This window comes from [Clostridium] celerecrescens 18A (genome assembly GCF_002797975.1).
Lineage (GTDB): Bacteria > Bacillota > Clostridia > Lachnospirales > Lachnospiraceae > Lacrimispora > Lacrimispora celerecrescens.
In genome coordinates, this window is record NZ_PGET01000001.1 from 3,532,064 (window position 1) to 3,993,436 (window position 461,373).

General features: G+C 44.1%; 399 protein-coding genes, 3 rRNA genes, 3 pseudogenes and 2 other annotated features (2 of these 407 only partly in view). Of the genes and pseudogenes, 68 read left to right on the forward strand and 337 right to left on the reverse strand.

Going from position 1 to position 461,373, the window contains the following annotated elements; all coding sequences use genetic code 11:
• The 9 genes from rplV to H171_RS24195 form a co-directional block, all read right to left on the reverse strand.
• A protein-coding gene (gene rplV, locus H171_RS16115) for a 50S ribosomal protein L22 (RefSeq protein WP_029701447.1) crosses the window boundary here: on the reverse strand, positions 1 to 32 show its beginning. 355 nt of this gene lie to the left of the window's left edge; the window shows 32 of its 387 coding nt (coding positions 1-32); its start codon is at positions 30 to 32; its stop codon lies beyond the left edge, outside the window.
• Between the two features lie 70 nt (positions 33 to 102).
• On the reverse strand, positions 103 to 384 hold the full coding sequence (gene rpsS / locus H171_RS16120) for a 30S ribosomal protein S19 (protein ID WP_013274336.1): 282 nt from the start codon (positions 382 to 384) through the stop codon (positions 103 to 105).
• 19 nt (positions 385 to 403) lie between these two features.
• Complete coding sequence (gene rplB / locus H171_RS16125; RefSeq protein ID WP_100306053.1) at positions 404 to 1,252, reverse strand: 50S ribosomal protein L2; 849 nt, start codon at positions 1,250 to 1,252, stop codon at positions 404 to 406.
• Between the two features lie 167 nt (positions 1,253 to 1,419).
• Entirely contained in the window at positions 1,420 to 1,719 is a 300-nt protein-coding gene (gene rplW / locus H171_RS16130; protein WP_054740792.1) for a 50S ribosomal protein L23, read from the reverse strand.
• Positions 1,719 to 2,339, reverse strand: a complete 621-nt coding sequence (gene rplD, locus H171_RS16135) for a 50S ribosomal protein L4 (protein ID WP_038281357.1) — start codon at positions 2,337 to 2,339, stop codon at positions 1,719 to 1,721. The genes rplW and rplD overlap by 1 nt, the downstream gene beginning before the upstream one ends.
• A 29-nt stretch (positions 2,340 to 2,368) precedes the next feature.
• Positions 2,369 to 3,004 carry a 50S ribosomal protein L3 gene (rplC, locus tag H171_RS16140; RefSeq protein ID WP_100306054.1) on the reverse strand — a complete coding sequence of 212 codons (636 nt, stop codon included), beginning with the start codon at positions 3,002 to 3,004 and terminating at the stop codon, positions 2,369 to 2,371.
• 271 nt (positions 3,005 to 3,275) lie between these two features.
• A complete protein-coding gene (rpsJ, locus tag H171_RS16145) occupies positions 3,276 to 3,593 on the reverse strand; it encodes a 30S ribosomal protein S10 (protein WP_013274341.1) in 318 nt (105 codons plus the stop codon).
• Between the two features lie 326 nt (positions 3,594 to 3,919).
• Entirely contained in the window at positions 3,920 to 5,272 is a 1,353-nt protein-coding gene (locus H171_RS16150) for a cell wall-binding protein (protein ID WP_100306055.1), read from the reverse strand.
• 266 nt (positions 5,273 to 5,538) lie between these two features.
• The gene (locus tag H171_RS24195) at positions 5,539 to 5,709 is read right to left on the reverse strand and encodes a hypothetical protein (RefSeq protein WP_157803174.1); all 171 of its coding nucleotides are present in this window, start codon (positions 5,707 to 5,709) and stop codon (positions 5,539 to 5,541) included.
• A 266-nt stretch (positions 5,710 to 5,975) separates the two neighbouring features.
• Here H171_RS24195 and H171_RS16155 point away from each other — a divergent pair, with 266 nt between their 5' ends.
• Positions 5,976 to 6,842, forward strand: a complete 867-nt coding sequence (locus H171_RS16155; protein ID WP_100306056.1) for a class I SAM-dependent methyltransferase — start codon at positions 5,976 to 5,978, stop codon at positions 6,840 to 6,842.
• An 8-nt stretch (positions 6,843 to 6,850) separates the two neighbouring features.
• Here H171_RS16155 and H171_RS16160 read toward each other — a convergent pair whose 3' ends face one another.
• Entirely contained in the window at positions 6,851 to 7,888 is a 1,038-nt protein-coding gene (locus tag H171_RS16160) for an acyltransferase family protein (protein WP_100306057.1), read from the reverse strand.
• 229 nt (positions 7,889 to 8,117) lie between these two features.
• On the opposite strand from H171_RS16160, the gene H171_RS16165 reads away from it, so the two are divergent.
• Positions 8,118 to 9,425, forward strand: coding sequence for a S8 family peptidase (locus H171_RS16165; protein WP_100306058.1), 1,308 nt, complete (start codon positions 8,118 to 8,120; stop codon positions 9,423 to 9,425).
• 241 nt (positions 9,426 to 9,666) lie between these two features.
• On the opposite strand, the gene H171_RS16170 is transcribed toward H171_RS16165, so the two are convergent.
• The 22 genes from H171_RS16170 to rpoB all read right to left on the reverse strand — a co-directional run bounded on the left by H171_RS16170 (position 9,667) and on the right by rpoB (position 41,300).
• Positions 9,667 to 10,716: a MupG family TIM beta-alpha barrel fold protein gene (locus tag H171_RS16170; RefSeq protein WP_100306059.1), complete on the reverse strand. Its 1,050-nt coding sequence runs from the start codon at positions 10,714 to 10,716 to the stop codon at positions 9,667 to 9,669.
• Positions 10,717 to 12,147 (reverse strand): PTS transporter subunit EIIC, encoded by a 1,431-nt coding sequence (locus H171_RS16175; protein ID WP_100306060.1) that lies wholly within the window; start codon positions 12,145 to 12,147, stop codon positions 10,717 to 10,719.
• A 60-nt stretch (positions 12,148 to 12,207) separates the two neighbouring features.
• Positions 12,208 to 13,101 (reverse strand): N-acetylmuramic acid 6-phosphate etherase, encoded by an 894-nt coding sequence (murQ, locus tag H171_RS16180; RefSeq protein WP_100306061.1) that lies wholly within the window; start codon positions 13,099 to 13,101, stop codon positions 12,208 to 12,210.
• Positions 13,094 to 13,951, reverse strand: a complete 858-nt coding sequence (locus tag H171_RS16185; RefSeq protein WP_100306062.1) for a MurR/RpiR family transcriptional regulator — start codon at positions 13,949 to 13,951, stop codon at positions 13,094 to 13,096. The genes murQ and H171_RS16185 overlap by 8 nt, the downstream gene beginning before the upstream one ends.
• A gap of 229 nt (positions 13,952 to 14,180) precedes the next feature.
• Positions 14,181 to 15,854 carry a DUF5722 domain-containing protein gene (locus H171_RS16190; RefSeq protein WP_100306063.1) on the reverse strand — a complete coding sequence of 558 codons (1,674 nt, stop codon included), beginning with the start codon at positions 15,852 to 15,854 and terminating at the stop codon, positions 14,181 to 14,183.
• Positions 15,855 to 16,152: 298 nt separating this feature from the next.
• Positions 16,153 to 17,976 (reverse strand): LTA synthase family protein, encoded by a 1,824-nt coding sequence (locus tag H171_RS16200; protein WP_100306065.1) that lies wholly within the window; start codon positions 17,974 to 17,976, stop codon positions 16,153 to 16,155.
• A gap of 394 nt (positions 17,977 to 18,370) precedes the next feature.
• Positions 18,371 to 18,835: a cytidine deaminase gene (locus tag H171_RS16205; protein ID WP_330398845.1), complete on the reverse strand. Its 465-nt coding sequence runs from the start codon at positions 18,833 to 18,835 to the stop codon at positions 18,371 to 18,373.
• A 57-nt stretch (positions 18,836 to 18,892) separates the two neighbouring features.
• Entirely contained in the window at positions 18,893 to 19,600 is a 708-nt protein-coding gene (gene deoD / locus H171_RS16210) for a purine-nucleoside phosphorylase (protein WP_100306066.1), read from the reverse strand.
• Between the two features lie 16 nt (positions 19,601 to 19,616).
• The gene (gene udp, locus H171_RS16215; protein WP_100306067.1) at positions 19,617 to 20,393 is read right to left on the reverse strand and encodes a uridine phosphorylase; all 777 of its coding nucleotides are present in this window, start codon (positions 20,391 to 20,393) and stop codon (positions 19,617 to 19,619) included.
• A gap of 17 nt (positions 20,394 to 20,410) precedes the next feature.
• Entirely contained in the window at positions 20,411 to 21,130 is a 720-nt protein-coding gene (locus H171_RS16220; protein WP_025231309.1) for a Crp/Fnr family transcriptional regulator, read from the reverse strand.
• A gap of 86 nt (positions 21,131 to 21,216) precedes the next feature.
• Positions 21,217 to 22,134 (reverse strand): ABC transporter permease, encoded by a 918-nt coding sequence (locus H171_RS16225; protein WP_092240481.1) that lies wholly within the window; start codon positions 22,132 to 22,134, stop codon positions 21,217 to 21,219.
• Complete coding sequence (locus H171_RS16230; RefSeq protein ID WP_100306068.1) at positions 22,127 to 23,251, reverse strand: ABC transporter permease; 1,125 nt, start codon at positions 23,249 to 23,251, stop codon at positions 22,127 to 22,129. Before H171_RS16230 ends, H171_RS16225 begins: the two co-directional genes overlap by 8 nt.
• Positions 23,244 to 24,779: an ABC transporter ATP-binding protein gene (locus H171_RS16235; RefSeq protein WP_100306069.1), complete on the reverse strand. Its 1,536-nt coding sequence runs from the start codon at positions 24,777 to 24,779 to the stop codon at positions 23,244 to 23,246. Before H171_RS16235 ends, H171_RS16230 begins: the two co-directional genes overlap by 8 nt.
• 71 nt (positions 24,780 to 24,850) lie before the next feature.
• On the reverse strand, positions 24,851 to 25,906 hold the full coding sequence (locus H171_RS16240; protein WP_330404255.1) for a BMP family ABC transporter substrate-binding protein: 1,056 nt from the start codon (positions 25,904 to 25,906) through the stop codon (positions 24,851 to 24,853).
• A gap of 24 nt (positions 25,907 to 25,930) precedes the next feature.
• Entirely contained in the window at positions 25,931 to 26,794 is an 864-nt protein-coding gene (locus tag H171_RS16245) for a YjjW family glycine radical enzyme activase (RefSeq protein WP_242976974.1), read from the reverse strand.
• Positions 26,791 to 28,287, reverse strand: coding sequence for a YjjI family glycine radical enzyme (locus H171_RS16250; RefSeq protein WP_100306070.1), 1,497 nt, complete (start codon positions 28,285 to 28,287; stop codon positions 26,791 to 26,793). The genes H171_RS16245 and H171_RS16250 overlap by 4 nt, the downstream gene beginning before the upstream one ends.
• A 636-nt stretch (positions 28,288 to 28,923) precedes the next feature.
• The gene (tuf, locus tag H171_RS16255; RefSeq protein ID WP_100306071.1) at positions 28,924 to 30,117 is read right to left on the reverse strand and encodes an elongation factor Tu; all 1,194 of its coding nucleotides are present in this window, start codon (positions 30,115 to 30,117) and stop codon (positions 28,924 to 28,926) included.
• Positions 30,118 to 30,270: 153 nt separating this feature from the next.
• Positions 30,271 to 32,391 carry an elongation factor G gene (gene fusA / locus H171_RS16260; protein ID WP_100306072.1) on the reverse strand — a complete coding sequence of 707 codons (2,121 nt, stop codon included), beginning with the start codon at positions 32,389 to 32,391 and terminating at the stop codon, positions 30,271 to 30,273.
• A 15-nt stretch (positions 32,392 to 32,406) separates the two neighbouring features.
• Positions 32,407 to 32,877, reverse strand: a complete 471-nt coding sequence (rpsG, locus tag H171_RS16265) for a 30S ribosomal protein S7 (RefSeq protein WP_013274355.1) — start codon at positions 32,875 to 32,877, stop codon at positions 32,407 to 32,409.
• Positions 32,878 to 33,056: 179 nt separating this feature from the next.
• Entirely contained in the window at positions 33,057 to 33,476 is a 420-nt protein-coding gene (gene rpsL / locus H171_RS16270; protein ID WP_100306073.1) for a 30S ribosomal protein S12, read from the reverse strand.
• Positions 33,477 to 33,740: 264 nt separating this feature from the next.
• Positions 33,741 to 37,403: a DNA-directed RNA polymerase subunit beta' gene (rpoC, locus tag H171_RS16275; protein ID WP_100306074.1), complete on the reverse strand. Its 3,663-nt coding sequence runs from the start codon at positions 37,401 to 37,403 to the stop codon at positions 33,741 to 33,743.
• 18 nt (positions 37,404 to 37,421) lie between these two features.
• Complete coding sequence (gene rpoB, locus H171_RS16280) at positions 37,422 to 41,300, reverse strand: DNA-directed RNA polymerase subunit beta (protein WP_186802633.1); 3,879 nt, start codon at positions 41,298 to 41,300, stop codon at positions 37,422 to 37,424.
• Positions 41,301 to 41,563: 263 nt separating this feature from the next.
• On the opposite strand from rpoB, the gene H171_RS16285 reads away from it, so the two are divergent.
• The 3 genes from H171_RS16285 to H171_RS16295 all read left to right on the forward strand — a co-directional run bounded on the left by H171_RS16285 (position 41,564) and on the right by H171_RS16295 (position 43,597).
• Positions 41,564 to 41,959, forward strand: a complete 396-nt coding sequence (locus H171_RS16285) for a hypothetical protein (RefSeq protein ID WP_089995628.1) — start codon at positions 41,564 to 41,566, stop codon at positions 41,957 to 41,959.
• 560 nt (positions 41,960 to 42,519) lie between these two features.
• Complete coding sequence (locus H171_RS16290) at positions 42,520 to 43,140, forward strand: superoxide dismutase (protein WP_100306076.1); 621 nt, start codon at positions 42,520 to 42,522, stop codon at positions 43,138 to 43,140.
• A 16-nt stretch (positions 43,141 to 43,156) separates the two neighbouring features.
• Positions 43,157 to 43,597 (forward strand): Dps family protein, encoded by a 441-nt coding sequence (locus H171_RS16295; RefSeq protein WP_100306077.1) that lies wholly within the window; start codon positions 43,157 to 43,159, stop codon positions 43,595 to 43,597.
• Between the two features lie 169 nt (positions 43,598 to 43,766).
• Here H171_RS16295 and H171_RS16300 read toward each other — a convergent pair whose 3' ends face one another.
• Positions 43,767 to 45,467, reverse strand: coding sequence for a cell wall-binding protein (locus H171_RS16300; RefSeq protein WP_100306078.1), 1,701 nt, complete (start codon positions 45,465 to 45,467; stop codon positions 43,767 to 43,769).
• Positions 45,468 to 45,696: 229 nt separating this feature from the next.
• On the opposite strand from H171_RS16300, the gene H171_RS16305 reads away from it, so the two are divergent.
• From H171_RS16305 to H171_RS16315, 3 genes are all read left to right on the forward strand, one after another.
• On the forward strand, positions 45,697 to 46,560 hold the full coding sequence (locus H171_RS16305; protein WP_025231292.1) for a tyrosine-type recombinase/integrase: 864 nt from the start codon (positions 45,697 to 45,699) through the stop codon (positions 46,558 to 46,560).
• A gap of 6 nt (positions 46,561 to 46,566) precedes the next feature.
• Entirely contained in the window at positions 46,567 to 47,412 is an 846-nt protein-coding gene (locus tag H171_RS16310; protein WP_100306079.1) for a tyrosine-type recombinase/integrase, read from the forward strand.
• 73 nt (positions 47,413 to 47,485) lie between these two features.
• On the forward strand, positions 47,486 to 48,706 hold the full coding sequence (locus H171_RS16315) for an AAA family ATPase (RefSeq protein WP_100306080.1): 1,221 nt from the start codon (positions 47,486 to 47,488) through the stop codon (positions 48,704 to 48,706).
• A 49-nt stretch (positions 48,707 to 48,755) separates the two neighbouring features.
• On the opposite strand, the gene H171_RS16320 is transcribed toward H171_RS16315, so the two are convergent.
• The 3 genes from H171_RS16320 to H171_RS16330 are packed head-to-tail and all read right to left on the reverse strand — an operon-like array spanning position 48,756 to position 51,156.
• Positions 48,756 to 49,202 (reverse strand): DUF1934 domain-containing protein, encoded by a 447-nt coding sequence (locus H171_RS16320; protein ID WP_100306081.1) that lies wholly within the window; start codon positions 49,200 to 49,202, stop codon positions 48,756 to 48,758.
• 12 nt (positions 49,203 to 49,214) lie between these two features.
• Complete coding sequence (gene murI / locus H171_RS16325) at positions 49,215 to 50,033, reverse strand: glutamate racemase (RefSeq protein ID WP_100306082.1); 819 nt, start codon at positions 50,031 to 50,033, stop codon at positions 49,215 to 49,217.
• Between the two features lie 58 nt (positions 50,034 to 50,091).
• Positions 50,092 to 51,156 (reverse strand): D-alanine--D-alanine ligase family protein, encoded by a 1,065-nt coding sequence (locus H171_RS16330; protein ID WP_100306083.1) that lies wholly within the window; start codon positions 51,154 to 51,156, stop codon positions 50,092 to 50,094.
• A 97-nt stretch (positions 51,157 to 51,253) separates the two neighbouring features.
• On the opposite strand from H171_RS16330, the gene spoIIR reads away from it, so the two are divergent.
• The gene (gene spoIIR, locus H171_RS16335) at positions 51,254 to 51,913 is read left to right on the forward strand and encodes a stage II sporulation protein R (protein ID WP_100306084.1); all 660 of its coding nucleotides are present in this window, start codon (positions 51,254 to 51,256) and stop codon (positions 51,911 to 51,913) included.
• On the opposite strand, the gene H171_RS16340 is transcribed toward spoIIR, so the two are convergent.
• The 15 genes from H171_RS16340 to rbsK all read right to left on the reverse strand — a co-directional run bounded on the left by H171_RS16340 (position 51,882) and on the right by rbsK (position 67,250).
• Positions 51,882 to 53,078, reverse strand: a complete 1,197-nt coding sequence (locus tag H171_RS16340; RefSeq protein WP_100306085.1) for a TolC family protein — start codon at positions 53,076 to 53,078, stop codon at positions 51,882 to 51,884. The two genes, spoIIR and H171_RS16340, sit on opposite strands and share 32 nt — an antisense overlap.
• A 3-nt stretch (positions 53,079 to 53,081) precedes the next feature.
• Entirely contained in the window at positions 53,082 to 54,233 is a 1,152-nt protein-coding gene (locus tag H171_RS16345) for a TolC family protein (RefSeq protein ID WP_100306086.1), read from the reverse strand.
• 133 nt (positions 54,234 to 54,366) lie between these two features.
• The gene (locus H171_RS16350) at positions 54,367 to 57,408 is read right to left on the reverse strand and encodes an efflux RND transporter permease subunit (protein ID WP_100306087.1); all 3,042 of its coding nucleotides are present in this window, start codon (positions 57,406 to 57,408) and stop codon (positions 54,367 to 54,369) included.
• A 12-nt stretch (positions 57,409 to 57,420) separates the two neighbouring features.
• A complete protein-coding gene (locus tag H171_RS16355; RefSeq protein WP_100306088.1) occupies positions 57,421 to 58,557 on the reverse strand; it encodes an efflux RND transporter periplasmic adaptor subunit in 1,137 nt (378 codons plus the stop codon).
• Positions 58,558 to 58,579: 22 nt separating this feature from the next.
• The gene (locus H171_RS16360) at positions 58,580 to 59,203 is read right to left on the reverse strand and encodes a TetR/AcrR family transcriptional regulator (protein WP_100306089.1); all 624 of its coding nucleotides are present in this window, start codon (positions 59,201 to 59,203) and stop codon (positions 58,580 to 58,582) included.
• Between the two features lie 196 nt (positions 59,204 to 59,399).
• Positions 59,400 to 59,588 carry a hypothetical protein gene (locus H171_RS16365; protein WP_100306090.1) on the reverse strand — a complete coding sequence of 63 codons (189 nt, stop codon included), beginning with the start codon at positions 59,586 to 59,588 and terminating at the stop codon, positions 59,400 to 59,402.
• Positions 59,589 to 59,603: 15 nt separating this feature from the next.
• Entirely contained in the window at positions 59,604 to 60,278 is a 675-nt protein-coding gene (locus H171_RS16370) for a GntR family transcriptional regulator (RefSeq protein ID WP_025231279.1), read from the reverse strand.
• Entirely contained in the window at positions 60,268 to 61,173 is a 906-nt protein-coding gene (gene ispE / locus H171_RS16375) for a 4-(cytidine 5'-diphospho)-2-C-methyl-D-erythritol kinase (protein WP_100306091.1), read from the reverse strand. Before ispE ends, H171_RS16370 begins: the two co-directional genes overlap by 11 nt.
• Before the next feature lie 217 nt (positions 61,174 to 61,390).
• Entirely contained in the window at positions 61,391 to 61,684 is a 294-nt protein-coding gene (locus H171_RS16380; protein WP_100306092.1) for a hypothetical protein, read from the reverse strand.
• Between the two features lie 102 nt (positions 61,685 to 61,786).
• On the reverse strand, positions 61,787 to 62,155 hold the full coding sequence (locus tag H171_RS16385; protein WP_100306093.1) for a hypothetical protein: 369 nt from the start codon (positions 62,153 to 62,155) through the stop codon (positions 61,787 to 61,789).
• A 344-nt stretch (positions 62,156 to 62,499) separates the two neighbouring features.
• Entirely contained in the window at positions 62,500 to 63,426 is a 927-nt protein-coding gene (locus H171_RS16390) for a D-ribose ABC transporter substrate-binding protein (RefSeq protein WP_100306094.1), read from the reverse strand.
• Between the two features lie 23 nt (positions 63,427 to 63,449).
• Positions 63,450 to 64,391 carry an ABC transporter permease gene (locus tag H171_RS16395; protein ID WP_100306095.1) on the reverse strand — a complete coding sequence of 314 codons (942 nt, stop codon included), beginning with the start codon at positions 64,389 to 64,391 and terminating at the stop codon, positions 63,450 to 63,452.
• Positions 64,391 to 65,878 (reverse strand): sugar ABC transporter ATP-binding protein, encoded by a 1,488-nt coding sequence (locus H171_RS16400; RefSeq protein ID WP_100306096.1) that lies wholly within the window; start codon positions 65,876 to 65,878, stop codon positions 64,391 to 64,393. Before H171_RS16400 ends, H171_RS16395 begins: the two co-directional genes overlap by 1 nt.
• A 17-nt stretch (positions 65,879 to 65,895) precedes the next feature.
• Positions 65,896 to 66,315, reverse strand: coding sequence for a D-ribose pyranase (gene rbsD, locus H171_RS16405; RefSeq protein WP_100306097.1), 420 nt, complete (start codon positions 66,313 to 66,315; stop codon positions 65,896 to 65,898).
• On the reverse strand, positions 66,312 to 67,250 hold the full coding sequence (rbsK, locus tag H171_RS16410; RefSeq protein ID WP_100306098.1) for a ribokinase: 939 nt from the start codon (positions 67,248 to 67,250) through the stop codon (positions 66,312 to 66,314). Before rbsK ends, rbsD begins: the two co-directional genes overlap by 4 nt.
• Before the next feature lie 226 nt (positions 67,251 to 67,476).
• Here rbsK and H171_RS16415 point away from each other — a divergent pair, with 226 nt between their 5' ends.
• Complete coding sequence (locus tag H171_RS16415; RefSeq protein ID WP_100306099.1) at positions 67,477 to 68,478, forward strand: LacI family DNA-binding transcriptional regulator; 1,002 nt, start codon at positions 67,477 to 67,479, stop codon at positions 68,476 to 68,478.
• Between the two features lie 89 nt (positions 68,479 to 68,567).
• On the opposite strand, the gene H171_RS16420 is transcribed toward H171_RS16415, so the two are convergent.
• Together H171_RS16420 and H171_RS16425 are read right to left on the reverse strand one after the other, a co-directional pair.
• Positions 68,568 to 69,146, reverse strand: a complete 579-nt coding sequence (locus H171_RS16420; RefSeq protein WP_100306100.1) for a GTP pyrophosphokinase — start codon at positions 69,144 to 69,146, stop codon at positions 68,568 to 68,570.
• 164 nt (positions 69,147 to 69,310) lie between these two features.
• A complete protein-coding gene (locus H171_RS16425) occupies positions 69,311 to 70,096 on the reverse strand; it encodes a YesL family protein (RefSeq protein ID WP_100306101.1) in 786 nt (261 codons plus the stop codon).
• 172 nt (positions 70,097 to 70,268) lie between these two features.
• On the opposite strand from H171_RS16425, the gene H171_RS16430 reads away from it, so the two are divergent.
• Entirely contained in the window at positions 70,269 to 70,970 is a 702-nt protein-coding gene (locus H171_RS16430; protein WP_100306102.1) for a hypothetical protein, read from the forward strand.
• Here the strand turns inward: H171_RS16430 and H171_RS16435 are convergent.
• From H171_RS16435 to H171_RS16450, 4 genes and pseudogenes are all read right to left on the reverse strand, one after another.
• Positions 70,906 to 71,694, reverse strand: coding sequence for a GNAT family N-acetyltransferase (locus tag H171_RS16435; protein ID WP_242976975.1), 789 nt, complete (start codon positions 71,692 to 71,694; stop codon positions 70,906 to 70,908). The genes H171_RS16430 and H171_RS16435 overlap by 65 nt on opposite strands.
• The gene (locus tag H171_RS16440) at positions 71,660 to 72,178 is read right to left on the reverse strand and encodes a peptidylprolyl isomerase (protein ID WP_025231267.1); all 519 of its coding nucleotides are present in this window, start codon (positions 72,176 to 72,178) and stop codon (positions 71,660 to 71,662) included. Before H171_RS16440 ends, H171_RS16435 begins: the two co-directional genes overlap by 35 nt.
• Positions 72,179 to 72,678: 500 nt before the next feature.
• Positions 72,679 to 73,644 (reverse strand): choloylglycine hydrolase family protein, encoded by a 966-nt coding sequence (locus H171_RS16445; protein ID WP_100306104.1) that lies wholly within the window; start codon positions 73,642 to 73,644, stop codon positions 72,679 to 72,681.
• A gap of 238 nt (positions 73,645 to 73,882) precedes the next feature.
• Positions 73,883 to 75,946 (reverse strand): annotated as a pseudogene (locus H171_RS16450) (thioredoxin domain-containing protein).
• Positions 75,947 to 76,352: 406 nt separating this feature from the next.
• Here H171_RS16450 and H171_RS16460 point away from each other — a divergent pair.
• A complete protein-coding gene (locus H171_RS16460; protein WP_100306107.1) occupies positions 76,353 to 76,811 on the forward strand; it encodes a nucleotidyltransferase domain-containing protein in 459 nt (152 codons plus the stop codon).
• 84 nt (positions 76,812 to 76,895) lie between these two features.
• Here H171_RS16460 and H171_RS16465 read toward each other — a convergent pair whose 3' ends face one another.
• Both H171_RS16465 and H171_RS16470 read right to left on the reverse strand, forming a co-directional pair.
• The gene (locus tag H171_RS16465; RefSeq protein WP_100306108.1) at positions 76,896 to 77,489 is read right to left on the reverse strand and encodes an ATP-dependent Clp protease proteolytic subunit; all 594 of its coding nucleotides are present in this window, start codon (positions 77,487 to 77,489) and stop codon (positions 76,896 to 76,898) included.
• A gap of 17 nt (positions 77,490 to 77,506) precedes the next feature.
• On the reverse strand, positions 77,507 to 77,896 hold the full coding sequence (locus tag H171_RS16470; protein ID WP_100306109.1) for a helix-turn-helix transcriptional regulator: 390 nt from the start codon (positions 77,894 to 77,896) through the stop codon (positions 77,507 to 77,509).
• A gap of 212 nt (positions 77,897 to 78,108) precedes the next feature.
• On the opposite strand from H171_RS16470, the gene H171_RS16475 reads away from it, so the two are divergent.
• The 3 genes from H171_RS16475 to H171_RS16485 all read left to right on the forward strand — a co-directional run bounded on the left by H171_RS16475 (position 78,109) and on the right by H171_RS16485 (position 79,857).
• On the forward strand, positions 78,109 to 78,522 hold the full coding sequence (locus H171_RS16475) for a GNAT family N-acetyltransferase (protein ID WP_100306110.1): 414 nt from the start codon (positions 78,109 to 78,111) through the stop codon (positions 78,520 to 78,522).
• Positions 78,523 to 78,573: 51 nt separating this feature from the next.
• Complete coding sequence (locus H171_RS16480; protein WP_100306111.1) at positions 78,574 to 79,497, forward strand: AraC family transcriptional regulator; 924 nt, start codon at positions 78,574 to 78,576, stop codon at positions 79,495 to 79,497.
• Positions 79,498 to 79,617: 120 nt separating this feature from the next.
• Positions 79,618 to 79,857, forward strand: a complete 240-nt coding sequence (locus H171_RS16485) for a ribonuclease HII (RefSeq protein ID WP_100306112.1) — start codon at positions 79,618 to 79,620, stop codon at positions 79,855 to 79,857.
• A 67-nt stretch (positions 79,858 to 79,924) separates the two neighbouring features.
• Here H171_RS16485 and H171_RS16490 read toward each other — a convergent pair whose 3' ends face one another.
• Positions 79,925 to 81,310: an alanine/glycine:cation symporter family protein gene (locus H171_RS16490; RefSeq protein WP_100306113.1), complete on the reverse strand. Its 1,386-nt coding sequence runs from the start codon at positions 81,308 to 81,310 to the stop codon at positions 79,925 to 79,927.
• A gap of 437 nt (positions 81,311 to 81,747) precedes the next feature.
• Here H171_RS16490 and H171_RS16495 point away from each other — a divergent pair, with 437 nt between their 5' ends.
• Positions 81,748 to 82,728: a zinc dependent phospholipase C family protein gene (locus tag H171_RS16495; RefSeq protein WP_100306114.1), complete on the forward strand. Its 981-nt coding sequence runs from the start codon at positions 81,748 to 81,750 to the stop codon at positions 82,726 to 82,728.
• A gap of 92 nt (positions 82,729 to 82,820) precedes the next feature.
• On the opposite strand, the gene H171_RS16500 is transcribed toward H171_RS16495, so the two are convergent.
• Positions 82,821 to 83,396 (reverse strand): hypothetical protein, encoded by a 576-nt coding sequence (locus H171_RS16500; protein WP_100306115.1) that lies wholly within the window; start codon positions 83,394 to 83,396, stop codon positions 82,821 to 82,823.
• 344 nt (positions 83,397 to 83,740) lie between these two features.
• On the opposite strand from H171_RS16500, the gene H171_RS16505 reads away from it, so the two are divergent.
• Positions 83,741 to 85,264, forward strand: a complete 1,524-nt coding sequence (locus H171_RS16505; RefSeq protein WP_100306116.1) for a BCCT family transporter — start codon at positions 83,741 to 83,743, stop codon at positions 85,262 to 85,264.
• 120 nt (positions 85,265 to 85,384) lie between these two features.
• On the opposite strand, the gene H171_RS16510 is transcribed toward H171_RS16505, so the two are convergent.
• The 15 genes from H171_RS16510 to H171_RS16585 form a co-directional block, all read right to left on the reverse strand.
• Complete coding sequence (locus H171_RS16510; protein WP_100307559.1) at positions 85,385 to 86,224, reverse strand: LicD family protein; 840 nt, start codon at positions 86,222 to 86,224, stop codon at positions 85,385 to 85,387.
• A gap of 100 nt (positions 86,225 to 86,324) precedes the next feature.
• Positions 86,325 to 87,665 carry a lipopolysaccharide biosynthesis protein RfbH gene (rfbH, locus tag H171_RS16520; RefSeq protein WP_100306117.1) on the reverse strand — a complete coding sequence of 447 codons (1,341 nt, stop codon included), beginning with the start codon at positions 87,663 to 87,665 and terminating at the stop codon, positions 86,325 to 86,327.
• A gap of 123 nt (positions 87,666 to 87,788) precedes the next feature.
• Complete coding sequence (gene rfbG / locus H171_RS16525; RefSeq protein WP_100306118.1) at positions 87,789 to 88,865, reverse strand: CDP-glucose 4,6-dehydratase; 1,077 nt, start codon at positions 88,863 to 88,865, stop codon at positions 87,789 to 87,791.
• A 1-nt stretch (position 88,866) separates the two neighbouring features.
• Positions 88,867 to 89,643, reverse strand: coding sequence for a glucose-1-phosphate cytidylyltransferase (gene rfbF, locus H171_RS16530; protein ID WP_025231251.1), 777 nt, complete (start codon positions 89,641 to 89,643; stop codon positions 88,867 to 88,869).
• Positions 89,644 to 89,666: 23 nt separating this feature from the next.
• Positions 89,667 to 90,449, reverse strand: coding sequence for a glycosyltransferase family A protein (locus H171_RS16535; RefSeq protein ID WP_100306119.1), 783 nt, complete (start codon positions 90,447 to 90,449; stop codon positions 89,667 to 89,669).
• Positions 90,450 to 90,769: 320 nt separating this feature from the next.
• The gene (gene deoC, locus H171_RS16540; RefSeq protein ID WP_100306120.1) at positions 90,770 to 91,411 is read right to left on the reverse strand and encodes a deoxyribose-phosphate aldolase; all 642 of its coding nucleotides are present in this window, start codon (positions 91,409 to 91,411) and stop codon (positions 90,770 to 90,772) included.
• 32 nt (positions 91,412 to 91,443) lie between these two features.
• Positions 91,444 to 92,388 (reverse strand): nucleoside hydrolase, encoded by a 945-nt coding sequence (locus H171_RS16545; RefSeq protein ID WP_100306121.1) that lies wholly within the window; start codon positions 92,386 to 92,388, stop codon positions 91,444 to 91,446.
• Between the two features lie 134 nt (positions 92,389 to 92,522).
• Entirely contained in the window at positions 92,523 to 93,290 is a 768-nt protein-coding gene (locus H171_RS16550) for a nucleoside phosphorylase (protein WP_100306122.1), read from the reverse strand.
• Between the two features lie 115 nt (positions 93,291 to 93,405).
• Complete coding sequence (locus tag H171_RS16555) at positions 93,406 to 94,176, reverse strand: nucleoside phosphorylase (protein ID WP_100306123.1); 771 nt, start codon at positions 94,174 to 94,176, stop codon at positions 93,406 to 93,408.
• The gene (locus tag H171_RS16560) at positions 94,163 to 95,101 is read right to left on the reverse strand and encodes an ABC transporter permease (RefSeq protein WP_100306124.1); all 939 of its coding nucleotides are present in this window, start codon (positions 95,099 to 95,101) and stop codon (positions 94,163 to 94,165) included. The genes H171_RS16555 and H171_RS16560 overlap by 14 nt, the downstream gene beginning before the upstream one ends.
• Positions 95,098 to 96,234: an ABC transporter permease gene (locus tag H171_RS16565; protein WP_242976976.1), complete on the reverse strand. Its 1,137-nt coding sequence runs from the start codon at positions 96,232 to 96,234 to the stop codon at positions 95,098 to 95,100. The genes H171_RS16560 and H171_RS16565 overlap by 4 nt, the downstream gene beginning before the upstream one ends.
• Positions 96,224 to 97,786 carry an ABC transporter ATP-binding protein gene (locus H171_RS16570; RefSeq protein WP_100306125.1) on the reverse strand — a complete coding sequence of 521 codons (1,563 nt, stop codon included), beginning with the start codon at positions 97,784 to 97,786 and terminating at the stop codon, positions 96,224 to 96,226. The genes H171_RS16565 and H171_RS16570 overlap by 11 nt, the downstream gene beginning before the upstream one ends.
• 107 nt (positions 97,787 to 97,893) lie before the next feature.
• Complete coding sequence (locus H171_RS16575) at positions 97,894 to 99,057, reverse strand: BMP family ABC transporter substrate-binding protein (protein WP_100306126.1); 1,164 nt, start codon at positions 99,055 to 99,057, stop codon at positions 97,894 to 97,896.
• A 106-nt stretch (positions 99,058 to 99,163) separates the two neighbouring features.
• The gene (locus H171_RS16580; protein ID WP_100306127.1) at positions 99,164 to 99,931 is read right to left on the reverse strand and encodes a GntR family transcriptional regulator; all 768 of its coding nucleotides are present in this window, start codon (positions 99,929 to 99,931) and stop codon (positions 99,164 to 99,166) included.
• A 5-nt stretch (positions 99,932 to 99,936) separates the two neighbouring features.
• Positions 99,937 to 100,701: a nucleoside phosphorylase gene (locus H171_RS16585; protein WP_100306128.1), complete on the reverse strand. Its 765-nt coding sequence runs from the start codon at positions 100,699 to 100,701 to the stop codon at positions 99,937 to 99,939.
• Between the two features lie 533 nt (positions 100,702 to 101,234).
• Here H171_RS16585 and H171_RS16590 point away from each other — a divergent pair.
• A complete protein-coding gene (locus tag H171_RS16590) occupies positions 101,235 to 102,107 on the forward strand; it encodes a Cof-type HAD-IIB family hydrolase (RefSeq protein ID WP_100306129.1) in 873 nt (290 codons plus the stop codon).
• 167 nt (positions 102,108 to 102,274) lie between these two features.
• Here the strand turns inward: H171_RS16590 and H171_RS16595 are convergent, their stop codons facing one another.
• The 12 genes from H171_RS16595 to H171_RS24735 form a co-directional block, all read right to left on the reverse strand.
• Positions 102,275 to 102,619, reverse strand: coding sequence for a hypothetical protein (locus tag H171_RS16595; RefSeq protein WP_100306130.1), 345 nt, complete (start codon positions 102,617 to 102,619; stop codon positions 102,275 to 102,277).
• On the reverse strand, positions 102,616 to 103,719 hold the full coding sequence (locus tag H171_RS16600; RefSeq protein WP_100306131.1) for a DUF871 domain-containing protein: 1,104 nt from the start codon (positions 103,717 to 103,719) through the stop codon (positions 102,616 to 102,618). Before H171_RS16600 ends, H171_RS16595 begins: the two co-directional genes overlap by 4 nt.
• Before the next feature lie 115 nt (positions 103,720 to 103,834).
• Positions 103,835 to 104,509: a GntR family transcriptional regulator gene (locus tag H171_RS16605; RefSeq protein WP_100306132.1), complete on the reverse strand. Its 675-nt coding sequence runs from the start codon at positions 104,507 to 104,509 to the stop codon at positions 103,835 to 103,837.
• Positions 104,510 to 104,529: 20 nt separating this feature from the next.
• Positions 104,530 to 104,982 (reverse strand): DUF3284 domain-containing protein, encoded by a 453-nt coding sequence (locus tag H171_RS16610; protein ID WP_100306133.1) that lies wholly within the window; start codon positions 104,980 to 104,982, stop codon positions 104,530 to 104,532.
• 9 nt (positions 104,983 to 104,991) lie between these two features.
• Positions 104,992 to 106,383 carry a glycoside hydrolase family 1 protein gene (locus H171_RS16615; protein WP_100306134.1) on the reverse strand — a complete coding sequence of 464 codons (1,392 nt, stop codon included), beginning with the start codon at positions 106,381 to 106,383 and terminating at the stop codon, positions 104,992 to 104,994.
• Between the two features lie 13 nt (positions 106,384 to 106,396).
• Positions 106,397 to 106,543 carry a multidrug transporter gene (locus H171_RS16620; RefSeq protein WP_100306135.1) on the reverse strand — a complete coding sequence of 49 codons (147 nt, stop codon included), beginning with the start codon at positions 106,541 to 106,543 and terminating at the stop codon, positions 106,397 to 106,399.
• A gap of 103 nt (positions 106,544 to 106,646) precedes the next feature.
• Positions 106,647 to 108,035: a PTS sugar transporter subunit IIC gene (locus H171_RS16625; RefSeq protein ID WP_100306136.1), complete on the reverse strand. Its 1,389-nt coding sequence runs from the start codon at positions 108,033 to 108,035 to the stop codon at positions 106,647 to 106,649.
• Between the two features lie 62 nt (positions 108,036 to 108,097).
• Positions 108,098 to 108,403, reverse strand: a complete 306-nt coding sequence (locus tag H171_RS16630) for a PTS sugar transporter subunit IIB (RefSeq protein WP_013271207.1) — start codon at positions 108,401 to 108,403, stop codon at positions 108,098 to 108,100.
• A 206-nt stretch (positions 108,404 to 108,609) separates the two neighbouring features.
• Positions 108,610 to 109,944, reverse strand: coding sequence for a 6-phospho-beta-glucosidase (locus H171_RS16635; RefSeq protein ID WP_100306137.1), 1,335 nt, complete (start codon positions 109,942 to 109,944; stop codon positions 108,610 to 108,612).
• A gap of 90 nt (positions 109,945 to 110,034) precedes the next feature.
• A complete protein-coding gene (locus H171_RS16640) occupies positions 110,035 to 110,367 on the reverse strand; it encodes a PTS lactose/cellobiose transporter subunit IIA (protein ID WP_038278238.1) in 333 nt (110 codons plus the stop codon).
• A 94-nt stretch (positions 110,368 to 110,461) separates the two neighbouring features.
• Positions 110,462 to 111,505: a M42 family metallopeptidase gene (locus H171_RS16645; RefSeq protein ID WP_100306138.1), complete on the reverse strand. Its 1,044-nt coding sequence runs from the start codon at positions 111,503 to 111,505 to the stop codon at positions 110,462 to 110,464.
• Between the two features lie 208 nt (positions 111,506 to 111,713).
• Complete coding sequence (locus tag H171_RS24735) at positions 111,714 to 111,848, reverse strand: hypothetical protein (RefSeq protein WP_278282707.1); 135 nt, start codon at positions 111,846 to 111,848, stop codon at positions 111,714 to 111,716.
• Between the two features lie 229 nt (positions 111,849 to 112,077).
• Here H171_RS24735 and H171_RS16650 point away from each other — a divergent pair, with 229 nt between their 5' ends.
• Entirely contained in the window at positions 112,078 to 112,500 is a 423-nt protein-coding gene (locus H171_RS16650) for a histidinol-phosphatase HisJ family protein (protein WP_242976977.1), read from the forward strand.
• Between the two features lie 112 nt (positions 112,501 to 112,612).
• Here H171_RS16650 and H171_RS16655 read toward each other — a convergent pair whose 3' ends face one another.
• Together H171_RS16655 and fba are read right to left on the reverse strand one after the other, a co-directional pair.
• Positions 112,613 to 114,730, reverse strand: coding sequence for a glutamine synthetase III family protein (locus tag H171_RS16655; RefSeq protein ID WP_100306139.1), 2,118 nt, complete (start codon positions 114,728 to 114,730; stop codon positions 112,613 to 112,615).
• 178 nt (positions 114,731 to 114,908) lie between these two features.
• Positions 114,909 to 115,772: a class II fructose-1,6-bisphosphate aldolase gene (fba, locus tag H171_RS16660; protein ID WP_100306140.1), complete on the reverse strand. Its 864-nt coding sequence runs from the start codon at positions 115,770 to 115,772 to the stop codon at positions 114,909 to 114,911.
• 177 nt (positions 115,773 to 115,949) lie between these two features.
• Between fba and H171_RS16665 the strand changes: the two genes are divergently transcribed.
• Positions 115,950 to 117,359, forward strand: a complete 1,410-nt coding sequence (locus H171_RS16665) for an MATE family efflux transporter (RefSeq protein WP_100306141.1) — start codon at positions 115,950 to 115,952, stop codon at positions 117,357 to 117,359.
• On the opposite strand, the gene thrC is transcribed toward H171_RS16665, so the two are convergent.
• A complete protein-coding gene (gene thrC / locus H171_RS16670; RefSeq protein WP_100306142.1) occupies positions 117,356 to 118,840 on the reverse strand; it encodes a threonine synthase in 1,485 nt (494 codons plus the stop codon). The two genes, H171_RS16665 and thrC, sit on opposite strands and share 4 nt — an antisense overlap.
• A 211-nt stretch (positions 118,841 to 119,051) precedes the next feature.
• Here thrC and sfsA point away from each other — a divergent pair, with 211 nt between their 5' ends.
• Positions 119,052 to 119,852, forward strand: coding sequence for a DNA/RNA nuclease SfsA (sfsA, locus tag H171_RS16675; RefSeq protein WP_100306143.1), 801 nt, complete (start codon positions 119,052 to 119,054; stop codon positions 119,850 to 119,852).
• A 384-nt stretch (positions 119,853 to 120,236) separates the two neighbouring features.
• On the opposite strand, the gene H171_RS16680 is transcribed toward sfsA, so the two are convergent.
• The 17 genes from H171_RS16680 to H171_RS16760 form a co-directional block, all read right to left on the reverse strand.
• On the reverse strand, positions 120,237 to 121,148 hold the full coding sequence (locus tag H171_RS16680; protein ID WP_100306144.1) for a TPM domain-containing protein: 912 nt from the start codon (positions 121,146 to 121,148) through the stop codon (positions 120,237 to 120,239).
• Complete coding sequence (locus H171_RS16685) at positions 121,145 to 122,215, reverse strand: ATP-binding protein (RefSeq protein ID WP_100306145.1); 1,071 nt, start codon at positions 122,213 to 122,215, stop codon at positions 121,145 to 121,147. Before H171_RS16685 ends, H171_RS16680 begins: the two co-directional genes overlap by 4 nt.
• Positions 122,212 to 123,426: an SPFH domain-containing protein gene (locus tag H171_RS16690; protein WP_100306146.1), complete on the reverse strand. Its 1,215-nt coding sequence runs from the start codon at positions 123,424 to 123,426 to the stop codon at positions 122,212 to 122,214. The genes H171_RS16685 and H171_RS16690 overlap by 4 nt, the downstream gene beginning before the upstream one ends.
• Positions 123,427 to 123,594: 168 nt before the next feature.
• Positions 123,595 to 124,422, reverse strand: a complete 828-nt coding sequence (locus H171_RS16695) for a deoxyribonuclease IV (protein ID WP_100306147.1) — start codon at positions 124,420 to 124,422, stop codon at positions 123,595 to 123,597.
• 12 nt (positions 124,423 to 124,434) lie between these two features.
• Complete coding sequence (locus H171_RS16700) at positions 124,435 to 125,349, reverse strand: ABC transporter permease (RefSeq protein ID WP_100306148.1); 915 nt, start codon at positions 125,347 to 125,349, stop codon at positions 124,435 to 124,437.
• Positions 125,327 to 126,289 carry an ABC transporter ATP-binding protein gene (locus H171_RS16705; protein WP_025231217.1) on the reverse strand — a complete coding sequence of 321 codons (963 nt, stop codon included), beginning with the start codon at positions 126,287 to 126,289 and terminating at the stop codon, positions 125,327 to 125,329. Before H171_RS16705 ends, H171_RS16700 begins: the two co-directional genes overlap by 23 nt.
• The gene (locus tag H171_RS16710) at positions 126,289 to 128,778 is read right to left on the reverse strand and encodes a hypothetical protein (protein ID WP_100306149.1); all 2,490 of its coding nucleotides are present in this window, start codon (positions 128,776 to 128,778) and stop codon (positions 126,289 to 126,291) included. Before H171_RS16710 ends, H171_RS16705 begins: the two co-directional genes overlap by 1 nt.
• 6 nt (positions 128,779 to 128,784) lie before the next feature.
• Positions 128,785 to 129,921: a sensor histidine kinase gene (locus tag H171_RS16715; RefSeq protein WP_100306150.1), complete on the reverse strand. Its 1,137-nt coding sequence runs from the start codon at positions 129,919 to 129,921 to the stop codon at positions 128,785 to 128,787.
• Positions 129,911 to 130,618: a response regulator transcription factor gene (locus H171_RS16720; protein WP_100306151.1), complete on the reverse strand. Its 708-nt coding sequence runs from the start codon at positions 130,616 to 130,618 to the stop codon at positions 129,911 to 129,913. The genes H171_RS16715 and H171_RS16720 overlap by 11 nt, the downstream gene beginning before the upstream one ends.
• Positions 130,619 to 130,769: 151 nt before the next feature.
• On the reverse strand, positions 130,770 to 132,911 hold the full coding sequence (locus H171_RS16725) for an RNA degradosome polyphosphate kinase (RefSeq protein WP_100306152.1): 2,142 nt from the start codon (positions 132,909 to 132,911) through the stop codon (positions 130,770 to 130,772).
• Entirely contained in the window at positions 132,911 to 134,479 is a 1,569-nt protein-coding gene (locus H171_RS16730; RefSeq protein WP_100306153.1) for a Ppx/GppA phosphatase family protein, read from the reverse strand. The genes H171_RS16725 and H171_RS16730 overlap by 1 nt, the downstream gene beginning before the upstream one ends.
• A 37-nt stretch (positions 134,480 to 134,516) precedes the next feature.
• On the reverse strand, positions 134,517 to 135,821 hold the full coding sequence (locus tag H171_RS16735) for an ATP-binding protein (RefSeq protein WP_100306154.1): 1,305 nt from the start codon (positions 135,819 to 135,821) through the stop codon (positions 134,517 to 134,519).
• A 123-nt stretch (positions 135,822 to 135,944) separates the two neighbouring features.
• Complete coding sequence (pheA, locus tag H171_RS16740) at positions 135,945 to 137,081, reverse strand: prephenate dehydratase (protein WP_100306155.1); 1,137 nt, start codon at positions 137,079 to 137,081, stop codon at positions 135,945 to 135,947.
• Between the two features lie 36 nt (positions 137,082 to 137,117).
• Positions 137,118 to 137,879 (reverse strand): lysophospholipid acyltransferase family protein, encoded by a 762-nt coding sequence (locus H171_RS16745; protein WP_100306156.1) that lies wholly within the window; start codon positions 137,877 to 137,879, stop codon positions 137,118 to 137,120.
• A 54-nt stretch (positions 137,880 to 137,933) separates the two neighbouring features.
• A complete protein-coding gene (locus tag H171_RS16750) occupies positions 137,934 to 138,404 on the reverse strand; it encodes a putative ABC transporter permease (protein ID WP_100306157.1) in 471 nt (156 codons plus the stop codon).
• A 44-nt stretch (positions 138,405 to 138,448) separates the two neighbouring features.
• Positions 138,449 to 139,960 carry a cardiolipin synthase gene (cls, locus tag H171_RS16755; protein ID WP_100306158.1) on the reverse strand — a complete coding sequence of 504 codons (1,512 nt, stop codon included), beginning with the start codon at positions 139,958 to 139,960 and terminating at the stop codon, positions 138,449 to 138,451.
• A gap of 120 nt (positions 139,961 to 140,080) precedes the next feature.
• A complete protein-coding gene (locus tag H171_RS16760; RefSeq protein ID WP_025231206.1) occupies positions 140,081 to 140,260 on the reverse strand; it encodes a DUF4250 domain-containing protein in 180 nt (59 codons plus the stop codon).
• 164 nt (positions 140,261 to 140,424) lie between these two features.
• On the opposite strand from H171_RS16760, the gene H171_RS16765 reads away from it, so the two are divergent.
• Positions 140,425 to 141,429: an asparaginase gene (locus H171_RS16765; protein WP_100306159.1), complete on the forward strand. Its 1,005-nt coding sequence runs from the start codon at positions 140,425 to 140,427 to the stop codon at positions 141,427 to 141,429.
• Between the two features lie 78 nt (positions 141,430 to 141,507).
• Here H171_RS16765 and clpB read toward each other — a convergent pair whose 3' ends face one another.
• A complete protein-coding gene (gene clpB, locus H171_RS16770; RefSeq protein WP_100306160.1) occupies positions 141,508 to 144,096 on the reverse strand; it encodes an ATP-dependent chaperone ClpB in 2,589 nt (862 codons plus the stop codon).
• 221 nt (positions 144,097 to 144,317) lie between these two features.
• On the opposite strand from clpB, the gene H171_RS16780 reads away from it, so the two are divergent.
• A complete protein-coding gene (locus tag H171_RS16780) occupies positions 144,318 to 144,851 on the forward strand; it encodes a glucan-binding protein (RefSeq protein WP_100306162.1) in 534 nt (177 codons plus the stop codon).
• 22 nt (positions 144,852 to 144,873) lie between these two features.
• Here H171_RS16780 and H171_RS16785 read toward each other — a convergent pair whose 3' ends face one another.
• The 3 genes from H171_RS16785 to H171_RS16795 form a co-directional block, all read right to left on the reverse strand.
• The gene (locus H171_RS16785; protein ID WP_100306163.1) at positions 144,874 to 146,196 is read right to left on the reverse strand and encodes an MATE family efflux transporter; all 1,323 of its coding nucleotides are present in this window, start codon (positions 146,194 to 146,196) and stop codon (positions 144,874 to 144,876) included.
• A gap of 14 nt (positions 146,197 to 146,210) precedes the next feature.
• The gene (locus H171_RS16790; protein WP_100306164.1) at positions 146,211 to 147,191 is read right to left on the reverse strand and encodes a Gfo/Idh/MocA family protein; all 981 of its coding nucleotides are present in this window, start codon (positions 147,189 to 147,191) and stop codon (positions 146,211 to 146,213) included.
• A gap of 71 nt (positions 147,192 to 147,262) precedes the next feature.
• On the reverse strand, positions 147,263 to 148,186 hold the full coding sequence (locus tag H171_RS16795) for a LysR family transcriptional regulator (protein WP_100306165.1): 924 nt from the start codon (positions 148,184 to 148,186) through the stop codon (positions 147,263 to 147,265).
• Positions 148,187 to 148,355: 169 nt separating this feature from the next.
• Here H171_RS16795 and H171_RS16800 point away from each other — a divergent pair, with 169 nt between their 5' ends.
• The gene (locus H171_RS16800) at positions 148,356 to 149,630 is read left to right on the forward strand and encodes an L-cysteine desulfidase family protein (protein ID WP_100306166.1); all 1,275 of its coding nucleotides are present in this window, start codon (positions 148,356 to 148,358) and stop codon (positions 149,628 to 149,630) included.
• 65 nt (positions 149,631 to 149,695) lie between these two features.
• Here the strand turns inward: H171_RS16800 and H171_RS16805 are convergent, their stop codons facing one another.
• The 22 genes from H171_RS16805 to H171_RS16905 form a co-directional block, all read right to left on the reverse strand.
• Positions 149,696 to 150,529 carry a chitosanase gene (locus H171_RS16805; protein WP_278282723.1) on the reverse strand — a complete coding sequence of 278 codons (834 nt, stop codon included), beginning with the start codon at positions 150,527 to 150,529 and terminating at the stop codon, positions 149,696 to 149,698.
• A 41-nt stretch (positions 150,530 to 150,570) separates the two neighbouring features.
• Positions 150,571 to 151,890 carry a 6-phospho-beta-glucosidase gene (locus tag H171_RS16810; RefSeq protein ID WP_100306167.1) on the reverse strand — a complete coding sequence of 440 codons (1,320 nt, stop codon included), beginning with the start codon at positions 151,888 to 151,890 and terminating at the stop codon, positions 150,571 to 150,573.
• A 17-nt stretch (positions 151,891 to 151,907) separates the two neighbouring features.
• Positions 151,908 to 153,182, reverse strand: a complete 1,275-nt coding sequence (locus H171_RS16815) for a PTS sugar transporter subunit IIC (protein ID WP_100306168.1) — start codon at positions 153,180 to 153,182, stop codon at positions 151,908 to 151,910.
• A gap of 30 nt (positions 153,183 to 153,212) precedes the next feature.
• Positions 153,213 to 153,515, reverse strand: coding sequence for a PTS sugar transporter subunit IIB (locus tag H171_RS16820; protein WP_038278151.1), 303 nt, complete (start codon positions 153,513 to 153,515; stop codon positions 153,213 to 153,215).
• A gap of 25 nt (positions 153,516 to 153,540) precedes the next feature.
• Positions 153,541 to 153,843 (reverse strand): PTS lactose/cellobiose transporter subunit IIA, encoded by a 303-nt coding sequence (locus tag H171_RS16825; protein WP_100306169.1) that lies wholly within the window; start codon positions 153,841 to 153,843, stop codon positions 153,541 to 153,543.
• A 301-nt stretch (positions 153,844 to 154,144) separates the two neighbouring features.
• Positions 154,145 to 156,052, reverse strand: a complete 1,908-nt coding sequence (locus H171_RS16830) for a BglG family transcription antiterminator (protein WP_100306170.1) — start codon at positions 156,050 to 156,052, stop codon at positions 154,145 to 154,147.
• A 244-nt stretch (positions 156,053 to 156,296) separates the two neighbouring features.
• On the reverse strand, positions 156,297 to 157,373 hold the full coding sequence (gene prfA / locus H171_RS16835; protein ID WP_100306171.1) for a peptide chain release factor 1: 1,077 nt from the start codon (positions 157,371 to 157,373) through the stop codon (positions 156,297 to 156,299).
• A gap of 86 nt (positions 157,374 to 157,459) precedes the next feature.
• Complete coding sequence (prmC, locus tag H171_RS16840; protein ID WP_100306172.1) at positions 157,460 to 158,335, reverse strand: peptide chain release factor N(5)-glutamine methyltransferase; 876 nt, start codon at positions 158,333 to 158,335, stop codon at positions 157,460 to 157,462.
• Positions 158,332 to 159,276: a DUF1385 domain-containing protein gene (locus H171_RS16845; RefSeq protein ID WP_100306173.1), complete on the reverse strand. Its 945-nt coding sequence runs from the start codon at positions 159,274 to 159,276 to the stop codon at positions 158,332 to 158,334. Before H171_RS16845 ends, prmC begins: the two co-directional genes overlap by 4 nt.
• Before the next feature lie 254 nt (positions 159,277 to 159,530).
• Positions 159,531 to 159,740 (reverse strand): 50S ribosomal protein L31, encoded by a 210-nt coding sequence (gene rpmE / locus H171_RS16850; RefSeq protein ID WP_013271164.1) that lies wholly within the window; start codon positions 159,738 to 159,740, stop codon positions 159,531 to 159,533.
• 135 nt (positions 159,741 to 159,875) lie between these two features.
• Complete coding sequence (gene rho, locus H171_RS16855) at positions 159,876 to 161,492, reverse strand: transcription termination factor Rho (RefSeq protein WP_100306174.1); 1,617 nt, start codon at positions 161,490 to 161,492, stop codon at positions 159,876 to 159,878.
• Positions 161,493 to 161,656: 164 nt separating this feature from the next.
• Complete coding sequence (locus H171_RS16860; protein WP_100306175.1) at positions 161,657 to 162,976, reverse strand: replication-associated recombination protein A; 1,320 nt, start codon at positions 162,974 to 162,976, stop codon at positions 161,657 to 161,659.
• Between the two features lie 147 nt (positions 162,977 to 163,123).
• Positions 163,124 to 164,098: a Gfo/Idh/MocA family protein gene (locus H171_RS16865; protein WP_100306176.1), complete on the reverse strand. Its 975-nt coding sequence runs from the start codon at positions 164,096 to 164,098 to the stop codon at positions 163,124 to 163,126.
• Between the two features lie 293 nt (positions 164,099 to 164,391).
• Positions 164,392 to 165,486, reverse strand: a complete 1,095-nt coding sequence (locus H171_RS16870; RefSeq protein ID WP_157803175.1) for a hypothetical protein — start codon at positions 165,484 to 165,486, stop codon at positions 164,392 to 164,394.
• A gap of 1 nt (position 165,487) precedes the next feature.
• Complete coding sequence (locus H171_RS16875; RefSeq protein WP_100306178.1) at positions 165,488 to 179,617, reverse strand: SpaA isopeptide-forming pilin-related protein; 14,130 nt, start codon at positions 179,615 to 179,617, stop codon at positions 165,488 to 165,490.
• A 91-nt stretch (positions 179,618 to 179,708) separates the two neighbouring features.
• Positions 179,709 to 180,776, reverse strand: coding sequence for a hypothetical protein (locus H171_RS16880; protein WP_100306179.1), 1,068 nt, complete (start codon positions 180,774 to 180,776; stop codon positions 179,709 to 179,711).
• A gap of 168 nt (positions 180,777 to 180,944) precedes the next feature.
• Positions 180,945 to 181,376: a single-stranded DNA-binding protein gene (locus tag H171_RS16885; RefSeq protein ID WP_100307561.1), complete on the reverse strand. Its 432-nt coding sequence runs from the start codon at positions 181,374 to 181,376 to the stop codon at positions 180,945 to 180,947.
• 60 nt (positions 181,377 to 181,436) lie between these two features.
• Entirely contained in the window at positions 181,437 to 185,630 is a 4,194-nt protein-coding gene (locus H171_RS16890) for a hypothetical protein (protein WP_100306180.1), read from the reverse strand.
• Between the two features lie 16 nt (positions 185,631 to 185,646).
• Entirely contained in the window at positions 185,647 to 185,808 is a 162-nt protein-coding gene (locus H171_RS24200; protein WP_157803176.1) for a hypothetical protein, read from the reverse strand.
• Between the two features lie 8 nt (positions 185,809 to 185,816).
• Complete coding sequence (locus H171_RS16895; protein WP_100306181.1) at positions 185,817 to 188,159, reverse strand: DUF6273 domain-containing protein; 2,343 nt, start codon at positions 188,157 to 188,159, stop codon at positions 185,817 to 185,819.
• A 1,330-nt stretch (positions 188,160 to 189,489) separates the two neighbouring features.
• Positions 189,490 to 190,896 carry a tyrosine phenol-lyase gene (locus H171_RS16900; protein ID WP_100306182.1) on the reverse strand — a complete coding sequence of 469 codons (1,407 nt, stop codon included), beginning with the start codon at positions 190,894 to 190,896 and terminating at the stop codon, positions 189,490 to 189,492.
• Between the two features lie 2 nt (positions 190,897 to 190,898).
• Entirely contained in the window at positions 190,899 to 192,434 is a 1,536-nt protein-coding gene (locus H171_RS16905; RefSeq protein ID WP_100306183.1) for an alanine/glycine:cation symporter family protein, read from the reverse strand.
• A gap of 277 nt (positions 192,435 to 192,711) precedes the next feature.
• Here H171_RS16905 and H171_RS16910 point away from each other — a divergent pair, with 277 nt between their 5' ends.
• Entirely contained in the window at positions 192,712 to 193,356 is a 645-nt protein-coding gene (locus H171_RS16910) for a GntR family transcriptional regulator (protein WP_100306184.1), read from the forward strand.
• A 349-nt stretch (positions 193,357 to 193,705) separates the two neighbouring features.
• Here the strand turns inward: H171_RS16910 and H171_RS24740 are convergent, their stop codons facing one another.
• The 37 genes from H171_RS24740 to pssD all read right to left on the reverse strand — a co-directional run bounded on the left by H171_RS24740 (position 193,706) and on the right by pssD (position 225,430).
• Positions 193,706 to 193,831: a hypothetical protein gene (locus tag H171_RS24740; protein ID WP_278282747.1), complete on the reverse strand. Its 126-nt coding sequence runs from the start codon at positions 193,829 to 193,831 to the stop codon at positions 193,706 to 193,708.
• A gap of 68 nt (positions 193,832 to 193,899) precedes the next feature.
• Positions 193,900 to 194,619: a polysaccharide deacetylase family protein gene (locus tag H171_RS16915; protein ID WP_100307562.1), complete on the reverse strand. Its 720-nt coding sequence runs from the start codon at positions 194,617 to 194,619 to the stop codon at positions 193,900 to 193,902.
• A gap of 381 nt (positions 194,620 to 195,000) precedes the next feature.
• Complete coding sequence (locus H171_RS16920; RefSeq protein ID WP_013271149.1) at positions 195,001 to 195,204, reverse strand: cold-shock protein; 204 nt, start codon at positions 195,202 to 195,204, stop codon at positions 195,001 to 195,003.
• A gap of 258 nt (positions 195,205 to 195,462) precedes the next feature.
• Entirely contained in the window at positions 195,463 to 195,834 is a 372-nt protein-coding gene (gene rplL / locus H171_RS16925) for a 50S ribosomal protein L7/L12 (RefSeq protein ID WP_054740322.1), read from the reverse strand.
• Between the two features lie 116 nt (positions 195,835 to 195,950).
• Positions 195,951 to 196,454: a 50S ribosomal protein L10 gene (gene rplJ, locus H171_RS16930; RefSeq protein WP_100306185.1), complete on the reverse strand. Its 504-nt coding sequence runs from the start codon at positions 196,452 to 196,454 to the stop codon at positions 195,951 to 195,953.
• 59 nt (positions 196,455 to 196,513) lie between these two features.
• Positions 196,514 to 196,657 (reverse strand) — a sequence feature (ribosomal protein L10 leader region).
• Positions 196,658 to 196,697: 40 nt separating this feature from the next.
• On the reverse strand, positions 196,698 to 197,393 hold the full coding sequence (rplA, locus tag H171_RS16935; protein WP_025231172.1) for a 50S ribosomal protein L1: 696 nt from the start codon (positions 197,391 to 197,393) through the stop codon (positions 196,698 to 196,700).
• Between the two features lie 175 nt (positions 197,394 to 197,568).
• Positions 197,569 to 197,997, reverse strand: a complete 429-nt coding sequence (rplK, locus tag H171_RS16940; protein WP_038278112.1) for a 50S ribosomal protein L11 — start codon at positions 197,995 to 197,997, stop codon at positions 197,569 to 197,571.
• Positions 197,998 to 198,082: 85 nt separating this feature from the next.
• Positions 198,083 to 198,598: a transcription termination/antitermination protein NusG gene (gene nusG / locus H171_RS16945; RefSeq protein WP_100306186.1), complete on the reverse strand. Its 516-nt coding sequence runs from the start codon at positions 198,596 to 198,598 to the stop codon at positions 198,083 to 198,085.
• Positions 198,599 to 198,621: 23 nt separating this feature from the next.
• Positions 198,622 to 198,825 (reverse strand): preprotein translocase subunit SecE, encoded by a 204-nt coding sequence (gene secE, locus H171_RS16950; protein ID WP_100306187.1) that lies wholly within the window; start codon positions 198,823 to 198,825, stop codon positions 198,622 to 198,624.
• 24 nt (positions 198,826 to 198,849) lie between these two features.
• Positions 198,850 to 198,999 (reverse strand): 50S ribosomal protein L33, encoded by a 150-nt coding sequence (gene rpmG, locus H171_RS16955; protein ID WP_013271142.1) that lies wholly within the window; start codon positions 198,997 to 198,999, stop codon positions 198,850 to 198,852.
• A gap of 291 nt (positions 199,000 to 199,290) precedes the next feature.
• Positions 199,291 to 200,505 (reverse strand): enolase C-terminal domain-like protein, encoded by a 1,215-nt coding sequence (locus H171_RS16960; RefSeq protein WP_100306188.1) that lies wholly within the window; start codon positions 200,503 to 200,505, stop codon positions 199,291 to 199,293.
• A gap of 34 nt (positions 200,506 to 200,539) precedes the next feature.
• Positions 200,540 to 201,379, reverse strand: a complete 840-nt coding sequence (locus tag H171_RS16965) for a carbohydrate ABC transporter permease (protein ID WP_100306189.1) — start codon at positions 201,377 to 201,379, stop codon at positions 200,540 to 200,542.
• Positions 201,372 to 202,271: a carbohydrate ABC transporter permease gene (locus tag H171_RS16970; protein ID WP_207655201.1), complete on the reverse strand. Its 900-nt coding sequence runs from the start codon at positions 202,269 to 202,271 to the stop codon at positions 201,372 to 201,374. The genes H171_RS16965 and H171_RS16970 overlap by 8 nt, the downstream gene beginning before the upstream one ends.
• A gap of 56 nt (positions 202,272 to 202,327) precedes the next feature.
• Entirely contained in the window at positions 202,328 to 203,686 is a 1,359-nt protein-coding gene (locus H171_RS16975) for an ABC transporter substrate-binding protein (RefSeq protein WP_100306190.1), read from the reverse strand.
• 169 nt (positions 203,687 to 203,855) lie between these two features.
• The gene (locus H171_RS16980; protein ID WP_100306191.1) at positions 203,856 to 204,761 is read right to left on the reverse strand and encodes a helix-turn-helix transcriptional regulator; all 906 of its coding nucleotides are present in this window, start codon (positions 204,759 to 204,761) and stop codon (positions 203,856 to 203,858) included.
• Between the two features lie 18 nt (positions 204,762 to 204,779).
• Positions 204,780 to 205,628, reverse strand: coding sequence for a dTDP-4-dehydrorhamnose reductase (rfbD, locus tag H171_RS16985; protein WP_100306192.1), 849 nt, complete (start codon positions 205,626 to 205,628; stop codon positions 204,780 to 204,782).
• 110 nt (positions 205,629 to 205,738) lie between these two features.
• A complete protein-coding gene (gene rfbB, locus H171_RS16990) occupies positions 205,739 to 206,761 on the reverse strand; it encodes a dTDP-glucose 4,6-dehydratase (protein WP_100306193.1) in 1,023 nt (340 codons plus the stop codon).
• 66 nt (positions 206,762 to 206,827) lie between these two features.
• On the reverse strand, positions 206,828 to 207,718 hold the full coding sequence (rfbA, locus tag H171_RS16995) for a glucose-1-phosphate thymidylyltransferase RfbA (protein ID WP_100306194.1): 891 nt from the start codon (positions 207,716 to 207,718) through the stop codon (positions 206,828 to 206,830).
• An 84-nt stretch (positions 207,719 to 207,802) separates the two neighbouring features.
• Complete coding sequence (locus H171_RS17000; RefSeq protein ID WP_100306195.1) at positions 207,803 to 208,984, reverse strand: MerR family transcriptional regulator; 1,182 nt, start codon at positions 208,982 to 208,984, stop codon at positions 207,803 to 207,805.
• 207 nt (positions 208,985 to 209,191) lie between these two features.
• Positions 209,192 to 209,890, reverse strand: a complete 699-nt coding sequence (locus H171_RS17005) for a polysaccharide biosynthesis tyrosine autokinase (protein WP_025231159.1) — start codon at positions 209,888 to 209,890, stop codon at positions 209,192 to 209,194.
• A complete protein-coding gene (locus H171_RS17010) occupies positions 209,887 to 210,630 on the reverse strand; it encodes a YveK family protein (RefSeq protein WP_100306196.1) in 744 nt (247 codons plus the stop codon). Before H171_RS17010 ends, H171_RS17005 begins: the two co-directional genes overlap by 4 nt.
• Before the next feature lie 14 nt (positions 210,631 to 210,644).
• Positions 210,645 to 211,382, reverse strand: coding sequence for a CpsB/CapC family capsule biosynthesis tyrosine phosphatase (locus tag H171_RS17015; RefSeq protein WP_242976980.1), 738 nt, complete (start codon positions 211,380 to 211,382; stop codon positions 210,645 to 210,647).
• A gap of 1 nt (position 211,383) precedes the next feature.
• The gene (locus H171_RS17020; protein WP_100306197.1) at positions 211,384 to 212,943 is read right to left on the reverse strand and encodes a hypothetical protein; all 1,560 of its coding nucleotides are present in this window, start codon (positions 212,941 to 212,943) and stop codon (positions 211,384 to 211,386) included.
• A gap of 69 nt (positions 212,944 to 213,012) precedes the next feature.
• On the reverse strand, positions 213,013 to 213,876 hold the full coding sequence (locus H171_RS17025; RefSeq protein ID WP_100306198.1) for an N-acetylmuramoyl-L-alanine amidase family protein: 864 nt from the start codon (positions 213,874 to 213,876) through the stop codon (positions 213,013 to 213,015).
• 334 nt (positions 213,877 to 214,210) lie between these two features.
• Positions 214,211 to 214,783, reverse strand: a complete 573-nt coding sequence (locus tag H171_RS17030; RefSeq protein ID WP_100306199.1) for a VanZ family protein — start codon at positions 214,781 to 214,783, stop codon at positions 214,211 to 214,213.
• Positions 214,784 to 215,301: 518 nt separating this feature from the next.
• Positions 215,302 to 215,433: a 4Fe-4S dicluster domain-containing protein gene (locus H171_RS24905; RefSeq protein ID WP_278283649.1), complete on the reverse strand. Its 132-nt coding sequence runs from the start codon at positions 215,431 to 215,433 to the stop codon at positions 215,302 to 215,304.
• 56 nt (positions 215,434 to 215,489) lie between these two features.
• The gene (locus H171_RS17040; RefSeq protein WP_157803225.1) at positions 215,490 to 216,392 is read right to left on the reverse strand and encodes an IS3 family transposase; all 903 of its coding nucleotides are present in this window, start codon (positions 216,390 to 216,392) and stop codon (positions 215,490 to 215,492) included.
• Between the two features lie 37 nt (positions 216,393 to 216,429).
• A complete protein-coding gene (locus H171_RS25055; RefSeq protein ID WP_408645667.1) occupies positions 216,430 to 216,612 on the reverse strand; it encodes a hypothetical protein in 183 nt (60 codons plus the stop codon).
• A 640-nt stretch (positions 216,613 to 217,252) separates the two neighbouring features.
• Positions 217,253 to 218,092 carry an SDR family NAD(P)-dependent oxidoreductase gene (locus H171_RS17050; protein WP_100306202.1) on the reverse strand — a complete coding sequence of 280 codons (840 nt, stop codon included), beginning with the start codon at positions 218,090 to 218,092 and terminating at the stop codon, positions 217,253 to 217,255.
• Positions 218,068 to 219,060 (reverse strand): glycosyltransferase family 2 protein, encoded by a 993-nt coding sequence (locus H171_RS17055; RefSeq protein WP_100306203.1) that lies wholly within the window; start codon positions 219,058 to 219,060, stop codon positions 218,068 to 218,070. The genes H171_RS17050 and H171_RS17055 overlap by 25 nt, the downstream gene beginning before the upstream one ends.
• A complete protein-coding gene (locus H171_RS17060) occupies positions 219,057 to 220,466 on the reverse strand; it encodes an oligosaccharide flippase family protein (protein ID WP_100306204.1) in 1,410 nt (469 codons plus the stop codon). Before H171_RS17060 ends, H171_RS17055 begins: the two co-directional genes overlap by 4 nt.
• A gap of 2 nt (positions 220,467 to 220,468) precedes the next feature.
• Positions 220,469 to 221,533: a polysaccharide pyruvyl transferase family protein gene (locus tag H171_RS17065; RefSeq protein WP_157803177.1), complete on the reverse strand. Its 1,065-nt coding sequence runs from the start codon at positions 221,531 to 221,533 to the stop codon at positions 220,469 to 220,471.
• Positions 221,534 to 221,555: 22 nt separating this feature from the next.
• Positions 221,556 to 222,743, reverse strand: coding sequence for an O-antigen ligase family protein (locus H171_RS17070; protein ID WP_100306206.1), 1,188 nt, complete (start codon positions 222,741 to 222,743; stop codon positions 221,556 to 221,558).
• A gap of 12 nt (positions 222,744 to 222,755) precedes the next feature.
• Positions 222,756 to 223,712 (reverse strand): glycosyltransferase family 2 protein, encoded by a 957-nt coding sequence (locus H171_RS17075; RefSeq protein ID WP_157803178.1) that lies wholly within the window; start codon positions 223,710 to 223,712, stop codon positions 222,756 to 222,758.
• Positions 223,713 to 223,720: 8 nt separating this feature from the next.
• Positions 223,721 to 224,455, reverse strand: a complete 735-nt coding sequence (locus H171_RS17080) for a glycosyltransferase family 32 protein (protein ID WP_100306208.1) — start codon at positions 224,453 to 224,455, stop codon at positions 223,721 to 223,723.
• On the reverse strand, positions 224,452 to 224,949 hold the full coding sequence (locus H171_RS17085) for a glycosyltransferase (protein WP_100306209.1): 498 nt from the start codon (positions 224,947 to 224,949) through the stop codon (positions 224,452 to 224,454). The genes H171_RS17080 and H171_RS17085 overlap by 4 nt, the downstream gene beginning before the upstream one ends.
• A 16-nt stretch (positions 224,950 to 224,965) precedes the next feature.
• Positions 224,966 to 225,430: a PssD/Cps14F family polysaccharide biosynthesis glycosyltransferase gene (gene pssD, locus H171_RS17090; RefSeq protein ID WP_100306210.1), complete on the reverse strand. Its 465-nt coding sequence runs from the start codon at positions 225,428 to 225,430 to the stop codon at positions 224,966 to 224,968.
• Positions 225,431 to 226,279: 849 nt separating this feature from the next.
• On the opposite strand from pssD, the gene H171_RS17095 reads away from it, so the two are divergent.
• Together H171_RS17095 and H171_RS17100 are read left to right on the forward strand one after the other, a co-directional pair.
• Positions 226,280 to 227,710 (forward strand): sugar transferase, encoded by a 1,431-nt coding sequence (locus H171_RS17095; RefSeq protein ID WP_100306211.1) that lies wholly within the window; start codon positions 226,280 to 226,282, stop codon positions 227,708 to 227,710.
• A gap of 298 nt (positions 227,711 to 228,008) precedes the next feature.
• The gene (locus tag H171_RS17100; protein ID WP_100306212.1) at positions 228,009 to 228,359 is read left to right on the forward strand and encodes a helix-turn-helix domain-containing protein; all 351 of its coding nucleotides are present in this window, start codon (positions 228,009 to 228,011) and stop codon (positions 228,357 to 228,359) included.
• A gap of 81 nt (positions 228,360 to 228,440) precedes the next feature.
• On the opposite strand, the gene H171_RS17105 is transcribed toward H171_RS17100, so the two are convergent.
• The 5 genes from H171_RS17105 to H171_RS17125 all read right to left on the reverse strand — a co-directional run bounded on the left by H171_RS17105 (position 228,441) and on the right by H171_RS17125 (position 235,872).
• Positions 228,441 to 228,932 carry a GNAT family N-acetyltransferase gene (locus H171_RS17105; RefSeq protein ID WP_100306213.1) on the reverse strand — a complete coding sequence of 164 codons (492 nt, stop codon included), beginning with the start codon at positions 228,930 to 228,932 and terminating at the stop codon, positions 228,441 to 228,443.
• A gap of 53 nt (positions 228,933 to 228,985) precedes the next feature.
• Positions 228,986 to 229,696, reverse strand: coding sequence for a ComF family protein (locus H171_RS17110; protein WP_100306214.1), 711 nt, complete (start codon positions 229,694 to 229,696; stop codon positions 228,986 to 228,988).
• Positions 229,697 to 230,109: 413 nt separating this feature from the next.
• Positions 230,110 to 232,335, reverse strand: coding sequence for an SF1B family DNA helicase RecD2 (gene recD2 / locus H171_RS17115; RefSeq protein WP_100306215.1), 2,226 nt, complete (start codon positions 232,333 to 232,335; stop codon positions 230,110 to 230,112).
• A 227-nt stretch (positions 232,336 to 232,562) separates the two neighbouring features.
• Positions 232,563 to 233,573, reverse strand: a complete 1,011-nt coding sequence (gene mreB / locus H171_RS17120; protein WP_100043511.1) for a rod shape-determining protein — start codon at positions 233,571 to 233,573, stop codon at positions 232,563 to 232,565.
• A 742-nt stretch (positions 233,574 to 234,315) separates the two neighbouring features.
• Positions 234,316 to 235,872, reverse strand: coding sequence for an ABC-F family ATP-binding cassette domain-containing protein (locus H171_RS17125; RefSeq protein ID WP_100306216.1), 1,557 nt, complete (start codon positions 235,870 to 235,872; stop codon positions 234,316 to 234,318).
• A 177-nt stretch (positions 235,873 to 236,049) separates the two neighbouring features.
• On the opposite strand from H171_RS17125, the gene H171_RS17130 reads away from it, so the two are divergent.
• Positions 236,050 to 236,937, forward strand: a complete 888-nt coding sequence (locus H171_RS17130) for a putative ABC transporter permease (RefSeq protein ID WP_100306217.1) — start codon at positions 236,050 to 236,052, stop codon at positions 236,935 to 236,937.
• A gap of 69 nt (positions 236,938 to 237,006) precedes the next feature.
• On the opposite strand, the gene H171_RS17135 is transcribed toward H171_RS17130, so the two are convergent.
• From H171_RS17135 to H171_RS17165, 7 genes are all read right to left on the reverse strand, one after another.
• Entirely contained in the window at positions 237,007 to 238,743 is a 1,737-nt protein-coding gene (locus H171_RS17135) for a phospho-sugar mutase (protein WP_100306218.1), read from the reverse strand.
• Between the two features lie 115 nt (positions 238,744 to 238,858).
• Positions 238,859 to 239,839, reverse strand: coding sequence for a protein kinase family protein (locus H171_RS17140; protein WP_100306219.1), 981 nt, complete (start codon positions 239,837 to 239,839; stop codon positions 238,859 to 238,861).
• A gap of 93 nt (positions 239,840 to 239,932) precedes the next feature.
• Positions 239,933 to 241,150, reverse strand: a complete 1,218-nt coding sequence (locus tag H171_RS17145; RefSeq protein WP_100307565.1) for a CCA tRNA nucleotidyltransferase — start codon at positions 241,148 to 241,150, stop codon at positions 239,933 to 239,935.
• 36 nt (positions 241,151 to 241,186) lie between these two features.
• Positions 241,187 to 242,620 (reverse strand): proline--tRNA ligase, encoded by a 1,434-nt coding sequence (gene proS, locus H171_RS17150; RefSeq protein ID WP_100306220.1) that lies wholly within the window; start codon positions 242,618 to 242,620, stop codon positions 241,187 to 241,189.
• Positions 242,621 to 242,673: 53 nt separating this feature from the next.
• Positions 242,674 to 242,882: a binding site (T-box leader), on the reverse strand.
• A gap of 93 nt (positions 242,883 to 242,975) precedes the next feature.
• Positions 242,976 to 244,079: an AI-2E family transporter gene (locus H171_RS17155; RefSeq protein WP_100306221.1), complete on the reverse strand. Its 1,104-nt coding sequence runs from the start codon at positions 244,077 to 244,079 to the stop codon at positions 242,976 to 242,978.
• A 100-nt stretch (positions 244,080 to 244,179) separates the two neighbouring features.
• On the reverse strand, positions 244,180 to 244,881 hold the full coding sequence (locus tag H171_RS17160) for an RluA family pseudouridine synthase (protein ID WP_100306222.1): 702 nt from the start codon (positions 244,879 to 244,881) through the stop codon (positions 244,180 to 244,182).
• Positions 244,882 to 244,890: 9 nt separating this feature from the next.
• Entirely contained in the window at positions 244,891 to 245,628 is a 738-nt protein-coding gene (locus tag H171_RS17165) for a nitroreductase family protein (protein ID WP_100307566.1), read from the reverse strand.
• 204 nt (positions 245,629 to 245,832) lie between these two features.
• Between H171_RS17165 and trhA the strand changes: the two genes are divergently transcribed.
• Positions 245,833 to 246,480, forward strand: coding sequence for a PAQR family membrane homeostasis protein TrhA (gene trhA / locus H171_RS17170; RefSeq protein WP_100306223.1), 648 nt, complete (start codon positions 245,833 to 245,835; stop codon positions 246,478 to 246,480).
• A 49-nt stretch (positions 246,481 to 246,529) separates the two neighbouring features.
• Here the strand turns inward: trhA and H171_RS17175 are convergent, their stop codons facing one another.
• The 13 genes from H171_RS17175 to H171_RS17235 all read right to left on the reverse strand — a co-directional run bounded on the left by H171_RS17175 (position 246,530) and on the right by H171_RS17235 (position 261,425).
• On the reverse strand, positions 246,530 to 246,775 hold the full coding sequence (locus H171_RS17175; RefSeq protein WP_089991903.1) for a GIY-YIG nuclease family protein: 246 nt from the start codon (positions 246,773 to 246,775) through the stop codon (positions 246,530 to 246,532).
• Positions 246,776 to 247,065: 290 nt separating this feature from the next.
• The gene (locus H171_RS17180) at positions 247,066 to 248,637 is read right to left on the reverse strand and encodes a DUF3794 and LysM peptidoglycan-binding domain-containing protein (RefSeq protein ID WP_100306224.1); all 1,572 of its coding nucleotides are present in this window, start codon (positions 248,635 to 248,637) and stop codon (positions 247,066 to 247,068) included.
• A gap of 121 nt (positions 248,638 to 248,758) precedes the next feature.
• Complete coding sequence (cysE, locus tag H171_RS17185; RefSeq protein WP_100306225.1) at positions 248,759 to 249,457, reverse strand: serine O-acetyltransferase; 699 nt, start codon at positions 249,455 to 249,457, stop codon at positions 248,759 to 248,761.
• 149 nt (positions 249,458 to 249,606) lie between these two features.
• Positions 249,607 to 250,011, reverse strand: a complete 405-nt coding sequence (locus tag H171_RS17190; RefSeq protein WP_242977101.1) for a protease complex subunit PrcB family protein — start codon at positions 250,009 to 250,011, stop codon at positions 249,607 to 249,609.
• A gap of 212 nt (positions 250,012 to 250,223) precedes the next feature.
• Positions 250,224 to 251,105: an N-carbamoylputrescine amidase gene (gene aguB, locus H171_RS17195; protein ID WP_100306226.1), complete on the reverse strand. Its 882-nt coding sequence runs from the start codon at positions 251,103 to 251,105 to the stop codon at positions 250,224 to 250,226.
• A 96-nt stretch (positions 251,106 to 251,201) separates the two neighbouring features.
• A complete protein-coding gene (aguA, locus tag H171_RS17200) occupies positions 251,202 to 252,296 on the reverse strand; it encodes an agmatine deiminase (protein WP_100306227.1) in 1,095 nt (364 codons plus the stop codon).
• 41 nt (positions 252,297 to 252,337) lie between these two features.
• Complete coding sequence (gene nspC, locus H171_RS17205; protein WP_100306228.1) at positions 252,338 to 253,459, reverse strand: carboxynorspermidine decarboxylase; 1,122 nt, start codon at positions 253,457 to 253,459, stop codon at positions 252,338 to 252,340.
• Positions 253,460 to 253,465: 6 nt separating this feature from the next.
• On the reverse strand, positions 253,466 to 254,734 hold the full coding sequence (locus H171_RS17210) for a saccharopine dehydrogenase family protein (protein ID WP_100306229.1): 1,269 nt from the start codon (positions 254,732 to 254,734) through the stop codon (positions 253,466 to 253,468).
• Positions 254,731 to 255,588, reverse strand: coding sequence for a polyamine aminopropyltransferase (speE, locus tag H171_RS17215; protein ID WP_100306230.1), 858 nt, complete (start codon positions 255,586 to 255,588; stop codon positions 254,731 to 254,733). Before speE ends, H171_RS17210 begins: the two co-directional genes overlap by 4 nt.
• Positions 255,589 to 255,594: 6 nt before the next feature.
• Positions 255,595 to 257,067 carry an aminotransferase class I/II-fold pyridoxal phosphate-dependent enzyme gene (locus tag H171_RS17220; RefSeq protein WP_100306231.1) on the reverse strand — a complete coding sequence of 491 codons (1,473 nt, stop codon included), beginning with the start codon at positions 257,065 to 257,067 and terminating at the stop codon, positions 255,595 to 255,597.
• A 537-nt stretch (positions 257,068 to 257,604) separates the two neighbouring features.
• Positions 257,605 to 257,877 (reverse strand): sporulation transcriptional regulator SpoIIID, encoded by a 273-nt coding sequence (gene spoIIID / locus H171_RS17225; RefSeq protein WP_013271108.1) that lies wholly within the window; start codon positions 257,875 to 257,877, stop codon positions 257,605 to 257,607.
• A gap of 294 nt (positions 257,878 to 258,171) precedes the next feature.
• Positions 258,172 to 260,331 carry a glycoside hydrolase family 3 C-terminal domain-containing protein gene (locus tag H171_RS17230; protein ID WP_100307567.1) on the reverse strand — a complete coding sequence of 720 codons (2,160 nt, stop codon included), beginning with the start codon at positions 260,329 to 260,331 and terminating at the stop codon, positions 258,172 to 258,174.
• A gap of 212 nt (positions 260,332 to 260,543) precedes the next feature.
• Positions 260,544 to 261,425 carry a helix-turn-helix domain-containing protein gene (locus tag H171_RS17235; protein ID WP_100306232.1) on the reverse strand — a complete coding sequence of 294 codons (882 nt, stop codon included), beginning with the start codon at positions 261,423 to 261,425 and terminating at the stop codon, positions 260,544 to 260,546.
• A 295-nt stretch (positions 261,426 to 261,720) separates the two neighbouring features.
• On the opposite strand from H171_RS17235, the gene H171_RS17240 reads away from it, so the two are divergent.
• Entirely contained in the window at positions 261,721 to 262,758 is a 1,038-nt protein-coding gene (locus H171_RS17240; protein ID WP_157803179.1) for an HD-GYP domain-containing protein, read from the forward strand.
• A gap of 60 nt (positions 262,759 to 262,818) precedes the next feature.
• Here H171_RS17240 and H171_RS17245 read toward each other — a convergent pair whose 3' ends face one another.
• The 6 genes from H171_RS17245 to H171_RS17270 form a co-directional block, all read right to left on the reverse strand.
• The gene (locus H171_RS17245; protein ID WP_100306234.1) at positions 262,819 to 263,892 is read right to left on the reverse strand and encodes a Gfo/Idh/MocA family protein; all 1,074 of its coding nucleotides are present in this window, start codon (positions 263,890 to 263,892) and stop codon (positions 262,819 to 262,821) included.
• A 16-nt stretch (positions 263,893 to 263,908) separates the two neighbouring features.
• On the reverse strand, positions 263,909 to 264,403 hold the full coding sequence (locus tag H171_RS17250) for a low molecular weight protein-tyrosine-phosphatase (RefSeq protein WP_100306235.1): 495 nt from the start codon (positions 264,401 to 264,403) through the stop codon (positions 263,909 to 263,911).
• Between the two features lie 261 nt (positions 264,404 to 264,664).
• Positions 264,665 to 267,554: ribosomal RNA gene (locus tag H171_RS17255) — 23S ribosomal RNA — on the reverse strand.
• Between the two features lie 464 nt (positions 267,555 to 268,018).
• Positions 268,019 to 268,136: ribosomal RNA gene (rrf, locus tag H171_RS17260) — 5S ribosomal RNA — on the reverse strand.
• 198 nt (positions 268,137 to 268,334) lie between these two features.
• A 16S ribosomal RNA gene (locus tag H171_RS17265) occupies positions 268,335 to 269,866 on the reverse strand.
• The 16S, 23S and 5S rRNA genes sit together here, the layout of an rRNA operon.
• Before the next feature lie 481 nt (positions 269,867 to 270,347).
• Positions 270,348 to 271,916, reverse strand: a complete 1,569-nt coding sequence (locus H171_RS17270) for a plasmid pRiA4b ORF-3 family protein (protein ID WP_100306236.1) — start codon at positions 271,914 to 271,916, stop codon at positions 270,348 to 270,350.
• Between the two features lie 386 nt (positions 271,917 to 272,302).
• On the opposite strand from H171_RS17270, the gene H171_RS17280 reads away from it, so the two are divergent.
• From H171_RS17280 to phoU, 5 genes are all read left to right on the forward strand, one after another.
• Positions 272,303 to 273,223: a phosphate ABC transporter substrate-binding protein gene (locus H171_RS17280; protein ID WP_100306238.1), complete on the forward strand. Its 921-nt coding sequence runs from the start codon at positions 272,303 to 272,305 to the stop codon at positions 273,221 to 273,223.
• Between the two features lie 97 nt (positions 273,224 to 273,320).
• Positions 273,321 to 274,259 carry a phosphate ABC transporter permease subunit PstC gene (gene pstC, locus H171_RS17285; protein ID WP_100306239.1) on the forward strand — a complete coding sequence of 313 codons (939 nt, stop codon included), beginning with the start codon at positions 273,321 to 273,323 and terminating at the stop codon, positions 274,257 to 274,259.
• On the forward strand, positions 274,249 to 275,157 hold the full coding sequence (pstA, locus tag H171_RS17290) for a phosphate ABC transporter permease PstA (RefSeq protein ID WP_100306240.1): 909 nt from the start codon (positions 274,249 to 274,251) through the stop codon (positions 275,155 to 275,157). Before pstC ends, pstA begins: the two co-directional genes overlap by 11 nt.
• Positions 275,154 to 275,918: a phosphate ABC transporter ATP-binding protein PstB gene (gene pstB, locus H171_RS17295; RefSeq protein ID WP_100306241.1), complete on the forward strand. Its 765-nt coding sequence runs from the start codon at positions 275,154 to 275,156 to the stop codon at positions 275,916 to 275,918. The genes pstA and pstB overlap by 4 nt, the downstream gene beginning before the upstream one ends.
• Positions 275,919 to 275,953: 35 nt before the next feature.
• Positions 275,954 to 276,616, forward strand: coding sequence for a phosphate signaling complex protein PhoU (gene phoU, locus H171_RS17300; protein WP_092240753.1), 663 nt, complete (start codon positions 275,954 to 275,956; stop codon positions 276,614 to 276,616).
• Between the two features lie 192 nt (positions 276,617 to 276,808).
• Here the strand turns inward: phoU and nagA (H171_RS17305) are convergent, their stop codons facing one another.
• The 5 genes from nagA (H171_RS17305) to H171_RS17325 form a co-directional block, all read right to left on the reverse strand.
• Complete coding sequence (gene nagA / locus H171_RS17305; RefSeq protein ID WP_100306242.1) at positions 276,809 to 277,948, reverse strand: N-acetylglucosamine-6-phosphate deacetylase; 1,140 nt, start codon at positions 277,946 to 277,948, stop codon at positions 276,809 to 276,811.
• A gap of 180 nt (positions 277,949 to 278,128) precedes the next feature.
• Entirely contained in the window at positions 278,129 to 280,393 is a 2,265-nt protein-coding gene (locus tag H171_RS17310; protein ID WP_100306243.1) for a sensor histidine kinase, read from the reverse strand.
• Positions 280,365 to 281,078 (reverse strand): response regulator transcription factor, encoded by a 714-nt coding sequence (locus H171_RS17315; RefSeq protein WP_025231087.1) that lies wholly within the window; start codon positions 281,076 to 281,078, stop codon positions 280,365 to 280,367. The genes H171_RS17310 and H171_RS17315 overlap by 29 nt, the downstream gene beginning before the upstream one ends.
• A gap of 379 nt (positions 281,079 to 281,457) precedes the next feature.
• Positions 281,458 to 282,402: a 3'-5' exoribonuclease YhaM family protein gene (locus tag H171_RS17320; protein WP_100306244.1), complete on the reverse strand. Its 945-nt coding sequence runs from the start codon at positions 282,400 to 282,402 to the stop codon at positions 281,458 to 281,460.
• Between the two features lie 48 nt (positions 282,403 to 282,450).
• Entirely contained in the window at positions 282,451 to 283,758 is a 1,308-nt protein-coding gene (locus H171_RS17325; protein ID WP_100306245.1) for a S1C family serine protease, read from the reverse strand.
• 259 nt (positions 283,759 to 284,017) lie between these two features.
• On the opposite strand from H171_RS17325, the gene H171_RS17330 reads away from it, so the two are divergent.
• The gene (locus H171_RS17330; RefSeq protein ID WP_100306246.1) at positions 284,018 to 286,408 is read left to right on the forward strand and encodes an endonuclease MutS2; all 2,391 of its coding nucleotides are present in this window, start codon (positions 284,018 to 284,020) and stop codon (positions 286,406 to 286,408) included.
• An 89-nt stretch (positions 286,409 to 286,497) separates the two neighbouring features.
• On the forward strand, positions 286,498 to 287,208 hold the full coding sequence (locus tag H171_RS17335) for a response regulator transcription factor (RefSeq protein WP_100043492.1): 711 nt from the start codon (positions 286,498 to 286,500) through the stop codon (positions 287,206 to 287,208).
• Positions 287,209 to 287,302: 94 nt separating this feature from the next.
• On the opposite strand, the gene H171_RS24205 is transcribed toward H171_RS17335, so the two are convergent.
• Complete coding sequence (locus H171_RS24205; RefSeq protein WP_157803180.1) at positions 287,303 to 287,467, reverse strand: hypothetical protein; 165 nt, start codon at positions 287,465 to 287,467, stop codon at positions 287,303 to 287,305.
• 301 nt (positions 287,468 to 287,768) lie between these two features.
• Between H171_RS24205 and H171_RS17340 the strand changes: the two genes are divergently transcribed.
• Positions 287,769 to 289,175 carry a HAMP domain-containing sensor histidine kinase gene (locus H171_RS17340; RefSeq protein ID WP_100306247.1) on the forward strand — a complete coding sequence of 469 codons (1,407 nt, stop codon included), beginning with the start codon at positions 287,769 to 287,771 and terminating at the stop codon, positions 289,173 to 289,175.
• Positions 289,176 to 289,274: 99 nt separating this feature from the next.
• Here H171_RS17340 and H171_RS17345 read toward each other — a convergent pair whose 3' ends face one another.
• The 11 genes and pseudogenes from H171_RS17345 to H171_RS24915 all read right to left on the reverse strand — a co-directional run.
• Entirely contained in the window at positions 289,275 to 289,664 is a 390-nt protein-coding gene (locus tag H171_RS17345) for a hypothetical protein (protein WP_100306248.1), read from the reverse strand.
• A gap of 622 nt (positions 289,665 to 290,286) precedes the next feature.
• Positions 290,287 to 290,781 (reverse strand): tRNA (uridine(34)/cytosine(34)/5-carboxymethylaminomethyluridine(34)-2'-O)-methyltransferase TrmL, encoded by a 495-nt coding sequence (trmL, locus tag H171_RS17355; RefSeq protein WP_100306250.1) that lies wholly within the window; start codon positions 290,779 to 290,781, stop codon positions 290,287 to 290,289.
• 5 nt (positions 290,782 to 290,786) lie between these two features.
• Complete coding sequence (locus H171_RS17360; RefSeq protein ID WP_100306251.1) at positions 290,787 to 291,956, reverse strand: aminotransferase class I/II-fold pyridoxal phosphate-dependent enzyme; 1,170 nt, start codon at positions 291,954 to 291,956, stop codon at positions 290,787 to 290,789.
• Complete coding sequence (locus tag H171_RS17365) at positions 291,953 to 292,435, reverse strand: Lrp/AsnC family transcriptional regulator (RefSeq protein ID WP_025231079.1); 483 nt, start codon at positions 292,433 to 292,435, stop codon at positions 291,953 to 291,955. The genes H171_RS17360 and H171_RS17365 overlap by 4 nt, the downstream gene beginning before the upstream one ends.
• Before the next feature lie 22 nt (positions 292,436 to 292,457).
• Complete coding sequence (locus tag H171_RS17370; protein ID WP_100306252.1) at positions 292,458 to 293,042, reverse strand: AIR synthase-related protein; 585 nt, start codon at positions 293,040 to 293,042, stop codon at positions 292,458 to 292,460.
• A gap of 18 nt (positions 293,043 to 293,060) precedes the next feature.
• On the reverse strand, positions 293,061 to 294,551 hold the full coding sequence (locus H171_RS17375; RefSeq protein ID WP_100306253.1) for a VanW family protein: 1,491 nt from the start codon (positions 294,549 to 294,551) through the stop codon (positions 293,061 to 293,063).
• 184 nt (positions 294,552 to 294,735) lie between these two features.
• The gene (locus H171_RS17385; protein WP_100306254.1) at positions 294,736 to 295,443 is read right to left on the reverse strand and encodes a 3'-5' exonuclease; all 708 of its coding nucleotides are present in this window, start codon (positions 295,441 to 295,443) and stop codon (positions 294,736 to 294,738) included.
• Position 295,444: 1 nt separating this feature from the next.
• Complete coding sequence (gene nth, locus H171_RS17390; protein WP_100306255.1) at positions 295,445 to 296,122, reverse strand: endonuclease III; 678 nt, start codon at positions 296,120 to 296,122, stop codon at positions 295,445 to 295,447.
• Positions 296,122 to 297,882 carry a B12-binding domain-containing radical SAM protein gene (locus tag H171_RS17395; RefSeq protein ID WP_100306256.1) on the reverse strand — a complete coding sequence of 587 codons (1,761 nt, stop codon included), beginning with the start codon at positions 297,880 to 297,882 and terminating at the stop codon, positions 296,122 to 296,124. The genes nth and H171_RS17395 overlap by 1 nt, the downstream gene beginning before the upstream one ends.
• Before the next feature lies 1 nt (position 297,883).
• Positions 297,884 to 298,378 carry a deoxycytidylate deaminase gene (locus H171_RS24910; protein WP_054791666.1) on the reverse strand — a complete coding sequence of 165 codons (495 nt, stop codon included), beginning with the start codon at positions 298,376 to 298,378 and terminating at the stop codon, positions 297,884 to 297,886.
• Positions 298,379 to 298,480: 102 nt separating this feature from the next.
• Positions 298,481 to 299,533 (reverse strand): annotated as a pseudogene (locus H171_RS24915) (L-threonylcarbamoyladenylate synthase); the annotation flags it as partial.
• Between the two features lie 176 nt (positions 299,534 to 299,709).
• Here H171_RS24915 and asnA point away from each other — a divergent pair.
• Positions 299,710 to 300,717, forward strand: a complete 1,008-nt coding sequence (asnA, locus tag H171_RS17405; protein WP_100306258.1) for an aspartate--ammonia ligase — start codon at positions 299,710 to 299,712, stop codon at positions 300,715 to 300,717.
• Between the two features lie 109 nt (positions 300,718 to 300,826).
• Here the strand turns inward: asnA and H171_RS17410 are convergent, their stop codons facing one another.
• The 3 genes from H171_RS17410 to H171_RS17420 form a co-directional block, all read right to left on the reverse strand.
• Positions 300,827 to 302,167: a methyl-accepting chemotaxis protein gene (locus tag H171_RS17410; RefSeq protein WP_100306259.1), complete on the reverse strand. Its 1,341-nt coding sequence runs from the start codon at positions 302,165 to 302,167 to the stop codon at positions 300,827 to 300,829.
• A gap of 176 nt (positions 302,168 to 302,343) precedes the next feature.
• Complete coding sequence (locus H171_RS17415) at positions 302,344 to 303,402, reverse strand: Gfo/Idh/MocA family protein (RefSeq protein ID WP_100306260.1); 1,059 nt, start codon at positions 303,400 to 303,402, stop codon at positions 302,344 to 302,346.
• 47 nt (positions 303,403 to 303,449) lie between these two features.
• Positions 303,450 to 304,646: an ROK family transcriptional regulator gene (locus H171_RS17420; RefSeq protein WP_100306261.1), complete on the reverse strand. Its 1,197-nt coding sequence runs from the start codon at positions 304,644 to 304,646 to the stop codon at positions 303,450 to 303,452.
• Positions 304,647 to 305,280: 634 nt separating this feature from the next.
• Between H171_RS17420 and H171_RS17425 the strand changes: the two genes are divergently transcribed.
• From H171_RS17425 to H171_RS17445, 5 genes are read left to right on the forward strand one after another with little or no spacing between them, the layout of a single operon-like run.
• A complete protein-coding gene (locus tag H171_RS17425) occupies positions 305,281 to 306,306 on the forward strand; it encodes a Gfo/Idh/MocA family protein (RefSeq protein ID WP_100306262.1) in 1,026 nt (341 codons plus the stop codon).
• Positions 306,307 to 306,340: 34 nt separating this feature from the next.
• Positions 306,341 to 307,603, forward strand: a complete 1,263-nt coding sequence (locus H171_RS17430) for an ABC transporter substrate-binding protein (protein ID WP_100306263.1) — start codon at positions 306,341 to 306,343, stop codon at positions 307,601 to 307,603.
• A 55-nt stretch (positions 307,604 to 307,658) separates the two neighbouring features.
• Positions 307,659 to 308,543, forward strand: coding sequence for a carbohydrate ABC transporter permease (locus tag H171_RS17435; protein ID WP_100306264.1), 885 nt, complete (start codon positions 307,659 to 307,661; stop codon positions 308,541 to 308,543).
• The gene (locus H171_RS17440; protein ID WP_100306265.1) at positions 308,543 to 309,370 is read left to right on the forward strand and encodes a carbohydrate ABC transporter permease; all 828 of its coding nucleotides are present in this window, start codon (positions 308,543 to 308,545) and stop codon (positions 309,368 to 309,370) included. The genes H171_RS17435 and H171_RS17440 overlap by 1 nt, the downstream gene beginning before the upstream one ends.
• Positions 309,371 to 309,394: 24 nt before the next feature.
• Entirely contained in the window at positions 309,395 to 310,234 is an 840-nt protein-coding gene (locus tag H171_RS17445) for a sugar phosphate isomerase/epimerase family protein (protein WP_100306266.1), read from the forward strand.
• Between the two features lie 90 nt (positions 310,235 to 310,324).
• On the opposite strand, the gene H171_RS17450 is transcribed toward H171_RS17445, so the two are convergent.
• The 22 genes from H171_RS17450 to H171_RS17555 form a co-directional block, all read right to left on the reverse strand.
• Positions 310,325 to 311,377, reverse strand: a complete 1,053-nt coding sequence (locus tag H171_RS17450) for an SIS domain-containing protein (protein WP_100306267.1) — start codon at positions 311,375 to 311,377, stop codon at positions 310,325 to 310,327.
• A gap of 41 nt (positions 311,378 to 311,418) precedes the next feature.
• The gene (locus H171_RS17455; protein WP_100306268.1) at positions 311,419 to 312,273 is read right to left on the reverse strand and encodes a class II fructose-bisphosphate aldolase; all 855 of its coding nucleotides are present in this window, start codon (positions 312,271 to 312,273) and stop codon (positions 311,419 to 311,421) included.
• Positions 312,274 to 312,289: 16 nt separating this feature from the next.
• Positions 312,290 to 313,129 (reverse strand): carbohydrate ABC transporter permease, encoded by an 840-nt coding sequence (locus H171_RS17460; RefSeq protein WP_100306269.1) that lies wholly within the window; start codon positions 313,127 to 313,129, stop codon positions 312,290 to 312,292.
• Positions 313,130 to 313,143: 14 nt separating this feature from the next.
• Complete coding sequence (locus H171_RS17465) at positions 313,144 to 314,067, reverse strand: carbohydrate ABC transporter permease (RefSeq protein ID WP_242976983.1); 924 nt, start codon at positions 314,065 to 314,067, stop codon at positions 313,144 to 313,146.
• Positions 314,068 to 314,084: 17 nt separating this feature from the next.
• On the reverse strand, positions 314,085 to 315,488 hold the full coding sequence (locus H171_RS17470) for a sulfatase-like hydrolase/transferase (protein ID WP_100306271.1): 1,404 nt from the start codon (positions 315,486 to 315,488) through the stop codon (positions 314,085 to 314,087).
• Positions 315,489 to 315,576: 88 nt separating this feature from the next.
• Positions 315,577 to 316,935, reverse strand: coding sequence for an ABC transporter substrate-binding protein (locus H171_RS17475; RefSeq protein WP_100306272.1), 1,359 nt, complete (start codon positions 316,933 to 316,935; stop codon positions 315,577 to 315,579).
• 138 nt (positions 316,936 to 317,073) lie between these two features.
• Entirely contained in the window at positions 317,074 to 318,084 is a 1,011-nt protein-coding gene (locus H171_RS17480; RefSeq protein WP_100306273.1) for a LacI family DNA-binding transcriptional regulator, read from the reverse strand.
• A gap of 84 nt (positions 318,085 to 318,168) precedes the next feature.
• On the reverse strand, positions 318,169 to 319,515 hold the full coding sequence (locus tag H171_RS17485) for an L-fucose/L-arabinose isomerase family protein (RefSeq protein WP_100306274.1): 1,347 nt from the start codon (positions 319,513 to 319,515) through the stop codon (positions 318,169 to 318,171).
• Positions 319,516 to 319,636: 121 nt separating this feature from the next.
• On the reverse strand, positions 319,637 to 320,353 hold the full coding sequence (locus tag H171_RS17490) for a sulfite exporter TauE/SafE family protein (RefSeq protein WP_100306275.1): 717 nt from the start codon (positions 320,351 to 320,353) through the stop codon (positions 319,637 to 319,639).
• 73 nt (positions 320,354 to 320,426) lie between these two features.
• Positions 320,427 to 321,221 carry a sulfite exporter TauE/SafE family protein gene (locus tag H171_RS17495; RefSeq protein WP_100307568.1) on the reverse strand — a complete coding sequence of 265 codons (795 nt, stop codon included), beginning with the start codon at positions 321,219 to 321,221 and terminating at the stop codon, positions 320,427 to 320,429.
• Between the two features lie 26 nt (positions 321,222 to 321,247).
• Positions 321,248 to 322,393 (reverse strand): N-acetylglucosamine-6-phosphate deacetylase, encoded by a 1,146-nt coding sequence (gene nagA, locus H171_RS17500; protein ID WP_100306276.1) that lies wholly within the window; start codon positions 322,391 to 322,393, stop codon positions 321,248 to 321,250.
• A gap of 90 nt (positions 322,394 to 322,483) precedes the next feature.
• Positions 322,484 to 323,167 (reverse strand): response regulator, encoded by a 684-nt coding sequence (locus H171_RS17505; RefSeq protein WP_100306277.1) that lies wholly within the window; start codon positions 323,165 to 323,167, stop codon positions 322,484 to 322,486.
• 14 nt (positions 323,168 to 323,181) lie between these two features.
• Positions 323,182 to 324,681: a sensor histidine kinase gene (locus H171_RS17510; protein ID WP_157803181.1), complete on the reverse strand. Its 1,500-nt coding sequence runs from the start codon at positions 324,679 to 324,681 to the stop codon at positions 323,182 to 323,184.
• Positions 324,682 to 324,769: 88 nt separating this feature from the next.
• Positions 324,770 to 325,864 carry an ABC transporter substrate-binding protein gene (locus H171_RS17515; protein WP_100306279.1) on the reverse strand — a complete coding sequence of 365 codons (1,095 nt, stop codon included), beginning with the start codon at positions 325,862 to 325,864 and terminating at the stop codon, positions 324,770 to 324,772.
• 13 nt (positions 325,865 to 325,877) lie between these two features.
• A complete protein-coding gene (locus H171_RS17520; protein WP_100306280.1) occupies positions 325,878 to 326,669 on the reverse strand; it encodes an ABC transporter ATP-binding protein in 792 nt (263 codons plus the stop codon).
• On the reverse strand, positions 326,645 to 327,433 hold the full coding sequence (locus H171_RS17525) for an ABC transporter permease (protein ID WP_100306281.1): 789 nt from the start codon (positions 327,431 to 327,433) through the stop codon (positions 326,645 to 326,647). Before H171_RS17525 ends, H171_RS17520 begins: the two co-directional genes overlap by 25 nt.
• Positions 327,434 to 327,521: 88 nt before the next feature.
• Positions 327,522 to 328,784 carry a glucose-6-phosphate isomerase gene (locus H171_RS17530; RefSeq protein ID WP_157803182.1) on the reverse strand — a complete coding sequence of 421 codons (1,263 nt, stop codon included), beginning with the start codon at positions 328,782 to 328,784 and terminating at the stop codon, positions 327,522 to 327,524.
• A 56-nt stretch (positions 328,785 to 328,840) separates the two neighbouring features.
• Positions 328,841 to 330,004: a class II fructose-bisphosphate aldolase gene (locus tag H171_RS17535; protein ID WP_100306283.1), complete on the reverse strand. Its 1,164-nt coding sequence runs from the start codon at positions 330,002 to 330,004 to the stop codon at positions 328,841 to 328,843.
• A 15-nt stretch (positions 330,005 to 330,019) separates the two neighbouring features.
• Positions 330,020 to 330,841 (reverse strand): sugar phosphate isomerase family, encoded by an 822-nt coding sequence (locus tag H171_RS17540; RefSeq protein ID WP_100306284.1) that lies wholly within the window; start codon positions 330,839 to 330,841, stop codon positions 330,020 to 330,022.
• A 12-nt stretch (positions 330,842 to 330,853) separates the two neighbouring features.
• The gene (locus H171_RS17545) at positions 330,854 to 332,347 is read right to left on the reverse strand and encodes a lactate racemase domain-containing protein (protein ID WP_100306285.1); all 1,494 of its coding nucleotides are present in this window, start codon (positions 332,345 to 332,347) and stop codon (positions 330,854 to 330,856) included.
• A 47-nt stretch (positions 332,348 to 332,394) separates the two neighbouring features.
• A complete protein-coding gene (locus tag H171_RS17550; protein WP_100306286.1) occupies positions 332,395 to 333,231 on the reverse strand; it encodes a triose-phosphate isomerase family protein in 837 nt (278 codons plus the stop codon).
• Between the two features lie 39 nt (positions 333,232 to 333,270).
• Positions 333,271 to 334,443 (reverse strand): diphosphate--fructose-6-phosphate 1-phosphotransferase, encoded by a 1,173-nt coding sequence (locus H171_RS17555; protein WP_100306287.1) that lies wholly within the window; start codon positions 334,441 to 334,443, stop codon positions 333,271 to 333,273.
• Positions 334,444 to 334,649: 206 nt separating this feature from the next.
• Between H171_RS17555 and H171_RS17560 the strand changes: the two genes are divergently transcribed.
• Complete coding sequence (locus tag H171_RS17560; protein WP_100306288.1) at positions 334,650 to 335,672, forward strand: LacI family DNA-binding transcriptional regulator; 1,023 nt, start codon at positions 334,650 to 334,652, stop codon at positions 335,670 to 335,672.
• A 357-nt stretch (positions 335,673 to 336,029) separates the two neighbouring features.
• Here H171_RS17560 and H171_RS17565 read toward each other — a convergent pair whose 3' ends face one another.
• The 6 genes from H171_RS17565 to H171_RS17590 form a co-directional block, all read right to left on the reverse strand.
• Positions 336,030 to 336,698 carry an N-acetylmuramoyl-L-alanine amidase gene (locus H171_RS17565; RefSeq protein WP_408645668.1) on the reverse strand — a complete coding sequence of 223 codons (669 nt, stop codon included), beginning with the start codon at positions 336,696 to 336,698 and terminating at the stop codon, positions 336,030 to 336,032.
• 106 nt (positions 336,699 to 336,804) lie between these two features.
• Positions 336,805 to 338,232: a metallophosphoesterase gene (locus H171_RS17570; RefSeq protein ID WP_100306289.1), complete on the reverse strand. Its 1,428-nt coding sequence runs from the start codon at positions 338,230 to 338,232 to the stop codon at positions 336,805 to 336,807.
• A gap of 33 nt (positions 338,233 to 338,265) precedes the next feature.
• Entirely contained in the window at positions 338,266 to 339,927 is a 1,662-nt protein-coding gene (locus H171_RS17575; RefSeq protein WP_100306290.1) for a glycosyl hydrolase family 18 protein, read from the reverse strand.
• A 237-nt stretch (positions 339,928 to 340,164) separates the two neighbouring features.
• Positions 340,165 to 340,410, reverse strand: coding sequence for a hypothetical protein (locus H171_RS17580; RefSeq protein ID WP_100306291.1), 246 nt, complete (start codon positions 340,408 to 340,410; stop codon positions 340,165 to 340,167).
• Between the two features lie 88 nt (positions 340,411 to 340,498).
• Complete coding sequence (locus H171_RS17585) at positions 340,499 to 341,116, reverse strand: hypothetical protein (RefSeq protein ID WP_100306292.1); 618 nt, start codon at positions 341,114 to 341,116, stop codon at positions 340,499 to 340,501.
• A gap of 7 nt (positions 341,117 to 341,123) precedes the next feature.
• Complete coding sequence (locus H171_RS17590) at positions 341,124 to 342,596, reverse strand: serine/threonine protein kinase (RefSeq protein WP_100306293.1); 1,473 nt, start codon at positions 342,594 to 342,596, stop codon at positions 341,124 to 341,126.
• Between the two features lie 438 nt (positions 342,597 to 343,034).
• Here H171_RS17590 and H171_RS17600 point away from each other — a divergent pair, with 438 nt between their 5' ends.
• The gene (locus tag H171_RS17600; protein WP_100306294.1) at positions 343,035 to 343,514 is read left to right on the forward strand and encodes a GNAT family N-acetyltransferase; all 480 of its coding nucleotides are present in this window, start codon (positions 343,035 to 343,037) and stop codon (positions 343,512 to 343,514) included.
• 251 nt (positions 343,515 to 343,765) lie between these two features.
• Entirely contained in the window at positions 343,766 to 344,485 is a 720-nt protein-coding gene (locus H171_RS17605) for an adaptor protein MecA (protein WP_100306295.1), read from the forward strand.
• Between the two features lie 76 nt (positions 344,486 to 344,561).
• Here the strand turns inward: H171_RS17605 and H171_RS17610 are convergent, their stop codons facing one another.
• The 12 genes from H171_RS17610 to H171_RS17665 all read right to left on the reverse strand — a co-directional run bounded on the left by H171_RS17610 (position 344,562) and on the right by H171_RS17665 (position 357,674).
• Positions 344,562 to 345,452: an alpha/beta hydrolase fold domain-containing protein gene (locus tag H171_RS17610; RefSeq protein ID WP_100306296.1), complete on the reverse strand. Its 891-nt coding sequence runs from the start codon at positions 345,450 to 345,452 to the stop codon at positions 344,562 to 344,564.
• Between the two features lie 34 nt (positions 345,453 to 345,486).
• A complete protein-coding gene (locus H171_RS17615; RefSeq protein ID WP_100306297.1) occupies positions 345,487 to 346,875 on the reverse strand; it encodes an MATE family efflux transporter in 1,389 nt (462 codons plus the stop codon).
• A gap of 8 nt (positions 346,876 to 346,883) precedes the next feature.
• The gene (locus H171_RS17620) at positions 346,884 to 347,333 is read right to left on the reverse strand and encodes a MarR family winged helix-turn-helix transcriptional regulator (RefSeq protein ID WP_025231048.1); all 450 of its coding nucleotides are present in this window, start codon (positions 347,331 to 347,333) and stop codon (positions 346,884 to 346,886) included.
• 155 nt (positions 347,334 to 347,488) lie between these two features.
• Positions 347,489 to 348,367, reverse strand: coding sequence for an L-serine ammonia-lyase, iron-sulfur-dependent, subunit alpha (gene sdaAA, locus H171_RS17625; RefSeq protein WP_100306298.1), 879 nt, complete (start codon positions 348,365 to 348,367; stop codon positions 347,489 to 347,491).
• A 9-nt stretch (positions 348,368 to 348,376) separates the two neighbouring features.
• On the reverse strand, positions 348,377 to 349,045 hold the full coding sequence (gene sdaAB, locus H171_RS17630) for an L-serine ammonia-lyase, iron-sulfur-dependent subunit beta (protein ID WP_100306299.1): 669 nt from the start codon (positions 349,043 to 349,045) through the stop codon (positions 348,377 to 348,379).
• Between the two features lie 27 nt (positions 349,046 to 349,072).
• Positions 349,073 to 350,284: a dicarboxylate/amino acid:cation symporter gene (locus tag H171_RS17635; RefSeq protein ID WP_100306300.1), complete on the reverse strand. Its 1,212-nt coding sequence runs from the start codon at positions 350,282 to 350,284 to the stop codon at positions 349,073 to 349,075.
• Between the two features lie 172 nt (positions 350,285 to 350,456).
• Positions 350,457 to 351,140, reverse strand: coding sequence for a helix-turn-helix transcriptional regulator (locus H171_RS17640; RefSeq protein WP_100306301.1), 684 nt, complete (start codon positions 351,138 to 351,140; stop codon positions 350,457 to 350,459).
• 160 nt (positions 351,141 to 351,300) lie between these two features.
• The gene (locus tag H171_RS17645; protein ID WP_100306302.1) at positions 351,301 to 353,517 is read right to left on the reverse strand and encodes an alpha-galactosidase; all 2,217 of its coding nucleotides are present in this window, start codon (positions 353,515 to 353,517) and stop codon (positions 351,301 to 351,303) included.
• 14 nt (positions 353,518 to 353,531) lie between these two features.
• Positions 353,532 to 354,362, reverse strand: coding sequence for a carbohydrate ABC transporter permease (locus H171_RS17650; RefSeq protein WP_100306303.1), 831 nt, complete (start codon positions 354,360 to 354,362; stop codon positions 353,532 to 353,534).
• 11 nt (positions 354,363 to 354,373) lie between these two features.
• Positions 354,374 to 355,279 (reverse strand): carbohydrate ABC transporter permease, encoded by a 906-nt coding sequence (locus tag H171_RS17655; RefSeq protein ID WP_100306304.1) that lies wholly within the window; start codon positions 355,277 to 355,279, stop codon positions 354,374 to 354,376.
• A 106-nt stretch (positions 355,280 to 355,385) separates the two neighbouring features.
• Entirely contained in the window at positions 355,386 to 356,723 is a 1,338-nt protein-coding gene (locus tag H171_RS17660) for an ABC transporter substrate-binding protein (RefSeq protein WP_100306305.1), read from the reverse strand.
• Positions 356,724 to 356,876: 153 nt separating this feature from the next.
• The gene (locus tag H171_RS17665) at positions 356,877 to 357,674 is read right to left on the reverse strand and encodes an AraC family transcriptional regulator (RefSeq protein ID WP_242976984.1); all 798 of its coding nucleotides are present in this window, start codon (positions 357,672 to 357,674) and stop codon (positions 356,877 to 356,879) included.
• A gap of 118 nt (positions 357,675 to 357,792) precedes the next feature.
• Here H171_RS17665 and melA point away from each other — a divergent pair, with 118 nt between their 5' ends.
• Together melA and H171_RS17675 are read left to right on the forward strand one after the other, a co-directional pair.
• Positions 357,793 to 359,115, forward strand: a complete 1,323-nt coding sequence (melA, locus tag H171_RS17670; RefSeq protein ID WP_100306306.1) for an alpha-glucosidase/alpha-galactosidase — start codon at positions 357,793 to 357,795, stop codon at positions 359,113 to 359,115.
• 125 nt (positions 359,116 to 359,240) lie between these two features.
• Positions 359,241 to 360,113 (forward strand): AraC family transcriptional regulator, encoded by an 873-nt coding sequence (locus H171_RS17675; protein WP_100306307.1) that lies wholly within the window; start codon positions 359,241 to 359,243, stop codon positions 360,111 to 360,113.
• A gap of 73 nt (positions 360,114 to 360,186) precedes the next feature.
• Here the strand turns inward: H171_RS17675 and H171_RS17680 are convergent, their stop codons facing one another.
• Positions 360,187 to 360,387: a DUF1858 domain-containing protein gene (locus H171_RS17680; protein WP_025231036.1), complete on the reverse strand. Its 201-nt coding sequence runs from the start codon at positions 360,385 to 360,387 to the stop codon at positions 360,187 to 360,189.
• A 252-nt stretch (positions 360,388 to 360,639) separates the two neighbouring features.
• Here H171_RS17680 and pflB point away from each other — a divergent pair, with 252 nt between their 5' ends.
• From pflB to H171_RS17710, 6 genes are all read left to right on the forward strand, one after another.
• On the forward strand, positions 360,640 to 362,700 hold the full coding sequence (gene pflB / locus H171_RS17685; RefSeq protein WP_100306308.1) for a formate C-acetyltransferase: 2,061 nt from the start codon (positions 360,640 to 360,642) through the stop codon (positions 362,698 to 362,700).
• Between the two features lie 11 nt (positions 362,701 to 362,711).
• Entirely contained in the window at positions 362,712 to 362,981 is a 270-nt protein-coding gene (locus H171_RS17690) for a hypothetical protein (RefSeq protein WP_100306309.1), read from the forward strand.
• Positions 362,982 to 363,002: 21 nt separating this feature from the next.
• Positions 363,003 to 363,248 (forward strand): autonomous glycyl radical cofactor GrcA3, encoded by a 246-nt coding sequence (gene grcA3 / locus H171_RS17695; RefSeq protein WP_089988017.1) that lies wholly within the window; start codon positions 363,003 to 363,005, stop codon positions 363,246 to 363,248.
• Positions 363,249 to 363,272: 24 nt separating this feature from the next.
• Complete coding sequence (gene pflA, locus H171_RS17700) at positions 363,273 to 364,046, forward strand: pyruvate formate-lyase-activating protein (RefSeq protein WP_100306310.1); 774 nt, start codon at positions 363,273 to 363,275, stop codon at positions 364,044 to 364,046.
• An 89-nt stretch (positions 364,047 to 364,135) separates the two neighbouring features.
• Positions 364,136 to 364,306, forward strand: a complete 171-nt coding sequence (locus H171_RS17705) for a DUF362 domain-containing protein (RefSeq protein ID WP_025231031.1) — start codon at positions 364,136 to 364,138, stop codon at positions 364,304 to 364,306.
• Positions 364,307 to 364,417: 111 nt separating this feature from the next.
• Positions 364,418 to 365,131, forward strand: a complete 714-nt coding sequence (locus H171_RS17710; RefSeq protein WP_100306311.1) for a gamma-glutamyl-gamma-aminobutyrate hydrolase family protein — start codon at positions 364,418 to 364,420, stop codon at positions 365,129 to 365,131.
• A gap of 103 nt (positions 365,132 to 365,234) precedes the next feature.
• On the opposite strand, the gene H171_RS17715 is transcribed toward H171_RS17710, so the two are convergent.
• From H171_RS17715 to H171_RS17840, 26 genes and pseudogenes are all read right to left on the reverse strand, one after another.
• Positions 365,235 to 365,894 carry a helix-turn-helix domain-containing protein gene (locus H171_RS17715; protein ID WP_100306312.1) on the reverse strand — a complete coding sequence of 220 codons (660 nt, stop codon included), beginning with the start codon at positions 365,892 to 365,894 and terminating at the stop codon, positions 365,235 to 365,237.
• Between the two features lie 361 nt (positions 365,895 to 366,255).
• Positions 366,256 to 367,590 (reverse strand): replicative DNA helicase, encoded by a 1,335-nt coding sequence (gene dnaB / locus H171_RS17720; protein WP_100306313.1) that lies wholly within the window; start codon positions 367,588 to 367,590, stop codon positions 366,256 to 366,258.
• 11 nt (positions 367,591 to 367,601) lie between these two features.
• The gene (rplI, locus tag H171_RS17725; RefSeq protein WP_100306314.1) at positions 367,602 to 368,048 is read right to left on the reverse strand and encodes a 50S ribosomal protein L9; all 447 of its coding nucleotides are present in this window, start codon (positions 368,046 to 368,048) and stop codon (positions 367,602 to 367,604) included.
• Entirely contained in the window at positions 368,048 to 370,108 is a 2,061-nt protein-coding gene (locus tag H171_RS17730; protein WP_100306315.1) for a DHH family phosphoesterase, read from the reverse strand. The genes rplI and H171_RS17730 overlap by 1 nt, the downstream gene beginning before the upstream one ends.
• A 239-nt stretch (positions 370,109 to 370,347) precedes the next feature.
• Positions 370,348 to 370,734 (reverse strand): LytR/AlgR family response regulator transcription factor, encoded by a 387-nt coding sequence (locus tag H171_RS17735; protein WP_100306316.1) that lies wholly within the window; start codon positions 370,732 to 370,734, stop codon positions 370,348 to 370,350.
• A 331-nt stretch (positions 370,735 to 371,065) separates the two neighbouring features.
• Positions 371,066 to 371,407: a P-II family nitrogen regulator gene (locus H171_RS17740; RefSeq protein ID WP_100306317.1), complete on the reverse strand. Its 342-nt coding sequence runs from the start codon at positions 371,405 to 371,407 to the stop codon at positions 371,066 to 371,068.
• 16 nt (positions 371,408 to 371,423) lie between these two features.
• Positions 371,424 to 372,659, reverse strand: a complete 1,236-nt coding sequence (locus H171_RS17745; RefSeq protein ID WP_100306318.1) for an ammonium transporter — start codon at positions 372,657 to 372,659, stop codon at positions 371,424 to 371,426.
• 250 nt (positions 372,660 to 372,909) lie between these two features.
• Positions 372,910 to 374,427 carry a bifunctional metallophosphatase/5'-nucleotidase gene (locus H171_RS17750; RefSeq protein ID WP_100306319.1) on the reverse strand — a complete coding sequence of 506 codons (1,518 nt, stop codon included), beginning with the start codon at positions 374,425 to 374,427 and terminating at the stop codon, positions 372,910 to 372,912.
• A gap of 4 nt (positions 374,428 to 374,431) precedes the next feature.
• A complete protein-coding gene (gene phnE, locus H171_RS17755; protein WP_100306320.1) occupies positions 374,432 to 375,241 on the reverse strand; it encodes a phosphonate ABC transporter, permease protein PhnE in 810 nt (269 codons plus the stop codon).
• Between the two features lie 12 nt (positions 375,242 to 375,253).
• A complete protein-coding gene (phnE, locus tag H171_RS17760) occupies positions 375,254 to 376,075 on the reverse strand; it encodes a phosphonate ABC transporter, permease protein PhnE (protein WP_100306321.1) in 822 nt (273 codons plus the stop codon).
• Positions 376,072 to 376,827 (reverse strand): phosphonate ABC transporter ATP-binding protein, encoded by a 756-nt coding sequence (gene phnC / locus H171_RS17765; RefSeq protein ID WP_100306322.1) that lies wholly within the window; start codon positions 376,825 to 376,827, stop codon positions 376,072 to 376,074. Before phnC ends, phnE (H171_RS17760) begins: the two co-directional genes overlap by 4 nt.
• 83 nt (positions 376,828 to 376,910) lie before the next feature.
• Positions 376,911 to 378,017 (reverse strand): phosphate/phosphite/phosphonate ABC transporter substrate-binding protein, encoded by a 1,107-nt coding sequence (locus H171_RS17770; protein ID WP_100306323.1) that lies wholly within the window; start codon positions 378,015 to 378,017, stop codon positions 376,911 to 376,913.
• Between the two features lie 48 nt (positions 378,018 to 378,065).
• Complete coding sequence (locus tag H171_RS17775) at positions 378,066 to 379,040, reverse strand: LacI family DNA-binding transcriptional regulator (RefSeq protein ID WP_100306324.1); 975 nt, start codon at positions 379,038 to 379,040, stop codon at positions 378,066 to 378,068.
• 210 nt (positions 379,041 to 379,250) lie between these two features.
• On the reverse strand, positions 379,251 to 381,455 hold the full coding sequence (locus H171_RS17780; protein ID WP_100306325.1) for a DNA topoisomerase III: 2,205 nt from the start codon (positions 381,453 to 381,455) through the stop codon (positions 379,251 to 379,253).
• A gap of 288 nt (positions 381,456 to 381,743) precedes the next feature.
• Entirely contained in the window at positions 381,744 to 383,132 is a 1,389-nt protein-coding gene (locus H171_RS17785; protein WP_100306326.1) for an MATE family efflux transporter, read from the reverse strand.
• A 239-nt stretch (positions 383,133 to 383,371) separates the two neighbouring features.
• Positions 383,372 to 384,385: an ABC transporter permease subunit gene (locus H171_RS17790; protein ID WP_100306327.1), complete on the reverse strand. Its 1,014-nt coding sequence runs from the start codon at positions 384,383 to 384,385 to the stop codon at positions 383,372 to 383,374.
• Positions 384,386 to 385,441: an ABC transporter permease gene (locus H171_RS17795; protein WP_100306328.1), complete on the reverse strand. Its 1,056-nt coding sequence runs from the start codon at positions 385,439 to 385,441 to the stop codon at positions 384,386 to 384,388. It lies immediately after the preceding gene.
• Complete coding sequence (locus tag H171_RS17800; RefSeq protein ID WP_100306329.1) at positions 385,434 to 386,954, reverse strand: sugar ABC transporter ATP-binding protein; 1,521 nt, start codon at positions 386,952 to 386,954, stop codon at positions 385,434 to 385,436. Before H171_RS17800 ends, H171_RS17795 begins: the two co-directional genes overlap by 8 nt.
• A 153-nt stretch (positions 386,955 to 387,107) precedes the next feature.
• Positions 387,108 to 388,202 carry an ABC transporter substrate-binding protein gene (locus tag H171_RS17805; protein WP_100306330.1) on the reverse strand — a complete coding sequence of 365 codons (1,095 nt, stop codon included), beginning with the start codon at positions 388,200 to 388,202 and terminating at the stop codon, positions 387,108 to 387,110.
• A 171-nt stretch (positions 388,203 to 388,373) separates the two neighbouring features.
• Positions 388,374 to 389,813 carry a sensor histidine kinase gene (locus tag H171_RS17810; protein ID WP_242976985.1) on the reverse strand — a complete coding sequence of 480 codons (1,440 nt, stop codon included), beginning with the start codon at positions 389,811 to 389,813 and terminating at the stop codon, positions 388,374 to 388,376.
• Positions 389,797 to 391,425, reverse strand: coding sequence for a response regulator transcription factor (locus H171_RS17815; protein ID WP_166433631.1), 1,629 nt, complete (start codon positions 391,423 to 391,425; stop codon positions 389,797 to 389,799). The genes H171_RS17810 and H171_RS17815 overlap by 17 nt, the downstream gene beginning before the upstream one ends.
• Positions 391,426 to 391,652: 227 nt before the next feature.
• Positions 391,653 to 391,847 (reverse strand): annotated as a pseudogene (locus tag H171_RS17820) (family 1 glycosylhydrolase); the annotation flags it as partial.
• A gap of 60 nt (positions 391,848 to 391,907) precedes the next feature.
• A complete protein-coding gene (rbr, locus tag H171_RS17825) occupies positions 391,908 to 392,453 on the reverse strand; it encodes a rubrerythrin (protein ID WP_100306332.1) in 546 nt (181 codons plus the stop codon).
• A 144-nt stretch (positions 392,454 to 392,597) separates the two neighbouring features.
• A complete protein-coding gene (locus H171_RS17830) occupies positions 392,598 to 393,101 on the reverse strand; it encodes a hypothetical protein (RefSeq protein WP_100306333.1) in 504 nt (167 codons plus the stop codon).
• Between the two features lie 448 nt (positions 393,102 to 393,549).
• Positions 393,550 to 393,774: a sporulation initiation factor Spo0A gene (locus tag H171_RS17835; protein ID WP_100306334.1), complete on the reverse strand. Its 225-nt coding sequence runs from the start codon at positions 393,772 to 393,774 to the stop codon at positions 393,550 to 393,552.
• Between the two features lie 307 nt (positions 393,775 to 394,081).
• Positions 394,082 to 396,022 carry a diguanylate cyclase domain-containing protein gene (locus H171_RS17840; protein WP_100306335.1) on the reverse strand — a complete coding sequence of 647 codons (1,941 nt, stop codon included), beginning with the start codon at positions 396,020 to 396,022 and terminating at the stop codon, positions 394,082 to 394,084.
• Positions 396,023 to 396,338: 316 nt separating this feature from the next.
• On the opposite strand from H171_RS17840, the gene H171_RS17845 reads away from it, so the two are divergent.
• The gene (locus H171_RS17845) at positions 396,339 to 397,844 is read left to right on the forward strand and encodes an arylsulfotransferase family protein (RefSeq protein WP_207655203.1); all 1,506 of its coding nucleotides are present in this window, start codon (positions 396,339 to 396,341) and stop codon (positions 397,842 to 397,844) included.
• 166 nt (positions 397,845 to 398,010) lie between these two features.
• On the opposite strand, the gene H171_RS17850 is transcribed toward H171_RS17845, so the two are convergent.
• Positions 398,011 to 399,468, reverse strand: coding sequence for a sodium:solute symporter family protein (locus H171_RS17850; RefSeq protein ID WP_100306336.1), 1,458 nt, complete (start codon positions 399,466 to 399,468; stop codon positions 398,011 to 398,013).
• 177 nt (positions 399,469 to 399,645) lie between these two features.
• Between H171_RS17850 and H171_RS17855 the strand changes: the two genes are divergently transcribed.
• Together H171_RS17855 and H171_RS17860 are read left to right on the forward strand one after the other, a co-directional pair.
• Positions 399,646 to 400,353 carry a LytR/AlgR family response regulator transcription factor gene (locus H171_RS17855; RefSeq protein ID WP_100306337.1) on the forward strand — a complete coding sequence of 236 codons (708 nt, stop codon included), beginning with the start codon at positions 399,646 to 399,648 and terminating at the stop codon, positions 400,351 to 400,353.
• Between the two features lie 7 nt (positions 400,354 to 400,360).
• Positions 400,361 to 401,665, forward strand: coding sequence for a GHKL domain-containing protein (locus H171_RS17860; protein WP_100306338.1), 1,305 nt, complete (start codon positions 400,361 to 400,363; stop codon positions 401,663 to 401,665).
• 106 nt (positions 401,666 to 401,771) lie between these two features.
• Here H171_RS17860 and H171_RS17865 read toward each other — a convergent pair whose 3' ends face one another.
• Together H171_RS17865 and H171_RS17870 are read right to left on the reverse strand one after the other, a co-directional pair.
• Positions 401,772 to 402,692 (reverse strand): BadF/BadG/BcrA/BcrD ATPase family protein, encoded by a 921-nt coding sequence (locus H171_RS17865; protein ID WP_100306339.1) that lies wholly within the window; start codon positions 402,690 to 402,692, stop codon positions 401,772 to 401,774.
• 14 nt (positions 402,693 to 402,706) lie between these two features.
• Positions 402,707 to 403,777 carry an SIS domain-containing protein gene (locus tag H171_RS17870; protein WP_100306340.1) on the reverse strand — a complete coding sequence of 357 codons (1,071 nt, stop codon included), beginning with the start codon at positions 403,775 to 403,777 and terminating at the stop codon, positions 402,707 to 402,709.
• A gap of 95 nt (positions 403,778 to 403,872) precedes the next feature.
• Here H171_RS17870 and H171_RS17875 point away from each other — a divergent pair, with 95 nt between their 5' ends.
• Positions 403,873 to 405,024: an ROK family transcriptional regulator gene (locus H171_RS17875; protein WP_157803183.1), complete on the forward strand. Its 1,152-nt coding sequence runs from the start codon at positions 403,873 to 403,875 to the stop codon at positions 405,022 to 405,024.
• 3 nt (positions 405,025 to 405,027) lie between these two features.
• Here the strand turns inward: H171_RS17875 and H171_RS17880 are convergent, their stop codons facing one another.
• The 24 genes from H171_RS17880 to H171_RS18000 all read right to left on the reverse strand — a co-directional run bounded on the left by H171_RS17880 (position 405,028) and on the right by H171_RS18000 (position 431,317).
• Complete coding sequence (locus tag H171_RS17880) at positions 405,028 to 406,785, reverse strand: glycoside hydrolase family 9 protein (RefSeq protein ID WP_100306342.1); 1,758 nt, start codon at positions 406,783 to 406,785, stop codon at positions 405,028 to 405,030.
• Positions 406,786 to 406,805: 20 nt separating this feature from the next.
• Positions 406,806 to 407,648, reverse strand: a complete 843-nt coding sequence (locus H171_RS17885) for a carbohydrate ABC transporter permease (protein WP_100306343.1) — start codon at positions 407,646 to 407,648, stop codon at positions 406,806 to 406,808.
• On the reverse strand, positions 407,641 to 408,510 hold the full coding sequence (locus H171_RS17890; RefSeq protein WP_100306344.1) for a carbohydrate ABC transporter permease: 870 nt from the start codon (positions 408,508 to 408,510) through the stop codon (positions 407,641 to 407,643). The genes H171_RS17885 and H171_RS17890 overlap by 8 nt, the downstream gene beginning before the upstream one ends.
• Positions 408,511 to 408,587: 77 nt before the next feature.
• The gene (locus tag H171_RS17895; RefSeq protein WP_100306345.1) at positions 408,588 to 409,901 is read right to left on the reverse strand and encodes an ABC transporter substrate-binding protein; all 1,314 of its coding nucleotides are present in this window, start codon (positions 409,899 to 409,901) and stop codon (positions 408,588 to 408,590) included.
• A gap of 50 nt (positions 409,902 to 409,951) precedes the next feature.
• Complete coding sequence (locus tag H171_RS17900; RefSeq protein ID WP_157803184.1) at positions 409,952 to 411,097, reverse strand: MFS transporter; 1,146 nt, start codon at positions 411,095 to 411,097, stop codon at positions 409,952 to 409,954.
• A gap of 427 nt (positions 411,098 to 411,524) precedes the next feature.
• Positions 411,525 to 411,785, reverse strand: a complete 261-nt coding sequence (locus H171_RS17905) for a GlsB/YeaQ/YmgE family stress response membrane protein (protein WP_025230990.1) — start codon at positions 411,783 to 411,785, stop codon at positions 411,525 to 411,527.
• 274 nt (positions 411,786 to 412,059) lie between these two features.
• A complete protein-coding gene (locus H171_RS17910; RefSeq protein WP_100306347.1) occupies positions 412,060 to 412,812 on the reverse strand; it encodes a hypothetical protein in 753 nt (250 codons plus the stop codon).
• A gap of 71 nt (positions 412,813 to 412,883) precedes the next feature.
• The gene (locus H171_RS17915; protein ID WP_100306348.1) at positions 412,884 to 413,432 is read right to left on the reverse strand and encodes a hypothetical protein; all 549 of its coding nucleotides are present in this window, start codon (positions 413,430 to 413,432) and stop codon (positions 412,884 to 412,886) included.
• Complete coding sequence (locus H171_RS17920) at positions 413,416 to 414,645, reverse strand: sensor histidine kinase (protein WP_166433632.1); 1,230 nt, start codon at positions 414,643 to 414,645, stop codon at positions 413,416 to 413,418. Before H171_RS17920 ends, H171_RS17915 begins: the two co-directional genes overlap by 17 nt.
• A gap of 189 nt (positions 414,646 to 414,834) precedes the next feature.
• On the reverse strand, positions 414,835 to 415,488 hold the full coding sequence (locus H171_RS17925; RefSeq protein WP_100306350.1) for a response regulator transcription factor: 654 nt from the start codon (positions 415,486 to 415,488) through the stop codon (positions 414,835 to 414,837).
• A gap of 348 nt (positions 415,489 to 415,836) precedes the next feature.
• Positions 415,837 to 417,267 (reverse strand): 6-phospho-beta-glucosidase, encoded by a 1,431-nt coding sequence (ascB, locus tag H171_RS17930; RefSeq protein ID WP_100306351.1) that lies wholly within the window; start codon positions 417,265 to 417,267, stop codon positions 415,837 to 415,839.
• Between the two features lies 1 nt (position 417,268).
• Entirely contained in the window at positions 417,269 to 418,675 is a 1,407-nt protein-coding gene (ascF, locus tag H171_RS17935; RefSeq protein ID WP_100306352.1) for a PTS cellobiose/arbutin/salicin transporter subunit IIBC, read from the reverse strand.
• A gap of 168 nt (positions 418,676 to 418,843) precedes the next feature.
• Complete coding sequence (locus tag H171_RS17940; RefSeq protein WP_100306353.1) at positions 418,844 to 419,593, reverse strand: MurR/RpiR family transcriptional regulator; 750 nt, start codon at positions 419,591 to 419,593, stop codon at positions 418,844 to 418,846.
• A gap of 166 nt (positions 419,594 to 419,759) precedes the next feature.
• Positions 419,760 to 420,143, reverse strand: a complete 384-nt coding sequence (locus tag H171_RS17945; protein WP_100306354.1) for a hypothetical protein — start codon at positions 420,141 to 420,143, stop codon at positions 419,760 to 419,762.
• 25 nt (positions 420,144 to 420,168) lie between these two features.
• On the reverse strand, positions 420,169 to 421,008 hold the full coding sequence (locus H171_RS24625; RefSeq protein WP_242976986.1) for a GNAT family N-acetyltransferase: 840 nt from the start codon (positions 421,006 to 421,008) through the stop codon (positions 420,169 to 420,171).
• Positions 421,009 to 421,466: 458 nt separating this feature from the next.
• On the reverse strand, positions 421,467 to 422,198 hold the full coding sequence (gene deoD, locus H171_RS17960) for a purine-nucleoside phosphorylase (RefSeq protein ID WP_100306355.1): 732 nt from the start codon (positions 422,196 to 422,198) through the stop codon (positions 421,467 to 421,469).
• 4 nt (positions 422,199 to 422,202) lie between these two features.
• Positions 422,203 to 423,114, reverse strand: coding sequence for a ribokinase (locus tag H171_RS17965; RefSeq protein ID WP_100306356.1), 912 nt, complete (start codon positions 423,112 to 423,114; stop codon positions 422,203 to 422,205).
• A 1-nt stretch (position 423,115) separates the two neighbouring features.
• Complete coding sequence (locus tag H171_RS17970; protein WP_100306357.1) at positions 423,116 to 424,087, reverse strand: nucleoside hydrolase; 972 nt, start codon at positions 424,085 to 424,087, stop codon at positions 423,116 to 423,118.
• Positions 424,088 to 425,032, reverse strand: a complete 945-nt coding sequence (locus H171_RS17975; protein WP_100307573.1) for an ABC transporter permease — start codon at positions 425,030 to 425,032, stop codon at positions 424,088 to 424,090. It lies immediately after the preceding gene.
• Positions 425,033 to 425,051: 19 nt separating this feature from the next.
• Positions 425,052 to 426,197 carry an ABC transporter permease gene (locus H171_RS17980; protein WP_100306358.1) on the reverse strand — a complete coding sequence of 382 codons (1,146 nt, stop codon included), beginning with the start codon at positions 426,195 to 426,197 and terminating at the stop codon, positions 425,052 to 425,054.
• Positions 426,194 to 427,744 carry an ABC transporter ATP-binding protein gene (locus tag H171_RS17985; protein ID WP_100306359.1) on the reverse strand — a complete coding sequence of 517 codons (1,551 nt, stop codon included), beginning with the start codon at positions 427,742 to 427,744 and terminating at the stop codon, positions 426,194 to 426,196. Before H171_RS17985 ends, H171_RS17980 begins: the two co-directional genes overlap by 4 nt.
• 66 nt (positions 427,745 to 427,810) lie before the next feature.
• Positions 427,811 to 428,965, reverse strand: a complete 1,155-nt coding sequence (locus tag H171_RS17990; protein ID WP_100306360.1) for a BMP family ABC transporter substrate-binding protein — start codon at positions 428,963 to 428,965, stop codon at positions 427,811 to 427,813.
• A 40-nt stretch (positions 428,966 to 429,005) separates the two neighbouring features.
• Complete coding sequence (locus H171_RS17995; RefSeq protein WP_100306361.1) at positions 429,006 to 430,385, reverse strand: MATE family efflux transporter; 1,380 nt, start codon at positions 430,383 to 430,385, stop codon at positions 429,006 to 429,008.
• Positions 430,382 to 431,317 (reverse strand): nucleoside hydrolase, encoded by a 936-nt coding sequence (locus H171_RS18000; RefSeq protein ID WP_157803185.1) that lies wholly within the window; start codon positions 431,315 to 431,317, stop codon positions 430,382 to 430,384. The genes H171_RS17995 and H171_RS18000 overlap by 4 nt, the downstream gene beginning before the upstream one ends.
• 251 nt (positions 431,318 to 431,568) lie before the next feature.
• Between H171_RS18000 and H171_RS18005 the strand changes: the two genes are divergently transcribed.
• On the forward strand, positions 431,569 to 432,228 hold the full coding sequence (locus tag H171_RS18005; RefSeq protein WP_100306363.1) for a LacI family DNA-binding transcriptional regulator: 660 nt from the start codon (positions 431,569 to 431,571) through the stop codon (positions 432,226 to 432,228).
• Between the two features lie 83 nt (positions 432,229 to 432,311).
• On the opposite strand, the gene H171_RS18010 is transcribed toward H171_RS18005, so the two are convergent.
• The gene (locus tag H171_RS18010) at positions 432,312 to 433,565 is read right to left on the reverse strand and encodes an IS110 family RNA-guided transposase (protein ID WP_100305291.1); all 1,254 of its coding nucleotides are present in this window, start codon (positions 433,563 to 433,565) and stop codon (positions 432,312 to 432,314) included.
• Positions 433,566 to 433,984: 419 nt separating this feature from the next.
• Between H171_RS18010 and H171_RS18015 the strand changes: the two genes are divergently transcribed.
• Both H171_RS18015 and H171_RS18020 read left to right on the forward strand, forming a co-directional pair.
• Positions 433,985 to 435,154 (forward strand): ribokinase, encoded by a 1,170-nt coding sequence (locus H171_RS18015; RefSeq protein WP_242976988.1) that lies wholly within the window; start codon positions 433,985 to 433,987, stop codon positions 435,152 to 435,154.
• Positions 435,151 to 436,422: a M20/M25/M40 family metallo-hydrolase gene (locus H171_RS18020; protein ID WP_100306365.1), complete on the forward strand. Its 1,272-nt coding sequence runs from the start codon at positions 435,151 to 435,153 to the stop codon at positions 436,420 to 436,422. The genes H171_RS18015 and H171_RS18020 overlap by 4 nt, the downstream gene beginning before the upstream one ends.
• A 266-nt stretch (positions 436,423 to 436,688) precedes the next feature.
• On the opposite strand, the gene H171_RS18025 is transcribed toward H171_RS18020, so the two are convergent.
• The 10 genes from H171_RS18025 to H171_RS18070 all read right to left on the reverse strand — a co-directional run bounded on the left by H171_RS18025 (position 436,689) and on the right by H171_RS18070 (position 443,455).
• Positions 436,689 to 437,216: a GyrI-like domain-containing protein gene (locus H171_RS18025; protein ID WP_242976989.1), complete on the reverse strand. Its 528-nt coding sequence runs from the start codon at positions 437,214 to 437,216 to the stop codon at positions 436,689 to 436,691.
• A gap of 242 nt (positions 437,217 to 437,458) precedes the next feature.
• Positions 437,459 to 437,725 (reverse strand): 30S ribosomal protein S18, encoded by a 267-nt coding sequence (rpsR, locus tag H171_RS18030; protein WP_100306367.1) that lies wholly within the window; start codon positions 437,723 to 437,725, stop codon positions 437,459 to 437,461.
• Between the two features lie 21 nt (positions 437,726 to 437,746).
• Positions 437,747 to 438,202 (reverse strand): single-stranded DNA-binding protein, encoded by a 456-nt coding sequence (locus H171_RS18035; RefSeq protein ID WP_038283308.1) that lies wholly within the window; start codon positions 438,200 to 438,202, stop codon positions 437,747 to 437,749.
• 22 nt (positions 438,203 to 438,224) lie between these two features.
• A complete protein-coding gene (rpsF, locus tag H171_RS18040) occupies positions 438,225 to 438,512 on the reverse strand; it encodes a 30S ribosomal protein S6 (protein WP_054741308.1) in 288 nt (95 codons plus the stop codon).
• 151 nt (positions 438,513 to 438,663) lie between these two features.
• A complete protein-coding gene (locus tag H171_RS18045) occupies positions 438,664 to 438,861 on the reverse strand; it encodes a DUF951 domain-containing protein (protein WP_025230965.1) in 198 nt (65 codons plus the stop codon).
• A gap of 49 nt (positions 438,862 to 438,910) precedes the next feature.
• Positions 438,911 to 439,900, reverse strand: coding sequence for an aldo/keto reductase (locus H171_RS18050; RefSeq protein ID WP_100306368.1), 990 nt, complete (start codon positions 439,898 to 439,900; stop codon positions 438,911 to 438,913).
• Positions 439,901 to 440,034: 134 nt separating this feature from the next.
• On the reverse strand, positions 440,035 to 441,084 hold the full coding sequence (locus tag H171_RS18055; RefSeq protein WP_100306369.1) for a GNAT family N-acetyltransferase: 1,050 nt from the start codon (positions 441,082 to 441,084) through the stop codon (positions 440,035 to 440,037).
• Between the two features lie 2 nt (positions 441,085 to 441,086).
• Entirely contained in the window at positions 441,087 to 442,007 is a 921-nt protein-coding gene (locus H171_RS18060; protein WP_100306370.1) for a DUF2156 domain-containing protein, read from the reverse strand.
• Between the two features lie 23 nt (positions 442,008 to 442,030).
• On the reverse strand, positions 442,031 to 442,435 hold the full coding sequence (locus H171_RS18065) for a hypothetical protein (RefSeq protein ID WP_100306371.1): 405 nt from the start codon (positions 442,433 to 442,435) through the stop codon (positions 442,031 to 442,033).
• Positions 442,436 to 442,525: 90 nt separating this feature from the next.
• Positions 442,526 to 443,455, reverse strand: a complete 930-nt coding sequence (locus H171_RS18070; RefSeq protein ID WP_100306372.1) for a helix-turn-helix transcriptional regulator — start codon at positions 443,453 to 443,455, stop codon at positions 442,526 to 442,528.
• Between the two features lie 181 nt (positions 443,456 to 443,636).
• On the opposite strand from H171_RS18070, the gene H171_RS18075 reads away from it, so the two are divergent.
• A complete protein-coding gene (locus H171_RS18075) occupies positions 443,637 to 443,879 on the forward strand; it encodes an HPr family phosphocarrier protein (protein ID WP_157803186.1) in 243 nt (80 codons plus the stop codon).
• Positions 443,880 to 443,947: 68 nt separating this feature from the next.
• On the opposite strand, the gene H171_RS18080 is transcribed toward H171_RS18075, so the two are convergent.
• Positions 443,948 to 445,963, reverse strand: coding sequence for a methyl-accepting chemotaxis protein (locus H171_RS18080; RefSeq protein WP_166433633.1), 2,016 nt, complete (start codon positions 445,961 to 445,963; stop codon positions 443,948 to 443,950).
• Positions 445,964 to 446,041: 78 nt separating this feature from the next.
• A complete protein-coding gene (gene dapA, locus H171_RS18085; protein ID WP_100306375.1) occupies positions 446,042 to 446,956 on the reverse strand; it encodes a 4-hydroxy-tetrahydrodipicolinate synthase in 915 nt (304 codons plus the stop codon).
• Positions 446,957 to 447,076: 120 nt separating this feature from the next.
• Here dapA and dpsA point away from each other — a divergent pair, with 120 nt between their 5' ends.
• On the forward strand, positions 447,077 to 447,910 hold the full coding sequence (gene dpsA, locus H171_RS18090) for a dipicolinate synthase subunit DpsA (protein ID WP_100306376.1): 834 nt from the start codon (positions 447,077 to 447,079) through the stop codon (positions 447,908 to 447,910).
• Between the two features lie 11 nt (positions 447,911 to 447,921).
• Positions 447,922 to 448,500 carry a dipicolinate synthase subunit B gene (locus tag H171_RS18095; RefSeq protein WP_100306377.1) on the forward strand — a complete coding sequence of 193 codons (579 nt, stop codon included), beginning with the start codon at positions 447,922 to 447,924 and terminating at the stop codon, positions 448,498 to 448,500.
• A 274-nt stretch (positions 448,501 to 448,774) separates the two neighbouring features.
• Here the strand turns inward: H171_RS18095 and H171_RS18100 are convergent, their stop codons facing one another.
• Positions 448,775 to 449,320 carry a hypothetical protein gene (locus H171_RS18100; RefSeq protein WP_100306378.1) on the reverse strand — a complete coding sequence of 182 codons (546 nt, stop codon included), beginning with the start codon at positions 449,318 to 449,320 and terminating at the stop codon, positions 448,775 to 448,777.
• Between the two features lie 365 nt (positions 449,321 to 449,685).
• Between H171_RS18100 and H171_RS18105 the strand changes: the two genes are divergently transcribed.
• Positions 449,686 to 450,135, forward strand: a complete 450-nt coding sequence (locus H171_RS18105; protein WP_207655239.1) for a LysM peptidoglycan-binding domain-containing protein — start codon at positions 449,686 to 449,688, stop codon at positions 450,133 to 450,135.
• Positions 450,136 to 450,577: 442 nt separating this feature from the next.
• On the opposite strand, the gene H171_RS18110 is transcribed toward H171_RS18105, so the two are convergent.
• The 7 genes from H171_RS18110 to H171_RS18140 all read right to left on the reverse strand — a co-directional run bounded on the left by H171_RS18110 (position 450,578) and on the right by H171_RS18140 (position 458,735).
• Positions 450,578 to 451,879 carry an alkaline phosphatase family protein gene (locus H171_RS18110; protein ID WP_100307575.1) on the reverse strand — a complete coding sequence of 434 codons (1,302 nt, stop codon included), beginning with the start codon at positions 451,877 to 451,879 and terminating at the stop codon, positions 450,578 to 450,580.
• Between the two features lie 232 nt (positions 451,880 to 452,111).
• Complete coding sequence (gene hemL / locus H171_RS18115) at positions 452,112 to 453,392, reverse strand: glutamate-1-semialdehyde 2,1-aminomutase (RefSeq protein ID WP_100306379.1); 1,281 nt, start codon at positions 453,390 to 453,392, stop codon at positions 452,112 to 452,114.
• Between the two features lie 139 nt (positions 453,393 to 453,531).
• On the reverse strand, positions 453,532 to 455,025 hold the full coding sequence (cobA, locus tag H171_RS18120) for a uroporphyrinogen-III C-methyltransferase (RefSeq protein ID WP_207655204.1): 1,494 nt from the start codon (positions 455,023 to 455,025) through the stop codon (positions 453,532 to 453,534).
• A complete protein-coding gene (gene hemC / locus H171_RS18125; RefSeq protein ID WP_100306380.1) occupies positions 455,022 to 455,927 on the reverse strand; it encodes a hydroxymethylbilane synthase in 906 nt (301 codons plus the stop codon). The genes cobA and hemC overlap by 4 nt, the downstream gene beginning before the upstream one ends.
• 8 nt (positions 455,928 to 455,935) lie before the next feature.
• On the reverse strand, positions 455,936 to 456,421 hold the full coding sequence (locus H171_RS18130) for a precorrin-2 dehydrogenase/sirohydrochlorin ferrochelatase family protein (RefSeq protein ID WP_100306381.1): 486 nt from the start codon (positions 456,419 to 456,421) through the stop codon (positions 455,936 to 455,938).
• Between the two features lie 48 nt (positions 456,422 to 456,469).
• The gene (gene hemA, locus H171_RS18135; RefSeq protein ID WP_100306382.1) at positions 456,470 to 457,702 is read right to left on the reverse strand and encodes a glutamyl-tRNA reductase; all 1,233 of its coding nucleotides are present in this window, start codon (positions 457,700 to 457,702) and stop codon (positions 456,470 to 456,472) included.
• A 130-nt stretch (positions 457,703 to 457,832) separates the two neighbouring features.
• Positions 457,833 to 458,735, reverse strand: a complete 903-nt coding sequence (locus H171_RS18140) for a LysR family transcriptional regulator (RefSeq protein ID WP_100306383.1) — start codon at positions 458,733 to 458,735, stop codon at positions 457,833 to 457,835.
• A 129-nt stretch (positions 458,736 to 458,864) separates the two neighbouring features.
• On the opposite strand from H171_RS18140, the gene H171_RS18145 reads away from it, so the two are divergent.
• Positions 458,865 to 460,490, forward strand: a complete 1,626-nt coding sequence (locus H171_RS18145) for an FAD-dependent oxidoreductase (RefSeq protein ID WP_100306384.1) — start codon at positions 458,865 to 458,867, stop codon at positions 460,488 to 460,490.
• Positions 460,491 to 460,523: 33 nt separating this feature from the next.
• Positions 460,524 to 461,373, forward strand: partial view of a (4Fe-4S)-binding protein gene (locus tag H171_RS18150; RefSeq protein ID WP_100306385.1) — the 5' portion only. Its footprint extends 104 nt past the window's final position; only the first 850 of its 954 coding nucleotides appear in the window; the start codon lies at positions 460,524 to 460,526; its stop codon lies off the right edge, out of view.

Genomic DNA, 461,373 nt, shown 5'->3' on the forward strand with positions numbered 1-461,373 from the left:
CTTTTAATCTGGCTTCTATGTCCCTTAGCCATTGGTGAATCCTCCTTTCAACTTTAACGCCCCTGGGAATCCTAACGAATGCCCGGAGGAGTTTGTTTCTATCTACTTACGGCCTGATTTTTTCTCGTCCTTACCATGTCCTCTGTAGGTTCTTGTGGCAACGAATTCACCCAGCTTATGTCCAACCATATCTTCTGTAACATATACCGGAACGTGCTTTCTGCCATCGTGAACTGCAATTGTATGTCCAACCATCTGCGGAAAGATTGTAGAACGGCGAGACCAGGTCTTAATTACCTGTTTCTGTCCTGCTGCGTTCATAACATCTACTTTTTTCAGTAAATGAGCATCTGCAAATGGTCCTTTTTTAAGTGAGCGAGCCATAGATTCTAACCTCCTTCAATTATTTAACGGTCTTTCCATCTCTTCTTCTAACGATCAGTCTGTTAGACTGCTTGTTTTTCTTTCTGGTCTTTAAGCCAAGTGCTGGTTTGCCCCATGGTGTACTTGGACCTGGGCGTCCGATACCAGTCTTGCCTTCACCACCGCCGTGAGGATGGTCATTCGGGTTCATAACAGAACCACGTACAGTAGGTCTGAAGCCCATATGACGTTTTCTACCAGCTTTACCGATATTGATCAGGTTGTGATCTCCGTTGCCTACAACGCCGATGGTTGCTCTGCAGTTGATCGGAACCATTCTCATCTCGCCGGAAGGTAAACGAAGAGTAGCATATTTGCCTTCTTTTGCCATTAACTGAGCAGCATTTCCTGCGGAACGAACTAACTGTCCGCCTTTTCCAGGATAAAGCTCAATGTTATGAACCTGAGCACCAACCGGGATCTGGCTTAGTGGTAAGCAGTTGCCGACTTTAGCTTCTGCCATCTCACCGCTCATAACCTTCATGCCATCTGTTAAACCAGCCGGTGCAAGGATATATGCTTTTGTACCGTCTTCGTAGCAGATCAGTGCGATGTTGGCAGTTCTGTTTGGATCGTACTCGATACCGATAACAGTTGCTGCAATGCCGTCTTTGCTGTTTCTCTTAAAATCGATGATTCTATATTTTCTCTTAACGCCGCCTCCGCGATGTCTTACCGTGATCTTACCCTGGTTATTACGGCCGGCTGTTTTATTGATTGTTTTGCTGATTAAGGACTTCTCAGGAGTTGACTTTGTGACTTCGCTGAAATCAGAACCAGTCATGTGTCTTCTGGAAGGGGTATATGGGTTATACTTTTTAATTCCCATTATATTTCTCCTTTCTTCTTAATTGTCCAAACTCTTGGACATAAAGGTATGCCAGTGCTTCAACGCCGCCTGGCGTATCTCAATTATCGTGATATAATGTTCATCACATAGGAAACTGAAAACCGTTTACGCCGGGCTTGAATAAATTCTCACCAAGCGTCCCGATCTTACAGTCCTTCGAAGATTTCGATGTCTTTGCTGTCAGCTGTCAGTTGAACGATAGCTTTCTTTGTCTTAGAAGTCTTTCCAAAAGTCATTCCTCTTCTTTTGGTCTTTCCATCTAAGTTCATGGTGTTCACGCTGGCAACCTTTGCACCTGGGAACATCTTCTCAACAGCTTCTTTGATCATAGCCTTATTAGCATCTGTGTGTACAATAAATGTGTACTTCTTGGACGCCATAGCGTTCATGCTCTTCTCAGTTACTACAGGCTTCTGGATTACGTCGTAATACTTAATATCTGCCATTATGCGTACACCTCCTCGATTGCTGCAACAGCAGTCTTGGTAGCAACAACTGTGTTGTACTTTAAGATATCGTATACGTTGATGGTGTTAGCAGAAGCAGTCTTAACAGCTGCGATGTTTCTTGCGCTCATTACTGCGTTTGCACTGTCGTCGCCAACAACTACAAGAGCTTTGGATACCTTTAAGTTATTTAAAACAGTCTGGAATTTCTTTGTCTTGATCTCATCAAACTTTAATTCGTCAACAACGATGAACTTATTCTCATTTACTCTGCTGGTCAGAGCGGACTTAAGAGCAAGTCTTCTTTCCTTCTTGTTAAGTTTGATTGTATAATCTCTTGGTGTAGGAGCAAATACAACTCCACCGCCTGTCCACTGGGGAGATCTTGTTGAACCCTGTCTTGCATGACCGGTTCCTTTCTGCTTCCACGGTTTTCTTCCGCCGCCAGATACTTCTGCACGTGTCTTTGCTTTCTGTGTGCCCTGGCGCTTATTTGCAAGCTGGCTTACGACTGCCATGTGTACGAGATGCTCATTTACATCTACACCGAACACTGCATCGTTTAACTCTACTGTGCCAACTTCTTTACCTTCCATATTGTAAACAGATACGTTTGCCATCTGTGTGATCCTCCTTTCTGATAAAAGCATTAGTTAGATGCTTTTACTGTTTCCTTGATTGTTACTAAAGACTTCTTAGGTCCTGGTATAGCACCCTTAACCAGAATCAGGTTGTTTTCTGCATCAACCTTAACGATTTCGAGGTTTTGGATTGTCACCTTCTTATTACCCATCTGGCCAGGCATCTTTTTGCCCTTGAATACCTTGCTAGGGTCAGAAGCTGCACCGTTGGAACCAGCATGGCGGTGGAACTTAGAACCGTGAGCCATAGGTCCTCTGGACTGTCCGTGTCTCTTAATAGCACCCTGGAAACCTTTACCTTTGGAGATTGCGGTTGCATCGATCTTGTCGCCTGCTGCGAAGATCTCAGCTTTGATTTCATCTTTTACAGAATACTGGGCAGCATTCTCAAGCTTAAACTCTCTTACGTATCTCTTGTAAGATACACCGGCCTTATCAAAATGGCCCTTAATTGGCTTGCTGACGAGCTTTTCTCTCTTATCAACATAACCAACCTGTACTGCACTGTAACCATCGTTCTCAACAGTCTTAACCTGTGTAACTACACAAGGACCTGCCTGAAGAACTGTTACCGGAGTTAAGACTCCGTTCTCATTGAAGATCTGTGTCATTCCGACTTTGGTAGCTAAAATACCCTTCTTCATGTTTTTACCTCCTGTTTGTTAATTCTACAGCGGATTGCTTTCGCAATCATCCTAGAACAGTCCAATATACATGGAACACTATGACTCCGCCTGGCGGTATCATGATTGCGCTGCAATCATGATCACCATTCGCCGTTCGACGAAAGTGCAAACACTTTCTTCTCACTTTCGCTATTGGAGATGTTGATTCCTTACAGGAAAAAGTGTTGCTTCTATATTAAAACCCTTCAGGACATGCATGGAACAATTTCCATAATGGTTCTGATGAAGATTATTTATTCTTCATCTTGATATCGATGTACACACCTGCCGGCATTTCCAGTCTGGATAATGCATCAACAGTTTTCTGGCTTGGTGTAATGATATCAATGAGTCTCTTATGCGTTCTCTGCTCGAACTGCTCTCTGGAATCTTTGTACTTGTGAACCGCTCTTAAGATGGTTACCACTTCCTTCTTGGTTGGTAACGGCACCGGTCCGCTCACTTTTGATCCTGTCTTTTTTACAGTGTCGATGATTTTGCCCGCAGACTGATCAACCAACTGATGATCATACGCTTTTAATGTGATTCTCATTACTTGACTTGCCATAAAAAAAGTCGCCTCCTTTTCGCACTTAGTAGAAGTACGACAAGCGGTGACTGTACACGTTCCCGTGTGTGTCATCAAAGACCCCACACTGACTTCCTGTTTAAATAAACAGGATTTTAAATTGTACAGTGACTTGTCGCCAGTTTCCTAACTTGACATTCGCTCCACGGAAAACCTGCTTATATAAGCAGCAACCTCACGCTTCACAGCTATCATGCCACAGCCTTTGTATGATAACATATTTTTTTTTACATTGCAAGCATTTTTTTCAAAAAAATGGCGCAAAATCTGATTTTCCAGGTTTTGCGCCTTTGATCGCTTTTTTCCTATTCCCAGACAGGTTCTGTAGGGGTTCTTCCCTCTCCGCTTGGATTTGCATCATCCACTTTTAATAAATTTCCATTGCTTCCGGTCTTATATTTTACACCATCAGCGTTCTTTACCGTTGTATTTTTGGATACCTTACCGGAAGTGTTCACAACATAGGTGGTGGTAGTGCTTCCTGTAGGAATGGCAATGGCTTCATACTTTGTTCCTTCATCCGCACATTGAAGCTTTCCCATATAATACAGGGAACCGTCCTTAACTCCGGTATAGCCGCGGCCGCTGTCACTGAAATAATAGGTGGCCTCGTCGCCGTCTCCTTCAATTACCTTTACCTTGCCCTTTTGCATGGTACTGGTCTTCTTATCTCCGAAATAGAATGCCGTATATTCGGATGTACTTCCAATCATCACCTTCTGCAGACCATATACAGGATTGCCCAGGTTATTAAACAGATAGGTCTTATCATTAATTTTAGTTATATTCTGAGTAGTGGCATCTCCTTCCTTCGGACCGGTCTTTGGAATTCCTGAACTTGAGAAATAAAACCATTCCACACTCTCTTCATAGCCAGACAGATCCTGAGGCGGTTCCACGGAATACCAGCCTACTCTCAGCTTGCCATTGCTGTCATAGTATTTATAATTTTGGATGTCATACTCCGCATTATCAACTCCTACGTTCTTCCAGCCGGTCTGAAGCGCTCCATCTGAGTCAAAGCAGTAAGCGACACCGTCAATCTTATAGGTAGCATAATCTCCGGAAATATTCTTTGGAACATACTTTTTACCGCTGTCATTAAAATAGTACCAAAACTTTCCATCGTCATTATCCCCTGGAGTAACACGGTCCCCATCGTTATCGCTGTTTGGTGAAAAGAGCTTTTGCCAGCCGGTACGCATGGCTCCGTCTGTTCCACAATAATACATGTCATCAAGGACCCAGCCAGTCTGCATCTCTCCATTGGGATCAAAATAATACCATTTGTTATTGATCTTGGACCAGTTATCCATAATGGCTTTTCCGCTGCTGCCGAAATAATACCACTTGTACTGGGAACTGCTTGAATCCTGAAACTTCATCCATTTATCCGTAACAAGAATTCCGTTGGAGTCCATATAATAGGTATTTTCCACCCAGGTATTAACGGACATCTCTCCATAGGAGTTTAAATAACGCCAAAGGTTGTCCGCTCCCTTTTTCCAGGTGTTCGTCACCTTATTCCCGCTTGTATCATAATAAACCCAGGTGCTTCCAGACTGAGCCCAACCTTCTGCTGCATAAGACTCCACAGACACGGCACCAACCGTCAGCATGGCGGTAACAGCCAGCATGATGAGACCTTTTCTTTTCATATCTTCACTCCTTACAAGGATTTCCTTTTTTGCTATAATTTATTTTAACAATTAATTTCAGATTATTCAACTGTTTTAATCTTTCAATTCTATTACGAAATTATTTCCCTTGTCTTTTATGGGTCTTTATCCGAAAATGCTCTGCTATAAATATAGCAAAATGAGATTTACTATTATATCAATTCGAATGAAAAACAGGCAAACGAACAGGACTGAATCCTGCTAATACAGAATTCAGTCCCACTAAGTTTCTTAAGTTAAAAGATTCAGCCATTCTTTTTAAATCTAATTGCAGCGATTGTTACAGCCCCAGTTACCGCAGCATCTATTCCATCGGTTGCAGCAGCCCCGATTGCAGCAACCCCAATTACATCCATTCGACCAGCCCCAGTTACAGCCGTTATTACAGCCCCAATTACACCGGTTGCAGCCTCCATTATTCCAGCCGCCTCCGCAGGCAGAAAAGCCTATATTAAAACAGCACATAAATTTACACCTCATTATTTTAATTTATACTATATTATATAGGACAAAAGACAAGGTGTGAATATCGGCCCTTTTCCATCAATTCTCCCGTACTTGACGCTCCAGGCTCTATCCAGTATAATCAAGGAAGTTCAAATTTGCTTTTGGCTCATTGAACATATCATTTGTCATTTGAGAAAACTACTATTAACTATTTATGGAAAGGGCGGCACCAATTATGTGGATTGCAGACGGCTGGAAAGATTATGAAGTGATAGACTGTTCAGAAGGAGAAAAGCTTGAACGCTGGGGGAATTATCTCCTTATACGTCCTGACCCACAGGTTATCTGGTCCACTCCCAAGACGGAAAAAGGCTGGAAAAAGATGAACGGCCACTATCATCGCAGCGCTAAGGGCGGCGGTGAGTGGGAATTTTTTGACCTTCCGGAGCAATGGACAATCAGCTACAAGGATTTAACCTTTCAATTAAAGCCCTTCAGTTTTAAACATACAGGACTCTTCCCGGAACAGGCGGCAAACTGGGACTGGTTCAGTGAGAAAATAAAACAGGCCGGACGGCCGGTAAAAGTGCTTAACTTATTCGCCTACACCGGAGGTGCTACCCTGGCAGCCGCAAAAGCAGGGGCTTCCGTCACTCATGTAGATGCGTCCAAGGGTATGGTCGGCTGGGCCAAGGAAAACGCCCGCTCCTCCAATCTGGATTCCGCCTCCATCCGATGGATCGTGGATGACTGCGTAAAATTCGTTGAAAGAGAAATCAGAAGGGGAAACCATTACGATGCAATCATTATGGATCCTCCATCCTATGGGAGAGGGCCAAAGGGCGAAATCTGGAAAATAGAAGACGCCATTCATCCTCTTGTTCAGCTTTGCACCCAGCTTTTATCCGATAAACCACTGTTTTTCCTTATCAATTCCTATACCACAGGATTGGCTCCTTCTGTATTAACTTACATGATTTCTATCGAGGTGAAACAAAAATACGGTGGTTTTGTCCAGTCCGGTGAAATAGGGCTTCCGGTCACAAGAACCGGCCTTCTTCTGCCCTGCGGCGCATCCGGAAGATGGTCGGCAGACGCTTAGAACCCTTATCAGCGCCCACCGTTTAGCAAATACCATAGGGTCGGAAGAAAACGTCTGAAAAACCGGCCTATCTGATAGCTGAAGAAAACACATAAAAGCGGCATAAGCAGAAAAAGCCCAAATGGCACTGCTATCACAGTCGGGAGCAGCAATGCTCCCGTTTTGTTAATTAGCCTCACCATGGCAAAGTGAGTGGCATACAGAAAAAAATTTTGCTTCATCCATTCCTTTGCTTCTATCAATTGTCTCTCCGGTACCATAAGCCATAATCCCACTGGAATAAGAAGCCGGAAACATACGTCAGAAGCTGCCATCTCTCCTTTTATAAACCCCGGAAAATCAACCCAATGAAGCAAAAAGCCTGCCATAATAACCGCGGCGCCTGCCTTAAGATATTTTATATTCCAGGACCCTTCTACGATCTTTTTCCCATGGATGGCTGCAAATGCTCCGAACGAATAATAAAACAAAGCATCCAGATTTAAAAAAGGAAGCATACCTCCCATATAGATTGCAGCAAGAATTACCGCAAGAAACAGACACCCAATTTCCTTCCGCTTCACAATGATATAAATAAGTGGCGCCAGAAGGATCAACTGGATCAGCTGGTTTAAATACCAGAATACATAGTTATACGTATAATGGAGGACCGATTCGGCCGCCATAGGAAACGTAAAAGGAATCTTTCCCTTTCCAATGACATCAGAAAGCACCGGGATCCGGCTGCCGATAACATATCCAAGATAATAAAGGAAATTCCATACGATATAGGGAACCAGGACACTCCGTATTCTGGAATTCCACTTTACCAGGAGGCGGTCTAAGGTAAAGCCGCGAAAGAAAAGATAAGAGGAAATCAGGAAGAACCCCGGTACGGCAATCTGCGCCACCGTGCCTCCTAAAAACCGTTCCATCCAGTCTGTCTTGTAAGCCAGACTGGTGGTACCTAAGAAAAGCACCGCATTGTAAGAGTGAACCCATATGACCAGAAAACTATAAAGAAATGTAAACCATGTAATCTTATTTCGAAAATATTTTTCTTCCATGAAAGCCCTCCTCTCTGCATTTTTATATTTTATCACAGGACAAGAAGCTTTATCAAACTATTTTCATCAAAACAATTCTGACTGGTCAAATGTAGCCTTTCAGAGGCTTTTCAGCCAAATGATGTAAAATTTTTACATTTTTCACATTTTTTTCAAACCTACCGCGTAGAGTATATGATATAATAGGAGCACTTTCAATGATTGCTTTATATATAAGGAGATAGAAACCATGAAAAAAACAACTCGCGCCGCTTGTCTGATCCTAGCCTTCCTACTTGCAGGCCTGCCGTTTTTTAACAGCCCTGTTCCCGTAAAAGGCTCCGAAACAGCCTTAACCAGCGCACTTTCGGCACAATCTTCAGACAGTGGACAAGCACTGCAGACTATGGCCCTCGGCCCCGGTCTTATAAACCTATCCCCCGCGGATGAATTTTCCACTTATCAGTGGGGACTAAAAAATGACGGGGAATTCCGCCTTATAGAGTTAAAATCCAAATTTAAGGCCATTGATAATATTTACGATGGGCGGAAATCAAAAGATGGTACGATTAAGCCTGGTCCCGGGGACTATGAATCAACAGTGATCGGTGCCGTCACCGGAATCGATATTAATGTACAGCCTGCATGGAAGCTTTACGATCAGGCTGAGAACAAGCGCTCTGTCATAGTCGCCATCATCGATACCGGCATTGATATCAATCACCTGGAGCTTAAAAATGCCATATGGACCAATCCCGGTGAGATTGACGGGGATGGAATCGATAACGACGGCGACGGATATGTAGATGATATTCATGGATGGAATTTTTATTCCGGAAACAACCAGATCTTTACCGGCAGCGAGGATAGCCATGGAACCCATGCGGCAGGAACGATCAGCGCCGCCCGGGGAGTCTACGGCATTGCCGGGATCACGGACAATAACTACGTAAAGATCATGCCTTTAAAAGCCCTGGGAGGCGAAGACGGGCTTGGATCCCCGGAAGCTGTGATCCAGGCAATCCATTATGCCGAAGCTCATGGCGCTTCCATCTGCAACTTAAGCATGGGCACCACAGCTTACAGCGAGGAACTTGCACAGACCATGAAAAATTCCCGTATGCTGTTTGTGGTATCCTGTGGTAACGGCGGAATCTCCGGGCTGGGATATGATACAGATATCTACCCTGTTTATCCTGCTTCCCTCCCCTATGACAACATAATATCCGTGGCGAACCTCTTGTTTGACGGAACCTTAAGCAAGGATTCCAACTATGGCGCAACAAGCGTTGATATAGCCGCCCCCGGCAGCTACATATTAAGCACTGTTCCAGGAAATGCCTACGGTTTTATGAGCGGCACTTCTATGGCCGCTCCCATGGTAACAGGTGTGGCTGCTATGCTCTATTCCTACCGGCAGGACATTTCCCTGTCAGATGTAAAAACAATACTTTTAAATTCCAGCAGAAAGCTTGATACCCTATCAGGGAAGATGGTAAGCGGAGGTCTTCTAGATGCATATGAGGCCCTGACCTGGAATTATTCACACCAGCAATGAGCAGTGCGAAATAAGACAGAAGAAGATTTTCGTTGTGCCTGCACATAAGAAAATCTTCTTCTGTCTTATTTCATAGGGCGAATGCCAGTGAGCCAGCGAATCTGCCAGACTCACGGGCTGCACTGCGGACCTATACCACAATGTAACAAACGTGTTTTCTACATTCGCAAATAATAATTCTTCCAAAAAAAGCCTGTCCCCCTGGTCTTACCAATGGTTACAGACTTTTTTAATAATTGAATTATATAAGTTTCACTCCAAGCCCTTTCTGAATATAAGGCAAATATTTCATATAAGAGTCATGTACCCGTCCTATGATATTTACCCTATCCTCTCCAGGCAGATCAACTCTGGCAATTTCCAGTTCTCCCATATACCTTAAATAATTCTCATTGGAAATGCTGATACTTCCCTGCTTCCTTACTTGAACCTGATTCTCATGATCAGGCTTGATTTCCTGCTTATACTGTCTTGACTCCTGGGAACGAATAACGTATCCGCTGGAATCCGGTCTGTCATGATGAATGATATCTCTTACAAATACGTAGGGAGAACGAATATCTGCCTTAAGCTCCACATAATCCTGGCTTAAGCATTGGATATCCATCCAGTCCCCTTCTTCTACATCCACATCTCCGATCAGCACCACATCGCAGGAACCATCATAGAAGAGTTCCAGCATGTTCAAAAGCACCTGGTCTTTCCTTCCCCTGTGCTCTTCCACCGTGGGAAGACCTTCAAACAAGGGACCTCTCAGTTCCAGATTCCCAGGTACAAAAGCCATGGTAGTAAAACCAAGATACTGTAGTCTCTGGTTCATTTCCTTTGTCTGTTTCAATGACAGGGCTGTAAACTGCTTGGGATAAAAGTTATGGCATGCAGTAAATCTGGTGAAATCAGCCCCATACTTTTTCCACTCTAAAAGCTCTTCCTCCATAATGGTTGAGGCATTAAATACCACATAAAAATCCTTGGAAATCTCTACCGTCTCTTTTGCATCAAAACCATAATCAAGGCGGACATGGGTGATTCCAAGCTCTTTAAGCTCTGCTATGCTGTCTGTTTCAAACTTTTCCAGGGTCTCTGGACCCACATCCACAATGAGATTTAACCCGCCTTCCCTGCACATGCTAAGAAGCTTTAATACATCCGAACGGTAATCGATTCCTGTTTCCTCTGGAATGTGGAGTGAAGTAAACGCATACTTCACTCCGCTCTTTATCGCTTTCTTTATTAAGCGTTCATTCTTTTCCATTCCACTTGAAAAATAGATTGAAATTCCTGTATTCATTTATTCTCCATATACCTCATTGATTCTGTCCTCATCCACACCGAAGAAATAGGTTACCAGGAAGCCCCCTGCATAAGCAATAAGCATTGATATAATGTAACCAATCTGCTGTCCAGGCTGGACAATCAGCAGACCAAACAAACCGGATACACCCTGAGAAACGGTACCAATGTGCATGAGAGCTGCAACAGCTCCTCCGAATCCAGCACCGATGCAGGCGGTAATAAAGGATCTGCCAAGAGGCAGGGTCACTGCATACATCATAGGCTCTCCGATTCCAAGAATACCTACTGGTATGGAATCACGGATATATCTTTTTAATTTTACGTTCTTTGTCTTTACATACAGTGCAATGCCGGCACCTACCTGTCCGCCGCCTGCCATCATAAGGATTGGAAGAAGGTAATTGATTCCCTTTGTTGCACCTTCCGGATCATTTAGCAGGGCATGGATCGGGGTCAATGCCTGATGCAAGCCTACTGCAACCAAAGGAAGGAAGCCTGCTGATAAAATATATCCTCCTACAACGCCCATTTTTTCATATACAAAGCTTAAGAGGGCAAAGATCACCTTTGTTAAGCCTGCGCCCAAAGGCTGAATTACCAGCAGGGCAACAATACCGCCAATGATAAGTACTAAAAGAGGGCTTACAAAGGTATCAATTAAGTCAGGCATACGCTTTCTGATATTCTTTTCAAGAAAAGCAAAGAATGCGCCTGCGATCAGAGCTGCCAAAAGACCGCCGGAAGCCGGATTAAAAGCTGTATTAGTAATAGGAAGAAGAATCTGTGCATCCTTTACCGTTGCAAGGAGAGGCATACCCGGGTTGGCAATAGACATAGCACCTGCAATCGCTCCAAGTACTCCTGAACCGCCGAATTCCTTTGCAGCATTGTAACCAACCAGGATAGGCAGGTAAGCAAACAGTGCCCAGCCCATCGTCCGGATGCATTGATACCACCAAACTCCTAAAAGTGAACCGCCGGTAGAAACATTAATAACATTACAAATACCGTTGATCAAACCTGCTGCAATGATGCCTGGAAGCAGCGCTACGAAAATATTGGAGATCTTCTTTAAAAATCTCTGTACCGGTTTATCATATTTTGCCTTTTGAAGCGCTTTATTTTCCTTAGCAACTTCATTAATATCCTGATCCGGTCCATTCTCAGCCTGGCCTTTTGCAAGTCCTGTCAGCTTATAAAATTCGTCCAATACCTTATTTACTTTCCCCGGTCCAAATACAATCTGGAGCGTGTCACTCTCAACAACTCCAAGAACTCCCTCTACCTTTTTTACACCTTCAATATCAGCCTTTGATGTATCCCTTAAGCCGACGCGAAGCCTTGTCATGCAGGCAGCATTGGAAGTTATGTTCGCTTTTCCCCCAAGCAGCGTTAATAATTGTTCACTGATTTGCTTGTAATTCACGATAATCCTCCTTTGAAAATATAGTTAAGTTACTAATTAAAACGTTAAAACTCCTTTCTTTTATTTCAAAGCCTCGCGGATCTTCCCTCCGGCTTGTGATAACTTTTGTCTTGCAGCCTCTGGTTCACAGTCCAGCAAAATCATCGTAATAGCAGTTTTAACATGTCCTTCTGCCTGTTTTAATACCGTTTCGGCCTCTTCCCTGGTGCAGCCTGTTGCTGTCATCACAATGTTCTGTGATCTTACTACCAGTTTTTCGTTGCTCTGCTTTACATCCACCATAAGATTTTCATAGGCTTTCCCGATTCCGACCATGCTTCCTGTTGAAATCATATTGAGGATCATCTTTTGTGCGGTTCCTGCCTTTAATCTGGTTGATCCGGTCAATACCTCAGGTCCTGTCACCGGTTCAATGGCCAGCCTTGCTTTTTTTCCAACATCAGATCCTTTATTACATGCGATTGCTACGGTATGACAGCCTGTTTTATTTGCAAAATCAAGGCCGTAGATCACATAGGGTGTTCGGCCAGACGCCGCCAGTCCGATCACAATATCCTTTGAGGTAAGGCCAATTTCCTTTAAATCCGCCTCACATAAGGTCTCACTGTCCTCGGCTCCTTCTACTGCCTCTACAAAAGCTTTATCCCCGCCTGCAATCAGGCCTACTACCAGTTCTCTGGAAACGCCGAAGGTGGGTGGACATTCTACCGCATCCAGTACTCCAAGGCGACCGGATGTTCCAGCACCAATATATATGATTCGGCCTCCTGCTTTCAGGCTGTCTGTTGCCCATTCAATTGCTGTGGCAATCTGGGGCAGCACTTCCTCCACGGCTTTTACGGCCTTTTCATCTTCCTGGTTCATGATGGCCGCAATTTGAAGCGGTGTCATTTCATCCAGGTTCATGGTATCCGAATTGCGGGACTCTGTTGTCAGCACTGACAAATCAATCATGCTCTGTACTTCCTTTCTTCTGTATATAATTTTTCGTAAACTTACTCATACACACATCATAATTTCTATTAACATAAGCAGTAAAAAAAATGTCTATTACATTTAATTGTGAAATGCGGGAGGACATGGCACCGCTTCGGTGTATCAGCTCTGTTGCGGCAACAGGAAGGACGAAATCAGCTTCAGAAGCCAGTTCCGATTCCACTGCCCTTGTTATGGCGATCACCTTTGCCCCATTTCCTTTTGCTTCCTTTACGCACTGAAGTATTTCTTCCGTAAGTCCTGAATAGCTGATGGCAATGGCCAGATCACCCTTTCTTAAATTTCTGGCAGCCAGTAACTGAGTATGCCAGTCGTCGCAGACATTACATATCACATCGGCCCTTAGGAGCTTTAAGTACAAATCTCTTGCCGCCAGAAGGGAGGTTCCCAGTCCAAATAAGGTAACGGTTCTGCTGTTTTCCAACAGCCTCACACATTCTATTACTACCTTAGGCTCTATAAGCTTTTGAGTGGTTTCCAGGGATTCGATATTTTTCTTTGTGACCTTATAAATAATGTCCTCCATGGAATCTTCCCGTGTGATCTTCTGAAACGCAATATCCCTGCTCTCCTGGAATAAAGCCACTTCATAAGCAAGGGTATTCTGAAAATCCTTATATCCTTTACAGCCCAGTTTTTTGCATAGCCTTACGACCGTTGCCGGAGAGGTATAAGTTTCTTTGGCAATCTCCTTAATACTCTTTCGGAGGACTGATTCCGGATTTTTGTGCAGTCTTTTTATCAGCTCTTTTTCCGCTTCTCCAGCCTCCTGGAGATAGCTGTCAATCCTTACAAGTAGACCTTTCATGCATTTCTTCTCCTTTCTTTAAAGCCAGAAGAAATATTACAATTTTTTTACCTGATATCATTCTAGCTTTGTTGTATTATTTTTTCAATATATTCAATGATTTATGAAACTTTTTTTCATACTATGATGTTTTAAAAGGAATTCAAAATACAAAGAACCGCCTTTAAAATAATTTTAAAGGCGGCCATCATGCTTAAAAAACCAAATATTCGTTATTCAATTGCCGGTTTTATTTCTCCAGGGATCTCCACCGGAAGTTTGGAACAACATCAGACCATTTCTCAATTCCTATGATGGATTTGGCAAACTCCGTTGACTCCAGCGTGTATTTCTTTTTATCAATATCTCTGAATACCTGCCAGATTTTACGGCGCCTTGTGGCTACAATGTCATCTCCCCGGTCCATGGAACATTCCCAAAGTCCGAAGGATAAACCGCTCCTCACCTCCAGAGGGGCATCCACCTGACGGCTTAAGATATAAGCATCAATATGAGGATTGCTGTCAACCATGTAATAGGAATACGCATAAGCGGCTGCCTGAATCTGAGCTACATTGCCTCTTGTCTGGCTTGTTGCCGTAAATCCCTGTTCTGTCAGAATGATGTGACGCACATGGCCGGTGGGGGATTTTAGAGAATCCTGAGCCATGTAATCCGTCAGTGTGGTAAGGTTCTTAAAGTTAATAACCGGAGAGTTAAAATCATTGGTGATTAATCCGGTCTTCTCATCATCCCAGAATTCCGGTTCTGTCATCGGACAGGGATATGGATGATAGGACAGCCCCCAATCCATCTGCCCCTGTTCATTGGCAATGGAATTAAAGGTATCTACAATCGCTCTTCCGCCGTATTTCAGCTTGTTATCAATTTCATTGTTCCAGTTATAATCCAGGGAGTAATATACCCGGTCATTGGCACTGGTACTTTTAATGGCCGTGTAGAAAATCCGGAAAGCATCCTGGTAAGCCTGGACGTAACTGTTAATATCCCTTTCCCCCAGATGATTCCACTGCTGGTTGTTGATCTCATTCCCAATGATCCAGTTTGATATCTTTCCATAGTTTGGATTGGAACCGCTGTACCGTTCTGCCAGGAAAGCAGCAATAGCTCTGGTCTGGTCCAGCCCTTCCTGGGTCGCCGGATTGAACATGTAGTAAAATGCATTGGCATTTTTCTTTGTTCCAGGATAGATCAGATTCGGTTCGGCGTCATTCCAGCCATTTAATATAATGGCGGTTACTGTCATACCTTTCCCGGATAAAGCACTGATCGTCTCGTCATAGCTTGTAATGGCATTCTTATCAAAATGATAGGTCTTTCCATCATACTGGTAATCAATTCCCTGGCCCAGGATCTGATGAAAAGAGATATTGGTGGCTACGTGCTTCACACCTAATTCAAAGGCATCCCCCAGCATATTAAGCTGAATGTTTAAGCCCTTTTTAGTAAGAGGATCGTTAAATGGCTGGGTATTTGCAGCAACCATTTCAGGGTTTGTAATATAATGAGGTTTGCTGATTTCAATATATTTTGTTCCATCCCAGACAGCAATGACGAATTTGCTGTAAAGTCTGTCCTGGACCGTATTACGGTTCAATGGAAATGTAAAGGTAACCTTGTTTCCCGGTGCAGCGGAAGCCGCATAATCCGTCCTGCCGTCAAGATTCTTCTGGTAAGGCTGAAGCTCCACCAGGTAGAGGACCCCATCCGTTCCCCCCATATCAGCATTGCTATCTGCCTGGACCGTTACGCTGTTCTTATCAGAATTGACCAGACAGGACTGAATTGTTGCCTGTACACCGGCCGCGCCTACATCTGCCAGCGCAACAAAGGCAGAGGCACAGCATAAAAATGCAGCGGTAAAAAGTCCAGTCATCACCCTGCCTATATTTATTTCCTTCATCTTCGCATCCCTCCATGTTGTCTTTATCAGGTTCCATACAATAATAACCAATTTCCCTGCTTTTTACAATAACGTTTTTATTACGTATTCGTAAAAAAACCGTAAGGACCGGATAAATTCTTTATCAATGATGCGTTTAAGCTGCTCAGACTATGACCCGCTGCAAGGGGAACGTTAAGTCCGGACAAGTGCTGATTCGCGGCAGGGATGTGCGGAAAAATCAAATAAGAAAGGCGGATGGGGCATCTTCCTGCCCCATCCGCCTTTCTTATTTGAATTTTGGTAACAAACACCATGGCTAATCAGTTTCTAAGGAAAACATCTCCTTAAGCTTTTTCCCATCAAAAATGTGGTTATATACCAGATATTCATAATTCTTAATCAAGTCACTGTATGGATTCTCCGGATTACTTAAGGCCTCCCAGGAATAGTAAGTTCCCTCCTGATCCAGGCATCCAATCGGGTGTACTACTGGGAATGTCTCTTCCAACTTAAGGAGAAACTGCTGATAAGGCGTCATAGTGACCCCGGCTCTCTTTAACAACTCTGAGGAAAGATAAATGGCTCCCATTTTCCCTTTTTCCTCTGCCTGCGTCTTATAATTGGTCCAGATCATAAACGGGGTCTGGTACCACATCAGCCGGTCCTGATTCTTCACAAGACTGCTGGGCGTCCCTGATATCTCATCAAAGAATTCATCTTCCACACTTGGCTGGTGATCCCCAAAAAGAACGATCATGGTAGGCTCCGGGCTTTGTTCAAAATAAGAGATCAAATATTCCAGGGCTTCATCTGACCGCTTCATAAGAGATAAGTACTGATCAGCCTTTGGGTATTTTCCCTTTAGACTTCCAGTCAGCCATACCTCCTGATCAAAATCATCAAACAGAGTATCATAGCCACCATGGTTCTGCATGGTCACATTAAAAAGAAAAAGTTTATCCTCCTGATTCTCCTTGGATTCCACTCTTTCTATCAGCTTATCGTAATCTGCGCGGTCACTGATATAGTTTCTAAGCTGCTCACTGCCTTCATAATCCTCAATATCCAGAAATTCATCAAACCCCATGTTGCGGTAACACTCCTGACGGTTCCAGTTCTCTTTTGGATAAGGGTGCATGGCAACGGTATCATAGCCCTGGGATTTTAATGTACTTACAAGGCTGTATGTATTGGGCTTGACATTAAACTGGTAGGCAATGCTGTTAGCCGGAAGCTGGGAAATCGAGTTTCCTGTCAGAAATTCAAACTCAGAATTACTGGTCAAAGAACCAAATATAGGAACGTATAGGCTTCCCTTCACTGTATTTTCCTTTAAGCTGTCTAAAAAAGGAAAGTACTCCTGGTTCGTTTTAAAATTTCCTGCTGCTTTTAAGTCAGAAAAGCTCTCATTCATAATGCATATAATATTGACCGGAGTTATCTTTTCTTCACTTTCCACATCAACATCTCCGGCTGAAGCCAGAAGAACCTGATTGTCCTCTTTTACAGTATCATAAATCTGTTTTACCTTTGCATAGCTGTAACCCTTTGGTTTTTTCTTCACTGCATAATTAAAGGAGACAGCCGTTGAAAGCACATATCCATATTCCTGATAGGTCTCATTGACTTCCCACATATTAATTTCCAGGCCTTTATACGGGATCAGGCATGAATAAAACCATAAAATAAAGCTAAGGACAACACCGGTACCTCCACCGGCAAAGACAAGACGTTTATTCCTGCCCCTTACCCTTATAGGAAATAACAAGGCAAAGAGACAGATTACCTGGACTCCCAGACAAGCAAGGTACATTTCCTTTGTGAAGACAAATTCATAATTTCCTGCCACACTCATTGCAGTGCGCAAGGCCAAAACATCCCATATCATAATAGGCCTTCCCCGAAAGCCTGTAACCAGATATTCTGCTACAGAAACAATATAGAGAAAAACCGTTGTGAGCGGGATCCCTATCCTGGTACTGCCGCTGACAGCGAACACTGCAAGATATATTAAGTAGATCCAGCCTATATTTAAAACAGCCATGGTCAGGGGAATGGTCAGCAAATTGCCAGTCACATATTCAAATAGAATATAAGATGCGCAGGGAATCAAAAGCATAATGGCAGTGGTTATAAACATCCCTGCGATTTTACACCACTTATGTAGTCGTTCTCTTATCACTTAAAACATCCTCTTTTTCCATTATAGAATAATTAAATGGTATCACAAAGCAGCTTTGACAGCAATATACAATTTATGACAATCGTTCTATATTGTGCCGTCTTTCTTTGCGGGAAGCACTTTCTGACATCCTCATTATAAGACAGATGAGGGAACTTTATTGTATTATTATTTGACAGAAAATACTTCCTTTCATGATATTCCCTCAATTCTTTTTTATTACATAATTCTAACAAAAATGCTGCCAGTTATCAATTGATTTATTTATATAAATCATCCGGATAAAAACAGAAAGAGCCAAGCCCTTATTCATAAAGTGCTTAGCTCTCAATTGCATAGCGTTTTTAGTATTTTATAAATTTTTCGGCCCAAAGCCCATGGGCAGCAGTTCCTTTAAATAAAATATCTTATACTCTTCTCTTTCTGCCGCTAATATGATCTGAAATGTTTCCGGGTCGCAGAATTCCATCATTACCTGGCGGCAGACTCCGCAAGGGGCTGTAAGCCCTGTAGGGATCCCCTCTTTTCCTCCAACGATGCAGATTGCTTTAAATTCCTTTTCCCCCTGGCTGACCGCCTTAAAAAATGCCGTGCGTTCCGCGCAGTTGCTTGGAGTATAGGCTGCATTTTCGATATTGCAGCCCTGATACAAAGTGCCTTCAGCTGATAAAAGCGCCGCTCCCACCTTAAATCCTGAATATGGAGCATATGCTTTTCCCATAGCCTCAAATGCCTGATCAATCATTTCCTTTACAGGAAGCTCTGTTCCGGCCAAAGCCCCGCTCTGGCAAACACCTTCCATTGTTTCTTCTTTCATTACCAACCTCCTGGCCACCACCCTCTCCCAAAATCGGAGCCATGTTTTTTCTGTAATCTACAATTCCAGGGCGATTTCTATCATTTTTCCAAATCCAAGCTGCCTCTCCTCTGCGCTCAGCTTTTCATCGCCATAAACAAGATCGGAAATCGTCAGCATACAGAGAGCCTTTTTGCGGGCTGCTGCTGCATTCATATATAAAGCCGCTGTTTCCATCTCAACAGCCAGAACTCCCATATTGCGCCACTTGTCATTAACCCCGCTGTCAGCATTATAAAATATATCGCTGGACAGCACATTGCCCACAACCGCTTTCGTTCCCTGCTTTCCGGCCGCTTCTACCGCTTTGGCCAGGAGCTCATAATCAGCAATAGACGCAAATGTACCCGGAAGCCCATACTGGTAAGCATAATTGGAATCCGTACAGGCTCCCATGGCGATCACTACATCCATAAGCTCTACCTTATCCTGCAGGGAGCCAGCAGAACCGATGCGGATAATCTGGTCCACATCATAAAAATGATACAGCTCATAAGAATATATTCCCATGGACGGCATTCCCATTCCGCCCCCCATAACGGAAAGTTCTTTCCCCTTATAGGTTCCGGTAAATCCAAGCATGTTCCGGACCGATGTTACCTGAACCGGATTTTCCAGATACGTTTCCGCAATATACTTTGCCCGTAAAGGATCCCCCGGCATCAAAACTGTTTTTGCTATTTCACCTTTTTTTGCCCCATTATGGGGAGTTGGTGTCATCTCCATTTGATCTCCTCCTTTTTTATGATTCATCCTGTTGTATCATAAGACGAATGGCTTCTACTGCCGTTCGTATGGCCCCATCCGTATCATGGACAATCGGATTTTCAAGACCAAGTCTTGCCCGTTCCTGGTTCGCTAATACAAGGAATATGGAACCGACCCTCACCTTAAGCGCACTGGCTGCTACAAACAGAGCCGCGGATTCCATCTCCGAAGCCTTGCAGCCCAGCTTCATCCAGGCCTCCCATTTGTTTAACAGTTCAAAGGATACTGGCTTTGTTTCCGGAGAATGCTGTCCATAAAAGGAATCCTTACACTGGACAACTCCTACATGGCAGGTCTTATCCAGGGCCTTTGCCGCAGCAGCCAGGGCGCCTGTCACTTTAAAATCCGGGACTGCCGGAAACTCAATGGGCGCATATTCCCGGCTGGTGCCTTCCATGCGGATGGCTCCGTTTGCAATGACTAAATCCCCGCTTTTTACCTCCACATCCATTCCGCCGCAAGTACCGACACGGATGAAAGTGTCTGCACCAGACATCACCAGTTCCTCCAGGGCAATCGCCGCCGAAGGACCGCCGATGCCCGTAGATGTGACGCTGACTAACTTACCGTCTATCGTACCGGTATAGGTCACGTACTCCCTGCTGTCCGCGATCAGTCTGGGATTGTCAAAATACTTTGCAATAAGGGCACAGCGCTTGGGGTCTCCGGGCAGAATGACATATCTGCCCACATCCCCTTTCCCAACCTGGAGGTGATACTGCTTTCCTTCTGTTTCTGAATAATTTGTCATACTTAATCCACCCTTCTCTATATCTCATTCTCATCAATTTTTTCTGCAACCACCGCCTTAATCCGCCGGTACTGCTCTTCATCGATAATAATGGTCCTTCCTTCCCGGGAAATATACCCTTTCTCCTCCATCTGGCTGACGCACCGGTTCACGGTCTTTATGCAAAGACCGGTACTGTTTGATAAATCTTTTCTTGCAAGCTGTATGCGGCAGGTCCCTCGGTGGGATGATTTCCGGTAAATCTCCATAAAGAGCAGGAATAGTCTGTCGCTTCCCTGTAAAAATAAAAACAGACGTTCCTTCCTTACCTGCTCTAAAAGATAGACGCCCATGGCCTTTACCTGTTCTAAAACCGCATGGATATCTGAAAGCATCCAGCGGCTGAACTGGTCCTTGGATACACAGAGAAACCGGCAGTCCGTTTCTGTCACCAGAGTCGTCCGGTACAGCTCAAAGCCCATGAGAAATTCCATGGCTCCAAACACCTCCACCGGATAGAATCTGGTATAGTCGTAGGCGATTTCCTGAACCCGGTAATCCGTAGCCTTTACAACACCTTCCACCAGAATATAAATGGTATCCACGGTTTCATTTTCATGAATAAAGGTGGTGCCCTTTTTCAGGTTTACTATCTTAAAGGCTTCCAGGAGCCATTTAGGCGCATTGGCCAGATAATTATTTAAATATTCCCGCGGCTCACTGTGAAGTTCATTGATTAAAGACATAGCATCGTTCACGATCTTGCTCCTTTACGTTTCTTTCTCTTTGATTTCATCATATCATATTTATGATCCGCCGGGAATCATTACTTGCCTCTAAGCTCTTACCTTGCATCCTTTTCGTATGGCTGCCCGCTTGCTTTCGGTGCAGAGGATTTCCCCACAAACAGGATCAGGATCACGATAGTAATGAGATACGGAAGCATTGCCAGAATGGACGAAGGAACCGCAAATCTTCCCCCTCCCAGAGTGACGGTAAGGGCCTGGGCTGCTCCGAATAACAGGCAGGCACCATAAGCCCCGTGAGGAGTCCATTTTCCAAAAATCACGGCTGCCAGTGCAATAAATCCCTGTCCGCTGATCGCGGTAGGCGTAAATTGAGGGATGATGGCCAGGGTCATGGACGCACCGCCCAGTCCGGCTAAAATGCCCGAAACCAGCACACAGATATACCTGATTTTATAAACGTTGAGTCCCATGGTATCCGCTGCTGCCGGATGCTCTCCAACTGCCCGGATATGAAGCCCCCACTTTGTTTTATATAGAAAGAACCAGATAAAAACAGCCAGTACAAACGCGATGACAACGGTCACATCCACATTTAAATTCTGAAACGCCTTTGAGTTTAAGCTCCCAAACACCTTTGGAATCTTATGAGGCACCGGGAGCGACATGGTGGCACCGTCAAAAAGCAGGCGGCAGACAAACAGAGCCACACCAGGTCCGATCAAATTGATGGCAATACCGGATATCGTCTGGTCCGCCTTACATGTAATCGACGCAAAGGCATGGAGAAGAGCAATAACACCTCCTGCCAGACCGGCTGCAAAAAATCCTACCCAGGCACTTCCTGAATAATAACCCACAGTAGCCCCTGTAACTGCTCCGATGGTCATCATTCCTTCAATACCGATATTGGTAACGCCGGACCGCTCCGACACCACTCCCCCCAATGCTGCAAATACCAAAGGGGTGGAATACATAAGTGTAATGCCTACGAATAGCATCAGACTGTTAAGCATGTTTCTTACCTCCCTTCGAAAAACGGTCCACCAGCGGCGGAATGATACGGGTCAGCGCCACGAAAAAAACGATGACACCAATGACGATGTTGATAATTTCTGACGGAGCACCCACTTCGTACTGCAAAGACTGGCCGCCATATATTAAACCTCCAAACAGCAGCCCTGCAAAAATACAGCCGATTGGTGAACTGGCCGCGATCAGACAAACGGATAATCCGTTAAAGCCCGTGTTTTCAAAGGCTGCCAATGTGGCAATGCCATGAGGAGAATTTCCGGTGATATAAAGAGATGCAGCCAGCCCGCAGATCGCGCCGGATATAAGCATGGAGTGCAGGATGTTTCTGTTTACATAGATTCCAGAAAATTCCGCTGCGCTCTTATTAAAGCCTACCGCTCTCAGTTCAAATCCCTTAGCTGTTTTATATAGAAGGAACCAGATAAACACAGCCAGAATGACTGCAATAATGATTCCAACGTTTACATCTGTTTTCAAAACGGTGCTGCGAAGAAATTCGTTCTGTGCAAGGGCCGCTTTTCCCGCCTCTGTTGTCTTGTAATTTCCCAGAATCATCGTATAACCGGAACGGTTGATCGGGTACGTTCCAATGGTATCCGGCTTATGGAACCGGTTTAAGGAGCATACATAATTAGAGAAATAAAGCGCAATCCAGTTAAGCATGATACTGGTAAGAACCTCATGAATGCCAAACTTCGCCTTTAAGAAACCTGCAATCCCTCCATACACTGCCCCGGCTGCCACACCAGCAAGGACAACGAGAGGAATCTGGATCACCGGAGGAAAATCAAACAGAATGCCGACCACGGTAGATGCCACACATCCCATAATAAACTGTCCTTCGGCTCCGATGTTAAAAAGTCCGGTCTTAAACGCAAATGCAACGCCGATTCCCGTGAGAATGATAGGCGTACTTTTGATGATAACATTGGAAATGTGTTTCGGACTGGAAAAGACTCCGTCAAACAAGACGGCTAGTGAATGAACCGGCGGATACCCCGCCGCCGCTAGTATAATCCCCGCTACGATAAAACCAAAGAAAACAGCGATCAATGTCATTGTTAATGGTTTTTTTAATATCTTTATCGCTTTATCCATGATTCTTTCCTCCTGCCATTAATAGACCAATCGTATTTTCATCTACGGTTCCCTGCTGAAACGTATCTTGAATTTTTCCGTCGTAAATAACCGCTATGGTATCGGAAACATTCATAACCTCGTCCAGTTCAAAAGAGATCAAGAGCACCGCTTTTCCTTTATCCCTTTCACGGATCAGGGTCTTATGCACAGTTTCAATGGCTCCTACGTCAAGTCCTCTGGTCGGCTGTACCGCAATCAGTATATCCGGATTCATGGCGACTTCACGTCCGATGATAACCTTCTGCTGATTTCCGCCTGAAAGCTCCCCTACCCTTCTGGAACCGCAGTCATCCGGCCGGACATCATACGCCTTGATGAGGGTTTGGGTAAACTCTTCCATTTTCTTTTTATTTAAGATTCCTTTTCTGGAAAATGGTTCTTTGCGGCAGCGTTCCAATACCGCGTTCTCATTTACAGTGAAGTCAAGGACAAGGCCCCTTTTCTGCCGGTCCTCAGGAATGATGCTGACGCCGCTGTCTATGACCGTCCTTGGATTTGTGTTGATGATAGGTTTCCCACAAACCGTAATGCTTCCCCTTTCTGCCGGAACCAGGCTGCTGATCGCTTCCACCAGCTCCTTCTGCCCGTTTCCGTCAATACCGGCGATTCCCACGATTTCTCCCTTACGGACCTTTAAGTTTAAACCCTTTACTGCATCAAGCTTTCTCTCATTTTTCACAACAAGGTCTTTGATTTCTAATACCGTTTCTCCCGGCTTTGCCGAAGTCTTATCCACCACCAGCTTTACTTCATGGCCCACCATCAGCGCAGCCAGCTCTTGTCCGGAAACCTTCTCTACCGGAACCGTATCAATGTATTCGCCGCGGCGGATGATGGTACAGGTATCGGAAGATGCTTTAATTTCCTTTAATTTATGAGTGATGATGATAATCGCCTTTCCGTCATCTACCAGATTGTGCATGATGGAGAGAAGATCTTCAATTTCCTGAGGGGTCAAAACGGCGGTAGGCTCATCAAGGATTAATAGTTCCGCTCCCCGGTACAACGCTTTTAATATTTCAACCCTCTGCTGCATACCAACGGAAATATCACAGATTCTGGCATCCGGGTCTACTTCCAGCCCGTATTTTTCCACGATATCTAATATCTGTTTCCTGGCCTTCTTCATATCTACAATACCTGCGCGGGAGGTAGTCTCATTTCCTAAAATAATATTCTGTGTGACCGTGAAATCCTCCACCAGCATAAAATGCTGATGAACCATGCCGATGCCGTTTGCTATGGCCACATTAGGATTTTTTATGTCCACCTTTTTCCCATTGATAAAGATTTCTCCCTCATCGGCCTGATACAATCCGTACAGTACATTCATCAGCGTCGACTTCCCCGCACCGTTTTCACCCAGAAGAGAATGAATGCTGCCCTTCTTAACATCCAGACTCATATCCTTCAAAGCGTAAAATGCCCCGAACCTTTTTGTGATTCCGTGCATCTGGACCGCATAATCGCTGTTTCCCGTGACCATGTCAATGCTTTCTCCTTTCGGTTTTACACCGCAGGCTCTTTCGATCCCTGCGGTGTAAAATTTTTTCTCTTCTATTTAGCGATGAACGCTTCATATTCCTCTTTTGTGGTCGGCGGTGTCAGTTCACCGTTCTTAATTTTATCCTGCACCTTTAAGGTATCCTCATAAACACCTTCCGGCATGTTGCCATGCTCCTCAGGGATTCCCACACAGTCTTCCTGTAAGCCAAAGGTAAGGGTTTTACCACCAATCTCCTGGCCGTTCATTGCTTCTTCTGATACTTCCTGTACTGCTTTACCAACTAATTTAAGAGCAGATGTCAACACGTTTTCCGGTGCCAGATACGCCTGGTCCCTGTCTACACCGATTACCCACTTGTCCGCTTCTTTTGCTGCCTCAATAACACCGGTTCCTGTACCGCCAGCTGCGTGGTAGATCACGTCACATCCATCAGAATACATTCTTGCAGCAATGGCTTTTCCCTTGGCTGCATCACTAAAGCTTTCTGCGTACTGCACAGAAATATCAATATCTTTCCCAAGCTCTTTTGCCGCATACTTTACGCCGGCTTCATAGCCGTACTGGAACTGGTCGATTAAGCCTGAGGAGATTCCGCCTACAAAACCTACTTTTCCGGTCTGTGTGGTACGTCCAGCCACATATCCAACCAGGAAGGATGGCTCCTGGGCACGGAACATAACTCCAGTCACATTGGAAGGGGTATCCTCATAAGCATTGTCAATGATCGCATACTGGATATCAGGATTGCTTCCGGCTGCCTCCAGCACTGCATCGGCACAGGCGTAACCTACGCCCCATAACAGATTGGCGCCGCTGTCTCCCAGCCTCTCTAAATTCGTTACGAAATCTGATGCCTGCTTTGACTCGATGTAGTTAACCTCTGCACCGGTCTTGTTCTTTAACTCAGTAAGGCCTTCCCATGCGGACTGGTTAAAGGACTGGTCATTGATTCCGCCTGTATCCGTTATCATTGCAACGGAAAAGCTGCTCTTTCCTCCGGAAGTCTCCTCCTGGGCTTTTGTAGTCTCCGCATTTCCGCCTCCGCAAGCCGTAAGTGACAGCACCATAGCCGCTGTTAAACCAAATACAATACCTTTTCTCATCATAACCTGATTCCTCCATTTTTCATTCTATACGATTTGTATTTCTTTAAACCCACATTGAACCGCCAGTTCCTTTAATTTCTCCATCTGGTCCTGTGTAGGGCTTTTACGATGTTCCATTTCGCTTCTTACCCCATGATTGCGGAATGTAATAAGCTTTAACTTAAAATCCTCCAGATAAGGGGTTACTTCGGCGGCCACGCCTCTGATGACCTCCTCCATATCCACATCTTTGTCTTCTGCCAGACCGGAAGAAGATTCCCCATCCAGACACACGAGCCTTACCTCATATAATTTACCTGACTGGGCCAGATAGTTCAGATTCTTTTTAACAATACGATTATCTCCGCCTGTCAGCCGGTGAAACACCTTAGAGTCCCACGCTTTTACATCCAGCATGACTTTATCCGTCACAGCCATGAGCTCCGGATGCTTTGTAAGATCCACGCAGCCATTGCTGTCCAGAAAACAGGATAATCCGGCATTTCCTGCAAGCGTGAACAATTCTGTGAGAAATTCCGGATACAGGCTGCATTCGCCGCCGGATACCGTGATCCCCTGGATAAACGGTATATTCTTTGAAATCTTTTCCCATACGTCCACAGCCTCTATATACAGCACCTTGGGAGATGCGTAATTGGGACAGACCAATATGCAATGATCACACTGGGTACAGACCGCCTCATCCCATATTACATGTTTCCCTGATAGGGATAAAGCTCTTGCCGGACACTGGCTGACACAAACGCCGCAGCCATTGCACAGCCTCTGTGTCTCCGGGTTATGGCAGTAAGCACAGGCGATATTGCAGCCCTGGACAAACACCGCAGTCCGGCAGCCCGGCCCGTCTACTACGCTTAAGGGGATCATTTTGTTGATCGCGGCTCTCACTGCAGCCCCCTTACCTTCCGGTTCTCAAGATGGGCATTGCGGTAATTGTCACCGCCCAGATGCACCGTATTCTGGAGTACAGCTTCGCCTTCATAATACTTTTCCATCTCACTCCGTTTGACCAGATAGCCCGTGATCCGGACCAGATCGCTGTCAGAAGCATAGAAGCTTATATATTTGTCTCCCAGAGAAAACGCTCCCTTTACAATATCCAGCATGGCAGCCGGATTGTTTCTACCTGTGGGATCAAAGGAGAAGATATCTGCGCAGCCAGTTGGGAAAAACTTGTGGAATCTGGCACTATGACGAAGGTGGTCATACATGAGCTCCGGCTCCATCCCTACCGGGATCCTCACACCTGAGGTAATGCCGTGGTCCGAATCAATGCCGACCTGGGCATGAAGGGCAAAATGGTTGTCAAAAACCTCTGAATATAAGGCATTTGCAGTACCTGCATAATCCGCAATCACCTGCATGATCTGCTCTGCCAAGTCATCTGCTTCTGCATCGTGACCATATGTTTTCTCCGGATCTCCCATCAGCATGTTGGTGCATTCCGCCAACCCAACAACTCCGAACATAGCAAGGAACTTTTCCCTGGAAATAAAGCCTTCCTTAGAGAGGAAAGAGGTCTCAAAGAAATTGGATTCTTCTACAAGGAAACGGATCCTTTCATTCATATAGTCTCCCATACAGGAAAGGCAATCAGGCAATAGTTCTGTTAAAAACTGTTCTCTGTCCACTGCTTCCGCAGCAAGCCTGGGAAGGACGATCCTCGACAAAGTGTAGGAGCCTCCGCCAATGGGAAGGATATTATAACAACTTGATATTCCGTAATCACCGTAAGTTTTTTTGTGCATCTTGTGATTGCAGATCGCCGGGTTTGCACAGTACAGGGAGGTGTAAAGAGCAAGCTCTGCATAAGAATCAGGCGTAATGTCCTTATCATATTTCATTGTTAAATTGGGAACTGCATTTTGAAGCTCTTTTTCAACTTTTAAAATCAGGCGGCCCGCTCTTGTCTCTTCCGGCCCCAAATTAGCATGGCAGAAGCCATCGGTTATGGTCCGGTCCAAATAAACAAGGAAAAGCTTCAGCTTTTTTTCCGCTTCGTCATCCGTCACCCCTTCAAGAAACGGCTCTATCAGCTTATCAATATTACCAAGATAAACCGGATAGCTGGTGATAGAGGGAACGTGGCGGTACAGGATTGTCAAAAACTGCAATACTTCGTCCAGGTCTTTAGGCACCTCAAGCTGTAAAAATTCACAGCCATTTTTTACTGCTTTTTCATAGTCCGGCATCACATATCTGGGACGGTAAGGAGCGTGTCCTTCATCCAGATCGCAGATTGCACCGGTTTCCATGTAATGACGGGTTTTCTCCGGTATGGAGAGCACCTCCAGACTATTTTCCGCCGAATGAGCCAGGGCTACGACTTTCTGCTCATAAGTCAGGTTCTTTGATGTTACAATGTCCAAAATTTTATTCATCCATCCTACCTCTTTCATTTCAAGTCTTATCCAACACAAAAAGGACTTATATCTCTGTTACCCCTGAAATATTCACATTATAGCAATTACTTTTCACTATCTAAAGGACTTATGTCCCTTTTCAAGCAAATATAATACGATTTGTACATTAGTAACATTTTTACATGTAGAATTTTAGTAAAATATACAACAAATATCGTGTGAATTTGTGCATCCTGCGAAAATATATTTCCACAGTTAATAGCTTTAATTGTTTTATAGTTTCATCTTGACTGCAAAAAAGAAGATAATTATCACATTCTTAAACACAAAAAGGAGCGCCTTCGTCCTGGTAAGATAAGGCGCTACTTTAAACAGTAAATTATTGGCCAGTAACTGGAATTTACCCGGCTTCCGGCTCTCTTGTTAAGTAAATTATTCTAATTGAATATACGTATGTCTAATATAAAAAAAGCCCCGGCTGCATAATATTTGTTTCATAACTTCAGCGTAGCCTTATCAGCCTATATAGAGTTTAATAATTAAATGAAGTTGTCCAAAAGTTCGATTCATTAACATAATACCATTTTAGTACCGCAAGACAAAAAGAAAAAGCCGAACCCCTTATAATCAAAGGGCTCGGCTCTCAATTTTTAATTATTCAACGATAGTAGCAACTCTACCTGAACCTACTGTACGGCCGCCTTCACGGATAGCGAAACGAAGACCCTGCTCCATAGCTACCGGATGAATCAGCTCTACAGACATTTCTACGTTATCTCCAGGCATACACATCTCTGTACCAGCTGGTAAATCGCAAACGCCGGTAACGTCAGTTGTTCTGAAGTAGAACTGAGGTCTATAGTTGTTGAAGAAAGGAGTATGACGTCCACCTTCATCTTTTGTTAAAACGTAAACCTGAGCGGTAAACTTCTTGTGGCACTTTACAGAACCTGGCTTAACCAGACACTGACCTCTTTCGATTTCAGTTCTCTGAACACCACGAAGTAATGCACCGATGTTATCACCAGCCTGAGCTTCGTCAAGCAGCTTACGGAACATCTCGATACCGGTTACAACAACCTTACGAGTCTCTTCGTGGATACCAACGATTTCAACTTCATCAGATACGTGTAAGGTACCACGCTCTACTCTACCAGTAGCAACGGTACCACGGCCTGTGATGGAGAAAACGTCCTCAACTGGCATTAAGAATGGCTTGTCTGTTTCACGTACAGGATCTGGAATCCACTCATCTACTGCCTTCATTAATTCAAGAACCTTGTCGCCCCAAGAGCTGGTAGGATCTTCAAGAGCCTTTAAAGCAGAACCCTGGATGATTGGTGTATCATCGCCTGGGAATTCATACTCGTTTAACAGCTCACGGATTTCCATATCTACTAATTCAAGTAATTCTTCATCGTCAACCATATCGCACTTGTTCATGAATACAACGATGTAAGGAACGCCTACCTGACGGGAAAGCAGGATGTGCTCTCTGGTCTGAGCCATAACACCATCGGTAGCAGCTACAACTAAGATAGCGCCGTCCATCTGAGCAGCACCAGTGATCATGTTCTTAACGTAGTCAGCATGTCCTGGGCAGTCAACGTGTGCATAGTGTCTCTTCTCTGTCTCATACTCAACGTGAGAAGTAGAAATTGTGATACCACGCTCTCTCTCTTCTGGAGCCTTATCGATATTCTCGAAAGCTACTGCCTGTCCAGTACCTAATCTTTCATGAAGAGTCTTTGTGATAGCAGCAGTTAAAGTAGTTTTGCCGTGGTCAACGTGACCAATAGTACCGATGTTACAATGGGTTTTGTTTCTTTCAAACTTAGCTTTAGCCATTTTATAACGTCCTCCTTAATTTATGCTCTTTTTGAGCTTAATTTTTATGTTAGGCTGTTTTTTATTATATGCTATTTGTGCACTATTTTCAAGCCTATTTGATGGATTCCAGGCAGTCAAAGACGCCTGAAACCCAGTGGAACCTGTTAGGAATTATTTGCCCTTTTTCTCTGCAAGAACTTTTTCCTGAACACTCTTCGGAACCTGCTCATATTTCTCAAAGAACATAGAGTAGTTACCGCGTCCCTGTGTTTTGGAACGTAAATCTGTAGAATAACCAAACATCTCTGCTAACGGAACGTATGCTTTTACCATCTTTCCGCCGCCGATGTCTTCCATACCTTCGATACGGCCACGACGGGAGTTGATATCACCGATAACATCGCCCATATAATCCTCCGGCATGGTTACTTCTACTTTCATGATCGGCTCAAGAAGAATGGCGCCGCCCTTATTCATAGCATCCTTAAACGCCATGGAACCAGCGATGTGGAATGCCATTTCACTGGAGTCTACCTCATGGTAGGAACCGTCGTATACGTTTGCCTTAACACCCAGTACCGGGAATCCGCCCAGAATACCGGACTTAGTAGCTTCCTCGATACCTTGGCCAACTGCCGGAATGTATTCCTTCGGAATTGCACCGCCGACAACGGAAGACTCGAATTTAAAGGTCTCTTCGCCGTTAGGATCCATCGGCTCAAAGCGAACCTTACAGTGTCCGTACTGACCGCGTCCACCAGACTGTTTCGCATACTTGCTGTCAACTTCAACCAATTTTGTAAATGTCTCTTTATAAGCAACCTGAGGAGCACCTACATTGGCTTCTACGTTGAACTCGCGAAGCAGACGGTCTACGATGATCTCCAGATGAAGCTCTCCCATACCGGAAATAATAACCTGGCCAGTTTCCTGGTTGGTCTTTGCACGGAAGGTAGGATCTTCTTCTGCAAGCTTAGCTAAAGCTTCGCCCATCTTGCCCTGACCAGCTTTGGTCTTTGGCTCGATAGCGATATCGATAACCGGCTCTGGGAATTCCATGGATTCCAGAATTACCGGATGCTGATCATCACAGATTGTATCACCGGTTGTTGTTACTTTAAAACCAACAGCAGCAGCGATATCACCGGAATATACTTTATCCAGCTCAGATCTCTTGTTGGCATGCATCTGAAGGATACGTCCAACACGCTCTTTTTTGCCCTTGGTTGCATTCAGCACGTAGGAACCGGAATTCATAATACCGGAATATACGCGGAAGAATGCCAGCTTTCCAACGAACGGGTCTGTCATGATCTTAAATGCCAGAGCGGAAAATGGCTCTTCATCAGAAGAATGACGCTCGATTTCATTGCCGTCCATATCAACACCCTTAATAGAAGGAATGTCAGTAGGAGCAGGCATATATTCAAGAACTGCATCAAGGAGCTTCTGAACACCCTTGTTTCTATATGCGCTTCCGCAGCATACAGGAATGGCCGTGCAATTGCAGGTTGCAGTTCTTAATGCTTTCTTTAATTCATCTACGGAAGGCTCTTCCCCTTCCAGGTACATCATCATTAAGTCATCATCTAACTCGCAGATTTTTTCAACTAATTCGGCACGGTAAAGCTCTGCATCATCCTGCAGATCCTCTGGGATATCAATGACGGAAACATCATCGCCCTTGTCACCGTTGAAGATATAAGCCTTCATTTCGAACAAATCGATGATTCCCTTGAATTCATCTTCTGCACCGATAGGCAGCTGAATGCAGATTGCATTCTTGCCCAGACGGGTTTTGATCTGTTCAACAGCGCCGTAAAAATTTGCACCCATGATATCCATCTTGTTAATGAATGCCATACGGGGTACGTTGTAGGTATCAGCCTGACGCCATACGTTCTCGGACTGTGGTTCAACACCGCCCTTTGCACAGAATACGCCTACAGCGCCATCCAGTACACGTAAGGAACGCTCAACCTCTACTGTAAAGTCAACGTGTCCTGGAGTATCAATGATGTTGATACGATACTCAGGAGCGCCCGGCTTCACCTGGCAATTTTCATGCATGGTCCAGTGGCAGGTTGTAGCAGCTGAAGTAATTGTGATACCTCTTTCCTGCTCCTGCTCCATCCAGTCCATGGTGGCAGTACCTTCATGAGTATCACCGATTTTGTAGTTTACACCAGTATAATAGAGGATACGCTCGGTCAATGTGGTTTTACCTGCATCGATGTGGGCCATAATACCAATATTTCTGGTTCTTTCCAATGGATATTCTCTTCCAGCCAAAGCTTTTTCCTCCTATTAGAATCTGTAGTGAGAGAATGCCTTGTTTGCCTCAGCCATCTTGTGCATATCTTCTTTCTTCTTTACAGCAGCACCGGTGTTGTTGGCAGCATCCATTATCTCATTAGCAAGTCTTTCTTCCTGAGTCTTTTCGCCTCTCTTACGAGAGAACAGAGTAATCCATCTTAAGGCTAAAGTCTGTCTTCTCTCCGGTCTTACTTCGATCGGCACCTGATAGGTAGCTCCGCCGATACGTTTTGCCTTTACTTCAAGTACAGGCATAATGTTGTTCATCGCCTCTTCGAATACTTCAACGGCTGGTTTGCCGGTCTTTTCTTCTACACGGGTAAATGCACCGTATACGATCTTCTGAGCAACACCCTTTTTACCATCATACATGATGTTGTTGATCAGCTTTGTAACAACTTTGTTATTGTAAAGCGGATCCACTAATACGTCTCTTTTTTGTGTATGTCCTTTACGTGGCACGTTACTTCCCTCCTTAATATGGCCGTTCAGCCTTTACCGACTAATCGGCTATTCATTAGATCCTAGGTACTCACAAACATTCAAGTTGCGTTCGCGCTCGGTTTCTATAATATATAACCCTGCAACCTACAGGTTCAATATCTAAAGTCCGGCACTAGAAATTCAAATGTGTGGTCTAATTATTTTTTCTCTTTCGGTCTCTTTGCACCATATTTGGAACGAGCCTGTCTTCTGTTAGCTACTCCTGCGGTATCAAGTGTACCTCTAACGATATGGTATCTGGTACCTGGTAAGTCTTTTACTCTACCGCCACGGATTAAAACAACGCTATGCTCCTGAAGGTTATGACCTTCACCTGGGATGTAACTTGTTACTTCGATACCATTAGAAAGACGTACTCTGGCGATCTTTCTAAGAGCCGAGTTAGGCTTTTTAGGTGTAGCAGTTTTTACTGCCGTGCAGACTCCCCTCTTCTGTGGAGCAGAAATATCAGTTGATCTCTTCTGTAAAGAGTTGTAACCCTTCTGCAGAGCTGGTGCCTGAGATTTCTTTGCGCTTGTCTGTCTACCCTTTCTTACTAACTGGTTAAATGTTGGCATTCCATTCACCTCCTGTGATATTGTCTGTGGTTGCTGTTATCTTCAGCTTAATTTACGCACAAAAACATGACGCGTTAATGCACGCCTAATTATTATATACATTTTGTATTTTTCTGTCAAGGATTTTTTTGAAATATGCACATCCAGCGAATAAAAAAAGCAAAATGTCATAAAAACAAGAACATTCAATGGTTGAAACCCGGAGCTGGAATTTTTTTAGGAATTCCAGCTCCGGGTTTTGCAATTTAAGGATTATCTCATTGCTTATTCAACGATCTCGTTCTCATCAATATCCAGAACCTCTTCCGCCTCATTGAATTCATCTTCTGACAGCAGGATTTCATCCTCTCCCTCTGACAGCTTGATCTCATCCTCTCCCTCGAAAGCAGAATCTGTATTCAGTCCGATGGTGCGGTAACGCTTCATACCGGTACCTGCCGGAATCGGCTTACCGATGATTACGTTCTCCTTCAGACCAATTAAGTGATCGACTTTGCCGTTAATTGCGGCTTCTGTCAGAACCTTTGTGGTCTCCTGGAAGGAAGCAGCAGATAAGAAGGAATCAGTCGCCAGAGATGCTTTTGTAATACCAAGCATAACCTGTTTTCCTTCTGCCGGATTCTTTCCTTCTGCAAGAAGAGATTCATTTAAGTCATTGTAATCCAGAACATCCATAGAGGTTCCCGGAAGCACATCACTGTCTCCGCTCTCCTCAATTTTTATCTTCTTAAGCATCTGTCTTACGATCATCTCAACGTGCTTATCATTGATCTCAACACCCTGTAAGCGGTATACACGCTGTACTTCCTGGATCATATAATCCTGGACAGCGCGGACGCCTTTGATCTTTAAGATATCGTGTGGGTTCACACTACCTTCCGTCAGCTCATCGCCGGCCTCGAGCACCTGGCCATCCTGAACCTTGATTCTGGATCCGTAAGGGATCAGATAGGTCTTGGAATTGCCTGTTTCGTTCTCCGTAACAATGATCTCCCGCTTTTTCTTAGTATCCTTAATGGCCACTACGCCGCCGAATTCTGCAATGATTGCAAGACCCTTAGGCTTACGAGCCTCAAAAAGCTCCTCGACACGGGGAAGACCCTGTGTGATATCGCCACCGGCAACACCGCCGGTATGGAAGGTACGCATGGTCAGCTGGGTTCCTGGCTCACCGATAGACTGGGCAGCGATGATACCGACTGCTTCGCCTACCTGAACCGGCTGTCCGGTTGCCATGTTGGCACCGTAACATTTTGCGCAGACACCCAGATGGGATTTACAGGTTAATACGGTACGGATCTTTACGGAATCACGGCCAAGCTTCTTTAACACGTTCATAACCGCAGCTGCACGCTTCGGTGTACACATGTGGTTCGCCTTCACGATCACTTCTCCGGTATCCGGATCTGTAATGGTTTCCGCAATGAACCGTCCTGTGAGACGCTCCTGTAAGCCCTCAATGGTTTCCTGACCATCTGTAAATGCTTTGATTTCCATAAACGGAATATCTTTGCCTTCGCAGCAGTCGATCTCACGGATAATCATATCCTGGGAAACGTCTACAAGACGTCTGGTCAAGTAACCGGAGTCAGCCGTACGGAGAGCCGTATCGGAAAGTCCTTTACGTGCACCGTGAGCGGAGATAAAGTACTCCAGTACGTCAAGACCTTCACGGAAATTGGACTTGATAGGAAGTTCAATGGTGTGACCTGTGGTATCTGCCATAAGTCCACGCATACCTGCAAGCTGTTTGATCTGTTTATCAGAACCACGGGCTCCGGAGTCGGCCATCATATAGATGTTATTGTATTTATCAAGTCCGGTCAGCAGGTCATGTGTCAACTGGTCGTCAGTCACTTTCCATGTGTCAATTACTTCTTTATAACGTTCTTCCTCCGTAATAAGCCCGCGTCGGAAGTTCTTTGCAATCTGGTCAACCGTTGCCTGTGCATCAGCAATCAGCTTCGGTTTGCTCTCCGGCACTGTCATGTCGGAAATGGATACGGTCATAGCGGCTCTGGTAGAGTACTTATAACCAATCGCCTTGATGTCATCCAGGGTTTCTGCAGTCTGAACTGCTCCATGAACGTTAATAACCTTTTCAAGGATCTGCTTTAACTGCTTCTTGCCTACATGGAAGTCAACTTCCATCAAAAGCTCGTTGCCTGGAACAGAGCGGTCAACAAATCCAAGATCCTGAGGAACGATCTCATTGAAGATGAAACGGCCTACAGTTGATTCAACGGCTCCGGTCTTTATGGTACCATCTGCCATTTTCTTGCTCACTCTGGCTTTAATTCTGGAATGAAGAGTAACAGCCTGGTTTTCGTAAGCGAGTATGGCTTCATTCACGCTCTTAAATACCATTCCTTCGCCCTTTGCTCCTGGTCTTTCCTGGGTCAGGTAGTAAATACCCAGAACCATATCCTGAGAAGGAACTGCCACAGGACCGCCGTCTGACGGCTTCAATAAGTTGTTAGGCGATAACAGGAGGAAACGGCATTCTGCCTGGGCCTCTACGGAAAGAGGCAGATGGACTGCCATCTGGTCTCCGTCAAAGTCGGCGTTGAATGCGGTACAAACCAGGGGGTGAAGCTTAATAGCTTTACCTTCTACCAGAATCGGCTCAAATGCCTGGATACCAAGTCTGTGAAGGGTAGGCGCACGGTTTAACATAACCGGATGTTCCTTGATAACATCTTCCAGGACATCCCAAACCTCTGTCTGAAGACGCTCTACCATCTTTTTTGCATTCTTTATATTATGAGCGGTTCCGTTGGAAACCAGCTCCTTCATAACAAAAGGCTTAAACAGTTCGATGGCCATTTCTTTTGGCAGACCGCATTGGTATATCTTAAGCTCCGGTCCAACTACGATAACAGAACGACCGGAATAGTCAACACGCTTTCCTAAAAGATTCTGACGGAAACGGCCCTGTTTACCCTTTAACATATCGGAAAGAGACTTTAAGGCACGGTTTCCCGGTCCGGTTACCGGCCTTCCCCTTCTGCCGTTGTCAATAAGGGCATCCACCGCTTCCTGAAGCATACGCTTTTCGTTGCGGACAATGATGTCCGGGGCTCCCAGCTCCAGTAGACGGGCAAGACGATTGTTACGGTTTATGATTCTTCTGTATAAATCATTTAAGTCGGAGGTGGCAAAACGGCCGCCATCAAGCTGCACCATAGGACGGATATCCGGCGGAATTACCGGAACCACTGTCATGATCATCCACTCCGGCAAGTTGCCGGAATTGCGGAATGCTTCCACAACCTCCAGCCTCTTGATAATTCTTGCACGCTTCTGTCCGGTCGCTTCCTTTAACCCTTTCTTTAACTCCTCAGAGTCCTTTTCAAGGTCAATGGACCGCAGCAGCTCCAGAATGGCTTCCGCTCCCATTCCTACGCGGAAGGCGCCGTAGCCGTATTTTTCTATTTCTTCCCGGTATTCTTTTTCCGATAAGACCTGCTTATACTGCAGTCCCGTATTGCCGGCATCAAGAACCACATAAGATGCAAAATACAGCACCTTTTCCAGGGTTCTTGGGGAAATGTCCAGGATCAGACCCATACGGCTGGGGATTCCCTTAAAATACCAGATATGGGAAACAGGAGCCGCAAGCTGTATATGGCCCATGCGCTCTCTGCGGACACTGGCCTTGGTAACTTCAACGCCGCATCGGTCACAGATAACGCCTTTGTACCGGATTTTCTTATATTTACCACAATGGCATTCCCAGTCCTTGCTGGGTCCGAAGATCCGTTCACAGAACAAACCGTCTTTTTCCGGCTTTAAGGTTCTGTAGTTGATTGTCTCAGGCTTTTTCACCTCACCATGGGACCATTCCAGAATCTTCTCCGGAGATGCCAAACCGATCTTTATGGCATCAAATGTCATTGGGTGGTAAGTTTCATTGTTTTCAGGCATGAGCGGTTCTCCCTTCAATTATTCTTCGTCTGAATCTTCAAATTCTGCGTCATCGAACTCCTCTAAAGAATCGTCGATACCGTCTGCTTCTGTATCCTCATATTCCTCTTCTTCCACGCTTACCAGTTCTGCATCCTTAAATTCCTGCTTCTGGTAACCGAAGTTGCCAAAGGACTCTTCATCCCGGTAACGTCTGTCGCCCTCAATGATAGACCTTAAATCTGTTTCTTCATAGTCGGTGCTTTCCGCAATCTGAACCTCTGTATTGTCATCACGCAGCACTCTTACATCCAGTGCCAGTGACTGAAGCTCTTTTAGCAATACCTTGAAGGATTCCGGAATTCCCGGTTCAGGAATATTATCACCCTTAATGATGGCCTCATAGGTCTTTACACGGCCTACCACGTCATCGGATTTCACGGTCATGATCTCCTGCAGCGTGTAGGAAGCGCCATAAGCCTCCAGGGCCCAAACCTCCATCTCTCCGAAACGCTGGCCGCCGAACTGGGCTTTACCGCCGAGAGGCTGCTGGGTAACCAGAGAGTAAGGACCTGTGGAACGGGCATGGATCTTATCGTCAACCAGATGGTGAAGCTTCAGATAATGCATGTGGCCGATAGTAACCGCGCTGTCAAAGAACTCGCCGGTACGTCCGTCACGAAGGCGGACCTTACCGTCACGGTTAATCGGAACACCCTTCCACAATTCCTTGTGTTCCAGGTGATCACCCAGATACCGGATAACCTCAGGCTTTAAGGTATCTTCATACTTATCCTGGAAATCCTCCCAATCCATGTTTACGTAGTCGTTGGCCACATCCAGGGTATCCATAATGTCAATCTCGTTTGCACCGTCAAATACCGGAGTGGATACATTAAATCCAAGCGCCCTTGCTGCAAGGCTTAAGTGGATCTCAAGCACCTGTCCGATGTTCATACGTGATGGCACGCCCAGAGGGTTTAATACGATATCCAACGGACGGCCATTGGGAAGGAACGGCATATCTTCTACAGGAAGTACGCGGGAAACAACACCCTTGTTACCGTGGCGGCCGGCCATCTTATCACCAACAGAGATTTTTCTCTTCTGGGCAATGTAAATGCGGACGGTCTGGTTTACACCTGGGGAAAGTTCATCACCGTTTTCTCTTGTAAATACTTTTGCATCTACGATAATACCGTAAGCACCGTGCGGTACCTTTAAGGAAGTATCGCGGACTTCTCTTGCCTTCTCACCAAAGATGGCACGTAACAGACGTTCCTCTGCGGTCAGCTCGGTCTCACCCTTAGGAGTTACCTTACCTACCAGAATATCACCGGCACGAACTTCCGCACCGATTCTTATGATTCCTCTCTCATCAAGATCCTTTAAGGCATCCTCGCCAACTCCGGGAACATCTCTTGTGATCTCTTCCGGCCCTAACTTGGTGTCACGGGCTTCGGCCTCATATTCCTCAATATGAACAGAGGTATAAACATCTTCCTGTACCAGCTTCTCACTTAAGAGAACCGCATCCTCGTAGTTGTAGCCCTCCCAGGTCATGAAGCCGATCAGAGGGTTCTTACCAAGAGCGATCTCGCCGTTCTGAGTGGATGGGCCGTCTGCAATAACTTCTCCCTTTTCCACATGGTTGCCCTTATATACAATTGGCTTCTGGTTATAACAGTTAGACTGGTTGCTTCTTTTAAATTTAGTCAGGCGGTAAACATCTTTTCCGCCGTCGGAATCTCTCTTAATGATGATTTCATTGGAAGCGGAACGTTCCACAACACCGGTATTTCTGGCAACTACACAAACACCGGAGTCTACCGCTGCTTTGGATTCCATACCGGTTCCTACGACTGGGGTCTCTGTTGTGAGCAGAGGCACGGCCTGGCGCTGCATGTTTGATCCCATGAGGGCACGGTTTGCATCGTCGTTTTCAAGGAAAGGAATCATGGCAGTTGCAACGGAAAATACCATCTTCGGAGAAACGTCCATAAGATCAATGTTTTTCCTCTGGAATTCGGAAGTTTCTTCACGGAAACGTCCGGAAATATTCTTATGAACGAAATGGCCGTCATCATCAAGCGGCTCATTCGCCTGTGCAACCACAAAATTGTCTTCTTCGTCAGCAGTCAGGTAAACAACCTCATCAGTAACTACCGGATTCTGGGCATTGGTCTTATCCACTACGCGGTAAGGAGCCTCTACAAATCCGTACTGGTTTACCCTTGCATAAGTAGCGAGGGAGTTGATCAGACCGATGTTAGGACCTTCCGGGGTCTCAATCGGGCACATACGTCCATAATGGGTATAGTGAACGTCTCGAACCTCAAATCCTGCTCGGTCTCTGGAAAGACCGCCAGGTCCCAATGCGGATAAACGTCTCTTATGGGTCAGCTCTGCCAGCGGGTTGTTCTGATCCATGAACTGTGACAGCTGGGAACTTCCAAAGAATTCCTTTACTGCTGCTGTGACAGGCTTAATGTTAATCAATGACTGAGGCGTAATGCCATCCATATCCTGTGTTGTCATTCGTTCCCTGACCACACGCTCCATTCTGGAAAGACCGATGCGGTACTGGTTCTGTAAAAGCTCACCAACGGCACGGATTCTACGATTTCCTAAATGGTCAATATCATCAGCCATTCCCACTTCTTCTTCCAGGTGCATATTGTAATTGATGGAAGCTAAAATATCTTCCTTCGTGATATGCTTAGGAATCAGTTCATTTATATTTCTGTGAAGGGCTTTTTTAAGGGCCTCTTCATCCTCGCTTCCAGCTTCTGCCAGAATTTTTTCAAGAGCAGGATAGAATACTAACTCTGTAATACCCGCTTCCTTCGGATCAAAGTTTACAAAAGAAGCCAGATCAACCATTAAGTTGGAAAGGACCTTTTGCTTACGCTCCACTCCCTCCAGCCATACGAAAGGAACAGCCGCATTCTGAATATCGTTTGCAAGCTGCTTGTCTACTGTGCTTCCAGCCTCTGCTAAAATTTCACCGGTTGTGGTGTCAACCACATCCTCTGCAAGGACATGGCCTGCAATACGGTTTTTAAAATGAAGCTTTTTATTGAATTTATATCTTCCGACCTTTGCGAGATCGTATCTTCTGGGGTCAAAGAACATACTATTTAACAAACTTTCAGCACTATCAACAGATAAAGGTTCACCTGGGCGGATCTTCTTATATAACTCCAATAAGCCATCCTGGTAGTTATCGGACGTATCCTTACCAAAGCTGGCTAATAATTTTGGTTCTTCACCGAACAGTTCAATAATTTCCGCGTTGGTGCCAAAGCCCAGGGCACGGATCAGCACGGTAACCGGAACCTTTCTGGTTCTGTCCACACGAACGTAGAAAATGTCGTTGGAGTCTGTTTCATACTCCAGCCATGCACCCCTGTTTGGGATCACCGTACAGGCATATAGCTCTTTCCCTACCTTGTCATGTTCTATACCATAATATATACCTGGGGAACGTACCAACTGGCTAACAATAACTCGCTCGGCACCGTTGATCACAAAGGAACCGGTATCTGTCATAAGCGGAAGATCACCCATGAAGATCTCATGTTCATTAATCTCATCTTTATCTTTATTGCAAAGCCTTACCTTTACCTTTAAAGGAGCCGCATAAGTTGCATCTCTTTCCTTGCATTCTTCTATTGTGTACTTGATGTCATCCTTACATAATGTAAAGTTGACAAACTCAAGACTTAAGTGTCCTGCAAAGTCTGCAATCGGAGAGATGTCTTCAAAGACTTCCTTTAATCCTTCATCAAGGAACCACTGATAGGAATTCTTTTGAATCTCAATCAGGTTTGGCATCTCAAGCACTTCTTTTTGTCTTGAGAAGCTCATTCTCAGGCTCTTACCGGCTGGGACCGGACGCATTCTGCTTTTCTCCATTGACGTTTCACCCCTGTTTTCTTTCTAATCGTTTCTGTTTTTGGGCATAAATATGCCGTTAAGGCACACAAATCCACAATAGTGCACATTCCATAATAACATGGCATTGTCAAGGTGTCAAGCATTTTTTACTTGTAATCTTCAATAAAATGTGTTATACTATTGCAGATAGGCCCAATTTACAAAATGAACTATTGGAGGTATTCCCGGTGAGCACATTTTTAAACGTATTATTAGTGATTCTTTTTATCGCAGCCGTGGCCATGGCAGTCCTTTATTTTCTCGGAAGAAAGCTGGAAAAGCGCCAGGTGGAACAGCAGCAGGCACTGGAAGCTGCGGCACAGTCCGTATCCATGCTGGTAATCGATAAAAAGAAAATGAAGCTAAAAGATGCAGGGCTTCCTAAGATCGTGTATGAACAAACCCCATGGTATATGCGCCGCACAAAGCTGCCCATTGTAAAAGCAAAGGTTGGCCCAAAGGTCATGACACTGATCGCTGACGCCAAGGTATTCGAAGTGCTTCCGGTCAAAACAGAAGCTAAGGTTGTGGTAAGCGGTATCTACATAACCGAGATCAAGAGCCTTCGGGGCAAAGCGGTTCCACCGGCACCGAAAAAGAAAAAATTCTTGGACAGGTTTAAAAAGAGCGGAAAGTAAGATATCTGGTTCCTGTATTAGTCAATACATTAATACTCGTTTTTTAGAAAGTGATCTGTATCATAAAAAGATCTGTGCAGAATGCCGGAGCACGACTAAAGTCGTACTCCGGCATTTTTTGTTGAAAAATGGTAATTCTTCAGCCATAAAGCAGTATCTGGCCGGTTCTGGTCAATTCTTCGCGGAAAATGGAATCATGAAAATAATCTGGCCTGCTTCCTATATATTAGGAAGGAATACGAATCGTTTTACGGTATTCAAAGGCAGATATTATTACTCCTATTTGAAAATTTTTATCAATAATGGCTTGTTTTTAATATAAAAATATAGATCGCAATTATCTTTTCATTTAGTTTAAATCTTATATTATTCTCAATCTTAAAGCATTTTCTTTGCAAATATTACTATTATGATTGATTTCAATTTAATTTTAAAAAACCTATTGACAAAACTGCAGGCATAAGATACAATCAAGCTACAAGGTAGTTAGTTAACACTAACCTCCTCATAAGAGAAACTTTTCCATATGTAACATAATTAGAAACGAAAGGAGAACTATTATGTTTAATCAAATACAATTACCTTACGCATATGACGCTTTAGAACCCCACATTGACGCTCTCACAATGGAGACACATTATTCCAAGCATCACGCAGCATATACTAAAAATTTAAATGACGCGGCCCAAAAGGCCGGTGTCGAAGACAAAGAAATTACCGCTCTCCTGTCCTCCCTTGACAACATTTCCGACGAGGCTCTCAGAAAGGCCATACGAAACAACGGCGGTGGCTTTTACAATCATAACCTGTATTTTTCCACTATGAGCCCTAACGGCGGAGGGCAGCCAGTTGGCCTCCTTAAGGATGCACTGGAAAAGACTTTTGGCAGTTTTTCCGACTTTCAGAATCAGTTAAGCGGCCTGGCTGCCGGACAGTTCGGATCCGGCTGGGGCTGGCTGTCGGCAAACCGGGATGGCAAGCTGGTCCTTTCCGCCAGTGCCAATCAGGATAACCCACTCATGGAAGGCGGAGGATTTGTTCCAATTCTTGGCATAGACGTATGGGAACACGCCTACTACTTAAAATATAAGAATCTCAGAGCTGACTATATTAAAGCATTTTTCAATGTAATTGACTGGAAGGCTGTTGCTTCCAACTATGAAAACATGATAAACAGTTAAGAAAAGGAGGATTGTAATGAGCAAGAATTTATTTGAGAAACTTAATGAGTATCTGGCCAATCAGCAGGTCATGTATATGAAACTTCATAACCTTCACTGGTATGTAAAAGGCCGCAGCTTCTTCACACTCCATGCAAAGCTAGAAGAGCTGTATGACCAGACCGCCCAGATCATGGATGATGTGGCGGAGCGGCTGCTGGCTTTGGGCGGTTCACCAGTAGCCAGCTTAAAGAAAGCACTGGCCCTCTCTTCCGTAAAAGAGCTGGAGGACGTTCCTATCTCCTCAGATGAAACCATTAAAAACCTGATTTCGGATGTAGAATACTGGATCCGGGATACAAAGGAAATCGTCAAGCTGGCCGATGACGATAATGATGGCGCAACCGCAGATCAATTTAATGGATATCTGGCCGAATACCAGAAGCTTCTGTGGATGTTGAAGTCATATATCAGCTAAAAAATCCCTATAAATCTGAAAATGCCGCTTCCTGACGAAATCACTGTCAGGATGCGGCATTTTTATATGAAATTCCTCATAAAAACGGGGCCGCTGCCCCAGATTGATCTCTCAACAATGGTACAGCGGCCCCAGAAAAGCAACTGAAATTACTTCATTCAATGATAAATTAATCCTCTACAAATACAGCTGTGATTTCTTTGTTGCTTTCTACTTTGTAGCAACGATCATCGCCGTCTTTTGCTTTGCTCTTGCTCTTCTGAACACTACCAGAGGTATTAACCAGTCTATATGTTACAGTCTTATTGCCTTCTGTCTTATCTCCAGCCTTAACCTCATAGTACTCGGAATATCCCTTTTTGCTTACTTTCTCATATTCCACTTCATCTAAGAACTTCTCTGTTGTCAGAAGTTTGAGTTCTTTATATTCTCCATCTTCTGTCGTAGCCTTAACTACAGAATACTTGTCGTCCTTATCAGCCTTTAACAGCATGCCTCCAAGGTAATATTTGTCACTATCAACACCAAATTTACCCTGTCCCTTGGAGCTTCCGGACTTATTGAATAAGAACTGGAAGGAATCTCCGTCAATGCTGACATTCTGCTTGCCGGTCTTCATAGCACCGTCATCTCCGCCGCCAAAGTAGTACATTCTGTATTCTGCATCCGTATACAAACCAGATACATTATCTTTGAATTCATCTTCTGTATCAAAGTTGTAATTCGCCAAGTCGTCATCACCTGCAACATCAGCAATGTCAGTTGTACTGGTGCCAACAAACTTAATAGCAACCAGGCCATCCTTCATGACGCCATAGGAATCAAACGCATATTTCTTGCCATTAATGGTCTTGATTTCAGATGCAACTAATTTACCATCCTTATCAGAATAGTACCAGTTAGTTTCATCATCATCATAATCATCCTTATTCAGATAAGAATCAGGTACAACCTGGAACCAGCCCTTGGTTACTCTGGCGCCATCTTCAGGGCTTCCATAATATCTGAATCCTCTGGTGTATTTAGCACCTCCCTGAGAGTCAGTAGCAGTGCTGTCTGTTGCTTTCGCCTCGGTAGGTGTAGCTTCCCAGTTAACCCATTCAGCATTCATACGGCCATGCTCATCAAAGCTGTATTTCTTACCATTAATGGTCTTACCTTTTTCGTCGGTCATCTTTTTACCATTGGTCTTGAAATAGAAATAACGGGTCTGATCTTCATCATCAAACAAGTTGTCGCTGGAAACACCAGGATCTACAGCGCTGTCGTAGCTATTATCCACGATATCCAGATACGCCCACTCGCCAACTCTCTGAGCACCATCATTTTCATCGCCGCAATAGTAAATACCATCACGCCATTTGTCATCACCAGTTACTCTTTCTCCGCTGTCGTCAATCCAGCCATACAGCATCTTGCCTTCATCATCAAAGACATATTTCTTTCCGTTGACTGTCTTGAAAGAAGCGCTGTTTCCGTTACTGGAGCTCTTAAAAGCTTTACCGTTTGATCCGAAGTAGTACCAGTGATTCATTGGTTCTTCATCGTCATCATCGCCGCCGTCATAATCGTCATTTTCTACGGAAACCCACTGATTGGTTACCATTGCACCGTTCTCATCTACATAGTAGTAGTTGTCACTGTATTCAACAACAACATCGGTAGCCATCTCGCCGTCTTCGTTTAAGTAGAACCAGTTATCTCCTGATTTTTCCCACTTCTCAGTTTCTAAGTCTCCGCTCTTGTCATAGTACACCCATGTTCCATTCTCTTCCTGCCAGCCGGTTGCTGCGAAAGAGGACATAGAAGCACCTAAAGCCAGCAGCGCTGCTGTAGATAATACAGCAACTAATTTGGTCTGCTTTCTCATAATTAATGCACTCTCCTTTTTTTCTTTTTGAAATATTTTTCGAAATTCCCAATTGCATTACGAGGTAATTATACTTCTAATATTGGAAATTATCGTAAGCAACAGGCCAATTACACGTGTTTTTTCAATATTTATTACAGTTTTTTCGAATTTTTCTTGATTATTTTTCGAAACACCTATATACTTATGCTAAACTGTTTTTGCATCAACCTACAAGGAGAATAAAGACATGGTAAAAGAATACGCAGTAACTAGTTCAGAAGCTGAAAACAAAAGTGTCGTCGAGCAAAGCCTTGATGATTTTCGTGACTACCTGGAGTTCAACAACATGTCCTCCAATACCGTTCACGTATATTTATTTGCAGTAAAACAATTTCTTGGGTTATATCATGTGATCAGCCATGATAATCTCATGCTTTATAAATGTTACCTTATGGAGCATTACAAACCCCAGACCGTCAACTTAAGAATCAGGGCTCTTAATTGTTACACAGAATCTTTACAGCTCTCTTCATCGAAAATGCTGATGATCCGGGTTCAGCAGAAAACATTTCTGGAAAACGTTATCAGTCAGGCAGATTACGAGTACTTAAAAAAATGTCTGATACGTTCCGGAAACATGCTGTATTATTTTGTCATACGTTTTATGGCAGCTACAGGCGTCCGGGTCAGCGAGCTGGTTCAGATTAAAGTAGAGCACGTAAAACGCGGTTATATGGATATTTACTCGAAGGACAATAAAATAAGAAGAATCTACATACCCAAAAGTCTCCGGGACGATGCTTTAAAATGGCTGCGCCAGATTGACCGTGTAAGCGGATACGTATTCTTAAACCGTTATGGAGATCCGATCACGCCTGCCGGAATCCGTGGCCAGCTGAAAAAGTTTACCGTCCTCTATGATTTGGATCCCAAAGTGGTTTATCCCCATTCCTTCCGCCACCGCTTTGCCAAGAATTTCATTGAATGCTGCGGGGACATTTCCATGCTTTCGGATATTTTAGGACATGAAAGCATCGAAACCACAAGGATCTATCTTCACCGGAGCAGTACGGAACAAAAGCAAATTGTCAATCAAATTGTGAATTGGTAGGATATTATGTTAAATGAAGAATTGCTGAATGATTTTAAGAAATTTTTGAAGAAAAAGAATTTATCAAATAATACCATTACGGCCTATGCTGGCAGCGTCCGGTTATTTTACAGTATGTATAAGGAAATCACGCCGGAGAGCCTTCAGCGTTATAAAAGCTATCTGATCACCCGCTACCGGCCGGCAACCGTCAACCAGCGGATCTATGCCATGAATCACTTTTCCCGTTTTCTGGCGGATACCAATGGAGAGGAATATATTTTAGTCGCCTCTTACCATCTTCCTTCGGTAAAAGTCCAGCAAAAAACGTTCCTGGATACCGTTATTTCAAATGAGGATTATGAGCTCTTTAAAGAGAAATTAAAAGAAGAGAAAAATTATTTCTGGTATTTTATTGTCCGCTTTCTGGCAGCAACAGGTGCCAGGGTCAGTGAATTGATTCAAATCAAGGTAGAACATTTAAACCTGGGGTATTTGGACCTTTATTCCAAGGGCGGAAAGGTACGCCGAATCTATTTCCCGGATTCTCTATGTGTAGAGGCGCTGGAATGGTGTCAAAGCCAGGGTAAACGAAGCGGTTTCCTCTTTTTAAACAAAGAAGGACGTCTGATCACCCCGCGGGGAATCAATTTTCAGCTGAAACATCTGGCCAAGCGCTATGGAATAGATACTGACACGGTTTATCCTCATTCCTTCCGCCACCGTTTTGCCAAAAACTTTTTGGCCTGTTTTAACGATATTTCTCTTTTGGCGGATTTAATGGGGCATGAAAGCATTGAAACTACCAGGATATATCTCACCCGTTCCAGCCAGGAGCAGCAGCAGATTCTGGATGAAATTATCACATGGTAAACAACTTTTTTTGTATTATTGTTTATTTTTACATTTTTTTACAGTATAATCTCGGAAAGGAGGATAAAATACCATGATAATTTCTTTTCGTTTTAAAAACTTCCGTTCCTTTCTGGATGAAACTTTTATTGATATGAAAGCGGTTAATTACAAGGAACATCCAAATCATCTGGTAATGGCCTGCAACAAGAAACTGCTTAAAACTCTGGCCATATATGGAGCAAATTCCAGTGGAAAAACCAATATTTTTCTCGCTTTTACCAGTTTTCACTCTTTTATTTTCTGGCAGCTTTTTTCAATGGAGGACATTCCCAGAAAACATTTTATGTCACTCTTACAGATCAGCTCTTTGGATAAAATTCTTCCATTCCTGGATGAGAAAGTCAACACCCAGCCCACGGAAATGGAGCTTACCTTTATCAGCGGACAACGAGTCTATGAATATGGCTTCTCTGTCCTGAACAAGAAAGTTCTCACGGAAAACCTGGCTGTGGATAACCATGTGGTATTCACACGGAATGCCGATGAGATTACCATCGGACGCCAATATGAAAAAGTGTTACGGCAGAAGTCAGGGATCCGTCCTCATGAGGACCGGTTATTCTGTTCTATTTTAACATGCCTGGATATACCCGAGATCACGGCATTCATGGAGCCTTTTGAGTCTTTTTTTTCGAAGCGGATCGCATATTATTGTGATTTTCTTGAACCATTCCAGCTTGCGGGCCATCTGGTCATGGATGGAAGGGCATACAAAGCCCTTGAAAACCCGGAGGCCCTTAATTATGCCTTGAGACAGCTAAGAAAGCTGGGAATCCCGGCAGAAGAACTTATTATTGAAAAGGGAATCCCCAAGCTTGGATACCGGGTAAAATCCCGGGAAACCGGCGAGTACCGAATACAATATATGGACTACACAAAGGTTTCCTTGGGCACTATGAAATACCTTCAATTATTCATTCAGGTTTATCATCTGTCCCAGGAGGGCGGTGTTCTGATTATTGATAACATATCAAATGAATTCCATCCGTCTGTTACAAAGTTTTTTATTGATACTTTCCAGAAGGACAAAAATTTAAACATACAGATTCTTTTCACGACCTATGATATCTCCATCTTAAATAACCAGCAGTTCCGACGGGATGAAGTGGCTTTTGTAGATATGAATGAATATCATGAATCCAGGCTCTACACCTTAGCAGACATAAAGGTCCGGTCTGACGCCAGTTTTTCCAAGGACTATCTTTTAGGCAAATATGGAGCGATCCCTCTGCTAAAAGAATCCATTCACTAGAATGACTGAAAAAGGCATACTGCCAATTGTGAACCGGCATATGTCTTTTTTAATTTAAGAGACGAAAATCCGCTGTAGCTTTGGAGTGAATATCCAGCACAATGTTGCATTCCGAAACATGCTGGTAATTGATATCAAGGGAATAGGCCACCCTCACCTTTAAGCTGTCCTCTTCCTCATTAATCTGAATATCCTTTGTGTTGATCCCGATCATTAATTCTCCGATTGGCGTGGCATAGCAGGACATGTTTTTTTTATCCTTTTCAAATGTCATATGAACGCTGGAACTGCCGCGTTTGATGATATCCAGTCCGGACTGATGGATCTTAATGGTGTTTTTGGTCACTCCCCCTGTATCTTCCTGGATCTCGTCATACAGAATGTAGTGCTTGCCGTTTTTTAAAAAATAATCGCCGGCTGTTATCATCTCGACAGAATTGCTGTCGTCTTCTGCAATCTGCATCCCGCTGATGCTGATGAGAACATCTCTTGTCATAATAAAACTCCTTTAGTACTCCTCGATATTGATTTGTTTTGTCTCTTTTACCTGTCCCGGAAGGATGGAGGCGGCAAAGCTGGTAAACTTTTCTGCCAAGTCGCTGACATAGAAGCGGTATTTTTCCAGATCACTGCTTTCCTTTCCGCATAATAGGCCATTTTCGTCCAAAATCTGTTTTAACTCCAATGCAGTTTCATATGCAGGGTTTACCAAAGTCACTTCCGGTCCCATGAGCCTTCCCACTGTAGAACGGAGAAGGGGATAATGGGTACAGCCCAGTACCAGTGTGTCAATATATTTTCCCTTTAATTCACTTAAGTATCTGGAAGCGATTTCATCGGTTACGGAATCGTGCAAAAGCCCTTCTTCCACCAACGGAACCAAAAGGGGGCATGGTTTTCCGGTCACTTCAATATCTTCTCTCATTTCCTTCATCACTCTGGTATATACTCCGCTTCGTATGGTTCCTTCTGTCCCGATGATACCGATCTTCCCGTTTTTCGTTGACTCTATGGCGGTTCTCGCTCCTGCATGGATCACGCCTACGACAGGAATGTCCACTTCCTTTTCTACCGCCTCTAGAGCGCAGGCGGTTGCGGTATTACAGGCAATCACGATTGCCTTTACATCCTGGGTCATGAGAAAGCGGATGATCTGTCTGGTAAAACGAATCACTGTGCTGCAGGATTTGCTGCCATAAGGCACCCTTGCAGTATCACCAAAATATACGATTCTTTCATCCGGCATCTGCCGCATGATCTCACGAGCAACTGTCAGTCCGCCTACACCTGAATCAAATACTCCTATAGGTGAATTTCTGTCTGCCATTTATATTCCTCTTTCCCGCCTGCTTTTGACATAAATGTCTGCCAACAGGGCGTTCCTCCTATATCCTGTAACGGTCCATTGCATGCTCCATCAGCCGGTCGACCAATTGATCCTTATTCATTCCAGCCGATTCCCAGAGCATGGGATACATGCTGATCGCCGTAAATCCGGGCATGGTATTGATCTCATTGAATACCACACTGCCATCCTTTTTCACAAAAAAGTCAACTCTTGCAAGGCCATAGCCGTCTACTGCCTGGAAAATGGCCATAGCAGCTTCTCTTACCCGGTCTGTAGCCCCCTCCGGCAGAACCGGGTCAACAACCGTTCTGGAATCAGAGTTGTTATACTTCGCATCAAAATCATAGAACTCCGCTGCCGCAAGGATCTCCCCTACTCCGGAAGCTTCCACCGGTGCATTTCCGCCACCGAATACGGCACATTCGATTTCCCGTCCGACAATCATCTCTTCTACCAGAATCTTACGGTCATGGTTTGCAGCTTCTGCCAAAGCCTCCATTAGCTCTTTCCTGTCACCCGCACGGCTTACTCCCTTGGAAGAGCCTGCATTGGAGGGCTTTACAAACACTGGGTAAGAGAACTTCTCCTCTACCCTTCCTACAACCGCCTCTATATCCTTTAAATCATGGCGCATTACCGGTACATAGGCCGCCTGGGTAATCCCCAGATCATCTGCAACGATCTTTGTATATAATTTATCCATGGAAATAGCAGAGGCCAGCACCCCGCAGCCCACATATGGAATCCCCGCCAGCTCCAAAAGCCCTTGAACGGTTCCATCCTCTCCAAATAATCCATGGAGCACTGGGAATACCACATCAACCCTGACGATCTCTGTCTTTTCCCCGTCCATCAGAATAACACCGCACATGGTTGCATCAGGAGAGATCACTGCTGAAACCGAACCATCTTTCCATGTGCCTTTTTCTATATCTTCTACAGAATCCGTTTTTATCCAACGGCCTTCTTCTGTGATTCCAATTAAAACTACATCGTATTTCTCTCTATTAATATGGTTAATAACATTGACCACTGACATACAGGATACAATATGCTCTGATGACTGGCCGCCGAATAGTACAACCGCAGTTTTTCTATCCATTTTACTCTCCTCATTAATTTCTCAATTTTACAGTGTTTATATTATAGCACATATGGTTACAATTACAAATAGATTCCAGAAAAAAGGAGGAACCCCTATGAAACAGAGACACGATTTATTTTTATGTATTACCTGTCTTCTGATCGCATTTTTGCTTACCCTGTCAGACGGAAGGCAAAAGGATGAAGCACTGGCCGCACGGATCGCACCGGAAATCCTGCGTTTTCACGTATTAGCAAACAGCGACAGCACAGAAGACCAAACCCTGAAATTAAAAGTTCGCACCATGCTGCTCAATTCAATATATGAGGACCTTGGAGAAAATGCATCCCTTGAGGAAACAAAAGACTTTGTTCTCACCCATACGGACAGCCTTGAGAAAAAAGCGGAACACTACATGAAAAAACTGGGATATGATTATCCCGCACATATGGAACTGACCAATTGTTACTTTCCCACCAAAACCTATGGAGACATGGTATTCCCCTGCGGCAATTATGAGGCCGTCCGGGTAAAAATAGGCGAAGGAAAAGGACGCAACTGGTGGTGCGTCCTTTATCCTCCGCTATGTTTCACAGATTCTACGTATGCGGTTGTACCGGATGCTTCCAAAGCAATATTAAAAAGTTCCATAGATGAAGCTGATTATCAGATAATCAGCCGGGAAGCTCCGAAGATCCATATCCGTTTCAAGCTGGTTGATCTGCTTTCCAAGAAAGCGGAGCCTACTGTTCAGAAGCCGTTACAATCCCGTTAACCGCCCACTGGTAGGTACTATAAGCCTGATATAAGGTGTTATAAGCGGTTTGCTTTTCTCCCTCTGCCTGTGAAAATGCCATCTGGGCCTGCAAATAGTTTATCTTGCTCAGCATGCCCAGCTGATAGGAGCGGTCAGCTTTTTGCTTTTCCAGCACTGCCTTTTCATAAGCGGTGGAGGCGGCGTCATAGGTGGATTTAGACTGAAGGATCTCCTGGTAATAGGACTGCATGGTAACCGTAAGGTTCTGCTCAGCCTCTGAAATACCGGCATCCTTATTCTTTATACCGGTAGTGGTCTTGTTAGAACCTCCGTGGCGTTTTTCAATCAGATCGTAATTATTTCCAATCGCCTTTGCTGTATCCGCTGTCAGGTCCAGTGCCCCGATAACGGAAAGGTCCAGTTGGGGGATTTCACCGATCTGAACTGATCCATCCGCTGGATAGCCGGTCATCAGGCAAAGAGATCGTTTCAAACCGTCGATGGTGTTGTCAAGCTGGTCAAGAGCCGCCTGGGCTGCCAGGACTCCTTTATTGGCTTCCAGAACATCTGCTTCCGTCGCCAAGCCCTGTTTAAAACTTATTGATTGGGCTTCGTAACCTGATATACTTAAATCCAGAGCCTTTTGAACCACGGCCCGATTGGCCAGGGCACTGTTATAGCCAATCATGATCTGATCTGCGGCAGAAGAGAAGGTCCTTGAATAGCGGTCAACATTTTTCCTAATTCCTGAGTCAATGCGTTTGATTCCGTTATTCATCTTCTCCGCATTACCGCCCAGGGCCTTTGCCGTGCCTTTTAAGGTCAAGTATACCATCATCCCTTCCTCGCTGCCTGTGGCTCCTGAATCTTTCATCGCCTGTGCATCGTCATTGAGATCCCGGATATACCGTCTCATTTCGTCATATACATACTGCTGGTTGCTTAACTCATTTCCTGCCGAATCTGCTATGTTCTGTACATCAGGATTAAAATACCTTACCAGATCGGAAAGCTCATCAAATTCAATGGTCTGATCGTTAAGCCTGTTCCAGGTTTCTTCTCCCATCCCATCAGGAATTGTTATACTCGTACTGCCGGGTCCTGCTGCCCCATAAACCGGCAGGGCAGCGGTGAGTGTAAGAGTCACTGCCATACAGGCAGATAAGTAGCCTTTCTTTCTCATATCTTATAAACCTCCTGTCGAAGCCAGTCCGTTTACCGCATTATCATAATTTTGAACCGCCTGAAACAGGGCAAGCTCTGCTGTCTTTATAGCGAGATTCTTCGTGTCATATGCATTTTTTTGCTTTAAATAATCCAGTTTGCTTAAGGATCCCAGGTCATATTTCCTCTGGGCAGTATCCATATTTTTACTTTCCAGAGCAAATTCTGCACCTGCCTGGTCATACGCTGCTTTTGCCTGAAGAACCGCCCGGTAGCGTTTTGTTAAATCGGAACCGATATTCTGCTCATTGCTTGTTATTGTCCGGTTTAAGGTCTGCTTTGTAATATCCCCCACGGCATTTTCCAGCTTCCTCTTATTAATTTTTAAGGTATAGCTGTTGCCCAGGGCAGAATCCTTATCTGTGTCCGGGTTCATGGCTGCAATGCGTTCCATATTCACAGCCGGAATTTCCAAAATATCCGGTGAGTCGTTGTATTTCCAGCCCAGCATAACACAAAGCTTCTGTCTAGTCTCCTCAACAGAAGATGTCAGCTTATCAATGGAAGTCTGTGTGCTCTGAACACTCTCTAAAGCACCCAGTACATCGGCCTGGGTAGCCATTCCTGCACTTTGTCTTACCAGTGCGGACTGGTATGCAGCCTCTGCAAACTCCAGGCTGCTCTTTGCACTTTCCAGCTCATATCTCTGCTGAAAAAAGGTGATCATGGAAGACTGGGCCGTTGCTACCAGATTGGCTTCCTCCTGCTCATAGGTAAGCTGATATACCTGCAAATCCTCTACATTGTTATCTGCCATGGCTTCCGCACTGTTGGCGCTGGCCGCACCGCTTGCATCAGACACCGGGTCATCTCCGGTAATCATGTTTCTGTAATCGCTTGCGGCATCCCGGTAATACTGGGCATTCTGGTCACTGGTAATCCGGTCATCCTTTTTCTTATCATTAATATCCAGCTGGTTTTTCTGAACCGTCACATTATATTCACGGATCAGGCCTGCCAGTTCATCATATTCCATCACATTGTCCCGGAGCTTTGACCACTCCTCTGGGGTTCTTGCAAACTCCGGGCTTCCGGCCCAAGCTGTGGCCGCCGGTCCGGAGACAGTAAGCGCTGCCGCAAGGCAAAATGCGCTGATCTGTTTCCATTTTCTCATCCTGAATCCTCCTTAACTGGGATTTTTATGCTGTTTACCTGTCATTATCTTATCATATCCTGTTTAAAACATGAAATCCACTTTCTTCCAAAAGGGAACCGGAGTTTACGAAGGTCCGGCTCCCTGCTGTCTCTTAATCCGGTAATAAATTCTTATCCGTTTTACCGCTCATAATAGAATAATATACTGGAAGCATGAGCAGCGACAGAATGGTGGAAGCCGTCAAACCGCCCACGTTTACTAATGCAAGGCCCTGCATGGTTTCTCCATTCTTTCCGATCGCCATTGCCATAGGTACCATGGACACCACTGTGGTGAGCGTTGTCATGAGAATGGGACGTAGCCTGGTAGCTCCAGCTTCAATCAGAGCGGTGCGCTTATCCATGGTCGAACGGTACTGGTTCACCGTATCCACATAAAGGATTCCGGAGTTTACCACCGTACCGATAAGCATCAAAAAGCCAAGGAGGGATGGCATACTGATAGCAACTCCTGCGGCCGCCAGGAATCCAAAGGACCCGATTAAGCTGAAAGGAATCGTAGTCATGACCATCAGGGAGAACTTTGGAGATTCAAACTGGGCAGCCATGACGATGAAGATCAGGAATATAGCCGTAGCGATTGCTTTAAACAAGCTGGTGAACTCCTCCTGCATAGACTCATCCTCACTGTTCTTTGCCCTTGTAACGATATCATTCAAATACTTATTTACTATCTTTTCATCAATATCTTTTTTTGCCGCTTCTTTATCCTTTTTCGTCTTTACTACATCGGTAAAGGAGCCTGTAATGGTAACCACGTATTGTTTGTTCTTCCTGCTGATTGAGGAAGGACTGTCTTCATAGCCGATATCCGCAATATCCGTAAGCGCCGCAGAGCCGCCATAGTTGTTTGGTACCATGATGCCCTCTACTTTATCAAGAGTATCATAAGAATCTTTTGGATATTCCACTTTAATATCAACTTCCTGGCCTGCCACTTCCATGGTAGATGCCTTTGTACCACTCAGCATGTTGTTTAATAAGCTGCCCACACTGGCTGGGACAACGCCTTCTGCCGCTGCCTTTATGGGATCAACCCGGACTTTTAATACAGGCGCTGCATTCTCCAGGTCCGAATGGACTTTGATGAGCTGCGGGTTTTCGATCAACTCTGCCACCATTTGGTTTGAAACGGTTTTTAGTTTATCCAGCTGGGAGCTTTGAAGGATTACCTCAAAATCATTACTGCTGCTCATCTGGCTCATGGAGGAGGTGGACTCAACGGTAACATTGCAGTCAGCAAGTTGGTTCATCTCCTTTTTCCACTTGTTTACAACCTCCTTGGTGGACAGCTTACGGTCATCCTTTAAGTAAGCGGTTAAGGTTCCTTTTTTACCTCCGGTAAAGCTTAGGCCGCTCCCTCCATAGTTTACCATATAGGACTTTAAATCCTCCTCACTGGTAACAATATCTTCCAGCTTCTTTAGGATTTTATCCGCCTCTTCCAACTTAAGCCCAGGTTTCATCTCTGCAGAAACGGTGATCGTTCCCTGGTCCACCTCGGGCATCAGCTCAAACCCAAGCTTGGTAGCCAGGGCAAAAGACGCGATCAAAAGCAGAACTGACACGATCATAACCAGCGCACGTCTGTTAAGCAACCGGTCTACAATCTTTCGGTAGCCATTCTGCATCGCTTTTACAATTCCTCCCATAGGAGAATTCTGCTTTTCAACAGGCCGGAACCTGCTGTAGCACAGAGGAACAATGGTGATGGCCGAAAGCAGTGATGCCAGCATACAGAATACAATCGTATAGCCCAACGGCTTAAAGAGCTGGCCTGTAAGGCCTTCCAAAAGTGCCAGAGGGATAAATACGACACAGGTGGTAATGGTTCCTCCAAGAATGGACTGCAGCACAACTCCCGTTCCTTCTAACGCTGCCTGCATGTATTCCCGGAACCCGGTGCCCTTTTGGGAGCGGAAACAGCTCTCCAAAACTACGATTGAGTTATCCACCATCATACCTACACCAAGAACGATACTGCTCATGGTGATAACGTTCAGGGAAAAGCCCATGGCCGCCATTAAGATAAGTGAAACCAGAATGGATACCGGAATGGAACTTCCTACAATGAGGGATGCCTTAATATCTCCAAAGAAAAGGAAAATAATAATCATGGAAATAATAACCGCCATGACCATGGTATCCTTAACACTGTTAAGGGCTGATGTAATCTGGTCACTGGTATCATCAACAACTACGATATCCAGGTTGGGGTATTCTCTTTGCAAAGTTTCAACGGTCTTTGACACAGCTTTGGAGACATCCACCGCACTGTTTTTCTGCTGTTTATTAATGGATAAGGTAATGGTATCTTCTCCATTATACCGGCCGATGGCTTCCTGCTTTTCAGAGGTTTCCGAAATAACGGCAATGTCCTCCATATAAATGGTCTTTCCCTCGCCAGCCACTACAGGGATCTTTTTAAGGCTTTCTATGTTTCCTACTTCTACACCGGTACTGACAGATAAATCACGCTTTCCCACTCCGGTACTTCCTGCCGGGTATGTAAAATCAGCCGCTTTGATGGCCTGGCTGATGGAATTCATAGTAAGATGATACTGGTTCATCTTCTCCGGAATCAGACGGACACTAACATAGCCTTTCTGACCTCCGCTTACACCTATGCTTGCAACGGATGAAATCTTTTCAAATTCCGGCACGATTTTATCGTTTACATAGTTATAAAGATTATTTTGGGATGGGTCCTTAACTGCCAAAGTAACCACAGGCATGTCATTAATATTGAATTCCATAACGCTGGGAGTTTCCACGTCGTCTGGAAGCTCTACATTATCCATTTTCTTTTTCAGATCCGAATACGCCTTATTCATATCCGTACCATATTCATACTCCAGAAGCACGATGGAAACATTCTCCTGGGAGCTGGACTGGACATTCTTAATGCCTGACAGGGTGCCTACGGCATCTTCCACCGGCCTGGTGACCAGATCGTTTACATCTTCCGGGTTCGCCCCTGCATAAACGCTGCTGATCAACAGCATGGGGAAGTTCATTTCCGGTGTCAGCTCCATTTTAGAAGACAAAACAGAGGACAGACCAAATACAATCAAGCATAATATAGCTAAGACGGTGGTTACGGGTCGCTTTAAAACACTTTTTGTGATTCCCATATTACCGCCCCCTTACTGTGCCGGACCGGAAGGTTCTGTTCCAGTTTCTTCTGCCGTGTCTTCTTCTGCCTGAGATTCATTATCATATCCGCCTGCAATAGTAACCTTAGACCCCTCATACAATTCACTGGTCCATGTGGTCACTACCTGATCAGCAGCAGCAATACCACTTTGGATCTCAGTATACTCATTGTCTGCCAGCCCTACGGTTACCGCATTTTTCTTAAGCGATCCATCTGTATATGTATAAATGAACGGGTTCCCGCCCTCATAATAAACGCTGTCAACCGGAACTGTAAGGACATTCTCTGCCCTTTGGGCGATTACGTAAAGCTTGACAGAAGTCCCAGTAGCCAGGGCATCTCCATCAGGTATGGAAGCCTTTACCTTGAATAAGCCGCTTGCCTGATCAATCATTGTACTTACTTCCGTTATGGCCGCCGTATGATCGGTGCCATTCTTTTCTACCCTTATGGAATCTCCTGTCTTCAGTCCTCCTACAATACGCTCCGAAACATAAAAGGTCAGGGATTTCCCGCCTTCCCCTGAAATAACGCAAAGAGTGGTCTGAGGTGAGACCATATCATGTAAGCTGATGTTAAAACTTTCCACACGTCCTGCTATAGGCGCCGTCACCTGGCTGCTTTCCATCTGGATCTTATATGCAATTTTGGCATTCTCATATTGAAGCCTTGCCATCTCCACTTTATCGACCAGAGACTGATAATCTGCTTCCGCCACATCGCCGGCGGCATAAAGAACGGAATAACGATCCAGATTCTTCTTAGCGTCTTCATAAGTAATTCTGGCGGTTTCTGAAGTGATCCGTGAGCTTTCCACCTGTTTTGTGTCGATGACACAGAGAAGCTGGCCCGCGGATACCATATCGCCGGTCTTAACTCCTACACTTGTAATTTCTCCTGCCCCAAGAGGCGTAACATGCACGATACTGTCCGGTTCAATCGTTCCGATCAGTTCATTGCTTAACTCAATGGTCCTGATTTCAGGCTTTTCTACAGTTACAGCCGGCGGTACCTCCGCCACAAGCTCCTCCTTTTTTCCTTCCAGTACCCTTGGAAGAATCAGTCCTGCCACGGCTGCCACAATTACAACCGCTCCTGCAATGATGAATATCTTTTTCTTCGTCATAATAACTCCTTATTTGGCCATATTAAGATTGTAATGATTGTTTACGAATTCCATATTGCAGAATTTCTAATTTTTCCAGGAAAATTTTCTTAATTTTTTCTTCATCTTCCCGATGGTGATAGTACCAGCCCATACAATGAGCAAGTTCTAAGAAAATCATGGATACCAGTTTCCCAAAGGTTTCCATACTCTGATCTTTAAAATCAGAGGTATCGATGGCACGGTACATCATCTTCTGCAGCTCTTGCTGGCTTTTGGAATTTTCCTGGCATAGCTGATGAGTCGCACCAAACATTGTCTCACTATCAGCAATGTTCTTAATCAGCTGCAGAACATTTTCCTTTGTATTGGATATGCTGTATTGTAAAAACGTTTCGGCCGTTTTCCATAAATCACCATTATTTTTTTCCGCGTAATCCACCCAGCTATTCTGAAAATTTTCAGCTGCATCTTCGAAAATATATCTAAGAACATCACGCTTATCTTCAAAATAAGTATAAAAGCTTCCTCTTGATATTCCTGCAGCCTGGATTATTTTATTAATAGAAGCCTTTTCAAACGGCACCCTAGTAAATTCCTCCACTGCTGCATCGCGGATGGTTTTCCTTTTTCCTGCCGGAAGATTATAAAACCGTTCCGTTGGCATCTTTTCATCTCTCCTTTCTCTTTTCCCATGTGAATCCTCCGAACACACGAAAAGGTGACAACATGCCACTTATTATAATGACACGTTGTCACCTTGTCAAGAAAGGTTATATTTATTTAATAATTTTTCCAATTCTGTTTATCTTTTGCAATTTTCTGCCCTCGTTTTTGGGCAAAATGGTATGACTGCCGTGGGCCTATCTCCTGTCCAGAAGTTCCTTTAAGGCTTCATCACTCTCTTCGATCCACACATCTTCTTCTTCTTCATTGAGGCCGAGAAACCGGGCAAGGGTTTCGGGCGTACTGCTGATATTCCACTCTTCAATAAAATCATCAATGGCTTCAAATTCTATCTCACCGGCCAGATATTTCTCCTTAAACGTCATAAAATACCTCTCTTCTTATTCCTGTTCCTTGATATTCTTTGATACGGTGATCTCCTGGTTATCAATATGCTCCCGCATTGCTTCTTTTGCTTCCTGAACCTTCCGCTGTCTGACCGCCTTCAATATGTTGTCATGTTCCAGCAAAAGGATCTGGCGTTTATCCTCGTCCTTAATGTATTCCAAACGGTAACGGTACATCTGCTCTCTTAAATTGTTGATCATCTGCACCAGCCTGTCATTGCAGGTACCTTTATAAATCACATCATGATAAGCTTCATCCGTCTCCGCAATCTCCATTGGATTGCCCTGTTCCACAGCCTCTTTAAATTCTTCCTGCTTTTTTTCAAGCTCCTCTACGGCCTCCGGGGTCATACGCTGGCAGGCCAGTTCTATCGCAAGCTCCTCTAAGGATCTGCGGACCTCCAATACATCCCTTAAGCTCTTCTCCGAAATCTTAGCAACCTCGGCTCCCTTTCTGGGTATCATTAATACAAGCCCTTCCAGTTCCAGTTTCCGTATGGCTTCCCGGATAGGCGTACGGCTGACTCCAAGACGTTCCGCAAGCTGGATCTCCATAAGGCGCTCTCCCGGTGCCAGTTCCCCTTTTAAAATTGCCTGGCGCAGCGTGTTAAAGACTACGTCCCGAAGGGGCAGATATTCATTCATATTAACCTTTAAATCATTGCTCATTTGTAACCTCCCTGGTATTATAAAAGTTCGTCAGATAAACCTGTTTTGCAAGGCTCTTTGCCTCGCCATACCTCAATTCCTCATAAGCCCTTTCTGCGGCTTTTGGGCTTGTAAAAATGCCAAAAACCGTAGGGCCGCTTCCGCTCATTAAGGCGTTCACTGCTCCCAATTCTATCATTTTGTCTTTAATCTGTGCAATCACCGGATATTCCGGTATCGTAACTGTTTCAAGCACATTTCCCAGGCGTTCCGACACCTGGTATATGTTGTGGTTCGAAATGGCTTCGATCATGCCGTCAATATCCGGGTGATCCTCTCGCCGTAAGCCGGGTAAATCCAGATGCTCATAAACGAACTTCGTGGATACGCTGACCCCAGGCTTTGCTATGAGCACCTGGCACTGGGGCATATCGGGAAGAGGCGTTAAAATTTCCCCGATTCCTTCGCTCAGCGCAGTTCCTCTCATCAAACAATAGGGAACATCCGCTCCGATCTTCACCCCCCGTTCCATCAGTTCTTCTCTTGTCAGGCCTAGCTGGAACATCTTGTTCACTCCGAACAGTACCGTCGCCGCATCGCTGCTGCCGCCGGCCATACCTGCAGAAACCGGTATGAATTTATTTAAGTGAATGCGGATTCCGTGAATAATATGAAACTCCTCCATCAGAAGCCTGGCTGCTTTATAAACCAGGTTGTTTTCATTCACTGGAAGATAATAGAGATTTGTCACTACCTCAATTCCCGGAGTCTCTTTTAAGTAAATATCAATCTTATCATAAAGGCCTACGGTCTGCATGATCATTCGTACCTCATGGTATCCGTCTTCCCGTTTTCTTAAAACATCAAGTCCCAGATTAATCTTACCATATGCTTTTAATCCCAGATGTCTTATCATAGGCAAACATCCCTCACTTTTTATCTCTTAGGATTGTATTTTTTTATTTTTTTGTATACAGTATTTAGTATATAACGAAACAAGAAAAAGTACAAGAGGTTTATTCCTTAATATGCCTCTTTCATTGTTAAATTTTCATAAACAATGGGATTAGCCGTTTGCTCCTGTTAGAACAAACGGCTATGTAAAAAAATATATATGTTTGATGACGAATCCTTTACCTTCCCCACACCTTTATCCGGTTATATCCTTCCTTTAAATTTTCCAAAGAACCGACCATCGGGAAGGTTTTTCTGGGAAGTCCCAAATAATCCGTATTAAGGACAATGGGATCTCCTTTAGGATCTTCATAAGGAGCTTCCACGATCCGCACCATCCCAAGTTTTTCCGTGCCTATGATCTCTGTTTTGATTTCAAACAGTTCTTTTTCCGCTTCCATCTCCAGGTAAGTGCCGTCAGCTTCCTCCACGATTCTGATTCTGGGATCCTTCTGGCTTAAGAAATGGTTCATTTCCCGTTCGAAGGCAGGAGCTCCATTCAGATACCCGTTACCTACAGATAGGATCTGTGTTTGTTAATGGGGAAGCCCTTTGTCAGCGAACCGCATTATCCCTTATTTTTCACCGGAAAGAACTTCCGCCTGTGCCTCCTGCATCTTCTTGTTTGCCTCTTTAGGAGTTATGGTAAGGCCGAAAACCTCCTGGTTTCCATCCAGATGGGCATTGGCAACGCTTGGATTTAAGTACTGACCCAGGGTTCCGCATAGAATGGAAACATCCGCAGACCAACCATCAACGGCAGGGAAACCAAACCATCCCACCTTGCTGTAAAAATCACTTCCGCCCTCTTCACTGTCAGTCTTAAAGACCGCTGTATTCCAGGAGCCAGTTAAGCACTCTTCCTCAAAGCTACCGCTGCCGTCACATGCATTCCGAAATGGTTCCGGACCGCCTTTCCTGGCTGCCAGATACTGAAAATACATGGAACCTGTCCAATTTGGCCCATTGGCAAGAGCAAAGGGTATGATGCCGTTCGCAAGAAATGTATCGCTTGCTTCTTCCAGCTCCGATACAGTGGTCTCCTTTTCGTATATAATGATAGTATTATAGTACTAAAACAGAATTCGGAAATCTATTTAATATTCTGTCTGAAATCTATAATATTCTTACCTTCTTGATTCCATAGGATTTCCCTGGCCCAAAGTCTCTCCTGCCCGCCGTCTGACGGTTACACTAGTTTTTATGGCTTGGATATCTGTGGTTTGCTGCATACAAAAAAAATCCAGCCAGATTATCTTATACGGATAATCTGGCTGGACTTAAGTTTTTATTTCTTGATCAGCGTAACTTCCACCGGTATGGACTTCTCAACACTTTTTCCTTCCATGATTGAAATAGCAGTTTCAACAGCTGTCTTTCCCATCAGTTCCGGCTGCTGTGCGACTGTCGCTGCCATTGTACCGTCTTCCACCGCTTTTCTCGCATCATCCGTAGCGTCAAAGCCAACTACCTTGATATCTTTTCCGGTTGATGCAATTGCTTCAACAGCGCCTAATGCCATCTCATCATTGTGAGCAAACACTCCTTTTATATCACCATCGGCCTGGAGGATATTCTCCATAACAGATAAGCCTTCCGCTCTGTTAAAATTGGCTGTCTGGCTGGAAACCACTTTTAAATCCTTGTCTGCCACTTCGTGGAATCCCTGCCCGCGGTCAATGGCAGCAGATGCTCCCGGCACGCCTTCCAGTTCAGCAACCTTTGCTCCATCGCCAACCAGCTCTTTCAAGTATTCTGCCGCCATTCTTGCACCAGCCACATTATCAGAGGCAATCTGGCACTCTACCTCGGCTCCATTTACCGCGCGGTCAACCGCTATGACTTTAATTCCCTTTTTCGTGGCTGATTCTACTGCTGATGCTACCGCATCGGAATCCACTGGATTTACAATCAGAACTTTGATATTTTTTGATATTAAATCTTCAATATCGCTGATCTGCTTTGCGCTGTCATCACCTGCATCTACCACTGTAAGCTGAATTCCTTTCTCTTTAGCAGCATTTTTTGCTCCGTCTGATAACGTCACGAAAAATGGATTATTAAGCGTTGAAACAGAAAATCCGACTGTCTGACCGCTGCCTGCCAGACTGCCGCCTTCTTTCTTCTCACCGCCTCCTGCGCTGCATCCAACTAACGCACTTGCCCCTAAGGCCATAACAATTACCAATGATGCCACTTTTTTAAATTTTTTCATTTTATATTCCCTCCTTTTTATTTTTACCGTTTTCTGTCTGACAGAACGGCTGTCAGAATCACCAATCCTTTGATCACATCCTGGTAATACGAGGATACGCCAAGTATGTTAAGACTGTTGTTTAATACTGCTATTATGAGTACTCCGATAAATGTGCCGTATATCTTGCCCCGGCCACCGCTCATACTGGTTCCGCCGAGAGCGACAGAAGCAATGGCATCCAGTTCATAACCGGACCCCAGCGTAGGCTGAGCCGAATTAAGACGGGATAAAAGAATAAGACCTGACAAAGCGGCCATGACGCCGGATATGACATAAGCTATGATCTTTGTTTTACGTATGTTGACGCCAGCCAGTTCGGCTGCTTTCCAGTTACTTCCGGTTGCATAGATATGGCGTCCAAATGTGGTTTTTGTAAGCAGGAACCAAAAAAATGTGAACATAAGTATCAATAATATAACCGGTACCGGAATTCCAAAAACATCGCCTTTTCCAATTGATTTTAAAAGCATGCTCTCACCCAGCCTGGATATGGGCTTTCCATTGGTGTAAATCATGGTCAGCCCCCGGTATGCGGTCATTGTTATCAGCGTAGCTATAAACGGTTGTAATCTTCCTCTGGTCACCAGCGCACCGCTTATCAGTCCAAGAAATGCTCCGATCAGCAAGGAGGCAAGCATAGCAGCTCCTGCCGGAACTCCTGAAGTTATCATTCCTGCACAAAGTGCCGTTGACAACGCCAGAACGGAACCAACTGATAAATCTATGGCACCTGTTAGTATAACAAAGGTCATACCAAAGGCGATAAAACCATTTATGGAAGACTGTCTTAAAAGTGAGAGAAAATTGCCGGACGTACGAAATTCTGGACTTATGATACTGATCAGTGCCACTATAAGAACCAGAGAAATCAGTGCGCCATAATCTCCCATATAATTGAACCATTTCTGTTTCTTTTCTTTCATCACAGTGTCCCTCCTGTTGCAAGAGTCATGATTTTTTCCTGATTCGCTTCTTCCTTATTAAGGATACCGCGGACTGTGCCTTCCCTGATTATCATAATCCGGTCACTCATTCCCAGAATTTCCGGAAGTTCGGAAGAAACCATAATGATTGCGACTCCCTTTGCTGCCAGTTCATTAATAATGTTATAGATCTCTTTCTTTGCGCCTACATCTACTCCTCTTGTTGGCTCATCAAGGATCAATATTCTGGGGTTGGTATATACCCATTTGGCAAACACGACCTTTTGCTGGTTTCCACCGCTTAATTTTCCACATTCCTGAGACTGATGGAAACAGCGTATTTTCAGTTCTTTAATTGCATTTTCGGCTAAACTTTTTTCTTTCCCTTTATTGATTACATGATACCGGTCAGATATGGAGGCCAGATTTGTCAGGGATATATTGTTTTTTATGCTGTCTTCCAGCATAAGCCCCTCGGTTTTTCTGTCTTCCGTAATAAAGCCGATTCCATATTTTATGGCTGCAGCCGGATTGTCTATGGTACATTTTGTGCCATCAATAAAGATGTCGCCTCCATCATGCTGCATATTTCCAAATATAGACCTCATGACTTCCGTACGCCCTGCGCCCATGAGGCCGGACACACCAAGCACTTCGCCTTCTTTTACTGAAAAACTTACATTTTCATATATTCCATGTTTTGTAAGACCCGATACCCTTAATATTTCTTTTCCAATAGAACTCTTTCTTTCTGGATACCGTTCCCCAATCTCACGTCCAATCATCATTTTTACGATGTCTTTTTCATTGGTATTTTGGGTTTCTTTTGTTCCCACATACTGCCCGTCTCTTAAAACTGTAATCCTGTCACACAGCTCAAATATCTCCTCCATGCGATGGGAAATATAAATGATGGAAACTCCGTCTTTCTGCAACTTTTTTATTACCTTAAAAAGAATTTCCGTTTCACTGGCCGTAAGTGCCGCTGTAGGCTCATCCATAATGATCACCTTTGCCTCGCTCATAAGCGCCCTGCAGATTTCTATCATCTGCTGCTGCCCTACCGCCAGCTCTGCCATCCTTTTCTTCACAGGTATTTTAACCCCTAATTTTTCCAGAATGGTTTCTGCCTGTTTTTGCATTTCTTTTTTATTGCAGATTCCTCTACGAGTTGTTATCTCCTTCCCCAGGAAGAGATTTTCCTCTACTGTCAGGTCAAAAAGTACATTCAGTTCCTGATGGATCAGGATAATACCTGCATGTTCCGCTTCTTTCGGTGTTTTATAAACAACCTCTTCTCCATCGATCAATACCGTTCCGGAATCTTTCTCATAGATACCTGTCAGTATCTTCATGAGAGTGGATTTTCCAGCCCCGTTTTCACCCATCAGTGCATGGACCTCGCCGCTTTCCAGGCTGAAACCGGCATCAGTCAGTACAGCATGATCACTAAACGATTTACAGATTCCTTTCATCTCAATTTGCATAGCTCTTCTCCCTGCCCTTAACCCTGGGCTGCAAAAATGCAGGCTGACACCAATATAATGTTTGCAAACGCAGTTATTTCACCGGTTCTTATGACAGCCTTACACGTTTTTGTCTGATCTTTCAGATTTTCATGGGATGTAAAGCATTCCACTGCATCCGGAAACTTTTTTTTCATCATGCCTCGTATGTTTTCCAGCATCTCCGGATTATGATCTTTCATTTCCTCCGCCAAAATGTAAGATTCCACTGCCATATCATCAGTAACCGCATCTAAAGTTTCCAGGAATGAAGGAATATTAAAACGCAAAGCTAAATCAATCCGTTTTGTCTCATCTGGTATAGGCAGTCCACAATCTCCGATACAAATCGAATTTGTATGCCCCATGGAAGAAAGGACGCTTGAGATGCTGCTGTTTAATATTCCATTTCTCTTCATGGTTTTCCTCCAATCCCATAACTATCACCTGCATTACAACTGCCAGACTGGCCTTCCAGCTCTCTGATCACATCTTTAAGTTTCGGCATACCGCCCTGGGCACCAAACCGCTCTACCGACAAACCGGAAGCCAGGACTGCAAACGTCAGCGCCGTTTCCATGTTATCGTATAATCCAAGTGCTACGGCAAATGCGCCGTTAAATGTATCCCCTGCTCCCGTAGTATCAACTACATTGGATTTTCTTGCCGGTAAAGCCACTGCTTCTTTTTCATGATTGAGGTAAATGACTCCTTTTTCCCCTTGGGTAATAATGAGCTTTTCCGGATATTGTCTTAATAAAGACTTAGTATCAGCCATATCTCCAAATATGATCCTGGCTTCATGCTCATTTGGAGTAATATAATCAACCAGCTCTACCAGTTCTCTTTTTATCTCTCTGGCCGGTGCCGGGTTTAATATGACCTTTACTCCATGATTTGCACATAAGCCAATGACATATTCCACGGTTTCCTGTAAAATCTCCTGCTGCAATAATACAATGTCGCACGTTAATAACTTTTCTTTGATGCCGTCAATATACTCAATATCTACCGTATTATTTGCTCCTGCTAAAACGATAATACAGTTATCGCTTTCCGCTACCGTTATGACAGCCAGCCCTGTCACCTGATTTTCACGTACTTTTATATAATCTGTATGAATACCTTCATTTTTCAGGTTCTCAATCAGAACTTTTCCATGGTCATCGCTTCCCACACAGCCAAACATCGTTACATCCGCACCTAATCTCGCGGCCGCAACCGCCTGATTTGCACCTTTTCCTCCCGGAATATAGGAAATGGTATCGCCTGTAATTGTTTCCCCTTTTCCCGGTATCCGCTGTGCTGTAACAGTCATATCCATATTGATGCTGCCTACAACTCCGATTCTCATTTCTGCCTCACCTTTCCGAAATCTAAATTATCTAGTTTTGTTAGTAATGCGGATTTGTACTTGATAAAACGTTTTATCAATCTTGTAAATTCATATTATCATTGTTTTTTATTCATGTCAAGACAAAAAACAAGAATGATAAATCGTTTTATCATATATAAGTTGCTTTTTTATGTAAAATACGGTATTATTGTTCATATCAACAATACACCAGAGGTCAAATACTATGTCCATAACAATAAAAGAAATAGCCAGATTAGCGGGAGTTTCTCCAAGCAGTGTATCCCTGGTTTTAAACAACAGGCCAAATAGAATTTCTGAACATAAGAAAAATCTTATCCTGCAGATTGCTGATGATAACCAATATATCCCAAATGCGGCGGCACGCAGTCTGGTAACCAGAAAAAACAATACATTCGGGCTTCTGATCCCTGATATAGAAAACCCTTTTTTTTCCAAATTATCAAAAACTTTAGAATTGCAGCTCAGAGCGGAAGGATATTCATTGATTATCGTCAACTCCAACGATACATTTGAAGGAGACATGATTTTAATTGACCTTCTGGCGGCAAAAGGGATCGACGGAATATTTGTGGTAATTTCCAATGAATCCTATCTTCATCAGGATATCATCGAGCAGAAATTATTACAGCTTAATCTTCCATTTGTAATGGTCGACCGCATATTCGATTCATTTTCATGTAATAAAATATATTTTGATAATGTAGAAGGTTCTTATATTGCAACCAAGTATCTATTGGAGAAAGGCCACAGAAAGATTGCCTGTATCTGCAATACTTTCATTTCCAACAACTCTCTTTCCCGTATACACGGATACCGGAATGCAATGACGGAATATGGAATCAAGGTACCGAAAGAGTATATCATTCCAGCAAACTACCGCATAGAAGGCGGATATGAAGCCGCAAAGCAAGTCCTTGACACGGACTGCACCGCCATATTTGTATGCAATGACATGATGACCCTTGGCATTCTAAGATACTTTTCAGAGCAGGGTATCCATGTTCCCGAAGATTATGCCATAGTAAGCTATGACAATCTGCTGTCTGATTATTTATTCGGAATAGAAATATCAAGTGTGAACCAGGACGTGGAAGAGCTTGGAATAAAGGCCTGGAACATCATGAAAGAAGCGGCCAGACAGGACAAGAAAAAAGAAACAAAGCAAAAGGAAATATGTTTAATGCCCACACTGGTCATTCATTAAGACAGTCATACCGCATATAACAAAAAGGCATGTTCCAAAGCTATGCATGAAACTCATAGCTCTGGAACATGCCTTCTCTTATTTTTAACTCAGAGAAATTCTTCCATCTCATCCTCCATCCGCCTTAAGGCAATGGCATACTTTTTAAATTCCTCTGCTGCCTGTTCCCTCTCTTCCCCCTTATAGCAGATCCGATGCTCCATACTGGCCCATAAGTCCATGGACATTGTGCGCAGCTGTATTTCTACCGGGTAATATTCCATACCATCGGTGTGATAGACCGGAACTCCAAAAACTATATGGAAGCTTCTATATCCATTGGGCTTTGGATTAGCAATATAATCACTTTCCTTTATGATCACAATATCCGACTGCTTCTTTAACAGGCTGACAATGGCATAGATATCCGTGATAAAATAGCAGATGACCCGGATACCGGCAACATCCGTCAGATAGTTTCTGGCCGAATCAACGCTTGCCTCATATCCGTTCTTATCCAGCTTGTTTTCAATGCTTTCCTTTTGCTTAATTCTGTACTGGATATGATGGATGGGGTAATTCTGGTTTTTTCTCCTGTAGTCATTATTCAGCACATCCACTCTCACACGAATGTTTTTAAGCGCATCCTCATAGGGCTGGATAAAACAGAGATACTCTTCTTCAGTCATATTCCACCTCCAAGGCATTTCCTTTTCACAATTATTAAGTATACCGTTTTTTTGTGTCCATATGGTGTCCATAGTATGAACTCCACATAAAAGTATCCAAGCTCATATACAAAAAAGCAGCCGGAAAGGATACATGGGGATCCCTGTCCGGCTGCCAGCAGGAATTATTCCTGCCCGTCATGTGTTTCTTTCATCTCTATCTCTTCGTTCTCAGGCATCTCTTCCTGATGCTCGTCCCCTTTTGCCATCAAAATGCTGCTTACAGGCTCTTCCTCATCTGCAAACAGCGGCTTAAGCTCGTCCCCTTTCTCCTCTTCCTCTTTTGGAATATACTGATTAAACACGGGAGCCAGGATATAGGAGTTAATAAATGCCAGCAGCGGAAAGCCAAACAGCATGAATATCATCAGCATTGGAGGTACCATTAGCAGGAATGCAGCCGCCAGCAAAGCTCCGTCAATGGCAATCATACCAATGGTGCGGAATAAATGGCGCAGGGACATAAAAAAGGCGTTGAAAAAGGTTCGTTTTACCGTATTGAAAAATCTGGCCTGAAGTGGAAAAATATACGTAAAGACAGCCGCATAGATTAGAACCATTGCCAGGAACACGGTAAGCATCACGGTCCGAAAGGACCCGGAACCTGTAAACAATCTGGTAAAGAAGTACAAGTCAACTCCAAGGATCAATCCTACAACCAGAAGGATCAGCCAGATGATCGTAGATTGCTTAAAGTTTTCTTTAAATGACTTAAAAAAAGAACGGATGGTATACCCATCGTCATCTCTTGCAAGCTTCAGGGTTACATAATATACAGCTGTGGTAGAAGCTCCTATGGTAAAAATAGGAATGCTGCATATCAGCCATAGGATATTTAAAATAATCAGATCTCCAAATTTACCGATAAACCGCCATACCGGGTTATCATAATTAAAAAAACCAGAAAACATACGTTCTTCCCCTTTTCATAGTGGCATTAAAAGATATTATATAGGATTTACCCTTAAAAAGCAAACATTCTTTCTTATTTCACCAAAATTTTATTTTTATTTTAATGAAAATCCATGGTTGTGTGATATAATTAGACAAGTATCTTTAATAATAAAGAAAGAGGCGTAAAACATGACCCCATACGAAGACAAAACCCTCAAAGACTCTATGCGTGAGGAACGGGACAAGCTGAAAAATATGAGTGTGAAAGACAGGCTCTGGTACATCTGGGAATATTACAAGATCCCCATCATCATTGCCGTTGTGGCCGTGATTTTTATCTCTTCCATCGGTTCAGCCATATACAACAACCGGTTTGAAACTGCTCTCTCCTGCGTCATTTTTAACAGCAGCCCCGCCGGTGAAACCGATTCTGTTGATGATTACTTTAACCAGGGCTTCCGTCAGTATATTGACCTTAAAGAGGATGCAAAGATCGAGGTGGACTACTCCATGTCTCCGACCTTTGACGAATCCTCCATGAATGAATTTACCTATGCACAATTAGCCAAAATAACCGCCATGATATCCAGTAAGAGTCTGGATGTTATGATCGGAAAACCGGAAACCATAGACCACTTCGGTGAAATGGGCGGATTTGTTGACTTAAAGGAAATCCTCCCTGCAGACGTCTACGACAAGGTAAAGGAGCACCTTTATTTTGTAACCAATCAGGAAACCGGCGAAAGCACGGCCTGCGGTCTTCTCATCGACAGCACGGATTTCTGCGATAAAACCGGCCTTATCATCGATGAACCGATTCTTACCGTCATGAGCAATTCCACTCATACAGACACAGCCGTGGAACTGATCCGCTACGTGTTCGGGCAATAAGCCGGAACCCCAGATCTTCAGCCAGCTTGATTGACGCTAAGTTCCGTTCGTCGATCCTTGCATAAATCTTCTCTGAAACAGCCAGGGCAGTGTAGGAAAGAATGGCTTTACAGGCTTCCGTTCCATATCCCTGCTGCCTGTATGGGGAAAAAATGTGATATCCCAGTTCCACCGGGGTATCATTCTTTTTTATAGCCCTTAAAAACTCCTCCTGCCCGGTAATCTCTAAGTTTGATATCCCCGCCTTTCCCACAAGCTTCCCTTTGTCATGGTCAACTACGGCCCAAATACCGTACTCATAAAAGCCGTATTGATGACCGATGTAATCCTTCAGGATTTCTTTCGTTGAAAACAGGAAGCCCGACTTCCCAGCCTCAGGCTCATCTGGTATAGAGACATAGTCCTGGGGAACGAATTCCCGGATCGTCAAGCGCTGGGTATTAGCAATATTCCACGGAAGTCCCTCTCTTCTCCTGATGACCCGCTCTAAAAACACATCATCAAGATCCTGAAGATCCTCTACAACATAGGCGGCAGGGGCAAGGTTCTGGTCCGTTCGTTCCCGGTCCCATAAACCAACAACGGCCCTGCCTTCCGCAAAAGCAGAACGCAGGGCCTCATGATCATCGGATATGGTAACCTGGAAAATCTTTCCTTCTACTATAATATCCCGATCCCAGGTCATTGCCTTAGCAGGTCTCCGGTTCCGGATATTCTTCCCCAAAGGTTTCCACTGTCATGGACTGGATCTTCTGCTCTTTCATGGGGCGGTCATTGTAATCGGTCTTCACATCAGCAATTTTGTTCACAATATCCATGCCTTCCGTGATCTTACCAAATGCAGCATAGGAGCCATCCAAATGGGGAGATGCCTTGTGCATAATGAAAAACTGGGAACCGGCAGAATTGGGGTTCATGGCTCTTGCCATGGAAAGCACTCCCTCAGAATGCTTAAATGCATTGGTTACGCCGTTCTGGCTGAATTCTCCTTTAATGGAATAGCCTGGACCTCCCATTCCGCTTCCTTCCGGACATCCGCCCTGGATCATAAACCCATTGATAACCCTGTGGAAGATCAGTCCGTCATAAAAACCTTTTTTAATTAAACTGATAAAATTATTTACTGTGTTTGGTGCAATCTCCGGATAAAGTTCTGCTTTCATCACATCACCGTTATCCATTGTAATCGTAATAACCGGATTTTTCATATTTTTTCCCTTTCTGCTTTCCTGCCCATACTCTTTGGGCATAAAGGTATACCTTTAAGATATTTATTGCGTCAGATTCCGCATATGGCTATATTTTATCAAATACTCCTATATTTGTATAGTCCCATTTGAATTCAGTCCTATATATATCCTATCGTTCATACTTTGTTTAAATTTCATTCAAAAACCTTTTACATAAACAACATGATTTCTTCATGTTTCATGGTTATACTTAAAACATAAAATACAAATTGCTTATAAGATTTTTTTCATAATACTCGAGCTGGTAATTTATTATCAGCTCTCCTCCCTTTTTGAAACAACTTTTTGAAAAGCGTATTGCATGACTGGTTCTAAGGATCAGCCATGTAATACGCCTTTTTATTTGGTCATGCTATTGTCAATAATCAATGTAAAACTTGATGGAGGGTGAGCAGAGTGGCAGGCACAGCTTCTTCTACAATGCCATCAACCAGTTGTTTGACGATACCGGCCTTCTTCTATAGTCCCCCCAGATTCACAAGCTCCGGGGATTGTAAGTAATTCTCAAAAAGACTTGCCATTCCTACCTGTATATTGTCATAAGTCTTGAAAAAATATTCACAGGTCGCTGTATTGATGAAGGCTGTATATTTGGTGTAATCATAAGAATTCCGGCTTGTTATGACTGCTCCTTTCGGAATGGTAACGCTCTCCATGACATGAAAGCATGAAATAACCGCTTCCATCCGGCTTTGAGGTGTTGGAATAAATGATTTTAAATAAGCGGTCCTGACAAAGCGCTCCGGAGAAGTATATCCTCCCGGCAGAATCTGGGTACCTCCCGCCTGTCCAAATGGAGTCAGTCGGTCATTCCCCCAGATGGCCTCCTCGGTCTGATAGGGAGAAGCCTCCATGTAATTTCTCAGGTTCGTCTTATGCCAGTGAAAATCGGGACTGTTAGCCATAACGCCAATGGGATTTTCCATTACTTCCATCCCTCTTTCCGTCTGCTCTATGACAACACATTCCCCGCTGCGGTCTACCGCCATCCAATGCAAAGGGGCCACAGTCTGTGTCACCGGATCCTCTACTCCTACGATTGAGAGATTCTTCAGTAATTGCCGTAAATCATCGATATCTGCGCATCTTCCTAAAATATAATGAAGGAAATCAATGGATGCAATTTGTTCCCTGTCCCTTAAATCCAGCATGGTATCATATTGGGCATAGCCTGCAAAATAAAGAGCCGCAGCAGCAAACCCCATCTCATTGACTCCGTCAAAAAATCCAAAATCCCCATCCAGTTCCTGTCCGATGCCGATAAAGCAGTAGATATCCTTGATTTTCTCCATATTTAATGAATTATCCCATTCATAATTCTTTGGAATTATGTAAAGATGAGGCTTAATATCATAAGAAAAATCCATATTCCTTCCAAAAAAGGTTTCCCCTTGACGGGATCTTAAGGTAAATGCCGTGCACATACAAACTACCTCCCTTATTGTAAATTACTTACTTATTTATATGGGAGCTTGTGGTTTTTATGTATGTAAAATAGAGGATAAGACAAAGGGACTATAAAAAAATAATATTACTTAAAATAGCACGCAAAAATGAGCTTTGATTGGTTTTTAATCCATTTTCAAAGCTCATCTTCTGCCCAAAACACTATTTTATTATATAAGCTGACATAACAATTTAATTTAACAGCCCATTTTCAGGCTACAGGGATTCCAGCACTTCTTTTAACTCATCCATGCCTTCTACAGGCTTCATGCACGCCCCATTGCGGCATACATAATATTTGCTGTCTTCAGAAGGAACCGGATAATCTGCTGTGAACGGAGCTGCCTCTGACAGGGCTTCCTCATTCATAGGAGTTTTTAAAATCACGCTGATATCAGGCTTCCGGCTTCTTTGTAAGCTCTGAAGCTCTGTTAATATAGAATCCTCAGCGGAAACACATACAATTTCCGTAGATGGATAAAGGATGCTTTGAAATGCAAGCAGAGAAAAGCAATAGTTTGCAGGGCTTCTTTCCACCTCTTGCGTCAGGTAAGATACCTGTTTTTCCAGAACGTTCTGCCATTTGATTTTCCCGGTCAGGTGATAGAGCCTGCTTATTACATATGCGGCAACGGAATTTCCTGAAGGAAGAGCACCATCGTAAAGCTCCTTCGGACGGCTTATGAGTTTATCCCTGTCATGGGCATACATATAAAACCCTCCCTGAACTTCATCGAAAAACAGTTCAAGCATCTTTTCAGATATCTCAGCGGCAATATGAAGATATTTGACATCAAAGGATGCCTCATATAACTCCAGCAGGCCAAAGGCATAAAACGCGTAATCATCAAGCTGTCCGTCGTGAACTGCCTGTCCCTCCCGGTAACGGATAAAGAGCCTTCCCTTTTCAGAGGTCAAATTCTTCTCTATAAACGCCTGCGCATTCTTTGCTGCATCAAGGCACCAGGCATCTCCCAGTACCTCATATGATTTTGCAAGTGCCCCGATCATAAGTCCGTTCCATGAAGTCAATATCTTATCATCCGTATGAAGGGATGTGCGTGTTATCCGGTAATCATAAAGCTTTTTACACAGATTCTCTAATCTATCACTGCCAGCACCGTAATTTTCATTTCCAATGAGATTTGGAATATTCTTTCCCTCAAAATTACCTTGTTCCGAAATTCCAAACCAATTACAGAATTCATCTGCATCGCCGTTAAGAATCTGTTCGATCTCTTCCTTCTGAAACGTATAAAACTTTCCTTCCACTCCTTCGCTGTCAGCGTCCTGACCGCAGTAAAATCCACCCTGCTCATCAGTCAGCACGTCCCTTACGTAACGAAGGATTCCCCGGGATACCCTGGCATAAAGGCTGTCCCCTGTCATGGCATAGGCTTCCGTGTAGGCATACAGCAAAAGCGCATTGTCGTACAGCATTTTTTCAAAATGGGGTACCAGCCACATTTCATCTGTAGAATAACGGGAGAAACCGCCTCCAATGTGGTCGTATATTCCACCCCGGTACATCTGCCTGAGGGTCTTTTCCGCAGCAAGAAGAGCATCTTTATCTTTTTCATAAAAGTAATGCCTTAAAAGGAAAAGCAGATTATGAGGCATGGGAAATTTAGGCGCCCTTCCAAAGCCTCCCCAGTTCTTATCAAAAGACCTTTTTAACAGGCTTGAGGCTGAAAGAAACAATTCTTTATCCGGTTCCTTGCCCTCATTATTAACAGATGTCCCTTCCTTGTTTAAATATCCGGTAATCTCATCTCCCGCTTCCAGAAGCTTATGTTTCTCATTTTCCCAAAGCTTCCGGATAGAGGTCAAAACATCCAGAAGACCGGCAGATCCCCATCTTGAAAATTTAGGCAGATAGGTCCCGGCATAAAATGGTTTTTGTTCCGGCGTCATAATGATCGTTAATGGCCACCCACCGGAACCGGTGAGAGCCTGGCAGACTGACATATATACCGAATCAATATCCGGCCGCTCTTCCCTGTCCACCTTTATCGCCACATAAAATTTGTTAAGAACATCCGCCGCCTCCTGGTCTTCAAAAGACTCATGAGCCATGACATGACACCAGTGACAAGTGCACATATTCAACCGGAGTTAGCTATACCCAATAGATAAAAAGATGGGCTTATCTTCTGCTTCCGCCTTGGAAAAAGCCTCTTCTCCCCAAGGAAACCATTCCACCGGGTTGTATGCATGCTGAAGTAAATAGGGAGATTTTTCATTGATTAATCTATTGGGTACTCTATCAACGTTTGACATATGGCATCACCTCCTTTATTTTTCTATATTTTATAATCTTGGTTAAAATTATAACAATCCTTTTGAAGTCAGTAAACTTCTGACGGTTTCTATTATTTTACCATTGATACATAGGTTTCGCTTAAACTAAAATTTTATACTTATACCACCTTTATTCTGCTAAAAGATTGAGATAATAGTATACCCTAACATAATCGTAGATACAATATCTGCACAAGGCAGAGGAACATTTGGCTGCCGGCATAATCTTATCATAATGATTTGCTTTTTCCTTCATATTTTGATATTATATTATGATAATTCAGTATTTTCCTATATAATACTTTTGATTTCTGATATACAAGATCGAAGGTTGAAACATTAAACAGCGGTTGAATCTATAAATATATATTAGCGGGGTGACGAAATGGACGATATAAAGCACAAGCTGACGGTATTAGCGCGTATCGCAGAAGAATTAAATCACAAAGATGTTACATGGGCCATTGGAGCCTCTTTGCTGTTATACTTTAAAGGAATTGCATCTGAGTTTCATGATATAGATATTATGATTGCCGAAGACGATGCGGAAACAGTAAAAGATGTATTATTATCTTTGGGTGATATGAAACAGCCTAATCCAAACGCCAAATACAAAACAAAATGTTTTTTGGAGTTTCATGTTGATGGCGTTGATATTGATGCAATGGCCGGATTTGTTATCGTGAACCAGGATAAGGAATATTATTTTCCATTAAAAAAGGAGAATATTAAAGATTTCACTGAAGTTTATGGCATTAAGATACCCTTACAGTCGGTTGAAGAATGGCGTAAATACTATGAATTGATGGGACGGAATGAAAAAGTAAAAATGATCGATGCATAGCTGCAGATTCCTGCTTAATAAAACCCGCTTACGGCTGCCTTGTCAGACCTTCCGTAAGCGGGTTCTTGTGTCAATGTTCCGGTATCACCTGCGGCATAATAAAATTTCATCAATTAAACCATACTCCTTTGCCTCCACAGCCGTCATATAACGATCCCGTTCCATATCTTCCTCAATTTTTTTTAACGGCTGGCCGGTCAGTTCGCTGTATATTTCATTGAGTTTTTTCTTTGTTCTTTCAAGCCAGTCACTATGGATTTTAATATCCGTAGCCTGCCCCTGCAGCCCGCCGGATATAGACGGCTGATGGATCAGAATTTCACTGTTTTTAAGAGCAAATCGTTTTCCCTTTGTCCCTGATGCCAGAAGCAAGGAAGCCGCGCTTCCCGATTGGCCGATACTTATGGTGGAAACATCACATTTGATGTTATTCATGGTATCCATAATAGCGAACCCATCTGTTACAGAGCCTCCGGGGCTGTTGATATATAAGTGAATATCCTTATTAGGGTCAGCGGATTCCAGAAAAAGCATCTGTGCTATAATCAGGCTCGCCGTGTCATTGGTCACAGTGCCGTTCAGCATGATAATACGGTCGTTCAGCAGCCTGGAAAATATGTCATAGGACCGCTCTCCCCGGGCTGTCTGTTCTATAACCATTGGGATAAGATTGTTCATAGAAACCTCCTGGATTATTATGCGGCCATGTTCATGATTTTGCTGGAACGGCAGCTCAAATCAATCATATGATCGGAATTGACGCTATACCTTTTCCGGTATTTTCCCGGCGTCAGTCCATAAATCTTTAAAAAAGCCCTTGAAAAGGATTCCTGAGAAGCGTATTGATATTCCAGGGCGATATCGATAATCGGCCTGTCTGTCCGGGCAAGATCTCCTGCTGCCTTTTCCATCCGCCTTCTGGTGATGTATCTGGTAACGGATTCTCCTGATACTTTGTGAAAAATTCTATGATAGTGATATTTTGACAGATAGGCTCTTTTTGCAAGATCATCTAGATCAATCTTACCATTTAAGTTTTCCTCGATATATTTAAGCGAGTCCCCCACTTTTGAATGATAATCCATATACCTGCTCCTTTCCAAAAACATATTATCATTATATACTCTTTCGAAAATAAATTCTTGATAATTTTTGCTTAATTTAGGTCTGATCTTTTCACTATATAAAGGAATTGTTTCAATCAAGGCCTGATATGGACTGTGGAATTGTGCTGCGTGATATGATATGATAAATGCAAACGAAAACTTATATAAGCCATAAGGAGAAAACGATTAAAATGAACTTTGAAATAACTGATAAAATTAAAGAACAAGATGAGGAAATCATTTACCAGGGCTTATTAAACTATAATCTACCCAGAATTGAGGACAAGAACCCAAGAGATTTAGGAATTTATTTGCAGGAAGAGACAGGAGAAAAAGCCGGTGGACTGATCGGGAATACACACGGCAACTGGTTGTTTGTCAAATATTTATGGGTCAGGGAAGACTTACGGGGTCAAAATATTGGCAGTAAGCTTCTAAATCAAGCCGAAGAAACAGCAAAGGAACGGGGGTGCAGATACGCATTTCTGGATACATTCAGTTTTCAGGCGCCTGCCTTCTATGAAAAGCACGGATATAAGAGTGTGTTCGCACTGGAAGAATATCCTGTGACAGGAAAACGCTACTATTTTACTAAAACTTTGTAAATGTAATCTAATGTCACTTGTTTCTATTACAGCGAAGGGGGAATACGATCATTGAGGAACATTTATAGAATAGAATTCCATACAGGAAGCAAAGAGGAATTATTACCTGATTATGCACAAGACTTCCCATATATTGCCTCCTGCTCCCAATTGGACAAATTTATAGGGCGTTTTGTTCCATGGCATTGGCACAAACCCGTGGAGTTGTTTTATATGGAGAGCGGAAGAATGGAATATTGTACGCCCAAAGGAACCATGATATTTCCCGCAGGTTCCGGCGGAATGGTCAATTCCAATGTGCTTCACATGGCAAGGCCGCAAGCGGAATCAGAAAAAAACATTCAGTTCCTCCATCTTTTTGACCCCTCTTTCATAGCTGGCCAACACGGCAGCCGGATAGAGCAAAAATACGTTACGCCGATTACCACAGCCCCGCAGGCAGAAATTATCGCCTTATATCCTGATGATCCGGAACAGGCAATGGTTTTAGATACTATTCGGGAATCTTTTCACCTTTCCGAAAATAACTTCGGATATGAGATCAAACTTCGGGAAACGTTATCTGACATATGGATCCGGCTTTTCGACATAGCGCGTCCTCTATTGAAAGAAAAAGGGCATTCCAACAAAACAAATGATAAAATAAAATCGATGATGGTATATATCCATGAGCATTATGCAGAAAAAATTTCTATACCAGAGATTGCCGCCGCCGCTTATTCCAGCGAACGCGAATGCTTCCGGGTGTTCCACGATTGCCTGCACATGACACCGGTGGAATATATTAAAAACTACCGTTTACAATCAGCTTGCCATATGCTGTCAGACAGCAAGGAAACGATTACCTATATAAGCCATGCCTGTGGATTAGGAAGCAGCAGCTACTTTGGAAAGGTCTTTCGGGAGTATATCGGCTGCACACCCCTGGAATACCGCCGCAAATGGCAGGAAAATGATATAAAAAGGCAGAAATAATATATTTATTCAATAAAGATTGCACTATAATGATACCTGTAAAGGTAATAGGGCAATCTTTTTATTATAAAATTTTTGCTGTCACTTAATAATCACTGTCTTTATAATGGAGGGTTTGTAATGATAAAACTGAATATCTTGAATATGGATAACTTTTTACAAACTGTAAATGCGTGCAGTGATGCAGTTAATTTGCTGTACCCTGACGGTAGAAAAGAAAATATCAACAAACACTATGGACTCCAGAACGAGCTGCTTCACCGGTACAGAGAAAATAAAAACTTCCTGAGTCTTTCACTGGAGATTCCGGCTCCAAAGGATTATATGAGCATTGTCTCCTACTATACAGGAGACTGCTGACCATTTGCTTGCAACTAATTCATCATAAAGGGGTCTGACCGCTATTTGGGTCAGGCCCCTTCCCCATTTACCGGCGGGTGTATTTCAATGCCCACTCTTCTGCGTTTCCCGGAACCGTTACCTCCTTCATCAGGAAAATAATAGCAATGATGTTAGGAAGCGCCATCAGTCCATTCCAGATATCTGAAAATTCCCACACTGTCTCAAGCTTTGCCAGACACCCAAGGAACACGGCCCCCAGATAGAGCAGGGTATAAACCTTTCCCCTTAAAATGCGCTGCAGTATGTAAAGAGTATTGCGTTCTTTTAAACGCTCAGCCAGATATATGGCTGCTTGACGTCCCAGATAATACCATGCAATGATGGTAGCAAAAGCAAATATCAGCATGGCTCCTGATACCACATATTCCCCAAGTAATCCCAAACGTTTTGAAAAACAAAAGGCGGTGAGAGCCGCTCCGTCATAGCCTGAGCCGGCTGCATCTCCTTCCGTCATGCACAGGATCACAAAGGCGGTCATGGTGCAGATCAAAATGGTGTCAAAAAACACCTCAAACATGGCCCACATTCCCTGCTGCTCTGGAGTCGTATCCTCTGCTGCGCCATGAAGGACCGCCATGCTCCCAAGCCCTGCCTCATTGGAAAATACTCCTCTGGATATGCCGTATTGCAGGCTTTTGCTTATTTGATAGCCTGCAACTCCTGAAAAAGCAGAAACCGGGCGAAAGGCATCCTGAAAAATACATTGAAAAATATATGGGATCTGATCGTAACAGGACATGATCACAACCATGGAAAACAGCATATAGGCGCCGGCCGAGATAGGAATAAGCCGCTCGGAAACAAAGGCGATTCTTGCTATCCCTCCAAGTACCACCAATAATACGGTTCCAGTCAGCACGATCCCGATGGGAACCGGCGGTATGCCAAAGGAATACTCAAGAGTTTCCGCAATGGAATTGGACTGCACCATGCTTCCCATTCCAAGAGAAACCATGATACAAAGAAAGCTGTATAGCATGCCAAGTACGGGAAGCTTAAGCCCCCTTTCCAAATAAACCATAGGCCCGCAGATCCAGGCGCCGTTCCGATCCCGGTAACGGTAACGGATCCCCAGCATGGTCTCCGCATAGCCTGTCATCATACCGATCCCGGCAGAGACCCACATCCAGAATATAGCACCAGGTCCGCCGGCTGTAAGTGCGGTAGCCACACCGGCGATATTACCAGTCCCAATGGTAGCTGCCAAAGCCGTACAGGCTGTCTGGAATTTAGTCACTTCCCCTTTTTCTTCTCCCTCATCCTCCTGTATGCTTCCAATGGTATGCTTCCACCAAAATGGGAATTTTCTTATCTGAAAAAACCCCGACTTTACCGTAAAAAAGACTCCGGTTCCCAAAAACAAAACCAAAAGCCACGGCCCCCACACCATTTCATGTATACGATGTATCATAGGATCAGCTCCTGAACGCTCTCTTTAACACTTATTCGACCCACCCGGGTAGTATGAAAATTTCCAATGATTTTCACACAAAATTAAATCTGGTATGGTATAATCTCCATATAAGCAATGAGCAGTGCGAATTAGAACACAAAAAAATTTTCGTCGTGCTCGCACGTAAGAAAATTTTTTTGTGTTCTAATTCATAGGGCGAAAGCCCGTGAGCGAACGAATCCACAGGATTCGCGAGCTGCACTGCGGACTCGCGGGCTGCACTACGGACTCACGGTCTGCACTGCCGACTCACAGGCTGCGCTGCCGACTCACGGTCTGCACTACGGACTCACGGTCTACACTGCCGACTCACGGTCTACACTGCCGACCCGCAGGCTGCACTGCGTCTTTCTCCGCCTGCACTACGAACTGCAAATAAATGCGAGGTGAACAATATGCCTGGTTTTACCACTCACTACCTGCTAGGAGTCAAGGTTTTCAATGACATGCCTAACACCCCTTTAAAACGTATAATCTCCAAGTACCGATGGCTTTACCAGCTCGGCCTCCAGGGACCGGATATGTTTTTTTATAATATTCCCATTCTCCGCCACCGGGATTACCGCAACGTAGGTTCCTATATGCACGAAAACCATGTACATGATTTTTTTGTTTCCTGCTTAAACCACTTATCCCAGATCGAATCCAAGCAGCAGAGAGAGCAGGCCATTTCTTATATGAGCGGTTATTTCTGCCATTACATCGGGGACTCCATCTGCCACCCTTACGTGTACGGCCGAATCGAATACGATATAAAAAACTCCAGCAACTATCATCATGGGCTTCATGCCATGCTGGAAAATGATATAGATGCATTGCTATTGATGAAATACAAAAAGAAAAAACCATCTCAGTTCAACCAGGCAGCCACCATTTGTTTAAACGGCCAGGAATTGCAGTTCATCTCCGGCTTTTTGTCCGTATGCATCAATGAGGCCTACTATCCTTTAAACTACCGGAATAATTTCCGTGTTACATCCCAGATGGTATCCCGTTCCATCCTGGCTATGCGCTTAGGATGTCGAACTCTGGCCGATCCTTCCAGCCGCAAGAAAAACAGCATTGAATTTATGGAATCTCTTTTCTTGCGTACGCACCTTGCTTCCCGGAAGCTGGTTACGGACATCCCGCCGGATCCCGTCGTCACCATGAATTTAAACCATGAAACCTGGTGTAATCCCTGGAACCGCCGCCTTGCATCCCAGGCGTCTTTTCCCGAGCTCTTCCATCAGTCCATGGTTAAATGCAATGATGTGTTTTTTCTGCTGAACGAAGAACTGACCTCGCCGGTTCCACTAGATAACCTGGATCACAATAAGCTTTTAAAGGAGCTTGGCAATTATTCCTACCACAGTGGATTGGCGGTTGATCCATAATAAACATACAAAAGAGGAACAAAAAAACATGGCTGAGGAGCGGTCTACAGACCGATTCCTCATCCATGTTTTTAAATACCTGTGTTAAAAATCTATTGATCTGACTCCGAGCTTTCAGTATCTGTCTCCTCATTCTCAACGGTGGCCTCTGTGATTACTGCACCTTCCTTTGGTACAATCTTCTCATCAGATCCCTTAGGGATGTCCATATCTACCAGCCAATACTGTTGTTCATTCATCTTATAATCCGGCATAACAATAAGGTGCAAATCATAGTCCTTGAAAAATCCGCCATAAGAGGTATCGCTTGATTTTTCATAGGAAAAATCCTGCATAGCGACCTCGTCGCCTAAATGCCGAACTGCTGCATTCGCAAATATGACTGCTTCCTCTGGTGTGGTTCCATCCTTCACAAGCAATGTCAAATCAATGCTTTTCGTCTCCCGTTCTACCTTGTAATTAACACTTAACGCCATAGGATATTCTTCGTTGTTCACGAACTCTTCATCCATATCATTACCAATCTGAACCCAATCCAGAACAATCCCCTGCTGAGTTTCAAAGACGGGCTCTGCCGGAGCTGTGGATTTAAGAATGTGACTTTCCGTGCATCCGGTCAGCAACATTACCGACATCGCACATATCAATAGAGCTTTGTTCTTCATCATAATCTCCTCCTTATTGAACATCTAACATTATATCGGATGTAATACTTTTTTTGTAGTGGTTTTAGCAAAATGTCAGAAAATCTTCACAAATACGTTAGTGTTTTTACTGGTATGAAATCCTTGTTTTACCTTGTTTTCCATGTATTTTTCTTAGTGCATAAATAGACTAAAAGCTCATATGCTCATGAGCCAGCCTATCCTGTTCACACCAGCGGCTCCACCTCCCCTCTCTATGCATTTTCTAAATCCTCTTATTTAATTCTTGCATTTTCTGGTTATCCATGGTATTATGTTCAATATCAATACTATATTTATTTTTTTGAACACTTTAGGAGGCTATGTACATGGACCACAATGAGAAAAAGGCTTTGTTTAAAAAGCTGGATTGGATAACGACTCTGATTCCTTTTATTAGTATCATACTTTTATGCCTAGTTTTTATCATATATCCCAGCAAGTCTGCGGATACACTGGCTGCTATCCGTTCTTTTTTAGGAAATGAGCTGGGAAGCTACTATCTTATCATCGGGCTTTTTACCTTCCTTTGCTCCCTGTATATCGCATTTTCCAAATACGGTACCATAAAGCTTGGAAACTTGGAAAAACCCCAATATTCAAATTTTAAATGGGGTACTATGATGTTTACAGCCGGTCTGGCTGCTGATATCCTCTTCTATTCCCTTTGTGAATGGATCCTCTATGCAGGGGAACCTCATATTGCGGATCTGGGTGCTATGCAGGACTGGGCCTCCACCTACCCGCTGTTTCACTGGGGCCCTATCCCCTGGAGCTTTTATATGATATTGGCTGCAGCATTCGGCTTCATGCTTCATGTTAAAAAACGGACAAAACAAAAATACTCGGAAGCCTGCCGCCCTCTTTTAGGAAAGCATGTAGACGGCCTATGCGGAAAACTCATCGATTTAATTGCCGTATTTGCCCTACTGGCAGGTACTGCAACCACATTTTCTCTGGCAACTCCCCTTCTTTCCATGGCGATCAGCAGGGTAACCGGACTGCCGGATTCCAAATTATTGTCCATTGCAATCCTGGTCATTATATGTATCGTTTACACCATTACGGTTTATTTTGGCATGAAGGGCATTGCAAAACTGGCTGCTTCCTGTACATATTTGTTTTTCGGCTTGCTTCTCTATGTGCTGATCGGAGGTAAGGAAGCCAGATATACCATTGAAACAGGGATCACAGCAGTAGGAAACCTGACGCAGAACTTTATTAGCCTGTCCACCTGGACCGATGCCCTGCGGACCTCCTCCTTCCCTCAGAACTGGACCATCTTTTATTGGGCTTACTGGATGGTTTGGTGCGTAGCCACTCCTTTCTTTATCGGAGCCATCAGTAAAGGGCGCACCATAAAGCAGACCATTCTCGGGGGATATGTCTTTGGAATCTCAGGAACCTTTACTTCCTTTATTATATTAGGAAATTACAGCCTTGCCCTTCAGACAAAGGGTGTGCTGGATGTAATGGGCATTTATGCTTCCACAGGAGACTTGTACCAGACAATTATGGCAATCCTTGAAACCTTGCCGTTTGCAAAGCTGGGGCTGATCCTTCTGGCAGTTACCATGGTGGCTTTTTACGCAACCAGCTTTGATGCCCTGGCCCTGGTTGCTTCCACCTACTCTTATAAGGAGCTTCCCGAGGACGCCGAACCGGATAAACGCGTAAAGCTGTTCTGGTCCGTGCTTCTAATGCTGTTTCCTATCGCGCTTATATTTTCCAGGAATTCCATGGCCAATCTGCAGACGGTTTCCATCATCGCAGCATTTCCTATAGGAATTATCATACTCCTCATTATTTTCAGTTTCTTTAAAGATGCAAAGGAATATTTAAACCAGCAATAGGAGTTAAACTCCTTGAATAGCTTGTAAATGAAAAACGAGGGCGGGATTCGTATGAATCCCGCCCTGTCATTGTATCCCATGCAATCATAATTACTGACTTCTCTGTTAATAAACTGCATTCTAATGATATATTTTAATTTCGGTGCTGGAATGGGATGGTACCCGTTTTTCCTCCGGCGGAAGCTTCTTATAATCACCGTAAATCCAGGTAAGAACCTCATGCCAGCCTTTTGGCGCCATCAGTCTGGTATCTTCAAATTCCAGGTCCACAGTTTCTTCACACCATTCCTTCTTAAGCGTCACATAGAGATAATCCGGCTGATAATTGCTGTAATACCTAAGGCGGCTCTTTCCCTTCTGATCTTTGACCGCAATCATACGCTGCAGCTTACTCAAGGTTTTCATTGGAATCAGCTTCCCCAAAGAAGCAAGCGTGCCTATCACGATTTTATTGACCAGGCTGTACTTTTTATAATCCAACCGGTATCGGTGACCCATAGCCATTCCATAGATCACAGTATGAAGAAGGCGGGTACAGGCAGAAGCTGCCTTGCCTTCCGGAAGCTCATCAATGGTGAATAAGTCCACCCACAGATGGTTTAATTTTCCTTCATAAAACCGCATCTCTTCTGAGTCCTCATGTGTCCGGCTGTTTTTATAGATGATTCTCGTTGTAAAATCATAAAAAGCCGTCCCGCCTCTAAAATCCTTTGGTTCAAGAAGTTCCATCTCTTCCGGAAGCTCCCGGCGCACTACCTTTAAAAAGGCATCATAATTGGACCGAGTAAATGCCACATCCGCATCGTCATCCCAGGGAATGAAGCCTTTATGCCTTACCGCGCCTAAAAGCGTTCCTGCGTCCAGAAGATATTTGATCTTGTATTTCCGGCAGATACGGTCAATTTCCTTTAAAATAGCCAGGTTCGCCTGATGTACCTCCGTTAAATCGTATTCCTTCATGTTTCCTCTTTCCTGCCCGAATTTTCTGGGCATAAAGGTATACTTGCAGGGTGTTTCCTCTTTCCTGCCCATGCTCTTGGAGCGTAGAGGTATAAAACCCTTACTGGCTCAGCGCCTCCTTAATGGTCTTCGCCATATAATCGATCATCTCATCCGTCATTCCCGGATATACTCCTACCCAGAAGGTATCTTCCATGATCCGGTCGGTATTGGTCAGCCGCTGGGCGATCCGGTATCCTTCCCCGGACGCTCTCATCTGGTCAAAGCATGGGTGCTTTGTCAAATTACCGGCAAAGAGCATTCTTGTCTGAACGCCTCTCGATTCCACATACTGTACCACCTGATTCCGGCTCACTCCTTCTTTGCAGGTTATTAAAAAGCCGAACCAGCTTGGCTTGGAGTCCGGACATGCCTCCGGAAGGATCAGCTTGTGAGAAACCTCTTCCAGGCCCTTATGAAGACGATCAAAATTATGACGCCGCCTCTCTACAAAGGATGGAAACTTATCAAGCTGGGCACAACCGATAGCTGCCTGCATGTCAGTGGCTTTTAAATTGTAGCCAAAATGGGAATAAACATATTTATGGTCATAACCTACCGGAAGCTCGCCGTACTGGCGGTCAAACCGGTGTCCGCATAAGTTGTCACGCCCGGAAGGACACACACAATCCCGGCCCCAATCACGGAATGAGCGGATTATTTTATTTAACAGTGAGTTATTTGTATAAACCGCACCGCCCTCTCCCATTGTCATATGGTGAGGCGGATAAAAGCTTGAAGTTCCTATATCACCGATGGTTCCGGAGAAACGCTCTTCCCCGTTTATGGTGTAAGTTGTTCCAAGGGCATCGCAATTATCTTCTACGAGCCACAGCTGATGCTTGTCGCAAAATGCCTTAACAGCAGAAAGGTCAAAGGGATTTCCCAGGGTATGGGCGATCATAACAGCCTTAGTCTTTTCTGAGAGCGCAGCCTCAAGCATATTCACATCAATGTTATATTGGGGTATGGTAACGTCCACAAATACGGGAACGGCACCATACTGGATCATTGGAGTCACAGTGGTTGGAAATCCGGCTGCTACTGTGATCACTTCATCACCGCGCTTTATCTGGCGTTCCTTTAAAAGCGGTGATGTAAGGGTCATAAATGCCAGCAGATTCGCTGATGAACCGGAATTCACAAGGGAGCAGAACCTGACTTTTAAATATTCCGCCAGCTTTTTTTCGAATTCATCGGTATACCGCCCGGATGTAAGCCAGAACTCCAGAGAGCTGTCTACCAGGTTCACCATTTCCTGATGATCGTACACACGGGAGGCATATGAAATGCGGTCTCCTTCTTTAAACGGATCTTTCTGATTGTGGTAGGTGCTGCAGTATTCCTTTACCAGAGAAAGGATCTCCTCCCGCGCCATTTTTTCTGTCTTGTTCTCAAACATTCTATTTTTCCTCTTTCTAGCTATTGTTTATCGAGCAGAGCCCCCCCGCTTTACAGCGTGCCTCGTACTACCGGGCATCGGGTGCAAAGGTATACCCGGAGGGTGCTTCCTCTCAAACTTATTTTAATTGAAAAATTCTTTTATCTGCATGTCCATGTACGTAAGCATGTCTGCTTCTTCCAAATAGGCCTTAGTCCATTTCACGGTTTTTTCCACAGCTTCCTTTACCTCATATCTGGGACGCCAGTCAAAAACCCTTTTGATCTTGGAACAGTCCAGCTTTAAGAAGTTGGCTTCATGAGGGCCTCCTTCAAACTTGTCTATCCACTTTATTCCCTTCCCCCAGGCCTCGCAGAACAGATCCGCCAGCTCACCTGTGGTCACGCAGTCTCTGTCATCCGGTCCTACGTTATAATATCCCTGGATCTTAGAATCCTTATACTGCTTCATCGCAATCGTCATATAAATGGCCAGAGGCTCCAGCACATGCTGATACGGCCTTGTTGAATGGGGATTTCTCACGATGATGTCGTGCCCTGCCTCTGCTGCCCGAATGCAGTCCGGAATGATTCTGTCATTGGCAAAATCTCCGCCTCCGATCACATTGCCGGCACGGGATGTGGATATGGCTACACGTCCGTCGGAAAAAAAGGACTTGGCATAGCTGTGGGTCACCAGTTCAGAACATGATTTGCTGTTGGAATAAGGATCATAGCCGTCTAATGGATCGTTTTCCCGGTATCCGTACTCCCATTCCTTATTTTCATACACTTTATCCGTTGTAACATTTAAAAAGGATTTGACCGAAGGGGTCAGGCGAATGCATTCCAGTATGTTGACCGTACCCATGACGTTCGTCTCATAGGTGTAGACCGGATCCTTATAGGAGTCCCTGACAATTGGCTGGGCGGCCAGGTGAAACACGATTTCCGGCTCCTCCTGTAAAAATACCTTTTTTAGATGCTCCAAATCCCGGATGTCCCCGATTATGGAATTAACGGTTTTAGAAAGCCCAATTACTTCAAACAGGTTCGGGTCAGTGGAAGGCATCAGGGAATACCCCGTCACCGATGCACCGGCATTTACAAGGAGCCGGCTGAGCCAGCTTCCCTTAAAGCCTGTATGCCCTGTGATCAGAACCTTTTTTCCTTTATAAAAATCGCAGAATTCACTCCACTTAATACTTGTCCAGCTTGTCATGTTATTTCTCCCAAATTTTCCATGGCGCCTGTCCGGATTGCCACAAATCTTCCAGCTTCTTCATTTCCCGCTGAGTATCCATACACTGCCAGAAGCCATTGTGATGGAAGCTCATAAGCTGACCTTCTGCCGCCAGGCTCTGCAATGGTTCTTTTTCAAATACGGTGGTATCATCCTTTAAATAAGAAAAGATCTCAGGATTTAAGACCATGAATCCCCCGTTGATCAGGCTATTATCCGCTTCGTCCTTCTCCCGGAATGAACGGACCACATCGCCTTCGTCAATATCCAAAACCCCTTTTAGCTGGGCGATATTGACGGTAGTCATGGTAGCAGTCTTTCCATGATCCTGATGGAATTTTAATAAACCCTTCAAATCCACATCGCATACTCCGTCTCCATAGGTCATCATAAAGGGTTCATTGCCGATGTAAGGCTGGATGCGCTTAATACGTCCGCCGGTCATGGTATTTAACCCCGTATCCACCAGGGTCACCTTCCATGGCTCCGCATAATTGTTATGTACCTCCATCTTATTATTGGCAAGATCAAAGGTCACATCTGATGTATGCAGAAAATAATCTGCAAAAAATTCTTTTACAACATACTGCTTATATCCAAGGCAAATAACAAAATCGTGAAAGCCATATTGGGAATAATACTTCATGATATGCCACAAAATAGGCTTTTCCCCGATCTCAATCATCGGCTTTGGTTTCAAATGGCTCTGCTCACTGATCCTGCTGCCAAAACCTCCCGCTAATAAAACTACCTTCATCACTTCATCCTCCAAATGTTCATTTATTCATACTCTTTATAAGCCTTACGGTAAAAGTGCATCAGCACCTTTACAACCGGACCCGGCCACATCTTTGAAAACATATGGGCTTCTTCCCGGAGACGGCTGTTGTCCGCTATACAGGCCTTTGTCGTGGCCTCTCCGTGAACCCTGTAATACAGGATCGGTTTTTCTACGCTAATAAAACGTCCCGGCAGTCCGGCTAACTGATAAAGCGTATCCCAATCCAATGCAAACTGATAGGGAGAGTTAAAAAGAGACTCACCTAATCTTTCCTTATTATATGCACACGCAGGACAGCAGATGGAATTGCCGAACATCAAAACGCTTTTTTTGACCCAGGTTAAGTGGCTGATACGCCGGTAACGCAAAGGAAGCCTAAGAAAGCGTTTGATAAACTCCACTTTTTCAAAAACAGCGGGCTGGTTTCCCCTGATTACCGTATATCCACCTGTAAACAGTGTCATATCCGGGTATTTTTCATAACATTCCAGAAGTTTCTTCACATAATCCTTCCGGTATAAATCATCCTGGTGGGCGATGGTAACAAAACGGGCAGAAGCCTGGTTATAGGCAAAGTTCCAGTCTTCCCGTATATTGCTTTTCCCATACCGCACAAACAGCGGGACTCCGTACTTGTCCGCCATTTTTTCAATGTAAGGGCTGGGCGTTGATGTGCAAATTATAACCTCCGAATTAACGCTTTGTTTTAAAAGGGAACGGAGGCAGGCTTCAAGATATGGCGAATCCTTATATGCACAGACCGCAAATGCATGTGGTTTCATATTTTGTCTCCTAATGAATCAAGGGGATATACTTGCATATCCAGTAGATTCACATACTCAAGGTTAAAAGATTCTTTCCTTTATACCTTGCACCTCAAATGGGCTTATTATTATCTGGCTATGATTATACCATAAATACCGCAAAACATTCTACCATATTCATTATTTTGAAAGAATTTGTCTATGAGGCTGTAAACTTGAAATTTTTGCAGGATTTTGCAGAATGAAGAAAAATCTTGTATGATTGGAATATCCGGGATCCCTGCCCTCTCACCGTCAGTGAAAGGCCGGGTTCCCGGTAAAGATTGGAAGGCAGATACCTATTCAGAAGCCATGGCAGAACTAGTTCCAATGCGCTGGCATCCCTGGGCGATAAATGCTTCTATTTCAGTCCTGTTTTTTATACCGCCTGACGCCTTTATCCTGACATTTGATCCGATATGCTTTTTAAATAATTCAATGTCTTCCGGTTTTGCTCCGCCAGACCCAAAGCCAGTAGAGGTCTTGATAAAATCAGCACCTCCCTCTGTTACGCACCGGCACAATTCTACTTTTTCATTCTCAGTCAAATAGCAGGTTTCTATGATTACCTTTAATATGCGGCCGCTTCCAACGGTTTTTTTAAGCTCGGTGATTTCATCCTTTACCTTATCAAAATCTCCGTTTTTTACATCCCCCAGGTTTATCACCATGTCGATCTCATTGGCTCCTTCCATCAGAGCCTGTTTTGTTTCAGCCACTTTTGCTTCCTTTGCTGCATATCCCAGGGGGAATCCAATGACTGTACAGATATTAAGTTTCTCATAAGCGTTTCTTACCCTCATGACATAAGAAGGCGGAATGCATACGGATGCCGTGTGACGGGCCACAGCCTCATCGCATAATTCCCTGATTTCCTCCCAGGTGGTTGTCGCCTTTAACCGGGTATGATCGATATACCCCATCATTTCTACACTGTCCATAAAAACCTCCATTTTTCCTTCTTTTATGACCTTTAAAATACTGACAGCAGCTTCCTGACCGCCAGATCGGAATCCACACGGACACAGTATTGGATTTCATCATGATCATACACCGGAATAAAATCTTCATCTCTCTTAATCATGCCCCGGAACTCTTCATTTTCATACTCTACCGCAGCTCTTACCATACGGTACTCACCGATTGACGGATCCCCGGCAATCACCATGGCCAGCGGATCATGAACCACGCACCGCTCCTGACACCCCATGGATTGGTTGCTGAACTGGAAATAGTATTCCAGCGCGGACTGCATATACTGTACAATCTTCCGGTTCTCTTCCCTGCAATACTTGCCCAGCAGGGAAATATCCTGAGCGGATATAAATGTTTCCATTGTAACATCAAGACCTACCACGGTCGCGGGAAAGCCTGCCCGGAATACAAGATCCGCGGCTTTCGCATCCCCATATATATTCGCTTCCGCATATGCGCTGATATTGCCAGGCTTATGGAAGGCTCCTCCCATGATTACCAAATGCTTAATTTTATGTGGAAGCCTTGGATCCTTTTCCAGAGCTGCGGCTATATTAGTCAGACGTCCCAAGGCAACAATGGTTAAATCCCCGCGAAGTTCCTCCGCCTTTCTTATAATAAAGTCCGAAGCCTTCTCGTTCAAAGGCTTTTGCTCTGATTCCGGCAATTCAACGTTGCCGATCCCATTGTCTCCATGAATATGAATGGGGTAAGGCTCTGCGATACCAGTCATGCTCTGGTTTGCCCCCACGATTACCGGAACGTCATAGCCGCATTCAGCCAGTTTAATTAGCCGCAGTGTGTTTTCCGCCGCCTGCATGGAGGATGTGTTTCCGTACACAGTGGTAAAACCCTCTACATAAAGCTTTTTATTTTTTAAGGCATATAATATGGCTATTGAATCATCGATACCCGTATCGCAATCCACTATAATATGTTTCATCCGTTATGCTTCCTTTCCAATTGCTTACAAAATCGCTAAAAATTAATTACTTCTATTATAGCAGGGGTCGGCAGTCCCGCTCTCTGCTTACAAAATGTCTGCATCATACATGAGCATCCGCTTACAGCATCTTTTTAACGGTCTGCCATGTCCTTTTTAATAATCTGTGTCATTGCTTCTATTCCCACCTGGATCGCCCTGTCTTCCCATTCCCTGGGATAATCCTTATCGTCATTGCTATAACTTTTGTAATTGGTCGCACTGATCATGACAGATGACATTCTGATGTCAAGGGAGGCAGCTACCAGAAACAGCGTTGCGCACTCCATGCTGGAATTGGTGGCCCCACCCTTTTCATAAGCTTCCCATTTATTTTTTAACTCATAATACACCGGCTTTGTCTCAGGGGACACTTCCGTGTAAAAGGAGTCCTTTGAGATAGTCACTCCGATATTATAAGGAATGTCTAGCTTTTTTGCCGCAGCTTCCAGTTCTTTTACCATCTCATAGTCCGGAACAGCGGGGAATTCCTCAGGAAGATAATGAATCCCTGTTCCCTCCATCCTCACTGCTCCGTTGGGAATGACAACATCCCCCACCTTAACCTTTGGGGAGGTAGAAGCACAGGAGCCGATCCTCATCATGGTGTGAGCGCCGCATTCATACAATTCTTCTACCGCAATGGCCGAAGAAGGTCCTCCGATTCCTGTGCTGGTGACGGAAACAGGCACTCCTGCCAGGGTTCCCGTATATGTAAGATACTCTCTGTGATGGGCTATTTTAACGGGATTATCAAAATAGGCTGCTATTTTGGCTGCCCGCTCCACGCTTCCAGGCAAGAATACATATTGTCCTACCTGATCTTTGGTAATGTTCAAATGCATCATCTTTTTTTCCTGCATGTCCTGCTCTCTCCTGTCTTTTCCTATTATCTGCCCATGCCTTCTGGGCATAAAGGGATACCCTTAGGGTGTTTCCTATTATCTGCCCATGCCTTCTGGGCATAAAGGGATACCCTTACCGGTTCTCCTGTTCAAAGCGGTAAATCGCCTCTAAAACAACCCGAATCTCATCATCCCAGCCTGCTGCCAGACCTGTATTCTCGGTTTCATAAATTACGTCGCCTGTAACAATATTGCCGGATACGGCACTGATCATGGCCCCTCTTACCTTCCGTCGGTGGCAGACCGTATAAAGGGCGGAGCTTTCCATCTCAACATTTAAGCAGCCAAGCTTAGATAATTTCCCGATCCATTCCTCTGTTTCGCCGTAAAACGCATCGTCGCTGGCATTGATTCCATAATAGAGACTGCCGGAAATATCATCTTTCATATCCTTTGCCGTGTCAATCAACATTCTTGTCAAGTCAAAGTCCGGGACCGCAGGGAAACAATCCGGCACGTAAAATCTGGAGGTTCCTTCATTTTTCATGGAAGCGGTGGAAATCATCAAATCCCCGATTTTAATCCCTTCCTGCAGGGCTGCGCTGCTGCCAATGCGGATTAAGCATTTTGCTCCGATATTGATCAGCTCTTCCGCTGCAATGGCAGCTGACGGGCAGCCCATTCCCGTTGATGTAACAGAAACCTTTACCCCCTTATAGTATCCTGTAAAGGTACGGTGCTCCCGGTTATTGGCTACCAGCCGGGCATCTTCCAGATATTTCGCCACTCGGTCGGAACGGGCCGGATCGCCAGGAAGCAAAACATAGTCGCCGATATCTCCGGGACTCAAATGGATGTGGTACTGTCTTTTACCAAGAGTTTTTTCATCTTTATTTAATGACATTTTGCTGTATCTCCTTATTTTTCATATTTTTTTGCCGTTGCTTTTGAATGGAGTAAACGGTCAGACCTAAAATGGTCGCCCCGTAAGGCAGCATCTGTACAAATTCTGATGGAATCTGCAAAAGCTGCAGGATATTGGAAAGGCCGTCAAAGAAGGAAAATACCATGGAAGAGATTAAGGCTCCCACCGGGTTTGCCTGTCCCATGGCACAGGCCGCAAGAGCGATAAACCCGCGCCCGGCTACCATATCCCTGGTAAACATGGATAAGTAACCCATGGATAAATACATTCCTCCCATTCCCGCCATAACACCGCATAATAAAATAGCCAGAAACCGGATCTTAACTACATTCTGCCCTACGCTGGAAGCTGCGCTGGGATTTTCCCCTACGGCCCTCATACGAAGTCCCATCGGGGTACGGTATAAAAAGACTGAGATCACAATCACCATGAGAAAGGCGAAGTAGGTGATCACATTGTGGCCGGATAAAATATCTCCAAGTACAGGAATTTCCTTTATAATAGGGATGTTGACTGCGGGAAAGCTAAAGCTCTTTAAGGATGAACTGGACCCTTTTTCCCCTGTTGCAAGCTGGAGCACAAAGACCGTAAGCCCGCCGGCTATGGTGTTAACTGCCGTACCGCACAAAACAGCGTTAGCCTTTAACATCAGATGGAAGTATGCGAAAACTCCGCTTACAATTAAGGCCGCACCAACACCTGCCGCAAGCCCCCAAAACAGATTACCTCCCCATGCACTTCCCAGAACACCAAAGAGAGCCGAAATGAGCATGATCCCATCTAATCCAAGATTGACCACTCCCGTTCTTTCGCAGATCACTGCGCCCAAAGAAGTAAGTAAAATAGGAGTTGCCACACGAATCCACATAAAAAGGAAATCAACGATAAATGAATAATCAATCATTTACTACATCTCCTTTCATTATTACCGTCCAAGCTTTTTGGACATAGTGGTATACCCGCAGGGTGTTTCATTCCAGTTTCTGCCTTTGCAGCCTCTACGATCATTCTCTGCTTCCATTTCTTAAGCAAAGCCTCGGCTGCAATCATCAGGATCATGACCCCCTGGATGATCTTTACCACTTCACTGCTGACATCACTGTTTCTTGCCATAATGTTTGCGCCTACATTCAGATACCCCATAAATAGAGCCGCAAGAGGCACAAGGAGGGGATTGTTTCTGGCTAGTAAAGCGACCGCAATTCCGGTCCACCCGTATCCCGGACTCGAGGTCCATTTAAAACGGGTATACATGCCCAAAAGTTCCGCGCCTCCGCCCATTCCTGCCAGGGCACCGGCAATTACCTGGGAGGCCACCATGATGCCGGTGACCTTTATCCCCGAATAGTTTGCAAACTTCGGATTGTTTCCCACAATTCTTAACTTCATTCCAAAGGTAGTACGGAAGAGCAGAAAATAAATGAGCAGGCAGAGGATAACCGCAAGGATAATTCCAGCATGGATCCTGGTGCCCCCTATGATTACCGGCAGCAGGGAAGTATCCAGAAATGCAATGGAAGCAAGGCTTGAACTGCTGATCTCACGAAAATAGTAGCTTACCATATAGATGGCAAAAAACTGGACGATATAGTTTAGCATCAGTGAGGTCACCACTTCTGAAACCTGCCATTTCATTTTTAACAGCGCAGGAATCAGAGCTACGACAGCGCCCATAGCTGCCGCTGCCAGCAATGCCACCGCGGAATGAATGCCGGTCGGAAGGGGAACAGAGGTCGCAACCATCATTGCACCAAGGGTTCCGATGAAAAAAGCGCCCTCTGCGATCATGGAAAACTGTCCTGCTCCAAAAATCAGGATAACGGCCAGGGCCGTAAACATTAGCGGGGAAGCTGCCTCCACTATATTGCCGATGCGGCGGAAGGAGGTAAAGGGACCGATGAAAAAACTGAAAAAGGCGTTCATCGGTTCAGAACTTGTTCCTAATACAATCGCTGTGACAAGACCGCAGGACACCAAAATTGCTATCATCAGTTTTGCCATATCAACGATTAAGTGAATCCGTTTATTACTGTCCATGACAAGCCTCCTTTATCTCTGCTTCTGACTGCTTTTCAATACCAAGCATATATTTTCCAAGCTCAAGCTCGCTGATCATCCCTGCATCCGGGAAATACGCCACAATCTGTCCTTCATGCATGACAATGATGCTGTCGGATAATCCCAGCACTTCATTTAAATCTGAGCTGATGAGCAATACGGATTTTTTATTGTCTCTCATTTTGATCAGCCGTTTACGGATGAATTCAGTTGCGCCCACATCCACGCCTCTGGTAGGCTGGTTGGCAATGATGACCTTGGGATCGCTGGACAGTTCCCGGGCAAGGACTGCCTTTTGGATATTGCCGCCGGAGAGGCTGTCAATCCTGACATCCGGATTTTTGCACAGCACCTGATAATCCTTTGCCATATCAAGCCCGTATTGCTTTATCTTTCGTTTGTCGATGATCCCATGCTTTGAAAACTTCTCCTGGGAAATTTTATCGGAAAGGGTATTTTCCGTGATGGTCAGCGCAGGGGCCACGCCGGTGGTCATGCGGTCCTCCGGAATATGGGAAACAGAAAGTGCCCGGATATCTTTAATATTGCAACCGGAAATCTCCTTGCCGCACATCTCGATAGAACCGGTATTATACTTTCGAAGCCCTGTCAAAGCTTCCGCCAGCTCGGACTGGCCGTTACCCTCTACACCTGCAATTCCGAGGATCTCCCCTTCTCTTAAAAGAAAAGATACATTATTTACATGAGTTTTCCCGTTCTCACCGGAAATGCTTAAATCCTTTACCCGGATGGTGGGATCTCCGATCTCCGGCGGTTTTTTCTCTATGTTCAGTATAACGTCCCTTCCCACCATAAGGTTGGAGATGTCCTGTTCCGTTACATCCTTCATATCATACAGGCCCATAGACCTTCCCTGGCGAATGATGGATATCCTGTCACACAGTTCTTTTACTTCGTTCAGCTTATGGGAAATGAAAATTATGGTATAGCCATTGCTCTTAAGCCTCTTTAATTCCTCAAATAATTCGGTGGTTTCCTGTGGGGTCAGGACTGCGGTTGGTTCATCTAAAATCAGTATCTTCGCTCCCCGGAACAATGCTTTCAGTATCTCTACCTTTTGTTTTTGGCCAACGGTCAGATCTTCAACCTTTACCCTGGGGTTCACCTGCATGTTGAATTTATCCGCCATCTCTTCTACCTGCCTGTGGGCTTTCTTCCTGTTGATCAGCAAGCCTTTTCTTGGTTCAACGCCCAGAATGACATTCTCCGCAACCGTGAGCGATGGAACCAGCATAAAATGCTGGTGTACCATTCCGATCCCCAGACTGATCGCTGATTGAGGAGAAGAAATAATGGTTTTTTCGCCATTGACGTAAATATCCCCTGAGGTAGGCTGCTCTTCGCCAAAAATGATTTTCATTAAAGTGGATTTACCCGCTCCGTTTTCACCGGACAAAGCATGGATTTCTCCGGCTAGTACAGAGAAGTGGATCCCCTTATTCGCCATTACGCCATTGGAGTATACTTTAACAATATTTTCCATCCGCAATACTTCTTTTTTCTCTTCCATCCTTATTACTCCTTAAAAATCCTGTTGGAAAGGGCAGCAGCAAAGTCGACCATATAGTTTGCTGCTGCCCTATGGATTACCGGTGTCTTATGGTTTCTATAACAGGCTTATTTCATGCTGTCACGTAATGCGGAGACTTCTTCCGTCGTCATTTTCATAGCGCTTCCTACCGTAATATCACCCTTGATGATCTTGTCCTTTACTTCATCAAGTTTCTTCTTAATATCCTCAGGTACAATGGTGTTAAAATTATCATTCTGAGCCAGACCTACTGCACCGCTGTCAAGGCCAAGAGCATATGTCTCTTCACAGGTCATGGAGTTGTCCATAAGGCCTTTGACTGCTGTTACAAGGGAATCTCCCACATTTTTCAGGGTTGATGTCAAAATGTTCTTTGCGATCTCAGGATTCGTATCCTTTAACTGGGTATACAGATCCTGGTCACAGGCGATTAAGTATTTGTCAACGTTGTTTGCCGCAGTAGCTGCTCCGAGAATACTTTGAGATGCCGGCGCATATACGATCTGTGCGCCCTGATTGTATAACTGGGTGGTCATTTCAAGACATTTTGGAACATCTTCAAAGGAACCCACATAGGAAGGGATCACCTTGATGTTTGGATCTACGTATTTCACGCCTTCCAGATATCCTACCAGAAAGTCATTGATATTTGCCACATCCATGGAACCGATAAAGCCTAAGGTTCTCTTGGAAGCATCGATCTTTGCGTCTCCGGAATCAAGCATCTGGGCAGCCAGGACACCAGCTAAGAAAGAACCCTGGTTTGAATTGTATGTAATGCCCATCATATTTCCGTCAGCAACAATCGTCCGGTCCACATCGCTGTCAAAGAAAATATATTTTTTATCAGGATACTGTGCGGCCGTATTTTGCGCCACCTCTTTCACGGACCAGGTACCTGCAATGATGACATCCCAATCCTGCTCGGAAACGTCTGTGAAATGTCCTTCATAGCTGGTCTCGTCGCGTCCCATTTCAACCACCTTGATGTCGGCCCCCAGTTCATCTCTCATACGGTAAAGGCCGCTGGCCGCTGAGTCATAAAAGCCTTTGTCCCCCAGGTTTCCGTTTACCAGATACACGGCCTTTAACGGCTTTTCCGGAGTCTTCTCTCCGTTTGCTGTATCCGTCCCCTCTGTTTGCTCCTGTTTTCCGGCAGTCGTCTGTACGCTGTCATTTGCTTTGCCGCATGCGGTGAGCATGGCGCAGGCAAGTACCCCTGTAAGAATCAATTGAAACGTTTTTTTCATTCCTTTCTCCTTTCTGTTGCTGCGTTACTTGAGTTTGTTTTTCAGTATATTTGAAAAGAGCTTTCCGTGCTTTTAAAAGACCCTTAACCAGTCTGCTCTTTTTCAATTACATATGAGACTTGCGTTCCATAGAGAAACGGTACATACTTCCGAGAAGCTGGTGCTTGGCATAGCTGAGCTGCTTATCCCCCTCTTCTACCAGGATCTCTTCCACAATAATGACCGGCTCATTTTTATTAATGCCTGCAATATAGGAATCCGCATCTGCATTCAGCACATTGAACACAGTCTTTGCGTGCTTTGCCAGTCGATACAGACCATAAGTGCTGAACTCCTTCATCTTTTCAATGTCATTCAGATCCAACTGGAATTTCTCCATATATTCCGCATCAAAAATCGTGACCGTATTTGCCACCTGGCGCCCGTTGGAAAAATAATCCGTACTGGTAAAAATCATTAAATCTCCCGGCTTTTTATACCCCAGCTCATGAGCAACGTAAACACCGCAGGGCTGGTACTGGGCGGAAATCTTAATCTCATCAATGGTATCCACGCAGTTCTCAATGCACGGGTTAAACAACCACTGGAATCCATCCTTATATTGCAGCGCATGTGTCGAAACTACCGCCTGCTTCCCCTGGGTCTTATTTATGTATCCATCCTCTTCTAGCTTTCTCATAGCCATTCTGACCGTGCCGCGGCTGACTTTCCAGTAATTAGCCAGCTTATTTTCACTTGGAACAACATCTCCTGCTTTGATCACTCCTTCTACTATTAAATTAAAAATAATATCATAAATTTTAACGTAGTTCGGAATCACCAGGTTCTCTGAAATATCTTCCTCCAGTAGCGGCAGCTTATTATAATCCATCATACCAATCACCCCACCAAATCATTTTTTATTATGGCTCTCATTGCCTCAATGCCAACCAGAATCACTCTGTTTTCCAATTCCGTAAGCGGTACTCTGTCCTTTTCCGGGGAGTTCTTATAATCTGTGGCGCTTACTAAAACGGAAGCTGCCCGTATTCCTAAGCTGGCTGCTACCAGAAACAGGGTGGAGCATTCCATGCTTGTAGAGGTGGCACCGCCTGCCTCGTAAGCACTCCATTTATGAAGGATCTCATCCTTTACCGGCTTTTTCTCCGGCTGAGTCTGACTGTAAAAGGAGGCTTTTGTAATGGTAACTCCCACATTATAGGGCATATTCAGCCGTCCAGATGCAGCCTCCAGCTCTTTTATCATGGAATAGTCCGGAACCGCAGGGAATTCCACCGGCAAATAATGATTGCCGACGCCTTCCATCCGGATTGCTCCATTGGGAATCACGATGTCCCCTGTCTTCACCTTCTCTGAAGTTGAAGCGCCGGAACCGATGCGAAGCATGGTATCCGCACCGCACTGATAAAGCTCCTCCATGGCAATGGCGGCAGAAGGTCCTCCGATTCCGGTACTGGTAACTGCCACTCTCGTTCCATCAAGTTCCCCAACAAAGGTTCTGAACTCACGGTTATATGCAATTTCCCTTGGATTGTCAAAATGAGCGGCAATCTTTTCTGCCCTCTCCGGGCTCCCCGGTAAAAAAACATACCTTCCAACATCACCTTTTGAGATTCCAATATGCATCATTTTCAATTTATCCATATTCTCCTCCTCTTTAAGTATTTTTCATCGCTTTTAACTTGGCAGCCAAGTTGTTGGCATTAGAATATCACTTGGCAGCCAAGTTGTCAATATGTTTTCTTTCAAAATTCATATTTTTAAGTGCAAAACATACAAAAATAGACATCTATTTTAAATTTTAATAGATATCATTTAGATATACAGAATTATCAACCTTAGAATAATTGTGAAAATTATTGTATTAATTGAGGCAAAACAAGAAAAAACAAGGCATACTCCCTTGTCCGTCTTTTGCCGGAGGGACGGGTGTCATCCCCTTAGAACATACGGCATTAAAAACATTTTGTTCCGGTGCTGCGAAAAGATGAAACGCCCGGCATTGTTGAAACATCATATGTAAGGTTTGTAAAAAGGAGGGGAAGAAACCTGATAAAAGATAGGAAAACTGATGAAATTAGGGCTTCCTGGCCCCTCTTCATTGACGAACAGACAAATTTAAGATAAGCTAAGTATGAGAACATGAATACATAACCAGACAAAGGAGATTACTTGCTATGAGCATCCGACTGATCGCCTCCGATATGGACGGCACCCTTTTAAACCCTCAGACCAATATCTCAAAAGCCAATGTAGATGCAATCCGCAGGCTTGAGCGCGCGGGCATAGAATTTTTAATCTGCAGCGGACGTGATTATCAAGAAGCTAAGGCCGTTATGGATGCCTGCGATATCACATGCAGCTATATCTGCTTAAGCGGGGCTGCCGTATACAGTCAGGATGGTGAAATACTGAGTGAGATTCCTCTTACCTCTCAGAATCTTGTAGACATTAATCGGATCCTTACAGAGCAACAGGCAGATATGGATATACTGACTTCCGGCGGGCGGTATACCACTACCCCAAAAGAGCGGAAGTTAAACGAGATATACTCCTTCTTAAAAAAGAAATTCAGCTCTTCTGCTCACATTTCAAAAGAACTGGAAGCTGCCGTGCAAATGCGGATGGAATCCACGACCTTTATTACTTCTCTTAAAGAGCTTCCTGAGGACAGTGATGTATTTAAGATATGCAGTAACGGGCTTCCTGTCCAAAAGGCTTCAGAATTAAAAGAAATCTTCTCAGACTATCCGGATCTGGCTGCAGCCTCCTCTTTCCCCGACAATATTGAGCTGACCAATCAGGCTGCCCAAAAAGGGCTGGTTTTGAAAGCATACGCAGAGCAAAAGGGAATCCTTCTTAAGGATGTGATGGTGCTTGGAGACAGTGACAATGATCTGTCCATGTTCACACCGGAATTTGGATGGACTGTCGCCATGGATAATGCCATGTCCTGCATTCGGGATGCAGCAAAATACCATACCAAATCCAATGCAGAGGATGGAGTTGCCTGGGCCATTCGCAGGCTTGTGTTTCAGGAAAACAGTTGAAGTGCTCACTATTTTAAGAATTATGGGCATTCCTACTGGTCTTTGATTATATACAAAAAACGGCGCATACCTGAATTATATCAGATGTACGCCGTTTTTCTCATTAACAGGACTGTCTTTGACTTTCCACCTCTTTTTATCAGTTATCTGATGGAGAGTCTACACCATTAGCGGCAATAATAAATGGCGCCCATATAGCAAAGGCAACAGCCATATTGACTGCAGTAAGTACGAGCGAATTTAGAAGGCAGCACATCACTCAAAGTAAGTGTGGTGGAAGTGCTGGCGCTTTGAGGCAACCCCATAAGATACGCCGCAAGTGAAACAATAGCACCGGCAACCTTGTTTACATCATAGGATTTTGCTATGGTATAACCAAGGGTAATGGAAAGCATGATGCCCATAACCGCCAGAGTTCCCCCCCAGACAATCCCGTTTAAAGAAATAATCCATGCAACAAGTGGAAAAGTGGTAACCCCGTTACCGGTGCCCAGATAAGCTGCATGAATCATGCAAATGATACTTCTGTAAAACCGAACAACTTCCAGGGTTTAATGTAATCAAGCAGTACCAGTTCATAATCAGGAATATGGCCGATCACATTCTTTCTTCCGTCATTAGGCATATCCTTTAAGACAACATGCAGCTCTCCCTTATAACGGGAATAACCGTCATTTAAAATTACAACATCCCCACGTTTTAAATCCCGGGTATTGGCAGGAGGTACCGACTTGTCAGCAAAGACGACTCTCGGCCAGGTGGACCGTATCATATATTCACTGATATCGCCTCTGATCACATGCTGCCGGTCAAAGTAAAGAATCTCCCGCTCTGTTTCCGTCAGCTCCTTTTCCAGGCAAAGGCCAAACATCAGTTTTCCCGGAATCACTGAGGCACAAGCCTTTAACTCCTCTTCAGAAGCATAGGCATTGGCTATGATCACATCATCTACCATACGGGTTGCAAGCAGATGCCGTACCTGGGCATCCACAGGCAGGCCCCGGTGCATCTCCAGAGTACACAACCCCTCATTCACAGGCCAGGGGCCAAAAGTATTCCCATTGTTGCTGGATACAAAGGCCGCAACCTTAAGGCCGTGCTTTTTCATTTCCCGGTTGCAGTAATCAAAATGCTCCAGACTGATTCCCGTATATTTCTGAGGATAAAAGTTGTGGCAGGTAATGATTCTTTCCGGTACCGGATGATGATTCATGATATTTGACACATAGCTTGGATCGGTACTGGCGTTCAGCTCGATCTTCAGCCCCTCACAGTTATAGCTCATTGCAGCTTCTTTCATGCCGTCAAAGCCTATATCCAGCCGGATCCCATCTGCATGCATTTCTTTAAAGGGAGCCAGATTATCATAGGAAGCCCCCAGTGCTTCAAACACAGGTGGTGCCACATCCAGAATGACTTCCATACCATATTCATGGGCCGTATCTATCATATCCCTAAATTCATGGATCATCTCATCTTTATTTTTATTCCCCACGCTCAACAAGCAGGTAAAAATACGCTGAAACCCGTATTTACCAGCCAGCTGAATATATTCCTTATCCCGTTCCGGAGTGGAGTGCTCCGGATAAAGGGAGATACCAAGTCTTCCCATGATTAATTACCTTTCCACTTTCCTGCCCAGCTTATGGGCATAATGGTATACCCGCAGGATTTTTCCTCTTTCCTGCCTATTTTGGGGGGATTATGGTATACTGCGGGTATTTCAACTATGTGGTTATCTCAATTATTTTTTCAATTGGGTTGTTAAATTCTCTGATATACACGACCGGGCTGCCGCTTTTGCTTACAATGGTGCTCTCAACCAAAATAATCGGAGTATTCAGCTTTACGTGAAGCAGATTAATATATTTTACAGGCACTATGATAGGAAGAAACTTCTGCGTAACCGATCCCTCATCAATGTATCCTTTCAGATCCAAAAGCTTATTTAAGTTGTTGTAATCATTGTCATTGATCAGACTTTGGATCAAATAGATTTCTTCAACACTTACAGGCTTTCCATTCTTCCGGTTTAGGCGCACGATCCGGATCATCCGGTCTTCAGATCCGATTTCCAGACAGGAAGCGACCTTTTCATCGGAAAAACAGGAACTGAAATAGATCACATTGTAATCATAAGTATCATCCATTGGCTTATTCAGAGTCTCTGCAGATGTATTTTTTTTCATAAGCCTCTGGTCTGCAACAAAAGTTCCTTTATTTTTATCTCTGTATAATACTCCCTCTTCCACCAGTTCATTTAAAGCGTTGCGCACGGTCATCCGGCTGGCATTATACCGTCCGGCCAGTTCCCGTTCTGATGCAATAGGGGTATTGACAGACGCGTCCTTAATTTCTTCCATAAGGTCCTGTTTTATTTTTTGATATTTCGGAGTCCCCATTGTATCACCTCTTATCACCTTTAATTCTCTTTTGTCCTCTGTCCCTTAATGAAGCTTTCCATGGATGAAAGCATCCTGGAAACCCTTTTTTTGGAACCTTTTTGATAAAACCAGGAGACAATCTTATAGTTTAAGGAGTAGGAAGTACTCTCCCCCTCAAATCCCTCCCTGTAGTGTACCATAATGTTTCCGTCTTTACTATCTTCGATCTCGTAAAATATAACATTTGTTCCATGAGAGGTGCGGAAGCTTGCCTCATAGCAGTTTGGAGAGACAAACTGCTTGATCACCACATCCACATGGTTTTCCTGTCCCATTTTATTTTTCATTTTCTTTTTATAACGAAAACCGGAATAAATCTGGTCTGGATTTACCTTTTTCCCTGTGGCCTGGCTGATATCATAGGCAACCGAGGACGCCAGGGCATTAAAGAATTCCTTAGCCTCTACATTCAGTTTTTGACTTACTTCCATATGTCTCTCCTATTTGCCCGTTTCAAAACCGTTGTTATTAAGCAGTTCCTGATACCAATAACCCGACTTTTTTATGGTCCTTTTCTGGGTTTCCAAATCCAGCTCCACAAGCCCGTAACGGTTCTTATAAGCATTGAGCCATGACCAGCAGTCCACAAAGGTCCACACATGATATCCAATGCAATTGCTTCCTTCTTCTATCCCTTTATGAAGCCAGGTCAAATGCTCCTCATAGAACTCAATGCGGTAATCATCCTGTATCATACCGTCTGTCTTAAAACGTCCCTCATTTTCCACACCCATGCCATTTTCTGTGACCATCCATTCAATGTTCCCGTAGTTGTCACGGATATTGACTGCAATGTCATATAAGCCTCTGGGATAGATTTCCCATCCCCTGTATGGATTCATCCGTTTGCCAGGCATATCATAGATATCAAAATAATATTCCGGTGTAAACGGAGCTGCCGGATTGGGAATACTGGCCTTTGCACAGACACGGAACGGATGATAGTAGTTTATTCCCAGAAAATCCACCGTATTTTGACGGATGATCTCTAAGTCCTCCTTAGAAACCTCCGGCAGCAATCCGTGCTTTTCTACGAGGGCAACCAGCTCCGGATCATACGTTCCCTTAACGGCAGGATCCAGGAAACTCCTATTCTGGAACAGCTCAGCAATCTTTGCCGCCTTCTCATCCTCTGGATGGGAGCTTCTGGGATAAGCCGGGGTCAGGTTTAATACGATCCCGATCTTTCCTCCCTTCTTCATGCTGTGATATTCTTTCACTGCTAAAGCGCTGGCCAGGGCTGTATGATAAGCAACCGAAACAGCAGCTTTGGGATCCACCTTGCAGGGATAGTGATAGCCCTGCAGATATCCGCATTCCACATGGACGATGGGCTCATTAAAGGTAAACCAGTGTTTCACCAGATCTCCGAATAAGTTAAAGCAGGTCCAGGCATATTCTTTATAATAATCCACCACCTTTCTGTTTTCCCAGCCGCCCAGCTCCTGCAGCTTTACCGGCATGTCAAAATGGTACAGATTCACAAATGGTTCGATCCCGTTTTCCCTTAATTCCAAAAACAGGCTGCGGTAAAAATCAGCCGCTTTTTCGTTCACCTCACCAGATCCCTCCGGAAACAGGCGGGACCAGCTGATGGAGGTCCGGAAAGAATTATGGCCTGTCTGCTTCATCAGCTGAATATCCTCTTTGTAATTCTGGTAAAAGGTGGAGGTAATGCCAGGGCCAATGGCTCCATGAAATTTATAGCCTTCTTCCTCATACCACAAATCCCAGATATTTTTCCCTCTCCCGTCATTATCTGCGCCTCCCTCACACTGAGTGGCGCTGGTTGCACTTCCAAAGTAAAACCCTTCCGGAAACTCAAGTTTCATACCTTATACCCCCTTATTTCCTCTTCTTTATCAGCATGACTGCACCCAACAGTACAAATACCAGACCAACGGTCATATACATGGCAGGAGATGGAAGCTGGGGTGATACAGTAATGAACAGGCAGCCTATGGCAATTAAAAATATGGTCCAGCTTTTCATGGTCTCTCCCCTTCTTTCTCTGCTAAACTTAAGAACTGCCAAATCAGTTCTGTCAGGACAACCCCTGTGAACTGGTCTGGCAGCTCCATCTTAATCTATGTTGCTATTCGTTTTTCATTTTATTCGCCATCATTACAAATGGTGTCCAGATGGCAAAAGATATAAACAGATTAAACAATGATACAAGTGCTGCCATAAAGCTTCCGCCTGTTGCAAGGAAGGCATAGATGCCTGCAGGCATTACCCAGGGTACCGCTACGAAAACCGGAGGAATCAGGCCAATGGCAGTTGCGCCGTATGCGATGGTAGCACATACTGGAGGGACGATCAGCCATGGGATTAAATACACCGGGTTCAATACGATCGGCATACCGAAGATGATCGGCTCATTGATATTAAATACACCCATGGGCCAGGACAGCTTGGCAATGGCTTTCTGGTCATCCCTCTTAGAAAACAGGAAGATTGCAATAATAAGTCCTAAGGTAATTCCGGAACCGCCCATCTGGCAGTAGGCATCAAAGGAACCGCGGGTCCATAAGTATGGAAGATTCGCAGTGCTCTGGCTGGTGGTAAATGCCTCAATGTTCTGGTTTAAGGCCGTTAGATAGATACCGTCCATGATAGGAGCCAGTACGTTGTGCCCATGGAGACCAAAGAACCATAACAGCTGGATCAGGAATACCATGAAGATTACGCTGAAGAAGCCTTGTGACAAGCTGAGGAGCGGTCTCTGGATATATGTGAGAACCATATCATTAATGGTGGAGCCTGTTGCGGTTATGCAGATCTGGGTTAAGATACCTGCAACATAAATGGCGATTACACCTGGAACGATTGCTGCAAATGCTTTGCTTACTGCTGGCGGTACAGAATCAGGAAGGTTGATGGTCACCTTCTTCTGCATCAGCTTTATGTAAATCATGGTACAGATAAAGCCCATAATCAATGCGGTAAACAGACCACCGGAACCGGTATATCCGGAACCTAAGTATCCCCAGCCGCTGACTCCGTTTAATGCAACACCGCCGCCTGGTGTGGCTGCCACGTCAAGTCCGAGACCTTTTAACTGGTCGGCAACTGCCGCTGCAACACCTGGAAGCTCATAGTCGAAGGTAGCGCTTTGTCCCATACAGGTGACTAAGCTAGCGAATGCGATGACTCCGCCTGCAATGGCGTTTACATCGTAGGTTTTTGAAAGATTGTAGCCCAGAGCAAAAACAAATGCCAGAGCAAGAATTACGATAGAGCCAAAATATACATTGCCATTAACACTGATGATCGGAGACATGGCCTGGACAAAACCGGTCATACCTGCCTGATTTGGAAGGTCTCTTAAAAATACATTAAGTAAAACTGCTATGGAACCAACCATGGTAATTGGCATGATGGCAATAAAGGCATCACGAATGGCAACCAGATGTTTCTGGGAACCAATTCTAGCTGCGATTGGCATAAATTTTGCTTCCATGAATGAATTAAATGCACCCATAACTTCTTCTCCCTCTTTTATACTCCCCTAAATTTTTAGAACGGGGAGCTTCTTTTTCATACTTACCCGTTTAACTTCCCCAGCGCCTGATCCAGTACCTTGGCGCCATTCATTGTGCCGTAAGCCATCATATCGATGACAAGCACAGGTTTCTCATTTTTCACTCTCTCGTTCATCTTCTTCTCAAGATAACGAACCTGAGGCCCTAATAAAATAATATCTGCCTTTTTCACTTCCTCAACGGATTCAGCATCTCCCACCGCCCAAATGGTGGCCTCCACGCCTTTTTCTGATGCTGCATCCTGCATTTTTTTTACAAGCATGCTTGTAGACATTCCCGCTGAGCAAACTAATAAAATATGATACATCCTCGCACCCCTTTCTGTGGTCTAGACCACTTCTTCTTACCCATATGATACTATATCATATGCAAAAACACAAGCAAATTCTAAAATAAAAATAAACTTTTTATTTAATAATTAATATTTTCACCTTAAAACATGCATTTTATCCGTTATAACGCCATAAAAAAAGCTGTGAAACAGACTTTTTCAGTCAATTTCACAGCTTTTTCCTATTCTGGACTTTCGTTTTTAAAGAATTGAGGGAGGTATTCTTTATGAGCCTCCAGCAATTCATGAATGACAGCATTGGCATCGTGATCGCTTGCACAAAGGGGATTCATGTTGAGAGCTGTCACTGCTAAATCCCGGTTTCCGGTGACAGCCGCTTCACAGACCAGGCGCTCAAAGGTCTTGATGGTTTGAATGGTCCCGTTAATCTGGGGCTTTAATTCGCCTACGGTAATGGGCTTTGGACCGCCGCCTGTGATGATGCAGGCGGCCTCCACCGCACTGTCTGCCGGGAGGTTTGAGATCGTACCGTTGTTCCGTACGTCTACATATTGGATATCGCCGGTATTGTTGTGCAGGGAGCAGATCAGGTTGCAGGCAGCATCGCTGTATCTGGCACCGCCTCTCATCTCCAGCTGCTTGGGCTTTACATCCAGGTTCTCATCCTTGTACAGTTCAAACAGTTCCTCCTCCACCTTTTTTACCACTTCGCCCCGGACCCGGCCTTCCCTGTATTCCTTTAACTCCTCTTCCAGCTGCTCTTTGGTAAAGTAATAATAGTTGTGATAGGGGCAGGGGATGCAGTGGAGTCCCCGGATAAACTCCGGTGAAAACGGCAGGGTGGAAAAATTCTTCATGGAAATAGCATCTTCGGCACTGATGTGCTGATAGATTTCCAGGATCTCTTCCAGCCTTGACTGTCCATCCACAAATACATCGGTAGCAAAGATATGGTGGTTTAAGCCGGACAGCTCCATCGTCACCCGCTCCGGCTCCACATCTAAGAGTCTGGCAAAGCCATTTACCATATTGACCGGCACATTGCAAAGGCCGATCACCTTTTTATAATCCGTATATCTTATCACAGCCTCTGTGATCATTCCCGCAGGATTGGTGAAGTTGATCATCCATGCCTCCGGGCAAAGCTCTTTCATGTCCTTTACAATATCCAGAATCACCGGAATGGTGCGGAATGCCTTGAACATGCCTGCCGCTCCGTTTGTTTCCTGGCCGATCATGCCATGGCTTAAGGGGATCCGTTCATCCTTGATTCTGGCATCCAATAGCCCCACTCTCATCTGAGTCGTTACATAATCCGCATCTTTTAAAGCTTCCCTCCGGTCATACGACAGAATCACCTTCATGGGAAGTCCCGCTTTTTTTACCATTCGCTGTGCAAGGGCGCCTACGGTCTCCAGCTTTTCCCTTCCTGCCTCAATATCCACCAGCCAAAGCTCTCTTACAGGCAGTTTTTCATAACGTTTGATAAACCCTTCCACCAGCTCCGGCGTATAAGAGGAGCCGCCCCCGATGGTAACGATTTTAATCCCTTCCATTCTCTTTCTCCTTTTCCTGGATTGTAATAAGCCTTCTTGCTCCTGAGATTATGTCAGTGTGCAAGAAGGCTGTTATGGGTAAATCCTTATTTACTTTTCAATGGCGTCCTTTAAATCCTTGATCATCCGGTAAAGGTTTAAAACCTCCGCCGCCTGATCCTTTGCCATCATGGCCATGGTTAAATGATCCTGGGCATGTACCAGAATGATGTTTACCTCAACAGGATTCCCCTGGGCTTCCTGTTGGATCAAATCAATCTGGGACTGATGGGCAGATCTCATCTCAAGCTCCGCCTCTTTTAAGTATTTTTCCGCCTCCTCAAAGTTAAATTCTCTAGCAGATTCCATCGCCATCATGGAAAGCGATTTTGAATTTCCTGCGTTCATAATGAGCTGAAATGCTACAGCATAATTCTCATCCATGGTATACTCCTCCCCTATGTCAAATTTTTCTATATACTAGCACAAGCATCTTTTTTTTGCAAGAGAAAGTAAAAAGAGAAGAAAAAATAAATTCTTAAGGCCTGTCGGAAAATGGAAGGCCGATATACCCTTCAATCAGCTTAAGAGTCTGTTCTAAACCTTTCTCATGGGTCCGTTCGGTCCCATGGGAAGCGTGAACTCCCGGACCGATCAAAGCGCCACAGATGTCATGACCGCCCTTAATGGCGCTTCCTACATCAGAACCGTAGTGAGGGAATACATCCACCGCAAAATCCAGGCCTCTTTCCTTTGCAACGGCAATGAGGCGGTTTGTCATTTCATAGTCATAAGGCCCGGTGGAATCCTGGGCACAGATGGATACTTTTTTTTCATCACCGGTCAAGTCATCACCCAAAGCTCCCATGTCCACGGCAATAAACTCCTCTATATCTTCCGGTATCCAGCTTGCGCCATATCCCACCTCTTCATAATTGCTGATCACTAATTTAAGGGTCCTTTCCGGCTTATGCCCGGACTCCCATAAATCCTTTAATACTCCCATAAGGACTGCCACAGAAGCTTTATCATCCAAATGGCGGGATTTGATAAATCCGTTTTCCGTATGGACGAACATGGGATCAAAGCTGATGTAATCCCCAGGGGATATTTCCAGCTTCTTTACATCATCGATATTTTCTACCAACTCGTCCAGGCGTATCTCCATATTTTTTACCTTCCTCTCCAGAGTTCTGGCATTGTCATAAGTGTGGACGGATGGCTCTTTTGTAAGTATGGTCCCGGTGTAGGTTTTTCCGGTTCTGGTGTGTACTTTGCAGTACATGCCTTCGATGGTCTCCATCATATAACCACCCACAGGCACAATGGTGAGCATCCCTGTTTTGGTGATGGAACGGACCATAGCTCCCAGAGTGTCCACATGGGCGGATAAGCCTAAAACCTCCTGTTTCTGTCCGGGAACCTTAATGATGAGGCCGCCTTTCTTGTTATAAACAGAGGAAAATCCGAATTTCGAGGCCTCTTCCTGGATCGCATTCATGACTTCCCTGGTGTAGCCGCTGGGGCTTGGGATATTTACAATTTTTTCCAGAATTGATGTAACATATGACATTGTCTTCATGATGATTTACCTTCTTCTTTCTTTTTTCTTTTTGTGGTCTTTTACTGTAAATGTAAACTTTTGTATTGACTGGGAGTACATCCATTGCTTCGTAAAAACAGCTTGGAGTGATAGCTTAGATGATTATATCCACAGACAAATGCGGCCTAAGTGATGCTGTCTGCGGTGTCTTTTAGAAGGCCGCTGCTGACCTTCAGCGTGTAAGAATTCAAAATATCAATGGGGGACTGGCCTTCCAATCCGGATAATCTGACAACCTGTCCTTTTGAATATAAAGCGGAATCCCGATCTGGTCATAACGGACGATTTCAGAGGCATCCTGCATGACATAGGAATCTATCATCAAATTTTCCTCACCTTCTCTAAATACGATTGTTACAATAAATAATAATAATTGTGATTGATAAGTGGGGCTCAGTGCATTATCATTATATCATATAAATCTTAAACCGGCAAAGAAGGTTAATCAATTCATTCCTATACAAAAATGAGGTTGGAGGAACAGAACATGCTGTCAGATTATCATATACACACTAATTTCAGTGATGATTCCCAGTGCCCTATGGAGGATTTTGAGCAATCATCAGGTAGGTGACAAGGAATTCTGGAATTATCAGTTCCAGGAGGGAAAAAGCCAGGAAGAATTTCAAACAGCTTATTATGAGGCCATTTATGAGGTTGTACAAAATTACAAGCAATACTCTGTCCTGGGCCACTTAGATATGATCAAACGGTATGATACCTATGGGGATTATCCGGACAGCAAAATTATGGATGTAGTGGACAAAATACTCCGCTGCGTGATTGCTGACGGAAAAGGAATCGAGGTGAATACTTCCAGCTTCCGATATGGCTTAAAGGACTTAACACCATCCACGGAGATCCTGAAGCGGTATCTTCAGTTAGGAGGACGTATCCTTACCATAGGCTCGGATAGCCATAAGATGGAGCATCTGGGGTACCATATTGGGGAAGTAAGGGGCATCTTGAAATAAATGGGATTCAAGCAAATCTGTACCTTTGAGCGCATGCAGCCCATTTATTGGGAGCTATGAGAAAAGGTGCTGTCCTGCGGCCAGGACGGCACCTTTTTCATATCCACTGCCATTATACTTCGAAAATTAAATCTCCATAACTTGGCATTGGCCAAAATTCTTTATCTACGATCATTTCCAGCTTATCAGCAGGATCACGGAGGGCTACCATGGCAGGTACTACCTCATCCCGGAAAGCATTTGCCCGTTCCTTGTTCCCTTCGATTGCCGTACATTTCGCGTCAGCCTCTGACAGAGCGGCCAGGGCTACCTTCATATCGGAAAGATAAGCACTTACCTCTATGAGAAGCTCTTCCTGAACACTGGTATCGGCTGCCGGACACGCTGCCTTTACCTTTCCCAGGGAATCTGCAAGAAGAGATGCATACTTCACAGCCGCAGGGATGATCTGCTTTCCTGCCATGTCGATCATGGCTCTTGCCTCGATGTTAATGGCTTTGCTGTAAGCCTCATATTCGATCTCAACCCGGGATTCCAACTCAGCCTTTGTGAATACCTTAAACTCCTCAAACATCTTTACTGAAGCCTCTGTGGTAAGAGCAGGAATCGCCTCAACCATTGACTTAAGGTTTGGAAGACCTCTTCTTTCTGCTTCATCTACCCAGGCCTGAGAATAGCCATTGCCATTGAAAATAATCCTTCTATGAGCTGCCAGCTGCTCTTTAATCATGTCATGGACTGCCGTATCAAAATCAGCAGCCTTCTCAAGGACATCTGCCGATTCTTTTAATGCCTCAGCAGCGATGGTGTTTAAAACCACATTAGGAGAAGAAATGGAATCAGAGGAACCAACCATTCGGAACTCGAACTTATTGCCGGTAAATGCAAATGGTGAGGTTCTGTTTCTGTCCGTAGCATCCTTGAATAAATCAGGCAGGGTTCTGACACCCGTTTTTAAGGTACCGCCCGCCTTGGAGCGGGTAGCCTCTCCGGTGCTGCAAAGCTGATCAACTACATCCTCTAGCTGTTCGCCGATGAATATGGAGATAATGGCCGGCGGCGCTTCATTTGCCCCAAGCCTGTGATCATTTCCAACATCAGCCGCAGATTCCCGAAGCAGATCCGCATGACGGTCAACCGCCTTTAAGATACAGGACAGCACCAGCAGGAACTGGATGTTCTCATGGGGTGTTTCCCCTGGATTTAACAGGTTGATTCCATCGTCAGTGGTTAAAGACCAGTTGTTATGCTTTCCGGAACCATTGACCCCTGCAAACGGCTTTTCATGAAGCAGGCAGTTTAATCCATGACGGCCAGCCACCTTTTTTAAGGTTTCCATAACTAATTGATTATGATCAACCGCTACATTTGCCTGCTCATAGATAGGTGCCAGTTCATGCTGGGCGGGAGCAACTTCATTATGCTGGGTCTTTGCAGGCACACCTAACTTCCACAGCTCCTCATTTACTTCCTTCATAAAAGCCGCGATCCTCTCGCGGATAGAACCGAAGTAATGGTCTTCCAGCTCCTGTCCCTTCGGGGGCATCGCTCCGAACAGGGTGCGTCCGGCATAGATTAAATCTTTTCTCTGTAAATATTTTTCATGGTCGACCAGGAAATATTCCTGCTCGGCACCAACAGAAGGAGTAACTCTTTTTGAGGTGGTATTTCCGAATAATCTTAAGATCCTTAAAGCCTGCTCGTCGACAGCTTCCATGGATCTTAAGAGCGGTGTTTTTTTGTCAAGAGCTTCTCCTGTATAAGAACAGAAAGCGGTGGGTATGCAGAGAGTAACGCCGATGGCATCTTCTCTTAAGAATGCAGGGGAAGTGCAATCCCAGGCGGTATAGCCTCTTGCTTCAAAAGTCGCCCTTAAGCCTCCGGACGGGAAAGAAGAAGCATCCGGCTCTCCCTTTACCAGTTCCTTCCCGGAAAACTCCATAATTACCTTTCCTTCCGGTGTGGGGGCGGAGATGAAGGAATCATGTTTTTCAGCGGTAATTCCGGTAAGAGGCTGAAACCAATGGGTATAGTGAGTTGCGCCTCTTTCAATGGCCCAGTCTTTCATGGCATGTGCAACTACGTCTGCAATCGATGGATCCAGCACCGCACCATCCTCAATGGTTTTCTTTAATTTTTTGAAAACAGATTTTGGCAAGCGCTCTCTCATTACGGTTTCGTTAAATACATTCTTACCAAACAGCTCAGCTACGTTTACAACTTCGCTCATAAATTTTCCATCCTCCCATATTTTGATAAGTCAAACTGCCTTTATAGTCTCCTCGCGATCTGAATATGCGCATAAATCAGAAAAGGCGTCCTCCCGGTTAAGGAGAACGCCATCGTTCTTAAATTAAATTAAACCATTTTTCCCAAAAAATCAAGTACTTTTTTGAAAAATATTTTCCTTAAGCTTTACCAACGGAGCCAAATAATTCCATCTTCTCTTTTACAGTTGCTTTAATGGCATCTGTTCCAGGGGCGAGAAGCTTACGTGGATCAAAGCCTTTGCCTTCTAAATCCTTGCCTGCTTCAATGTACTTACGGGTAGCTTCTGCAAAGGTAAGCTGGCACTCTGTATTCACATTGATCTTTGCAACGCCAAGGCTGATGGCCTTCTTGATCTGGTCTTCCGGGATGCCTGTCCCACCGTGAAGTACTAAAGGCATATCGCCTACTTTCTCCTTGATGGCAGCCAGGGTCTCAAAACTTAAGCCTGCCCAGTTTTCCGGATATTTTCCGTGAATGTTGCCGATACCTGCTGCCAGCATGTTCACGCCTAAGTCTGCAACCTGCTTGCACTCATCAGGATCTGCGCATTCGCCCATACCAACTACGCCGTCTTCCTCGCCGCCGATAGAACCAACCTCAGCTTCAATGGAAATTCCTTTTTCTGCACAGACTTTCACAAGCTCAGTCGTCTTCTCTACGTTCTCAGCGATAGGATAATGGGAACCGTCAAACATAATGGAAGAAAATCCTGCTTCAATGCACTTATAGCAGCCGCCATAGGAGCCATGATCCAGATGAAGTGCTACGGGAACTGTAATGTTTAATTCTTCGATCATGGCTTTCACCATAGCTGATACGGTCTTATAGCCTGTCATGTATTTACCAGCGCCTTCGGATACACCCAGGATAACCGGGGATTTCAGTTCTTCGGCTGTCTGTAAAACAGCTTTCGTCCACTCAAGGTTGTTGATGTTGAACTGTCCAACTGCGTACTTTCCGTCTCTTGCCTTTTCAAGCATATCTTTTGCTGAAACTAACATATCACAAACCTCCATTTGTTTTTTTCTCTTACTCTATATTATTATATACCATCTTACCCCATTTGGAAAGAATAATTTTTCCAGATTGTCTTTTTTATAACAAAGTTACATTTTGCTTTTATTCCCGCTATGCCTTATAATGGGGGCAGGTTCTAAATACATAATAGGAGATTTTTTATGAAACGAAAGATGTGGCAAGGCATTTTCCGCCGTCAGGACTCTGAAACCACAGATATGCAGGAACGCCAGGAAGGGACGGAACTGTTCTCCGGCAAACAGCTGCGCCAGTTGATCTTCCCCTTAGTCATAGAACAGATACTGGCTGTATTTATGGGAATGGCTGATATTATCATGGTAGCCTCCTGTGGCGAAGAAGCCGTGTCCGGCATATCCATCGTGGATACCATAAACGTCCTCCTGATCGGATTATTCGGAGCAATGGCTGCGGGAGGTTCCGTGGTAACGGCCCAATACATCGGCCGGAAAGATGAAAAAAATGTTGCCAAGGCCTCCGGCCAGCTTTTCCTGGCTGTGGGCGGGCTTTCCATGGCCATTATGGCAGTGACACTGGTCTTTAATGGGCCGCTTCTAAGGCTCATATATGGTGACATCGGTCAGGAGGTCATGCATAACGGGAGAATTTATTTCTACATATCCTCTCTCTCCTATCCGTTCCTGGCATTTTATAACAGCGCTGCTGCCCTTTTCAGGACAGCCGGAAACTCCAAGGTATCCATGCAGGTCTCCCTGGGTGCCAACCTCTGCAACATCGCAGGAAATTTCCTGTTCATCTACGTATTCCAAATGGGCGTGGCAGGTGCCGGACTTTCCACCCTGCTTTCCAGGATCCTGTCCGCTGTGGTTATGTTTACCCTTCTTAAAAAGCAAAGCCATTTCCCCATTGAGTTCCGTCTGCGCGCAGACAAGAGGATTCTGCGCCAGATCCTCTATATCGGCATACCAAACGGCCTGGAAAACAGCATTTTCCAGCTGGGAAAGCTTTTGCTTTCCAGTCTGACAGCCAGCTTCGGTACTATGGCAATTGCTGCAAATGCGGTTGCAAGCACCATCTGCGGTCTGGAAACTATCCCTGCCAGTGCCATAGGCATAGCCCTGGTGACGGTTGTGGGGCAGTGTGTAGGTGCCGGGGAACTGAAACAGGCCCGCAAATATATGGGAAAGCTGTTAAAAACGGCATATATCTGTCTGTGGATATTAAACCTTTCCATCATACCGTTTTTAAATCCCATATGCAGCCTGTTTCATCTATCGGGCGAGACCAGCGCCCTGGCTTATAAGCTGATGCTTTACCATAGCATCTGCTGCATGATAATCCATCCCCTGTCCTTCTGCCTGACCAATGGTCTGCGGGCTGCCAATGACGTCCGTTTTACCATGACCGTTTCCATCTGTTCCATGTGGATTTGCCGGATCGTCATGGCCTACGTATTAAGCCTTTATTTCGGCCTTGGACTTATGGGAATCTGGATTGCCATGACCATCGACTGGCTTGTGCGCGCCATCTTCTTCTCCACCCGCGTCTTAAGCGGAAAATGGTGCCGGTATGCCAACCGGAACATCCGTTAGCTTAAAAAGCTTACAACTGCTTCTTTCATCTTATCCGCATCGCACTCTGTATCATGACGTACAGGTACGGTGCGGATTTCTTCTACTGCCCGGGGAACGGGAACCCTGGATATCTCTGCCAGATGATCGATGATCCGGAATTCATCCGGCTCCTCCTGTTCTCCTTCAATGGCTTCCAGAACGCTTCCTGCAAATTTATAGGGGCTTGCCGTGGAAGCAATGATATTCTTTGCCTGATCCTTAGTATCTTCCTTGTATTGGTCATATACGCATGCTGCCACACCGGTATGGGGATCGATCAGATAGCCGGTATCCTCAAAAATCTTCTTAATGGCTGCCCTGGTTTCCTCTTCTCCTGCAAAACCTCCCATAAAATCTTCCATAAATTGCTTCATACCGGCGGTCACCGTATAGCTGCCTTTATCACCCAGTTCCTTCATAAGAGCCGCATTGGCCTCTGCATTACATCCGGCACTTAAATAAATCAGGCGCTCTAAGTTGCTGGATATTAAAATATCCATGGACGGAGAGCTGGTAAGGATAAAGTCCCGGTTCCTGTCATAGGTCCCGGTCTGGAAGAAGTCATAAAGAACTTTATTTTCATTGGAGGCACAGATAAGGGTCTTAATGGGAACCCCCATCTGCTTTGCCAAATAGGCGGCCAGAATGTTTCCAAAGTTTCCAGTAGGCACAGTAACATTCACTTCTTCTCCGTCAGAAATCTCTTCACAGGCAAGGAGCTTTGCATAGGCATAAACATAATACACCACCTGTGGAACCAGCCTGCCGATGTTGATGGAGTTTGCTGAAGACAGCTGAAAGCCCTTTTCATCAAGCATGCGGGCAAATTCCTTATCACCGAATATCTTTTTGACCCCTGTCTGAGCGTCATCAAAGTTTCCATGAATAGCGGCCACATGGGTATTTTCCCCTTTCTGGGTTACCATCTGAAGCTCCTGGACGCGGCTTACACCATCCTTTGGGTAAAATACGATGATTTCCGTTCCTTCCACATCAGTAAAACCGGCCATAGCAGCCTTTCCTGTGTCGCCGGAGGTAGCGGTAAGGATCACAATTTTATTTTTCACCTGATTCTTTCTTGCCGCAACGGTCATCAGATGAGGAAGGATGGAAAGAGCCATATCCTTAAATGCAATGGTGCTTCCATGGTATAATTCCAGATAATAGGCTCCGTCAGCCTTGGCAAGCGGAGCGATCTCCTCTGTATCGAATTTGCTGTCATAAGCCTGTTCAATACAGCTCTTTAATTCCTCAGAACTATAATCTGTAAGGTACAGCTTCATGACCTCATAGGCTGTTTCCTGGTATGTTAACGCTGACAACTCTTTCATGGATTTGTCAAGCTTTGGGATAAAACATGGCATAAACAGGCCGCCGTCTGCCGCCAGACCCTTTAGGATTGCCTGGGAAGCCGTCACACCGGCTTCGCCGCCCCTGGTACTTTGATAGGATATTTCCATGGTATTTTATTCCTTTCCTGCTCTCTCATAATGTCAATGGATCAAAACCTTGCCAGCATTGTAGCACACTTTCTTTAAGGACGCAAGAAAAAAGGGCAAAAAAGTTTTCACCTAACGGACGAATGTATTTACCCCAGAGACACGAGGGTTCCATTTTTATTCTCTATATGGTAAGATACAACCATGGATACAGAAAGGAGAGACAGCTTCATTGAAATATGAACACATGCTGACAGGGATCTTTGTAAGCCGGCCCAATCGTTTTATTGCCCACATCCTGATTTTAAAAGAGGGGTATGGGGAAGTGGAAGTGATCTGTCACGTTAAAAATACAGGACGCTGCCGGGAATTACTCATCCCCGGCGTTAAGGTGCTGGTGCAGTTTCATCCGGAAGCCTCGGCTCTTGGTAGAAAAACAGAATACTCTTTGATCGGCGTATGGAAGGAACGGGAAAGGCGCGGGCCGCTCCTCATCAATATGGATTCCCAGGCCCCCAATCAGGCGGCGTACGAATGGCTGCAATCCATCCGGGAAAATTCTCCCCTCCCTTTTCATCAGACAGAGGATACACCTTCCCATTTCAGCCCGGTCATAAAGGGCATCAGACGGGAAGTCACCTACGACCAGTCACGGTTCGATCTGGCTTTTCAGACGGTTCTGCCAGGTAAATGGGAAACCCATGGAGAGGAAATCCCTGCATTTATGGAGGTTAAGGGAGTCACCCTGGAAGAAAACGGCATTTCCATGTTTCCTGATGCGCCGACGGTGCGGGGAGTAAAACACATAGAGGAGCTTATGAATGCCCACAAGGAAGGGTATGAGGCTTATATATTGTTTGTCATCCAGATGAAAGAGATGGAGGCATTTACGCCAAATAAAAAAACGCATCCGGAATTTGCGGAAGCGTTAAAAAGGGCGAAAGAGGCCGGGGTCCATATTTTAGCATATGACTGTGTCGTTACGGAGGATTCCCTCTCCCTGGACATGCCTATCCCGGTCTATCTGACGTGATAAGTGAGGAAGCTTTCAAGGGGTGGAGCTGCACCATGACATGAAACCTATTCAAGTTGTATAATTCTTCTGATTTAAAATTTTACTGAAAATTTATAACAATTTAAATTATAATAAATATACTGTTGAAACCTTCCGGCGGAAGGGAGGTGTAAACTTGCAATACTTAATCAACTTAATAGTTTCGGTTACGGCAAATGTAATTAGCTACTACATACGCAAATGGTTAGACCGGAACGAAAGCAACAGTTAGCCAAAAAGAACCCCTAGAGACGGCCATCTCTAGGGGTTCACTCTTTAGGTGTAAACGTGCACCTAATCAACTTTAGCTATTATCATAATATACTTTTTACAGTAAAATGTCAAGGCTAATAGCATTCAATCCTAAAACTTCCGCCCTCCGCCTCCCATGGTGCGACCGGAGGAGGTATGGGTAGTACTCCTGCCGCCGGAGGAAAAACCGCCTCCGCCCCGGCCTGTATTCCCCTGATTCCGGGGAATGATCATATAGGTCACGTTTTTGTTCACCAGATGGTCAAACTGGTCCGAATAACGGAACTGACAGTTTGCACGATAGGCCATCAGCGAGTTCTTAGCCCAGCCTCTCTCCTTTTTCATGGAATACCGACTGGTTACTCCCCCGCAGGCTGTGGCCGCTGCAATAAGCCCGATAAGGGCCGCCAGTGCTGCCTCATACCACCGGATGCTGCGGTAAACACTTATTTTTCCTGTCTCTTTATCATAATTATACTGTCCTCCGGGAATTCCGGCCTTGTAATATTTGTTCACACCGTCCAGAAAGCTCCCGGCACAGGCTCCGTAATTCTGATTGCTTATTTCGTCATAAGCGGAATCCAGAATGGAATTCCAGCGCTTATCCGTTAGAAACCGGTTCATCTTTCCCACCGGAAGGATGTAAAGCTCCCGGTTATCCATATCGATCAGGAACAATACCCCGCTGTAATCCTTCCCAACTCCATAGGCTCCTCTTATGTAAAAATCCTCCGCATATTGTCCGGCCGACTTTCCACCTGCCTGGTCTGTGGTTGTAATCACCACATCCATATTCATTTCTTTTCTCATCGCCTGGATCTGAGTTTCAAATGTTTCTATTTCTTCCTGGGAAAATAATCCGGCTTCATCATATACCCGCTTTTCCTTTAAAGCGCCTCCCGGGCCTTGGCTTTCAGCAAAAGCTTTCATGCCACCGGAAAGAACGATCAGAAACAGGAGAACCGTGAACAATAAAACGGTAACCCGGCTTATCCGAAGGAACAGTCCCTTTGTTTTCATCATATCAGATACCCCACAATCAGCATGGCAAGAAATACGGGCAGGAATATTTCCATAAACAGAAGCATCAGTTTGTTCCGGTCCACAGGAAGTTTTCCGCATACCTTACCGGTCTGCCCATTCACTGTAAAATAATACATCTGGTCCTTTGCCCCATCGTGGTAGGTAAGAGTCCACACAGGCAAAAGTGCATACTCCCATCGTTCATCCTCCAGACGGATGGATTGATTCTGAACCCTCACAGAATCATAGGAGGTAATGCTGTTTTTTAAGGACTGCTCAGCAAACAGGCGCACCTCTGACTTTACATCCTCAGAGAATTCCTGCTCTCCCATGTCCCGCCGTTCTGCCACAAAGCCGGAAAGATACCCCATGGAAAAGGGCTTCATCTTCTCCGTTTCAAAAGGCAGAACTCCCTCCACCAACTCCCGGTTGGACTTTTTAAGAGCATTACGGGGTACGAATTTTACAGGCATAGAGCCTTCCCTGCGGACATCATAGGTCTGAGTTTCCGTATAGCGTCGGTCACCGCTTACCCATACCCGCAGACGGTCCGCTTTTGCATTCAGGCTTCCCTCTGCCCGGCAGCTGTAAAGCATATAAGGAAAATATACACCGGAAATCTTCTCGATCTGGTCTTCACTGTAAAAAGCTTTAGGAACAAACCGTTTCTTTTTCATCCATTGCTCAAAGATTTCCACGGCCCGCTTCTTTTCCATTGCAAATGGAACTACATAATCCGGATGGAATTCCCCGGACAGCCTGCCCGATAAGATCACCGGGTTATGACAATAGTAGCAGAAGGTCGCTGCAGTGGTCTCATCCGTCACGATCTCGGCACCGCAGCTAGGGCAGGTATAAAGAACAGGCTCTCCGCCCTGTTTCTTTGCTTTGGGTGCCTCCGGCTCCCTGATCTTCTTTTCTTCCTTAGGCTCCTGTGGCTCCCCGCTCTCTGTTTCTTTCTGGTTGAATTCTGATAAGCAGTATTCACAAGCATATTTCTGCTTTTTCGGATCAAAGATAAGCGGCCCGCCGCAATTTGGACATTTATAGCTTATGATCTCACTCATGGTCTTGGTTTTCCACACTCCGAACAAAATCTGCCATTGTTTACAGTTTTACATTCACAGGTCCATGTTCCAGCCGGCTTTGGATTTCCGCATTCCGGACAGAATTTTCCTGTATTCACACTTCCGCAGCCGCAGGTCCATTGGCTTTCTGAAGGACTTTCGGCCTTACCCACTCCGCTTGCCGGAGTCCGTTCGCTGGAATTTTCCTGCTGGGCCCGGTTCATCTGCATCTGCTGATAATTGGCATTTGAAGCTGCTCCCATAAAGCCTCCGCCTGTGTTCATTCCCATGTTCATGCCCATAAAACCAGCCATGGAACCATTGGCATTGCTCCCTGCCGCTTCAAGACCTCTGGCCACCGCTCCCTGCACATAGCCCTCCCTGACCCCGGGATCACTTAACATGGCCCCCTGGTTGCGCATCTGGATCAGCTTCTTTGATTCCTCATCATAGGAAATACTGGCGATTCCAACGGACTGGATCTCGATACCTCTCTGGTCCTTCCACTGGTCATCAAGGACACCCGCCATATACTGACCCAGTTCTCTTCCTTTTGAAGCTACATAGGAGATCCGGATACCATCGGCGGACATCTGGTTGATCGATGACTGAAGAGCCTCTAAAAATTCAGATAAATACTGGGCATTGATATCATCCACCTCGACCCGGGAAGCATTTTTCGGTATGGCTTCCCCATAGAACATCAGAGGGTCCGTCACCTTGATGGAATATGTTCCGTGGGCCCGTAAAAACAATTCCGCATTATAAAACTGATCGAAATAATTGATGGGATTGGGGGTACCGAACTTAATCCCTTTAATCTCCTGTAAATTGATGAAATACACCCTCTGGGAAGTGGGCGTCTGTCCGCCGAAGCGGATCCGGTCAAAGGATTCCTTTATGGCTTCATCAAACTGACCGTTAAAAAGGGACGGAAGGGAAGAATTTTTCACAGTAAAATAGCCTGGTTCTCCGGTGTAATCAATCACCTTTCCGCCATCGACCAAAATCATGAACTGATTGGGGTAAACATGAATGACGGAACCATCAGATACCGTATATTCTGTGCTCTTTGTATTGGATCCCTTCCGGATCTTCACTCCGCTGGTGAATACGGTCTGATCTCCCATATTGCCTGCTTCTATCACTTCAAGCCACTGGTCTGCCAGTGAACCTCCTACTGCGGTAGTAAGTGCCTTAACAATTCCCATGTCATTTCCTCCTTAACGGTTTTTATTCGATGAGTGATCTCACCTTCACTCTCTTTCGCTCATTATATCATGAACCTGCGGTTCTTGATCGTCATTCGCCGTTCGTGCCGATGAGTGAACTCATCTTCACTCTCTTTCGCTCATTATACTACACCATTAATCGGTTGGCTATACCGTTCCTCTCATCATGGAAATTTCTTTTGCGTATCCGGAAAGGTCATTGGGCGTTTCCAGATAAAAAGGAAGGCCCTTTAAAGCCGGGTGAACCGTCATCCGCTTCAGAGCCTCAAAACCGATAAAGCCTTCTCCGATTTTAGCATGACGGTCCTTGTGAGCCCCAAGAGGATTCTGACTGTCATTTAAATGGATCGCCTTCAATTTTTCCAGACCGATAATCCGGTCAAACCGGTTTAAGACTCCGTCCAGATCACCGGCAATATCATAGCCTGCATCCCATACGTGGCACGTATCCAGGCAGATGCCCATATAATCCTTTTGCTCCACCCGGTCCAGGATCTCCCGTAACTCTTCAAATTCCCGTCCTACCTCGCTGCCCTTGCCGGACATGGTCTCTAAAAGGACGGTGGTATGAAGCTCCGGTGTCAGAACCTGATTCAGCATATCTGAAATATAACGGATCCCGTCTTCTGTCCCCTGTCCCACATGGCTTCCCGGATGGAAATTGTAGCAGTTTCCGGGAGTGTATTCCATCCGGTCTAAATCATCCTTCATGGTATCTCTGGCAAGGGTACGAAGCCCTTCATCTGCGGAGCAGGCATTTAAAGTGTAGGGCGCATGGGCCAGAATCCGGTTTATTCCATGTTCCCTGGCAAAAGCCAGGAAACGGTTCACATCATCAGGGTTCATGGCTTTGGCCCTTGTTCCCCTGGGATTTCTTGTAAAGAACTGAAAGGTGTTTGCATCAATCTTTTCAGCTTCCTTCCCCATGGCGAAATAGCCTTTTGAGGAAGACAGGTGACATCCGATGGTAAGCATAAAAACCTCCTGTCATTTTATTTTTCTTATCTTTTTTCCTTTAGACGGACTGATGGCCTTTACGGCGATGAACATGAATATGGCAGCCAGGGCCAGCTGGATAAAAATACTTAAGATCACCCAGTTTTCCATGATAAAGTTATCCGGATGAGGACCGAACCAGCTGCTTAAACTCCTTACTACCTGACTATCCCCTGTCTGAACATTGATCATTGCATAGAAGGTAGCCACCGGATTTAGCAGAAGCAGATACAAGCAGGCGCCGGAATTGGTCTGGTCAGCCATACCTCCCACGGACATGGCATAGGTGTTGCTTATGTTCATCCGGGCCATGGAAAGGGCAAAGACATTGACCGCATAGGTGCCTGCCGCAATGATGACCAGCACACCATAGCTTACTACCGTGGCGATGGTAGACCGCTTGAACAGGGTAGAAAAACAGATTCCCATGCTTCCACAGAGAAGGGCCACTGCCAGGTAGCAAAATAGCAGGAGTATTACATCATAAATCATCACTCCCCCATATACAAAGGATACGGCCAGAAGGGGAAAACTGGACATGATCATGAGGAACATGGTGCTAAAGGATGAGGTAAACTTCCCCCATATGATCTCCCACGGCTTCAAGGTCGTGGTAAGAAGAAGGTCAAGAGTCTGGCGTTCCCTCTCTCCGCTGATGCTTCCTGCGGTCAGCGCCGGCATGATGAACATCAGCATTACAAATTCCACTGCAGCCACGAATATGTACAAATTGGTAAATGAAGAATACTGGATCTCCGCAGTCAGCTTTACCCGTTCCACTACGGAGTACATATTAAGCAAAACTACCAAAGCCAGAATCGTATTAAAAAGCGCCAGGATCAGCGCAAGACGGAAGCTTCTGGAACTGACCGTCGTCTCCCGCTTATAAACCGGATTCAATTTCATGTACAAGCACCGCCTTTTCTTTATCATGATCCGTAATCTGCATAAACAGGGATTCTAAACTTCCCTGCTCCCTGTAGAATCCATGTACCAGCACCTCGGCATCCACCAGCTGCTGCAAAAGAAGGGCCTCATCCTGGTTATCTCCAATGAAATTCACCCGGATGTCTTCGTCTTTCACCGCTATGGTCTGGACACAGGGCTGGCTTTTTAAGATGGTCAGCGCCTTATCCTTATTTCCAAGAACAGAGATGATCAGAGGGTTGGTAGCATTGACCCTGCGCAGTATCTCCTCCATGCTGCCGCTTAAGATCATTTTTCCCTGGTCAATGACCCCAATGTCCGTACACAGCTCGGAAAGCTCGGAAAGTACATGGGAACTGATGAATATGGTCTTCCCCTGCTCTTTTAGTTCCTTTAGGATCTCCTTAAATTCAAACCTGGTTCGTGGGTCCAGCCCTGAAGTCGGTTCATCAAGGACCAGCAAAAGGGGATCGTGGATCAGAGCCCTTGCCAGGCAGAGCCTCTGCTTCATACCCCTAGATAAGCTGTCTACGTAAAAATTCACCTTATCCTCCAGTCCTACCTGCTCCAAAAGGGTCATATACCGGGTTCTGCCCTTAAGCCCGTCGATTCCATAGCAGGAAGCAAAAAACTCCATGTATTCGTTGACTTTTAAATTGTCATATACACCGAAAAAATCCGGCACATAGCCGATTTTCATCTTTAATTTATCCAGACCCCCGGACACATCCACGCCATCGATCATCACCTGGCCGCTGTCGGCAAAAAGAAGCCCTGTCATGATCTTGATGGTGGTAGTCTTTCCTGCTCCGTTAGGTCCTACGAAGCCATAAAGAGATCCCTGGGGGATACGAAGATCCAGGCCGTTTAAGGCATGGAATTTTCCAAACTTTTTCCGTAAATCTTTAATCTCTAACATTATTTATCCCTTCCTGCCACAGTCAGCATTGGCAGAGTCACATACCAGTTATTCTCAGATGTATTGTCACATACATATTTTACAGTCAACGTGTTGCCGGGAGACAGATAAGGGGTCAGCTCCCAGGCTTTATAAACCGATTTATTAGGGTCCATGGTATCGTAATTACCTGTATCGTGGTTATAGAAATAAATATTCCCTTTAAAGATGGTGGTGTAGTAAAAGCTTTCGCTGTTTAAAAACTCGTCAGAGGGGTTTTCAAAGGTCAGCGTTTCCACCTCCAGATCATTTCCAAGAAAATACTCCAGAGCCACCGGGTCTACGCCGTAAATGGCGTTGGAATCCGCATAATACTGTCCGCTTACCACCGTAGGTGTTTTCATAAGGGCAGACCGGGAGGTCTCTCCATTCTTCTTTGTCTTTACATTAATGGTAGATGTAAACATGGACATGCCGAAAGTTTCATAATTCCCCCCGGCAAGGAACTGGCTGGCTGACTGGTCCTTGCTGAAAGCCACGATCCTGGCCTCCGGATTATAGAATGAGGAATACTTATCAAGGTAAAAGCTTAAGATGTTGGTTCTCGATAAAGCCAGCATGTAAGCTGGATCCTCAATGTCCGCTTTGGGATATTGATAGCTTCCCGTTACCCGTGCAGATACCAGGAAGGAATTGTTAATGGGATAATTGATGACAGGAATCCCGTTAAGATTCATGGTCTCTCCTGGCTTTAACTCTTCAATGACCACCATTTTCCCGTACATCAGGATTCCTACCTTTTCCACCTGGAAAGGATACTCATTGGTCACAGTGCCGTATACATTTCCCTCAAACAGGGTGATGTCCCCGATAAGGCCCTTATGCTCTGTATTGGAAGTCCGTTTCTTTAAGGAATAATACTTGGGGGTAAAAGCAGCCGCGTTCTGGACCGATACTCTGGTGTCCGATTCCCCATAGGATATATTCACCTTATAGTCCTCATTTCCCATGAATCTGGGGACCGGCTTCATCTCATAGGAACTGCTTCTGGTGATTGGAAGCAGATCGTACGACGGATCCAGGGCAATGGTATATGCCTTGTTATAAGGCGTCCTCATGTTGATATAAGTATATTCGTCCACATAGTTTTCCGTGGTATCCAGAATGGTTGCATAAGTAAAAAAGGTATCCTTAAACCTGGTTCCTACTCCCATTAAATATACGATTGCTGCAAAAGACAGGGAAACCGCTGCAACCGCGGTCCGGTAATACCTTCTCCGCTCCTGCTTTTTCAAAAACAGGTACAGCCCAGGACCCACCAGTACGATATATCCCAGGATCACTGCGGCATAAACCACCAGATTGGGCAGCTTATCTAAATTACCGGTATTTAACATATTCTGCACGGACCAGTACTGGCCGGAATTTCCGCTGTAAAGGTAGGAGGATAAATCATTTAACTTGGTTTCTCCCAAAAGCGCTGTAAAAAGCTTATCTACATAGGAACGCTGGACCTGGCAGAAGGAAGCGATATCCACAAAGTCATAGGCAGCTACGCCTACCTTTCCTTTCCCCTTTGATACAGAAGTAAGGACCGGGAATTCATCATTGGAAAGCACTCCGGTTCCGCCTTTTAAGGAAACGTCTGCACAAACCAGATTCATGAAGGAATCTCCTGGACCATTGGAGGAATATTCCACTCCCATGTCCACGGATTTTTCCGATGGAGGTGCATAATCATCTTCAAGGATATCAGACCGGAAGGCATAAAGGGTATCATCCACCCGGCTGCCGGTTCCCAGAAGAAGAGTCCCTCCCCCTTTTACCCATTCCCAGATTGCAGATACCTGGTCTGTGGACAGCCTTTTTGTATCGTAATCTGTAATGACCAGCACATCCAAAAGGTCCAGACCGATGACATTATCCGGCATCTTTTCTGTTTCCATCTCAAAGGTCTTGATCCTGACAGAGCTGTAATTCACTCCCACCCCCTCCATATAGGACAGAGTATCCGGTTCATCGGATAAAACCCCAACAAACAGTTCTGCAATATCTGCCGTGACATTCATTTTTAAGCGTTTCCGGATCAGTTCTTTTCCCTGGGAGTCCAGAAGCTTCACATAAAGAACATCTGCCCTTCCCACCGGAATATCCAAGGATTCCTCCGAAGCTTCAAAGGCCTTTAAGGAAACCGGGTACTCGTATTGGTAAATATCATAATCCGACTCCATGGCAATCGCCTGGACCGTTCCCTGAAATTCGGAATCCAGCTGGTTTTTTAATGAAAAATTAACCGGTACGTAACGTCCGCTTTTTGCATTTCCCTCATATCCATAGGAAACATCCATGGAAACCCCGGAATTCGAAGCCGCATAATTTCCGTCTGCAAAGGAATTCCCTGCATTCATTCCGGCCGGTGTTTCATTTGCCATACCGAAAGCAGGCAGCGTTACGCTGCCTGCTATGGTGACAACCATGGCACAAATCAGGGATATCTTTCTGAATTTCATTCTTTGTCACCCTATCTTTCCAAAGTTCTCTTTATTAATATCAAAATCCACCTGCAGTTTAATCGTAAATACCGTTCCGGATAGATCACTGGTCACATGGATGGTTCCGCCATGCATATCCACAATATTCTTTGCAATGGCAAGCCCCAGCCCCGTTCCTCCCGTATTGGTAGACCGTGACTGTTCCACGCGGTAAAACTTATTGAAGATAAGAGGCAGCTCTTCCTCCGGAATTACGTAACCGTAATTGATCACCTGTATGGTAACCAGTTCTTCGCTGCCATGGACCTTTACCAGGATGCGCTTTCCATCCGCTCCGTATTTGATGGCATTGTTGATCAGATTGTCAAACAGACGGGCCAGAAGGTTGCCATCCGCCGAGATCATCTGGGCAGGAACATTGCTTTGAAGCTCATAAGATAGGTTCTTATCCACAAAACTGGGATAAAATTCTTCCAAAAGCTGACTTAAGAGCTTCACCACGTCCACCTTGGCTACGTTCATGGAGATCTTCCCATAGTTCAGCTTTGTAAATCCGAATAAGTCCTCAATCAGCTTTTCCAGCCGCTTTGTCTTTACGTATGCAATCCCTATGTACTTTTTCTGGACCTCCGGATCAAGCTTTGTTTCTCCGGACAATAGCTCAAGATACCCGATGATGGAGGTTAAGGGGGTTCTTAAGTCATGAGCTATATTGGTAATCAGCTCGTTCTTGGTACGCTCCGCTTCCCGTTCCTTATCCATGAGGCCTCTTAAATCTTCCACCATCTTATTTAGACTAGCAGCCATGACAGAGAATTCATCATCCCCCTCAATGTCTACCGTAATATTTAAATCTCCCTCGGAAATGCTCTGCATGGCATCAGAAATCCGGCTGATGTAACGCATGGACTTTTCCTGGAGAAGGAGAAAGGTGACCGTGAATATTCCGATCCCGAAAATTACGTAAATCAGGATCACTACCACATCAAAGGATGTGAGCATCTCAACAAATGCATTGTCCTTTTGGGTGTTTCTCATGTAGGAGGCTACCAAAGATACATTGGTCACCAGAAATATCTCGATCAGGACCGTGACCACTGCACTGTAAAAAATATTGGCAATGACCCGGGTATGAAAACGGCGGTTAAGATCACTTTTCAATTTTGTATCCTACCCCCCAAACAGTGGTGATGATCTTGTTCTGTCTGGTATCCTCTTTCATCTTTCCCCGCAGCCGTCTGATATGTACCATAACTGTGTTATTTGCCTCATAAACCTTTTCATTCCACACTTTTTCAAAAATCTCATCGGTGCTGAACACTCTTCCGGGGTTAGAGGCCAGTAAGTAAAGGATGTCAAACTCAATGGGGGTGAGTTTGATCTCTTCCCCATAAACAGTCACCTTATGGTTATCCTTGTTAATGGTCAGTCCTCTTATTGCGATTTCATTCTTAGCAGCTTCATTTACCGCGCTGTTGGGGTTTAACTGGGTATAACGGCGAAGCTGGGATTTTACCCGTGCCGTCAGCTCCAGAGGGTTAAAGGGCTTTGTCACGTAGTCATCAGCCCCGGTTCCAAGTCCCAGTATTTTGTCCAGATCCGTGGACTTGGCGCTGAGCATGATGATAGGAATGTTATTGGTCTCCCGTATTTTCTTGCACATTTGCAGGCCATCCATTCCTGGCATCATGATGTCTAAAAGTACCAGATGGATCTGGTTCTTTTCCAGAACTTCCAGTCCTTCTTCCGCATTATCTGCTTTATATACTTTATAGCCATCACTGACCAGATAGATTTCCACCAGGTCTGCAATCTCTTTCTCATCATCCACAACCAAAATGCTTATTGTCTCGGACATGAAAATACCTCCCTTGTCGTTATGTAAGCGGCTTTTCTCTTTTTATGAGAAAAATCCTGCATCCATTTTACCACAAGAAAGGTATCTTTGCCTTACTATTTTCTTACAAAAAAGCTATAATTCGGTAACTATGGGGCTCTCTTCCATTGGCTCACCCCTGACTTTCCGTAGGAATAAACACCCGGCTGCCTACCGGATCAGACTTTCCAAGCTCCGCTTTCACATTCTGGATGGCCTCTTCACAGAACAGCTCCTGGCTGTTGACCAGGACTCTGCCCCTTTTATCAGGTTTCTCATAGGTTCCGTCGGCTTTTAAGATATGGGCCTTCACATTATCCTGGAATTGAACCTTAAGTAGATGGATGACCTGCTCCTGCAGCATTTCATCTTCTACGGGGAACATGATCTCCACCCTTCGGTCTAAGTTTCTGGGCATCCAGTCGGCGCTTCCCATATAAAGCTCCGGACTGTTGTCATTTTCAAAATAAAAGATCCGGGCATGCTCCAGGAAATTTCCAACAATGGAATGGACCGTGATAGTTTCACTTAAGCCTGGAACTCCTGCCTTTAAGCTGCATATTCCGCGGACGATCAGTTCAATCTTCACTCCCGCGCAGGAGGCCTCATAAAGGGCCGCTATGATTTCCTTATCGCAAAGGGAGTTCATCTTGGCCATGATATGGGCCGTTTTCCCGTTTTCTGCATTTTTCGTCTCCCTGCGGATCAGCCTTAAAAATCTGGCCCGCAGCCAGATGGGAGCCATCACCAGCTTATTCCAGTGAAGCGGCTCGGAATAGCCTGACAGCATGTTAAATACAGCGGTGGCATCTTCCCCGATCTGAGGGTTGCAGGTCATGAGGCCAAGATCCGTATAAAGCTTTGCTGTGGAATCGTTGTAGTTTCCGGTACCTAAATGAACATAACGGCGGATGCCATCCTCTTCTCTGCGCACCACCAGCGTAATCTTGCTGTGAGTCTTTAAACCTACCAGTCCATAGATGACATGACAGCCGGATTTTTCCAGCTTTTTCGCCCAGTTAATATTATTTTCCTCATCAAAGCGGGCCTTTAGTTCCACCAGCACCGATACCTGTTTTCCATTGTCAGCGGCCTCTGCCAAAGCGGCAATGATGGGGGAATTTCCGCTGACCCTGTAAAGGGTCTGCTTGATCGCCAGGACCTCAGGGTCACTGGCAGCGGTTTTTACAAAATTTACCACAGGGTCAAAGGTCTCATAAGGATGATGAAGCAAAATGTCGCCTCCGCGGATGTTGGTAAATATGTCGTCCTCGTTCATAAGCCTTGGAACCTGCTGGGGAATGTAGGGAACTGCCTTTAGATGGTTAAAGCCTTTCATTCCGTACATCTTCATGAGAAAGGTCAGATCCAGAGGGCCTGCGATCTCAAAGATGTCGGCAGAGCTGATGCTTAACTCCCGTTTCAGTATTTTTAACAGGCGTTTATCCATCTTCTCTTCCACTTCCAGACGTATGGCCTCGCCCCATTGCCGTTTCTTAAGCTGTTTCTGGATTTCCTCCAGAAGGTCCTCCGCTTCTTCCTCGTCAATGGTGAGATCCGCATTTCTCATGATGCGGAAGGGATGGGCGGTAATGACGTTGTAATTTAAAAACAGGCTGCCGATATTCCGTTCAATGATCTGTTCCAGCAAAATGACCGCCCGTTCATCCTTTTTCCCGGTGGGAAGCTCCACAATTCTTGGAAGAACGCTTGGCACCTGGACCATGGCAAATTCCAGTTCCTCTTCCCCGCTCTTTTTCTGCAGGAGAGCCGCAATGTTTAAGGATTTGTTTCGGACCAGCGGAAATGGCCTGGAAGAATCCACAGCCATGGGAGTGAGCACTGGATATACGTTCCTCTCAAAATAGCTGTCCGCATAGCTTCCCTCTTTTTCGCTTAGATCCTCATGGCCCTGAACCACCCGGAGTCCATTCTGCTTTAATGTGGGCAGAAGGGAACGGTTGTAGGTAGAATACTGCAAAGCAACCAGCTCATGGGTCCGCACGCTGATCTTTTCAAGCTGTTCCGGCGGTTTTAAGCCTGCAATATCCGGCTTTGTATATTTGGCATGGACCATATCCTTTAAGGAAGCCACCCGGACCATATAGAATTCATCCAGGTTTGAGGCTGTGATGCTTAAAAATTTCAGCCGTTCAAAAAGAGGTAGGCTTTTATCTCTCGCTTCACTTAGCACGCGGTAATTGAATTCGATCCAGCTCAGTTCCCGGTTTACATAATTTTCAGGATTGTTGTATATTTCATCGGCGCCTGTCATCAGGATAACCTCCTCTTCTGTTTTAATATGGGCCTTATTCCGAATATTTCTTCAAAAAAATCTGCTTTCTGCCGGAATGCCATGGATTCCAGGGTGATATCACCTTCATAAGAGGCGGTCACCACCAGCTGTCCGTTCTTTACGCTCATATGGATATCTGACAGCTTCTGCTTGTGGCTGCGGTCCAGGGAATTGGCAAGCCTTAAAATAGCGGTCAGCTTTCCCACAAGTATGATGCTGTCCTTATGAGGAAATTCTCCCTTTGTATTCCGGAACACCTCTTCGCTTAGGTGGATCCGGTTATAATCAAATTCCACCCCGTTGTAGCGGACCGCATTGGCCACGATCTCCCGCTCCATATGGGACAGACCGATGATCTCTGTTGACATAATGATATGGTAGGCGGATTCGCTGGGGTTTCTCATGCTGATAAATTTTCCGCAGGCGTGAAGGATGGCGGCGATCTGCAAAAGTAGCCGTTCCCTCTTTCCCATTCCGTGGTACTTCTTCATGCTGTCAAAGATATCTACCACGTATTTTTCCATATTCACCGTATGTGGGCCATGGCATTTATAGCGTTTTGCCATATTGCGGGAAGCCGCAAGAATGTCCTCGGAAAAATCATGGTTGAATTTCACCGCCTTTGTCTCCTCTGCAAACTCAGCGGCAATGCTGTCGCATAAGCGGATTCCCGGAATCCAAAAGAGCTCCGCCTTGGTCAGTTCCAGAACTCGTTTAAAGATGATGGCCGCCGGAACCAGGAGGGTTGCGTATTCCGAATTAACTCCGAACCGTTCCTGGATCTGGTCTAAGGACATTTCCACAATCTTTTCATAAAAAAATGCAAATTCCTCTGCAGTGACCCGCTCCACAGGCTTCCCGCCGCGGCTGCCCCGGGACAGATAAAGGATGCTTTCTCCTATCCCGATCAAATTTTTGATCTCCCTGTCCTTTAAGTAAACCTTGCGGAATGTATATAATTCATTATCCACCATTTCCTCGATCAGGGTATTCTGCATCTGGTTATCGACTTGTACGGTCCCCATCATTTCACGGATTCTTAAGACGCCTAACATCAGGTTATGGGTGGAAACCAAGGCATCCCTGTCAAAGAGGGAAACCTGCATGCTTCCAAAGCCCACATCCACAATGGCTGTGCCTTTTTGTATGATCTTATGGAATTCCGCATCCTTTGAGGCGATGGCCTTATAACTAATAAATCGCTGCTCGGAGTTGCTGATGACCCGCACTTCAATACCGGTCCTCACCCGGATCTGATCCAGTACGATCCGGCTGTTCTTGGCTTCCCGCAGGGCACTAGTGGCATAGGCCCGGTACCCGATCACCTTATAGGACTGCATGATATCCGCAAAGTCCTTAATGACCTGACACATCTCCTCCACCAGCTCATAGCTGATCTTTCCATCATTATAGGTGTCCCTTCCAAGGGCAATGACATGACGGACATGGTCCACCTTCCGGATTCCTGTCTTAGCAGAAATCTCATAGATACCAAGCTCCAGTTCAAACGATCCCACATCTATGGCGGCAAATAATCGTATTGCCATACCTTTCCTCCTTACTGCCCATTTGTCAGGCAGCTTTTTAAATATCCAAGTCTTTCTTTTCAGCTGTTCCCAAAAGGTGTGTAATAAACTGGCTTGCCGTTCTGCCTGATAAGCCTCCGTGGTTCAGTTCCCATATATTTGCTTTTGCATACAATTCTTCCAGAGACATGTTGATATCGCTGCGGGCGGCCAGCGCCCCTACGATCTCCTGGAATTCTCTTCTGTCCGGCGAGCCGTAGTAGATGGTCACACCAAAGCGGGCCACCAGGGAAAGTTTTTCCTGGACGGTGTCATTATTATGTAAATCATCATCCAGTTCCCTTTTATCACTGAATTTTTCCCGTATGAGATGCCTTCGGTTGGAAGTGGCATAGATCAGCACATTACTCGGCTTTTTCCCAAGGCCGCCTTCAATGATCGCCTTTAAATACTTATACTCCAACTCAGAATCCTCAAAGGATAAGTCATCCATGTAAATAATAAATTTGTAATTCCGGTCCTTTACCTGTTCCTGGACCTTTGAAAGGGATTTGAATTGATGCTTATAGACCTCAATGATCCGAAGGCCTCTGTCATAATATTCATTGAGCACGGCTTTAATGCTGGAGGATTTTCCGGTTCCGCTGTCACCGAACAGCAGGACGTTATTGGCAGCCCGCCCGTTTAAGAAAGCCTCCGTATTTTCGATCAGCTTCTGCTTTTGGAGCTGGTAGCCGATGATGTCGTCTAAATGGACATGTTCAATGCTGGTGATAGGAAGGATCTGAGGCTCGCCGACTGCCTCCTCGATGCGGAAGGCTTTGTTAAGGCCGAACTTCCCTACTCCGAACCTGCGGTAAAACTCTGTTATCTCAGAAGCAAAAACAGTCTCATCCTCAGCTTCTTCTAGGGCTACGGCCAGTGCAACGATCTGGTCCCTGATCCTCTTATTATAGATCTTGCTGCTGCCGTCCGCCGTCTGGTAATGGGAAAGGGCGGTCCATATCCCCTCCCCGTGATTTAAACGGTCCAGTTTTCGGATGTCATGATCAAACAATTCCTTTATGACCCGGAAATCATGAGCAGCAAGTTCATTTAAAGTCCCTTCGATGGGGCCTACGATCTCACAGGAGGTACTATAGGCATTTTCATTGTTCGCAAGGCAGAATGCTAAAAAACAATGCCAGAGATTCCCCTCAAAGCCATAGGAAGCCGCCAGCTCAATGAGCTGACTGGCGCAGGCATAGGAATCCGGCATTGTTTCTCTTTCCGACCCCGTTTCCAGGCTCAAAAGCCCGGCGATCTTGTCAAAAAGTTCACGATGATTCAGATTACGGTATAAAATCAATTCCTGGGATTTCATAATTTGCCTCCTAAATGAATCAGGCAGATATGCGGGCATATCCAGTTGATTCATAAATTCAAGGTTGAAAGATGTTGTTCTTTCAACCTTTTTCCTTCTGTAAAATAATAAGCCACACAGCCTCTAATAATTTCCCAAAACCCTCATATTGCTTCCCTCTTCAGAGATTCCCTTTAAAGCATTCTGAATGGAGGCATCACTTAAATTCCCCTCAATATCTATGAAAAAACGGTATTCCCAGTTTCTTCCAAGGATGGGCCTGGACTCGATCATCATCATGTTGACCCCGTTATAGATAAAATTGCTAAGCATATTATAAAGAGAACCGCTCTTATGGGGCAGTTCAAAGCTTATGCTTATTTTCCCTGCATCCTCCCGGTATACCGGATTCCTTGACAGGATGATGAACCGGGTCGTATTGTTTTTATTATGGTTGACGGAAGATTTTAAAACCTTCAGACCGTAAATTTTCCCTGCGATCTCACTGGCCACCGCCGCCTGGGCCGGATCGCCCTCCTCAAAGACCTTCTTGGCGGCTACGGCAGTATTCTCCACGCTGATCTGCCTCCAGTTCCTGTTGGCATTTAAAAATTCAGAGCATTGCATAAGGGCCTGGGGGTGGGAAAACACCGTCTGGATGTCATCCTCCTTAGCCTCCGCAAGTCCAAGCAGCGCATGGTCCACGGAAAGGAAGGTTTCCGCCACAATGTAATTGTGGTATTTTATAAGTAAGTCATAATTATGGGTGACAGCCCCTGCAGAGGAATTCTCAATGGGCAGAACCGCATAATCTGCCGCACCTGCCTCCACCTCTTTCATGGCATCTTCCCAGGAGTCCACATGGTATATATCTGCATTGGCTCCAAAATATTTTAGTGCCGCCTCGTGGGTGTAGGCTCCTTCCACTCCCTGATACACCACCCGTGCCTGATTGACAGGAAGGCTCTTTACCGGACTGAAATCATATTCCGCCTTTAATCCGTGTTCCGCCATAAGCTTGTACTGGAAATGGCGGCTGATCGTCATCATCTGGGTGAACAGCTCCCTTACCGCCTGTTTATGGAATTCATCTTCCACCATACCGGTCACGGCCTCGATCTTCTGCTCCTCCCTTTCCTTGTCATAAACCTGCTTACCTGTTTCAATCTTATATTCGGCCACCTGGCCACTAAGCGCCATCCGCTTTTCAAACAACGATACAATCTCACGGTCAATCCCGTCAAGCTGTTTTCTGATTTCCTGTAAATCCAATGTTTTCATGGGTCTTATCATTCCTTTTTCTTATCTGATGTGTGCTTAAGCCCTGTCAGAAATCTTCCCCTGGCTTTTCAGCTCTGCTTCCAGCATGGCCTTTATCTGATTCTCTACATAAGCGCCTGGGAATTTCCGAAACTCCGGTTCCAACTCCTTTGTATAAAGGGGCTTGCCAAATTCAATCGTCACCTGAGAGGGAAGCATGCGGGGAAATTGCCGTTCAAACACTTCCGCAGTTCCGGTAATTGCAACCGGTACTACCGGGCAGCCGCTTTTTTCCGCGATTTTAAGGCTTCCTTCCTTAAAAGGAATGAGGTCTAAGGGACTCTCCTCCCGGTTCCTGGTACCTTCCGGGAAGATCCAGACGGAAACGCCCCGTTTTACCTGATCGATTCCCGTGAGAATGGTCTTTAAGCCCTCTTTTAAATTCTTCCTGTCCAGAAACAGACAATTTACATACTTCATCCAGGTGGAAAGCAGAGGGATCTTCTCCATTTCTTTTTTTGCCACAAATCCCATAAGGCCGGGAACCGTCACATAACCTACAAGAATATCAAAATAGCTCCTGTGATTTCCAACGTACAAAACGGCCTGGTCTTCAGGTATATTCTCCTTTCCCTTAACCGTGATGCTCACGCCTGCCATATGAAGAATGATCCGGAAAATCCATTGGACCACCGCCAGGCTCTGGATATCCCGCTGGCGGCGGTCCTTTTTACCGGTCAGCCATTCAAAAATTATGACCGGAATGCTTAAAATCAAAAATATGATGACTGTTGCTGCTACAAGAATAAAACGTATCATTGGTCTAGCCCTCCATTTCATCTATTATATAAAATGGTGACTTTAATTACAATACTACCCGCCTTTCTTTTTTGTAATTTGTTCAAACAACAGTCCTGTGGCAAACCACAGTGGTGCAAAGTCCAGACGGATCAGTCCGTCTATGTTGGAGTTTCGTCCCGTATAATCCCACGGACACATCCCTCTGCCCCGCAAAAGGGAGCCGGCAAAATATTCCGCCACAAAAATGAGAACCATGTAAAGAAATCCATGGCGGATAGCAAGATCCGCTCTCTTTGCCGTAAATCCAGAACCGGGATTCACCCACCGGTCAATAAGATCACCAATGGGACCTAAAAGTGCTCCGCAGCCATAAATAGGAAACATTAAAAGGGACGTCTGCCCCATAAGCCGCCAGTCTTGGCGCAAAATGGATTCCGTGGAGGTAAAGATAACCTCCAGGCACCAACCTGTCACCCCGCATTTGCAGAAATTAAGTGGCAGTTGTTTTAAGTTTAATTGTGATAGTGTTTTCATACCCTTCATTATGCGCCGGTTATTGGGATATTATGTTCTTCTGTTAAAGAATTCTATAAAAGAGGAGACAACAATCTGCTCCCCTGTTCCTTGATCCGGATGAAAAGACTTCTCTCCTCATATACCTCTCTTGTGATCTCTTTGCACACCTTAAGATCCTCCAGGAACAGAGCTTCCAGCCTGAGGGTCGTCTCCTCGTCGTAAATTACCGCATTTACTTCAAAATTCAACTCAAAGCTTCGGATATCCATATTGGCAGTACCATAAGAACTGACCTTTCCGTCGGTCATGACCCCCTTGGAATGGAGAAACCCGTTTTCATAGGTATAGCACCTTGCCCCGGCAGATATTAGATCCCCCACATAGGAATAGGAAGCCCAGTAAACAAAGGGGTGATCCGGCTTACAGGGGATCATCAGCCTTACATCTACACCGGAACGGGCAGCTACCTGCAAAGCGGTAAGCACGGCATCATCAGGCACAAAATAAGGTGTCTGGATGTAGATATGATCCCTGGCCTTTGAAAAGAGCCGGATATAATTATCCCGGATCTGGCGGCTCCTTGCATCCGGACCGCTTGCAATGATCTGGATTCCAAGATGTTTCCTCTCATCATTTATGTCAACCACACCAAGGAAATCCAGACAGCTTCCGTCTTCATCTTCACAAAAATATTTCATATTCCGGAACAGGTTTTCTCCTGCCGCATAATTCCAATCCAGTGCAAAGCGGATCTGAAGGCTTAGCACAGACCCTCCCTGGAGCTTTAAATGGGTGTCTCTCCAATAACCGAACCTGGTATCCTTGGAAATATATTCCCGGCCGATGTTAAAGCCTCCCACATATCCGATCCTGTTGTCAATGACCACGATCTTTCTGTGGTTTCTGTAGTTTACACGAAGCTGAAGCCTGCCAAGTATGGGCGGGAAAAAGATTCCTACCTTTACCCCGTTTTCCTTAAGCTGTTTCCATTTGTCCTTACGCATGAAACGCCCCCCCATACCGTCACAGAGAATGCGCACTTCAACTCCTGCTCTGGCCCGCTCTATGAGGATGGGAATTATGGAGTCAAACACTTCATCGTCCTTTATAATATAATACTGCAAGTGAATAAAATGGGCCGCATTGGAAAGCTCCATTCTCAAGTCTTTAAATTTTTCCTCACCGTCCGTAAAAATCTCAACCGTGTTGTCAACGGTCAGCACAGATCCGGAAGTCTCCAGATTATACATCACCAGATCCTCATAGTCACGGGACAAAGAGGATACCAGGCTGATATCATGGCTTTTTAAAAATTCTTCCTGATTTTTTGCGGAATAACGCACCCGGTCTTCCACTTCCTTAATCCTAAACAGCTTGCCCTTTCGCATATCCTGGCCCAAAAGCAGATAAACAAGAATACCGAATACGGGAACAAAATACAGGGCCAGGAGCCAGGTCCAGACTGCTTTGGGATCACGACGCTGGAAAAATACGATGATAATTGACAGAATCAGGTTGATATAAATCAGATGATCAATCAGCCAGTTCCAAATTTCAACTGCCTGTAAAAAAATCGTTTCCATAATAAATCCCTCCTGTCTAAGCGGTCACGATCCGCTTTATGCGGGCAATGAGGCATACCTCATAGCTTTCTATGGGATATTTAATTGCAGAAAAGGACCACCGCTGTTGCGATGACCCTTTTATACAAACTGATTTCTCTCCCTGTTATAATGATAATCAATCGCAGCCAGAGAAAGGGTCAGGTCATTCTCCTGGATCCCAAGACTATGGCAGCATTCCTCAAGAGAAGGATAATAATCTCTTAACTGAGTATTGACATAGCTTAGTAGCATCACCGGATCTTTAGGTATATTAAACATTTTTTCCTCCTCCTATTCTGTTAATATATTTATTCTATCATAATTATTCCCAATTGTGAATCATTCAAAATGGGAGTTGCAGAATATTCATGGCAAAGTATCCCTGTACGAATGGAGAAATCAGTGCTACAATCAAATTTGAAATCCTTTAGGAGGTATACGGTATGAAAAAAATACTAATGCTTGGAACAGGTGGCACCATCGCCTGTAAACGAAGTGACAATGGCTTAAAGCCTCTCCTCACTACAGACGAAATCCTTTCCTATGTTCCGGAAGCATCAGAATTCTGTCAGGCGGACAGCCTGCAGATACTCAACATAGACAGCACCAATATGCAGCCAAGCCATTGGCTTACCATGGCAGAGGCTATTGAAACCCATTATAGGGATTACGATGGTTTTGTCATCTGCCATGGCACGGACACTATGGCTTATACAGCCTCAGCCCTTTCCTACCTGGTACAGAATTCGGAAAAGCCCATTGTCATCACCGGTGCCCAGAGGCCTATTGACATGGAAAATACCGATGCCCGCACGAATTTATCAGACAGTCTCCGATTTGCCAGCGAGCCTAAGGCCCATGGGGTTACCATTGCTTTTGACGGCAAGGTGATCGCAGGCACCAGAGGGAAAAAGGAGCGTACCAAAAGCTACAATGCTTTCTCCAGCATTAACTTTCCTTATATTGCGGCGATCCAGGATGGACATGTCCTGTTTTATGTCGATGATAAGGCTTCCTGTCCCAGGCAGGTACAGTTTTTCCAAAAGCTGAATCCTCATGTGGCATTAATGAAACTGATTCCTTCCATGGGATCAGATGTTCTGGATTTTATGGCAGAGCACTATGATGCAGTGATCATAGAATCCTTTGGTGTCGGCGGCCTTCCCTCCTATGATACCGGTGATTTTTATAAGGCCGTTAAAAAGTGGATCAATCTTGGAAAAACCGTGGTCATGGCCACCCAAGTGACCAATGAGGGAAGCGACATGTCCGTGTACGAAGTCGGACATTCCATAAAAAAGGAGCTGGGACTTTTGGAAGCCTATGATATGACTCTGGAAGCCACAGTGACAAAGCTCATGTGGATTCTGGGACAGACCAGCAGCGAAAATGAAATACGGGAGTTATTTTACCGTACCATTAACAGAGATATTCTTTGGCAGGCATAAAAATACGGGCGCTGCAAAGGAGATGAGCGATCATCCCTTTTGCAGCGCCCCTTAAAATAGGCGTTAGGTTTTTTTCCTTTATTCCAGATAAGCAATCAGCTTCCGCCCGTCCTCCGACACGTCGATCACGATTGCATTTCCTGCCCGGACCTCATCCCCAAGAATGATCCTGGCCGCTAAAGTTTCCACATGCTTTTGCAGGTACCGCTTTAGGGGACGGGCTCCGTAAACCGGATCATAGCCCTGCTCCACCACAAACTCTTTTGCCTGGTCAGTCAATTCAATTTTTAATTCCCGATCTTCAATCCGTTTGTTTAAGTCCGCAAGAAGCAGGTCAACAATTCCTGCAATATTTTCCTTTTCAAGAGGCTTGAACAGGATTATTTCATCAAGACGGTTTAAGAATTCCGGACGGAAGTGGTTCCTTAAATCATTCATCACCATTGCCTCCGCATCCTCCCGGATTCTTCCGGCTTCATCTATACCCGTTAACAGATACTGGGAGCCGATATTAGAGGTCATTATAATGATGGTGTTTTTAAAGTCAACGGTTTTTCCGGAAGAATCTGTGATCCGTCCATCGTCAAGAACCTGAAGCAGTACATTAAATACATCAGGGTGAGCCTTTTCCACCTCATCAAAGAGCACTACAGAATAAGGCTTTCTCCTGACTGCCTCTGTCAGCTGGCCGCCCTCATCGTAGCCCACATATCCTGGAGGTGCACCGATCAGTCTGGATACGGAATGCTTCTCCATGTATTCGCTCATATCGATTCTGACAATGTTATTTTCATCGTCAAACAGATCTTCCGCCAAGGCCTTGGCAAGCTCGGTCTTTCCAACGCCCGTAGGTCCTAAAAACAGGAAGGAGCCAATGGGTTTGGTAGGATCCTTGATCCCTGCCTTGGAACGGATGATGGCTTCGGTTACCTTTATGACTGCCTCATCCTGGCCGATGACCCTCTTATGAAGCTCCTTATCAAGGTGGAGGGTTTTATTCCTTTCCCCTTCCGTCAGCCTGGCCACCGGAATTCCTGTCCACTTGGATACGATTCTTGAAATCTCATCTTCTGTTACACTCTCATGAACCAGGCTCATATCCTGGTTTCTCACCCGCTCTTCCTCTTCCGCCAATTCCTTCTGAAGCTGGGGAAGTTTTCCGTATTGTAACTCTGCCGCGCGGTTTAAATCATACTTTTGCTGCGCAGCCTGGATCTCCCGGTTCATATTCTCAATTTCTTCCCGCAGGGCGGATAACCGTTCTACGGATGACTTTTCATTTTCCCACTGGGCCTTCTGGGAAGCAAACTCATCATGAAGCTCCGCTAATTCCTTCTGAAGCTCTGCAAGTCGGTCCTGGCTTAAACGGTCGGTTTCCTTCTTTAGGGCAGCCTCTTCAATCTCCATCTGCATAATTCGCCTGGAAAGCTCATCAAGCTCAGCCGGCATGGAGTCCAGCTCTGTCTTTATCATGGCACAGGCTTCATCCACTAAATCAATGGCCTTATCCGGCAGAAAACGTTCGCTGATATAGCGGTCAGACAAAGCGGCCGCCGATACCAGGGCAGAGTCTGTAATCTTTACCCCATGATAGACCTCATACCGCTCTTTCAGTCCTCTTAATATGGAAATGGTATCTTCCACCGTAGGTTCGTCGACCATGACCGGCTGGAACCTCCGCTCCAAGGCCTGATCCTTTTCAATATACTGGCGGTATTCATCAAGGGTGGTGGCTCCGATGCAGTGAAGCTCGCCTCTGGCCAGCATAGGCTTTAACATATTGCCCGCGTCCATGGAACCTTCTGTCTTACCTGCTCCTACAATGGTATGAAGCTCATCAATAAACAGAATGATCTGGCCATCGCTTTTCTTCACTTCATCAAGAACTGCCTTTAAACGTTCCTCAAATTCCCCACGGTACTTGGCTCCTGCCAGCAATGCTCCCATGTCAAGGGCAAACAGCTTTTTGTCCTTTAATCCCTCCGGTATATCGCCCCGGACAATCCTTTGAGCCAGACCTTCTACTACTGCAGTCTTACCGACTCCAGGCTCACCGATCAAAACCGGATTGTTCTTCGTCTTTCTGGAAAGGATCCGCACCACATTCCGGATCTCGCTGTCCCTGCCGATGACCGGATCCAGCTTCTGGTCCCTGGCCCGCTCCACCATATCATAGCCGTATTTGGTAAGGGTATCATAGGTTGCCTCCGGGTTGTCATTGACTACACGCTGGTTACCTCTTACTGTGGAAAGGGCCTGTAAAAAGTTTTCCTTGGTTATGCCATAACTCCGAAACAGTTCCTTTACCGCTTTGGAGGGCTGCTTTAACATGGCTAAGAATAAATGCTCAACAGAAACGTATTCATCTCCCATGGCCTTTGCTTCATCCTCGGCGTTTATTAAGACCTTATTTAAATCATTGCTGATGTAAATCTGTCCTCCCCTGACCTTGGGAAGTTTTTCTATTGCCTGAGCCGTTTCATTTAAGAATTGCTCTTTTTGTATATTCATCTTGGTAATGAGTTTCAAAATCAGGCTGTCTTCAATGGTAAGAAGGCTGCACAGCATATGTTCCTGCTCGATCTGCTGATTTCCATATTCATATGCAAGCTTTTCGCAATTCTGGACGGCTTCCATCGACTTTTGCGTAAATTTATTGATGTTCATAATAGCTCCTCCTTTTTCTCCGTTATGTAAAAGCATTGCTTTATTTGTTCTATATGTAATATAACAAATAGTGTTTCCTGTGTCAAGATATTTTTTTCCGGATTCCAACAGAATTCCAACGAAAATCTTACAGTTTCAAACCCTGCATTGTTTTTTCCAGGACCTTCCTCTATAATCAAAGCAGTGATTCTTATCCCTTACATTCAGGAGGTGGCACCTTAATGAAAAATATTTCCCGCCGCGGGTTAATGCTCCATGGAGCAGCCGCTGCTGTTTCCCTGTTTCTTTTTATAGCCATAGTCCCCTTTAACAGCTTTGCCCACACAAAGGATGAATCCATATATCTGTCCGGTGCCTGGATAAAGGATGAGGTTGGCTGGCGTTTTTTTAATCAATGGAATTCCGCCTATCCAGCCGGTAAATGGGCGGAATACCAAAGCCATTCCTATTATTTCATGGACAATGGGTACATGGCAACCAGCTGGCGTTTCATCAATGACAACTGGTATTATTTTAATCCCAATCAGGGAAAAGAGGAAGGCGCTATGGTAACCGGCTGGGTTTATGACTCAGATCTTTGCGGCTGGTTCTACACAAACCAGATTGGAATCATGGTAACCGGTTGGCATAAAATCGATGGCTTCTGGTACTATTTTAACCCGAAATCCAACGGTCTACTCGGTCTTATGGCTGTAAACCAGTTTGTTGACGGTTCCTATGTGGATGCAAACGGACGCATGAATGAAGTCAGGTAAACAAAGAAAAGAGCAGTGCTGCTTAAGAAACAGACACCGCTCTTTTTTCTATTCCCCGGAATCTCCAGCTAAATAAAACCGCACGGAAAATCCAGTCAATAAACATTCCATACCATACACCCATGACGCCTGTATTCATCACACGTACGAAGAGATAAGCAAAAGCGATCCGGAACAGCCACATGGAGAATATGGACACCACCATGGTAAATTTGGCATCCATAGAAGCTCTCAGGGCATAAGGAATGGTAAAGGCCAAAGGCCATACGATCATCGCATAGCTGTGGACCACCACCATCCGGACGGATATTTTTGCAGCCTCCCCCGAAAGGTTGTAGACAGAAGCAAGCTGGTCTGAAAATACAACCATGACCGTACACAACAAAAGAAGGATCCCGTAATTAGCGCCAACCAAAAGTCTGGTATAGCGCTTTGCCTCCTTTTTCTCTCCCGCTCCCACACATTGTCCAACAATGGTGATCAGACCCAGGCCTATGGCATTGCCCGGCAGATACAGCAGGGTCACCAGGTTGGAGGCCACTGCGTAGCTGGCAAGCGCCGCCGTTCCCAGGGAAGAAACCAGGCTTTGCAGCGCAAGCTTACCAAACTGGAACATGCCGTTTTCAAGGCCGTTTGGAATACCAATGGACAGTATCTTCTTAATCATCGGAATGTCTGGCTTAAGATCCTCCAGACGGTTGATCCTTACAACATTGCCAGGACTTTGAATCATGAAAAGCATCACTACCGCAGCGGCCACCCGGCAAAACAGGGTAGGCCATGCCAGGCCGGTCACTCCCATATGAAGGCCGTATATACAGACTGCATTTCCACCAACATTCACGGTATTTATCACAAGGGAAACTGCCATGGAAGCCTTGGAGTTTCCCATGGATCGGAATAAGGCCGCACAGGAATTATAGACTGCCACAAAGGGATAGGACAGGGCCGTGATCCAGAAATAAACCACGGCGGCGTTCATGACTGACTCATCCACACTGCCGAAAATGGCTTTTAAAAGGCCTCCCCTGCCTGCCAGTGCAATAAGGGTAACAAGCACTGACAGAACAGTCGTGACTCCAATGAGCTGCCCCGCTGCCTTGCAGGCATTCTCTGACTGCTTTTTCCCAAGATACTGGGACGATATGACAGCCCCTCCGGTAGCTAGTGCCGACAGCATCTGAATGATCAGAATGTTGATGGATTCCACCAGAGAAACTCCGGAAACAGATGCCTCTCCCACTGCCGCCGCCATCATGACATTCACCATTCCTACTAAAACGATCAATATCTGTTCCACGATCAAAGGGGCCAGCAGCTTTATCAAATCTTTTCTAGTAAACATTAAGCTTCCTCTTATTATGCCTCAAACGGGTAACGGATTCCCCACTGTTTTCTTAGCTCATCCATGACCTTCATAACGTCCAGGGTTGCCTTATGAGGCATCTGGGGACACTCTGTCCAGCCATTTCTAATGGCTTCCCCGCTGGCTTCAATCTGGTATTCATATCCTGATATCTGTTCCGGCCTGATGTGAGTTTCAAGCAGCTCCCTATTGGCATCATAAACCCGGATAGACTCAAAATTATTGACATTCTCAACTACAAGGTATCCCTTTGTTCCATATATGACTCCCATACGGTCAGAGAGCACCCGCAGGGAACTGTTTAAAATTGCCATCTTTCCTCCAGGATAGCATAGGGTTATGCTGTTCTGGGCGTCCACTCCGCTGTCTGTCTTAATCACACTGGACTGGATATCTGTAATCTCATCACCAAAAACAATGGAAGCGAAATTAAGAGTGTACACTCCAACATCTAGAAGGGCCCCCCCTGCAAGCTCCGGCTTTATAAGGCGCGGCTTGTCAGAAACCAGATAACAGAGATTTGCCGTAAGGGTCATAGGCTCTCCGATAACACCTGAGTTTAAAACCTCTTTCAGGGTTTTAGCCATAGGCATGTAACGTACCCACATGGCTTCCGTTATCATAAGATTTTTTTCCTCCGCCAGATCGGTCATCTCCTTGGCCTGAGCATAGTTGGCGGCAAAGGCCTTTTCACAGAGAACATGCTTTCCGTTTTCCAGGCACAGCTTCGCATTACTGCAATGCTCAGAATGAGGTGTTGCAATGTAGATCAGCTGAATATCCGGGTCTTTCACAAGTTCCTCGTAAGAGCCGTAAGCCCTTTCAATGGAAAAACGTGCCGCAAATTCCTCCGCTTTTTCCAGGCTTCTTGAGGCTGCTCCCAACAGAACTACCTGCGGCATCTGAAGCATTGTATTTGCCAGTACCGATGCGATCCTACCTGTTCCCATGATTCCGATTTTTAACGCTTCCATGTCTTAAACCTCCGCTCAATTATTTCATATATTTTCCTGTTCAGTATAGCACATGTAAAGAGTCTGTACAATTATTCTTTTGGATTGTCCAGAGGGGCTGACCCTTTGCACTCCTGCTCCATCCTTTGAACCAGTTCAATAAATGCTTTCATCTCTCTGCTTATCCATTTATCCCTGTGATACACCATCTGTCTCCAGGATTGAAAGTGAAAATCCTTCATGTTAAGAGGCATTAAGGTTCCTTCCTTTATATCCCTGCAAATAGTGAACTCCGGAAGAAAAGAGATCCCTGCGCTGCTGCGGAGAAGCTTGATGATGAATTCTGTATTGCCGATCTCCAGAAAGGGATGAACCTTTTTTCCATAAGCAGCAAGGTACTGCTCCAGCATAAGCCGGTAGCTGGCATCCTTTTCCGTAAGGATCATTGGCTGTGAAATGACCTGATCAATGGTTAGACCTGTTTCCATTCCAAAAGGATGGTTCTTTGAAGCGGCAAAAATAATGTTTTCAGGCTTTTCCATCACTTTCACCCATTTTGAATCATACATGCGCTTATCAAGGAAATACACCAGATCAATGGTATTATTGTTCATCATGGTAAGAAGCGCATCAGGGGAGTCCACAACAATGCTCACGTTGACTAAGGGATAAAGGCGGTGAAATTCCTGAATGAGGGACGGAAACAAGGTAGAACAGATGGACTCTATGGTCCCGATCACCAGCCTTCCGGTAAGCTCCGAGGATACGGATAAAATATTTTTTACATGGGTTAAGTTCTTCACCACATCAGCCGCATATTCATAAAATGTTTCTCCCTCATGAGTCAGGGTCGTCTGCTTCCCGATCCGGTCAAACAAATGCACATTTAATTCCCGTTCCAGCTGTTTGATCTGCACGGTGACAGCAGCCTGGGAATAACCAAGCTTTTCAGCCGCCCTGCAAAAACTTTTCCTGTTTGCCACCTCTAAAAACGTCTTTATTTCCCGAAGCTCCATCTTAAAATTCCTCCCCTTTATAATTTAAAAATATTAAACGTTATCTTAAAAACGTTAAATTTTACATTCACACTTTTATATGGTACATTATAACTGATTAGAAATCAATGATTATTGACAGGCAGTTTACGAAAAATTATGATACTCTCAGAAAGGAATTAATGTTCATATGGAAAGGGAATGTAATAAATACCGCGCCTATGTGCAGATACTAAAGGAAGAACTTCTTCCCGCTATGGGCTGTACCGAACCGATCGCCCTGGCTTATGCTGCCGCAGTAGCCAGAAAAGCACTGGGACAAATGCCTGATAAAGTGGTGGTGGCAGCCAGTGGAAGCATTATTAAGAATGTGAAATCCGTGATCGTCCCCAACACAGGCCATTTAAAAGGCATTCCTGCGGCTGTTGCGGCAGGGATTGTGGCAGGGAATCCGGAAAGAGAGCTGGAGGTCATAGCAGAGGTCTCGCCAGAGCAGATGATACAGATGAGAGAATTTATGAAGGAACGAGAGATCACGGTAGAGCATCTGGATCAGGGGATTAATTTTGACATTCTTGTTACTCTGCATAAGGGATCGTCCTATAGCAGGGTACGCATTGCGGGTTACCACACCAACATCGTACTCATTGAAACGGATGGGACCATACAAAAGAAAAAAGAAACAGCTTTAGAAGAAGAGACGCTGACCGACCGGAATTTACTCAATATGGAGGATATCTGGGACTTTATCAATTCCGTGGATATCTCTGACATACAGGAAATCCTGGACCGCCAGATCCGTTACAACTGGGCCATTGCCGAAGAGGGGCTTAAGGAAAGCTATGGAGCCAATATCGGCAAGGTACTCCTTAAAAATTCCGGAGATGACTTATCCGTCAGGGCAAAGGCCATGGCGGCTGCAGGTTCTGATGCCAGAATGAATGGCTGCGGACTGCCGGTCGTTATCAATTCCGGAAGCGGAAATCAGGGGATCACCGTTTCCGTACCTGTTATCGTATATGCAAAGGCCTTAAAGGTCAGCGAAGAGAAATTGTACCGTGCTTTAGCCTTATCCAATCTGGCCGCCATTCACCAGAAAACCCCCATCGGCAGATTATCCGCTTATTGCGGAGCCGTCAATGCAGGAGCCGGGGCTGGAGCCGGAATTGCCTATCTCTGCGGAGGTGGCTATGAGGAAGTCATCCATACCATCGTCAATGCGCTCGCCATTGTCTCCGGTATCGTATGCGATGGGGCAAAATCCTCCTGCGCAGCAAAGATCGCTTCTTCCATAGAAGCCGGAATTCTAGGTTACAATATGTACATGCAGGGACAGCAATTCTTTGACGGCGACGGAATCGTCACCAAAGGCGTGGAGGCTACCCTTAGAAATGTTGGAAGACTTGGAAGAGAAGGAATGAGGGAAACCAACAAGGAAATTATACAGATGATGATAGGGGTATAACATAGAAAAGACAGCAATTCCGGGGGGCATCCTGGAATTGCTGTCTTTTCACCCTAATCGCTATATCATTGCTCAATCTTAAAGGGATCTCCATACATTTCCCACACAAGAGGCTTTTGTAAAGAATAATTCTCTTCCTTTAAGAATTTCCTTTGGGCAATTGTTCGGCTTAAGTCTTCATGTGCACTTTCAAGTTTCATTACCTTATCTCTCTCATCAAGAAAAGCCGTTAGATAATCCGCTTCATTTCCTCCATCTGCCGGAGATTTCGCTTTATTTATTGCAGCCTCTCTTATGCCAGGAAAACTTTCTTCATATGGAACGGATCCATCACCAGGGCCATGCATTACGATTGCATCATAGTAAATGAACTGACCCAAAATGGATAATCCATCTTTTACTGCCTGATCAACTGCCGGATTAAAATACATATCATCTCTGATTTTGTTCTGCGCTTCCTGAAATTCTGCATCTTCGCTGGCAGCCTTCCAGTCATCTTCAAAAGCTTCCCCTAATCCTTCATGAGAATCCGAACCATTCACTTTTTCAAGAGCTCCTATGTATTTAGCCAGCAGATTCTCTGATTTTGTTTCTGTATAGCCTTTTACTAATTGCAGCATATCTCCCGTTCCAGAACAAAACCCGATGATTCCGGCTGTGTAACCTCTTCCGTCTTCAATATCTTCAATATAGCTGTATTGAGCCTTCCAATCCAACGAAGAATTTTCTGCACTGGAAACCAACTCCATCGCTATCTCCTTCTTTTCTGAGTCTTTCAAAGAACTGCTGCCTTCGTCTTTCTTTAATTGACCGCCGGTTTGGTTCGAAGCACATCCTGTCAAAATCAATAACCCTATGAGAGATACAATAACCATGATTTTGTTAGCTTTTTTATTCAAAAAAATGATCTCCTTTCAATAAACAAAGGTTTACTGACGGCCTAGCGAAAGAAATTAGGAAGATGCTTTTTATGGGCTTCCAATAATTCCTCCATTACCTGTTTCGCTACATCCCCGCTGGTAATCAAAGGATTCATCATAAAGGCCTGTAATAAGGTTCCTCTATCCCCTGTAACAGCAGCTTCAATGGTCAATTCCTCCATAGCTTTCATCAATTGCAGCAATCCTCTTTCCTGAGGTTTAAAGCTTCCGAAATTATAAGGAACCGGGCCTTTTCCTGTTAAAGTACAGGTAACTTCAACCGCACAATCGTCAGGCAGGTCTTTTATGGTACCGTTATTCCGGGTACTAACGGTCATGGTTGTTCTTTTATCATTGTAGATCGAGGTAATCGTTTCGCAAGCCGCATCACTATATCTGGCTCCGCCGCGTTCTTCTAACTGTTTCGGTTTATAATTCAAATTGGGATCCTTATATAATTCATATAATTCCGATTCTATTTTTTTAACTTTTTCTGCACGGGTCCCATTGTTTTTAAAGTCTTCTAATTCCTCGGACAACATTTTATCAGTATAGTAGTAATAATTATGATATGGGCATGGAACCATATGAAGATTTTCAACTTGCTCAAAAATCAAACGATTATCCTTTATATTTGCAACAATTGAATTTGTTTCTCCACTTCCATACATCTTTTTAATCAGTTCATCCGTTCTGTCAATTCCATTTTTATCAACCACCGTGTGCCAGTGCAGATGATTAATGCCTGCAAACTGGAAGAATAAGTCAGATGGCATTTCGTCAAGTATTGCAGCCTCTTCATAAACCGCATTGATTGGAATATTGCATAAACCAACGACCTTGTTCCAATTGCCGTATCTTAAGACAGCTTCCGTGACCATACCGGAGGGATTTGTAAAGTTAATTAACCAGGCTTCAGGACAAAGCTCTTTCATTTCCTCTACAATATTTAATATTACAGGAATGGTCCGTAATGCCTTAAAGATGCCCCCGGCCCCATTGGTTTCCTGACCGATTAATCCATGGCTTAAGGGGATACGTTCATCCAGAATTCGTGCATCTAATAACCCAACCCGCAGCTGTGTGGTAACGAAATCTGCATCTTTTAGAGCTTCCCGCCGGTCCAGAGTTAAGTAAACCTTGCAGTCAATTCCTGCCGCTTCTACCATCCGCTTAGCCATCTCTCCTACAATCTCTAGCTTATGCCTGCCTTCTTCGATATCCACCAGCCACAATTCACTGATTGGAAATTCATCATATCTTTTAATAAATCCCTCAACCAATTCTGGTGTATAGCTGGAGCCTCCGCCAATTGTTACAACTTTAATTTTTTTTGACATAGTAAATTCCTCCATGATCAATTTTCTGCAACTCCATCAACTTCAAAATCCGTTGTTTCAAGTGTGTGATTTTCATTCTCCAACATTTGTTTTTCAGCGATCTTGAAAAATGGCATATATATAACAATCGCAATGACTATTTCAAGTGCAGACCAGATTGCGGCTCTTATATCCCAGCCAGTAGCCATTAAAGGTCCAATAATTGGTGGCATTGTCCAGGGGACCATCATTATCGGTCTGCCAACCAATCCAATGGACATAAGAAAATAACTGCTGGCAGCCAATACTAACGGTATCAAGATGAAAGGAATCATCATCAGTGGATTCATGATAATTGGGAACCCGAAAATTATAGGCTCATTTATTTCGAAAACCGAACCTGGCAGAGCCACCTTTCCCAATTCCTTATAAGTTTTTGATTTTGAGAAAATCATTAGTAGAACTAAGGTTAATGTGGCTCCAGTTCCGCCTACATTAACAAACAGGCTGGAGAAACCAGAAGCAGTGATATAAGGAAGTGCTTCTCCTTTTGCATATGCAGAAGCATTTGCTGCAACAAAGGCTAAAAATATCGGATCTGCAACACCTTCTAATGTCATGTCTCCATGGATTCCTGCACACCACAATAAACTTACTAAAAATGTGTAGAGCAAAATACCAGGTAGACTATTTAACGCATGGAGTAACGGCGAAAAGATGCTTTGAATAAATTCAGTGATATTAAAATGCAGCGGAACACGAATGGTCCAGAACAGCACTAAAATCAGCATTGCAGGAATCAAAGAAACAAAGGAATTACTTACTGCCGGCGGCACACCGTCAGGCAGCTTAAATACCCAATTCTTTTTAATACAGAAATGATAAATTTCAGTCGTAACAATACCCGCAATAATTGCTGTAAATAGTCCCGTAGAATCAAAGCCTGCAGGATCAATGACAAAGCCGTCTGAAAGCTGAGTGGTAATAAAAGCCATTACCGACAAGCCCGCACCGGAAATAGCATCAAGGTCATAACTTTTACTTAGCTCATAACCGATTCCAATCGCTGCTAAAAGTGAAATAATACCAAATGAAACACCGACCGCAGCATTAATCATGTCTTCATAAGGTGCTAAAAAATTGGTCCAGCTTTCAATTGGAATATTTCCTATGATAAGAAAAATACTTCCACTTATGATTGCCGGTAATGTTAAGGTTAAACCATTACGTACCGCTACCAAATGTCTTTGATTCCCCAATCTTGACAATGGCGGTATAATTGTGTCTTGCAACCAGTTCATCAATCTATCCATCTTTATTTCCCCCTTAATTTGTGCTCAAATTCAATCGCCCAAAGCTTTTTTAACTTGAGCTATGACCTTTGCACCGTTCATAGTGCCATATACCTGCATATCAATGCATTCAATGATCTTACCTGGGCAGTCCTTTTCTACTTTCGCTTTGCTGAAACGAACCTGAGGCCCCAGCAGGATGATATCTGCATCCTTTCCCTTGTCCTTGGTGCTTGCAAGTGCATAGGCATTGATCTTACACTCGTAATTTTCTTTTTCAGCTGCCTCTTTCATCTTATGAACCAAGAGGCTGGTGGACATTCCTGCCGCACAAAACAAAACAATGTTTCTCATAACTACCTTCCTTTCTATAATTGAATTATTTTATTCTTAAAATATCAATCATTTCTTTGCACAGGTCCATGACCGTCATGGCATTCATCAAATGATCCTGGGCATGAACCATTAAAAGCCCGACTTCTGCCTTTTTGCCGTTTAACTCATTCTGGATCATTTCTGTCTGAACTTCATGTGCTTCCTGAATCGTCTTTTCTGCATCTTCCATCAACTGGTCCGCATGTGTAAAATCACCGTTTTTTGCCGAACGCAGTGCTTCAATCGCAGTGCTTCTGGCGTTCCCACCGCAGACTACAAGCTTCATAACAATCATTTCAATATCCATTCTCACACTGCCTCTCTCTTAACCTGTATTTATAAGTCTCACAAATGTAATGAAGTATTTCCCCTTATCACTTCCCTACCTCAATGGAAAATAATACATTTATCTAATGCACATTCACATACTATCATACTTTTTTTTAGAACTCCATGATGCCTTTTTCCATTTTCGTAATGGTACCTTTTTCCTCTCTAATCCGGCGGAATATACGCCTCTGCAAAGCTGATCTCCCACAGAGAAAAAGACGTGCGCAAAATGATCATCATTTTGTACACGTCTCACTTTTAATCTTCACGCCTTTCCCTTATACTTCCTTTGGAATCTGGGCTTCTATGCTGCTCATGGCTTCTATAAATGCTTCATAATCCTGCTTTTTGATCAGCTCCTGGATTTGTTTCTGGCTTAATAGAAAGGCCGCCGTCATCTGATAGAAGCGCTGCAGTTCTTCACTGGTATGATCCTTATTGGCTATGGACACCAGGAAAACGGCGCGCACCTTCTGCCCTTCCCAGTCCACCGCTTCATCAAGAATACCAACACATACAAATGTCTCTTCACTGATCGCCTTGTAAACGTGGGGCATTGCCACCATGTTGCCAAAAGCTGTCTTAGCTAACCTCTCCCTCTTGAGCACGGATTCATAAAATTCTTTCGGAAGTTTCTTCTTTTCCATCACAAACTGGCACATACAGCGAAGGACCTCTTCCTTTGTCTGCAGCTTTAAATGAGGCAGAAACATCTCCCGTTCATAGTAATTCTGCACGGAAGATGCCTTATCGGAAGTAAGAACCTTTTTTACATTGACAATGTCTTTGTCATCTAAAAAATACTGGACCTCCAGGATCGGCAGAGGTACGGGAACCGTGATGGGTACGGTGGTAAAGATGTAGTCATATTTTGAAAAATCCACCTTATAAATACTTCCCACATCGCAGGCAGTGATTTCGTTTATATATTCTTTAAACGAATTCTGGTATTTATACTGAAGAAGCTTTGCGCTTCCCCGGCCGGAAGAGCATACCAGAAGTATATTCTTTTTCTCTATTTCCGTCTTTTTCCGCTCAAGGGCAAATGCGAAAGCAAAGGCAAAGTATGCAATTTCATCTTCCGACAAAAGGATATTAAAATGTTCGTTTATGACTGTGACCGCATTGCAGGCCATGGTATAGGAAAGGCAGAACCTTTCCTTTACATCCCGAAGAAGGGGATTCTTTAAGTCCATATCATATTTGATCCTGATACTTAAAGGCACCAGATGCTGGCACAATAGCATGCGCAGCTCCAGATCATTGCGGAAATCAAATTTGAACAGATCATACACCCGTTCCAGCATGACCGTCACCAGATCACTGATTTCCTGGGTGATGATGATATTCTGATCCGCTCCATCGGCATGGTATATCATCTTCTTCCCTGCTAAGTGTATGGCGATGTAAACGATCTCTGTCTCAGGGAATGTGATGTGGAATGTGGATTCTATTTGTTCCGCAATTTCTTTTGCGATCTGATACTCATACCGGCCGTTCAAATTCTTCAAAGGCTCCTCCGGCATGGGCACATAATGGCATTCCATGATCCGGCTGATCGCGATGTAGAGGTGAACAACAAGATTCTGATAGGCAGCTCCGGGAATCAGGAAATCATTCTTTTTAAGAACATCTGATACGCATGCCGCAATCTCATCCATACTCTGATTTCCCTTATGAAGCCGTTTTCCAGAAAAAGACGCGATGCATAATCTTGCCTCGAACTCTCCTCCTTCCAGCTTAATTCCGTAATTAGGTTTTCGGATGATTTTTATATTAAATTTATTTAGGTATTGTTCTACTTCCTTTAGATCCGCAGTCAATGTCCGCTTTGAGATATACAGACTGTCACTCAATTCATCCAGTTTTACATAGGAAGGGCTGTTAAACAAATATTCCAGAAGGTATTGTATCCGTTCTTCCGACGTATCAGGCAGATATTGATCGGAATGATAGGCGTCCTGAATAAAAGAACCGAACTTTTCTTTGTCCGAAACATTCAGATAATATCCTACACCATATTTTGAAAGAATCGTGGCCTCATAGGGCTCTATTTCCTGATTCATTTCTTTCAGCAGATTGCGAATGGTCTTAGTCCCGATACAAATCTGCCCTGCAAGATCTTCTGCCGTATAGTATTCGCCGTCTGACAAAATATCCAGGATCTGTCTCTTCCGCCTATCCATATCTATTCACTCCTATTTATTCATGCCAAATGCGAAATACTTTTAGCTATATTTTTTATGCATATTTACATAATACCATAATTTTTATGGGAACTAAATGATTCTTTTTTCCAATTTAAATGTGGTAATCTCTTCTTACAGACAGATAATATAAAAACCCCATTCCATTGCGGAACGGGGTGACGACATATGTCCATATCTTTTTAATCTTCACAAGACCAGAAAACACACAAATCCGGTAATTTTACACCTCTTCATTTAACTTGCTTAAGCGCGCAGCCTGATCCGCAGCAATAAGAGAATCCAAAAGCTCATGAATGTCCCCATTCATAATGGAGTCAATCTTATAAAGAGTCAGCTTGATCCTGTGATCCGTTACACGGCCCTGGGGAAAATTATAGGTACGGATCTTTTCAGAACGGTCTCCGGTACCGATCTGGCTTCTTCTTTCCTCAGCCTCCGAATTCTGCCGTTTTTCAATCTCAATATCATAAAGCTTGGAACGCAATAACCGGAAGGCCTTTTCCTTATTCTGAAGCTGTGACTTTTCCGTCTGGCTGTAAATCACGATTCCCGTAGGCATATGGGTAAGGCGAACGGCAGAGTCGGTCGTATTTACGCACTGTCCGCCGTTTCCGGAAGCACGCATAACATCGATTCTCACATCTTTATCCTCGATCACTACGTCAAACTCTTCTGCTTCGGGCATAACTGCCACAGTAGCCGTAGAGGTGTGGATTCTGCCACCGCTCTCTGTCTCCGGAACCCGCTGTACCCGGTGGACGCCGCTTTCATATTTCATCTTGGAATAAGCGCCCTTGCCTGTAATCATGGCTACTACTTCTTTAAAACCGCCGATCCCGTTTTCATTGACGCTGATCAGCTCTACCTTCCAGTGATATCCCTCCGCATAATTTACATACATACGGTACAGTTCGGAAGCAAACAGGGCCGCCTCGTCACCCCCTGCTCCGGCACGGATCTCCAGAATAATATTCTTATCGTCATTAGGGTCCTTAGGTAAAAGCAAAATCTTAAGCTCCTGTTCAAGCACCTCGATCTGCTTCTTGGCATCGGATAATTCCTCCTTCGCCATCTCCCGCATCTCCTCGTCGCTCTCTTCCTCCAGTAGTGCCAGGCTGTCTTCCACGGTCTGCTTTGCCTTTTTATACTGGGTATAAGTTTCTACTAAGTCCGCCAGATCCGCCTGCTCCTTCATCAGCTTCCGAAACCGGTTCTGATCCTCTGCTACGGAAGGATTGTTAAGCTCCTGCATCAATTCTTCATAATGAATTAAAATATCATCTAATCTATCAAACATTGATAACCTCCTGAATTTCATGGAAAGGACTGTCGTTTACCTTATACTATAATCATAGTCCGCAGTGCCGCCCTAAAACCTGCGGTTTAAGGGCTCACGGACATTCGTGAACAAACCACGCGGTCCAGTCCTGCCGCATCTTTAACCACCTGGATCTCTCCAAAGCCGGCATCCTTTAATAAACCGCTGACAGCCTCTCCCTGGTCATAGCCGATCTCAAAATAAACCGCTCCTCCCAGGGTTAAATGAAGACGGCTTTCCAAAGCGAGCTTTCTGTAAAAATACAAACCGTCTTCTTTCCCGTCAAGGGCCAGCACCGGCTCATGATCCCGGACTTCCGGCTGCAGTTTTTTTATAACTTTCGTTGGAATATAGGGAGGATTTGACACGATCACATCATACTTTTTCTCTTCCTCTAACGAGGTAAATAAATCGCTTTCTATCAAAGTGACCTTTTCCTCTCCTAAAAACTTCCCCACATTCCTTTCCGCCACCTTAAGGGCTTCCCTGGAGATGTCCACGGCAGTTACGCGTTCAAATCCACCAAGCTTTGCAAGGCTGACGGCAATGCAGCCGCTTCCCGTACACAGATCCAGTACTTCCGGCTGCTTTCCTTTATAATCCTTTAAGACCAGCTCCACCAGAGTTTCCGTATCCTGCCTTGGAATCAGCACATGCTCATTTACAAAGAACTCAAGGCCCATGAACTCCCGGCTTCCTGTAATCTGTTGAAGGGGAATCCTCCTGGAACGTTTCTCTATCATGGACCGGTATTTGGAAACGGCCTCTTGAGAGAAGTCCTCTTCTGGAAGCGCTCTGTTCCTGTCTATAAGAAAATGGACCATATCCGTGCGGAATGCCTCAAAAAGCAGGTATCTGGAATCAAGAGACGCCTCTTCCACTCCTGCCCTTGACAGCTTTTCTGTTCCTTCTTCTATTAAATGCTGCAATGTCAGATTCATGCGCTCTTCTCCGGGAAATTCTTATTAAGAAATCCCCTCCAGTCAAACACAGCCTCCACAGAAGCAATACCCACCTGGATCATATCATCGTCCGGTTCCTTGGTGGTCAGTCCCTGCATCCACATGCCTGGGCGGCTTAATAAATCCACCAGTTTTGAATTGCTGCGTCCTGCCAGACGTAAAAATTCATAGGATACTCCGGCTATGACCGGGATCAGTATGATCCGGCTAAGGATCCGAAGGGGCAATGTATCCACTCTCACCACCATGAAAAACAGGATGCTGATGATCATGACGATCAGGAGAAAGCTGGTTCCGCAGCGCTTATGTTCCTTGGAGCTGTTTCTGACATTTTCCACAGTAAGATCAAGCCCATGCTCCAGGCAGTTGATGCATTTGTGCTCCGCTCCATGATACATAAAAGTCCTTCGGATATCCTCCATGCGTGAAACCAGACCGATGTAAGCGATAAAGATCGCGATACGGATCACACCTTCCAGAATCGCCATTACCGTCTGGGACTTTATAAAATTATGGAATATATTAGCAAGAAACATCGGCAAAACCATGAAAATCAGGATGGCCATTACCACGGAAAATGCCATCACGATACTCATCAACGCCTTTTCCATCTTCTCCCCAAACAACCGTTCCAAAAGCTTTTCAAATTTGGAAGGCTCCATATCCTCCTCATCATCCTCAAAAAAACTGGCTGAAAAGGTCAAAGCCCTCATACCTAACACCATGGAATCCACAAAACTGAATATTCCTCTGATAAATGGCAGAGAAAAAAGCTTCACCTTTTCTCCCATGCTTACATAAGTATCCTTTTTCACTTCAATGGTTCCGTCCGGCTTTCGGACTGCTGTGGCATACTCATCCCCGTTTTTCATCATAACGCCTTCAATCACGGCCTGCCCGCCGATTCCTGAATACTTCATACGCCAAACCACCTTTCTGTTTAAAAAATGGAAGCTTTTCACTAGTTAAAATCCCAAAAAAGGCTGAGCTAAAGTGTTTCCACCAAACTCAACCTCTTCTTTGCCCCTGATATAATAAGGAAGTTCCATACGCCCAATGAGCACATAGAACGGCTGATTTCCTGAATTCATGAAGGAAGTCCGATTCACCCGAGGCTCCTCGAACGGCTAATTTACTAAATCCAGGCTCCACAACCTTTGCCTTCATAAGTAAATTATGCTTCAGCCTTAACGCCATATTTACGATTGAATTTATCAATACGTCCACGAGCGGAAGCAGCCTTCTGCTGACCGGTGTAGAATGAATGGCATTTAGAACAAACCTCTACGTGGATATCTTCCTTTGTAGAACCAGTTACAAATTCATTACCACAGTTGCAAACAACTTTTGCCTGGTAGTAATTTGGATGGATTCCCTCTTTCATGATTTTCACCTCACATACTTTGATTTCTATTAAATCGCAGTCCGTAAACCGACTTTGTCTAATAAACAGCTTACATAGTATAACATAGAAATTTTTTTAATGCAAGCTTTTATTTCTATAAAAAACCCGTATTCTCTAGAAAAAGCGCATTTTTTTGGAGGTTTCCACGAATTCCCTGTTGTTTCTTGTCCTCGAGAATAAGTCCAGTATTTTCTCCACTGCATCTTCCGGTTTCAGGGTATTAGTAGCCTTTCTCACGATATCAACCGTTTCTGCTTCTTCCCTTGTAAGCAGCAGGTCATCCCTTCTGGTGCCGGACTTAAGAATGTCAATGGCGGGGAAGATCCTCTTCTCAGACAGCTTCCGGTCGAGAACCAGTTCCATGTTGCCGGTTCCCTTAAATTCCTCATAAATAACGTCATCCATACGGCTGCCCGTATCCACAAGAGCGGTGGCAAGAACGGTGAGGCTGCCTCCCTCCCTCATGTTTCTGGCTGCACCAAAGAAACGCTTTGGCATATGAAGGGCTGCCGGATCCAGACCACCGGACAAGGTACGGCCGCTTGGAGCTACCGTCAGGTTATAAGCTCTTGCAAGACGGGTAATGCTGTCTAACAGGATCACCACATCCCGGCCATGCTCAACTAGGCGCTTGGCCCTTTCGATCACCATTTCCGATACTCTCTTATGGCGGTCCGGAAGCTCGTCAAAGGTGGAGTAGAGCACTTCCACGTTATTTCCGTAAATGGATTCCTTAATATCCGTAACCTCCTCAGGACGCTCATCAATCAATAGAATCATGAGATGGATCTCCGGGTGATTTACGGTTATTGCCTTTGCCACATCTTTAAGCAGGGTCGTTTTTCCTGCCTTTGGCGGGGAAACGATCATACCCCTCTGCCCCTTTCCAATAGGAGCTAAAAGATCCAGGACACGCATGGCAGTGGTATTTTTTCCTCCCTGGGTCTCCATATGAAGCCTTTTATCCGGAAATATGGGAGTCATATTTTCAAAATTCGGACGGCGTTCCGCAGCACTGGTGGGATAGCCATTGATTTTCTTTACATATAGAAGGGCAGCAAACTTTTCTGCCGCCGTTTTTACTCTGCGGCTTCCATGAATGATGTCACCTGTTTTCATGTTAAACCGGCGGATCTGTGAAGGCGCCACGTAGACGTCATTTTCGCCTGGGAGGTAGTTTTCACAGCGGATGAAACCAAAGCCATCGGGCATGACCTCCAGAATTCCATGAGCCTCAATACCGCTGTCCAGTTCCTGCAGTTCAGGGCTTGGCTGAAAATCTCCTCTTGGTTCTTCCGGAACAGTTTCGGGCCTTGCCTCATTCCTGGCGGATGGCTCTGTGCTGTTTCCCTGTGCCGGCCGATAGCTTGCAGGCCTTTGCTGCCCTTCCGGACGATAGGAACGGACAACCGTCTTTCTTTGGCTGCCGGCCGCTGACTGCATTTGCTGATCCCCGTTCATCTGTCCCTGCTGGCTTACAGAATCCGTATGAGGCTGGGTCTGAGGGGCTGGTTGTGCCGTAACAGTCTTAAAAACCTCTTTTTTTACTCCCTCCGCCTTTTCTGCTGAAACATTCCCCGGCGATGCAGGAAAAGCAGGAGCCTCCTCTCCCTTTTCGCATAGTAAATCTATAATTTCAGCTTTTCGCATGGAACTGCATCCCTTGATACCCTGGGCTTTGGCAAGCTCCTTTAATTCCGCTAACGGCAATGTTTGTAATTTTTCACGCATATTATTCTCCTTCATGATTCCTTATAACAGTTGTTTCGTAATCTTGGGAATGCTTCACGATAGAATATCGCAACAGATGGCCGGAAATGTTATTCCGGCCCAAATCATGATAAACCAGGTCGTACGATACGCCTATTATATACCTTAATTTTAAAAAAGAAAAGTTATTTTTTCAGTTCCTTTAAGTGCTCTTTGATTTTACGTTCATATCCATTTTCCGTAGGATGATAGAACGATATGTCCTCCATTCCGTCCGGAAGATACTGCTGTTTCACATAGTTGCCCGGATAATCATGGGCATAGAGATAGCCCTGCCCATGGCCCAGCTTCGCTGCTCCCTTATAATGAGAATCCTGCAGATGAACCGGCACAGGCATGGTTTTCTGGTTTTGTACTGTATCCAAAGCCTCAAACACCGCCATGCAGGCCGCATTGCTCTTAGGTGCCGAAGCCACATAGGTGACCGCTTCGGCCAGAATGATCTGGGCTTCCGGAAGCCCGATCCTTTCTGCTGCCTGGGCTGCTGCAACTGCCAGAATGAGAGCCTGGGGATCTGCATTTCCTACATCCTCCGCAGCACAGATCATAATTCTTCTGGCAATGAATTTTATATCTTCTCCCGCATAAAGCATTCTTGCAAGATAGTACACGGCCGCGTCGGGGTCCGAACCCCGCATGCTCTTTATGAAGGCCGATATGGTATCGTAATGATTGTCTCCAGTTTTGTCATAGCGCACCACCCGCTTTTGGATGCACTCCTCTGCAACCTGAATACTGATATGGATTTTTCCGTCTGACGGATCCCGGTCCGTGGTCATGACTCCCAGTTCCACCGCATTTAAAGCGGCTCTTGCATCTCCATTGGAAACATCCGCAAGAAATTCTTCCGCATCTTCGTCAATCACGGCGTTATAGGAACCCATTCCCTTATCCTTGTCATATACCGCCCGGTGGACCAGTTTCCTGATATCCTCCTTTTCCAAAGACTTTAACTCAAATACCCTGGATCTTGAAAGAAGAGCGCCATTTACTTCAAAATAGGGGTTTTCTGTAGTGGCTCCTATGAGAGTCAGCGTTCCATCCTCCACAAATGGAAGCAGATAATCCTGCTGCCCTTTGTTGAAACGATGGATCTCATCCACGAACAAGATTGTCTTTTTGCCATACATTCCTAAGGAATCCTTGGCTTCCTTTACGATCTCTTCCATGTCCTTTTTTCCCGCTACCGTGGCGTTGATCTGTCTGAACTCTCCGCTGGTAGTGTTGGCGATCACCCTTGCCAGAGTGGTTTTACCGGTTCCCGGAGGACCGTAGAATATCACAGATCCCAGCTTGTCCGCCTTAATGGCCCGGTAAAGCAGTTTATCCCTGCCAATGATATGCTGCTGCCCCACCACCTCGTCAAGTGTCGACGGTCGAAGCCTTGATGCAAGGGGGGACTCTTTTTTCATGGTATTTTCCCTCATATAATCAAACAAATCCATTATTATTCTCCCGTTTTCTATAATCCCTTGAGGAAAAACCTCTTGCGATAATCCAAAAGAAGCCTTCCGGCTGTAACAAGAGTATATCCCTGCTTTGATAAAGTGTCAATGATATCCCGCTTTCCCGCACCCTCTTAAGAGAATTGGTTATAATTCCTCCGGATACTTCATATTCCAGTCATTTCGTATTTTTGTCATTATGTTCATGACATCTACCGTATATTCCAGGCGCATTTCGTCAGATTCTCCGCCAACAGCTTTCTCCATATCCAGAATTTCATACAACAGAGCATCGTCGGTGTTTCCTGCTTCCATCACTTCCCGGCGGTTATCTTCCGTATAAGTGATCACCGCCTTGTCAGCCCTTGGATATTCATATATTTCTATATAGCCCTTGTCAAAGGCCACTGTTCCACGCTTGGGTTGCTTTGCATGAAGAGACAGAGAAATGGTGGCCATCTCCTGCTGATTGTTCATTAGCAGGATTCCTGCCTGTTCATCAACACCGCTGGGGGCAAGCTTTACCTGTGACAGGATCTGGTCCGGCGCGTCTGCCATAAACCATCTTGCAAAGGAAAGGGCGTATACCCCGATATCAAGCAGTGCTCCGCCGGCAAGACCTGGACTAAAAAACCTGTTTTCCATATTATAATCCTTATAGCTTCCAAAGTTCATCTGAATAAGGCGCAGAGGGCCCAGTTGACCGTTTATCACAATTTCCTGCAATTTTTTATAAAGGGGCATATGATAAATTGTCATTGCTTCAGCAAGTACCAGGTCATTTTTCTCCGCAAGGCTGACTGCCTCAGAAAGCTCCTGGGAATTCAATGTAATCGATTTCTCACACAGTACATGCTTACCATTCTTTAATGCCTCTTTTAAATAAGTAATATGGGTATTATGGGGTGTTGAAATATAAATAATATCCACATCATCATCATGAAACATGTCATAGACATTATGGTAAACCTTCTCCACTCCGTATGTTTCTGCAAATTTAACTGCATTTTCATAGGTTCTGTTACCGACCCCATATAAAGTTCTTCCCTGTTTCTTTAAATTTTCTGCCAGCTGTTTAGCTATTACTCCACAGCCTAATGTTGCCCAACGATACTCTTTCATACTCAAACCTCCTTAATGCTCCTTATTTCCTCATGTGCCCGTATAATTCCGCTTCTTCAAAACTTCTTCTATATAATGTATTATGGGCAGTACCTGTTCCTTTGTCAAGTATTGCAGCCAGAGTCTTAAAGTTTGAAACGCAATATTGCATTTTGCATACAAAATAGCCCTATTTGTTTTGACATAAAGCCTGCCTGGCAAATAGGGCTGAACCTTGAGCTTTTACAGTTATTCTGTAATCCTTCCACTACTCTTCGTATTTGATTGAGCAGTTAAAAGGCTGTTTATGTTTCTTAACTGTCATCTCGTAAACTGGACGTCAGTTCTTTCATCTTTTTTTCTGCAAGTTTCTTTTCCGAACTATGTTTTTTCCGCATTTTTTTAACTATGACAAGTAATAAAAGGATGATCAGTAGAATTGAAAGGATTGATAAAGTAACGGAATTTGTCAGAAGCCATTTTAGGAAATTCCAAAACCCCTTTCGCCCATCCCTCTCATAAATCGCTGTTACTTCTTTCTTATAGATGATCTGCCCTGTCTGATTCTCAGCTTCTGCATCAATGTAAGTACCATGATAAACATTGGCTTCTATGGAAGGGAAGGTAACAGCCCCTCCATAGATTCCCCTGATATCTTTTACAAATTTACGTCCATGAGCAGTTGCGTTTCGGATCATTTCTCCATCCTTTGACACAGGATCTCCGTCCCATTTTACGCTTGTTATCTTATAATATTGTGATGGTAAATTAAGATAACTTAAAAATAATTCTGCGTGATCTATTAAAGGAGAACGGTTAGAAATTTCAGTCTGACCCAGCATATAAGAGTCCGCATCATATCCGCTCACGGTTATAGGGAATGTAAAATTATAATCCCAGTAGGCACTTTCTTCTTTAAAACCTACCGCAGGAAGTGTTACATTTAATTCCTGCTTTAAATCCTCATTGATAACCTTGACCCGGGCATCTTCCGGTAGAGAATCTATATATTCTACTCCTTCATACAATACGGAGGCTTCTGAATATTTCGTAGTCTCTTCCGTGACTGCCTTTGAAAGTTCACTGGTTTTTAAAGAATACCTTTTTCCTTCTTGTTCTACTGCTTGGGGTGCATATTTTTCAGGATTTCCAACAAAGGGATCGGAATCATATGTAATAATATCTCCTGGATAGATTTCCTCTACATTATCTGTATGAACGGATTTTAACCGATAGATAATACCGTCCTTTTCATAAATTTCTTTAAACTGTAACCTTCCATCTTCCTCTTTTATAGAGGTCCTATACTCCTTTTTTATTTCAATGAACATTTCCTCCGCACGTGCTATTCCAGCGCACCCCAAAACAAGGGGTACGACAAGGAATATAGCAGCAAAACCTTTCTTCATCCTATTTTTCATCCTTTTTATCTCTTCTTCTCCTTACGATCACAATGGAAGTAACAATACCAACCAGCCCTATACTTAAGAGCAGTCCCCCTCTCAGATTTACATCACCCGTTTTAGGCAGTCTTCTTAGCCAGCCCCACAATCCTTTTCCTTTATAGTTAGAAATTCCAAGACCATTCAGGCTGGATTGATATGTGGCTGTGATGAAACCCTTTTTCTTCCCATGCTCCGGATTGTTATACAATATAAATTCTCCTGTAACAGCTCCATCATCCGTTACATATATAGTCAGGCAAGCATCAGTCTTTATATATCCCTCTGGGGCCTTTATTTCATGTACGGTATATTTTCCAGAGCGGAGCGGAAGGAAGGAGATTCCTCCGTTTTCATCTGTTATTCCTTTGTATACAGGCTCTCCGGCTTCATTTCTGATCTCCAGTTCTGCACCGGCTAATTTTTCTGAGGTTTCAGCGTCTGACTTTTGTATTAACACTTCCGGTGAAGGATGATTTACAACTGATATAGTACTGATTCCTGATACCACACCGTTATGAATGGAAAATGAGTACGTGTGATCTGTTGAAAGGTAGCCAGGAGCTGTCTTTGTTTCTTTGTAGGTATAGGTTCCGTTTTCCGGCATATCGAATTTCGCATATCCATACTCTCCAGTTTTTACAGTCAGGTAAATACTTCCGTTAGGCCGGTAAATAGAAAATTCCACTCCTTTTATTCCCAGTCCTGTAGAAGCATCTATTTTATATAGAAACATTTTTTCAGAACCAGGGCTATGCTGTTTGAGATCTGTCATTGTGACTTCCAATAGTCCAGAGCTTCTTGGCACTGTAAATGCTATGTCTGAGGAAAGAAAATATCCTGATGGAGCTTTCACCTCATGAAGGTAATAAGTTTTTCCAGCCTCTAATCTTCCAGTGATATCTATATCCTCACCTGTTGTTTCAAAATCTGGAATAACCACATTTTTCTGATGATCCAACACTTGTAATATAGCTCCCTTTAGAAGTACACCGGATGAATCTACTTTATTAAGCCGAATCGCAGTGACTTTGTTTTTCATTTCAACCATGTCTGCCGCGCCATTTTTACTTACAATGAAAGGAACATCTTCTGCATATGAATATCCAACTACAGGATAAATTTCGTGGAGCCAGTACCGTTCTCCCGCTTTTAACTTTGCAATGAGTTCATGAGGTTGCGTCCCAGATATCCACTCTTCCACAATATTTCCATCCTTGTCTTTTATGCTCATATGATTTCCTGGCAGCTCCTCACTGCCCGTGATAGACTTTTTAGATAGGATCAGATGGGTTGGATTATCAATCATAATAATAACGTCCTCATCACCGTTTCTACTGACCGTAAATGGAATATCTTCTGCGTAGGCATATCCATCTGCCGGACTGATTTCGTGTACCCAGTATTTTTTTCCGGCTTCCAGCTGGCCTTTTAATTCCTTCAACTGAGTTCCTGTGATAAAGATCAGATCTTCTCCGGCCTTAAAACCATTTCCATTACGGATTGCCTTTGCTGGGGCCTTATCTTCTTTTAAGATCTGAAGCGTACTTCCCGGTAACTGACTGGCTGCTTCTGATGGCGTTCCAATAAGAAGGGAGCCTTTCTGTTTCTTTATTAAGACCTCTGTTTTTTTATCCCTCATGACTATAGTAGTCAGACCTGGTTCATCTGGAACAGTAAAGGTTACACTCTCGGAATAGCTATATCCAGCCGGAGGCTCTTCTTCTGAAAGTTCATAAGTTTTTCCTGCAATCAGAAGTCCGGTTAAAACTATCGGTCCCCCATTAGCAGTGAATTTCTTAATTAATGTTCCATTATTTTTTTCCCGGATAGAGAAGCGGCCGCCTGTTAATATATCTCCTGTCTCTGCATCTACTTTTATAATCTTTATTTCTGTTTTTTGGTCCTGCATGATAATGGTTGTCCGTATGCCGCTTTCCTCCGCCGTGAAGCGGATCTCTTTTTCAAAAGAGTAACCAGCTGGAGGCTGTTCTTCCAAGATGATATATTCTTTTCCTGGAGTAATCAGTTTTGCTGGTATGAGTACCTCCCTTCCTTCTTCTTTCGTAAATTCAAATATGACTTCTCCTGTTTCTGCATCAATTAGGCTGTAACGGCCTCCAGTAAGCTCCTCTCCTGTTTGCGCATCCACTTTCGTGATATATAAGTGTACCGTCCGATCTTCCATATCTACATTATCAACCATTCCTGAAGCATTTAGCTGAAAGCAATAAACTCCGCTTATCAGGCTGCTTCCGTCACTGTACGTTGTGGTTTCCATGAGGCGATAGTTTCCTCCTGCAGTCAAGATATCCCGTATCGTTTCATTGTTCCGGCTGCTTTCGAATACTGCGTTCTGTATAGCCTTTGAAACCTCTCCCGTTACCATTCCTCCTTCAATTTGCCCGGCAGAACGGAGCACACTGTCATAGCCGTCTTTTGGCTCCTGTGTAATCTCATATCTGGTTCCATAGGGCAATCCTGCAAAGGTAAGATACCCATCACCGGTTATTGTGATATTTTCTTCACCTTTGATCCGTCCCTCCGATGTACCACCATATACTTGATATCCAGTTAAGGTCTTTCCAGCAGAGTCCATAAGTCTTACATGGAAAGTAAATTCATCCGTCTGATCCTTTCCGGTTCCGGTCAGCTTATTTATGATGGTAATGGAACCTTCCGGGACAATGGGATTTGTGAGAGTAGTACGCTTCGTAACTACCTCCGTCTGTGTTTCAAAATACACATTTGCCTGCATTCCCGTCTCACCGCTGACCACAGCCACCAAGTCCACCGTACCACTTTCATGGGCAGCGGTATCCGTGAGATTCCAGTTAATAATTCCGTTTTGTTCTACTCCATAATTGGTGGATCTTAAATAATCCAGTCCATCTTTCAGGACCGCATTGATACGGATATCAACTGGATGATTGTAAGGATTGGTATAGGAAACCGTGTATTTTATGACACTTCCTGTTTTTACTGCACCGTGATCCGCTCCTATGCTGCTTGTTACTTGTGCTATAGGGATTTCCCTTGTTACTGGATTTTTGATTGTATAATCATGATTGTCCACATTAACAGTCCAGTTTGCAAGGACGTTACCATTTCCATCGTTCAGCTCCTGCCTTGTTTCCAGGAATGTCCTGGAAGGAATGGAATAGGATCCGTTTTCGTCAAGATAGATCCGTTTCGTTTCCTTAAAGGACTTTTCTGTTCTTCCATCAGAATATCTGGTGTATTCGGTGATTTCATATAAATGGCCGTTTATGATTCCATCCTCTGCTGTTAAAACTTGGCCGCTTCCTGTTCCAATAAAGGAAGGTAGCTCGGTTCCTGTGTCTAAATCTTTTAATATGGTGAATACCTTTACCGGAACTCTTGCGATAACGGTTAGGGCTTCTATGGCACCATTGTCACAAGCCAGCTTTAAGATACTAAAATCATTTGATACATTCCGGATTCCGGTTCCCGCTTTATTCAAGGTAAAGATCACCGGTTTTGAAAGAGCATATCCGGCTGGGGCTTTTAGCTCTTCCATGATGTAAACCCGGTTCGCTGATAGCTTCTTTGTCAAAGTAAAACCAGCCGGACCGGATACGAAAGTCTCAATGGCTTCTCCAGCCTTATAGTACTCTCCCTCAATGACTACAGCCTCATACACAGCTATTTCTGCACCTTCCACAACCAGACCATTATCAAAGTTAGTCTTTTTAAATTGTATTTTTGTTGGCTGGTTCTCAATTTCATAGGTATAAAGTACTTCTTTTCCGTTCTCTTTCCCGTCAAACTGGAACTTCTTCATTCCTTCTGAAATCTGGTAAAGATCCGATGGAGAAATTTCTTCGATAGCATAAGTGAAAGGCCTTATAGATCCATCTGTCTGCACTATGCCCACCGGAAGTCCGGCTATTTCTGCCTTTCCATCTGTCCCAGTTGTCATGTACCAGACAGCCCCGGTATCTTTATTAGATACCATAAAACGAGCGTTTTCCAGTCCCTCTCCGGTATCAGAAGCCTTCTTTTTGATTTCCAGCTTCCCGACATTTGGGATATTTACGACCCGATAAACAGGTACTTTTTCTGTTCCCACGAGGATCTTCATTGGATCTATCTTCTGCATGTAGGGTGGGGCTGTTAGCTCTGCGATATAATAAGTCCCATAAGGGGTTTTATCGATCCGGTGAGGTTTTAAATCTCCCAGGTCAAATCCCTCCAGGATGTCCTCATTAAATTTATCGTTTTCCGTATACCTTCCATCTGACCCGGTAATCCAGGTCTGTATTAGATGGGCTTCATCTTCCATAAAGTTCCCGGCTTCATCAGCCCGGTAAAGGGCCAGTTCTGCGCCCTCTGCAGCATATTCTCTGTCTCCGTCTTTTATAACTTTAAGGACGTTGATATACTTTTCCTCATTTTCAAGGCTGAATCTCTGCACATTTCCAGTCTCTATAAGGACAATAGCCTTTGGATCGGCTGTTTCAAAGCCAGCCGGTGTCTTTTCTTCCACCAGGACGTAATTCCCTACGTTCTTCCCTTCTTTTACTGCATTGAAGGGCAAATAATCAATCCGGTGCATTCCTTCTAAGGAGTCATAACTCTTTATCCCGTTTTCCACTTCATAGTTGAATTGATATTCAAAGTTTAGAGGAAGCCTTCCATCTGAATCAAGGGAACCATCTCTTACATTCCGGTATATAGTGATTCGAATTGTCTTCCCGGCATCAGTGGTCCAAGTCTGCACGGTCCCCTCCCCTTTTCCGGTCCGGATGATTTCGCTCCGTTCGGCTGTCCGTTCCCCGTCTTTCGTGTACCAGACAAGGGAAGTAAGGGTTTCCCCTTTTTCCTGGTAAGCCGCTTCAAAGTCCGTGATAAAACTGGACTGATTTTCTGCCAGGCCAAGAAAGTCCTTTATGCGGTACATAAAACCAGTACCTTTTTCTGTTTTTTCTGTATACTCAGTCAAGTCATCCGTCGTCCAGCCCGCTACTCTCTTTTCCTCGTCATATACCGGCATCACTCCATCCATCAGAATGTTTCCGTCTTTATCTGTTTTCGCTTCATAAAGGGCCAGGTCAGCCGCATGGCTGTTAGGAAGCTGCAACTTTCTTCCGGGGCCATCTTCGTAATATTTAAAAACCTCCAGCTTTGTATGATCATTCTTAAGATTTACAGACTGCACTTCTCCGGTAGCTTTTACCGTTAGTTCCATGGAGTTACGGACATACCCAACAGCAGCATCTATCTCTTCCAGAATGTAATCCCCTGCCGGAATTCCCTCAAAGTATTTCGGAGTCCCGTCTGTGATCCAGTCGGCTATCATTTGTACTGGTGAATTATCGGCTTTATTTTCTATCGTCCATTCTGCCGCCTTACTTTCTGTCTTTACAAAATAGTATCCTTTCGGATAGGTTTCTCCGTCCGTGGTATAAATCCGCTTTGCTTTATAAAGTGCCAAATGTGCCCCGGAAATCTGAACGTAACTGTAGGCTCCCTTCGGTTCCGTGAATGTAAGTCCCTCCTGATAATCACTGAGTACATCAAGTCGGTACCGGTCTGCTGCATCGGTCTTTACAATCTCCACCTTGATCTTCTCATCCTGCAGCCCGGTCTTTTGGACTTCTCTGGTTTCTATTACGGTAACACCCTCCGGAAATCCCCTGGTATAGCCTGATGGAGCTTTGACCTCTTCCATGATGTACGTTCCTGGGATCACCCGCTTTAGCATATCGGCCTGGCCTACGGTCATATCGGCCTTAAATGGATCATTGGGGTACTCCTCTCCGGTGATCCAGGTATTCTCCATGATCCATGCTTCTCCCTTGCGGTGATAAAGCTTCTTATCATCTATGATATCTTCTTCCTTCCCGATATCTTCCATGTTGGCCTTGTCATTGATCCAGTAAGCAGCATTGTTATAGGCAGGAAGAAGGTCATCGTATTTATAACGGACGAAATCACCATCAATGTCATAGACAGGATCGCCCTTTTTGTAGGTTTCAGCCGATCTCTGGTAATACTCCGGAAGGCCATGGCCATTTAGGACCGGTTTCATGCTTTTATCAAAACTATTTCCGTTATAAGTCCCTGTGATATATTCCTGATCCGTGTCGGCGTTGATGGTAGCGATTCTCCAAGTTTTGATTTTTTCTCTGGCAATGACCGCTCCGGTTTTCGTCCGGGATACCTTTACCGGCCATACCAGGACCTTTTGTCCTTCTTTCGCGTAGGCCATACCGGTAGTCGGATTCACAAATGCATCCCGGTTACCATTACTGTCCAGGTGATAAAGGATTGTTCCATGGCTTAAATTAAAGCACTTGTCTGCCGCAGAGTATTTCACCGCAGACAGATCACCTCCGGTCAATTCGTAGACAGGCTGCCCGGCCTTCAGCACGTAGATGGATTCCCGGTTTTTTACTTGTACCTGGTTCCCGTTTCGGTCATAACCGTAAAACTTCCCTTTCGCCCCGGTTTCCGTTACTTTCAGCTCTCCAAAGGAATAGAAAAGAATATCTGTATCCCCCCGCTCTATCGTCCGGTAAGTCCAGATTCCTTCCCCTGGTACTCCGTTTAAGCTTCCTTCCTCATCCTCCTCTCGAATAAATTCAATAGATGATCCAGCGTATCCCTTTAATACCTGAATAGACTGAACATTATTATTCCGGTCCCTTATTACCTCAACACCATCATATCCATAATCTCCGCTGTCCCCATTCTCCACGATTTCTATGGCGTCATAAAGAGTCATCTGCGCCCCGGCCACGTAGCGGTTGTTATCGTCTGCGGTATCTAAGGGCCTGGATATCAGGCCATACCCGGCAAATACCCCATCAACATAGACCGGCTCTGCATCTTCGCCTGCGGCCTTTCTGGATTCTAAGTACTCCAGGGTACCTTTGAACCAGGCATAGCCTAAGTAAGTTCCGTTTTTGTAGGCAAATTCAAGGTTTTCTGTCCCATACCTTTGTTTTAACTCCAGTTCTGTTCCTTCTAACCTGGTGTTGGTTTTGTATATGACCGTCTGCTCAGAGTCCTTGATTTTGGATATTTCCAGGCGTAATGGAGTATTCCCTACATAAATCCTAGCGATGTTTGTAAAACCCTGTGGCCCTTCTCCTGACTTATCTTCATAAATAGCCGCCGCTACCCGGTCGTCTCTGTTTCCGTCCAGGTAGTAGGTAGTCCGGTCGGAATAAATTTCTATGGCTACTGGCTCTGTCCTTATATAACCAGCTGGTGGTTTAATTTCACAAAGAACATAAGTTCCGGCACCAAGAGGCTGTGGAGTAATCAGATATCCGGTATTCTGATCTTGATAGGATGTTTCTGTTAAATCCTCTTCCTTGGCCCCAGTGTGCCCCGCTTCATCGGGCAGAAGGCCGTCCCTGGTGGTTGTAAAGGCTTCAAACTGTCCTGTCCTTCTTCCTTCCTGATCGGTAAGTATCACTTGTTCCGATTCCTTACATATGGGTGTTCCTGCCGGAACAGTTCCCTTCCAGGCATTCCCTTCAAGGGCAATATTCTTGGCTCCCATGGCTTCTAAAAATTCCATTGATCCTTCGATCCGGGTATCCATTTCATAAAACTTTACCAGACCTTCCGTATTCACTCCGTCCTCCCGGGACGCTGCATAAAGAGCAAACAAGGCTCCGTCATGAAGAAGGTTTTCCCCTGTCTCTGAATCCAGCTTTTCAATCCTCAGCTTAGCTTTAAAAAAACTATTTCGAAACTTCGTATATCCAAAGCCTTTGTATGAACTCTCTCCGTTTGGGGATAGGGTACTGTCCGCTGCCTCTGTTACTGCATTGTAAGGGGCCACGACCGTCCATGGAACAAGCATAGGGGCATACTTTCCATCATAAGCTATCTGTACGCCCTGCATAGTCGTTACATTATCTTTGTACTGGATTCCAGCACCATTGTTCTCTGTAATGGTTCCCCCAGGAAATGGAACATCATCAGCGATACCTTTATTTTCTGCCACGGAGCTGTAACGGTAGTATTTTGATACGGTATCTCTTCCACTTAAGCCTTCTGACAGGTAATATGGGACATTTCCACTCGTCCTATCATCCTGCTCATTGTAGTAGTTCTTATATGGTTTGAATCTGTTCTGGCTCAGTGCAAAATAGTCACCTGATCCCGTCCCCGCCACACCATTTCTGATGTTGCCAATGTCCATGCCGTACTTGTAAACTTCAAAGTCGCCATCCGCATTCCTGCCCTTGATTACGTTTACACTCTCCTCATTGAAACGGATCTTGTACTTCCTCTCCATCTCAGGCTGTGTTATGCCAACTGAATAATTGTAATAATTATTAGTCACTTCCGGTGTATCCTGGGAGCCATCATAATCCGCATATACAGACGGGAGAGAGACTTCTCCTGGCTTATCAATCTGGTAATGCTTGTTCTTTAAATCCCCCAGATTGCTGAATTTGGGCTGCTGTTCTGCCACTATATAAGTTCCGTATGGAAGATATTTTGAAGTAGCAAAGTAATAACCATGACTGTTTCCAGCAATGTCACCAAATAGGGTATCCGCTGAAAGTGTTGTAAGATCTTTATCTGATCCGCCATCCTTTGCACTATCCCATTTAATGGAATAAATCCGGTCAAGATCATAAGCGAAGAAGGGGGTTAAATAGTTTTCTGCCTTTTGGATGGCTTCTGAAAGGGCTTTGTCGTAAACCTCATTGGAATGAGCATTGCCACCTGTGGCGCTTACCGTTTCTCCAGCCTGATTTTTCTTCACCAGCTTTGCCACTTCGTCATCCAAATACCAGGTAATGGCAAACTGGCGGACATGATCAGAACGTAGGGCATTATCCGTAGCTATATCCGATGTATTGATATGGTTCTTAATTACGGAATTATTGTGGACCACTGGATACTGTTTTTCTGCACCGCTTGTTCCAAACAGGAGCTTCTTTATTAAGGCAAAAGGCTTAAAAGAAGTGCTTCCATTATCTGTACGATTCCACTTATCATCATTGGCTACAGTTATGGCATCAAAGAACTTTTCATAATTATAAACAGAAATGATTCCTGCTCCATCACTGCTATCCGTCTTTGCCGATTTGGTTTCCAGTACGGAAGTATAGCCGTTATTCTGATTCCCGTTAATAAAACCATTCGTATAGCTGTACAAGGTATTATTGCTTACAATTGCATCCTCTGAGTCTTTATATAAAGGAGAGGTGACACGCTGCACTTTTGTGAAAACCTTGTTTACCAGGGCCGGGAATTTCTCATTTCGATCAATCACATTAATTTCATTTCCCAGCCTGTCCTGCCAGATTATATTTCCATCATTGTCACGGTAAAGTCGTTCCAGATTTGATTTTAAGTATATCTTAAAGCGGAAGTTGTCCATCTTCTTGGCCACCGTGTCTCTTCCAAGACGCCCGCCAAGGGTTCTTGTAAACCAGTCATCATGGATTTCGGCATAGGAGTTGGTGTTGTCGTATGTCTTTTCATCAATGGTCTTCGTTACCTTGATCTGCTGTCCGATGATACGTTCCAGCACAGGGGTTGGTGTTTCACTTGTATTTCCATCCTCAATAAGATTGTGATATCCATTGAAAATCAAATGCTGATTCTTAATAAAGGTCTTGTTGGAATCAAATTCTGCGGAAGTAGAGACTCCTGCACCTGCTCCGGAAACACGGATTACATATTCTGCATTGGATATACTAGCCCCAGCCGTATACCCCCACACATTGTTTGAACCGATCTTACTTATATCTTCATTTGTTACAACGGTCTTTCCATTATTAAGTGCGATTGTAAAGTTACCTGATTTTGCTCCGGTTAGGTCCATATCCTTTGAACCGACATGAATGGTATATTGCTTTGAAACCTTATCATAATAGTAATAGCTGCTGCCCACCCGGTTCGCCACTTCCGTAGAGTTAACCTGGGGAATTTTAGAAGAGTTTACATTCTCTTCATTTACAATGACCTCCTTGTAATTCGGCTTCCAGACTTTCCTGGTTACGGGAGCATGGCCTACGTAAGTACCGCCATTTAAGTGCCAGTAATCGTAAAGGGTTTCTCCTGCAGCATAACGAAGGTACCTCTCGCTATCTGTCGGATACATGGTTTTATCCGTTGGGATTCCATCATCACCCACTTCATAATCTGGTGTTACGTTAATCATGTATTTGCCTGCATTTCCTACTTCTGCAGCATTTAATTCATTCCCTGTGTACTTTCTGATAATATATCTTTCGTAGGTGGTATTCAGTTTTGTTAAGTAAGCAGCAACGATATCGCCACCGGAATTTGTTTGATACAGCAAAGTCCTCCCCGGATTCATACCGACAACGACCGTTACAATGACTTTCCAGCCGTTATATTCCACTTTTTGAAGGCCGCCATAGGTAAATACTTTTTCATTGATGTAATAATTTAATATTGTTTCGATCACTGATTTATTAGTCGTGGCATTCTCAATTTCAAGGACCATTTCCGGCCTGCCATAGACAATTTTTCCATTCACTATCCGTTTCTCATCATAGACTGGGACATCAGTCGTAGAATAATCACCATCTTTCGGAGTTTCCATATGGAGAGAATTACGCATCATCTGCTCCAATTCAGCTTTCACATAATTTATGTTACTTTCTGAAATCGTGAAAGCGCTGGTAAACCTCGCCGGGTCACTGGCCGCAGCAGTCCCCTCTGTAGGAAGTTTATCGGCTTCGGTTCCGTAGGCTTCGTAAGGAACCTTGATGCTTGCAGTGACCCCTGATTTCTCAATCAGGTTTCCATTGATATCACGCTTATAAACGGAGTCTGATTCTGCTGTCAGATAAAATGGTGCTTCCTTTGCATCAACCCAGTCTCCTCCATCCACTTGCCGGATCACTACTGGATTCAATGTGACGTTGTTTAGATATATATCCGCTCCTTCTGAAATTCCATCAAGGACTACGTTATAACCATTCGTGGCATCCTTTGATTTTGTTTCGAGAAGAAGTAAGTTTTCTTTATTTCCATAAGCAGCATTTTCTTCTGGGAAGGTAACTGCATGGTATAGCTGCCTTGTTATCCAGGCAGATCCTGCCGGAGCCGTTCTTGAATCAGTGGTGCCGCCATAGGACTCACGGGTACTTTTTTCTGCATTGGTTACCTCCAAATCCTTTCCGGTAATCGAAAGCTCATATCCTTCGGAACGAGTAAGTTCTTTGATATAATAATTGCCAAGGATTAAAGGTCTTCCTATCCAGCTGTCCCCATTCATGGTTTTATTATCTTTATAGATACGTCCCTTTTCCTCTTGTGGATGTGCTTTGTCATAATCGTTTTTGACATACAGGTTTTTTGGATATTCCTTTCCGGTATATTCAATCTTTCCTGCCTTGTAATTGTAGATACTATGAGGTCTTTCTGTTATCGTTAAGAAGGAACCTTCCCCATTTTTATCAGTGGCCGCAACTGAGACAAGATCATTTGCATCAAATACCACTCCAATACCGGCTGTTACATTTCCACTTCCATCTCGCTGTGTGTCCGGTCCGTAAATAGGATCAGCCGCAAACAAACCATATACTGCACCTTCTAAGGTTGCATCTCCCTGGGAATCTCCATAGGAATCAAAATCTACAGACTCCCCGGCCTTTAATTCCATATCTCTCTTATTGAAATGAACCTGTCCTGGTACACGATGATCGTATACTTTAAAGGTATGAGCTGTATTATTACTCGGTCCTTTATCTACTTCCGGTTGGCTGTCCTCTTCTCCTTCTTCAAACATTTTACTGGTAGCTCTGCTGAGAGCATTTAAACCAAGCTTTGTTGTCATGACTGGTTCTTCGTCAGTATTTTCAGCAAAAAGTCTGACCTGCCTTATTCCTCTTTCTTCTTTAGGAAGAGATGCATCGGAATCTGTGGCCAGACTATGTCTTAATGAAAGATTCATAAAGTTCCTTCTAGCCTGAGATGGAGTAGATTCATCTTCATCATCTAAGAATTCATCCAGAAATTCCTCTTCTGTATCAAACTCTTTATCATATAACTCTTCATCCTCCTTAGCGGTAAGTTTGACGGTTATCTCCTTTTCCTCTGCAAAAGCACTGGGAAGCCCTATAAACTTTAGTAATTTGTTGATGATTCTTTCTTTTAATGGGAGATCATAGGTTTCTTTCAGGATTAAATCTCCACTTTCCTCATTATCATCAGAATATGTAGATGAAGATGTACTTGCCACATTGCTATCGTTATCAGCAAGTAATAATTCTTCCTCATCTGTCAGGCTGGAAATATCTGATTCAGGGATTTCCATGTTTGTTAAACTCCGCATTGCTAATTCCGTAAGGTTGTCTTCACTACTTGAACTGCCCTTCGTTATATTTCGGACATATCCCGTAACTCTTATATCTGCATTACTGGAACTTTTCCACCTTTTAGCTCTTCCGGCTTCGGAAGCTGCTGTTGTGATAATTTCAATCGGAACGTCATCCGGATGTCCCGGATCATGAATGATGTAGCCATCCCTTGGCTTTGTTTCCCTGAACGTGTAATCATACTCAAGATTGATAAATATTTCATATGCATCATCCCTGGCAGCCTTACAGCCTGATGCTTCAAATGCTTCTTCCTCAGACGGCTCCTCTTCACTACCGCATTCCCAGTGATGGAATGTTCCTCCACTGGCCGCCACACACGCTTCACATTCATCTACTGCCGCTTGCCATTCCTCCATTAATCTTTCATACTCTTCTGCCCCCTCATCGGTGTCATCGCTTCCTTCCCCTTCTCCTTCCCCTTCTTCTCCACCTTCCGATTCATCAATTTCCGGTTCCGGGGGAATTGGATGGCCATTGCAATAAGCATGACTAAAATCATAAAAACGGGTATCTTTATGGGAGACTCGCCCACTGGCATCCGTTACAAGATCATCGTCAAATATCAGCCAATCCTGCCAGGTTGTTGGATCTTCTCTCATGTTGTCTTTTATGATTCCGCCATCTGATTCATCATCACTTAACTGGCTATCGTCGAAATGCTCCAATACCTGCCATGTAGAACCCTGCAAAGGATTTCCAGTTTCATAGTCTCTTTTTTCCAGATCAACTTTATAATTGGTTTCAAAGGTTTCATTGTGTCGATAAACCTTTAAGGACACTTCTCCTCCATCAGTAATTAATGAAGGGGTATTTGAACTGTATTTTGTAGTGAGGAAAAACTCGCAGGTTTTTTCTTTCACATTTCCTTTTGCTCGATATAGTTGCTGTGAGCCTTGGATGTTACACTGGAAATACTCCAGGCTACCTGTGACTTCCAATACCCTAAAAATAGCTGGATTATAACTAATCTTCATGACAGCTTCGGTTGGTTTTTGTCCAGCCGGGGCTTTAGGGAAACTCCAAGAGAGATTCTGGCCTTCCGTATTAATGACCAATCCAGGCGTTACTGCTTCAATGATACAATATTTTTTAAATGTTTCCCAATCTGTAAGCCCAGTTAACTCATACAACTTAGTTGTATCTATCTGCCCAGGGCCACTTCTTAAATCATTGATATACATAGCCTTGCTCTCGGAATTGTACCTACTGATTAACTCTAGGATATCCTTTGGTTTTTTACAGCCATCTGGAATGTTCTCCAAAGACATAAAACCGTCATTCGCTAAGTTTTCTACCCGTTCAGACCCACCATTGCTTTTCCCTTTCGACCATGCGACATCTCTTGCTTCATCTTTAGTAATACGGCCAAACTGAGAGTTAAGAGATGTATTTAAATCATAACTTTCAAACGCTAATATATAAGCCCAGAACATTCTTTTCTGCTCAATGGTTCCTTTAAAATAATCAATATCTGAATTAACCTTAGAATAATCGTAATTGCTATGGGCTGTAGCACCTGAGTTCATGCATAAAAACCATTTGTCTCTATCATCACCGGGAGCCCTTCCCATTAGGTACGGATGTCCGGCCTGTCCGGAACTGACAAACACTAAACCAAAACCCCAGGTATTAAAAATACCTGGTGGTAAATACGTAAAAATAAGTGTCAATAATAAAATAGTTGCAAGTAGCCCAGCAATTTTTTGATTTAGTTTTTTACCACTTTTCCAACTTCTGATCATCTATTCTCCTTATTTTTCATCGCCTCTCGTTGTTTTGAGCAAATAAAAAAGCTACCGATTATGATTAACCGATAGCTTTTTTATAATATAATTAATTAAATTTTATAAACGGAGCCCGTTCTCCATAAATATATCCATAAGAGATATTAGGAAACTTTCCTTCCACACTTACTGGAATTTCATAGCCAGTTGCTTCACAGTATTCACCTAATTTTGCTAATTGCGGTTCGTCTCTTAAATAAAAAGATGGAGAATAAACATCTGCTACAGTAAAGTAATTATCTTTACTGGTTGGCTCATAAGCTAACCACATTCCATCCACCAAAAACACAGGATAAATATGATTGCCAAAACCAAGTCCATTAGAAGGTAATCCAACACACGCCGCTAATAAATACGCTGCATTAGTATATCCATTACAATCTGCTTTTCCATCTACAAGGCAGCTGTAAGAATACTGCGTACCTTCATGGTTTAGATAATCAGCCTTTGTAATTCTTTTTGCAATCTGTACCGCTTTTTCGTAATCTGTTGCATTTCTCCAATCAAAACTGTTTAAGAAGTTCCGTATTTCCAATGTCAGACGGTTCAGCTTTTCTTGATCCACCCCCTCCAATCCTGTAGTTGGATAGTCCGTCAATTTTGCAATAGCAGCCAACTCCTTTCCATCACCAAAATAGTTAAGAGAAAGAGGATCCCTGTTTCTGATGGCAAGATCCAAAGCATACTGCAAATGATTATTTGACTCATAGAAGAAGTTATTCGGATCGCTTTTCCAAGCAGTTGTACCAGTAACCGGACTGGTCACAAACCATTGTTCCATATATCCTTTTAAGGGATATTGAGGATCATAATTACCTGCGTTAGCCTTAGCTGGCATGCTGGCATACTGTATCTGCACAACACCATTCACAACCCACGCTCCATCTGAATTAACTGAATAACCGTCAGGAGTGGTCATGTTAGCAAGCATCTTCCCGGTCGTATCAAAGAAGTAGGATTTTCCATCAATCCAATTCCAGCCTGTTGCATAAGAGCCATTATCATTCTGGTATTTCCACACAGCACCTTCCTGCTTCCACTGTCCTGCAAAAGAAGTTATAGCTGATCCAATTATTAAAATAACTGATGCAGCAGCCGTCAATAATTTCTTATTCATACTTAAATCCCCCTTAAAACTTATTTAAAAATTCTCTTTCAATTTAGTCATCATAACACATAAATTACATGTGTCAATCAGCTCATGTTTTAATATGTAATTTTTTTAATCATTTTCTATCAGTTAAATATATTCGGTTGTCAAAGTACAAGATCACTATTTTATCCCCTAATTAAATGGCAAATCTGGATCAGCCACTCCATCAGATATATTCATAAAGCTGTCCCCTACTACATTAGGCGATGCTGGCCTGGAATTATCAGAAGATACATTCCTGCTATCAGCAAATTCCTGTTCATCCACAATGATATCCGTTGTATATACTCTATTTCCGTCCTTATTTGTATAACTCCCAGTCTGGATTCTTCCGTAAATCAGTACTCTCATACCCTGGCGGAAATATTTTTCTGTAAACTCACCTGCTTTGTCAAATGCAACGCAATTGATAAAGTCAGCTGTCTGTTCATTGCCGTCCTGATTCCTGCGGCCTCTGCGGTCAACTGCGAGAGTATACCTTGCAACTGCCATAACATGCTCTCCTTGGGAATATCTTACTTCTGGGTCACGGGTTAATCTCCCCATTAAAATTATACGATTCATATTTTCCTCCATTCCTCCCTGCCCCTATGAGCAGGGGTTATGTATTTTTATTATGTTGTTTTACTGTACCCATTGGCCTTTCTTATTAACTGTATATCCATCTGGTGTAACAGTGCTGATTAAGAGTTTACCTCTTGTTCCATCGGAAGCAGGGTTAAAGAAATACCATGCTCGCGCTTCAGCTTGTCCCGCTTCACCGGGTATGTACTGCCACCCGGTAAGCATTTGGCCCTGAGTTCCGTCCATTTCAGTTTTTAAGTGATAAGTATTTCCATCTGGATCTGTTAGCCAGCCTGTCACCATAAACCCATCTCTGCCAAACCGAAACCAGGAGGCTTTTTCCTGCTCTCCGGTTGCGTATGGGTTACTGATATATGCCCATTCATCAGCATACGTCCGGTTTGACGCAAAGATCCATTTTCCATTTGCCACCTGTGTCCAGGTTCCCGTTACTGCTCCAGCCGGAGCTGCTGGCCCCTGTGTATTCCCTGCAGTCGTTACTCCCACGGAGTGGGCACTGCTTCCGCCTCCAGAGGAACCACTGCCTCCGCCGGAGCTGTTGGAGGTCGTATTGTCTATTACCCTAAAATTAAGAGTAACAGTTACCGGATCAAACATCTTTCCATCACTCGCAGATGCATAAACTGTTACCGCTGCGGTTCCGGTATATGGGTATTTTGTCATGGCCTTCTTAATCCAATTCGCCATAACCTCCTGTTTTTCATTATAAACTACAGGAGTCGCGTTTCCTTCCTGATCCACAGTAAGGATACTGGCATCAGAGGAACGCCATAGTACATTCTTCATATCCTGGATTCCGGAATAAATGGTAGCATTGAATTTCTTGCTTTCAAATCCTTTCCATGAATAAACGGGGTTGCTTGATCTTCCTGTCTTTGTGAGTATCAGGTCATAGTTCTCACCTTCCCGGTCTGCCTCGATGCATTTTGCCTGGAAGGTTAATGTAATCTTACAGGAAGCATCTTTCTGGCCATCTTTTGTTACGGCCATGATCTCCACGTTCTTTTCCGACCGATACGGCGCCTTTGAAAGTGCTTCTCTGATCCACGGTGCTCCGTCAACCGGTGCTACATTCCCTTCCTGATCCACCGTTACTGTTTCCGGATCGGAAGATATCCATAAAACGCTTCGATCATAGGGCTTATGCTCTGTGGTATCCTCCACCTCCGGAAGAACGGCCGCGGACAGTTTTATCGTTTCAAAGCCAAACTTTTGGACTGTTACGGAATGGATGTCCCCTGCCTTTTGATACCCAAGACTATAAGAAAGCGCTGTCCTATCCAGAGTGATCCCTTCCGGAATGATCCTTGTCTGGTCATCGGTTACAAACTTTACGTTTACCTGGCATGTGGCAGAAGCCTGATTTCCAAGCTTGTCCTTCCCATTTACCATTACAATTACCTCCCGGCTTCCGGCTCCAGATATCTTTGCATACTTATCACTCTCCCGGATCCCATTATCCGATGCCATGATATTTCTGATCCAGGCAGAATCCTTTCGGACAGAAACTGATGCCTCCCGGTAAGCTTCTAGATCCTGAGATACTAGGGCCACTGCAGGGTCCGAGCTTGTCCAGGTCACTTCATCCCTGGAGAAAAAATCAGGTGTAAGTGTAGCCGTTAATGACTGGGGTGCCGTTACTGACACGATTTCCTGTGGATTAGTCCGGTCCCCGGTTAAGGTTCTTGTTACGGTATATGTAAGGGCCTGTTTATCTAGGTCGGCCCCCTCCGTTGCCACTAAGGTATTATCCAGGATCTGATATGTGACATTGATCCGGCTGTTCGCCATACAGGGCTTACCTTCAAAGGAAGCGGAAGGCCTGGTCTGTGCTGTCAGGACCGCAACGCCGCCGTTCTGGTGTCCGGCTCCATAAATTGTATTGGGGATCTTATACTGGTAATTCCCTTCCGCCTGGGTTCTTTCTGCCACTTCTGTGATGCTTGTAAAAAATGAGGAAGAAAGGTTTACAGTAAGGCTGGCTGATTTGGCCGTATAGCCATCAGTCCCCTCATCATCATTTTTTGCCAGGCTGATAAGCTGAGGATCGTCAATGCTCCATTTCACCCGGCCGTCCTCTACGTCATTATTGGCATCAATGATGGCCTTGATATTTACTGGTTGAACTTCGGTTCCCTGCTCTAACACTCCGTTGATATAACGGGCAATTAGCTTCCCTTCCTTATTCCTGATCTCTGTGGTCTTTACTGGGCTTTTCCGGTTACCTGTCCTGGTCTGTACTACTGCAAAAGAATAATCCTCTGGTTTCACCTCGATGGATACTGCCACCTTCTTATAAACCGCTGATACAGATATATCCTCCTGCGGCATCGAAAAGGTATAGGCATGGCTGTTATCCAAATAAATAGTACTCTTCTTTACTCCTTTACTGTTTGAGTAAGTTGGAGTACCCTCCATCTGGAACTTTTCTGTATCCGTATTCTTTGGAGCTGTTGTTACGTTTACTGTTGTCCCGGCTGCGATGGCACCCCGATGTTCCTTATCAAGAGCTCTGGAGTACTGGGAGCTTCCCCTCACCTCCAGGGTAGCGATATTGTAGAAGTTCTGACCATTTGCCGCCGTATCGATCTGATTCACATTTAACAGATACCCCCTCACGGGGCGCCCCAGGGAATTTGGGGCAAAATGATCCAGAACGTAATCCCCATGTTGCTCATCCACGATGGTCAGAATGCCATTTTCTAATTCTTCGTAAAAATACCGGTCTGATATGGTCTTTTTAACCCCGCCCTGCACCAGGGTATAATGCAGATCCCCGGCATGCCAGTAGCCTACATGCGCAGCATAGGTATAGTCGTTATCATCACTGATCTCTGATCCGCATACATTGGAGCTGATCTTGCTTTCAGAATCCGTAAACAGATAGGCCACATCTTCTATGTAATTAAAGTTTGTTGCGGCTCCCTGCCTGGTTCCGATAAAGGTCCCCTCTCTTGCCAGGGAGCCAAGCTGAGAGTTTCCGATGGTCCCCTCAAACCGTGCCACTTTAAGTTTCCCGGCTGCATATCTTCCGGCGATCCCTCCGATAGCCGTTGAATGGTAACCGCCTATGGTTCCGCTTACATGCGTATTGTAGATATAGGCTGCATTCTGGTATCCGACAATCCCCCCGATATAGCCTGTTCCCTGGATTCTGGCCGTGGTTCCGTCCCCTGTGGAAACATTAGAGTCCACGATATAAGAATCTGATGCAATTCCGGCAATCCCTCCAACATAAATCACATCCGCTCCGCCTGTGGAATCAATCATCAACTTTTCACAAATAGCGTTTTCAATGACGGTACCGCTGATCTCTCCGGCGATTCCCCCTGCAATGCCGGTAGATCGGATATAGGCACTTTTCACGGTAACGTTCCGAATCTCGGAATTCTCAGCATACCCGGCCACAACTCCGGTGCGGTCTTTTCCCTTAATCTCACTGCTGTCCGGTATGATAGTAATGTCATGGATCCCCGCATCCGAGACTGCCCCAAACAGCCCTACATTATTAAAGCTGGCGAAGGAATTAAGCTTTAAGTTTTTGATGGTATATCCGTTCCCGTCAAACTGACCGCTGAAGGGATAAGGGACCTCACCGGCATTTTCAGAGGAATCCCTGTAAAAACCTATGGGTATCCAATCCAGTCCCTGTAAATCAATGTTTCCTCCTAGGGCAAAATAGCATCCGGAATAGTTACCGGCATATTTCATCTCCCCAGACTCCGGAACCATCATTCCCATGGCGGTCAGCTCCGAAAGGCCCATAAGCTGTTCCCTGTTCTTAATAAGAAAGGGTTTTTCTTTTGTACCTTCTCCCTGGCTCCCGCTCAAGAATTCAAAGCTGGTCTTTCCTGCCCAGGCATCCCAGATATCACCCAGGGAGCTGAAAGCGGTGGTCTTTACCGCTATTTTAGTGGGAAGTATCGTAGATGCATCTTTTGGTATTTCTTCCGCTTCAGAAGGAGTGGATTCTCTTAACTCCTCATCCATCTTTCCATCTGTATCTAAACCGGATTCCAGATCCTCGTTGGTCTCTTTCTCTTTCTCTTTCTCTTCCTCCACCTCCTCATTGTCTTCCGTAATCCGGTCCGCCTCGGATGAAGTGGCTGTCTGAACTGTTTTTTCTACGATCTGACCATTTTCCGCATATACTGCCCATGATGGCAATGTACTGGTACTTATTACTATGGTTGTACAAAGCAAGCTGGCGAATCCTTTCATTCTTTTTTTCATATTCATTTTCCTTTCTCTATTTTGTTAACCCGAATACGTCCTGGTATTTTCTCAGCCAGTCCATCTGCTCTTTATCTTCCAGTTCCCTCTGCTCCGGATTCACTGCTAGAATACGACTAAAAAAGAAACCGGATAACGTTAATACAACAATTCCAAACATAATAATAATGATTCCCATAGATCCTCCTACCCCTGTGGAATTGCCATGGCTGGCCGGATTCCAAAGCTCGTCTCATTTACACTTACCGGCTGAATATTTCCATCTACCAGGCTGACCACATAGATTCCGTCTCCATAAGGAAAATCATTTAGTCCGCCATCCTGCGGGGTACGGAGATAATATCCCTTAGAATAAGCGGAAGCCTGTGTTAACGGATTGTTGATTTCACTTCCGTTAAACCGCCAGAGAACATCCCGGTACTTAAGTGCCTCATCCAATGACAAAATGAATACTTTATCCTGCAAAAGCTGAAACATCTCTTTCATAGCCATCAGGTTGTTATCATTGAACTGTTCATAGCTTCCCTTCCAGGTGGCACCTATATATGACCTGGTGATCCCAATATAGGTTTCATAGACAAAATCAGCCTCCGCATGATTCAGAAGCCATTCCCGAATCTCTGAGTATTTATAATTGTTATTAGATCCAAAACTCAGTTTATTTGATAACCCATCAATAGCTTGCCGCGTTTTCTCGAGTATGTCTGACCGGATCACGCTGTCACATAAAAACAATGCCGTCCGCTGGAAGTTGCCCATTGCATCCTCATAATCTTCATCAATGCAACGAAAAAGATAGACTTTGTTACCAATTGTCCGGGCCTGTACATCTCCGATGCTGTAATGCATGTTTTTCGGTATTTCAATGGCTGGCCTATAACATACTTCACAGATTCCGTCATGACTGAAATCTATATGGCCGGTCGCTGGCAGCATTACGGTTTCTTCTTTTCCGCACTTCCGGCATCGAACCGTTTCATATCCGTTTTCTGTACATGTAGTATTGACCTTATCTGTAAGCTGATAATCGTGGCTGCAGATGCTTTCATCATAGGTTTTTTCAAACCCAACCCTCACAATCGTATATTTCTCATTTACTATGTTGAATTCGTCCATGACCAGCTCAGATAGATTCTTAATGTTTTGGAATATCTGACTTATGATCACGGTACTTGGCACATGCCCCTTTGCAATGAGATAGATTTCTTTCCGTACCGTACCATCAGCCATTGACACCAGATTAAGAAGCCTTTCATTGCTTTCCTCTATATTCTTAGTAATAAGCTGCTGATTGGATGGCTCCTGACCGCTAAGCATAATGTCAGCATCCTTAGCAATTCCAAGCCATTTTTCCAGCTTGGCCTTGGCTTCCCGATCCTGGTCCTCCTCTTCTTGGAGGTAATTTCCTTTCTCATACTCAATATAATATTTCTGGGTCCCATTGCCGTTTACAATGACACTCCACGGACTTGATACAAGGGAATGATAATAATACCGGTCTGCACCTAAAATGATTTCCGGAAAATCAACGACAAGGAGCCTATCCTCTTCCGTCTGACCCTTCTGGACTTTCAATATCTCGTTGCTGTGATTTCCCTTTTCAATAAAATAGAGATTCCAGTCAACCCTTCGGGCCTCTGAAGGGGAGGCCACACCTTCTTTCTCGTAATAGACATTCAGGAGCATATGATCGTTGGTCAATTTAAAGCGTTCCTTCTGACCCTCGCACGGCTTATAGCCATAGATAACCGGCTGCGTGATAGCAATCAGCTCTCCCTCCGTACCCGTACCAGCCACAACCTGTAATATGGTTTTTTCCTTAACATCCATATACCGTACCGTGTAACTGTACTGATTTATTTCCTTCTCTGGTTCGTTGGTTTCCACCGAGGGTTCCTCCATCGCCGGCAACCCTGGAACAGCTTCTGCTTCTCCCGCACCTGGTATCAAATCTTTGGGACCACGGTCTGACTTAGTGTCCTTATCTGTTTTTGTACTTCTTCCCCGGCTTCCTGATCCTCCACCTCCAGAGCCACTTCTAGAAAGTTTATTTTCCGAAGCTGCCTCTTTCACTATGACTGTTTGTATTCCTTTTCCAGGTACATATCGTACTGTACCATCTTCATCGGTCCAGGCCCCAACAGAATCTACGGTATACCCATCCGGCGTTTTTTCATTTATGTACAGAGCTCCTTTGGGATGGTTATTTTCAGATAGGTCGGACAGGTAATAGCAACATCCATCAATCCATTGCCAGCCGGTTAGCATTTTCCCCTTCGTCCCGTCAGAGACAGGGTTTAAAAAATACCATTTGCCGTCAATCAGTCTCCAGCCAGTAACCATATAACCAGTATCATCAAAGTAATACCACTCCCCGTCAATCAGCCTCCAGGTATTCTTTTCATAAATCTGATCTACCTCATAGGCCCAATGGTTATCCTTCTGTATCCAAGCACCATAGCTTGGAATTGAAACAGACATTACTGCCAGGGCAACACTTAATAAAGTAAAACATTTTCTTTTATTCATTGAAAAATTTCATCACTCCTTACTATTTGTTTTTTCTCCTTCCAAACAGACTTTTTTATAAATCTCTTATATTCAATTAAGATCTTTCAAGCACTTTAATTTTCCCGCATTAAATAGGATAATTTGGTATGCAACAATGTATACAGACTGTTTGCTCAAGAAGGGATATATGGTTCCTGCAGGGTATAATTCCTCAGGTTGTTCCCAATAAAAAAGAAGACTAAAAAAATGATATTTTGTTTTAAATTAATTGATAAAAAATATGGAATGTTATGGAGAAATAAATATTATCCAAAAGAAGTAATGCCTGAATTGCAGGAAAAGAGATTGTCATACCACATAAAAGTTCATGTCTTTTATAGAGACTATACTTTGGATCTCTAATAAATAACTAGACTTGCTCTAAGCAATATTCAAAAATGTAATGCATAAACTTAAAAATACGCTAATAATGGAATAAGATAAAATCAGAATATAAAGAAATGATATGAATAAGAAATTTGAAAAAACAGAAGGTAAAATATACCAACACAGGAACAGTAAAATACACTGAATAAGTTCCTCACCGTCTATATGAAAATAAACCGTAATAAGTAAAATTTACAAAATATATAATATTAAAAATGGAATTAAACGAATTGGGATCATAGAAAATGAATTCAGAGATGAAAGACTATTGTCTGCCTTGTCAGACGATTATATGATACCAGAAACATATTTGAATAAGCCAGGTTTAGATAGGATTCTATTCAAAGTAAGCCCATGGCAATACAAAAATTCAATATACCTCCTTCCGGAATAGATCAGACAAAGATATAAAAACAAGAAGTCCATATATCGATGGTGAACCATCAAACGACCCAAATAAAGCCTGATAACATATACGATTTAACAATGTATTAAACGGGAATATTTGTCGATACTGACTTGAAAAATCAAATGATTGCTGCATATACCAAGAATATTGCTTCTTACAGTATACAACAAACCGTTCAGAAAATCAACATGCTCATGTAGAATATATGAAAGCAATATTCTGCATCAAGATACATCACTTTCATAAGGTCCTATGGTAATTCCTTCTTTAGGTCATATCATACAGCTCTTAATGTTCCACAAACTGGCATAGAATCCAATTTCGGACTAAAACGCACATAAGCATTGCATGAACTTTTAAACATAATAATCTAAAAGCGGGGGCTCTCATAGACTATTTCAAAGATATTATTATCAAAAAAGAGCTTGCTCCGGAGGTTCATTATGAAACTCCGGAGCAAGCTTATGAGGATTTTTTTAACATTGAATATGGCTATCTTTTTAATTCTAAGTTTCAGAATCCCTTAATTAACTCTCCATTCTTTGGTTCAAAGCGTCCGGTGAAGAAACGCAGAACTCCAGGCTCATATACCCATTTAAGACCGCTGATGTCATGTCTCACCTGATACAACTGGATCATTGCGTCAGCAACATAGTCCAGATGTGCATATGTATAAACCCTTCTCGGAATGGTCAGACGGATTGTCTCCAGCTTCGGCACATGGTTCTCTCCTGTCTTGTTGTCTCTTCCTGCGGAGATTATGCCGCGTTCCATGGTTCTAACGCCGGAGTACTCGTAAACAGCAGCTGCCAGAGCCTGAGCCGGGAAATCCGTTTTCTGATCCAGATGGTCTAAGAATGCACGGGCATCTACGAAGATTGCATGACCACCGCTTGGCTTAACCATAGGAACTCCTGCTTCATCCAGTTTCTCGCCAAGGTAACGGATCTGATTTACGCGATGGCTGATGTAGTTGTATTCCATTGACTCTCTAAGACCAATTGCCATAGCTTCCATATCTCTTCCAGCCATTCCGCCGTAGGTAGGCATACCTTCATACTGTACGACCATTCCTGTTGCACGGATATATAAATCTTTATCATTCATGCAAAGGAATCCGCCGATATTGGTCAGACAGTCTTTCTTTCCGGACATTGTGCAGCCATCGCCGTAGGAGAACAATTCGTGGACAATTTCCTTAATGGTTTTGTCTTCATAGCCTTTTTCTCTTGTCTTGATGAAATATGCGTTTTCCACGCATCTTGTGGCATCAAACATTACCTTAATGCCATACTTATGGGCCATCTCGGATACAGCCTTTATGTTAGCCATGGAAACGGGCTGCCCGCCTGCCAGGTTTACTGTAACTGCAAGGCAGATATATGGGATCCTGTCTGCACCGACTTCGTCAATAAGAGCCTGGAACTTAACTAAGTCTACATTGCCCTTGAAGTCCAGGATTGCATTTGGATCATGGGCTTCGTCAATAACCACGTCGCGGAAGGTAGCACCATTGTGTTCCTGATGGAAGCGGGTTGTGGTGAAGTACATGTTTCCTGGCACATAGTCTCCTGGCTTAATGGTAAGAGAAGACAGTATGTTCTCTGCACCGCGTCCCTGGTGGGTAGGAACTACATATTTGAATCCAAATAATTCTTGCACAGTCTCTTCTAGATGATAAAAGTTCCTGGAGCCGCCGTAGGCTTCATCACCCAACATCAGTCCTGCCCACTGTCTGTCACTCATTGCATTTGTTCCTGAATCTGTCAGAAGGTCAATAAAACATTCTTCTGATTTTAGCAGGAAAGTATTATATCCTGCTGTCTTGATGGCTTCTTTTCTCTCTTCTTTGTTAAGGTTGCCCATAGGCTCTACCATCTTAATTTTGAAAGGTTCTGGTGCAAATCTCATCATATCCATTACTATTCCTCCTTTAAAATGTTTTTATTTTTCTTTTTAATTGAAAAATTCTTCTCATAATCGTCAAGCGATGCAATAGCCTGGCCTGACAACGGGATGATTGCCAGCATATTAAAAATGGTCATCAGCCCTACTCCGAGATCTCCTAAATCCCACACAAAGCTGTATGCAGCGATTCCGCCGATAAATAGCATCACCAGTGCGAAAATCTTATATCCTGTCTGAGCAGCCCATGTATCCTTGAAGATATAAGCCACATTGCTGCGCGCGTAGTATAGAATGCCAATAAATGTAGAAAAGCTGAACAGGAACAGGATAATTGCGATAAAAACTACTCCGAATCTACCCAAGTGATAGTTCATAGCTCCCTGCAAAAGATCCATTCCCTCTAATCCTTGGATAACCTCAGCTGGTGCCAAAAGCATCAGGAATGCGGAACAGCTGCAGATTGCCAGGGTATCGATAAAAACGCCCAGAGACTGAATCAATCCCTGGGTTACCGGGTGATCCACCTCGGCAGCCGCTGCTGCACAGGGAGCGGAGCCGCTTCCGGCTTCGTTAGAAAAAAGTCCGCGCTTTACTCCATTCATAACAACGGCTCCCAACCCTCCGCCTACCAGAGGCTTAAGTCCAAAAGCCTGAGAAAAGATGTTGCCAAACACCCCCGGAAGCTGAGTAATGTTCTTGGCAATGATGAAAAACGTAATTGCGATATAGGCACATGCCATAATTGGCACAACCCTGTCGAGTACCTTCACTGTGGCATTTTTGCGGAGCACAATACATGCGGAAACTGCAACCAGAACCACAGTAGTAGTTATCTGCGGAATACCAAATGCATTATTAAAGGCAGTAGAAACTGAGTTTCCGATTACCTGACTGATACCTGCCCAGCAAAGCAGACCTGAAAGTGCAAATGCAATTCCAAGAAATGTGCACTTACAACCCTTTATGTAATACGTGTTGCCGTCCATTGCCACGTACTCTGCTTCCTTTTGAACATCCTGTACAAAGATATCTTCATGCTTCACCTTTGTAATAAACCGGATTCTGTCCATAAAGTAGGCCGGTCCACCTCTGTATCCTCCATAGAGTGGATCCTTTTCTTTGTAAATCTGCGCCAGTGTCGATTCAATGAATGAAGTAGACGAACCTATAATAGCAGTCACCCACATCCAGAATACTGCACCCGCTCCACCAAATGAAATAGCCGCTACCACGCCTGCCAGGTTCCCCATACCCACGCGGGTGGCCGTGGCGATAATCAGTGCCTGAAGACCGGAAATTGAATTCTGATCCTCTCCTGTCTTTTTCCTTAAAGTCGCCCGAATCATTTCAGGAAAAAGCCGGAATGGCAGGAATCTCGTTTTTATAGTGAAATATAGTCCTGCGGGAATCAATAAGATTACCAGCAAGGATATGCCGAACTTGGTTTCACCATTTGAAAATTCCAGAATGAACATGTCGCCCCACAACAGGTTATTTAGTGCCATTACAATCTTTACGATATAATGCACCAGCCATTCAAATAGTTGCATTACCCCATCCTCCTTCTCATATTAAATTGTCTTTTTACCTTCTTTCCGTTCCATTGATGCATGATGTGTGATGCATCATGCATCGTTGTGTTTATTATACATTACTATGCAAATTTGTCAATATTTATTTATAATTTTTAACTATATTTATATTCCTAACGTTCTGGGAAATATATAGACAAATCAGATCAACAGTTGTCCCTTTTATTGCTTTTAAGAAAGATTTATAGTAAACTGTAAAATACAAGCAATTCAGACAATCAGGAAGGAGACGAAGATGAAGAATACTCTTGTGAAAATGACCCTAAGCGAACAGTTATACAACATTCTAAAAAATGAAATCATGAGCGGAACCATTCCTCTGGGAAGCAAAATTACAAATAGAGAACTGCAGGAGCGTTTTTTAGTTTCCTCCACACCGGTGCGAGATACTATCAACAAGCTTTATCAGGATGGCCTCGTAAAAGAGGTCACAAAAACAGGTGCCCAGGTAATCAGCTTTGACTATGGATATGCGGCAGAAATCAATGAATTCATTGCGGCTATCTCCTGTGTAGCCCTCAATATGACCATTGCCAGGGGAGCAGACAAGGAAGTGACAAAGCATCTGAAAAAATATCTGAAAAAGCAGGCAATTGCCCCGGATGACGATGCCTACTTTGAGGCAGACTTCCATTTTCACAAGTCGTTCTTTGATTTCTGCGGCAACCAGTTTCTGAAAGAAACCTACAAGAGATACAATCTTATCCGCTTCCTTCTGATAAAGTTTGCTATCCGCACAGCTGAGGACCGTTCCTGCTCTACCAAGCAGCACAGAGATATCGTCGATGCCTACAGCTCCGGAAATTTTGACCTTGCGTCCGAGCTTCTTGAGCAGCACTATATCCACGGCCTTTCACTGATCAAGGGATACAATCCATAAGAAAAGCCATAAGACTAATGACTGTATCCGTACAGAACAGCATTGATCTCATGAAGGGTTAGCCAGAATTGCACCCTTATACCTTTTAAACAGGGTTTCCACATAATAAAACCGATAAAGGAGGTAGCTGATATAATCAGCTACCTCCTTATATTTTTATTCACTTCAGGCAGCATGTCCTTATATCTGTACAGCAGCTATACTCTGTAAAAAGAACGACTATACTGATTGTTCCTACTAGATCTAACAACATCAGTGCAATGATACTAAACTAAAAAACAGCTGGCAATGCTAGATTATCCGAACCGTCAACTTATATGAGATATTATTTCTCTAAATCGAAATTCAATTAGAAAATCTCTGCCACTGAATCGTAAAATGAGAACTGTCCTGCTATCTGACTTCCGTTTGTATTTTCTAACGATAACCGCACGGCTGCAATCTCCACCAGCTTACCAGCTATTATGTGGTCCAATAGATTCCTCTATCTATGTATAACCTTGGCTCACCCACTGCAATGCTCTTATAGTGAGGCGATTTCAGTCAGTCTATCAGCAGTTCATCAACCGTGACAAAAGTATATCCCTGCTTTGTCAAAGTATCAATCACCTCGAGGGCTGCTTCCACTGAAGTCGGGTACACATCATGAAGAAGAATAATATCTCCAGGCTCCACGCGCTTTACAATATAACGCACTACCTTTTTGACGCTCTTTGTTTTCCAGTCTAGAGGGTCTAAGTTCCAAAGCACAACCGACATGTCGGTTGTACACTCCAATTCTTCATTCCAAGAACCATAAGGCGGCCGCAGATACTGAGGTCTTGTACCGGTAATCTCTTCAATCTGCCGGTTATTCTGTTCTATTTGCTGGCAAGCAGTTAACACAGATTCCTTGCTCATCTGTACATGAGTATATCCATGATTCCCGATTAAATGCCCATCCTCTTTCATCTGTTTCAAAATGGATTCTTTCCCCTCCACATTTTCTCCAAGAATAAAAAATGAGGCGTGGACCCCTCTCTTACGAAGCCCGTCAAGAAGTCTTGGCGTATAAACGGAATGAGGGCCGTCATCAAAGGTCAATGCAATCTGCTTATCTCCAGAAAACTGCCTCCTGACCTCATCTCTTGCTTCTGCATCCGCACCCACAGGAAGGAACAGGGTATTCTTTGCCTCAGTGTATGATTGGTGCATTGCTTTTATAAAAATAATATCCAATATAAGAACAACCAGTAAACAGGCTGCTTTCCATTTCATTTTCATATTCCCATAAGCCCAGCTTTCTGCCATTATTAATAAACCTATGGAGTAACAGAGAAAAATAAAACCAAAACATTTCTGCCTTTTTCTATCTTTTCCCTTATACGTTCTTATCCAGACGACTTATCCCCAATATTAAAGAGGATTTTGTATACAACCTTACAACATTGAATCAACCGTTATTAATCCGTATAAACACCGCTGCTTTCAGCGCTGAACCAGCTATACGGTCCGCCTCTTCCTGAATCCCGGATATCCGGCATCTGCAAATGCCATGGAAAGCACCTCCAGTATGATACCGTAAAATGCGAAAACAAAAAAAGGGCTGTTCTCATCTTTAAATGAGAACAGCCCTTAAAGCTTACATAGAAATCGAAGCTTTTATTAAGCCATGCAAACGTTAACTGCCTGCAGACCACGGTTTCCTTCTGTTGTTTCATAAGTTACTTTCTGGCCTTCTTCCAGAGTCTTGTAACCATCAGCAACGATGCCAGAGAAGTGTACGAAAACTTCTTCGCCTGTTGCGTCATTTACGATGAAACCATATCCCTTAGCACCATTAAACCATTTTACTGTACCGTTGTTCATAACGTGTACCTCCTATAAAATAAAAAATATTTGATATATCGCCTGAAACAAAAAATCACATATTTTTGTAAATCATCATCCGAAAATAATGACTTACAAAAATATGTGAAATCATAACTCCATTCGATAATACACGTACATTCTACCCTGAATTTACAAAATTGTCAAGACTATTCTGTTATTTTACACTAGAAAAGGACAGGGTTTTGTCCCCATTTAAAAGGTACAAACCCTGTCCAAAATAATCATAAAATAAAATTATTTTAAAGTAACTTTAGCGCCTTCAGCCTCTAAAGAAGTCTTGATCTGCTCAGCCTCTTCCTTGGAAGCGCCAGCCTTTAATACCTTAGGAGCTCCATCAACTACGTCTTTAGCTTCCTTTAAGCCTAAGCCAGTAGCTTCACGAACAACTTTGATAACTTTAACCTTGTTAGGACCAACTTCAGTTAATTCTACGTCGAATTCAGTCTTCTCTTCTTCTGCTGCTGCAGGACCTGCTGCTGCAACTACTACGCCTGCTGCTGCAGATACACCAAATTCTTCCTCACATGCCTTTACTAATTCATTTAATTCTAATACAGATAATTCTTTGATCGCTTCGATAAATTCAGCTGTTGTTAACTTTGCCATGATAATATACCTCCGTATTTAATATGTTTTTTTAAGGAAGTTCGATTCGCCTTATCGCTCACCGAACGGCTAATTTTCTAAGTCCAGGTATGCTTCGCTTACCTTTATTAAAAATTTTATGCCTCTGCTGCTTCTCCGCCCTGAGCATCTGCAATCTGCTTGAGAACGCGAGCAATGTTTGTGATAGGAGACTGGATGCTTCCAAGCAGCTTTCCAAGAAGGATATCCCTGGAAGGAATGCTGGAGATCTTCTCCATACCTTTTGCATCATAATAAGCGCCTTCTACAACGCCGCCCTTAATCTCTAAGGCCGGAGCTGTTTTTGCAAACTCAGCCAGGATTCTTGCTGGAGCTGTAGCATCTGTCTTGGAAACAGCGATAGCTGTAGGTCCTTCCAGATTAGGTTCCAGAGCCTCAAATGCTGTACCCTGAGCTGCAAAACGGATCATTGTATTCTTATATACTTTGTAGGAAACATCGGCCTCTCTTAATTTCTTACGAAGTGCTGTATCCTGAGCAACTGAGATACCACGGTAATCTACAACTACCGCTGCCTCAGCGCCATCAAGTAATTCTTTGATCTCGCTTACAACTGGCTGCTTTAATTCAACTTTTGCCATTATGGTTTACCTCCTGTTTAGTCTGAGCCTCCCGGTTGCCCGCAAGGCCCGCTCGTATAAACCGCAAAGAAAAACCCCTCCGCCGGATGGACGGAGAGGTCTACAATTCATTTACATAAAATGATTCTTGTACATTCCTCGGCAGGCGTTAACACCTTATGCCTTGCGGCACCTGCTGTCTTCGGCAGTCAATACTAGCATAGTATAACATTATTTATAATTAATGTCAACCACAAAACAAAATTAGTTCATTAATTTAGCTACGTTCAGTTTTACGCCAGGTCCCATAGTGGAAGCCAGTGTAACACTCTTTAAGTAGGCACCCTTAACTGCACTTGGTCTTGCTTTGACGATTGCATCAACAAGCGTCTGGAAGTTGTCCGCTAACTGTTCTTCTGTAAAAGAAGCTTTTCCAACTGGCACGTGGATAATATTTGTCTTATCAAGTCTGTACTCAACCTTACCAGCTTTGATATCGTTGATTGCTTTCGTTACATCCATGGTAACTGTACCAGCTTTTGGGTTAGGCATTAAGCCCTTTGGTCCCAGGACACGTCCCAGACGGCCAACAACACCCATCATATCTGGCGTAGCAACAACTACATCAAATTCCAACCAGCCTTCGTTCTGGATCTTCGGAATCAGTTCCTCAGCTCCAACAAAGTCTGCGCCTGCGGCCAGTGCTTCATCAGCCTTCGGACCCTTTGCGAAAACTAAAATACGAACAGTCTTACCTGTACCGTGGGGAAGTACAACTGCACCACGGATCTGCTGGTCAGCGTGACGTCCGTCACAACCGGTTCTGATATGAGCTTCAATGGTTTCATCAAATTTAGCACTTGCATTCTGCTTAACTAAAGAGATTGCTACTGGTGCATCGTAGAGAACAGAACGATCTACTGTTTTAGCTGCCTCTGCGTATCTTTTTCCTCTTTTCATTCTAAATAACCTCCTAGTGGTATTGTCGGGGATTTTCCCTCCCACGTTCTTAAAACTTCATTAACTGCAATATTATAAGGAAGTCCGATTCGCCTAACGGCTCGTCGAACGGCTATTCTTCTAATTTCAAGCCGTGCTTACGCCTGCTTTCATTAAGTAAAATATGCCAAGAAAATTATGCTTCAACTACTGTGATACCCATACTTCTTGCGGTACCAGCGACCATGCTCATAGCTGATTCAACAGATGCGGCATTTAAGTCAGGCATCTTCAGTTCAGCGATCTTCTGTAATTCAGCCTTAGTAATTGTAGCTACCTTTGTCTTATTAGGAACTGCAGATCCGGATTTGATCTTGCAGGCCTTCTTTAATAATACAGCAGCCGGTGGAGTCTTGGTTATGAAGCTGAAGCTTCTGTCAGCATAAACAGTGATAACAACCGGGATGATCAAGTCTCCCTGATCAGCTGTTCTTGCGTTGAATTCCTTTGTAAACTGTACGATGTTTACACCATGCTGTCCAAGTGCCGGACCTACAGGAGGAGCTGGTGTAGCCTTTCCTGCTGGAATCTGCAATTTGATATATCCTGTTACTTTCTTTGCCATAATAAGGCACCTCCTAAATAAATGTGGTATTGTCGGGGATTTCCCTCCCACGAGCTTATACACAGGTATAAGCCGCTTTTACTTGTTACATCTTCTTTACTTCGCTGAAGTTTAATTCTACCGGAGTCTCCCGGCCGAACATCTCAACGCTCATGGTGATGGTTTTCTTACTTTCGTTGATGGACTTGATGGCACCAACCGTATCTTTCCATGCACCGGAAGTTACCACGACGGTATCTCCCACTTCAAAGCCAATGATGACCTCTTCGTTCTTGAACCCAAGTTTCTCCATCTCATCTTCTGTCAGAGGAACCGGTTTTGATCCAGGGCCTACAAAGCCTGTCACTCCACGGGTATTACGCACCACATACCATGTGTCGTCATTCATGACCATGTGAATCAGTACGTAGCCGGGAAACATCTTTTTATCCGCCTTTTTCTCAACGCCATTCTTCAGTTCAATGACAGATTCAAGCGGAACCGATACTTCCAGAATCTGATCCTGTAAGTTTCTGTTTTCGATTGTTTTCTCAATGTCAACCTTTACTTTGTTCTCATAACCTGAATAGGTATGAACTACATACCAATGTGCTTCTGACATAAACTCACCTTAACCCTTACGAATTATAAGATAAAACTGAGACCAAACTTGATGATCAGATCAAGAATTCCGATAATCAGTCCTAAAGCAATCGCTGAAGAAATGACAGCGATCGTCTGTTTCGTTACGGTTTCTTTGTCAGGCCAAACGATTTTTGCAAACTCAGCTTTCAAACCCTTAAAAAAGCTCTTCTTCTGAGCACTCTCGTTGTTCACTGTATCTCCCATAATTTCACGTCCTTTACAAACTGATTACTTTGTTTCCTTGTGCATTGTATGGCTCTTACAGAATCTACAGTACTTCTTGGTTTCCATTCTGTCCGGATGAGTCTTCTTATCCTTGGTCATGTTGTAATTACGCTGTTTGCATTCTGTACATGCCAGTGTGATTTTTGTGCGCACGACTTCCACCTCCACTTAAATTTTCATTGTTGTGTTTTAAGTCCCTTTGTCTGCTGCAAGCAATTTTGAGCATAAAAAAAAGACCTAAGCTCTTCCATTCGCCCAATTACTATAACATACAGACCAGGATTCGTCAATCTTTTTTTCTGAAAAGCAATGATATTTACGGTATTTCGCCATTATATCATGTAGGCAAAAAAATTGCAAGTCCGGTTTGAAGGATTTAATGGATTTTTAAATCGGTTCCAGCCGGACCTGCTTCTATAATAATATGTATTCTGTAATTTTTTGCTATGGCCTTACAGGCGTTCCGTCAGGAAGCCTTGAAAAGAGCCAGCCATGATCCATATCAACCGCAGGATATTTTTCAGCCGCCTTTTCATCAAAACCAACTCCAATTCCAGGCTTGCCGTTTACGTAGGCATATCCTTCCCTGATCACCGGACAGCCTGGGAACACCTCCTGCTCCGCTTCACTGAAGCCGGAAAATTCCTGTATCCCGAAATTGTGGCTGTTTAAATCCAGATGCATCTGCACTGCCATCCCAATAGGAGATAAATCATTTGGCCCATGCCAGGCTGTCCGTACTCCATAAGCCTCACAATAATGAGCCAGCTTTCTTGCAGGGGTCAGTCCTCCGATATCACTTAAATGAACTCTCATATAATCAATCCACTGGTTCTGTACAATGGACTTCCATTCATTGGGGTTGGTAAACAGCTCTCCCATTGCCAGCGGAAGGATGGTATGGTGCCGCAAGGTCTTAAAGAACTCCACGTGCTCCGGCGCAAGAGAATCTTCCAGGAAAAACAGTTTATACTGCTCCATCTCCCTGGCAAATTCCAGAGTCTCAGCAAAGCTTAATCGCTCATGGACATCATGCATGAGCTCCACTTCCCAGCCAATATCCCTTCGGACCCGGTCAAACAGTTTATAAACGCTTTGCATGTACATTCTCGGATGGAAATACGCTCCGTCCGGTGCATTGTCAGGCTTTACGATTCTCTGTATTTTACCGTCGAAGTTACCGCCATAGGTACCCATATGGCATCTGATGTAACGGTATCCTTCCGCCATATACCCACGGATGCATTCTTCCACCTCTTCGATGGAGCTGCCATCCGCATGCCTGTAAACTGCAATTCCTTCCCGGCACTTTCCACCCAGCAGGCTGTAAAGCGGCATATTGGCACGTTTTGCCTTAATGTCCCACAACGCCTCATCCACCCCGGAAATGGCATTGTTCAAAACAGGACCATTTCTCCAGTAAGAGCTTCCCATCATGGTCTGCCAGATCCCTTCAATGTCATCCACAGGCATTCCCTTGAGCATGGGACGCAGATATTCTTCAATGGCTGTCACCACCGCCTTATGCCTCCACGTAAATGTGGCGCACCCATATCCGTACAGCTCCGGCTCCGTTGTTTCCACCTTTACCACAACCAGGTTGATATTTCTTGGAGCTGTTACAAAAACTTTAATGTCATGGATTTTTATATGATCCATTTTTAGTACCTCCGTAAGTCATATTCTCTGCATATCAGCTCTTTACAGCCCCTCCGGTCATTCCAGCAATAAAATACTTCTGGAAGCTTACAAAAAGAATTACCAAAGGAAGACTGGATATGCTGGATGCTGCCATTAGGTCATTCCATTTAATTTGATATTGGGAATTTAAGGAAATGATCCCAACAGTGAGCGTTTTTAATTCATCCTTGGATACCAGGACAGAAGAAAACATATATTCATTCCAACCGTTAAACAGTACAAACATGGCTACCGCCGCAATTCCCGGAACGATCAGCGGAAGGATAATATTCCAGAAAATCCGGAAGCTGGAAGCCCCATCCACCCGTGCCGCCTCATCAAGCTCCAGGGGAATGGTCTTAAAGTAAGATACGATCATCCATGTACTGAAGGCTATATTTGTAGCCGCATAAACGACGACCAGGCCAAATAAGGAATTGACAAGATTATATTTAGAAAGCACCGCGTAAAAAGGTACCACCAGCATGACTCCCGGAAACATCTGTGTAATAAGAAGAAAGCTCATCAGTTGTTTTCTTCCTTTAAACCGGAATCTGGTCACCCCGTATCCTGCCAGGCAGGCACAGGCCACGCAGATCACCATGGCGGAAAGGCAGACCACCAGACTATTTAAGGTCATACGTCCAAAATTATAAGTATTGAAGAATTTCCGGAAGGAATCCAGGGAAAACGGGTCCGGAATCCATTTAGGCTGTGGATAATATGTCTGCGGCTCAGTTTTAAATGCTGTGGATATCATCCATAAAACCGGGACCACGATAAAAGAGGCCATAAAAATTAATACTCCATAGGTAGCAGCCAATTTATTTTTTTTCTTTTTTGATCTACTCATTCTCCCTTGTCACCACCTTACTTACCAGACTAATCAAATAGCAAATGAAGAACACCAGGATACCCCAGGCAGACGCCTTTCCAAATCTCAAATCATTGAACGCTGTTCCATAGATGCTTAAGCTTATTAAATTGGTAGCAGTTCCCGGGCCGCCTGCTGTCATGGTGTACACCAGGGTATACTGCTTGAACCACCAGACGCAGTCCAGGATCAAAACCGTAGTCAGAATAGGCTTTAAGGATGGAACTGTTATGTATCGGAATTGTGCCAATTTGCTGGCACCATCGATTTCCGCTGCCTCATAATAATCCTTGGATATGCTCTGCAAACCTGCCAGGATCATGGTCATGACCAGGGGAAATCCCTTCCAGATGCAGACAAAGACCACTGCCGGAAAGGCCAGTTCCTTGCTGCCCAGCCACGAAATATTGGTAGATATAAGCCCAAGCCCTTTCAGCGCACTGTTCAAGATTCCGTACATGGGATTCATGATCCAGGTAAATAAAAGCGCCACAACCGCTTCCGGGAAAAACCATGGCAGCATAAATATAACCCGGAAAACAGTTCTTCCTTTAAATTCCCGGTTAAGCAAAGTTGCCAGAATAAACCCCAAAATAAAATGTCCCGCTACAACCAGAATCATAAACGTGGTTGTCAGCAGAACCGACTGGTAAAAGGCCGCCTCTTTAAATGCCGCTGCATAATATTTAAAACCTATAAAATTCCATTTCGTCACCAGGTTCGTGTTGAAAAAGCTGATATAGAACCCATAAACCATAGGATAAATGATAAGGGCAGCCAGCATGACGACAATCGGCAGAGTAAAGTAATATCCTTGCCTCTGGGACTTAACTTTTATTTTGGCAGTTCCATTTTTGTTCATGAAATTCATCTTACTCCCTTCTCAATTTTTTGAGGGAGGATGGTTCCCCCCTCATTCATAAACGATTAGTTATAATCCCCTAACAATTCATCAACATCACTTATCAGAGTTTTTACTGCTTCTTCGTTTTTCTTTTCATTGGAGAATACAGATGCGTATGCATTTCCAAGGGCGCTCTTTAAGCCGCTGACACCTGCAAACTTAACGGTTGGACGGCAGCCATCTGCGATTTGCTGTAAAAAGCCTGCGTAATCCTCTCCTGATATATAGTCTGCTTTCTGTCCCTCAGCTGTTGCCGGAATCTTTCCGCTGCTCTGCCAGAACTGCATGTCCTTATCGTGCTCTACAAAAAACCTCAGATAATCAATGGCTGCTGCCTTTTCTGCATCAGTTGCATAAGCGCTGACGGAATAGCCTTCGGTCCCAAGCATGGTTCCCGGATAATCACCAGGCATTTTAAAGGATCCTAAGTTTCCCTTTAAATCAGGATTGTTGGCATAAGCCACACCAAGAGCATTTGGCCCGGTAAGGAACATGCTTGTATATCCCATCGCAAAATAATTGGCGGCAGTCGGATAATCCACCTCAGTAATTCCTGTCGGTACAATGCCATCTGCATTCATGTTGGTCCATCTTGAAAATGCATCCATGAATTTCTGGTCTTCTGTAATATCAGTGATCCACTTTCCGTTCTCTTCTTTCACACATTCAATCCCGTTTGACCATAAGTATGCCATGAAACGGCTCTGACCGGAGGAGTTATTGGAGCCAACCATATCAAATCCCCATTCGTCCATCTGCCCGTCATTGTTGGTATCTTTTGTAAGGGCTTTAGCAGCAGTTGTAAACTCTTCCCATGTTTTTGGGGTCTCTAATCCGGCTTCCTTAAACCTGTCTGCACGATAGATCACGGCCAGCGGCTGAACAGCCACAGGAAAATATGACATCTCATCTCCCAGCATACAGGAGTCTACAACGCCGTTGGCAAATTTTGCTTTTAAATCCTCCGGCACAAGCCCGTTGATATCAGCTGTCAGCCCAAGGTCATGAAGAGTGGCAACTGCATCAGCTGATGTAAAGAATATGGTAGGCACATCCTTTGGTGTAGCTGCCATAGCTGACAGCTTTGTGTAGATGTCATTGGTGCTGACAGCCTGTACATCAATGATCACATTGGGATGCAGGGCCATATACTCATCTGCATATTGATAGATGTATTTTCCGTGAGGATCTTCTCCCGCATAGCCATCAAAAATGGTAAGTAAAACTGATTCCCCTTCCGTTCCTTTTTCTGCAGCACTTGTCTGTGTCTGTTCCGTCTCCTTTGCCGCCGTTGTTTCATTCTGACCCTTTCCGCTGCAGCCTGTCACCAGGGACATTGCCATTACAGCTGAAAAAAATAATGCAAGAACTCTTTTCTTCATAACTGATCCCTCCATAAATAAGTTTTACCTGTTTTTTAGCTGCTTTCATCATATCTTATTCCCCTTGTTTAATCTGTATAGATTTTAGTCAATAATCACCATTTTTTAATTACACTTTCAAAGATTTTCCTGCTCTTCTTTTTACGCAATAAAAAAAGGCTGTAATTGCTTACAGCCTTTGAGTCTCTTCCTTATTCCTTTTAAACAACTCATGAATCGCTTTCCGGTACTGCAGGGGACTTGTTTCCATAACTGCTTTAAACTGCCTCAAAAACGTATTCACACTGTCATATCCACATTTTGCAGCGACGGCAGTAACGCTCTCATTGGTGTTTTCAAGCAGCTTTGCAGCCTCGCATACTCTGACAATGTTGATATACTTTATCAGTGTCTTTCCAAAATACTTATTAAACTCCCTGCTGATGGTAGCCGGATGGAGATAAAAAAGTTCACTTAAAATCTTTAAGTCCAGATTCTCCTGATAATGCCGGTCAATATATTCCTTAATTGCAATCATTCTCAGATTCATTTCGGATAGTTCGCTTTCCGTCCGCTCCAATCCAAATGCCCGAAACAGCAATACAGTAATCTCCGTGATAATCGACCGCTCCATCATGGACCGGAACGGCTGATGAATCTCCTGTTCCTCATACAATTCCTTTATAAGGCCGGTCACACGGTTGAATATCTGTTCATCCACATGCTTATAATGCTCCTGGAACGCCTGCTGGCTGGGTGTTAAAAAAACCTTTTTTAAGTCTTCCCCAAGGTTTAAGCTTTCATAATAGGAGGGACGGACCGAAAGTCCATACCGCAGGAAGGGAAGGCCCAAAAGCCTTCTCTGATGATGCTCCTGCCCTCCGATGACCATGATGTCACCCTTCTCCAGAAGATATTTCTTACCGACTACATAGTATTCCGCAGATCCCTCTTCCACAAACAGAAACTCACTGGCTGTATGAATATGGTGCATCCCATTCTTTTCGTATTCACAGGATCTTGAGACATTGTAATTGTCTTCACTTAAGGCCCGGAAATGATCCGGTTCCCAGTAGTCATTGATCTTGATTTCCATATCCCCTCCTGCAGATGCTTAACCGGGAAAAACAACCTCCAGATACCGTTTTAAGGCATCCTGCCAGGAAGGCAGGGGAAGAAAACCGTTTTCTTCCAGCTTATCCTTATTCATACGGCTGTTGGCTGGCCGTTTTGCCTTTGCCGGATACTGATCCGAGCCGACAGGCTCCACTTTTACCTCCATACCTGCCTGTCTGAAGATTTCACAGGCAAATTCATACCAGGTGCACTCTCCTTCGTTAGTAGCATGATAACGCCCGTATTTCTCCGTCTCTATCATGTCGACCAAAAGTCGGGCCAGATCATAGGTATAGGTAGGAGAACCTGTCTGGTCGGCTACCACCGTTAATTTATCATGAGTCTTTCCCAGGTTCAGCATGGTCTTAATAAAGTTCTTTCCATTCACTCCAAACACCCAGGCGATCCTTACGATAAAATATTTTGCAAGTTTTTCTTCTACTGCCAGTTCACCCTCATATTTCGTCTGGCCGTAAACATTTAGCGGTGCCCTCTCGTCATCAGGCTCCCAAGGACGGGTTCCCTGTCCGTTAAACACATAATCCGTGCTGATGTACATCATCTTGATATCCAGTTCACGGCACACCCCGGCAATGTACTCCGTTCCCTTTGCGTTAACGTTCCGGCACAACTCCCCATGATCTTCCGCCGCATCCACAGCCGTATAGGCAGCACAGTGGATGACCGCATCAGGAGCGGCTGCCTTAATGACCCGGTTCACGCTTTCCTTATCCGTGATGTCCATCTCATCGATGTCCACACCGACCGCCTCATGCCCCCGTTTATTCAGTTCATTTACTACATCAAATCCAAGCTGGCCCTTTACGCCAGTAACAAATACTTTCATAGATGCCTCTTTTCTAAACGGAAATTTGGTTCGCCTGATGGCTCCCAATGGATAAATTTCCTGACAGAGAGCGGTACTATCCGCCTTCCATCAGGAAATCATTCAGGGAATTATAAACGCTTACCGTACATGTTATCAAAATAATTCTGATATTCCCCATTGATGATATGCTTCCACCAGTCCTCATTATCCAGGTACCACTGGATGGTCTGACGGATTCCGGTATCAAAGTTATATTTAGGCTTCCAGCCAAGTTCGGTTTCCAGCTTCTTCGGGTCAATGGCATAACGTCTGTCATGGCCAGGACGGTCTGTTACGAACTTAATTAAGCTCTCCGGTTTATCAAGAGCCTTAAGAATGGTCTTAACCACTTCTAAATTGGTGCGCTCGTTATGTCCGCCTACATTGTAGACCTCGCCTGCTTTTCCCTCGTGAATAATCAGATCAATGGCTTCACAGTGATCAGAAACATGGAGCCAGTCTCTTACATTTTCCCCTGTTCCATATACCGGAAGCTCTTCATCTGCCAGAGCACGGCTGATAATAAGAGGAATCAGCTTCTCCGGAAAATGGTACGGACCATAGTTATTGGAACATCTGGAAATTGTCACTGGAAGTCCGAACGTCCTCTGGTATGCCTGAACAAAAAGGTCTGCGCTGGCCTTTGATGAGGAGTAAGGGCTTGAGGTATGAAGCGGGGTTTCCTCTGTGAAGAATAAGTCCGGGCGGTCAAGAGGCAGATCGCCGTATACTTCATCAGTAGAAACCTGATGATAACGCTTGATTCCATAGGTGCGGCAGGCATCAAGAAGGGTCGTGGTTCCCATTACATTCGTTCTTACAAATGCCTCCGGGTCTGTAATTGAACGATCCACATGGCTCTCTGCCGCAAAGTTTACCACAACATCGGGTTTTTCCCTCTCAAAGAGATCAAAAACAAAACTTCTGTCTGCAATATCGCCTTTAATAAATTTATAATTAGGTTTATCCTCAACAGGCTTTAATGTCTCTAAATTTCCTGCATAGGTCAAAAGGTCCAGATTGATGATCTGATAATCCGGGTACTTATTCACCATATGATGTACAAAATTTCCACCGATAAAACCGGCTCCTCCGGTAACGATAATTTTCATTAATATACTCCTCCTTTTTATTGTCACAGCAAAGCCTAAAGCCTTCGCCTGTCGAATCTGGTATTCTTAACCATGTAATTTGTCAATGTATTTACCGGCAAGGACATCCATCAGATATTGTCCGTACTGGTTCTTTTTCAAAGGCTCAATGTTATCCATCAGCTGATCCTTTGTGATCCAATGGTTTAAATAAGCGATTTCCTCCAGACATGCGATTTTCCTATGCTGGTGTGTCTCCATGGTTCTGACAAAATCCGTGGCATCTGCCAGAGATTCATGAGTTCCCGTATCAAGCCAGGTAAAGCCCTGGCCTAAAAGCTCTACATCAAGTTTTCCTTTTTCTAAGTAAATGCGGTTTAAATCCGTGATTTCCAGTTCGCCCCTGGTCGATGGCTTCAAGTTCTTTGCATACTCTACAACCTTATTATCATAGAAATAAAGTCCGGTCACACAATAATTGCTCTTTGGCTTTTCCGGCTTTTCTTCAATGGATATTGCCTTTCCGTCAGAATCGAATTCCACGATTCCAAAGCGCTCAGGATCATCTACGTAGTAGCCGAATACAGTAGCTCCATCCTTTTTGTTAGCCGCATTTAACAGGCGTTTGTTAAGTCCGTGTCCTGCAAAAATATTATCTCCAAGGATCATGGCCACGCTGTCGTCTCCAATGAATTCCTCTCCAATGATAAATGCCTGTGCAAGACCATCTGGGGAAGGCTGTACTGCGTAAGACAAGCGGATGCCAAACTGTCCTCCGTCTCCTAAAAGCGCTTCAAAACGTGGCGTATCATCAGGCGTAGAGATGATCAGGATATCCCGGATTCCTGCGTTCATTAGAACGGACAGGGGATAATATATCATCGGCTTGTCGTAAATAGGCAGTAACTGTTTGGAAGTTACCATAGTCAGCGGGTAAAGTCTGGTGCCGGAACCTCCGGCAAGTATAATTCCCTTCATTTCTTTCTCCTCCGTATCTATTTGTGATACCATCATACAGGGTGACGTAAGGTTACTGTCAAGTCCTTTTCCATTAATTTTTCTTTACTTTCTGCAGATAAAAACCCCGGCCCGTTTTGTAATATGGATAAAACCCTTCTTTTCCATCTTTTTCTTCAAAAATTCCCGGAATTCCTCATAACGGTCACTTAAATACTCCTGTTGGTTTCCATGACAGGATAGTATGTACTCCATAAGTGCACCAGGATCACTGACTTCCAGGTAATCCTTATACTCCCTCTTTTCCACAGAATGAAAATGCTCTTTCAAGATCTCCTCGCCATTCTCAAGCCCAAAGACATCATACAGATTTACTTCGGATAGAGTAATTCTGGAATCGAATTCTTTAACCAACTGACTGATCTCCTTCATATGATCCGAACCGTAAGTGCTGCAGTAAAAAACGCCCTCTGGTTTTAGGACTCTATGCACCTGATCTAATGCCCCATCTAAATTCGATAAGTAAAACAGAACATGATTGGCGGTCACAATATGAAAGCTGCTATCAGGCTTTGGGATCTGACGGCAGTCAAACACTTCAAAGGAAAAGGAGCCGGGAACTTCTTTTAAACCTTCTTCTACATCCCGGATCATCCCTTCTGAAAGGTCAGACAGGCAGATTTTCGTATCCGCCGGCAGTTTGTTTTTGTTTGCACGCCACAGTTCCCCATTGCCGCATCCCAGCTCCAGAACGTTTTTTCCATCCAAAGGCTCCATAAGATCATACAGCCACTGAAACCATCCCATAGGATTCTTTGTATATTTTTTGTGAAGCCCGATCCGAATGTTTATGTTGGCCGCATCCTTATACTGCTCCACAAGGGACCGTTCCATATTGGTAATATGGATTAAGTGAAGAATTTTATTCCAGTCCACAGACTGATTATCCGTCACAAGCTTTGACGTTTCCGTAAGGGTCTGCTCCACAAGCTTTAAGTGTTCGATCCTCTTTCTGATGAGATTCAATTGAAGCCGAAGAGAGCCTTCCACATAATCATTGTCATTGTCATTGATGGTAATGGAGCGGATTTCATCTAAGGAAAAGCCCAGGTATTTTAAAGAAAGAATTTTCTGAAGCTTAGCGAAATCAGAATCCGTATAGAGCCGGTATCCTCCCTCACTCATTCCGGAAGGTTTTAATAGTCCCTGCTTATCGTAATACCGAACGGTGCGAATGGAAACATTAGCCTTTTTGGCGAACTGGCCTGAGGTATAATATGGGTTCACCGGTATGGCACCTCCTTTTTCCTGAATTATCATATATGTATTATATAGGGTGACGTATGGTCATGGTCAAGGGGATTTTTAAAGATCGTGTAAAAATACTCGAAACCTGTTCCATTCTTGTTGCTATAGTTGATTACATATAAAGAAAGAACGTGTGCAAGTCTTATGATCTGACCTTCACACGTTCTTTCTTAATCCCGTCTATTATTATTCTCCATAGTTTCCGTAATACTTCCCATAATATTTCCCGTAATAATTTCCGTAATAAGCATCATGCTCCATATCTATCTTATTTAATACCACTCCTAAAATACGGCATTCACTTTTTTCCAGCTGCTCTTTTACTCTTTGCAGCATTTTATAACTTATCACAGCGCTTTCCACGACAATGATCGCACCATCCACATATCTTGCAATTAGGGCCGCATCGATTACACTTCCAAGAGGAGGAGCATCGACAATGATGTAGTCATAATTATCCCTTTGTTCTTCCAGAAGTTTCGCAAACAAGGGCCCTCCAAGAAGTTCCGTTGGGTTAGGAGAAACAGGTCCTGCAAGGATTATATCCATATTCTTGATATCTGTCTGGCAGATCACCTCTTCCATCGATCTCTGACCTGTCATATAATGGGTCAGTCCATATGTATTACCATCTACCTTATAGCGGCCTGCAATAACAGATTTTCTGATATCAGCATCTACAAATAATACCCGGTTATCCGCCGCCGCAAAAGAGCTGGCAAGCTGAAATGAAATAGAGGTTTTTCCTTCATTGGGAGTGGAACTGGTAAGGGTCAATACTTTTATATCCTTACCTGAAAACAGAATGTTAGTTCTTAATGTTTTAAACGCTTCATTTGCTTTAAAATCAAGCTTATCCTTTCTGCGGAATGAAACCTTTCTCATTGCACCATTCCTCCTCTCCCAGAGTTCCTCTTTCGTCTTTTCTTCTGCATGGAACCATTCTCTTCAAACAATGGAATAGCAGCCAATGTGTTCAGCCCCAGGTACTTTTCTACATCCTCGGGAGTTTTAACCGTATCATTCATAATAAATAACACCAGTATAATTAACGCAGAGAGAAAGACACCTACAAAGCCGCCTAATAAAGAACTTTTTGTAACACTTGGCCTGGTTTTTTCAGTTGGCAGATATCCTTCCTCCACGATATTCGGCGGAACGGAATCCATGATTTGTGCCATTCTGGCAGATGCTACCTTTGCTACATCATCCGCTATGCTTTTGGCCATATAAGGATCTGAATCCTCTACTGATATAGTAAGAATCCTGGTATCTGTAGGGTTTTCCACCTTGATTTTTTTCACAAGCTGTTCATGAGACATATTTAAATCCAGATCTGAAATGACCTGGTTGGTCACAGGCCTGCTGGTCACCAGCACCTTATAATCCTTAGTAAGCTGAGTTCCCAGCTGCAGATCCGTCAGAGAAGTCAGTGTTGTAGTTTTATTGACTATATAGAGCATGGTAGAAGAGGTGAAAACCGGCTCCAAAACCATTGCTGCAAATAAGCCGAAGGAGACTGCCCCTAAAATACCCGTCAATAAAACAATCCATATTTTCCGTTTTAAAACATAAAATAACTCAATTAAATCTATCTCAATCTCATCGTCCTGATTGGTTCCCATAACTTTCTCCTCAGTTAAATAATGATATCATTCAACACGGCAATTCCATTCTGGTACAAGATCTTTTGCCCTAACCGGGAATCGCAATTGTGTATCACCCATTCGGCACCCTTCTTTATATCCGGCTGCCGGTACATCATGCCATGACTGTCTGTAGCAAGGAAATGAACCAGACCTGACTTGCATAGCTTCTTTATGTAAGCTGCCTTTTTATTTAACATACTTCCCTTTAAACTGGAAGCATTTACCTGGAAGTATGCTCCTGATTCCTGCAGATCACGAATCCGCTCCATCCTTTTATACAGGCAAAGATAGCGCTCAATGTGAGCCAGAATCGGAATATATCCCTTTGCAGATAATTTTCTCACTGCACGGTATAGTTCCTCATATGGAACAGTAGGCAAAAATTCAACCAGAATATAACTTGATCCAGACATAGTCCAAATATCTCCGGCTTCCAGCCGCTCTGCAAGACTCTCTGAATACATCAGCTCACACCCTAAATAAAGCTCCATATCTTGGCCAAAGTCTGTCTTTTTTAATCGGTTCTTCAATTCATCAAATGATGCCTTTATGTCTTCTGCTTTCTGTGAAGTTAAATTCGCCGTCACATGAGGGGTACAGATTATCCGTCTGACATTTTGATTGTACTCTTCCTTCAAAGCAGCCAGGCTTTCTCCTATATCCTTTGCACCGTCGTCAACCCCAGGTATCAAATGACAATGTATATCAAAATAATTAATCTGCTCCAAGCTATCTGCCTTCCTTCCATGCCTTTACAGCAGCAAGAACCATCCAAGCCAACAGTACTCCAATCCCACAAGTAACTGCACCGGCCCTCCATATTCCACTTTTGTAAATTTCAAAAAATGAATTCATATAAGGAGGATTGACTTCTCCCCAACGAGCTGAAATAACCATATTGCTTCCAGTAAACACCAAAAACCCAAGGATACTTCCGAGCATCAACCCCTTTGCTCCCAGAGAAAAGCCCCGGTATTTGTAATGATGAAGAAAAACAAGGATTCCCTGTGCTGCTGCCATTAAAAGTAATGAGATAGGCAAAATAAGAACGGCTGTCTTTGTATAATCTGCCTTCAGCTGTGACCACCACGAGACAAACGGCCATTTCAATAAAGCCGTGTATTTCTCGTCAAGGCGATCCATAAGAAGAACAAGCCCAGCATCCGCTTCTTTTGTCATAGTCACAGACTGCCCTTTTAAATATTCCTCGATATCAGCTTTCAAAGGTTCAATCAAAATAGACGTATCAGCTTTATAGATTCCCTTATTCAAATCATTTTCCACCTGCTGCCTGGCTGCTATAACCACCTTTTCGTAGGTCAGAGATTGGTCCATAACGCTATTCGGGATATTTAAAAGAGAAAATGATATGGAAGTATCCTTCTTAAGTTCATTATAGACAAACGTATAATACCCTGTATCCGCTAATTTACTGAGAATAGCATTTTTCTGAAATGCTCCAAACCAGGCTCCGCCTATTAGGCATAATATTAAAGACAGAGCCGCGATGGCAGCTGTCAGAATATATTTTAAAATCCTGCGCAGCTTACGGTGACTGTGGCTGATTAATAATTTCTTATGTAATGATACAACAAGTACCAGCGCGATTGCAAATGCAGCTGCTGCTACGCAGCCCCACATGATTCCGTATCGGACCTTAAGTTGCTGCATCCTTGCATCTGTATCTTTATTTAAATATTCATAAGTCTGGGGAGGTGCCTTGTCTACAAGTTCAAGAATGGATATTACAGAGGAATTCTTCTCTGTTTCCGGCTCTTTTTTATTTTCTTGTTGTAATGTGCCAGATTCGCCTTCCGATTCGGCCTTTGAGCCTTCGCTTTCTTGTATTCCTGCAGTTTCTGGTTCCTTTTGACTTTCTTCTGATATTTGTTTTTCAGGTTTCTTTGTAGGCGTACTGCTTTCCTGCTGTCCTGCTTTACCTTCGGTAGGAGGCTGCGAAGGTTCTGCTTCCGGAGCGGTAGTTCTTCCTATTTCTACTAAATAACCGCTTTCCACTCCGGTCTGTACATTGGCATATATTTCTGAAATTGCTGCCTGGGCTTGTTCCGCAGTTAATTCTACATCATCCTGAGCCAGATAGTTTGTTACCGAATTAATATATTCCGGTTTGACCGCATAAATAATTCCGTCTTTCTCAAATTGTCCACTTACTGCGGATATGACAGACTGCTCGTTTGCATTAACGGATCCTGCATACGCAGTCTGGGCTATGCCGGCACTTATGATAAATGCTATTCCACCAATTATCCATCTTTTATATAATCTCATGCCGCTCTCCATATTTAAAATAGGGCGGTTCCTATGAGAGCCACCCTATCTAGATACCTTTATGTAGATTTATTTGATATCAAGAGTATATTTCATACCGTCGTTATCGTTTGCTGCATATACTCTTATGCCCATATTCTTCAGGATTGCAAGAGCATCCTCAACTGTTTCACCAGCATAATTTTGGGCGTAGGATTCGAACTCGCCCGCATTATCTTTAGTAAACTCTCTAGTTCCTACTTTGACTTTCGTTACGTCTTCACCGTTCAGAATATCATTTAAAGCACCCTGCACATCACTAATAAGGCTGTCAGCATTTAACTCAGGATCTAAATCAGCTAGGGTAAATGTAATTGTAGTTCCCTTTACATCAACACCACTTTTAGCTGCATTTTCAAACGCATTGGCAACTGCGTCTTTAGCAGCAGTCTGAGCATCCTTTGGTGGAGTCGTTGTATTACTGGTTCTAGAACTGGAATGACCGCCTCCGCCGCCAAATTTAGCCTGGTTCCCGTTACCTCCAAAAGTCTGAGAAGAACCTACAGACGGTTTTCCGTTTGTTGTTCCATATTCGGTGAAGTTATATTCTACTGTCCCGATTTTCATATCACCAGAAAAAAGTGAGCCGTCTGCATTCATGTAATACACTTTGTCATCGACTTTGATCAGACCTGTCTGCATAATTCCATTGTATGCAAAGAAATACCACTTACCATCGGTATCCTTTAACCAGCCCTTCTGTGCATTGCCATTGGCATCAAAATGATACCACTTGCCATCCTCCTGAAACCACTTGTTTGCCTGCCAGCTTCCATCCTGGTTCTGATATCTCCATTCGGAACCAGACTGTACCCATGCTGCAGATGCTGGCAATGCACTGCCAACAGTGATTGCTGCGGCTAATGCTGCTACCATTAGCTTTTTCATCTTCATAATGTTTCTCCTTTCAATATCCTACCTTCAATTTTGTTACAAATTAAATTGATGTGTATATTTTAACTCTATTTATGTAAAAATGCAAGGTTTATACGTTTATAACCTCTGTTTATTGTATGTTTTAAGCATTTTTTATCGATAACGCTGATTTTGCTTCATTTTTTTCACAGTCTTTTAGTGTATATTTGTATATAAAATACATCTAACTTAAATAAAAGTTTAAATTCAAAATAAAAACAAAGAAGCAGTCAGTAGAAAATCAACTATTTTCTTTACATTTCTTTACATTTCCATATATAGTTTGTTTCTTTGTAACTATTATTTATAATAATCATAACTTTTTCTCTTTAAGATATTTACTGAATCTGCATAAAAGTTTCACGGATACATAGAATAAATATCCTATCACTGTTCCCATAACATTCACTACAACATCGTCTACCTGCATATGACCACGTTGGGAGAGAAATTGAGCATACTCAAGACTAACCGAAAAGAAAAATCCCAACGGAATACAGCAGAAAATATTTTGCGCAGGTTTAAGAACGCTTGGAAGAAGAACTCCGAATGGGATCATCATCAAAATATTTTCAATAACATAAGCCTTACTACGAACACTACCTTGCCACGTTTCTCCCAAAATCAAGCTAACCGTATTTCTTGAGCCTGGAAGGCGGGAAAAATAGGACTGTTGAAGCAATGTATATATGTATGCTATAAATAACCCCAAGCAAATTACCTTTATTGGAAATATGAGCAGACTTTTTCTGAACTGGTACCATAATTCGTTTATTAGTATAAGAACCACAATCAGTATTGCACCATATAACAGCCCTTTTGGTAAGTATAAAAGCGGTTCTATTATATCTTGTGCTATAATTTTATATAATATTTTATTTATCATTGTTTTATTCTTAACCGTCAAGTATGTTCTTTTATGGTCTTTCCCCTTTGTTTGTATTATAATGCAGATTCTAGGTATGTCAAGAAGAGCAGCCTTCTGACAATCCGGAAAACTTAATAATCAAGACAGTCCATTCAGAATCTGGATGTGTACTATTTATCTAAACTACAGTTTTCTTTAAAATCGTTCTTTATAATAGCTGCCAAGTTGTCAATCTCCTTACGGAGATCGGTATAGTCACACCAGGCACAGAAATGTTTAAATCCTGTAGATTCCCTAAGCATGGTTATTACCTTACAGACCATTGCCAGTAATTCTTTCGGGGTGTTTTCATTAATGGAGATAAGATGGTAAGCTGAGTAGCAAAGTTTTACGCAGCCGCCTCATTCAGCTCGGAATTCTCATTTACTGGCAGAGGTCCAGGAACCAGAGCTTTCAACCCCGCTGGGGCATTCTTTTCTCAACGGGTCAGCCAATTCTCACTTTTCATGGACCATCACACCTTCGTAAAATTGCACTTATCTTTTTACCACCTTAATTGGACATACTTTCAAGCACATATAACACCTTATGCATTTTGCTTCATCCACCTGAGGATACTCAAATCCCTCCTCATCTTCTACCATAGATATAGCAGATTTTGGGCAGATGTCTGGTCCTCTGTCAAGATTAAGTACAAGTTAAAATGAGAAATTAATCTCTCATCTCAACCTACAAGTAAAATTCCATCAGCCAGGCTCTTTTGATACAGCCTTTCAAAGTCATTTGGCGACATGTCGTCACAGTGACTGTGAATCCTTTTAGTATTGTAGAAAGCTTCCAAATATTCGTATACGAGTTGATAGGCATGCCTGAAACTTTGTATTTCAAACCGGTTCAGCCATTCTCTTTTTATCATTGAATGGAAAGACTCAATGCAGGCATTGTCCCATAGAAAAGCCTTTTTAGAATAACTACACTGCATTTTTTCAGTTGCTTTCCTGTACTGTTTAGAAACATACTGACTTCCACGGTCGCTATGCATGATCAATGGTAAATCCATGCTTCTTCTTGCTTTTGCTTTATTTATAGTTTCAATTACATAGGATACTTCCAGTGTTTTTGATAACGTCCAGACAATGATTTTCCTGGAAAATAAATCTATCATGCTGGTCAGATTGACAAATCCATCTATCGTCCATATATAAGTGATATCGCTGCACCATACGGCATTGGGCCTGTCAGGATTAAAGTTTTCATCAAGGATATTTTTCAAGGAATGACTAAAGTCAGAATCTTTGGTAGTGATCGTATAGGGCTTTACCCATTTGGCTTTTATACCCATTTCCTTCATATACTTGCTCATGGTTCTTTCGGAGATGATTTCACCGCTTTTGCGAAGTTCCATGGTTATTTTAGGAGCTCCATAATTCTGCTTCGATTCATCATGGATTATTTGTATTTTATCCTGAATTGCTTCCTTACGTTTTTTCTGGTACGATGGCAAACGTTTTAGCCATGCATGATATCCCGACCTTGATATGCCTAAGATTTTGAGCATTCCGGAGACAGAGACAGGGCGCATATCTTCTTCTGATTTCTCTGCCTTTTGAATAACTTCGATGTAGATAGCCTCCGTTAATTTCCCAGAATGCCGATGGCTTTTTTTAAGATATCAAGCGCATCCAGGTATCGCAGAGTTCCCGTTTTAATCTGGCGATTTCCTTTTCTTCATCAGAAGAGTAATTGCCCGAACCACGGAATTCGATATCACCAGAATCTTTCAGCTCTATTTTCCAACGGGACAAGCTCTGCTGGCTGATTCCTAAGTTGCTGGCACAGCCAACCAGCCCAAGGTCTTTATGATCCTGATAGTACTGGACTGCATCGAGTTTGAATTGTTTGTCGTACTGTTATGCCATAATGAGATCCTCCTTTATCTGGTGCCCCTATTGTACCACGAATTATTTATTTAGGAATTTCTCATTTTAACTTGTACTATTTATATTCTAACAGCACTTCGGTTTGTATCTTATCGGGTGGGATTCACACTCACTAAATGATATGTCCTTATTCTGGATGCACTGACAGGCACATTTTTTTATCTTCTATGTTGACTACATTGGAAGCGCCCCTTATTTTTTGCTGCTTCTGTGCTTTCTACCTGTTAACCAACGTTACTTTGTCAGTTCACAATCGCTAGCTGGTTTCTTGTTTCTTATTTCTTCCATGAAATGTTTTTATTAAGAACTTTATTGATTCCACCAATCAAAAGATTGTGCTCGTCAAACTTTTGTGTAACGGGGTATTAAATTTCATTCCAAAATCATGAAGAATTACCCCCCCGTGCAATTATTTGAAACCAAAGATAGATTTGTATTCCTAAGCGATATACATTTTTTGCTTAATCGAATTTTTCTCATCTTTTCATAAAATGATTTAATTTTATCATCTTTGTATCTTCTCCTTCATCACACTAACTATATTTTATCACCTAATGTCAAAAGTTCCCCTTCCACCTGCGATATGAACAACCTCACCATCTATCATCTTACCTGCATCACTTACCAGTAAACTAGCAAGAGTAGCTACCTCATCAGGCATGACTAATCTACCTAATTCATTTTCACTTGAAGATATACTATCTCCTTCTTTTACACCAATCAAACTAGTAGCTGTAGATCCCGGTGCAATAGAATTTACATTAATACCATAAGGTACAAACATTTTTGCAAGCCCCTCTGTCAAACCTTTTAATCCCCATTTCGAAATGCCATAAGGAGACCATGCTGGTTCAGAACCTCTTGAAGAAGAAACTAGTAAAATACTTCCTCTTATCTTATTAGACTTCATATACTTACCAACTGACTGGCATGCAAAAAATACTCCTTTAAGATTAATATCCATTACCCTATTGAATTCATCGGAATTCATTGTCCAGAAATCCACCTTTTCAGTATGGACTCCTGCCGAACTGATAAATACATCTAATTTCCCATGTCGAGCAACTACTTCCTTAATAACAGCATCAAAGGATTCCGTTTTATAGTAATTCATAACAATGGCATCTAATCCTGTTTCTATTTTAAGAGACTCAAGTTTCTTTTCGTTTGTTCCTGCAATTACAACAGTCCCCCCCGCTTCCTGTAATGACTTTGCAATTGCAAGTCCAATTCCACCAGAACCGCCAGAGATTAAAGCTACTTTACCATCGAATTCTTTATTCTCTTGAACCAGATGTGAAATTGGCAGATATTCTCTTCGTAAAAATATTTTTTTAATCTCGATTTTATTCCCATAATATTTTAATCCATTGTATCGTTTTGAAATGCTCTTTTTGCTTTATAATCTCCATACTTAATGAAAAATACAGGGAATATCGTCTTTAATAAAATTTTGATTTTATCAGAAACTGAAATAGTACTATTTATCATTACTTTTGGCATATAAACTCTCATTTCATTTTTAGCTTCTATGTATTCATTTTTATATTCTTTCACTGCAGATGCAGAATAAATATAATCAGCTAAATGAAAATAATTGGTCCATATATGCCAATTTAATGCATCTTCAATTGATTTCGAGTTTACTTTCAAGCTCTTTTTGATATAGAGAATATTATTCATTGAATTAATACCATTTTGTACTTCTTTAAGTGTACATCCACTATTAGGATTATTTAGCCTATAATTATATACTTTTCGATGCCCAACCGCCATCTTATTGGAATATTGTGCCGCCATAGCGGAAAAATAAAGTCCTTCGCCAAACCAAGGAACAGAAAATGAAAGATTATTTTCCTTTACTATTTTCATACTATATAATTTATTCCATGGACCAACTGGAATATAAAAAGTATTAATTATACTGGCTACTGCATCTGACTTATTCATCACTCTAATACTATCAAAATTATTCTGTTCTCTATTTCTCGTAGTGAATATTGCATCTGTTGTTGACATTTCACATCCATTGTCTTCTGCAATCCTAACCAAATATTCAATACAGTCTAATTCCATCCAGTCATCCCCATCTGCAAACATTAAATATTCACCAGAAGCTTTTTCTAACCCCTTATTTCTAGCATCGCAACAGCCACCATTTTCTTTATGAATGACCAAAAATCTACTATCTTTTTTTGCATAATTATCCGCTATTTCACCGCTAGTATCAGGTGAACCATCATCCACTAGAATTATTTCAATATTTTTGTATGTCTGATTCATAATAGAATCCAATAGTTTTGTTAAAAATTTTTCTGATTTATATAATGGAATTACAATTGATACTTTCTTCATTTTTTTACCTTCTTTACTTTATCTATAATTCTAAATAGCAATGGCTTCCATGTCTTTTGGAACAGTACAATTATTACAAATGCAATCAATATCTGACAAATCTGCCCAACTAAATTGTCTACAAACATAAGAGCACCAGAAAGCCAAAGCGCAACTGTTCCAATACAAAAATCCCTTGTAAGAACTTTATACTTCAAATATTTCCTTGTGTGGAAAACCCTAAATGAGAATACACCAATATAACTTACACATGTTGCTATCGCTGCACCATATACTCCGATTAATGGTATTAGCAGGAAATTCAATATTATATTAAGCATTGCGCCAAAAGAGCCTGATAACAAAAACCCCATACTATCTTTATGTATCATATAACTTGTTGATAAAAATGTGCCAAGTGTTATATATACTATACCAACAATTAAAAACGGAGTATATTTCCAAGCTTCAAAATACTCATCTGCAACATATACATTTAAAAAAGGTTTAATTATCGACATCATGCATATTCCAATAATCATAATGGCTGATATAAGGTTAGCAAACACTTTATTGCTATACTCCGTTTCATCTTTAGATCCTTCTTCTTTGATTGCGGAATAGCCCCATGCTTGATTAAAAATACCGGTAAATGTGTTAATAAGTGTCGGCACCTTATACGAAATTGCGTACACTCCATTTGCCGCCACGCCTATCATGCTTGTAACCATAATGTGATCTGAAGAATTCATTATCCACCACATAAACGAATTCGGTATAAGGACAACTGAATACTTGATCATCTCTATCATCTTTACTTTATCTATTTTTGCAAAAATAGCTTTGTATCCTTTTCCGATTATAAAAGCATATACCGCTATTAATGTATTTGCCAATGTGTATGCAAGAAGATAACCAGTAATCCCCAATTTAAAAATGACAAGAAAACAAATATTAAACAGTACAATAAGGGCTGTATTTGCAATATTCCCTATACAATACTTAATTAATTCCTCTTTCCCTCTTAAATCACATAAAAACAATTGACTTGCAGCTAAACTTATCACATAAAGGTAAATAATCGCCTCAAGCCCATCAACTTTATCCCATAATCTACAGATGGGAATTAGAATTAATCCTACAACCATACTAACTAATAGAATTACCATGCCTATTTTAGTAATTTTATCTTTATCAGCATCTTTATCCATATTGAATCTCATCACGGATTCCATAATATTAAGTGTAATAATAGAAATTGTGACAGTTGAAATTGTAGCAACTAAATCGACAATTCCATATTCAGCTGTACATAATGAACTTGTATATAATGGGATAAGAAAAAAAGAAATAATTTTTGTCGCAAAATTACCTATGGCAAAAATTGCAGTATTCTTCAATAAGTATTTTGATCTACTCTCTTTCATAACTAAATTTGCTCTTTCAGGTATTTGTATGATTTTTCCTTTTCCATGGCAATAACACTTTCTATAGTATCAGTTTCTTTTTTTAAGCCATAAATCTTATCCAAATCCCTTATATCTTGTGCCAGATGATTCTTTACACCTAATCTTTCAACTAAATCTTGAAGTTTATTTCTATTACCATCTCGGACAAGTATTGCAAATCTTTCAGTATACTTTATAGAAAAAATTGCTCCATGAAAAGTATCAGTAATAACAAAATCGGCTTGACTAAATGCTTCTAAAAGTTCAAACGGCTTCAAATACAACTGTTCCTTTAACCATGATTGATATGCACCTGCTGCTACAATTCTCAATCCTTTTTTCTTGCAGAATTCTTTGATATAATAAATCTCCCTCGGATCTGAAATTCTATCCTGATATGCATAAATCAAGCATATATTATTATATTTACCTTTAGAAGTAGAACTAATAGATAAATCCTTAGAAAAATCATATATTAGTGTTGGATCGAGACTATAGTTACACTGTCGATATCCAAAAGCATTAACTAAATCCATTGTATTTTTATCTCGTACAGAAATTGCATTAAGATTTCTTAGTGCACATTTAATCTTTTCTTTCTTATCATCTGTCAATTGTTCAAAAGATGTCTGCCCACAAGAAGCAGCATATGTAATGACTTTTTTTGCATTTGTAACCTTACCAAACAATTGCATTGAAAAACCCCAACTAGATTTTTGATTACAGTTAAATACTTCATCGCTACCAATGACACAAACATCATACTCCTTCAAATTATTAGTCTCATTAAGTTCAAGCACATCAATCTGAAATTCTTTTATCTTTTTTCGTTGTAAATGGTTAGTAAGTCTATGATACAAATACATAAAATTGCATCTCATATTATCGTTACTATAATCTATTTCTGGTATGCTATCACCATCTCCTTGTATATCAATAAAATCAACTTCATGTCCCAGATTTTGCAGTAAACGTCTGAGAGCATATGCCTGTAGAACCGAACCATAATTTACTATACTTTGCATTGATAATATACATATCTTCACTTTATAATACTCCTTGCTATTTTTACACATTTTTTGGTGTTACTAAATTATCATTTTCAAGCCAACAAACTAATGCTATGCCTATAATAAAAATCCAATTTATTGTCACTTCGACAATAGATGCTAAAGTCAAAGCATATATTAATGTTTGTATTCCTACTACTTTTCTAGTCTTTTTAGTCTTTTGAAAACACTTATAAAACAATATCAAAAAAATTGTAACACCAACAACACCAAATTTAACTACAAAATCTAATAAACCATTTTGTGCATTGGCATAATATGTAAGTTTTGAATTCCACATAACTCCACTCGCAAGTTCCAATGCATCATTACTATACCCATGCCCAAACCACAATTTTTCCTTTATTACAGGAAATAGATAAATATTATACAGATTTAACCTGTTTGTTAAATTGCTCGTCTTATGCAGCACATTTACAACAAAATTTTCTACAAATGGTAGATTTAATAGTACTCCCAAGAAAGGAACAATAATCGCAGACAGCAATAAAAAAACAGTTGCTATTCTTGGGGAAGTCAAAAATCTCTTTAATTTCTCTGGCAAAAATAAGAAAACAACAAATACAAATGTTGATACTAAAGCCGTGGCACAGATGACGTATGCCGAGAAAATTACACTTATTAGAATAAGTGAAACAAAAACAGCTTTCCACAATAAATTTTTCTTTATTTTTTCATAATAAAGTGAATAAAACAGCGCTAAATAAAATATAAAAAAGTAGCTAGAGCTAAATTTAGACCCAAAAAAATACAAAGCATCATTTGAATTATTCTCAATTCCATATATTGCTACAGATACAATGGATAATAAGCAATAAACAAACGTTATGTTTAGTAAGCACTTTAGCAAACGACTACTCTTGCCCCTATTACAGCAATACTTAATGAGTGCAAAAACCTCAAAAAAACATATTCCATATAATATTCCGTCCAAAGCAGCTTTAATATTCGCCATTTGTAATACATATAGTATAACTCCTAAAATACTCACATATGCACAGAACACAACTGACTCATTTTTTAGTTCCTTTACTTTCATATGATTGAATAAATAAATCATCACTATTGAAACAAGAACTATCTTAAGTAAGGTTCTAATAGTTTCTGGTAAAAAATACGGTTTAAATAAAGCTATATATAAACAATATATCGCCATATCCATCTTATTTATTGTTTTACTACCCATAAAAGTACTCCTCTAATTTCCGTTTTGCTCACCTAATCTTTCGTTTAAAATACAGTAAGCTCTTGTACTAACCATAAATAGCAAAGCCTTTGCTATATCTTTTTTCATACAAGATAGTTTAAATGGCAGAAATCGATCTATACAAACGCCATCATTTTTTTTATACAGCTTCCCAATAGCGGTACCTTTCATATAGAGCATAGCTATATGATTTCTAAATAATTTTCTTATATGCTTATTATGAATCATATTAGATACTCTAATCAATTCATAGCAGGTACATATCAAATCGATTCCGTTTTGTGTTTTATCTTTAGTTTTCGTTATGGAATTATCTCTACGAACATAATGATAGAATGCAATACCACTTGTATATATTGTATGAGCCCTCATTAATATGCTTGGCGTCCATAACTCATCCTCATGAAGTAATCCAAGCTTAAAATAAACACGATTTTCAACTATTAGACTTCTTTTATACACGCCAAAACATGCAGGCGCATACAGCGTTCTATTTGAAAGTTCACTTTTCAAAAATCCCTCTCTATCATACAAACTCTCTCTTTTACTAACATATCCAAATTTTGTCTCCGCTACATTCTCTCTTTCTTCTACAAATCCTGTATAAATAATATCAGGAAATCCCTGGTCAATTATTACATTACTTAATAAGTCTAATGCCCCATCTTCAATATAATCATCAGAATCCAAAAAAATTAAATAGTCTCCTGAGCTATTATCTATGCCCACATTTCTAGTATCAGACAATCCCATATTCTTTTTCTTTTTTATTAATCTAATATTTTTATCGTTGGTATACTCCTCAGCAATCTTAAGAGAATTATCTGTACTGTAATCGTCTATCATAATTATTTCATAATCATTAAATTTCTGATTGGTAATACTTGTAACGCACTTTTTTAAATATTTCTCAACATTATAAATTGGTATGATAATTGAAAAAATCATTCTATTCATCATCCTATAATTTTGTGTTTAATTCTAGCAATTTTATCGTAGGCATGATTGCCCACGATTTTTTTAATTAATTTCCCTATTCGATAAATTCTTTTATCATTTTCACTTTTCCAAGAAGCAGCATAATGATGAATAGAAATTGTTGAATCTGTAATTTTCATCCTGTCATTTTCATAGTCAAATGGATCAAATACCTCACTTGGATATAGTGTTAATGTTGAAGGATCTTCATAATAGTCACCATTTAAGATAAATCCATTACCTTTTAAGATGTCACTTACTATTGTTACAACAGTAGTATTATCAGGAAGCTTATTTTGTAAAAGAAAGGATTTTTTTGAATAATATTCCAAAATTTCTTCAAGCATTTCTTTTTTAGGCTCGCTCCCCATTATCAATCCAGTTGCAATTAAACCTTTTTGATCATAGCCCATAAAAAGGTTATTATTCAATAACCTTTCTATCGGTTTTATCAGTTCTACATCTGTGTCTAAATATATTCCACCATATGTATTTAACACATCAAACCTTGCAACATCAGATACAAATGCATATTTCTTTTTTTCATATGCTTGTTTGGCGTATTTGTATTTGCTAATATCAAAATTCGTTTTATTCCATTCTACAATATCAAAATCTGGTGCAAATTCTTTCCAACTTTCAATACATTTTTTTATTAACTCACTCTTAGGATTTTCGCCGAACCAACAATAGTGTATCGTTTTGGGTATCATGATATCTTCTCCTCAAACATCTCATTTACAATTTCACTTAAGTCCGCATTGAACTTGGCATTATTACTGGTATTTTTCCCTTCGTTCTTAATTTTATCATAATTCTCAAGAATCGTCCCCAGATTCTCCACATCTTCAACAACCAAAATAGTTCCCATTCTACTTTCTACTTCTTTACAAAACTTCACTTGGTGATCATTAACATGCTCATTAAAACTATGTTTTCTCGGAACAACTACTGGCGTTTTACCAATTTGCAATGGCATGATAAAGCTTGATGGTCCACCATGCGTAATTACAATTCTTGCTTCTTCAACCATTTCTACCATCTTTGAGTATGGAAACAGTTTCGACCATGTTGCAATCTTAGGCTCATATGTGCTGTAACCAGATTGAATAATCACTTTCTCATCATGTCTCTCAGCCCATTTATCCATGTACTCAACCAAACGATTAAACTGCTGTTCATGTGTTCCAACTGTAACAAAAATCATATTATTTTCACCATCCTTAGAATATACTGCCTAGATTAATTGCTTTAGGATATACTGCCTTCATCTCATCCCATTCTACAATAAATCTATCTGTGACTGGATAACATAGTTTACCTGCAAGTGTTGAAGCATCAATTCTATCAAACACTTCTATATATATTGTCTTTGACCCAAATATTTTTCCTATCCAAAAAAAAGGAACAGCTGCTGCAGCTCCAGATGAAATAATTAAATCTGGCTTTTCTTTTCTAAGTATCCATAGAGCACGCCATGTATTAATTAGAAGTGCCTTAATTGATCGGTTTGAAGGATAATATGCCGGATAAAATATTTCCCCCTGAAGTAAAGAACGTGCATCTTCTTTGTCAAAGGTAACCCAAAACCGATCTTTATTTTTCCAAAATGGTTTCAGCATATATAAGTGTGTCAAATGCCCACCTGACGATCCAACCAAACAGACCTTTAATTTATCGTTTTTCATAGTCCCCCTACCCTTTATGAATATCATATTACAATTCTTTCATATTCTTTCATCACTGAATATTTTAACCATATAATTTTAGGAGTGCCCTTACCAAGCACTCCTAATCGCTCTCACAATTTTCTATGTGCTGTTTTTCTAATTTTCCACTCTATTCATTTGTAATTCCAATGAAAGAGCATAATACGGAGTTGTTCCTATTATTTCGCATGCATATTATGCCGCATTCATATTATGATACATGCTTAATATGGCATAAGCATATTCTGTGGCACTCATATTTTGGCATATCCATATTATACTGTAAGATTTCATATCACATATACTTTTTATGACAATAATGTTACTTCTTGATCATTTCTTTTATCCATACACAAATTCGGTCAGTTTTTATTATAAAATTTTTAATTAACTAATATAGGACTAATAACCGTATACGCTTCATACAAAATTCCTATCATAAATCGAGAAACATAATTAGAATAAAATCACTCTCTTATAAAAATGGATACTTTTCATTAAATAACTGTTAAAAACATACTTTTATTATACCTAGATAAAAGGTGTTGTCAATCTATTCCATTAAATCCAAATAATCTAAATCCTACTTTATCTTACAAATTTCATATTATAATATGTTTCACCTTAATCTTGTAACCAGTAACACTTTTGTAACACTCCTTCATTAAAATACTACGAAAAACAAGCAAAAGCCCTCACTAATTCCCGCTCAAACATTGACATTCCCTTCATAAAAGGTATAATTAATACAGGTTATAGACATACGTTTATAACCTGTTATTAACGCCAGATCCGAATCAAATATTAAATGGCAAACGGGGTGAGATGATGTATAAAAAAGCAAATGAAGGCTGGTTTAAATATATCGATTTCATAATTCTAGATGCATTATGTCTTCAGATATCATTTATTCTGGCTTATTTTATCCGGCAAGAAAATTTCAGGCCGTACCGGACCTTTCTTTACCGTAATATGGCCATTCTTCTTTTTATGATTCAAATCATAGTCACATTTTTCTTTGATAGCTTTAGGGATGTCTTAAAAAGAGGATATTACAAAGAGTTCATTGAAACGCTGAAGCATACCAGTTTGGTGATCCTTTTTACCGTTTCATATTTTTTCCTATCACAAACGGGAGAACTATATTCCCGTATCATATTGCTTCTTACCGGAATGTTCTATGCATTTTCATCATACTTAATCAGAGTATTCTGGAAAGATCACCTAAAAAACTCTGGGCTATGCAATAACGGGAAACGTTCCCTGTTAGTTATCACAAGCAAGGAAATGGCATCAACGGTTTTGAATAATATATGTAATCACAATTATGAAGGTTTTCAAATTAGTGGAATCGTAATTGCAGATGCCAATATGACAGGTAATGAGATAGACGGCATACCTGTGGTCTCCGATATAAGGAATGTGGTAAATTATGTATGTCACAAATGGGTGGATGAAGTATTTATAAATATGCCTAGAGATTTTTCTCCATTAGAAAATACCATCGATAGTTTTACCGAAATGGGTATAACAGTTCATCAGAATCTAATTGATATCGCAGCTTTAAGTGAGCAAAAGCAAAGGGTGGAGCGTATGGGAGATTATACGGTACTGACCACCAGCATTAACATGGCAAGTTCAAAGCAACTTTTAGTAAAAAGAGTTATGGACATTGCCGGCGGTACAATTGGCTGTGTCATAGCCGCTTTACTCTATCTGGTTCTCGCTCCTTGTATTTATATCCATTCTCCCGGACCCATCCTATTTTCTCAGGTCCGTGTCGGTAAGAATGGAAAAAGATTTAAAGTATATAAATTCCGTAGTATGTACATGGACGCAGAAAAGCGCAAAAAAGAACTGATGTCTCAGAATCGAATAAAAGATGGAATGATGTTTAAGATGGACCGCGATCCACGTATTATAGGGGGAGAAAAGGGAATAGGAAGCTTTATGCGTAATAATTCCCTAGATGAATGGCCCCAGATGTGGAATGTATTAAAAGGTGATATGAGTCTAGTCGGAACCCGCCCCCCCACAATCGATGAGTGGGAGAAATACGAACTGCACCATCGGGCAAGGCTGTCAATTAAACCCGGGCTGACCGGCTTATGGCAAGTCAGTGGCAGAAGCAGCATTACGGATTTTGAGGAAGTGGTCAAGTTAGATAAAAAATACATAACCGAATGGAACTTTAAACTTGATGTCAAAATCTTGTTGAAGACAGTAGGTGTAGTCGCTTATAGGGAAGGTGCTTTATAAATTTTATAATAGGTTAGAATAGTGGTTTTATAACCCCTATTCTAACCTATTTTTTAGCTATTACCTTCCGCATAACTTCAATAATATCTTTTACTTCTATGACTTTTATAGCTACCTTCATTCTTCCTCTTACAACATTTACTAGCTCATATTCAAACTATCCCCTTCTTCAAAAATTTTCCAGCAATTTTAATTTGCATTGGTGATATACTTTTAAAACAGGTGTTACCAATATCTTTGTTCGATATAATTATTTCGAATAATAAAACAGAGATTGGGGAAAGTTTAGAGGTCATGAATGAAGTACAACAAGATTGAAGTAGGTCAAAGAATACGTTATCGGCGAATTCTAATCGGTTGGACGCAAGAGGAACTAGCAGAAAAGATTGGTCGTGCTTATAAATATTGTCAGGATATCGAACGTGGAACGTGTGGGATGTCTGTCGAGACTATGCTAAGCATCGCATCAAGCTTGAATGTTTCTTTAGATTATTTAATTTATGGAACAACAGAATCAGAAAAAGAAACAGACGCACTTCTAGGCGAACAGCAGGCCGTTATTAACCTACTTGGGCAATGCAGTGATCAAAAACGACGTTATGCGCTGGATCTGTTAAAATTATTTATGAAAGCCAGCGATAATAGATAAAGATAAAAAGGAACATATTACACCCCCGCTTTTGAAAGCGAAGTGCAATATGTTCCTTCTATATCTGATTACATAAAATCTCTAAACCAGCATCTGATAATTTTCTATATCCAACATTTTTCCAAACTTAACTCCCACTTCCCTTATAGTCCCACAATGAATAAATCCCAATCTCTCATGAAGCCGGATACTCGCCTCGTTCCCTCCAGTTATTACAGAAATGACCGTATGAATATCGTCCCTTTCCTTTGCAGTCTCAAGAATTGCATAGGCCAGCTCACCGGCTATTCCTCTGCGGCGGTATTCCTTATCAATATATACAGACAGTTCTACTGTAGCTGCATACGCCTCTTTTGGGCGGTAAGAGGAAAGGCTTGCATACCCCACTGCTTTACCATCTTCTTCTGCCACGATTAATGGATGATTCCCCACGTTATGTTCCCGAAACCAGATCAGTCGCTCCTCCATTGTTTTTGGATTTAAATCAAACGTAGCCAGTCCATGTTCCACTTCATAATTATAGATGTCTAAAAGCTCCGGCATATCTTTCTCTTCTGCGGTTCTGATCACCATATTCTTTCCTCCTGGGTATGTGATTGGACTTAACAAATGTATCATACCTCAAACTACTGTCCTCGTCCAATACAAATTGCAATAAAATAAACCCTTTTTATTCCAGCTTTTTTCAACGCTCGTGTACAGGCCTCTATGGTACTTCCCGTGGTATATATATCATCCACTAAAATAACCCCTTCCACCCCTGTTATCATTTTTCCCGCCGAAAACGCCTCCTCCAGGTTCTTAAGCCTTCCCGCCGGGTCAAGCCCCTTTTGGGGCATGGTTTTTTTATTTCTGACTAGCATTGAGGGGCAAACAGCAATTCCAAGACGTTCTCCGATCCTGCAGGCCAAAGTTTCCGCCTGATTAAATCCCCTCTCCTTTCTACGCGAAGGATGGACCGGAACAGGAACAAGAACGTCCGCATCCATACGCTGGATCAACTTCCCATACCGGGCACATATCGCTTCCCCATAAAAGTCCAAGTATTCCCGCTTATTCTTATATTTGATTTTCGCCATGGAACTTCCAGCATTTTGATCATAATTCACAAGAGCCCTTCCATACTCAAAAGTACGCTTATGCCTGACACAGTCAAAACAATACTCCATATCAGAACTTATTACCTCCTTCCCACATTTTTTACAGACAGGGTTCTTAACAAATGACAATTTTTTCACACATTCCGGGCAGATTAGCCTACCTTTTGGCATAACGATTTCGTCACAGACTGGGCATCGTCTGGGGAATAGCAGATCAATTAAAAAAGATGGGTACATATAAAAGATTCTCCTTAAGTAGATTTGAAATTAAGATATAAATTTGAAATTTAATTTTAGGATTGAATTCAAGATATGAATTTTAAGAATTGAATTTTAAGTTTGGATTTAAGATTTAGATTTTGGGATTTGATATAGATTTAAGAAAAGAATATAAGAAAAGTATATAGAAAGGAATATTAGAAAGGAATATTAGTTAAGAATATTAGTTAAGAATATTAGAAAATAATATTAGAAAATAATATTAGAAAAGATCTAATATAAATAAATCAAAAGGATTTATAGATGGCCCCCCCATACAACTCCCACGCGCCAAAGAACTTACGCAAGCGACGAGCCGAACGAACATGCATACATGTTCACTCGACAGCCACCGCAATAACAAGAAAAACAAACAAGCAAATTTCTCTCCGTTAAGATAACATACTAATCTCACAAATCCGGTCCTTCAAGCCCGAATATCTCCGCTGCTCCATTTCATTATTCACCATATCTCCGAAGATTTCCGGCATTCCCACCAGGCAGACACAAGATTTCGCCCGGGTCACCGCGGTGTAAATCAGGTTCCTGGTCATCAACATCCTTGGTCCGGAAAAAACAGGAATGACCACTGCCGGGTATTCACTTCCCTGAGACTTGTGAATGGTAATGGCATAGGCAAGCTCCAACTCCTCCAGCTGCTTAAAGCTGTAGTCCACCATACGCCCTTCGTCGAATTCCACAGTTACCAGCTCTGCAAAGGCATTGATCTCCCGGACAATGCCCATATCCCCATTGTAAACACCGGTGCCCTTGTCCATAGGAATCCCATACTTGTTGCGGACCTCCCACTCAATGTTATAATTGTTCTTGATCTGCATGACCTTATCACCTACCCGGTAAGTGACTCCGGCCGTTTCCTTTTCAGCTTTCCCATCTCCTGGGGGATTTAAATATTCCTGTAAAATGGTATTTAACCGTTCCACACCGATGGCGCCTTTTCTCATCGGCGTCATGATCTGAATATCATAGGTCTTTGCATGAACATAACCTGGTAATTTATCCTGAACCAATGTAATCATGGCATTGATGATCGCATTTGGATCCTCTCTCTTTATGAAGAGAAAATCATTGCTCTTTTTCCCCAGGGGGACCTGCTCTCCCCTGTTGATTTTATGGGCATTGACCACAATATCGCTTTGGGTTGCCTGACGGAAAATCTTAGTGAGCATGACCACATTAAAGCTTCCGGAATCAATCATATCCCGTAGCACGTTACCAGGGCCGACGCTGGGAAGCTGATTCACATCTCCCACAAGGATAAGCCTTGTCCCCGGATTAATTGCCTTTAGCAAAGACTGCATCAAATGGATATCTACCATGGAAGTCTCATCAATGATCACCGCATCAGCATCCAGAGGATTTTCCTCATTTCTTTCAAAATGCATTCCCAGAGACCTGTCATCTCCCGGGACTCCAGTCAGCTCCAGAAGCCGGTGAATAGTCCTCGCCTCATATCCAGTAGCTTCCGTCATCCTCTTAGCCGCCCTACCGGTAGGAGCCGCCAGGAGAATTTCCATCTCCTGGCTTTCAAAGAACCGTATGATGGTGTTGATGGTGGTCGTCTTACCAGTACCTGGACCTCCGGTAATAATGAGAAGCCCGCTGTTTACCGCTTCTACCACTGCCTGAACCTGCTTTTCATCCAGCTCAATCTGTTCTTCCTTTTGAAGCTTAAGAAGCTGGGTCTGTATCTCCTCTTCCGGCATCCTCCCCCTGATATTTAAGTCGTGAAGCATCTTTGCCACATTCAGTTCCATGTAATAATACTGGGAAGCGTAAACAATCCGTTTCCCTTCTAACTCCCGGATGACAAGCCGTTTATCCAACTGCATATCCATCAGATGCTTTTCTATAAAAGAAGGTTCTATTTTAAGAAGCTCCGAGGCCTGGGATAAAAGGTCTTCCTCTGGCAAATAGGTATGGCCGTTAGCCGTAGCCTGTAAAAGGATGTACAGCACGCCACACTTGATACGGAAATCCGAATCTGTGAAAATTCCTGCTTTTCTGGCAATTTCATCCGCCATTTTAAATCCTACGCCGGGAATATCATCTGCCAGCTGGTAAGGGTTTTCCTTTAACACGCTGTAAAGTCTGGGCCCATACTCCTGATAAATTTTTACAGCCAGATTCATGGTAATTCCATACTCCTGAAGGAACATCATGGCCTGGCGCATCTCCTTTTTCTCCTCTACCTGCTGAGAGATGGACATCGCCATTTTTTCGCTGACTCCCTTTACTTCAGAAAGCCGTTCCGGTTCCTCTTCCATGACACGGAATGTATCAGCTTTAAAGCGGCGGACAATCCTGGAGGCAAGAGCTGCCCCGATACCCTTGATGGCTCCTGATCCCAGGTACCGTTCCATAGCCGCAGTATCCTCCGGAGCCTTGATCTCATAGCTCTCTACGGTCATCTGCTCCCCATAAACCGGATGCTCGGTCATGGAGCCCACGGCTTCAATCATTTCGCCCTCGCTTATGTAATGGAAACTTCCCACAAGGGTATACTCTTCTCCTGCATTCACGAGACTCAGTACCGTGTAACCGTTGTCCTCGTTCCTGTATTTAATTTTCTCTACAAATCCGCAGACTGTTGCCATGGCTCCTCCCGTAAACGATAAGAAACACACTTTATAGGTTTCTTATCGTTATCGCGTCAGACGCCGAATGAAGATGAAACATCTCCACCCGGCTCGTTGTACGCACAAATACAAGCGGACTGCCGCAAAACCAGCCCCGCCGGAATCTTGCGATGCCGCCAGGGTCGTTCTAAAGCAGTCCTGTCAACCATAGGCAGGACCGATATTTCTATCAGCCTGTCTCTTGGTTAAAATTCTGTTTTATTATCTCCGCCATGCATGAATTCAATAAATTTTCCTGTTCCAATGGCCACAGCAGTGAGCGGGTCCTCTGCAATCATCGTTGTGATTCCGGTCTTCTCCTCAATTAAAGCATCCAGACCGCTTAAGAGAGAGCCGCCTCCCGTAAGCACGATTCCCCTGTCAAAAATATCGGCTGCCAGTTCCGGTGGAGTACGCTCCAAAACGTTGTGTACCGCGTCTACGATCTGCATAGCCGGTTCTTTTAAGGCATCCAGAGTCTCGTCCGAAGTTACCACAATGGTCTTTGGCAGACCGGTAACAAGGTTACGACCGCGAACCTCCATGGTTAAGACCTCCGGCCTTCTGTATGCTGCACCGATGTTGATTTTGATTTCCTCAGCCGTTCTCTCACCGATCAAAAGGTTATGTTTCTTTCGCATGTATCGGACAAGGGCTTCATCAAAATCATCTCCTGCAACCTTTATGGAGGTGCTAACTACCGTACCTCCAAGAGAAATAACTGCAATATCAGAGGTTCCTCCGCCTATATCAACGATCATATTGCCGCAGGCCTTTGCAATGTCGATTCCCGCACCAATCGCTGCTGCAACCGGCTCCTCTATGATTGCTACCTCTCTGGCTCCTGCCTGATAGGTGGCATCCTCTACCGCTTTTTTCTCCACCTCAGTGGCTCCGCTTGGAATGCACACACTGATTCTTGGTTTTCTCAGTGTTCTTTTACCAACCGCCTTGTTGATAAAGTATTTAAGCATCTTTTCTGTTACGGTATAATCAGAAATAACGCCTTGGCGAAGAGGCCTTACTGCCACAATATTGCCTGGTGTTCTTCCGATCATCAGTCTGGCTTCCTCTCCAATTGCTTTGATTTTATTAGTGTCACGGTCAATGGCTACAACGGAAGGTTCCTTTAATACAACTCCCTTTCCCTTGATATAGACCAGTATGCTTGCTGTACCTAAATCAATTCCAATATCATTGGACATCATCATTATGATTCCTCCTGTTCGCTGAATCCTGTTCCCAGGGTTACTTTTATCTTCAAAATTATGCCTAATTCGTAAATGAAGTCACAGTTTCTATCTTATTATATACAATAACCCTAGGATTTTAAAGGTTTTTTTTAATTTTTATTATGTTTATTTTTTTTTAATATATGGTACACACTTTAGTCACATTTTCTCCGTATAATAGTAGTACGTTATCTGAAAGGATAACGGGCCTTTTGTTTCAAGTAACTTACTTGAAATCACAAAGCTTTTTCATACTCATACCGGACGGCGAGAGCCGTCCGGCCCCCCTAAAGAATACACTTACCCGCTTCTTACTGGAAGCGGTTTTTTTATTTTAATTACGTTCTAATATCTCGATTTATGGTTAGGTTCATTTTGGTTGGGTTCTTTCTGGTTAGGATCTTTCTGGTTAGGTTCTTTCTGGTTAGGTTCTTTTTAGTTAAGTTCTTATTCAGGTTCTTTTTAGTTAGGTTCTTTTTAGTTAGGTTCTTTTTAACTCATCAGAGCCGAGAAGCATTCTGCGAGGCCTAAGCGCATCTATATCTGTCAAAGTTCTGAAAATTCAGATTATATCGTCGCATCTTACGGCATCGTCAAAGACTGATAAACGTCCTAAAAAGTCAAAAGAGGACACCATCCAGTATCCTCTCCTACTGTCATTCTTCTCATTCAATCCAAATAATTATATGTTCCATCTAGCCTAACTTTTTTCTTCATCAAGAAAATATTAAGATAATTTAAGCGCCCATTCCCTGCAGTCCAGCACTCTGGTGGCAATTCCATCGTAGAATTCCGGTTCATGGCATATCAGGAGAATACTTCCCTTATACTCTTTTAAAGCTCTCTTAAGTTCTTCCTTTGCCTCCACATCCAGATGGTTGGTAGGCTCATCCAGTAGAAGGACATTGGTTTCCCGGTTAATGAGCTTACATAATCTTACCTTTGCCTGCTCTCCTCCGCTGAGCACCCGCACCTGACTCTCAATGTGCTTGGTAGTCAGACCGCATTTGGCAAGAGCTGACCGGACCTGGTACTGGGTATAGGAAGGAAACTCTTTCCAGATCTCTTCGATGCAGGTGGTGGTATTACCGGGAGTCATCTCCTGTTCAAAGTATCCAATGGAAAGGTAATCTCCAAGCTCCACACTTCCACCTAAGGACGGTATAAGCCCCAGGATGCTCTTTAACAGGGTGGTCTTTCCAATACCATTTGCACCTACCAGCACCACCTTTTCCCCGCGCTCCATGGAAAGATTTAAAGGACTTGACAAAGGCTCCTCATAACCTATAACCATGTCCGTAGTCTCAATGATATATTTTCCGGCTGTACGGGCTTCCATAAAATGAAACTCCGGCTTTGGCTTATCTTTTGAAAGCTCAATGACATCCATCTTATCCAGCTTTTTTTGTCTGGACATGGCCATGTTCCTGGTGGACACCCGGGCCTTATTACGGGCCACAAAATCCTCCAGCTCCGCAATCTCCTGCTGCTGCCGCTTATAAGCCGCCTCTAATTGCGCCCGTTTCACCGCATACACTTCCTGAAACTTTTCATAGTCGCCCACATAACGATCCAGGCTTTGGTTCTCCATATGATAGATGATGTTGACCACACTGTTTAAGAATGGGATATCATGGGATATCAGGATAAACGCATTTTCATACTCCTGGAGATACCGCTTCAGCCATTCAATATGCTGTTCGTCAAGATAATTCGTAGGCTCGTCAAGGAGAAGGATATCAGGCTTCTCAAGTAACAGCTTTCCTAAGAGGATTTTGGTCCTCTGGCCTCCGCTTAATTCCGTCACGTCCTTATCCAGGCCCATGTCGCTTAATCCTAAGGCCCTGGCCACTTCCTCCACCTTTGAATCAATAATATAAAAATCATGGGCCATGAGAAGGTCCTGAATGGTTCCAAGTTCCTCCATCATGGAGGTCATGGTTTCCTCATCTGCCTCACCCATTTTGTCACAGATCTCATTCATCTGTTCTTCCATCTGAAACAGGAACGCAAAAGCGCCTTTTAATACATCCCGGATGGTCATCCCCTTATCCAGCACCGTATGCTGGTCCAGATAACCGACTCGGACCCGTTTCGCCCACTCCACCTTACCTTCATCCGGCTGTAATGTTCCGGTTATTATATTCATAAATGTGGATTTACCTTCCCCGTTGGCTCCGATCAGGCCGATATGCTCTCCCTTTAAAAGGCGGAAGGATACATCCTGAAAGATGGCACGGTCCCCGAATCCATGGGTCAGATGTTCTACGTTTAATATGCTCATTGAAAAACTCCTTTATTATTACGGTTTACTTTGGCTTTTCGCCGGTTTTTCACTATTCTAAATACGAAACATCATAATTCTACATGACTGAAGCAATTAAGGCAAGCAAAGGTTGCAAAAAAAGTCAAAAACGTTTATGATAAACCCAAAAGAATTTTCCATGGAAGGGATAAGTTTATGTATTTATATACTTGGTATCAATGGCTTCTGTTTTTCTTCATCTATTGCTTTATTGGCTGGATCATCGAATCCACTTATGTTTCCGTAAGAAGCCTTCATTTTGTAAACCGCGGTTTTCTCAGACTTCCCCTTCTTCCGCTCTACGGAAGCGGGGCTATTATCATGCTGTGGCTTTCCATTCCAGTCCAGGGCAACCTATTCTTGGTGTTTCTCTTTGGTATGCTGGGTGCTTCCGCTCTGGAATACGTGACCGGATATGTCATGGAGCGTCTGTTTAAAATGAAATATTGGGATTACAGCAGCAATCCCTTTAATATAAACGGCTATGTCTGTCTTACCAACTCCATCGCCTGGGGCTTTCTTACTCTTTTGCTGACGGAAGTTATCCACCGTCCCTTAGAGTGGCTGGTCCTTCACTTAAACGGGACAGCGTGCATCATCCTTGTGATTATGGTTGGCATCCTTTTTATCACTGATGCCATACGCTCCACCAAGGAAGCCTTAGACCTTGGCCGCATCCTGGAAACCATGACCAAGCTAAAATCCGAGCTGGATGAGGTGCAGGTGCAGATGGCCCTGTTAAAGGCGGAAACCGCCCAAAAAGTATCCGACATAAAAACTGAGACTATTATGAAGGCTGCCAGCTTAAAGGGAGAAACCATGGAAAAGATTTCCTCTCTGAAAGCCGAAACTGCCAGTGCATTAAAAGAATCTGCCTTAGTGGAACGCCTTCAGTCACTAACAGAAACCAAAGAGAAATTGACCGGACGATTGACCTCTTATCGAAAGGGAATCCTTCGCCGGAACCCTACTGCTTCATCCCGGCTGTTCGGTGAGGCCTTAAGGGAATTAAAAGAATATTCTAAAAAATATAAAAAGTCATAATATAAAAATATAAGAATAAAGACGGAGCCTGGCGAAAAGTCAGGCTCCGTCTTTATTCAGTCAAAAATCCTACATCATCTTATCTACCATAGCCATAACAGCCTCTCCAAGCTTAGCAGAACGCTCATCCGCATCCACCATAGAATCACCCTTAACGCCATAGTAAAATTTAATCTTGGGTTCCGTTCCCGAAGGCCTTACACACAGCCATGCATCCTCTGTCAGATCGTAATAAAGTACATCCGACTGGGGAAGTCCGGTTGGTCTGGTTTCTCCGGTATTCATATCCTTAACGGTATCAAGCTTATAATCCCTGGCAGAAAGAACGTGATATCCGCCAACATCTGCCGGCGTTTCCCTGCGCATGGTCTCCATGATCGCCCGGATCTTTTCCTGTCCCTCAATGCCTTTTAAGCCGATGGCCTTCACCGCATCTTTATAATAGCCATATTTCTCATACATGGCAATCATGGCATCCCACAGGGTCATGCCCTTTGTCTTATAATAGGCGGCTGCCTCACACAAAGCGACCGTAGCGGAAATGGCATCCTTATCACGGGCATAGGTTCCGATCAGGCAACCATAACTTTCCTCCAGGCCAAACATGTAGGTTCCGTATCCGGATACCTCTTCCTTTAAAATCTGCTGGCCGATGTATTTAAAACCGGTTAAAACCTCAATAAGTTCACAGCTGTAAGCCTTCGCTACTGCATCCACCAGATTAGTGGTAACAATGGATTTGATTACCTGTCCATCTGCTGGGATCGCTCCTCTTTCCTTCTTCTGACTAAGTACATATTCGCACAGAAGAGAACCGGACATGTTGCCGGTCAAGGGGATGTACCCGCCGGATTTCCCATCCTTTACATACACCCCAAGACGGTCAGCATCCGGGTCTGTTGCCAGAACCAGATCCGCATCCTTTTCCTTAGCAAGAGCAAGGCCCAGTAAAAAGGCTTCCTCTGCCTCCGGATTGGGATAGCTGACCGTTGGGAAGTCACCATCTGGCAGCTCCTGTTCAGGAACCACATACACATGGGTAAAGCCAATTTCCTTTAACGCTCTTCTTGCCGGAAGATTGCCTGTACCATGAAGAGGAGAATAAACAATTTTAATATCATTCTGCATCTGGTCAATGGCATCCTGGTTTACTACCTGAGCCTTTACGTGAGCGATATATTTATCATCCAGATCAGCTCCGATGATTTCATATTTACCTGATTTCTTTGCTGCTTCCACAGTCGTCGTCTTAACCGTTGAAATATCCGTGATATTTAGGACTTCTGCAGTTACCCCTTTGTCATGAGGAGGAGTAAACTGGGCGCCATCCTCCCAGTATACCTTATATCCATTATATTCCGGTGGGTTGTGACTGGCCGTAATGTTGATACCTGCAATACAGCCTAACTCCCTTACAGCAAAAGAAAGCTCCGGTGTGGGTCGCAAGGATTCGAATTTATAGGCTTTGATTCCATTGGCGGCCAGCGTAAGTGCTGCTTCCTCTGCAAACTCCGGAGACATGTGCCTGGAGTCATATGCAATGGCCACACCCTTATTAACGCCGCCCTGGCTTATTATATAATTTGCAAGACCCTGGGTCGCTTTTCTTACTACATAGATATTCATACGGTTGATTCCGGCGCCGATGATACCTCTTAAGCCAGCGGTGCCAAATTCTAAATCCTGATAGAACCGCTCCTTAATCTCATTCTCATCATCACCGATCCCCCGGAGTTCTTCTTTTGTCGCCTCATCAAAATATGGATTTAAAAGCCATTCCTCATATATACTCCTGTAATCTTTCATAAGCAAAATACTCCTTTCCCTCCTTCACTGTTATGGATATTATAAATCATAACATGGTAAAAGAAAAGTGTATTTCCATTATTTTGTATCCAAACTGAATCAAGCGGAGTTTCATTCAATTTTGAATTCTTGACAGGAAAAGATTCCGCAGGGGCTGCTGAATCTCTAAATCCTTTAGCTTTTCAATATTCCGTGCGGGAATCCAGGCTTTATTGGCATTATAATAAAAGTTAATCTGCTTCCAGTATTTTTCAGGATATAAAAATAAATAATATAGGCATATCCTGTCTGCATCCGAAAGAGGGAGAACCTTTGTATAAGTTTCCAGCATGGCCATACCAAGCTTCAAATTCCAGTCATGCTTTTCCATGGCTTTCCGCATGAAATGATACAGGTCCTCCATCTGCATGCCCTTATGCATGCGGTTGAATTCCACGATAGCCACATCATGAAAACACATCAGGACGTGGTGCTGGTTTAGGTCCCCATGACATAAATACTCCTCACTGTCCCCCCGGTTTTCATAAAAGCCTGCCATCCCTTTACAGGCTTCCATGGCCTGTTCGAAAAATATATCATAATTCCCCATGACACATAGTTCAAACTCAGACTTTTTTCGTTTATTCCGGATGAACGTGCGGGCGCGTACCAGCTCCCTGTTATGGCGTTCCATTTCCTCAGCCGGCTGCTGTACCAAAATGGACCCTAGATTCCATTCCTCTTTAAAATCAATCCGCCGCAGCACTTTATGTAAAGAAGCAATTTGTTCGATGGCACATAATACCTCTTTGCTATCCTTCAAATTGCATTCCCGATCCGCATACCAGTCTTTTACGATCCACCGGGATCCATCCTCGGCACTGGAGAGGAGTTCACCATCTTTATTCCTGACGTAACGGTCCACTTTCAAGTGGCAGGATTCTTTCATCTGTGAAAATACCTGATCTTCAAATTCCAGGCGCTTTAAGGTTCCTTTATATTCCCGAAGCAGTTTAAGCCCCTGATTCGACTCACACAGCCAGGCGCCCCGGCCGCGTTTCACATCCAGAATTTCAAGCTCATACTGCGAAAGCACCTCTGTGTATTTCTCGTTCACAACCACCCCTCCAACTCTTAGCTTATCAGCTACTTCTAGGGTATGAAGAGGTGGAAAAAAATATGCAAAATACGGTAGAAAGTTATACGGGCCTTACCCTTGTTCCTTAATAAATTGTTCTGCTGATTTCATCAAATATTCCCTGTTATTGCATTCCGGCTTTTCAAGTACCAGCTGGAACAAACGGTTAAGCACCGTTCCCATCTCAGGCCCCGGCTTCATGCCTGCATCGATCAATTCCCTGCCGGTAACGACCATGTCCTTTAGACGGATACAATCCCCAGCCTTTAAGATTTCCTTCGAATACTGCTCCACCATTTTTAACCTGGTTTTATAGGATGTATGGCAGAATACCTTCTGGAAGCACAGCAGGTCCTTATATAACTCCGGGGAAAGGGTGCTCATAACCTGCCGGATGGCCGGCTTATGAGCCGGAATCTCTGTTTTCCACAGGCTGACCAGTGTCTTTGTCTGATAGATGGTATCATTATCAAGCTTCAGCTCCTTAAGAATTCTTACCGCATCCTCGGGTTCCTCAAGCCTTAAAAAACCGGTCCAGCGCATGTGCTTTACAGAAGGCAGCCCGGTAAGCCTCTCTACTTCCATAAGCTTCCTTCCCGCATCTTCAAAATACTCTGAGATATAAGGGCCAATCCCGTTTTCATATACCTCCTTAAGCCTTCCGGGATGATCGGAAAGGAGGAGCTTTGTAAGCTCCACCTGGATCCGCTCCTTGCTGACCTTAGCCATGTTGGGAGCTATAACAGAAATTGCCGCCCTTGTCTTAGCTTCCAGGTCAAAGCCCAGCTGGGCAGAAAAACGGATGGCCCTAAGGATCCTTAAAGCATCTTCGTTAAACCGGTCATGAGGGTTTCCCACGCAGCGGATGATCCGGCCCTCCAAATCCTTTACCCCGTCAAATGCATCCACTAAACCCTCACGGTCACTGTATGCCATGGCATTGATGGTAAAATCCCGGCGTTTCAAATCCTCCAGAAGGTTTCCTGTAAATTCCACAGATTTGGGGTGGCGCCCGTCTTCATATTCTCCGTCTATGCGGTATGTGGTCACTTCATAACCTTCATGGTCAATAAGTACTGTAACCGTACCGTGTTGGATTCCCGTATCAACCGTTCTGTTAAATATTTCCTTCACCTGTTCCGGCTTTGCTGAGGTTGTGATATCCCAGTCTTCCGGCGACCGGCCTAACAGGCTGTCTCTCACGCAGCCTCCCACCACATAGGCTTCAAAGCCGCTGGTATTCAGTTGTTCGATGATCCTCCTCGCCGCCTCCGGAACCTGAATCTCTATCACCTTTTCTACCTCCTGATTTTCTTCCTGCCGTTTTTAATACGCTCTGCCCCAGTAAACCATCTTTACCGCAGGTTTTCTACAGCATACACAGGTATCGGCAAGTGTTTCCTGCTTAAATGGCATACATCGGGATGTTGCTCCTGTAATCTCCTTGATCTTATCCTCACATTCCTGGGAGCCGCACCACATAGCCTTTACAAAGCCCGGTTTTTCCTCCACAGTTTTAACAAAGGTATCCATATCTGTTGCCTCGTAGGTATGAACATCCCGGTGAATTCTGGCGCGTTCCAGCATATCCTTTTGGATTGTCTCCAGAAGCTCTCCTACCTTATTATTTATCTCATCTAAGGATACGGTAATCTTCTCATGGGTGTCACGGCGTACCAAGACCGCCTGGTTCTCTGAAATATCTCTCGGACCGATTTCCACACGAACCGGAATACCACGCATCTCTGATTCGCTGAACTTCCATCCCGGACTCTTATCGGAATCGTCAACTTTTACTTTATAATTAGAAAGAATTTCTTTTAACTCATAAGCCTTATCAAGTACGCCCTCCTTCTGCTGCTGAACCGGAACGATGATCACCTGGATCGGAGCAATTCTGGGAGGAAGCACAAGGCCGCTGTCATCACCATGGACCATGATGATACCACCGATAAGTCTGGTGCTCAATCCCCATGAAGTCTGATGAACATACTGAAGTTTATTTTCCTTATCTGAATACTGAATATCGAAAGCTTTTGCAAACCCATCTCCAAAGTTGTGGCTGGTTCCTGACTGAAGCGCCTTTCCATCGTGCATCAGGGCTTCGATGGTATAGGTTGCCTCTGCTCCGGCAAATTTTTCCTTATCAGTCTTTTGACCGCGTATCACAGGCATTGCAAGGATTTCTTCACAGAAATTTGCGTATATATTAAGCATCTGTTCCGTTCTTTCCTGTGCTTCATTGGCAGTCGCATGAGCCGTATGGCCTTCCTGCCACAGAAATTCTCTGGAGCGTAAGAACGGTCTGGTGGTCTTTTCCCAGCGCACCACGGAACACCACTGATTATAAAGCTTCGGTAAGTCACGGTAGGACTGGATTTCTCTGGAATAAAAATCACAGAAAAGGGTTTCTGAGGTAGGTCTGACACAAAGCCTTTCCTGCAGCGGCTCCAAACCTCCGTGGGTTACCCAGGCCACCTCAGGAGCGAATCCTTCTACATGGTCCTTTTCCTTTTCAAGAAGGCTTTCCGGAATAAACATAGGCATGTAAACATTTTCCACCCCTACTTCCTTAAACCTTCTGTCAAGCTCGCTCTGAATGTTTTCCCAGATGGCATACCCTGCCGGTTTGATGACCATGCAGCCCTTTACACTGGAGTAATCAATTAACTCTGCTTTCTTTACAACATCCGTATACCACTGCGCAAAATCCACCTCCATGGATGTAATCGCCTCTACTAATTTCTTTTCCTTTGCCATAACAATTCTCCTTTCCTATCCTCATAAAAATAAAAAGAGCCATCCGTTCCCTAAAAAGGGACCGAACAGCTCGGCGGTGCCACCCAATTTAGCCATGGACAATGCCATGACTCACTTTTTTATCCGTTAACGCAGGAACTGCGCCGCAGTTTGCTGCGGGACTCCGAGGTAGGTTGGGTTATGAGAGGTATAAAGACCTTCCAGCAAACGGCCTTCTCTCTGGGATACATCATCACCTACTGGTCCTCTTCAACGTCTTAGTTCTTCATTATAATAAAAGATTGTATGGTTGATTTTACGTTATTTGCAAATGTTTGTCAAGTGGGTCCGGACTTGTCTTCCAAAAGTATTTCATTCATTCCTCCGGATCCAGCCTTTCCTTTCCATCATGACAGCACCAGCACTCATACACCTCTACAATATCTTCCACAATCAATAAGCCGATAGGGCCAAGAATAAATCCCAAAAGCCCGAAGAGCTGAAGTCCTACGTACATGGAAGCAAGGGTCTCCAAAGGCGTAAGGCCAACTTGTCCTCCCATGATTTTAGCTTCCATGATCTCTCTTAGAAAATAGCAGATCACATAAATGATGATCAGTCCGAATCCATACTTCCAGTTTTTATTGATCAAGGAGAATAGGGCCCAGGGAATGAGCACCGTCCCGGTCCCGAAAATCGGAAGCGCATCCAAAAGCCCGATCCCGATTCCGAATAATATAAAGTAGGGATTTCCCAGCAAAAACAGTCCTGACGAACAAACCACCATGGTAAACATCATGATAGCTCCTTGAGTCTTTAACCAGGCGCTGCCCACCGTTGTAAGCCGTTTTCCCAGCATGGCATATTCAAAGCGGAATATGGAATTGTCCCGTCTTTCCCGAATCTCATCCATTTCCTGAAGGGACAGGACCGTGGCAATAAGCAATATAATGATGATAACGGTTGCCTGAACAATCCATTTCATAATGGTCATGGAGTTCACCATGAGAAAGGGCATAATCCTGCTTTTAATGGCAGTCTGCCCTCCTGTGATGATATCCCTTACTATTTCTACCGCATATCCGTCAGGCAGCTTTAAAAAACGTTCTGCGAAGGAACAGTTATCCATGAGCCAATGATCCACACCTTCCAGAATTGCGGGAAGACTTTGAAGCAAAAGTCTAGCTTCCATAAGCAGCTTTCTTCCACCCACGTAAAGAAGGATCCCAAAAGCGATCATAAGAAGTATAATCTCTACTCCGCCAATAACCGCCAGGGGAATGGAAATCACCTTTCCCTTTACAATGAAGCGGGTCCTTTTCTCAACCCAAAGAGCAGAGGGCCGTAGGGAAAGAGCAAATACATACGCAATCAAAAAGGGAATCACAAGGGGCAGCAGATATCGAAAACACAGATACACTGCCCCTGTAACTCCCAATATTAATAATGTTTTCTTCAGTTTCCTGCTCGGTTTCACCATGGACTCACCTGTTTCTGATTTGTACTTCTTTTGTACAATCACTATTATGAGCCGTCCGGTAAGAAAATATGCGAAATCTGATTAGTAAAAAATTCCTTCTTTATGCAATTCCCGATAATGAAAACATCTCAAAGACTTTTCCCTTTGGTTTCACTGAAAAGCTCAGCCTTTTCTTTGTGACTGGATGGGAAAACGATAAGCTGTAAGCAAATAACGCCACGTTACCGCTGACAGCATTCTTTTGAGCCTCGGGATTATACTTGCGGTCGCCCCACAGGGGTGTGCCGTGGCCCGCCATCTGTACCCGGATCTGATGGTGGCGGCCGGTTTTTAACGTGATCTTTGTCAGGCTGCACTCTTCATTCCCAATGTTTTTGTTTTCCACAACCTGATAATGGAGTTCTGCGAGTTTTGCACCTTTTATCCCTTTATCCACAATTTTGGAACAATTAGTTTTTCCGTCTTTCCACAAATAATCCACGTAAGCGCCAAAGTTTTCCACAGGTTTTCCACAAACTACTGCATAATAGATTTTCTCCATTTGATGTTTAGAAACCTGACTGCTTAAGGACTCTGCAGCTCCTTTGGTCTTTGCATACACCATGACGCCTCCAACCGGCTTATCCAGCCTGTGGATAACTCCCACATAAGGCTCCCCTTGCTTTGGGGATAACGTGTTGATATGTTTCTTCACCTCACTGACCATATCCGGTTCAAAGGACCTTGCGGTTTGGGATTCTATTCCCACTGGTTTTTCTACCACCAGTATCTCTTCATCCTCGTACAGTATGTTAAGATCCATGTCTATGTTTTACTCCTCTTTCTTCCATGCAGCCATCATAGCTTCTACAGACCGGCTCATCTCTGCACTGAAATCAGAATTCCATTTGCGTTTGCAAAAAGCCTTTATCCATCGCTCAAAGTCCTCTTCCCTGCCCTGGGTCTTTTTAAGCTCCAGGGAAAATTCCTCCGGGCTTAAACGGCGGTAGGAATTCGTGGACACAACAGCCTCAAGCCTAAGACGCTCCGGCTTTTTTCTCTCCTGCTGCTGTCTGGAAGGATATCCAAAGACCAACATTGCCGCCGGAACCGCATACTTTGGAAGGCTGAACAAATCCCTGTGGGTTTCATACTGCTCCATAATATCCCCAATGTAACAGGAGCCAATGCCCATGGATTCTGCCGCCACAACCGCATTCTGTGCGGCTATAAGGGCATCATCACAAGCCAGCAAAAGATCTCCAAGCCCAGGATGGCGGACCTCTTCTTCATAGTGGCAGAACAGCTCGTACCATCTCTGGTAATCTGCGACAAAAACCAGTACCAGCGGTGCCTTTGCAATAAATGGCTGGTTGTCGCAGGTTATTGACAGGGTTTCCTTTCGCTCCTGGTCCGTCACATCAATAATGGAATACAGGGTCATATTTCCTGCCGTGGGGGCCTGAAGTGCCGCCTCTATAATAGCCGCTTTTTTCTCCGGTTCAATGGCCCGGTCCTCATATACACGGACAGATTTTCTTTCCATAAGTTCTTTTATTGTCTGATTCATAGGGAGGTCATACCTTTCTTTTATAAATTTCATTTTATCTATTCATTATATTTTATTGTTCCAATTATAGCAAACCCATTTTTATAATTTTATCTTTAAAAAACTATTGCATTTTTTTCAAGCAAAGTGTATAGTATATAAAAATGCAATACATAGTATTGATTACTACATCAAAAGTTATTATTTTCTACAAGGAGGTTTTCCATGGAAATTAAAATTAAAGATCCGGTCAGTGCCCTCACGCATTTTATCGCCATGATACTGGCGCTTATTGCCGCAACACCACTGCTTATTAAGGCTTCTTCCGACGGGGGGCTCCATCTGGCCGCCTTAACGGTTTTTATCATCAGTATGGTTTTTCTTTACGCGGCCAGCACCATCTACCATACTCTTGATATTTCACCGAAAATCAACCGTCTGCTGAAAAAATTAGATCATATGATGATTTTTATCCTGATTGCAGGAACGTATACGCCAATCTGCCTGATCGTTCTGGGAGATAAGACCGGCTGGAGCCTGCTTGCTCTGGTTTGGGGCATAGCCATTTCAGGAATTATCATAAAAGCCTGTTTTATTATGTGCCCCAAATGGTTTTCGTCCAGCCTCTACATTGCCATGGGCTGGGTCTGCGTTCTGGCATTTTCAAAGATTACGGAAACCCTTTCTTCTGCCGGATTTCTCTGGCTGCTTGCAGGAGGCATCATCTATACCATAGGCGGGATCATCTACGCTCTGAAGCTTCCTCTTTTTAATGCGAAGCATAAAAGCTTTGGATCCCATGAGATCTTTCACCTATTCGTCATGGGCGGAAGCTTATGCCATTATATTTTGATGTACAATTTTGTTGCATAACACCGGAAAAACCGTCAGTCCCGCATACTCGCGGACTTGACGGTTTTTCTTATACAATTTCTCCCATCAGTTTTAGCTTGTCCTTCCTGGAAAGTTTTTTAATGGCGGCTTCCCTCCGCATGGCTTCTTCTTTTGTGGAGAACTCCTCCCAGTAAGCCAGAACCACAGGCCTTCTGGCTTTTGTGTATTTGGCCCCTTTTCCCTGGTTATGGGCGATTAAACGTTTCTCTAAGTGGTTTGTCCAGCCGCAATACAGGGTATCATCTGCACATCTTAAAATATAGGTATAGTTCATTTTTTCTTCTCCGGTATAAGGAAATTCAGGGTATGTAAACGGTAATAACGCCTTGCAATACGTCACTACCGTCCAGGGTAACCTGTCATCTATCTTAAGCACCAGCTGGATGCGTTTTGGCGCCATCGATGGTTGAAGCTATAGCTTAGCTATAGTATATTATATAACAGGGCAAGCTGATATGTGAATAGCAATCTTTATCATACCCTTTTTTATAAAAATCATTCAAAGGCATAATCAATTATGCCAGGCAAAAGCGATCCCTTCTGCCTGGCACTTTATTGAATAAATTATGCTAATTCCTTCACAAGAATCAGCCGGTCACCCGGTCTCACGGATTTATCCGTCAATCCATTGGTCGCTATAATGGTATCTATGGTTGTATGGAACTTTTTAGCGATATTCCAGAGGGAATCCTCAGGCTGCACAATATATCCCACGATTCCGGGAAGCTTCTGCAAGTTGTTTAAATCCATGGGCGATTCCAGCGCGTTAGTGATGATCTGCTCACGGATCGGCTGCAAGGCCAGTAAATCAAGGGAAATGGTCGCCTTCACTTCTACGGTTCCTCCGCCCATCATAACCGCACTAAGCTGCTCTAAGCCCGGATTCAGCTGGCAAACCGTCTGCTCATTGATCCCCGGTGCCTCAATCAGGAAATGGAATGGAATATCTTCCACGGTTGACTGGATAGGCTGGTCATCGTCAGAAGTCATATAAAGGATCCGAACCTCTAAAACGCCTTCCACATGAAGTCCGTCCTCTTTGATTTCCGTATCATCGACTTTAACAGTCCCTTCACTGTGGCATATCTGGAGGATCCGGTCCGCCTGATCCAGGCTGAGCTTTTCTACAACCTTGCACCTGCTCATATTTTTCGTCAGGATCTTATCAAAAAGAGCTTCCTCCGTCTGCAGCGTCAGTTCCCTGTTGGTGGAATATATATCGCTGAGCAGCTCCATATTCTCTTCCTTGTAAAGCTTCATATCCAGCTCAAGAACTGAATCCATATCCATTTCCCGCATTTCACCGTCGGAATCCGGTTTTGCCTCAATATCCTTATGGATTATGTGAACCGTAACCAGAGGAACCATATCCTCAGTCATATCCGGAACAGCCAGTTCCCCTGAAAACGGAATGCTCTCCTCTACCCACTGGATGGGCGCACCTTCCCCTTCTCCCTGGTAAATAACAAAGACTAACAGTTCCCCGTCAAGCATCATTTTTCCATCCATGGGCCTTAAGGAAACGCCTCTTAACTTCATTTCAGTCCATAAAACGTGGTCAATGTTTGGCTTGTTTCCTGATAGAGTAACCGTATCCTTGATGCGAAACGTATCCTTGTGGCGGAGAGCAATCGATGCTACATCCAGATTGCGGCGAAGGGTTTCCACAATTGGCATATCTAATGCTGAGCCTCCCGTGTCCACTTCCACGGCAGCGTTTATATCGCTGGCAGTTTCCACCTTTACTTTTAGTGATACGATCGACTTTACGCTCAGCTTTCTGGAATTAATAAGCCCAGCGTTTAAATCCTCAAGCTCCCACCCCAGTTGGACGTAATCCTTTTCCTCCAGCCCGGGGATATTGATGGGTTCCTCAAAGTTAATGCTTCCTGAAAGGGTCTGTAGCCCTCCTTCCGATCCCCGGAAGAGATTCATAAAGTCCAGCTTGCCCCGGACCATGACCCGTTCTGTCTGAACCTTTACGGAATCAATGGTAATATCGCCGGAACTTAAAATAATCTGATCCACATCATCCATACTGTCCGGGACGATGAAGTCATCGTCAAGAGTAATCTGGGATGCGGCATATCCTTTCCAACGATTCATATGTATGTTTTTCTTCACCAGCTCCAACATAAAAAAGCACCTGCCTTACCTTCTTTATTCCTTTAAGAAAGTTTATGCAGGTGCATGTTTCATTATACTTTTTTTGTTATCATTCCCGGACTTCCTGAAATACAAGAGAGTTTTAGCCCTTCTATTCCTCAATTTTCCCCTCCAAAGATGCCTCCGCCTGATCGGAGTGCTCTTTTTCCCGATAGGAAGACAGCTCTGTCTGCAGTTTAGACAGCGTTTCTTCCAATTCCTTGACCCGCTCTTCCATCTTGCAGTAATGATCCATGGTCACCAGATTGCTTTCCTTCTTGGGAAGGGGCACGCCATCGATCTTAATCGGACGGGCGGGAATTCCGACCGCAGTCACGTTGCTTTCCAAAGGCTTTAATAGCACGGCATTTGCCGCTATGGTACAATTATCACCTACCTCAAAGGAGCCCAGAATCTTAGCTCCCGCTCCCACGGTCACATTATTACCAAGGGTGGGATGGCGCTTTCCCTTATTAAGTCCCACACCGCCTAAAGTCACTCCCTGGTAAATCGTACAATTATCTCCTACCACCGTAGTTTCTCCGATCACCACTCCGCTGCCATGGTCAATTAAAATCCCATGCCCCAGCTGCGCGCCGGGATGAATCTCGATCAGTGTAAAAAATCTTGCCAGCTGGGAAATAAACCTGGCTATAAAAAACATCTTATGCTGGTAAAACAAGTGAGCAAAACGATGCCAGATCAACGCATGAACACCCTGATAGAGCAAAAGCACTTCAAGCTTGCTTCTGGCCGCCGGATCCCGCTCTTTTACTGCCGTAACATCAAGCCATATATCCTTTAATATCATATTACCCTTCCTTCTCTTTACTGCCTACTCTTATTTGAAGTAGTATATCATATGACGGCTTAAGAAAAAAGGGGAATTTACGTTTTATCTGCCACAAAAACAGCCGTTCCGCTTTTGCCATCTGCGGAACGGCTATTTCAACTTCTTTTCTACTGAAACACTACCGGAAGCTCTGACATCTCGGTTTTAATGACGATGAAGGGATAAGAGGGTTCCGTCCCCATATTCTCTCCCTTTTCCGGGCCGATCAGTTCCGTATCCAGGACAATGGAATTATCTGTCAGATAAAGATCATTGACTGCGATGCTATATCCCCCACCGGCCTGCTTTCCGAAACCAACCACTATGTAAAGGTTCTGATCATCGCTGTAGGTCAGCTTAAAAGGTGACTGCTGCTTCTCAGCAATGATCTGGCTAAGTTCCTGCGGTATATCTGCGTCAGCTACCACGGTAAATTCCAGATCCCGCACCTTATCACCACTATCCTTGTTTAAAGTACACCCGCTTAAGGTACGTACTACCAGTACCCACATGGCCAGGCCAAAAAAAATCATCCATCTTCTGCTAAACAGTCTCTTCATAGCACACTCCCCAACTTATTAATTATTACTATATATATGGGGAAGAAACGGATTTTATGAAGGGATTTACGCTTTTTTACGGACTGGGATCCAAATTTCGTTCTTACCTCCCGCTCTCTCTGATAGCTTCAGCATAATATAATTTCAGAATATAATCGCAACTTTTCCTGCACAAAAAGGTGAATTTATGATTTTCCTGTGATACCCCTGTACATTTCCGGCCTGCGGTCACGGAAAAGCCCCCAGTTTCTCCTGTCAGCCATCATCTGATCCAGATCAAAGGAAGCGCATATGAACCCTTCTTCCTCCCTGCCCATAGAAGCTATGACAGCCCCGGTATTATCCGTAATAAAGGAAGAACCATAAAATCTAAGAGAGGAGCTTTGATTCCCGTTTGACGTACAGGGAATAACAGATTCCACTCCAATCCGGTTAGCCGCTATGACCGGTATGATATTGGAAGCAGCGTGTCCCTGCATGCAGCGCCTCCAGTGCTCCATGCTGTCGCATTCCAGGATGGGCTCACTTCCAATGGCAGTAGGATATAAGATCAGCTCCGCTCCCTGTAACCCCAGGCACCTTGCTGTCTCCGGAAACCACTGATCCCAGCAGATCCCTACGCCGATTTTCCCATACATGGTATTAAATACCTGAAAGCCGGTGTCTCCGGGAGTGAAATAAAATTTTTCCTGGTAGTAATGATCATCGGGAATATGAGTCTTCCGGTATATTCCAAGATTTGTCCCATCTCCGTCAAGGACAGCCACTGAATTAAACATGGTATTTCCTGACCGCTCATAAAAGCTGATGGGAAGCACCACCTGAAGCTCAGCCGCAATCCCGGCGAAATGCTTAACCGCCTGGTTCTCCTCTGCCGGTTCTGCATATTCATAAAAGTCATACCGCCTCTCCTGGCAGAAGTATTGCCGTTCAAACAGCTCCGGAAGGAGAATGACCTTTGCCCCTTCCCCTGCTGCCTGCCTTACCAGTCTTTCCGCATGTTCAATATTCTTTTTAACGTCATCGCAGCATCTCATCTGAACTGCCGCTACTGTTACATCTCTCATGAAATTCTCCTTCCGGTATCGTTTCTATCGTGCGGACGCCCGACATGAATAACCCAGCGGAGTCCGGTCACCCGATCTATGAAAGGCACGTCCGGACTACAACGGAATTTGTTGTGTAATGCAGTGAATATTTCCGCCTCCTACAATAATATCTCTTGCATACACCGGATAGATTCTTCTCTCAGGGAAGCACTCCCCTAATATCCGTACTGCCTCTGAATCATGAACATCCCCAAACTGTGGAACAATAACCCCTCCATTGGATATATAAAAATTCACATAGCTGGCAGCCAGGCGCTCTCCAGCCTCCCTCTCATCCTCTCCCGGTTCAAAGGAAAAGCCTGAAAGCTCCTCTTTCGTAATGCAGACCGGTTTCTTAGGTATGGCAAGCTTGTGTATTTTAAAATGTCTACCCGCTGCATCTGTTTCCTGTTCCAGTATTCTCAAATCAGCCAGAGACATCTCATACTGTGGATCATCCTCATCATCCGTCCAGGCTAACACCACTTCTCCCGGCCGGACAAACGCGCAGACATTATCAACATGCTCATTAGTTTCATCCTGATAAATTCCTGCTTTCAGCCAGATGACCTTTAAAGCCCCCAGATAACTTTTCAGTAGTTCTTCAATCTGAAGCTTAGAAAGAGACGGATTCCGTCCGCCACTTAAAAGACAGGCTTCCGTCACCAAGAGCGTACCTTCCCCATCCGAGTGTATAGAACCTCCCTCCAGTACAAAATGCTTTGCATCGTAAACCGGATAGTCAAAAAATTCACAGAAACGACCTGCAAGAAGGTCATCCTTTTGCCAGTCCGGATACAACCCGTCAAAAGTTCCTCCCCAGGCATTAAACTGCCAGTCGATTCCCCTGACCTTACGTTCCTTATTGACTACAAAGGTAGGTCCCACATCTCTTGCCCATGCGTCGTCAGATTCCATGTCGATCACCTGGATCCGGTCCGAAAGCATTTCTCTGGCGCATTCCATTACATCAGACTCCGCCAGTACGATCACCTGCTCGCTGTCTGCAATAGCCTCCGCGATTTCAGCAAAGGCCTTCCTTGCCCTTCCGGCCCCAAAGGGCCAGGAGCCGGGACGCTTGGGCCAGATCATGATACAGCTCCGATGAGGCTCAAATTCCCCCGGCATATAAAATCCATCCGCCGCCGGGAAGCTTTTTAATTTTTCCATAGTTTGTCTCCTGATGAATCATGGGGATATGCTTGTAACTCCTAGGCCAGCCTGTTCTTAAAATCCTCATAGCCAAACCTTTTTATAACACGACATTCTCCATCCTGATCCATGATAGCGATGTCAGGAAGGGGCATCCCGTTAAAGGTGTTATTCTTCACCATGGAATAGATGGCCATATCCATAAAGTACAGCTTATCTCCAGGCTTTATTTCCCTGTCAAAGGAATAGTCACCGATCACGTCCCCTGCCAGACAGGTGCAGGAGGACAGCCGGTAGGTAAAAGCCTTTTCTCCCGGTTCTCCGCTGTTCTTTAAAGGCGGCCGGTACGGCATTTCCAGCACATCAGGCATATGGCAGGCTGCGGAAGCATCAAGGATCAAAGTCTTTATCCCATTTTCCACCACATCCATGACCTCTGTCACCAGATATCCTGCATTAAGTGCCACTGCCTCTCCAGGTTCCAGATAAATCTGAAGACCATACTTCTCCTGCATTCTCTTAATGCAGGCTTCCAGCAGCACGATGTCGTAATCCTCTCTGGTAATATGATGTCCTCCGCCCATGTTAAGCCAGGACACTCCGGATAAATACTTCCCGAACTTTTCCTCCACGGCATCCAGGGTCTTTTTTAAATCATCTGAATTCTGCTCACATAAGGTGTGGAAATGGAGCCCTGATATCCAGGGCAGCCACTCCTCCTTAAAATTATCAATGATTACACCAAGCCTTGATCCGGGCGCACAGGGGTCATAGATTTCATGGCCTTCCTGGGTGGAGCACTGGGGATTGATCCTGATACCTGCACTTACCCCTTCTAAAGCACCTTTGTACTTCTCCAGCTGAGAAAACGAGTTGAATATAATGTGATCGCAGATCTTCACCAGCTCTTTAAAGTCCTCTTCCTTATACGCGGGGGCAAAAACGTGATTTTCAAGCCCCATCTCCTCGTTCCCCAGCCTGGCCTCATAAAGCCCGCTGGCCGTAGTTCCGTCAAGATACTTACCGATGAGGGGGTACTCCGCAAAGCAGGAAAATGCCTTCTGTGCCAACAGGATCCTGCACCCGGTATTTTCTTTTACCTGGCTTAGGATTTTTAAATTCTTCTCCAGTCTTCCCTCGTCGATCACATAACAGGGTGTTTTTAGCTCTTCGATCCTCATTTTTTCCTATCTCCAAACCGTAACAGTTTCCGGGTCCTCACATACCACCCATGGAAGTCCCCATTTGTTTAAAGCCTCCATATAGGGATCCGGGTCAAACTCTTCCACATTAAATACCCCCGGCTTCTTCCACTGGCCGGTTAATACCATCAGGCTCCCGATCATGGCCGGAACTCCGGTGGTATAGGAAATCGCCTGGGATTCCACCTCTTTATAGCATTCCTCATGATCGCATACGTTGTAGATGTAAATAGTCTTTTCCTTTCCATCCTTTACCCCCGTAAAGATGCATCCAATATTGGTCTTTCCTTTGGTTCTTGGGCCAAGGGACGCCGGATCTGGAAGCAGGGCTTTTAGAAACTGAATGGGCACGATCTCCTGTCCGTTAAACTCAACGGGGGAGGTGGAAAGCATACCTACGTTTTCCAGGCACTTCATATGGGTCAAATAGCTCTGTCCAAAGGTCATGAAGAAACGGATTCTCTTTACCCCGGGAATGTTCTTTGCCAGGGATTCAATCTCCTCATGGTGAAGCAGGTACATGTCCTTTTCCCCAACCTCAGGGAAATTATATTTGGATTTAATCTCCATGGGCTCTGTCTCAATCCAGCGGCCATCCTCCCAATAGGAACCGTTGGAGGATACTTCCCTTAAGTTGATTTCAGGGTTAAAATTTGTTGCAAAGGGATACCCATGATCCCCTCCGTTGCAGTCTAAAATATCAATGGTATGAATTTCGTCAAAATAGTGCTTTAAGGCATAAGCAGAAAATACGCTGGTAACTCCAGGATCGAACCCGCTTCCAAGCAATGCGGTAATGCCTGCATTCTCAAAACGCTCCTTGTAAACCCACTGCCAGGAATAATCAAAAAGGGCGGTAAACCCGAGCTCTTCACAACGCTTCTCATAGATCGCCCTCCACTCCGGATCATCCGTATTCTCAGGCTCAAAGTTAGCGGTATCAATGTAATCTACCCCTGTTGCAAGACATGCATCCATGATGGTTAGATCCTGATAGGGAAGAGCCACATTTAATACGGCATCCGGCTTATAATCCTTTATAAGGGCAATTACCTCTTCCACGTGATCCGCATCAACCTTAGCTGTTTCAATTCTTGTATTTGTTGTCCCTGCAAGCTTATCCTTTAGGGCATCGCATTTCTCTTTTGTCCTGCTTGCGATACAAATGTCTGTAAACACCTCGCTGTTCTGACAGCACTTCCGGATTGCCACAGAGGCTACCCCTCCACAACCGATAATTAATAATCTGCTCATTCCTTTTCCTCCTCTTTCAGTAAATCTTCCACGTATTTAGGCAGCATGAACGCGCCTGTATGAAGATTCGTTGTATAATACCAGGTTTCAATTTTTAACTGATTCCATAGTTCTGGTTTAAAATCATTGATGGGATGATATTTTTTCGATGCAAACCCAAACAGCCAGTAGCCGGACGGGCAGGTGGGAATATGGGCCTGATAAACACGGCTTATGGGGAAGGAACGGAATACCTTCCGGTGCATGCTTCTGCACGCCGTCTCATCATCATCGTAAAAAGGACTTCCATGCTGATAGACCATAATGCCATCGCTTCGCAGCGCCTTATAGCAGCTGCCGTAAAATTCCTTGGTGAAAAGCCCCTCCGTATGTCCGAAAGGATCCGTGGAATCATTGATGATAAGGTCATATTCCTCTTTTTTGCTTCTTAAGAAACGGAGCCCGTCATCATAATATACCTTGACCCTGGGATCAGAAAGCCCGCAGGATACTTCAGGAAAAATATCCCGGCACACGTCTACAAACAGTTTATCCGTTTCAACCACATCGATGGACTGAATGAACGGGTACTGCAAAAGCTCCTTTGACACCCCTCCGTCGCCTCCGCCGATGATCAGCACATCCTTAACATTTGGATGGACTGCCATGGGAACATGGGTCACCATTTCATCGTAAATAAACTCATCTTTTTCTGAAAAAACAATGTCTCCATCCAAAGACACAAACTTTCCAAATTCCTGGGATTCGAACACGTCAATTCTCTGGTATTCACTTTCACCGGAAAATAGCTGTTTATCAATCCGCACCGAAAGCTTCACATTGGAAGTGTGAAATTTTGAAAACCATATCTCCATCTTTTCCTACCTCTCCCCTTCTTTAACATGCTCCTTTAACACCATCAGCCGTTCTACTGCCGGATCCTCGGTTCCCTGCATGGAACAGCCCATTTCCCTGGCATAAATAATGTACTCCACGATCTCTTCCGTAATCATCTCTCCCGGCGCCAGGATAGGAATACCCGGAGGATAACACATGACAAACTCCCCGCTTATACTTCCTGCGGATTCCCCTACCGGTACGGATACCTTTGGGGAATAAAATGCTTTCTGAGGTGATACTTCCACTTTGGGGGCAATGTATTCTCCTGACAGCATACCCGTCCGGTCCTTTTTGTAAAGGCGTTCAATATCTGCCAGTGCTCCCACCAGACGTTCAATATCCTGAATCCGGTCACCGATGGAAATGTAGGCAAGAAGGTTGCAGATATCCCCGAATTCGATCTGGATATCATATTCATCCCGGAGCAGATCATAGACCTCAATTCCTGCCAGCCCATTTCCCAGGGTATAAACTGAAAGCTTTGTCACGTCGTAATCAAAAATGCTGGTTCCATTGATCAGATCCCTTCCATAAGCATAGTATCCGCCGATGGAATTGATCTCTCCCCTGGCATATTCTGCCATTTCCACAACCTTTGCAAAGGACTCTTCCCCCCGCAGAGCAAGGTTCCTTCTTGATATATCAAGGCTTGATAAAAGAAGGTAAGAGGCGCTGGTGGTCTGGGTTAAGTTTATGATCTGACGCACGTAATCCCCATTCACTCCTTTGTTTAAAAGGAGTAGGGAGCTTTGTGTCAGGCTTCCTCCTGACTTGTGCATGGAGACCGCCGACATATCCGCACCCGCTTCCATGGCGGAAACCGGAAGCCCCTTCCCAAAATAGAGATGGGTGCCATGAGCTTCATCAGCCAGAACCTTCATCCCGTGGGCATGGGCCAGCCGGACAATGGAGCGGATATCCGAGCAGATTCCATAATACGTGGGATTGTTAACAAATACCGCCACTGCATCGGGATTTTCCATAATTGCCTTTTCCACCTGGCCGATCTCCATGCCAAGGGAAATACCCAGCATGCTGTTCACTTCTGGATTTACATAAATCGGAACCGCCCCGCATAATACCAGAGCATTTAAGGCGCTTCTATGGACATTTCTCGGAAGAATGATTTTATCCCCCGCCTTGCATACAGACAGGATCATGCTCTGTACAGCCGACGTGGTTCCTCCCACCATCAAAAATGCATCTGCCGCCCCAAAAGCATCTGCTGTCAACCGTTCCGCATCCCGGATCACAGACACCGGATGGCATAGATTATCAAGCGGCTTCATGGAATTTACATCAAGTCCGACGCACCGTTCCCCCAAAAGGCGGGCAAGCTCCGGATTACCCCTTCCCCGTTTATGGCCTGGCACATCAAAGGGTACTACCCTCTTTTTTTGAAATGTTTCAAGAGCTTCGTAAATAGGCGCCCTCATCTGATCTTCTTTGTTCATATGGCTCTTACCTCTCCTAGTCACGGGATGTTTCTCCCTCTTTTGTCGCTGAAACGTAAGTGTCGCCTAATTTGGCGCGGATTATTTCAATGCAAAAAGGCAGGTGATTATTCATCACCTGCCTGCAATTTCATGAATGATAGTTCAAGTAAGGGCATTTTGCCCGTCTTTTATTCATGACAATTATCGTTTTCGAGTCTACATAGCAAATATGTTGTCCCTGCTATTATTGATCGTTTCACAAGTGATGTGCATTCGCACGGATTATAAAGTAATCAACTTATAAAATTTGAGCTTTTAACTCAATCAATAATGTGGTTTCCCACGCTCGGCAGCTGACCCGCCTGTCCGTCTGGGCTTAACTTCTTACGAAGTGGTCAATATTTGTATGAAAACGATAATGTCTCTTCATATCGGGGTAAAGAATAACATATTTTACAGCTTCATGTCAATAAAAATTTTATATTTTTTGAAAACAGCCGCTGATGGGAATCTCTATTATTCCCATCAGCGGCTGTTTTTCACTTTTTTGTCCTATCAATTCTTTTTGCTGCACATCTGAAGGCGATGCTGGTATTTCTCTTTGGTGGCAAGGCCGCCTCTTATATGACGCTCGGATTTGTTAATATCAAGGATTACCCTGGCCCGGGCTGCCAGGGACGGATTAATGTGTTCCAAACGGTCCGTAACATCTTTATGTACCGTAGATTTGGAAATCCCAAATTTCTTCGCTGTCTGCCTCACGGTCGCATGATAGTCTATGATGTAGTTGGCGATCGCAACCGCGCGTTCTTCAATATATTCCTTCAAGAAAATCCCCCTGCTAGGACGTTTTTACATACTTATGCAGGAGGAGTAGTAAGTATGAATGGTTATCCCCACTGATTACAGATGAAATTTTTTAAGACCTTTAATCCGTTTTTCAGGCGCGCCGCTTTACAGAATTTTATAAAATTCTTTCAACAGCAAGTCATTTTCTGTATGAAATTTTGCCACTTTTTTCCCTGCATAGCGGAATACTCCGGTCTCGCTGGTTCCCGGCAAAGCCAGCCTTGCCTTGCATTCATAAAAGGACTGCTGGTAGTCCAGGCCTTCTGCTGTTTTTTATATGCAGCATTTTTCCAGGACAGTATGCTGGTCTATGGATACCGTCATGCATACCGGTGCTTTTCCTGTAAGCTCATGGCTCCGTTTATCAGGCTGCTGTGTTCCCACATACACATTGTACGTTCCGGCTTCCATTACCAGATCTCCTTGTTCATCCCTTAAAGCAAAGGCTTTGTCAGAAAGCGTCACCTGCAATTCTCTTTCCTCCCCTGGTTCCAGTTCTGCCTTTAAAAGTGCCTTAAGCTGAGCATTGGGCGTCTGAGGTGCACAGGACTTAACATATACCTGCAGGGTTTCTGCCCCCTTCTTATGCCCCACATTCTTTAACACCGCTTTTATGGTTAAGGTATCACCTGCCCCTATCCGGTCCTGGCTTAAGTACACATCCCTTACGGAAAAATCCGTGTAGGAAAGCCCATAGCCAAAGGGATAGAGAGCCTCCTGCTCCATATATCGGTAGGTCCTGCCCTTCATGGAATAATCCGTAAAGGCCGGAAGCTCCTCTGTACTCCTGTAAAAGGTGATGGGAAGCTTTCCTTCCGGCACAAAATCACCGAACAGCACAGCGGCCAGAGCACGGCCTCCCTGAGCTCCCGGATACCAGCCTTCTATGATTGCGGGAATATGAGCATCTGCCCAGGACACATCAAGGGCGCTTCCAGATAAAAGTACTAAAACCACAGGCTTCCCGCTCTTATAGATTTCCTCCAACACTTGTTTCTGCAAACCTGGAAGGGACAAATTGGGCTTATCACCGCTGGCATATTCATTCCCCTCGTCACCCTCTTCTCCTTCCAGACTGGAATCCAGGCCCATGCAGGCAATGATTACATCACTGGCTTCACATACTCCGCGAACCTCTGATAACCGGTCATTCTCCTGCCCCAGGCCGCTTACCCTCGGTTTACATAAATGGCACCCTTCTGAGACCATAACACGGACGTCTTCTCCAACGTAATCCTGGATTCCTTCGGAAATCGTATAATACCTGGAAGCGGTACCCTCATAATTTCCAATAAGTGCCTTTCTGTTATCGCTGTTGGGTCCGATGATTCCAATGGTTTTCAGACTTCCCTTATTAAGAGGAAGTATATTCCCCTCATTTTTAAGCAGCACAAAGGATTTTCTGGAAGCTTTAAAATTCAGATCCTTATGCTCTCTGGTATCATTGTCCTCATATGTAATTTTATTGTATTCCACAGCTTCCGGCTCCTCAAACAGCCCAAGCTTCAGCCTGGTCATCATCAGATTCTCAATTGCTTCATTTAACCGTTCCTCTGATACTAACCCCCGGCTCACTGCCTCTGTCAGATATAAAAACAGGCTACCACAATTTAAATCACAGCCATTTTCCATTGCCATGGCAACAGATTCCAGAGCAGAACCAGTAACCCCGTGATGTTCATGAAAATCCTTTACTGCCCAGCAATCTGAGGTCACATGACCTTCAAATCCCCAGTCTGTCCTCAAAATATCCTTTAGCAGGGTCTTGCTTCCGCAGCAGGGTTCCCCATTGGTCCGGTTATAGGCTCCCATAACCGCCTCTACTTTTCCTTCCTTTACACATGCCTCAAACGCAGGCAAATAGGTTTCAAACATATCTTGCTTCGTCACCACAGCATTAAAGGAATGGCGTTCATCCTCAGGGCCAGAGTGGACTGCAAAATGTTTGGCGCAGGCTGCAGTCTTCAAATAATTTTCGTCATCTCCCTGCAGCCCCTCTATGAAACGAACCCCCATACGTGAAGTCAAATATGGATCCTCTCCGTATGTCTCATGTCCTCTTCCCCAGCGGGGATCTCTAAAGATATTGACATTAGGGGCCCAAAACGTAAGTCCCTTATAAATATCCGTATCCCCGTATTTCTGCTGCATATGAAACTTTGCCCTTGCCTCTGTGGAAACCGCATCAGCCACTTCATAAAGCAGCTCCTCATCAAAGCTTGCTGCAAGTCCAATGGCCTGAGGAAACACCGTAGCAACTCCGGCCCTGGCCACACCATGAAGTCCCTCGTTCCACCAGTTATAACCCTTTATTCCCAGTCTTGGAATCGCCGCCGCACTGTGTACAGTCTGTGAAACCTTTTCCTCCAAAGTCATTTTTGAAACTAATTCTTTTGCTTTTTTTCGGTATTCCTTCAGCTTATCCTTATTCATGGAATTCACCTGATCCTTTCCTTTTCATCTTATATCCTGACATTTCCTTGACTTTTTTTCCATGCTTCCATCATAGCATTTCAAAGCAGATCAGGCATCCCACTTCTTGCTTCCAATGGCGCATATATTGCTTTTTCTACAAAAAAACCTCTTATGGAAATACCCGTAAATCCGGTATTTCCATAAGAGGAATTGTATACTTCCTTTTGTTTTTATTCTTCCAATTCATACATCTGCTGACTGATCTTCCTGTAATCGCTTGGCGAACAGCACTTTATTCTCCTAAAGGTACGGTTAAAAGCGCTCATGGATGAAAAGCCGGAACCCATAGCAACATCCGTTATGCTCATTTCCCTGGTATCATACAAAAGCTCCTCCGCTCTTTTCACTCGCTTAGAATTTAAATATTCATAAAAGGTCATATTCATATACTGTTTAAAGATCCGGGTAAAGTGATATTTGGAAAAGCCGCTTATCCTGGCCACTTCACTCAATGTCAGATTTTCCATGAAGTGCTGGTTGATATAGGTGCTGGCATTCATAACAGCTTCGAAATATTCCTGCTGCTTCATGGTATGGATCTGTCTGCCAGCCTCATTAAGGCATACCTTATTTCTCCCTAACTCCACATAGATTTCAATAAGGGCCGCATAAATGGAGGCCTCCCGGAAACCGCTGTTTCCCTGATATTCCTCAATGATCTTATCTAGCTTCTTCTTAATGGACCCATGTATGGAATTTCCGTCCCTCTTTTTTAAGAATATGACCGGGGGGATTATGTGCAGCAGGGTCTCCATCTCCTTTAAATGGTAAAGAAGGGCCGCATCAAACTGCAGAATATAGCGCTCTCCCAGAGAGGGTGCCTTTAATGAATGAATTACGCCGGAATGGATCAGAATGATATCTTCTGTTTCAAGGGGAAAATGCTTCTCCCCTATGATTGCCTCATATCCCCCCTTTGTCGGCATGATCATTTCAATTCCTCCATGCCAATGCTCCGGATAATCCTCAAAATTTTTATTATGATATAGCCGAAGTCCCAGTGAGCATTCATAATGAATGGTCTCATGTATTCCATTTAAAATTTTAATCATAAGTTACCCCTTTTCGATGTCCATCCCTGAGCAAATTCGAATTTTCATGATTTGTAAAGATTAAAGAATATTTGCATAAAATATTGCCTGATTTTTCTCTGCCATACTAGTGTTTAAAATTAAAATTTCCATTGACGCATTGGTTAATTCACACTATAATTTAATGTGTCATTGTGCATATATTTCCAACTTTAACATAAAAAGGAATTTAACGGAACAGAAAGAAGAGACTGCGTTTTGGTCTGTTGAGGTGAAAGAATTGATTTATCTTCCTATAGAGAAATTGACTGAAGGTATGGAATTAGCCCGAAACATCCCGGGAATAAACCCAATGCTTCCTTTTGCGGTATCCGGCTGCAAGTTGAGCGAACGTATGATTTGCCGCATGAAAACCATCGGAGTACAAGGGGCTTATATCTGCACAGCGATTACGCAAGGCATTGAACCCGAAGATTTTGTGGAACCTGAGTTAAAGACCAAAATGCTGACTAGCATCCGCGATGTTTTTGACCAGAGTTTAAAAAAATTTACCTTTCAGTCCAGCAGACAGGTTTACGAGGAAATCGCCAAAGTGGCTGAGTCCGTTGTTATGAATGTTTTGAATAAGGATAAGTATCTCTTTCAGATGATAGATATCAGGGATTATGACGGGTATACCTATTCCCATAGCCTTTATGTAGGTATTTTAAGTGTTTTATTGGGAAAGTACATCGGACTTTCCATTTCCAATTTAAATGATCTGGCACTATGCGGCCTTCTTCATGACATTGGGAAAACAGATATTCCAATTGATATTACCAACAAACCGGGTCCCTTAACCAAAGACGAATTTGAAATCATGAAGCAGCATCCCAGCCTTTCCTATAAAAAACTGGGCGACCACATCGTGATTTCCCAAACAGTTCTGCAGGGGGTCCAGACTCATCACGAAAAATTTGACGGAACCGGATATCCCTTTGGGCTTTCAGGCAAGGATATTCCCCTTTATGCGCGGATCCTGGCTATTGCGGATGTGTATGACGCTCTTAATTCCACCAGGCCGTATCGGAAAGCCTGGTCTCCCAGAAGGATTTTTGACTATTTAACCAGCTGCTCCAACACTCATTTTGATCCGGAACTGCTGACGGCTTTCCTTCATTGTGTTTCCGCATATCCCATCGGTACCATAGTCCACCTTAGTGACGGAAGTTCAGCAGTTGTTAAGGATAATACGCCTGGATTTTCTCTGCGCCCAATTATCCGCTTCATCAGTCCTCCTCAAAAGGCAGGAAGAGATGTGGATTTATCCTGCGAATTATTTAATCTCACTATCATCGATGATGATGAATGTTGAATCCTTATCCCCCATCAGCTTGGGACGGGCTTTTTAACCTACAGAAAAACCCGCCCCTTATTATAAACTCCAAACCTGGGTTTTTGATTCGACCATCTGACCGCTTTTAAGGGTCTGCTCCATAAGTATTCTTACATAGGCATCCTGAAGCCCCTCTGAAAGAGGATAAGCCTCCGTGCCTTCCTCAATGAACCGCCTCATTCCAAGCATAAGGGTTCCTATGGCCGTTTCATCCTGTGGAAGTCCATTGATTTTACCTAACTCATAAAACGGATTCCTATAAAGCAATTCCTCTCCCATGTAGATTTCTTTGATTCCATTTCCTGTTTCAAAAGGTTCTTTTATCATCTGATATTCCCTTGGCCGGTTGTCTTCTCCTACACTGCGAAGCGTCCAGTCATCCAGTTCTCCTCTCACACCCTGAACATTTAAATGGCGGCTCCTGATCCTGGAATGATACTGTATGCTGTTAAAATCATAAAAAGCTGTTTTTCCTCCTTCAAATTCGAAGGTCAGCCTGACACGTTCTCTCTCACTCACCCTGCCGTCTTCAATAAACCCTTGCCTGGAATCCGTTTCCACTACCGGATACACATATTTCTTTCCATACACTTTCATGTTCTCCATACCGGTTCCTAAAAGCCGACGGATCAAGCTGGCTCCATGGTAGTCATGAACTGCGGAGATATTAACCATATACGGATCACCAAGATACCCCCGTTTTGCAATCTCTATAGCAGCATGGAAGACAGGATATTCAAAATACTGCTCTGCTACCTGGATCCTGGCTCCTTCCTGGGTACGAAGACGCCAAAGCTCCTGTAAGTCTCCTAATTCCATGGCAGCAGGAGTCTCACAAAGCACCGGATATCCTTTTAGAGCCCATTCCCTTGTCACCTGAAATATAGAGTCCTTGTTTACAGCCACAACAACGAAATCCGGGTTTTCTGACCGGCAATCCTCTGGGCTTGTCACAGCTTTGATTCCTGTTTCCTCCTGCATCCACTGTGCCTTTTCTTTTGACCGGCAAAAGAATGCTCCCAAATTAAAACAATCCGGATAAGCTCTGGCAATCCTGGCATAGAACAGGGATCTCCAACCGGAACCTATTACAACAAATTTAAGTGGTTTCATAAATAACACTCCCTTACTAACTGTAACTCCCTTCCGTTTCCTGCTCCAAAACATAGGTCAGGAGCGCTTTGCATCCTTCATATACATCATCATAGGTACGGTTAAAATCCCCGGTATACCACGGGTCTGCAATATCCCTTGGATCACAGGAGAAGTCCAAAAGCCGCCTTACCTTTCCTTCCGGGTCACCGCCTAGGATTCTAAGCATATTTGTCACATTCCGCTGTTCCATACCAATGAGGTAGTCGTATTTATCATAATCCTTCCTGGATAACTGCACCGCATACTTTCCATCTGTAGAAATCCCATATTCCCTAAGCTTCTTTCTTGTCCCAGGATGCACCGGATTCCCGATCTCTTCGGTACTTGTAGCTGCTGAGGCTACATAGAATCGATTGCCTAAGTGCTCCTTTTCTATCATATCCTTCATAACAAATTCCGCCATGGGAGATCTGCATATATTTCCAAGGCAGACCATTAATATGCGGATGACATCTTGTCCTCTCTTCATCGTATGCATTTCCTCAATCCTTTAACAGTTTATAAAGTTTAAATACTATCTTAATTTACCCCGGAATTCCTTTTGATGCAATACTATCTTGTATATATTATTTATATATTTTATTTTTTAAGAACAAAAAAGCGCAAATCCATTCCTGGATTTACGCATTAAAATTCTGTGCTATGCATCATAACCTGCTGCATATACCCTCAAAACCACACATTGTTACATATCTATCTTCATCCGTTCTTTCCTCTTACCTAAACCAACCTGGTTAAGCCCTCGACCTATTAGTGACAGTCAGCTGCACATGTTGCCATGCTTCCACCTCTGCCCTATCTACCTCGTCGTCTTCAAGGGGTCTTACTCTTGCGATGGGATATCTCATCTTGAGGGGGGCTTCACGCTTAGATGCCTTCAGCGTTTATCCCTTCCCGACTTGGCTACTCTGCCATGGCTTTGATAGCCAACAGATACACCAGAGGTCAGTCCATCCCGGTCCTCTCGTACTAAGGACAGCTCCTCTCAAATATCCTACGCCCACGCCGGATAGGGACCGAACTGTCTCACGACGTTCTGAACCCAGCTCGCGTACCGCTTTAATGGGCGAACAGCCCAACCCTTGGGACCTACTACAGCCCCAGGATGCGATGAGCCGACATCGAGGTGCCAAACCACTCCGTCGATGTGAACTCTTGGGAGTGATAAGCCTGTTATCCCCAGGGTAGCTTTTATCCGTTGAGCGATGGCAATCCCACTTTATACCACCGGATCACTAAGTCCTAGTTTCCTACCTGCTCCACCCGTCGGTGTCGCAGTCAAGCTCCCTTATGCCTTTGCACTCTTCGAATGGTTTCCGTCCATTCTGAGGGAACCTTTGAGCGCCTCCGATACCCTTTCGGAGGCGACCGCCCCAGTCAAACTCCCCGCCTGACATTGTCCCCCAGCCAGGTCATGGCTGCAGGTTAGAAATCCAATACCGCAAGGGTGGTATCCCAACATCGGCTCTGATAAGACTGGCGTCCTATCTTCACTGCCTCCCACCTATCCTGTACATGCAGTACCGAATCCCAGTATCAAGCTGGAGTAAAGCTCCATGGGGTCTTTCCGTCCTGGCGCAGGTAACCAGCATCTTCACTGGTACTTCAATTTCACCGGGTGCATTGTTGAGACAGCGCTCAAATCATTACGCCTTTCGTGCGGGTCGGAACTTACCCGACAAGGAATTTCGCTACCTTAGGACCGTTATAGTTACGGCCGCCGTTTACTGGGGCTTAAATTCAGAGCTTCGCGTTGCCGCTAACCCCTCCTCGTAACCTTCCAGCACCGGGCAGGCGTCAGCCCATATACCTCACCTTTCGGTTTTGCATAGACCTGTGTTTTTGCTAAACAGTTGCTTGAGCCTATTCTCTGCGGCCTGGTTTCCCAGGCACCCCTTATCCCGAAGTTACGGGGTCATTTTGCCGAGTTCCTTAACAATGCTTCTCCCGCCGGCCTTAGGATTCTCTCCTCATCCACCTGTGTCGGTTTACGGTACGGGCACATATCACACAATAGCGGCTTTTCTTGACAGCCCCTACGAAGACTTCCCTACTTGTGTTCGGTACGCGTCACACCTTCCTGTTGCTGGGTGGATTTTCCATTCCAGCCAGTCCAGTGCTTGCCCCGGTCTTTTCATTCCCGGGTTCTTCTTCGGTTCTGTGTCCCCACAGTTCTGATGATATGCGGTACAGGAATTTCAACCTGTTGTCCATCGACTACGTCTTTCGACCTCGCCTTAGGCCCCGACTTACCCAGAGCAGATCAGCTTTACTCTGGAAACCTTAGATATTCGGCCTGGAGGATTCTCACCTCCATCTCGCTACTCATTCCGGCATTCTCTCTTCTTAACACTCCACATCTCCTTACGGTAATGCTTCTGTGCGTTAAGAATGCTCCTCTACCAATGTATTTACATACATTCCACAGCTTCGGTGTCGTGTTTTAGCCCCGGACATTTTCGGCGCAGGACCTCTCGACTAGTGAGCTATTACGCACTCTTTGAATGTGTGGCTGCTTCTAAGCCAACATCCTAGTTGTCTGTGAAATCCCACATCCTTTTCCACTTAACACGCACTTTGGGACCTTAGCTGGTGGTCTGGGCTCTTTCCCTTTTGACTACCCAACTTATCTCGTGCAGTCTGACTCCCGTACATCATCTGGCCGGCATTCGGAGTTTGATATTCTTTGGTAAGCTTTGACGCCCCCTAGGAAATTCAGTGCTCTACCTCCGGCAGACTAATACGAGGCTAGCCCTAAAGCTATTTCGAGGAGAACCAGCTATCTCCGGGTTCGATTGGAATTTCTCCCCTACCCACACCTCATCGCCACCCTTTTCAACGGATGTGCGTTCGGTCCTCCATTTCCTTTTACGGAAACTTCAACCTGGACATGGGTAGATCACCCGGTTTCGGGTCTACCTTTACTGACTTAACGCCCTATTAAGACTTGGTTTCCCTTCGGCTCCGCACCTTAAGTGCTTAACCTTGCCAGTAACGGTAACTCGCCGGACCGTTCTACAAAAAGTACGCGGTTCCACCTTTAACGTGGTTCCACAGCTTGTAAACACAGGGTTTCAGGTTCTCTTTCACTCCCCTCCCGGGGTCCTTTTCACCTTTCCTTCACAGTACTATGCGCTATCGGTCACTAAGTAGTATTTAGCCTTGGGGGGTGGTCCCCCCGAATTCCCACAAGGTTTCTCGTGTCTCGTGGTACTTTGGATCCTGCTCGCTGACTATTGCTTTCCCATACAAGGCTTTCACTTTCTATGGCCGGTCTTTCCAGGACCGTTCTGGTAACAAATCGTCTCACTTATTGCAGTCCATAACCCCAGTATGCACGCATACTGGTTTAGGCTCCTTCCATTTCGCTCGCCGCTACTTTGGAAATCGAGTTTTCTTTCTTTTCCTCCGGGTACTTAGATGTTTCAGTTCCCCGGGTTCCCGACGTATGGCTATGGATTCACCATACGACAACTGAGGTTTACTCAGCTGGGTTTCCCCATTCAGATATCTCCGGATCAAAGGATATTTGCTCCTCCCCGAAGCTTTTCGCAGCTTATCACGTCTTTCATCGGCTCTTAGTGCCAAGGCATCCACCCTGCGCTCTTATTAGCTTAACCAATTCGATGTTCACCTGCGGGTGCGGGCTACTAATCTAAGATACATAGCGTTGTATCTCTGGTCTTAGGTTTGTTATTTCACCGTACGTTACGGTTACTTTAACGAGTTTTGTTTGGTTACATCTTGCGATGTAACACCTCGGATGTCTTGATTATGTTTTTATACTTTGACATATAAAAACTAATCTAGATATATTTCAATATGTGGTTTTCAAGGTACATACAAGACGTCATCAGAAACATTAAATGCTTTCCTTTGGCATCATCTGACTGAAGTTTATCAGTCATTCGCTTGCTCGATGGACTCGAACCCACGAATCACTGGTAAAAACCAGCTATATAAAACAGCACTGCCCTGCTGAATCAGGTTAACACATTCTTTAACACAGGCTTCGCTTTTCCCTCCGCCCATTGGAACATGTCCGTTCTATATAAAACACTCATTTGAGTGATTTTTTTAAGTAATCTGGCACCCACCTGCTCTCCCATGCCGTCTCCAGCATAGTACCATCGGCCGCTTAAGTCTTAACCATCGTGTTCGGGATGGGAACGGGTGTCTCCCCTAAGCGCATCGGCACCAGAAATTTCGTGTCTTACTAGTAATGCGTGCACAACGGAATGGAAATGTGTGTTGAAAGCTTGCTTTCATAAGCACATTTGTATTCTGTTGTATAAGCGGCGCAGCCGCGACCGGGCGAACTTGTTCGCAAGGTTACACATTACGGAACTTTGAAACATAAGACTCAACAGTATATAAAACCCTTACTTCTTCTTCCTTAGAAAGGAGGTGATCCAGCCGCACCTTCCGATACGGCTACCTTGTTACGACTTCACCCCAGTTATCAGTCCCGCCTTCGGCAGCTCCCTCCTTACGGTTGGGTCACTGACTTCGGGCGTTACCAACTCCCATGGTGTGACGGGCGGTGTGTACAAGACCCGGGAACGTATTCACCGCGGCATTCTGATCCGCGATTACTAGCGATTCCAGCTTCATGTAGTCGAGTTGCAGACTACAATCCGAACTGAGACGTTATTTTTGGGGTTTGCTCCAGATCGCTCCTTTGCCTCCCTTTGTTTACGCCATTGTAGCACGTGTGTAGCCCAAATCATAAGGGGCATGATGATTTGACGTCATCCCCACCTTCCTCCAGGTTATCCCTGGCAGTCTCCCCAGAGTGCCCAACTTGACTTGCTGGCTACTAAGGATAAGGGTTGCGCTCGTTGCGGGACTTAACCCAACATCTCACGACACGAGCTGACGACAACCATGCACCACCTGTCTGGAATGCCCCGAAGGGAAGGGATCGTTACATCCCGGTCATTCCGATGTCAAGACTTGGTAAGGTTCTTCGCGTTGCTTCGAATTAAACCACATGCTCCACCGCTTGTGCGGGTCCCCGTCAATTCCTTTGAGTTTCATTCTTGCGAACGTACTCCCCAGGTGGAATACTTATTGCGTTAGCGGCGGCACCGAAGAGCTTTGCTCCCCAACACCTAGTATTCATCGTTTACGGCGTGGACTACCAGGGTATCTAATCCTGTTTGCTCCCCACGCTTTCGAGCCTCAACGTCAGTTACAGTCCAGTAAGCCGCCTTCGCCACTGGTGTTCCTCCTAATATCTACGCATTTCACCGCTACACTAGGAATTCCACTTACCTCTCCTGCACTCTAGCACCACAGTTTCCAAAGCAGTCCCGGGGTTGAGCCCCGGGCTTTCACTCCAGACTTGCAGTGCCGTCTACGCTCCCTTTACACCCAGTAAATCCGGATAACGCTTGCCCCCTACGTATTACCGCGGCTGCTGGCACGTAGTTAGCCGGGGCTTCTTAGTCAGGTACCGTCATTTTCTTCCCTGCTGATAGAGCTTTACATACCGAAATACTTCTTCACTCACGCGGCGTCGCTGGATCAGGGTTTCCCCCATTGTCCAATATTCCCCACTGCTGCCTCCCGTAGGAGTTTGGGCCGTGTCTCAGTCCCAATGTGGCCGGTCACCCTCTCAGGTCGGCTACTGATCGTCGGCTTGGTGGGCCGTTACCTCACCAACTACCTAATCAGACGCGGGTCCATCTCATACCACCGGAGTTTTTCACACCGTACCATGCGGCACTGTGTGCTTATGCGGTATTAGCAGTCGTTTCCAACTGTTATCCCCCTGTATGAGGCAGGTTACCCACGCGTTACTCACCCGTCCGCCGCTCAGTCAATTTCAATTCCGTCCGAAAACTTCCTTGAAATCGCTTCGCTCGACTTGCATGTGTTAAGCACGCCGCCAGCGTTCATCCTGAGCCAGGATCGAACTCTCAAATTAAAGGTGTTCAATCCGGGGTCAAAATCAACTAACTAGCTAATTTATTTCCCGTTTTACTTGTTGTTTGGTTCGTATACAATTGCTTGTATTCGTTCTGAAATTTTCTCATTCAAAGCCATCAAACATGACTTGTTTTATTAGAATTTTCAGGGTTTTACATACTGTTCAATCTTCTGTTTTCAAAGTGCTTTATTTCGTGTCGCTGTCTCAGCAGCAACTTTTATAGGATATCATAACCGGTTGTTCTTGTCAACCATTTTTTTGCTTTTCTTCAAAACTTTTTCATCGCTCATCGATGTGTTTTAGAAGAAGTTTTGCCGCCGTTTTCAGCGGCGAGTTATATCATACCAAAGCATCTGACAAAAGTCAACAATTATTTTGAATTATTTTGTTTTTCTGAAAAAACAAAATTTTCACGACATTTAATATAATAAAAACGGGGTTCCGCCTCAGAAAAAGGCGGAACCCCTGGCTAGGATATCTAACTTCTTTTACCACAGCATTTTTTATATTTTTTTCCGCTTCCGCAGGAACAAGGATCATTGGGATAGATTTTCGGAGGGTTCTTACGCTGGGCAGATGCTGTCTCCAGACCCTTCATTACCATTTCATATGGCTTGTGACCTCTGTTTAACACCATCCTGGTATGGTTCCATACATCTGTGATAATGCTTGTGAACCCTTCCAAATGCTCTTCCGATTCAAAAATGATCCCAGCAGCCTCTATTCCTTCCACAACCTCCTGAAGCTGTTCGCCCGTACTGATCTCCGCCTGCACCTGGCGCAGTAAATATGGAACCCTCTCATCAGGAACGTTCATTTCATCCGTCAGGAATTTGCTCAGCAGACCTAATTCTCCAGTCATTAAAAAGCCCTCATGATCCGCCATGAAACGGATTTCCATCTGGGTTGGGATATAATAAGGAACTTTTTTCTGCATCTGCAGAAATTCTTCAACACCATTCTGCTCTGCCAGGGCTCCATCCACAAAGTTTCCATCAAGGAATTTGACCAAAGGACGGTATGATTGGAGAAGTTCATAGGCTTGTAACAGTTCTTCCAATGAAAGCTTCTTATCTTCATATTTATTAAAAGTTTCCAACAGAACCTGTGGCGGAGTGACGGCATACAGGGAATTTGCCGCGCAGAGATAGTCTCCGATACTACTAAGGCGTTCACGCTCTTCCTTAAATTCCGGTGTATTTACCGCTTTATATGCTTTTAATACTTCTTCTGCAACCATAAAATGATTGTCAGGTCCTGCAGTTACATAACCTCCTGCGTAAAGAAAGTCCATTTCTTCTAATTCAAAGGATGGTACCTGTAAATCATCTGATGCCAATTGCTCAAATAAATTTATTTCTGAATTACGGGCGCAAAGGAAATAGCTGCTCATTACCTTCGGATCGAGAATATGAGCGATCGTCCGTTCCACAAGTTCTTCCTTTTTAAATTTGGAAAGCCCGTTCATACCATGTCGTTTTGCAATCTCAAGGATGCTGCCTTTATCATAACAATCATAAATTTCTGCTATATGAACTTCTTCCGATGCAGCATCAGAACTCTGGTCCATACGTTTATTGACAGCAGACATGTCATATTCTTTCAGATCATTTGAATCCGATTCCAGAAGTTCATAATACCCGGCGATGCCTCCGCAGTTTTCCGGAACGCAATCTCCTTTGAATTTTATAACCTGTCCACAGCTTTCCTTATAATCAGAAATAACATCTTCTACCTGAATGTTAAATTCCCAGTTTTTGTCGATGCCATAGGTATATGTAAATTTGCCGGTACCGGACACCAGGCTGTCAATTATTTCATTACTTAAAAGGTATTGAAATTTTGGGGACCAATTCTCTTTACCCGGAACTATACGAACCCCTTCAGAACGGAATTCAAATTCATACAGGTGCTCAGCGGACCAGCAGAATGCTGTCTGTATCATTTGGTGCAGCTTTCCAAAGGTAATCCCCTCCGGTATCAGAACCCTTCTCCAAATCGGCGGCTTGCTGCCTTTGATCGTGACTTTCAGTTGATATGCTCCCATGAAAACGCCCTCCTGTCTTGTATCCTTTGTATCCGTTCTTAAATTACGGAATAATATTTATATTTCTACTATAAAATAAGCGCACGTTCCAATTTACCATATTTTCTCCCATTCTGTCCAGTCCATCCCGTTAATTTTTGCAAACGAAAGGCTGTTTTTTGTAATTATGACAGCTTTTTTAATTCTGTCTTTGTTTCTTAGCCATAATAAAGGAATTTCATTCTCCCATTCTGCAGATACTGCTAATAAGAAAAAAGAGCACTGGAATGCTTTACACAACATTTACATTTTCTATACTAAAATATGATATCAGAAAAGTTTTACGGCTGATATACTCCATAATGTAAGCGATAGCAATTTTAAAGAGAAAAGAGGAGAAAGTAAATATGAAAAAAAATTTTATTAAGACTCTTGCATTAGCTGGAATGGCAGTTCTTACAATGGGAACTTTAGCTGGCTGCGGCAGTAACAATGCTGAGACACAGGCTCCTGATACTAAAACCGAGGCTGGTACTACAGGTGGGACAACCGCAAACGAGACAACCGCAAAAGAAGACACGGCTTCTAATTTAAAGGGTTCTATCAGTATGGTCGGTTCTACCTCTATGGAGAAATTCGCAACCGCTTTAAGTGAAGTTTTTATGGAAAAATATCCAAGCGTTACCGTACAGGCCGAATTTGTAGGTTCTGGCGCAGGAATCGAAGCAGTTACCAATGGTTCTGCGGATATCGGCAACTCCTCCCGTAACTTAAAGGATGAAGAAAAAGCAAAAGGTGTTGCTGAAAATATCGTTGCAATCGACGGTATAGCCGTCGTCTCTGATCCGGCCAATACCGTTGACAATTTAACAAAAGACCAGTTGATCAACATTTACAACGGAACAACTACCAACTGGAAGGAATTAGGCGGTGCTGATCAGCCGATCGTTGTGATTGGACGTGAGGCAGGATCCGGTACAAGAACTGCCTTTGAAGAACTTTTAAAGCTGGAAGATGCTTGCAAATACAGCAATGAGCTGGACAGCACCGGCGCAGTCATGGCAAAAGCCGCTTCCACTCCAGGCTCCATTGGCTATGTTTCCCTGGACGTTCTTGATGATACCGTCAAGACCATGAAGCTGGAAAGCACAGAACCAACTCCAGAAAACATCAAGGCAGGTTCCTACTTCTTAAGCCGTCCATTCGTTATGGCTACCAAAGGAGAGATATCTGAGCAGAGTGATCTGGTGAAGGCATTATTTGACTATATCTATTCTGATGAAGGAAAAGATTTAGTGAAAGCCGTTGGTTTAATCCCCGCTAACTAATTGAAAAGAAATTCTTCTTATACTGCCTAACGATAATATTTACAGGGGACGCAGCCGGATGATTAAGCTACGTCCCCGTTTTGAAAGGAGCTGTTATATGCGACCAAAGTCATATTCCATATTTGGTGGCCACGGAAGTAAATCAGGTGTTGAGCATGCTGCAGAAGTAATCTTTACTGTCTGCGGCTTCTTTGCCGTTTTGGCTGTGGCCTCTATCAGTTTGTACATGATCATAAGTGGCACGCCGGCACTTTTTAAGGTGGGGATTCTGGATATTCTGTTCGGAACCATCTGGATGCCGGCGGCCGCTACACCAAGCTTTGGTATCCTCTATGTCATTTTGACCTCTATCATAGGAACTGCTCTGGCAATTCTGATCGGTGTTCCCATTGGCGTTATGACAGCCGTTTTCCTGGCTGAAGTAGCCCCTGAAAGGCTAACCAACATCGTGCGTCCGGCAGTAGAGCTGTTAGCAGGCATTCCTTCCGTTATTTATGGTTTGCTTGGCATCTTGATTTTAAACCCTTTGATGTATAAACTGGAGTTAAGAATATTTGCAGGCTCCACCACCCACCAGTTTACCGGAGGTGCGAATCTGATCTCCGCTGTTTTAGTGCTGGCCTTAATGATTCTTCCTACGGTTATCAACATCAGCGAATCAGCGCTCCGTGCTGTTCCGCAGCACCTTAGGAGTGCCTCCCTGGCTCTTGGAGCTACTAAGATCCAGACGATTTTCAATGCAGTCCTTCCGGCAGCAAAGTCCGGTATCATTACGGCAATTGTCCTTGGAACAGGCCGGGCCATCGGCGAAGCAATGGCCATCAGCCTGGTGTCCGGAAGTTCGGTAAATATGCCTCTCCCCTTTAATTCGGTCCGTTTCCTTACTACTGCGATCGTATCAGAGATGTCTTATTCCGCCGGGCTCCACAAACAGGTGCTTTTTACGATAGGTCTTGTCCTGTTTGCTTTTATTATGTTCATTAACATTACACTTAACAACCTGTTAAAGAAAGGAGAGAACAGCCATGACAAATGATATGGTTATTCCTGTTCAAAAAAATTCTGCAGTAACACATAGCATTTATAACCGGAAAAACCGGATCTCCGATTCTTTCTTAACGGTTCTTATTTACTTATGCGCTTCCATCTCCATTATGGTCCTGATCGGAATCATGGGCTATGTGTTTGTTCGCGGCATACCCGAAATCAGCCTGGAATTTCTTACCACTGTGCCAAGTACTATTAAAGGAACCTTTGGTATCGTCGGAAATATTGTAAACACCTTATATGTGGTTGTTATCACACTGTTAATCGCCACTCCCATGGGCGTTGGCGCAGCCATTTACTTAAACGAATATGCAAAGGGTGGAAAGGTGGTACGAATTATCGAATTTACCACAGAGACCCTGGCTGGTATCCCCTCCATTATCTTCGGACTCTTTGGTTATGTATTTTTCGGGAATACCCTGGGTCTTGGCTACTCCATCCTCACCGGTGCTTTAACCTTATCCATCATGGTTCTTCCTCTTATTACCAGAACCACTCAGGAAGCCTTAAAAACCGTTCCGGAAAGCTACCGCTCTGGTGCCCTGGGTATCGGTGCAACCAAATGGTACATGATCCGGACCATCCTGCTTCCCAGCGCCATGCCAGGCATTGTGACAGGAATCATCCTGGCCATCGGCCGAATCGTGGGGGAATCCGCTGCCCTTCTCTTTACGGCAGGAAGCGGCTACCTTCTTCCAAAGGACTTCCTCGGGAAAATATTTGAATCGGGCGGGACCCTGACGATTCAGTTGTACTTATGCATGCAAAAGGCCAAATACGGCCAGGCCTTCGGAATTGCCGTTGTCCTTCTGGTCATCGTACTGGCAATAAATGGACTTGCAAAATATCTCTCTCATAAATTCAATACGGAGGTAAAAGAATCGTGAATACCAATACAGTAAAAATTTCAACCAATCATTTAAATCTATATTACGGAACAAATCACGCTCTAAAAGATGTAAATTTAAATCTCTTTACAAATAAAATTACGGCTTTTATCGGCCCTTCCGGATGCGGAAAATCTACCTATTTAAAAACACTAAACCGAATGAATGATCTGGTTCCAAGCGTAAAAATAGAAGGGGAGGTTTTTTTAGATGAAGAAAACATTTATGATCCCCGGGTCGACACCACTCTTTTACGCAAAAAAATCGGTATGGTATTTCAGCAGCCAAACCCGTTTCCAATGAGTATCTATGACAATGTAGCTTACGGTCCAAGAATCCATGGTATAAAGAATAAATCCGAACTTGACGATATAGTGGAAAGAAGCTTAAAAGGAGCCGCTCTCTGGGATGAGGTATCTGACCGTTTAAAAAAATCAGCCCTCGGCCTATCCGGCGGCCAGCAGCAGCGCCTTTGTATCGCCCGCGCCCTGGCAGTTGAGCCGGAGGTACTGCTTATGGATGAGCCCACCTCGGCCTTAGACCCTATCTCAACCCTGAAAATCGAAGACCTGATGGATGAGCTGAAAGAAAAGTACACGGTTGCAATCGTTACCCACAACATGCAGCAGGCAACCCGAATCGCAGATTATACCGCCTTTTTCCTTGTGGGAGAGGTGGTGGAATATGCTCCCACAACCGAGCTATTCAGTGCCCCTAAGGACAAAAGAACCGAAGACTATATCACAGGACGCTTCGGCTGATCCATTTTATATAGAACAATAAAGGAGAACAAACAATGACTACGAGAGTTAATTATGAGCATGAGTTAAGCCTTTTAAACCATGACATAAAAGAAATGGGGCGAATGGTTGAAACCTCCATCGAACAGTGCTTTGTGGCATTTGAAGACCAGGATTTTGAAAAAGCAGAGGATATCATAAAAGGAGACCGTACCATCAACGACTTAGAGCGTTCCATCGAGGCCCGCTGCCTCTCCATCATCTTACGCCAGCAGCCTGTTGCCGGAGACTTAAGAGTCGTTTCCAGCGCCCTAAAAGTAGTTACGGACTTAGAGCGTATCGGCGATCATGCTTCCGATATCGCCGAACTCATCCTACGCATAAAAGGCGAACACGTTTACCATGTAGTCCGCCACATCCCATCCATGGCCTCCGCCGCCCGCGAAATGGTCCGCTGCTCCATCGAAGCCTTTATCAACCAGGATTTGGAGACCGCAAAGCAAATTGAGAAGCAGGATGATGTGGTTGATGAATTATTCGATAAGGTGAAGAATGATGTAGTTGATTTATTAAAGCATTCCAACGAGCACATCGATCAGTGCATTGATCTGTTAATGGTAGCAAAATATTTAGAGCGCATTGGAGATCACGCAGTAAATGTTTGTGAATGGACAGAGTTTTCAAAGACCGGAGCTTTGAAGAATGTACGGATATTGTAAATCTACGAGCAGTGCGTCCACAAAAGTAAAAGAGCCCAAAAGAATGCCAGCATTCTTTTGGGCTCTTTTACTTTTATGGACATACGGCGACAGCCGTCAAGCGAGAAGGAGCGCAGCGGATTCGAGCTTGAGCACTGCGGACTCGCGGGCCACACAATCAAACCCAATCTTTACTCCCTCCATCTCTCTTAACTACAACATCGCCCCACCTCTACAATAAGTCTGTACTACTTCATAGTCATCCCGAAGAACAACAAAATCCGCATCATAACCCGCAACCAGTTTCCCCTTCCTATCATCAACTCCCAGGCACTTAGCCGGATTAACCGTACAGGAATTCAATGCCGAATCAAAAGGCACCATAGCCTCTTCCACCAGAATCTTCAGCCCCATATTCGACTTAAGCGTACTACCCGATATCGTATCCGTCCCCTTTAAATATGCAAGGCCATTCTCCCTAATCTCAATGCTATGTCCCCCCAGCTGAAAATCCATACCAACAGGGCAATGCTTTGGACAAAGGGAATCCGTAATCATAATCGCATGATCTCTTCCCTTAATCGCATAATAATTATTAAGCGCTGCCAAATGAGAATGGCACCCATCACAAATGATCTCGCCATAAATATCCCTCACCCGAAACGCAGCTCCTACCAGCCCCGGATCCCTGTGATGATAAGGTGTCATGCCATTATACACATGAGTCATAGAAGTCGCCCCATTTGCGATCCCCATAAGCGCCTGCTCATAGGTAGCAGACGAGTGCCCCATGCTAACCACCACTCCGGTATCCTTACAATACCTTGTCAGGGTGAATCCCTCATCATGCTCCGGCGCAAGGGTAATATATTTGATCATACCCTTAGCCGCTTCCTGATACTCTTTAAACTGCTCAACAGAGGCAGAAGCAATAGCCTCCGGCGGCTGGGCTCCTTTATATTTCATATCTAGATAAGGCCCTTCAAAATGGATTCCCAGAATCTCTGCCCCTTCATATCCGCCTTCCACCACAGCTGCCACATTTGCAACTGCCTTTGTCAGCACATCCGGCATCTGGGTCACAGTAGTCGGAAGGATAGAAGTCACACCCTCCTCCGGTATCCGTCTCATCCATTCCCGTAATCCTTCCGGTTCTCCATCGTTGGTATCATAACCATAAGCTCCATGGGTATGAATATCAATAAATCCCGGAACAATCCTGTCATCCCCGTAATCCTGATCTGCCGCCATCTCACCATAACCAAGAACTGCCTTAATCTTTTCATCTTCCACCTGTAGCTGTGCCGGGATGAACTGTCCAGCAATCCAGACCCGTCTGCTCTGTATTATCATAACCGTAACCTCTCTTTCCTAATTTTCTCCCCAGCTTGCGAATGTAATGAAATATTCGAAGAGTATCTCGCACGAATAACCTCACCCACCGCTACACTGGTACGTTTACCTATAGTATAAACAGTTCCTCCCATGTTTTCAAGAAGTTTAGGAATCGTTTCCTCCTTTTGTATGAAGCAATTAATCCTCAGAAATTGGCCACCGGATAATCACCCGGAATAAATCTGCCTCCACTTCAATTTGAAGCCTGCCGTTCTGCAGCTCCACAAAGCTTTTCGCAATTGCCATTCCAAGACCGGAGCCCTCCGTATTCCGTGCCTGGTCTCCTCTGACAAACCGTTCGGTTATTTCATCCGGATTAAAAGTAAGCTCTGCAGCCGAAACATTCTTTAATGTAGTGACCACATAACCGCCTTCCTTCTTCATATCAATATAAGCCCGGGTATTTGGCATTGCATATTTTATAATATTTGTCAACAAATTATCAAATATCCGATAAGTCTTCTGGCTGTCCAAAGGCAAAACGATCTTTTCATCCGGCAGGTTCCACCTGAAATCAATGGTAGATTCTTCAATTATATCACTAAGTTCCAGGCTCACCTCCTTTAACAGACTGACAATATCCACATCCTCTAAATTCAGAGTCACATTATTGCTGTTCGCCTTGCTGATTTCAAACAAGTCCTCAATAAGTGCTTTCAAACGCATCGACTTCTGTTCCAGAATGTCAATATAAGCCCTCCTCTGCTCCGGTGTCACACGATCATCCCGCAGTAAGTTTACATAAGTAATAATAGCCGTCAAAGGAGTTTTCAGATCATGTGACATATTGCTGATCAAATCAGTCTTAAGCTTCTGGCTTTTCACCTCTTCCCCCACAGCAACCTTGAATCCGCTTTGTATCTTCTGTATCTCCTTCTTAAATGGCTCAAACACGCTTAAGTCTTCTTCTATGGCAACCTCTAAATTTCCCTCGGCAATCTGGTTTGTCGCCCTTAATAAAATTTGGTATTTGTCACTTAAATCCCTATAGTATTTCCTCATCACAATAAACAAAATAATAGAATAAAGGATCAAAGCACCGATTCCAAAAAACCAAAGGCTGCAAAGAACAGACAAAATGATAAAGTTCACTCCCACAATCCGGAAAATAGTCCGGTCCGACCGTTCCTGCAGGTTAATATTCCCTACAAACAGATAAACTTTACGGCAAAGGTTTTTCATCCATTGCCAAAACCAGCCGCACAGGGTCCGTTCGTAAAGGTAACGCTTCAGTCCAATGTGTATGACGTCACGCACACATAAAACCGCCCAGTAGACGATTGCAAAGGGAATGGACCACCACATTAAATTCCAAAGCTTTATCATAATCCCTGCCACCAAAGGCAGGAAATTGGCCCTCATAAGAGCGTCATACAAATCTCCCCGGTTCGTTATCGCCACAAGATTGGTAAGTCCGGTTCCGAATAATACGGCACCGCAGCCGACTCCTGCGACGATCTCAAAAGGCGTTCGTAAAATCCTACTGTACTCTGGTAAATCCGGGTCAAAACAGGAAAAGAAAAAGGCTGCTATCGCTACGGCGCAGATCAGACCCAGAAAGATCCTGGAAACGCTGCCCGAATAATTATAAGCACTCCAGACGGTTTCTCTTTCCTCTTCATATTCAGCAATCTGCTGAGCCCTCATTCCATAAGCAAAGGTAACATTTCTTGGATTTTTCAGCTTTAAATCTGTCTCGTATCGATACTGATCCCAATAGCAATCACTCATGGGGTCCTTATTCCCCAGGGTTCCAAGGGTATTTAACAGCCTGACCGTGTTATCTCCACTTACAGCCCCGGTTTCCATCCGCCCAAGGTCATCATAGCGAAGCATTGCCTTGAACTTATATTCATCGCTCTTTCCTATGGAACGGCCTCCCGCATGATCTGTCAAAACTCTGCCGCTCTCATCAAGAATCTGATAATCCATATAATTTCTAATGCCGTTAAAATTCCGGCTCCAGGATTCGTATTCCTGGATACAGCTTTGGCGCAGATCCCTTAAATACTCATTGCGATCCTCCTGGACTGGCGATTCATGAAATTCTTCCCCTGCAGCAGTGATGGTATCCTCTCCTGATATAACCTCCGTATCTCCTTCCAAAGCTGCCGTCTGGCCGTTCATACTGTTCCTTAATTCTTCCTCTGCCAGAGGGAAATAAAACTGGAAGGGAGAAATAATGCTGCCCTGTTCATACTGAGCCTGCTCCAGATAAAGCACATAATTGCCCAGTACCAAATGGTTAAGGAACGCATCCTGTTCATAAACAGGTTCCTCGTATCTGGCCGATTCATTTTTAAAAAACGGATAAAGCCCCACCATGACAGATGCAGCCGATAAAATAACGATCACCGCCAGAAGTATGCTGATCCTATGCCTGTTTTTCAATTTTATATCCAACTCCCCACACCACCTTTAAATATTTCGGCTCCTTCGGGTTGATCTCGATCTTTTCTCTGATTTTCCTTACATGAACCATGATCGTATCCGTGTTAATGGCCCGTTCATTCCAGACCCGCTCATAAATCTCTTCTGCGGAGAACACCCTTCCCGGATTTTTCATAAGAAGAGCCAGTATCTTAAATTCAATGGGAGTCAGTTTCGCCGGTTTTTCGTCAACGGTCACTTCCACCGTATCCTCATTAAGCTCCAGTCCGCCGATGGAATAAACATTGCTTTTCTCCCTCTGCTCCTTTGCTTCCAGCATATCCATATACTTTTTATAACGCCTGAGCTGGGAATTTACCCTTGCTAACAGCTCCATAGGGGTAAACGGTTTTGAAACATAATCATCGGCGCCGATATTAAGCCCCATGATTTTATCCACTTCTTCAGACTTCGCCGATAAGATGATCACAGGAAAATCATGGGTCTCTCTTAATTTTACGGTCATAGTAATGCCGTCCATCCGGGGCATCATCACATCCACAATCGCCAGATGAATCTCTTCCCGCTCCAAAACCTTAAGACCTTCCACACCATCTGCCGCCTGGAACACCTCGTATCCCTGGCTCCTTAAATATATCTCTATTCCCTCTCTGATTTCTTTATCATCCTCTACCAATAAGATGTGGTTTGCTTCCATGTTCTCTCTCCTTTCCCCTTTTCTGTCCATTCTTCCTGGACATAGAGGTCCGCCTGTAAGGCGTTTCCCATTCCTGCCCGGTTTATTTGACAAAAAGGTATCCCCACAGGGTATTACCTGATATGTGATTTGGACCTGCAGCCAGCAGCATCCCCATTTATGATACCACATTTTCACTCTTTTTACTTTAATTAAAGGATACGAGAGCAATCTTAAATGGAGGGGCACAGAAAACGAAAGAAATTCTAAAATTTCCTTCCCCTTCTTTCGTAAATATTTTACAAAAAGAAAAAGGCCCATCAGGATTACCAAAATCACTGATGTACCTTTTCTATATTATGAAAACAAAAAAATCATATTTGAATGGACATGCTTAATATTATTCGGATGTCTTTCGTAAATTGCTTTCCATCAACCGGTTATATCCCAGCCATCCGTTATTATCTCCTGCGCCCTTTAACACCTCGATCATGGTCTCCATCTTGGCATCTGTATTATCTGCAAAATTTAACGCCAGTGCCTCGATCAAAGCCGGTTTCTTCGGAGAACCGTATTCCAGCTCCCCGTGATGGGCCAGAATGCAGTGCTTCAGTTCGGAAGCCGTCTTTTCCGGAAAGCCTTCCATCGACCGGATCCTCTCTCCCACCATTTCCGTTCCAATGATGATGTGTCCCAGAAGCTGCCCGTCATCGGTATAGTCGTTTTCCGGGAATGTAGAAAGTTCCCTGGTTTTTCCGATATCATGAAACATGGCTGCAGTTATTAGCAAATCCCGGTTAATGTACGGATAGTAGCCGGCATAATAATCACACAGCTTCACAACACTTAAGGTATGCTCCAAAAGTCCGCCCACAAAGCCGTGGTGAACACTTTTTGCCGCAGAGTGGAACTGAAATGCCTTAGCAAAAGCGGCATCCTCCACAAAAAAGCTTTCCAAGAGCATTCTTAAATGAGGATTCTTAATTGTCCGGATAAAGCCCAGAAACTCCTCGTACATAAGACCGATATTCTTAGAGGAAACCGGAAGGTAATCACCGGGAACAAATTCTCCCTCATCCGCTTTCCGGATCCGCTTGATATTTAACTGGTGGGAATTCTGGAAAACGGTAACATCTGCATCTATGTATACATAATCCAGAGTTTCAAAGTTCCCGATTCCCGGAGATCCCAGATCCCAGATCTTGGCATCCACAGTTCCGGTCTTATCCTGAAGAATCAGGTTTCCATATTCTTTTCCCGATTTCGTAAGGGCAATCTGCTTATTTTTGCATAAATACACATCTGATACATGCATTCCCTCACGGAATGATTCTACATACCTCATTGTTTTCCTCCACATTCTTAACCCCAGGCAACACGGAAGCCAGGAAGATTACCTGGCTCCAATGGTTACCTGAAACTGTATCTCTTTATATTCTTCCCTTCCATTGCGAGAAACACTCACAGGAATCACATCTCCTGGATTGGAATTTTCGAGCACCGACTGAAAGTCCTTCATGGTAACAATGGTTTCCTTTCCCATGGTCCTTATGATATCGCCGCACTGGATCCCGGCATTATAGGCAGGGCTGTCTGCATTCACATCAACCACATACACCCCAAGAGGCATACCGTTGCTATTCATGACAGCGCTTACTTCCTGTCCTTTGATACCAAAGTATGGATATGACACCCCATTGCTCATTTTTCCCAGAATACTCTTATAATCGGATATGGCCATAGCTGCTGTCATATCCTTACTGCTATCATTCTTATGTTCATCCGTTACCCAGCCGATGATCTGACCTGACGTGTTCATAAGGAATGTGCCGGTCCCGGCACTTCCCTTCACATCAGAATACAGGATACGTGTCATACCATCGGTAATCTGCACATTTTTCGTTATATACGATATAAATCCATATCCAACAGAATGGACCATGCCGGCAGGGCCGCCAATGGCCACAACCAGATCCCCCTGCTTTACGGAATAGGAATTTCCCAGCTCGATAGCTTTAATCTCCTCTAACAAAGCTCTTCCAAGATCAGCCGTGGAAACGCTTACGATGGCCATTCCAGAAAGCTTATCGGTCTGCTTGATGGTTCCCTGGACTTCTGTCCCGTCGGAAAATGCCACACGAATCGCTTCCGCATCCTCCACAGCTCCATCCGGTGTCAGTACCAGAAGTTCTTGATTTGCAGTAGCTATAATCACTCCTGAAAACAGGCTGGAGTTTTCCACAGGGTTATTAAACCAGTCTGTCTGGGTTTTTACGGAATGGACCGTTACAATCCCCTTGTCCGCTTTCTGGACCAGAGTCCTAAGGCTTCCGTAAAGAGTATTTAAATCATCTACTGAAAATGGATATTTCTCCATAGCGGACTTTAAAATATCCTCAATCGGTTCTGTCTCAGCTGCAGACCCGGTCTCAACCTCGGAAGGCATAGTTTCAGGATCATCCTTTGGTATGGTCACAGGAATACTTTCACTGGTGGACCCCTTTGCAAAAAATCGCTCAGCTACAGGTCGGGATACGGCAAATGTAACAGCTGCAATAATTCCGAAAATAACAGCAGTCGCAAAAAGGCCCAAGGCCCTTTTTAACATATCCCTTTTTGACATGGGCTGTCTCACTATCTTTTCATTGATAAACTGACGGGGCTCCGTCTTTCTATCATCTGGCCCGTTATTTTCCGGCATACTAACCCTCCTTTGCAGAAGACCTAAATACTATTATAAGGTTGTTCGCCCTTTAATGCAAGAAAAACCTACATAAACAGAGACTCCATCCGGAAACCTTAGGAATAATTTCCAGAAATCCAGAAACATTATAATTATCTCCATAGGAGGAAAAACAACCTGAGGATTGCAGTTTTTGTCCCACATATGCTATACTGTAACAGATACCATCATCACCGGAACACAATGCAAAGAAAGCAGAATAAACAAGGAATAATATATGAATCAGAAAGCATTAAAAACTTTAGAATATCATAAAATCATTGCACAGCTTGCGGAATACGCTTCCAGCGATTCTGGCAAGGCGCTGTGCCGTAATCTGGTCCCATCAACGGACTACCAGGAAATCGTGAGATCCCAGAGCGAAACGACCGATGCCGCTACAAGAGTGCGCCAGAAAGGCGGCATCTCCTTTGGAGGCGTAAAAGACATCCGGCCATCCATAAAACGTCTGGACGTTGGAAGCTCTCTGGGGATTGTGGAGATTCTTTCCATCAGTTCCCTTCTTACCGCCTCAGCAAGGGCGAAAGCCTACGGACGCCATGAGGACTCAGAGCTGCCGGATGATTCACTGGAGGAATTCTTCCGGATGCTGGAACCGTTAACCCCGGTCAACACAGAAATCAAACGCTGCATCATCTCTGAAGAGGAGGTCAGCGATGACGCCAGCCCGGGACTTCATCATGTAAGGCGCTCCATGCGTTCTATTAATGATAAGATCCATACCCAGTTAAACTCCATTTTAAATTCCAACCGGACTTATCTACAGGACGCGGTGATCACCATGAGGGATGGACGTTACTGTCTCCCGGTGAAATCCGAGCATAAATCCCAGGTGTCAGGCATGGTTCACGACCAGTCCTCCACAGGTTCCACACTTTTTATCGAACCAATGGCTATCGTGAAGCTTAATAATGATTTAAGGGCCCTGGAAATCCAGGAACAGAAAGAAATCGAAATGATCCTGGCCGATTTAAGCAACCAGCTGGCTCCCTATCTCACGGAGCTGGAAACGAATTTTGAGATTCTGACCAAGCTGGATTTTATTTTTGCAAAAGCAGCCTTATCCAAACATTACAATGCAAGCGAACCGGAATTTAACACAGAGCGGATCATAAACATTAAGGATGGACGCCATCCCCTGCTTGACCCAGCTAAGGTGGTTCCCATCAGCATCCATCTGGGCCGGGACTTTGATCTGTTAATCGTAACCGGACCAAATACCGGAGGAAAAACAGTTTCCTTAAAGACAGTGGGCTTATTTACCCTTATGGGACAGTCCGGCCTTCATATACCGGCATTTGACGGCTCCCAGCTGGCGGTGTTTGATGAAGTGTTCGCAGATATCGGAGATGAACAGAGCATTGAGCAGAGTTTAAGTACTTTTTCCAGCCATATGACCAACATTGTCCAGATCCTGGGCCAGGCAGACAGCAATTCTCTCTGCCTGTTTGATGAACTTGGAGCTGGAACCGATCCAACGGAGGGAGCGGCCCTTGCCATCTCCATACTGTCATTTCTCCATAATATGAAATGCCGCACCATGGCCACCACCCACTACAGTGAGCTAAAGGTGTTCGCCCTCACAACCCCAGGCGTAGAAAATGCCTGCTGTGAATTTAACGTAGAAACCTTAAGACCTACCTACCGCCTTTTAATCGGCGTGCCGGGTAAAAGTAATGCCTTTGCCATTTCTAAAAAGCTGGGACTTCCAGATTATATTATTGAAGATGCGAAAACCAACCTTGAGGCAAAGGATGAAACCTTCGAAGACCTTTTGACCCATCTGGAACAAAACCGCGTCACCATTGAAAAGGAACGGATCCAGATCGCCTCCTATAAGCAGGAGGTAGAACAGTTGAAAGCCCGGCTGACCCAGAAGGAAGAACGGCTTGATGAACGCCGGGATCAGATGATACGGGCAGCCAAAGAGGAAGCACAGAGGATCCTCCGGGATGCCAAGGATACGGCAGACCAGACCATACGGAACATTAACAAGCTGGCCGCAGACTCCGGCGTAAGTAAGGAGCTGGAGGAACAGCGGAGCAAGTTAAGAAGCAAACTTCAGGATGTGGATTCTTCCCTTTCCCTGAAAAATGAGAAAAAGCAGCCGGGAAAGAAGATCGATCCTAAAAAACTGAAGCTGGGAGACGGTGTAAAGGTCTTAAGCATGAACTTGAACGGGACGGTAAGCTCTCTTCCCAATGCAAAAGGCGATCTGTATGTACAGATGGGAATTCTCCGTTCCCTGGTCAACCTTTCGGATTTAGAGCTTCTCCACGAGGAGTCTGTTTCCACTCCCGCCTCTGGCGGTTCCAGGAAATCAGGAAGCGGAAGCAGCTCTACACGTATGTCCAAATCCTTTACCATCTCTCCGGAGATTAACCTGATCGGAATGACAACGGATGAAGCCATCCCCCAGCTGGACAAATATTTAGACGATGCCTACCTGGCCCACCTTCCCCAGGTGCGTGTGGTACATGGCCGGGGAACGGGAGCCTTAAAAAATGCGGTGCACAAGCACTTAAAGAAGTTAAAGTATGTGAAGGAATTCCGGCTTGGTGCCTTTGGCGAAGGGGATTCCGGCGTAACCATCGTTTCATTTAAGTAAATACTCCGCAGGCAGTCATCATATGGATATGCGGGCATATTCTCCTGGCCTGCTGCCTTTGCGTGAATCATTTGAGAAAGGGGGCCATTATGGCAGAAAAACAGCGGATATTGATTGTAGACGATGACAGCAACATCGCGGAATTAATTTCCCTATATTTGTTAAAAGAATGCTATGAAACAGAAATCGTAGGCGACGGAGAGGAGGCGCTCCGGGTATTTCCTGAGTTCCGTCCCCACCTGGTGCTTTTAGATCTGATGCTTCCCGGCATGGACGGCTACCAGGTCTGCCGGGAGATGCGTTCCTCCTCCCAAGTCCCCATCATCATGCTGTCCGCCAAGGGAGAGGTCTTTGACAAGGTTCTGGGCCTGGAACTGGGCGCTGACGACTACATGATCAAACCTTTTGATTCCAAGGAACTGGTGGCCCGAGTAAAGGCCGTTTTAAGACGTTACCAGACAAACCCTGTTCCTGCCGCTCTTCATACGGATCATCAGGGCGATTATGTAGAATATCCGGACCTCATTGTTAACCTGACGAATTATTCGGTTATCTATATGGGGCATTCCATCGAGATGCCGCCCAAGGAACTGGAGCTTCTTTATTTCCTGGCAGCCTCACCAAACCAGGTGTTTACAAGAGAGCAGCTTTTGGATCACATTTGGGGATACGAATACATCGGTGATACCAGAACCGTAGATGTCCATATCAAACGGCTTCGTGAAAAAATCAAGGATCACGCAGGCTGGGCACTGACAACGGTATGGGGAATCGGATATAAATTCGAAGTAAAGAGGTAAGGCGGTGATTCGCCTGTTGACCATCACAATCCAAAAGATGGTATTGACCGCCTCTTCGTGAAATAGTTGCAAACGTTATAAAAGAAAAGGACAGCTACTCGCTGTCCTTTTCCTCGTAAACATCTCTGTTTTCTTTATATCTCAGTGTGTTTGGTCCCAGAAAATGCCCTGTTCCCCAGTGGTTGTTGAACGTATTGACTTCTTCCGCCACGTCTTCTTCAAATTCATCGTATTCATCATATTCTTTGTTTTTCTTCATGTTTATCACCTCCGTGATAGTATGGACGATTAATCGAAAAATTAATCAACTACAATCTTAAATATGAAACCGATTACAAAAATTACATATGGAGAAAATAAGAAGTGACTAAATTACCGAAAAGATGTATACTAAATTTAATTACGTTTAGGTGATTAATCATTTCTGGATGTAAAAATTTATAAGATGGAGTAGTATTATGAAGCAATCGAAAAACTGTCAAACAATAAAATCGTACCTCTCTGATCTGCATAAATACGGCTTCCATATGGAATGCTTTGATTTTGAGGTGAAACGCTAAATGACACATTCTCTCTATTATAAATTCGTCCTGGGCTATCTGCTGTTCGGCCTCCTCGGATTTGTTACCATTGCTACCTTTTCTTCTGAAATCACAGACCAATATCTCCTTGGCCGCCGTTCCGAAGCCCTGTATGACGAAGCCAATCAGATTGCCTCCTCCTATAGCGGCATGTACCAAGGCAAGGACATGAAGCTGACCTCCTCCTATCCGGAGCTGGTGAAGGAAGGCAATTATCTTCATGCGCAGATTTGGATCGTAGACCGGCAGGGTAAAGTGGTATCCGATAGTGCACAGTCCGACAAGCAGGGACAGGTCATCGAAAACTTTGACCCTACCTCAATGGGAAACAAGTCCTACACCATTGGTGACTACTATGATCAATTCTCCTATGATGTATTAAGCGTCCATGCGCCTATTACAGGGAACTATAACACATATGGCTATGTGGTAATTCACCTGCCGCTGTCCTATTTGAAAATGGAGAGGGACGGGATCTTAAACATCGTTTACGTCACATCAGCGGTTGTGTTTGGCCTCTCTCTGATTATCCTCCTTGTTTTTACCAGGAATGTTTATTTTCCTCTTAAAAAAATCACGGCAGGAGCAAACGAATACGCCCAGGGGAACTTAGCTCACCACATTGAGGTGAATACAAGAGATGAAATGGGCTATCTTGCCGCCACGCTTAACTATATGTCCGCCGAACTTGGGAAGATGGAGGAATATCAGAAAACCTTTATCGCCAATGTTTCCCATGATTTCCGCTCTCCATTGACCTCCATTAAGGGATATCTGGAAGCCATCCTTGACGGAACCATTCCGCCGGAGATGCATGAGAAATATTTAAACAGGGTCATTTCAGAAACAGAACGATTAAACAAGCTGACCCAGGGAATGCTGACCCTTAATTCTCTGGACTGCAAAGGATATTTAAACCGCGCCAGCTTTGACATCAACCGGGTCATAAAGGATACAGCCGCTTCTTTTGAAGGAACATGCAGTGATAAAAACATTACCTTTGATCTGACCTTTTCTGAAAGCATTCAGATGGTTTATGCAGACCTTGGGAAGATACAGCAGGTGCTCTATAATCTGATAGACAACGCCATTAAATTCAGCCATGCGGATTCCACCATCTGCATACAGGCTTCAGTAAAGTATGAGAAGATCTTTGTTTCCATTAAAGATACGGGAATCGGCATACCAAAGGAAAGTTTAAAAAAGATCTGGGATCGGTTCTATAAATCGGACTTATCCAGAGGAAAAGATAAGAAGGGAACCGGACTTGGTCTTGCCATTGTCAGGGAAATTATCCAGTCCCACGGAGAGAATATTGATGTGGTCAGCACGGAAGGGGTCGGATCAGAGTTCATCTTCAGCCTGCCTAAGGCCGGAGCTCCTTAGCATGGGTTTTTCTTAATTTCGACCATGGTCTTTGAAATTACAAGCACCTCTATTAAAAACAGAGGTGCTTGTTTCCACTCAAAAACTCAAGAACGAATATCACTTTCCGCTGGTGCTATCTCCAAAAAACTCCTGCCATTTAGCAGTGCGCTCGTCGATGGCGGCCTGGGCGCCGCTTGCTAGGTAATCAGCAAAACCGCTGTCAAATATAGCATCAAATTTATCCGCAGAGGCTGAAACAGCCTGATCCAAGAACGCATCCCTTTTTACTCTAAGAGATTCCTCTACACCGGCTTCCGCCTCTATATCTCCCAGATTATAGTGCTTAGGAACGAAGCCATCCGTCATTGAAGCGTAATAAGCTTTTGTGATAACATCAGATGAAACTGTATCGTAACCCAAGGCCACTGTTTTTAGAGTTGTTTCCTCATCTTTCATCTTCAGCCCGTTGATCGTAAGAGTATAGTCAGTGTTGTTTATGGAATTCATGATTTTCTCGCCGGTGACAGCCCCCAGTACCTTTTTAAATACAGGAGCATTTGCTCCGTTCTTACAGCTCTATCCTTAGTCATAATAATCTCCTTTTCATGTATTTTTATGTGTCTTGCAAAACTTGTAAAATGACCATCACCATATCTATCCATCATCGTAATATAGTGTTTTTCCTGATGTGTACAAATGGATATATGGTAATATCTTACATACAAACCCCATTTAAACAGGAACCTTTATATAAATTCTATATAAACTTTATTTCTTTGTCTATTCATATCCATACTTGGATATTGCGAAAAGTGACTTTTTATTATCCATTTATATCTTCTTAATATTTCAATATCATTATATAATGTACTCTTCATAATCCGCTCACAAATTAAATAGCAATCATATTTACTGTAGCCGAGATAGGAATACTCATTATTAAAAGACTCGTAACCAGGCCGGCCCAGCCCGATATCAAGTCTTTTAATAATGAAAATATAGAATTATCAAGACACTTGAGTCCGTAACCTCCGAAAGAATCATATTGATCGAGGACTTCTTTTTTGCCAAAAAAATACCGGTACATTTTTCCTCTAGACAAACAAGAAAAAATTGTACCGGTATTATTTTATTCCTTCCACTGAAGGTGATGAAGTTCACCCGTCATGGTCATACGTTCAAATCCGTTCTGTCTCAATGCCTCATAAAGCACAATCGAAACAGAGTTGGATAAATTTAAAGACCGGATATCACCCCACATAGGGATTCTGATACACTGGTCCTGATTCTCCAAAAGGATCTCTTCCGGAATCCCGGCGCTTTCCTTTCCAAACATGAGAAAGCAGTCCGTTTCATACTCCACATCGGAATAGACATGAAGTCCCTTTGTGGTGGCCATGTAGATCTTCGCTCCGGGGTTCCGGTTCAGGAAATCCTGATAATCGCTGTATACCGTTACATCAAGCTTGTCCCAGTAGTCCAGCCCGGCCCGTTTAATCAGTTTATCATTCAGTTTAAATCCCAGAGGCTCGATCAGATGCAGCTTCGTCCCTGTGGCCACGCAGGTTCGGCCGATATTTCCGGTGTTGGCCGGCATCTCTGGTTCCAATAATACAATATTCATACCTCTTACGCCTTTCCATCCAGTTTCTTGACAAATCGGTCCATACGGCTTAAGGCCTCTTTAAGATTCTTTAAAGAGTATGCATAGGAAATACGAAGATATCCTTCTCCGCAGTCTCCAAAAGCCGTACCTGGCACTACCGCCACCTTTTCTTCCCGAAGGAGTCTGGTAGCAAACTCATCAGAGGTCATTCCAAACCGTTTGACAGATGGAAAGGTATAAAATGCACCATGAGGTTCAAAACACTCCATTCCCATTTCTTTAAACGTGTGGATCAGATAACGGCGCCTCTGGTCATAGGATTCCCTCATCACCTGAACGTCCTTATCCCCGTCACGCAGGGCCGCCACTGCGGCATACTGGCTGGTAGTCGGCGCACACATAATGGCAAACTGATGGATCTTTAACATCTGCTCCAGTATCACTCTCGGTGCTGCGGCATAGCCAAGGCGCCAGCCGGTCATGGCATAGGATTTTGAAAAGCCGTTGATGAGCACGGTCCGGTCCTTCATTCCGGGAAATGAAGCAATGGTAGTATGGTCACTTCCGTAGGTAAGCTCCGCATAAATCTCATCCGAAATCACAAACAGATCCTTCTCTATAACGATTTTAACGATCTCCTCCAGCTCCTCCGCCTTCATAACCGCTCCCGTAGGATTATTGGGGAATGGAAGCACCAGTACCTTGGTCTTTGGAGTGATCTTTTCCAACAGCTTTTCACTTGTCAGCTTAAACTGATCCTTTGCTTCCAGGTCAATGATGACCGGAACGCCATTTGCCAGAATGGTGCAGGGAACGTAGGAAACGTAGCTGGGTTGAGGGATTAAGACTTCATCCCCGGGATTTAACATGGCGCGCAGGGCAATATCAATGGCCTCACTTCCGCCAACCGTCACCATAACTTCGTGGTCAGGATCATATGTAACCGCGAAGCGCCGGCTTAAGTAGCTGCATATCTCCAGCTTTAATTCTTTTAAACCTGCATTGGAGGTATAAAACGTACGGCCTTTTTCCAGGGAATAAATTCCCTCTTCCCGAATATGCCAGGGCGTGTCAAAATCAGGCTCCCCCACTCCAAGGGAAATGGCATCCTTCATTTCACTTACTATATCAAAAAACTTACGGATTCCCGAAGGCTGGATCTCTACGATTCGATCTGATAATGGATTTCTCACGGCGTAATCAACATCCTTTCATCGGTTGTCCCTTCAGCAAGTACGGTTCCATGGTCCTTGTATTTCTTTAAGACAAAATGGGTCGCCGTGCTTAGTACCGATTCCATAGGAGATAGCTTTTCCGATACAAACTGTGCTACCTGCCTCATAGTCTTCCCTTCTATGAAAACCGTAAAATCAAAAGCGCCGGACATGAGATAAACGGCATTTACCTCACTGTACTGATAAATGCGCTCCGCGATCTTGTCAAAACCCATGCCTCTCTGGGGAGTGACCTTAACTTCAATCAGAGCCATAACTTTTTCATCGCTGGTATTATCCCAGTTAATCAGGGTGTGGTAGCCGCATATGATATGCTCTTTTTCCATTTCAGCGATTTCATTGGCAATGGCGGCCTCATTTTCCCCTAAAAGAATCGCCAGATCCTTTAAATCGATCCTGCTGTTTTTTTCAATAATTGCCAATATTTTTTCTCTCATATCCTGCCTCCTGATTTCATTGTTAATTGTCCACGCCTTTTGGACATAAAACCTTATAAAGTTCATCCTCTGTGGGCCGGTCAAGATAGCCGACGCTTTCCCCGTGGTCAATGATCCGTTTGATGCCTCCCGTTACTTTCCCGATCACGGCTGCATGGATTCTCTGCTCTTTTAAAGCATGTACCAGATCCCCTCCGTTATCAGCCGAAAAAAGCAGGCAGCCTGCCGAGAAAAGGCGGTACGGGTTTAAATCGTACCGCTCACAAATTTCGATGGTTTCCTGTTTCACCGGAATCCTGAGAAGGGAAAACCGGATACCCGTCATATAAGCGCCGGATAAATCCCAAAGAGCCTTCAGAACTCCGCCCTTACCTGCCGGTTCACATTCAGATGCACCGAATTCCTTCCACTTTTCCAAATCTCCTTCCAGTTCCATGTCCCCGGATTCCAATATCCGGTCTACATAGTCTCTGGAAAACCATTGATATAATTCTTCTTGTTTATTTTTTACGGTTTCCACCGTTCCGGACAGCCCGGCATATCCTGCAATAACAAGATCCTGCCCGGGACTTACGGTTCCGGTATTCTCTCTTTCGATCCGTCTCATATGCTTACCTGCCAGTGCTTACGGTCCTGCTTCTAACGAGGCATCTTCCGGTATCTGGGGTCCTTCCTGTACTGCGTTCCCGGTTTCTGCAGGAACTGTCTCGTCCGGGGTCGCAACCGGCGGCGTTTCCACAGGAATTCCAGGAGTTTCAGCCGGTACAGCAACTGCAGGAGCGGCCGGTCCCACCTTTATAATGGCCTTTGATGGATTATAGGTATCCGTATGAAGGATCTCCCGGCTCTGCTCAACACCATCTACATATACAACCTTCCACAGCCTGGACTTCATCCCCTTATGTGCAGACTGGACCTGTTTTTTGCTTCCAGGAGGCATGGCCGGGTCCACGATCTCCTTTGGTGCACCCGGATCCGTTACGCTCAAGGTCTCAGAAACAAAATCAAAGGTCCTGTTAGCAGGTCTGGTTTCTTTCCCATAGATGGTAAAGGTAAGGGTCTTTCCGGAAGTATAGCCCTCGACATAAATGGGCGTGCTGTAATTGTTGGTAAATTTTATATCCTTATACGTACCGGCTATGGCTGCATCTTCAGAGGGTTTCACATATCCAACTATCATGGAGTGGTTCTGCCTCTGGGCAACTTCCAGCTCTGCCCTGAGTACGGCATTGTAAATGGTAGTAGCGATCTGGCAGACACCTCCGCCAATGCTGTCTACAACCTGGCCATTCTCATAGGCCGAGGCCGTTGCATAGCCGTTTTCTACGGTAAAGGGATGCATGCACTCATAACCAGACAGAGTTTCCCCCGGCATCAGCACGTGACCGTTGATCTTGCCCGCGCCTACCTGCAGATTCTTGGATCTGGAAGCACCACTGGAAGAAAAGCTGGTGGAAAAGGTTCCAAGCACATCTTTTATGGTTATCAAATCATCCGTGGTTATTGCAGGATTTACCTCTACAACCACTGCAGTGGCTGTTACCGGCTCCTTAAGTCCATTGGCAAGAGCAGCATCTAAGGCCTGCTTTGTAGCCGCCACATCAACGGTTTTTCCAATAGCAGAAGGAGTCACGACAAATACTCCCTTGTCACGGGTAATGGCTGCATTCTTTGGCTCCATTACTCCCTGTGCGCACTTTTCTGCTACAAATGATGCCACACTTCCATCATCAAGGGCTGTTTCCAGAGGGATGATCACATGGTTTTGTTCAATATCCTTCTTATTCAGATACCGTTTGATCAAGTTGCCTCCCTGCCAGGAAGATGCGGCCTGGGACACAGCCTCCGGGTTGCTCCAATGGAAGCCAAGATCTTTTGCTATGGTTTCCACCGGCTGTCCGTCAACGATCAATGTTATCTTTTGGTTTTCCATTTCATTCACCAGGTCCTGTATCTTTTGGCTGGCTTCTTCTTCTGTCATACCCCCCAGATTATATTCTCCCACATATATTCCATCCGGAAGAGTATCAGCCATGGCATATGCGGGAGAAAGAAATCCAATCCCCGCTGCAATTACGATCGCTGCCAGGCTCATGGACAAAGTTTTCTTTTTCATAATCATTCCTCATACTCTGCTGTGCCTGTACGCTGCCAATACACCTCCTGGTTGCTTATAGAAACTGAAGCATCATAGGAAGCACCATAGCAGCAATCAGTAAAATAACTACTAGGATCAAAACTACTGATAAAAATTTTCTGTTGTTTTTATTATTGAAGTTAATCATATCGTATCACCTCTCTTATATTCTTCCATACTGTGCTATGATTTTATCCGTAATTCTTGATATTTCATTTCTGGACAAATATTCTGTTTGCACAGATAAAACTATTTTATGATATTTTAATAAATCCTGCAAGTGTTCTTTTTGCCTTTTTGAGGCCGGCTGCTCTTTTTTTACCTTATAAATCAAAGCCTGAGGACCAAAGGCTTCCGGCGATTCCTTCTCATACCGCTCTGCCAATTCCTGATAAAGCTTTTGGGCTGCCATTGCATCTGCAAGCGCCCGGTGGCTTAAGGTTTGAACGATCCCAAAATATCCGCAGGCTGCTGCTAGATTCTTTTTCTCATCAGGGGGCATAAATCTTCTTGCAAGCTTTAGCGTGTCGATTCCCTGACGTTCAAAGTTATGGCCCTCATTGATTGCCGCACGCTTTAAAAAACTGTAATCAAATATCACATGATGTCCCAGAACCGGCAAATCTCCTGCAAAATTCAAAAATCCGCCGATCACCTCTCCGATTCCCCGGGAATCTTCTAATTGGCGGTCGGTAATTCCAGTGAGCATACCTACCTTAGGCCCCAGCTTCCTGTAAGGATTAACAAAGGTTTCGTAGCTCTCTGTAATCTGCCCCTCAATAACCTTCACCGCTCCGATTTCAATGATCTTATCCAGCTTTGGATCAAGACCGGTGGTTTCCAAATCTACAGCAATATAGGATGATACCACATTAATCCTCCCTCTTCTGACTTGGTTCCAGTCCGGCGCTGGGACAAAGCTTTTCCAAAAAGCACTGGCTGCACTTAGGATTTCTTGCAATACAAATGGATCTGCCAAGGGTAATGATCTGAATATTCCATAAGATCCAGTGTTCTTTTGGAAGTACCTTCATCAGCTCATATTCAATCTTCTCCGGATCCTCTTCCTTTGCAAAGCCCAGCTTTCTGGAAATCCGCTTTACGTGGGTATCCACTACAATGCTTGGCTCATGGTAGATGTTTCCCCGGATAACATTGGCTGTTTTACGGCCCACTCCTGCAAGAGAGGTCAGTTCCTCCATTGTCCGCGGAACCTCACCTCCGAATTTTTCCACCAGGTCCTGACAGCAGGATATGATGTTTTTCGCTTTCATATGATAAAATCCAAGAGAATGGATATCTTTCTCCAATTCCTTTAAATCCGCCTGTGCAAATTTCTTTGGGGAATCATACTTTCTGAATAAGTCCGGTGTCACCATGTTCACCCTGGCATCGGTGCACTGGGCGCTTAAAATGACCGCTATTAAAAGCTGCCATGGATTTTCGTGGTTTAAATAGCATACATATGACGTTCCATATTCCCGGTCAAGGGCCTCAAGCACTTTTAATACCCTGGCCTGACGTTCTGCTTTTGTCTCTCTCTTTGCCATTATTTCCTCCATACACCGATTTCATAAGCCGCTGCATTATGAGAAAGGACATCCCGTTTTTTATAATCAAAAAGAACTGCCCTTCCGTCCCGGAATACCTCCACATGGGCCATCTTAATGAGCTGTCTGGCCTCATAACCGTCGTAACCTTCCTTTAAATACCGGAAAGCTGCCGCCTCTGCCTCGAAAAATGCCCTTACCTGGTCCTTAAATGGTTCCTGGTCTGCCGCAAAAACAGGCCGGCTCTTTAAATTTTCCCTCAGATAAAGATCATACACCAGAAGATCCCGGTACAGGGAACGCTTTTCTGGTACCAGGCTGCATATGAAGCCTTCCAGGATCTCATACCGGGCCATCCGGTTATGGCTGATTCTTAAGTATCCCTTTTTATCATAATATTCAGCCAACGCCTCAAACATATCAAAAGGCGTTTCAAACTCTTTTAGAAGTTCATGTAAGGTCGTCCGGAACTGTCCGCTGTTTCCGTAAACCTCCAGCATTTCCTCCAAAGCTTTCAGCTTCAGAATCCCGCCGTAGTCAATCCATCTGGTTGACAGCACCTCGTAGGGCGCCTTCTGCTTAAACTTAACCCCGTATTCTCCTGCCTTTTCCCACAGATAGGAACCTTTTAACACCTTCAAAAATCCAAGCTGAAGCTGCTCCGGCTTCATCTCATATACCTCATTAAAGGAATTACGAAAGCTTTGGAAATCTTCTCCCGGAAGCCCGGCGATCAGATCCAGATGCTGATGGATATTTCCAAAGCTGTTGATTTTGTCAACCCTTTCCTTTAAACGCTTCAAATCCATGGTCCTTCGGATTTCCTTAATGGTTGACCGGTTGGTGCTCTGTACTCCGATCTCAAGCTGGATAAGTCCCGGCCTCATGCGGGACATAAGCTCTAACTCCTCTTCATTTAATAGATCCGCGGAAATCTCAAAATGAAAATTAGTCACTCCATTATCATGTTCTATGATATGGCGCCAGATCTCCATGGTATGCTTTCTGCTGCAGTTAAAGGTCCTGTCCACAAATTTCACCTGGGGAACCCGGTTTTCCAGGAACACATTAAGCTCCTTTAAAACCAGGGAACTATCGCGCAGCCTCACGGACTTATCCAGAGAAGAAAGGCAGTAGCTGCAGGAAAAAGGACAGCCGCGGCTGCTTTCATAATAAATGATACGATTCTCAAAATCCTTTAAATCTTTATAGAAGAAGGGAATAGAGTTCATGTCCACCACTGTCTTTCGCGGATTCACTGCCACATTTCCTCCCTCATCTCTTACGGCAGTACCGTCTATGGACTGAAAGGAAGAATTCCTGCTATTTAGGTTCCCCCTGCACCGCTCCAGATAGCATCGCACCACTTCAGAAAAGGTTTCCTCACCTTCTCCCATCATGACCCCATAAACGGATTGTTCCCGGCAAAGGATTTCAGGGGCGTCATAAGACACCTCGGGACCTCCCAGCCAGATCTCCACATGAGGGAGAACGTTCGGAAGGTCCCGGATCAGCTCTAATACATAAGAAAAGTTCCATATATAACAGGAAAACCCAATGGCATCCGGTTTCCTTAAGAAAATATCCTTTAAGATTTCATCTGGCTGATTGTTAATGGTGTATTCCTGAGTTTCAATCTGAAACCTTCCATCCTCCAGTTCCGGTTCTCTTACATGGGCTTTCGCATAGGCCTTTAAGCTGTAAATAGCGGGATTGGAATGGATATATTTGGCGTTAAGCGCCACTAGCAAAAATTTCATCTCAAACCTCGATCTCTATCTTTCTTCCGGTCGGCTGATACTGGTAATACCGGACCCCCGCTGCATTGAGCATCCGCTTGGAAGCATTGACTGCAGGGGTACCGTCATACTTATCCGAACCGTAAACGATGGTTTTGATTCCGGCCTGAATAATGGCCTTCGCACATTCGTTGCAGGGGAACAGGGTAACATAAAGCTTGCTGCCTTCTAGGCTGCCCCCTCTGTAGTTAAGGATAGCATTTAATTCACTGTGGGTGGAATAGAAATATTTGGCATTGTAAGGATCCGCCTGCTCATCTTCCTTGTCCCACGGAAATTCATCATCCGAGCATCCCATGGGAAAACCATTGTAACCCATGGATAAAATCTTATTATCCTGGCTTACGATACAGGCCCCCACCTGGGTGCTGGGATCCTTGGAACGTCTTGCGGAAAGAGCCGCTACTCCCATAAAATATTCATCCCATGTAATATAATCTTCTCTTTTTCCCGCCATATCTTTTCCTCCTTCTTGCCCATGCTTTATGGGCAGGGCCCACCCCGCTTCATCGGGTGTACAGGGATAATCATGTACACTGTCTGCTTTACAGCCTGCATTTAAAATATGGTATCCGGCCGCCTTGGTCAACCGGTTCATAATAGCCTGACCCAAATGATCTCTGGAGAAGCTTTCAGAAAAAATAAAATCCGCTTCCAGATCATCAAATTCCCTCAGTACTCCGTAAAGGTTATGGGCAATGGTCTCCTCCCTGGCACGTAATCCCATACTACGTACCATTCCCTCCGGATATCTCCCTTTCGTTTCTTCGGTACAGATAATCCCCACTCGAAACCCTTTGGAAAGCTTTTCCTCTGCCAGCCGGTTTATGGTTTGTATGACATTCTCAGTTTCGCCTTCTACCAGAGTTAATTCTGCTTTTGGCGCATAATGCTTATATTTCATTCCAGGGGCCTTTGGCCGCACATCCGCTTTCATAGGCCCGGAGACAATGGCAGGATCAAGAGGGACCTCTTGTCCAAGAACAGAAAAAGCCATTTCCTGTGTAATGGCTCCCGGCCTTAAAATGACGGGTTCGTCCCCTGATACATCGATAATCGTGGATTCCACTCCGATCCCTACGGCCCCTCCGTCTACGATCATATCAATCTTTCCATTCATATCCTGCCATACATGATCAGCCGTAGTGGGGCTTGGCCGTCCCGAGGTATTGGCGCTGGGCGCTGCCACCGGCACTCCGGCCAGACGAATGAGAGCATTGGCTACCGGATCAGCAGGCATGCGAACTGCCACCGTATCAAGTCCACCGGTAGTCCCATAGGGAACCAGTTCGCTTTTCGGGAAAATCAGGGTCAAAGGGCCCGGCCAAAATGCTTCCATCAGCCGTCTTCCTGCTTCGGGTATGACAGATACCAGGGGAGGCAGATCATCAAAATCTGCTATATGAGCGATCAGCGGGTTATCCGAGGGCCTGCCCTTTGCCGCATATATTTTCCCAGCTGCCTCTTCGTTCAAGGCATTGGCTCCCAGACCGTATACGGTTTCCGTTGGAAACGCCACCAGTCCGCCTTTTCTTAATATTTCCGCAGGCTTCTTTAACAGTTCTTCCTCCGGTTGTTCTTTATCTTCTATTATAATTCGTTCTGTCTTCATATTACTCTGCTCTTTTCTTTTAACTTGCATTTATCATATCACAGGCCCATTATCCATGCAACTTTTTTGCTGCCTGCCAAAGCTTTCCATTCTGTTACTCAAGATAAAACAATGGTTGCACGATTGTCATATTAATGATACCATAATAAAAACATTTTATTTGGGAGGAATACCACATGGAAATCATCATACCGGAAAATTATGACCCCAAACTCTCTGTACGGGAGACTCAGGAGGCCATCAAATACATTAGAGATACGTTTCAAAAAGAGCTTGGTAAGGAAATGAATCTGGAACGAATCTCAGCCCCCCTGTTTGTAGAGCGCAGCAGCGGATTAAACGATGACTTAAACGGAGTGGAGCGCCCGGTACGGTTTGATATCGCCGGTATTCCGGATGAAACCGTTGAAGTCGTTCACTCCCTTGCCAAATGGAAGCGCATGGCCCTTCATGAATACGGTTTTCTGCCCGGCGAAGGCCTTTATACCAATATGAACGCCATCCGGAGAGACGAGGACTTAGACAACCTCCACTCCTGTTATGTAGACCAATGGGACTGGGAAAAAGTTATTACCAGAGAGGAGCGGAATGAGGAAACCTTAAAGGAAACCGTCCGAACCATCTTTAAGATCATCAAGCACATGCAGCATGAGGTCTGGTACAAATACCCCCATGCCGTGAAGCATCTGCCAGAGGATATCACCTTTATCACTTCCCAGGAGCTGGAAGACCGTTATCCGGACAAAACCCCAAAGGAACGGGAAAACTTAATCACAAAGGAATACGGATGCGTCTTTCTTATGAAGATCGGGGACAAGCTTGGGAGCGGAAAGCCCCATGACGGAAGAGCACCTGACTATGATGACTGGCAGTTAAACGGGGACATTCTGTTCTGGTTTGAGAATTTAAACTGCGCCCTGGAAATCTCAAGCATGGGCATCCGGGTGGATGAAAAATCCCTGGCAAGTCAGTTGGAAAAGGCTGGCTGTGAAGACCGGAAAAGCCTGCCTTACCATAAAATGCTTTTAAACGGAGAACTGCCTTATACCATCGGAGGCGGTATCGGACAGTCCCGTCTCTGCATGCTTCTTCTGGACAGGGCTCATGTGGGAGAAGTTCAGGCCAGCATCTGGCCAAAGGAAATGCGGGAAGAATGCAGTAAGCATAACATCATTCTTCTGTAGGCTGACCGGATAAAATAAATAAAAGGGGGGTTGTTCAATCACAAGTAATCGCGAATGAACAACCTCCCTTTTCTATGTAGATAATGTCAGAGTTACTACCTAGTTCTCTTTAACAGGGTTTTTTCAGCTTGAAGGTCTGTACCATCTCCTTCAGCGCTTCTGCCTGTCTGTACAACTCAGCCGTTGCGGCAGTGCTTTCCTCAGACGCTGCAGAATTCACCTGCACCGCATTGGATACCTGGCTGATTTCATCGTTTATACGGGCAATACCGGAAGCTTGCTCTGACGAGGCACCGGCAATTTTTTCCGCCAATCCGGCGACCTGCTCTATCCCACCCACAATTTTATTAAAAGCATCTGCAGTGGTCTTTGCGATCTTCATTCCATGCTCGGCCCTCTGAATGGAGTTTTCTATCATGTCCGCGGTTTCCTTTGCGGCTTTTGCCGAACGGGCCGCAAGACTCCGCACCTCATCTGCCACAACCGCAAAACCTTTTCCGTACTGGCCCGCCCTCGCGGCCTCTACCGAAGCGTTTAATGACAGTAAGTTTGTCTGGAAAGCAATATCCTCGATCGCCTTAATTACCTTTGAGATATTTGACGAGGACAGGTTGATCTCATCCATTGCTTTCAGCATATCCTCCATGTGCCTGTTGCCATCCACAGCTCCGTGTCTGACGTCATTTGCACAGGACATAGCCATGGCCGCATGATCTGTACTTAAGCCGATCCGGTCTTTTACCTCCGTAACAGCAGCAGCCAGTTCCTGAAGGGATCCTGCCTGATGGCCCGCCCCTTCCGACAGACGTATGCTTGCTTCCGATATTTGTCCGGCTCCACATAAAACCTGCCCCGACGTGTCGCATATTTGAGACAGAATGCAGTTGTTTTTCTCTACGATGCTGCTTAACGCAATGCCGAGGACATCCTTTTCCGAATTAACCTTCACATCGACAGTCAGATCTCCGCGGGCTATTGCTTCGGCTGTCTGAGCCTGTCTCCTGGTGTTTTCCACCATTGCCTTAAAGGATTCCATCAATTCTCCCACTTCGTCCTTTGTGAGGACCCGCACGTTTGCGCTTGCATCTCCTATAGACAGCTGCCGTGCAATATTGTTGAGAATTCTAAGAGGGCGCACAATGCTTCTGTTTAAGATCCTGCATATTATGATACTTGCAACAGCTGATAGAATGGCTAGCAGAAGTATTGCGGCCGAAGAAAGAGCAAAAAATCCTGTTGACACACTATTTGAAGAATGTAATCTGTAAATGGTGAAAAGGCTTATCAAAGATATTAAAACTGTTATAACGTTCACTATGCCGAATCCGATTGCCAGCCTTTTGCTAAGAGCAATTGAATTCTGTCTTTCTTGCTTACCCCGTATTTCCATATGAGCTGCACCCCTTAATTTGTTTTTATACCTATAGTTTATATCGACAGTTTCCAGCATAATTTTAGTAAAATTACGATATTTATCTATATAAATTTATCTATATAAAAATAACCCACTGCATTATGATGGACGGGGCGCAGGCTGCATAGGTGTATATTCCAGCTGATACATAATCATGATCCCAAAACGGGCACTGAATTATCTGCAGAGTAAAGCAAAAGAAAGTATGTATTTTACCCTTTTTGCGTATTTAAATCCTTATAATGCACGTCCTCAAACGGCAGATAAATACGCCTTTTTTCCAAAGAAGATAAATAGATTCCCTTAACCATCTCCAAAGTCTTCCTGCCTTCCGGTCCGTCTACAACTACGGGTTTGTCATACAGAATCGATTCATAAAAATCCCTGATCTGAAGATGGTGGCTGCTTCCCCAGTAATCCGGTCCGACGTTTGTAGTCTCATAGGTATTTCTTATTTCCGTATAGCATCCTTCTGTCTCATAAAAGCCCATATCCTGTATCAGGCCGCAGCGTCCCTTTTCCCCCTGGAATTCTATGGTTATGGGTGCGTCGGAAGCATAGGAATTGCAGGCATAAAGGCTGTAGATACAGCCGTTTTTAAAACTTATGGCCGCTTCTGCGGCATCCTCCACATGCACCATTTCATGACAGTGGTTGTGAACGCTTCCTTCAATCCATTCAATGTCACTGCCCAGCATGTAGCGGACACGGTCCATGCTGTGGATGGCCTGGTCAATCAGGACGCCTCCTCCCTCCTTATCCCAGGTTCCTTTCCAGTCGCATCCCTCGTAATAAGAGGCAGGACGGTTCCATGTGAGATAAGACCGGGCAGATAAAATTTTTCCAAAATATCCTTCACAAATCAACTGCTTTAACTTCTCCACACTTTTTGTGTATCTGGTCTGGAAAATGACGCCCAGCTTTTTCCCCGTAAGCTTCTCTACCTCCATCATCCGGTCAGCGTCCTGCAGGGAAATAGCAATGGGCTTTTCTGTAAGCACATGGATTCCTGCCTCCATGGCTTTTACAGCCATGACCGGGTGCAGATAATGGGGAAGGCACAGATGTATTACATCAATCCGGTATTGCAGTGCGGACTCCAGATCCGTACAGTAATGGCAGTTGAATTTTTCCCCAAAAGCTTTTGCCTTATCTTCGTCAATATCGATGGCACATACTAACTCTACATAATCCGAAAGTCTGCGAAAGGCATCTTCATAACAGGAAGAGATTCTTCCGCAGCCCATAATTGCTGCTCTTAATTTTTCCATTGGCGTACCTCCGTTTCATAAGAAAACAACATAGCCGGAAAACTCCATCAGCCGATAAAAAAGCTTCCGGCCATATCCTGAGTAAAATTGTAATGGATATCAAAGAAATATTTCATTGCGCCATTATAAAGGGCGCTGGAATCCAGAAGGCTGTACCTGACGCTGACGGAGTTCACCATGCGGCGAAATCCCATGGTGCTCAGACATTCCTGGATCTCCTGGAGAAATAAAGGCCCAAGATCTTTTCCCTTACCTCCGATAATAATCAGCTTTGGATGCACCATACAGATCAGATTGCACAAAGCCATGGAAAATTCATCAGCAATATCCCGCACTACTTTGCAGGAAACCATATCTCCATATACACTGGCCTGGCCAAGATCCCCATAGGTAACGGCCGATGATCTCCTGAAAGCCGGACTTCCCCCGGCTTTAGAAATACGGTCTTTTAAGGACGCTTCCCCGATCATTAACTCCAGGCAGCCCCGGTTCCCGCAAGAGCAAAGCTCTCCCTTAGGGTCAATGGAATAATGACCGAACTGGGTGTAGGAAGCAGAAGCACGGCCCAGCATCTCATTGTGAATGAATAAGGTGGCGCCGATCCCTTTCCCAAAGTTAATAAAAGCGAAATCCTTTTCCGTAATCTGAGTGTAAACCTTTTCCGCATAAGCAAAGCAGGCCGTATCATTTAAAAGAGCCACCGGAAAACCGGAGAATGCACGCTGGAGCTGACCTACAAAATCTTTTTCCGGAAGGTTCAGTGTTGTTGCGAATATCTCCCGCTTGTCAGGATCTATCATGGCAGGAACTACCACGCAAATCCCCAGGAACTGTTCCCTGTCTATCTGCTGCAGCACAGTCTGATGGATATATTCCTGGCATAGAAGAATGTAGCTGTCAAGGGAAGGAACATCCACCTGTTCACAAAAGGAAGAGGTGCCGGTAATGTCCACCAGAGCCGCATTCAGTCTCTTCTCCTCCAGTAAGAAAACAGCCACATAATACTGTTCCGCACGAAGCAGCAGACTGTTAGGCTTTCGGCCCACATTCGTACTATCACTGGCGCCGGAATCGTATACAAATTTGCGCGCAATCAATTCATCCACCAGGGAGGAAACTGCAGTCTTACTTAAGTGAGAATCTTTGGAGAGCTGCGCTCTTGAGATCCCTGGATTTCGGTAAATGGAATTGTACAATTGCTTTAGATTTGTATTTTTAATTAACTGCTGGTTTACAAGTTTCATAATTTCCTGCCTGTCCTTTGCTTGTTATGATAAATTACTGATCGAACTGCCTCTGTCCCCATAAAGTTCTGAAAAACCACGTATACAGCAGTTTAGCTCCTCCTTGGGCAGAGCCCTATTCTGAATTATAGGCGCATAACACAACTGCAACACCTTTCCCCTTTTCATGATCTGCTGCATTAGAAGCTGTTCCCCCACCTCCTTAACACTTATTTAGTAAAGTAACCTTATCAAATAAGATATCACAAATTATAGATAGTTGCAATAATCCCAGGAAAAATACGGAGAAAAGCCTCATTCCTGAAAAACCCTATATAAAAAGAGGATTTATCTATGACAAATATAAAAATTAGTATAAATAAATTGTAACTTGATATTACCAATAATTATTATATATGAATATTTCATAAAATAATGAACTAATTTTGCAAATAAATATCACTAATTACATTTATTTTATATGAATCAAAAAATTATATTGACATATTTGTCGCTAAATGCTATTGTAATTTCAACAAATTAATATAATCCCTAGATACTAAAAGCCAAAATTCAACAATTTGATCCCAAAGGCTTTTAATTTTAAATTATATTAGTAAGGTCACTGTACAAACTAATGAAAGAGGATGATGAAATGAAAGTAGGACTGATCGGATGCGGAGGAATGGGCACGACTCATAACCTATCGTTAAAGGCGTTGTCAACAAAAATGAATGTAGAAGTGACGGCCCTGGCAGACTGCAGGCCGGAATTTCTGGAAAAGGCCGCAATACAATGGCCCAATGCAAGACTGTATAAAACTGGCATGGAGCTGTTGGAAACGGAAACCCTGGACAGCGTCCATATCTGCCTCCCCAGCTACCTCCATACGGAGCATGCTCTGGCAGCTATGGATAAGGGAATGAATGTATTTATAGAGAAGCCTGTATGCCTGACAGAGGAAGAGGGCGAAAAGCTGATGGAAGCCCAGAAAAGGAATGGGGTACAGGTAATGGTGGGGCAGGTAGTGAGATCCTTTGATGAATACCGGTACTTAAAAGAGTGCTACGATACCGGCAGGTTTGGAGTGCTGAAATCCATCACCATGCAGAGAGTCAGCGGAGATGCCGCCTGGGGTTATGAGGACTGGTTCCACGAAGAGGGAAAAAGCGGTTCCGTTGTGCTGGACCTACATGTACATGACTTGGATTTCCTCCGGTATATGCTGGGAGAACCAGATTCCTTTGACGTAAGGGCCACTGCCTTTTCCAGCGGCATGATCAATCAGATCTTTACCGCCTATGAATTCGGCAAGGTATTTGCCATAACAGAAGGAATATGGGACATAAGCTCCGCTCTTCCTTTTGAGGCCAGCTTCCATGCATGCTTTGAGGAAGCAAGCGTTGTATTTAAAGGACGGGAGGATACACCACTGACCATTTATAAAAATGACGGCAGAATCGAGCATCCGAAGCTACACAGGGAGTATGACGTAAACGATGACTCTGCCGGAATCAACATATCCAATCTGGGGCCTTATTATACGGAAATAAAATATTTCATCCAATGTCTCCAGGAAGGGAAACCTGTTGAAGTCGCCCCTCTGGAGGAAGGCATCCAGTCTGTACGCCAGGCGATCAGGGAATGGAAGCAGGCAAAGGAGTATGTAAATAAAAGGTAACAATTAAAATTTTCATATTTTAGGAGGAAAAATTATGATGAAGAGAGCATTGGCTATCCTGATGACAACGGCATTGGCTATTCCCGTCCTTACAGCATGCAGCGAAAGTGTCTCAAAGGATCAGGCGAAGCCTGCAGAAGAAATCACCTTAAAGGTATTTGACGCACATGCATACGGCCTTGAAGAATATGCAGAGATGGCTAAAAAATTTGAAGAAGCCCATCCTGGCGTTAAAATCGAAGTACAGCACGCTGCAAACGACAGCAGTACACTGCTTCAGTCCCGCGTAAATTCAGGAGATATCCCGGATGTATTTGATGTGGAATCAGGTACGGCAGCCCAGAAATATTATGAATATGCTTATAACTGGTCAGAGGACAAGGAAGTATTAGGGAAATTCAAGGAAGCAGCCCTGGAAACGGGAAAAGACGGGGACGGTAACATCATGTCACTGCCCTGGACCTATGAAAATTTAGGCCTGATCTATAACATTGAGCTGTTTGAAAAAGCCGGGATCACAGAACTTCCGGATACCATGGATGAGCTTGAGGCAGCCTGTGAAAAACTGTCTGCAGCCGGGATCACACCTTTTGCTTTGGCCGCAAAGGAAACATGGGTCCTCCATCACCTTTCCACCCATTTTATGATGGATAAGTCCCTGGATGCAAAGGGAGTCGCGGATAAATTAAACAGCGGCGATCTTGCCTTTAAGGATATGAAGAATTTCCAGAATCTCTTCCGTCTCCTGGATCTGGCTGTAAAATACGGTCCTGATAAGCCGCTAGAAGTCGACTGGGAAACAAGCGAAAACATGCTGGCAAATGGAGAAGCAGCCATGATCCATATGGGCGACTGGTGCCAGTCAACCCTGGATTCCTTTAATCCTGATGCCCGCCTTGCATTCCTTCCCTGCCCGGTAAGTGATAATCCTGAAGATGCCACACTGCTGTCTTCCTGTAACTGGACCTATATCGTGAATAAGGATTCCAAGCATTTGGATCTGGCAAAGGAATATCTGGAGTATATCCTCACATCGGAGGAAGGTCAGAAATGGATGTGCAATGGCGTAGGAGGCGTTCCGGGCGCTAAGACAACCATGGAAGTTAAGGGCGCTCTTGCCAATGATGCGTCAGCATACGTAGAAAATGGAAAGACAAACGGCTGGATCCACACCATTGCGCCTACGGGGTATTCTGATATCGTTGGGCCTGCAATGCAGGCGTATATGATAGGCGATATGACAGCACAGCAGGTGACAGAGGAGTTCCAGAAGGGATGGCAGATCCAGAAAAACTAACCCTCAGTTTGAGAAACCGGAGCCTGACGGAAACGGAAACCCAGGAGGCATAAAAGTGAAAAACAAAGGAAAAGCAAAAGATTTATTGATATTCGCATTGTTTGTATTTCCAGCGGTGGCGTTTGTACTGTTTTCTACAGACGTACCGTTTCTGATGAACCTGTACTACTCGGTCTTTGACTGGAATGGGATCAGCAAGGATATGAAATTCGTGGGACTTCAGAACTTTGTTAATATATTCTCAGACGATGCGCTATTTTGGAAAAGCGCTACATTTACACTAAAGTTCTCGGTGTTTTTTGTAGTGGCGGTAAACATGATATCCCTGACAGTCGCCCTGGTCATGGCGGAGGAAAAGAAAAGTTCAAGCGTGGGGCGGGCATTTTATTACATACCTTATATCATAAGCCTGACGGCCATCAGTCTGATCTGGAAATTCATTCTTGGCCCTGGGTTTGAGGCTTTGTATCAGGCAACCGGCTGGGAGGTGTTTCACTGGAGCTGGCTGGGTTCGTCGAAACTGGCATTTTTCGTAGTCGTGATCATGACCGTGTGGCAGAATCTGGGATTTTATATGGTGAATTATATTGCCGGAATCATTTCCGTACCAAAGGAACTGATCGAAGCCGCCAAAATAGACGGAGCCAACAAATTCCAGGTGTTAAGAAGGGTGACCCTCCCCTTGATCATGCCTGCAGTATCCATCTGTATGCTTACCTCCCTGACATTCTCATTTAAACTGTTTGATGTCATCATGGTGTTTACCAAAGGCGGACCGGCCAATTCCACCATTTCCGTGGCTTACAACATCTATAAGGAAGCATTTTTCAACAACCGTTACGGAATGGCTACCGCAAAATCACTGGTATTTGTGGTTTTCGTGCTTATGATCACTGCAGTACAGCTTAAGGTAACTAAAGGTAAGGAGATAGAGGCGTAATGAAAAAAATAAAAAAAATCAGCATGCTTTCCGTTATTGTGTTTATCTGTTCTGTGTTCTGGCTGATGCCTCTGCTTCTGATATTTATTAATTCTTTTAAACCTTATAACGACATGCTTCAAAAGTTCCTGGCCCTGCCTGAGAGCTGGAGTCTGAATATGTACATGGAAACATGGACAAAATTCCGGTTTCCGATGCTCATCAGCAATACCCTGCTGTATACGGCATGCACGGTATGTGTGATCGCACTGCTGGCTCCTATGGCTGCCTATAAGCTGGCAAGGACAAAGGGCAGATTGTCTGCGGTGTGCTTTGCACTCATTATCATGCCAATGATGGTGCCCTTCCAGTCCTACATGATCACTTTGACCAGGCTGGTGGCAAGTCTTGGCATGACAGGGAATAAGATCGGATATATCCTGGTAAGTACAGGGCTGTGTATGCCCTTGGCAGTCTATATGATTCATGGGTTTGTAAAAAATGTTCCCATTGAGCTGGAGGAATGCGCCTGTATTGACGGTGCTTCCAAGGTGAGGACCTATTTCACCATTGTTCTCCCGCTGCTAAAGCCCATTCTGACAACCGTTGTGGTTCTGGACACTCTTGCTACATGGAATGATATCATTACCAACCAGCTGATCGTCGGAGGGAATGCCCGGGCAATGAACATCCAGAATGCGCTTTACATGCAGTTTTCCGCCCAGTCGGCGGACTGGGAACACGCCCTTCCGGGAATTGTGATGTCCATGGCCCCAAGCCTGATCTTCTTTGTTTTTATGCAGAAGCATATTGTGGGAGGCATTACGGCCGGAGCGGTCAAGGGCTGATAAAAAGAAAGAGAGGTATATCCTATGAGAATCGGAGTTATGGTTGAACTATTTCAGGATACGGACGTGGATGGTAAATTTGCGGAGCTGCGCTCTATGGGTATGGAAAGCTGTCAGCTGGTGTGCTGGGACCAGAAATTGATGAATGAGAACACTGCAGATAAGGTAATTGCCGCAGTAAACCGTCACAAAGTGGATATTACTGCCTTCTGGTGCGGATGGGAAGGCCCGAGAGTATGGGATTTTTACGACGGTCAGCTTACCCTGGGTCTTGTGCCTGAGGCATTCCGTTTTGAGAGAATGAAGATGCTGGAAAAAGGGATTGATTTTGCAGCCATGATCCATGTACGGGATGTGGCAACCCATGTGGGCTACATGCCCGAAAATCCCTATGATCCCAATTACCAGGGCGTCCTGACATGCTTAAAAACGCTGGTAAATCAGTGTAAAAAGAATCAGCAGAATTTTCTTTTTGAGACAGGCCAGGAAACCCCGGTAACACTAAAAAGAGCCATACAGGATATCGAAAAGGAAACAGGAAAAGGCAATGTGGGAATCAACCTGGATCCTGCCAATTTAATCATGTACGGCAAAGCCAACCCGGTAGACGCCCTGGAAGTATTCGGGGAATACGTGATGGGAATACACGGAAAGGATGGAAAATATCCTACGGACGGTCATATGCTTGGTGAAGAGGTTCCTCTTGGAGAAGGGAAAGTGAATTACCCAGCCTTTGTGGCAAAGCTGAAAGAAATAGGATATGCCGGAGATATTACCATAGAACGGGAAATATCCGGCGAAGAGCAAAAAAGGGATATACTCATGGCTAAAAGTCTCCTGGAACAACTGATAAAGGAAGAATAGGTTTTCATGAGAAGGGCTGCCCGCTGCCTGATAAATCAGCAGTGGGCAGCCCTTTTATGGATTTTTGTATCTCTCTGAAAATATCAAAAATCACTGTATCACAATCGCCTGGGACAAATGTCTTGGCTGGTCCGCGTCAATGCCCTTTTTCTCAGCAATGTAATAACCGATAAACTGTCCGATAAATCCTATTAACGCCGCATTCTGCATGTCATTGTACCCATAGGGCAGATCCAGGCAATAGTCCGCCTCTTTCATATCCACAGAAGCGGTATTTCCGATTGCCGCCGTTACCGCACCATATCCTTTCATCTGGGCCAAGAGTTTCCCATCCTCTTCTACGGTTTTCGAATGGCTCAAGAGTAGAACCAGGGTATTCTCATCTACCAGGCTCATGGGACCATGGCGGTACTCCAGGCTGTAATATGCCTCTGAATTCGAGATTCCCATTTCCTTTATCTTGTTCATGCACTCATTGGCAACCCCATAGTAAATGCCCTGCCCCAGTGTGATGAACAGGTTTAAATGTTCATTTTCACCGATGATTTTCTTTGCCAGGGCATCCATTTTCCCAAGGACATCCCTTGCGCGGTTCCCATAGTCTGCCATTGCAGCTATTTCCTCCTTCTTCCCTCCCACATACATGGCCATGATCACTGATAAATAAACCATGCTGGTAAAGGATCGGGTCATGATCACGCTGTCCTCGGCAGTATCCGGAGACAGGATCATATAATCATTATAGGCTGCGCTGTCCTTATCACAAGTGATAGCCAGGGTTTTTACCCCAGGAAAGCTTCTCACCTTGTCAATCGCCATACGGACCTCAGTGGTATAGCTTTTCCTGGTAATGGGAAGAACCAGAACCCTTCTGTTTTTCACAAATGCCTCCGGGAAGTAGTAAAGCTCGGAACAGCACATGGCCTTAGCCGGAAGGCAATTGTAAGCAGAAAAAGCATGGGCGGCGGCCTGAGCCAGATAAAAGCTGGTGCCGCAGCCGGTAAAGATCAGTTCATCAAATTCCTCTGCAAACGCCTGATCCAGGACTCTGTAAATATTCTCCAAAGACTTATTGACCGCCTCAAAGGACTCAGGCTGTTTATATACCTCGCTGTAAGTTAACTGGCTGTTTTTCTTTTCCATGTCAAGACTCCTCTCATACTGTTCTTTTATACTAAAGGGAATCAGGCTTTCCCTTCTGACCCTGCCAGGCGGATAATATCCTTAATATCCTCTGTCAGCCTGTTATTGGCATACTGGGACAGCTTCCAGGAATGCCCCTGATGATCCATATTCTTTAAACCTTCCTCATAGTGGTTTACGTATTGATAGCGGATTTCCGTGCCGAAATTAATTTTCGCCACTCCCAGCTTAATGGCCTCTCTGATGATATCTTCTTTCATTCCGGTGCAGCCATGTAGAACCAGGGGGATATCCGTATACTTTCTCACTGCTTCTAAAACCTCCAGATGGATGTCCGGCTCACCCTTATAATATCCGTGGGCATTACCGATACCGATGGCCAGGGAATCAGGCCGGCACAGCTCTAAAAATGTCTTTACTTCTTCAGGATTCACAATATTCTTATTTTCCATCACTTCACCCAGGTTATCAAGGCGCAAAAGCTCGCCGATTTCGGCCTCCACCGGCACTCCAAAGCACCTGGCTACCTTTAAAACCTCGTTGGTCATAGCTGCATTTTCCTTAACTGGCTTTTCCGAGCCGTCGATCATTAAGGAAGTAAAGCCCAGCTTCAGCGCCTCCATGCAGATATCAAAATCCCCGCCATGATCCAGATGAATGGATACCGGTACAGAAACCTTGTCCGCGCACCACTTGCAGACTTCTACAAACCAGTCGTGGCCGGAATAGGCCCCTGTGGATACGTAATGGGCAAGGATGACAGGAGACCTCATTTCCTCCGCCGCCCGGCAGGCAGCCCAGATGATATCATAATTTCCTCCCTGTGTATTGAGAGCCGGGATGGCATACCCTGACTTTGCTGCCTTCATTAAATTCTCTTTGTTTGTTACAAGCATGGTTTTTTCTCCTTTTTTATCCTTTTACTGCACCCGCTACCAGACCCTTGACCATATATTTCTGGAAGAAGAAAAATATCACCACCATTGGGATGGTACCCACAATGGATATGGTGTTGATCAGGGACCAGTCATAGGAAAGCTCGCCCAAATAGCGGAGTGCAACGCCTGCCGACAGAGTCCGTAAGGCATCTGTCTGGATCAGGGTTGATGCATGCAGATAATCATCCCAGGAAAGCAGGAATGCATAAATTCCCACTGCCAGCATTCCCGGCTTTACAAGAGGTACCACAACCTTAAAAAGCGTTCCGAATCTGCCCGCTCCATCCACTCTGGCCGCTTCCTCTAACTCCTTTGGAATCCCGTCATAGAAGCTGGACATGAGCATAATGGTGAACGGGAGCATACCTGCCGTAACCGCCAGGATCAGCCCTGGGTGCGTATTAATCAGTTTTACATCCCCAAGGATCTTATAAAGGGAAATCAAACGGCTGACCACAGGAAACATCTGTGCGGAAGTGAATGCAGCCACAATCCAATTATTCCATTTAAAATGGAACCGGGACAGCGCATAGCCGGAAATGACCGCCATAAAGGTGGTGATGAGCGCAGCGCTTCCCGCCACAATAAAGTTGTTTTTATAATAGGTAAAGAAATCATTATCAACGGTGAACAGATTGATGTAACTCTGAACCGTAGGGTTCCTGATCAGAAAGGTAGGCGGAAACTTGTATGCCTCCATATTGGTTTTAAAGGATGTGATCAGGACCCATAACAGAGGGAACAGTAAAAACAAAAGGATGAGGCCTAAAACCACATACTTCAGAATGGTGTTTAAGGTACGGTTTCGTTTCATATTCAGCCTCCTCCTTACATATCATCCGCTTGAAACATGCGGTTATAAACAAATACGACCACAATCATCAAAAGCATCCATACCGTAGTAACAGCTGCACCGGAGCCAAAATTATTGGATACAAAAGCTTCCCGGTAGCTTAAAATGGCCATGGTAGTTGTAGAGTTGTTTGGTCCGCCTCCTGTCATAGTCCAGAATAAAGGAAACTGCTTGAAGTTCTCAATAATGGACATGGAAACCGTGACCTTGATCACGCTCTTCATATAAGGCAGAACAATGTTAAAAAATCTTTGAACCCCATTAGCCCCGTCAATTTTTGCAGCCTCTAAAATGTCCTCAGGCACATTGGCAAGGCCCGCTAAAAGGAGCAGAGCCGCAAGAGGAATCTGTTTCCACAAAGCAGCTGTAGAAACGCCAAACATGGCCGTAGCCGGATTATTTAAAATGGCGAATTCCATCACCCTGCCTCCGGTCAATATACCCACGAAATATTTAACCAGACCATACTGAGGCTGGAACAGCCATAGCCATATAAGTCCTGAAATCAGGGTCGGCACCACCCAGGGGACCATCATAATGCTTCTTATAAACCGGGAAAACCTTATGTTGCTGTTTAGAATCAGGGCCAGGGCCATTCCCAGAATAAACTGTACAGTAACCACTCCGAACACAAATACCAGGGTATTTGTTATGGAAGGAAGCAGCTTTCCATTGGAAAAAAGCTTTATATAATTAGCAAAATCATTCCATATTCCCGGTTTACCCGAGATGATATTCTTTACCTTATAATCGAAAAAACTTCTGTATATGGAATCCGCCACCGGAATCAATATAAACGCTACGGTTGTAATAATTGCCGGAAGCAGCAATGCAAATGCGAATACCCGATCTCCTGTCTGAGCCTTAAAATACGACCTCTTAATTGCCTTCTCCTTCAAGGTTCTTTCCCCACTTTCTATTTATTCTCTCCGTAAACATTGATTCCAGGTCCCAATACTCCGGCCAAAAAGCTTTGTCCCCCGCCCATGACCGGCTCCCTTGAACCGTCAACTCTCGGATCAGCATACTGAAGGAACCAAAGCTCCATCTGTTTTTTCATCCGGCCGATCACTTCCTTATATCCTTCATCCTGAATCCTGTTGTATGTCTCTCCCGGATCCGGCTCTAAATCATAGAATTCATCAGGGCCGTATGGATACCGGTGGATCAGCTTATATCGCTTATCCCGAATCATCCGTGCAGGGCCGTATTCATCGAATACTACCACCGGATTCGCCTTTTCCCCTTCTGTCCCCATGAGGCTGGATAAAAAGCTTTTTCCCGGCAGATTATCCGCTTCCTCATTCTTAAGTCCTAAGTACTCCAGAAGAGTGGGCATGAAATCATAGCCGCTGCACATAGCATCGCAGACCCGGTTTTCCGGAATATGGTTTTTATGGCTTACGAGGAACGGGACTTTGACAGAAGAATCGTAAAAGTTCAGAGGAAATGTACCGTTTCCTTTTCCCCATATTCCGTGGTGGCCGCAGTTAAAGCCATTATCGCTGGAAAAGATGATCAGGGTATCTTCTGCCAGCCCTTCCTCTTCAAGCTTTATCATGATCCGTCCAACATTATGATCCATGGCGGTCACCGCTGCAAAATATCCTGTCAGGCATTCTCTGGAATTTTTATATCCATCTAACACCTCTGTCTTTGCCCATGGATGGGGAGGAGGCTGAGGGCAGCTTTCAAAGAGACAATCCTTATAAAGCTTCATGTATTCTTCCGGATGGCAGTTGACCCATGGGGAATGGGGAGCCGTATAGTGAACACTTAGATAAAAAGGATTTTCCCTGTTTTTTGTCTTGTCAATAAAGACCAGGGCCTCATCCGTAATCACATCTGTTATGTACCCTTTTTCATTTACAGGCTCTCCCTCCCGGAACATGGGAGCGTTATAATATGGTCCCCCGCCCTTTTGATGAGAGTACCAGTAAGAAAATCCCTTCTGAGACTTCCTACCGTCCCCTAAATGCCATTTCCCGCTTAATCCGCAGGTATATCCGTTTTCCGCCAGAATATCCGTATACCCCCGGTAATCTCTCAGATATTCAATAGCTTCCTGTCCGCAGCCTCCGTTGCCGCCGCTTAAATAATCATGGATGCCGTGCTGGGACGGGATCCTTCCTGTCAGGAGAGAAGCCCTGGCAGGAGAACAGACCGGGGACGTACAGAAAAAGTTCTGAAAGCGGACACCGCTTTGTGCCAGACGATCTAAATTGGGAGTCCTGATCTCGTGATTTCCATAACAGCCCAGGGACCAGATTCCCTGGTCATCTGTTAAAATAAATACAATATTAGGTTTCTTTCCTGCCATCTTCTCTCCTTTTCGTTGATCGGATATTCGCAATCGGATATTCGTAATCCGCTTCGTTACTTGATGAGGTTAAATCTCTGTCTGCACCTTATGGAAGCAGGGGCTGCACCGTACTCTGGAAATTCTTAAGAGCAGTGTCCACGTCTTCCCCTCCAACCGTTACCGCCTGAGCCAATGCACAAAGCTCTAAATTAAACTCAGATAAGGACGGGAACATCAGCACCGGCTCCGCCTTCTCCACGGAATTTCCTGCGCCGTTTAAAATCGGACTGTTTTTTACGGCTTCCATGTCCTTCATATCATCTTTTGCTGGAAGGGCTGGGGCAATATTTGCAATGTAATCATTTAAAACCTCCGGTGTAACTACATACTGGATAAAGTTTTTTACCGCCTCCACGCGCTCCGGTCCATTGTCAACCGCAACAAAGCAATGAGACTGGAGAGTGGAAGCCCCATCCCCGTTTCCGCCCTTTAAGGGCTCTGCTGCTGCTGCAAAGTTTACCACATCCGGGTTGATGGATTTGGCTCCGTTAAAGCCCCAAGAATTGTCATAATACATAGCAAGCTGCCCCAGGGCAAATAAATTTCTTAAGTCCTTTGGCTTGGCATTCTGTGGATTATAGCCCTTTTCATCAAGAAGCTTTAACATAGTAAGAGAATCCTTTAAGCCTTCATTTTCCACATTCAGCTTCCCGTCTTCGTCTAATACATACCCTCCAAAGTTTGCAGCAAAGGCCTGAATAGAAGACCCGATCACAATAACCGATGCAGTGGGCTGACCGAATGCATACACCTTATTTCCGTCATCCGTAGTAAGCCCTGACAGCTTTTCCGCCATGGAAAGCATTTCTTCATAAGTCTTTGGAGGCTTGTTCGGATCAAGTCCTGCCTTTTCAAACAGGTTCTTGTTGTAGAACAAAAGGGAAGGAGATACGTAAAGCGGCGCTCCGTAAACTTCTCCGTCAACCTTATGGGCCTCCAGAATATTGGGATAGTAATCCTTTAAAAAATCTTCATCCAGGACATCCTTCATAGGAGCTGCAAGGCCAGCATCTACTAAGGCAGGAAGCCAGATCATCTCGCTGAAAACACAGTCCACCCGGTCTCCGCCTCCTGCCATGTTGATGACCTGGTTTAAGATTTCCCCGTATGGAGCGGTGACCCATTCAATCGTTACATTGGGATACTTGGCCTCAAAGCCTTCCTTCGTGCTTTTCCAAAACTCATCATACCCCTTTTCCAGTACCGCATAATTGGCAATCTTTAAGGTAATAGGTTCCGTGCTTCCTGAATCCTGGGCTTTCGCCTCTGTCTCTGTCTTTGCCTCCGCCTCTGTCTTCGGCTCCCCTCCGGTCGTACCCGTCCCAGTCTTTCCCCCACCGGAACAGCCGGTTGTGAGTGCCATAAGACCTGCAAGTGCCAGCGCTGCTAATCTTCTTTTTTTCATAAAATACCCTCTCTTTCTTTAAGATTCCGTTTGTTTTATTAAAACCAGATTTTTCAGGACGATATAATCCCCTTATCCTTATACACTCGTGTGTATATCATCCGGAAAAACCTGTGTTTTTCCTCCTGAATAAAACCATTATGTGCTTTCTCTTACAATCAGCTTTGTTTCAAATTTTGCGTTCTCCGGATGCCTTCCGCCGATCATCTGGACCATCATATCAATGGCTGTCCTGCTTATAGCCTCCCGCTGCATTTCCAGGGTCGTAAGCCTGGGATAGCAAAACATGCTGATGCTGGAATTGTCAAACCCTACCACGCCCATATCCTGAGGTATTCGCTTCCCCCAGCCGGCAGCTGCGTACATGGCGATGCAGGCCACCATATCATTCCGCCCCACGATTCCGTCTGTTTCCTTATGATCCTTTAAATATTTAACAACTTCCTCTGCCAGTTCCTCTTCCGAATGACAGCCTGCAATGACCGTATCTTCACCGGCATAAAGCCCGTTCTCTCTCATCTCGTCAAGGTATCCGCTAAGACGCAGGTCCGTAGGTCCGCTTACATTTCCCTTTTTGCTGATGCGGTCAATGTATATGATATGCTTCCTACCACTGCCGACCAGATGGCTGACCGCCGTCCTGGCTCCAGGATACAGGCCGGAAGCGAGGGTCGCCACATTCTCAGGAAGCACACCATGGGTTCTGTGTTCAAACAGCAGAACTGGTATTCCCGCCTTGCCAAAGGACTCCACATATTCCATGGGAAAACTGATGGAGCTGATGATAATGCCGTCATACTGCCGGCTGATCACCTGGGAAACAAACTCCGGCGTATTCCGGTTGGCGCACAGAGAAATCAGGAATCCGGCCTCATAGGCGTATTTATCCATCTCACTGACGATCCGGCTGAAATATTCGTTGGTGATCTGATCCGCAATAAAGAGAAGCTGGTTGCTGCGCTTTCCCTTCAAAGCCCGTGCAACATTATTAGGCCTGTAATGAAGGGCTGCAATGGCCTCCTCCACCCTCTGCCTCTTTTCCTTTGCCACATAGCGATTGTTATTGACTACATAGGATACGATAGTTTCGCTGACCCCTGCAGCCTTCGCCACATCATACCTTGTCACCCGTTCGCCATTCTGACTCATAATCCTGTCTCCTCACCATAAACTCGTATGTATATTTTTTATTATACCCGTCTGGTCCAAATGGTGTCAACGGTTATTTCCAGGCTACATCTCAATAACCGGAATCCCAAGCAGCCCGCATACCTGCTTCATAGCTTCTGCCGCATCCTCCCATACGATGCTGTAGTGGTGAGGAATTCCCTCTGCTATGATCCCTTCTATCACTTCCCTCACAGGGCGTATAACTCTTACGTTAGCCATGGCTCCCTTTGTATACCGGTCCATGGGCAGTGCTTCTCCTCTCATAAGGAACAGCTTGTAGCCTCCGTCTAAGTTGCAGAATCTTGCAATGGTCACTTTCCCAGGTTTTAAAGCCCCATAAAAAGCGGTGCCCTGGCCGGCAAGAGGATGGTTTCTCAGCTGAACCTGATAATCCTTATTGCACAAGGATGGAGCAGGATTTCCGCAGTGCCAGAAAGTGATCACGTTTTCCTTTTCATCAATGTTGATTAAGTCTGTAATAAAGCTTGGTTTCCCCGTAAGATAGTATTCCGTCATCTGGGCCAGCTCTGCATCCACATCCCCTTCACAGCCGATGTTAATTCCTTCATCAGCCAGGCGTCCGAGGACTGCGCAGGGCGTTGTATGAAGATTTCCCATTTCAGGCCAGCATTTGATCGTGGCAAAATCATACTTCTGCTCTCTCATAACCTCTTTTAGAGCCAGATAAAGTCTGGAATGGTTCTCCAAATGTCCATCAGGAAGCTGCGTCGTGTCATATTCAGAGGACATCTTTTCCATGTCAGCCTTCCATTCATCCCCGGAAAGCTCTGCCATCCGGTCAAATACCACCTTTAAATCAGTTTCTTCGATCTTTACACCAAAGGTCCTGCGGATCAGGCTTTCATCAAAGCTGCAGTTGTAAAAAGCTGTGGGACGGTAACCAAAAAGTCCTAAGTTGGTATGCCGTAAGGCCTTGACCACGCCATAGGCCAGAGTCAGGTTTTTCACCCTTTCTAACGTCCTTTCATCCTCCAGGCTTCCGTAAACGGTATGATAGGCTGCCCCAAGCTTTCTGATGGCAGCCGCATTCATTGTCATGGAACAAAGTGCATTGGAATAAAGCCTGTCATCCTTTTCAAAAGGTATTTCATAGGGCGCCCATAAGATCAGAGGCACTCTTACCATCTCCGCCAGATAAGAAGCCACGTCATCTCCTGTAAATGCGCCATAGACCAGAACGATCACATCTACAGCCTGTTCCTTAAATTCTCTTGTCACCTGTTCTACCGCCTCACGGCTGCTGCCCAGAATGGAAGCCCTCACGATCCGGGCCATCGGCAGATGATCAGCCATCCAGTCCCCATATTCCCGGTTTCTCTGTTCCGGAACCTCCTTGGGCCACCTGCCGGAATAGGTAGTAACAAACCCAATATTTAGTTTTGTTTTCATCATTTCCCTCCAATACGTAAAAATATTGCACAATATTGTTCAATATCAACTCGTGTGTATAATACGTATGTACCATATTTTATTTACTTTGTCAATATCCCCCTATTCTTTTTTTAAATTTCTACAGCAGTGCAACGATTCCGGCGATTGCCATGAGTCCATACACGCACATGCTCATAGTCTTTCGGTCAATCCGCGCCACCAGCTTGCTGCCCCAGGCACTTCCTGCCAATATCGCTATAATCCCAATAGCCATATAGGGAACCAGATCCTCGGTCAGGAATCCGTTGGAAATCCTGGCGATGATGTTAAAAACCACAGTAATGGAAAAAAATGCATTTATTGTGCCCAGATACTCCTCTTTCGAATCCAGGACAGCCAGATAATAAAGGCTCATAGGCGGACCGCTGATCCCAAAAAAACCGCCGCATATGCCGGCCGTCAGCCCGCAGGCTGCCCCTATTAACAGCGACGGCTTTACTCTGGCTTTCCCCGAAAAAAAGAAAAAGTAAACAGCCAGCCCTATGAGAAACAGGCCAAAAATCCCTTTTCGCTTACCGGCATCAAAATAGGCGGACCAGTGAATGACTATGGTACTGGCCGCCAGATAGATCCCCGCTGGAAGGAGAATCGGCTTTATCCTTACCGACTTCCGGTACCGCCAGAACATAGAAAAGGACAGGATCATGGTAATCACATCACTTAAAGCCGGGGCCGCATTCATGGACAGGATAAGGGGAAGAAAGATCATGATGATGATCGCACCTCCAAAGCCTGTTACCGCCTGGACGAGTCCTCCTAGAAGAGCTGAAAAAGCCACAACCAATATTCCTATCATCAAAGCCTCCTTTCCTGATTCCGTGCAACAAAAAGAGCTGAAGCGAACCGTATCCGCAAGCAGCCCTGACGGTTTACATAAATTGATAAATATTATATATATTAATTCCAATAATGACTACCATCAAAAACAGGAACAGCTTGTCCACTACCTTCTCATCAATCCTTTTATTAATCACCCGGCCGCTCATTCCGCCTAAGATCCCTCCTATCACCATGAGGACCAAAAGCCAGACGGAAAATTCCGGGACCGTTCCTGTCACCAGGGAATTCAAAAGTCCTGTGATCTGGGAAAACAGGATGATGTAAAGGGAATTCTGGGCGGCTGCCTTCGTATCCATGGAAAAGAAGAAAAACAGCACCACCAGATTGATGGGCCCACCTCCGATTCCTAAAAATGAAGAAAGGATCCCAAGCACCAGTCCGATCGGCACACAAATAACCGGATTTGTCACATGATGAGTATGGATTTTGTCCTTTTTAATCGTATAGATCAGCGTTCCCAGAGTGATCACCAGAAGACAGGCCGCCTGAACAGCTCCAACCATATCCTTATCTGCAAACAGGGAAGAGACTGCCTGGAACATGGACTTTCCCACAACTCCTCCAATGGCCGCCCCTATGGCAAGAGGCGTACCGGTCTTCATATCCACCAGGGACTCTCCGCTCATTTTCCCTTTGATTACAGAATAACAGGTCATTGCAAGCACAGTGCAGCCTGACAGAAAGCTTATAGCAGATACGCTTAAAACCCCAAATGCATCCAATGTAGGCTTAATGATAACGCCTCCGCCAATTCCGCAGATGGCGCCTGCAATGGATGCGCCAAAACTGATCAATAGAAACAATCCATACAAATAACCGCTCATTTTATCAAAATCCTTCCTCGCCGGTATTAGCGGCATTCTCTTCCTTGTACATATGTCTTAAGAACATTGCATGCTTCATCAAGTACCACCAGGTTCGCTTTTTTTCCCACCTCAATGGAACCCATCCTGTCATAAACACCGATCAGCTTTGCCGGATTTTCTGTAAGAAGCCGTAGTACTTCCGCAAGAGGCTTTCCCGTAAATTCCAGAAGATTCTTTAATGCGGCTCCCATGGTCAAAGTGCTTCCTGCCCGGCTTCCTCCGCAAGCCAGTCTGGCATCTCCGTTCTCCACAATAACATCATTTACTCCCAGCTTATAATTCCCATCCGGAAGCCCTGCTGCCATAATGGAATCCGTCACAACCACCACCTGGTCCAGTCCCTTGGTCTTGATGATCAGCCGGACCGTTCCAGGATGGAGATGACGTCCGTCACAGATGATTTCACAAAATACCTTGTCAGACTCAAGCACAGCACCCCAGATTGCTGGAAAATGCTGGTGCAGAAGCTTCATGGCATTTCCCGTGTGGGTGGCGCCTCTGGCGCCCGCCTCAATGGCCGCACACGCGGTTTCGTAATCAGCTCCGGAATGGCCGATAGCCACCTGGATTCCAAGCTTCTTTAATTCCGGGATCATGGGAATACTGCCCTCAAGTTCAGGTGACAATGTGATATATTTGACATCACCCTCTGCCGCTTTCTGATATTCCTTAATGAGTTCCAAATCCCCTTCCCGAAGCAGGTGCTCCGGCATGGCTCCTTTATATTCCGGTGACAGAAAAGGGCCTTCCAAATGGATTCCTAAAAGTTCCGCTCCCTGATGCTCTCTGGTTTTCCATTTTTTATATTCTTCTATGCACCAAAGGGTCTGCTCCTTTGTATCCGTAAGCACTGACCCCAGCCAGGCCGTCGTCCCCTGGGCGGCAAAAAAGCGGCAGATTGTTTCATAATCCTCCGCTGTCGCCTTGTTCACATCGACCCCTGCGGCTCCATGGGTATGTATATCGATAAATCCCGGAACCACCAGCTTTCCTTCCATATCATAAACAACGGCTTCATCCCCGTTGTGAACTCCTGTTATCTCCCGTATTACTCCATCCTCTGCCAGCAAGTCTCCCAAAACAAAGGCGTTATTAACATAAAACCGCCCGTTTCTGAATAATGTTTTCATAAAAATTCCCCTTTCTCATTCTTCAGACCGCCGCTTTTTCTTACGATATGCTTTTATCATATCATAATTCGACCAAAAACTCCAATTTATTTAACCAAACGTTTGCTCCTCAAATAAATGGGACAAATTTAATTCCCTGATAATGGAGACGATCTCCTTTGACCTGCTGCAACCAAATTTTCTTAAAAGGCTTTTTATCTGGGTCTTGACGGTTATGACTTCCACACAGCGGATTCCCGCAATTTCCTTTATTTTCCTGTCCTCTAAAAGAAGCTTCACCAGCTCCCGCTCCGCGGCAGTCAGCTGGGAAACATTATTAATAAAGTATAACAGGCTCCGCTCCGAACGCTGCAGCCTTTTGTATTCGTTCATAATGGTATTCTGTATTCTTGCTTCCATCACCGGCTTTCCCATGTGGGCATTTTTAACATGTTCGATCAGATTTTCTATTGCTCCGCCTTTTACAACATAATCCACAGCCCCGGTCCCCATAGCAGTAATGATGATGTCCTCGGTCTCGTGAACGGTCAGATAGATGATCTTCTGGTCATGCTTTATATCCCTTATGTGCTCGGCGGCCAGAATCCCGGCATTTCTGGATTCCATCTCAATGTCCATCAGGATCACATCTGCATCCATTTTAAGGGCCATTTCCACGATATCCTTTCCTGTGGAGGCGCAGCCAATTACCTTTATCTCTTCATCCCTTTCCAGCTGCTTTTTTAAATCATCACAAAGTATGGTAAAATCCTCTGCAATCAGCACCTTTATCATCTTATTCCCCTTCCTTACTCATCCTGGTTTTTACACTTCGGTATCGCGACAAAAAAGGTGGCCCCTTCTCCCTCCGTACTTTCTAATTTCAGCATTCCAAAATGGTGTTTTATGATCTGTCTCACATAATATAGCCCAAGTCCCCAATTATTATTGGTATTCTTACTGGTATAGAACGGATCAAATATTTTTTTCTGTACCTGCCTGGATATGCCCCTTCCATTATCCTGGATCTCAAAGGTCACATAAAGCCTTTCATGGTATACCTTTATGCTCAAGTGTTTTTCCTGCCTGCCTGATTCCAGGATGCTTTCATAGCCATTGATCGCCAGATTATACAGGGCTTCGCTTAAATGAACCGCGTCCGCCAGGATCAATGTCCTGGCTTCTATCTCCGTTTCCACCTCTACCTCCGGATATTTCTCATGAAATCGGTCCAGAACCTTACGGACCACTTCTGAAGTTTCCGTGGGTACCAGAGTCATGTAATTGGATTTAATACTTTTATATAATTCTTCCATTCGGATTATCATATTCTGATTGATGGTTTCAAGCATATGGGAATATTCCAGGAGCTTTTCCTTTTCAGGATCGGTCTTTTCCAGTTCCTCTCTGATCCTTTCCTGGATGACCCGGTTTGACAATAACTGATTCTTCATGCCATGGACAAACACGGAAAGGCCTTTGCTTGCCATATCCATCTTCTTTTGGATAATGACATCTCCCCTGGTCTCCTCATGCTCCATAACCGTATAGGACTTAAGGCTTAAAAATCCCAGAATTCCAAACAGCGTGGTAACCACTGAAAGTACCATCCACCGGCTGACAGCCCCCGTCGTAGAATAAAGCAGCCCGCCATAGCGCATATACTCTGCGGAATACATCTGATATACCTGAATCGGGTCCTGGCGGAAATAAAAGCAATACATAATTCCCATACAGATCAGAAACACCATAATATAGCGGAACTGTCTTTTGCAGTAAGGGATGGTAATGCTTTTGTATTCGTGAATCAGGAGCCATAAAGCCGCAGCCAGATAACAGGCGATCCACAAAATTGTGAAATTAATAACCAGAAACTGCAGCCATTTTCCCGTTTTTGCAAGCCCTAAAAACAGGGATGGATAGTAGAGAATCAGTGTCATACAGGGCAGCAACATAATCAGGATATGCCTGGATTTGCTTCGCAGGATCCATGGAATCATGGAATAATCAAAGGCAAGCATAAGCAGAAATCCCGGAAACAGGGTTCTTCCCATAGCGATCATATACCCCAGCTTCCTTAATGGAAATATCATATAGGACAATTTTCTTTGTATCCTTAAATCAAAAAACAAGAAGAACTTCTGCCCGGTCTGCAGCCCGCCTGTCTTTGATAAGTAAATGATAATCCCGATGAACATGCAGACAAAGCTGACGCAAAGCCCCAGCATCAGTTTTGTCTGTTTATCTCTTCTAAGGAAAAAAATCGCTATAGAGGAGGATAAAATAAAGAACAATACAACAAACAGCATAGCTTCCTCCTGAATCATTCTGAAATCCCAGTGCGCCACAAATGGAGGTGTCCCGTTATTCCCGGATACCTCCATTTAAATTTACTAATTATTTGTGGTTCTCATCATATGCTTCCTGCATGATATCAAAGAGTACATAATTATTTACATCTACCGGCTTTTCCAGACGGCCTGCGTCTAAGAATACCTTCTGCTGGTTCTCATAATAGGATTTAATGGTTCCGTCCGCCAGGGCTTTTCCCATAAATTCTCCGGTCAGCCAGTTTCCTTCTTCCGTAGTTGCCAGCATGGTGGCTTCATCAACCTCACACTGTTTTGCTACCAGCTTTGCGACTTCATCGATGTTCTCCGCCCGGTAATCCCCGGCTTTTTGAAGAGCTCTGGCAAAGCGCACCAAAACATCATGGTTGGAATCAGCATATTTCTGGGTAGTGATAAAGCTGGAAGGAAATGTAACCTGATCTAAATAATCCTGATTATTTGCTAACATGATTCCATTGTCTCCAAGAGCCTTCATGATAGTCCCGGTTCCTGGTGACCAGGTGGCACATGCATCCACATTGCCGCTGATGACGGCTGATACGGTGCCGTTGGCATCCATTTCCACCAGCTCAACATCATCTGTCGTCATTCCCTTAGACTTAAGAGCCAGGTTCAGGATGATTTCTGCAGATGTACCGCTGGTAACGGCAACCTTTTTGCCCTTTAGATCTTCAATGGTATTGATCCCTTTTGCCTTGTTGCCGATGACTGCATCGGCTAAGCTGGTGCAGTCTATCTGAAAGATCACCGCTTCCCCTGATGCACAAAGGGCGTGGGCTCCGTGTCCGATCTGGGAAATATCAATATCACCGGAAGCCATGGCTGCAATTTCGGCTGGACCTCCCTGAAATTCCACCATTTCCACTTCCAGACCCATTTCCTTAAAATAGCCTTTATCCCTTGCCGTAACGGCCAGAGAAGCGCTTCCCATATTGGGCATATAGGCAATCCTAAGCTTTGTGATTTCCTGAGCCTTGGTTTCCTCTGCCTTGGTTTCCTCTGCTTTTGTTTCCTCTGCTTTCGTCTCCTCTGCTTTCGTCTGTGCCGCCGTAGTTGCAGGCGTCTTTGCTCCGCCCGCACATGCGGTCAAAGCCGCTGCCGTCATTACCATCCCCATAAGTAACGAAATTCTTTTTTTCATTCCTTTCTCCTCCTTATTTCCTGATCTCTAAATATTCCTGATACACCTGAGACCATATGTAATTTTTTAATTCTAAAAATTCCGGTGTCATCTTTGTTTCCTGATTTCTGGGATATGGAATCCCGATCTCCACAATCTCTTTAATCCGCCCTGGCCTGGCGCTCATAATGATGACCTTTTGAGCCAGAATAATGGCCTCATCCACGTCATGAGTGATGAAAAAGCATGTTTTACGTTCTTTCTGCCAGGTAGCTAAAAGCTCTGACTGAAGCTGGGTCCTGGTCTGGGCATCCAGTGCTCCAAAAGGCTCATCCATGAGAAGCACCTGGGGATTTACCGCATAGGCTCTGGCTATGGCAACCCTCTGTTTCATTCCGCCGGACAGTTCCTTTGGATAGGCGCCCGCAAAAGGTTCCAGATCCACCATTCTTAAATATTTCATGGCCTCTTCCCTTGCCTGCTCCCCTTTTATGCCTTTTAGCTTTAAGCCGAATTCCACATTTTTAAGTACCGTAAGCCATGGAAACAAGGCGTACTGCTGGAACACTACCCCCCGCTCCGGTCCCGGGCCCTCTACCACCTTGCCATCCACGTATACGTTTCCTGAGGTAGGCTCCAAAAGTCCGGCGATGATATTGAGCAGAGTTGACTTTCCGCAGCCTGATGGGCCTACCACACAGATAAACTCATTCTCTTTTATGTCAAGGCTGACTCCGTTTAAGGCTGTCATCTCTCCTTTGCGGGTATTATATGTTTTTACCACATGATCAATTTTTACTTTTATTGCTGCATTGTCTCCTGCCATCCGGTCAACTTCCTTTCCAAGTATCGTACTATCTGTTCAAAAGTAAGGCCAATCACACCGATAATCAGGATTCCCATAAGTACGATCGCCATATCGTAATAGCCCTGTGCCTTTTGGATCATCATTCCAAGACCCTTAGACGCTCCTGTCAGCTCTGCCGCCACCAGGGTGGTTAAAGAAGCAGAAAGTCCAAGCCTGGCCCCCACCAGGATAAAGGGCGTGGAAGCGGGTATGACTACCTGAAAGAATATATCCCGGTCTGTAGCCCCAAGTACCTTTGCCGCCTTAATCAATGTTACATCCACATTGCAGACGCCCTGGTAAATGGTGACCACCAGTACGAGAAAAGAAGCGATAAATATTACGATGATCTTTGCCCTTTCCCCCACTCCTGCTCCCGCAATGACAAGGGGAATATAGGCCAGCGGCGGAATATTTCTCACAAACTGGATCCAGGGAGCCACCAGGTTCCGAAACGGTGCATACCAGCCCATAAGAAATGCAATGGGAACCGATGCGATGAAGCCGCAGAGAAAACCTGCAATTACCCGGAACAGACTGATATAAATATGGGGCCACAAGGTTCCGTCCTGTAGCTTTCCCGCCAGTTTGGATACTACCTCCCACGGCTTTGCAAAGATGACTCCGCCAGCCTCCGTAGACGCTATGAAGATCCATAGCAGAAATGCTGCCAGGATGGACAGCAGCATCCATAGCTTTGCAGGAATGCGGTTTAACATACTGTTCTTTTTTTTACTGCTCATGCTTACCATTTCCCTCTCTGTCTTTTTCTAATGTTTTATTATGTGTAGTTTACACCCAAAAAAAAGATCTGGGGAGGGGGATTTTTTATCATACCTTTTTTCCCAAGGCGCTAAACATGCTCCTCTTATATTCCTCCACCCCTTCCTGGTCAAAGGGGTTTATGTTCATCATGGTTCCTGAAATCCCACATGCCATCATAAAATAATAAAACAGTTCTCCAAAGGTTTCCTCCGAAATATTTTTTGACAGGAAACGGATGCAGGGCACCCCGCCCCTCCAGTGGGCATTCAGAGTGGCTTCCTCAGCCGCCTTGTTTATCTGGTCAAAATCCATACCATTCAGATAGTCAAAGCCATCCCTAAAATCCGGATCAGGCGCAATAACCGCCTCTGCGCCGGGATTCTCTGCTGAGACAAAGGTTTCCATCAGGCTGCGTCTTCCCTCCTGCATATATTGGCCGATGGAATGCAAGTCCTCCGAATAAATTGCTGAGGAAGGAAAAATTCCCTTTTTCTCTTTTCCCTCACTTTCTCCAAAAAGCTGCACCCACCATTTTGTCAGATAAGAATACCGGGGTTCAAAGGATACCAGCATCTCAATATCATATCCCCTCTCATATAACAGGTTTCTGGCTGCCCCGTAAAGTACCGCAGGGTTGGAAGATGGATTGGCCCGGCAGTCCTCTGCGGCCCTCTTCATCCCGGCAAGATACATGTCCGGATCAAGCCCTGCTGCCGCTATGGGCAAGAGGCAGACCGGAGAAAATGCGGAGTACCGCCCTCCTACTGATGTGGGAAAGGAAAGAAACAGATAACCGTTTTCTTTTGCGATTCCCTCCAGCCTGGAACCTTTCGTACCAGTCACAATGATCCGCTTTGCCATCTCCTCTCTATCATACCTCTTCTTCATCCACTGGCGTAGGATGCGGAAATGGCTTCCCGGCTCCAGTGTCTCAAAATTCTTGGCAATGACATTGATATAAACATTCCGTCCCTCCATCCGCTTTAACATTTTGCTGACGGAATAAGGAGACAGCGTATTTCCCATATAAAGGATCTCCGGCCCCTTCCCGTCTGCCAGTGCCTCTATCATAGCCCTGGCTGCCTGGTTGGATCCCCCTACTCCCACAAGAACAAAAAGGTCACCCTCTCTTTTGATCTCCTCTGCCTTTGCCTTTATCGCCTCCAGCTCATCATCCAAAATAGCCGGGGAAACCCAGCCCAGAACTTTCTCATGGTCCTCCATGGTAAGGAACCTGCTCAAAGCCATTCCTGCCTTTTCCCTGCTGACCTTAAAATCTTCTTCCTTAAAATATGTTTCTGCCTTTTTCAAATCTATTGTAACGTTCATGCTTTCCCTCCATTTCAAAAAGGCCGATCCAGATCTTTCTCTGAACCGGCTTTTTTTTATAGCCATTTATCAATTTTTTTATAGCGCTCTGCCATCTCATCAATGGTCACACATTCAACCAGCGAAGCCCTCCCGTAGGAGCCGAACTTTATGATCAGGGTTCCTACCACTTCCTTTACTCCCCGCTCCACGCAGTCCACAATGGCAGCTACATCCTCATCGGGGATGGTTCCGTACATTACCGTATCCATAATGGGAGGCAGAAATACCCTGGGATCAAAAGTTTCCTTCATTGTCTCCAGCCGCTCATAAATGGCGCCGATTGACCCGCTGTTCCTCTTTTCCGGATACTTTTCAAAGAATTCCTTCATGTTCCTGGTAACAGCAAGACGGATATCCGTATCCACGTTAATCTTATTGATTCCTGCTAAAATGGCAGCCGTAAGCTGTTCCATGGATATTCCTTCGGTACCTGACAGCTTTCCTCCAAGACCATTGATCTCATCTACGATGTATTTCGGCACGGTGGAGGAGCCATGAGAAACCAGGGCGCCGAAAATTCCCAGATGATTCATGCATTCCCTGATGGCAATTACAATCTCCCTGCGCAGCTTTACATCCTTTCCCTTAGAAGCCCCGTGCATGGTGCCATAGGATATCGCAAGGGCGTCAACGCCGGTTTTCTGGAAGAACTCCACAGCATCCAGTGGATTGGTATATGTGGAAGAATCAGAAAATACGTGATCTTCCACGCCGGCAAGCACTCCCAGTTCCCCTTCTACGCTGACTCCTCTGCCATGGGCATACTTTACCACTTCCCTGGTAAGCTCTATGTTCTCTTTAAACGACAGGGAAGAACCGTCAATCATGACGGAAGTATAACCTCCTTCGATGGCAGCCACGCAGGAATCAAAGTCTCTGCCGTGATCTAAATGGAGGACAATAGGGATTTCAGAATCCATACCGTATTTTTTTACCGCATTTCCTATATTTCTTGCTCCGGCCTTTTTATCTTCCAGGGTTGCATTCAGAAAATCAATTCGTCCTCCCATGAATCCATTTGCCAGATCCGCCCCCTGCAAAATGGCAGGGGAACGAAACATTTCGTGTACTTCGATTACTGCTTTGGCCTGGGCGACCGCATTCACGTTAAAGCCGCCCTGCCCAAAGCCATATTTTATGGAGGCCTCCATAAGAGGTCTAAGTGGTATTAAGCTCATCTGTTTCTCCTATATTCAATCGGTTAAGGCTGCTACAAATTCTGTAAACGTAAGGGTGATATCCGGATGGTTTTGCAAAAGGCTTACAGGGAATTCCGTGGTCGGCTCACCGTATCCGGCCCTCCGTACCACGGCTCTGTGCCAGTTACGAAAGCAGCCCAGGCGGATTTTTCCTGCATGTGCGATCTCATGGATTCCGACTGTGACGCAGTAAGAGGGCATATCCTCCAGAGCTCCGTTAAAATCGCCGATGGCATTGGCTGCCCTTGTTTCCGGACTTATTTTTAAAACCCTTGTCTTCTGGGCCAGAAATTCCTCTGCCCTTAAGGTCCCGTCCGCCTCGTTAAACGCCACATGGCCGTTAATGCCGATGCCTCCAAAGACCATGTCCACACCTCCAAGCCTTTCAATCAGCTCAGGAATATAAGAGAGGTTGTCCGGGTCAGGAAATATTCTCTGCTCCCCTGGCATTATTAGCTCCGGCCTGATTTTAGAATAAACGTTTCTGTCCATAAATCCCCGAAAGCTTAAGGGGTGATCCATAGAGATCCACCTTTTTTCATCATCCAGGTATTCGTCCATATTTATGAACCAAACATTCTTTAAGCTTAAATTTTCCTCATTCACCATTTCCACAAAGTAAGGATACTGGCCAACGGGTCCTACCGGACAGATGAATACGGTCCTTTCTCCCCTGGCATTATGGCTTTTTATCTCCTCCGCCATCTGCTCAGCCATCTGACGGAACACCTCGCTGTTATCCTTCATACAAAACAGCTTCATCTTCGGATTCTTCAAAAGGGCTTCCTTATCGTATCTGTAATATTCATGCTTCATGTGAATTCCCCCTTATTTATGATGATGAGCCATACAGCCACAATCCTCATGCCCTTTTCCGCCAGGAGTCTCCCCCTTCATCATCAGATGGACCGCACTCAGCTTAAAGGTCTGGGGAAGCACCAGAATGTTAGGATTTGCTCCCACAAATTTCTTCTTTGCATCCTCCAGGGCCTCTTCCACCGTAGCTCTGGTCTTTAATCCCATGCCACGGGCATAACCAGGATCCTGGGCTCCGCATAGGTAAATGGCTGAGGTATTCATCTCGGCAACATGGGCGCAGCTGATCATGGAAAAACCATGGAAGGGATGAAAGGCATTGCAGTAACGGTATTTCCTGATATACTCTTCATCTGTGGCAAAATATTCTCCGTAGCGGTTCATATCCGGCAGAGTATTCATCTGGTCATGCTGGAACATCTCATACATTTCTCTTAAATACGGCCAAAGCTCGTCATGGAAATAACCGTTGCAGGTGGAGGTGAAAATGATGACGCAGTTATCACTCATGATCCTCTTATGGCGGATCACCTGGGCGGAAATGGCCTGCATCAGCATGATAGGGTTGGTTCCCATTCCGTCCCCGTAATGGAAAAACTGGGGCATACCGAAAATCATCACATCGTATTTCTTTTCCGCCCAAGGAACGTAAGTGCGCTTATCAGCCGTAATCCAGGAGTGGGGCTGCATTACAGCCGCATACCCGCTGTTGATCTCGATCTGGCGGGATTTTGTATCCAGAACCGCATCACAGCAGAAAAATTTCTTTCCCATACATGTTTCCATATACTGCCCGATCTCGTCAAACTTTGTCCTCATAAGGGATTTTCCGCTTACAGGAGTGAAATCTGCCCGGTGCATGACCTCCGGCACGTGGTGGGAGGCAATGGAACGCCAATGGGTGATTCCTGTGGAACAGTGCTTATAGCCGCCGGAATAGCCGCCGTATGGGTTTCCCTGGGTGTGCCCGATGAGGATCGCCACATCACTGTCGTACACGTATTTGTTCATCAGAACCGGATCGCCCCGGTCCGTTGTCCCAAGATCCACCAGATGATCGTAATCCTCGCTGTCGTGGTTGATGATCTGATGAGTGTACCAGAACTCATGGAACAGTTCATTCCCGAGCACGGCCCTGATCTCCTTTTCCGTATTCTTTCTGTGGAGACCGTTGGAGCAGATCAAAAGGATGTCCTTCTTTTCCACACCCGCTTCATATAATTCTTTTAAAATAAGTTTTATGGAAATTTTCCTGTGAGAGGTAGGCTGTTCTCCTCCCTTTACCCGGTCGGGAAATACAATGGTTACTTTCGAGCCCTTGTGGGCCAGCTTTGAAAGCGGCTCCATGCCCATGGGATTTCGTAAGGATTCAAGAGTCTTTTCCTCCAGCTGATCCTCCGGAATATAAGGCGGATCCGGTACTGTCTCCCCCGGAATAAATATATCCGCAGTATCGGGCAATGTGACGTTTACGGTTCCCTGTCCATACTCTAATGCTACATTCATCTTACACGTCTCCTTTTCTCCAATTTTGTTTACGAATGAATCTGACCCTATTTTCCTAAATAGGCCTCTATGATCTCTAAATATTCCTCAGGATAAAAACCGATCTCCCCCTGGAATCTGGTCAGGGCGATCAGTCCTCCGTCAATGACTGGAATGGAAGCCAGCATCTTAGCATTGTCAGCCTTTAGTCCTCCGCCGTAGACCACCGGAAGCCCTCCGGTCACTTCTTTGATATAAGAACCGGTCCTGGCTATATACTCTTTATCCGGCGGAGTTTTCCCCGGTCCAATGGCCCATACCGGCTCATAGGCGATGACTACTCCCCCAGTGTCCACACCAAATAATCCGGTCTCAAGCTGCTCCTTTAATACTTCCTGCCAGTGTGGCTGTTCCTCTGCAGTTTCCCCAATGCAGTAAAGCACGGACAGTCCTGCCTTAAGCGCCTGTAAAACCTCCTGATTCAGCAGGCGGTTAACCGCATGGGAGTCGGTCACTCCTGCTTCCGAAAGAATCCCTGCCTTGTCCCTTCGTTCTTCACAATGGCCGATGATGGTGGTGGTACAGCCAATGGCTTTTGCTGCGTTTGCCGTACGGTTCGTAGTAAAGGCTCCAAAATTTCCGCCTGCTGCGGTATCCTCACGGAACACTCCCTGACAGCCGATGTTCACCGGGCTGTTTTCCCCCAAAGCACCTGCCGCCTGGATCAAATGGGCTTCAGGAAAATACATGGAAAAATCCACGTCATCATTCTCATACTTTCTTAAAGCTTCCTGGGTGTTTGATACAATATAGCTTCCCCACTCCCGGACAGGCGCTATAGAATTTACGCCGCCCTTTTCCCGGGGAATATCAAACCGCTTTAAATTTAAAAAAATATGCTTCATTTTCATTATCCTCCCTTTTTTATCTTAATTTCACCAATTTTATATATTTTCATGAAAATCTATGAAATCCCTTAGTTCCGGGCCGATCAGTGGACGGCACCATTTTATGAACTCATTGGTCACGTCGTTTCCACGCTCATTAATAAAGCTTTCCGGAATGGCTCTTTCATGGAGCATGACCTTTTCAATGGGAATCCGTTCCATATGGATGCAGTATTCTCCATCCAACTTGTCCTCCCGGATAAAGCCGATCATCACTCCGCCCTCGCCTTCCATGGCCGCTTTTAAGGCTTCCCGCCCTGCAAGTACGGCCTCCTCCCGATCAACCGGGGACTGCCATGCAATGGAGGAACGTCCGCAGATTCCAGGTTTTTCGCTTCTGGCCTTAATATCCAGCTTTTGAATCACCAGATTGGCAAGATAGGCGCTTACATCTCCGTAATAGGTTGCCCGTCCGGTCTTGTAGATCGGGGGAACCACCGGCCTTCCATCTTCCCCTTTTAAGCCTTCGCTGGCAACCACGACCACGCCGCCCTTTTCTTCATAAAGCTTCTTCACATCCGCTAAAAATTCCTCTTCCTTAAACGGACGCTCCGGCAGATAAATCAGATGGGGTGCATCTCCCGGCTTTTTACGGGCAAGGGCCGAAGCTGCCGTGACCCAGCCTGCATTTCTTCCCATGGCCTCAATTACGCATACGTGGATGGGCAGGGATTTTACATCCATTCCAACCTCTGCAGTGGTAGCTGCAATGTACCTGGCCGCACTGCCAAATCCAGGGGTGTGATCGGTAATTGCAATATCATTATCAATGGTCTTGGGAATCCCAACCACCGTAACTCCCGACTTTCTGCAGGCTTCATGAATCTTTCCGCAGGTATCCATGGTTCCATTGCCTCCGTTAAGAAGAACATACCTGATATGATATTTCTCAAATATGGCCGGCATGGCCTCATAATCCTCCTTCTCCAGGGCGTACCTGGAGGAGCCAATGGCCGTAGCAGGGGTTTCCAAAAGAAGACTGAGCCTTTCCTCCGGAAACTCCATGAGATCCAGAAAATTCTCTTTTAAAATCCCTTCACTGCCGCCCAGTGCAGCATATACTTTATCAACCTTTTTGCTTTCCCTGGCCTCTTTGATCACACCGTAAAGAGATGAATTGATAACCGCAGTTGGACCGCCTCCATGTACCACCAGAACATTGCCATTCATATGTTTGATCCACTCTCCTTCTCGTAAAAACATTTCACTGTTTCTCAACGGAACCCGCCGGTCTTCCGTCCTTATGTTATAAGCGTACCATATTCTCCTCCGGATTTGTGCAAATTTTACCCAAACGTTTGGGTTTTATGGTATACTGTTTTCAGTAATTATGGTTTATAATAACATAAAAGAAAATTCTTTTCCGGAGGTAGCCTATGACATTAAAGGAAATAGCGGAAGAAGCCGGCGTGTCCATTTCCACCGTATCCAGAGTCGTGAACAAAAACATACCCGGCGCCGCCAGCAAAGAAGTCCAGGACCGGATATGGGAAATCGTCCGCCGGACCGGATACACCCCAAATCCCACAGCCCGCAGCTTAAAGCTTGGAGAAAATAAAGCTTCTTTGACCTCCTCCCGTTCCATCGCCTGCCTGTTTGCAAGAACCACGGATACGGTGACTGACTTATTTTTCTCCTCCCTTGCCCGGAGCATCGAGCAGGAAGCCTTTAAACGAAACTATGTATTAAAATATTCCTTTTCTTCTTTTGATATCAGCCACCCCGGCACTTTCCGGCTGATCACCGACAACCACGTAGACGGCGTGGTCATTTTAGGGCGCTGTGATAAACAGCTTCTTGGCCTTCTAAAAAAGTATTTTAACTGCCTGGCCTATACGGGCTTAAACAATCTGGAGGCAAAATACGATCAGATCATCTGTGACGGGCAACAGGCCGCCCTTGCTGCCACCAGCTATTTAACCGGCCTTGGGCACAAGAAAATCGCATACATCGGAGAAACCAAAGCGGAAAACCGCTACACCGGATACTGCGACGGATTAAAGGCCGGCGGGCTTCCCCTTCGACCAGAATATGCTGCCAACGTGGCCCTCTCCTCTGAGGGAGGATATCAGGGCGCAAAGCGCCTTTTAGAAGCAGGCTGTGACGCTACCGCTTATTTCTGCAGCAACGATATCACGGCCATCGGAGCCATGAAGGCCTTTCACGAATCCGGGCTTCGCATCCCCAAGGATATCTCAGTCATCAGCATTGATGATATTGACACGGCCCAGTACTTAACTCCCATGCTCACCACGGTCCATATCCCGGTGGAGGAGATGGGGCAGATGACGGCGAAGATCCTGATCGACCGTATCGAAGGCGGCCACCGTCTTCCCGTTAAGATTGACCTGCCGTTTTACATTGCTGTCCGTGACAGCTGCGCAGCTCCAAGACGGTAAACCCAGGCAGTCAGTAGAGCGGCTGTGGCACCCGGCCTGAGTCTTGACAGGAGGGATGCTTATAAGTACATATAAAGAATTTATGATTATTATAGCTATGGCTGGATTAATCGTATCTATCCTAAATTATACACATAAGAAATAGCCGCCCTGCTCCTGACAAAGTAGACGGCTATTCTTAGTTAAACTATTCGCCAGGGCGGGGAGCCTTAACCTCCCTTGCTGACTGTCTTGTTAAGTATATTATATGTCAATTTATATATTTGTCAAACATGAAAAACCGCCCGGTGCCAGACGGTTTTTCATAGATTTCTCCCAATTCGCTTCATTCGATTAACAAGAGCGTATGTACTTTCCTTATCTCGTATTCAAATACTCCATAACCCCCATATGAATCGTCCAGGCCACCCGGTCCTGGTAATCCGAATTATTCAAAAGAGCGGATTCCTTCCAATTGGTTAAAAAGCCGCATTCCACGATTACGATCGGGGTCCGCACATGTAGAAGAAGGTAGTAATTATCATTGGGCTTTGCCAGTCTGGTATTTTTCTCGCCCAGCACATAATCAAACCGGCTTTGTAAAATCTCAGCCAGTTCTTTTCCCTTATCGGATTTTTTATAGTAAAATACCTGTCCTCCGTATACATATTCCTCATGATAGCTGTTCTGGTGAATACTGACGGTAAGTGACGGACTTTCATCATTGATGATCTCACAGCGCCTGCTCATATCCGCCATCTTTTTTCTGCTGTCCTTTTCCGTATACAATCCGTTGTCATCTTCTCTGGTCAGAACCACTTTCACGTCAGAAGCCTCCAGATACTTTTTTAACCGGTATGCTATCTGCAAATTTATATCCTTTTCCAGGGTTCCGTCTATACCGATCTTTCCCGGATCATTTCCTCCATGTCCCGCATCTATGACGACGACTGGCCTTTCTTTTCCGGACTTTGCATTAACCCCTGCCGTCATCTTTCCAGCCTGACTTGAAATTACATATACCAACACCAGCAAAACCAGTGCCATGATGGGTTCCCACTTCTTTAATTTCACATTTTCTACCTGATTCATCTTCTTAATGAATTATATCTTTTAGTGAAATAAAAAAGAACTGCTCCCTGTGACTTTCCTGTTATTCTGAACTCAATACATTATAGTCTCTTGTCCCATCGTTCGTAATCCACTCCAGATATTGAGCCAGGATGCTGGGATAGCCTTCCTCTTCCCACAGCTTGTAGCCGGCCTTCGCTTTGGCCTTTTCCCGGATGTCTGTAACGGTTCCTGCATAACAGGCGGCGTTAAGCTCCGCATAGACCTTTGCCATCTGTTCCTTCTGAGATTTAGTCAATCCCTTTAGTGTATCAAGCCTTTTGAACTCATCCTGGGCCTGATTGTAGAATACCTTGCTTAAAAACTTTTTCCCAAACTCATCGAAGTTCAAAAGGTTTTTATCAGTGCTTCCCGTATTCTTTGCCCATTCTTTCATATCCAGCGGCTTTGTATGATAGCGGAAGCTCCCGTCATCTCCATAATATAAGATCCCATACTGGCAAGGCGGCGTGGATAAGGAGCTGGTAACAATCTCATAGATCCCGGAGTCGCTTCTGGACCTCATATAGTGCTGCACATGAAGATGACCGCTTAAAAACAAGGGGACCTCCCAGCTTTCCAGCTGGTCAATAAGCTGTTCACTGTGTTCAATGGTGCAGTCCTGTAAGTATACTTCACTTTCATCAAGAAGATTATGGTGGCCTACCGGAATCACATTCATCCCCAGATTCCAGGCCTCCTCCATCTGCTCCTCAATCCAGTCATATGTATCATCCCGAATCATTCCTCCAACCAGGTTTCTGGGTTCATACTGGCATGTATCAAGCATTAAGGCTCTGGTATAATCATTCACCTGATAAACATAGCTTAAGGAAGCAGGGTCCCGGCTGACCGCCTCATTGTATCCGAAATCCTGGTAAATCTCCTCGAATTCATCCGAGGTTACGTTTTCTGCCCCTAAAAAGGTATCTCCTACAAATTGAGCTGCCTTAGAATTATTGATATCATGGTTTCCGGGAATTACGATTACTGGAATTCCGGCTTCTTCAATTTTACTGAGCTTTTCGGCAAGTTCTTCATGACTTTCCTTTTCGCCTTCATAGGTTAAGTCTCCGCTTAAGATTACCAGATCTGGCCGTTCCTTTTTTACCTCTTCCACAAAAGCATCCGTAATCTCCCAGATGTATTGCATCACCTTGCCGTCACCATGGTCTATACTGTATTGAAAACCCTTCTGAAAATCCGTTAAGTCCCTGGCCAAATAATGAATATCCGTAGCGACAATGATCTTGCAGCCATTGTCAAAGGCTTCCTCAGGAGGCTGTGAAGCCGGGTCCTCCGAAGTTTGGGGGAATTCTTCAATGGTTGTCGGTTCCGTCCTCGTTGTTTCTGTCTCCTGTGGGGTTGTACTCTCTGCGCTGGTGCTTTCCGGCTCTGTTCCTTTAAACGAGCAGCCTGCCAATATACATACCACGCCCAGCAATGCTGCTAATACGATCCTGTTTCTCATAACCTGACCTTTCTGTCTCTTACACTCTTTCGTTTACTTTTTATCAAGCCGGATTTCATCCCACAAGTCTGACGGTTCGAATCCCAGCTTCCAGCAAGCCACACCCGCCAGACCATACTGCTTTATTAAATCCATCTTAAGCCCAATGGACCGCTCTTCTTCCAGCCACAGCTTTTTAAGCCCTTCCTCTGACCGTAATTCTCCGTAATACTGGCCCAGTTCCTCCTGCCAGTATAATTCCACTTGATTTTCGCTGACCCATTCCTTTGAACGGGCAATGCCCAAAGAGGATGAGGTAACCTTTCCATCAGGTCCCTCGGTCCATACCCTTGTATAGAGGGGGATTCCATTGATCACCTTTTCCTTTGGAACCTGGGCCAGGGTATCCTTGATCCCGTTTTCCACATATTGTATAGAAGCCACAGAACCGGCGTCCCCGCCTGCATAATGTTCATCATATCCCATAATAATCACGTAATCAGCCACGATCCCCTGTTCTTTCCTGTTATAGAACTGATTGCCGGGAGCCGGAACATAATTATCCACGGATAAAACGATCCCCTTCTCACGGCAGGGTATGGAAAGCTCCCGTATGAACTGAACATAATGGACCCCTGCTTCTTCCTTGATGCCTTCAAAATCCAGATTAATCCCGTCAATACCGTACCGCTCCACTTCCGACATAAGGGCATCAATCAGCTTCCGTCTGATGGAGGTCTTTGACATCAGGATCTCCGTATTTACATCAGGGCTGAAATTATTGATGAGGGCCCAGACCTTTAAGCCCTTATCATGAGCTTTCTTTACATAATCCTCCTGAGCCAGGGACCGGAAATTTCCTTCATTATCCGTAAGCTCAAACCAGGTTGGAGAAATGACATTGACCCCTTTTGTATTGGCGATCACGCTGTCAAATGAACCATTTCCTTCAAGGGTTGTCATCTGGTGCCAGGCAAGGCAAACTGGCTCTTCCATAGAAATATTGGTGTAGACCGGTGCTGCAAAAGTGCTTTTAAGAACCTCACTGGTCTCTTCCCCCAGCCGTTTGCGTTCCACATAGCCTACAAACCCGTCTTCCGTCCGTACCTTATCCCACTTTACCATAGATTCCAGAACAGTGACCTGGCTTCCAGGAGAAATCCATGTTACGATAGGGCTCTTCACTCCGCCTTTTACCCTGACATTGCCCTTTTCGGAAACCATTGCCTTTTTCTGGGCATCCCAGTTGTTATTTATAAAAATACGCTTATGCTCAGCGCTGTCATAGGCAGTCACGCGGATATCCGTATAATTTGCCACCAGTCCGACGGACAAATAAACCCCGTTCTCACTCACCCAGACCAGGGGTTTCCCAGACATTCCGACCGTGGAATGATCCGCATAGACAATGGAGTCCGGCAGGGCATACACAAGAAGATTTTCATTGCTGTCCCAGTAAAACCGCTCATTTAACATTTCATTCACCCACTCTATCGGAAGATAGGTTTGTTCCTGCAGGTAAAGCCCTTTTGCCTCCTGCAGATCCTCATTGAGATAAAGGGCCACTTCGTCTCCCTTTACTCCCAGCAGTCCGGCTATATCTGCCTGTTCCTTTGAGGGAATATACCGTTCCAGAAACCAAACCCCTGAAAATATGGCGGTCACTAATAAAATCAATCCTAGCGTCGCAAGAACCGGCGCTGTTTTCTTCTTCATCTGTTTTCCTCCTGCTAATGGATCGTATCGTCTTTTGCCTATACTATCTTTTGGATTATATCATGAGCAAACTCATCTTCGCTCTCTTTTGCCCATTATATCACAATTCTTATTTTTTGGAATTTACATTTTCATTACATTAAATATCCCCTAATCCCACCCTGACGCACTGAAACAGCCAGCTTAAGGCTGAAGATGGCATCCCGCATGCGTCCCCCTTATGGCACGATCCAACATTTACCGGTAATAAACCCGGTCAAATCTTATTTCCCGCAGTTTTCCGGTCTCTCCGTCAGGTACAAAATCGGCCATATAAAAACTATCGTCCTCCCTTATTTCAAATATTTTATTCCAGTCTTTCTCAGGCAGTTCTTCTCCATCTATAATGATGGCGATTCCCTGGTCCCGGTATTTTTTAAGTCCTGCCAGATACTGACCTTTCTCTGTCTGCACGTTCCTTTCCCTGGCATCTTCTCTTCTCATCTGCATATCCCCCGTCTGTTTCTCTATTGTTACATAGGCCGGGGGAGGACCACAAGGGTTTTGCCGTGACACAATTCCTCCCCGATAATTAAAAAAACTTCTGATAAAAGCCTATGATTTCACCGGTGACAGCAAACACGTCTACTGAAACCGGAATTCGGGAGATGGGTATGTTAAGCCTCTTTTCCGCATTCTTTCTGGCTTCCTCGCTTCCAAATGACACGAGCGTCTTCCAGCTCTTTTCCGCTTTTTTCCCTTTTCTCTCAAACTCCAGAAACGTTTCCATCTGCCACTCGCTTAAGCTCCCGAGAACAAATTGCCTGTCGCATCTTAAAAATTCTTCCAGATTACCTTCCCTTACGGTTCCGTAATCCACAATCACCGCCTGGTAACCGGACTTTTTGCACAATAGCAGCGTATCAATCCCCGCTCTTTCATAATAATCCGCTTCCAGTATCCGAAAACCTCCGGCCTGGAACTGTTCCTTTGCGCACAGCTTTCTCATCTTCCGGAAATCCCCATGGCTGTTCCATTCCAAAACCGCACACCGCTTCCTTAAGACTCCTCCTAAGTATCCTGCTGTCATAACAGTAAAATGGGTCACCCCTACTCCTCTTCCGGTTCCGATGATTCCAATGATTTCCTGATTGACCGGCTTTTTACTGGAGTGTAAAAGCTTCCACACCTTTTTTACGGTTCTATTCATAAGGTAATTATCCTCTTCCTATGGTACAGTTTTTACCCGAAAACATCTGGGAAAGCCAATCGCTAATCAGTCTTCCATATCTGCCTGTCCCACTTTTCCTTATGCTTTTTATTTCTAAAATGCGTTCCAGAAGAGTCTTGTAAAAGTCTCCTGTTTCCGCATTTAACTCAAAAGGGTCCGGAAAATAAGGAGCTTTCATGCATCGGGAAAGGGCTGCCCCTTCAGGCATCCTTATCCTGGTTGCACCGGCTGCATGATTATAGACGAATCCATAGGAGCTATGGCCTTTCACTACATATTCTGCAGAGTAATAGGCACTGCTTCTGCTCCAGCTGCTGCCGTCGCATACCAGTATCAATGCATCCGGGCTACTCAGCAGTGCCTGTTCAACATTTTTTCCGTAATCCAGAATATGGATCTTATACGGCGGCTCTTTTAATTTCACTCCCGGCCCGTAATAGGGTTTCCAAATAAACCCCCGGTACCTCATCAGGCCATACTGGTCCCGCTTTGCGGCTGCATGATCACCAAGCCCGGTGCCCATGCCGGAGTCATTTTTTTCTTCAAATAAATTGGGATATCCGTGATTCCTAAGATAGACAGACAAGCCGATTCCAATATGAGTCGTACCGGCCCCTGATTTGCTCCCTGCAAGAGCAATTGTAAGAGATGACGATTGTAGACGGTCTTTTGCAGCCGTTCCCATGTTATTAAGCTGTCCAAGCCTCTCACCCAGCTCCTGTGCTGATGAAAACCGTTCTTCTTTTTCCTTTTTCATACATCGTTTTATGACGGCAGCCAGATCGGCATCCATTGATGAAGCCGGTTTGTAGGGCAGTTTGGAAAATTCTCCTGTAAACAGAAAATGGATGATAGCACCAATGGCATATATGTCTGTTCTTTCATCCAATACTCCATCCTTTGAATACTGCTCCGGCGCCGCACATCCTACGGTTCCATACCGCTCTCCGGGCATATTTGCTTCAGCTACGGACGCGGCAAGTTCAAAGTCAATCAGTTTAACGATATCATGACACAATAACAGGTTTTTCGGCTGTAAATCCAAATGTAATATGGGGTTTGGTCCTGCGAGATGCAGGTAACTGATGATGCTGGTCAACTGGATTCCATATGATATGGCCAGTTCCCGCGATAGATGGCCCTGTTTTTTCACAAGGTCATATAAAGAATCTCCTTCCAGATACTCTTCGATTAAATAACTATAAAATTCGTCTTCCTCTACATCATAAATAATGGGAATTCCAGGATGGCGAAGTTCCTTCAGAACAAGCGCTTCATGCCTTAGACGTTCGAATTTCAGAAAGCTTTTGGGTACCCGCTTGATCGCCCGGTATTCCTCAAGCCCTAGATGAACCGCCAAAAAAACTGTCCCTGCCCGGCCGGTTCCCAGGATGCCGTATAGCTGATATTTTCCAAACAGAACGGCGCTTACTAAAACCACCTCCTTTTGTCTGTCCAATATCATCTCTTGGGGTACATTCTAATATATTCCATATGTTTTTTCAACTATTTTTTACGGAAACTTGAAACTTTTAGCCTGAGTAATGGGAGCCAGTGCACGCTCTAACTCTTTAAACCAAAGTGTTTGTTCTTCCAGATAGTGAAGAATCAGCATAAACGGCAAGGCCGTCTTTGTCAACGATCTTTCTTTAAAAACTCGTGCACTGGACGAAAATCCCGGCATAAAGGGCCTTTACAATACACCTGACAATCCCGTCTTTGAGCTTTTCTACATTGATGTAGAGGAAGTGGAAACTTTCAGCTTTACGGATGGCCCAAAAACCTATACCGTTTAACCGCAAACGGTAGTGAACCATCTCCTTTCACCAATGGTAACTTTCTGTTATAATCTAATCAAGATCAGAGGTATTACATTAATTTGCAAGGTGGTAAAAATATGATTGAGGATTATATTGTGACCCAAATGAATAAAGATTCCATAAAGAAATATGGTGCACTGGACTTGGTCTGGCAGGTCTTTTTGGAATTTGAAGCTCCCGAATATTCTGACGAAGGCATTCAGGAGTTTAAGAACTTTATAGATTTAAATTCCATAGAACAAAAAATCGATAAAAACGAAATGCTCTTCTGGGGTTGTTTCTGCGGTGAGAACATCGTGGGAGTAGTTGCAACCAGACAACCATGTCATATTTCACTTTTATTTGTGGATAAAGAACATCACCGGCAAGGAATTGGGCGCGAATTGTTAAGTACCATAACATCTTTTTACAAGGAGGCAGGTGTTAATCGGGAAATGACGGTTAATTCATCACCTTACGCAGTAGAAATATATCATAAACTGGGATTTATGGATACAGACACCGAACAGCTTGTAAATGGAATACGGTTTACTCCAATGAAGTATGTATTCAGCTAATAAGAATTTAAAAATTCCTCTATTATGCAAGCTTGGAGATTAATCCTATCACTTATAATCTTTATATCAAAAAATAAAACTGGGAAATTCCAATAAGCCAATAGGATTCCCGGTTATTAGCATTCAAACCTTAAAATTATATAAATTTTTTCACATAGTAATTGCTTTTTCGCTATATTATATAGTATAGTTATGTTGAGGAAGTATGTAAACATTCATTCACCATTTTAAAAAGAACAGGAAGTGATCCTATGAAGATAGAACGTATTAACGAAAATCAAATTCGCTGTACGCTTACCAGCTTTGATTTAAGCGTCAGAAACTTAAATTTAGGCGAGCTTGCCTATGGCAGTGAAAAAGCCCGCAACCTGTTCCGCGAGATGATTCAGAAAGCCTCTAACGAAGTGGGATTCGAAGCAGAAGACATTCCTCTCATGGTAGAAGCAATTCCATTGTCCAACGAAAGTGTGATGTTAGTAATCACAAAAATCGAAGATCCGGAAGAATTAGATACAAGGTTTGCCAAATTTTCACCATCAGCCGACGAAGACTTGGATTCCATGCCAGGAGACCTGGCAAGCGAACTTTTGGAAGGCGCCGACGGACTGTTAAACCTGTTAGGGATTGACAAGAAAGAAGAACCGGAGGCCGAAGAGCCAAAAGAAAAATCAAGCGCTTCCTCGATAAGAATCTATTGTTTTCAAAGTCTGGACCAGATATCTGATGCTGCAAGGACCATCGGGCAGGTTTACGATGGCGAGAATACATTATATAAAAAACCTGATACCAGGCAGTATTATCTGGTGATCAGGAACACTCCTGACAAGTCTCTGGATTTCAGCCGTGTCTGCAACCTGCTTGCGGAATATGGTTCCAAGATTCATCAGGACTACGCCTCCGAAGCGTACTACAGGGAACATTACGAGGTGCTGATTGAAGGTCACGCCCTTCAGTCTCTTGCCAAACTTTAATCCGTTCCTTTGTTCATAGTACTTCATCACAAATCAAAAATGAGGTTCGGCCCCTTAAAAGGGCCGAGCCTCATTTTTAAAATTCCAAAGCTTCTTCCAGAAAGAATGTAAAAATCAAATCTAAAGTGGCATCTGTCTCCTTGCTCGGGATCAATATCCAGTTATGAATCATCTTAGCCCCTTTTTTATATATGATTTCCGTACCCTTAAATTTTCCCGCCTTTTCTGCCAGAAGCTCGCAGTCCGGTGTGAGAATCTCATCTGTGCCTGAAAATATCAGGATCTGTCCCAGCTGTTCCCAGTTTCCATAAAGGGGTGAAACAAAGGGGTGATCCGGTTCCAAAGGGCCGCAGTAGCGGGCGCCGGCTTCTTTTAACGCTTCCACCGGAAGGATAGGATCCGTTTTTTTCATTATCTTTATCTTTGGATTGTTAAGAGCAATGTCCAGCCACGGGGAAACCACGGCAGTTCTCACCGGCATAGGCAGGTTCCCCACATCCCGTAGTTCCTGTAAAAACGAGAGAGCCAGACCACCGCCGGAAAAATCCCCAAAAAGAAAAAACTCATCTTCCGGATACTCTGCCGTCAGCCAGCTGTAAACCCGGACCAGATACCGGTGGACATCTATCGCCGTGTATTCCGGAGCCAGAGGGCAGGAAGGTATGGTCACCTTAACCTGCTTTTCTATGGCAAAACACTCTGCCATTTTCCTGTAACGCTCTGAAGGCTCCAGGGTATAGGCCCCTCCCGTCAGCATGAGGATATGGGCATTCTTTGAATAACTTCCATTTATGGTGACTCCGGGAAAACCATCTATGTTCCAGGTTTTTACCCGTACCTTTTTTGTAAATTGTTCCTGGGTCAGCGCCCCAGTTCCTCTGGGCGGCTGTTCCAGTTCAAGAGCCATCTTTTTATCCGCTTTTTTTAGACCTGCAGCAAATCTTGCCATCTCTGTTTTCATGCTCATGATTTCCACATCTCCTTTCCCAGTCGTCCACATGTTACGATTCTTTGCATGATCTGTTTAATTTTCTCATTTCATACAGAACAAACTGGCTGACAATTACCATTGAAGTAATATCCGCCACAGGCCCTGCATACAGAATTCCTTCCAGACCAAAAGAAAGGGGAAGGATAAGAATCAGAGGGATCAATAATAAAAGCTGACGCAGCATGGATAAAATGGAAGCCTTTAAGGGTTGTCCCGTTGACTGGAAATAGCTGGTTGTCACAACCTGGAATCCGGCCGTAAAGATTCCCAGCATATAAATCTTCAGGCAGCGGATGGCAAACTGGGTGAACTGTACATCCTCCGTCCCAAACAGGCTTAAAATCTGTCCTGGGAACAATTGGCAGGCCAGCCAGCCTGTAATGGCAACCGTTGTTGCTGCCACAGCCGCTGAAAGATAAGTCTTCCTCACACGCTTTGGCTGATTCGCTCCCTTATTGAATCCCAGAATGGGCTGGGAGCCGATGCCGATCCCTATACAGATAGAAATAAGGATCATTCCGATCTTATTTACAACACCCATGGCGCTTAATGCCACATCACCGCCAATGCCTGTCTTGTTTCCATAATACACCAGAGAATTATTCATGACAACCTGCAAAATGGTAGATGCCACCTGGGTGATTCCGCTTGAGACTCCAAGTGGCAGCGCCAGCCTGCAGATATTCCCATCAATGCGTAAACTATTTTTATTAAGGCGCATATGCTTTCCTTTGTATACAAAATACAGGACCAGCACGACTGCGGAAATGATCTGAGAAGTAATGGTGGCAATGGCCGCTCCTGTCACGCCCCAATGAAATACGAAAATATAAATCGGATCCAGAATGGTATTTAAAGCAGCACCAACTAAAATGGCATACATAGATAAGGCCGGACTCCCGTCTGTCCTGGCCATATTGCTTAGCACCACAGAGAGCATATTAAAAGGTGTGCCCAGTAATATAATAGAAGTGTACTGCCTTGCATATTCCATGGTATTGGCGGTGGCCCCGAAAATCCTTAGCATAGGCGTCATAAGCGGAAATCCTACAGCCATAACAACCGCGCTGGCTGCAATGGTCACCAAAAAAACAGTTCCAAGAGTCTTGTCCGCCTCTTCCTCATTCTTTTCACCAAGCTTAATGGCTGCATAGGCGCTTCCCCCAGCTCCCAAGAGAGTCGATATGGCTAAAATGATGGTGACAATCGGAAATGCAATGGTGGTCGCCGCATTTCCCAGATACCCAATGCCCTGACCGATAAAGATCTGATCAACAATATTATAAATCGAATTTACCAGCATGGCAACAATCGCTGGAAGTGCAAACTGCATCAGCAAATGTCCCACTGGTTTATATCCCAGGGGATTCTCCCCCTGTTTTATCCTGTCTTGTTCCATAAAATGTTCTATTCCTTTCCTTTCTGCTCCACGATGTGATCGAGAGCATTGCAAGCCATGCGTATGAGCATTTGCTCCGCCGCATCACGTTCCTCTTTTGTAAACCCTTTTAAAATAATATCCGCCCACTCATTTACGCTTTCCAAGGTCTTACCCACGACAGCTGCCGCTTTGTCCGTAACGTAAATCCTTCGGATGCGTTTATCCTCCTGTGCCATTTCCGTCACAACATATCCTTCTTCTTCCAGCTTTTTAACCGCGCGGGTGGCAGTAGCCTTATCGTAATGCCCAAAAGAAGCCAGCTCGTGCAGGCTCATACCAGGCTTTTTAAAAATCTGCAATAAAAAAAACTGTTGTCCACAGCCTATCTGATAAGTAGATAATTGATTTGCAAAATACGTATTATTAAGTCTCTGGATAATCGAGATATATTTCCCAATTTCCTTGTGCTCGCACATGATTTCCACCTCCAAGCCTATCGGACGGCATTTTATCTTTTTTTAAGATGATAAACAGCATAACATAAAGTGGTTGCATTCGCAACTTTTTTTTATTCATGCAATAAAAAGCGGTACCGATTTTACAAAACCGGTACCGCTTATCATACTATTTTTTATTTTGTTTTAAAAATCTCACATGTTCTCCTGCAAGCAGCCTCCGTAGCCGCACATCCGCCAAGGGAAGTTTCCCTTAATTCAAATGGGATCGAACGCCCAACCATCATCATAGTGTCCACCGTCTGATCAAATGGTATGAACTGCTCTACTCCTGATAATGCCATTTCAGCACATACCAGTGCATTGGAAGCCCCCAGAACATTACGGCTCTGACAGGGGTACTCCACCAGGCCGGCTACCGGATCGCAGACCAGACCTAAGAGATTCACGATTGCTGAGGAAGCCGCATCCATGCACTGCTTTGGTGTTCCGCCCATGATTTCCGTTGCCGCCGCTGCTGCCATTGCGGAAGCAGCGCCAACCTCAGCCTGACAGCCGGCCTGTGCACCGGCCACGGTAGCATTCCGCATAATCAGATAACCAACCGCGCTTGCTGTAAAAAGGCCATCAATGATCTGTTCGTGATCTAAGGAAAACTCTTCCTCCAAAGCAAGCAGCAGTCCGGGCAGAACTCCGGAACTTCCTGCCGTGGGCGCCGCTACAATAAGGCCCATGGAAGCATTTACTTCCAAAACAGCCAGAGAATAGGTAATCGCCTTGGACAGCATGCTTCCGCATATGGATTTTCCTGATCTTCTTCTGTTGCGTACCTTTGCAGCTTCTCCCCCAATCAAGCCGCCGATGGAAGCCACCGGCTCATCTAACGGCTTATGACAGGCTTCCTTCATGATCCGGTAAGCTTCTTTCATCCGGCTTATGGTCTCTTCCGGATCGGCACCGAACTCACTGGCTTCCCGTTTCCGCATCACTTCTGAAATCCGGCAGTGATTTTCCTCACACAATTTCAACAATTCACTTCCTGATATAAAGTCCATAATAGCCTCCTAAACCTGTATAAGCATAACATCTTCTACTTTCGGGTGTTCCCGCAGCTTATCCAGTAATTCCTGTGGGATTTCCTCATCAGACTCCACCACAGAGTAAGCAGTCGCCCCTTTCTGTTCCCGGAACAGACGCATGAAAGCAATATTTACATTGCGCTCACTTAAACTGGTGGCAATATAGGCCACCATGCCGGGATAGTCCAGGTGACGTATAACCAGAGTGGAATATTCTCCAGTAAAGTCTACATCAATGCCGTTGATCCTGATAATTTTAACTTTACCGCCTCCTAATGAGACACCGCGGACCGATATCGTTCCGCCCATTTCTCCAGACACATGGATCTCTACTGTGTTTGGATGAACTTCTGTTTCTTTTTCATCCACTCGGAAGGAATACTTTATCCCGCATTCATCAGCCAGTTGGAAGGAATTTTTAATTCTCAGATCATAAGTCTCAAACCCTAGGATGCCGCCAAGAAGCGCGCGGTCGGTTCCATGGCCTTTGTAGGTCTTTGCAAAAGAACCGTATAAAACAAACTCCACTTCGCTAATGGGTTCGTTGAACATTTTTTTAACCAGAAGAGCAATTGCCACAGCACCCGCAGTATGGGAACTGGATGGCCCTACCATATTAGGGCCTATTACCTCGAAAATACTGATAGACGGCATAAACAGCCTTCTCCTTTCGCAATCACCTTAACCTTTGTTGTCTTTCTTAATATATTTGTGGTAATACAAATCAACCAGCGCACTGATCGCATTATCTCCGGATACGTTACATGCAGTTCCAAAGCTGTCCTGTGCAATATACATTGCCTGAAGAAGGCTGGCAATATCTCCTACTGCAGGGATTCCGACGATTGGGAAGAATGGAGTCGCCGTAAAAATAGAACCGCCCGGAGCTCCCGGAGATGCAACTAAGGCTACTCCCAGTACACAGATAAATGGGAACAGGGTAAGGAATCCATGAGGCATGCCGTAAATGAGCAAAGTTGCGGTCACACAGCAGGTAATTGTGATCATGGAACCTGCCATATGAATGTTAGCGCAAAGCGGAACTACGAAGTTACGGATTTCTTCTGAAATACCATTGCTTTCCGCACATTTAATATTAACCGGAATGGTAGCCGCAGAAGACTGGGTACCAATCGCAGTCAGATAGCCTGGTAACTGGTTCTTTAACATGGTAAACGGATTTCTTTTTGTCAATATACCTGCTAAGGTAAAGGCTGCAAGGAGATAGATTAAATGAAGCAGTATCACGATCACGAATACCTTCCAAAGCACTGACATAATCGCGAATGTAGTTCCCTGATATGTCATCTTGGCAAAGGTTCCGCAGATATACAAAGGGAGAATTGGAATGATCACCCGGTTCAGTACCTTTGTAATGATCTCGGAAAATTCTTTGATCACATGATACAGGGCATCTCCGATTTCTTTGCCCCGCATGGTGCTGATGCATACTCCCAGTACAAAGGCCAGTACAACAGCAGCGGTTGTTTCAAGTAACGGTGTAATGGTCAGGGAAAAATATCCGCTGATCGCCTTATCACTTGCAGAAGCAACTTTTGCAACGACCTCTTCATTCACAAAAGAAGGAAAAAACGAACTGGCTACCGCATAAGCTGCACTTCCTGCCAGCAATGTGGAAGCATAGGAAATGGCTGCGGTAAATGCCAGCAGCTTTCCGGCTCCCTGAGATAAGTCTGCGATTCCCATAGTAACAAAAGCCACTACCATAAGCGGGATGATAAACATTAAAAATTGTTTAAACAAATCTGATACTGTAATCAATATCGAAGTTACAAAACTGGGACAGTACATACCAATTAAAATACCAATGATGATTGCAATAATCAGCCTTGGTACCAGTCCCAGCTTCTTTCTCTTTTTACTTTCCTCCATATCAATACCTTCCTTTCATACGAATAAAATAAATTTTATTGTATTCATTTATATGATGTAATTTATTTTATCATAGATGCTTTTAAAATGCAATATTATTATGTTTTTCTAACAATTAAACAAAAAAATCTGCAGAGATTTTCATTATCAACCGTTTCCGCTGTATTAATGTTTATTCATTCTTTTTTTCTGTAGCTACTCCCACATTCCGAATGTGCATATATACGGTGTTTTTCGATATTCCAAGATAGTCAGCTACTTTTACAACCGCATCTTTCATGGTAAAAACTCCCTGTTGATGCAGGGAATTAATGATTTCCTTATTTTTAAGAGACGGAAGTATCCCGTCATCTGCCAATACCGTTTTCCGAACCTCCTGGACCTTGCTGAAAATTAATTCATCCATATTCTTAGCAAAGGTTTCAGTTTTAACCAGGGAATGAGTAGATATTGCGGGGATATAGCTGGTCAGAATCTCAGAAAAACCTGTATTCAAATAAAAATTGATACATAAAAGACCGATAATTCGTTTTTCCTCTCCCCTCACCACAATGGTGGAGGATTTTAATGGTTCTCCTTTTTTGTTCTTGGTAAAATAGGAGATATAGCTTTTTTCGCCATCCTTTTCAATTTCTTCCAGCATCTGAATGGCCAGGTCCGTAATCGGCATTCCTTCCGTACGTCCTGTGTGGTGTCCATTGATGATCTTTATGACGGAATGCTCCGTATCCTCCAGACTATGAAGCACCATCTCATAGCCTCCCCCCAGATAATCTGCAAGCCCTTCCATCATGATCTTATAGGATTCCAGTATAATTCGGTCAATCAGTGTTAAGTGTACATTATGATCCTTCATTGTATTCATCCCCTACATTCATTTTTTAAGGAATAATGCATTATTTTTAGGAATTATAGCATGCTATAAAATATTTTTCAATAAAAAGATAGATTACTTAACAGTAATGTAATTTATTACATTAAAAAAGTCCAGGTAATGCCTGCCTGGACTTTTTTCTTCATTCTGGTTTTTTATTAATAAAGATGAGGAAAGAGGCAAAATCCCCTGATTCTCTAAAAATGCGGTTTCTGTCAATGGGAATACCAGCGTACATAAGCTCGCTTCCATAGTATTCTCCGGTCTCTCCCGGCAGGGAAACTTTATAAAGCATATCCTCGCAAAGACCCTGGAGCTTTAACCGCAGCCAGCCTGCATTGGCCGGATTCAAAACCTGATAATAAGCGGTAATTGCCTGTTCCAAATCTTCTGATACTGCCATCCATGCCGTATCATTTCCTTCAAATGGACTTTTTAACCGGTAAAATGTTCCCTGATGTAAAAGTTTCCGGTACTTCTTATAGCATGCAATCTGCTGCTTTACTGTCTCTATTTCCTCGGGAGACAGATGATTCAAATCCAGTTCATATCCAAAAGCCCCGAAAATTGCTGCATTTCCCCTGGAATCCAAAGGCGTTATTCTGTGAACCTGATGGTTGGGAACTGCGGAGACATGGGCTCCGATGCTGGATATGGGATAAACCATGGTGGTACCGTACTGGATCTTTAACCGGTCCATGGCATCCGTATTGTCACTGCACCATGCCTGGGGAGCAAAGTATAGCATTCCAGGGTCAAACCTGGCTCCTCCGCTGGCGCAGGATTCAAACAGGATCTCCGGGAAATCCCTGGTGAGCCGGGTATATAAGTCATAGACTCCCAGGATAAATTTATGCATCACCATTCCCTGCCCGTTAGGGGAGGTTCCTCTGGAGTAGCATTCCGTCAGATACCGGTTCATGTCCCACTTGATATAGGAAATTCTTGCATTTCCAATAATATCCTTGAGCATACCATAAACCGCATCAACAATTTCCTTTCTTGAAAAATCAAGGACATGCTGATTCCTGCTTGGCGTTTCATAGCGGCCGGGAGCAGACAAAATCCAGTCTGGATGGGCCTCATAAAACCGGCTGTCTTTATTGACCATCTCCGGCTCGATCCACAAACCAAATTTTAAACCCAGGGCCTCCACCTTCTCAGACAGTCCGGAAATTCCTTCCGGAAGCTTATTCAGGTTCACTTGCCAGTCTCCTAGGCCCCTGTAGTCATCACTTCGTTCCCCAAACCAGCCGTCATCAAGAACAAACAGCTCCACGCCTGTTTCCTTCGCCTTTTTGGCAATGGCGAAAATCTTTTCTTCGTTAAAATCCATATAGGTTGCTTCCCAGTTGTTCAAAAGCACCGGTCTTTCCCTGTCTCTCCAATATCCTCTCGCAAGCCGGGTCCTGTATAAGCGGTGGAAGATCTGGCTCATAAAGGAAAGCCCCTGTTCCGAATATACCATCACAAGCTCCGGTGTCTGGAAGGATTCCCCTGCTTTCAAAGGCCATTCAAAGGTGTCCGGATGGATTCCCATGAGCACCCGGGTGGTATCATGGGTGCAGACTTCCACCTGTCCCAGGAAGCTGCCGCTGTACACAAGGCTGAAGCCATATACCTGTCCGCTTTTCTCCGTAGTCTCTTTTCTTGCAAGTGCCAGGAATGGATTGTGCTCTGCGCTGCTGATCCCTCTCATACTGTAGATGGACTGTATTCCCTGTTCCAGGGAACGCCTCTTCAAATACCGCTCCCTGGACCATGCCCCGGAAAGCTGAATCATCTCATAATCACAATCCGGCAGGTCAACAGCACCGCTCATAGCCGTTAAGAGGACGATCTCCTCCTTGCCATGATGGTCAAAACGGGCATGCCTTGTAAGGACCGGCATCTCTTCATAGATCGTATACGAAAGGATCAGATCCGTATCCATCACATCATCATGAAGGGTGATCTCCAGAGTGGCAGCCTCCCTCTCCTCTTCCACATAGGTGGCAGGAAGAGGCTCTATGGAGTGCTTTCCCTCAAAGATACGGTGGGACACATAGGTAAAGTTAGTGATCCTGCTGCCATTCTCCTGCCTGACGATGCAGGCACCATACCGGTAATCCCCTGTTCCATAAGCCGGATATTCCTGCTTCGTATATTGGAGACATAAGCTGACCGGCTCCGGACAGCTTATGGCGGCATGGGCGCGCTCTCCTGTCTCAAGGAGATATGCATAGGACTCCCTGTCTGTAATCCGTTTCCCATAGTACAGATTTCCCATTTGGCCATTGGCCATGATCTGAATGATATAACTCATGGACTGGTTATACAGGTGAAACTGTTTCGCTTGTTCATGATAAATGATAGACATAATTCATACTCCTTTTATAATTTTCCTCCGGATGTAGCAATTCCTTCTATAAACTGTTTCTGGAATATCAGATAAATGATAATCATGGGGATACAGGCCAGTAAGGATGCCGCCATAAGCTCCGGATAATTTGTTTCAAACTGTCCCTGCAGCTTTGCAAGGGCGGCAGACAGGGGCATGGTATTTTGCTCTGTATTGACGACCAGAGGCCACATCAGCTCCTTAAATCCAAACAGTGCGGTAAAGATACCAAGAGCCACCATGGAGGACTTTGTAAGAGGGGCCATTACATAAAGAAAGGTCTGGCCGATATTGCAGCCGTCAAGCCTGGCCGCCTCCTCTAAGGAAGAAGGAAGCCCCATATAAGCCTGCCTTAATAAAAAGGTTCCAAAGGCTGTCACGAGCCCCGGAAAAAGCAGGCCAAAGGAGGTATTTAACATTCCAAGCTTACTTACCATTAAGTATTGAGGAATAATAAAGATCTGGGAGGGCACCATCATCTGGAACAAAACCAGGGAAAAGGCCAGATTCTTTCCCTTAAAGTGAAGGCGTCCAAAGGCATATCCCGCCATGGTTGCAGTAAGTACCGCACAAATGACCCGTTCTACAATCAGCATTAACGTATTCCAGTACAGCCTTAAAAAGTTCATTTTGCTTATGATGGATAAAAATGCTTCCTTTCTCCATACCGTAGGAAAAATGATAAACGGATTCATCTGAGTTGCCTCCGATGTGCTTTTAAAGGCCGTTAAAAACATCCACAAAAAGGGTACCAGCATAATGACAGATCCGATTGTGAGAATGAAGTAAACGATGGCTGATTTAATTTTTCTACTCTTATCCATAATTCTCCTCCCTAGCTGTAGTTCACCCATTTTTTCTGACAAATCATCTGAATCATTGTGATCAGAAGGATTACCATAAGAAGCAGCATGACAATGGAAGAGCCGTATCCCTTGTTTCCTTCTATAAACGAATATTTATAGAAAAGGTACACCAGGGACTGGGTCTTTACCAGCGCCGGGTTGCTTTTTCCCATCATCATATAGATGCTGTCAAACACCTGCATGGCCCCTATGACTCTGGTCACTGTCACAAAAAACATGGTGGGTGATATTAAGGGCAGTGTAATCGTAAAAAACTGGCTGATTCCGTTTGCTCCGTCAATCTGCGCCGCCTCATAATAGTCCCGGGGTATTTCCTGAAGGCCTGCAAAAAACAGTACCATATTATAACCGATCACGGACCAGATTCCTACGATTGCTACGGAGATAAATGCGATATTGGGATTGGAGATCCAGTTTACGCCGGAAAGTCCGATCCCGCGAAGCAGATGGTTAAGCAGTCCGAATTCCGAGTTATAAAGCCATCTCCAAACCATAGCCACCGCCGCAGGAGCAGCTACCATTGGCAGGAAATAAATGGTCCTCCATATTGAGCGTCCCCGGATTTTTCCATTTAAAAAAACGGCTAGCACAAGTGCAATCGCAATGGAAAACGGTACCTCCACCACCGCATATTTACATGTATTCCATAAAGCCTGCCATACAGTCCCATCACTGAAAAGCTTCCGGTAATTGTCAAAGCCAATAAATACATTGCCTTTGCCAAAAGCCCCTGTTTTGAAAAAGCTTTGATAAATGGTCTGAAAAATAGGGATGATGTTTAATATAATTAGTCCTGCCATGGTAGGCAGCAAAAACATCCACCCCCATAAAAATTCACTTCTCTCCCGTTTTGATACCTTTGACTTTCTGTTCATGCAGACCCTCCGTATTTCTTTGTCAAGCGATATACTCAATCCGCTTCACCACTTGATTCGGCTAAAAAGGGGGAGGCGCTTTAAAAGCCTGCCTCCCCAGCCCTTCCTATTCTTGTGCCAGCAAGGCATTCATTTCCTGAGTAATATCCTTGCAGACATCATCAACACTCTTCGCTCCAGTCCATGCATCGATCAATTTTTCATGGCTCATATTGTTCCAGGCAACCGTTGATTTAGAGTATGGCCTGATGACCAGGTCACTCATCATATCTAAATATGCCTGGAGGTTAAAGTCCTGATATGCCTTTATCCAGTTATCCGTTGTTCCTTCATAGGCAGAAATAACGATTCCAAGGTCAGACTGCTTCTGCTGAGCTTCCTTTGATCCCATGTATTCGATCAGCTTCCAAGCTTCTTCAGGCATGCCGGTATTAGCGGAAGCTGCCCAGCCCAGTCCATTGTAAATGGAGATCCTCTTTCCAGAGGCCGCATCCTTTGGAAGGACTGCGATGTCACAGTTTGCCTTTACGTAATCATTATTGCAAAGCTCCGGAAGCATCCAAGAGCCAGCCGTAATCATGGCTACCTTACCGGCTTCAAACAAAGCTTCCTCTGTATTCTCTGCCATCACTTCGTATGGAGGCGCATATCCTTCTTTCATCAGGTCTGTGATAAACGTTAAGGCCTTGATGGTTCCCGGCTGGTCAAATCCGGAAGATTTTTTATCATCGCTGATCACATAACCACCCATATCATAAACGATATTGTTCCAGCCTGCCTGGTCATTGGTGGGCCTTAAGGCAAATCCATACTGGCTTCCATCTGCTTTGGTCAGCTTTTTTGCTGCTTCTGCATAATCATCCCAGGTCCAATCCTTGTCGGGATAAGGGATTCCCGCTTCATCAAACATGGTTTTGTTGTACCAGAGTGCGATGGTATCGATATCCTTTGGCACTGCATACTGCTTTGTACCTTCCCAATTATAGATCTGCACAATGTCCTTAGGGAATTTATCCATTTCCAGCTTCTTGCTTTCCTTGATGCGGTCTGTTAAGTTCAGGAGCATCTCGTATTCGGAATACCTTGCGATCTCATTGGAATGCATCCAGAAAACATCGGGAAGAGATCCGCCGGTTGCTCCTGCCTCCAGCATAGTCCAGTACTGCTCCCATGGGGTTACCTGAATTTGAGTTTTAATTCCCGTTTCATTTGTAAAGTCCTTCATGATCTCCGTAAGTCCCGGTTCCTGGTTCTTGTCCCAGATTGCAACCGTGAGAGTTCCCTGAGCAGCCGTACTTTCTGACTCACTGGAGCTTTCCGCCGCCTGCTTTGTTTCTCCCGAGCTTGCAGGAGCCGTTTCCTTCCCGGTCTTGCTTCCGCAGCCAACCAGTGCTGCCGCCATTACCGCTGCCATTGCCGCCGTCAACCACCATTTACATTTCATTTTGTTACCTCCCTTTGATTAGTCAGTTTATATAGTTAAAACTGAATTTAAAACCATTTTTTGTGTATTTTTATTTGTCTGTCTCTGATTATAAACCATTTTTCATCTATATTACATAGACTAATGTGATAGGTACATGGTGTTTTGTTATATTTACCGAACCTCTTCTCTCATCTTCTTCCGATACTGGAGCGGGGACTCCCCCTCTGCCTGCAGGAAACTTTTACAAAATACCGAAGCATCATGAAAGCCACAGGATAAACCGGTTTCCGTTATACTTAGGCCTGTATCCTCTAACAGGCGCTTTGCCTCCATGATCCGGTAGGCCGTTAAATACTGTTTCGGAGAAATGCCCTTATATTTCATAAAAAGCCTGTACAGATAGGTCCTGTCGATCCCCACATATTTTGACACATCCCCGATCTGAATGGGGTAGCTGTAATTATGGCGTATATAGGTTTCCGCCCTGGACAGATAACTATGCTCATACTCTCCCACTTCCTTGCTGCGTTTTGGGAACCGGGAAAACAGCAGATAAAGATACCCAGCCGTTTCATCCATATTATGCTCCCCGCTTTCAAAAACAGTCACCAGCCGGTCCATATAGTCTCGCCATTCCTCTCCGTGATCAAAATGGTACACATATTCATTTTCCTCCTGCCGGTAATCACTTAACAGCCTCTCCGCTTCAGTCCCTGCAAAAGCTGCCCAGGCATATTCCCAGGGTTCCTCCTTATCCGCCTGATAATAAGTGACTTCCTGAGGTTTAATTAAAAATGCATCTCCCTCCTTTAAGGCATATTCCTCGCCTCCTGTGCGATAGATCCCCTTTCCCCGCAGGATCACATGCATCAGGTAATGCTTCCGGATCGCCGGTCCGAAAAAATGCCCTGACGCACACTGTTCACGACCGCAGTAATAAATGGTCAACCCCCGTACCCATTGATTCATGCTTCACCCTCCTATACAACAAAATGACAATTTTATGAAACAAACTTCCTATCTTTTTTTCTGCTGCAATTATACAATATCCTCATCAGACAGACAAGGAAAACAAGGAGGAAGAAATATGGTAAAGATAACTTTTATGGGGGCAGGCAGCACGATATTTGCAAGAAATGTCTTAGGCGACTGCATGTGCACTCCAGTACTTCAGGATGCTGTGATCGCTCTTTACGATATTGATCAGGTGCGGCTTTCGGATTCGGAGCTTATTCTGAATGCAATCAACAAAAATGCGAATGAAGGACGGGCGGATATAAAAACTTATCTGGGAGAGGAAAACCGGAAGGAAGCCTTATCCGGTGCCACCTTTGTAGTGAACGCCATTCAGGTGGGCGGATACGATCCCTGTACGATTACAGACTTCGAAATTCCTAAAAAATACGGTTTAAAACAAACCATTGCGGATACCCTGGGGATCGGCGGTATTATGCGGGGCTTAAGGACCATTCCGGTCATGGAGGATTTTGCAAGAGATATGGAAGAGGTTTGTCCGGATGCCTACTTCTTAAATTATACCAATCCCATGGCTATTTTAACTGGTTACATGCAGCGTTACACCTCCATTAAAACCATTGGTTTATGCCACAGCGTCCAGGTATGCTCAGAAACTTTATTAAAGGAACTTGATATGGAGGATAAGCTGGAAGGGCGTACAGAATTAATTGCAGGAATTAACCATATGGCCTGGCTCTTAAAGCTCCATGACAGAGATGGAAACGACCTTTACCCCATGATCCGTCAGAAGGCCTCCAGGAAAAACCAGACAGAAAAACATAAGGATATGGTCCGCTTTGAATACATCAGCCATTTAGACTATTATTGTACGGAATCCAGTGAACACAATGCAGAATACAATCCGTTGTTCATAAAATCCAAGTACCCGGAAATGATCGAAGAATTCCAGATCCCCTTAGATGAATATCCGCGGCGCTGCATCAAGCAGATCAATGAGTGGGAAGAGGAAAAAAACTCTATCCTAAACAACGGACAGATCACTCATGCCCGTTCTCATGAATACGCCTCCTATATTATGGAAGCAATTTTGACCAATAAGCCTTACAAGATCGGGGCAAGTGTCTTAAACCGGGGGCTGATCGATAACCTCCCCGCCGATGCCTGCGTAGAAGTTCCCTGCCTGGTAGACGGAAGCGGAATCACTCCCTGCCATGTTGGCCCTCTTCCCACCCAGCTGGCAGCCATGAACATGACAAACATAAATCCCCAGCTTCTCACCATAGAAGCCGCCCGTAACAGGGACAGAAAAACCATTTATCAGGCAGCCATGCTGGATCCTCACACTGCTGCCGAGCTTAACATAAAAGATATCCGCGCCATGGTAGATGAACTCATTACAGCCCATGGCGATTACATGAAAATGTACCAGTAAACGAAACTTCCAGGAATCGTTATTTACAAGATGCCCATAATGCCTGTATACTTGACCCTATCAAACATCCTACATAAAAGCGGATCGTCTGACAGGGTCTTTCACCATTTTGAGGGGGTATACCTTTGAGCGAAAAACAAACGACTTATAAAAACGTTGCCGGGTTCCGCTGCTTAAGGAACATTAAACGGCAGACCAATGATCTGTACCTGGTCCACTGTGGAATCCAGCAGTGTCCTCCGGGATACACCTACGATCATAAGATTCCAAATGAATATCACCTTCACTTTGTGCTGGGGGGCGCAGGCTCCCTGGAAATCAACGGGAAACGGTATGATCTGAAAACCGATGACATCTTTCTCATTCCCAAGGGACATCCCGTTCTTTACAATGCGGATCATAAAAATCCCTGGGAGTATATGTGGATCACTTTTGACGGTGAAATGGCGGAGGCCTATTTAAGCTATGTGGGCATATCCCCGCAGCTCCCTGCCATCCATTCCCAGATTCCCAATCAGCTTTATCTACCCATGATACACAAAATACTGGATACCAGTGAACTGACCTTTGCCAATGAAATCAAACGGGTGGGATACCTATACGAGATATTGTCCACTTTGATCGAAATGCAGAATACCATAAGAACCAGTAAAAAGAACCAGTACGACTATTCCATCGATACTTATGTAGATTATGCCCTTCAGTATATTAAGCTGAACTACAACAGCATTAAGGTACAGGACATCGCAGACTACATCGGGATCAACCGTTCCTATTTAACTACAATATTCAAAAAACAGCTTCACGTTTCTCCTCAGGAATACTTAATGAGGTACAGGCTTAACATTGCCGCCAATCAGCTTGCCACCACCTCCTTATCCATTCAGGAAATTGCCACAGACATCGGATATCATAACCCTTTAACCTTTTCCAAGATATTTAAGCAGGAATTCGGCGTCAGCCCGAAGCATTACAGGGAAGAAAAACGGCAGCCATAAGAAGGCTCATTACCCACATAAAAAACAGGAGGCTGGTCCTTAAGGACTGCCTCCTGTCATATAATAATATATTCTATACTTCTGCTAACACTTCGTTAATCTGGGAAACCAGTACATCACAGTCTATTCCATGAACCTGGCAAGCTTCCTCAAGGGACTCACCCTGAGATGCTGGACAGCCGAGGCAATGCATACCTGCACGCATTAACATAGGTGCAATGTTCTCGTCCATTTCAAGCAGTGCGCCTATTAACATATCCTTCTGGATCTGCATCTTGTATTCCTCCTTAAAAAATTGTACTTACTGTCTTTATAATATAATACTTTTCCTCCTGATTAGCAAGGGCTAAATTCCTTTTTTTCCTTCTGACTTCTTTTTGTCAAATTTTTCTCAATAAGTAGTCTTGACATTGTATACAGTATTCATATATAATGTATTCATACAAAGATTGTATGAATTATAATCTTTGACGGCACTCATTTATAATTGACACTTATACAGCAGATTTTACGGAGGAACAATACTATGAGAACAGAATGGAGAGCTTTCACGGGCGGTGTTTGGGAACGGGAGATCAACGTCAGGGACTTTATACAGAAAAATTACACACCTTATGACGGCGATGATTCCTTTCTTGCCGGACCTACCACAGCAACAAACGCTCTTTGGGCGCAGGTTATGGATTTATCCAAGCAGGAGCGGGAGGCCGGCGGCGTGTTGGATATGGATACAAAGACCATCTCCACCATCACTTCCCACGGACCGGGATATTTAGATAAAGAAAAAGAAACTATCGTAGGCTTTCAGACTGATAAGCCTTTCAAGCGTTCCTTACAGCCTTACGGCGGCATCCGTATGGCAGAGAAGGCCTGTGCGGATAATGGCTATACCATTGATCCTGAAGTCAAGAAATTTTTTACAATTCACAGAAAGACACACAATGCCGGTGTTTTTGACGCTTATACCCAGGAAATGCGTGACTGCCGTTCAAACCACATCATCACAGGACTACCGGATGCCTATGGCCGTGGCCGAATCATTGGAGATTACCGCCGGGTGGCCCTTTACGGCATTGACCGCCTGATCACAGACAAGGAAGAGCAGAAGGATACAACACGTACAACCATGTACTCTGACGTGATCCGGGAAAGAGAAGAGCTTTCTGAGCAGATCCGCGCCCTTAAGGAATTAAAGGAGCTGGGAAGCATCTATGGCTTTGATCTTTCCAAACCAGCCTCCAACGTAGAAGAGGCAATCCAGTGGCTGTACTTTGCCTACCTAGCCGCTGTCAAGGAACAAAACGGAGCAGCCATGTCCTTAGGCCGCACCTCAACCTTTATTGATGTTTATGCACAGAGAGATTTAGAAGAAGGAACCTTTACTGAGGAGCAGATTCAGGAATTTGTAGATCATTTCATCATGAAGCTTCGTCTGGTAAAATTTGCCCGTACTCCGGAATACAATGAGCTGTTCTCCGGCGATCCTACCTGGGTAACGGAATCCATCGGAGGAGTCGGCATCGACGGACGCCATCTGGTGACCAAGACTTCCTTCCGCTACCTCCACACCCTTTCTAATCTGGGAACAGCTCCTGAGCCAAACTTAACCGTGCTCTGGTCTACAAAGCTTCCGGAAAACTTTAAGCGCTTCTGCGCAAGGACTTCCATTGAGTCCTCTTCCATTCAATACGAGAACGATGACCTGATGAGAGTGACGCATGGAGATGATTATGCCATTGCCTGCTGCGTATCTTCCATGAGAGTCGGTAAGGAAATGCAGAACTTCGGCGCAAGGGCCAATCTTGCAAAATGCCTGTTATATGCGATTAACGGCGGCATTGATGAAGTCACCAAAAAACAGGTCGGCCCCAAATACCGCCCCATCACTTCCGAGTACCTGGATTATGAAGAGGTTATGGCCGCCTATAAGGATATGATGAACTGGCTTGCAAGGGTTTATGTAAACACCTTGAACATCATCCACTATATGCATGACAAATACAGCTATGAGCGTATTCAGATGGCTCTACACGATAAAAAGGTGACCCGTTGGTTCGCAACCGGTATTGCCGGACTTTCCGTAGTGGCTGATTCCTTATCTGCCATCAAATATGCCAAGGTTAAGACCGTACGGGATGAAAATGGAATCGTAACTGATTACATCGTAGAAGGAGACTTCCCCAAATACGGCAATAACGATGACCGGGTAGACATGATCGCAAACGAACTGGTTCACACCTTTATGAACTATGTAAAAGGAAACCACACTTACCGGGGCGGCATTCCTACCACCTCCATCTTGACAATCACTTCCAACGTCGTATATGGTAAGAATACAGGAGCAACTCCTGACGGGCGTAAGAAGGGAGAAGCCTTTGCACCTGGCGCAAACCCAATGCACCTTAGGGATACTCACGGTGCTGTCGCTTCCCTGGCATCGGTTGCAAAGCTTCCATTCAGAGATGCCCAGGATGGAATCTCCAATACCTTCTCAATCGTACCTGGAGCCCTTGGCAAAGAAGATCAGATCTTCACAGGAGATTTAGAGGTGGATTTAGAGCTGGCTCTTAGCGAAGATCAGAAGTAAGGAGTGTTATTATGGCAGATCCAAAGGAGAAACAGATTGACGATATCGTCTCCATGCTTGACCAGTTCATGGCTGGAAACGGCGGACATATGAACATCCGCGTATCAGAAGATGGTACTGTAAGTACCGATGAAACAATGGCTAAATCAGTTACTACCACAAACTCCACGGATTGTGCAGACGGAAATTCCGCCTGCAGAGTGCCCACTTTATTCCAGGCTTTGGATACAGACGATGAAGACCCGGAAAGCAACCGGCTGTTTATGGAAGACACTTATTAAATACAATAGGAGGATTATAAAATGGCAAATATCAGCGAATCTCAAATCAATAACCTTGTTAATTTATTAGATGGCTATGTGGAAGAAGGCGGACATCACTTAAATGTCAATGTCTTCACCCGTGATACCTTATTAGACGCTCAGAAGCATCCGGAAAGTTATCCCCAGCTTACTGTACGCGTATCCGGTTATGCGGTGAATTTTATCAAACTGACAAAGGAACAGCAGGATGAGGTAATCTCCCGTACGTTCCACAGCAATATGTAATAAACAGCAAAGAAGGCGATCTGTATGACAGGATATATCCATTCCATTGAAAGCTTCGGTACCGTTGATGGTCCGGGCGTGCGTATGGTGATTTTTTTACAAGGCTGTCCCATGCGCTGCCAATATTGCCATAATCCGGACACCTGGAAGATGGCGGGCGGCACGCCAATGACGGTAGAAGAACTATTAAAGCAGTATGAGTCGTCCCGGAGTTTTTACCGGGGCGGAGGCATCACAGCCACCGGCGGAGAGCCCCTTATGCAGCTGGATTTTGTGACTGAGCTTTTTGAAGCTGCAGGAAAGAAGAACATCCATACCTGCCTGGATACTTCAGGTGTCACGTTTCATAGGAACGATCCGGATTACAGGAAGAAAATAGACCGGCTTCTGGACTCTACCGATCTTGTCATGCTGGACATCAAGCACATTGTTGATACAAAGCACAAAACACTTACAGGTCATTCCAATGAAAACATTCTGGATTTTGCCCAGTATTTAAGTGACCGGGATATCCCGGTGTGGATCCGTCACGTGGCAGTGCCGCAGATCACGGATGAGACCCCTGATCTATACAGGCTGGGGCGTTTTATCGGCGGGCTTAAGAATGTGAAGGCCCTTGATGTCCTGCCTTATCATGACATGGGAAAGGTAAAATACGAAAGCATGGGTATGGACTATCCCTTAAAGGATATCCCCCCCATGTCAGGGGAAGGTGCCGTTGCCGCCAAGAAGATAATCTTAAGCGGGATCAGGGATGTCCGCACAGGAATCCCTGATCGGTATTGCTCCCAAAATTAAACAATAATTGTACCATTTACTACTTGAATATTTCTGATTTATAGTATAAAATATAGAAAAATCTATATAATATAAGGAGGTAATTTATCATGGCACGAGTTATTAGTGACGCTTGCGTTAGCTGCGGAAGCTGTGAAGGTGAATGCCCAGTAAGCGCTATCAGCCAGGGTGATTCTCAGTTTGTTATTGATGCTGATGCATGTATCGATTGTGGCGCTTGTGAGGGCGTATGTCCAACAGGAGCTATTTCTGAAGCATAATTATGATACATAAATGCCTCTTCCGAAAGGAAGAGGCATTTTGTTATATCAACACATTCTTTATATCTGCATACGAATAATTAACCAGATAAAGGAGAGGACATTTCTATTATGAGAAAGCCACTGATCGGCTTAACCCCCGCCCACGATATTGAAAGCGGTGATGTTAAGGCACGTCCTACTTATATGCGGGCATTAAAAGCTGCGGGAGCGATCCCAGTCGTGATGCCCTTAGATGCCTCAGAAGAAGATTTAAAGCAGCTTACAAAGGATATGGACGGATTTCTGTTCACAGGCGGCCCTGATGTGCACCCCTTCCTTTTTGGGGAAGAGACACAGGCTCACTGCGGCAATGTGTCCCCAGCCAGGGACCAGATGGAGATTTCCCTGCTTCCTATGATTATGGAACTTCGGAAACCGGTACTTGGGATCTGCCGGGGAATTCAGGTTTTAAACATCGCTCTTGGAGGAAACATCTGGCAGGATATCCCCTCCCAGGTAACACGTGAATTTCCTCTTGCCCATTCCCAGCCATTTAGTTATGATATGCCATGCCATACGGTTGCTTTAACCGAGGGCAGTCTCCTTGCCCGGATATCAGAAAGCTCTTCCATAAAGGTCAATAGCATGCACCATCAGGCCGTCAGGGATCTTGCACCGGGACTTATTGCCTCCGCCTACTCTCCAGACCATTTGATCGAGGCCCTGGAAATGACAGACTATCCCTTTTTTATCGGGGTTCAATGGCATCCGGAATATCTGTGGGAAAAGAATAAAGAGGCGTTCCGACTGTTTCAGACTTTTGTAAATGCTTGTAAAGAATAATCAGTATGCATAAAAAATCCGCAGTTTCCACTTTCACCGGCAGCTGCGGATTTCCTTGCCAGAGCCTGTTTGATTGCTCTATTTATCTGAAAGTAGTGTGGTTTTATAACTTTTTTCCATTTCGCCCGAACTTCTTCTTACGATTAAAAAATGGGATCTTAGAAGCAGCAGCTTCTGCACGCCCTTTGTTGTCCTTTTGATACGAACGCATAAGCTCGTCCAACTGTTTGAAACGCTCTTCTTCTTTTTCTTCTTTTAAACTCAATAAATATTCCATTTCCTTAATGACCTTGTCATTAACCAAGCAGCTGACATCCTGGCTTAACTGCTCATTATTTACCTCTAAAGCCCGTCCAATGATATGGTTCATGATTTCCTGAAACTGCTCCATTTTCTCCTGGGCAATGGAAATCTGCGCCGTGTTATGTACATCCAGGCCTGTCCCATCCTCAGTGCCAGATATTGCACTCTCTTTTAATTCCTGAGCTACCTGTCCTTCCAGTAACTCATCTGGTATGACAGGGTCTCTGCCCTCCTCAATAACCTTATCAAGCGCTGTCTTAATGGCCTTTAACTGATACCCCTTGTCCTTTAAGTCCTTGATCTGCTTGAATAAACGGATGTGTGCTTCAGTGTAATACCGGTGCCCCATCTCATTTCTGGGAATCTTCAACTCCAGCTCGTCCTCCCAGTATCTAAGGACATGAGACTCCACATCGACCTTCTTCGATGCATCCGATATTAAGTAATGTATCTCAGCCATAGCTATATCCTCTCCTTTGGTTCGTTAAGTTTTCATAACCTTACTATTTATATCATATGCGGGCTTCGGATGGATTATGAATGGGAATTGGAAGTTTTTTGAGGGATTTGAGAAAATTTTTAGGAGAGGGGGAGTATATGGGTGGGGGGAAAAGAGAAATGGCGGGGGTGCAGGAGCCATCAGGGGGAAGGTGGGAATTTTTGCGGGGCCGCAGGAGCCATCTGGGAGAATGGATTCGAGGTTCGAATCCATTCTCCCAGATGGGGGGCGTTCGCCCCATAGAAGAAGAGAGTCCTCTGGTCCCGGAAAAGCAAAAATACTTGCTTTTCCGGGACCAGAGGACTCTCTTCTTCTATCCTGCTCATTGCTTGGCCATGTTTGCAAACTTTGTATATTCAGGTCTCCAGGCCAGATTGATCGTTCCGATCGGACCGTTTCTCTGTTTTGCTATAATTACTTCCGCAATATTAGGCATATCCGTATCTTTATTATAATAATCATCACGGTATAAGAACATAACCACGTCGGCATCCTGCTCGATGGCTCCGGATTCTCGGAGGTCGGAAAGCATGGGGCGGTGGTCTGGTCTTGTTTCGCAGGCCCGGCTTAACTGGGATAAGGCGATTACAGGAGCGTTCATCTCTCTTGCCAGGGCTTTTAAGGATCTGGAGATTTCTGAGATCTCCTGCTGGCGGTTGTCGCCGCCTTTTCCGCTTCCGCTCATCAACTGCAGGTAGTCGATGATGACTACACTAAGACCGTATTCCAGCTTCATCTTACGGCACTTGGAACGCAGTTCACCGATGGAGATTCCAGGGGTATCGTCTATGATCAGCTTGGAATTGCCGATAACACCGATTCCCTCTACCACAGCATCCCAGTCGGAATCGGATAAGGTTCCGGTTCTAAGCTTTTGGGAATCTACATTGGATTCCATGGCAAGCATACGGTTTACCAGCTGTTCCTTGGACATCTCCAGGCTGAATACCATACAGGGCAGACCTTTTTTTACAGCGATATGGTCTACCAGGTTCAGCACAAATGCCGTCTTTCCCATGGAGGGTCGTGCGGCGATGAGGACGAAATCTGAAGGCTGCAGGCCGGAGGTCTTATAATCTAAGTCAATAAAGCCTGTGGGAATTCCGGTTACAGTTCCCTGGTTTTTGGAAGCCTCTTCGATTTTTTCCAGAACATTCATGGCAACCTGGCGGATGGGTACGAAATCTCCTGAGCTGCGGTTCTGGAGCAGATCAAATATGGTCTTTTCCGTGACAGCCATAATGGTTTCTAAGGGTTCCTTTCCTGCGTAGCAGGTATTGGCTATTTCTTCATTTACCTTAATAAGCCGCCTTAGAACCGCTTTATCACGGACAATGTTCGCATAGGACTTTATATTGGCAGATGTAGGGACTGTGGTAATGATATCCCTGACAAAGTCCAGACTTGAAACTTCGGGAGGAACATCCTTTACCTTTAAACGGTTTTGAAGAGTCACTAAATCCACCGGTAAATTCTCATTAAAAAGCTCCAGCATGGCCTCAAACATGATGCCATACTGGTGCTGGTAAAAATCTCCTGCTGTAACGATCTCGGAAGCCGTGATGATTGCATCCCGGTCCATCAGCATGGAACCGATAACAGATTGCTCTGCTTCGATGCTGTGAGGGAGTACCCGTTTGATCAGGGCATCATCCATGTTTATGCCTCCTAGCTTTCCACTACCTTAACATTCAGTTTTGCAGTTACATCTTTATGAAGCTTGATTGGAACCTCATGGGAACCAAAGGTTTTAAGCGGTTCAGGAAGGACCAGCTTCTTTTTATCAATATCATAGCCCAGCTGATTCTTAATGGCAGCGGAAATTTCCTTTCCTGATACGGAGCCAAAGGCTCTTCCGCCCTCTCCTGCCCGAATGGATAAGGTGATCGTTGCTTCTGAAAGCTTGGCTCCAAGCTCCTTTGCCGCCTCCAGCTGTTCCGCTGCAACCCTGGCCTCATTGGCCTTCTGTAGCTTTAAGTCATTTAAATTCTTAGCCGTTGCTTCGATTCCCAGCTTTTTAGGGAGAATGAAATTTCTTGCATATCCGTCGTTAACCTTAACGATCTGTCCCTTCTTGCCCAATGCCTTTACGTCTTCTAATAATACAACTTCCATTATGATATGTCTCCCTTCTCTAACATCTCTTTAATAACCGCTTTTACGCGGGTTCTGGCTTCTTCAATGCTGACTCCTGCAAGCTGTGCGCCTGCGATGGTACGGTGTCCGCCGCCGCCCAGTTTTTCCATCATGACCTGCACGTTGACTTCATCAATGGAACGGGCGCTTATATACACCGCATGATTATAATCTGTCATAACAATGGAGGCCTTGATCCCGGCTATGTCAAGCAGCTCATTGGCCGCCTGAGCTCCCACAACCGTGGGGCTTCCGATTCCTACCGAGGAACATACGCTGATGGCAAAGCAGCCCTCGAAAATCTCTGCCTCCCGGACAGCCTCTGCCTTTGCCTTGTAATCTTCCAGGTCATCACGGAACATCTTCCGCACACGGACCACATCCGCGCCGTTTCTTCTTAAGAAAGCTGCCGCTTCAAAGGTCCTGACACCCGTCTGATTGGTAAAATTATTGGTATCAATGACGATGCCTGCATACAGGGCATCTGCTTCTGCCGATTTGATTTTAATACCGTCTGCAATGTATTGCAGGACCTCCGCTACCATTTCACAGGAGGAGGAAGCATATGGCTCTACATAAGACAGGACCGCATTGTCAATGATCTCACTGCTCTGCCTGTGATGGTCCAGAACCACAATCGTCTTTACTAGACGCAAAAGCTCCGGGGCATCGGTAATGCTGGGACGGTTTACATCCACCACCACCAAAAGAGTGTTGGCATCCACCAGCTCTGCTGCCTTGGATCCGGTCAGGAATAAATCCTCCGGGTAATCGGGATTCCCTACAAAACGATCAAGAATAGGGCGTACCGAGGTCGTCACTTCATTAATAATGATATGGGCCTTCTTATCCATGGCCGTGGCAATGCGGTAAATTCCAACTGCAGCGCCAAAGGCATCAATATCTGTTAAACGGTGCCCCATGATCAGAAGCCGGTCCTTTGTTTCCATCAGCTCTCTGAGAGCGTGAGCTTTTACACGGGCCTTCACGCGGGTGGTCTTTTCTACCTGCTGGGCCTTGCCTCCAAAATACTGGATCCGTTCGCCATCCTTGATCACCGCCTGGTCACCGCCCCGACCAAGAGCCATATCAATAGCGATTCTTGCGAACTCGTAATTTCTGGAATAGCTATCCCCGTTCATACCAAGGCCAATGCTTAGAGTCACCGCCATCTCATTGCCGATATTGACGGTTTTCACTTCCTCCAGAATGGAAAAACGGTTTTCTTTCAGCTCGGTGATATAGGACTGTTTTATGGAAATAAAATACTTATCTTTTTCCAGTTTCTTAACGATTCCGTTCATATTGGAAATGTACTTCGTGATCTTCCGGTCAATGAGGGCCGTAAGCAGAGAACGGCGTACTTCTTCCACACTCTCTAACGCCTCATCATAATTATCCAGATAGATAAGACCGGCCACCATTTTCTGATCATCTACCATCTGTTTATAGGAGAGAATGTCCGTTTCATCAAAAAGATAGACTGCCACGAGCATCTGTCCGGCAGCCTCCACTCCAACGGATGAAATAATCGCTTCCGGTGAATCTTTCATATAGACAGCTTTTAAGCGGATCTGGTATTTCCTTTCATTGCGTGCAGCATGCAAAACGGCCATTCCATCGTTAAGCTTTAACACTTCCTTCGTAATCTCCGGAAAAATAGTCATGAGGTTCTTTTTTGTGACCTTTAGAGGTTTTTCTTCCCCTAACACCTCTGAAAACGCTGTATTCCCCCAGAGAATCCTTCCGTCAACATCCGCCATTGCATACGGAAGTTCCAGATCAGTAAGAAGCTGCTTCTGCATCCAGGAATATTCCGCAGAAAATTCCACAAGGCCGCTCATCAGAAGTCTCCTTCTGTAAGTATAAAGCCAGACTGCTATACCAACATACAAAAGCGTAAAAACGGCCATAATTATACCCGCCTTTGTACTGGCAGCGCCGATCACCGTATTGGCGGCGATCAGCAGTGCGCTTAGATAAAGCGGCCACTGCATATACGTCCTTAGCTGTCCCTTTATTTTGAACTTTTCTTTCATATCTTTCTCCTTATGGAAAAAAGGGTTCTCTTTTTCACTGTCTTAACATTATATCATAGTCATCTGGGTTCGTCCATTAAATTACAAAAAGTAAGGAAATACAAGGCTTTCCGTAAATTTGAAATGATTTTTTAAGGGTTTTTGCGTTACATAAAACGCAAAAACCCCTTTTGACTGTTTAACCATTATATCCAGACTTATCCTTCTCTGTGAAGGCAAAAATCACCGCCTGCTATTTTTTACATGCTAGATATGACTACTCTTTTATACATTTTATATTGATCAATCATTTTAATAATCTGCAATTTTGTATAGGGCTTAATAATAAAGCCAAAAGCCCGTATCTTCCAGGCTTCCAGCGAAAAGCCGGGAATGCCGGAAAGAAGTACTACCTCCGGCGGGTCCGGAAGTTCATACAGCTTAGCTGCAAGAGTAATCCCGCTGATATCCGGCATGACCACATCCGAAAACACCATATCTACCGGATTTTCTTTCACATATTGTATGGCTGTAATGGCTTCATTGAAGCTTCCGCACAGCTCAATTCCGTCTATTTCCTTTAAAATACGAGTCAGCTTGATTAATAATTCCTCTGAGTTATCCACTGCTACAACCCTGATGCTCATAATTCCTCCATGGTTTTATCTCTTTTTCATTAATGTAATAATGCTATTATACTTAAAAATGAATATTCTTTCAACGGGGACAATATAAATTATGACCTTTGCGTCGATATTTGATACCTTGACAAGGCTTTTAGACATGAGTAAATGTATAATTTGGCAAAATAAATGTGGGAACGAATGTAGAATTATTAGACAGTCAATCGGACATCTGCAATCCGCTTTGCTTCCTGATGAGGTTAAAATCCAGAACCATTACTTGAAAATGAAAGAAAGGTTACTTCACTGCCCTGCCCCAGATTTATCAGAAGCAAGGCAGAAAAAAGGATCTTCCTTATTTGACCGCGTCAACTCCCCTTTCTCCAGTGCGGATCCTGATGGCATCTTGTACATCGGATATAAATATCTTCCCATCGCCAAATTCTCCGGTATACGCCTTATCTACGATACAGGCGACAACAGCCTCCGCCTGTTCCTCGGGCACCACCGTCTCGATTTTGATTTTTGTAAGAAAGTTGTAATCCACTTCAACGCCCCGGACAAACTCCGTCCAGCCCTTCTGGTTTCCACAGCCCATGACCTGCATAACGCTTAAGCCATTTAAGTTCAGCTTATCTATGACTTCCTTAATTTCCTCCAGTTTCTCCGGACGGATATAAGCTTCTATTTTTTTCATATGGCGACCCTCCTTTTTAATCCATACCGTTAAATGCAGGATAAGCGGTTTCTCCATGCTCCGAGATATCAAGTCCGAGAGCTTCCTCTTTTCTTGAAACCTTAATTCCTTTCGTAACAAGCGATGTAATCCTCGCAGCAATCAGAGTACCTATAACAGCAATCACAATGGTGATCCCAATGGCCGCCAGCTGGCGGAGGAAAAGAGCGGCTTCACCAAATGCAAGGCCGTTCCAGGCCGCCGCCGGATTAATACTGGTTTTCCCAAATATACCGGTGGCAATCCCGCCCCAGATACCGCCGATCCCGTGACATCCGAATACATCTAAGGCATCGTCATAGCCGAATCTGGACTTCACGTAGTCGATAAAAAAATAACAAATAGGGCTGACAAGTCCTCCGATAATGATTGCCGCCCAGACCGGTACAAAGCCGGCACCGGGAGTTATGGCCACCAGGCCGATGACCATTCCGGTGGAAGCACCCACAAGGGTTGGCTTTCCGTTCTTTATAACCTCCACAAGTACCCAGGAAAGGAGGGCAGAGGCCGCTGCAGTGTTGGTCGTCATAAATGCGTGGGCAGCCAGCTCATTTGCCGCCAGGGCACTGCCGCCGTTAAAGCCAAACCAGCCAAACCAGAGCAGGGAAGCACCCAGAAATACAAATGGAATATTGTGAGGATGGTAAGGCGCTTTTCCCAGGTTCTTTCGTTTGCCAAGGAGAATGGAGAGTACCAGTGCACTGACCCCGGAGCTTATATGTACCACATTTCCTCCTGCAAAATCAACAGAGCCGATCCGGAATAAATAGCCTCCTCCCCATACCATATGAGCCAGGGGATAATAGACGATCAACGACCAGAGCACCATGAAAATAACGAGGGAAGCAAACTTCATTCGCTCCGCAATGGCTCCCGTGATCAACGCCGGGGAGATGATGGCAAACATCATTTGGAATATGGGAAAAGCCAAGGTATTGGGATAAGGCAGAGCGGTGTCCTTAAAAGTGTTGAAATTGAGACCGGTCCATCTTAAATCACCGATGACTCCTCCCAGGTCACCGCTGAAAGACAGGGAAAAACCAATCAAAACCCACATAACAGATCCGACTCCCATGATGATGGCAGATGACATCATCATATTAATAACATTTTTGCGTTTTACCAGACCTCCATAAAAAAATGCCAGCCCCGGCGTCATAATAAAAACCAGTGCCGAACTGATCAAAAGCCAGGCCAAATCTCCATGATCCATAATTGCAGCTCCTCCTTTTTAATCCAGATAAAAAAATGAAGCCATAACCCTTTGTGCCAATGCACAATGTTATGGCTTCGTTGCCTTAAAGTTTTCTGCCGTCTCCGGTATAGGGTTAGACTAATGGAAGAGCAGTTTTTTGTCAAGGAATTTCAGAAGAACGGCCTGATAAACTAATTTATTAAATTTACTGGTTAAAAAAATAAATTAATTCTTTCATTTTCATTGATTTTAGGGCCTGGCATTTCTATTATAGCAGAATCATACCGCCGTTATTAGCAATCTCCACCACAGAATGCTTACGCAAATACTCCAGGGCCATCTGCGGAACCTCTGTTCCAATGCGTTTTATGACCCGGCATTCCCTGTATACCTCATAACCTCCCGTGCCGCTGGCCCGGTAATCGCTCATGCAAAGGCTTAAGGTGCGGCCTGCAAAAGGTTCTCCCTTATACAGGATCTTCTTCACCCGGTTTCCCACAGACTCTTTTAAGTCCACTTCAAAGGTGATCCCGGAAAAATAATCGTAATTATAATGCTCCACTTTAGGCTTTAAGAACACGTCTGATATCTCTATATTCCCATGTTTTAAAGTAAAATATTCGGCGCAGCGCTCCAAAGCCTTTTTCATAGACTCTTCCTTTATCTCAAGGACCACAAGGGTATTTGAAAACGGATAGACCCGCACCAGGTCCCGCATGGTCACATGACTCGGCAGGCTGATGGGCGAATTTCCCAGGCCAACACAGGAGATATCCGCTCCCGTATAGTCAAGCTGAACCTGATTGAAAAAATCTGCAATGGGCGACCCATAGAGTGCCATATCAAGCTTGCTCTTTTCCGGAACAGGCTCCTTTAAACGGCCGATGTCCACATCCAGCCATTCCTGGACTGCCTCCTCCAGAGGAAGCAGAGACTCATAAGGCTCTTTCCCATGAACTTCCCCGGCAGGGCAGACGGAAGATTTCACCGAGACCTTCCCATTTTCGAGCCTGATATCCAGACAGGCATACTGTGCGGCATTAGGAGCCAGCTGCAGGGTATGGGTTCCGAATAGATCTCTTCCTGGAACTGACATGTGCTGGTGGGCTGTCAAAAGGATGTCGTAATCCAGCTCCTTTAAAATGCGGCAGCCCACATTTTCTCCTGATGTACTTAAAACCATTCCGTTGTCAAGATCACATTCATAGCCGCCGTGATAGATGCAAACGGTGACATCTGCCTGGCTTTTCAGATTTTGCAGCTCATTTGCAGCCGCTTCAAAAGCATCAGTAATATGGATCTTCTCTAAATGTTCCGGCTGCTCCCATACGTTAACATAATCTGTCACAACACCGGTCACTCCCAGGCGAAGCCCGTTTTCCAGCGTAAAGACATGGCTTCTTGATATCCGGGCATTTCCTTCTAAGTCTAAGGCATTGGCACAGAGGCAGATTCCTTTCAGTGCCTGAACGTATTCTGCAAGACACTCATAGCCAAAATTAAAATCATGATTTCCTGGAACAACGGCATCATAACCTGCCTCATTGTATACCCTTGCTATGGGGTTTATTCCAGGGACAGCTTCCTTTCTGGAAGTGATATAGGTGGCAAAGGGCGCCCCCTGCAACGTATCTCCTCCGTCAAATACAAGAGTATTTCCATCCTTTTGAAAGTTGGAGATGCAGTTTAGAAGTCCCATGGGCCGTTCTTCTCTGTCACCGTAAGAGGTGGGGAACAGGTATCCGTGCACATCCGAGGTGTAATAAATTCTTGCCTGTTTCTCCAACTGATCACCCCCTGGCCAGCTTTACGCGTATTTTGGTGGATATGTATTCCACGATAAGAACTAAAACCACAAGGCCGACCAGAATAGCTCCCGCTTCATTCCACCGGTAGGCATTCATGGCAAAGATCAGGGGCGCACCTATGCCTCCGGCTCCCACCAGTCCCAGAACCGTTGCATCCCTTAAGTTAATATCGAACCGGTAGATCACCGTAGATGCAAAATTGGGAATCAGCTGGGGCAGGATTCCATACCGAATCTTCTGGAACGTATTGCAGCCGCAGGCATCTAAGGATTCCAGAATCCTGGTGTCCAGATCCTCGATGGCTTCAATATACATTTTGGATACCATACCAATGGAGCAGACGGACATGGTTAAAAGTCCGGTAAATGCACCGGGTCCGCTGACGCGGATGAACATAAGGCCATATACAAAGGCCGGAATGGTCCTCACCGCCATGATCACCAAACGGCTTAAATAGGCTATGGGAGCCGGCATCAAATTAGATGCTGATAAAAAGGACAAGGGAATGGCAAGAAATGCCCCCACAATGGTTCCTAAAAATGCTATGCAGACCGTTTCCAAAAGAAGGTAGGGAACTCCCTGTACGGTTAAATTAAACAGCAGTTTCCTGTCCGGGTGAAAAATCCCGTTTAAAATATTTCCGGCAATCTTTAGCCCTCCAAGTCCGCTTCCTGAAAAATCCACGGCAGAGCCGGACCATAGAACGAGGGCCAGGACAACCACGGACACGGTTATCCGGTAAACGGTGTTTCTTGGGCGTTCTTCATATGCTTTTTCAATCTGTTTATTCATCAGTCGGCCCTCCTACACCAGTTTCCGGCGGCAGTAACGGCTCACCGACTCAATTAAAAATACGGCAACAAACAGCATGATAAGAATCATGCCCACACTGGGGTATTCTCTCCAGCCTAATTTCTCATTCAGAATCAGCCCAAGGCCGCCTGCGCCTACGTAGCCTAAAATCGCTGCATAGCGGACATTACCTTCAAAGCAAAACAATCCATTGGATATATAGGAAGGAAGTACCTGGGGAATGATGGCGCTCACAAAGGCCCGGACCTTGGTGGCTCCTATGGCTTCCATGGCCTCAAAGGCTCCCATATCGGCAGTTTCGATCTCTTCATATAAAATCTTACCCATATAGGCAAAGGTGAAAACGGTAATGGCCGTAGTTCCTGCCAGGGTGCCCAGGCCGAACACATAAGTGGCGATCAGAGCGGTCACCAGAGTAGGAAGAGTCCTCACAATGCTTAAGAACAATCTCATGATGCTGACGACTGCAGAACTTTTTATAATATTGGTAGAAGCAGCCATAGCAAAGGGGATGACCAGCACCGCACCAATCACGGTCCCCAGAAGCGACATCTTGATGGTGTCAAACAAAGGCTTCCACACCTGAGAGCTATAGGAAAATGCCGGAGGAACCATCATTCCTAATATAACAAAGAACTGATTTCCCCTTTCCAACAAGACCTTCATGTCAAAGCCGGTGATTTTCACGGAAAGCACGGTTAAAAACACCAGGATCAAAGCGATCAGAGGAAGCCTGGAAGCCGGCCGAAAGACGGTCTTTCCGCTGGACAATTCGATTTTCCTGGGCGGAAATATCTTGTCATATAAACTCATCCTGCCGCCTCCTCTTCTTTTCCTTCATATATTTCATTTAAAATATCCTGGGTGACTTCAGTGGAAGGGCCATCGTATACGATCTGACCGGCCCGTATGCCTACAACGCGGCTTGCATACTGGAGCGCCAGATCCACATGGTGAATATTTAACAGGATGGTAATGTTCATTTCCTTATTGATCCTTAAAAAATCTCCCATAACCTGTTTAGCCGTAACCGGGTCAAGGGAAGCCACCGGCTCATCCGCCAGGATGATCTGGGGATTCTGAGCCAGGGTCCTTGCAAGCGCGACCCTCTGCTGCTGGCCTCCTGACAGCTGATCCGCACGGACAAACGCCTTATCCAGGATTCCCACCTTGTCGAGTGCCTCTAAAGCCCCCAGCTTATCCTCCTTTGGATATATGCCGAACAGAGCCTTTATAAACGGCAGTTCCGGCACCTTAGACATAAGAACATTATTAATGACCAGGGTTCTGGTCACCAGGTTAAAGGACTGGAAGATCATGCCGATTCTGCGGCGGAATCGCCTTAACTCCTTTCCTTTTAACTGCATTACATCGGTTCCATCTACGGTCAAACTTCCTTCCGTGATATCATGCATGCGGTTAATGGTACGGAGAAGGGTAGACTTTCCGGCACCGGAAAGACCGATGATCGCTACAAATTCCCCCTGCTCAATCTTTAAGTTAACATCTTTTAAGGCATGAAAGCCATTGGGATACTTTTTGCCCACCTGATTAAATTCAATCATATTTTCCTCATTTCCCAGGATAGAGTTCGGAGGCGCCGCAAATGTATTCCGTTTACGACGCCTCCGCAGCCTGTGTGTATTATTTATTTCGCATTTAATTCCTTAATCATCTTCTGTGCCGCACGTTCATTGTCATAATCAGCGCTCTGTGCAGGCTTATATCCATTGTGGCTGTAGATGGCGATGACTTTCTTGCCCTCTTCCGTGTTGCCAATGTTGATAAATGCGTTTTGTACTGCCTTTATAAACGCATCATCCATGATTTTAGAGGTCTTGCTCACGCTGACCGTATCATTGAAAATAGGAGGAGTCACACCGATTACACCTGTTTCTTCCCAGATGGAGCCGGCTCTTCCGTATTCAGATTTCCATTTCTCCTCATAATCCCTGCGGGCGTCCGCATAGGTACAGAGAACATCCACCTGCCCGGAAGCAAGTCTTGCAAATGCGCTTCCATAAGAATCAGACTGAACTGCATGGGAAAGATTTAAAATATTCTTCTGGAAATTATCCTGAAGCCATAAGGAGGGATAAATGTATCCTGCCGGTGAAGAGGATGACATAACGCTCCAGTTTGCTCCGTCTAAATCCTCAAAGGTCAATGCTTCGCCCTTGTTTACCTTATCTGACAATGCTTTCCCCTTTTCAGAAGGTCCTGCAATAATAAGCGCGCGGTAGGAAGTTGCCTGATCTGTGGTTCCCTCGGTTGCCTTACCATCATTCCAGTCCTTTGCGGAATCAAAATTCTTGCTTAATGCATCCCTGGTGGCCGTAAGAATCACTTCTGCGCCATCATCATAAAGGACATAAGTACCTCCAGGAATCAGACCGATATCTGCAGTACCTGCGGAAAGAGCCTCTCCAACCGCTTCATAGCTGGTTCCAACCGTAATTACTACTTCCCCGATATCATAGCCTTCTTTTCCCAGCTCTGACTTCAGCATGTCTTTTAAAGGCTCTGTGGCGGTTACGATCTCCTGCGGCTCTCTGGAAGGAACAAAGTATACATTCAGTTTGTCGACCTTCTTGTTCTCAGCTTTTGCCTCCGCCTTTGTGGTTTCTCCTGCTGCAGAAGACGCTGCCTCGGTCCCTGCTGCGGTTGTGGCTCCTGTTTGGCTGCCGCCAGAACATCCGCCGATCATTGCTGCACAAAGTGCTGCTGCCATTAATACAGAAACTGTTTTTTTCATACTGCTCTCCTTTTTGTGTGATTCATCGGTTCTTGGGATCATGAGTCATCACGCACTGTCCCCTACCTCTAGCTTTGTCGGGAGATAAATTGTCATATTGTCCTTACGGCCTTCCTGGATCTGTTCCAGCAGAAGCTTGATCGCTGTCTGCCACACGATATCAGGAAACATCCGGACCTTTGTGTACGAGGGCCATTTGGATTCCAGGGTCTCAATGTCCTTATAGATGACCACTGCCACATCCTTTGGCACGCGAAGTCCTGCATCCTGAAATGCTTCCAAAGCACCTTCCGCGACCTCTTCGCTTCCTAAGAGCACCGCTTCCGGCAGACGGCCTGACTGGATTGCCTGCTTTGCCAGATGATAACCGCTTTCCCTGCTGATATCGCCTATGTAAAAATTCTCTTCCTCATAAAAGCCTCTCTGCATAAAAGCTCCCCGGATTCCTTCCAGTCTCCGGTAACCGATTCTTACCTGGCCTTCTTCATAAATTCCTCCGATATAGCCTACGCTGCAGTATTTTTTCTGGTCCATAAGATAGTCCAGCATTTCATGGATTCCCTTATTAAAGTCCATGACAATGCTGTCATACTCATAATCCTTTGGATCTGAATTGATGAATACGATGGCAAAACTCTGCATACGCAGAAACTCCATCTCTTCCTCAGAAAAAACGCCGAAGGCCATGATACCGTCGTACTGTCCAGGCTGGTTTTTATCCAGCCGCTCAAACCGCACATCATTTTTTCCTGACATGGACTTTACGATTAGGTCCAGGGAAGAAAGCCTGATGTTGGTCCGGTCTTTCCGGATAATATGCCAGTCAGCAACTCCTATAACAATTCCTCTTTCTTTCTGCGCATGACGCCTCCTGGGTGGGACATATTTTAACTCGTGGGCAATTCTGAATATCCTTTTTTTCACTTCCGGACTCACCACAATGGTATCATCCTGGTTTAATACCCTTGATACCGTTGCAATGGATACATCCGCAAGCTGCGAAATTTCTTTTATTGTAGCCATAATCTATATCCTCACCTTCCAATTTTCATTATAATTGCAGTTTCTGTCAGCGTCAATAAGTAAAGTAAAATTTTACTAAATTTTTACCTAATTTTGATCCGGTATTCACAAAAAGGATGTCTGACTTGAGACATCCTTTTCCTATACTACATGGTCCTTTGTCACGGCCTCCCTTTGTCCAGGCCGTGACTTGGTCGATCAGCGAACCAGTTAATCCTCATTTCCTCCCAGATTCAGCTTTGCAAACGCATCTGCAAAGGCTGAATTGATGGGCTTATCCGCTTCCTTTTTCTGTTGGTTCAAATACTTTGCCACATCCTTTTTGGATACCCCGGCGCCTTCCTTGGCACGCCGTTCCTTAAAGTTAGAAAGCTTTTCCTTGTAGCCGCATTTGCAGACAAAGATTTGTCCGTCTCCTTTTCCCTTAAGCTCCAGCTTCTTATGGCAGACCGGGCATCTTGCATTGCTGGTTCTGGAAACTGTTTCCCGGTGCCCGCACTCCCTATCCTGGCAGACCAGCATCTCGCTGTTTTTTCCTTTAACTGCCAACATCCGTTTGCCGCAGACCGGGCATTTGTGGTTGGTTAAGTTGTCATGGTTAAAACTGCCTTCGCCTGACTTGATCTGATGAATCAGATCACCGGAATACTGTCTGATGTCCTTCATAAACGCGGCCCGTTTTAATTTCCCCCCAGCAATTTCGGAAAGTCTCATCTCCCATTCAGCCGTCAGCTCCGGTTTCTTTAGATCCTCCGGTACAAGAGTGAGCAGCTGTTTGGCCTTGGAGGTCAAATAGATGTCCTTCCCACGCCGTTCTAAAAGAAAGCTGGAAAACAGCTTTTCAATGATATCCGCTCTTGTGGCCACGGTCCCAAGTCCCCCTGTTTCTCCCAGGGTCCTTGCCATATCACGGTCTTTTGTTTCCATATAAGAAACCGGATTTTCCATGGCCGAAAGAAGGGTCGCTTCCTGAAAGGGTGACGGGGACTTTGTCTTTCCTTCGGTCATGGTAACTGTAAGCCCTGCAAGCCGGTCCCCCTTTTTCATAACAGGAAGATTTTGCTCTTTTAATTCCTGCTCCTCGTCTTCCTCATCCTGAGTTTCATAAACTTCCTTCCAACCCAGTGCCTTTACGGTCTTTCCTCTGGCCGCAAGAGTTTCTCCTCCTAAATCCAGGGTAATTTCTGTCTGTTCATATTCAAATGGAGGATATAGTACCGCCAGGAACCTGCGGACCACCAGATCATAGATCTTCCGCTCATCAATGGTCATATGTTCCATCTGGACAAACTGTTCCGTAGGAATGATGGCATGATGATCTGTCACCTTCTTGTCGTTTACAAAAGAGGGAGCTGCCTGGATCCTCTGGTTCATCAGCCTTCCGGCCAGCTTCCGGTACGGACCAACACCGCAGGCTTCCAGTCTTTCCTTGATGGATGGAACGATGTCCGAGCTTAAATACCTGGAGTCTGTTCTGGGGTAGGTGAGGACCTTGTGGTTTTCATAAAGCCTTTGCATGATATTTAACGTCTCTTTTGCAGAATAGTTGAACCTTCGGTTGGCTTCCCTCTGCAGCTCCGTTAAATCATAAAGCTGGGGAGATTCCATCTTCTTCGGAACGCTTTTTACCTCTGTGACCACGCCCTCACCCTGGGCTTTCATTTTATTTAGAAGGGATTCCACCCGGTCCTTATCAAAGGAACGGAAACTCTTTGATTTCTCATCCCGCCAGGTAAAGGAAAGGGCCGGAGCTGCACATTTGGCAGTAATGCCGTAGTAAGGCTTGGGAACAAAACTTTTGATTTCCTCTTCTCTCCTTGCGATGATGGCAAGCGTGGGGGTCTGCACCCGGCCGCAGCTTAAGCTGGCGTTGTATTTGCAGGTCAGCGCCCTGGTTGCATTGATACCTACCAGCCAGTCCGCTTCGGCACGGCACATGGCGGCATCGTATAAGTTATCATATTCATGGCCATTTTTTAATTTTGCAAAGCCTTCCTTAATGGCCTTATCCGTAACGGAAGAGATCCAGAGCCTTTTTATGGGCTTCTTATTCCCCGCCTTTTCAAGAATCAGTCTGGCTACAAGCTCCCCTTCCCGCCCGGCATCCGTAGCAATGATGATTTCACCTACATCTGCACGGTGAATCTGGGTTTTTACCACACGGTACTGCTTGCCGGTCTGCTTGATCACTTCAAGCCGGAACTGGTCCGGCATCATGGGAAGATTCTCTATCTTCCATTCCTTATATTTGGGATCATAGTCTTCAGGGTCAGCAAGCGTCACCAGATGGCCAAGTCCCCAAGTGATCACATAATTTTCCCCTTCGATTACTCCATTGTTATTCCTATTGCAGTGAAGGACCCGGGCAATATCCCTGGCCACCGACGGTTTTTCCGCTATAATTAATGATTTCATGTAATTCCTCCAAACTCAAGTCTCTTCCAATTATATCGTATTGTCCAGGTTATTACAACTTCTACATCATATCGAGCCGTGCCAAAAAAGCCGTTCCTGTCATGCGGTAACAGGAGCGGCTTATTGGAGGAGTCATGATCCCTCACGGGTCAATTGAAGGTATCATCAGAGGGTTCGTCTGATGTATAGAATATTCACATGTAGTTAGTTCAAGCTAACTACTTTTATATTATCACAAACGAAAATGAAATACAAGAGATTTCTTGAAATTATTTCTCATTAACTTATTTAATCTTCCTGCCCCAACACAATGTTATGGATCCACACGCCTTTTTTCACCAGCACAAAGCCAACAATGCATTTTATGATCTCCACCATCTGGCACATGAAATATAGCGGTACGATAGGAATGATAGTATACCGGCTGAGAGTATAGGCAACCGGAATGCTGACCACCCACATGAAAACACTGTCAAACAAAAAGGTGATAAACGTCTTTCCACCGGATCGCAGGGTAAAATAAGCCACGTTCATGAATGCGTTCATTGGCATACACAAAGCCAGTATGCGGATAAACTGGACGGCCAGGCTCCTGACCTCGTCCGTGGTATTGTAGATCATAGGGAACAGAGGGGCTGTGATTGCTAAAAGTCCTCCCATGAACACGCAAGAACCAATGGAAAAGGCAATCAGTTTCGTGTCCGTATCCCTGGCTTCTTCCATTTTTCCGGCTCCTAAAAGCTGTCCCACAATGATAGAGACCGCACTTCCAAGGGCTAAGTAAACCACATTAAATACATTTCCTATGGTTGAGGATATATTAAGGCCTGCCACAGCAGTCAATCCCCTCACAGAGTAGCACTGCATCAAAGTTGCCACTCCCGCAGCCCAAAGGGCTTCGTTTACGATAAGAGGTGTCCCCTTAATAAAGATATTCCTCACAAGGCCAGCCGGTATATAAAAGCTGTTATAAGCTCCTGAAATAAACGGATTCTTTTTCGGGTTCCTATGAGTCCAGACTATTATGACCGCTGCTTCTACGAATCTGGCCATAACGGTTGCTATTGCCGCCCCCATTACACCCAGAACCGGGGCTCCAAGCTTTCCAAAAATCAGGATATAATTAAACACAAGATTTACCAGGACTGCCACAATTCCGGCTTTCATGGGTACTACCGTTTCCCCGCACTCCCTCAAAGTACTGACATAAGCCTGCTCAATCGCAAAGGGTACCAAACCAATCAGCATGACAAGCATATACCGCCTTCCATGCATCAGTGCTGTCGCAAGCTCCGCATCATTCCCCTCTCCATGGAGATACATGGCAATCATATCTTCTCCTAAGAAGTAGAACAAAGCCACTGCAACCGCAGACAGAAGCGCGCAGCAGATGATTTTAAACCGGAATGTATGCCGCACTCCGTCATGCCTTCCGCAGCCAAAGAACTGGGCGCCGAAGATACCTGCTCCCGATATGATTCCAAAAATACTGATGTTAAAGACAAAGATCAGCTGGTTTACAATAGCCACGCCGGACATCTGCTCTGTCCCTACCATACCCACCATAATATTATCCAGCAGGCTGACAAAGTTTGTGATCCCATTTTGAACCATAATGGGAATGGCGATTGTTAACACCATTCTGTAAAACGCCTTATTTCCGATAAATTTTTTCATAAGTTCTTCCAGTAAAAGCGCGCTTTTCTGTTATACCTCCGTAACGTAGATTTTCTGCCTTAAACAGAGTATCATAACTTTAATATGGAACAAGGTCCTATGTCAACAAAATCTGATTATTTTACCCGGTTTTTCACTGAGAGTGACTGCGGATAATCAATAGACGGGAGCCTCTGTCCAACGGTCACAATCCCGTCAGGCAGCGGTTCCCGCCTATCCATATCTTTCTCTTGGGAATTTTACTTCTCCTTTGCCTTGGCAAACAGGCTTTGAAGAAGAATAAAAAATGCCAGCAGCGCCGCAATGGTGATCTTCGTCCACCAGGATGAAAGCGTCCCCTGGAAGGTAATGAATGTCTCTATGGTTCCCTTTATTAAGACCCCAAACAGGCTTCCGAACACATTTCCCACACCTCCGGAAAGCAGTGTCCCCCCAATAACTGCCGATGCGATGGCTTCCATCTCAAAACCCTTTGCCTGTTCCACAAAGCCCGCACAGGTATTTAAACAGAACAGAAATCCGCCTAATGCACATAAAAAGCCGTTTATGACATACACCAAAAGCTTTGTGCGCTTTACATTTAGCCCCATCATCAGCGCAGATTGCTCGTTTCCGCCTACCGCATAAATCGTCCGCCCGAACTTCGTATATTTTAGAGCCACGAAGACCAGCACCAATACCACCAACGCGATGATAACGCTTGGATAAAGGAAGGGATAGTTCACCACACCCTTTTTATTTACGGTTCCTCCGAGAAAGGTCAAATTAATTTTACTCTTCGCCCATTTTAAAAACAGCTCATTCTTTACGCTGATCATTTCCTGGCTGATGATGGCCGTCATGCCTCTGGCAAAGAACATTCCTGCCAGGGTCACGATAAATGGCTGTATTTTTAGGTATGCAATAAAAAATCCCTGGGCCAGGCCAAAAAAGATGCCTATGACCAGAACAGTCAAAAGAGCCGGAACAGCTCCAATTCCCTTTACTTCCATCATCCAGGCCAGCATCATGCAGGTAAGGGCCACCACAGAACCAACGGAAATATCAATCCCTCCTGTGATCATGACCATGGTCATGCCTGCCGCAATCACGATCAGACCGGCATTGGAAATGAAAAGGTTTAAAAATACCTGGGGCTTTGCAAATCCTTTGCTGTTAAAAATTATGATTCCGGCTATGTACATTGTCACGAAAAGGGCAATGGTGATCATAAGCAGAAATATTTTTCCGTCTGTCTTCCCTCTGTTCTTCATTTATGCCACCTTCTTTCCCACTTCACGGCCTGTTTGGTATCTTTTTGCCATTTTTTTAAGCTCCGTTGACTGAAGGGCAACGATGATCACCACAACGATTGCCTTATAAACCGGTATCTGGTCCGGAGAGACTCCCATGGCGTATAAGGTGGTACTTAAAGCCTGAATGGTGTAGGCACCAATGACACTTCCAAGGAGAGAGAACTTACCGCCTCCCAGGCTATTGCCTCCTAATGCTACTGCAAGGATCGCATCTAGCTCCAGATTAAGCCCGATGTTGTTGGCGTCTGCCGAATAGATTCTGGAAGATGCAACAAGGCCGGATACGCCGGCGCAAAGGCCGCAGAATACATAGGACAGAAAGATGATCCTGGAAGATTTGATTCCCATGAGTCTGGAAGCCCTGGAGTTGATTCCTACCGTCTGGATATAAAGCCCCAGCGTAGTCTTTTTAAGTAATACGTAAGTAAGGATCACTACCAGAAGTGCCACGAATACGGGAGTTGGAACAGGAATCCCGGGAATGCTGGATCCCAGCATTTTATAAGATTCCACCCGAATGTAGGTGATCTGCCCTCTGGTGATCAGCTGTGCCATACCCCGACCTGCCGTAAACAGAATCAAGGTCGCTACCATGGGCTGGATCTTCATCTTCGCCACCAGGAATCCATTAAAGCATCCGCATAACATACCTGCAAAAACCGCTGCCAGCACACCTAATATATAGGGATTTTGAAACTCATTCACGGTCTGCAGCCCGCCTGCCAGAATATAGCAGCAAACGGCTCCGGCCACAGACATGACCGCTCCCACAGAAATATCCGTCCCCCCGGAAGCCGCTACAACCATGGTCATTCCCACAGACAGGATCACCAGATCACTAGCCCGGTTGATCACATCGATAATATAACCGTATAAAACACCGTTTTTTATTGTTACCTGAAAAAAAGTCGGTGTTTTGATAAGGTTTGACAACAGCACCAGAACAAGGCAGAACAGTGGCAGAAACAAGCGGGTTCCAGTTAGTTTCTTCACAAACACGATCAGCTTATTCATCTCCCGCACCTCCTGCAATTGCCTTCATAATATTATTCTGGTCCAGTTCGCCTTCTTTAAGCTCTCCCACCTTCTGCCCATCCCGGAGTACGGCCATACGACTGCAGGTACGCAGCATTTCCTCTACCTCCGAAGAGATAAACATTACGGCCTTGTCCTCCTCTGAAAGCTTTACCACCAATTTCTGAATCTCTGTCTTGGTACCGACATCGATCCCTCTGGTGGGTTCATCTAGTATGAGAAAATCCGGGTCCGTAAGGAGCCATCTTCCTAAAATCACCTTCTGCTGGTTTCCTCCACTTAAGCTTTTTACAGGAGTCTCCCTGTTAGCTGTCTTTATCTGTAATAGTTCTATATACTTATCTGCAAGCTCCTCCTGCTCTTTTTGTCCAAAAGGCCGGAACATTCCCTTCTTTGCCTGAAGCGCCAAAATCAAATTGTCACGTACCGATAGATCCGCCACGATCCCTTCCTCCTTCCGGTTTTCCGGAAGATACGCCATACCAGCCATCATGGCGTCAAGGGGAGCCGCCACCGAAACCGGCCGGCCGTTTACTTTTAACGCCCCGCTGTCCGGCTTATCCGCTCCATAAAGGCTCCTGGCAAGCTCCGAGCGTCCGGATCCTAAAAGCCCGGTAAGGCCAATTACCTCCCCTTTACGGACCTTTAAGTCGTAGGGCTTTATAGTTCCCTGCTTCCCGATCCCCTGTGCATCGATCACCAATTCCCCGGACCGTTCCTTTGCCTCTCCACTTTTTTTTATGGCAGCCAGATCGTCAAAATCTTTTCCCATCATCTTGGCTACCAGCTGTACTCTGGGCAGTTTTTCCGTTTCATACTCTCCAACCAGAGCCCCATTTCTCAAAACGGTGATCTTATCGCAGACCTCATATACCTGTTCCAGGAAATGTGTGACAAAAATGATTCCTACCCCTTCTGATTTGAGGCGGTCCATCAGACGGAATAGCTTCTCCACCTCATTGTCATCTAAGGAAGAGGTGGGTTCGTCAAGAATCAAAACCTTTGCGGACATATCCACTGCCCTGGCAATTGCAAACATCTGCTGCAAAGCGATGGAATAGTTCTCCAGAGCCCTTGTCACATCTATATGGATATCCAGACTCTCCATTAAATCTTTCGCTTTCTTGTTCATGGTTTTCCAGTCGATGATGCCTGCCCGCTTCGGCTCCCTGCCAATGAATAAATTCTCGGCTACGGATAAATTGGGGCAGAGATTGACCTCCTGGTAGACCGTGCTGATCCCATGAGCCTGGGCCTCCTGGGGAGAATGATTGATCATATTCCCTTTAAACCCGTCAATGGTGATTTCTCCTGATTCAAACTCCTCCACACCTGTCAGAACTTTAATAAGGGTGGATTTTCCGGCTCCGTTTTCCCCCATCAGCGCATGGATCTCTCCCCTTCTCAACGTGAAGTCTACATGATCAAGGGCCTGCACACCTGGAAATGTTTTTGATATACTTCGCATGGCTAATACGATTTCATTGGGCATAGAATCCCTTCCTTTCCTCCCCCGTCCTGCTGAAACCGGCAAATTCAGGGATCAAAAAAGGTGCAGAGCGGAGGACTTTAAACCTCCGTCCTCCATTCCCCTGCACCTGTTTATCCAGATTCACTTCTGCTTACGGCTCTAAAGCCCTGTGGATCAATAGGCTCTCTTTGGTTTTTCCTGAGCCGCCGTATCAGCCGGATATACTCCTTCCTGTACATAGGCGATCTTATCTACGCTTTCACCCTTTTCCAGCTTCTGAATGATTTCAGCCACGCGGGGGCCATGAAGCGGGTTACATTCTACGGAAACGTTCATATCACCGGCAATCATGGAATCAAATGCAGCCGCAACCGCGTCAAAGGAAATGATGATGATATCGCCCTTGGGCCCGCAGGTCTTTCCTGCCGCCTTAATAGCGTCAATGGCTCCAAAGGCCATGTTGTCATTTTCTGCAATCACAACGTCAATATCTTGATAGGTCTTTAAGAAGGATTCCATTACTTCCTGTCCCTTGGCCTGAGTAAATTCTCCTGTCTGCCGCTCCAGCATCTTCCACTTTGGATAATCTTTCATCTTCTCTTCCACGCCGTCGGTACGTCCGATCTGAGCAGAAGAACCAATGGTTCCCTGTAGAGTTACGATGTTGATGTCATCATCTGAACGGTTGTTTTTCTTTAAGTAATCACCAAGCCATGCTACTGCATCATAACCTTCCTGAAGGAAATTGGAACCGACCCATGCAGTATAGAGGGAATCGTCGGAAACATCGATCATACGGTCAACGATGATGACCGGAATCCCCGCATCCTTTGCTTCCTGTAAAACCGTATCCCAGCCCGTTTCCGTCACCGGTGCAATCACAATATAGTCCACATCCTGCTGGATAAAGTTACGGACAGCCTTTAGCTGGTTTTCCTGCTTCTGCTGTGCATCATCGAATATCAACTTGTACCCGTTCGCTTCCGTAAACGTGGATTTCATGGATTCCGTGTTAGCTGTTCTCCAGTCAGATTCCGCTCCTACCTGGGAAAAACCTACCACAAGCAAATCTTTTTTTTCTTCTGTCTTGGGTGCCTCTGTCTTGGCTGCCTCTGTCTTGGCTGCCTCAGTCTTAGCCGCCTCTGTTTTTGTTTCCCCTCCTGCCGGCGCCGCGGTGGTCGCTGCAGTCTGAGAACCGCTGCATCCGGATAAAACCATAGCTGCAGTCATGGCAGCCGCCGTCATCATGCCCAGTAATCCTTTCTTCATATCCGTTCCCTCCAAAATGATAGATGTGTTTACTTTTCTTAGTAACTACCAGTATCATAGCGGTTACCGGCTTTCTTCTCAATGCAATATCTTTTGTAAACGGTTGAGATTCTTACGCCTTTGCCGGTCATTCCAAAACAAGGTTGGATTTTTTCAGAAAAAGGTTGATTTTTATCTGTTCCCCTTTAAAGCAGCCGGGATCCTGACGGTAACAGAGGTTCCCACCCCATACTCGCTTTCGATGGAAACCCCATAGGTTTCACCAAAATTAAGCCGGATCCTCTCTGCCACATTGGCAATTCCAAATCCTTCCCGCAACCCTAAGTCTTCCCCGCCGTTTCGCACTAGTCTCTGCATTTTTTCAAGTTCTTCCGGCTTCATTCCGATGCCGTTATCCTCCACCTTTAGCAGAATGTCCTCTTCCTCCTGCCAGCCGCTGATCTTTAGAAAGCCCTTTTTCCTGCAATTCTTAATCCCATGGTAAAGGGCATTCTCCACAATCGGCTGCAGAGTCAGTTTCAACGTAGAGAAGTCCATGATCTGCTCCTTAAAATCGATCTCATAATCCATAATGTCCTCATAGCGGAAATGCTGGATCTGAAGGTAGCTCTTTACATGTTCCGCCTCCCCCCTGATGGTGATAAAATCCTTTCCATTGTTAAGCCCCATCCGCAGAAAGGAAGAAAGGGCCGTAATCATGTCCACCACATCCTGATGACGTTTCCCCTCTGCCAGCCAGACGATAGTATCCAGGGTATTATAAAGAAAATGAGGATTGATCTGAGCCTGCAAAAGCTTTAATTCGGTTTTTCTCTTGAGCTCCTGTTCTTCCCTAATATGTTCAATCAGCTCCCCGATCCGGATCACCATGTGATCATACTGGTCGCTTAGCATCTGGATCTCACGTATATTACTTTTGGGCGCATTGACCTTTAAGCTGCCGTTTGCAAGCACCATGGTATATTGACACAGTTCCTCAATGGGTTTTGTAATCTTCTTTCCAAAGGAAGAAAAAGAAACGATTAAAAACACGATGATGTAAGCGGAAACCACGATACATGAGGCAATGACCCTCTTTGTCTGAGAGTCCAGCTTTAAACGGGTGGATTCTAAGGTCTTTGTTTCGTTGTAAATATAATCGGACATGGTTTCTTGAATCAGTTCAGTGATTATGTAAATATCCTTATCCAGGCGCTCCATATTCCGGTCATAATCACCGATAATATTGCTGGTACGGATGTCTTCAATCCTCTTTTCCAGAATTCCGATCAGAATGATGATCCCATCTAACCCCTTTTTGCTGTTTTCCTGAGGAGTGGAATCCTTTAACTGTTCAAACAATCTCCGGGAATTTTCCAGCTCTTCATAGGGATTTAAAGAATCAAAGGTGTCCGCGCCTATGACAATTCGGTACATCTTATAATCGATGTTGGATTTAAAGTCAAAATTAAACTCCGTAGCCATAGTTAAGTTCCGGATGCTTTGCCGATACTGTTCATTCTGCCACGCCATCATATACAGCAATATCCCAATCATAATAATGACCGGGATAAATACGATTGCCTGCATAGATTGTAATTTAGCTTTGATTGAATCACGTTTTCGTATCATTTCTGCCTCCTGACCGGAATGCTTTCGGCGTAATTCCATGAGTCTTTTTAAATATGTAGCTGAAATAGTGAGGATCTTTATACCCCACCTGATACCCGATTTCCGAGGCCCGAAGGTCTGTCTTTAAAAGCAGTTCCTTAGCCGCTTCCATACGGACCTTTGTTAAATATTCCACAAATGTAATACCCATTTCCTGACTGAATATGGTGCTGAAGTAATTAGGGCTTATATTCACGCTGGAGGCTACCACATTTAAAGAAATGTCCTCATCCTTATAGTGGCCTTCAATGTAATCCTTGGATCGATCAAGAACCAGGCGGTACTTTTTCTGAGAACAGGTGGTACGGAGGGTGATGGCCTTTTTAAGGATCTCCCTGGCGTACTTTACTGCCCCTTCCTCAGATCCCACACAAGGCTTTAAGGTCTTTCCATCTCCAAATTCCTTTAAAACCTGCTCCGGCTCAAAACCAAGCTGGGTGACAAAACCAATGACAGCAAGATAAACATCCATCAGCAAATACTGCCGGAAGATCAGGGACTTAAAATTACTGCCGCAAGCCTCTAAATATTCTTCCAGAAAATACTTTACCTCAGATATCGAACCATTTTTAAGGAAATTAGGAACAATATCCCGGCTAAGTTTGGTTATGTCCATACCTTCCAGGCTGATGGTTCCTGAATCATCATGAAGCCGGACGGCTGCCTCTGCCGTAAGAAGCTGGTTGTATTCCAGCATGTAGCGGCAGGCGTAGGCTCTACTGGCCGCCTTAAAACAGGTTCTCAGTTCACTGAGCCTGTATACCGGAACGCCAATTCCCCCGAAATATTCCATGCCTGGGCTGGACTCCACAAGTCGTACCAAAAGCTCCTGGCAGGCAGTGGTCTTTCTATCTAAGTCTTCCCAATCGTTTCCCATGACCAGAAATGCATACCCTTCTGTCAGTCGGTTAAATACGATGACTTCTGCCCTGTTCTCAAATCGGTCCTTGATCATCTCATCAAACATAACAACCTGATCCGTAAACTGCTCCTGACTGCCGGAGACCCTTGCCTGAAATAAAATCAGATTATACACCGGTGCGCTAAGGGACAGACTGTGTTCCCGGCCCTTTAAAAGGATCTCCTGAAGGCTTAAGATTCCTGATACAATGGTATCAAACAGCCGGTCCCGCTCCATCCGCTTTCTTTCCTCCTGCTGCTTTAGAAACTCCAATTTATAGCCCCTCTCACTTTTTTCCTGGATAATTGCTTCGCTCATACGCTCCAGAGCCTCTAACAGCTGGCTGCTGCTTACAGGCTTAAGAAGGTAATCCGCTGCGCCAATCCTTATGGCCCGCTTTGCGTATTCAAAGTCATCATATCCGCTGAAAAACATGATGCGAAGGTCCGGAAGTTCTCTCTTTACCATCTCAGCCAGTTCAAGCCCATCCATAAAGGGCATTCGGATATCAGTAAGCAGAATATCAGGCTTTGCCTTTAGAATCAGAGGATATGCCAGCTCCCCATCCGGTGCTTCCCCTGCAAACTCAAATCCGTATTTTTCCCACGGAATACCATTTTTAATTCCCTCACGGACTATTTTTTCATCCTCAGCAAGAAAAATCTTAACCATGTCCAATCCCCCTGTTTGCCCCACATTCATAAGTAGATTATATAAAATATAAAAAAGAAATATAAGAGAATAATTTCAGTCCCTGCATTTTCAATCGTAAAAAAATATACTAAAATCATAGTACCACAAAAAGAGGACATCTTAAAGTTCCTGATTCATACAGAAACTTAAAATGTCCTCTTCCTTACTCAGTCTTTTAATGAAGCAGGGAAATCATCCCTGTTATTTTAATCCAGTTCCTCTTCGTTGGTTTCAATTACCTTCTTATACCATTCAAAGGATTTCTTTTTCCTTCTGGATAAATCTCCGGTTCCATCATCATATTTTTCTACGTAGATGAACCCATAGCGCTTTGCCATTTCTCCGGTGGAAGCGCTGACCAGATCAATGTAGCTCCATGGGGGATACCCCATCTGATTGATGTGCTTTGGCTATAAACTTTCACGCCCGTATGCGCACTGGTTGGATAAATTGTCTATTACTTAATAGTTCTCCGCGTGGATCTCGAAGTAGCTCTGCGGATGGTTGCAGGTCGGGCATACATCTGGGGCCTTGGCTCCAACCAAGATATGACCGCAGTTGCGGCACTCCCACACCTTAACTTCGCTCTTGGCAAAGACCTCCGCTATCTCCACATTGTGCAGCAGAGCGCGGTAGCGTTCTTCATGGTGTTTCTCCACCGCAGCTACGAGACGGAAACGCGCCGCAAGATTTGTAAATCCTTCTTCCTCGGCAGTCTTGGCGAATCCGTTGTACATATCCGTCCACTCGTAGTTTTCACCCTCGGCAGCAGAAAGCAGATTTTCTTCAGTATCGCCGATGCCTTCGAGTTCTTTGAACCAAAGCTTTGCGTGCTCCTTTTCGTTGTCTGCTGTTTTTAGGAACAGCGCGGCGATCTGCTCAAAGCCCTGCTTCTTAGCGACAGAGGCAAAGTAGGTATATTTGTTTCTCGCCTGAGACTCACCGGCAAACGCCTCCATCAGGTTTTTCTCGGTTTGTGTTCCTGCATACTTGTTGGTCTTGTTCATAGGCCATTTTCCGTTCTCTTTTTGATTTTAATGTTGATAAAATTATTATATATCACTTTCCGTTCCAACTTCGTTCTTATTGCGTTCCTCTATCGTTCCAATTATTTTTTACAATTTTTCGACCCAGTGGCCCAATTCCGTATTTTACGTTCTTACGGTAATCTCTTTTATCATGCGCATCAGTTCTAAAGCACTTCGGAATGCTACATAATTTCTTGATGTCAGCCTGCCGGCCACTATTCCCTGCATACTGGCATTCTGGCGATGTTCTATTTTGACAATCAATGTTTCTTTCGCATGAATCGCACGGGTACTTAAGGTCATAATATCCTGCAGCTGAATTTTTGCCTTTACTGGTATTTTGTTTTTTCCCTTAGTTCTGCGTGCATATTCTTCGGACATTTTTTTATTAAGAAACCTTGGATTAGTGGAAGGCTGGGGAGTTCCGACCCAGTCGCATATTTCATCCAGTTTAAGCATTAAATCGCCCATATTGGAAAACTGCACAGGTCCGTCTATGTAGCAGTTAAGAATTTCACCATATAAATTTCCTTCTTTTTTTCCATGAAAACAAATGAGCATCGTACTGACCCGGTCTGTTACAGTCATGCTGCGGCAGATGTTCTGCATTTCTTCGCTTTTTATCATAGATTTATTATCCCCTTTTCTATCGTGCTTTGTAGGTCTTCTTTATAGAAAGGGAAAGCAAAGGATATGCACACTTTCCCTTTCCAGCAGATGAAAGTTGCAGTTTTATATTGTTCTAGAAGTATATTGGCATAAATATTTCAACATGCAATAATGTATGGTTCCTGTATTTGTCATTTTCAAAATACTCACAAAGTAGTAAGCATGATCCGCCATAAAGTAATTTCTTTACTTATAACTGGAAACATCTACTACACACCCTTATCCTAGACCACCGTAAGACTAGAGCCCGGCACATTGTTTTCTACCCCAGTATAGAGTGCCATATTTTCACAATGCTCAATGAGATCTAAAGATAACTTGCAGTAAGTTTGCCACGGATCCTGTTTCGTATTGATAACTAGTAGCATTAAAACCACCTACTACAGGTAAGGCTGCACCAATCTGCTCAGGTTTTTTGCTTTGCTTCGTCCGCCAGAAGGCTTAGAACTTCTTCAGCTGTGGGGATGCGGCCATCTGGAAAGAGCTCCCGCCATTTCGCTTGCACTGCTGGATCTGGATTGCTCATCCCCGTCTGGATCGCATGGTCGATTTCCATGCGTACCTCTTCGATGTTAGTTCCGTTTCTGGCCGCTACCTGCTTTAAAGTTTTAGTCACCTTTTGTTTTCTCATGTTGTTATCCTCCTGGCTATCTGTTTTGATACTCTTTCCCATGATTGTGAATTAAGTATATAATAAACAGTGTTCCAGATCCGTTCCACAGGCGTTCCTAAACCGTTCTTGTTTTGATTAATTAAAAAGAAAAAAGGCTCATCTGCAGTGTGCAAACGGCCCGCTTAGTTTAACTGTGTATCATTTGAAATATTCAAAAGCTTATGAAATGAAGCAAAAAAGGAGAGGATGCGCACGCAACCTCCCTCTATAATCTGATAGACTTAAGAATTCTACCACTCTTAGAAAATAATTTATATGGTACATATTATTCACCGCGCAAGGAGTTTAATTCAGGGAATGTAAATTCTCCCCAACTATAATTCATCATATAAACTCCTTTAAATAGATGGGCATACTCTGCTTTTCCGGATAAATAATTATACAAGTCACAGCTCACCAGTCCGGTATTGAGTCTTCTTAACCCTTTTTTCGACTCTACCAATTCTTCCAGATGATATTCCTTTAAGGTATTTCGAAGCAACATAAATACTTTTCTGCAACGCGCAAAGGTAGTCTGGTTGGCTTCTTCGCCTTCCCACAAACATGCAATGATTTCACCGGGAGATACGAAACCTCTGCGCCGGTCCACCAATAAGGCCAGCAACTCCTTTGCTTTTGGGTTTGGTATTAGAATCGCCTCCCCATTGTGGAATAGGTCAAAATAGCCAAATGTACGGATATAGAGTCCAGTATCAGACTGGCTTGGTTTTTCTATAGGTGTAACCATTGAACTTGCAGCTATGTTCTGCATTTGTTCATGGTAGATCACATATCTATTACGTCCGTTTAGTTTTGCGTGGTAAAGCGCGATGTCCGCCTTTTCGTAGAGCGTTTGAAAATTATCTCCATGTTTTGGGAATAATGCAATTCCAGCGCTCATGGAAACTTTAATTCCATGCTTTAATTCCCGGTAAATCGCTGCAATAATGATGCGAAGTCGCTCTTTGACGGATTCAAGATCTGAACTGTCATTGACATAAATTGCAAATTCATCTCCACCAATACGTGCAACCATATCTTCCGGCTCTATAACAAGTTTCAACGTTTTTGCAATATCTTTTAATACCTTGTCCCCGTAAGCATGACCCAGCACGTCATTGATCTGACCAAAACCATCGACATCCAACATGATCAGAGCACGACAAATCCCATCCATCGTTATTGCACATTTTTCTTGAATCTTATCCATAAGTGCGGCCCGGTTGTAAATCTCCGTCACCGGATCGAATTGAGCTCGCTCCACTAGCTTCAGCGCCGATTCGTGTTCCTGGGTCACATCACGACAGGACAGCCATATGTTGACACACGCGTTATAAGGGTCACGGAGCAGTTGGTACAGAATACGTACCCATGTTTGTTTTCCGTTGAAGTAGAGGGGGAATTCCAAAACATCATGGCTCACGCCATGAGAAAATGCGTCCCAAAGGACAGTTCTAGAAAAACTATTCAGAAAGGATTCCCGGTAGGAGGGAAGAATATCCTGCCCGAACCGTTGGATCGCTTCCGTATAAGAGGCCGTAAGTGCCTCTCGGTAGCAATCTGGAACTACTCCGTCACTTGATTCAAAAGAATCCTTAGTTAGATTATATTCAATATTGAGAACGACCTTGCGGGTCCCTACCTCCAGCTTTTGTTTTCCCACCCGCATAAAATCACGAAAGCGTTGAGCTGCCAATACCTTATCACGTATTTCCGTGATATCCTTACAAAAAATGATAGCGTAAAGCGGAACCCGATTTTGATCAAAGGCAATTACGTATGTGCAGTGATACCATTGCCAGCTCTTGTTCTCTCTTTTAATTTTAATATTAATCTCACCTTTTGGGATCCCATTGCACATCTTATCTAAGAAGAGTCCCATTTCTTCTATATTTTCTTCTGCCACCAGTTTGGAATCCCGAAGTTGCCTCATTGTAAGCTTACCAGACACACTAGAAAAGAATTCTCGTGCCACAGCCCCTATAGGTTCAAAATGATCGCTACAAAAGTCGTACTTTGCAATCACAGTACTCACATTATTGAGAACTCCCTGCAATAGCAGAGACGATTCTTTCAGAACAGAGATAAAATCGTCTACAGTCAAATCGCTCATTGGTGGGACATCATAATTCAGCAGCTTCATCAGCTGAATGATTTCAAACTGAATTTCTGAGACATCTTTTGGTGAAAGATGCTCTCTGGTATTCCAAATATGTTTATCTTCCATACAGCCACCTTTCTCTACGACGCCAGCGTTCCAAAAAATTGATTCCAGCGTTCTAATTGTTAACTATTATATATAATTACTAAATAAAATTCTATATTTTCAACCAAAAAAATACAAATGGAAGTAATGTATGCAGTACTGGATTTGCTGTAGAATCTACCAAAGAAAGCCCCATTTGACCTTTATCCACAAAATGATCCGCTGTGACATTCTATCTTCACAATCATAGGATGGTACAACCAGGACAGCACTTAATGCTTCTGCATAACCTGGCATATGGTCCTGGAGGTTGTATCCGAGAGGAGGACACACAGCAATGGAGGAACGGTATTTCGAAGCAGGACAAAAGATTAAAAAAGCAACTTCAAACCGTCAGGTGTGGAACTTTCATTCCGCCCCCTGCCTTCACCCAATGAAGGTCAAGATTAATGTAGACAGACCCGGAACCGCTCCTGGTTATCTGTTTGTAGCACCATATACGGGGTTTGGAGAAACTTTGGTCGGACAAACGGGGTCCCTAATTATGGATCAGACCGGCGATCCGGTCTGGTTCCGGCCCCTTAAAAGCCGGTATCTGCAGAACACTGACTTTAAGGTACAAAGATATAAAGGAAAACCAGTTCTCACGATGTGGCAGGGCACTATTTCCGGTACCCAGACCGAAAATCCAAACCTGCCTGACGGAGATCCGGAACCGGGCGCTTATTTTCAGATATTAGACCAGAATTATAAGGTGATTAAAAAACTTAAGGCAAAGAAAGGGTTTACCTCAGATGTTCACGAATTTACAATCACGAAACGCAATACTGCATTATTTACCGCAGTAAAGCAGGTACCTGCAGATTTAACCAGATATGGCGGTCCGGCAGACGGTTATATAGACAATTACTCCATTCAGGAGGTTGATCCCGAAACCGGAAAGCTTCTGTTCTTCTGGGATGTTCTGGCACACGTCGATCCGGCTGATTCCATGCTGCCGGCTTCCTCTGCATTGGAATCCAATAACATTTGGGATTGCTATCACGTAAATTCCGCTGAGGAGGGATCGAACGGTACACTATTGATCAGCATGCGAAACATGTGGGCCATTTACCAGATCAATAAGCAAACAGGAGAAATTCTATGGCAGATGGGAGGAAAAAGGAGCGATTTTACCTTCGGTCCAAACGCAACATTTTCATGGCAGCATGACGCCCGCTACCGGACCAACGACAGAATCAGTTTGTTCGACGATGCCTGCTGCGCTTCATCTAGTTCCCCTCCAGATAATGTGGCGCGGGGCCTGATTCTTCATCTGGATTTTCATGACATGACGGCAACCGTATCAAGAACCTATTACCATGATCCGCTTTTGTTCGTCGCAAGCCAGGGAAATGTACAGCAATTGCCTGACTGCAATCAGCTGGTAGGGTGGGGACAGGAATCCTATCTCTCAGAGTTTAAATATGCAGGCAACACGGTTGCTGATCCATCGGTGAATTTTATTTACGATATGGAGTATCCCGGAGATAACATCTCTTACCGTGCATTCAAATATTGTTGGAAGGGGACACCTGCCTGCCCGCCTGATATAGCCGTTCACTTATCCCCTCCCAATGCAGTTGTGTATGCCTCTTGGAATGGTTCCACAGAAACAGACGCCTGGCGGGTGCTCTCCGGCCCTGACCCGGATTCACTGGACATTGATATTTGCAGCACCCCCCGTACAGGATTCGAAACAAAAATAATCGTACCGTCTTTGGAACCATATTTTCAGGTGAAGGCATTGGATGCCAACGGCAAAATAATAGGAAAGTCAGAGATTGTCTGCCTGGATTATTAGTTTTAGTCTTAAACTTACACTAATCTTCAAATGATAGTACCTTTACGCAAAAAGCAGGTAGGCTGCGAAATAGTTTCGCAGCCTACCTTTCCCTGTTTAAATTCTATTATTCAATTTAACCTATCCATTCACCTATTAATAAATAGTTGTTTGCTTAAAAGGATAATCAGTCATCTTCCTCTGGGATCAGTTCTGTAGTCTCCTCCTTAGGCGGCATGGCAAAGGAGAAAATAATAAAACAGATTAATGCAGCAATGAGCCCTGGTATAATAGGCTGGCTGAACTTGATCCCAAACAGCATGCCTTTGGAAATATGCTCCAGATATACGACAACGATAGTTCCTGCTATCAGAGAGGCGATGGTTCCTGCCGATGACGCCTTTTTCCAGTAGTGTCCCATAACATAGGGAAAGAAGGAGCCCGCCGCCCGAAGGGTAAAGCAAAACATAAGGATGGAAACGATACTCTGGGTATTAAATAAAGCAATCAGCATGGATGCCACACCTACCAGACACATGACGATCTTTGTAACTCTCATAACAGACTGGCTGGAAGCATCCGGCTTTAGAACTGCCTTGTAAATATCGTTGGAAAAGATTGATCCCGCCCCCAGTAAGTCGGAATCGGAGCTGGACATAGTAGCCGAAATAATGCCGGAAAATAAAAGTCCGCAGACAACAGCCGGCATCGTATTGATCGCAAGGATGGGAAGTGCATAGCGGGCTCCTACCTCTGCAAACTGCTCAGAGCTGAATTTCCCCATATTCATTAATGCCAGGGTAATAATACCGAGAATTGTGGGAATAAACGCATAGATGAAATTAATAAGTGCTGCCAGCCAGGCCCCTCCTCTTGCAGCCTTCTCATCTCTTGCGGCGTAAAATCGTGATACTGCCTCCTGTCCCACGGAAAACGTAGCGGTGTACATGATAATAAGAGAAATAATCCCAAATAAATCATAACCCTGGAACATGCTTAACGTCCCTTCCGGAATATTAGCTGTCACATTGCTCCAGCCCCCCGCATACCGGAGTGCAAAAGGAACCGCTATAATCATACCGATAACAATCAGGAACACCTGGACAAAGTCAGTCAAAGTAACGCTCCATAAACCTCCCATTATGGAATAAACCGTTACCACCACCGCTACGATGATGACTGCCACCTGATAATCAATACCAAGCATGGTAGACAATATGACCGCAGAAGCAATGAACTGCCCAGCCGTAAGCCCAACCAAAGGAAGAAGCATGATAATAGCCGTGATTATGCCACAGGTCTTATTGTAACGTCTCCGGAAATATTCCGGTACGGTCTTAACAGTTGCCGCCCTGAACCGCGGTGCAACAAAGCTTAAAATGGAAAATGCAATTCCCATCGTGATTATGTACCAGGCTGCACTGAGTCCAAAGCCTGACATCCCGTTCTGTACCACTCCAAGTGAGCTTCCGCCCCCAATTTCCGTGGCGGCCAGTGTTCCGGCCATAAGCAGCGGCCCAAGACGGCGGCCCGCCACCAGAAAATCTGTGTTAGACGAAATCTTGGTGGATGAATACCATCCGATCCACAGCATGAGCAGCAGATAAACGATAACAATGGCAGTTACAACTACATTTGCTCCCATATAAACCCCTCCTGTTTTCTGTATGAAAATTCTTTTGTAAATCCAGTTTAACATACTCACCAGCCCGGTCACACATCCGATTCTGTCAATTACCCACCAAATATGCAGATTCCTTCTCTTGTCTTGACTTCTGCCGGAAATCTAAATACAATGGAATGAGATCGGAGGGACTTTTCTATGCTGCGAATTGCCGTCTGTGACGACAGCAGAGAAGACAGGAAGACAATTCTTGACTTTGTATGCGACTACTATAAAAAGCTTGATATGGATGCTCAGATTGATGACTTTGAAACTGCCGGAAAGTTACTTTCCGCAGAGGAGACTTATGACATCTATCTGTTAGATGTCTTTATGCCAGACATGACCGGCATAGAAACAGCCAAACGCCTGCTTAAAAAGAACGAAGCTCCAGTAATCATATTTATCACTTCTTCTTTGGAATCCGCCGTGGACGGTTACAGGGTCAGCGCCGCAGGCTTCGTCTTAAAACCTTTAATCCAACAGGATTTCGAGGAAACCTTAAGGCGGGTTATGGAACAACATTTCAAATCCAGGGAATCCTCTATTTCCATAGTACATAACCGGGTCCCCATGGAGCTGAAGCTAAGCCGGATCCTGTATTTTGAAAACAGGCTGCACCGGGTCTACATTATCCTTAGAAACGGAGATATCCTTTCCATCCACCAAAAGCTTAATGAGCTTCAGGAAGAATTAAAGCCTCAGACCTGTTTTCTACGGTGCCACCAAAGCTATATCGTAAATCTAAACTATGTAGAAACCCTGGGACCTATGGGGTTTTTGATGATAAACGGACAGTCTGTTCCCGTTTCCCGCAATTTTTACAAAGAATGCAAGCAAGTTTACTACCATTTTCAATTAAAGTGAGGCCGACATGAATGAAGCAGCATGTAACGTTGTACTGAATCTGATCAATCTTGCAGTCCGCATGATGCCTATTTTTGTTTGTCTGGAACCAAAGAGAAAGAACCGTGAAAACATTGCGGCTGTTTCCGCATATCTCTGGGTCATCATGGTTTCCCTCCAATCCCTGTTTCAAATCAGGGAACCAATTTTTCTCATTGTCCAGGGGATATTTTCCTGCCTCTTTTTTCTTCTGCTCCTCATATTTTTTAACGGGGAATTGATGAAAAAAGTATTTCTCTACTTATCTGCCTGGCTTTTTGCAGTTCTGTCCATGTCATTAAATGAGTTTGCCGCCTCGGTTCTTGGGAGATCCATATTCCTTTCCTATAGCCAGATCTGCGTCATTGTCTCTCTCCTGTCTGCCTGCGGTTTCTATATCTTTGTCCGCTACTGGCTGAAAGACATGACCAGCCAGCTGTTCATTCAGCTGTCCAAACGTTCCAACCTGCTCCTGACCGCCTATCCGGCTATTTCCCTTGCCATTTCCCTGTTTGGCACCTCCACCATTTTCTCCAGAGAATCCCTGACGAAAAGAGGGTTTGAAGACGTTGTATTTTATCTTGCATTCTGCACTATGATCCTTGTTCTTTATGTCATGACTCTAGCCGGTACCCTGGAGGCTGTTTCAAGAAAAAAGACGGAGGAAGAACTTTTATTTGCAAGACAGTTGATTGGAAAACAGAGGGATCATTATAACCAGATGCTGGAACATGCCGAGGAGCTTCGGATTATCCGTCATGATTTCAGACACCACATCCACGCCCTTCTCAATATGGACAGGAATGAGCAGAGGAAATACCTCCTTGACTTAAATAAAGAACTGGACACCTCAAGGGAACAAATTTACTGCGAAAACCCTGCCGTCAATCAGATCCTGCAGGAATATGGAATCCGCTGCCAGGAAAACCAGATTGAATTTGTGGCAGGCCTGGATATATCCGCCCATATCCCCATTGATGATCTGACCCTTTGCATTGTCATTGGAAACTTGCTGGAAAACTCCATGGAAGCCTCTATGAAGCTAAAGGAGAACCGCTTTATCCATTTACAGGCAAGGTGGATGCAGGATCACCTGATGATGCTGGCGGAGAATTCCTATAACGGCCAGATCAAAGAAAGCGGGGGGAAACTTTTATCCAGCAAGCAGGATGGCGGCCTGGGACTTTTAAGCATACGCAGGATATTAAACCGGCCTGGTGATGATTTTGACGTGTACTTCAATGAAACCATCTTTACTGCCATGGTAAATATCATGGGCCGTTCCGGTATTTAATTGATATAAAAAATTAAAATATAAGCATGAAAAATTACGGGAAAGACTGATATTTTTCATGCTTATTTTATCACTTAAATTATAATATGGAAAATACGCCAGTAATTTAACGTTTCGCTAATTCCAAAGCTGTATCCAGTGCGGACAGTTCAGGAATTTTAATGATAATCTTTGGAAATTCATGATCAATGATCTGAGACAATTCAGCCCCCATTATCTTATTATTTAACAGCACACTTCCCCAGAACCATAATTCTACGGGTTTTTCTCCCTTATACTTATGAAGCCCGGCTTTATGATAAACATCTCTGACAAGGGCAAACAGCTCATCCCTGCACTCCCTGATGATCTTTAATCCCGCTTCCTCTCCCATAATACAGGCCTTTTCTGCAAGAATTGAATAGGAGGCAATTTCCGCCTTCTCCATCAGCCTGTCATTAACAAAAACATTTATCTCATCCAATGTTGTTAAGCCGCTTTTCTCTGCAAATAACTGATACAGAACAGGACAGTTCTGCCTTCCGTCAATATGACTGGCCGCTTCTTTTATTACTTTCATTCCCATATGAAAGCCGCTTCCCTCGTCACTGAGCACATGACCCCAGCCACCACAGCGTATAATCTCACCGGACCCCCCTCTGGCAAATGCAATGGAACCGGTGCCGCTTATCAGTACAATTGCCGGTCCTGAGGACATATGAAGAAAAATCTCACAATCATTATGGACTGCTATGCTTTCCTGTTTAAACCCCATTTCTGTAAAAGATCTTCTGCATTCCTCTTCCTGCCTTTTGGAATCAATTCCGCTGGCAGCAATGCAAATCCGTATACAATCTTCTGCTTTTAAGTGATTTTCTTTCAGAACCGGCAGAATAAACTTACGGTACTTTTCATTGCATAGCTCAAACCCATCTGTATTCATGGTACCTCCCGTACCATAAAACTCTCCTATGACATTGCCCTCAGCAGATTCAATCTTCATTCGCGCCACAGATCCGCCTATGTCTAAACCAGCATAGTATTTCATTATACCCTCCTAAATTATGCCTTTGTGTTCATTACCCGGTAAAAATCATGAAATTTGGGGGTATCACATTCAATGCATTTTCGTTCTGATCCATAAACACTCATGATCTGAAAAGCGAGCAGAGCCTGGAACATGGAAAAGTAAGGTTCTTTGCTTCCGGACAGATTTAAAATATGACTGCCGCTCTCAAAGTCCAGGGAGGTTATGACAAAATTAATACAGCCCTTTTCCCTGGAATATCTCTCTAAGACTGCCATACGTTCTGAATTATGTGGCCCTGCAGGCAAAAACAGATTGCAAAGTCCAGGCTCAATGGTGTTATTAATTCCATGCAAATACTCCTCAAATTCATAAGCCGCAGCAGGTACATACAAAGTTTCCAGGATTTTAAGAGCCCCCTCCTGGACCGTATGATATCCTGCCTCCTCTGATATCAGGGTAAAATGCTGCATGGACGCTAGCAGGTCTTCATTTCTTTTGCAAAATTCTATGGCTGCCTCTATATTGGAAGGCGCTGCCTTTATGGATTTATTTATTTCAGCCAGGAAATGATGATACTGTTCTTCCTCCACCCGGTTCCAGCACTGCCCCAGTACCAGACCCATGAAGGATAGAGTTAAAACCGTTCCAGTCATTCCTTTGGTCTTAGGCCCTACAGTTTCTTCCCCGCATGCGATAAGCTGATGAAGGTTTCCTTGTAAAGCGACAGGTGACTTGGGATCAGATGTTACAGTTATAACTGTAAATCCATGTTCTCTCCATTCTTTTACTGCCGATATGGTCGAAGTACTTTTTCCTGACTGGGATACCGCTATGACCAGAGTATCTTCAGGCTTCAAAACCTTTATAAAACCATTTAAACGGGTAGGTACTGCTGCAGTTGTTTCAATCCCAAGAATCTTCTCCATAAAGTCTGCCGCTGCCATTGATGCAATGTAAGAGCTGCCTGAACCAATGATCAGAATCCGATTTACAGGGTTTAATTCACATTCCTTCAGTTCCCGGAAAATATCCTCTCTTTCCTCTGCCATTCTTGCCCATATTGCGGGTTGTTCCTTAATGTATTCCATCATTTTCTGTGCCATGTGTTCCTCCTTGTAGAAAGCTGAAAAGCGTTTGACTGACTGTAGTTCTAATGCTATGATTCTAGTATAATGATACCGCAGAAGGGAGCTTCGCCTTGAACCAATACATGCCAAGATATCTTAAAACCAAAAACCGTATGATGATTTTTGACTTATTCCGAAACCAGCAACTTATGAGCCGGGCAGAATTGGTCCGTATTACAGGCATCAGCTTTCCCACTGTTTCAAAAATTGTAGATAAACTGCTGGAGCTGGGCATTGTCATTGAGTTAGAAGAGACAGAGCAAAGCTCCGGAGCTGGGCGGAAGGGCCATCTCCTTAAGTTTAACCCTAGAGCCTGTTATGCCATTGGCATTGAATTTGAAGGCCAGGTTGTTCATCTGGGACTGGTTGATATGCTGGGCACCTGCCAGTACTGCAGATCTATTTATCTACCCGCTCAGAATCATACCCTGAAATTATCTAAGCTGACAAAAGAAATCAATACCTTAATGACCCTGGCTGACAATGACCACATTCCGGTTTTGGGTATTGGAATCGGTTTTCCTGCTATGATAAATCCCGAGACAAACAGCATTATTCATATGTCAGGAATGAATATTGATCATGAAGTTCCATTTGTAGAAGCATTTTCGGAATTTGCCTCAACTTTGACAGTTCCATTTTTTCTTGACAATGATGTTAAGTTTGCCTGTCAGGGAGAGGCCTTCTTACGCCGTAAGAATCCGGAATACCAGGATCTCATATATTTCACCCTGGGTACAGGCTGTGGTGTCAGCTATATGATGAATGGGGAGCTGTGGTACGGCGCCACACATAAATCCGGAGAGATCGGAAACATGATGATCAGCTCCTGCCAGATACCGGGAACAGAGGTGCCTGAACCAACTCCGTTTGAGCAGTTAATTAACTTAAATGCCATATATAAGCATTTTCAGATCAGTCTCCAGCAGAATCCTGGCCTGCCGGAGTCCATACGGGAAGATATCATTAATTATCTCTGCCCCTATTTAAGCTTTACCCTGTCCAACATATCCTATCTTTTGGATATCCAGCATTGTGTACTCACAGGAATTGTACCTCTTGCTTTAGGAGAGGGCTTGCTGCAGAAAATACAGAATACGCTCCGCACTACCCTGACACAAAACACCCTCCTGATTGAGCCTTCCATCAGCCGTGACGCAGGCATTATCGGCGCTGCTGTCACAGTGTTTAACAAACGTCTGGAGGCTCTGTTCAAGGATTAATTCCTATCTCCGTTTAAAGGCTTGTGCGAGAATAAACCATGATACATGAGGAATCCATTGTTCCGCCCAGCGCCAGTTATCACCCACTGTGCCGCCTGGTTCCCGGATAAATGCGATTCCTTCTTCATTGGTCTCATCGCTTGTGATTCCATTGCAGATCCCCCCCGGGCAATTCATAAAATCATACCGGTCTTTGAAGAAGTACTGGATATTATTCTTACCGTAGCCATCCATCATACAGGAATCAAAGGGATTTAATCCCATGATCCAGTTAATCTGGTTATCTGCAAAATACTCCAGCTGGACCTTTAATTCTTCATCATCCGTAACTCTTAAAAGAGTCCTGGCCGCTGCAGATAAGGAAGCAATCCTGGCATTCTCTCCCTGCCACCATGGTTCTACTGTTGTATGATGCGGGAAAAAGAATTGGATCTTTTTCCCCCCATCACTGTCCTCAAAAAGAAATCTCGGATAGCCGAAGGGATTAGAAACAGAATATGTAATATTAAGAATGTGCCTCATTATCATTTCTGATGTTCTCACGGCTTTTTCAGACTTCTCCCTGTTCTTTTCTATTGAAGCATATTCAAGAAGTGCAATGACAGGGAGCCCTTCATCGGCTGCATGATAATAAGGGAGGTTACCAGAAGAGGTCAGATAAGCTGCCGTATCCCCCTCCATAACAAGACGCACATATATACGCTCCGCCATATCTCCTGCCTGTGACAGGTACTCATACTCTTTACTGGCCTTATAAAGCTCTGCCAATGCCAGTAAAGCACAGTATTCATCAATCAGATTCCATTCCCCATCATTGGTATACCTTTCATTATTTGCTGACAGGTAATGCCATGCATCTTTTGCTGCCAGAAGATATTCATCCCTTGTGAAATCGGTTCCCGGATAAAAATGTCTGGAGGCTGCTGCCAACGCTGCAATTGCAGTTCCTCCTCCTGACCGCAGACTGGTTTCATAATTCGCATCCTCAACAGTCTCTGCATCTGCAGTTGCTGCCTTTTCACTGAACTGGGAGCTGGAACCATGATATTCAAATCCGATTTTTCTGTTTCCTCTCACATGATCCAGGGCATTTCCCCTGTTAATTGAACGGTAAAAGCTTCCAGAGGGAGCGCGCATCCGCATAAGAAAATCCGCCCCATAAGTTCCTTCATCCAGCATCCTTCGTTTTATCATGGTATATTCCTCATTACAGGAGGCCTCCAGCTCTTCCGCTGCTTTAAAAAATGCATAAGCACTGAAAGAAGCCTGCTGAGGATTATGCACGGTTCCATGTGATAAATGAGATAAATGGATTCCATAATCTCCAGTAGCATCAAACCAGCCTCCATGAGCATCAACCTGCCCCTGCCGCTCTCCTGCAAAGCCCAGCTTCCGGTCCTCAAAGAGCCATTCTCCACTGGATCTCTGGGCTTTAAAATAGTAGCCTGCCGCATTTAACAGCCTCATGGTAATTAAGGATTCTCTGATTTCAAATACATCACTTTTTACAGGTCCTCTTTTTGTTTCAATATGTAACTGAAATTTACCGGAACCCTTCCATTCTGAAAAGTCAAGGGTCCAGTAATATCCGGTTTCCCACTGTGCCACAGTTCCCCATTCCTTTACCCCGCCTTCAAGGACAACCGTTCCATCAGCTTTAGAAAGCTTGAATCCTCGAAGGCAATCCTCTTTCTTCCCCTGATAAACCGCCATTTTCTTACCGGATGTATCATAACCCAAATGATTGACAAGTAATTCCATAAAACATCCTCCTTACATCTCTAACCTTTTACAGCCCCTGCTGTAAGACCTTTGATAACCTGTTCCTGGGATATAACATATAAAACAAGCAGCGGTACAATTGTAACAATAATCGCTGCCATCATGCTGCCGTAATCCGTTCCAAACATATTGCTGACCATTGATAAGATCACACAGACTGGCTGTTTCGACCTTTGGGAAAGATATACCATAGAAGTCAGCAGATCATTATAAGACCATATAAAAACCATGATTCCCACAGTTGCAAACATAGGCCTGGATAATGGCATGGTAATATGAGTTAATACATAAAACGGTGAGGCACCATCTATAATCGCTGCCTCATCCAATTCATCCGGCAGAGAGCGCATAAATCCAGTCAGTAATGTAATAGAAAAACAAAGATTCCCTGCAATCTGAGGAATAACAGCCGCTGCATGAGTTCCACGGACAGGCAGCTTACTGATCGTCACAAAGTTTGGAATCATAGTGGCAAAGGACGGAACCAGAAGACAGGCAATCAATACTGCATCTGCATACTTCGTCCATTTAAACCGGTATCTTCCCAGTGAAAATGCTGCTAATCCAGCGATTAACACAACACCGATTACAACAGAGCCTGAGATAATGAAACTGTTAATAAAGGCCCTGGACATACTTAGATCCGGGTAGCTCATAATGGTTTTATAATTGATAAGCTGTATGGCCGCAGGAAGTGCTACTCCGTTTTTTACAATTTCTTCTGAAGTTTTAAAGGAATTAATAAGCACCCATAAAAGCGGAATGATGGTAGTTAACGCCCAGAAAATTAAAATTATATATTTTAGTACCCTGGCAGCCAGTTCTTTCCCTTCCTCATGCATCCTCTTCACCTCCCTGCAGCATCTTTCTAAGCACACTGGTTACCGCAACTCCAAGAACGATCATGACTATGGCTATGGAACTGGCATATCCCCCATTGCCCCTTGCAAATGCCTTCTGATACATATAAGTGCTCAAAAGCTGGCTGGAATCCAAAGGGCCGCCATTGGTAACCATAAAAATAATATCAAATACTTTAAAGCATCCGGAGACTACAAGAACAATCGAAGATGTAAGAACACTGCGCAGCATCGGCACGGTGATATAAACAGCTTTCTGCACCGGTCTGATACCATCCAACATGGCTGATTCATAAATATCAGAGGATATGTTTGATATGCCTGTAAGAAAAATCACAAAATAAAATCCGACATACTGCCACACAACAGGAATCAAGGCAAGGTAAATGGAAGTCCTTTCATTGATCCATACCTGCTTTTCCCCTCCAAATAAGGTAATGAAATAGTTGAGAAGCCCATATTCATACTTATAAATCAGGGTAAACATAAGACCGATTGCAGTCGCTGATATTACAATCGGGAAAAAATAGATTGTTCGGAAAAACTTAAAGCAATGCCTGACTCCATCTACCAGTATCGCCAGAATCAGAGCAAAGCCAATCTGAAATAAGAGAACCCCTGCCATCAGAATCGCTGTATTGCGAAGCGCGGTTCTTACAACCGGATCTCTGATTAAATCTTTATAATTTTTCAGGCCAATAAACGTCTGTACCGCCGAGAAATTATACCAGGCTGTAAAACTGTAATAAATCGTCTTTCCCAACGGGTATATCATGAAGCATATCAAAAGAACTACCGCCGGAAGCAAAAACAGTATGGCAGTCCGTTGTCTTTTCGACTTCATGGAACCTCCCCCTTTCTATCCTTTTAAAAGGAGTGGCAGAATCTATAACTCTTCTGCCACTTTCCCCTCCCTCTCTTCTATTTGCTGGTAGCCTCCAAGATCTTTCGTGCCTCAGCCAGTAGTTCCAGGCTGGTCTTCTTTCCTTCTACCAGATACGGTGCTCCGTCATCTGCAATAGCCATCCAGGCCTCCCGGCTTATCTGGGAATCAATAGCAGTATCCGTATAAGATGCCTTATTTAACATCTCGACCGCACTCTTCTTCAAAAGAGAGGCGCCTTCCGGTACTGGGCATTCAATTGCTGAGCTTCCGCCTACCGCAATAAATCTCTGGACGATTTCCGGTGATGTTAGATATTTTAAGAGCTTTAGTGTTTCATCACTGCGCTCGGCTGCCTTTTTACTAAAGAACCAGCCAGAACCAAAGCCTGCAATTACGCAGTCTTCTCCTCCTTTGCCTCCGGGGAATGCAGGCATTGCAATAAGGCGCATATTTTCATTGTCCTCCAAAGCATTGACACACCAGGAACCATTAACCATCATGGCTGCTTTTCCTTCTTTAAACATCAGACGGATATCATCCTCTGAAATCGTCATGGTATCCTTTGGAAAGGCCCCCATCTGGTACCATTCTGCAATACTGTCAAGTGCCGGTGCCCAGCTGTCATCAAAGTAATTCTTATGTCCTTCTCCGCCCGACTGAGCCAGAATCGAAAGCTCCAGCAGATAAGAGGGTTTTGCTATGGAAGAAGCAAATGCAGGAATATCATTTTCAGCAAATACCTTAATGGCTTTCATGATATTATCATAAGACACAGGCTCCTCAAGGCCGTATTTCTCAAATAATTCTTTATTATAAAACAGGCCCTCATAATATCCCAGATAAGGAAGACTATACTGCACTCCATCATATTTCTGACTGTCAAGAGCTGACTGTTTAAAGTTTCCAGACCACTTCCCGTCGTCTTTCATATAAGTTTCAAAATCAACAAACAGTCCGGAGTCCACCAGCGGCTTTCCATCTGCTCCCGTATAAAAAATCGATAAATCAGCCGGTGTTCCAGCCGCTATATCTGCCTGCATCTTCGTTCGGAATACATCATTTACTCCTGCTGTTGGAGCTGATTCGTCTAAAATCTCAATATCAGGGTTGGCCGCCATATACTCAGCGATAACTTCAGACCAGACCGGCGCCCATTGGTCAGAGCCTGTAAAAAAAGTAAATACCCTGATCTTTTCTTTTCCCCCTGATGCGGCCTTACCCGCATCAGCAGCCTCCGTTCCAGTATTCGTCCCCCCGGTCTGTGGTGCAGACTGACTGCAGCCTGCAAGAGATAATGACAACATGGTTGATCCTGCAAGTACCGCTAACACTTTTTTCATTTTTTTCATGTTCCCTCTCCTTTTCATTCCTTTATTACCTTTAAAAGCAGTAACAACTGCTAAAAAGACAACTCCCTGCCTTTTCCTCTGCACCATACCCCAAAGAACAGTGTGGCAAATCCTATGATTATGGCTGAGCAGGCCATCATGGAACCACCTCCCCATAATTCAAAAGCAGCCCCTCCAATATACCCGAATACCAGCTTACTGAATACAGTACTCATGGTTGCATTTAATACCTGGCTGCTGGCCCTTAGATCCGGCGGTACCCTTCGGTTAATGTAATTCAACAAGCAATAACTGATTCCTGTAAAACTGAATCCATGAAGCAGGTTTGTAAGAATAATCAGCATAGGCGCGGTTAAAAAATAGAGAAGGGTCCATCGGATGCAGGTAAGAACTCCGGACAAAATAAGCACCCCGGACATCCCTATCTTTTTCACAAGCCTGTGCATGACCATGAGACAGGGAACCTCGGCAACAGAACAAGCGAACATCATCCAGCCAACCAGCTTGCTGTTTCCCCCAATCTGCACAAAATGAATGGGGTAAAAGTTATAGAAAAAACTGGTTCCCAGCCCATACATTAAATTAAAACCAATCAGTACAACCAGAGTCTTATCGGATAATACCTCCCATATAGAAGATTTATTTTTCTTTTCTTTAAAGCCCTTTACCGGCGGGATGGATAAGGAGAAGATCAGACATAAGAACATGGCTGCTGCCACAATCCAAAAGATAGAGGAATACTCATCCTTTAAAAAATACCCAGCCAAAACAACGGTTACAGCATAACCGATGGTCCCTCCCAGCCGGATTCTTCCATAATCCCATTTGCTGCCGGTCAGGGACTCTAAGGTAATATTATCATTCAAAGGAATAATGGGAACAAAAAAGGCACTAAAGGCAGCCACAAGAAATAACACATGCCAGTAACTATTCGTAAGGTAAAAACCCAGCGCTGAAATAATGGAAGCAATGTAGAGAAAAGCAACCACTCCATTTTTTCTCTCTGCCCTGTCACTGATACTTCCCCAAAAGGTCTGTGCTATCAGCAGCACGATTGTGGATATGGATATCATGCTGCCAATCTGAGTTGTAGAAAAACCGATCTGAGCCAGATATAAGTTTAAATATGTATTATAGATTGCCTGCCCTGAAAAAAATACAAGATACACACAGAACAGTCCCCTGGGAAAGCTCATGCTTTTCTTTTCCTCTCTCACCATGCAACTCCATTCCAATTATTAAACTTTGTTTATTAATTATGTGTTGACAACAGTATAACATAGGCGAAACAGAAATTCAAGTTGATGACTATCGTGTTTTTTTATGATTTTTCTTATAATTCTATGTATATAATGCACAATAACATCTGTATTTCGTTGCCCTCATCGCTTTCTGTTTACCAACGAATCTCCATTTAATTTTTTTATTTTTATTTCAATTTTTAAAGTTTATTAACTATATAAAATATTGTCGAATTCATACAAGAACATACAAAAAGGGCTATATCAAATAATCTGTACTTTATTATACAGTCTATTTGACATACCCCTTTTGATTAAGCAAGCGTATCCGGATCGCTTCAGGATATTTTTTTCTTATGGCGTGTCAGCCATGTAAACTATTTTACTCAGTCTTTTGTCTTCTCACTGCATTTACAATCCATAATAAAATAACGGAACCAACGATAGATACGATCAAGCTCCAGACATTAAATCCGGTAATGCCGGTTCCTCCCAGAAGGCCCATCAAAAACCCGCCGATTAAACCGCCGATGATCCCTACCACGATATTGGCGCCAGCACCCATACTTTTATTATTACCAGTGAACATACTGGCAATCCAACCGGCAAGAGCACCAATAATAATCCAACTTATAATTCCCATCGTTTATTACCTCTCTTTAAAAGAATTATTTATAATGAAATACATCATTATTTGTGTAAAAACCTGTCAGTCAATAAATTCAAAATAACTCAAATCATCTTGAATTATTATAAAACCAAATAAGCATCCTCGTAAGACATACGGGACACCATATATAAGTTTTGTCCTCATCAGGTATTTATAGTTAGTTTGTACCATAAATGTATTTTTTATACATAGCGTAAAAAAGGTACTGTTTCCAGCACCTTTTGGATCGACCCCATGATCTCATTATTTACTCTTCGCTAAGATTTATTCCCATGATTCCAGCCTGCACTTCATTAATCCTGTCATTGGCAATAATTGCTTTCCCATTTACACCCTCCAGACTATTTATTATCTCTCCATCCGGCACATTGGAGTAAGCACCATTCTTATACTTCAATACAGAATACTGAGCCTTGTTTTCGTTATAATACGGAACAATTAATTCATGATATCCGTTTTCTAACTTATCACTGACAATGATTGGTTCATTGATTAATGTAAACTCCTGAACAACGTGCAGCTTTCCACCATTTTCGGATAACAGCAATGCACTGCTTCCGCCGGAGCCGCTGGTATAAGGACCTGTTACCATTACAAATATTTCATCCTTCCCATCATCATTTAAATCAATATAGTTATAAAAATAATTTGTCGTTTCATAATATTCCTCTGGCACCTCCATGTCTTCAATGATCAGATCTCTTAGTTCTTTCAACGGTTTAGACTCCGCCTTCATGCCTGATATGCCCTTGGGTAACTTAAGCATTGGTACTTCATCGGTTCCGCTGTTATTAGCAGCCGATGTTTCATTAGAGCCAGTATTCTCAGAATATGTACTTTCTGACTGGGCTGGCTCCTTCTGGGTTACTTCCTCTGTTATTACTGCAGACCCAGTATCCTTTTGCGTGTTTAATGCTCTATTTCCGCATGCACTTATGGACAATGTTACTGTAATTGCAAGGCTTCCTAATAGCAGCATCCCGTATTTTTTGTTTTTCATCTGAATATCCTCCATTTGTTTTTAAGTTATACTGTATTCTCACAAATAAATGTAACAAACTTGTATTATGCCTACGGGTTTTTTAAATATTTTTCCCACTGCATTTTCAAAATATCATTTTTTTCTCCCACTGGCTCAATGATTAATATCTTGCCGCTTTCCTCTTCCAGAGTGATTTGATATTTGATATCCTTTATTGTCAGAGAGCCTTTCCATATAAGCATGGAGTTCGACGGTGTCTCTGAGTCAATTAAAAGGTAAGGAGTTATATCAATCTCTCTTAATATAGGACCATATATAGTAATCTCTAAAACAGGAATCTTTCCCAGTTCCCGAAAACATTGCCTGCGCGCCTCATATAAACTAAACCTGTCTCCTGTTTTAAGTTCAATAAGCTTTAGGTTTGCATTGCCGTCTGTTAACAGCATCATTTTTTCCTCTAGTGTTAACGCATTGTTTTCTATTTTATCCATCTGAAAAACATTCATATCCATTTCTTTTGTCTCACTTAACAGCTTCCTGTCCTGATACTGGAAATAAAGATATGGAAAGATCAAGATTGCCAAGGCTAAAGCGGCTGCCTTGGCCAGATATAATACATAATTAGATGTCCTGTTCATCGATACTTCCTTTCCATACCAATGTCACTGTAGTCCCTTTACCCACTTCACTCTCAAACAAAATTTCTCCTTTATGAATCTTCATAATATTAGAACAAATTGCTAATCCCAGGCCAGCTCCCCCATCTGCTCTGGAACGGGATTTATCCACCCGGTAAAAGGCTTCCTGAATTTTTGAAATCTCCTCTTTTGGCATACCCATCCCGTTATCCGTTATTGATATCCATACATTACCACCCTTACAGCCGGATTCTATTGTAATCTCACCATTCATGCCGGCTGCTTTTCCACCATTATCTAATATATTTAATAAAACATTTTTCATAAGCTCCATATCTGCTCTGATTGGAAAATCAACAGTAGATTTTTTTACGGTAATTTTCTTTTTGTCAAATACAGGCTTCATTGCTTCCAGGGCATCTTCCACCAAATCCTGAACTGTACTGGCGGAATAATTGGGTATTGCATTCTTTTCTATTAATAACTGCATCATCCTGTTAGATAGTGCTTCCAGTCTCTTTCCTTCCGAAATAATATAGTCCACGGCATATAGGAAATCCTGCTCCTCCATTTTGCTTCTCTTTATTAAATCCGCATATCCTATCATGGCAGTAAGAGGCGTTCTGATTTCATGCGCCAAACTGCCTGCCAGTTCTTCCTGCTTTTTTGCAGTTTCCTTCAGCAGCTGTATTTTCTCCTCTAATTGTTCCGCCATTCCATTAAAATCGGATGCCAAAATGCCAACCTCGTCTTTCTCCTTATATTCCACTCTTTCCGTATAATCTCCAGACCTGATTTTTTTCACCGCATAAATTAATTTATGAATTGGATTCGTTAATTTTATAACATTTGCAGCGTTTAGCAATGCGCTTATGGCCCCCACTACAATTATGGTTATTATAAATATTCTTTGCTGATCCTCTTTCTCTAAAAAAACCTGTGTGAGATCTTTATGAACCTCAATTATAATAGGCCGTCCAAGCAGCTCTGTCAGAACTGACATTTGTAAAAAATAACCCTTAGCATTTTTTTCTACCCGATATACAATCCTATAAAGAGATAATTCACTACTCTTTTTATCTAAAAATCCTGCATCATCATTCTGATATAATATCTTTCCATTTTCATCGCGTATTCTATAAGATTCTCCATTCCAATTGTTTTTTAAAATATCAATTGCTTCCTCAATACTTTCTGTTAGTTCCTTATACAATGTACTGCTGTCATTCGCAAGCAGCGTTACCAGATCCCGATGAATGCTTTCGATATTTTCTTTTTCCCTCTCAACCTCCAGCAAATATGCTTTATGGAATGTCATTGACAGCAGTACAACGCCCTCTAATGTCAATGCGAACAGAACGACAAGAAATGTATTTGAGAATATCTTCCAGGAAAGTTTCATTTAATCCTCCAAACGGTATCCAATTTTAAATACAGATACCAATTGATCATATAGATCTAATTTTTTACGCAGCCTTTGTATATGCATATCAACCGTTCTGCTATCTCCAGTATACTCCCCTTCCCATACTCTCTCATAAATCTGTTCTCTAAATAATGCCAAATTCTTATTCTTAATAAATAGCACCAATAATTTAAACTCTTTCTCTGTTAATGTAATCTCCTTCTCATCCTTTGTCACCTTGTGTGATGATACATCCACGGAAATATTTCTGCAAGACAGGATTTCGTCTGTTTTGTAATACCGCCTGAGCACGTTTTCAATCCTGGCCTGCAATTCCTCTATCTGAAATGGCTTTGTCAAGTAATCATCAGCGCCTAACTTGAAGCCCTTTACTTTGTCCTGCACACTTCCTTTTGCAGTCAAAAATATTACCGGAATCTCCATTGGACGGATAAATTCCATTAATTCAAATCCATTGGCCTTTGGCAGCATGATATCCAGAAGAATCAACGAATATCTTTTTTCCAAAACTTTATTTGCAGCCGCTTCCCCGTCATAGACCTGTTCACATTCATATCCCATCGTTCTCAAGCTTAGCTTAATAAAATCAGATATAGGTTTTTCATCTTCAACAATTAAAATATTATGCATTTTTATTTCCTTTCTATCCAGTTTCCCTTTTTCATTAAAAAGCCAGGTCCCGAATCCGATTATGGTACCTGTTAATAATTTTCTTCTTATTATTTCATATTGTACGTCTTACTATATAAAAAAACATATGGATGTATCAATCTTGTAAAAAACCGGCAGACAACATAGTTAAATATAATACGTGATTTTATAAATTACAACATAAAAAGGGCTCCACACTCTCATGTGAAGTCCTTTTTATCACGGAGCTCTCTTTCCGGCCGCAAATGCAGCCGAAAAAATTATCCTGGTTTTTCAAACTTTTTATAAGTTTCTTACGCTTTCCGCAATTCCTCAGCTTATTAATTATCAGTCTAAATCATTTCCATTGCTTACAATTACTTTTTTATACCAATCAAATGATTTCTTTTTTTTCCGCTGCAGCGTACCGCTTCCGTCGTCTGCACGATCCACATAAATAAAACCATATCGTTTGCTCATCTCTCCGGTAGAAGCAGAAACAATGTCAATGCAGCTCCAGACCGTATACCCCATTAACTCCACGCCATCCTCCATGGCTTCTTTCATTGCCTTAATATGGTTTCTTAAGTAATCAATGCGGTAATCGTCCTGTATTCCTCCATCCTGCTCAATCTCATCCTTTGCACCCAAACCATTTTCAACGATAAACAGAGGTTTCTGATAACGGTCATACAGCTGGTTCATGGTGATTCTAAGTCCCAGCGGGTCAATGCTCCAGCCCCACTCGCTTGTTTGTAAATAAGGATTTTTCACTGAACGGATAATATTGCCCTCATTTGCTGTTTTATCATTCATGTCTGCAGCTACGCAGCGGCTTGCATAATAACTGAAGGAAATGAAATCTACTGTATTTTTTAAAATCTCCAGATCCCCATCTTCCATAATAAGACTGACTCCCATATCATGGAAGAGTTTACGGGCATATGAGGGATAAGCCCCCCGCACCTGTACATCAATGAAGAATAAATTTTCCTGCTCTTTTTTCACAGACTCCCAAACATCCTTGGGATTACAGGAATAAGGGTAAAAACTGCCTCCTGCAAGCATACAGCCCACCTGATTGCCCGGATCATATTCATGGGCCAGCTTAGTAGCCAGAGCGCTGGCTACCAAAATATGATGTGCTGCCTGATAGGTGGTCTGAGCTTTATTTTCCCCTTCCTGGAAGGCAATTCCCGCCCCGGAAAATGGACTGTGTAAAATAATATTAATCTCGTTAAACGTCAGCCAATATTTAACTAACCCTGAAAATTCTCTAAAACAGGTTTCCGCATAACGAAGGAAAAAATCTATGACTTTTCTGTCTCTCCACGAACCATATTTTTCCACCAGTCCCATGGGTGCATCAAAATGGCACAGCGTCACCAAAGGCTCAATGCCATACTTTTTACACTCAAGAAACATATTGCGGTAAAAATCTATTCCCATCTGATTGGGCTTTTCTTCGTCTCCTTCAGGAAAAAGCCGTGACCATGAAATAGAAGTACGGAATACCTTAAATCCCATTTCCGCTATTAAAGCAATATCTTCTTTATAACAATGATAAAAATCAATTCCCTCATGGCTGGGGTAATATTCTTCTTTCTGCAATTCGGGTTGGGGAACATTCCCTGTTTTTACTTCTAATCTTCGTACTCCATGAGGAAGTACGTCAATATTACTTAATCCCCGGCCTCCTTCACGGAAGGCGCCTTCCGCCTGATTGGCGGAAATGGCTCCTCCCCAAAGAAAATCTTTAGGAAATTGAAAATCGCTCAATTTATTCCTCCTCTTCCGGAATATCCTCAAAACCAATCACCAAAGTCAGTACAAACGATAATACAATCGACAAAATCGTAATACCTGCGATCCATGCAATGCTGGTTCCTGGATGTTCCGGGTCAATAAACTGTACTCCGGTTAAAACACTGGGTGAGACCATGGAACGGCTGGCAAGCCCTCCAATTCCAGCTAAACAGCCGCAAACAAATCCTGTAATCAAAGAAGCGATCAAAGGACGTTTTAAACGAACGGCAACACCATAAAGAGCTGGTTCCGTAGTTCCTGCAATCAGTGCGGAAGACGCTGCTGCAAGGGCGGTTTGACGAAGTTCTCTGTTTTTTGTTTTTAATGCTACTGCTAATGAAACTCCGCCCAGGGAAAGGTTCGCGCCTATTTCAGACGGCATAACGGTTCCCTCCATTCCTGTATCAGAGATCGTCTGCAGAATCGTTGGAGTAAATACCCTGTGCATACCTGTAATAACGAGTAAAGGCCAAATTGCACCCATGATACCAACTGCCAGGAATCCAAGTTTTGCCTGTACAAAGAATACAAATTTAGAAATTGATGTACCAATTAAAATTCCCGCAGGTCCAATAATTAAAATCGCAATAGGAGCCGCAATTAATAAAATCAACATTGGCTTTAAAAAGTTCTTTGTCACGGCAGGTGTAATTTTGTCAACGCCCCGCTCAATATAAGATAAAATCCAGGTCATGCAGATTGCAGGAATTACTGTATAAGTATATTTTACAGACGCAATGGGTACTCCCAGGAAATGGGCCGCTGTTTCTCCAACCGTTACCGCCTCCATTAAACTGCGGAAATCCGGGTGAATTAAAGTTCCTGCAATCGCAATGGCCAGAAACATATTCGTTTTAAATTTCTTAGAAGCAGAAGCTGCCACCATTACAGGCAGGAAATAAAAGGCGCCGTCCCCAATGGAATTAATAATTTTGTAAGTGTCACTGTCAGCAGGTAAAATATTAGCCATTGCCAATAACATAACCAGCAATTTTACCATGGAACCGCCGATAATTGCCGGAATTAACGGAGACATGGTTCCAACGATGGCGTCTAAAATGTTATTTCCGATTTTCTTAAGGGTCAAAGGCTCTTTCTTCTCTCCCCTTGCAACCTTACTTTCTTCTCCAAAGTTACCTAACTTCAATATCTCCTGATAAGCAGTTCCAACATGATTTCCAATAATAACCTGAAATTGCCCTCCCTGCTTTACAACTCCCATAACGCCGTCAATGGCTTTGACCGCCGCTTCATTTGCCTTGCTTTCATCCTTTAAGACAAATCTTAAACGGGTCATACAGTGGGTAAGGCTGGAAATATTATCGATTCCCCCAATATTTTCCACAATAGCTTTTGATACAACCGCATAATCTCTTGCCATTTTTCTTTCCTCTCTTATAAATTAATGAATTCGCATAGTTTTTGCTGATTGTGATTATACTGTTTATCAGGTTTCTTGTCATTAGTTCTAAGGTGCAAAAAAACAAGTGACGTCAATTCTCACTTGTTTTTTATACGTAACAGTATGTTACTTCAATTCATAACTTTTCTAATTTGAATTATGATCCATTTCTTCGGATGTATACCGGTACAGCTTCTTCCCCAGCCGTTCTATAATACTAATTGCAGGCATTTGAGTGGTAATATCATACACCTTTAGCCTCGTATACGTCACATAATAAGCTATGTTATAGTCCGATAACTTCGCCACAGTACAATTTTCCGTATTGGTCACACTGAAAATCTGGCAATTTTGTTCCTTAAAACGAATCACATGACCAATGGTATCATTCGACTCTCCAGAAACTGAAAATACAATGACCAGGGCATTTTCAAAAAATCTGCTCTCCGTGGGATAATGAGGTTCGTCAATATAAAGACAAAACTTTCCCATACTGGAAAAATACCTTGCCCCATATTTTGCCACAATCCCGGACATGCCGCTGCCCACAAAAATAATACGGTTTGCACGGACAATCACTTCCGTCAGCATATCCAGCTTTTTCTCAAATTCTTCCGAAGTTGTTTTCTTTAAAAAGTCAATGACTTCAGTCACATCGTCCGCAGCAGATATTTCTTTTCCCTTTTCAAAATGCTGCTTTAACTTTACCTTAAACTCGGCATAACCATTACAATCCATTTTCTTACAAAAGCGCAGTACCGTAGAAGTGGAAACATGGGCTTCCTGAGCCAATTCCCGAATTCTCATGTACTTCACTTTATCATAATTTTTCGTCACATATTGATATACTTCCATTTCCAGATCATTCAGTGACTTAACCTGCTCCACACGAAACATCCCTGTTCTCCCTTCTATGAAATACTCTTGCCTGTCCTATTTCATTTCTTTGTCTATCTTACCATAGGATAGCAAGTCCCACGGGTCTTCCTTCCGGATCAAGAACAGCCAAATCCAATTCAGGGTCATACCCTTACAGCATTAATCTCTCGGTTTGCTCTTATCTTTACGAAATAAGCCACTCTTTCGCCTTTTCCAAATCATCTATGCAAGTCATCATAAATGTTATATCTGCTTTTCTCTTTTTAATATAGTTTTTCATTTTTATATCCAAACCGACAAATACTACTTTACGCAGCGGCTTCTTTAGCATAACAAAATTATCAACGATCAATTCTAAAATTTCTTTGTCAACTTCCGAATCATCAAGGACAACTGCAATAAAGGAGCTCGTAGACGGTCTGCTGATTTCTATTAGATCCCGTTTAAATTTCTGCTTTAACAATTCCGTTTCACCATAAAGGGAATCCAAATGTTCGCACCAAACTTCTCCGCCATTATAAAATAAGGAAAAAGACTTTTTATTTAAGCCAAGCTCATACTTCTCCATAAAATAAATCCCCCAATATTCCCCATCAAATTTTTCGTTCCATACAAATCGAATCCGGCATATCCGCGTACTGCCCATAGTTCGGCATAATTTTGTATCCTGCCTTTTTGTACATATAACAGGCTGCTTCTAACGGTTTACCAGTCTCTAAAATGCACCATCGATATCCTTTAATCTTTGCCTTTGCCTCTAATCTCCGAACCAATTCTGCACCCAATCCCATGTTTCGATACGATGGTTCTACATAAATTCGTTTTAACTCTGCATGATCTTCATCATACATTTTAAAGGAACCACACCCAATCGGTTTGCCTTCCCGATAAGCCACGATCACGTCATGGATACAATCCCTTTGATTAAATTGTTCATACTGGCTTCTTTGAAATTTACCCCCAACGATCTCATCAAGAGCATTGTCCAATCGATTGCAAAGCTTTGCAAAATCCTGATCTTCCCCATCCGTGTCCTTAAACTCCAATTCAGAAAGATTCAGCAGCTCCGCCTTTGCCTTTTTGCTGAACTTATTAATTACAGCATCATATGCTTCATCAATCATCTGAAACAGCATGTCCAGATCGAAGAAAGCATCCAGATTTATAGTATTCCAATAGGGCTGCTGAACCGGCGGGCAGTGATATCCGCGTACTACAACCCCTGGATAAAGCTGCCGGTAAAGACTTGCTTTATCCGGCACACATTTTAACGTTATCTTGTAAAACTTTTCCTCAGGATTAAGTTGTACAAAGATCTTTCCCATAACCTTATAGCAGATTGGATATTCACCAAATGGCCTTGCCTCATATGCACTTGGGTGCTTTAAACAGTATTTTTCTATAGCCTGAATTACTTTTGCATTGTTCTCCATATATTGTCTCCTGACTTGAAGCAAAACCTGTAAGGTTCACGATTAATTCCCTACGGTTATATTAAATGGGATATTGCTGATAAGTATTCATTTCATCTCTAGTGTCAGAACCTTTAGGCCCTTCTCTATAGCTTCATAATTATTATAAATTGAGCTTTTCATTATTACTATAACATAATATTTTATTAATTAGCAATTATAACTACCATATTACAATAATGTAATTTCAAATAATTATACATTTAATTATCCCATGAAATAAACCTAATGATATCCATATAATAACATGTTCTCTTCTATAATGGAGGCATACCATCGCCCTAACATGTTCTCTGAACTTATTATATTTGTAATTCTCGACACCTTGTAAACTTTTTTCCCCAATAGAATACCAAAGAATCCACAAAGTCATGATAATATCATGATTTTGTGGATTCTCCTTAAATTTTTCTTACTCCTTAAATAATAGAAAGTGCCAGTTCCATCATCCTGGTAAAAGAATTCTGCCTGCCTTCAGCAGAGATTTCTTCTTCTTCAAACGGCGAATCTGAAATCGTTAAAATACACAATGCATTTGCTTTTCCATAGGCCGCATTCGCATAAAGAGCAGTAGACTCCATCTCACACGCCAGAACCCCCATATCTGCCCATGATACACCTGTTTTCGGCAAGTCGGGTTTATAAAATGTATCTGTGCACAGAATATTGCCAACATGATACGGCAGGTCCATTTCTTCCGCGCACTGTACTGCCTGACGCAGCAATTTGTAACTCGCTGTACAGGAATAATCTCCCGGCAGCTGGTATGTTGCCAGATAGTTCGTCTCCGTACAACTGCCGATGGCAATGATTACATCCCGCAGCTTCACTTGCGGCTGCATCGATCCGGCAGTTCCGATCCGGATTAAATTCTTCACACCGTAATAATGAATCAGCTCATAGGAATAGATCCCAATAGACGGGCAGCCCATTCCAGTTCCCATTACCGATATCCGTTTGCCCATAAAGTAACCGGTATACCCCAGCATTCCTCTTGTATGATTAAACTGTGTTACATTTTCCAGAAAATTATCAGCAATAAACTTCGCCCGCAGCGGATCCCCCGGAAGCAGGATTGATTCTGCAACATCTCCTGGTCCTGCATCAATATGAGGAGTTGGTGTGTGTTTCATAGCATTATTTTCATTCATCCTTTTATCTCCCTTCCTTTTTGTTTTTTATCACTTCTTCCACTTCTTTTCGTTCCGGAATTGATGCTGCCGCCCCCGGCCTTGTTACTGCAATGGCCGAGGCAACCGACGCCCGATGCAAAACATCCTCGATCTTTTCATCTTTCATGATTCCAGAGATAAAATATCCTGAATATGTATCTCCTGCCGCCGTTGTATCAACCGCTTCCGCTCTTACCGCCTCCTGGCGGTAAATCTGCTGTCCATCCCAGTAAAAGGATCCTTTTTCCCCAAGTGTCATGACTACTTTGGCATCAGGAAATTTCGCCGCCAGCTTTACCAGCACTGCTTCATCACTTTCGCCCGATGTTTCTGCTAAAGATGCTGCTTCCGCCTCGTTTACAAGAAAGTAATTTACCAGGTTTAACGGTAATTCTAAAACCTTATGATCCATTGGTGAAGGATTTAAAACAATCGTCATACCTCTTTCATGTGCCCTGCTGATGATATATTCCAGTTCACTGATCTCATTTTGAAGAACAATAAAATCCCCTGCGCAAAAACCAGACAGAACCTGTTCAACCTGTTCTTTACCAATCATTTGATTCGCCCCACCAAATAGAATGATGCAGTTATCCCCTTCACTGTCATTCTGAATAATAGCATGACCGGTCTGCACTTCATCCAGGATTGTAATACAGCCGGTATCTACTCCCGCCCGACTAAGGATCTCTAACAAAAATTCGCCTTCACTCCCGATAGCCCCGGCATGATATACCTGCTCCCCCGCTCTGGCCAAGGCAATCGACTGATTTAATCCCTTCCCGCCACCGAACACATTTAAACTTTCTGAAGATATGGTTTCTCCTTTGCGAACAAAGTGTTCTACTTTATATACATAATCAATGTTCATTGAGCCAAAATTTAATAGTTTCATATTATACCTCGTAGCTTATTATGGTTTGGATCAGCAATTTTTTAAAACGTGTCTTATCAAATTCCATTGCAACAAGTACATTCTTTTCAATACCATCTACTGGATAGCAGACTTCTCTGCCAATATCCTCCTTTGGCGCCATGCCTATATAATCACGGTAATCGCAGACAGTCATTCCCCTTGTAAACTCTCCCTTTGTCTCCACATCTACATGCATTGGCAATGCACAGGTAATAATCGCCGGATCAATCAACCATGCTATCGCACAAGCATCACATAGCTGCGATTGACGTCCCTGATTGACTGAATATTCCAGTAAATCTGCTGCCGTTGCCGCTACCAGCCCCGGCAGCGCCTTAAGCTGTTTCACTTCATCTATTGTCATGGAATTCTGACGGCACAGATTAAGCCCGACCATCCGGATCGGAATTCCGGATTCGAAAACAATCTTTGCTGCTTCCGGGTCAACAACTATATTAAATTCTGCGCAGGCATTATAATTCCCGGTCGTAACCGAGCCCCCCATGGAGATGATTTCCGGAATCCTATGTTTTAGCTCCGGCTCCTTTAAAAGCGCCTGTGCCACATTAGTCAATGGTCCCAGCGTTACCAGCGTCATGTCTGTCTGATAGCGAAAAGCATCAATCAGCGCATCCACCGCATGTTTTCTACTCTGAGCTTCTTTCAGCCTCGGCACCATGATATTCCCCAACCCACTGCTGCCATGAACATATTCAGCTCGTTCAGGTTTTGCAAACATCGGCATATCGTAGCCGGCATAAACCGGAATATCACCATGTCCCGCCAGCTCCGTCACATATCTGGCATTATGAAATGTATGATCAAGTCCGGTATTTCCCCCAACTGCCGAGATTCCGACAACAGAAAGATGCTTCATTGCCAGCAGCAGTGCAAAACTGTCATCAATTCCCGGATCACAGTCAATCCATACTTTCTTACTTGTTTCCATCATTTATGCACCTTCTCTCTTCAGTCCTTTTTCTATCCTCCTCCTCTGATTGATCCGAATCATATTAATCAATACAAGGGCAATTATAGTTGCTGCATAGGGAATCATTTCAATAAACTCCGTCGGAAAATTAGTTCCCTGACTTTTTAGAGTAGTCGCCAAGGCATCGGAAAAGCCAAAGAAAACTGCTGATACCGCGGTTCCGATCGGATTACTTCCGGCTATATTCATCGCCGATAAACCGATATATCCTCTGCCGTTTGTCATATTCTTCATAAAGAAACTAACCCACCCCATTGACATGAATGCTCCTGCAAAACCGCAAAGTACTCCCGAAACCAGAAATGATATATAACCAATCTTTTTTACATTAATACCCACCGATGCCGCAGCCTGCGGGTTTTCCCCAACTGCCCGCATCCTGAGTCCCAACCGGGTCCGATATAAGAAGAACCATACGAAGTAGATGCTCAAGAATGCCAGATAAGTAAGTAGGTTATGTCCCGACAGTACCTGTCCTAAAAACGGGATCGTATCAATTATCGGTATAACCACCGAGGGAATCGTATAGGCCTTAATTGCTGCCGAAGTGGCCGCCTTTTCTCCGGTCAACAAATACATGACAAATACTGTGCCGCCGCTGGCAACCAGGTTAAACGCAATACAAGTCAGGTAAAGATCTGTTTTACCGGAGAGATTGGACAACGCCAGTACCCCGCCGGAAAGAACACCAAAGATAATGGCTCCCAGTAAGCCAATCCAAACATTCCCGGAAAAACCGGCAAAAATCACACCTGCCAGTGCTGCCGAAAGCATCATTCCTTCCAGTGCCATGTTAAGCATTCCGGCTTTCCGGTTAATGACCGCTGCCAATGCAACGAAAATCAGCGGTGTTGATAAACGCAGTACTGAAAACCCAAAATTTGCAAACCATTCTATTGTAAACATATGCGTTCCTGCATGGATCTTACCCCACGCTCTCCTTTCCGGCTTCTGCTGCATTTTCTACCAAAATTTCCTTTGCTTCTTTTTCCCGGTCCATTTTCATGTCTTTCTGAGCCGCTTTATAGATCAGTTTTTTCTTATATCTTCCCATGAATTCTTCAGCCGCTACCAGAAGAATAACGATTCCCTGGATAACCGTAATGAACTCAATCGGAATATCACCTTTGGAGTTTACAACATCAGCACCGATCCGGATATATGCCAGCAGAATCGCCGCTACCGGAACCAGGATCGGATTCCTTCTCGCCAAAACAGCAACCATCAGACCATCAAAACCGTGCTGGGTACTAACGACCCACTTGTAACGATCATAATTGCCCAGGATCTCACACGTACCGCCCATGCCGGCAAAGATACCGCCAACTAACTGAGCCAAAATAATCGTCCCATTCATGTTGATACCGCTTGCCCTCGCGAAGTTCGGATTACTTCCCACAACCCGCATTTTATATCCAAAAATGGTCTTATAAAACAAAACTCCAACGAAAGCCACAGCAATCAAAGCCACAAAGAATCCTGACTGGACCCGGAACTTTCCAAAGATCATGGGAAGCTTTGCCGTCTCCGGAATCATATAAGACCCCAGCGAACCAATTGATGGATCCCGCATGAAATACTTCAGCACCCAGATCGATAAAAATGCCAAAATGCTGTTAAGCATCAGGGAGACCACCACAATATTGGCCTTAAACTTAACATCCAGCCATGCCGGAATCAGGGAAACCAAGAACCCGACTGCCGCACCAACTGCCAGCAGGATCAAAAGCATAACCGGTGTCGGCAGGCCCGCTCCGCCTAATGAAATAGCAGCCAGAGACACAATACACCCTGAAAACATAAAAATGCCTTCACCGGAGAGATTAAACTTATTTACTGCATACATAAAACAAAAACATAAACCGGTAAATGTAAACGGAATGGCCAGATTAATTATGCTTCCGACTCTCCGTACGGAAGAAAACGGGCCTAAGACAAATTGCCTGATAACATAGACCGGATCATCACTGATGGCAAACAGAGTAACGAGAGCAATTCCATAAGCAATGCCGATAGCAGCAAGGATTCGTACCAATTCGACTGTTGTTTCTATTCGTCTTGTTTTACTCATAGCACAGCCTCCATTTCTTTTGCTGTCATTGTCTTAATACCCAGCATATATTCTCCTAATTCGTCTTCAGAAACAAGGTTCGCCTGCTTAAATGCTGCTACAACCTTCCCTTTCCGCATAACCAGCAGCCTGTCAGAGCACTCCAGTACTTCATTCAAATCGGCTGAGATCAGCAGGGAAGCCGTCTTTTCTTCCCTTGATTTACGGACAATCGTCTTGCGAATCATTTCCGCTGCACCGACGTCAATTCCCCTGGTCGGCTGATTAGCAAGAATAAAATTACTGCCGGAAGTAAACTCTCTTGCCACCACCACCTTCTGGATATTACCACCGGAAAGCATCCGTACCGGCTGGTTTCTATCATCACAGGCAATATCAAATTCTTTAATGCACTGATCTACAATCTGGTCAATATATTTTCGGTTAATAAACGGGCCCTTCCGGTACTGCGGCTGAAAATAGCGGTCCGAAATAATATTATCCCGAATTGACATATCTCCGGCACAGCCAAAATCCATTCTGTCTTCCGGAATAAATGCCAGCCCCAACTGTCGGATCTGATGAACGGTTTTTCCTGATATACTGGCTCCGTTAATGGATACTTCACCGGAGGAGAAGATGCCAAGTCCTGATAACACATCGGAAAGTTCACTCTGGCCATTTCCTTCTACACCGGCAATGCCCACTACTTCACCTGCACGAATATCAAGAGAGACTCCATCCAGTACGGTCTTGCCCATTTCGTTGATCTTGACCAGATTTTTGATATGTACTACAACTTCTCCGGGCTTCGGCTGCTCTTTATCAATCCTAAGTACGACATCCCGGCCGACCATCAGTCTTGAGATATCTGCTTCACTCATATCCTCCAGTTCATAACTGCCCAGACAAAAACCATGGCGCAGGACCGTAACACGGCTGCAGATTCGTTTTACTTCTTCCAGCTTGTGCGAGATAAAGATAATCGAATGCCCGCTCTTCCTTAACAGAATCAGCTGTTCAAACAATTCATCTGTCTCCTGGGGCGTTAAGACTGCCGTCGGTTCATCCAAAATAATAATTTTCGCTCCGCGGATCAATACTTTCATGATCTCAACTTTTTGCATCTGACCAACCGAAAGGTCCATTACTTTCATCTTGGGATCAATATTAAAATTATACTTTTCTGCTACTTCTCTGGTCATCTCCACCGCTTTGTTATAATCAAACGTCCCCTTTTTCATCGGTTCGATTCCCAAAGCCACATTCTCCGCTACAGTCAGTGACGGTACCAGCATAAAATGCTGATGTACCATTCCAATGCCTTTATCAATGGCATCCAGTGTATTTTGAATCTGAACCTCCTGCTCCTGTACGAGAACACGTCCGGACTGGGCATTTTCCAACCCGAAGAGAACTTTCATCAACGTCGTTTTTCCTGCTCCGTTTTCCCCAACCAGAGCCAGAATCTCTCCTTCATTCAGCCAAAAGGTAATGTCCTTATTGGCGACAAATCCATTGCTGTAAATCTTAGTAATGTTCTCCATTCTCAAAACTTCACCAGACATATCTTCCTCCTACGGCAAACTGCCGAAATTTCTGTAAAAAATCCCGGCAGTTTACACTTTGTTCTGTTAAGGTGCTACACTGTCAAGCATTGCCTGATACTCGGCCTCATCCGCAAAATCATAGTAAGATTTCACTGACTTTTCGCCACTGACGATCTTGGACTGTGCCTCTTTCATCTTCTGACGCACTTCTTCCGGAACGGTTTCTTTGAAGAAATCATTATCAACATATCCAACGGAACTTTCTGACAGACCCAGACGGTTTACTTTCTTCCATACATCTTTTCCAGCCTCAACATCATGGAAAAATGATACAAATGAATCACCGACATTTTTCAGCATGGAGGTTAAAATCACATCGGCAAGTTCCGGATTCTCAGAATTTTTATAATACTGATACTGATCAGAATCCACACCAATTGCCCAGGTGTTCAGTTCTTTACAGGCTTCAAACAAACCACCACCGGCTCCTCCGGCCACCTGATAGAATACATCGGCTTTTTTATCTCTTGCCTGAGAGAGACAAAGCTCTTTCATCTTGGCCGGATCCGTCCAGGAACCAACTGCTGCCTTAACAACTTTGCATTCCGGATCGTAATCCTGAACACCATTTACAAAACCGGTGACAAAGTCAGCAATAACCGGATTATCCATTCCCACATTAACTGCTACTACTTTTGATTCAGACATACCGGCTGCCAGCTGTCCTACCATGTAAGAACCCTCATTCTGGGCATAGAAAATCAGAGCCATGTTTTCCGGTATCTCAGATTCATCCATAGAATCATCAAAACATACAAACTTAATCTCCGGATATTCCTTCGCCAAGCGGATTAAAATATCACGATACGTAGAGGATGCCACAATATATTCATAGCCTTCGTCAATGGTATCCAGCATGGCATCTTCCCATTTATCCGCTTTTGTCTCATCGCCGGCTTCAACCGTCTTGCAATCCCAGCCTTCCGAACGCAGAATTTTCATTCCCTCTTCACCGGAATCGTTAAAAGACTTGTCCCCCAGATTTCCTACAATATAGGCAATCCGCCCTTTTTCGCCGTCTTTTGCAGCCGGAGCCCCGCTTTCGGTTTTCGTTTCCTGGCTTCCGGTATCAACTGCACTTGATGATTTTGTTGTTCCTCCTGAACCACAGGCTGTAAGACCTGCTGCCATTGCCATGGCTATCACAACCGCGATTACTTTCTTTACACTTTTTTTCATATAAATCCTCCTCTTTTTTGTTTGATTTCTTGCTTTATTTTCAGCACGACGTCAGGTTGCGAATCCATTTCATGGATCGAATCCGCCAAACTCCCACCAGTGCTTCTAATACAATATTAAATTTAATGATTCCAATCACCGCTGCCGCCGGCCAGTCGAAGACAAAAGCGCCTAATGATGCCAGGGGTATGGTAATCAGCCACATCGTAAAGATATCCGTAACCAGCCCAGTCTTCCCGTCTCCCCCGGCCCGCAGAGTGGCAATGATTCCGGTCATCTCCACACCAGAAAACGGCCAGATCAGTGCCAGAATCGCCATAAATTGTATGGCATAAGCCCGGGTCTCATCGGTCAGCCGGTAAAGCTTTGTAAACGGTATCCCAAACAGAATCATTATCATACCCAGTATCGTCCCTCCGACAAAGCCAAGAGCCAGAACACTGTAAGCCTGCTTTTTAATCTCCGTCTTTTTCATACCCGATCCGATCGCTTTACCAATCACAACACTGCTGGCTTGCAGAATTCCATTCATGACGCAGGCAACCAATTGGTAGAATGTGTTTGCAATATTATATCCGCCGACTACACTGATGCTCATCTGACCGGTGATAGCACTTCCTGCTGTCGTTCCCGTTGACCAGATGAACTCATGGACAACAATCGGAATACCAATCAAGTAAAAATTCCTGCTTAACCGTTTGTCCGATTTCAGCAAATCTCTTACTTTCATCTGAATTCTTTTTTCCTTCTTAAAGACAAATACTACCAGGATAGTAAATTCCACCAATCTGGCAATCACGGCGCCCAGGGCCGCCCCCTGAATCCCCATACCAGGAAATCCGAACTTACCAAAAATCAGACAATAATCCAGCAAAATATTTATCGGATATGAAATCACATTGGCAATAAATGATATCTTAACCTGTTCAATTCCCCGGCAACAGGCAAACATCATAGTGCTCATGCCACACGGAAGATACATGAAAGCCGCGATCCGCAGGTAAGAAGTCCCCAATTCGATGATAGTAGGGTCACTGCTGTAAATCCGCATAAATATCTGTGGAAATGTCAGTACCAGAAGTGAAATCACTGTTCCGAAAACAGCAACTGCCCGGATACCTGTCGCAAATAGTATTCTTATCTCTTCCTTGCCCTGGCGCCCCCAATATTGAGCAACCAGTACGCAGCATCCGGCTGAAAAGCCATTGCATAAAGTATAAAAAATAAAAAATATCTGCTGTGCCTGGGAAACTGCTGACATTTGTACCTGGTCAATTCGTCCCAGCATAATGCTGTCTGCCGTATCGACACTAACCCGCAGAAATTGTTGCAGAATGATGGGTACCCCTAACATTAGGATCCTGGAATAAAACTGAGCCTCCCTAATAACTGGAAAGTTTATTCTTTTTACTAAACTCATAGTTCACGGCTGTTTCCAATGCAGCCAATCAACCACTCCTTAAATAAATCGACATGGATATCCATTGCTACTTTCACATTGGGCTTCCGGCCTAGTTTATTTCTTAAATCTACTGCCGTATGTCCCACTGTATAAGAATCCATACACTCAACATCGACAAAGTAATCATTACATATCAGACACTGCGGACACAATGCAGCAGCCAGAGCCAGGGCATCATGCATCACCGCAGCTTCGCCGCCTTTTTCATGCCGTCTGAACATATAATCCAGAATATCGGCTGTCAGCAGCGCAGCTCTCGTTCCCATACTTCTTAAAACTTCTGCATCCTGATGATTCATAATTGCCAGTTCCGTCACATCCAGGCCAACCATAGTGCAGGGAATCCCGGATGCCAGAACCAGCCTGGCGGCAACCGGATCCACCCAGATATTAAATTCAGATGCGGTGGAAACATTCCCTCCTTTTACCGCCCCACCCATAAACCAGATGTGCTTGATCTTTTCTGCAATATCCGGATAAAGCGAAAGAGCAATCGCAATATTGGTCATCGGACCTATGACAAGCAGTTCCAACTCACCATTCCGTTCATCTGCGTACCGGCGGATCACCTCAATTGCATTTTCTTTTGCAAAATCACTGTCCACGGCAGTTGGCAGTACAATATCGCCAAGCCCTGTCCGGCCGTGAGTGTCACCATAGTACGGCGCTCTTAGAAACAGGGGCTTCTCAGCTCCCCGGGCAACCATAATATCAGCGCCAAGATACTCCATCAGGTTCAGATTATTCTGTGAGGTGTACTGGTGCGATACATTACCATTTACCGAAGTAATAGCCGCCAGTTCAATCTCCTGGCTGTATAAAGCAGCTATAATCGCAATTGCATCATCAGTTCCCGTATCACAGTCAATAATAAATGTTCTCTTTGCCATTGCCGTCAACCTCGCTTCCATCTTATTCCTTTGAACTATTTTAATAGGATAACGCTTTCCGAAAGTGTTTATTTTATTAAATAATATCACCTTTTTTGCATTTGTCAATTACTATTATATATTTTTAATAAAAATATACTTTACGAAAACTATTTATTATGTACTTTTTTACATCTTTCCCTATCTTCGTCGTTGACAAATATATCTTTCTGTATCATAATTCATTTATAACAATGAAATGGAGAGTTCTCATGACAATCAAAGAAATTGCCCAATTAGCGGGTGTATCGATATCAACCGTTTCAAAAATCGTAAACGGCAAGGATGACAGCATTAATCCAAAAACACGAGAGCGTGTTCTCGAGATTGTAAAAGAATATAACTATACTCCTTATGCCAGTGTCAAACTTGTTTCTGAGGCCAAGACTTTTGTATTGGGGGTATTACTTAATTCCTTCACCAGATCGAGCCTGTTTTTAAATGGCGCTATTGCTGTTGCTCAAAAAAACGGCTATGGACTTCTGGTCTACGACAGTCTGGGGTCACTGGAAACCGAACTAAAAAACATCACTACACTATGTAAAAGCCAGGTAGACGGTGTAATCTGGGAACCGGTGAATAACGAAAGCAAAGAACAAGTGCATTATTTTAAAAAATATAAAATTGAAGTCTGCCTCATTAATGCCCCATTTGACTCGAATCATTATTTTATCGATTTTACCCAAATCAGCTATGAGGCGACCAAACTCCTCCTTTCTTATGGTCATACAAAAGTAGGCTGCCTGATCAGGCGTGGCAGTATCCGATCAAAATTAGCCCTTGAAGGTTTCAAAAAGTGTCTTCTCGAACATGGGATTCCTTTTCGGGATAACATGATTCTTCCCGAGGAAAAGTTTGAAACTAAAAAGTAGTGGGTAGTCAATAAAATGGCGTATAGCAAACAAGCCATTCACGATTAGTGGATGAAAAAATAGTTACTATTATAGAATCAGGATTAAACAGTTACAGCAGGATCATCAATGATTGTGTAACCTCTTTTCCTGAACAGTTCCAGAGCCTGTGACCTTGTCAGAATCTTGGATTCATTGACAGGGCGATGCTCTAAAAAACCTTCAGAGGTATATGGCTCCAGCTTGCTTAAGATGTTCCAGATAGCGGTCAGGAGCATCTTGCAGACAGCAATGACAGCCTTTTTGTGTCCCCTGCGGGTTTTGATTCTGTGATACCTTTCTTTGAATTCAGGATGCTTTTTGGATTTGAGAAGTGCATTGGCAATCTGAACAAGAAGAGGTTTCAAATAACAGCCGGCGCGGGAAATACGTGTGGATTTCACTTTTCCTGCACTCTGGTCATTGCGTGGACAGCAACCAGCCCATGAGACGAGATTCTTAGATGACTCAAACACCGACATGTCGGGACCAATCTCAGAGAGAATGGCAATAGCGGTCATCGGATTTTTATCGAATCCGGGAATGGTGTAAAGCAAATCCAGAACAGCAGAAAAGGGATCCACAAGCAGAAGTATTTCCTGCTCGATTTCCTTTTTGTGGGCTTCAAGCTCATCGATGTGTGCGAGACATTGACGAAGCTTGACAGCCTGCTCAGGGGAAATGGCACCGTCAACGGCAGCCTGTATTTCTTCAACAGGGGTCTTGCATCGTCTATCGACAAAGGGAGCAACATCAAACGTTTTGCCCGGATGGTCGAGCATGTAATTGGTAATGGAACGGGAAGATTTACCAAAAACATCGCTGAAAACATCATCAAGTTTTAAGTTGGAAACAGTAAGACAGTTCTGAGCCCGGTTTTTTTCACCGGTCAGCATGTTGGTAAGCTTGAAGCGATAGCGTATCAGGTCACGAAGCTGACGGATTTCAGGGGAAGGAATAAAACTGGGTTTGATCATGTCACACATGAAAAGGTCACAAATCCATTTGGCATCTTTTCGGTCGGTCTTATTGCCTTTCTGAGGTTTGGTGTATTTGGGATGGGCAAGTGTAACAAAACAGGTTTTTTCAAGGATGTTAAAGACCGGGATCCAAAACTTACCGGAAGATTCCATACAGACTTCAGAACAGTTATATTTAGCAAGCCAGTCAGCTAAGTCTCTAAGACCTTTAGAAAAGGAAGAGAAGCGGGCTTGCTTATAATCGGTCCGTCCGTTTGTATCAGTGATACCGATACAGGCATAAATCCAGGTTTTGTGGACATCAAGACCACAACAGATTTTACGAAAGATTTTGAACATAGAATACCTCCTGCAAAAATATTAGCAGTGCTGGCAGGGACTGGCCGTCCGGCGAAATCGAGTCAACTTCGGAAGAGATAAGTTTACGGGCTGTTTGTTAGCGCCATTCATTGATGCCTTAACGGACGGCCGACACCATATAACGATACGGGGTTGCCGCTATAGAGCCCCGCCACTCACCTCCCCGGGTTCTGTAGTATGCCAGCGGCCTGCAAAAGGAGTATAACACAAAAACAACAAGCGAGAGTACTAAGGGGCAAAACTGTTTCATAACCCCATTGGTGCCTTTCGCAGAAAGGCGGATTTATAACGATGAATGGCACAATCAGATCTTTGCACATTTACTGACCGGCATTATCAGTACCCATTTTACTTCCGCTCAATTGCTGGTAGAAGATTTAGAAAAGAAAAGACTGCAGATGCCATATAACCTTTCACTAATCAGCTTAAGGGATGATCTGCGGGGGATTACCCAGCCTTCAAAAATATCCAGCATCCGCATTCCTAATTATGAATTTGGTTCTTTTGTTTGTGAACGTCTCATTGAAAAATGCGAAAAGAGGCAGTTCCATACAGAAAATTTCCAGACCGCTTATCCGTTAGAGAACACACACAGCCTGGATGTTCCTTATTTTTCCCAGACCAAGCAGATTGTTGTGGTCGGAAGTATAAACATAGATGTAATCCTGAATGTAACCGAGCTGCCGCAGCCAGGCCAGGTTGCCAGTACAAATACCAGCTTTACCAGCCCCGGCGGAAAAGGTGCCAATCAGGCCGTCGCTGTCGCCAAGCTGGGACATCAAGTGTCCCTGATTGGAAAAGTAGGTAACGATTACGACTCGGCTCTTGTTTATTCCATCATAGAAGAAAACCACGTAAACACTCTGGGAATCCTACGCGACCCCCAGGCCGAGACCGGCAAAGCATATATCCACCTTCAGGACAACGGCGAAAGCACGATTACAATTTTGAACGGTGCCAACGAAACTCTATGCCCGGAAGAAATCCTGATGCATAAGGATCTCTTCCAAAATACCAGCTATTGCTTATTACAAACGGAAATCCCGGAAAATGCCGTCGAAGCAGCCGCCCATCTGGCTCATGAATGCGGTGTAAAAACCATCCTGAAACCAGCTGTAATGAAACAGTTACACACGTCCTTAATGAAATACATCGATATCTTTGTGCCAAATAAGACAGAAGCAGAGCTGCTATGTCCGGAAGAAACCACAATTGAGGAAAAAGCAGAAGCATTTATCAGGCATGGTGCAAAATCCGTTATTATTACCCTAGGACATTTGGGATGTTATATCAAAGATCCGACTTTTACCGGATACCTGCCAGCGGTTCATTTTTCAACGATTGATACCACTGGAGCCGCCGATGCTTTCATTGGTGCATTGGCAGCTTACTTAACTGATGGGTATCCGATTGAGCACGCTGCCCGAATCGCAACCTATGCTGCCGCCTTCAGCGTTGCCAGACAAGGCGTTATACCTGCACTGATCGACCGCAATTCGCTGGAAGCTTACATCAAAAAAATGGAACCCGACATTATTCAGTTTGGAAATAGGGAGGATATTACATGAGAATAAAAAAACAGATGCTGACCGTTTCCTTAGAAAAACAAAAACTAGAATTAAAAGAGCTGGGCCGGACACTTTTTGCCTGTCCTGAAGTTGGATTTAAGGAAGAAAAGACCTCCGCTTATCTCCTGTCATTTTTTCAAAAAAACGGAATCTCCTGTCAGGGTAATCAATCCCTGACCGGTGTCCGCGCAGAAATCGGAGAGCGAAATGGCTCCGGTTATCACATTGCCCTGGTCGCCGATATGGATGCTGTTTATGCCGGTAACGGCGATAAAAAACAAGCGATTCACTCCTGCGGCCACAGCATCCAAGTTGCCGATATGGCTTTTTCCATGAAGCTGATAAAAGAAAGCGGACTGCTGGATGAAACCGGGGGCAGCGTTACTTTTATCGCAACCCCCGCCGAAGAATTCATTGATCTCGATTATCGGGAAGCCCTTGTACAGGCAGGAAAAGTTCGTTTTTATTCAGGAAAGCAGAATCTGATTGCAGATGGTTTCTTTGATGACATTGACTGCATTATATCAGCTCATGTTAATAGCGAAGAACATACCCTCTTTGATATCGGCAGCAGCCTTACTGGTTTTACAAAAAAGCGAATTATTTTTACCGGGCAGGCAGCACATTCCGGAGCATTGGCACACCAGGGGCGCAATGCAATGCATGGAGCCGCGTTATTTATGAATGCATTGTCCTTTTTAAAGGAACAGTTTCCACCAGAAAAGGGAATTCACATTGCTCCGATCATCACAGCATGCAGCGGCAGTGTAAACACCGTCCCAGACCAGGCTGTTTTAGAGACCTATATCCGGGCCAATTCGATCAGCAGCCTTCTTGAAGCCAGCCTGTCACTGGATAGCTGTGCCAGTCATTGTGCTCATGCACTTAATTTAAAAAGTTCGATTGAAAATCAGACCGGATATATGCCGCTTCAACAGTCTGAGCCGCTGCTTAAAGTTGTTTACCAGAATATGCTCAACGTTTGCCCGCCCGAACTGATTCTTAAAAATCAAGTTTCCGGAGCCTCCGGTGACATTGGTGATTTGAGTTACCTCATCCCCTCCGTGCAATTCGGTTTTTCCGGTATTGAGGGACAGATCCACAGTGCCAATTTCAAGATTCGTGATGAAGAAAATGTCTACACAAATGTGGTTCAAGTGGTTTTAGGAACTATATATGATCTGCTGACCAAGAAAGAACTACAGATAAAATATGATGATTATGAAATTCGTAAAAATACATACTTAACGGACTGGCTGGGGATTTAAAAAGATTTTTTAGCCCATAATTTTCTTCTAAATCAGCTATGATACTGTTCTCCATACAAGAACCTCCTTCTTTTAGACATCCCGCTATTACTACAATAAGAGTATATAAAATTAAATACGTATCATAATTGCCATATTCTCCTTACCAGTTAGCCTACTACCACTAACAAGCGAAACAGCTAAACAATGTAACCATAAACAAGGTCAACAAAAAAGGGCCCCGCACTCTCATGTGAGGTCCTTTTCTATCACCGAACATCTTTAAATTAAGTCCAATTACTTTTCTTAACGGGCATAAGGTAGTCTATGATAACCTTTTCACCCCGTTGAAGCGGCTCCGAATAACGTTGACGGGTATAAACTTCGCACCAATAGAAATTTTCATAGTCAATTGCTCCACCGGATTTTTCAATAGCTTCCGCAATCATCAAATATGCTGAATCTAGTATATCTGCAATATTATCGCCTTCGATTTGAACATGCGCGATTAAACCTTTAGGAATATGTTTAGCAAACAGTCCTTCTGGTATTTTTGCATTGATTTGTACAAAGTCACCTATGATGATATTGAAGTTCTGTTTATCGCTAAAATTATACATGAAGCCTATTCCGTCATTTTCGTCTATATCATCACAGCATTTGACATCTGACAGCCTGTTAAGTTTCTCAAATGTATCTCCTTGAAAAAAGTCTTGCCATACTTGACCTGCATTTGAAAAAGAGGTTTCCCGGAACATACCAACCATTAGGCGTTCGTCAGCTTCCTTATAGATGATTTTTTTCATTTCTGCCATAATTTGTTTTCCTCCAATAAATCTCATATCTGAAAAGTTAATCGGAAGGTTATCATTGAGTTTTGTAACATCATTGGAATATGCTTTTTATGAATAAAAAAGACCCCACATTTATGCGAAGTCTTTCCATATCACGAAACTCTATTCCCGGCTGAAAACCAGCCCAGAAAAATCATCCCGATTCAATTATTTTTTGAGTAAAAATCCTTTACCCTACTCACAAACCCTTATAAAATAAGGATTTACTCCATAGTGTAAGGCATAAGAGCGATATGTCTAGCTCTCTTAATTGCAACAGTAAGCGCTCTCTGATGCTTTGCGCAGTTGCCAGTGATACGTCTAGGAAGGATTTTTCCTCTCTCAGACACATATCTTTTTAATTTATTTACATCCTTATAATCAATAACGCCGTTCTTCTCTCCGCAGAATACGCATACTTTTTTTCTTCTGCGCATGCCGCCTCTTTTGAACTTAGCGCCATCAGCTTTGTCATTCTTATTATATGCCATTGGTACTACCTCCTGTTAGATTTAGTTGAATGGAAGCCCTTCGTCTTCGACTCCATCCGGAATATTCATAAATCCATCGCCGATTGCACTGGAGGGTGCCGGTCTGGAGACTGGCTGATAACCGCCGCCGCCTTCTCCGGGAGCTCCGCCCTTGCTGTCTGCGAATTCCTGATCTTCTACAACGATATCTGTTGTATAAACCTTAATGCCGTCTTTATTCGTATAACTTCCAGTCTGGATCCTTCCGGAAATCAGTACTCTCATGCCCTGACGGAAATATTTCTCCGCAAACTCTCCTGCTCTGTCAAATGCAACGCAATTGATAAAATCAGCTGTCTGCTCATTGCCGTCCTGATTCCTGCGGCCTCTGCGGTCAACTGCAAGGGTATACCTTGCGACTGCCATAGCACGCTCTCCCTGGGAATATCTTACTTCTGGATCACGGGTCAATCTGCCCATAAGGATTACTTTGTTCATACGATCACGCTTTCTTTATCTATTATGCCTCTTGTCTTACGCATAAGTATCTGATGACAGGTTCCATAATACGAATGTGTGCTTCCAACTCGTTGGGAGTTGTGGAATCGCCATCAAATTTGATGAAGTAGTAGAATCCTTCTTTCATTTTCTGAATCTCGTAAGCTAATCTCTTCTTACCCCATTCATCAACGTTTGTTACAGCGCCGCCGAAACGTGTGATATAACCTGTAACTTTTTCGATCGCTGCTGCTCTCTCTTCATCCTCGAGCTTTACGTTAAGAACAACGGCTAACTCATACTTGTTCATGCTTCTTTACCTCCTTGTGGTCTCTGGCCCCTGCTTTCAGTTTCAGGAGCAAGGAATCTATATGTCACGGATTAATATTATACCGGAAACATCTGACAAAAGCAAGTCCTTTTCTCATTTTCCCGAACTTTTTCCTTTGATTTCCAGCATTTTAGGTCTTCGGCAGACCATCCTGCCCTTTTAGGCCCCTGGTGTTCTTCTCCACCAGTTTCCTTGGCACCATCACCTGATGGCTGCAGCCCATGCATTTTAATCGGAAATCCGCACCGACTCTCAAAATTTCCCACTCCTGGCTTCCGCAGGGATGGGGCTTTTTAAGTTTCACAATATCTCCAACCTCGTAATTCATATCCTTCACCTGCCCCTTCCGTCCATATCAATTTTCCCCTGCTGCCTGCTTATTTTAAAATAGAATCGATCTTATCTAATTCTTCCTTTGTAAATTTAAGATTGTTAAGACAAGCCGTACTGTCCTCCAGTTGTTTCACGCTGCTGGCACCAATCAGAACGGAAGTCACTGCCTCTTCTCGAAGCACCCAGGAAAGAGCCATACGAGCCAGTGTCTGTCCACGCTCCAGGGCCAGATCATTTAACTGCCTGATCTGATCCAGTTTTTCTTCTGACAGATATCGCCCGCCTACGGTCGTTCCCTGCCTTGCCGCTCTGGATTCCTGAGGAATGCCCTTTAAGTACTTGTCAGTCAAGGCTCCCTGGGCCAGAGGACTGTAGCAGATGCAGCCTACACCGTTTTCAAGGAGAGTGGAAAACAGCCCATCTTCTGCCGCTCTTTCAAACATGTTATATCTTGGCTGATCAATCAGGCATGGAACTCCCATTTCTTTTAACATAAGAACCGCTTTCCTTGCCTCATGATCCCCGTAATTGGAGATTCCCACATAAAGAGCCTTTCCCTGCCTCACAATATCAGCAAGCGTTCTCATGGTTTCCTCTAATGGGGTCTCCGGATCCGGCCTGTGGTGGTAGAAAATGTCCACATATTCCAGCCCCATCCGTTTTAAGCTTTGATCCAGGCTGGCCATTAAGTACTTTCTGGAGCCCCAGTTTCCATACGGTCCGGGCCACATATCAAATCCGGCCTTGGTGGAAATGAGCAGCTCATCCCGGTAATTTCCCAAATCGCCTTTTAAAATCGCTCCGAAATTCTCCTCCGCTTTTCCTAATGCCGGAGAACCGTAGTTATTGGCCAGATCAAAATGGGTGATTCCCATATCAAATGCCCTTAAAAGAATTTCCCGCTGCTCCTGTAAAGGCTTTTCCATGCCAAAATTCTGCCATAAACCCAGGGATACTTTTGGAAGCAACACTCCGCTTCTTCCGCAACGCTTGTATTCCATTTTCTCATATCTGTTTTCCGCTGCCTGATACATACCTATTTCACCTCTTATTTATTTTTATACTTCGCACGGCATCGATTTCTGATGCCGGTTTTTTTCTAAAATATAAGGCGGATTCAAGCGAACCCGCCAAAACTGACCTGCTTCATTCTCCTTTAACGAAAGCTTTAAGTAATTTCGTTAAAAAAGACTCCCTTTAAAGGCCTGATCCGTTCAACCAGAGACCTTCTGTCCTCAGGCACCGTAGGCATACTATATCCAAACAGCCAGGAGGTCATTTCGCTGATCCCCATGGACAAATGTGGCTTGATCCCGGATCCATCCTTTACCGGAATAAGGGAGGAACTATCCTGCCCCAGCTTCCACCGGAACACTCCATCATTCTGGCGGATAAAGTCATCCTTTACCTCAATCAAAAGTTCCATCTCGCTGATCGGGCACTCCTCTTTTAATCGTATCACGGAAACAAACTGTTCCAAATGAATGATCCTGCCCATAACAGCCGGTTTTAAGGGCCCTGTTTTCTTTATAAAATCAGGCAGACATATAAGCTCCCGCTGATTTTCTGCTGTCTCTCCGTAATAAGCCCACACACCGGCCAGTCTTTCTCTCTCATCCCGTGTAAAAAGAAGAATCAGATCTCCTCTGTCGCTTCTGACTTCTCTGCTTAAGTTCAGGTAATATTCCTCATCCCTGAGTGCATAGACCTCATATTTCTTTTCCAACTGCCTTCCTACGAATCTTGCAGCTTCCCTGCATTCATCCGACCGCTCCACAAAAGCACGGCGGCTTAAATGCAGCCGTCCTTTTTCGCTCAGCGCCACTTCCGGAAGATCGCAGATATAGGTAAAATCAAAAGGAAAGTATATCGCCGGATTAGCGGGCACAAGAAAGCAAAATCCCATCCGCTCCATATACATATCAGAAAAACAACGGCTCAAAAGCCGCCTCATATATCCCTGATGGCGGCAATCCGGATCCGTAGCAACACCGGCAATGTAATCAATCTTCCATAAACGGTCCTTGACCACCACCTCATAAGGATTGCGGTGCAGCATAGCTACCACCCGGTCCTCATTCCAGGCAGTTAGAATCTTATTCTTCCGCACCCTGTCCGAATAATAATAATCCATAAAGCTTTGGGAATCTTCAGAAAAAACCTTCTCCCACAACGCCCGGCTCTCGCCTTTTTCTTCCTGCTTCAAATACCGTATCATAATTAAAAGCCCTTCTGAACGACTCCGTATTTTCTTGCAAAGTTAATGGGGTAATAAGACATTTTCGCCTTTCGCAGGCCTTCCATCCCAACATCGTCCTCCCGGTTGATAAGCACCGGATTTTCCGGGAATGCGTGGATCAAAAACTGCTGGTTAATAAACTGGTAAAGCCCTTTCACATTGGGGTCAGCCTTTTCAATGTGGATGACTGCCATGTTTTCAAAGGGATTGTAAGTGCCGATGGTAAAGGCCTTTAAAATACCGTCGATATAAACACCCGCCATCCTTACGTTAAGCACAGAACAGTTCTTCAAAATATCATGGATGCCCATAACCTCATAATCCAACTGTCGGACGAATTCTGCGGCTTCTACCTTATTCTCCCACCATTCATCCAGAAATTCCAGCACATTATCCCGGTCTGAACAGCAAAGGGTTCGGTATTCATACCTGCCCTCATATTCCCTTAAAAATGAGTTTAAATGATTTTTCTTCTTATGGAGCTTTTTCCCTGCCAGGGTTCTCATGGCCTCCCCATCGTATAGATAATCCTTTAAGTCTTCTTGTTCTATGACCTCAAACTTTTCCGGATCCAGCTTTAAGAAATTAATTGCCTCTTCATCCGCAAGATAGATGCGTAGAGGCTTTTTTAATACCTGATTAAAATAATCTACCATTTCCTGAAAATAATGAGGAAGATCCTCTTCTCTGCACATAGGCATTGCAGAAAATGGCTCTCCGTCCTTTTCCATTAAAAACAACAATGCCTTATCATCACTTATAGCATACTTTACATGATAATAATTTCTCCAGATAAAACTGTCTAAATATACACTGTCACAGGTTTTGTTGGGCCGCAAGGCATAAAAAGGCGTTATTTTCTTTATGTCCTCTGCCTCAATCGGCTTAAATTGTAAATTCATAGTCGTTCCCTTCTATATTACTGTTAACTTTTTTTTATAAAATCGATGCCGCATTTTGGACAATGAATGCTGATCTTTCCTTTTCCCCTGGGAATCCTGATTTTCTGCCTGCAATTTGGGCATTTGTAAATATGATATTTCCTGCTTTGCTGAAGCTTAAAACGACATCTCCGGAATACTTCCGAGATCCGAAACCAAATGCGTTCAAATTTTTGATTTTCTTCGAAACGCTTTCCGATATTTTTTGAGAACACGCGAAAATAGCATAAAAATAAAAAAACCAAAGCCGCAATGTTCACCCAACTACTCCGGCTGAACAATCCGGCCGCAAGAAAAACACAAGCTACGGCGTTTAAAAACTGTCCCAGCCTGTCCATACCGTATCTTCCGATCATAAAACGTGTAAAACGTTCTCTAAATCCATTCATCCTGTATCTGCCGCCTCTTTTCACTTTGCCTTAACTATAATAACGTATTGGATGAAAGTCAATGTTCCTGATAAATATTTCATAATCTTTTCAGAATTGGTTCTTAGTCATATCCCTGTACTGCTTGGGCGTCAGGCCATACCGCTCCTTAAACAACCGGTGAAAATAACTGTTGTTTTCATAACCCACTTCTGCAATGATCTCTTCCACTGGCTTCGACGTGGAAGTAAGATAATTTGCTGCCCTCATCATCCGGATAAGCTGCAGGCATTCCGTAAATGTCACTTGATAATGCCGTTTAAACAAACGGCTGATATAATAAGACGGCTGCATGGACAGAGCTGAAAACTCCTCTAAAGTTGCGGTTGGATAATTGTTTTCTAAATATTGATATGCAGTCATTGCGATCTTTTCCTCATATTGGGCCATATCATGCAATTCTGCCTTATCTACATTATAGAACAGCTCCATGATCAATATTCCCATGGTAGCCTGATTAATTTCCTCCCTGCCTTTTTTATCTCCCATCATCGACCAGATCATATTCTCCAGCAAATTCTTTGCAGGCAGCATATCCTGCAAATGAAAATGAAGGTAATCCGCCACAGAATGCTTCCCTGACGCAGACCCGGTAAAAAAGCGGCGCAGAACGCCTCCGTCCTCTATTGTCAGCTCCAGATGGAAGAAAAATTCCGGCAGCAGAAAGAAATGTACAGCAATATCCTCCCTTTCTGCAGGTTCAACGGCATGTCTTGTCCCCTGCCTTATGAGTAAAAGATCATTGGTATCCAGACGGACAATACTGCTCCCATTGATCACATGAACCGTAGACCCGCTGCACATATAAACCAGCTCTATATAATTATGGCAATGATCTGGAATCGGAACCTTGTGAGGCTGGCAGCAAATATCCATCAGCTTTCTCCGGCCCATAGCAGCATCCTCATCAGCCAGGCCTCTCCTTATGTCATTATTGCCTTCTGATGCGCTCCTTAAATATTCCAGAAGTTCTTTTTCCATGCTTCCCTCCAAATGACAAATTTAATGCTTTACCCCGGGCTATTATACCACCATCTCCTCATTATTTGCAAGAAAGGACGGTTTTTATACAAATTTAGACATGGCTTATTTATTATATATTACATATAATCAGCTTGGAATTTTATTCTTATACAAACATCTTTTTTACGAGGTGAGCCACATGAAAAGGTACCCCATCCGCTTAGGAAGTGTTGACGAAGTGACCGCATTCGTCAAAGCAGTCAATCAGTATGACTGCGACATGGATTTATGCAAAGGAAGCGTTATCATTGATGCAAAGTCCTTTCTCGGCCTTATGACCATTTGTCCGGATGCCGATTTGGAGCTTATCATCCATAACAATGACCACAAGGAAATTCTGGACTCTCTGTCCGATTTTCTGCTTGACCAAAAAACAGCATAACCAATACAGAGGTATAAAAAGGAGGCCCGGTAATCCAACGATTTACCGGGCCTCCTTTTTATGGTTTCTCAATGAAACTTAAATTCATTTACCAAATCCTTTAACATCTCTGCCTGGTCGGAAAGCTCCTCGCTTGCAGCTGCCCCTTCCTCCGCAGTCGCCGAATTGGTCTGAACTACGCCTGATATCTGATCAATTCCTACAGATACCTGGCGGATCGCCTCCGACTGCTGTACCGAAGCCTCCGATACCCTTCCTATCATTTCGGAAACAGAATGTGTACTGTCCACAGCATTTGCCAGGGATTCAGCCGCTTCATCCACAAGTCTGGAGCCATTTGCCACTGCTAGAACGGACCCTTCAATCAAATGGGTTGTGCTTTTTGCTGCTTCTGAGCTTTTGGAAGCCAGATTCCTCACCTCATCAGCAACTACTGCAAATCCTTTTCCAGCCTCTCCCGCACGGGCCGCTTCCACCGCCGCATTTAAGGCCAGAATATTCGTCTGGAAGGCAATATCCTCAATAGCCTTAATGATCTTCCCTATCTCGCCGGAGCTTTCATTAATCTCCGCCATGGCTGAGACCAGCTCCCTCATGTGATGGTTGCTGGTTTCCAGCTCCCTGGAGGCAAGGAGTGCCAGTTCATTGGCCCCTGTGGAATCTTTTGCATTCTGCTCGATCTTATGGGAAATATCACCAATTGTTGCCGCCAGTTCTTCCACGGAACTGGCCTGTTCTGTTGCTCCCTGTGCCAGAGCCTGAGAGCTGGCCGAAATGCTTTGGGAACCGTATGCCACCTGCTCAGAAGTTATGGTGATCCGATTCATAGTAGTGGTGAGCGTATCTCTGATCTTGAGCAGGGATCTTTTGATCTTCTCAAAATCCCCCTTATAATCGTACTGAAGCTGGAAAACCAGATCTTTCTCCGCAATCTGGTTTAATACCGCGGCGATTTCATCGATGTAATTCACATAATTCTTCAACTGGCTTACCGTATTCCCCAGGGATGCTGCTACCATACCGATCTCATCATCGCCGGATACATCCACTTGAAGATCAAGCTCTCCCTCAGCAATCCGCTCCGCAATGACGGATAATTTTCTAAGGGGATTGGATATCCCCCTGGCCATTACAAAGATGATCAGAAAAAGGACAAAAGAGCCCAGAGTAAAGATCGTGGTTATAATGCCTATCACCTCTTTTTTAGAGGAAAGCACCTCCGACTGGTGTATGCTTGATAAAACAAGCCAACCCGAATCCCCTACCCGGTTTATGGAGCCGAAATACGGAACCTTTTCCATGGTATAATCGTAATTTCCAACCTCCTGGCCTGCAAATGCATCCTTGATGTTCTGGGAAACGTCAATCTCAGAAATCGTCTTCTGGATCAGATCATTGTTGGGGTGATACACAATCTGGCCGCCTTCTGTTGCCAGGATAACGGAGCCGGTCTTCCCTATCTTATAATTGCCTAAAATCGTAACTAACTGGGATAATTTTATATCAACCCCCATCACACCTAAGGGCTCCCCTGTTTTGCTGTTAAACACTCCGCTGACAGCGCTGACTATGGTCTGACCTGTGCTGACATCCACATAAGGCTCCGTCAGGACCGGATGATCCAGTTCCATGGCCCGGTACCAGGGCCTACTGGAAATATCCCATCCGTCTTCCGAGGTAAAATTATCCGACTGGGTCACCTGGCTTACATCCAGATCCGCAATCCATGCCGCCAGGATATTTTCCTTATCCGTTGCCTGAATATTATCAAGGGTTTTCTTTATCTCCGGATACCCCTCACAGTCCGGCAGCCTTACCTTTCCGGAGGCATTTGTGAGAAAGGCTTCCGCCTGGCTGCTGGCAGCCGCGCTCTTAACCTCAGCCAAATAAAAAGTCAGGAATGAATTCACCTGGTTTGCTGCCGCAAGGGAAGCTGAGTCCAGCGTCTGTATCGACTGGACCTGCATGCTCTTACCTGCCTGACCTGAAATGAAAACTCCTGACAAAACAAAAATAAATACAACTGGAATGGAGATACCGAATAGCAACTTCGTAAAAATATGTTTTTTTCTTTTGTGCTTCATAGACATCCGTCCTCCTTTGTTTAGTTACAATAAATATAGCACGGCAAAAACAGCTATGCAACAGAAACGATAACAAATTTAAGGCCGCTGCATACTGCTATCCTTCAAATGCGGAAAATAAGACTTCATGACCTGTTTTAACATCTCTTTATCCTTATCCTTCATCCGGGTAAGAGGAAGCCTGTAGCTTTCCTCACACAGCTCCAGAAGGGACAGAGCTGCCTTTACCGGCACAGGATTTACGTCCATAAACAGGGCATTCATCATAGCAAGCAGCTCCAGCTGCAAATTTCTGCTCTTTTCTATTTCACCTTCAAAAAAATACTGACATATCATATGGGTCTCAAAAGGCATGATATTGGCTAAAACAGAGATCACTCCCTTGCCCCCCAAGGAAAGGATGGGCACAATCTGGTCATCATTCCCCGAATAGAGGTCGAGCCTGTCACCACAAAGGGCAGCCGTTTTTGCAATACCGGAAATATTTCCTCCCGCCTCCTTAATGGCCCGGATATTGGGGTGTTCCGAAAGCTTTAAATAGGTTTCCGGACTAATATTAACCCCGGTACGGGTCGGGACATTATAAAGTATGATGGGGATCTCCACGCTGTCTGCCACTGCCGTAAAATGCTCAACCAGCCCATGCTGGGAGGTTTTGTTATAATACGGAGTCACCTGCAAAAGTGCGGACGCCCCTAAGGACTGGGCCTTTCGGGACAAGCGCACGGCGTGGGACGTACAGTTGCTTCCGGTCCCCATGATCACGGGAACCCGGTGATTTACATAATGCACCACAAATTCGATCAGTTCCAGCTTTTCCTTTTCTTCCAATGTAGCGGATTCCCCTGTGGTCCCATTAACCACAATGGCATCCGTGCCATTGTCCAGCTGAATTTTCAACAACTTTTCCATTGCCTTAAAATCCAGGTTTCCATGGCTATCCATGGGCGTAACGATGGCTACTGCTGAGCCTTTAAAAATCGCATCTTTCATAGGCACTCATTCCCAAAATTAGAGGTTCATACTAACAAAAGTATGACAAACATCCCTTGTTGGTACCATACACAAATCATTTTTTTTATCATATAAACCATTATAAGGAGTGATGACCATATGTATAATTTTCTTCTTTTAGGCGGCGATTCCAGGCAGCTTTATTTAAACCAGATATTAACCAAAAACGGCTTTCAAACAACCCTTCACAATAGCAGCGAGGATTCCTCATTTTCCATGGAAGAAGCTATAAGAAACTGCAATGTCATACTTTGCCCCATCCCATTTACCAGGGACAAAATCAACCTGGTTTCCGACAACGGCATGACCGATCTGGGTATCGGGAATCTATTGAACCTATTGACCTCAGACCATACCCTTTTCGGCGGAAGCATCCCTGCCTATGTAAAAGAATATGCCAGGGAAAACGGCATTGCATGTTTTGACTATATGGACATGGAGGATATCACCGTAAAAAATACCATTGCGACCGCAGAAGGCGCCATAGCCGAGGCCATTCGGTTAAGTCCAGGCTGCCTTCACAAAAGTAAATGTCTTGTGACCGGCTTTGGCCGGTGTGCAAAAACCCTGGCGCTGAAATTAAAGGGCATGGATGCTGAAGTAACCATTGCCGGCCGAAAGGAAATACAGCTTGTCCAGGCTGCCTCCATGGGATTTCATGCCAGAGCGCTTTGTGATCTGTCCCCGGTTATAGGGAATTATGAGTTTATCTTTAACACCATCCCAGCCCTTGTCATTGAAAAAAATCTGATTCGTTCCATGAATCCGGACGTAACGGTCATTGATATCGCATCCGCCCCCGGCGGCGTTGATTTTGCTTTCTGTAAGCAGCAGAATATCCGCGCCAAGCTTAGCCTGGGACTGCCTGGAATCTACGCTCCCCAGTCATCTGCGGAAATTTTATATGAAGCAATTGTTAAATCTCTGTCATAAAGGAGTGTCATATGAAGCTGGAAGGAATGAAAGTAGGCCTGGCGATCACCGGGTCCTTTTGTACTTTTGATAAAATAGAAAAAGAAATAAAAGTTCTGGTGGATAAAGGAGCCGATATATACCCGATCTTTTCCACCAATGTACAAACAACGGATTCCCGTTTCGGAGATACCGGGGAATACATGAATCGAATCTCAGCCATGACAGGCAATAATCCTATCCTTAGCCTGGAGGAAGCGGAGCCTATCGGCCCCAAAGGCTATCTGGATATCCTGATCATCGCCCCCTGTACCGGAAATACCCTGGCGAAGCTGGCCAACGGCATCACGGATACCCCAGTGCTCATGGCGGCCAAAGCCCACTTAAGAAATTCCAAGCCCCTGGTGATTTCTCTCTCCACCAATGACGCCCTTGGAATTAATTTTAAGAATGTGGGCGAATTGTTTAATGTTAAAAATATCTATTTTGTTCCCTTTGGTCAGGATGACCCAGTGAAAAAGCCTAATTCCATGATTGCACACACAGAACTTATTGCAGATACGCTGGAATATGCTTTAGACGGGAAACAGATTCAGCCAGTTATTTTTTAATCTCTGTAACAGGCATAGGAGATGTGAGCTGGACCATCCCAACAGCTACTGCTGTGGTCACGGCAGCGCTAAGCGGAACTCCTGCCCATTCCTGACAGTGGGTTGCTACCGGTAAATCAAGCATTGCACATAAGGGAATGATCACTGCCGGGGGGGATCGTGGCATGAAATGCAGTGAATAAGGAATTTACCGATAACAGCCAGCCTTTTATATTTGTTTTTAATATAAAAGGCTGGCTGTTTTTTAATAACACTTTTCGATATCCTTTTCCTTCTATCCATTTATAAAAAGGCGGCTCATATAGCTTCTGGCATCATATAAATTATTTCTATCATTTGTATCATCTTGGTTAAAACTCATGATATATTGTGCTCTTGATTGGTCATATATTTTAAATCCGAATTGCTTATATATTTCTAGAATTGGATCGGATTTATAAACAAATAAAAATATCGGCTTGTTTACCTGTTTGGAGAGGGTCGTAATATGCTTTAGATAAAATGCTTCTATCCCTTTCAGCTGAGCAGGTCTGGTGAGGTAAAGGGATATCTCACAAATCTTATCCGGTAGTTCATTAAATGCGAAAAAGCCAATTATTGTATTGGATAGCAGTATCTTTTTGAAGCAACTATACTTTAACATTCTATGAAAAACAGCTGTGTTTAATATAACTTGTATATCATCGATCCAGCCATCATTGTATTCATCTATGTATTTCTTATGGCAGGTTCTTTTTATTTCTATGTATTTTTCCATGTCATTTTCAACCGTATCTTGTAAGGAAAATCCTTTACCAATTAAGTCCTCCGATAATACCATATGTCCTCCAGACTGCCTGCAGTCATTTGCCTGTTTACAAACTCATGATTTATGGTTCATGAGACAGGTAATGGCTGGTGAGCTATTTTGAATTATTATATTGGTATTATCATAATAGCTTGGGCAAAAAAATATTACCATGTTTTTATTTTGTACTATATCCGTTTCATCTTTCAGGATATGGTGTCCCATCAAATGGAGTCCTGTCCGTCAAATAAATTGAAATTTGGCCAAGAATGACAGGTACTTTTCCGTTTTCTAAGCATAACATAAGACAAATTGTTTTATTGAAAGGCAGTAATATTATGGCTACTTGTCCTCAAGGACTGTTTCCTTATACCATTAGACGCGGTGATACACTATGGATGATTGCACAACGTTATTATACTTCCGTTGCTGCTATTAGAGCGGCAAATCCAGGATTAAATCCACAGAACTTAACAGTGGGGCAGACCATTTGCGTCCCGGCAAGAAGAGCTCCCCGTCCTCCGGTTCCAACTCCACCGAGCCGTTGTCCAGAAGGTCTTCGAACCCATGTCGTTCAGCGAAATGATTCTTTATGGCTTCTTGCTCATCGATACTGCACCACCGTAGATACCATTATGGCTCTGAATCGCGGCTTAACTCCCGGTAATCTGAGAGTAGGTCAGGTAATCTTAATCCCGGCCGGATTCAACCTATCCAATCTACCTTTCTGGTTCCGTTCCATGGATGTCCAGGATTTCTCTCCGGAGAAAATGACTGATAACAGGGATATGACCTACTCTCCGGAAGAAACATATTCCTATACTACTGATTCCGGCGATACGCAATAACTACTTTTTCAATAATCTCAGAATGCGTGATGAAAATCATAGCCGTGAAATTCGCATATATCCTGTCATTCTGTATATCAGGTGTGTGAACAGCATTATCAGGTAATGGAAACGTTTTACAAATTTAACTCCAACTTTCAATCAAGGTTTGAAAGTTGGAGTATTTTTCTTAAGTTGCATTTTTGGCATGGTTTTATCTGGCCTCCGGGCTATAGGATGCACTATCCACGTCTGGACAACTTTCGCTGTTTGTTATCCACAATCATACGGCAGTTCTCAACTAGCTGCATCGAGCTTCTTAATATTAAGCTTTTAGGCTTAGCCATCGTCAAAGCAAGCATAACAGCTATTCCTCCTTAATGTGAAAAAGCTTTTGTGTTCCATCTCCACACGCCTTGAGTGAGTAAAAATAATGCCGAAAAGGCATACTTCTCCAGGCGTTTTACGCTTTCGTATTAATTCTGAATATCTCATCCAACACTCTGCCGTCACAAGGACCGAAATCAATGCCGAGAATTGCTGCAATCGTAGGAGCTATATCTACCATCTGAATTTCTCCCAACTGGTATTCTTTCTTAATACAATTTCCTGATACTACAAAGCCACATCGATACTCTGGTTTCTCTGGTGAATACCCATGAGTTGCATACTTTCTATTCTCTTTTTCCAAGTCAGTCACAAGGGACCCGGTAAGGCTGTCATCAAAACAGTATCCAGTCTTTGCTTCCAGCATATACCCAGAAACCGGGAACGCATGAAAACGTTTCAGTTCTTCTCTGGTATAGATCCTCTCAATACCTAGGTTCTTCTCTTCTGCCGCTTTTAGAAGAATCTGCAGCACACGCTGCTTCGCCTCCTCGTCATTTTCCTTTAAGTGCAAATAGGCAGACCCACCTGCAGACTGTATATAGGCTCTCCAAAACATTTTCCCTTGTTCTTCATAAATAAGGCCTTCTTCTTTTAACAATTGATTCAGCTTCACCTTGTACCTTACATTTTTCTGCCCATGATCACCCAACACCAGAAAAACCGTTTCTTCAAAAATGCCTGCCTCCCGAACTGCCTCGATAATCTTACCGATTCTTTCATCCATCCGGATCAGAACTTTGTCAATCTCAGGGCTATCTGTTCCATAATGATGCTTCGCATCATCCAGCTCAATGAAGTGCATCATCAGAAGTTCCGGTTTTTTGCTTAGAATGGTGTCTTTTCCGCACATGGCAGTAAAATCATCCAGGTAAGGCTGTTCAATCCCTTTTCTTGATTTTCCATATTTATTCTCAAGACCCATGCAAAAAAATGGACTTCCATTTTTTAATATCTTAATAGGTTGATTCTCACGTCCGATTGCCTTTATCTCTGGAAGATTATAGCGAATGGAGGCCTTTCCGGTAACAGGCCACAGGATTCCGGCTGATTTCATTTCACAATTTCTCATAGCATCATACACAGCAGGTGCCTTGATATCCTTTTTAAACCAGAACCACGCCTGTTCTTCTTCATCAATGAAAGGCTGAAGAGGGTTATTATGATAGATTTCATGCTTATCCGGATAAACGCCGGTCACCATAGTGGTATGCACTACATAAGTAAGAGTCGGAAACACGCTTTTTAATTTTGTACTGAACGCACCGCTATTTATTAATTGGGAAAGGTTGGGAAGCCGACTTGCCTTTTCCCAGTTATCTTCAGAAAATGCATCATAGGAGATCATTACCAAATGCTTTGCTTTTCCTTTGCTCATTTTTCCAGCTCCATCATCTTTCATCATTTATTTGTTCTTTAGGAAGTGTCATAAAAATCACTAATCCAATTAAAAAAAGAGGAATAATTCCTAAAATACTCCATCTGGCATTGCCGGTAATAAGAGTCCCCACCATAAAGCAGTAATGATAAATCCGATCTGATATCCGATTGACTTGTCCAGCCCCAAAAGAAATATAAGCACCAATAGAAAATATTGGATCCTGCAAACTTTATATTGACTTTAAATATTGATCAATGACAAGAAGTGTGTTTTCAATATCCTGATGAGTATGAGCATAAGAAAAGAACATTGCCTCAAATTGAGCAGGTGCTATATATACTCCATGTTCTAACATAAATCTAAAATATCTTGCATATTCCTTCGTATCTGCCATCTTTGCTGTCTCATAATCCGTAACCTTAGAATTTGCAAAGAAAAAACACGCTAATGAACCTATCCCAGTCACTTGATACTTCATATGATACCTACCAAATAACGTATTTACTGTATTCCTAAAATACTCTCCAAGATCATTAATCTTAGTATAAACCTCCGGATGTTCCTTCAAATACTTAAGCTGAGCCATACCTGCTGCCATAGCTACCGGGTTCCCACTTAAAGTTCCTGCTTGATATACCGGACCAACTGGTGCCACCATTTCCATAATTTCCCTTCGTCCACCATAGCACCCCACAGGCATACCACCACCAATAATTTTTCCAAATGTTGCTAAGTCTGGCAGGATATTATAGTAACCTTGTGCTCCGCTTAAAGAAAGTCGGAAACCTGTGATTACTTCGTCAAAAATCAGAAGTGTTTTATGTTTCGTACATAATTCTCTTAGACCTTGCAAAAATCCCTCTTGTGGTAATACAACCCCCATATTAGCAGCCACCGGTTCTACAATAACTGCAGCGATTTCATCCTTATTCCGCTCAAATAACTCAATAACGCTATCCAGATCGTTATACTTTGCTTGTAATGTGTCTTTTACAATATTACCTGGAACTCCCAAACTGTCCGGAATTCCAGCAGCCATTACTCCAGACCCTGCTTTTACTAATAAACCATCGCTATGACCATGATAGCAGCCTTCAAATTTAATAATTTTACTTCTTCTTGTATATCCTCTTGCAGCTCGAATGGCACTCATTACTGCTTCTGTTCCTGAGTTTACCATTCGTACCATTTCAAAGCATGGAACAATTTCACACAATAGTTCTGCCATTTCAACTTCAACTTCTGTAGCAGCGCCATAGCTTAAACCTTTTTGTGCTGCTTCTATCACTGCCATTCGGATAACTTCATGATTATGACCTAGAATCATCGGCCCCCATGAATTTATATAATCAATATATTTATTTCCATCCACATCATAGATATATGCCCCATTTGCCGACTCAATAAAACGCGGACTACCGCCGACTGATAAAAATGCTCTTACCGGGCTATTTACTCCACCTGGAAGGTGTTTTACTGCCCGTTCAAATAATTGTTCTGATTTAGTCATTAACCAATTCTCCCATCCTTTATAAATTTGGCAAGTTCTTTTCCATAGTTTATTGCCATGTACGAATCAGTGGATTTGTTCTTAATATTCTCGGACGTATTAATAATTCCATAACTCACTCTTCCAAGCTTCCAATCCCTTACGATCCCCTCATATTTATTTCTATAACCCTTTCAATTAAACTATCAATGGTAGCCTCTTTTGCAACTGAAATTTTCATTCCATACAATGCTGCTTCTCTCGCCGTCAGATCACCAATACAAACTGCCTGAACCTTATGAAAATCCATATCCTTCATTGTTTTGACAAAGCTGCGAACTGTTGAAGCACTTGTAAATGTTACAATATCTGTTTCCCCGATACATACTTGTTCATTTTCTTCATAAATTATATCGTACACTGGAACAGCCTTCCTATGAACATTTGTAGTAGACAAATAATTGGCAAGTTCACTGTCTGTTTCATTAGGCATTAATACAAGCACTTTATCTTCCGGCTGGGCCATTGCTGCAATTCCTTTTCCCAGTTCCATTCCATAGTATTTCTTCGGCATATAGGTTACACGAATACCTCTTTTCTCTATTGCCCTGCGGGTAGAAGGTCCTACTGCTCCAAAATTACAGTTCCATAGGGTTCGAATGTCTATCTGCTGTTGCCATAAACTATCAAAAAATATATCTACAGCCACTTCACTTCCAAACAGAATCCATTTATAATCCTTGATTGTATTAAGTACCTCTATCAATTGGGTGTTATCCAGAATTGGTTTTGTAGAAGTTCCTGATAGCATGACTACCTCTGCTCCAAGATCATATAGCTTTGTTGCCAGAGAGGATACCTTATCTTTTGGCCTTGTTACAACCACTCTTGCTCCGCTAAGTAATCTCTTCTCTGCCCAAGCAAAGGTTTGAGAAAGTGAACACACTTTACCTACTACAATAATTCCAGGTGTTCCTATGTTCTGCTTTATAGCTTCCTCTGGCAAAGCAGCAATAGTTGCAATCACATTTCTCTGCTTTGCTGTTGTACCACGTTCTAATATTGCTGCAGGAGTCGTTTGATCCATACCTGCTTCTATTAAACCTCTGCAAATATCAGGTAATGCAGCAACCCCCATCAAAAACACGAGTGTTGTTTCTCCAAGCGCTGCTAAACTTTTATAATCTATGGATTCCTGGCATCCTTTCTTTCTATGTCCGGTAATAATATGCAAAGAGGAGGTAAAATCACGATGAGTCACCGGTATCCCCGCATAGGCAGGTACAGAGATTGCAGATGTAATACCTGGTACAATCTCATAAGGAACACCATGTTCACAAAGTAACTCAAGCTCCTCTCCCCCTCGGCCAAATAAGAAAGGATCACCGCCTTTTAGCCTTACTACTCTTTTTCCTTCTAAAGCCTCTTCTAACAGAATTTCATTAATACGTTCTTGTACTACCGTATGATTTCCTGAATATTTCCCAACATTTATCTTCTTAGCAGACTTTGGTATCATTTGAAGAATTCCTTGTCCAACCAACTGATCATATACCACTACTTCCGCTTGCTCTAAAACATTTTTCCCTTTTATCGTAAGCAATCCAGGATCCGATGGTCCCGCTCCAACTAACCACACTTTTCCTTCCATCATCCAATCTCACCTCTTAAGCGTAATGCTAATTGTTCCCCGATTATTTCTGCTCTTTCCTTGTGGCCTACAGCTTCGGCAACTCTATGTTCTGTGGTTATCTCATTATAATACAAGCCGATTAACTTTATATATTCCCCTTCTACCATTGCATGCGCTGCGATTGGAGAAGAACAGCCTCCATCTAAAGTGCGGACAAAGCTTCTTTCTGCCAGGGCTGCATATGTGGTATTATCATCCTTTATGTATTTTAAGAATCCGGCATCTAAATCTCTTCTGGCCTGAATGGAAAGAATGCCTTGACCTGCTGCCGGGATCATTTCTTCCACCGAAAAAAAGTGACTAATACGTTGAGGTAATCCAACTCTTTGTAACCCTGCTGCTGCCAAAATCAAAGAGGAATATTCTCCCCTATCTAATTTAGCCAGTCTTGTAATAACATTTCCGCGAACAATACTTGTACACGCATCTGGAATTAATTTCTTTATTTGTAACTTTCTTCTTGCACTAGAAGAACCGATATTTTGAAAGGATAAAGCCTTATCTTTATTTTCTACGAATTCACATCCTTGTGGCAGCACTAATACATCTCTTGCATCCCCGCGCTTTGGTAACGCCACAATTGGAAGTTCTTCATTCACTTCCATCGGCATATCCTTTAAGCTATGAATTGCAATATCAATTCTGCCATCTAGCAATGCCTGGTCTAATTCCTTAACAAAGAGGCCTTTTCCGCCAATCTTATCTAAGCTCTGATCTAATATTAAATCACCGGTAGTCTTTAACGTAATTAACTCTAACTCTATTTCCGGGTTGTAGCGCATAATCTTTTTCATTACTAATTCCGTCTGCATTACAGCTAATTTACTATCCCTACTACCCACTACAATTTTATTCTTTTTCATATTAATAATTACGCCTTTCCATAATCTGAAAACTTTGTCTCCCAGGCTTTTGTCTCTAATTCCTGTTGTATTTTCCTAGTCACATCTTTTGCCAAATGATGATCCATACCGCTGGCCGTTATTCCAACTACAATTTCTCCCTTACTTGCAATACCAGGAAAATAGAAATTACTCTCTTCTTTACAGTCACAAATATTACGGTAACAGTCCAGTTCTTTTGTTTCTTTATAAACGGAATCATTAACTTTTCGATCATTGGTGCATGCTAAAACCATATATCCTTGCTTACAATCACCCATTGTATACTCTTTTTGCAACCAGCCGATCTGATGGTTATGAAATAAATCGAGTAAACCTTCATGCAATTCAGGTGAAATAACCGTTATCTTCCCGCCAAACGGAAGAATCGTTTGTATTCTTCTTAAGGCTATATTTCCCCCACCGATCACAATAATCTTTTTATCTTGTAAATCTATAAATACTGGAAATTTCAAATCTTTCCTCCTACCTAATTAACATACTTATGTAATTACATGACTTGTTTACTTAACGCAATACATAGCTGATTGTTCCAACGCTTTTAGTACTTCTCCACATTGGTCAATCTGTAAGACATCACGAAGTCCGAATATAATCTTAGATACTGCTTTTTTAGTAGCCATTTGAACATTTGATTGCAATAGTTCTTGTTGATCCTTGGATATATCCATTGATTTATAGACCTTTGTCAGCTTAGCATCCGTAATTTCACTAACAATATCACTGATGCCATCAACCGTTGATGCAAGATTACGGAATTGATACCACTGTTTGAATTCATCTGCATACTCAGCTAACAGCTCCCTTGTTTCTTCTAATACATGTTCTCTGCCATTTGCTTCCTGACAAAAGTAATCCATATTGAATACATTTACATCATCAAGTTCTTCTACACTTGGCTCGATATCTCTTGGGATTGCCATATCAATCAGATTATAATTCTTCCCTTTCCGTCTTTTATTTTCAAACGTTTTCTTATTTATGGTAAAATGATGGCTTTTGGTCGCACTAAAAATATAGTCCATAGCTTCAATATATTCATATCTCTCATCATATAATACCACTCCACTGCCTTCCGGAATGACTGCTTTACTTTTTTTATATTGGCGAAGGGTCATCCACACCTCACACTTCTTCTCTAATAAATTTTGAGCCATTAAACGACCCATCTCCCCATTACCAATTACTAAACAAGATTTCCCCGTTAAATCACCCTGTTCTTTTTCCAGTTGTTCTACAATTGTGCGAGGCAGGGAAGTATTACTCTTTGCTATTTGAATATTGGTTTTAACTTTCTTTGCAGCTGTAATAGCAATTCGAAATAAACACTCTAAGACAGAGTCTATATATTGATACTCTCTTGCTTGCTGCAGAGCTTGTTTTAACTGAGTTAAAATCTGATCTTCACCAAATATCTGGGAGTGAATACCACAACCTAATTCCATTAAGTAATTTACTGCCTCATCCCCCTGCCTGCAAACACAAAAGCTACGCATAGTCTCTTTGGCATTTTCTCCTATCACCAGCTGACTAAAACATTCTACTTCAGATGTACCCAGTTCACTAAACCAGATTTCGGTTCTATTGCAGGTAGATACTATGATACAACCGCTCGAATGATATCTCTCTTTCATTACTTTTGCAATTTCTAATTGTTTTTCAAATGTTAGAGAAAAATGCTCTCTATCTTCGATGCCAGCGGTATTATAGTCAATCCCCACCATGCTGATGTTCATTTTTATAACCTCACTTTTTCATTCTACTTTAGAGTTGAAGCTCCAAGTATCGTTACTTCTAACATAACACAGCACCTATATTGATACAAATAATAATCTTCTAAGACAATCATAAGATTTACCTATATTACTACAATAAACGATCGAAGATTTCTGCATACTTATATTTTTTTACCAGATCAATGAATTCTTCCATTTGCTTTGATATAAATTTGTTTTTATGATATACAATACTAAAGGAGCGATTCCATGTAGTATCTCTATTCTTAATTACGACGATCCTGCCATTTTCAATCTGCTCTTTTGCAAGTCGAATGGATAGTACAGCCAAGCAATGATTATCTATCACAGATCGGATCATTGCTGTTGGACAATTTGCAACCATGCTAATATTTATGGATACACCCTGTTCCTTTAAATAATTTTCAAATAGCTCTCGTGTTCCACTGCCTTCTTCTCGCATTACAAATTTTTCTCCGGCCAGATCCTTAGATGTAAAGCTCTTTTTCTTTGCAAATGGGTGATTCGCACTACATACTAAAACCAAGTAATCGTCTACAGCAGGTATCGTCACTAAATCCGGACTCTTTACTCTGCCCTCTACAAGACCAATATCTAACTCAGAATTCAATATCTTCTCTTCGATATGATGTGTATTGTTTATGTAGGAATAGATTTCAACTTCGTTATTTAACTCTTGATATGAATTCAATATATCACTTGTTAGACAGCTTCCTACTGTAATCGTTGAACCAACTTTAAGCTTTTGATACCCTGTTGCTTCAAACATTTTACTTTCTAAATAATCAAATTGTTCTACCACCTGCTTAGAATATGAAAGCAGCTGTCTTCCCTTTTCTGTTATATATAGCTTTTTCGATAACCGTTCAAACAATAGCGCCCCATAATGGTCTTCTAACTCCTTAATTGCTTGACTTACGGTTGGCTGGGATACATAAAACTTAGCTGCAGCAATGCTCATCTTCCCACTTTGTGCTACTTCATTAAATATTCTCAAATGACGTATCGTCATGGAATCACCTCAATTTTATTTTCTATCATAGGTTTTACCTATGACTTGGATAAGATATTATCACTTTTATTATATTAAAACAAGTGCTATATTAAACATATGTTAAAAAATAAACAAAGGGGTGTAGCTGTGAAGATTTTAATTATTGGCGGCGTTGCCGCAGGTACTAAAGTTGCAGCAAAGTTAAAACGTGAAAACCGCGACTATGACGTAACGATTCTAACCAAAAGCAAGGATATTTCCTACGCTGGTTGTGGATTGCCTTACTATGTGGGTAACGTAATCGAGCAACGGGAGCAATTAATAGTCAACACACCGGCCAGCTTTTCAGCATTAACTGGTGTCACAGTATTGACTGAAACTGAAGTTATCAATATGAACCGGGATCAAAAAACTGTAGAGGCAAAGAACCTGGCAACGAACGAACAATCTACATATTCCTATGATAAATTAGTGATTGCTTCCGGTGCAAGCCCAATAAAACCAACGATTGAGGGTGCTGATTTAGATGGCGTATATTACATGAGAACTCCTGAAGATGCCATTGGTCTTCGCGAAGCAGTAGAAGCGGGAAAGATCAAACGTGCTGTCGTTGTAGGTGGCGGTTTTATTGGCCTGGAAGTTGCTGAGAACTTAAGCCTCCAAGGGGTGCGCGTAACTGTACTGGATATGGCAGATCACATCTTACCTGGTTTTGACCCTGAATTTGCAGAGTATGTTGAAAATCATTTGGCTGACCATAGTATTATGGCAATGACTAATACCAGATTAGAAGCAATTCTTGGTGAAGAGAAGGTTGAGAAAGTTCAAACCGGAAAACGTGCTATCAAATGTGATGCAGTAATTCTTGCAATGGGTATTCGTGCTAATACATCCTTTGCTGTAAACACTGGTCTGGAATTCATGAAAAATCAGACAATCAAGGTAAATGAATTTCTTATGACAAACGATCCTGATATCTATGCAGTTGGAGACTGTGCTTGCGTATCCAATGCATTAACCAAAGAAAGCGCCTGGTCCCCTATGGGTTCATCCGCTAATATTGAAGGACGTATAGCTGCCAGAAATATAGCCGGAGGCCGCATATCCTATCGAGGTGTACTCGGCACCGGTGTATGCAAATTACCTGAACTTCATGTAGGAAGAACTGGTTTAACAGAAGCAGGGGCAATTGCGGCTGGCTATGATGCTGTTAGTGTTGTTACTGTAGTGGATGATAAAGCACACTACTATCCACAGGCATCTTATTTTATAGTAAAAATGATTGCCGATAAAACTACAAAGAAATTATTAGGTCTTCAAGTATTAGGTAAAGGCAGCGTTGATAAAATGATTGATATCGCAGTTACAGCTCTTACGATGAAGGCAACTTTAGAAGATATTGAGAATATGGATTTAGCGTATGCACCACCATTCTCTACAGCTATTCATCCCTTTTCACATACGGTGAATGTTCTTTTAAATAAAATAAGTGGTGCATTTAATAGTATCACTCCAGCAGATTACAAGGCTGGTAAGGCTGAAGGTTACAAATTAATTGATGCCTCTATAGCCCCATCCATTACAGGTGCTCCTTATATGGATTTAACAAAGGTTACCGGCAAAGTCGCGGACTATTCATTGGATGATAAACTATTACTGGCCTGTTCCAAAGGTAAAAGAGCCTATTTATTACAAAATCGTCTGAAACACTTTGGATATACAAATACTTTGGTTCTTGAAGGTGGATCTATATTTAATTCAATTGAGTTATAGATAGAAGTTAACTAATTTTACGGAGGGAAAAACATGACACAATTAAGAGTAACTGCAGAAGATGAAAAAAGAGTAAAGGCCCTTGGATTTCTTAGAAACAAGGGAACTGATAACTTTTCAGCAAGAATTATAACTGTAAATGGTAAAATTACTGCAGCTCAGAACAAATGCTTATCTGAAGCATCTGAAATTTATGGTAACGGTATCGTTACTATGACAACAAGATTAACACTTGAATGCCAAGGCGTTCATTACGATAACATTGAGAAATTCCGTGAATATATTGCAAAGGAAGGACTTGTTACCGGTGGTACCGGTTCAAAAGTACGTCCGGTTGTATCTTGCAAAGGAACCACATGCCAATATGGTCTTATTGATACATTTGCACTTTCAGAAGAAATTCACGAACGCTTTTATAATGGTTATGCTAGCGTTAAATTACCTCATAAATTTAAAATTGCTGTAGGTGGCTGTCCTAATAACTGTGTAAAACCAGATTTAAATGATTTAGGCATTATCGGTCAATTAATTCCTAACTATGATGAAGATAATTGTAATGCATGTAAAAAATGTTCTGTTGTAGAATCCTGTCCTATGGCTGCTGCAACGTTGGAAGATGGTGTTCCTACGATTGATAAAGATGTCTGTAACAACTGTGGCCGTTGTGTCGGTAAATGTCATTTTGATTGCATCGAAGACGGCATAAACGGCTACAAGATTTACATAGGTGGCAGATGGGGTAAAAAAGTAGCACACGGAATTTCTCTAGATCGTGTAATCACCAGCAAAAAGGAAGCTCTGGCAATCATTGAAAAAACAATTCTTCTCTATAGAGAACAAGGACAGACTGGAGAACGTTTATCCGATACCATTTCTCGTATTG

Bases quoted from the DNA above. Each gene is read 5' to 3' on its own strand.
- H171_RS16710 (WP_100306149.1), bottom strand. From the start codon at position 128,778: ATGAAATTCAGAAAGATATCCCTGATTTGTGCCATGGTTGTCACCATA.
- rpoB (WP_186802633.1), bottom strand. From the start codon at position 41,300: ATGGAGAAAAGCAGAATGCGTCCGGTCCCAGCCGGTAAGAGCCTGAGA.
- H171_RS16820 (WP_038278151.1), bottom strand. From the start codon at position 153,515: ATGAGAAACATTGTTTTGTTTTGTGCGGCAGGAATGTCCACCAGCCTC.
- H171_RS16420 (WP_100306100.1), bottom strand. From the start codon at position 69,146: ATGACTGAAGAAGAGTATCTCTGTTTTATCCAGCCCTATGAGGATGCG.
- H171_RS17880 (WP_100306342.1), bottom strand. From the start codon at position 406,785: ATGGAATTACTTGTCAATCATTTGGGTTATGATACATCCGGTAAGAAA.
- rplJ (WP_100306185.1), bottom strand. From the start codon at position 196,454: ATGGCAAAAGTTGAATTAAAGCAGCCAGTTGTAAGCGAGATCAAAGAA.
- H171_RS16860 (WP_100306175.1), bottom strand. From the start codon at position 162,976: ATGGATTTGTTTGATTATATGAGGGAAAATACCATGAAAAAAGAGTCC.
- H171_RS17565 (WP_408645668.1), bottom strand. From the start codon at position 336,698: ATGGCACTGGTTTTGCTGGTGTTGGTATATGTAATTTCAAGTCAGGCT.
- H171_RS17560 (WP_100306288.1), top strand. From the start codon at position 334,650: ATGACATTAAAGGAAATAGCGGAAGAAGCCGGCGTGTCCATTTCCACC.
- fba (WP_100306140.1), bottom strand. From the start codon at position 115,772: ATGTTAGTTTCAGCAAAAGATATGCTTGAAAAGGCAAGAGACGGAAAG.
- H171_RS16330 (WP_100306083.1), bottom strand. From the start codon at position 51,156: ATGGATAGAAAAACTGCGGTTGTACTATTCGGCGGCCAGTCATCAGAG.
- H171_RS17450 (WP_100306267.1), bottom strand. From the start codon at position 311,377: ATGGAAAAGAAAAACAGCCAGTTAACTTACAGCGAGGTATATAAACAG.
- H171_RS17900 (WP_157803184.1), bottom strand. From the start codon at position 411,097: ATGAGCTTTCCCAGGGGACTGTTCTGTGTGTATCTTGTATTTTTTTCA.
- phnE (WP_100306321.1), bottom strand. From the start codon at position 376,075: ATGAGTTTATATGACAAGATATTTCCGCCCAGGAAAATCGAATTGTCC.
- clpB (WP_100306160.1), bottom strand. From the start codon at position 144,096: ATGAACATCAATAAATTTACGCAAAAGTCGATGGAAGCCGTCCAGAAT.
- H171_RS16620 (WP_100306135.1), bottom strand. From the start codon at position 106,543: ATGAAAAGCTGGACCATATTTTTAATTGCCATAGGCTGCCTGTTCATT.
- H171_RS16550 (WP_100306122.1), bottom strand. From the start codon at position 93,290: ATGCAGGAAAAAAAGATGATGCATTTGAACATTACCAAAGATCAGGTA.
- H171_RS16695 (WP_100306147.1), bottom strand. From the start codon at position 124,422: ATGCTTACCATCGGATGTCACCTGTCTTCCTCAAAAGGCTATTTCGCC.
- rpmE (WP_013271164.1), bottom strand. From the start codon at position 159,740: ATGAAAGAGGGAATCCATCCAAATTACTACCAGGCAAAAGTTGTTTGC.
- H171_RS16630 (WP_013271207.1), bottom strand. From the start codon at position 108,403: ATGTATCATATTTTATTAGTTTGCTCAGCGGGAATGTCTACAAGCATG.
- H171_RS16700 (WP_100306148.1), bottom strand. From the start codon at position 125,349: ATGAAATTGAATCCGGTTTATAAGCGGGAGACGACGGTCAGTTCCAGA.
- H171_RS17890 (WP_100306344.1), bottom strand. From the start codon at position 408,510: ATGAAGTCGAAAAGACAACGGACTGCCATACTGTTTTTGCTTCCGGCG.
- H171_RS16910 (WP_100306184.1), top strand. From the start codon at position 192,712: ATGAAGAATACTCTTGTGAAAATGACCCTAAGCGAACAGTTATACAAC.
- H171_RS17245 (WP_100306234.1), bottom strand. From the start codon at position 263,892: ATGAAACCACTTAAATTTGTTGTAATAGGTTCCGGTTGGAGATCCCTG.
- pflA (WP_100306310.1), top strand. From the start codon at position 363,273: ATGACAGGATATATCCATTCCATTGAAAGCTTCGGTACCGTTGATGGT.
- H171_RS16730 (WP_100306153.1), bottom strand. From the start codon at position 134,479: ATGGCAATACGATTATTTGCCGCCATAGATGTGGGATCGTTTGAACTG.
- H171_RS16795 (WP_100306165.1), bottom strand. From the start codon at position 148,186: ATGGAGCTTCGGGAAATAAAGACGTTTTTAGAGGTGGCAAACAGGAAA.
- H171_RS16880 (WP_100306179.1), bottom strand. From the start codon at position 180,776: ATGAATAAGAAATTATTGACGGCTGCTGCATCAGTTATTTTAATAATT.
- H171_RS16425 (WP_100306101.1), bottom strand. From the start codon at position 70,096: ATGTTTTCTGGTTTTTTTAATTATGATAACCCGGTATGGCGGTTTATC.
- nspC (WP_100306228.1), bottom strand. From the start codon at position 253,459: ATGAGGATCGAAGAGCTAAAAACACCCTGTTATGTGATCGACGAGGGA.
- H171_RS16355 (WP_100306088.1), bottom strand. From the start codon at position 58,557: ATGACGAAGAAAAAGATATTCATCATTGCAGGAGCGGTTGTAATTGTG.
- proS (WP_100306220.1), bottom strand. From the start codon at position 242,620: ATGGCAAAGGAAAAGAAATTAGTAGAGGCGATTACATCCATGGAGGTG.
- H171_RS17165 (WP_100307566.1), bottom strand. From the start codon at position 245,628: ATGAATCAGACAATAAAAGAACTTATGGAAAGAAAATCTGTCCGTGTA.
- H171_RS17335 (WP_100043492.1), top strand. From the start codon at position 286,498: ATGGCAGAAAAACAGCGGATATTGATTGTAGACGATGACAGCAACATC.
- H171_RS17895 (WP_100306345.1), bottom strand. From the start codon at position 409,901: ATGAAAAAAATGAAAAAAGTGTTAGCGGTACTTGCAGGATCAACCATG.
- H171_RS17830 (WP_100306333.1), bottom strand. From the start codon at position 393,101: ATGATAAAAAGCGAAGAAATGCAGAACATCTGCCGCAGCATGACTGTA.
- H171_RS16475 (WP_100306110.1), top strand. From the start codon at position 78,109: ATGAACTTTGAAATAACTGATAAAATTAAAGAACAAGATGAGGAAATC.
- H171_RS17160 (WP_100306222.1), bottom strand. From the start codon at position 244,881: ATGGATCTTAACATACTGTACGAGGATGAAGAGATACTGGTGGTAGAA.
- H171_RS16800 (WP_100306166.1), top strand. From the start codon at position 148,356: ATGGAAAGGGAATGTAATAAATACCGCGCCTATGTGCAGATACTAAAG.
- H171_RS16810 (WP_100306167.1), bottom strand. From the start codon at position 151,890: ATGTCAAAAAAAATTAAAGTTGTAACAATTGGCGGAGGCTCCAGCTAT.
- H171_RS16765 (WP_100306159.1), top strand. From the start codon at position 140,425: ATGAAAAAAATACTAATGCTTGGAACAGGTGGCACCATCGCCTGTAAA.
- H171_RS16570 (WP_100306125.1), bottom strand. From the start codon at position 97,786: ATGGAAGAGAAAAAAGAAGTATTGCGGATGGAAAATATTGTTAAAGTA.
- H171_RS16965 (WP_100306189.1), bottom strand. From the start codon at position 201,379: ATGAGTAGATCAAAAAAGAAAAAAAATAAATTGGCTGCTACCTATGGA.
- H171_RS17180 (WP_100306224.1), bottom strand. From the start codon at position 248,637: ATGTTGGAGCTGGTGAAGAAAAACATACATATGAATCGTTGGAAAGGA.
- H171_RS17060 (WP_100306204.1), bottom strand. From the start codon at position 220,466: ATGAAAGAGAGTAGATCAAAATACTTATTGAAGAATACTGCAATTTTT.
- H171_RS16315 (WP_100306080.1), top strand. From the start codon at position 47,486: ATGATAATTTCTTTTCGTTTTAAAAACTTCCGTTCCTTTCTGGATGAA.
- rfbB (WP_100306193.1), bottom strand. From the start codon at position 206,761: ATGAAAATTATCGTTACCGGAGGAGCCGGTTTTATCGGTGGAAATTTT.
- murQ (WP_100306061.1), bottom strand. From the start codon at position 13,101: ATGATTGATTTGTCAGTGCTGACAACAGAGTCCCGCAATTCGGATACC.
- rbsD (WP_100306097.1), bottom strand. From the start codon at position 66,315: ATGAAGAGAAATGGAATATTAAACAGCAGCATCTCAAGCGTCCTTTCT.
- rpsJ (WP_013274341.1), bottom strand. From the start codon at position 3,593: ATGGCAAGTCAAGTAATGAGAATCACATTAAAAGCGTATGATCATCAG.
- H171_RS17055 (WP_100306203.1), bottom strand. From the start codon at position 219,060: ATGAAGAAAGTATCAATTGTAATTCCATTATATAAATCAGAAAAATTT.
- H171_RS16470 (WP_100306109.1), bottom strand. From the start codon at position 77,896: ATGGATTATCATTCAAAAGTGGGGGACTCGCTTAAATATATCGAGGAA.
- H171_RS17645 (WP_100306302.1), bottom strand. From the start codon at position 353,517: ATGTCTATCATTTATCATGAACAAGCGAAACAGTTTCACCTGTATAAC.
- aguA (WP_100306227.1), bottom strand. From the start codon at position 252,296: ATGGAAAAATTAAAAAGCTTCCCGGCGGCGGATGGATTTTATATGCCG.
- H171_RS16565 (WP_242976976.1), bottom strand. From the start codon at position 96,234: ATGGACAGTAATAAACGGATTCACTTAATCGTTGATATGGCAAAACTG.
- H171_RS17445 (WP_100306266.1), top strand. From the start codon at position 309,395: ATGAGAATCGGAGTTATGGTTGAACTATTTCAGGATACGGACGTGGAT.
- H171_RS17605 (WP_100306295.1), top strand. From the start codon at position 343,766: ATGAAGATAGAACGTATTAACGAAAATCAAATTCGCTGTACGCTTACC.
- H171_RS17610 (WP_100306296.1), bottom strand. From the start codon at position 345,452: ATGAGCATGAAAACAGAGATGGCAAGATTTGCTGCAGGTCTAAAAAAA.
- H171_RS16300 (WP_100306078.1), bottom strand. From the start codon at position 45,467: ATGAGAAAGCAGACCAAATTAGTTGCTGTATTATCTACAGCAGCGCTG.
- H171_RS17845 (WP_207655203.1), top strand. From the start codon at position 396,339: ATGGAGGAACGGTATTTCGAAGCAGGACAAAAGATTAAAAAAGCAACT.
- H171_RS17740 (WP_100306317.1), bottom strand. From the start codon at position 371,407: ATGAAAAAAATAGAAGCTTATATCCGTCCGGAGAAACTGGAGGAAATT.
- H171_RS17440 (WP_100306265.1), top strand. From the start codon at position 308,543: ATGAAAAAAATAAAAAAAATCAGCATGCTTTCCGTTATTGTGTTTATC.
- sdaAA (WP_100306298.1), bottom strand. From the start codon at position 348,367: ATGGACTTTATATCAGGAAGTGAATTGTTGAAATTGTGTGAGGAAAAT.
- H171_RS17510 (WP_157803181.1), bottom strand. From the start codon at position 324,681: ATGCTGTTTGTTGTATTGTTCTTTATTTTATCCTCCTCTATAGCGATT.
- H171_RS16980 (WP_100306191.1), bottom strand. From the start codon at position 204,761: ATGGAAATCAAGATCAATGACTACTGGGAACCGGATCATTTCCGGGCC.
- H171_RS17410 (WP_100306259.1), bottom strand. From the start codon at position 302,167: ATGCTGGAAACTGTCGATATAAACTATAGGTATAAAAACAAATTAAGG.
- H171_RS16705 (WP_025231217.1), bottom strand. From the start codon at position 126,289: ATGTTAGAGATTAAAGATTTACGGAAAAAGTTTGGAAAATTCCATGCC.
- H171_RS17395 (WP_100306256.1), bottom strand. From the start codon at position 297,882: ATGAAATTTTTGCTAGTGGCGCTTAACGCCAAATATATCCATTCCAAT.
- H171_RS18000 (WP_157803185.1), bottom strand. From the start codon at position 431,317: ATGGCAAAGAGAACATTTATTATTGACTGTGATACGGGAACTGATGAT.
- H171_RS17985 (WP_100306359.1), bottom strand. From the start codon at position 427,744: ATGTCTGGTGAAGTTTTGAGAATGGAGAACATTACTAAGATTTACAGC.
- H171_RS16725 (WP_100306152.1), bottom strand. From the start codon at position 132,911: ATGACAGGCGCCGATGAAATATACAACAATCCTGAAAATTATGTAAAC.
- rpsF (WP_054741308.1), bottom strand. From the start codon at position 438,512: ATGAACAAGTATGAGTTAGCCGTTGTTCTTAACGTAAAGCTCGAGGAT.
- H171_RS17105 (WP_100306213.1), bottom strand. From the start codon at position 228,932: ATGGTGATCAGAACCGCAGAAGAGAAAGATATGCCGGAGCTTTTAGAC.
- H171_RS17550 (WP_100306286.1), bottom strand. From the start codon at position 333,231: ATGAAGCATATTTTTTTAAATTTAAAGCGGTTTGATATTCCCCGGGAA.
- H171_RS17545 (WP_100306285.1), bottom strand. From the start codon at position 332,347: ATGAATGTAGCATTAGAGTATGGACAGGGAACCGTAAACGTCACATTG.
- H171_RS16625 (WP_100306136.1), bottom strand. From the start codon at position 108,035: ATGGGTGCATTTAATTCATTCATGGAAGCAAAATTTATGCCAATCGCA.
- H171_RS17325 (WP_100306245.1), bottom strand. From the start codon at position 283,758: ATGCCGGAAAATAACGGGCCAGATGATAGAAAGACGGAGCCCCGTCAG.
- H171_RS17925 (WP_100306350.1), bottom strand. From the start codon at position 415,488: ATGCATAATATTTTAATTGTTGAAGATGAAAAACCTATATCTGATTTT.
- H171_RS17525 (WP_100306281.1), bottom strand. From the start codon at position 327,433: ATGAGCAGTAAAAAAAAGAACAGTATGTTAAACCGCATTCCTGCAAAG.
- ascF (WP_100306352.1), bottom strand. From the start codon at position 418,675: ATGGCAAGAGATTATGCGGTTGTATCAAAAGCTATTGTGGAAAATATT.
- phnC (WP_100306322.1), bottom strand. From the start codon at position 376,827: ATGATTGAATTTAATCAGGTGGGCAAAAAGTATCCCAATGGCTTTCAT.
- H171_RS16390 (WP_100306094.1), bottom strand. From the start codon at position 63,426: ATGAAAAAATTTAAAAAAGTGGCATCATTGGTAATTGTTATGGCCTTA.
- H171_RS16485 (WP_100306112.1), top strand. From the start codon at position 79,618: ATGATAAAACTGAATATCTTGAATATGGATAACTTTTTACAAACTGTA.
- H171_RS17470 (WP_100306271.1), bottom strand. From the start codon at position 315,488: ATGGCAGGAAAGAAACCTAATATTGTATTTATTTTAACAGATGACCAG.
- H171_RS16720 (WP_100306151.1), bottom strand. From the start codon at position 130,618: ATGTCCGAGACAATAAGCATTTTGGTTGTGGATGATGAGAAAGAGATT.
- H171_RS17535 (WP_100306283.1), bottom strand. From the start codon at position 330,004: ATGAGCTTAATACCACTTAGACCTCTTATGGAGGCCTCCATAAAATAT.
- H171_RS16400 (WP_100306096.1), bottom strand. From the start codon at position 65,878: ATGCAAATTGAGATGAAAGGAATCTGTAAATCGTTTAGTGATCATGCT.
- H171_RS17270 (WP_100306236.1), bottom strand. From the start codon at position 271,916: ATGGGAGCATATCAACTGAAAGTCACGATCAAAGGCAGCAAGCCGCCG.
- asnA (WP_100306258.1), top strand. From the start codon at position 299,710: ATGGAAATCATCATACCGGAAAATTATGACCCCAAACTCTCTGTACGG.
- H171_RS16155 (WP_100306056.1), top strand. From the start codon at position 5,976: ATGTGGATTGCAGACGGCTGGAAAGATTATGAAGTGATAGACTGTTCA.
- H171_RS17240 (WP_157803179.1), top strand. From the start codon at position 261,721: ATGGAATTAGCCCGAAACATCCCGGGAATAAACCCAATGCTTCCTTTT.
- H171_RS24910 (WP_054791666.1), bottom strand. From the start codon at position 298,378: ATGGCGGGAAAAAGAGAAGATTATATTACATGGGATGAATATTTTATG.
- rpsL (WP_100306073.1), bottom strand. From the start codon at position 33,476: ATGCCAACATTTAACCAGTTAGTAAGAAAGGGTAGACAGACAAGCGCA.
- H171_RS16815 (WP_100306168.1), bottom strand. From the start codon at position 153,182: ATGGATAGATTGATGAACTGGTTGCAAGACACAATTATACCGCCATTG.
- pstC (WP_100306239.1), top strand. From the start codon at position 273,321: ATGCGACCAAAGTCATATTCCATATTTGGTGGCCACGGAAGTAAATCA.
- H171_RS18055 (WP_100306369.1), bottom strand. From the start codon at position 441,084: ATGATACGGTATTTGAAGCAGGAAGAAAAAGGCGAGAGCCGGGCGTTG.
- H171_RS16595 (WP_100306130.1), bottom strand. From the start codon at position 102,619: ATGATTCATGCAGCTTATCTGGGCACCGGTAACGGGGTTACCACTTTT.
- H171_RS17885 (WP_100306343.1), bottom strand. From the start codon at position 407,648: ATGCATGAGGAAGGGAAAGAACTGGCTGCCAGGGTACTAAAATATATA.
- deoD (WP_100306066.1), bottom strand. From the start codon at position 19,600: ATGGAGATGACACCAACTCCCCATAATGGGGCAAAAAAAGGTGAAATA.
- H171_RS17635 (WP_100306300.1), bottom strand. From the start codon at position 350,284: ATGGAGGAAAGTAAAAAGAGAAAGAAGCTGGGACTGGTACCAAGGCTG.
- H171_RS17785 (WP_100306326.1), bottom strand. From the start codon at position 383,132: ATGAAAAAATTTATCGGAAATAAGGCGTTTTACAGAATGGTGTTAACA.
- H171_RS17775 (WP_100306324.1), bottom strand. From the start codon at position 379,040: ATGGCTACAATAAAAGAAATTTCGCAGCTTGCGGATGTATCCATTGCA.
- H171_RS16885 (WP_100307561.1), bottom strand. From the start codon at position 181,376: ATGAATCGTATAATTTTAATGGGGAGATTAACCCGTGACCCAGAAGTA.
- H171_RS17085 (WP_100306209.1), bottom strand. From the start codon at position 224,949: ATGATTTTTGTTACAGTTGGAACACATGAACAGCAGTTTAATCGTTTG.
- H171_RS16295 (WP_100306077.1), top strand. From the start codon at position 43,157: ATGAGCAAGAATTTATTTGAGAAACTTAATGAGTATCTGGCCAATCAG.
- H171_RS16830 (WP_100306170.1), bottom strand. From the start codon at position 156,052: ATGGATAGGCGGAAGAGACAGATCCTGGATATTTTGTCAGACGGCGAA.
- H171_RS17555 (WP_100306287.1), bottom strand. From the start codon at position 334,443: ATGAATGGCAATGTTCTGGTGGTACATGGAGGCGGTCCAACTGCGGTT.
- H171_RS17970 (WP_100306357.1), bottom strand. From the start codon at position 424,087: ATGATGGAAACAAGTAAGAAAGTATGGATTGACTGTGATCCGGGAATT.
- H171_RS18050 (WP_100306368.1), bottom strand. From the start codon at position 439,900: ATGTATCAGGCAGCGGAAAACAGATATGAGAAAATGGAATACAAGCGT.
- H171_RS17070 (WP_100306206.1), bottom strand. From the start codon at position 222,743: ATGGGTAGTAAAACAATAAATAAGATGGATATGGCGATATATTGTTTA.
- rho (WP_100306174.1), bottom strand. From the start codon at position 161,492: ATGCGTGAAAAATTACAAACATTGCCGTTAGCGGAATTAAAGGAGCTT.
- dpsA (WP_100306376.1), top strand. From the start codon at position 447,077: ATGTATAATTTTCTTCTTTTAGGCGGCGATTCCAGGCAGCTTTATTTA.
- H171_RS17030 (WP_100306199.1), bottom strand. From the start codon at position 214,783: ATGATAAATAAAATATTATATAAAATTATAGCACAAGATATAATAGAA.
- H171_RS18110 (WP_100307575.1), bottom strand. From the start codon at position 451,879: ATGAGCAAAGGAAAAGCAAAGCATTTGGTAATGATCTCCTATGATGCA.
- H171_RS16345 (WP_100306086.1), bottom strand. From the start codon at position 54,233: ATGAGAAAATGGAAACAGATCAGCGCATTTTGCCTTGCGGCAGCGCTT.
- H171_RS18095 (WP_100306377.1), top strand. From the start codon at position 447,922: ATGAAGCTGGAAGGAATGAAAGTAGGCCTGGCGATCACCGGGTCCTTT.
- H171_RS17330 (WP_100306246.1), top strand. From the start codon at position 284,018: ATGAATCAGAAAGCATTAAAAACTTTAGAATATCATAAAATCATTGCA.
- deoC (WP_100306120.1), bottom strand. From the start codon at position 91,411: ATGGACAGTGTAGAAATGATGGGGTATATCGATCATACCCGGTTAAAG.
- H171_RS17425 (WP_100306262.1), top strand. From the start codon at position 305,281: ATGAAAGTAGGACTGATCGGATGCGGAGGAATGGGCACGACTCATAAC.
- phnE (WP_100306320.1), bottom strand. From the start codon at position 375,241: ATGAATAAACAGATTGAAAAAGCATATGAAGAACGCCCAAGAAACACC.
- H171_RS16535 (WP_100306119.1), bottom strand. From the start codon at position 90,449: ATGAAACCACATGCATTTGCGGTCTGTGCATATAAGGATTCGCCATAT.
- H171_RS16200 (WP_100306065.1), bottom strand. From the start codon at position 17,976: ATGTTTATAACCACTGCCATTATGCTTTTGATTCCCTGCGCATCTTAT.
- H171_RS17365 (WP_025231079.1), bottom strand. From the start codon at position 292,435: ATGAGAGAAAAAATATTGGCAATTATTGAAAAAAACAGCAGGATCGAT.
- H171_RS18070 (WP_100306372.1), bottom strand. From the start codon at position 443,455: ATGGAAAAAGAACTTCTGGAATATTTAAGGAGCGCATCAGAAGGCAAT.
- H171_RS17420 (WP_100306261.1), bottom strand. From the start codon at position 304,646: ATGAAACTTGTAAACCAGCAGTTAATTAAAAATACAAATCTAAAGCAA.
- H171_RS17155 (WP_100306221.1), bottom strand. From the start codon at position 244,079: ATGGTGAAACCGAGCAGGAAACTGAAGAAAACATTATTAATATTGGGA.
- H171_RS17505 (WP_100306277.1), bottom strand. From the start codon at position 323,167: ATGATAAAGGTGCTGATTGCAGAGGATTTTACCATACTTTGTGATGAT.
- H171_RS16655 (WP_100306139.1), bottom strand. From the start codon at position 114,730: ATGAGCGAAGTTGTAAACGTAGCTGAGCTGTTTGGTAAGAATGTATTT.
- H171_RS17980 (WP_100306358.1), bottom strand. From the start codon at position 426,197: ATGAGTAAAACAAGACGAATAGAAACAACAGTCGAATTGGTACGAATC.
- rbr (WP_100306332.1), bottom strand. From the start codon at position 392,453: ATGAACAAGACCAACAAGTATGCAGGAACACAAACCGAGAAAAACCTG.
- aguB (WP_100306226.1), bottom strand. From the start codon at position 251,105: ATGAGAGATGTAACAGTAGCGGCAGTTCAGATGAGATGCTGCGATGAC.
- rplW (WP_054740792.1), bottom strand. From the start codon at position 1,719: ATGGCAGATATTAAGTATTACGACGTAATCCAGAAGCCTGTAGTAACT.
- H171_RS17710 (WP_100306311.1), top strand. From the start codon at position 364,418: ATGAGAAAGCCACTGATCGGCTTAACCCCCGCCCACGATATTGAAAGC.
- H171_RS17715 (WP_100306312.1), bottom strand. From the start codon at position 365,894: ATGGCTGAGATACATTACTTAATATCGGATGCATCGAAGAAGGTCGAT.
- H171_RS17095 (WP_100306211.1), top strand. From the start codon at position 226,280: ATGTATAAAAAAGCAAATGAAGGCTGGTTTAAATATATCGATTTCATA.
- H171_RS16380 (WP_100306092.1), bottom strand. From the start codon at position 61,684: ATGAACCATTTCTTAAGCCAGAAGGATCCCAGAATCAGAATCGTGGAG.
- recD2 (WP_100306215.1), bottom strand. From the start codon at position 232,335: ATGGCAACAGTCTGCGGATTTGTAGAGAAAATTAAATACAGGAACGAG.
- H171_RS17280 (WP_100306238.1), top strand. From the start codon at position 272,303: ATGAAAAAAAATTTTATTAAGACTCTTGCATTAGCTGGAATGGCAGTT.
- rplI (WP_100306314.1), bottom strand. From the start codon at position 368,048: ATGGAAGTTGTATTATTAGAAGACGTAAAGGCATTGGGCAAGAAGGGA.
- H171_RS17805 (WP_100306330.1), bottom strand. From the start codon at position 388,202: ATGAAGAAAGGATTACTGGGCATGATGACGGCGGCTGCCATGACTGCA.
- H171_RS16845 (WP_100306173.1), bottom strand. From the start codon at position 159,276: ATGAAGTATTCAGGAATCGGCGGGCAGGCCGTGATTGAAGGCGTTATG.
- H171_RS17655 (WP_100306304.1), bottom strand. From the start codon at position 355,279: ATGAACAGAAAGTCAAAGGTATCAAAACGGGAGAGAAGTGAATTTTTA.
- H171_RS24625 (WP_242976986.1), bottom strand. From the start codon at position 421,008: ATGGAGAACAATGCAAAAGTAATTCAGGCTATAGAAAAATACTGTTTA.
- H171_RS16600 (WP_100306131.1), bottom strand. From the start codon at position 103,719: ATGGGAAGACTTGGTATCTCCCTTTATCCGGAGCACTCCACTCCGGAA.
- H171_RS24200 (WP_157803176.1), bottom strand. From the start codon at position 185,808: ATGGGAATCATTATTATTATGTTTGGAATTGTTGTATTAACGTTATCC.
- melA (WP_100306306.1), top strand. From the start codon at position 357,793: ATGGTAAAGATAACTTTTATGGGGGCAGGCAGCACGATATTTGCAAGA.
- H171_RS17370 (WP_100306252.1), bottom strand. From the start codon at position 293,042: ATGAGACGGATCGAAAGAGAGAATACCGGAACCGTAAGTCCCGGGCAG.
- H171_RS17790 (WP_100306327.1), bottom strand. From the start codon at position 384,385: ATGAAGAACAGAGGGAAGACAGACGGAAAAATATTTCTGCTTATGATC.
- H171_RS17100 (WP_100306212.1), top strand. From the start codon at position 228,009: ATGAAGTACAACAAGATTGAAGTAGGTCAAAGAATACGTTATCGGCGA.
- H171_RS16915 (WP_100307562.1), bottom strand. From the start codon at position 194,619: ATGAAAATGAAATGGAAAGCAGCCTGTTTACTGGTTGTTCTTATATTG.
- H171_RS17585 (WP_100306292.1), bottom strand. From the start codon at position 341,116: ATGAATAGAACCGTAAAAAAGGTGTGGAAGCTTTTACACTCCAGTAAA.
- H171_RS16895 (WP_100306181.1), bottom strand. From the start codon at position 188,159: ATGAATAAAAGAAAATGTTTTACTTTATTAAGTGTTGCCCTGGCAGTA.
- H171_RS18140 (WP_100306383.1), bottom strand. From the start codon at position 458,735: ATGACGATACGTCATTTGAGAATATTTAATGAAGTAGCACAAAGTGGG.
- H171_RS16165 (WP_100306058.1), top strand. From the start codon at position 8,118: ATGAAAAAAACAACTCGCGCCGCTTGTCTGATCCTAGCCTTCCTACTT.
- ispE (WP_100306091.1), bottom strand. From the start codon at position 61,173: ATGATAAGACATCTGGGATTAAAAGCATATGGTAAGATTAATCTGGGA.
- H171_RS17865 (WP_100306339.1), bottom strand. From the start codon at position 402,692: ATGAAATACTATGCTGGTTTAGACATAGGCGGATCTGTGGCGCGAATG.
- H171_RS16615 (WP_100306134.1), bottom strand. From the start codon at position 106,383: ATGAAACTTGAGTTTCCGGAAGGGTTTTACTTTGGAAGTGCAACCAGC.
- H171_RS17570 (WP_100306289.1), bottom strand. From the start codon at position 338,232: ATGAGAAACAGGATCGTATTAGCAGCATTGCTGGGCGTGGTATGTATA.
- H171_RS17490 (WP_100306275.1), bottom strand. From the start codon at position 320,353: ATGATAGGAATATTGGTTGTGGCTTTTTCAGCTCTTCTAGGAGGACTC.
- H171_RS16920 (WP_013271149.1), bottom strand. From the start codon at position 195,204: ATGAACAACGGTACAGTAAAATGGTTTAATGGTGCTAAGGGATATGGT.
- H171_RS17005 (WP_025231159.1), bottom strand. From the start codon at position 209,890: ATGAGAAAGGTTTCATTCCGCAGAAAGGATAAGCTTGATTTTAAAGCA.
- H171_RS17220 (WP_100306231.1), bottom strand. From the start codon at position 257,067: ATGAACAAAGAAGATCAGATGAGGGCGCCTATTTACGAAGCTCTTGAA.
- nusG (WP_100306186.1), bottom strand. From the start codon at position 198,598: ATGTCAGAAGCACATTGGTATGTAGTTCATACCTATTCAGGTTATGAG.
- H171_RS16645 (WP_100306138.1), bottom strand. From the start codon at position 111,505: ATGAAGACAATGTCATATGTTACATCAATTCTGGAAAAAATTGTAAAT.
- H171_RS16340 (WP_100306085.1), bottom strand. From the start codon at position 53,078: ATGAGAAAGAAAGGCTACTTATCTGCCTGTATGGCAGTGACTCTTACA.
- H171_RS16865 (WP_100306176.1), bottom strand. From the start codon at position 164,098: ATGAAAGAGTATCGTTGGGCAACATTAGGCTGTGGAGTAATAGCTAAA.
- H171_RS16590 (WP_100306129.1), top strand. From the start codon at position 101,235: ATGAGCATCCGACTGATCGCCTCCGATATGGACGGCACCCTTTTAAAC.
- hemA (WP_100306382.1), bottom strand. From the start codon at position 457,702: ATGAACATCAGCATGGTGGGGATTGACTATAATACCGCTGGCATCGAA.
- H171_RS17815 (WP_166433631.1), bottom strand. From the start codon at position 391,425: ATGGTTAAGATTTTTCTTGCTGAGGATGAAAAAATAGTCCGTGAGGGA.
- rpoC (WP_100306074.1), bottom strand. From the start codon at position 37,403: ATGCCTGAAAACAATGAAACTTACCACCCAATGACATTTGATGCCATA.
- H171_RS16430 (WP_100306102.1), top strand. From the start codon at position 70,269: ATGACCCCATACGAAGACAAAACCCTCAAAGACTCTATGCGTGAGGAA.
- H171_RS16610 (WP_100306133.1), bottom strand. From the start codon at position 104,982: ATGGAAGTAAGTCAAAAACTGAATGTAGAGGCTAAGGAATTCTTTAAT.
- H171_RS16960 (WP_100306188.1), bottom strand. From the start codon at position 200,505: ATGGATCATATAAAAATCCATGACATTAAAGTTTTTGTAACAGCTCCA.
- udp (WP_100306067.1), bottom strand. From the start codon at position 20,393: ATGACAAATTATTCAGAAACAGAAGGAAAGCAGTATCACCTCCAGGTT.
- H171_RS16750 (WP_100306157.1), bottom strand. From the start codon at position 138,404: ATGAAGGGTATGAAAACACTATCACAATTAAACTTAAAACAACTGCCA.
- H171_RS17650 (WP_100306303.1), bottom strand. From the start codon at position 354,362: ATGGATAAGAGTAGAAAAATTAAATCAGCCATCGTTTACTTCATTCTC.
- rplK (WP_038278112.1), bottom strand. From the start codon at position 197,997: ATGGCAAAGAAAGTAACAGGATATATCAAATTGCAGATTCCAGCAGGA.
- H171_RS16575 (WP_100306126.1), bottom strand. From the start codon at position 99,057: ATGAAAAAAACGTTTCAATTGATTCTTACAGGGGTACTTGCCTGCGCC.
- H171_RS18065 (WP_100306371.1), bottom strand. From the start codon at position 442,435: ATGAATGGATTTAGAGAACGTTTTACACGTTTTATGATCGGAAGATAC.
- H171_RS18045 (WP_025230965.1), bottom strand. From the start codon at position 438,861: ATGAATTACGAGGTTGGAGATATTGTGAAACTTAAAAAGCCCCATCCC.
- murI (WP_100306082.1), bottom strand. From the start codon at position 50,033: ATGGCAGACAGAAATTCACCTATAGGAGTATTTGATTCAGGTGTAGGC.
- H171_RS16970 (WP_207655201.1), bottom strand. From the start codon at position 202,271: ATGAATTTCATGAACAAAAATGGAACTGCCAAAATAAAAGTTAAGTCC.
- H171_RS17375 (WP_100306253.1), bottom strand. From the start codon at position 294,551: ATGAAAAAGAAAACTTTGTCCATGAGCCTGGCAGCGATCGTAATTGCA.
- prmC (WP_100306172.1), bottom strand. From the start codon at position 158,335: ATGAATCTGACATTGCAGCATTTAATAGAAGAAGGAACAGAAAAGCTG.
- rfbA (WP_100306194.1), bottom strand. From the start codon at position 207,718: ATGAAGGGAATTATACTTGCCGGAGGTTCCGGCACCAGACTTTACCCG.
- H171_RS16160 (WP_100306057.1), bottom strand. From the start codon at position 7,888: ATGGAAGAAAAATATTTTCGAAATAAGATTACATGGTTTACATTTCTT.
- H171_RS17010 (WP_100306196.1), bottom strand. From the start codon at position 210,630: ATGGGAACCAATCAGGACGATGAGATTGAGATAGATTTAATTGAGTTA.
- H171_RS17600 (WP_100306294.1), top strand. From the start codon at position 343,035: ATGATTGAGGATTATATTGTGACCCAAATGAATAAAGATTCCATAAAG.
- H171_RS17520 (WP_100306280.1), bottom strand. From the start codon at position 326,669: ATGGCAGGAGACAATGCAGCAATAAAAGTAAAAATTGATCATGTGGTA.
- H171_RS16240 (WP_330404255.1), bottom strand. From the start codon at position 25,906: ATGATGAGAAAAGGTATTGTATTTGGTTTAACAGCGGCTATGGTGCTG.
- H171_RS17690 (WP_100306309.1), top strand. From the start codon at position 362,712: ATGGCAGATCCAAAGGAGAAACAGATTGACGATATCGTCTCCATGCTT.
- H171_RS17340 (WP_100306247.1), top strand. From the start codon at position 287,769: ATGACACATTCTCTCTATTATAAATTCGTCCTGGGCTATCTGCTGTTC.
- H171_RS17485 (WP_100306274.1), bottom strand. From the start codon at position 319,515: ATGAAAACAAAACTAAATATTGGGTTTGTTACTACCTATTCCGGCAGG.
- H171_RS18080 (WP_166433633.1), bottom strand. From the start codon at position 445,963: ATGAAGCACAAAAGAAAAAAACATATTTTTACGAAGTTGCTATTCGGT.
- H171_RS17345 (WP_100306248.1), bottom strand. From the start codon at position 289,664: ATGAATTCCATAAACAACACTGACTATACTCTTACGATCAACGGGCTG.
- dnaB (WP_100306313.1), bottom strand. From the start codon at position 367,590: ATGGATGATGCCCTGATCAAACGGGTACTCCCTCACAGCATCGAAGCA.
- H171_RS16745 (WP_100306156.1), bottom strand. From the start codon at position 137,879: ATGATACGTTTTATTCTTGTAGCAGCAACAGTCATCATATTTTTGATT.
- H171_RS16900 (WP_100306182.1), bottom strand. From the start codon at position 190,896: ATGGATATGATGAGATTTGCACCAGAACCTTTCAAAATTAAGATGGTA.
- H171_RS17230 (WP_100307567.1), bottom strand. From the start codon at position 260,331: ATGAATAAGGATAAGCTGAAGGAATACCGAAAAAAAGCAAAAGAATTA.
- nagA (WP_100306276.1), bottom strand. From the start codon at position 322,393: ATGAAAACATTATTCAGAAACGGGCGGTTTTATGTTAATAACGCCTTT.
- H171_RS16350 (WP_100306087.1), bottom strand. From the start codon at position 57,408: ATGGGAATCACAAAAAGTGTTTTAAAGCGACCCGTAACCACCGTCTTA.
- rfbH (WP_100306117.1), bottom strand. From the start codon at position 87,665: ATGTTTGAGAACAAGACAGAAAAAATGGCGCGGGAGGAGATCCTTTCT.
- H171_RS17990 (WP_100306360.1), bottom strand. From the start codon at position 428,965: ATGAAAAAAAGTGTAAAGAAAGTAATCGCGGTTGTGATAGCCATGGCA.
- H171_RS16545 (WP_100306121.1), bottom strand. From the start codon at position 92,388: ATGAAACATATTATAGTGGATTGCGATACGGGTATCGATGATTCAATA.
- prfA (WP_100306171.1), bottom strand. From the start codon at position 157,373: ATGTTTGATAGATTAGATGATATTTTAATTCATTATGAAGAATTGATG.
- rpsR (WP_100306367.1), bottom strand. From the start codon at position 437,725: ATGGCATATAATAAGAATGACAAAGCTGATGGCGCTAAGTTCAAAAGA.
- H171_RS16685 (WP_100306145.1), bottom strand. From the start codon at position 122,215: ATGAGTGAGATCATAAGCTATAAATGTCCAAATTGCGGCGGGCCGCTT.
- H171_RS18010 (WP_100305291.1), bottom strand. From the start codon at position 433,565: ATGTTCAAAATCTTTCGTAAAATCTGTTGTGGTCTTGATGTCCACAAA.
- H171_RS16320 (WP_100306081.1), bottom strand. From the start codon at position 49,202: ATGACAAGAGATGTTCTCATCAGCATCAGCGGGATGCAGATTGCAGAA.
- H171_RS16150 (WP_100306055.1), bottom strand. From the start codon at position 5,272: ATGAAAAGAAAAGGTCTCATCATGCTGGCTGTTACCGCCATGCTGACG.
- H171_RS16395 (WP_100306095.1), bottom strand. From the start codon at position 64,391: ATGAAAGAAAAGAAACAGAAATGGTTCAATTATATGGGAGATTATGGC.
- H171_RS16560 (WP_100306124.1), bottom strand. From the start codon at position 95,101: ATGATTGATTATTCATTTATCGTTGATTTCCTTTTTATGTGGATTCGT.
- H171_RS17320 (WP_100306244.1), bottom strand. From the start codon at position 282,402: ATGAGGTATGTAGAATCATTCCGTGAGGGAATGCATGTATCAGATGTG.
- H171_RS17995 (WP_100306361.1), bottom strand. From the start codon at position 430,385: ATGAGTTTAGTAAAAAGAATAAACTTTCCAGTTATTAGGGAGGCTCAG.
- pheA (WP_100306155.1), bottom strand. From the start codon at position 137,081: ATGAAAACATTGGATTTACAGGAAATCAGAAAACAGCTTGACGGGATT.
- H171_RS17660 (WP_100306305.1), bottom strand. From the start codon at position 356,723: ATGAAATGTAAATGGTGGTTGACGGCGGCAATGGCAGCGGTAATGGCG.
- H171_RS17315 (WP_025231087.1), bottom strand. From the start codon at position 281,078: ATGGAAGCAAACCACATCTTATTGGTAGAGGATGATAAAGAAATCAGA.
- H171_RS16305 (WP_025231292.1), top strand. From the start codon at position 45,697: ATGGTAAAAGAATACGCAGTAACTAGTTCAGAAGCTGAAAACAAAAGT.
- H171_RS16285 (WP_089995628.1), top strand. From the start codon at position 41,564: ATGGCAGTCCTTTATTTTCTCGGAAGAAAGCTGGAAAAGCGCCAGGTG.
- H171_RS16640 (WP_038278238.1), bottom strand. From the start codon at position 110,367: ATGGATGAGAATTATGCTGTAGCATTTCAGCTCATTATGAACGCAGGA.
- H171_RS17870 (WP_100306340.1), bottom strand. From the start codon at position 403,777: ATGGCACAGAAAATGATGGAATACATTAAGGAACAACCCGCAATATGG.
- hemL (WP_100306379.1), bottom strand. From the start codon at position 453,392: ATGACTAAATCAGAACAATTATTTGAACGGGCAGTAAAACACCTTCCA.
- H171_RS17965 (WP_100306356.1), bottom strand. From the start codon at position 423,114: ATGAAACTATTAAATTTTGGCTCAATGAACATTGATTATGTATATAAA.
- H171_RS16975 (WP_100306190.1), bottom strand. From the start codon at position 203,686: ATGAAGAAAAGAGTTCTTGCATTATTTTTTTCAGCTGTAATGGCAATG.
- H171_RS16445 (WP_100306104.1), bottom strand. From the start codon at position 73,644: ATGTGCACGGCATTTACCTTAAGATCCCGTCAAGGGGAAACCTTTTTT.
- H171_RS17480 (WP_100306273.1), bottom strand. From the start codon at position 318,084: ATGAGTCAGAATGGCGAACGGGTGACAAGGTATGATGTGGCGAAGGCT.
- H171_RS16370 (WP_025231279.1), bottom strand. From the start codon at position 60,278: ATGAGCAATGATTTAAAGGTTAATATGAATGAATATCTGCCCCTTCGG.
- H171_RS17190 (WP_242977101.1), bottom strand. From the start codon at position 250,011: ATGATTTTTTTTGGCCTGGCCATGTGGGTACTGGTAGTACGTACCTTA.
- phoU (WP_092240753.1), top strand. From the start codon at position 275,954: ATGACTACGAGAGTTAATTATGAGCATGAGTTAAGCCTTTTAAACCAT.
- H171_RS17855 (WP_100306337.1), top strand. From the start codon at position 399,646: ATGCTGCGAATTGCCGTCTGTGACGACAGCAGAGAAGACAGGAAGACA.
- H171_RS16825 (WP_100306169.1), bottom strand. From the start codon at position 153,843: ATGGATATTGAAATGATTGTTATGAAGCTTGTAGTCTGCGGTGGGAAC.
- H171_RS16500 (WP_100306115.1), bottom strand. From the start codon at position 83,396: ATGATGAAGAACAAAGCTCTATTGATATGTGCGATGTCGGTAATGTTG.
- H171_RS16290 (WP_100306076.1), top strand. From the start codon at position 42,520: ATGTTTAATCAAATACAATTACCTTACGCATATGACGCTTTAGAACCC.
- H171_RS17415 (WP_100306260.1), bottom strand. From the start codon at position 303,402: ATGGAAAAATTAAGAGCAGCAATTATGGGCTGCGGAAGAATCTCTTCC.
- H171_RS17130 (WP_100306217.1), top strand. From the start codon at position 236,050: ATGTATTTATATACTTGGTATCAATGGCTTCTGTTTTTCTTCATCTAT.
- H171_RS16680 (WP_100306144.1), bottom strand. From the start codon at position 121,148: ATGATGAAAACAAAGGGACTGTTCCTTCGGATAAGCCGGGTTACCGTT.
- H171_RS16415 (WP_100306099.1), top strand. From the start codon at position 67,477: ATGTCCATAACAATAAAAGAAATAGCCAGATTAGCGGGAGTTTCTCCA.
- H171_RS18005 (WP_100306363.1), top strand. From the start codon at position 431,569: ATGACAATCAAAGAAATTGCCCAATTAGCGGGTGTATCGATATCAACC.
- H171_RS18025 (WP_242976989.1), bottom strand. From the start codon at position 437,216: ATGGCAGAAATGAAAAAAATCATCTATAAGGAAGCTGACGAACGCCTA.
- H171_RS17235 (WP_100306232.1), bottom strand. From the start codon at position 261,425: ATGATTAAAATTTTAAATGGAATACATGAGACCATTCATTATGAATGC.
- trmL (WP_100306250.1), bottom strand. From the start codon at position 290,781: ATGAATATTGTATTATTGGAACCAGAGATGCCGGCCAACACCGGAAAT.
- H171_RS16785 (WP_100306163.1), bottom strand. From the start codon at position 146,196: ATGTTTACTAGAAAAGATTTGATAAAGCTGCTGGCCCCTTTGATCGTG.
- H171_RS17915 (WP_100306348.1), bottom strand. From the start codon at position 413,432: ATGAACAGGACATCTAATTATGTATTATATCTGGCCAAGGCAGCCGCT.
- H171_RS17540 (WP_100306284.1), bottom strand. From the start codon at position 330,841: ATGAAGCATGAATATTACAGATACGATAAGGAAGCCCTTTTGAAGAAT.
- H171_RS17745 (WP_100306318.1), bottom strand. From the start codon at position 372,659: ATGGATCATGGAGATTTGGCCTGGCTTTTGATCAGTTCGGCACTGGTT.
- H171_RS17135 (WP_100306218.1), bottom strand. From the start codon at position 238,743: ATGAAAGATTACAGGAGTATATATGAGGAATGGCTTTTAAATCCATAT.
- spoIIR (WP_100306084.1), top strand. From the start codon at position 51,254: ATGAAACAGAGACACGATTTATTTTTATGTATTACCTGTCTTCTGATC.
- H171_RS17730 (WP_100306315.1), bottom strand. From the start codon at position 370,108: ATGAAAGAAAAGTTCAAAATAAAGGGACAGCTAAGGACGTATATGCAG.
- H171_RS16780 (WP_100306162.1), top strand. From the start codon at position 144,318: ATGAAAAATATTTCCCGCCGCGGGTTAATGCTCCATGGAGCAGCCGCT.
- H171_RS17075 (WP_157803178.1), bottom strand. From the start codon at position 223,712: ATGATTTTTTCAATTATCATACCAATTTATAATGTTGAGAAATATTTA.
- H171_RS16665 (WP_100306141.1), top strand. From the start codon at position 115,950: ATGAAACGAAAGATGTGGCAAGGCATTTTCCGCCGTCAGGACTCTGAA.
- H171_RS18075 (WP_157803186.1), top strand. From the start codon at position 443,637: ATGAAAAGGTACCCCATCCGCTTAGGAAGTGTTGACGAAGTGACCGCA.
- pflB (WP_100306308.1), top strand. From the start codon at position 360,640: ATGAGAACAGAATGGAGAGCTTTCACGGGCGGTGTTTGGGAACGGGAG.
- H171_RS16890 (WP_100306180.1), bottom strand. From the start codon at position 185,630: ATGAAAAAAAGAATGAAAGGATTCGCCAGCTTGCTTTGTACAACCATA.
- H171_RS16505 (WP_100306116.1), top strand. From the start codon at position 83,741: ATGGACCACAATGAGAAAAAGGCTTTGTTTAAAAAGCTGGATTGGATA.
- trhA (WP_100306223.1), top strand. From the start codon at position 245,833: ATGGAAATTAAAATTAAAGATCCGGTCAGTGCCCTCACGCATTTTATC.
- H171_RS16690 (WP_100306146.1), bottom strand. From the start codon at position 123,426: ATGGGAATTGTTAAGGCACTTACTACCGCAGTAGGAGGTTCACTGGCA.
- H171_RS16875 (WP_100306178.1), bottom strand. From the start codon at position 179,617: ATGATCAGAAGTTGGAAAAGTGGTAAAAAACTAAATCAAAAAATTGCT.
- H171_RS16440 (WP_025231267.1), bottom strand. From the start codon at position 72,178: ATGAAAAATCCGGTTATTACGATTACAATGGATAACGGTGATGTGATG.
- H171_RS16905 (WP_100306183.1), bottom strand. From the start codon at position 192,434: ATGCAACTATTTGAATGGCTGGTGCATTATATCGTAAAGATTGTAATG.
- H171_RS17620 (WP_025231048.1), bottom strand. From the start codon at position 347,333: ATGTGCGAGCACAAGGAAATTGGGAAATATATCTCGATTATCCAGAGA.
- thrC (WP_100306142.1), bottom strand. From the start codon at position 118,840: ATGGAAATATCCTATCAAAGTACCAGGGGCGGCGAAGCCGGTGTGACG.
- H171_RS17735 (WP_100306316.1), bottom strand. From the start codon at position 370,734: ATGAGCATCAGGGTTGTAGCAGTGGATAACTCAGAGGAATTATTAATC.
- H171_RS16580 (WP_100306127.1), bottom strand. From the start codon at position 99,931: ATGATGGATTATAATAAGCTGCCGCTACTGGAGGAAGATATTTCAGAG.
- H171_RS17680 (WP_025231036.1), bottom strand. From the start codon at position 360,387: ATGCAGATCCAGAAGGATATGTTAATAGGCGCACTGCTTGAAATGGAC.
- H171_RS16490 (WP_100306113.1), bottom strand. From the start codon at position 81,310: ATGATACATCGTATACATGAAATGGTGTGGGGGCCGTGGCTTTTGGTT.
- H171_RS17515 (WP_100306279.1), bottom strand. From the start codon at position 325,864: ATGAAAAAAAGAATTTCGTTACTTATGGGGATGGTAATGACGGCAGCG.
- grcA3 (WP_089988017.1), top strand. From the start codon at position 363,003: ATGGCAAATATCAGCGAATCTCAAATCAATAACCTTGTTAATTTATTA.
- H171_RS17940 (WP_100306353.1), bottom strand. From the start codon at position 419,593: ATGTTTCGTGTGGAGCAGGTTAAGTCACTGAATGATCTGGAAATGGAA.
- H171_RS18100 (WP_100306378.1), bottom strand. From the start codon at position 449,320: ATGGTATTATCGGAGGACTTAATTGGTAAAGGATTTTCCTTACAAGAT.
- H171_RS17975 (WP_100307573.1), bottom strand. From the start codon at position 425,032: ATGTTTACAATAGAATGGTTTGCAAATTTTGGGTTTTCAGTACTGCGT.
- H171_RS16585 (WP_100306128.1), bottom strand. From the start codon at position 100,701: ATGGATAAATTGAAAATGATGCATATTGGAATCTCAAAAGGTGATGTT.
- H171_RS24735 (WP_278282707.1), bottom strand. From the start codon at position 111,848: ATGATAGATTCCTATGTCATGCAGGATGCCTCTGAAATCGTCCGTTAT.
- speE (WP_100306230.1), bottom strand. From the start codon at position 255,588: ATGGAGATATGGTTTTCAAAATTTCACACTTCCAATGTGAAGCTTTCG.
- rbsK (WP_100306098.1), bottom strand. From the start codon at position 67,250: ATGAGAATCGGAGTTGTAGGCAGCATCAATATGGATATGACTGTTACA.
- rplB (WP_100306053.1), bottom strand. From the start codon at position 1,252: ATGGGAATTAAAAAGTATAACCCATATACCCCTTCCAGAAGACACATG.
- rplL (WP_054740322.1), bottom strand. From the start codon at position 195,834: ATGGCAAAGTTAACAACAGCTGAATTTATCGAAGCGATCAAAGAATTA.
- H171_RS17810 (WP_242976985.1), bottom strand. From the start codon at position 389,813: ATGATACGAAAACGTGATTCAATCAAAGCTAAATTACAATCTATGCAG.
- H171_RS16635 (WP_100306137.1), bottom strand. From the start codon at position 109,944: ATGGAAGGGATTAAAATCGTTACCATCGGGGGCGGCTCCTCTTATACG.
- H171_RS18035 (WP_038283308.1), bottom strand. From the start codon at position 438,202: ATGAACAAAGTAATCCTTATGGGCAGATTGACCCGTGATCCAGAAGTA.
- pssD (WP_100306210.1), bottom strand. From the start codon at position 225,430: ATGAAAAACGATAAATTAAAGGTCTGTTTGGTTGGATCGTCAGGTGGG.
- hemC (WP_100306380.1), bottom strand. From the start codon at position 455,927: ATGAAAAAGAATAAAATTGTAGTGGGTAGTAGGGATAGTAAATTAGCT.
- H171_RS17025 (WP_100306198.1), bottom strand. From the start codon at position 213,876: ATGAAGATGAAAAAGCTAATGGTAGCAGCATTAGCCGCAGCAATCACT.
- rplD (WP_038281357.1), bottom strand. From the start codon at position 2,339: ATGGCAAACGTATCTGTTTACAATATGGAAGGTAAAGAAGTTGGCACA.
- H171_RS17665 (WP_242976984.1), bottom strand. From the start codon at position 357,674: ATGAATCAATGGGTACGGGGGTTGACCATTTATTACTGCGGTCGTGAA.
- H171_RS16360 (WP_100306089.1), bottom strand. From the start codon at position 59,203: ATGCCAACGGAACGGTTTTATAATCTTCCGGCAGGAAAAAGGAAAACC.
- rpsS (WP_013274336.1), bottom strand. From the start codon at position 384: ATGGCTCGCTCACTTAAAAAAGGACCATTTGCAGATGCTCATTTACTG.
- H171_RS16760 (WP_025231206.1), bottom strand. From the start codon at position 140,260: ATGTTTAATATACCTAAAGATCCGGTGATGCTACTAAGCTATGTCAAT.
- dapA (WP_100306375.1), bottom strand. From the start codon at position 446,956: ATGAAAGATGCGATTTTTAAAGGCTCAGCAGTAGCCATCGTTACGCCC.
- H171_RS16495 (WP_100306114.1), top strand. From the start codon at position 81,748: ATGCCTGGTTTTACCACTCACTACCTGCTAGGAGTCAAGGTTTTCAAT.
- H171_RS17110 (WP_100306214.1), bottom strand. From the start codon at position 229,696: ATGTACCCATCTTTTTTAATTGATCTGCTATTCCCCAGACGATGCCCA.
- H171_RS17125 (WP_100306216.1), bottom strand. From the start codon at position 235,872: ATGAGCATATTAAACGTAGAACATCTGACCCATGGATTCGGGGACCGT.
- H171_RS16225 (WP_092240481.1), bottom strand. From the start codon at position 22,134: ATGCTTAACAGTCTGATGCTATTCGTAGGCATTACACTTATGTATTCC.
- H171_RS18015 (WP_242976988.1), top strand. From the start codon at position 433,985: ATGCCATATAACCTTTCACTAATCAGCTTAAGGGATGATCTGCGGGGG.
- H171_RS18020 (WP_100306365.1), top strand. From the start codon at position 435,151: ATGAGAATAAAAAAACAGATGCTGACCGTTTCCTTAGAAAAACAAAAA.
- H171_RS24205 (WP_157803180.1), bottom strand. From the start codon at position 287,467: ATGAAGAAAAACAAAGAATATGATGAATACGATGAATTTGAAGAAGAC.
- H171_RS17770 (WP_100306323.1), bottom strand. From the start codon at position 378,017: ATGAAAAAAACAGTTTCTGTATTAATGGCAGCAGCACTTTGTGCAGCA.
- H171_RS17945 (WP_100306354.1), bottom strand. From the start codon at position 420,143: ATGGAGAAGTATGAGCTTGGCTTAAATAAAAAGTCTTTTTCCTTATTT.
- H171_RS17210 (WP_100306229.1), bottom strand. From the start codon at position 254,734: ATGAGCAGATTATTAATTATCGGTTGTGGAGGGGTAGCCTCTGTGGCA.
- secE (WP_100306187.1), bottom strand. From the start codon at position 198,825: ATGGGAGATACAGTGAACAACGAGAGTGCTCAGAAGAAGAGCTTTTTT.
- H171_RS17475 (WP_100306272.1), bottom strand. From the start codon at position 316,935: ATGAAAAAAAGAAGATTAGCAGCGCTGGCACTTGCAGGTCTTATGGCA.
- H171_RS17530 (WP_157803182.1), bottom strand. From the start codon at position 328,784: ATGAACGTTACAATAGATTTGAAAAAGGCAGAAACATATTTTAAGGAA.
- H171_RS18060 (WP_100306370.1), bottom strand. From the start codon at position 442,007: ATGAATTTACAATTTAAGCCGATTGAGGCAGAGGACATAAAGAAAATA.
- H171_RS17615 (WP_100306297.1), bottom strand. From the start codon at position 346,875: ATGGAACAAGACAGGATAAAACAGGGGGAGAATCCCCTGGGATATAAA.
- cobA (WP_207655204.1), bottom strand. From the start codon at position 455,025: ATGATGGAAGGAAAAGTGTGGTTAGTTGGAGCGGGACCATCGGATCCT.
- H171_RS16250 (WP_100306070.1), bottom strand. From the start codon at position 28,287: ATGAATAAAATTTTGGACATTGTAACATCAAAGAACCTGACTTATGAG.
- H171_RS17840 (WP_100306335.1), bottom strand. From the start codon at position 396,022: ATGGAAGATAAACATATTTGGAATACCAGAGAGCATCTTTCACCAAAA.
- H171_RS16365 (WP_100306090.1), bottom strand. From the start codon at position 59,588: ATGACGTTTAAGGAGAAATATCTGGCCGGTGAGATAGAATTTGAAGCC.
- rfbG (WP_100306118.1), bottom strand. From the start codon at position 88,865: ATGACAAGCTGGACAAGTATTAAGTGGAGTGAATTCTGCGATTTTTAT.
- rfbD (WP_100306192.1), bottom strand. From the start codon at position 205,628: ATGAAAGTATTTGTTACTGGCGTAAAGGGCCAGCTTGGATTTGATGTA.
- rfbF (WP_025231251.1), bottom strand. From the start codon at position 89,643: ATGAAGGTAGTTTTATTAGCGGGAGGTTTTGGCAGCAGGATCAGTGAG.
- H171_RS16555 (WP_100306123.1), bottom strand. From the start codon at position 94,176: ATGTCATTAAATAAAGATGAAAAAACTCTTGGTAAAAGACAGTACCAC.
- H171_RS16385 (WP_100306093.1), bottom strand. From the start codon at position 62,155: ATGTATTTTCAGTATCTGGCAGCCAGGAAAGGCGGTCCGGAACCATTT.
- H171_RS17800 (WP_100306329.1), bottom strand. From the start codon at position 386,954: ATGCCCAATGAAATCGTATTAGCCATGCGAAGTATATCAAAAACATTT.
- H171_RS16190 (WP_100306063.1), bottom strand. From the start codon at position 15,854: ATGAAGGAAATAAATATAGGCAGGGTGATGACTGGACTTTTTACCGCT.
- H171_RS16230 (WP_100306068.1), bottom strand. From the start codon at position 23,251: ATGGATAAAGCGATAAAGATATTAAAAAAACCATTAACAATGACATTG.
- H171_RS17080 (WP_100306208.1), bottom strand. From the start codon at position 224,455: ATGATACCCAAAACGATACACTATTGTTGGTTCGGCGAAAATCCTAAG.
- H171_RS16790 (WP_100306164.1), bottom strand. From the start codon at position 147,191: ATGGAAGCGTTAAAAATCGGAATCATGGGAACAGGTAGGATCGCATCG.
- pstA (WP_100306240.1), top strand. From the start codon at position 274,249: ATGACAAATGATATGGTTATTCCTGTTCAAAAAAATTCTGCAGTAACA.
- H171_RS24195 (WP_157803174.1), bottom strand. From the start codon at position 5,709: ATGGAGGCTGCAACCGGTGTAATTGGGGCTGTAATAACGGCTGTAACT.
- H171_RS17780 (WP_100306325.1), bottom strand. From the start codon at position 381,455: ATGAAATCATTAATTATAGCGGAAAAACCGTCGGTGGCCAGGGATATT.
- H171_RS16870 (WP_157803175.1), bottom strand. From the start codon at position 165,486: ATGAAGAAAGGTTTTGCTGCTATATTCCTTGTCGTACCCCTTGTTTTG.
- H171_RS17495 (WP_100307568.1), bottom strand. From the start codon at position 321,221: ATGAGCGGTTATTTGTATGGATTGTTTCTATTGATCAGTTTTGGCGCA.
- H171_RS16510 (WP_100307559.1), bottom strand. From the start codon at position 86,224: ATGAAGGAATACGATTTAACGGAGGTACATCAGGCGAACCTGGCTATT.
- H171_RS17575 (WP_100306290.1), bottom strand. From the start codon at position 339,927: ATGAAGAAGAAAACAGCGCCGGTTCTTGCGACGCTAGGATTGATTTTA.
- cls (WP_100306158.1), bottom strand. From the start codon at position 139,960: ATGGAAACGATTTTTTTACAGGCAGTTGAAATTTGGAACTGGCTGATT.
- H171_RS16735 (WP_100306154.1), bottom strand. From the start codon at position 135,821: ATGAAATCCCAGGAATTGATTTTATACCGTAATCTGAATCATCGTGAA.
- H171_RS16205 (WP_330398845.1), bottom strand. From the start codon at position 18,835: ATGAAAGAAGAAACAATGGAAGGTGTTTGCCAGAGCGGGGCTTTGGCC.
- H171_RS17905 (WP_025230990.1), bottom strand. From the start codon at position 411,785: ATGGGAATTATAAGTTGGATTATTATTGGTGCTCTTGCCGGTTGGATT.
- H171_RS17850 (WP_100306336.1), bottom strand. From the start codon at position 399,468: ATGGGAGCAAATGTAGTTGTAACTGCCATTGTTATCGTTTATCTGCTG.
- H171_RS17835 (WP_100306334.1), bottom strand. From the start codon at position 393,774: ATGAGAAAACAAAAGGTGACTAAAACTTTAAAGCAGGTAGCGGCCAGA.
- H171_RS16185 (WP_100306062.1), bottom strand. From the start codon at position 13,951: ATGAAAGGTCTACTTGTAAGGATTGACAGCTATCTCCAGGAGGCTGGA.
- H171_RS17460 (WP_100306269.1), bottom strand. From the start codon at position 313,129: ATGAAACGAAACCGTACCTTAAACACCATTCTGAAGTATGTGGTTTTA.
- H171_RS16170 (WP_100306059.1), bottom strand. From the start codon at position 10,716: ATGAATACAGGAATTTCAATCTATTTTTCAAGTGGAATGGAAAAGAAT.
- H171_RS17795 (WP_100306328.1), bottom strand. From the start codon at position 385,441: ATGAATAAGCTGATCGTGTTTGTGAAGAAACTAACTGGAACCCGCTTG.
- tuf (WP_100306071.1), bottom strand. From the start codon at position 30,117: ATGGCTAAAGCTAAGTTTGAAAGAAACAAAACCCATTGTAACATCGGT.
- H171_RS17455 (WP_100306268.1), bottom strand. From the start codon at position 312,273: ATGCTTGTAACAAACAAAGAGAATTTAATGAAGGCAGCAAAGTCAGGG.
- H171_RS16460 (WP_100306107.1), top strand. From the start codon at position 76,353: ATGGACGATATAAAGCACAAGCTGACGGTATTAGCGCGTATCGCAGAA.
- H171_RS17580 (WP_100306291.1), bottom strand. From the start codon at position 340,410: ATGAGAAGAGAAGATGCCAGGGAAAGGAACGTGCAGACAGAGAAAGGT.
- H171_RS17910 (WP_100306347.1), bottom strand. From the start codon at position 412,812: ATGAAAAACAAAAAATACGGGATGCTGCTATTAGGAAGCCTTGCAATT.
- sdaAB (WP_100306299.1), bottom strand. From the start codon at position 349,045: ATGCCGTCTATCAGTATTTTCGAGGTAATAGGCCCTAATATGGTAGGG.
- rplC (WP_100306054.1), bottom strand. From the start codon at position 3,004: ATGAAGAAGGGTATTTTAGCTACCAAAGTCGGAATGACACAGATCTTC.
- deoD (WP_100306355.1), bottom strand. From the start codon at position 422,198: ATGAATGAAAATAATGCTATGAAACACACACCAACTCCTCATATTGAT.
- H171_RS17430 (WP_100306263.1), top strand. From the start codon at position 306,341: ATGATGAAGAGAGCATTGGCTATCCTGATGACAACGGCATTGGCTATT.
- rplA (WP_025231172.1), bottom strand. From the start codon at position 197,393: ATGAAAAGAGGAAAAAGATACGCAGAGGCAGCTAAAACAGTAGATCGT.
- cysE (WP_100306225.1), bottom strand. From the start codon at position 249,457: ATGATATTAAAGGATATATGGCTTGATGTTACGGCAGTAAAAGAGCGG.
- H171_RS18105 (WP_207655239.1), top strand. From the start codon at position 449,686: ATGATTGCACAACGTTATTATACTTCCGTTGCTGCTATTAGAGCGGCA.
- nth (WP_100306255.1), bottom strand. From the start codon at position 296,122: ATGGCAAAGAGAGAGACAAAAGCAGAACGTCAGGCCAGGGTATTAAAA.
- H171_RS17020 (WP_100306197.1), bottom strand. From the start codon at position 212,943: ATGAGATTATATAAAAGATGGATAATTGGTGGAATAGCATTTATCATA.
- H171_RS17640 (WP_100306301.1), bottom strand. From the start codon at position 351,140: ATGAAGGATCATAATGTACACTTAACACTGATTGACCGAATTATACTG.
- nagA (WP_100306242.1), bottom strand. From the start codon at position 277,948: ATGATAATACAGAGCAGACGGGTCTGGATTGCTGGACAGTTCATCCCG.
- H171_RS17860 (WP_100306338.1), top strand. From the start codon at position 400,361: ATGAATGAAGCAGCATGTAACGTTGTACTGAATCTGATCAATCTTGCA.
- H171_RS16235 (WP_100306069.1), bottom strand. From the start codon at position 24,779: ATGGTCACGGGAAACAGCGATTATGCGGTCCAGATGCACGGAATCACA.
- H171_RS17250 (WP_100306235.1), bottom strand. From the start codon at position 264,403: ATGAAGAGAGGACAAGATGTCATCCGCATATTAATGGTCTGCCTTGGA.
- H171_RS16310 (WP_100306079.1), top strand. From the start codon at position 46,567: ATGTTAAATGAAGAATTGCTGAATGATTTTAAGAAATTTTTGAAGAAA.
- H171_RS16605 (WP_100306132.1), bottom strand. From the start codon at position 104,509: ATGGGGACTCCGAAATATCAAAAAATAAAACAGGACCTTATGGAAGAA.
- H171_RS17705 (WP_025231031.1), top strand. From the start codon at position 364,136: ATGGCACGAGTTATTAGTGACGCTTGCGTTAGCTGCGGAAGCTGTGAA.
- H171_RS16465 (WP_100306108.1), bottom strand. From the start codon at position 77,489: ATGAACAATCTTATCCCAATGGTTATAGAACAGACAGCCCGGGGAGAG.
- H171_RS17175 (WP_089991903.1), bottom strand. From the start codon at position 246,775: ATGAACTATACCTATATTTTAAGATGTGCAGATGATACCCTGTATTGC.